Consider the following 449,616-nt stretch of genomic DNA (forward strand, 5'->3'; position numbering starts at 1 on the left):
TTCACTGATGTTGCCAAGGTCGTCAGGGTGTCGCCGGTTGATGCTGTGGGGTCCGCGCTGTTAGCGTGCGCGATTGCGGTCGGCGTCGGGGGTCCGGGGTTTGTCGCCGATCGGCAAGACCGGACACGCTGTTGAATCGTTCGGCACGGTGAACCCGCTTCAACGCCTCCCCGGATCGAGGGGGGCAGGTCCGACCCGCGTCCGGTGGGCGGCCACAATCGGTCGGTACACAGGCTGTGGATAACTTGTGGATGACGACCGGTCAGCCGTCCGGGCGGGCGTGAGAAGGAGCAGGCGAGGGGGTGGCACGACGGTGACCGGAGCGACCGACCTTGCCGCGGTGTGGACGGCGACCACCGACGAACTCGCCGACGAGATCATCTCCGCGCAGCAACGGGCGTACCTCCGGCTCACCCGGCTGCGGGCGATCGTCGAGGACACGGCGCTGCTCTCGGTGCCGGACGCCTTCACCCGGGACGTGATCGAGTCCCGGCTCCGCCCGGCCATCACCGAGGCGTTGAGCCGCCGGCTCGGCCGGCCGATCCAGGTGGCCGTCACCGTGCGGGTCTCCGACGACCCGAGCGCCCGCCCGGCCGGCACTGTCTACCGCAGCGGCCCGGAGCCGCTGCCCGAGCACGACGCCGCCGCCCCGCTGCCCGGCTTCGACCAGCCCGCGTCCGCCTTCCCGTCGCCGCGCCCGGAACCCGGGTACGCCGAGGCCGGGTACGCCGAACCGCGCCCGGAGCAGCCGCTCGACGAGCCGGCGCCGCGCCAGCGGACCGCCGACGGCGGCGGCCGCCCGCACCTCATTCCGGCCGGCCGGGACGCGCAGGACACGCTCTTCAGCGCTGCGTTCGCCGAGCCGGTACGCACCGCGCCCGAGCGCCGCGCCTTCGACGAGCGCACCCGCATCGAGCCGCCCGTGCCCGACGCCGGCGGATACGAGCCCCGATACCGGGAGAGTCCGCCCGCCGACCCCGCGCCGATGCGCGGCCTGCCGCGCGACGGCGCCACCGACAACGGCCCCGGCCGGGGTGGCGCCGACCACCACCGTCCGGGCGGCGGCGGCCAGGCCGATCGCAGGCTCCCCGGCGGTACGGAGAGCGGCGGTAACCGGCTCAACCCGAAGTACATGTTCGAAACTTTCGTCATCGGCTCGTCCAACCGGTTCGCGCACGCCGCGAGCGTGGCGGTGGCCGAGTCGCCGGCGAAGGCGTACAACCCGCTGTTCATCTACGGCAGCTCCGGGCTGGGCAAGACCCACCTGCTGCACGCCATCGGGCACTACGCCACGACGCTCGGCAACGCGCGCTCGGTCCGGTACGTCTCGACCGAGGAGTTCACGAACGACTTCATCAACTCGCTGCGCGACGACAAGACGAGCGCGTTCCAGCGCCGCTACCGGGACGTGGACATCCTCCTGATCGACGACATCCAGTTCCTGGAGAACCGGGAGCGGACGCAGGAGGAGTTCTTCCACACCTTCAACACCCTGCACAACGCCAACAAGCAGATCGTGATCACGTCCGACCGCTCGCCGAAGCAGCTGGCGACGCTGGAGGACCGGCTGCGTACGCGGTTCGAGTGGGGTCTGCTCGCCGACATCCAGCCGCCTGACCTGGAGACGCGGATCGCGATCCTGCAGAAGAAGGCGGCGCAGGAGCGGCTGTTCGCCCCGCCGGACGTGCTGGAGTTCATCGCGTCCCGGGTGTCGAACTCGATCCGCGAACTGGAGGGGGCGCTGATCCGGGTCACCGCCTTCGCCAGCCTCACCCGATCCTCGGTCGAGCTGTCGCTGGCCGAGGAGGTGCTGCGGGACTTCATCCCGGACGGCGCCGGCCCGGAGATCACCGCGGACCAGATCATGGTGTCCACGGCCGACTACTTCGGCGTGAGCCTGGAGGACCTGCGCGGCCACTCCCGCTCCCGGGTGCTGGTGAACGCGCGTCAGGTGGCCATGTACCTGTGCCGCGAGCTGACCGACCTGTCGCTGCCCCGAATCGGGCAGGCGTTCGGCGGCCGGGACCACACGACGGTGATGCACGCGGACCGCAAGATCCGCCAGCAGATGGCGGAGCGGCGCTCGCTCTACAACCAGATCGCCGAGCTGACGAACCGCATCAAGCAGAACACCTGACCGTCTCTCTGCTCGCGCTGCCTCTTTCCCTCACCGCTCCCGCCGCGGACGTCCCCGCAGATCTTGGAAGCTTGGCGCCCTCATAGGGGCCGTTTCCTACCAAGATCTCGCCAGAGCTGAACGTCACACCTCACGCGTGACCTGAACGCAGCCACGGTCCCCACCCTCACCGGCCGACCGTTCGCGTCGATCATGAGGTTAGCGGCGACAAACCGGACGCCAGATGCCGCCAACTTCATGGTCGACCCGAGCAGGGCTGGGCGGGGCGGGCGGAGTCGCGGGAGGGGCGGCGTGACCTAGTGACCATTTCGGCGCCGACGCGGCGGGCTCGGGCGGGTGGCAAGTAGCCGACAGCGGGGATCGGTTGACCCTCGACCCGGTGGAGGGCCCAGGATCTGTCGTGTGCTCGTCCACAGCTCGTACCCGTTGTCCACAGCCCCTGTGTCACAGGCAGTGGACAACCACGCTTTGCACCCGGCCGGTTACCCACAGACTGTGGACAACTCCTGGGGACGACGCTGTGGATGCCTGGGGACAACGCAGTCGTCATCCCCAGACGACGGTCTGCCTGTGGGCGAGCTGTTGAAGGTTCTGGGGATGACGGCTCTCGACCCTGTCGGCGTTGTCCACAGCGCTGGGGAGAAAACCGGTGGATTACCGGTGGACAACCGGTGGACAGCCGTGGAAAACCCGGCGGCCGGCGAGGGCTGTGGACCGGGACACGAGTTTTACCCCTGGTTCTCCACAGCCAAACCACCGGTGGATAACGTGTCTGACCTGCGCGGACGCCGGTTCTCCACAGTTTGCACAGGTGCGATGAAGACGATGAGTTATCTCTTCTAAACAACAAAAACCAATCATCACCGTTGGACTTCCTGTGGATCGGGCCGGAGCACTGCCGTCGGCAGTCGCCCGGGGCACCTGGATCCACGGGGTCGGGCGCACAGCCGATGTCCCAGCGCCTTAAGGTGCGATGGGTACCCGCACGGTCGGGCGGGACGGGTGGCAGCGGTCGGCATGAGAGAGTTGTCGCTGACGTCGACGCGGAGGCATTGATGAAGTTCCGAGTGGAGCGCGACGCGCTCGCCGAGGCGGTCGCGTGGACCGCCAAGAGCCTGCCCAACCGACCCTCCGTACCGGTGCTGGCCGGGGTGATGCTCCGCGTCACCGACGGCAACCTGCAGGTCTCCGGCTTCGACTACGAGGTCTCCAGCCAGGTGACGGTCGAGGTGCAGGGTGACGCGGACGGCGCCGCCCTGGTCTCCGGCCGCCTGCTCGCCGAGATCACCAAGGCCCTGCCGGCCAAGCCGGTGGACATCGCCGCCGTCGGCGCCCACCTCGAACTGGTCTGCGGCAGCGCCCGGTTCACGCTGCCCACCATGCCGGTGGAGGACTACCCGACGCTGCCGGAGATGCCGGAGAGCGCGGGCACCGTCGACGCCGCCGCCTTCGCCTCCGCCGTGGCCCAGGTGGCTGTCGCCGCGGGCCGCGACGAGACGCTGCCGATGATGACCGGCGTACGGATCGAGCTGAGCGGCAGCACGATGGCCATGCTGGCGACCGACCGCTACCGCCTCGCGCTGCGCGAGATGGAGTGGAACCCGGACGACCCGGAGATCAGCCTCAACGCGCTGGTGCCGGCCCGTACGCTGCACGACACCGCGAAGGCGCTCGGCCCACTCGGTGGCCACGTCACCATGGCGCTGTCCTCCGGCGGCGCCGGTGAGGGCATGATCGGTTTCTCCGGTGGCACCCGCCGGACCACCAGCCGCCTGCTCGACGGCGCCAACTACCCGCCGGTGCGCTCGCTGTTCCCGGCCGACCACAACGCCGAGGCCCGCGTCGCCGTCGCCGCGCTCATCGAGGTGGTCAAGCGCGTCGCGCTGGTCGCCGAGCGCACCACCCCGGTGCTGCTCAGCTTCAGCGCCGACGGTCTCGTGGTCGAGGCGGGCGGCACCGAGGAGGCACGGGCCAGCGAGGCCATGGAGGCCACCTTCAGCGGCGAGCCGCTGACCATCGGGTTCAACCCGCAGTACCTCATCGACGGCCTGGCCAACCTGGGCGCGCAGCACGCCCTGCTCCGGTTCGTCGACGCGTTCAAGCCCGCGGTCATCTCCCCGGCAGGCGAGGATGGCGAGGTCATCCCGGGGTACCGGTACCTCATTATGCCGATCCGCGTGTCCCGCTGATCGCAGGCAGCACGACCCTGACGTACGGAGGTAGGAGCAGATGCAGCTCGGCCTGGTAGGACTCGGCCGCATGGGCGGCAACATGCGGGAGCGGTTGCGCGCCGCCGGGCACGAGGTGGTCGGCTACGACCACAACCCGGAGATCAGCGACGCCGCGAGCCTGGCCGAGCTTGCCGAGAAGCTCCAGTCGCCCCGCGCGGTCTGGGTCATGGTCCCCGCCGGCGTCACCGACGCCACCATCGACGAGCTCGCCGGTGTGCTCGGCGAGGGCGACATCATCATCGACGGCGGCAACTCCCGGTTCAGCGACGACGCCCCGCGCGCCGAGCGGCTGAACGAGCAGGGCATCGGCTACATCGACGTCGGCGTCTCCGGCGGCGTCTGGGGCCGGCAGAACGGGTACGCGCTGATGGTCGGCGGCGCGCAGGAGCACGTCGAGCGCCTCATGCCGATCTTCGAGTCGCTCAAGCCCGAGGGCGAGTTCGGCTTCGTGCACGCCGGCCCGGTCGGCGCCGGCCACTACGCCAAGATGGTGCACAACGGCATCGAGTACGGCCTGATGCACGCCTACGCCGAGGGCTACGAGCTGCTGGCGGCCTCGGAGCTGGTGACGAACGTCCCCGGCGTGTTCAAGTCGTGGCGCGAGGGCACCGTCGTGCGCTCCTGGCTGCTCGACCTGCTGGACCGGGCACTCGACGAGGATCCGGAACTGGCCGAGCTGAGCGGCTACACCGAGGACACCGGCGAGGGCCGCTGGACCGTGGACGAGGCGGTCCGGCTCGCCGTACCGCTCAACGTCATCACCGCGTCGCTCTTCGCCCGGTTCGCCTCCCGGCAGGACGACTCGCCCGCGATGAAGGCCGTCGCCGCGCTGCGCCAGCAGTTCGGCGGCCACGCCGTCCACAAGCGCTGACCGGTATCCACAGGCTGTGTACGTCCGCCGGCTCGAACTGGTCGACTTCCGCTCGTACGAGCGCGTCGGCGTCGACCTGGAGCCGGGGCCGAACGTGCTCGTCGGCGCCAACGGCGTCGGCAAGACCAACCTGGTCGAGGCGCTGGGTTACGTGGCGACCCTGGATTCGCACCGGGTCGCCACCGACGCCCCGCTGGTCCGGATGGGCGCCGCCTCGGCGGTGATCCGGTGCGCGGTGGTGCACGAGGGCCGGGAGCTGCTGGTCGAGCTGGAGATCGTTCCGGGCAAGGCCAACCGGGCCCGCCTCGGCCGGTCCCCGGCCCGCCGCGCCCGGGACGTGCTCGGCGCGCTGCGCCTGGTGCTGTTCGCGCCGGAGGACCTGGAACTGGTCCGCGGCGACCCGGCTGAACGCCGCCGCTACCTGGACGACCTGCTGGTCACCCGCCAGCCCCGCTATGCCGGTGTCCGTGCCGACTACGAGCGTGTGGTCAAGCAACGCAACGCGCTGCTGCGTACGTCGTACCTCGCTCGGAAGACCGGCGGCACACGCGGCGGTGACCTGTCGACGCTGGCCGTGTGGGACGCGCATCTGGCGCAGCACGGCGCGGACCTGCTCGCCGGCCGCCTGGAGCTGGTGGCCGCGCTGACCCCGCACGTGGCGAAGGCGTACGACGCGGTGGCGGCCGGACGTGGCGCGGCGGGCATCGCGTACCGGCCCTCGGTGGAGCTGCCCGAACCCGGCGCCGACCGCGCGGCGCTGGCGGAGGCGCTCGCCGCCGCGCTCACCGCGAACCGCGCCGCCGAGATCGAGCGCGGCACCACACTCGTCGGCCCGCACCGCGACGACCTGGCGCTGACGCTCGGCCCGCTGCCCGCCAAGGGGTACGCGAGCCACGGCGAGTCCTGGTCGTACGCGCTGGCGTTGCGGCTGGCCGGGTACGACCTGCTGCGCGCCGACGGGATCGAGCCGGTGCTGGTGCTCGACGACGTCTTCGCCGAGCTGGACACCGGCCGGCGGGAGCGGCTGGCCGAGCTGGTCGGCGGCGCGAGCCAGCTCCTGGTCACCTGCGCGGTGGACGACGACGTGCCGGCGACGCTGCGCGGCACCCGGTACGCGGTGGGCGAGAGGACGGTGCGACGTGCCGGATGACGAGGTGCAGCTCCCGCCCGCGCGGCTCGGGCCGGGACGCGACGCGCGTACCCCGGGGAAGCCCGCGGACGGCGAGCCGGCCGCGAAGCTGCCGGAGGGCACGGCCGGGCCGGAACTGGCGCGGGCGGTGCTCGACGCGGCGAAGGCCCGGCGGCAGGCGGCGGCCCCGCGACGGCGCGGCGCGGTCCGCGGCGACGGCGAGAAGCGGCTGCGCGGCTACTCCGGCCCGGGGCCGGACCCGCGCGACCCGCAGCCGCTCGGCGCGGTGCTGGACAAGCTGATGAAGGCGCGCGGCTGGCAGCAGCCGGCCGCCGAGGCGACCGTGTTCGGCGCGTGGGAGAAGGTGGTCGGCCCGGAGGTCGCGCAGCACAGCCGCCCGGTCAAGCTGGAGGACGGCGAGCTGACCGTGGAGGCGCGTTCGACGGCGTGGGCGACCCAGTTGCGCCTGCTGGCGGGCTCGCTGTTGCAGCAGATCGCCCGGGAGGTCGGCCACAACGTGGTGCGCAAGCTGCACATCCACGGGCCGGCGGCGCCGTCGTGGTCGCGCGGTCCCCGACGGGTACGCGGGCGCGGCCCTCGCGACACCTACGGCTGACCGACACCGCCCGAACGCCGCGCCTCCCGCCGGGCGCGCTTGAGTTCGCGCTGCTCGCGGCTCCACTGCTTGCGACGCTCCAGGTCTTCCTTCCACGCGTCGCGGGCCAGCTTCGAGCCGCCCTGCACCGCGCCCTGCACCTGGGACGGGCCGGCGAGGTTGCGGAACACCCAGCCCAGCAGACGGCCACCCTTGCCGGAGGCGTCGCCCACCTGCTCGTCGTCGCTCATCCCGCCGCCTCTCTGTTTGTGTGCAAACCATTGGTACACCAATCATTGCTACGATCGCAACGACGACGAGGAGGACGCGGGTGACCGACGGCATCGAGGAGGACCCCCTGGCGCTGGAGCAGCAGGTCTGCTTCGCGCTCTCAGTCGCCGCCCGGAGCGTCGTCGCTGTCTACCGGCCGCTGCTGGAGCCGATGGGGCTCACCCACCCGCAATACCTGGTGATGCTGGCGCTCTGGCAGCACGCGCCGCTGTCCGGCCGGGATCTGAGCCGGCTGCTCCAACTCGACCCGGGCACGCTGTCACCGCTGCTCAAGCGGCTGGAGGCGGCCGGCTACATCCGGCGGGAACGCGACGCCGCCGACGAGCGCAGCCTGGCCGTCTCGCTCACCGCCGAGGGGCAGGCGCTGCGGGCGCAGGCCGAGCGGATCCCGCCGGCCATCGTGCAGCGCCTCGGCCTGCCGCTGGCCGACCTGCGGCACCTGCACACGGCGCTGACCGAGGTGATCGCGGCAGCCAACCAGGCCACGTCTTCTTCCGGCGCTGCGGCGCCCGGTCAGGCGTCGGCGTAGACCGCGAAGCCCCGCTCCGCGCAGCGCCGGTAGAAGGCCGCCAGCACGCTCAGCTCGGCGCAGGTGAAGTTCCACTGCGGCGGATCGCCGCTCTCGTCCCGCAGCCGGTCGAGCCGGCTGTCGAGCCAGCGGAGCTGCTGCTCGGCCAGCCGCCCGTCGCCGAGCAGCGCGCGCAGCACCTCGCTCACCGACTCGAACGTGACCGGCTCGCCGTACGGCCGGTGCCGTGCGACGAACTTCTCCACGCCCTCGGCGATCCAGGAGCAGCCGTCCGGGTCGATCACCGGGTCCTCGTCCTCGACCGCGTTTTCCGTGGCGTAGAGCACATTCTCCAGCCCGAGGATCAAATCGACCAATTCGGTGTACGCGGTCGCGCGTACCGTGCCGGTCTTCGCGATCAGCTCGGCGAGCGCCGCGGTCGGCGCGGAGATCCGGGGCATGTCCACGATCTCGCCGAAGTCCACGAACTCAGCCGGCGCGACCGGATCGTAGAAGCGGCCGGTCCGCGGCCAGTGCACCGCGACGTTGTCCAGCCCCATCTGGCGTCACCTCTCACCAAGCGTTTTCGGACCATCTCCGACGATCGTCCCGGTTCCGGGCGCAAAAGATCAAGACCGCAACGGCGGCGCCGCAAAAGCTACGGCACGCCGGGCCCGGCCGCGACCCCCGGTCGGGGCAGCCGCCGATCACCGGTCGGATGACCGTCGTGGCTCACGGTGGCCGGTGGCGCGGTACCGCCCCAATGGCGTGTAGGGGGAGTCGTGGGCAACGCGGTTCGTCCGGCTACGGCATTCTCAGCCGCCTCGGAGAGGGTGCCGAGTGGCGGTTTGGTCGGCTCCGCACAGTAAGATTGAGGGCGAGACGAAAGACCCGAGACGGAGCGACGGACAGGGGCCCGCATGAGCCCTCGATCATAGTCCCGCATCGGGTCCGAGCCGATCGCGATCCGCGGGCAACCGCGGCGCCCGGCGTACATGATCCGAGCCTGGCGATCCCAGGGGCGGTCCATGCGCGCCGACGTCGTGTCCTGTCCGCCGAACCCGCGCCCCGCGCCCATGCGCGGCCGGTGCGAGAAAGTGGCCGAGCGTGGCAGCGGAGGACAACAAGAAGTACGGTGCCGAGTCCATCACCGTTCTCGAAGGCCTGGAAGCGGTCCGGAAGCGGCCCGGTATGTACATCGGGTCCACCGGCGAGCGCGGTCTGCACCACCTGGTGTGGGAGGTCGTCGACAACGCGGTGGACGAGGCGCTGGCCGGGCACTGCGACACCATCGACGTGGTGCTGCTGGCCGACGGCGGTGTCCGGGTGACCGACAACGGCCGTGGCTTCCCGGTCGACCTGCACCCCAAGCTGAAGAAGCCGGGTGTCGAGGTCGCCCTGACCGTGCTGCACGCGGGAGGCAAGTTCGACGGCAAGGCGTACGCCGTCTCCGGCGGCCTGCACGGCGTCGGCGTCTCCGTGGTGAACGCGCTGTCCACCAGGATGGCCGTGGAGATCCACAAGGACGGCTTCGTCTGGCGTCAGCAGTACCACCACTCCAAGCCGACGCCGCTGGAGAAGGGCGAGGCGACCGACCGCACCGGTTCGGCTGTCTCCTTCTGGCCCGACCCGGACGTCTTCGAGACCGTCGACTTCGACTTCCACACGATCTACCGGCGCCTCCAGGAGATGGCCTTCCTCACCCGGGGTCTCACCATCCACCTGCTCGACGAGCGGGTGCCGGAGGACGAGGACGGCAAGACCCGCGAGGTCACCTTCCACTACGAGGGCGGCATCGCCGACTTCGTCCGGCACCTCAACGCCTCCAAGAGCCCGATCCACAAGACGGTGGTCGAGTTCGGCGCCGAGGAGACGGGCATGTCGGTCGAGATCGCCATGCAGTGGAACGAGTCGTACGGCGAGTCGGTCTACACCTTCGCCAACAACATCAACACCCACGAGGGCGGCACCCACGAGGAGGGCTTCCGGGCCGCGCTGACGAGCGTCGTCAACCGCTACGGCGCCGAGAAGAAGCTGCTCAAGGGCGACGAGCGCCTCTCCGGTGAGGACATCCGCGAGGGCCTGGCCGCGATCATCTCGGTCAAGCTCACCGATCCGCAGTTCGAGGGTCAGACCAAGACCAAGCTGGGCAACACCCCGGTCAAGGGCTTCGTGCAGCGGGTCTGCAACGAGTCGCTCGTCGACTGGTTCGACCGCAACCCGGCCGAGGCGAAGATCATCATCCAGAAGGCCTCCCAGGCGGCCCGGGCCCGGATCGCCGCCCAGCAGGCGCGCAAGCTCGCCCGGCGCAAGTCGCTGCTGGAGTCCGGCTCGATGCCCGGCAAGCTGGCCGACTGCCAGTCCACCGACCCGCGCGAGTCCGAGGTCTTCATCGTCGAGGGCGACTCGGCCGGCGGTTCGGCCAAGCAGGGCCGCGACCCGCGTACGCAGGCGATCCTGCCGATCCGCGGCAAGATCCTCAACGTGGAGAAGGCCCGGATCGACCGGGTGCTGAAGAACAACGAGGTGCAGGCGCTGATCACCGCGCTCGGCACCGGCATCCACGACGACTTCGACATCGAGAAGCTGCGCTACCACAAGATCGTGCTGATGGCCGACGCCGACGTCGACGGCCAGCACATCCAGACGCTGCTGCTCACGCTGCTGTTCCGGTTCATGCGGCCGCTGGTCGAGCTGGGGCACGTCTACCTGGCCGCCCCGCCGCTCTACAAGATCAAGTGGAACAAGAAGGGCGATGACGCCCAGTACGCGTACTCGGACCGGGAACGCGACGGGCTGATCGCACTGCGCCAGCAGAAGAAGCCCAACGCCCGCCCGGACGACATCCAGCGGTTCAAGGGTCTCGGCGAGATGAACTACCCCGAGCTGTGGGAGACCACGATGAACCCGGCCACGCGTACGCTGCGCCAGGTCACGCTCGACGACGCCGCCACCGCGGACGAGCTGTTCAGCGTCCTGATGGGTGAGGACGTCGAGGCTCGCCGGTCGTTCATCCAGCGCAACGCCAAGGACGTGCGGTTCCTGGACATCTGACGGACGCGCCCGGGTCGGCCGGCGATCCACCGGCCGACCCGGCGATCCACAGAGTTATCCACAGTCTGGCCGCTTTCCACAGCCGTTATCCACAGCGAGACCACGACTCTGAGTCTGATAAGGGTTAACAGTGACCGATACTCCCGAGTCCACCCCGAACGAGCCGGAGACCCCGGAACCACTGGCGGCGGTCGTCCAGCACGACCGGATCGAGCCGGTCGGCCTCGAGGTCGAGATGCAGCGCTCGTACCTCGACTACGCGATGAGCGTCATCGTCGGGCGGGCCCTGCCGGACGTCCGGGACGGGCTCAAGCCGGTCCACCGCAAGATCCTCTACGCCATGTTCGACTCCGGCTACCGGCCGGACCGCGGGTACGTGAAGTGCTCCCGCGTCGTCGGCGACGTGATGGGCCAGTTCCACCCGCACGGCGACTCGGCCATCTACGACGCGCTGGTCCGGATGGCGCAGCCGTGGTCGCTGCGCTACCCGCTGGTCGACGGCAACGGCAACTTCGGCTCGCCGGGAAATGATCCGGCTGCGGCCATGAGGTACTGCCTTGCGGCAGATGTCCGGGTTCGTACCGTCGACGGCACCGTCCGGATCGGCGACGTCGTGCCGGACGCCGCGCCGAGCAGCGAGACCGACGTCGACCTCAAGGTCCGTGACCGCAACGGCGACCTGGTCCGTGCCAGCAGGTTCTTCCACTCCGGCGAGCACCCCACGCTGCGGCTGCGCACCCGTGAGGGGTACGAGCTGACCGGCACCCACAACCACCCGGTGCTCTGCCTGGTGAACGTGGCCGGTGTGCCGACCCTGCTGTGGAAGCTGCTTGCCGAGATCGCCCCGGGCGACCGGGTGGCCCTCCAGCGCACCGTGCCGGACGAGATCGGCTACCCGATGCTGGAGCACGTCGAGGCAGCCGTGCTCGCGGGCGCGCTCGTGTCCGAGGGGTGGGTGTCCGAGCAGCGAGCCGGCTTCAACAACGTGGACCGGGAGTTCTTCGTCCGGGTCCTCACCGCCTATGACCTCGCGGTCGGCGGCCCCCGGTACGTCGCCGAGCGGGTCATCGACTCGGGCAGCACGCTGCACGAACTCGATGTACAGAACCTCGCCGCACTGCGGGCGAGCGTACTCGGCGAGATGGTGGGCGCGCGGAGCGCCGACAAGTTCGTGCCGGAGTTCGTCTGGCGCGGACCGGCCGCGGTCAAGCGGGCCTTCCTCCAGGCGCTGTTCGAGGGCGACGGCTCGTCGTCGCTGCTGCCCCGCCGCACGATCCAGGTCTCCTACTCGACCCGCAGCGAGCGGCTGGCCCGCGAGGTGCAGCAACTGCTGCTGGAATTCGGCGTGGTCAGCCGGCAGTGCCGGTACGACGACGGCGAGATCAAGGTCGTCGTCACCAACCGGCGGGACGCCCGGATCTTCGCCGCTCACGTCGGATTCCTCGGCCGCAAGCAGGCCAAGCTGGAATCCGAGCTGGCCCAGGTGCCGGCGAGCAGCACCGCGCTCTCCGGCGATCACGTGCCGTTCGTCGGTGACTTCGTCCGCGAGCACGGCGCGAGCCGCTGGACCGAGCGTGACTGGCTGCGCCGGCACAACGTGGACCGGATCGAGCGCTGGGAGCGGGACCGCGACGAGATCGCCGCCCGGATCACCGAGCCGGGCATCCTCGACGTGGTCGAACCGCTCGTCGACGGCCGCTTCTACTACGCCGAGGTGACCGACGTCACCGACGCCGGTGTGCAGCCGGTCTACAGCATCCGGGTGGACACCGAGGACCACTCGTTCGTCTCCGACGGTTTCGTCAGCCACAACACCGAGTGCAAGCTCGACCCGCTGGCGATGGAGATGCTGCGGGACATCGACGAGGACACCGTCGACCTCCAGGACAACTACGACGGCCGGGCCAAGGAGCCCACCATCCTGCCGTCGCGTATCCCGAACCTGCTGATCAACGGCTCCGAGGGCATCGCGGTCGGCATGGCCACCAAGATCCCGCCGCACAACCTGCGCGAGATCGGCGCGGCCGTGCAGTGGTGCCTGGAGCACCCGGAGGCCGACGAGGCCACCACGCTGGAAGCCCTCCTGGAGATCGTCAAGGGCCCGGACTTCCCGACCCACGGCCTGATCGTCGGTCAGGCGGGCATCCAGGACGCGTACCGGACCGGGCGCGGCTCGATCCGCATGCGCGCCGTGGTCGAGGTCGAGGAGGACAAGCGGGGCCGGCCGGCGCTCGTGGTCAGCGAGCTGCCGTACCAGGTCAACCCGGACAACCTCGCCGAGCGCATCGCCGAGCTGATCAAGGAGGGCAAGCTCGCCGGCATCGCCGACATCCGCGACGAGTCCTCCGGGCGTACCGGCATGCGGATCGTGCTCGTGCTCAAGCGCGACGCGGTCGCCAAGGTGGTGCTGAACAACCTCTACAAGCACACCCAGCTCCAGGAGACGTTCGGCGCCAACATGCTGGCGCTCGTCGACGGCGTGCCGCGCACGCTGAACCTGGCCCAGTTCATCCGCTACTACGTCGAGCACCAGATCGAGGTGATCCGGCGGCGGACCGCGTTCCGGCTGCGCAAGGCCGAGGAGCGGGCGCACATCCTGCGCGGTCTGTCCAAGGCGCTGGACGCGCTGGACGAGGTGATCGCCCTGATCCGGCGCTCGCCCACTGTGGAGGACGCACGGCAGGGCCTGATCCGGCTGCTGGACATCGACGAGGTCCAGGCGACCGCGATCCTGGACATGCAGCTGCGCCGGCTGGCCGCCCTGGAGCGGCAGCGGATCCTGGACGACCTGGCGAAGCTCGAAGTGGAGATCGCCGACCTCAAGGACATCCTGGCCAAGCCGGAGCGGCAGCGGCGGATCGTCTCGGAGGAGCTCGGCGAGATCGTCGCCAAGTGGGGCGACGACCGGCGTACGAAGATCGTCCCGTTCGACGGCGAGGTCTCGATGGAGGACCTCATTGCCCGCGAGGACGTGGTGGTGACGATCACCCGCACCGGGTACGCGAAGCGGACCAAGGTCGACCTCTACCGGTCGCAGCGGCGTGGCGGGAAGGGCGTCAGCGGGGCGACGCTCCGCCAGGACGACATCGTCAGCCACTTCTTCGTATGCTCTACCCACGACTGGATCCTGTTCTTCACGAACAAGGGTCGGGTCTACCGGGCGAAGGCGTACGAGCTTCCCGAGGCCAGTAGGGTGGCCAAGGGCCAGCACGTGGCCAACCTGCTCGCGTTCCAGCCCGACGAGCAGATCGCGCAGATCATTGAAATCCCGAACTACCAGGTGGCCCCCTACCTGGTACTGGCCACGAAGAACGGCCTGGTGAAGAAGACGCGGCTCGAGGAGTTCGACTCCAACCGTTCCGGCGGCATCATCGCGATCAACCTGCGCGATGAGGACGAGCTGGTCGGTGCGGTACTGGTCGCTCCGGAGGACGACCTGCTGCTCGTGTCGAAGAACGCCCAGGCGATCCGCTTCAACGCCACCGACGAGGCGCTGCGTCCGATGGGCCGGGCCACCTCCGGTGTGATCGGCATGCGCTTCAGCGGCGAGGACGAGTTGCTCGCCGTCGAGGTGGTGCGAGAGGGTCTGGACGTTCTGGTCGCGACGAACGGGGGTTACGCGAAACGTACCCCGATCGAGGAATACCCGGTCCAGGGCCGGGGAGGTAAGGGCGTGCTGACCGCGAAGATCACCGAGCGACGCGGTGGCCTGGTCGGCGCGGTCGTGATCGATCCGGAGGACGAGCTGTTCGCCATCACGAGCAACGGCGGCGTCATCCGGACTCCGGTGAAGCCTGTACGCCGTACGCGTGACCGGAACACAATGGGGGTCAAGCTGATGGACCTCCCGGACGGCGTGACTATCGTGGCGATTGCTCGCAATGCCGACGAGCCTGACGAACAGGACTAGTTGATGACGGAGACACAGGCGAAGTCGGGGAACAAGGGGACCTCGGCCACTCCGGTCGAGGAGGAGGCCGCGCAGGGCGGCACACCAGCGACCGGCCGCGCGGCTGTGGGCCGGGCCACGGTTCCCGCCGACGCGCCTGCCCCGAAGTTCACCCGGGCTCCCGGCATGGCCCCGCCTCCGGACAAGCCGGCCGAGGACTCCGGTTCCCGGGACTCGGCCGAGACCAAGGTCGACGCGCCGACATCGGCCGACGGTCTGGCCGCTCCGGCCGCCAAGCCCGCGAACGCCACGAGCACCCAGCCGATCAAGACCCCGTCGGCCGCCGGCCGGGCCTCCACCGGAACGACCGGCACGCAGCCGCGGATCGGTGCCGGCCTGGGCACCGCCCCGAAGACGTCGCCCGACGGCTCGCGCCCGAGCGGCGCCGCGAGCGCCCAGGCCCGGCCCGCCAACGGCGGCGGCCTGCCGCCGGGCATCAGCGGCGCGGCAGCCGTCGGCGCCGCGCGCGTGGGTGAGGCGGTACGCGCCGCGCGTACCTCGGTCAGCTCGGCCGCGTCGCGCGGACCGCGACGGGCCCGGCTGAACCTGAAGCGGATCGACCCGTGGTCGGTGATGAAGTTCGCCTTCGCGGTGTCGGTGGTGCTCTTCATCGTGGTCGTCGTGGCGACGTCGGTGCTCTACCTGGCGCTGGACGCCATGGGTGTGTTCAAGAGCGTCAACGACAGCCTCACCGACCTGGTGAACGCCGGCGGCGGCCAGGGTGGCGGCGGCTTCCGGATCACCGCCAAGGGCGTGATCCTGACGTCGGCGCTGATCGGCCTGGTGAACGTCGTGCTGTTCACCGCGCTGGCCACGCTCAGCGCGTTCGTCTACAACGTCTGCGCCGACCTGGTCGGCGGGATCGAGCTGACGCTCGCCGAGCGGGACTGATCGACCGGCGCCGGGGCACCGCGTAAAGCGGTCGCCCCGGCGTCGTGCGTCCGGGTAGGTTCGAGGTGGCGCGGGTGCTTCCCACCACAGACCCCCGATTTGGGCGCGGTGGAGGCGATGGGTTAACCTAGCTCGTCGCTACGCGGGGCTATAGCTCAGTCGGTTAGAGCGCAGAGCTGATAACTCTGAGGTCGCTGGTTCGATTCCAGCTAGCCCCACCGCACATCGTCCGACGACAGTCGAGCGCGAGGGGTCAAGCACATGTTCAAGAAGCTCCTGATCCTGGCCGGCATCGTCGGTGTGGCCGCCGTCGTGGCCAAGAAGGTCAAGGCCTCGAACGACGAGCGCGCCCTGTGGCACGAGGCGACCACGGCGCCCGACCTGCGCTGAACGCCGTCACGGGGCCCTAGCTCAACTGGCAGAGCACTGCCTTTGCAAGGCAGGGGTTAGGGGTTCGAGTCCCCTGGGCTCCACCAGCACTTTCCCCGGTTGATCTCGGTCCCGAGTACAGCCAATCGTACAGCCAAGCGGTCACGCCATGCCCTCCTCGCCGAGGACCCGGTCGATGGCCGAGGCAGCCTGACGAGCCCGCGCCGGCAGGACGTGCCCATAGGTGTCAGCCGTCATCCGGATCGTGGAGTGCCCGAGCAGCTCCATCACCGTGCGCAACTCCTCGCCCTGGTCGAGCAGGAACGTGGCGAATGCATGGCGCAGGTCGTGCAGGTGCAGCCAGTCCAGACCGGCCGCCGCGCGTAGCTGCTCGAAGCGGCGGTTGACGTTCCGCGGCTCCATCGCGGTGCCGATCGTGCTGGCGAAAACCAGCCCGAGATCTGACCACAGCTCCCCCGCCGCGAGCCGTTCTCTGGCCTGACGGACCCGCTGAGCCTCCAACGCCCGGACCGCCAACGCGGACAGTGGCAGAGGCCGACTCGACCGGTGCGTCTTCGGCGGCACGAACTCCAAGCCGCGGTCGGTGCGCTGGACCGTCTGGCGAACGAACAGCGCCTTACCGGGCAGGTCGACATCCGACCAGCGCAGGCCCAGCAGTTCCGCCCGGCGAAGCCCGGTGGCCAGCGCCAGGACGAACAGGGACTCCAACCGGTCCCCGGTGAGCACCGACAGCAGTTGCTTGGCTTCCTCGGGAGTCAGTGCCCGTCTTTCGACCCGGCCGAGGGCCGGTGGCTTGGCCGCCTTGGCGACGTTGCGCGCGACGAGGTCCATCCGCTCGGCGTCGGCCAGGGCGACGCGCAGAACTGCGTGAACCTTGATGATGCTGGCCGGCGCGAGCTTGCCGCGAAGCCCGGTGAGGAACCTCTGTACCTCCCGAGGCGTCAGCCGGTCGAGCTTCACCCGACCCAACCCCGGCACCAGGTGCTTAGTCACGGCCAGTCGGTAGCGGGCGAGCGTCGACGGCCGAGTGCCGTCGTGAGCCTTCACGTCCCTCAGCCACTCGGTCAGCCACGCTTCAACGGTCCGAGGCTGCGCGGTGAGGTCGACGCCGAGTTGAAGTTGGCGCCGCAGCTCGTCGCGCTTCCGGACCGCTTCAGCCTCGCTCTTGGCGTAGACGTACTTCCGCTTCCGCTTCCCGTCGATCCACCCGAGGTCGATGACCGCGGCCCACACGCCCGGCCGCTGCTCGTACACCGAGCCTTCCCCGTGAGCCCGACGGCGACGCCCCGTCATGCCGCGAACTCCTCATCAGCCGACAGGAACTCGTCAATTGCCGTCAGCGGGATCAGGCGAGCCCGGCCAGCCTTGATCGACCGCAGTCGCCCGGAGCGCATCAGGACGTAGACGGTGTCCCGGCAGACGCCCAGCAGGGCGGCAGCTTCGGCGGGGCGGACGCTTTTGGGAGCCACGGCGTGGGGCTGGATCATCACGCACGTCCTTCCGGGGAGTCGAGGTCGGATCGGGTCGGAACCGGGATGCCCTGTGTCGCCTTGTCTCTCGCCGCGAGCAGTGCCGCCTTCCACTGCGCGCGTTGCGACAGCGCCTTGAGGAGCCGGTGTTGCAGCGGCGGTAGGTCCGGGTCGTCGGGTCGGGCGAGTTCCCAGGCGTACGCGGGTGGGTCGTCCTGGTCGACGGCGTCGGCGTCGGCGGCGCCGACGGTGATGCCGAGGAGGTTGCGGACCCAGGCGCGGGCGTCGGCCCGGTGGTCGGCGAGGGTCTTCCCGGACCAGTCGCGGGAGACGAGGATGCGCCGGCCGCCGATGCCGAGGGTGGCGCGTTGGTGGACTTTGCCTTTGCAGCGGCCGGCTTGCAGACGTCCGTGTGCCTTCTTCGGCTGGATGCCGTAGAGCAGCCAGTTCGCGCACCGCTCGTTGCACGGCGTCACCCGCAGCTCGTGCCACAGCCGGTCGAGGTGGTCCCGCTGCCGGTCGGTATCGGGCTTGTGGCAGTCAGCCGCGGACTTGGTGATGTACTTCGTGATGTAACCGATGGTGCGGTTGGCGTGAACCGTCCCCGGGGTGACGCCCTCGGCGTGGACCTGCGATCCGAAGCGGACCACGTGAGCCGGTTGCGCGTCAGGGTCAGAGTCGATGAGATCCAGGGCGTCAGCCCACGAGCGCAGCGGTTCCCGACTGTCGGGGTCGATCCACTCCGCGCGGTCGGCGTCCCACACGGGTGGCCGGTCGAGGGAGTAGACCGGTTCGTCAGCGGCGGGCCACCAGACCTGGTGGTAGGTGGCGGCGGCTACCTGCCGCAGCACGGCGCGCGGGATGGTGCCGCGGATGGCGAAGTGGGCGTGTGGCGCGAGGCGCCGTTGGGGCTCGACGCACCCGGCGTACTGCACGTTCCAGCCCACGCAGCGCCGCAGGTTCTGCCAGAACCGGTCCAGGAGGCGGGCGAAGTGCACCGCGTCCCAGGCTGCGCGCCGGTAGTCGTAGGTGTCGGGGTTGACGGGGGTGCCGTCGGGCAGCACCCGGCCGTAGGTGTCCAGGGTGAGTGACAGCCACATGGACGGCCGGTGTTCGGTGCCGTCGGGCGCGGTGTAGACCTTCCCCACGGTGCGCGGCTCGACCTTCTTGCGCGGCAGGTCGGGGGCGTCTTGGCGGCGGCGGGTGGAGCGTTTGCGGCGTGCGTGGTTGTCGTCGTCCTGGTCGTGGGGTGGGGCGACGGCGCCGCGGAGTCCTTCGGCGGCGATGGCTTCCTCGACCTCCCCGATCGCCTCATCGATGGCGGGCACCTGGTCGAACTGTGCCGCGCGTTGGGCCTCGTCGCGGGCGAACTCCAGGTGAGCCCGCAGCAGGATCAACTCACGTTGCGCGTCGGTGGCCGGGTTCGGGCCGGGTGCGGGTTCGTCGGTGCGGTGCCAGCCCTCCCGGATCTGCGTCTGCCGCAGCCGGCGGGCACGTTTCGCGCACGGCTCGCACTTGTCTTCGCGGGTGGAGCCGCAGGGCAGGTCTACGACTTCGGTGTGGCCGGTGTGCAGGTCGGTGCGGCGCAGGGTGACCGGGTGCAGGCAGACGCCGTACTCGGCGGCCATCTCCGTGAGCACCTTGCGCGACATCGGCAGCGCGAGACGGGCTGCGCGGGTGCCGGGAGCCGGGCCGAGGTCAGCCGGGACGGTTACCGGGTTGGTGGTCGGTGGGGCCGGGTCGGGGGTGAGGCCGGGCAGGGTCGGGGCGGTCATCGGGTCACCTCCGGGGGGCGGGGAGCGGGGTGGAGTCGGTGGGGTGTGGCTGGCACGATTGGGGTGTCACCTCAACAGGCGCGGCGGGGCGCCCGAGGCGTGAGCCGAACCGGTGGGGGAAAGAGGCGGTGCAGGTGGTAGCCGCACGCGTGGCGCGCGATCGGCGTCCTGAATGAACACCACCGGACCCGTCATACAGAGCCCTCATGACGTGTTCACCTCCGGCAGCTCGAACAGGACAGCGGGTGCAGGGCCGATGGGGGTGGTGCGGGGTGGGCCGGCGTGGCTGGCCCAGCGGCGGGCAGCGGCCTGGTGGCGGGTGCAGGCGGTTTCGGCGCGGTAGCGGCCGGTGCCGGGAAGGCCGGCTTCGATGAGGGCGGTGGCCCACCGACGGCAGCGCGCGCAGTAGACGGGCCGACCGATGTTCATGGCGGTCAGTGCTGGCACCCGGAGCAGTGCAGCCCGCCGCAGGTGACCTTCCGGCGCAGCAGCAACACCGCGAGGACGAGCAGGACCAGGACCACGCCAACAACGGCGGGCGCGTTGCGCTGAACGGTGTGCGCGACCTGGGTCGCGAGGTAGCCGATCCCGGCCAGCGCGCCGACGGCAGTGGTGGTGATGGCGGTGGCGGCGATGACCCGGCCGCGGCGCAGCCGACGCACGGGCGGTGGGGTGGTGCGGGCGGTGTTCAGGAACCGCACGGTGACCGTGACCCGGCCGTCAGCATGCTGGTGGGGGCGGTCGGCGAACATCAGCCGCCCCGACTCCCGCAGCACGGCGAGCGCGGCGGCGACCTCGGCCGGGGTGCCGACGATCCGGCGGGTCAGCGTGGTGGGACGGGTCCGGTGGGCGAGAGCGGTACGGGCAGTGGACGACATCACGGGTTCTCCTGCTCTGGCTCGATGGGGTGCTGCGGCGCGGTCGAGGGTGAGCCGGCCACGCCGCAGCGGTCGGGGCTATCGGCGGGGGCGGGCGCCGTGGGGCTTGGCGAGGTTGCGCATGTCGGTGTGCCGCCAGTACGGGTCCTTCACGTCGACGTACTCGATCGGTCCGTTGCACACGGCACACATGTCCGTCAGCCGCGGGTGCTTGGGCTGGGTCATCGGGTCACCTCCGAGACGATGTGGCCGTTGCGCGGGGCCTGAACGACCGACGACACGAGCGCCGACCGAACCGGAACCGGAGCCGGGGGTGTGAAGACGGGCGCCGGGGCGGTCGGGACGTTGACGGGTTCGGCGTCGACGGGCTCCCGATCCGGAGCCGGGGTCGGGGTCGGGGCCGGCTTCACCGGGGTGGGGGTGCCGGTGAAGACGAGCTTGGTCAGGGCCATGAACGCCAGCGCCGGCAGCGCGGACAGCAGCCACCCCGACGGACTCGCGTCCGCGACGGCGAGCTGCGCGGCGAGGGAGAAGGACGCGAAGGCAAGCATGAGGAACACCGGGTAGCCGATGGGCTGGCGGTGGCGTCGGCGTCGGCGGATGTCGAGCAGGCACGCGACGGGTACGAGGTCGGACAGGACGGCGTTGGCCCAGCCGAAGGCGTCGGGGGTGCCGGGCGGGACGTGGCGCATGGTCCAGTCGTGGACGTGGGAGAACGACGCCCACCCGGCGGTCCCGGCGACGATGAGGAGGATGAGGACCAGCGCGACGGCTTCCAGCCGGTCCGGGCTCGGGCGGGTGGCGGTCACTTCGGGGCCTCCCATCGGGTGAAGTCGGTGTGCCGGCAGACCGGGCAGGGGACCTTCCACATGCGGTGCGCGGGCGGGGTCAGCTCGTAGGTCAGGCCGTCGGTCATGTCGGGGTTCCAGATCTGCACCTCGTCTCGCTGCTGGCACAGGGAGCAGTCGTCGGGGTCGGTGACGAGCTGCACGGGGCCGCCCCAGCCGACGATGAACACGGCGACCGGAAGCGCGAACGGACCGCGCCCGGGACGGCCGGTCATGCCGCCCACCCCCACGCTTCGGCGTCTTCGGCGGCGATCTCGGCATGCTGGCGCAGCGCCGCGGCGATCACGTCGACGGCGTCGGGGTCGGGTGCGCAGTAGGGGCAGGTCTGGTCGGGGTCGGTGTGGAGCAGGTCGAGGCAGGTCCGGCGGATCGGCCGGCGGTTGAGGCGACGGGTACGCATCACAAGCTCCAAGCAGGCAGGCGGCGGTTAGCGGGTGGTGGGGTTGACGTGCACGCGGATCCACTCCGGCGGCTCGCCCGTAGAGGCCACGGCTTCGGACAGGCAGCGCCACAGCGCCCACGCCTCCGCAGGCGTCAGGTACATCCGCCGACGACCGGCACCCACGGCGATGTAGAGGTCGGCGTCCGGGGTGACCCGGACCGTGACCGGCACCGACGCCTTGTCGACGTGCGGGGCACGCAGCCGGTAGAAGCGGCGCGGTTCCGAGGTCTGCTGGTCGGGTTCGTCGGCGTAGGGCACCCGCACCGCAGCGCCCTCGGGGATCTCGTGGTGGGTCATCGGGGGTCACTCCCGTTCGTGCTGTTGAGGTCCAGGGCGTTGAGCAGCGACGGCGGCAACAGCGGAGCGCCCTGCTTCGGCGTCGGCCGGTAGGTGGTGTGCCGCCCGCTGCCGTTGCTGGCGCGAGGCTTGGGCGCCGTGGGCTGGACAGCGGGCTCCGGCTGCGTCTCCGGCGGAGCGGGGAAGGTCGCGGCCATGTCGCGGATCACGTCGTCGGCCAGGTAGGAGAACCGGACCCGAGCCGGTTCGGGCTGACCGTCCAGCAGCACGTAGGCCACGCCCTTGCCGGACAGCGGGATCTGATCCGCCAGGGCTCCCCGCTCGCGGGCGCCATCACCGAGCAGCAGATCGACGTGACCCCGCTCGGTGAGCCCGAGAGCGATGCGGGTCGGGAACAGGTCCCGCACCGAGACGACTTCCTTGCGGGGGTCCTGGGTGGCGGCGACGACCAGGACACCGAGCCCGGCACCCTGCGACAGCAGCAACCCCAGCGCCTGCGTGATCCGCTGGCGCACCTCGGAGTCGGGCAGGTAGGCCAGCAGCGCGGCGATCTCATCGATGACGACGACGATCAGCGGTTCATCGACGGTGGGGGTGTGGACACGGGCTTTGCCGCGCAGGATCTGCTGCCGGGCGCGCATGCGGGCTACGGCGTCTTCGAGGAGGTCGGCCATGCGGGACCAGTCGTCGTCGACGTAGCGGGAGAACAGGGGCCGGCCGATCGCCAGTTCCATGCCGCCCTTGGGGTCGATCGCCCACACCCGCACCAGCCCCGATCGGATGCCGGCGGCGAGGGAGCGGAGCAGGGACCAGATGACCGAGCCCTTGCCCATCCGCGTGGCGCCGCCGATGAGCACGTGCGTGGCCAGGAGCCGGAAGCAGTAGACCGCCAAGTCCTCGCGCAGGCCGAGCGGGAGGGCGGTGAAGTCCGGACGAGCGGGCACGGGCAGCGGGGCGACGATGCGGGTGAGCGGGTCGCGGCGGATGAACACCAGCCACACGTGGCGGGGCCGGTCGCGGAACTGCACCCGGTCGATCAGCCGCAGCACGAACGCGAGGCGTCCGGTGCGGTGCGGGATGGGGTGGCGGCGGGTGGAGAAGACGCGGCAGTGCCGGGTACCGAACGAGTACGCCAGGTCCCGGGCGGCCTTGTGGTACACCTCGGGGTTCTGGCCCTTCGGCATCCGCAGCACCAGTTCGTCGGTGGCGTAGGAGCAGCGCACCGACAACAGCCGCGGCACCACCTCACCGCCGTCGTACTTCTTCACCAGCCCGCACAGCGACATGACCTCGTGCCACTGCCGCCGGTACACCCACAGGCGCCGCCACACCGAGACGGAACGGAGGATGACGTGGCGGTGGAACGAGTCACGGCCGCGCCACCACCACACGCCACCCGAGGCGGCGAGGACGACGGCGACCAGGGCGTGAGGCCACCAGCCGTGCGACCGGTAGACGTTCACGGCGAGCAGGACCAGGGCGACGCCTGGCCAGGCCTGCCAGTGCCGCACTACGAACACCGCGAGCCGGACCACGGCCACGGCGAGGCGGAACAGGAGGAACAGAACGGTGACGGTCCAGAGCAGCGGCCACGGCGCCGAGATCTGGAACCGGCGGAAGTTGACCAGCGGCGCCCGCACCATCACGCCACCGCCCGGCGGTCGGCGGAACGCTGCTCGGTCCAGGTCTCCGCGCAGACCTTGTGCACCGGCTTACCCGCCGGACTCCGGCAGATCGCAGGCTTACCGCAGATGACACACGGGACCGGCTCGCCGGCACCGGCAGTGCGCGTCCAGTCCAGGACAACAGGCATGATGAACCTGCCCTTCCAGGCCGAGAGGGTTTGAGAGGGCAGCGGGGCGGCCGGCGTTCCTAGGGCATGGGCCGCCCCGCGCCAACGTCAGTCAGTAGCCGTGCCGCTTGAGCGCGTCGTACGCGGCGGCCTTTTCCGCCGGGGTCGACTTCCGCATCGCGCTGTTGAACGCGTCGCGGGCCCTGTCGAACTCCGGGCTGTCGATGTCCCGGTCAGCGGCGTCGGTCTCCTTCATCCCCAGGTTGATCAGCTTCATCACCTGATCCCGACGCACCGGCTCCGGCTCGGGGCGCTTGCGGCCGAACATCAGGCAGCCTTCCCGCGCGTCTCGGCCAGGGTCTTCGGCGCCACCAGACCAGTGGCCCGGTAGGAGAACGCCAGCCGACCGTTGCTGCCCACGTACGGGGTCACCGTCAGGCCCTCGAACTCCACCGGCTGGAACGGACCCACCGGCGGCACCGGCTGCACATCCGCCAGGATCTTGATCGCCACCTCACGCGACCGCGACCCCAACTCCGGGTCCATGTCCATCACCCGGCACTGCCACACCCGCTGACCCGTCACCTTGTCCTTCGCCGGCGTCCGCTGACGAGTCGCCTCGTTGAAGTCCTGCGCCTCCGCAATCGAGTCCGGCACGAACACCGCGCCATGCGGAAAGACCGCCTCGAACGGAACCGAGAACCGAGTACCACCACGAAGAGCCACGGATTCCTCCTTCAGCGCAATGCGCTTTCTGCTCAGCCGGACCCATCCGGTAGAGCTTGTGCACCAGGCTTGACTTGCCTGGCTAGCCAAGCGGCATGCACCGAGGCTAGGCCGCCTTGGCTAGTCAGGTCAAGAGTTGGAGTCGGGGTTTCCTAGCTTGGCTAGCCAGCAGGTAACCTTGACGGGTGACCGAAGACCTGGACTACCTGGGTGAACTCGACCCCGATGACCCGAAGCAGGCGTCACAGCAGATCGCAAACAAGCTCCGGGCCGCGATCCTTACGCGCCGACTGGCGCCGGGCGACAAGTTGCCGTCGCAACCTGAACTTGCTTCCCGCTACGGGGTGGCACGGGAGACCATCAAACGAGCGCTAGAGGTGCTCCGCTCAGAACGCCTCATCATCACCCGGCAAGGCAGCGGCGCTTTCGTTCGCGCCCAGACGCAACGGGCCGTGGAGCTACGACCCCACATCGAAGCAGCGTTCGAGCGAGCCCACGTCACCATCGACTTCGCCGGCTTTTCTGGCGAGACCCTGCGAGACGCCCTGGCCGAGGTGCTGGACAAGGTCCGCGTTGGTCGCCTCGCCCCGGAGACGATCGCAGTACGTGTGCTCGTCTCCGACATGTCCGTCCCCATGGCGCTACCCGCCAGGGCTGAGACACAGTCTGACGATCCGGCCGTCCGGGAACGAGCTGACCGCATCACCCGCAGGGCTGTCGACGGCATTGTTGATCAGGTCACGGAGCTAGGCGACCTGGGCTTGATTCGTTCGGCCACGGTCGAGGTGCGGATGCATCGCGGTTCACCGCAGTTCAAGCTCTACGTCCTCAACGGTGAAGAGGTGTTCTTCGGCTTCTACCCCGCCGTCGAACGGACCGTCACCATCAAGGGCGAGCCCACCGCCATCTACGACCTCATGGGCAAGGACGTCCCGCTCTTCCACTACGCCGTCACCGACGACGACACCTCGCACGGCACTCAGTTCGTGGAAGCGTCCCGCCAGTGGTTCGACTCCCTATGGTCGACCATCGCCTATCGGCACGAAGGATGACCGCCAGCCTGGAGCAGCTGTGCCGGGATGTCCGCGCATTGCTGCTCGACTTCGACGGGCCGGTATGCAGCATCTTCGCCAACTACCCAGCACCACAGGTTGCGAGGGAGCTCCTCGACCTACTAGTGAGCCAGGGCTTGGCGCTCATGAACGAGCTAGCCGAAGAATCGGACCCCCTGGAGGTGCTGAGGCACACCGGCAGCTCGTCGGATCAGGAGTTGACCCGACTCGTCGAAGACGCCTTGATCGCAGCTGAGGTGAAGGCGGCATCGACGGCGGAACCGACCGCCTACGGGCGAGAGGTCATCGTGGCCGCGCGCCAGCTGCACCTGCCAATCGCGGTGGTCAGCAACAACTCGCCCCAAGCGGTGGAGGCCTACTTGAGAGAGCACCGACTGAGCCAGCACGTCGCCAAGACTGTTGGCCGGGCATACGCCGATCCCTCGCGCATGAAGCCGAACCCGACGCCCATCGTTGACGCGGCGGCATCCCTTGGAGTCGTTCCGGCGCTGTGTGTGTTGGTCGGCGACTCGCTCTCCGACATCGAGGGAGCGAAAGCCGCAGGCACTCGTGTGATCGGGTATGCGAACAAGCCCGCAAAGGTGGCGGCGTTCCAAGAGGCGGGTGCGGACGCGGTGGTTACGTCGATGCGGCAAATCGCGCAGGCCCTCATGCAGGTCGAGGGTCTTTGATCTTTCCTGGTTGCTTCGTATCGCCGGCAGATGATGACCATGGGGGAGGAACCGCACGGATGGCGACCGCACCGAGTCCGGGCAGCGACAAGGCCGGCGGGGATGGCCCTGGGTGCTTGGGGCACTCGTGGGGCTTGCCTGCGTCGGCCTTGTTGCTGTGCCCGCGTCCTGGGCGGTGCGGAAGCAGCTAGAAGCGGAGCGCGGTGAGGCGACGCCGGTTGGCCAACGAGCCGCGGTCGTGGCTGTCACCACTTCCATCTCTGACGCCAGCTGGTCTGTTTCTCGGCCAGCCGCCCATCGCGTGTCGATAGACGGCTGGCCGAGAGGTGGCTAGCTACCGCACGAGCTGATCAGGCCGGTGATTGCGGTGATCGCCGTAGCTGAGGCAGCAATGAGCGTGGCTACCTCGCCGATCGTCGGCTTGCGGCGGGCCGAATCGCTGGAATTCCCATCGCGGGAACCACCGAACCTGCGAACGGTCGTTAGTCTCATCGTCTTGCGTCTCTCCCTCGCAGTGGGCTGGGCGCAGGGCAGGGGCGGCACTCGCGGACCAAGCAGGGTGCCGCCCCCTTCTGCACGGGCTGTGTCCGCCCGCTTAATGTGAAACGAAACGACCGTGCAAAAAGTGATTGGCCAATCAGGGCGAATTTTCGGGGTGTTTTGCCCGTTTTTATTACCACTTAGCGTTATTCGGCAGAGCGTCTATCAGGCGGGTGCAAGTTGCATATGGCAAAGATGATCTTCGCATGAGGGGTAACGGAAAGTAGTTTTCTGGCGACCAATGGCTAATGAGGCGGGGAGCCAGTGGGTGACCACATGCGAAGCGTCAGCGCCCGAGGAGGTAGTGCCGCCATTTCCTCTGACATAGCCCCCGGAGACAGCCGGGAGAGATGGGTGCCGTGAGAACCTTGTCCCCTGGAGCGCTGTCCGTGATCTGTTGCCGAATTGGCCTGTACTAGATCAAGCGCGCTCCGCGCGGCGCGGGCCGGGGCGCGGCAAACGGCTCCTGCGGAGCCGCCGCCCCGGCCGCCTACGGCGCCGGGGCGGAAAATCAGCCAGCCCGAACCCCACGCCCCGCCCCGCGCGTCACACCTGGGTCAGTGAAGTGACCCGGTGACGAGTCCCGAAGGACGACCAGGGCCAGGCGAACACGCTCCACCCGGTTCCGACGATCCCCAAAGCAGCACGAGATCCGGCGGGCCAACCGCGGCGGACGAAGTTGCCGAACGGTTCCGCACGGTCGCCCAGGCCGCAGGGTGGGGAAGGGGTGGAGGTGGGTGTGGGGGTGGTGGGGTGAGGGAGAGGGTGGGGTTAGAGATGTGCCTCCGGCGGGGGCCAGACGACTCCGAGATGGAGTTGCCGAACGGTTCCGGTCAGAGGGTGGTTGAGGTGGGATGCCATCCCGCCAGCCACCGACCCAGGCAAGCCGAGCAGACCAGGGTCAGGGTGACAAGGTCGTACGTCCGGTAGGGCGCTCCACCTTGTCACCCTGACCCTGGTCTGCTCCACGATGTGTGGGTCGGCGGCAGACGGGATGGCAAGCTTCGGTAGTGGCTGTGAGGCTGCGCTACACGCCTACCAACTCGTTCGCAGCGTCTGCAATCGAATCATCCGGCTCGACCTCAATCCAGCGTTGGATGGCCAATTGTACGACCGCCTGCTCAACATCTTCCCGACGGATTGGAGGCTGACGACGCACCTTCCACTTCAGGACTGCATCCACCACCTCCTCAGCTGTGGGAGTCCGCCCAAGCTTATTCCGTAAAGCATCTGCTGCGTAATGGACCGAGGCGGCTACTTCGGCCCGGCTAGGGTTGAACCGCGATATAAGGTCCACCACACGCGATATGCGGTCTTCCCATCCGTCCAGTTCACCTATAGCCGATGCTCGTGCATCGGTAAAGGTCGGGCCCACCTTCACCTCGAAGGCCCGCCCATTCTGCTGCTCTTTCACTAGGCCGTTGTTCTGGAGCCTTCCAACAACTCTCTTCAAGTCGGCGGCGTACGGGCCGTAGCTAGCAGCTTGGTAATCTAGGCCGGTAGGTAGGCCGGCTGCAGTGGCGAAGTAAGCCAGTTTTTGGAACATGATCCGACCAACAGGCCAGTGGAACGGCTCTTGCTCGATCCGATGCAGGATTTCGACAAGGGCAATCGTTGCAGGATCCACATATCGGGCCTCATGTGCCGACGCCACTCCACTTGGAGGTGACGCCTGCGGGTTGAATAGAGCGAGTTGCGCCTGATCGGGTTCGACATCGTGGGGGACGTAGAGTTCAACCGGGATGCCAAACGTGCTCAAGTGGCGGTACAGGGTTGGACCCACAACTGACCATTCGAGCTGACCATTTCCGCAGCCTAGCGGTGGGACAGCAATCGAGCGCACGCCCCACTTGGATAGATTGCTGCGCAGGTGCTCAAGGCCATGTTCGATGTCCTCTAGCCTGCTTACAGATCGCCAGTGCTGCTTGGTGGGGAAGTTGATAATCAACTTCTCTTCGTCTTGATATGCGTACGGCTTCCCAAGTTGCACGAGGCCCTGATCGCATCGTCTGACGTAGTCCCGGAACATGTTGGGGTAACGCTTCTTGAACGCGAGCGCTATGCCCTTTCCCATGATGCCCACGCAGTTTACGGTGTTGACTAGGGCGTGAGCTTTAGAGTTCAGGAGATCCCCCCGCTTCAACTGAACGAGGTCTCCGTCCTTGCTAGGCAAAGAAGACATTGGCGAACACCTCCCCTCGCAGGCCAGCCGCATGGCACGAAATCACATGTGACTGTCGAATCACTTTTGCCTTGTCGATATAGCTTGGGTCTACACAGTTTGGAACTAGCACCTCCGCGCACCGAGCTCGCTTACGCTCGATGTAGTCCCACCTGTCGCTACTAGTCCAAGAGTGTGCATATACCAGCCCTTCATCTAGTATAGCAATTCCCCCCGGGGATGCAGCAAACCGGGTACCATCAGATGCTGCGTTTCCGTCAGTGATCACTACCCCTGGTAGATCCAGGATCGACGGATTTACACAAACGACGGCCAGCGGCGTCCCGTTGCCCTTTATCCGATACATCATCGGATTTCGAGCGTCGAAGTACAGGTTGGCATAATCGTGAAGTTGCATCCCGCCTGGGACTCTCTTCTGCCGTCTGCGCGATTGCACGTCCTCGTCCGCTACTGAGAGGTGTGGGAGACGTCGTGCTGCGTTGTGACTCAGGATGCCATGCCGCAACACCGACTCTAGGTTGGAGATCGGTGTAATGAAGTGAAGCTCCTGTACCCGGCCTCTCTCCATCCCATCACTCCGTTTCGCGTCCGTAGGCAGGTTCGAGGGATCGTGCCACGCGGGTGTGACAACTTGCCGAACACCTGTACTAGCGCCCCGCGTCGGGGGGAGCAGGCGGCGGGTACGGCAGGTTGTCGCCCGGGTTGATGGTCGATCAGAACACGGACTGCCACCGGGCACAACGGTCAGATGGAGGGTGTAGCGACGGGTCTGCGAGGAGCCGGCGGAGCTACGGATCAGAAGGTGGCTGTACAGCCATCCGTACAGCCAAGCCGGCCGACGGAGCCAGCCAAGGGCCGACGGCAGGCGACAGAGCGAGCAGGTCAGGGGCAGTCACCGACGCTGGCCGACAGCAGGCTTGATCTTTGCAAGGCAGGGGTTAGGGGTTCGAGTCCCCTGGGCTCCACCACATCATTTCGCCGGATCATCAGCGGCTGTCGATGCTGCTGTGTCGCGTGCCGCCTCGGCAGTCGGCTTCCATCGATCAACGAAAGCCTCGGCGAACCGATCATGATCTGATCGGCGTTGTACCCGGCCGACCTTCCGGCTGCGGTGTTGGAGCACGTGATGCCCTAGCTCGTGCAGCAGTACGTCAAGTTCAAGTTCATGTCGTACCTGATGGACACCGACTCGGTGCGGCGCCAGCTCGCCGGCTGATCCGTCACCCCGGACGGCGCGTCGCCACACCGCCGCCGGCCCTCGCTCGTCGAGGCCGGCGGCGGTTCCGCATGTCGGCGTCACGGTCCCTGAGCGCCGCAGTCGACGACGGCGCCGGTCCGGGTTCGCCGAGCATCAGCGTGACCACCGCGGCGAGCAGCACGATCGACCCGAGAACGGCGGTCACTGTGAGCCGTTCGTCGAGCAGGAGCACCGCGATGAGCGCCGCCGTCACCGGCTCCACGAGCGCGATGACCGACGCGGTGGTCGCCCGGACCGAGGCCAGCCCGGCGAAGAACAGGGTGTACGCCACGGCGGTGGGCCCCACGGCGAGGAAGGCGAGCAGGCCCACTGTCTGACGGATGTCACCGGCTGTGGGCAGGATCCCTTCGAGCAGGGCCAGGGGAAGCAGGCAGATCATTCCGACGGCGAATCCGTCCAGTAGCGGAGTGTGCCCGCCGCCGTCTCGGCCGAGCTTCCGGTTGAGCAGGGTGACGGCTGCGTACCCGGCCGCGGACAGCAGCGCGCAGGCCAACCCCAGCAGCGGCGCCGGGGCGCTGCCGGCGCTACCACCGCCCAGCAGCAGGACCAGGCCGACGAGTGCTGTCACGACTGTGACTCCGCCGGATCGGCCGAGTCGCTCGCCGAGGGCCAGGCGTGAACCGAGGGCGATGAGGACCGGCCCGGCGCCCAGGGTGACCATGGTGGCGACGGCCAGACCGGCGTACCCCACTGCGGCGAAGTACGCCGTCTGGTAGACGGCGAGCCCTACGCCTGTCGTCACGACCTGCCGCCACCTGTGGCGCGGCCGGGTGCTGACGACCCGGATACGCGAGGATGGTCGCCGACGTGTCAGGTGTCCGGCGGCGAGCAGCAGGACGCCGCCCGCGAACCGCCAGAAGGAGACGGCGACGGGGCCCAACCCGCTGGTGTCGTAGAGGACGGCCGCCGCGGCGCCGCCGGTGCCCCAGGCGATCGCCGCCAGGAGGATGTACAGGGTTCCTCGCCCCACGGTCGGGGGCAGATTTCTGCGCACGGGATTCTCCGTTGTCGTCGCCGCCCGGGCACCGCGAACGCACCCGGGCTCTGGATCGAAAGCCGGGTTCGGTGAACGGCGTCGTTACCGGGTGACCGGTGGCGGCGAGACAACGCGGAACGTCATGTCCGCACCCTAGCGGCGCGCAGACGATCGACCGCCTGCTTTATCGCGGCCACCCGCGTCGTGAGCGGCCCCGCGGGCACCTCGACGAGGTCGAATCCCGCGTCGCGGTACGTCAGTTCGTGGACGCGCTCGAAGACGAGCGACTCCTCGAAGCTGATCCGGCGGGCGGCGGTCGCCTCGACGAAGCCCTGATTCCGTACGAAGAAGACGGTCCGCTCGTAGTGGCGGCGTTCCGTCGTCAGGCGCTCGACCTCGTCCAGCAGGGCGGACGGCGGCGTCGACCCCAGGTGGCGGCACAGCGCGAGCGTGCAGACAGGTGAGCGGTCGTGGAAGACGATCTCCCCGGCGCGCGCTTCGGCTCGGCGCCGACGCCTGCGCTGGAGAGCCAGCACCCGCTCGGCGAAGTCCGGCTCGCGCCACGGTTCGGGCCGGCCGAGCGCCTGGTGCAGCGCGATCACGTCGGTCGCCGCCTCCTCCACGACGGGGTGGCCGTCGACCTCCAGGTGGCGCAGGATCGCGGTCTTACCGGAGCCGGGAGCGCCGGTGAGGATGAATCCGGGCATGACGTCCTCCGTTGGCAGACAGCCTCTTGATAGGCAAGCTGACACTTGCATATGGTGGGTGACGTGGGCGATCTGTACCAGGCGCTGGCCGATCCCACCCGCCGCCTGATCCTCGACGAGCTGACCGAGCGCGACGGTCAGACCCTGTTCGAGATCTGCGGCCGGCTGGCCACCAAGCACCAGGTCGGCTCGTCCCGGCAGGCGATCTCCCAGCACCTCGACGTCCTGGAGGCCGCCGGCCTGATCGTCACGCGGCGGCAGGGTCGCTACAAGTTCCACCACCTCGACACCCGGCCGCTGCGGTCCATCACCGAGCGATGGCTCAGGTCCGACGCACCCACCCAGGAGAACCCATGAGAATCAACCTCACCAGCGTGTACGTCGACGACCAGGACAAGGCACTGCGCTTCTACACCGAGGTGCTGGGCTTCGTGAAGAAGACAGACGTGCCGACCGGGGAGTACCGGTGGCTGACTGTGGTCTCGCCGGACGCCCCGGACGGCGTGGAGCTGCTGCTGGAACCCGACGCGCACCCGGCCGCCAAGGCGTTCAAGGAGGCGCTCGCGGGCGACGGGATACCGCTGACGCAGTTCGCGGTGGACGACGTGGCCGCCGAGCACGACCGGCTGCGGGGCCTCGGCGTGCTGTTCACCCAGGAGCCGGTCGACATGGGCCCGGTGACCACGGCGGTGTTCGACGACACCTGCGGCAACCTGATCCAGATCGCACAGTACCGGTAGCGGGTCGACAGTGGCCGGACCGTGGCGTAGCCCGGCGCTGGCGGCCGCGGTGGCGCGCCTGGAGGACGAGATCCGGGACGCCTGGGCGCGGCTGCGCGGTGAGCTGGACGTGGCGCCGGGCTCGCCCGAGGAGAGCGAGCTGGCCTGGCTCGTCATCGACGACCCCGGGGCGTACGACTGGCGGACCGTGGACGGCGCGGTGGACCGGCTGACCTGTCCCGACTGCGGGGCACGGCTGACCGCCGGACCGGCGACGTGTGAGACGTGCGAGTTCCGCCACCGGATGCGGTTCGGCGCCCGGGAGCGGGACCGCCCGCACGTGCCGCCCGGCAACGAGCACGCGCTGCGCGTGGCCACGGCGGTGACCCGCAGCCGCCACCGCTACTCACCCCGGGCGCGGGTCGGCTACGAGCTGGTCCTGCCGGACCTGCTGGCCGGCGCCCTGCCCACGACTCCCCAGGCCCAGGCCGCCAAGGCACTCGTCAACACGTTGACCGACGACGAGTGCGACCGGGTCGTGAGCCTCGCCGAGGTCGTGGAGTTGGCGAGAGGTCGTTGACTCCGCGCGGAACCGCTGGACACGATCGGTCACTCTGGCCGCATGACGGTGTGGCGGCGCCCGTACTCGCTGGACCTGACCACCTCCGGCTTCATGGTCGTGGCGGTGCTGGCGGTCGGCTTCTTCGTGCTCCTCGTGTTCGAGGTCAGAAGCGGCAGGATGACGGGACGGGATGCGGTGTTCCTCGGCGTGTGGAACGCCGCCGGCCTCGCTGTCGCGGTCCGCCGCGCGATGCTCGGCGTCTGGGTGAGCCCTGTCGGCGTACGCTCGCGCTCGCTGCTCCGCACGACCACAGTGCCGTGGGCGTCGGTTGCGGAGATACACAGCGGTACGGGTTCGATCGTGGGCCTGGACGTGGGACGCGACGCGATCGTCATCGAGCGGATCGACGGCGAGCCGGTGCAGACGCCGATCCAGTCCGGCGCCGTCGTCCGGCCGTTCCGCCTGGAGCTGACCCGGCTGGTCACCTGGCCGGAGCACTACGACGAGATCCTCGCGAACCTGCGGGAGTGCCATCGCAACGCCCGGCCCCCGGAGCAGCGCGCGGCGGCGAGCCCGGCGCCGGATCCGGTCCGCACCGACCGTCCGGTCCCGCCGGGGCAGATCCGGCGGCCCGCTCCGAGCGCCACGCAGCGGCGCGACATCCATGCGCTGACCAGGCAGTACGAGCGTGGAGTGCTGACCGACGCCGAGTACGCGGCCGCGTTGGCGCGGCTGCGCGGTGACGAATAGGCGTCAGCCGAGCCGGTCGAGCAGCTCGCGGCTGCGGCTCACCACCAGCGCTGTGGCCTCGGCGTCGTACGAGGGCAGCGAACTGTCGGTGAACAGGTGCCGGTCGCCGGGGTAGACGTACAGCTCGCCGCGCTCGGGACCGACGATCGACACCAGCTCGCGCGCGGCGTCCACGTCGCCTTCGAGCCCGAAGAACGGGTCGCGCTCCATGCCGTGCACCTGCACCGCCACCCCGTCGGGCCAGGGGCCGATCGCCCACTCGCCGGTCACCGGCAGGCAGGCCTCGTAGAGCAGGGCGGCCCGGGCGCCGGCCCGGGTCTGGGCGAGCCGCTGGGCGATGGCGGCGCCCCAGGAGACGCCCGCGTAGACGAGGCCGGCGGGCAGGTCGGCGACGAGCGCGTCGGCGCGCCGGTCGAGGACGTCGCCGCCGATCCGCTTGATCAGCGCGGCGCCGTCGGAGATGGTGGCCGGCCGTTCGCCGTCGAAGAGGTCGGGGACGTGGACGGTGTGGCCACCGGACCGCAGGGAGCCGGCGAGCGCGCGGACGCCGTCCGTGAGCCCTTGAATGTGGTGGAAGAGCACGATCTCGGCCATCACTACACTCCTGAGTTGTCAGACCAGAGTTGTCGAACGAACCAGAATCTTAGAACGGTCGAGAAATGTCGGTCAATGAGCGAATCCCGGACTACGACCTCGACGACCTGCTCGTGGTCACCGCTCCGGAGCAGTTGCGTGCGCTCGCCGACCCGCTGCGGAGCACGCTGCTCGAACTGCTCCTGGAGCGCGCCGCCACTGTCAACGAGATGGCCCGCGCCGTCGACCGGCCGAAGAGCAGCGTGGCGTACCACGTGAACCAACTGGTCGACGCCGGTCTGCTGCGCGTGGTGCGGACCCGCCGGGTACGCGCCATCGAGGAGCGGTTCTACGGGCGGGTGGCCCGCACCTACTACGTCGGCGCGCTCAGCCGGGCCGAGGACAAGCAGGTGGTGTCCCGGATCAACGGGCTCGCCGAGGCGGCAGCCGAAGCGGCGGCCGCGCACGCCGCCGACGAGTTGCGGTGCACGCTCGTGCACGCGCGCATCCCGATCGAGGACGTCCGCGAGTTCTGGGCGGAGGTGCAGGCGCTGGCCCGGCGGTTCGCGCAGATCCCCCGCGCCGGGGACCAGGTGTACGGCTTCGCCGCCGGCCTCTACCCCACCGACGCGCCCACGCTCCCCGACACGGAACCCGCCACCGACCCACGCGACTGACGGCCCCACCACGCGACGGCAGGGTCTTGCCGGGACGGCGAACCGGGCAGGCTAGCGTCGGAAGCGTGAGCACCGGATCCCCGCGCGTCCTGCCGGCCGAGCGCGGCATCGACGAGGCAGCCGCCGTCCTGCGTGCCGGCGGGCTGGTCGCCTTTCCCACCGAGACGGTCTACGGGCTGGGCGCCAACGCGCTCGACGCCCGGGCCGCCGCGCGGATCTTCGAGGCGAAGGCGCGGCCCAGCTTCGACCCGCTGATCAGCCACCTGGCCGACGCCGCCGACCTGGCCGCGCTGGTGGGAGAGGTGCCCGCGGCGGTGGCCGAGCTGGCGAAGCGGTTCTGGCCCGGCCCGCTCACCCTGATCGTGGACCGTCCGGAGATCATCCCGCCGATCGTCACCTCCGGTCTGGACACCATGGCGGTACGCGTACCGGACGAGCCGTCGGCGCGGGCACTGATCGCCGCCGCCGGAGTGCCGGTGGCGGCGCCGAGCGCGAACCGGTTCGGCCAGCTCAGCCCCACCCGGGCCGAGCACGTGGTGGCCGGGCTGGGCGGCGCGGTGGACGTGGTGCTCGACGGCGGGCCCACCCGGTGCGGCATCGAGTCGACGATCGTGGACGCGCGCGGTGAGCGGCCGGTGGTGCTGCGGCTGGGCGCGCTGCCGGTCGAGGCACTCGTCGAGGCGGTCGGCCCGGTCGAGGTGCGCCAGGGCAGCTCCGGCCAGCCGGTCGCGCCCGGGACGCTCGCCGCGCACTACGCCCCGCGTACCCCGTTGCGGTTGGGCGCGGCGGCCGAGCCCGGCGGCGGCCGGCGGGGCTTCCTGGCCTTCCGGGAGCCACCGGCGGACAGCGACTGGGCGGCGGTGGAGGTCCTGTCGCCCGACGGCGACGTGACGGCGGCGGCGGCGCGCCTGTTCGACGCGCTGCACCGGCTCGACGCGGCCGGGGTGACCGAGATCGTCGCCGAGCCGGTGCCGGAGACCGGCGTGGGCCGAGCGATAAACGACCGGCTGCGCCGGGCCGCCGCCACCTGGCGCTAGGACTGGTCGGCGTCGGGTCGCCGATGCGAACCCGGCTGCGGCAGGCGGTCGACCAGCTTGGTCAGCGCACCGTTGGCGAACGTCGCGCCGAGCGCCGACCCGGTGGCGATGGTCCAGCCCACCGGGCCGAGCGGGGTGCAGCCGAAGAACTGGCTGACGCCCGGCGTCTGCACCACAGCCACGAGCACGCCGACCGACGCGGCGGTGGCGGCGAGCACGCTGGGGCTGGTGCCGCCGGCCAGCACGGTCTGGCCGAGCTGGGTGCCGATCAGCGAGGCGAGCGCGACGGTGCTGGCACGCCGCTGGGTGCCGGTCCACCTGGCGATCGTCCAGCCGGCGGTCGCGCCCAGCGTGGTCGACGCCGCGCGCAGCCCGATCTCCCGGGTCATGGTGACGCCGAGCGACGAGTCCGGCCCTTCCCGCAGCAGGTGGTCGGCGCTGTCGTCGGCGGGCGGGCGGACCGCGATGGCGAGTGCGGGTGCCAGGTCGGTGAGCAGGTTGACCAGCAGGAGTTGCCGGCCGGTCAGCGCGGACCGGCCGGTCGCGGCGGCGGTCAGCACGCTGAACGCGATCTCGCCGAGGTTGCCGCCGACCAGGATGCTCAGCGCGTGCCGCACCGACGACCACATGGCCCGTCCCTCGACGAGCGTGGCGATGATCGTCTCCAGCCGGTCGTCGGTGACCACCAGGTCGGCCGCCGCGCGGGCGGCGGGAGTGCCGCGCTGGCCGAGCGCGATGCCGACGTCGGCGAGCCGGATCGCGGGCGCGTCGTTGGCACCGTCACCGGTCATCGCGACAGTCCGGTCCTGGCGCTGCAACGCCTGGATGATCCGTACCTTGTGGGCGGGCGTGCAACGCGCCACCACGTCGGTGGCCATCAGGCGCTCGGCGAGCGCGGCGTCGTCCAGCCGGTCCAGGTCGGTGGCGGTGACCACGCGCTGCCCGCCGTCGTCCGGGCTGATCTTGGCGGCGATCGCCTCGGCCGTGGCCGGGTGGTCACCGGTGATCATGACGGTGTGCACGCCCGCCGCCCGGATCCGGGCCACCGCCGGCCGGGCGCTCTCCCGCACCCCGTCGGCGAGCGTTAGGAAACCCACGAAGACCAGCCCGTCGACCTGCTCGTCGCTCACCTGCTCGATGGAGACCTGGCACTCGGCCACGGCGAGGATGCGATGCCCGGCACCGGCCCGCCCGGCCAGCATGGCCTGCACCTCCTCGCGTCCGGCCGCATCAAGCGGCCGGTCACCCTCGGCGGTGCGCCGGGACGCGCAGCGCGGCAGCACCGACTCGGGGGCACCCTTCACGCTCAGCAGCAGCCCGCCGGTGCCGCGGCCGACGGTGGCGCTGTAGCCCCGGGACGGCTCGAACGGCATTCCGGCCGTGGCGGTCCACTCCGCCGCGCCGGTCTGCTCGGTCACCCCGGCGGCGTCCGCGCCGTGGCGTACCGCCCGGTCGGTCTGCTGCGGCAACTCGTCCGGATCCGCCGCAGCCGGGGTGGCCCGCACCGCGGCGGCCAGCGTCGACCGGAGCGGCTCGTCGAGTTCGTCCAGCACGGCGTACCGGCCGTCACCGGTACCCACCCCCGCCAGCAGCAACTTCCCCTCGGTGAGCGTGCCGGTCTTGTCGAAGCAGAGCACGTCGACCCGGCCCAGCGCCTCGATGGTCCGGGGGTTGCGGACCAGGGCGCCGTGCTCGGCCAGCCGCCGCGCCGCCGCCAGCTGCGCGGCGCTGACCAGGAACGGCAACCCCTCCGGCACCGACGCCACGGCCAGGTTCGCGGCGGTCGCCGCCGTTTCGGCAAGGGGTACGCCCCGAAGCAGCCCTGCGCCTGCGACAGCGATCGCCGAGGCGGCCGCAAGGGGTACGGCGCTGCTTGTCAGCCTGCCGAGCCGCGCCTCCACGCCACTGGCGGGCGGGGCCTGCCGGGCCATGGCGAGGCTCCGCCCGGCCTCGGTCTCCGCACCGGTGGCCACCACCACTGCGGTGCCGTGCCCGGCGGCCACAGTGGTGCCCTCGAACAGCATCGAGTGCCGTTCGGCGATGGCCGCCGCCACCACCGGTTCCGGGCTCTTCGCCACCGGCAGCGACTCGCCGGTCAGTGACGACTCGTCCGCCTCCAGCCCGTCGCTCGTCAGCACCCGGCAGTCGGCCGGTACGGCGTCCCCGGAGCTGACCGTGATCACGTCGCCGCGTACCAGTTCCTCGGCGGGAACCACCCGCTCGGCGCCGTCGCGCAGCACCCGGGCGGTGACCGCCGATCGGGACAGCAGCTCGGCAAGCGATCGTTCGGTGTTGCGCTGGTGCACCGCGCCGACCAGAGCGGACCCGCCCACCACGCCGCCCACCAGGGCCGCGTCGACGAGCGAGCCGAACGCGGCGGAGAGCACCGCACCGGCGGCCAGCACCGGGGTGAGCGGGTTGGACAGCTCCTCCACGAACGCGCGGAGCAGCCCGGCCGGGCCGTGCTCGTCGCCGACCTCGACGCGCCGGCGGCGGGCCGCCTCGTCCTCGGCAAGCCCGGACGGGTCGGTGGCGAGCTGGTCCAGGACGGTCTGCGCCGGCATCAGGTGCCAGGCGGTGAGCGCGGGCATCGGTGCGCCGGTCCGGTCCGGCAGCCGGTGTGCCCGGAACACGCCGTGCGCGAACGCGAGCGCCGCCGCGCCGTTCACCGCGGCGAGCGTCGGGCGGGGCAGCCGCCGCCGGTCGGCGGTGAACGCGGCGAGCGCGCCGAGCCCGCTGCCGGCCATCGAGATCCGGACGTTCTGCTCGGTCATCCGGCGGGCCACTCCGGCGGCGTCGACGAGCAGGGCCGGTACCCGCAGGTCGTCACCGACCAGCAGGTGCGCGCCCCACGGCGGCAGGTCGTCCGGGCCGTACACGCCGAGGCCGCAGTCCGAGGCGGCGAGCGCCGACCGCTCACCGGAGACCACCATCACCACGGCGCCCTCGCGTTGCAGGTCGTGCACCGCGTCGGCGAGCCGGGCACCACCGGGTACGAGCAGGTCCGCGAAGTCGTACCGGCCGTCGTCCGCGCCGCCGACCACGAGCCGCAGGCCCGCCTGCCGTGCGGCCGACGCCAGCGCGTCCACGCCCGGCGCGGGCTCCGGCTCGACCCGCAGTACGGCGGCGAGCCGGCCGTTCTCCGCCAGCCCGAGCAGCCGTCCACCGTCGGCGCGCAGCCGGGCGCTGTCCGGGGTGTCGCCGGGATCGTCGGCGCCGAGGCGGTCCAGCGGGCCGATCCGCCAGCCGCCGTCGGCGCGAACCGCGTCCGGCTCGGCCGGGTCGAACAACGCGAACGCGCGCGCGGCGACCTGCCCGGTGTCGGCGTCGGCCAGCGGCGCGAGATCGGCCAGGACGCCCCGGTCCGAACCGAGCACCGCCGCGTCGAGCACCACCGTGTCGATCCGGTCCAGCTCACGCAGCACACTGCGGTCCATCGCGATCACGCCGCGCCGGGCGAGCATCCGGCCGAGCTGGGCGCCGTACCCCTCCCGACCGGAGCCGGGCGCCTTCGGCAGCGAGGACAGCGCCAGCGCGGCTGCGCGCTTCGGCCCCAGCACCGGCAGCGCCGCCGCCCCGGCGACCGCGCCGGCCGGAAGCACCCGCTTGGCGTACCGCTCGGGCTGCCCGTCCGGCACCGGGCAGGGCCGCTCGCCGTCGGGCACCCGGGCCACAGCCCGTTCCGGGTCACCGGTCAGGTGCGGCTCGGCCCGCCGCCATGCGTTCAGTTGAGCGGCGCCCTCACCCCACTGCACGACCCGCTGCGCGCCGTCCAGCACGATGCCCGCCCAGCCGCCGGTGAGACCCTGCACCACCGCCTCGGCCAGCGGGAACAGCACCTCGGCGCGCGGGTCGGCGCGGATGCCCAGACCGGCCAGCGCGTGCAGCTTCGGGTGCAGGTCGACAGCGCCGAGCAGACCGGCCACCTCGGCGGGAATGGGAGTGAGCGGCAGGACACGGGTGGCAGCGGAGATGCTCAACCCGAGCACGTCGGACAGCAGCGCGCCGAACGTCCGCGCGGTACGCGGGCCGTCCTCGGGCGGCTGCGGCGGTTCGATCTCCGGGTCCGGCTCGTACGGGCAGGTCTGCTCCACGCGCGCCACCGTGGCGATCAGGTCGCGCAGCTTCGGCGCCGGATCCCCGGTCGCCACCACCACCCGGCCCGACGGCGCGTTCACCCGCGCCCAGGCGACACCCGGCATCGACTCCAGCGCCGCCTCGACCTGACGGGCCAGCCGGTCGCCGCCGTCCTGGCACACGCCGTGCACCTCGATGTGGTGGCGGCCGTCCTGCGACCACACGCGGCGGCTGGTCAGCCCGGTGAGGCGGGCCAGCCGGGCCGCCGCCGTACCGACGCTGCCCGCCACCTCGCTGACCCGGGCCGGCACGGCATCAGTGGGCAGGGCCGAACCGACGGTACGCGCGACACGCGCGGCGGTCTCCGGTACGACCGTCGGCGACAGCAGGAGGCCGGCGAACCGTCCCAGCGAGGTCATCGAGTCGTACGGCCGGGCAGTCGGTTGAAGGTGTCGCAGCCGTACGCCATCTCGCCTCCCGGTCTCGTCCCGGCGGCCCGACTTCCCGGCGCGGCGTCCGTTATGCCACCCCGACGGCAGAAGTTTCCGGGCATCGCCCCGCCGTTCCCGGCCGACGAGACGCGCGCCACAGTTGACCTCAACCGGGGGTGAGGTCCGAGGCTGAACGCCATGACCAGCACCACCGCCGTTCCGGCTGATCCACCCGTCGACCTCTGGTCGCCGCGCCTGCGGGCGATGACGGTGGGCAGTGTCGCCCTGGTGTCCCTGCTCGCGTTCGAGGCGCTGGCGGTGGGCACCGCCATGCCGACCGTGGCGCGCAGCCTCGACGGGCTCGGCCTGTACGCGCTGGCGTTCGGCGGTTCCTTCGCCTCCGGCGTGGTGGCGATGGTCGCCTCCGGCATCTGGTGCGACGCGCGCGGGCCGCGCCCGGCCATGTGGCACGGTGTCGTCTGGTTCGTCGCCGGGCTCGTGGTGGCCGGCGCCGCCACGACCATGGAGGTGCTGGTCGTCGGGCGGGTGGTGCAGGGCTTCGGCTCCGGACTGGTCTCGGTGGCGCTCTACGTGGTCGTCGGGCAGGCGTACCCGGAGCAGTTGCGGCGGCGGATCTTCGCCGCGTTCGCCGCGGCCTGGGTGGTGCCGTCGCTGGTCGGACCGGCCCTGGCCGGACTGATCGTGGAACATCTGGGCTGGCGGTGGGTGTTCCTCGCGGTGCCGGCGGTGGCGATCCCGGCGGCGCTGCTGGTCCAGCCGGGGCTGCGGGCGCTGACCGCCACCGTGGCGACCCGCCCGCCGGCGGGTGCCCTGGCCCGGATCGGCTGGGCCTGCGGGGCGGGGGCGAGCGCCGCACTGCTGCACTACGGGGGGCAGCAGCGCGGCGTGCTCGCCGCCGCCCTCATCGCCGGCGCGCTGGCCGGGCTGTTCGTCTGCGTGCCGCACCTGCTGCCGGCCGGGTTCCTGCGCGCGGCGCGGGGACTGCCGACGGTGATCGGCCTGCGCGCGCTGGCGTCGGCGGCGTTCGTGGCCGCCGAGGTGGTGATCCCACTGATGCTGTCCCGGGAGCGCGGTTTCTCGCCCACCGGCGCCGGCCTGGTGCTGACCGTCGGGGCGCTGTCCTGGTCGGTCGGCTCGTGGATCCAGGGGCGGATCCGCTCACCCCGCTCGGCGGCGACGCTGCCCCGGGCCGGGCTGGCCTGCATCACGATCGGTACGGCGGGCGTGGCGTCGGCGCTGGTGCCCGGACTGCCGGTGCTGCCGGCCGTGCTGAGCTGGTCGGTGGCAGGGCTGGGCATGGGCCTGCTCTACCCGTCGCTGTCGGTGCTCACCCTGGAGCAGTCCGCCCCGGCCGAGCAGGGCCGCAACAGCTCCGCGCTGCAACTGGGCGACTCGCTCGCCGCCGCCACAGTGCTGGCGCTCACCGGCGCGGTCCTGGCCGCCGGTGCGTCCCCCGGCCCGGCCGGCTTCGCGACCACGCTGGCTGTGGCAGCCACTTGCGGCCTGCTGGGCCTGCTGCTGGCCGGCCGGGTGGTCCTCCGCCCCACCCCCTGACCCGCCCTGCCCGCCCCCGCCCCTCCCACCCTCTGCCGGTTGATCAAGGAGTTCGGGTCGGTCTTCGAGCCTCCGTCCGACACGAACTCCTTGGTCAACAAAGGGAGGGCAGGGCCGAGGTGGCCCTCGGGGGCGCAGGATCGGGGTGAAAGGGGCCGGGGGCGGGCGGCTGTCACGATCCGGGTCGGCGTTCCGTCCCAATCGGGGAGCCGCGGTGTGGCGGTCGCGCGTGGGCGGGAGGAGTGGGCGATGCGGGTGCTGGTGACCGGGGCGACCGGGCGGCTCGGGCGAGTGGCGGTGCCGCGGCTGCGGGACGAGGGCTTCACGCTGCGCGCGATGAGCCGCGGACCGCGTACCGGGGACGGGGTCGAGTGGGTGACCGCCGACCTGGCCACCGGCGCCGGGCTGGCGGAGGCGGTCGCCGGGGTGGACGCGGTGCTGCACCTGGCCTCGTCGCCGCAGCGGCGCACCCACGACATCGACGTGCTCGGCACCCGCCGGCTCGCGGTGGCGGCCGGTCACGCCGGGGTGCGTCACCTGGTCTTCGTGTCGATCGTCGGCGTCGACCGGGTGCCGTTGGGCTACTACCGGCACAAGCTCGCGGCTGAGCAGGTCGTGGCCGCCGGACCGGTGCCGTGGAGCGTGTTGCGGGCGACCCAGTTCCCGGAGTTCCTGGAAGGGCTGCTCAGCGGCGCGAGCCGCCTCGGCCCGGTGATCGGGGACCGGGCCGTGCTCGCCCAGCCGGTCGACCCCGGTGAGGTGGCGGACCGGCTCGCCGTCCTGCTGCTGGCCGGGCCGTCGAACCGGGTGGAGGACTTCGGCGGACCGGAGGTGCTGCGCTACGACGACGCGGCCCGCGCCTGGCTCGCGGCCCGGCGGGTACGCCGTCCGCTGCTGCCGGTCCGGATCCCCGGCCGGCTCGGACGGGAGCTGCGCGCGGGCGGCCTCACCACGACCGCCACGCCGACCGGCACCCGGACCTGGGCCGACCACCTCGCGGACACGTACGGGGGAACCGCCGGAAGATGAGAAACGGTCGGGTCCGCACCGGCCTACGGTGACCGCATGCTGGTCTTCGTCGCCACAGTGGTCCTGTACGTCTTCGGTTTCGTCTTCCTCTACGGCGTGATCCGGGTCGGCGTCCGGCACGGCATCGAGGACGCCGAGGCGAACCGTCCCGAGGTGCTGCGCCGCCGGCAGCTCACCACGACCGAGAGCCGGGACTTCGCGCAGGAGAACGCGTTCCTCACCAATCCCAACTGAAGGGCGGGGGCGGGGTCCGGCCGGTCGATCCGCCGGGCGGGTGCGAGGATCGCGGCATGATGGGGACGCTGAAGACGGAGCCGGCCCGAACCCGGCTCGACCTGCTGGCTCCGCCGGTCGCCGCGGCCCTGCAGGATTGGCCGGCCGAGGCCCCGGTGGACGTGGACGACGTACTGGTCGCCCCGATCGACGCCGACCTGGCCGACACCGCTGCCTTCTGCGAGGCGTACGGGGTGGGGCTGGAGGAGTCGGCCAACTGCGTGGTGGTCGCCGGCAAGCGCGGCGGCGAGATCCGGTACGCGGCCTGTGTCGTGCTCGCCACCACCCGTGCCGACGTCAACGGTGTGGTCCGCAAGCTGCTCGACGTGCGCAAGGCGAGCTTCGCGCCGATGGCCGAGGCGGTCGAGTCGAGCGGCATGGAGTACGGCGGCATCACGCCGATCGGCCTGCCGGCGGACTGGCCGATCCTCGTCGACTCCCGGGTGATCGCCACGCCGCACGTGATCATCGGTTCGGGCGTACGGCACAGCAAGATCGCCCTGCCCGGGCCGGCGCTCGGCGCGCTGCCCGGGGCGAGGGTGGTGGAGGACCTGGCCAGGCCGGCCTAGGTCCTCATCCGCATCGATCTTGTTCCACGTGAAACATCAGGCTGCCGCTTCGCGCTGCGCCACCTCGCGCAGCGCGGCGAGCAGCGTCTCCGGCTCCTGGGCGCCGGTGACCGCGTACTTTCCGGCCAGCACGAAGGTCGGCACGCTGGAGACGCCGAGCTGGTGGGCGGTGCTCAGGTCGGCGGCGACCTCCCGGCGGCCCAGGTTCGACTCCAGGTACTGCCGCGCCTCGGTCTCGTCCAGCCCGGCCTCGCCGGCCAGCGTGACGAGCGCGTCGATCGAGCCGACGTCGACGCCGTCGTGGAAGTGCGCCCGGTAGAGCCGCTCGACCATCTCGGCGGAGCGCCCGTGCTCGGTGGCGAAACGCACCAGCCGGTGCGCGTCGAACGTGTTCGCGGCCACCGCCCGGTCGAACCGCAGGTCCAGGCCCGCGCCCGCGGCGACGCCCGTCACGTGCGCGGCCATGCCCTCGGCCTTGTCCCGCCCGCCGAACTTGTCGCCGAGCGCCTCCAGCAGCGGCTTCGGCTCGGTGACCGGAGTCGGGTCCAGCTGGAACGGCCGGAACCGGACGTTCACCTCGCCGTCGTACGACTCCAGGGCCTGTTCCAGCCGGCGCTTGCCGATCCAGCACCAGGGGCAGACCACGTCGGCGTAGATCTCGATGTCCATGACCAGCGACAACCCGCGGGTCAGGAGATCTGTTCCCGGACCTGGCGCTTGAGCCGGGCCAGGATGGCGGTGCCGCCGCGTACGCGCAGCGGGCTGATCGCCTGCGCCAGGCCCATCCGCTGGTAGAGGTCGTCCGGTACGGCGAGCACCTCCTCGGCGCTCGCCCCGGCCAGCCCTTCGGCGAGGATGCCGGCGAACGCCCGGGTGGTGGGCGCCTCCGGCGGGCAGTCGAACACAGTGCTCACGGTCTTGTCCGCGTTCACCTCGGCGCGCAGGAAGAACGCGGTCTGGCACTCGGGGACCTGCTCCAGTTCCTCCCGGTTCACACCCTCGGGCAGGGGCGGGATCACGTCCGCGAACTCCAGCAGCATCTCCAGGACGACGTCGCGGGGCGCGGCGGCGAACTCGTCGACGATCTCGGCCAGCTTGGTCGGCATCTCGGGCATGGGTCGAGGCTATCCGCCGCCGGGCGTCGCCACCCGGCGGTGCCGAGCGGGGCCCCGCCGCACGTGCGGAGCCCGCGCTCACACGTTCGGCGCGGCCTCGCTGATGTCGCTGAGCGCCGAGTGGGGGTCGAGCTGCATGGCGAGGTCACCGAGGGAGACGATGCCGACGAGCTTGCGGTCGCTGTCGCACACCAGCACCCGGCGGATGTTGCGCTCGCGCATCAGCGCCGCCGCCTCGTTCGCCGTGCAGTGCTGTTCAATCATCACCACCTCGCGGGTGATGATCGAGCCGATCGTGGTGGTGCCGGGGTCGGCACGCTCGGCCACCGCCCGGACCACGATGTCGCGGTCGGTCAGCATGCCGGCGAGCGTGGCGCCGTCGGTCACCACCACGTCGCCGATGTCCGACTCCTTCATCACCCGGGCCGCCTCGTCCAACGGGGTCTCCGCCGAGAGGTAGACCACCTGCCTGGTCATCACGTCACTGACGCGGAACATGAGAGCCTCCGAACGCTTTGGTCGATCCGTCTGCGGTACCCGGTGGCGCGCTCGCTACACCCCGTCGCGGCGCGTCGCGCCCGCCTCGTCGCGCAGGCGCTCCACGATGGCCTCCACCGGCAGCTCGGTGCGCTCGCCGGTGGCCCGGTCGCGCAGTTCCACGTACCCCTCGGCCAGGCGGCGGCCGACCACGACGGCGCGCGGGATGCCGATCAGCTCGGCGTCGGTGAACTTCACCCCGGCGGACACGTGCGTGCGGTCGTCGACCAGCACCCGCAGGCCGGCGGCGGCGAGGCGCCCGCCGAGGTCGAGCGCCGCGTCGAGCTGCGGCCCCTTCCCGGCGGCGATCAGGTGTACGTCGCACGGCGCGACCGCCGCGGGCCAGACCAGCCCCCGGTCGTCGTGGTGCTGCTCGGCCACTGCGGCGACCGCCCGGGACACGCCGATGCCGTAGCAGCCCATCGTGGGCCGGACCGGCTTGCCCTCGGGGCCGAGGACGTCGACCGCGAACGCGTCGGTGTACCGGCGTCCGAGCTGGAAGATGTGCCCGATCTCGATGCCCCGCCGGATGGTCAGCTCGCCGTCGGCGCAGGCCGGGCAGCTGTCGCCGGGCCGCACCTCGGCGGCCTCGATCGTGCCGTCCGGTACGAAGTCGCGCCCGCACACCACGTCGGTGGCGTGCCGGCCCGGCTCGTTCGCGCCGGTCAGCCAGGAGGTGCCGGGCACCACGCGGGGGTCGACCAGGTAGCGGATGCCGTGCTTGGCCAGGATCTGCGGGCCGATGTAGCCGCGGACCAGCTCCGGGTGCGCGTCCCAGTCCTCGAAGACCGCCACCGTGGCCGGGACGAGCACCGCCTCGACCCGCTTGAGGTCGACCTCGCGGTCGCCGGGCAGGCCGATCACCAGCGGTTCGCCCTGTTCGGCGCCGGGCCGTCGGACGGTGAGGACCACGTTCTTCAACGTGTCGGCGGCGGTCCAGCCGGTGCGCCCGCCCAGCTCCCGGGCCTCGGCCAGCTCGACCAGTGCAGCGATGGTCGGCGTCTCCGGGGTGTCGTGCACCTCGGCGGGCGGGTACGCGTCGGGGTCGCCGGCGGCCGGGGCGCGGGTCACCACCGCCTCGGTGTTCGCCGCGTAGTCGCAGGCGGTGCAGCCGACGAACGTGTCCTCGCCGACCGGCGTGGCGGCCAGGAACTCCTCCGAGGCGGACCCACCCATCGCGCCGGACATCGCGTGGACAGTGGTGAAGTCCAGGCCGAGCCGGGTGAAGACGCGCTCGTAGGCGGCCCGGTGCCGGTCGTACGCCGCCTGGAGCCCGGCCTCGTCCAGGTCGAACGAGTAGGCGTCCTTCATCAGGAACTCGCGCCCGCGCAGCAGACCGGCCCGGGGCCGGGCCTCGTCGCGGAACTTGGTCTGGATCTGGAACAGCGTCACCGGGAAGTCCCGGTACGACGTGAACAGGTCCTTCACCAGCAGCGCGGCCAGCTCCTCGTGGGTCGGCGCGAGCAGGTGCTCGGCGCCCTTGCGGTCGGCGAGTGTGAAGATGTCGTCCCCGTACTCGGTCCACCGCCCGCTGGTCCGGTACGGCTCGGCCGGGAGCAGCGCCGGGAAGTGCACCTCCTGGTCGCCGATTCCGGTCATCTCGTCCCGCACGATCGCGGTGATCCGGTCCAGCACGAGCTTGCCCAGCGGCAGCCAGGTGTAGCCGCCCGGCGCGGCCCGGCGGACGTAACCGGCGCGCAGCAGCAGCCGGTGGCTCGGAACCTCCGCGTCGGCCGGGTCCTCGCGCAGGGTCCGGAGCAGCAGGGTCGACATGCGCAGCAGCATTGGCGCAGCTTATGGCGCGAGCGGACGACCGGGCGATCCCTTTCCGCGCTCGTGTCGGATCGATCGTCGCCAGCTCGGCGAGGTGGCGGCATCCGACTGGTGTCGATACCGCCACCCGCCGAGCTGGCGCGGACGGTCCAGCAAACGTCGCGGGGGTCGGGTAGGAATGCGGCATGGCTGAGCGACCGCTGATGAAGCTGACGACCACGGTGCTGGACGCGCCGTCCGCAGAGGACCTGGCCGCGTTCTACGAGCGGCTGCTCGGCTGGTCCCGTCGCGAGGACGAGTCCGACTGGGTGGTGCTGGCTCCGCCGGACGGCGGCACCTGGCTGGCCTTCCAGGACGAGCCGGCCTACGTGCGCCCGGTGTGGCCCGCCGGGCCCGGCGACCCGCCGATGATGACCCACCTGGACATCAAGGTCGACGACCTGGAGGCCGCCTCGGCGTACGCGGTGTCGGTGGGCGCGACACTGGCTGACTTCCAGCCGCAGGACGACGTCCGGGTGCACCTCGACCCGGCCGGTCACCCGTTCTGCCTCTACCTGTGACGGGTGACCGGCTCCCACGGCCGGCTAGCTGACCTTGGTGCGGTAGATCGCCGTCGCGGCGGCGTAGGCGGCCAGGAGCAGGCCGGCGCACCAGGCGAGCGCGATCCAGACGTCGTTGCCGACGGGTTGCTGAGCGAAGAGCGCGCGGAGGGTGTTCACGATCGATGTCACCGGCTGGTTGTCGGCGAACCAGGCGACCGGGCCGGGCATCGAGTCGGTGGGGACGAACGCCGAGCTGATGAAGGGCAGGAAGATCAGCGGGTAGCTGAAGGCGCTCGCGCCGTCGACGGTCTTGGCGGACAGGCCCGCGATGACGGCGACCCAGGTCAGGGCGAGGGTGAACAGGATCAGGATGCCGGCTGCGGCGAGCCAGCCGACCACCGATGCGCCCGTCCGGAATCCCATGATCAGGGCGACGCCTGTGACGATCACGAGCGAGGCCAGGTTGGCGACGAGCGAGGTCAGGACATGCGCCCAGAGCACTGAGGGCCGCGGGATCGGCATCGACTGGAAGCGCTCGAAGATGCCGCCCTGCATGTCGAGGAACAGGCGGTACGCCGTGTAGGCGATGCCGGACGCGATCGTGATGAGGAGGATGCCCGGCAGCATGTAGTTGATGTACGACTCGCCGGATCCGGTGTTGATGGCTCCACCGAGCACGTACACGAAGAGCAGCATCAGCGCGACGGGGGTGACCGCCGTGGTGATGATGGTGTCCGGGCTGCGGAGGATGTGCCGCAGGGAACGGCCGGTGAGGGTTCCGGTGTCGCTGAGGACGTGGATGGTCATCGGGATTCCTCTCCTGCGGGCACGGCTGCCTTGTCGGCGGCCCTGGCGGTGTGGCCCACGAGGGCGAGGAAGACGTCCTCAAGGGTCGGCTGCTTCTCGACGTACTCGACCTTCGCGGTCGGGAGGAGCCGCTTCAGCTCGGCGAGAGTGCCGTTCTGGATGATCGTTCCCTCGTGCAGGATCGCGATCCGGTCGGCGAGTTGCTCGGCCTCGTCGAGGTACTGGGTGGTGAGCAGGATGGTGGTGCCGTCCTCGGCGAGCTGCCGCACTGTCCGCCAGGCCTCGATGCGGGCCTGCGGGTCGAGGCCGGTGGTCGGCTCGTCGAGGAACACGACCGGCGGGTTGCCGACGAGACTCATCGCGATGTCCAGCCGCCGGCGCATGCCGCCCGAGTACGTCCCCGCCCGGCGGTTCCCGGCGTCGGTGAGGGAGAAACGGGCCAGCATGTCGTCGGCGACCGCACCCGGATTCCTCAGGTGGCGGAGCTTCGCGACCAGGACCAGGTTCTCCCGGCCGGTGAGCACTTCGTCGACGGCGGCGAACTGGCCGGTCAGGCTGATCGACTTGCGTACCTCGGCGGGAACCGAAGCGACGTCGAAGCCGTGGACGGTCGCGGTGCCGGTGTCCGCCTTGAGCAGCGTCGACAGGATCCGCACGAGCGTGGTCTTTCCGGCGCCGTTCGAGCCGAGCAGAGCGAAGATGCTCCCGGCCGTCACCTCGAAGTCGACGCCCCGCAGCACGTGCAGGTCCTTGTAGGACTTGGTGATGCCCCGAACCCGGATGGCGGGTTCGCGCGTCGCGGTGGTCATGAGTGTTCCTCCCCGCTGTTGCCGGCGGCGGCGTCGATCGCCTTCCGGAGGCGCTCGCGCTCCTTGTCCATCCACTGCCTCCCGGAGTACGCGGACACGAACGTCTCGGCGAACTCGACCGGGTCGTCGCCGACGATCGCGCGGACGGGCGTGTTGTCGGCAACCGCGCGCTCCCAGAGGTCCACGGAGTCGCCGAGCATCGCGACGAGTGTGTTCCCGTCGACGATCCCGCCCTGGTACATGAAGTACCGCTGGAGCGCCTTGGCCGCGCTGCGATGGGGTTCCGGCAGGGCCTCCATGCGGGCCATGTGCCGCTTGTACTGCTTCTTCTGGTCGAGCGATCCGACGAGCGTCTCGATCCACTTCGCGGCCATGCTCATGCTCCTTCGTCGTGCCGGTCGTCGTCGTCACGAAGGTGGTCGATGCGTTCCGCGAGGACGCTCCACGTCCGCCAGAACTCGGCGAGCTGATCCCGCCCCTTTGCGTTGATCGAATACACCTTCCGCGGGGGCCCCTTCTCGGAGGGAACCTTCTCCACGTCCACGAAACCGCGTTGCTCGACGCGGACGAGCAGCGCGTAGATGGTGCCTTCCGCGATGTCCGAGAATCCGCGGTCGCGCAGCCAGGCGGTGATCTCGTAGCCGTACGCGGATCGGCGGGCCAGGATCGCCAGGACGATGCCTTCGAGGGTGCCCTTCAGCATCTCCGTCATCTGGTTGGCCATGTCCTCGTTCCCTCGCTATTGAGCGTCGCTGAGTACCAGTAGAAAGTAACACTAGGTACCGGTAGCTAGCAACGCTTAATACCGGGGATCCCGCAGAACCGCTTCCTCTAAGTTCGGCGGATGACCACCACTCCTTCGGCGCGCGCCGTGAGCCAGTACGCGACGACGACGGGCAACCTGACCGCCCGCATGGCACTGCACTCGTACGGCACCAACCCGCAGGACTGGTTCGCCTGGCTCGGCGAGCGGCTGCCGCTGTCCGGCGACGTGCTGGAGGTGGGCGCCGGCACCGGCGAGCTGTGGCACCGGATCGGCCACCGACCCCGGCTCACCCTCACCGACTTCTCGCCCGCCATGTGCGCGCGGCTGCGCGAGGTGCCCGGCGCGCGGGTGCTGCGCTGCGACGCCACGCACCTGCCGTTCCGCACCGGCGTCGCCGACGCGGTGATCGCCAACAGCATGCTCTACCACCTGGACGATCCGGACGCCGCGCTGCGCGAGTTCGCCCGGGTGCTGCGCCCCGGCGGGCGGCTCGCCGTCGCCGTGAACGGCCGTGACCACATGGCCGAGCTGAACACGCTCGGCCCGGTGATCGGGTGCCCCGACCTGGCTGTCCGGTTCCACGACCGGAACGACGTGACCGCCGAGACGACACCGGCCCGGGTCGCCGCCCACTTCGACGACGTGACGGTCGAGCGCTACCCGGACGAGCTGGTGGTGCCCGCCGCGGAGCCGATCCTGGCGTACGTCGCCAGCATGATCGGGCCGCTGCCCGCCGCGCAGGAGGCGGCCGCCCGCGCCGCGATCGAGGCGCGCATCGACGCCGAGGGCGCCTTCCGGGTACGCAAGCACACAGTGCTGATCAGCTCGACGCGCGGCGCCCGCTGAGCCGGACGAAGGTGCGCCAGGCGTCGGGCGTGAAGGTGAGCACCGGCCCGGCCGGGTCCTTGCTGTCCCGCACCCCGACCACTCCGGCCAGGTTGTCCGCCACCTCGACACACTCGCTCTGCCCGCTACGACTGGACTTGCGCCAGAGCGCGCCGATCAGCTCCATGACTCGACCACTTCCTTCATCAGCTCGATCGACTGGCGACGGGACAACGCCTCACTTCGGACGCTCTCCCATCTGGACAGCAGGATAGCCACGTGCTCATCTTTGTCGATCACTGTTCCGCCGAGCTGGTTCTCCAGATAGCCGATCCAACCGCCGTCACCACCTCGGGCGAGGGTGAACGGTCCGGTCAGTCCGATGTGCAGTCCCACGTCGGCCGGAATGACGTGTACCGCGATATGAGGGTGGCTGCTCGCCTCGATCAGGTGCGCGACCTGCTGACTCATCAACCCGCGAAAGCTCTCGTCGGCGCGGCGCAGCACGGTTTCCTCGATCACCGCGACGAACTTGGGTGGATCGGCGCCGGCCAGAACGGTCTGCCGGTCGAGCCGGACCGCGAGCCGCCGTTCGGCCTCCTGCTCGGCGAGCATGTCGTCCGTGCGGATCATCGCGCGGGCGTAGTTCTCCGTCTGTAACAGGCCCGGGATGAGGCTCGGCTGATAGCAGCGCAACTGCTGCGCCTGGCGTTCGGCTTCGAGCCAGGGGCGGAACCAGCTCGGCTGGCCGTCGCGCTCGGCGAGCTTGAGCAGCGACATCAACAGCCCGCCGGTGCCGAGCACCTCGTCGGCCCGGGCGAGGAAGAACCGGTCGAGCGGCCGGTGGCCCAGCTCGACCGCCGACACCTGGGAGCCGGAGAAGTGCACGAGCCTCCCGAACTCCTCCTGGCTCAGCTCGGCCCGCACCCGCAGCCGCCGCAGTTGCGCACGGATCAGCTCGGCGGTCGGCTCGTTCTCCACACGCCCTCCCCAGTCGGCCACCGGTCTCCCGGTCTCTCCCCGGACCGGCCGCGACGGCTTCCGAGAGTAGTGGCTCGCTCAGCAGACTGTCACGCATGAACCTTCCCGTACCGCGGCTCGGGCCGTACCCCGATCGGCCCCGCCCCTACCCGCCGGACCACCCGGCCCACCTGCCGATCCGGCCGCTCTGGCTCTGCCGCGCCTGCGGCGGACCGTGGCCCTGCGCGCAGGCCCGCCTGCTGCTCAAGGTCGAGTACGCGGACCACCCCGTCGACCTGGCCGTCTACCTGTCCGGGCTCTACCACGAGGCCACCCACGACCTGTTCCGCCTCAACCCGCAGGACGGGCCGACCCCGCGCGAGCTGTTCGAGCGGTTCGTCGGCTGGGGGCCGTACCGGCGCAGCATCACCGATACGATGCCCGCGTCATGACAGCGCCCGGGGACTTCGACCTGACGACGGACGAGCTGCGCGAGGTGACGCGGTACGCGGTCCGGCACGCGGAGGACGTGCTCCCGGTCTACGAGCGGGCGGTTCCCGGTGACCCGCGTCCCCGCGCGGCTGTCGACGCGGCCTGGACGTTCGCGCGGGGCGCCGCCCGGACGAGACTTCAGCGGGTCACGTCCCTCGACGCGCACCGGGCCGCCCGGTCCGCGCCCACCGAGGCCGCGCGCCTGGCCGCCCGGGCCGCGGGTGACGCCGCCGCGGCCGCGTACCTGCACCCGATCGCGAAGGCCACCCAGGTCGGTCACATCCTGCGGGCGGCCGCCAACGCCGCGCGCGTCGCCGAACTGGAGGCCGGCGGCGACGAGGCCGTCGGGGATTCGCAGGTGGACCGGTCCCGACGGCTCGCCACGCCGGTGCTCGTCGACGTGCTCCGCCGCTATCCGCCGCTGACCGGCGGCGGCAGTCGGGTCGCCCGGCTGATGAGCACTCTGGACCACGACCTGCGCCAGGGCACCGCCGGGCCGGAGGCCGCGTCGTGATCCTGCCGAAGGTCCGCGATCCCCGGTTCACGACGATCCGCCGGGGCGGCACTCTCACCGACGAGCACCACCACCTGCTGGCGCTCTGGGCCGCCACCTGCGCCGAGCACGTCCTCGGCATGTTCGAGGCGGTCCGGCCGGACGACAGCCGCCCACGCGAGGCGATCGAGCACACCCGCGCCTGGGTGCGGGGCGAGGTCAGGATGATGGAGGCGCGTGCGGCGGGCGGTCACGCCATGGGTGCGGCCCGGGACCTGCGCGGGGCGGCACGCAACGCCGCGTACGCCGCCGGTCAGGCCGCCGTCGTGGCCCACGTGGCCGCCCACGAACTCGGTGCCGCCGCGTACGCGATCAAGGCGGTACGCGCAGCGGCGCCCGCCGGTCTCGCCGAGGCGGCCGGGCGGGACGAGTGCCGGTGGCAGCGCGACCAGCTCCCGGCGGAGATCCGCGACCTGGTCCTGGACGACCAGCGCCTGCGCAACGACATCTGCTGGTCGGTCTTCGACTGCTGACGCCAGGCCGAGGGCTGTCGAGAAAGAGTCACCGGCGGCGGCAACCATGGCGTGCGCAGGTGGCGTCTCGGAAGGCGTCACGCTGATGTACCACCTGACCCCAAGGACCGGCTCGTGTGGACCCTCTCCTGAATGAGTTCGACCTGTTCGTCCGAACTCGTACCCCCGCGTTACTGCGATCCGCCTACCTGCTGACCGGCGACCAGCATCTGGCCGAGGATCTCGTCCAGTCCGCCCTCGCCCGTACCCACCGTGCCTGGAACCGGTTGCACGAGACCGGCAACGCGGAGGCGTACACCCGGAAGACCATGTACCACCTGCAGGTCTCCTGGTGGCGGCGCCGCCGGGTGGCCGAGTCGATGCCGGGCGACATGCCCGAGCCGCGCGGAGGCGACTCGGCCCCCGACCACGCCCAGCAGACCACGCTCCGGCTGGCTCTCCGGGCCGCGCTGGCCCGGCTGTCCGCCAAGCAACGGGCCGTGCTGGTCCTGCGGTTCTTCGAGGACCGTACCGAATCCGAGGCCGCCGACCTGCTCGGCGTGACCGTCGGCACCGTCAAGAGCCAGACCTCCAAGGCGCGGGCGAAGCTGCGCAGCGTGGCCCCGGAGCTCGCCGAGCTGTACGTCACGGAAGGAACCGCCCGATGAACCAGGACCGACTGCGCTTCGACCTGGCCGACCTGGCCGAGGAGGTCACCCCGGTCGACCTGCGGGACCGGGCGCTGCGTACCTCGCGGCGGCTCGGCATCCAGCGGGCCGTCGCCACCTCCGCCGCCGCGCTCGTGGTGCTGGCCGCCGCGACCGGGACCGCGCTGGCGATCCGGCCGAACAGCCAGGCGCCCGCACCGGCCGGCCCGTCGGTCACAGTCACCGCCCCGCCGGTCGAGCCGTCCCGTACGCCCTCCCCCGACGCGAGTACCGCCACCGGCCAGTCGCAGTCGGCGCTCGCCGGTACCCGCTACTACCTGGAGCAGACGTCCACCCGATCGCGGATCCATGAGGTCCGCGGCACGCGGGACCGGGTGGTCCACGAGGTCGTCCACGAAGCCGCCTCTCGCTGCGAGTCCAACACCGTCAGCGTCTCGCCGGACGGCAAGCGGGTGGTCTGGGTGCAGGACAGCACCGACAACGCGAGCGGGGTGCTGCTGATCGCCACCGTCGGAGACAAGGGGGCGACGACCCTCGCGGAGGGGATCAGTTGTTTCGGCGCCCGGCCGATGCGGTGGAAGGGCGACGACCGGCTGATGGTGCAGCGGAAGAACGGCCAGTCCGTGCTCTACGACGTGGTGGCCAACAAGCAGGTCGTCGGCGACCCGGGCCAGGAGACCAAACGCTGCTGGTCCGCCGACGGCACCTGGCTGGCCGCCGAGTCGGACGGCAAACCCTACGTCTCGGACACCACCGACCTGCGGCAGTACACCTACACCCCTCCCCAGCAGGAGGCCGCGAAGTGGGACGGCTGGGAGGCCCGCAGCGTGTCCACCGACGGCCGCTACGTGGCAGTGGGCTGGATCGGCACCGACCCGTCCCGCCGGGACGGCAGCTTCGCGGTCGTCGACACCAGGACCAGCAAGGTGGTCGACCTGCCCGGCACGGGCGAGGTGCGGAGCATCCTGTTCAGCGCCGACGGCACGGTGCTGCTGCGGCGCGGCACCGGCATCACGGTCCTCGACCGTGAGTTCAAGCCACTCGGCACGGTGACCGAGCCGGCACCGACCCGGAACCGGGCACTGCTGGCGTACGTGCCCTGAGCCGCCTCAGACAACCCCTACAGGCCCCTGGCGCTTCGTGCGCCGGGGGCCTGTCCGCGTCCGCCGACCCGGGGCCGAAGTTCTTTCGATCAGGCGGCAACCATGCAGATCGAAACCGACGTCTGGGAGTGCATCAGAGACGCGCACCAACCAACCCCCGAGGATCGAATCGTGAACGTCATCGTCACCAGCGCCCGCGGACTACGTACCGTCGCCGCCCTCGCCGCCGCCGCGTTCGTCGCCGTGGGCGTGAGCGCCTGCGGCGACGGCGGGTCCACGCCGTCCGCCCCCGCAGCCGGGCAGTCGTCCGCCGCCGCACCGTCGTCCGCCGCCCCGAGCCCGTCGGACGCCTCCTCCGCCGCACTGCCCGGCACCCGGTACTACCTGTCGTTCGGCGAGCAGGCCGCGGAGGTGCACGTCGTCAAGGGCGGCACCGACCGGGTGAGCGCCAGCGTCCCGTACGGCGGCGGCGACTGCGTCCGGAACACCATCACCATCTCGCCGTACGGCGAGCGGCTGGCCTGGGTGGAGGGAGCAGCCGGAGCGGAGGCCGGCAAGCTCGTGACCACCCGGATCGACGGCAGCGACCGGGCCACCATCGCGACGGAGCCGCCCTTCTCCGGCAAGGCGCCCTGCGACGGCGGCGACCCGCTCGTGTGGAACACCAACGACCGGGTGCTGGTGCAGCAGGACGGCCACATGGCGCTCATCGACCTGAGCAGCCGCAAGCCCGCCGACGGCGACGCCGGCAACGAGACTCTGAAGTGGTGGACGCCGGACGGCCGCAACTGGGCCGCCGTCTCCGAGGGGCGGCCGTACGCGACGACCGACCCGAAGGTGACGTTCTACCGCTACACGCCGCCGACGGCCCAGGCGGCCCGCTACGACGGCTGGCGGGTCCGCAGCGTCTCGGCGGACGGCCGGTACGTGGCCGTCGGCTGGATCAACAAGGACGAGACCCGCAACGACGGGAGCTTCGCGGTGGTCGACACCAGGACCAGCAAGGTGGTCGACCTGCCCGGCACGGGCGAGGTGCGGAGCATCCTGTTCAGCACCGACGGCACGGTGCTGGTCCGGCGCGACAACGGCATCAGCGTTCTGGACAAGCGTTTCCAGCCGGTCGGGACGGTGACCGAGCCGGCCGGGCTGAGCGGGGCGCTGCTGCTGGCTTACGTGCCTGCCTGACGAAAGGCGACGCGGGGCGGGCCACCGACGGGTGGCCCGCCCCGTGTCTTTTCAGCGCAGCACGGTGATCGCCGCATCCGCTGTGACGTGCTTCCACGGCACCAGCACCACTGTGCCGTCTCGCTCCAGCACCTTCGCGTCGCTGCCCTCGGTGCCGGCCGACAGCGGCGCCTCGGCCACGACTGTGACCTCGCCGGTGGCCGGGTCGATCCGGACCAGCCGTGGCGCGAGGTCACGCCGGTCGCCCACCTCCCACGCCAGCAGGCCCTGTTCGTCGAGGCGGACGAGTTCCACCTCGCTGTCGGTGTGCCCGGCCGACACCCAGCGCCGATTCCCGGTGGCCAGGTCGATCGCCACCACCTGGTTGGCTTGGCGCATCTTGCCGCCGACGTTCGTCGCCTCGGTGGGCAGGTAGAGCGTGTCCGCGTCGGCCAGGTACGGCCGGATCCCCGGCCCGCTCACCGTGTTGGAACGGTTGACCGGCAGGTCGCTGAACCGCGTACCGTCGACGGGGTTGCCGAACGTGGCCCGCGCCTTGCCGGCGGCGTCGCGCGCGACGAACGTCTCGGTGCTCAGACCGGGCAGGCTGACCAGCGGGTCGACGCTCAGCACCCCGGCGCTCTGCTGCGCTGCGGGCAGTTTCTGCTGCCAGCGCGGCTTGCCGGTGGCCGGGTCCAGACCGAGCAGCGCGCCCCGGTCGCCGTCGCAGAGCGCGGTCACAACGGCCTGGTCCCCGGCGGCCTGCGCGTCGGTCAGGCGGCAGTCGCGGCCCGGCAGCAGCCGGTCGGCGTCGGTCTGCCACAGCCGCTTGCCGTCGGCCAGCGAGTAGCCGAGGACGTTCTCGCCGCTGCGGACGACCACCTGCCCGGCGGTCACCGACAGGTCCGGGGCGACGATCTCGGACCGGCCCGTCCGGCGTTCGACGGGGAACGTCGCCCGCCACGTCTGCGTGCCGGCGGCAGCGTCGAAGCCGACGATCGTGTCGCACGAGTCGGCGGAACCGAGCGCCACCACACCCCGCCCCTCGGCGAGCGTCTGCGCGGCCGCGCACAGCGAGGTCGCCTGGGGCGCGGGCACGCCCCACGCCTGGGCGCCGTCGTCGAGCCGGTAGGCGATGACGCCGTCCGGCTGGGCCCGGACCACCGCGTCGCCGACCAGCCAGGCGCCGAACATGTCCTGCCCGTCGTACGTCTTCAGCCCGTTGCGCTGCCGCTCCGGGAAGTCGAGCACCCAGGCGGTACGCAGCTTCCTCCCGTCGTCGTCATCGCCGCCGACCAGCCGGGACACGCCGTAGGCGGTGCCGGCCGCGACCGCGAGCACGGCCACCAGGCCACCGGCGACGAGCAACGCCACGCGTCCGCGCCGCTTCGGCGCCGCCGGCGGCGCACCGGCCGGACCCGGCCATCCCGCCGGCGGGTACGCGGGCGGCGGATGCTGGTGCTGGTACGTCATTCGTCGTCTCCGTTCCGGGTCAGCGCGCCTGCGCGCGGACGTAGGCGGCCCAGCCGGCCTGGAACTCGTCGAGCGACACGCCCAGCACGTCCCGGGCGGCGCGGTCGGTCGGGGTACCGGCGTAGACCGCCTCGACGAAGCGGAACAGCTTCGGCTCGCCGTGCTTCTCGGCGAGGTGGTTCATCGCGGCGTGGCCGAGCCAGTAGTGGAAGCTCAGCCGGTCGGGGTCGTCCCACTCGCCGTTGCCGGGCAGCGTGCCGTTCCACCCGCCGCGGACCAGCTGCCGGGCCTGCGCGGTGCGCTCGCTGGCACCGAGCGGGCGGCCGTGGAACGCGATGTACTCGGCGAAGCCCTCGACCACCCACTCGTCGAGCTTGCTGAACGCGTCCACAGCGGTCAGGTCGGTGCGGGGCGTCATCAGGGAGTGCGCCACCTCGTGCCGCAACACCATGCGGGCGTCGTTGTCGCCGCCGGTACGGGTGAAGTAACGGTCGCTGGTGTCCACCACGATGCGGGTGCCGCCGATCGTGTCCTTGCCGTCCTTGCGCTCGGCCGCGACCAGGCCCAGCGAGAAGCCCGCCTCGGTGGCCTTCTCGGTGCCGATCCGGTAGAGCGAGGTCATCTCGTCCTTGCCGTCGGCGAGCGTGATGACGAAGCCGCTCGGCACCGGGCCGGGCGGCCCGCTGGCCCGCCACACGGCCAGGCCGTTCGTCACCGCCACATCGGCGGCCGGGGCGTACCGCTTCGCCACGCCGGCCCGGGCGGCGTCGGCGATGAGCAGGGCGTGCGGGGTCCGCTCGACGTGGATCTCCCGCCACTTGTCCCACGGACCGGGGTAGTGGACGGTCTTCGAGCCACCGTTCCCGGCGGCCGGAGCGCCGGTCACAGCGGTGACCCGGATCGGCGCGTCCTTGCCGGTGCGGACGATCGTCCAGCGGTACCACTCGGTGACCGGGGCCAGGTCGAAGCCGTCGAGCTGGTGCACGAACGAGACGTCGAGCTGGAACGTGACGCCCTGCCCGAAGGCGTCGCCGGCGCGGCCCTGCCGCTCGATCGTCTCGTAGCGGGCCACCGACAGCGGCAGCTTCCCCAGGTTGCGGAACAGCTGGCTCTGCCCGGCGATCAGCTCCTTACGGGCCGGGTCGAACGCGGCCAGGTAGCCGTCCAGGTCCTTCGCCGCCAGCGCCTTGCTGTGCCGGTCGAGCAGGGCGGTCAGCTCGGCGTTCGTGACGGTGACGCCGTTCGCGCCGGCTGCCGCCTTCGGCGCCGGGCCCTCCTCGTCGTCGCCGCGCAGGCCCAGCCCGACGCCGACCGCCGTGCCGGCGCAGAGCGCAAGCGCGAGCGCACCCGCCGCGAGCCCGATCCAGAGCCCTCGGCGGGACTTCGGCGTCGCAGGCGGCGGCCCCCACGGTCCCGGCTGCGCGGGCGGCGGTGCTGCGGCGTACCGGGGGTCGGCGTTGCCGGGCGGTGGCCAGCCCGCCGGTGGGTGCCCCTGCGTCATGTGGTTCCTCGCTCGTGCCGTGTGCGGGACCGGCCGGACGGTTTCGCCCGGCCGGATGACGGCAGACATCATCCCCGGTCCGGACGACGGATTCTGCCCCGCCGGACGTGTCGGACGGATTTGTCCCCTCGGGTGGCTGTCGTGAACAGGACGTCGAGACATCCGCCACGTCCGGCGTCCAGGGTCAGCGGGACCGGTCCGCGCGGTGACAGACTGTGCGACGCACTTCTGCCGGGACGTCTGAGGGAGGCGCCGTGCGCTGGCGCAGCTACGTGGCGGTGGGCGACAGCTTCACCGAGGGCATGGACGACGCGTATCCGGACGGCAGCTACCGGGGCTGGGCCGATCTGGTCGCCACCCGCCTCGCCGCCGAGGCCGGGCCCGACTTCGGGTACGCCAACCTGGCCATCCGCGGCCGGCTGTTCCCCAACGTGGTGGCCGAGCAGGTGCCGTCCGCGCTGGCCATGAAGCCCGACCTGATCAGCTTCGCGGCCGGCGGCAACGACGTGCTGCGCCGCAGCTTCGACCCGGACTCGTTCGTCCCCCGCTTCGACTCGGTCGTGCAGCGGCTGCGGTCCGGCGGCAGCGACGTGGTGCTGTTCCGGTTCGCCGACGTGATGGCCCGGCTGCCCGGCCAGCGGCTGGTGGCCCCCCGGGTCGCGCTGCTCAACCGTGCGGTCGGCGAGGTGGCCGAGCGGCACGGCGCGATCCTGGTCGACCTGTACGCCGACGACACCTACCTCAACCCGCTGCTCTGGAGCACCGACCGGCTGCACCTGTCGGCCGCCGGCCACCGCCGGGTCGCGGCCCAGGTGCTCACCGCGCTCGGCGTCGGCTGCGAGGAGGAGTGGCTGATGGTGCCGCCGCATCCGGCGCCCAGCCCGTGGCTCGCCGCGCGCGCCGCCGACCTGCGCTGGGCCGGCCGGCACCTGGCGCCGTGGATCAAGCGCCGGCTGACCGGGCGGTCCTCCGGCGACTTCGTCACCGCCAAGCGGCCGGTGCTCGGGCCGGTCGAGCGCGACTGAGCGTGCGAACCGTCCACGCCGCCGACCTGCTGCGGCTGACACCCGACGACCCACCCCGCACCGGGCTGGCGGTCGTGGTCGCCGGTGACCGGGTCGAGGCGATAGTGCCCACGGCCGAGCTGTCCGGCGCGTACCCCGGGGTGCGGGTGCGGCGATGGGCCGGCACGCTCGGGCCGGCGCTCGTGCACGACGGCCCGCTGCCCCCGGCGCCCACGCCCCGCGAGCGGGTGCACGCGCTGTTCCGGCTCGGCGTGGCCGCAGTGCTCGACGAGCACGTCACCGACCCGGCGCTGCGTTCCGCCGCGGCCCGCAACGAGGTGGCGGTGCTGCCCGCCGCCCGGCCGCCCGCGCTGGTGACCGGCGGGCGCGCCGACCTCGCCGTGTTCGACGCGGACGGCTCCTGCCTGGCGACAGTGGTCGCCGGCCGCCTGGTGCACCGCCGCGCCTGACCGGCACCGCACCGCGCTGATCCGGCGTACCTTGGGGATCATGCCTGTGCCGAGCGATCCGCATCCCCACCTCCAGTCGTACGCCGACCCGCAGCGCCTGGTCACCACCGAGTGGCTGGCCGAGCACCTGGGCGACGAAGGGCTCGTGGTGGTCGAGTCCGACGAGGACGTGCTCCTCTACGACACCGGCCACATCCCCGGCGCCGTCAAGGTCGACTGGCACACCGAACTCAACGACCAGGTCACCCGCGACTACCTGGACGCCGCGAGCTTCGCCGAGCTGTGCGCGGCCAAGGGCATCGGGCGGGACGACACAGTCGTCTTCTACGGCGACAACTTCAACTGGTGGGCCGCGTACGCCCTCTGGGTCTTCTCCCTCTTCGGTCACCAGGACGTACGGCTGCTCGACGGCGGCCGGCAGAAGTGGATCGCCGAGGGGCGGGAGCTGACCCGGGACAAGGTGAGCCGGCCCCGCGCCTCGTACCCGGTGCCGGAGCGCAACGACGCGCCGATCCGCGCGTACCGGGAGCAGGTCATGGCGCACGTGGCGGCCGGGCGGCCGCTGGTGGACGTGCGTTCGCCCGGCGAGTACACCGGCGAGATGCTGCACATGCCGGACTACCCGCAGGAGGGCGCGCTGCGTGGCGGGCACATCCCGGGCGCGGTGAGCAAGCCGTGGAAGTCCGCCGCGAACGACGACGGCACGTTCAAGTCCGCCGACGAGCTGCGCGCCATCTACGGCGACCAGCTCGGGCTGAGCCCGTCCGACGACGTGGTCGCGTACTGCCGGATCGGCGAGCGGTCCAGCCACACCTGGTTCGTGCTGCACCACCTGCTCGGGTTCCCGCAGGTGCGCAACTACGACGGCTCGTGGACCGAGTGGGGCAACCTGGTCCGGGCCCCCGTCGTGAAGGGCGACCAGCCCGGCGGCCTGACCCGCTGAGCGTCCCGGCCGGTCCCGCCGTCACCGCGGCGGGACCGGCCGGTTCCGCTGTTACGCCGGTCCGGCCGCGTTCCGGACCGGTCAGCGGGCGGCTATCGACAGCCGGCCGGGGACGTTGCTCGCCACCCAGTCGACGGCGCCGGTCTCCGGCCGCCACCGGGCCAGCCCGGCGTCGTAGCGGAGCAGCACCGCGCCGTCGGCGGTCCACCCGTACACCTCGCAGCACCCCTTGGTCCTGCCCTCGCGCCCGAGGTCGAGCAGGCGGGTCACCGCGCCGGTGCGGGCGTCCAGCACCGCCACGCCCTCGGCGCCGCTCATCGTGCCGGCGGCGCCCGCGGTGGTGGTCCACCCGGCCTGGGCGATCCGGTCGCCGCGCTGCCAGCCCCGCCCGTAGACCTCGTTCAGCTGGTAGCCGGGGGGAAGCTCCCCGGCGGTCACCGGCCGCCGCTCCGGCGCGCCACCCGAGGCGGGGAACCGGCGTACGGCCAGGCCGCCGTCCCCGGACCAGCCGCCCACTGTGAACAGGTCACCGGACCGGGCCGGCTCGGGCACGACGAGCGTCCACGGGTCGACCGCGAGCTTCCGCGCCGCCCCGGTGCGCCGGTCCAGCTCGTACGTGGTGTCGTTGTCCCCGACCAGCAGCCGGTCCCCGGCCCAGAGCACGTGTTCCAGGTAGCCGGTGAGCGGATAGCGGCGGACCGCGCCGTCGGTCAGGCCGACCACGACCACCTCACCGGTCTGCGCGAACGCGGCGGTCCGGCCGTCCGGCGACAGGCTGCCCGGCTTCAGTGGAGTGGCCTCGTTGCCCTCGGCGTCGCGGGTGGGCGCGAGCGTCACCACGTCGAGTTCCCGGACCATGCCGTCGTCACCCAGCACCCGGACCGGACCGGCGTCGCCGGTCTCCGGGTCGACCGGCTGGTACAGCGCCAGCGCCCGGCTCACCGGGCGGTCGGAGAGGGCGAAGGCGACCCGGTCGCCGAGCCGGCCCAGCGGGTCGCCCGCCTCGCCGAGCCGGTCCGGGGGCCGCTGCACCACAGGCGCGCTCGGTGCCGCCGTCACAGTCGGGCGGGGCGGTGCGGCCGGTGGCGGGCCGGAGCGGTGCAGGAGCGCGGTCGTACCGCCGCCGAGCAGGACCACGGCGACGGCCGCGACGCCGGCGGCCCGGCGGGCGCGGCGGACCCGTCCGGCCCGCTCCCATCCTGCCTCGGCCGGCCGGGTCGGCCGGATCTCCTCGGCGGCCCGGGTCAGCAGCCGGGTCAGCTCGGGTTCGCTCACGGGTTCGCCTCCATCCCGGTCACCAGGCCGTCTCCGGACGTGCCGGGGGCGGGTACGACGTCGCGCAGCTTGCGCAGCGCGTCGTGGCACTGGCTCTTGACGGTGCCGACGGTGACGCCGAGCGCCTCGGCGGTGGCGACCTCGGTCAGGTCCTCGAAGTAGCGCAGCACCACGACGGCCCGCTGACGTGGCGGCAGCCGGTCCAGCGCGGCGCGCACGGTGAGCCGCAGCGCCGCGTCGGCGTCGGCACCCGGCCGGTCCGGTGGGTACGCGCTGAGCCACTCCCGGCGTCGGCGCCGCCACCAGGAGACGGCGTCGCGGTAGAGGATGGCGCGCACGTACGCGGCCGGGTCGCCGTCGCGCACCGACGGCCAGCGCAGCGCCAGCTTGAGCAGCGCGTCCTGGAGCAGATCCTCGGCCTGGTGGCGGTTCCCGCAGATCAGGTACGCGGCGCGCAGCAGCCGGTGCTGGTGCGACTCGACGAAGGCGAGGTAGTCCGCCCGCCCGTCGTCCGCGTCACGCCCCATCCGGCTCCTCCCTCCGTCACCCGCCAGACGCGCGGGACGGGGGCAAAGGTTGGGTCAGGTAGCGCTGAATCGTCGGGCCGACCCAGTCGGCCAGTTCCTCGGGGTCGAGGTCCACCACGGGTGGCAGCCGGACGACGTACCGGGTGAGCGCGAGACCGAGGATCTGACTGGCCACCAGACCGGCCCGGCGGTCGGCGGTCGCCGGGTCGGCACCGGATCGGGCCACCGCGGTGGCGAGCTGGCCGGCGAAGATCCCGCGCATGCGTTCGGCCGCGCCGGGGTTGGTGGCGGCGGCCCGGAGCAGGGCGACGAGTGTCCCGTCCGCCTCCCAGCGGCGTACGAAGTGCCGGGTCAGTGTCTCGCCGAGCCGGTCCGGCGGCACCTCGGCCAGGTCGGGCAGGCGCAGGTCGAACTCGGCCGCCGCGGCGAACAGCCCCTCCTTGCTGCCGTAGTAGCGCATCACCATCGACGGGTCGATGCGGGCGTCGGCGGCGATGGCCCGGATGGTGGCCCGGTCGTAGCCGTCGGCGGCGAAGCGTTCCCGGGCGGCACGCAGGATGGCCGCCCGGGTGGCGTCCGAGCGGCGGGTGCGGGTGGCGGGTTCGGTCACGTCCACGACTGTATGCCAACGCGTGTTGACATCGGCTCTACAGTGAAGTCAACAAGCGTTGGCAAACAGTTGTTGACCGAGCCCGGAGGTGGAAGCGATGCTGCCCGAACGCACCGACGTCCTCGTGGTGGGAGCCGGGCCGACCGGCCTGGCCGCGGCGGTCACGCTCGCCCGGCACGGGGTGACCGCTACCGTCGTCGACCGGCTCGCCGAGCCGCCGGTCACCTCACGCGCCGCAGTCGTGCACGCCGGCACCCTGGAGGTGCTGGACCGGATCGGGGTCGCCGCGCCGCTGGCCGCGCGAGGGCTGCACTCGGCCCGGTTCGGCGTCCGCGACCGGGACCGGGTGCTGGTCACCGTCCCCTTCGACAGGTTGCCGTCGCGCTACCCGTACGCGCTGCTGATCTCCCAGGCCGAGACCGAGGCGGTGCTCACCGACCAGCTCACCGCGCTCGGCGGGCGCGTGCTGCGGCCGTACGAGATGACCGGCCTGGACCTCGACGGCGACGGCGCCGTCGCCCGCTTCGACGGCGGCCGCGCGGTCCGGGCACGCTGGGTCGTCGGCGCGGACGGGATGCACAGCCGGGTCCGCGAGCTGGCCGGCATCGGCTTCGGCGGCCCGGCCGACCCCCGGGAGTCGTTCCTGCTCGCCGACGTCCACGTGGACAGCGCGCTCCCGCGCGACCAGGTGAGCCTCTTCCTGTCCCGCCGGGGCCCGCTGGTCTGGGCGCCGCTGCCCGACGGCACGGTCCGGCTGGTCGCCACTGTGGACGACGCGCCGCGCGACCCGCAGGCGCACCACTTCCAGGCGCTGCTGGACGAGCGCGGCCCGGCGCGCAGGCCGGACCGGGTCACCGGCATGGCGTGGGCGTCCCGGTTCCGGATCCACCACCGGATCGCGAGCACCTACCGGTCCGGGCCGGTGCTGCTCGCCGGGGACTCCGCGCACGTGCACAGCCCGGCCGGTGGGCAGGGGATGAACCTCGGCCTGCGCGACGCAGTCGCCCTCGGCGACGCGCTCGCCGCCGGCCCGCAGGCCCTCGACGGGTACGCCGCCGACCGTCGCCCCCGCGCCGAGGAGGTGCTCGGTTTCGCCGCCGGGCTGACCCGGCTCGCCGCCGCACCGCCGGCCGTGCGACCGCTGCGGAATCTGCTGCTCCGGGCGGTCTCCACGCTCCCGCCGCTCCGTCACCGGATCGCCGTTCGCCTGGCCGGCTTCGAGCCCGCGCGGCCCGATAGCTGACGCGCGGGGCGGGTGATCAGTGCGGTGGCGCGGCGGGCGGGCCGGTGCGCGCTCGGAAGGTCACCCAGACGGCGGCCGTGACCAGGGCGAAGACCGCGGCGGCCGCCCAGGGGACAGGCGTCAGGCCGAACGCCTGGGCGGCGAGACCGGCCAGCACCGCGCCGGCCGGTGCGGCGGCCAGCCCGGCCACCCGCTGTGCCGCGCCCACCCGGCCGAGCAGATCCGGGGGTACGTGCCGCTGCCCGTACGCCGCCCGCAGGCTGTTCCAGATCGTGGAGCCGGCGGTGAACCCGGCCATCGCGAGGCCGCCGGTCAGCGGGTGCCGGGCCAGCGCGAATCCGGCCAGCGCCAGCGTCTGACCGAGCAGCACGACACGCAGCGTGGGCAGCGTGCCGAAGCGGGCGGCCAGCCGTCCGGCGAACAGCGCGCCGCCCAGCCCGCCCGCGATCGCGCCGGCCGCGAACAGCCCGTACGCCGCCTCCGGCACCCGAAGCACGGCCAGCGCATAGAGCACGAGCACCGAGGCCAGCCCTCCGATGGCCAGATTCGACCCGGCCGTCCCGACTGTCAGCGCCCGGAGAACCCGATCCCGTCGAAGAAACCGAATCCCCTCCCAAACCCCGCCCTTGTCCTCGTTGATCTTGCGGTTGTGGCCCCTCGACCGTCCTTTTTGCGCGGCTTTGCCGGGGCGGAAAGTGCAAGATCGGCGGGGAGTCGGGGCGGGGATGGCGAGGATGAGGACGGCGGCCAGGGCGAAGGTCAGGGCGTCGGCGGTGAACGGGAGTGCGGGGGAGACGGCGAAGAGGACACCGGCCAAGGGGGCGCCGACGAATCCCCCCGCGACCGCGGTTCCGGCCTGGAGGCGGGCGTTGGCGCCCGCCAGCCCTTCGGGCGGCACCACAGTGGGCAGCAGCGCGTACGCGGACGCGTCGAAGAGCGTGCCCAGCAGGGCGAGCAGCGAGGCGACGACGACCAGCGTGGCGATCCCGGCGTGCCCGGTCGCCACGGACCAGGCCAGCGCCGCCACCACCACGGCCCGCCCCCCGTCCACCACCGCCATCGTCCGCCGCCGGTCCCACCGGTCCGCGTACACGCCGCTGAGCAGGCCGAACAGCAGCGGCGGAAGGAGCCCGGCCACTGTCACCGCGGCTACCGCGCGAGGGTCGCGGGTGAGCGTGGCGGCCAGCAGGGCCAGAGCCGGCGTACGCAGGGAGTCCCCCACCTGCGAGCAGACGGCGGCGGACCAGAGCAGCCGGTAGTCGCGGCCCGGGACGGCGGTGATCGTCATGCCGGGAGACGGTGTGCCCTGCACCCGGTGGAAGGTCAAGCCGCCGGGGTGAAACGGGACGGACACTGTCGGCGCTGACCGGTACGGTGAGCGCCGAAAATCCGAACCGGGAGCGCGATTGGACCGCACCTTCCAGGTGGACCTCCGTGGCGTGGTCGACCTGCTCAGTCATCACCTCTACGGCAGTCCGCGGGTCTACGTGCGCGAGCTGCTCCAGAACGCCGTCGACGCGATCACCGCGCGCCGGTCCACCGAGCCGAAAGCCCCGGCCCGGGTCCGCATCGAGCCGCCGGAGCTGACCGGCGACGGGACGCTGCGCGTGCACGACACCGGCATCGGCCTGACCGAGGCGCAGGTGCATGAACTGCTCGCCACCATCGGCCGCAGCTCCAAGCGCGACGAGCTGGGCTTCTCCCGGCACGAGTTCCTCGGCCAGTTCGGCATCGGCCTGCTCTCCTGCTTCCTGGTGGCGGACGAGATCCGGGTGGTCACCCGGCACGCCGACGAGCCCACAGTGCTCTGGACGGGCTGGTCCGACGGGCGGTACGCGGTACGGCTCGCCGAGCCGGACCAGGCCCGGGACGAGCCCGGCACCACAGTCACGCTGGTGCCCCGGCGCGACGCCGACCAGTGGCTCGGCGTACCCACTGTCACCGAGCTGGCCCGCCTCTACGGCGGCCTGCTGCCGGTCGACGTGCGGGTCGGTGACACGCCGACCACCGCCGGCCCGCCGCCGTGGCCGACCACGCCCGGTGCGCCGGTGGACCGGGCCGCCCTCCAGCGGTACGCGCAGGAGCTGCTCGGGTTCGTCCCGTTCGACGTGGTGCCGCTGTCGGTGCCCGAGGCCGGCCTGACCGGCGTGGCGTTCATCCTGCCCGCCGCGGTGAACCCGGCCGCCCGGGCCGGGCACCGGGTCTACCTCAAGCGGATGCTGCTCAGCGAGCACGCCGACGGGCTGCTGCCCGAGTGGGCCTTCTTCGCCCACTGCGTGGTCGACGCCAGTGAGCTGCGGCCCACCGCCAGCCGCGAGGCGCTCTACGAGGACGCGCTTCTCACCTCCGTCCGGGAGGCGCTCGGCGACCAGATCCGCGGCTGGCTGGTCCGCCTCGCCAAGCACGACCCGCGCCGGCTCGGCGAGTTCCTCCAGGTGCACCACCTCGGCGTCAAGGCGCTCGCGATGCACGACGACGAGATGCTGCGGCTGGTCGACCAGTGGTGGCCGATGGACACCAACGTCGGCACGATGACGCTCGCCGAGTTCCGGCAGCGGCACGGCGTGCTCCGGTACGCCGCCAGCCTGGACGAGTTCCGCCAGCTCGCCGCCGTGGCCGCCGCGCAGGACGTGGCAGTGGTCAACGGCGGCTACACGTACGACACCGAGCTGATCGAGCGGCTGCCCACAGTGGACCGCTCGGTGCTGATCGAGCGGCTGGAGCCGAGCGACCTGACCACCCGGTTCGAGATTCTCGACCCGGCGACCGAACTGGCCCTGCGGCCGTTCCTCACCGCCGCGCAGCGGGCCCTGGAACGGCTCGGCTGTGAGGTCGTGATCCGGGCGTACGACCCGGTCTCGCTGCCGGCGCTCTACCTGGTGTCCCGGTCGGCCGCGTTCCACGACCAGCTCGCCGCCAGCCGGGACAAGGCCGACGAGCTGTGGGGCGGCGTGCTCGACGCGCTCGCCGCCTCAGCGCCGCCGGACCGCCCGCAACTGGTGCTCAACCACCGCAACCCGCTGGTCCGCCGGGTCACCACGCTCGCCGACCCGGAGCTGGTCGGGCTGGCCGTCGAGGCGCTCTACGGGCAGGCCCTGCTGCTCGGGCACCACCCGATCCGGGCGGCCGACGCCGCACTGCTGAACAGTTCCTTCCTCGGCCTGCTCGGCCGGGCCGTACCGGGAGAGACCCGTGACTGACGACGACCTCTGGCGGATGCACCACGAGATCGAATCCATGCCGTACGGGCCGGGGCAGATCGCCGCGCTGGAGCAGTTGCTGCGCCGCGCCGACGCGGGCGACGACAGACACCTCGCCTTCGCCGCCCGGGTCACCGGCACCACCGCGTACGTCTACGGCGGCGAACCGGCGAAGTCCTTCGTCACGTTCTCCTGGTGCCTGGCCGAGTACGACAAGGATCCGCAGCCCTACCACCAGCGCTACACGCACCAGCTGCTCTGGTTCTTCAAGTACATGGTCAACGCCATGGTGAAGTTCCCGGAGCTGCCGCTGGACCGGACGTACGCGGTGCTCGACGACATGGAGCGGCGTTACCGCGACTCCGGGCACTCGCTCCAGGCGGTCTACAAGCACCGCTACCTGGTGGCCGCGCACCTGGGCGACGACGAGGCGGCGGAGCAGTGGTACCGCAAGTGGATGACCACCCCGCGCGACACGCTCTCCGACTGCGCCGGCTGCGACCCGACCACGCAGGTCGCGCACCTGGTGCGGCACGGCCGCCACGAGGAGGCGGTGGCGCTGGCCGAGCCGGTGCTCGCCGGGCGGCTCACCTGTAGCGAGCAGCCGCAGGGGATCCTCACCGCGCTGCTCACGCCCTACCGCGAGACCGGCCGCACCGACGCGGCGCGGGACGCACACCGGGAGGCGTACCGGCGGGTGCGCGGGCACCTCGCCGACCTGTGGGACATCGCCGACCACGTCGAGTTCTGCACCGTGACCGGCAACGAGGCCCGCGCCCTGGAACTGGTCGAGCGCCACCTGGACTGGCTGGACCGCGCGCCCACCCCTGCCGCCGCGATGCACTTCGCGGCCGCCGCCTCGGCCGCGCTGCGTCAGGTGCCGGCCGAGCTGACTGTGCACCGCCGCGCCTCCGGCGAGCGGGCCGCCGCCGACGTGCCGGCGGGTGCGCTCGCCGACGAGCTGGCCGGTACGGCGACCGCGCTGGCCGAGCGGTTCGACGCGCGCAACGGCACCACGCACCAGTCCGGCCTGATCGCCCGCAAGCTGGCGGCCGGGCCGGTCGGCGAGCACCTGCCGCTCTCCGCGAGCCTGCGCCGCCCGGCGGTGCCCGCCCCGCGTACCGGCTCGGACGCGCCGGTGGCCTCTCCGCAGCCGGTGACCGTGCCGGCCGACGCCGGTGCCGACGAGCTGCTCGCGCTGGCCGAGGAGTGCTGGCGCACCAACCGCCGGGACGGCCTGGTCGCCGCGTTGCACGCGTACGACGAGCGGTTCGGTGACGCCGACGTGCCCGCGACCACCCGCGCCTGGCGGCTGGAGCTGCGGGCCGGTGAGCTGTCCCAGGACGACGACGGCGTGCCGGTGGCGATCGAGGTCAACCGCGAGGCGCTCGCCGCGTGGCGGGAGGTGCCGGACCCGCTGCGCGCCCAGGTGGTGGCCGGGCGGCTCGGTGTGCTGCTCAGCATGGTCGAGGAGAGCGCGGACGAGGGGATGGCCCTGGCCCGGGAGTCGGCCGGCTACCTGACCGAGCACGGCGAGCCGCGTGACCGGGCCGCCGGCTGGGACCGGCTCGCCCTGGCCCACGTGCACCGCGAGCAGTGGGCGGAGGCGCTCGACGCGCTCGACCGGGCCGAGGCGGAGGCGGACGCCGATCCGTGGCTGGCCGGGCGGGTCGCGCTGCACCGCACGCACGTGCTGGAGCAGTTGGAGCGGGCCGAGGAGTTCCGGGACGCGGCGGCGCGGTCCCGCCGGCTGGCGGGCGAGCTGGGCGACGCCGAGATGCTCACCGGCGCCTGCCTGGCGTACGCCCGCGCCACCGACGACCCGGCCGACGCGGTGGCCGCGTGCGAGGAGGCGCTGTCGGTCGCCCCGGCCGGCGCCCACCTGCCGCTGCGGGTCACCCGGGGCCGGGCGCTGATGGCCGCCGACCGGGCCGGCGAGGCGGTGGAGGATCTGGCCGAGGCGGTCACGCTCTGCGTCGAGCAGGGGCTGGAGGGCGACGCGCTGCTGCGCTGGGAGCTGGCCGAGGCGTACCGGGTGGCCGGTCGGCTGGCCGAGGCCGCCGAGGTGGCCGAGGAGGCGGTGCTCGGGCTCGACCGGGCCGGCGCGCAGGCCGAGGCGGACCGGTGCCGGCACATGCTGGCGGGCATCTACGCCGGCCTCGGCGAGACGGATCTGGCGCTCACGGTGCTCGACACGCTGGCCGAGAACCTGGACGGGCCGGACAATCTCCCCCACCGGGCGCAGGTGCTGGAGGAGTCCGGTGGCCTGCTCTACGACGCCGACCGGGACGCCCTGGCCGCGCAGCGGTTCGCGGCGGCAGCGACCGCCTGGCGGCTGGCCGGCTTCCAGGTGGACGAGCTGCGGGCCCGGCGGCGGGAACTGCTCGCCCTGCACTGGTCCGGCGACCTGCCGGCCGCGGTCGCAGCGATCGAGCGGGTGGACGAGGCAGCGGCCGCGCTCCCGGCCGAGGCCGACGAGGCGCCGGTGGTCACGTACGAGCGGGCGATGGCCGCCGACGCGGTGGCCCGGGTGCTGATCGGCGAGGACCGCCTCACCGCCGCGCTGGACCGGGTGGACGGGGTGCCGGAGCGCCTCCGGTCGATCGAGGCGTTCGGCGAGGCGGCGCAGGTCGAGGTGCTGACCGGCGAGCTGCTGCTGCGCGACGGGCGGCCGGAGCAGGCCGAAGGGCTGCTGCGCCCGGTCCTGGGCGGGCTGCCCAGCGGTTCCCGTCCCGCCACGCAGGCCGCCTGGCTGCTCGCCCGCGCGCTCGACGAGCAGGGCCGGGAGGCCGAGGCGTCGAAGGTCCGCGCCGACCACGGCATCGAGGAGGACTGACACGACGGGCTGGGGCAACCGTTGGGTAACCGCGGCTGCCCCAGTTCGAACGCGAGGTCTAGGCTGGTCCGGTGGCGGTGGAACAGCAGGCACGGGGTGCGGCGGGTGCGGCCCGGCGCCGGTCCCGGCGGGACGAGATCCTGGAGATCGCGGTCGGCCTCTTCGCGGCGCGCGGCTACCACGGTGTGTCGATGGACGACATCGGCGCGGCGGCCGGGGTCACCGGTCCCGCGCTCTACCACCACTTCGCCGGCAAGGAGGCGATGCTCGTCGCCGCCCTGATCCCGGTGAGTGAGGGGTTGCTCGCGGGCGGGCGGGAACGGGCCGCCGGTCACCCGGGCGACCCGCGTGCGGCGCTGGAGTCGCTGATCGACTTCCACGTCGACTTCGCGCTGGCGAACCCGGCGGTGATCGCGTTGCACCTGCACGAGCTGGACCGCCTCCCGGACGAGCCGCGCCGCCGGATCCGCCGGCTCCAGCGGATGTACGTCGAGGAATGGGTCACCGTGCTGACCGCGCTGCACCCCGGCCTGCCCGACGGCGCGGCCCGGGTGCTCGCCCACGCGGCGTTCGGCCTGATGAACTCGACGCCGTTCCTCGGCGGCGAGGTGGACCGCCGGCGCCGGGCCGAACTGCTGCGCGGCGCGACCCTCGCGGCCCTGCTCGCGCCCACCGACCCGACCTGACACGCCGCGCGTACCTTAACGCGTGTTAAGAAGAGACCCCGGCTTTGCGTCGAGAAGGGGTCACGTCCGTGCAGAAGATGATCGAATCGTTGTTGGTCGCGAATCGGGGGGAGATCGCGCGGCGGATCATCCGCACCGGTAGGCGGCTCGGGATCCGGACGATCGCGGTGCACTCGGAGGCCGACGGCGCGCTGCCGTTCGTGACCGAGGCCGACGAGGCGGTCTGCGTCGGCCCGGCGAACCCGGCCCAGAGCTACCGGAACGTCGAGGCGATCCTCGACGCCGCCCGGAGCACCGGCGCGCAGGCGATCCACCCCGGCTACGGCTTCCTGTCCGAGAACGCGGACTTCGCCCGTACCGTCGAAGGGGCCGGCCTGATCTGGGTCGGGCCCGGCGCCGACGCGATCAGCGCGATGGGCGACAAGATCAACGCCCGGAACCTGATGGCGGCCGCGGGCGTGCCGGTCGCGCCCGGCACCACCGAACCGGCGAGCGACCTGGACGCGGCGGTCACGGCAGCCGCGGAGATCGGTTACCCGGTGATGGTCAAGGCCGCCGCCGGTGGCGGCGGCATGGGCATGGGCGTGGCCGCCGACGAGGCGGCGCTGCGCACCGAGTACGACAAGGTCCGCGCGTTCGCCGAGCGGATGTTCGGCGACGGGTCGGTGCTGATCGAGCGGTACTTCCCCCGGGTGCGCCACGTCGAGGTGCAGATCCTCGGCCTGGCGGACGGCCGGGTGGTGGCGCTCGGCGAGCGCGAGTGCTCCGTGCAGCGGCGCAACCAGAAGCTGGTCGAGGAGTCGCCGTCCCCGGCGGTGTCGCCCGAGTTGCGCGAGCGGTTCCTGGCCGCCGCAGTGCGGGCCGGCGAGGCGGTCAACTACCGCAACGCGGGCACTGTGGAATGCCTGCTCGATCCCTCGACGCAGGAGTTCTTCTTCCTGGAGATGAACACGCGGCTCCAGGTCGAGCACCCGGTGACCGAGTACGTCTACGGCGTCGACCTGGTCGAGGAGCAGTTGCGGGTGGCGTCCGGCCTGGCGCCGACGTTCGACCCGGACGCGCTCACCCCGCGCGGTCACGCCATCGAGCTGCGGATCAACGCCGAGGACCCGAAGCGCTTCCTGCCCGGCCCGGGCGCGATCACCACCTGGAACGAGCCGTCCGGCACCGGCGTCCGGGTCGACTCCGGCTACGTCGCCGGCAACACCGTGACGCCGTTCTACGACAGCCTGATGGCCAAGCTGATCCTCACCGGGGCGACCCGCGAGGAGGCGGTCGAGCGGGCGCGGGCGGCTGTCGCCCAGTTCGAGATCGCCGGCCCGAAGTGCAACCTGCCGTTCTTCGCCGAGCTGCTGGAGAACCCGGAGTTCCTCTCCGGCGACTACGACACCGGCATCGTCTCCCGGATGCGCTGACCTTCGACCCAGTGAGGTGAATCTGATGGCGGAACTTCCAGGCTCCGTGAGCATCCGTGAGGTCGGTCCCCGCGACGGCCTCCAGAACGAGGAGCCCATCCCCACCGACGCGAAGGTGCGGCTGCTCGACGCGCTGTCCCGCACCGGGGTACGGCGCATCGAGGCCGTCTCCTTCGTCCACCCGAAGGCGATCCCGCAGATGGCCGACGCCGACGAGGTGTGGCAGCGGGCCGAGAAGGTCGACGGCGTGCGCTACTCCGCCCTGGTGCCGAACACCCGTGGCGCACAGCGGGCGCTGGCGGCGGGCTTCACCGAGATCGAGGTGGTGGTCTCGGCCAGCGACACGCACAACCGCCGCAACGTCAACCGGTCCACCGACGAGTCGCTGGACGACATCGCCGAGCTGATCGACCTGCTGCACGGCGCGGGCGCCACCGCCGAGGTGATCGTGGCGACCAGCTTCGGCTGCCCCTACGAGGGCGACGTGGACCCCCGCCGGGTCGCCGCGATCGTCGACCGCGTCGCCCGCGACGGCGCGGACCGCGTCGCCTTCGGCGACACCACCGGCATGGGTACGCCCCGGCGCGTCCGCGAACTGGTCACGGCGGTCCGGGACCGCAACGCCCACCTGCCGGTGCTGCTGCACTTCCACAACACCCGTGGCACCGCGCTGGCGAACATGCTCACCGCGATGGAACTGGGGATCACCGAGTTCGACGCCAGCGTCGGCGGCCTCGGTGGCTGCCCGTACGCGCCGGGTGCCAGCGGCAACCTGGCCACCGAGGAGGCGGTGCACATGCTGCACGACATGGGCATCGACACCGGCATCGACCTGGACGCCCTGATCGAGGCCGCCGAACTGGCCGAGACTCTGGTGGGCAAGCAACTCCCGTCCGGAGTCCTCCGGGCCGGCCCCCGAACCCGCCTGACCCCCCGCCCGGCCTGACCCCCTCTCCCACCCACCCCCGTGATCAACGAAATGAGCGGGGGTGGGTGGGGTGCGGGGGCGTGGTGGGGTGCCGGGGATGGTGCGGGTGGGGTAGCCTAACGATCGTTCAGGTCGGTGGGCGCCCTGTGCGGGGGCCGTGGCAACGGGAGTCGGCGTGACGCTCGACGGTGAAGCTCTGGAGCAGCTACGCAAGCGCGCCCGCGCCGGCGGTGCGGACAAGTACCACGCGGCAAACGCCGCGAAGGGGAAGCTGTTCGCCCGCGAGCGTGTGGCGTACCTGGTCGACGAGGGCTCCTTCGTCGAGGACGGGCTCTACGCCAACGCGATGGCCGACGGGCTGCCCGCCGACGGCGTGGTCACCGGCACCGCCACGATCGACGGCCGCCAGGTCTGCCTGATGGCCAACGACTCCACGGTCAAGGCCGGCAGCTGGGGTGCGCGTACCGTCGAGAAGATCATCCGGATCATCGAGCGGGCCTACGCGACCGGCGTCCCGATGGTCTACCTGGTCGACTCGGCCGGCGCCCGGATCACCGACCAGGTCGACCTGTTCCCGGGCCGCCGCGGCGCCGGCAAGATCTTCTGGAACCAGGTCCGCGCCTCCGGCTCGATCCCGCAGGTCTGCGCGCTGTTCGGGCCGAGCGCGGCGGGCGGGGCGTACATCCCGGCGTTCTGCGACGTGGTCGCCATGGTGGACGGCAACGCCAGCATGTACCTCGGCTCCGACCGGATGGTCGAGATGGTCACCGGCGAGAAGACCACGCTGGAGGCGATGGGCGGCGCGAAGGTGCACTGCGCCGAGTCCGGCGTGGGTCACTTCCTCTGCAAGACCGAGAACGACGCGCTCGACGTGGTGCGGACGTACCTGTCCTACCTGCCGTCTAACTGGAAGCAGGACCCGCCGGCGGCCGAGGCGGTGGCCGCGCCGGAGAAGGCCGACCTGGCCGCGCTGGTCCCGGCCAGCGAGCGGCAGGCGTTCGACATGCGCCGGTACGTCAAGGGTCTGCTCGACGAGGGCAGCTTCTTCGAGATCCAGGCGCTGTGGGCCAAGGAGCTGACCATCGGGTTCGGCCGGCTCAACGGCGAGGTCGTCGGCGTGGTCGGCAACAACTCGATGTTCAAGGGCGGCGTGCTCTTCGTCGACTCGGCCGACAAGGCGACCCGGTTCGTGCAGCTCTGCGACGCGTTCAACGTGCCGCTGCTGTTCCTCAGCGACGTGCCGGGGTTCATGGTCGGCAGCGCGGTGGAGAAGCAGGGCATCATCCGGCACGGCGCGAAGATGATCACGGCGATCTCCGAGGCGACCGTACCCAAGATCTGTGTGGTGGTCCGCAAGGCGTACGGCGCGGGTCTCTACGCGATGGCCGGTCCCGGCTTCGAGCCGGACGCCACGATCGCGCTGCCCACCGCGAAGATCGCGGTGATGGGCGCGGAGGCCGCCGTCAACGCGGTCTACGCCAACAAGATCGCCGCCATCTCCGACGAGGCCGAGCGGGCCGCGTTCGTGGCCGCGAAGCGCGAGGAGTACGAGCGCGACATCGACGTGGTGCGCCTCGCCAGCGAGCTGGTGGTGGACGCGATCGTCGAGCCGCACGAGCTGCGCGCCGAGCTGGTACGCCGGTTCACCGCCGCGCGCGGCAAGGAGCGGCACTTCTCCCGGCGCCGGCACGGCGTCACCCCCGTCTGACCCGGTAAGGAAGGGCCCCCTCTTAACGCCTGGTGCATGTAAAGGGGCCCCTCCTAACGCTTCAGCCGCTCCCGGCGTCACGAGCGCCCGGCGGCCCGCCCTTTCCAGGAGGATCGACATGGACTTCCGGCTCGACGAGGAGCAGCAGGCGCTGCGGGAGAGCGTCCGGGAATTCGCCCGCGAGGTGGTCGCGCCCACCATCGCCGAGCACTACGAGCAGCACACCTTCCCGTACGAGATCGTCCGTCAGATGGGCAAGATGGGCCTGTTCGGGCTGCCCTTCGCGGAGGAGCACGGCGGCATGGGCGGCGACTACTTCGCGCTCTGTCTGGCGCTGGAGGAGCTGGCTCGGGTCGACTCCAGCGTGGCGATCACGCTGGAGGCGGCGGTGTCGCTCGGCGCGATGCCGATCTACCGCTTCGGCACCGAGGAGCAGAAGGCGCAGTGGCTGCCGAAGCTGCTCAGCGGTGAGGCGCTGGCCGGGTTCGGGCTCACCGAGCCGGGCACCGGCTCGGACGCGGGCGGCACCCGGACGCGCGCGGTCCTGGACGGCGACGAGTGGGTCATCAACGGCTCGAAGGCGTTCATCACCAACTCCGGCACCGACATCACCGCGCTGGTCACAGTCACCGCCGTCACCGGTACGCGGCCGGACGGCGGCAAGGAGCTGTCCACGATCATCGTGCCGTCCGGTACGCCCGGCTTCACCGTCGCGCCCGGCTACTCGAAGGTCGGCTGGAATGCGTCGGACACCCACGAGCTGACGTTCGACGACTGCCGGGTGCCGGCGGCCAACCTGCTCGGCGAGCGCGGCCGGGGCTTCGCCCAGTTCCTGCGCATCCTGGACGAGGGCCGGATCGCCATCGCGGCGCTCGCCGTCGGCCTGGCCCAGGGCTGCGTGGACGAGTCGATCAAGTACGCGAAGGAGCGCCAGGCGTTCGGCCAGCCGATCGGCAACTACCAGGCCATCCAGTTCAAGATCGCGGACATGGAGATGAAGGCGCACACGGCCCGGCTGGCCTACTACGACGCGGCCGCCCGGATGCTCGCCGGCGAGCCGTTCAAGCGCCAGGCGGCCATCGCCAAGCTGCACGCCTCCACAGTCGCTGTGGACAACGCCCGCGAGGCGACGCAGATCCACGGCGGGTACGGCTTCATGAACGAGTACCCGGTGGCCCGCTTCTGGCGCGACTCCAAGATCCTGGAGATCGGCGAGGGCACCAGCGAGGTGCAGCGCATGATCATCGCCCGCGATCTCGGCATGTGAGGACGCCCGGAACCGCGCCCTGTCGGATATCGGCAGTGGACGGTCGGGTGGTTGACGATGGGCTGTGGAGCGTCGGAGTCCATCCGTAATCTTCGTGCCCATGACTCCGGATCATGACCGTGCGCGGGGCCCAGGCGGTCGTACCGGTCTGGCCGACCTGCTGCGCGGGCACCGGCTCGCCGTCGGCCTGACCCAGGCCGAGCTGGCGGGCCGGGCCGGCGTGGGCGTACGGACGGTCCGCGATCTGGAACGGGGGCGGGCCACCCGGCCCCAGCGCACCACAGTCGACCTGCTGGCCGACGCGCTCGGCCTGAGCGGTGACGAGCGGCGGGAGTTCGTCGACACCGCCCGGCCCGCGGCATCCCGCCTCCCCGCAGCCGGTGCCGCCGCCGACGATCCGCCGGTGGCGCTGCCCCAGCCCGTACCGCTGCTCGGCCGGGAACGGGACGTGGCGGAGGTGTCCGGGCTGCTCGACGCGTACCCGGTGGTGAGCCTCGTGGGGCTCGCCGGGGTGGGCAAGACGGCGCTGGCCGTCACCGTCGCGCACGCGGTGGCGGCCCGCCACCCGGCGGGCGTGGCCGGGGTGCTCGTGGGCGAGGGCTCGGACGCCGCCGACGTGCTCGCCGCGTCGGCGTCGATGTTCGGCGTGAACCGGCTGGCCGACCTGTCCTGCCGGATCGGCGACCGGCGGGCGCTGCTGCTCGTCGACGCCGTCGACCGGGCGCCGGAGCCGGTGGCCGAGGCGCTCCGCGTCCTGACCGCCGCCGTGCCGACGCTGCGGGTGCTGGTGACCGGCCGCCGCCCGGTCGGCCTGGCCGGCGAGATGGTCCGGCCGGTCGCGCCGCTCGACGTACCGCCGGCCGGCACCGAACCCGCCGACCGGGCCGGCCTGGACCGCTGGCCGGCGGCGGCGCTGTTCGCCGCCCGCTTCGCCCAGGCCCGCCGGGAACCACCGACCCCGGCCGAGCTGCCGGCACTCGCCGCGCTCGTGCGCCGGCTCGGCGGACTGCCGCTCGCCATCGAGCTGATGGCGGCACGGGGACGCATCCTCGACGTCACCGAGCTGCTCGACCGCTACGGCGACCGCGTCCTGGACCTGACCGGCGTACGCCCCGGCTGGGAGCCCGCCGACCCGTCCGCCGGCACTGTGACGCTGCGCGACGCCGTGGCGACCAGCTATCACCTGCTCGCCAGCGCCGACCGGGCGGCGCTGCGGCGGCTGTCCGCGTTCCGTAACCGCTGGTCGGTCGAGCTGGCCGAGGATCTGCTCGCCGACGGCGGCCGGCGGTGGGACGCCGCGCCGATGCTGGACCGGCTGCGCGAGCTGGGCCTGCTGAGTGTCAGGGGCACCGGCCCGTTCCGGTTCCGTCTGCTGGACGCGGTCCGTGACTTCGCCGCGGAACAGGCCGACCTGGAGGGCGAGACCGCCCGGATCCGGATGCGGCACGCCGCGGTGATCGCCGGTCTGGTCCACCGCACCGCGCCGGGGCTGGTGGGCGCACAGATGTCCGGCGCGGTGCACGTGCTCGACGAGGCGACGAGCGACATCACCGCCGCGCTGGCGTACGCCGCCGAGCACGCGCCGGAGACCGCGCTCCTGCTCGCCGCCTCACTGCCCCGATGGTGGCGGCTGCGCGGGCGGGACGTGTCCGGCCGGCGCCGGCTGCGGCGGCTGCTCGCCGATCCGCGTACCGCTGGTGCCCGGCCCACGCTGCGGGCCTGGGCCATGCTCGGCGCGGCCCGGCTCGCCGCCGAGCACGGCGCGGGCGCGGAGGAACTCCCGGCGGCCCGGGCCGCCCTGGTCGTCTTCGCCGAGGCGGGCGACGTGACCGGCGAACTGTCCGCCCGGTCCGTGCTCTGCGCGCTGCTGCTCGGGCTCGGCGCGCACGACGAGGCCCGCGAGCAGGCCGAGGCCGCACTGGCCTCGGCCACCCGGCACCACCGGGTACGCGAGATGGCCGTCGCCCAGGCGCACCTGACCTGGCACGACGTACGCGAAGGTCGGCTGGCCGGTGCCCGGCGGCGGCTGGCGACTGTCGACCGCCTGGCGGCACAGTGCGGTGACCAGCGCCTGCGTGTGCTGGCGCGTGCCGATCAGGCCGAGCTGACCCGCCTGGAGGGCCGATACGCCGAGGCGGTCGAGCAGGGTCGCCGGGTGGCGGCCGCGCTCGCGGAGCTGGGTGATCCCGGGCGGCGGCGCCGGACGGTCGGCGCGGTCGGGCTGGCGCTCGCCCACGCCGGGCGCACCGACGAGGCGCTGGCCACGATCGCCGAGCTGTGGCCGTCGGGAGTGGTGCCGGGTCGGCGCCGTCCACCGGCCGTGGAGATGCTCGATCCGCCGGGCCCGGGTGGGGACGCGCGCACCGAGGACGCGCTGCGCGGGTTGATCGAGGGGCACGTGGCGCTGCACCGGGGAGACCGGGAGCTGGCGGCGGAGTGGTTCGCCGCGGCTGCCGACGCGGCCGAGGGTGTCGCCGATCGGCGGGATCTGGTCGAGGCGCTGGTGGGGCTGGCGGTCAGCACCGCTGATCCGGCCGTGCTGGATCGGCTGGACGCGGCGCGACAGGTCACCGGCGTCAGCCTGCTGCCGCAGGAGGAGGAGTTGCTGTTCTCCCTGACGGCCCGACGGGGGCGATGAGCGTCTTGTCGTCACCCCGGTCGATCGCGGTGGCCGCACTGCGCGTCGGCCGGCACGGGAGGGGCGGAGGGCGCGGGGGTGGCGCGAGCGAAGTAGCCCCCTGGTACTGCCCCTCGCTCCACGCTCGCGCCAGCACCCCCCGGTGCCCCCCGCTGCCGGAAGACTACCGAGGTCGGACGACCGATTCGCGAATATGTGGACCGCTTTGTCCGGCCGTTCGGGCGGTTCTGCCGGTCATTCTGCCGGTGACCGGCAGGTAGTGCCCGGCAGGTCGCGGACCGTCAGGCGGCGTCCTCGACCGGCTCGGTGCTGCCGGCGGTGGCGCCCGGATGGACCGCGTCGCGTACCCGGCGCAGCCCGTCCAGCAGCCCGTCGAGCTGCGCCGGGTCGAGCTGGCTGGTGAACCACTGCTCGATGATCCGCAGATGGCCGGGAAGGACGTCGTCCAGCCGGCTGAGCCCGGCGGTGGTCACCACCGCGAAGGAACTGCGCCGATCGGACGGGCAGGCACGCCGGCAGATCAGCCCGTCCCGCTCCATCCGGTCGACCACGCGGGTCACGCCGCTGGTGGAGAGCGAGGTCTGCGCGGCCAGGTCAGTCATCCGCAGCTGGTTGTTGGGTGAGCGGGCGAGCCGGGTCAGCACCTCGAACTCGACCGGGGAGAGGCCGTGCTCCTCGAACTGGGCGGCGAACCGGGCGGCGAGCCCGGCGTGCGCCTCGACGAGCAGGCCGACGGCGGTGATCCGGGGGTCGTCGAACACGTTCTGGTCCACGCCACCATCCTAGCAACACTTGACACGGGGAATATTGTCTCAACTATAGTTGCTCAGTCAGTCGTTGGGCTCCTAAACATTCTTCTCCGGAGGAGAGCATCATGACCAGCAGCACCGAGGCGACTACCCGCGACTGGGAGGGTCTCACCATCCCCACCCCCGGCACCTACGTGCTGGACGCCGCGCACAAGCGTGTCGGCTTCGTCGCGCGGCACATGATGGTCAGCAAGGTACGCGGTGAGTTCGCGGACGCCACCGCCACCATCACCGTCACCGACGACCCGATGCAGTCCTCGGTCACCGCCAGCATCCAGGCGGCCAGCATCAACACCGCCCAGGCGGACCGCGACGCGCACCTGCGCAGCCCGGAGTTCCTCGACGCGGAGCAGTTCCCGACGCTGGAGTTCCGCAGCACCGAGGTGAAGTCCCGCGAGGGCAACGAGTTCGTGCTCGTCGGCGAGCTGACCATCAAGGGCGTGACCCGTCAGGTCGAGCTCGAGGTGGAGTTCGAGGGCGTCGGCCGCAGCCCGTTCGGGCAGGACATCTTCGGCTTCTCCGCCTCCACCGAGATCGACCGGGAGGACTTCGGTCTGACCTGGAACGTGGCGCTGGAGACCGGTGGCGTCCTGGTCGGCCGCAAGGTCAAGATCGAGATCGAGGGTGAGGCCATCCGCCAGGGCTGAGCCCGGCACAGGCCCGCAGGGCCCGCACCGTCCCCGACGGTGCGGGCCCTTCTCGCGTACGCCCCGGCGGTGCGATCGTCACGTGAAGTTCTCCGCACTGACGCGCTGGTGACGGCGGTGACGGGGTACAGGTGCAGACCTGTCGCCCGTCCAGCCGGGTGGCGGGGCGGGCGCACTTACGCCCACCACGTGAATGGTTCACAATGCGTTGCGGAACGGTACGGTTCCGTCGCACCGGCGCCGGGAGGACACATGGGCAGAGACGTCGAGCAGGGCGCCTTCTCCCGCGAGGATCGGGTCCGCTACCGGCAGAAGGTCCGACGGTGCCTGGACGTGTTCGCGCTGATGCTCGACGACTTCGGCTTCGACGCCGACCGCCCGATGACCGGGCTGGAGATCGAGCTGAACCTGATCGACGCGGCCGCCGAACCGGCCATGCGCAACGACCAGATCCTCGCCGACATCGCCGACCCGCTGTTCCAGACCGAGCTGGGGCAGTTCAACCTCGAACTGAACGCCTCGCCCCGGCTGATCGAGGGCAGCGGCTTCGCCGACTACGAGCAGGACCTGCGCAGCAGTCTCAGCCGCGCCGACGAGCGGGCCGCCAAGTCCGACGCGACGATCATGATGGTCGGCATCCTGCCCACGCTCACCGAACGCCACCTGGTCGCCGACAACCTCTCCACCAACGAGCGGTACCGCGTCCTCAACGACCAGATCGTCGGCGCCCGCGGCGAGGACATCGAGCTGGACATCAACGGCGTCGAGCGGCTGCGTACGCACACCGACTCGATCGCGCCGGAGGCTGCCTGCACCAGCCTCCAGTTCCACCTCCAGGTCGCGCCGGACAGCTTCGCCGACTACTGGAACGCCTCCCAGGCCATCGCGGGCGTGCAGGTCGCCGTCGGTGCCAACTCGCCGTTCCTCTACGGCCGGCAGCTCTGGGCGGAGACCCGGATCGCGCTGTTCCAGCAGGCCACCGACACCCGCCCGGACGAGCTGAAGGCCCAGGGGGTACGGCCCCGGGTGTGGTTCGGCGAACGCTGGATCACCTCGATCTTCGACCTGTTCGAGGAGAACGTCCGCTACTTCCCGCCGCTGCTGCCCATCTGCGAGGAGGAGGACCCGGTCGAGGTGCTGCACGCCGGTGGCGTGCCCACGCTCGGTGAGCTGCGGCTGCACAACGGCACCGTCTACCGCTGGAACCGGCCGGTCTACGACATCATGAACGACCGCCCGCACCTGCGGGTGGAGAACCGGGTGCTGCCCGCCGGCCCGACAGTGGTGGACATGCTCGCCAACGCGGCGTTCTACTTCGGGCTGGCCCGCGGCCTCGCCGAGTCGGACCGTCCGATCTGGAGCCAGTTGACGTTCAGCTCGGCGGAGGAGAACTTCCACGCCGCCGCCCGGCGCGGCATCGAGGCGGTCCTGCACTGGCCCCGGCTCGGGGACGTGCCGGTCACCACGCTCGTACTCGACACGCTGCTGCCGGTGGCCGCGCAGGGGCTGGACCGGTTCGGTGTCGCCCCGGCCGAGCGGGACCGCCTGCTCGGCGTGATCGAGGGCCGCTGCCGTACCGGCCGCAACGGTGCGGTCTGGCAGACCGAGACGGTGTGGGCGGCCGAGCGGAGCCGGGGCCTGGACCGGGAGGCCGCGCTGCACCACATGGTCCAGCGGTACGCCGAGCTCCAGCGCGGCAACGAACCCGTCCACACCTGGCCCGTCGACTGACTCCCGCTGCGGCCCTCGCCCTGGCTCGCCTGCGGCCCGGCCGGCCGCGAACGCGCGGGCGCTGGCCCGCGCCTCGTCGATCTTGGAGTTATGGCGCCTCGAATCTTCCGAATGGGAGTTTTGTGAGGTGCCACAACTCCAAGATCGACGCGAGTGGGCGGTGGCTCAGCGGCCGAGGTGACGCGCGGGCTGGGCGGGTGGGGCTCAGCGACCCCGGCGGCGGGTGGTCTCGGTGGGCGGCGGCGGATCGGCCTGGCCTGACGAACCGGCCTGGCCTGACGAACCGGTCTGGCCCGGCGAGGCGGTCGGGGACGAGGAGTCGCCCTGCGGCGAGGCCGTCGTGCTTCGCGGGTTCGGCTCGTCGGCGGTTGAACCCTTGTCGTGCGAGCCGGCCTGCGTGGGTGACTCGGGTTGCCGCTGCGGTGGCACGGCCCGACCTCGACGGCCGGTGGTGGACCGGGTGGCACGTCCCCGATCCGTCTCCGTCCGGCCGGACGTCACGCCCGGCCCGTCGTCCACTGCCGCATCCCGGAGCGAACCGGCCGACGCGTTCGGCTCCGTGTCCGGCAGAGTCGTCCGGCCGGAGAGATCCGACGCCGACCGATCCGACGTCGATCCTCCGTCCGGCTCGGCCGTGTCCTCGCCGATCGCGGGCTCCCCGTCGACGGAGTCCGGCTCGCCGGTGCGCTGGCGGGGCACTGTCACCCGCTCGGCGCTCCGGCGCTCGGCGCGCTGAGCCAGCGCGGCCATCACCATCGAGCCGCCGACGCCGGCGATCACCGCGTACGGGGCGATCAGGTGGGCCGACAACTGTTCCGCCGCGATCCCGGCCAGGCGCGGCACGGCAAGCAGGTACGCCAGCGCGACGAGCAGCGGTCCGGCCGCCCCGGAGGCCGCCGCGCCGACCCGGATCTCCGGTGCGCGGGCGGCTCGGCGGGCCGCCACCAGGCCGATCACCAGGGCGGAGAGCACCGACAGCAGCGCACCGGGCCAGTAGAAGTAGTCGCGGATCCAGAACGCGCCACGGTCCGCGCTGATCTGCCAGATGCCGAGCTGGGCGGTGGTCAGGCCACGGCCGGCGATCACCCCGTCGACCACCGACACCACGGCGAGCAGCCAGAGCCAGCCGGTGGTGGCGATCAGGTTGGTGGCGGCGGCGCGGGTGTGCAGCGCCCAGACGGCGAGCAGTACGCCGAGCACCAGCCCCGCGCCCGCGTACGCGGCGGCGACCGCCTGCGGCGAGGAGACGTCCGGCACTCGGGCCGCCCGCGCGGGTACCGCCACCAGCAGGACGGTGACGATCGCGCCGACACCCGCGGCGAGCGCCAGGCCGAGCCGGGGCAGCGTGCCCGGCGACTCGTCGTCGCCACCACGCAGGCGCTGGGCGCAGACCGCACCGACGATGACCGATGTCGCCGCGATCCAGGTCGCCCAGGCGAGGCTCGCTACCCAGGCCGCCTCGGCCCGTACCGCGCCGTCCGGCACCCAGTTGATGATGCCCAGCCCGTACCCGAAACCGAGCTGCGCGGCACCCGCGCCGGCGGCGACGCCGAGCGCGGCGGCTGTCGATCCTCCCCAGCCCCGTCTGACCATGCCGGGGAGCGTAACGTCCCGTGGTCGGCGCGGCGAGTCGTAACGACGGGCCGTGACCGTCAGTGAGCAACGGATACGGTTGTCGATGATCGGGGCGGGGAGCATGACGGACGAGCGGCAACCGGCAGGCGACGGCAGCGGACCGGGGCGAGGCAGGCTGCTCCTCGGCGGTGGTGTGGCAGTGGCCCTGCTGGCCGTGATCGGCGCCAGCGTCGGGTGGATCCTTGCCGGTGAGCCGGAGCGCTCGGCCGCGCCCGGCGACTCCGCACCGCCCGCCGCAGCGTCCACATCGGCCTCCGCGACCACGGCGCCGCCGGCCACCGCCGCCCAACCATCCGGTACGCGCACCAGCGCCCCGGCCGGGCTCACCGTGCCCGAGGTGATGGGCGCCGACTTCGAGCAGGCCCGCCGGGACCTGCGCGAGCGCCGCCTCGGCTGGCGACTGGTCTTCGGTACGGGCACCGGACGCACCGTGGAGCGCACCTCACCGGCTCCCGGCACCCCGGTGAAGCGCGGCACCACCGTCACCGTGTGGGTCTCCGGGCCGGCGCCGGCCGTCACCGTGCCCGACGTGGGCACGCTGTCCTGCTCCGACGCGGCCGACGACCTGGTGGAGGCGGGGCTCTATCCCCGGTACGCCACCGGGCGCCAGGGCCCGGTCACGGCACAGGAGCCGGTGGCCGGCGGTACCGCCCGATGGAACGACCAGGTGACGCTCACCTGCGGCGACAAGGCGTCCGCGCCGCCGACGGTCTCCCTGCCGCCGACGCCGTGACGAGCGCGGCGCGCTGATCCCAGCCGGTGTCGCCGGGGACCGCTACGGTGGACGATCGAGGGCCGTGCGCCCCGTCCCGGTGGGGAAAGGACGTGCCATGAGCGACGACCGTCAGGAACCACCCGCCGGTGACGCGGACGCGACCCGCGCGCTGCCCCCGGATGCCGACGCGACCCGCGCGATGCCGCGCGACGCGGCCGGGCACGACGCCGACGCCACCCGTGCGATGCCGAGGAACGCCGCCGAGGAGGACGTGGAGGCGACCCGCGCCATGCCGCGGAACGCGGGCGACGCCACCCGTCCGCTGCCCGGCGGACCGGCAGGACAGGGCGGGCCGCGCCGTCCCCTCGACGCGACCACCCCGCAGGAACCGGTGGGCGCCTGGTCCGGCCGGGCCGGGGTGCCGCCACCACGTCCGGCGGGCTATCCCGAGCCCGGCAGCGAGTGGTACGGCGACGAGCAGGCCGGGCGCCGCTGGTGGATGCCGATCCTGCTCGGCATCCTGGCGCTGCTCCTGCTCGGGTTGATCGGGGCGGGGGTGTGGCTGGCGCTGCGTGCCGCCGACCGGAACTCCGATCCGGGCCCGCCGGTGCCGAGCGCCTCGGCACAGACGAGCGCCGCCCCGACGACCGCCGCACCGACCAGTGCCGCGCCGAGCAGTTCACCGCCGAGTACGCCGGCCACGACCGCCCCGGTGGAGGTGCCGATGCCGCCGCTGGTGGGGCTGCCGGAGGCGGCTGCCCGGGCGGCGCTCGACCGGCTGGACCTGGACTACCGGGTGCAACGGCGGGCGTCGGACCGCCCGGCCGGCACGGTGATCTCCACCGATCCCGAGGCCGGTTACCCGGTGGGCGAGGACGACCGGGTCACGATCGTGGTGGCCGTACCCGCGCCGCCGACGAGCGGGCCGAGCACTCCGGGCTCCGCCCCGGCGACGACCACGACGCCCTGAGGATCACCACTGGCGTCTGCGGGTGCCGACCAGGCCCAGCCCGGCCAGCGAGATGGCGAGTCCGAGCAGCCCGGAGTAGAACAGCGACCGGCTGAGGTCGTCGGTGGCGCCGGTCGGCCGCTCGGCGAGCGCGCCCTCGCCGCCACCGGCGCCCGCGGCCGGTTCGTCCTCGTCCTCCGCCGGGTCGGCGGCGGCCCAGCCGTCCTCGTCGTCCGACCCGTCCGAGTGGGCGGCATCGGACTCGGCGGTATCGGAGTCAGCCGTGCCGGACTCCGTCCGGCCGTTCTCACCGGCAACGGTGATCTCCGGGGCCGGTACGGGCTCGGCGAGCTGCTGGGTGGCGGAGAAGGCGGGATGACGTACCGCGAGCGCGAGCGCGGTCGCGGTGACGAGGAAGAGGAAGAGCCCGAGGGCATAGCCGATACGGGACCGGTGGTGCCGCCGCGCGGCGGGCAAGTTGACCATGACCATCCCAGGTTCAGGGTCCATGGCGCGCGGGGTGGAACGTGCCGGGGTGGGCGTACCGATTCTATGGCGACGGCACGCCCTCCCGACCGGGAATCGTGAGGTCAGCCGACCCGGACCGGGGTCCGGACCGCCGGGCGGCGAGCCGTCCGCACGGTGTGCTGACGCGGAGCCGGCGCGGCTTGGAGCTGCCGCAACCCCTCCTGGAGTACGAAGATCGACCTCCGGTTGACCGCGTCCCCCGCCGCGTTCAACTCGTAGCCGTCGAGCCAGAGCCAACCGTCGTAGGTCGGCCAGTCGAGCACCCGGATCACCCGGAACATGATCGGTCGGAGGAACTGGACACTCGCCGCGCGAGTCACGTGCAGTACGTCACCGGAGCGGGGAAGCACATGGGCTCCTGGGAAGTCGGCCGGCGGGACCGGCGAGGCTGAACGGGGGTCAGGTGCGGTCCGGTGACGGGGGGTCTGCCTCGTGGACCGGCGGTCGGTGGGTCGGTGCTGGTCGGGCCGTACCCGCGGTGGCGGACCGCCACCCGACCATCACCCGGCTGCTCCCGGTTACCGCTCCCGCCGCCGCAGCCAAGCTGGCGTACAGCGACGGGGTCTTCATTCCGGGGCAGGTCGCAGGGCGCGGGACGGCTCCCCTCCGGCCGTCCCACGGACCGTGGTGCCACCACGCCCGGAGATCAAGCGAAGACGGTGAGTAACCCGTGCCATACGGACAGACTGCATCAGGGACGTGCGACATGCAAGTTGCACGTGGAGTTTTGCTGATAGGTGAGTCGGACACGCAAACGGCGAAACTTGAAGCGTCAGGTATCGGAGCGGCACACTGGACGCCGGTTTCGCCCGTCGCGGCCGGTCGACGACCGGCACCACCCCTGCCGCGAACGCACACCCGCCGCCCGCCGGTCGCGCCCGCGGTGGGAGCCGAACCGGGGCGCGACCGACCGGAGGTAGCCGGGTGACTGTGAAGCGTGGTCCCGCAAGCCGATGGACGGCACCGAGGTGACTCCGTGAGCGAACGGCGCAGCCCGACCATCCGGCGGCGCCGGCTGGGGGCGGAACTCCGCCGGCAGCGGGAGGCGGCGGGCATCACCATCGAAGTCGTCGCCGAGCAGCTGGAGTGCTCGGCCTCCAAGATCTCCCGGATCGAGACCGGCCACACCACGGCGACCCCGCGCGACGTACGCGACATGCTCCGCATCTACGGGGTGGTCGGCGCGGAGAGCGACGAGCTGGTGCAGATCGCCCGGGAGGCCCGGCAGAAGGGCTGGTGGCATCCGTACAGCACGGTGCTCGTCGGCGCGTACGTCGGCCTGGAGGCGGCGGCCAGCTCCATCCGCGCGTACGAGCAGCAGGTGGTGCCGGGTCTGCTGGAGACCGAGGAGTACGCCGGTGCGATGATCCGGGCGGCCCGGCCGGACTTCACCGACGAACAGGTCGACCAACGGGTGCGTGTCCGTCTGGGCCGTCAGTCGTTGTTGACGCAGGACGATCCGGTCGATCTGTGGGTGGTGCTCGATGAGGCGGTGCTGAGCCGGCCGGTTGGCGGCGACGTGGTGATGCGTGGCCAGCTCAAGCGGTTGGTGGAGGTGGCCGAACTGCCGAACGTGACAGTGCAGGTCCTGCCCTTCGAGGTGGGAGCGCACGCCGGCATGGACGGGACCTTCACGATCCTCAGCTTCCCCGAGCCGAGTGATCCCGATGTCGTGTACGCGGAGAACGCCACGGGTGGACTCTTCCTGGAGAAGAGTGACGAACTGCAGAAGTACAGCTTCATCTTCGATCACATTCGAGCAGCGGCCATGCGCCCGGAGGAGTCCATCGCACACATCGCGAAACTGGCAGAGGAGCCACTGTGGAAATGGCGACCAAGGAGTTCCCCGTGGACCTGACGCAGGCGACGTGGTTCAAGAGCTCGAAGAGCGGGCCGAACTGCGACAACTGCGTCGAGGTCGCGTACGTGACCGGGGCGGTCGGGGTGCGGGACTCGAAGGACAAGACCGGCCCGGCTCTGGTCTTCGCACCGGGCGACTGGCACGCCTTCGTCGCCCGCGCCCGGAACGGCGTGTTCGGCCGGAGCTGACCGGCACCGAGATGTGGTCCCGCCCGGCAGCGTCGCCGGGCGGGACCATTCGCGTCCGCGTGCCCGTGCGGCGGCGGGCACCCGTCGCCAGTTCCGATCCGCCTCGTTGAACCGCACGGATCGGCAACCGAACAAGGCAGGCGAGACGGATGACGACGATCGGTTCAGAGAACCTCACCAGCGGCCCGGGCAAGCCCGAGCGGTTCGGTGGCAAGTACCGGGGTGCCCGCCGGGACACCGTCCTCACCGAGGTGGTCTCCGGTGACGGCGAGGACGCCCGCGAGAGTGGCGTCCCCGAGCAGGCCACGGCGCCGCTGTCCCTGCCGTCGCTGGACCCCAACCCGCTGACCGAGCCGTCCTTCCCGCCGAGCGGCTGGCCGGTCGAGCAGCAGGAGTCCCTGGTGGACCACCCGCTGCTGCGCGGCCTGTTGATGGAACTGCCCCCGAAGGGCAGCGTGCCCCCGCCCGGCTGGCTGGACCGCTGGTTCGAGGCGACCCGGGCGATCCTGGAACTGCTATACGTGCAGGGCGCGAGCCGGTCGCGCTGACACCGCCTCGGCGGCCGGCATCGCCCGCTCGGCGAGCCGGTTGTGCCGGAGCGCGTGGCGTACTCCGATCGTGCACACGCCGAGCACCCCGACGGTGATCACCGGTCCGGCGACGCCCGGCGCGGTGAACAGGTCGACGCCGATCGCCGGCAGCACCGCCACCAGTACCGCGATCGCCGTCGCCTGGAGCGGCAGCGCGATCAGCGGGTGCGCTGCCGCCGCGCGCAGCCCGTGCGGGGCGGGCGTCTCCGGCGCCGCCGCGAACGCGCCCGCGCCGGACCGCAGCCGCCGGACCCGCCGTACCGTGCAGACCGCCACGACGGCCGCCGGCACCGCGGCGACGCCGAGCGCGGCGGCGGCCCGGTCCACAGTGGTGTCACCGGCGCTCTGCAGGCCCGCGGCGAGGACCGCCGCGGTGAGCGCGAGGCCGGTCAGCACCAGGACGGACAACCATCCGGTACGCCGGCGCAGCGCGCGGGCGCGGTCCAGCCCGGGCAGGCCCTCCGCGACCAGTCCGGCGGCGAGCCAGACGGCGGCGACGGGAAGCAGCAGGGCGAGACGGTCATCCATGGCCCTTAGCCTTGCCCGTTTCGACGTCCGCCGAATCCGGGACGGCACCCCGGTTCGTCCCGTACCCGTGCCCGTAGGGGTACGGCTCAGACGTCGAACGTGGCCGGTCGCCCGGTGGCCGGCGCCGGCGGGTTGGCCTTCCACAGGCCGGTCTTCTGGGCCGCGAGCCGGGCCAGGTAGGCCGGGTTGAGGATGACGTACCTGCGCCACAGGCGCTTGGGCTCCAGGCCGAGCCGCCAGAACCACTCCAGCCCGGCGCGCTGCATCCACGGTGGCGGGTTGCGCAGCAGGCCGGCGTGGTAGTCGAAGGCCGCGCCGACTGCCATCAGCGGCATGTCCAGCAGCGGGCGCATCGCGTACGCGAAGACCTCCTGGCGCGGGCAGCCCAGCCCGACCAGGACGAGGCGGGCGCCGCTGGCCCGGATCCGGTCGGCGATCTCGGCGTCCTCGCCCGGCGCGACGGCGCGGAACTTGGACGGCTCGACCCCGGCGACCTTCAGCGCGGGAAACTTGCGCTCCAGCGCCGGGACCAGCCGGGACAGCGTCTCCTCGGTGGAGCCGTAGAGGTAGACGGGCAGCCCTTCCTCGGCGAACCGGGCGAGCACCCGCAGGGTCAGCTCCGGCCCGTAGACGCGGTCGGTGAGCCCGGCGCCGTGCAGCAGGTTGAGCGCCCAGCGCACCGGCTGCCCGTCCGGGGTGACCACGTCGAACGAGTTGAGCCGGGCGTTGTGCGCCGGGTCGAGCACGCCGGTCATCACGCCGTGCACGGCGAGCGCGGTGAGCGCCAGCGGGCGGCGTTCGTGCGCGGCCGCCACCACGGCCTCGGTGGCCCGGGCGTAGTCGGTGGCGTCGACCCCGACGCCGAGCACGTTGCGCTTGGTCCCGGTGGTCATGCCTTCGGCACCCACTTGTCGGCGTTCGCCTCGTAGATCTCGCGGAGGATCATCGGCACGTCGTACGTGATCTTCCAGGACGGGTAGTGCTCCTCGAAGCGGGCCATGCTGCTGACGTACCACTGGTGGTCGCCGGTGCGGGCCTGCTCGACGTAGTTGATCCGGGCCTCGCGGCCGGTGATCTCCTGGGCGACCCGGAACGCCTCGATGTGCGAGGTGTTGGAGTGCCGGCCGCCGCCGAGGTTGTAGACCTGGGCCGAGCGCGGCTCCCGGAAGAACGCCTCGAACGCGGTGAGGACGTCGTGCGAGTGGATGGCGTCCCGGACCATCTTCCCCTTGTAGCCGAAGAGGTTGTACGTCCGGCCCTCCATCACGCAGCGCATCAGGTACGCCAGGAAGCCGTGCAGCTCGGCGGCGGAGTGCGCCGGGCCGGTCAGCGTGCCGCCCCGGAAGCAGGCGGTCCTCATGTCGAAGTAGCGGCCGTACTCCTGGACCATCACGTCGGAGGCGACCTTCGAGGCGCCGAAGATCGAGTGCAGCGACTCGTCGATCGACATGTCCTCGGTGATGCCGTCGTACCAGCGGTGGTCCTCGGGCAGCTCGTACCGGGTCTCCAGCTCGATCAGCGGGAGCGAGTTCGGCCGGTCGCCGTACACCTTGTTGGTGGAGCAGTGGATGAACGGCGCGTCGACGGCGTGCCGCCGGGTGTTCTCCAGCACGTTGAGCGTGCCGCCGGCGTTCACGTCGAAGTCGGTGAACGGCTCCTTGGCGGCCCAGTCGTGGCTCGGCTGGGCGGCGCTGTGGATCACCACGGCGATGTCCTTGCCGTACCGCTTGAAGACCTGCTCCAGCCCGTCGCGGTCGCGGATGTCGACGGCGTGGTGGGTGTACGCGGAGCCGAGGTCGGCGGCGAGCCGGTCGAGGCTCCAGGCGGTCGAGCCGTCCTCGCCGAAGAAGTACCGCCGCATGTCGTTGTCGATGCCGACCACGTCGAGACCGAGTCCGGCGAAGTGCCGGGCCGCCTCGGAGCCGATCAGACCGCCGGAACCGGTCACCAACGCGACAGTCACACGCCACTCCTGGTCCATGGGAGGCAGGGAAACCATCGGAGCATAGCGTGACGTCCGGAACGCCCCGATACGAAGCAAGGGCCCCGCTGTGTGCGGAGCCCTTGTCCTGGTGGGGATGGGGGGAGTTGAACCCCCACGTCCTTTCGGACACACGGACCTGAACCGTGCGCGTCTGCCATTCCGCCACATCCCCGTGGCACGACCTGGAACACCATATCGCATCCCGCGCCCGCCATCTGCGGCGGGTGCCGGGACATATTACGCTGTCCACTGGTCACGCCACGAACGATCACCGCTCGTGGCGGGCGAAACTTTAGCACGCTCGCGGGCCTGGTCACGAACGGGCCGACGGCAGCCGGCCGAGCGGCGTGTGAGCTGCGGAGGCGGTGTCCGGATACCATCATTGCCTCGGGACCCGAGGAGGAGCCGGTGAGCGTGCTGCAACGCTTCGAGAAGCGTCTGGAAGGCCTGGTCGAGGGGGCCTTCGCCAAGGTCTTCAAAGGGGTGGTCCACCCCGTGGAGATCCTCAACGCCATGCAGCGGGAGGCCGAGGCGCACAAGGCGATCCTGGCCGGTGGGCGCACCCTTGTGCCCAACCGCTACGTGATCGATCTCTCGCCCTACGACCACAGTCGGCTGGCGCCGTACGCTGCCGCGCTGGCCCAGGAGCTGGCCCAGTCGCAGGCGGAGTTCATCGGCGAGCAGGCGTGGACGGTCTACGGCGACGTGATCGTCGAGGTCGAACGCGGTGAGGGCCTGGACACCGGCATGTTCCGGGTCACCGCCGAGGTCTACACCGGCGGGGACGTCGCCCCGGTCTCCGCGCCCGGCGGCTACGACGCCGGCCCGGCGTACCCGGCGTACGACCAGGGTGGCGGCTACGGCCCTCCGCCCGGTCACGGCGGCGGCCGCAACGTCCGCCTGGTCTCCGGCGACGGCCGCACCTACCCCCTCCAGATGGGCTCGACCGTGATCGGCCGCGGCGACCAGGCCAACCTGCGCCTGCCCGACGTCGGCATCTCCCGGCGCCACGCCCGGCTGGACTTCGACGGCGGCCAGGTGGTGCTGACCGACCTGGGCTCCACCAACGGCACGATGGTCAACGGCCAGCGGGTCTCGGCGGTCGCCCTCAACCCCGGCGACATGATCCAGCTCGGCACCACGACGCTGACCTTCCGCGTGGACGGCTGATCCGCGTTGCCGGAACTCGTCATCACCGTCGCTCGGTTCGGGTTCCTGATCCTGCTGTGGATCTTCGTGTTCACGGTGGTCGGCGTGATCCGCCGGGACCTCTTCGCCGGTGCCCGGTCGGGCCGGCTCGTGGCCGCGCCGCGGGGGATCGGCGCGTCGACCGGGCAGCCGGGGAAGCCGGCGAAGGCCAAGCGCGGCCGGGCCGCCCACCAGCTGGTGGTCACCGCCGGTCAGCTCGCCGGCACCCGGATCACGCTCGGGGAGGCCCAGATCACCATCGGCCGCGCGGAGGACTCGACCCTGGTGATCACCGACGACTACGCCTCGGCGCGACACGCCCGGCTGGTGCCCCGCGACGGGCAGTGGTACGTCGAGGACCTCGGATCGACTAACGGCACCTATCTCGATCGCGCTAAGGTCACCGGACCAACCCCCGTCCCCCTCGGCGTGCCGATCCGGATCGGCCGCACTTCCCTCGAATTACGGCCATGACTCTGACCCTGCGCTACGCGGCCCACAGCGACCGCGGTCTGATCCGAGACGGTAATCAAGATTCCGTCTACGCCGGACCGCGGCTGCTCGCCGTGGCCGACGGCATGGGCGGCATGGCCGCCGGTGACGTCGCCAGCAACATCGTCATCGGTGCCATGGCGCCCCTCGACGAGGACGTCCCCGGTGACGCCCTGGTCGACGCGCTCCGCTCCGCCGTGGGCACCGCCAACCAGCAGCTCCGCGACACCGTGGACGCCAACCCGCAGCTGGAGGGGATGGGCACGACGCTCACTGCGACCCTCTTCTCCGGCAGCAAGCTCGGCATGGTCCACATCGGTGACTCCCGGGCCTATCTCCTGCGCAACGGCGAGTTCGCGCAGATCACCAAGGACGACACGTACGTCCAGATGCTCGTCGACGAGGGCCGGATCAGCGCGGAGGAGGCGAGCAGTCACCCCCAGCGCTCGCTGCTCACCCGGGCGCTCGACGGCCGCGACATCGACCCGGAGTACAGCGTCCGCCAGGTGCTGCCCGGCGACCGCTACCTGATCTGCTCCGACGGGCTCTCCGGCGTGGTCAGCGCGGAGACCATCGCGGACACCATGCGGGAGTACCCCGACCCGCAGCGGTGCGTGGAACGCCTGGTGCAGCTCGCGCTGCGCGGCGGCGGCCCGGACAACATCACGGTGATCATCGCCGACGCCACCGACCAGGACATCGTCGAGGCGTCCCCGATCGTCGGCGGCGCCGCCGCCCGCGACCGGGGCATGGCGACCTCGGCCGACGACTCCACCCCGGCGGCCCGCGCCTCGGCGCTGTCCGCCCCCCGGCCACCCGCGCCGGAGGAGCCGGCGGACAACCGCGACGACGAGCCGGAACGGCGTCGCCGCCGGCCGCTGCGCACCGTCGCGATGGTGCTGGCGCTCGCGGTGATCGTCGGCGGTGGCGCGTTCGGCGGGTGGACGTACACCCAGCGGCAGTTCTACGTCGGCGCCACCGACGACGGCCAGCTCGCGGTCTTCCGCGGGGTGCCCGGCCAGGTCGCCGGACTGGACCTGTCGAACGTGCACGAGCGCAGCGAGGCCCGGCTCGACGACCTCACCCTCGCCGCCCAGGAGCGGGTGAAGCAGGGCATCCAGGCCCGCAACGAGCCGGACGCGGAGCGCCGGCTGGCGGAGCTGACGAGTGAGGATCCGGCGAACCCGAACCTCAAGCCGCTCTGCCCGCCCGACCCGTCGCCCGGTGCGACCAGTCCGAGCCCGGCAGCGGGCGGGCTGAACCCGCAGGTCAGCGGCAGTCCCGCACCGTCCGTTCCGCCGGCCGGCTCACCGAGCCCCGGCGCGTCGACGCCGCTGACGACCATCACGCCCGACGCCGTACCCTCCGACACCGTTCCGCCGGCCGACCCGGCGGGTTGCCGGTCGCCGGAGTGAGTGCCGGCTCGATCCCGAGGACGTATCCGTGACCGCAGCCGCCGTACCGGCCGCCTCGCCCGCTTCGACGGGCGAGGAGTCCGGCGTACGCCTGGCCCGGTCCCGGCGCAACGCCGAGCTGTCCCTGCTCCTGCTCGCCATGGTGCTCGTCGCGGCGTACGCGGCGATGATCGAGGCGAAGGCGCTGGACACGATCACGCCCGACTTCTGGATTCCGGCCGCCGCGCTGGGGCTGGTCTTCCTCGGTCTGCACCTGGTGATCCGCTGGCTGGCGCCGTACGCCGATCCGGCGCTGCTGCCGGCGGTGGCACTGCTCAACGGCATCGGGGTCGGCTTCCTGCGCCGCTACGACCTGGCCAAGGCCACGCCCGCCGAGCGGGAGGACCTGGCCGTCTTCGCCGGCACCGGCGGCCGGCAGCTCGCCTGGACGCTCGCCGCGGTGGTGCTCGCCGCCGCTCTGCTGGCGATCCTGCGCGACCACCGTTCGCTGTCCCGGTACGCGTACACGCTGGGCCTGGCCGGCATCGTGCTGGTGATGATCCCGGCGGTGTTGCCCAGCCGGTTCTCCGAGATCAACGGCGCGAAGCTGTGGATCAAGTTCGGCGGATTCTCCATCCAGCCGGGTGAGTTCGCCAAGCTGGCCCTGCTCACGTTCTTCGCCTACTACCTGGTGCGCAAGCGCGAGGTGCTCTCGCTCGCCAGCCGGCGGGTGCTGGGCATCGACTTCCCGCGCGGGCGAGACCTCGGCCCGGTGCTCGTGGTCTGGCTGGTCAGCCTCCTGGTCCTGATCTTCGAGAAGGACCTCGGCACCTCGCTGCTCTACTTCGGCATGTTCGTGGTGACGCTCTACATCGCCACCGAGCGGGTCAGTTGGCTGCTCATCGGCCTGATCCTGTTCTTCGGCGGCGCCTACCTGGCGTACGTGCTGGGCAGCACCGTGGGCGGCCCGTTCGCGAACTTCTACGACCGGGCGCAGATCTGGCTGGACCCGTTCGCCGAGCCGTACGACAGGGGCTACCAGCTGGTGCAGGGTCTGCTCACGCTCGGCACCGGCGGCCTGTTCGGGGCCGGGCCGGGCGGCGGCCAGCCGGCGCTGCTGCCCGAGGTGCAGACCGACTTCATCTTCGCCGGCATCGGTGAGGAGATCGGCCTGTTCGGTCTCTCCGCGCTGCTGGTGATCTACCTGCTGATCGTCGAGCGTGGCCTGCGTGCCGCGCTGGCGGTACGGGACTCGTTCGGCAAGCTGCTCGCCGGTGGTCTGGCGTTCACGCTGGGCCTCCAGGTCTTCGTCATCGTCGGCGGCATCAGCAAGCTCATCCCGCTGACCGGTCAGACCACCCCGTTCCTGTCCGCCGGTGGCTCCTCGCTGATGGCGAACTGGCTGCTGATCGCCCTGCTGCTGCGGGTCTCGGACGGCGCCCGCCGCCCGGTGACCGGCGGCGGTGGCCCGGCCGCCCGGCCGGCAGGCGGCCCGCCCGAGCAGTTGCACGGCGCCCCGACGGAGGTGATCCGGCCGTGAATGCCCCTCTGCGCCGCGTCGGCGTGGTCGTGATGGTCCTGTTCGGGCTCCTGTTCGCGAACCTGAACTGGATCCAGGCCTACAAGGCCGACGAGTACCGCAACAGCGACTACAACGGCCGGGTCCAGGTCGCCGAGTACGACCGCAAGCGCGGGAACATCGAGGTGGGCGGCACCGCGTACGCGGTCAGCAAGGAGACCGGTGGTGAGCTGAAGTACCAGCGCACCTACCCGGGCGGGGCGATGTACGCGCACGTGCTCGGCTGGAAGCCGGTCAACGGCAGCGCGAGCGGCATCGAGCGGGTGGAGAACGACTTCCTCGCCGGCACCAGCGACGCGCTCATCGCCAGCCGGATCAAGGACATGTTCACCGGTGACGAGACCGGTGGCGGGAACGTGCTGCTGACGCTCTCCAAGCGGGCCCAGGAGACGGCGTACAAGCAGCTCAACGACAACCAGGTCGGCGCGACCAAGGGCGCGGCCATCGCGATCGACCCGCGTACCGGCGCGGTGCAGGCGCTGGTGTCCATGCCGAGCTTCGACCCGAACCCGCTGGCGAGTCACAACAGCACCGAGGCGGACCGGGCGTACAACACGCTGGAGAAGGACAAGGACCGGCCGCTGGCGAACCGGGCGCTGTCCGAGACGCTGCCGCCGGGCTCCACCTTCAAGATCATCATGGCGGCGGCTGCGCTGGAGAACGGCGTCGGGCAGCAGACCCGCATCCCGGCCGGTTCCAGCTACACCGCGCCCGGCGCCGGCCAGCCGATCCGCAACGCCGCGCCGTCGATCTGCCCCGAGTCGCAGGTGACGCTGCGGGAGGCGGTGACCGAGTCCTGCAACACCGGCTTCGCCCAGCTCGGCGTACGCCTCGGTTCGGACAAGGTCAAGGAGAAGGCCAAGCAGTTCGGCTTCGAGCAGGAGGACCTCACCGTCGGCCAGCTCGGTGAGGGCGGCCTGCCGGTGGCGGCCAGCCGCACCGGCGACATGCAAAACCCGGACGGCAGCACCGACCAGGCCGCTCTGGCGCAGTCGTCGATCGGCCAGAACAACGTGCGGATGACCCCGTTGCAGGGCGCGATGATCGCCGCCGCGGTGGCCAACAAGGACGGCAAGCAGATGCGTCCGTACCTGGTCAAGCAGCTGCTCGGGCCGGACCGCACCACCGTCTACGACGCCGCCCAGCCGCGCGAGCTGCGCCGCCCGATCAGCGGCCAGGTCGCCGCCGACCTGCGCGACATGATGCAGAACGTGGTGAAGGAGGGCACCGGCCGCCGGGCCGCCATCGACGGCTTCCTGGTCGGCGGCAAGACCGGTACCGCCCAGTCCGGCCCGAACACCCCGGACCACGGCTGGTTCATCGGCTTCGCCCTGGACAAGGACGGCACGCCGCTCTCCGCGGTCTGCGTCGAGCTGGAGCAGGCGGGCAGCGGCGGCAGCGCCGAGGCGGCCCGCATCGCCGGCCGGATCATGGCGGCGGCGATCGCCGACTCCGGGAGGCGCTGACGTGCTCGGTCCGGGAGTGAAGCTCGGCAACCGCTACCGCCTCGACGAGCGGATCGCCAGCGGTGGCATGGGCGACGTGTGGCGCGGCACCGACCAGGTGCTGGGCCGTACCGTCGCGGTGAAGAGCCTGCTCCCGGCGCTGCTGGACGAACCGGGCTTCGCCGAGCGGTTCCGCGGCGAGGCCCGGACCATGGCCACCATCAACCACCCCGGCGTGGTCGACGTCTACGACTTCGGCAGCGACCAGCACATCGCCTTCCTGGTGATGGAGTACGTCGAGGGCGACGCGCTCTCCGCCACGCTCAGCCGCGTCGGCCGGCTGACCCCGGCCCGCACGATGGCGCTGCTGGCGCAGGCCGCCGACGCGTTGCACGCGGCGCACGAGAAGGGCATCGTGCACCGCGACGTGAAGCCCGGCAACCTGCTGGTCCGGCCGAACGGCACGCTCGTGCTCACCGACTTCGGCATCGCCCGCTCGGACCTGGTCGGCCAGCTCACCGCCGCCGGCTCGGTGCTCGGCACCGCCTCGTACATCTCGCCGGAGCAGGCCACCGGCGCTGTCGCCACCCCCGCCTCGGACGTCTACGCGCTGGGCGTGGTCGCGTACCAGTGCCTGGCCGGCCGCCGCCCGTTCGAGGGGGACAACCCCCTCGAGATCGCCATGAAGCACGTACGGGACACTCCGCGGGCGCTTCCGGCCGACATCCCGCCCCAGGTCCGGGCGATCGTCGAGCGGGCCATGGCGAAGGATCCGGCCGCGCGCTGGCCGAGCGCCGCCGCGCTGGCGAGCATCGCCCGGCAGGCCAAGCTCGCACTCTCCCAGGCGGCCCGCTCCGGGCACCCGATCTCCGGCGTACCCGCCTCGCCTGCCGCGCCCGTCGCGCGGGCGCAGGTGCCGACCGCCGCTCCGCGTCCGCAGCCGCCGGCCGCCGCCCCGCGCCCGCAGCCCCGGCCGCCCGTGTCACCGGCCCGCCCGCCGGTCGCCGCGCCGCGCCCGGCCGTGATCGCGCACCCCGCCCCGCAGCCCCGCCCGCCGGTGGCGCCGCGCGGCGCGGCCCCCGTCCCGCAGCCACGCCCCGTGCCCCAGCACAACCCCCTGGGGTACGCGCGACCGCCCGCCGCCGCTCCGCCCCGACGCTCCCGGTCCGGGCTGTGGACGACGGCGATCGTGGTGGCCGTACTGGTCATCCTCTGCTCGGGCGTGATTTCGTTCCTGTACCGGAAATACGGTGCTACCGCATCCGCTTCGGCGAGTGTGAGCGTGACCTCCGGCGCGGTGCAGCCGTACGGAGGCGACTATCCGGTCCGCACGTCGTACCGTCGTGAGGTACGCCTCCTGCCGGCCGGCGGCGGTACGACGACGAGCGAAGGACGAGAGACGCGATGACAGCGCAGGCCCGCCTGCTCGGTGGCAGGTACCAGGTCGGCGAGCTGCTGGGCTACGGCGGCATGGCCGAGGTGCACCGCGGCCGTGACCTCCGGCTCGGGCGGGATGTCGCGATCAAGATGCTCCGTGCCGATCTGGCCCGGGATGCCACCTTCCAGATGCGGTTCCGCCGTGAGGCGCAGAACGCCGCCTCGCTCAACCACCCGGCGATCGTCGCCGTCTACGACACCGGTGAGGAGACCGCCCCCACGGGCGAGACCCTGCCGTTCATCGTGATGGAGTTCGTCAACGGCCGGACCCTCAAGGAGGTCCTCGGCGTCGAGGGGCGGCTCCAGCCGCGCCGGGCGCTGGAGATCTGCGCCGACATGTGCGCCGCGCTGGAGTTCAGCCACCGGCACGGGATCATCCACCGGGACATCAAGCCCGGAAACGTGATGCTCACCCAGACCGGCCAGGTCAAGGTGATGGACTTCGGCATCGCCCGGGCGCTCGCCAGTGGCGCCACCACGATGACGCAGACCAGCGCGGTCATCGGCACCGCACAATACCTCTCTCCCGAGCAGGCGCGCGGCGAGGCGGTCGACGCCCGATCCGACGTCTACGCGGCCGGCTGCGTGCTGTTCGAGCTGCTCTGCGGCCACCCGCCGTTCGTCGGGGACAGCCCGGTCAGCGTCGCGTACCAGCACGTGCGGGAGCAGCCGCCGACGCCGAGCACGATCAACCCGGACGTCAACCCCGCTGTCGACGCCATCGTGCTCAAGGCGCTGTCGAAGAACCCGCTCAACCGCTATCAGAGCGCCGGCGAGATGCGGGCGGACCTGCTCCGCGCCGCCGCCGGCCGGCCGGTGCTCGCCACCCCGGTGATGCCGGCCGAGGAGACCATGCCGATGGGCGCCGCCGCGGGCGGCTACCACCAGGCGCAGCAGACCCAGATGATGGGCCCGCAGACCCGCCAGCAGCCGGTGGCGCGGGTCGGTGACCCGGGCAAGCGCAAGAGCTCCTCCTGGGTCATCGCCGCGTTCGCCGCGCTCGGCGTGCTCGCGGTGATCGCGCTCGGCACCGCGCTCTGGCTCAACCAGGCCGGGGCCGAGAAGGTGTCCGTGCCAGAGCTGGTGGACAGCACGCAGGCCGAGGCGCAGGCGGCGCTGACCCGGGCCGGGCTGCGCTACGTCAACGGTGACCCGGTGCAGAACACGGAGTGCAAGAAGGGCACCGTCGTCAACCAGAGCCCGGGCCCGGGCCTGCGGGTGGAGAAGAACACCGCGGTCTCGGTCCAGATCTGCGCCGGCCCCGGCCAGGTCACCATTCCCAAGGGCCTGGAGGGATCCCAGGTCGCCAATGTGCAGGCTCAGTTGCAGGCACTCGGCCTCAAGGTCGAGGTCGAAAGGGTGGACGACAGCGCGCAGAAGGACATCGTGATCAACGTCGAGCCGAGTGAGGGAAGTACGGTCGCCGAGGCCTCGACCGTCAAGCTCAGGGTTTCCCGCGGCAACGTCGCCGAGGTCCCGGACGTGGTGGGGCTTTCCGAGGACCAGGCCGTCCGCCAGTTGCAGAACGCCGGCTACAAGGTGCGCGTCCTCGATGGTGAGGAGGTGACCGAGCCGGACAAGGTCGGCCGGGTCAGCCGGCAGAGCCCGAAGAGCGGCTCCTCCTACGCCCGGGAGAAGCAGGTGACGATCTACGTCGACGTGGCCGCGCCAGAGCAGAGCGAGAGCCCGACGCCTCCGAGCGCGACCCCGAGCGGTACCCCGAGTATGCCGCCGGGTGGTGGCGGTGGAGGCGGGCTCCCGATCCCGACAGCACCGCCGACCCGAAGCAACGGCTGACAACCGATGAGCAGCGTGGCGGTGCCCGGAGCACCGGGACACCGCCATTTGTTGTATTCGCGTCCCAAGGCGTGTGTTTGGTGGTCAGAACGCCGCGGGATCGTCCGAGGGCGAAATAGGCGGGGTTGTCGCGTCGCCGGATGGCTCTTGCTGGACGTGGCCGTCTTTGTGGGTAGCGGGCGTCTGCGGTGGCTTGACGAACGACGATGGCCTGCAGGAGCGGGGTGGCGTGGCGGGGGCAGCAGCGGAGCTTGGTCAGGACCTTCCGGGGCTCGAGGGTGGAGACGGCGCGCTCGCCGAGGGCTCGGAATCTCGGCGTGGTGTCGCTTGACCGATCTCTGCCGGCGGAACAGGCGGGTGCGGCGGCGTTTGGACAAGGCCCAGACGGCGTCACCGGCACCTTAGTAGCCCTTGGTGCTGGAAGTGGTGTCGATCAGTCCGCGGGTACAGGCGGCGGTCAGATCGGTGACTCGACGGCGATCGCCCGGCCAGCCGTTGAGATGGTGGCGGTGGCCCGGCTGGCGAGCCAGACACTGATCGCCGTGGTCAGGAGCTGCGGGTCCATGGCCTGCAATAGTCGACGGATCATCGCCTCCGACGGGCGCCGGTCGGGGCCATGCCCAGGGCGAGAGCCGTCGTGGCCGGCACGTCGGCGACCCATTCGGCGATCGCGGCGTACGAGCGATAGCCGGCGACCACCGCACACACGGCTGCGGTGACCACGACCGTCAGTCGGTGCCGGACACCTCGCCGGGCCCGTGGATCAGGCAGGCCGGCGAGCGCTTCGGGCAGCCCACCAGCGGTTTCGGCAACGGTCAGAGCCGATGCGCAGGACAGGGACGAGATCAGCGATGACGGCAGCGCGGGCATGGCTCACTTCGGCGATCAACATGGCGTAGGAACGTTGATGATCTTCCGAACAGGTCATGCCCGTCTTGCTGCCACCAACAACGGCGCTTCTACCCCAAGCTCACCAAGTTGGACACCACTACGACTTTGCCGGGGCCCTGTGTCAAGAGCCGTTCAGCAAACGAAGACGGCCGCAGCAGGCTGTATCGCCTGGGGCTACGGATCAAGAGGTGGCTGCGGCCCGTGGGGTGGAGGCAGAGAGGAAGTAGCGGGACGGCCGGCAGGAGCTGACGAACCCCGTCGTCCATTGGCGCGTCCACCACGATCAACGACACTCCCCGGCAGTGGGTGACACCCACAGGTGCCGCACACCCATGTTCGGGACGCAGACGTCAAGCTCCGCCGGCGAGACGGCAGCGGACGGAGCTTGACGTCCATAGGAGCGTCGGGATGGCAGTTGAAAGTGACACGTTTAGTCTCGCTAACAGCGAACCGTCACTTATCTAACTGTGCCAATCATCCGTGTTGCAATTTATGTTTCTCTCGCTTAACAGGCGGACGACGAGGAAATCCGGATTTTGTCCGCAGTTGAGTAATAGTTGTAAAAGGTGTCCCCTGGCTCCATGCAGTCCGTTGTGCCGTTCGTGAAGTGGATGTATGCAACGTCATCCTGCCGACTGTTGTAGATGACGTCCGCTCCATATGCTGCTGAGCTGAGGTTTTGCCAGGTCGACGTAATGTCTTGATAAGCGGCCGAAACTCGCTTTGCCTTGAAATCCGCTTCCGTCTTGTAGAAGCAAACTCGTGGATAGACGCAGCCGTGAGCCGTCCCCCCTGCTGCCTGTGCGGGTGTTGACCCACTGAGGGCAATTCCAGCGGCAGCGACAACCGCTGCACCGGTGGCCGAAATTCTACGAAGCAGCAAAGCGGACTCCTTGATCGACTGAGTTGCTGCAAAGCTATAGGTCGCTATGGGGCCAGGTCAAGGCCTGGCAGGCAAAAGAAGGTATAAGGTATAAGGTGGGCACAATACTCTCGCGGGACATCGCAAAGCCGCAGCCTGCGGTCTTGGCCCGCAAGCCGCTAGTTACCGACCTACGGGGCCCTGACCGATCATCAGAGTCAATGGCCTTGTGGGGCAGGCTCGCGGTTCCGAGCTTGAGTTTTCGGCAGCGGGAGCGGTGAGGCCCGCAAGGCGGGCGGCGGAGCGTAGCGTGACAGGGCCGAATGACCGCGCGAGCGAGCGGATGGATCTGAATGGTGACCGAATGAGCAGGGGCGGGCTGAGTGGCGGGAGACTGAGTGCTTAGGTCGTGGCGAATGCGGCTCGGCGGCGGGCGTCGACCTCGGCGGCCAGTTCCGGGGCGCGTTCCAGCGCCGCCGGGAAGCCGCAGGCGGCAAGCCAGTTCGCCAGCATCAGGTGACCGCCCTCGGTCAGCACCGACTCGGGGTGGAACTGCACGCCCTCGATCGGCAGCGTGCGGTGCCGCATCGCCATCACCACGCCGGAGGCGGTCCGGCCGGTGACCTCCAGCTCGTCGGGAAGCGTCTCGGGCAGGACGGCCAGCGAGTGGTACCGGGTGGCGGTGAACGGATCGGGCAGCCCGGCGAGCACGCCCACGCCGTCGTGGCGTACCTCCGAGGTCTTGCCGTGCAGCAGCTCCGGCGCGCGGGCGACAGTCGCGCCGAACGCCTCGCCGATCGCCTGGTGACCGAGGCAGACGCCGAAGATCGGGAGCTTGCCGGCGTACTCGCGGATCACGTCCAGGCAGATGCCGGCCCGGTCCGGGCTGCCCGGGCCGGGCGACAGCAGGACACCGGCGGCGCCGACGCGGCCCACCTCGGCGACGTCGATCTCGTCGTTGCGCCGCACCTCGCAGTCGGCGCCGAGCTGGCCGAGGTACTGCACGAGGTTGAAGACGAACGAGTCGTAGTTGTCGATCACCAGTACGCGCATCGGGGTCACCTGTTCGGGGTGGAGGGTGGGGCGTTGTTCGTCTCGGTGCTGTACGGCAGCTCCTCCTCGCCGGGCAGCCCGGTCGGTTCGGTGATCCCACCGTCACCCGGTACGCCGGAGTCCTGGGTGACCTGCACGTCGTCGAAGGGCAGCAGCGGTTCGGCCCACGGGAACACCACGAACCAGAGCAGCGCGACGGTGGCGGTGGCCAGCACCAGCGAGCCGACCAGCTTGCCGGGCAGCCCGAACGGCAGTTTGCGCCAGATCCACGAGTACACGGCTCACGCCTCCAACTCGGCCGGGCGGCCCGCCGACTTGGCCTGCGTGTGGTCCAGCCGGGCGTGGATGATCAGCCGCTGGTAGTTGTCGAACTTCGGGTTGCAGGTGGTGAGCGTGAGCAGCTTCTCGGTGGCCTTCGCCTCCGGCTTGCCCGGCACCGGCGCGACCACCTCCACCTGGGACGGCTTGACGATCCGCTGCTGGTAGACCCGGTAGACGAGCCAGTCGGTCCTGGTCTCGACCACTATGGCGTCGCCGGTCTTCAGCTCGTCCAGCCGCCAGAACGTGGAGCGGATGCGGTGACCGGCGACGGAGAAGTTGCCCACCTCGCCGGGCATGGCGCTGTCCGGGTAGTGGCCCGGGGCGTACCGGATGTCCTCCGGGCTGACCCCCTCGACCACCACCCAGTGCTTGTCGAACTTGGGGATGTAGAGGCCGGCGACCGGCCTGCCCTCCGCCGGTGGCTTCGGCTTCACCGTCGGCCCGGTGGTCGGGCCGACGGTCGGGTCCGCCGCCGCGTCCCACTCCTGGGCGAGCTGGCTGTTCAGGTCACTCTGGTGGGCCTCGACGATGACCGCCTTGCCCCAGATCTCGTACCCGGCGAAGAGAAGCACCACCAGCCCGAAGGTGATCAGCAGCTCGCCGGTGCCCCGCACGACGGTGCGCAGCCGGGAGCCGACGGTGGGGCGGGTCAGCTCGGAGTAGACGCTGCGGTACCCGTCGCCGGTCTGCTCGGGCCGCAGCTGCACCACCCGCTCGCCGCGCCGAGGGCGGGGCGGCTCGGCGGGCGGCTCCGCGCCGCCGTCGCCGTCGCCGGTGTCAGGCGCCGGGGGCACCGCGCCCATCAGCCCGGTGGCGTCCAGGTGGGGGTCCGCGGGTGGGCGGGTGACGGCGGGCAGCACCGTCGTCGCTCCGGGGTCGGCCGGAGGGTTCCGGTCCGCGCCGGCCGGCCCGCCGAGAGGGGGTACGCCGGGCGGCCGTCCCTCACCCCCCGCCGGTCGGCGACCGTCCTCCGGCGGGCGTCCGCCGGCCTCCCACGGGCGGGTGCCGTTCTGCGGTGGCTGTCCACCGCGACCACCGCGCTCGGGCGGGATCGCCCCACCTGTGGAATGGCGGACGGCGTACTGCTGCCCCGCCGGTCCGTACCCCTCCGGTCGCGACTGGCGCTCGCCCGGCCGGTGTGCGACGTCGCCGGGTGCGGCCGGGCGCATCCCGGGAGCGGGACCACCCCGGGGCGCCGCTCCGTGGGGCGCGGGGCCGTTCTGCGCAGGCCCGTGGGGCGCGGGGCCGTTCTGCGTAGGGCCGTGGTGTCCGGCGCCCTGGTGCGCCGGGCCGGCCGGGTGGGGCGTACCCCTGGGGGGAAGCTCGCTCGCCGGGGGGCGGAACCGGGGGTCGGCCTCGGGGCGGGAGGCGCTCGCCGGTTGATGCGCCTGACTGCCCGGCCACGGCGGCGGCGGAGCGACCGGCGGGGCGGTCCGTGGCGGGGCGGACGGCGGTTGGCCGGTCCGTGACGGCGCGGGCTGGCGGGTGTCCGGGTCGCGTCGGGCCGGGGCGGTGTGGGCCGGACCGGCGTCGGGCCAGGGCAGGTGGAGCGGCTGTGGCGACGCCGGGGCCGGACGCTCGACCCGGGGGAGGAACGCTGTCGGCTCCTCCTGGCGGTCGTGGCCGGTGCGTTCCCGGGGGTCGCCGCCGGTCACCGGGGCACCGTCGCCGATTGCAACGCGGTGGAGTCCTCGAACGCCGGCACGGTGACGGTGGAGACGCGCTCGACGTACCCGAGTTGGTAGTGGTCGGCCACTTCCTTGAACACCCGCACTCCCTCAGAGGCGGCGAGCGCCCGCTGGAGTTCCGCGGGATCGCCGATTGCCACGATCTTGAAAGGAGGGGAGTACACCCGGCCGTGCAGCAGCAGGGTGTTACCGACGCAGCGTACCGCGCTGGTGCTCAGCACGCGGACGTTCATGATTGACATGGCCTCCGCGCCGCCGGCCCAGAGCGCGTTGACGACCGCCTGGACGTCGCCCTGGTGCACCACCAGGTCGTCGTTGCTGGCGCCCTTCGGCAGCGGCTGGTCGGGCCGGCGGTCGGCGTCGTTCAGCTCGACAGTCACGCCGCTGCCGGTGAGCGCTGTGAACCCGGCGCCCTGCCGGCTGGCGGCGGCCCGGTCCCGCTCGGTCTTGATCGGCCCGTCGGCGCCGGCGAGCGCTTCGGTCTGCTCCTCCACCTCGGCCCGGAGTCGGGCGGCCTTCGCCTCGCTGGCGGCGACCTCCTCGCGGCGGTCCTCGATCAGCTGGGTCAGCTGAGGCCGGCGGTCCTCACGCAGGGAGGTGCCGCCCGCGGTGGTGGCGGTGGTGGTGAACAGCAGACCGGCCGCGGCGGCGATCAGGGGTACGCCGACGGACCAGCCGGGGCGGCGCTGGCGTGCGCGCCGGGGCAGCAGGGCGGCTGCCGCGCGGCGGAGGACCTTCTGCCAGGAGGCGGCGCCGGACGTGTACTCCACCGGGCGTTCCCTTTCCCGTCGTCTCGTTCCGGCCCGCGCCGGTGCGAGCCGACCTGCTCGACCCGGAAAGTCCGCTCTTTCCGGTTACTGAGTGCACCGGCCTGGCCCCATTCGTGGCCTGGACGGTCCGTCCGGACTACGCTAGCTGTCGAACATTATTGGCCATGGACCGTCGCCCTCGCGCCCGGTTGTCAGGCCGGACGAGGTCGTACCCCCCTCTGGAGAGCGTCGTGCCCAAGTCTCAGGTCCGCAAGAAGAAGGTGTACACCCCGCCGACGGACGTACGTCCGACGGCGACGGCGTCGACGCGCAAGCCTAGCCCGATCTGGCTGCCGGTCACGGCGGTCACGCTGATCGTGGCGGGCATCGGCTGGCTGGTGCTCTACTACCTGTCCGAGCAGGCGTACCCGGTCGCCAGCTGGGGTTACTGGAACCTCGCCGTGGGCTTCGGCGCGATGGTCTCGTCGCTGATCCTGCTCTCCCGCTGGCGCTGATCCGGCGCTGCCCCACCCCGGCGTAGGTCACGCCACGCCGCCCCTGCCCGGCGCTTCGGCGCCGGTCCACCTAAGGTGTGCGCAGGGCGGCGTGGCCTGGTGCGAGAAGACTCACGTTACTGCTGGGTAACCTTGCGCGTAGGCTGCACGGACAAAGCAGCAGACCGGGAGGCCAACTCGATGGGCAGCGTCCAGATCGTCACCACGATCCTCGCGGCCGCCATCACCGCCGTTGCGGTGTGGCTTGCGGTGCGCGCGGTCATGAAGATGACCGCCGTCATCCGGCTCGGCCAGCCCGCGCCGGAGCGGTTCGGCGACAAGGGCGCGCGTACGAAGAAGATGCTGGTGGAGACCGCCGGTCACACCCGCATGCTCAAGTGGAGCGTGGTCGGCGCCGCCCACTGGTTCGTGATGGTCGGCTTCATCGTGCTGTCGCTGCTGGTGCTGGAGGCCTACTTCGAGGTCGTCTCCACCGGCGGTGGGCTGCCGATCATCGGGCACTGGACGATCTTCGGTCTGGTCACCGAGTGGATCGGCATCCTCGGCCTGGTCGGCATCCTGGTGCTGATGGCGATCCGGCTGCGCAACCGGCCCGGCCGCGCGGAGAACCGCTCCCGGTTCACCGGCTCGACCATGTGGCAGGGCTACTTCGTCGAGTGGGTCGTCCTGTTGGTCCTGATCTTCGGGTTCGTGATCCGGGGCTTCAAGGTCGCCACCGACCACTTCGAGTACCCGGTCTGGGCCGCCCCGCTCAGCCACGCGGTCGGCTCGGTCCTCCCGGACTGGGAGGCGGGCGTCAGCGTCGCCGCGCTCATCAAGATCGCCATTTCGATGACCTGGCTCATCGTGATCTCGCTGAACGTCACCATGGGCGTGGCCTGGCACCGCTTCCTGGCCTTCCCGAACATCTTCTTCAAGCGCGACCCGGAGAAGCCGGCCGGTTCCGGCCTGGGCCCGCTGCGCCCGATGACCAGCGAGGGCAAGCCGCTGGACTTCGAGGAGGCCGACCCGGAGAAGGACCAGTTCGGTGTCGCCCAGGTCGAGCAGTTCACCTGGAAGGGCCTGCTCGACTTCAGCACCTGCACCGAGTGCGGTCGCTGCCAGTCGCAGTGCCCCGCCTGGAACACCGGCAAGCCGCTGTCGCCGAAGCTGCTGGTGCTGAGCCTGCGTGACCACGCGTACGCCAAGGCGCCGTACCTGCTGGCCGGTGGCGGCAAGGACCTCACCGGCGAGGAGAAGGCCACGCAGGAGCAGCTGGCCGGCGTGGACGTGCTGGCCATGGCCGAGGCGGACCGGCCGCTGATCGGCACCGCCGAAGAGGGCGGTGTCATCGACCCGGACGTACTCTGGTCCTGCACCACCTGCGGCGCCTGCGTCGAGCAGTGCCCGGTCGACATCGAGCACGTGGACCACATCGTCGACATGCGCCGCTACCAGGTGCTGATCGAGTCGAGCTTCCCGTCCGAGGCCGGCGTCATGCTCCGCAACCTGGAGAACAAGGGCAACCCGTGGGGCGCCCCGCAGAACACCCGCGAGGACTGGACCAAGGGCCTCGGGTTCGAGGTGCCGCGCGTCGGCGAGGTCGACGACTTCGAGTACCTCTTCTGGGTCGGCTGCGCCGGCGCGTTCGAGGACCGGGCCAAGAAGACCACCCGCGCGGTCGCCACGCTGCTGAACGAGGCGGGCGTCAAGTTCGCCATCCTCGGCGAGGGCGAGACCTGCTCCGGCGACCCGGCGCGCCGCATCGGCAACGAGTTCGTCTTCCAGATGCTGGCCCAGCAGAACGTCGAGACGCTGAACGAGGCGTTCGAGGGCCGGGAGAAGAGCAAGCGCAAGATCGTCGCCACCTGCCCGCACTGCTTCAACACCCTGGGCAACGAGTACGGCCAGCTCGGCGGCGAGTTCGAGGTGGTGCACCACACCCAGCTGCTGGCCCACCTGGTCAGCGCCGGCAAGCTCACCCCGGTGCAGCCGGTCGACGGCGGCGTGACCTACCACGACCCGTGCTACCTGGGCCGCCACAACCGGATCTTCGCCGCCCCGCGCGAGGTGCTCGGCGACTCGATCCAGGGCGAGCTGACCGAGATGCCGCGTAACAGCGAGCGCTCCTTCTGCTGCGGCGCCGGCGGCGCCCGGATGTGGATGGAGGAGAAGATCGGTAAGCGGATCAACGTGGACCGGGTCGAGGAGGCCATGTCCACCGGGGCGAAGACCATCGCGGTCGGCTGCCCGTTCTGCTCGACGATGCTCAACGACGGCGTGAACGGCAAGGGCGCGGGCGAGCAGGTCGAGGTGGTCGACGTGGCGAGCGTGCTGCTGCGCTCGGTCAAGCCGGAGGCCCCGGCCGGTGAGCCGGAGGTCGCGCCGACCGCGAGCTGAGGCGTACCCCGGCAGGAAGCCGGACCACGACGGCGGCGGCACCCGAGCGGTGCCGCCGCCGTCGCCTTCAGCTGGTCGTGGTGGTCATGATGGCGGCGCTCGTCCCGGCCGTCATCGCGACCATAAGCGCGGCCTGCATCTCCTCGATCGCCTTCTTGACGGCGGCCGATGCCCAGTCACCGGCGGCGATCTCGTCGATGCGCGCCTTGACCCGCTCCTTTGGCAGCTCGCGGAAGATCTTGCGGTCCAGGCCGACCGCGCGGGTCAGCGTGAGCAGCGCGGCGGTCCGGGCGTCGACCGGGCCGTCGCCGGTGAGCGCCGCAGCCATCCGCTCTCGGGCCGCCGTCTCCACCGCCGGCTCCGCGCCGGTCGGCGAGGGATAGCGGGTACGCGGGAAGACCAGCAGCACCCGGTCGGACTCCCGGCGCAGGACCCCGGCGTCGACGAGCCCGCCGAGCACCCGCTCCGGCAGGCCCTTGGCGAGTTTGCCGATCCAGTCCTTCGGCTTGCGGGGGCGGCCCGATCCGACAGTCGTCAGCGCCTCGTCGAGCAGCGGCACGCCGGTCGGGGTGGGGTCGGTGACGACGAGCCGCTTGTCCGCCACCTCCACCCGGCCGGCCAGGGCCAGTTCCAGCAGCACCGCCCCGGCGAGGCCGTAGCCGAGGTGCGGACTGCCGAGCCGGTTCGTGCCGCCGTCGTCGTACGCGAGCAGGACCAGTTCGTCGGTGAGCAGCAGACCGTCCATGCGCACCACGCTACGGGGGGTCCGCCATCGGCGCGCGCGTGCCACAATCACGCGCATCGACGGCCTTCTGCTTCTGACGCTGTTGCCCCTGGTCGGTTTCGTGCTGCTGACCGCCGGCAACGCCTTCTTCGTCGCGGCCGAGTTCGCCCTGGTCACCGTCGACCGGGCGGAGATCGACAGGCGGGCCGACGAGGGCGACGGCCGGGCCGCCACGGTACGCCGCGCGCTGCGTGAGCTGTCCTTCCAGCTCTCCGGCGCGCAGCTCGGCATCACGCTCACCGCGTTGCTCACCGGCTACCTGGCCGAGCCCGCCCTGGCCCGGCTCTTCGCGCCGCTGCTGCACTCGCTCGGCGGCGCGGAACGCTTCTCCGGCCTGCTCGCGCTGGCGCTGGCCACGCTCATCTCGATGCTGTTCGGCGAGCTGGTGCCGAAGAACCTGGCGCTGGCCCGCCCGATGCCCGCGGCGCTCGCCACCGCCGCGCCGATGCGGGCCTTCTCCCGCACCTTCGGCTGGCTGATCCGGCTGCTGAACGAATCAGCGAACCGGCTGGTGCGCCGCCTCGGCGTGGAGCCGCAGGAGGAGCTGGCGAGCGCCCGGTCCCCGGAGGAGCTGGGCCTGCTCGCCGCCATCTCGGCCCGGGCCGGCGCGCTGCCGCCGGACACCGCGATGCTGCTGCGCCGCACCATCCGCTTCGGCGACAAGCGGGCCGCCGAGGCGATGACGCCCCGGGTGGACGTGACCGCGTTGCGCGCCACCACGACTGTGGCGGAGTTGCTGGAGGCGTCCCGGCGGACCGGCCGGACCCGGTTCCCGGTCTACGAGGAGACGCTCGACCTGGTCACCGGCGTCGCCGGGGTGCCCGACGCGCTGGGGGTGCCGCTGGCCCGCCGCGCGGCCACCACTGTCGCCGCCGTGGCCCGGGAACCGGTGTACGTCCCGGAGAGCCTGAACCTGAACGGGGTGCTGGCCGCGCTCAAGGCCGCCGGGGCGGACCTGGCGATCGTGGTGGACGAGTACGGCGGCACCGACGGCGTGGTGACGGTGGAGGATCTGGTCGAGGAACTGGTCGGGGAGATCGCCGACGAGTTCGACCCGGACGCGGTGGACGGCTTCGGGCCGGTGGAGCTGACGGTGCCCGGCGGCGAGCGCACAGTCCTGACCGACGGCGTGCTGCGCGCCGACGAACTGGTCGAGCAGACCGGGTTCCGGCTGCCCGACGGGCCGTACGAGACGCTCGGCGGGTTCCTCATGGCGCGGCTCGGCCACATCCCGGTGCCGGGCGAGGCGGTCGACGAGGCCGGGTACGAGTTCACTGTGGTGGAGGTCGACCGGCACCGGATCGAGCAGGTGCGGGTGGTACGCCCCGAGGAGCCCGACGGCGGTGCCTGAACTACTCGTCGCGGTGGGGTTGCTGCTCGGCAACGCGTTCTTCGTGGGCAGCGAGTTCGCGCTGATCGCGTCCCGCCGTACGGTCATCGAACCGCTGGCGGCGACGTCGAAGCGGGCCCGGCTGGCGCTGGCGGCCATGAACCAGATCCCGCTGATGATCGCCGGGGCGCAGCTCGGCATCACCGTCTGCTCGCTCGGCCTCGGCGCGATCGCCGAGCCGGCGCTGGCGCACCTGCTGGAGCCGGCGTTCGCCGCGCTGGGGCTGCCCGCCTCGGCGGTGCACCCGGTGTCGTTCGTCATCGCGCTCGCGGTGGTGGTGTTCCTGCACACGGTGGTCGGCGAGATGGTGCCGAAGAACATCACGCTCGCCGGGCCGGAGCCGTCGGCGCTCTGGCTCGGCCCGGCCATGCTGGCGTTCTGCCTGGCCACCAAGCCGCTGCTGCTGGCGATGAAGTGGGCGTCCCGGCAGGTGCTGCGGTGGTGGCGGGTGGAGGCGACCGATGCGGTGAAGACCGTGTTCACCGCCGAGGAACTGGCCGGGCTGGTGTCCCAGGCGCGTACCGAGGGGTTGCTGGACGCCGAGGAGCACGCCCGGATCACCGGCGCGCTGGCCCTGCACAGCCGTACCGCGGCGGACGCGCTGCAACCCTGGTCCACGGTGACCACGGTGGCCGAGGACGTCTCACCGGCGTCGCTGGAGGTGCTGGCGACCCGTACCGGCCGGTCCCGCTTCCCGGTGGTGCAGCGGGCCACCCGCCGGGTGCTCGGTTTCGTGCACGTCAAGGACGTGCTCGGGTACGCCGGGGCGAGCCGCCGCGCGCCCGTGCCGGCCGAGATCTACCGGCCGCTGGCGGTGGTGCCGCCGGACCGTACGCTCGCCGATCTGCTGCTGGCGATGCGCCGCGAACGCCGCCACATGGTGCTGGTCAGCGACGGACGCAGGCCGATGGGTGTGGTGACGCTCGACGACGTATTGACAGCCATCGTCGGAAGATGAATTGAATACCCTTGGTGTGCAACCGATTGCGGATACGTGATTGAACAAAGGGTCGCCTTGATTCCATCGGACGCCTTCCCTAATGTGAGGCACCGACCGCTGTGGGTCGTCTGCCTCGACCTTCCCTCTCGCGAGGCGCCCGGCGGTCGGTTGCAAAGGAGTCCGTGCCGGTGGCAACCACGCCCCCTCAACGTCACGCCCCGAGCGCTCCACCCGGCCGGCGGGCCGGGTTCCGACGGGTGGTACACGGTCTGGTCACCCTGGTCGCGGCCGCCGCGGTCGGCGCCGGAATGCTGACCGCCCCGGCGCACGCGGCGCCGTCGGTGGACGAGATCGACGCGCAGATCGACAAGCAGTGGCAGCAGCTCGAACCCACCATCGAGCAGTTCAACAAGGTCCGCTCGCAGCTTCGCGCCAACCAGAAGAAGTCCAAGGCGCTGAAGGACAAGATGGTGCCGCTGGAGCTGGCCTCCACGCTCGCCATGAACAAGGTCGGCGACATCGCGGCCCGCTACTACATCCAGGGCCCGTCGCAGGAGCTGGGTGCGCTGCTGGTGAACTCCAAGCCGGGCGCGCTGGCCGAGCAGCTGGTCATGCTGGACCGGATCGCCGAGGACCAGCGCCGCCAGATCGCCGGTGTGCTCAAGGTGCGCGACGAGTACAACAAGCAGAAGGAGAAGCTCGACGCGCTGATCGCGCTGGAGATCAAGCAGCAGAACGATCTCGCGGCGAAGAAGAAGCAGATCGACTCGGAGATCAAGCGGCTGACCGCCATGCTGCCGGTGACCTCGATCCGCCCGGCAGGCTGCCCCGCCGTCGACGGCGTGGTGAGCAGCGCCGCGCGGACCGCCATCAAGACGGCGTGCGCCCAGGTCGGTGACCCGTACGTGTGGGGCGCCACCGGCCCGAACTCGTTCGACTGCTCCGGTCTCACCCAGTACGCGTACAAGGCGGCGGGCATCTCGCTGACCCACTTCACCGGCGCGCAGTGGAACGAGGGCCGCAGGATCTCCCGCTCCGAGGCCCGCCCCGGTGACCTGGTGTTCTTCGGCTCCGACCTGCACCACGTCGGGCTCTATCTCGGCAACGGGGTGATGGTGCACGCGCCACGTACCGGCAAACCGGTCCAGGTGTCGAGCATCAGCACGATGCCGATCGCCGGCTTCGTCCGGGTCGCCTGATCCGGAACCCTGGCAGCGAGAAGGCCCCCGGTCCACGCGGACCGGGGGCCTTCCCGTGTGCGGTGCCGGGTCAGCGCGGCGCGCCGACCGGGGACGGCAGGATCAGCACGTCGTCCAGGTTCACGAACATGATCCGGTGACCGAACTGGACCTGCACGTAGCGGTTCTCGCCGCGGACCACGGTCCGGTCACCCGGTGCCGAACCGTCGAACGAGACCGCCCGGTAGTACTCGCCGGGCAGCACCCCGCCCACCGCGTACCGCTGGCCGGCGGCGAACGTGTACTGAAGCGGCGAGATGGTCTGGTACGGGATGGTGTCCGGGTAGGCGGCCTGCTCCGGGTAGGCCCGCCCGTACACCGGGATGGTGGCCTTGCCGGGCCGCGGCGTCACGACGAAGCCGGTGGCCCACTTGGCCGTCGGCGCGGAGGCCGGGTTGAGGAACCACGCCTTCTGGCCGAGGTACCAGATCGCCGTCCAGTCGCCCTGGCGGCCGGCGAGCGCGTACGTCTGACCGGCGGAGGCGCGGGCGCCGTGGTCGGAGATGTACATGGTGTCCGGCGTGCCGTCCGGGCGCAGCCCGAGGTCGTTGACGAGCGGGGCGTCCGGGCTCGGCGCGGTCCGCAGGATCACCGACGAGGAGCCGCGCGACGGGCACGGTTCGGCCGGCGGCCGGGGCGTCGGGACGCCCGGCGGCTGCTGGTTGCAGCCGAAGAACGCCGGCCGGTTGGTGGCGAAGTCCGGGTCGATGGTGACCAGGCCGGTACGGGGCGTGCCGGTGCTGCGGAACGGCGCCTTCATCAGGTCGAAGTAGTGCGACCAGTCCCAGTACGGTCCCGGATCCCAGTGCATGCCGCCCACCGCGCCGGCGTTGATGCCGGGCACGTTGTCGTGGCCGATGATGTGCTGCCGGTCCATCGGGATGCCGAGCTTCAGCGCCAGGTGACGCACCAGCTTGGCGGAGGTGCGGTACATCGCCTCGGTGTACCAGGTGCCCTGACCGGCGAAGCCCTCGTGCTCCAGGCCGATGGACTTGGCGTTGACGTACCAGTTGCCGGCGTGCCAGCCCACGTCCTTGGTCTTGATGTGCTGGGCGATGTAGCCGTCCACCGAGCGCAGCGTGTAGTGCCAGCCCAGGTAGTCGGCCCGCTTCACCAGGTCGACACTCGGGCCGAAGTAGCCCTCGGTGTCGTGGATGACGATGTACTCGATCTTCTGCTGCTTCGGCCGGTCGCCCAGGTCGTGGTTGCCGTAGTCGCCCGGGTCGTCGCTGAGCTGCTCGTACGGCGCGGGGATCCACTCGCAGGCCAGCCGCACCGGGCACTCCAGCCCGTCCGGTCGCTCGGCGTTGCGCAGGCCCAGGCGGGCCAGCCGGGAACGGTCCGGCTTCGCGGCGGTGGCGGCGAGCGTGACCCGCTGGCCGTCGTCGGTGGTCCGGCTGGCGCCCTGGCCGAGTTGGTCGTAGACCTCGTCGGCGAAGGCCGCCGCGGCGTCGGAGGTGTCCGCGCCGGAGTACCGGGCCACCGCGCCGTACCAGGCCGCCGGGTCGGTGCCGGCGCCGACCGGCCCACCCAGAGCCTTCTGGTACGACGCCAGCAGCGCGGCGCCACCGCGGATGTTCGCGGCCGGCTCGGTGCGCAGCGTGCCCGCGTCGAGCCCGGTGAGCGCGGCGGCGGCGTCGAGCGTCTGGAGCGAGGCCGGCGGCAGCGGGGTCTCCCGCTTCGGTGCGGCCGCGGTGGCCGGATCGAGCTTCAGCGGCCGGGAGTCGTCGCCGCGCGGGTCCTCGTCCTCGTCGACGTGGGCGCTGCCCGGCATGGCGAGGATGTGCGCGGCGTCGGTCAGGTGCATCGGGCCGTAGCCGCCGCTGGTGCTCGGCTGCCCGGTGTGGGTGTCCCAGCGGGACTCCAGATAGGAGACACCGAGCAGCACGTTCTGCGGTACGCCGTACTCGGCCGCGGCGGCGGCGTATTGTTGTTGCCGGTCGCTCGCGGGCGCGGACGTGTCCGGCGCGGCTGTCACCGGGCCGGTCGTCGCCAGCGCGGTGGCTGTCGCCACTGCGGCGGCGAGCAGTATCCGTCTGCCCGACGGCGGGGCGGAGAGGTGCATCGAACCTCCTGGACAGGGATGGGGGTCACTGCGTTTCCACCCTCACTCCGCACACCCGCGAGGGTCAATACCTTTCCAGTGAGTAATCAGCCTTGAAAGAAAATTTCACCTCCGACCGAGGTGCGGCGCCTCATCGCGTACGGAGTGTCACGGCGCTGGAAGTTGCGGATCGATAACGGTGGTCCCTACTCTGGTGAATCGTCGGCCGCACGTCTCACCGTCCAACCCGGTCGGTGACGGTCCGACACCGCCGAGTCGCCTCCGGGCGAGCCGGGGAACCAGGTACCTGGGGTGAATCCGCAGCGATGCGGTAGGGCGGCTCCCTTCCCGCCCGAATCCGTCAGCTAACCCGGTAGGCGGTACGGAAGAAGGAGTACGGACGCCCGGTGGCACTCCATGCCCCGCGGCCGTCGTCGAGCCGGTCGGTCGACCGGTCCACGGCTGTGCCGCGTACCCGCTGGTCCCGCTTCACCACAGCCCTCGCCGCTCTCGTCGGCACCGCAGTCATCCTGACCGGCGGCGCCACGGCGGCACACGCCGAACCCTCGGTCGCCGAGATCGAGGCGCAGATCGACCGCGACTGGAACAAACTCGAACCGGTCATCGAACAGGTCAACGCCGTACGCGAGCAGCTCGCCGCGCGGCGCAAGCAGGCCGACGCGCTCGGCCGGCAGATCGCACCCCTCCAGGCCCGGGTGGACGCCGCGCTCGGCCAGGTCGGCGGACTCGCCGCCGACGCCTACAAGGGTGACAACCTCTCCACCGTCAACGCGCTGCTGGGCAGCCGCTCACCCGGTGACCTGGTCAACGGCCTGGAACTGCTCGACCGCTTCGCGCACCGCCAGCACGAGCAGGTGCGCTCCGTCGCCGCGCTGCGCGACGAACTGGCGGCGAAGAAGAAGCCGCTGGACGAGATGATCGCCGGACTGGCGCGTACCGAGGCCCAGCTCGCGGCGAAGAAGAAGCAGATCGACGCCGAGATCGCCCGGCTGCAGAAGCTGCGGCTCAAGGTGTACGGCAACGGTGGCGGCGGCCCGCTGCGCCCGGCGCCCTGCCCCGCCGGTTACCCCGGTGGCGCTGCCGGAGCGGCGGTCAAGTTCGCCTGCGCCCAGATCGGCAAGATCTACGTGTGGGGCGCGGCCGGGCCGGATCACTTCGACTGCTCGGGCCTGACCCTGGCGGCCTGGGCCAAGGGCGGTGTCTCGCTGCCGCACAACGCGCGCCAGCAGCACGGCATGACGAAGCGGGTGAGCCGGGCCGAGCTGCGCGCCGGTGACCTCGTCTTCTACTACAGCGACCTGCACCACGTGGCGATGTACGTGGGCGACGGCTGGGTGGTGCACGCCTCCCAGTCCGGCAAGCCGATCACCATGAAGCGGGTCGACGACGGCGACATCAACAGCTACGGCCGGGTGTAAGGAAGGGCCCCCTCTTAACGCCTCCGGTAGAGGAGGGGGCCCTTATTAACAACTGTGGGCGCCGTCAGCGGGTCGGCCAGGTGCGCCAGCTCTGCCAGGACCGGCTCGGCGTCGGTCCGCGCTGCCCCTGGTAACGCGAGCCGTAGACGGCCGAGCCGTACGGGTGCTCGGCCGGCGAGGAGAGCCGGAAGATGCAGAGCTGGCCGATCTTCATGCCCGGCCAGAGCGTGATCGGCAGGTTCGCCACGTTCGACAGCTCCAGCGTGACGTGACCGGAGAAACCCGGGTCGATGAAGCCGGCGGTCGAGTGGGTCAGCAGCCCCAGTCGCCCGAGGCTCGACTTGCCCTCCAGCCGGCCGGCGAGCTGGTCACCCAGCGAGATCACCTCAAGGGTGGAGGCGAGCACGAACTCGCCCGGGTGCAGCACGAACGGCTGCCCCTCCGGCACCTCCACCATCGAGGTCAGGTCGTCCTGCTGGATCGACGGGTCGATGTGCGTGTAGAGGTGGTTGTTGAAGACCCGGAACAGCCGGTCCAGGCGTACGTCGATGCTCGACGGCTGCACCAACGTGGGCTCGAAGGGCTCCAGCGCGAGCGTGCCGGCCTTGATCTCGGAGACCAGGTCGCGGTCGGAGAGCAGCATCGGAACACCATAGCGACAGGTGCCGGTGACCTGCGTGTCGCACTACATCTTCGTACACGTGTTCGATAGAGTGTCCACATGGCTTCCTGGTCCGAATTCGCCGCCGACGAGCCCCGCCTCGCCGACGAGATCCGCCTCCTGATGCAGCAGTACGGGCCGGGCTTCGGCTACCTCGCCACGGTCCGCGCCGACGGCGGCCCCCGGGTCCACCCGGTCTCCCCGGTGTTCACCGCCGACGGCCTCTGGTGCTTCGTCATCGACTCGCCGAAGCGCCGCGACCTCGAACGCGACGGCCGCTACGCGCTGCACTCGTTCCCGCCGGAGGAGAGCGACGACGAGGCGTACGTGGCAGGCCGCGCCCGGCCGGTGACCGACCCCGCCACGGTGGCCCGGCTGGCCCGGATCGGCCGCGCGTCGCCGCAGGGCGACTGGCGGCTGTTCGAGTTCACCGTCGAGGCGGCGATGCTGACGCGGCGCGACCCGGTGGGGCAGCCCGGCGCCGCTCCGCCGCAGGTGCGGGTCTGGCTCGATCCGCGCGGGGCCGAACCCGCCCGGCGTGACCCGCTCGCCGCCGAAGGGCGGCGTGGCCGGCACGGCTTCGACACCCGCCGCCCGGCCGCCTGACCCGGCCCACGACGAAACGGTGCCGGCCCCGTCCGAGGACAGGGCCGGCACCGGTACGCGGTACGACGGTCAGGCTGCGCGGTAGGCGTTCCACGCGGTGAGCATGCGGCTCGCCTGGCCGGCGGTGAACTGGTACATGCAGGAGTCGTACGTGTAGTCCATGAAGTTGGTGATCGGGTCCTTGCCGGCGGTCGAGCAGGTGTCGCGGCCGGTCGGGCACTGGTACGCCGGGGACGCCTCGGCCGGGGTGTCGGAGACGCTGTCGCCCGAGCCGGAGCAGCCGCCCTGGAAGGTGTGGTAGAGGTTCAGCCAGTGGCCGACCTCGTGGGTGCCGGTGTCACCCTGGTTGTAGTTGGTCGCGGTGCCGCCGGGCAGCGACTCGTTCAGCACGACCACGCCGTCCATCTTGTCCAGCGTCCGCTTCGGGAACGTCGCCCAGCCCAGCAGGCCGTTGCTCAGCTCGCCGAGGTAGATGTTCAGCGTGTTCTTGCCGCCCTCACGCAGCGAGGTCTTCATCGAGCGCTCGGCGGAGGAGCCCTGCACGATCGGGTACCACGACGGGTTCGTCACCCGGTTGATCTTCGTGAGCTGGAACCCGAAAGCGGTGGCGGCGCCGCCGGTCGAGCCCGCGTACGACTGGTTCAGCACGGTGATCTGCTGGTTGATCATCGAGTCGGTGATGTTGCCACCGGCCCGGGTGCTGTTCTCCTGGATGACGTGCACGACGACCGGGATGGTCACGGTGGCCAGCGGGGCGACGGCGCCGGTCCGGAAGCTTGCCCGCTCGCGCTGCGCGGCGGCGAGGTCGGCCTCACGGTCACGGACCTGCTTGGCGGTCAGGTGGTTGGGGTCGAGCTTGGCGTTGCCGCCCTTCGCGACGCGCGCGTTCGCGTGTTCGTCGGCGTGGGCGTCGGCCGGCTCGGCGCAGACGCCGGCCGGGGCGGCCGAGAAGGCCGAAGCAGCGGGGACGACGCCGACGGCGGCGGTGCTGAGCAGCAGCGCGAGGGTCGACGTCGCGACACCGGCGGTACGCCGGGTCAGCAGGTTGGGACGGAGTCCCATGGGCCCACCTCTTTCTGACGGCGTGCCAGGGGGTGTGTCACGCCGGTTCGGAAACGTGGGGCAGACGTTACATCCCATCGACGCATTTGAGAACGCCCATACGTTGTCGACGTTAGTGCTTGATCCACTCCAGTTCGGGGAGGTGGCGGGGTCAACCGCCCGCCGATGCCGCCACCTCGCCGAAGTGGCGCGCGGGCACCTGGATGCACAGGGGTGGTGACCTTCAGGTAGAGTGGTGCCGCCTGCGGGTGTAGTTCAATGGCAGAACATCAGCTTCCCAAGCTGACAGTGCGGGTTCGATTCCCGTCACCCGCTCCAGCGCGAAGGCCCTGATCAGGACGAGAGTCCCGAGTCAGGGCCTTCGATATTCAGTGGCCAGCCAGCACGACCGGTGTCATTAGCGTGCCGTCACGGTCCGGCCGAGGGCTGCGGCGGTTCCCCCTGGTTGGCCGTACCGGTCGTGGTCTCCGGCTGCGGGCCCTGCTGGGCGCCGCCTGCGCCGTCGGCGTCTCGGGCTACAAGCAGAGTGACCCCACGGATGCCGCGCTCGATGATCCGCCAGGGCAGAAGCACGTCCCCCAAGCTCTTGATATCGAACGCCTTGATGATCTGCGGAGCCTGCCCAACGAGAACCTCCCCGTTGGGGAGGCGGGCCATCGCGTAGCAAAAGACGAGCCAGGTGTTACGTAGTTGTGCTGACGAGGGGGCATGCGACAGCTGGGCCCGAGGCCGGGCGCGAGGCCACTGCTTGTCGGCCGTCGTCGGTACGATCGCGCGATCCCCATCTGTTGATCAACGGAGAGAACCGTGCAACTGCGCCTGAAGTACGCGCCCGTGCCGGAGAACGCAGCCCGGTTCGCGGGCGACATCGTGGTGTCAGCGGCCCAGGTCAGCGGTGTGCACCTGGACTACACGCCGGACAGCCTGGCGGCCGTGGACGCCATCCTCGACGGCTTTCGGGCCGAGGGCCTCGCCGCTGGACAGGTGGCAGAGACTCTCTTCGGCTTCGGTTGCTATGTCGGCGAGGTGCTGACCCGGCATGCGGGTGGACGGTGGCGCGCAACGACGGCAGACGAACTGGCCGTCGTCGGATGGCCCATGGTGGTCGAGCTCGCCGGGCAGGGCTGGTGCAATCCGATCGCGAAGGCCTTCAAGCGCCTGGAGAACGGTCCGGAGGACAGCCTTCGGTACTTCTATGCCGTGTTCGCACCGGGCGGCGCCCGCTAGCGAGGGCGCGTAGCGCTGATCTCGCCCCCACCGTCGACGGGTCGACTGACACAATGCGGCGTGCGCTCGCGTCTACGGTTGATCAGGGTGACGACGACTGCGGTCCAGGTACGGGAGACGGCCACCGTCGACCTGCCGACGAGCGCGGAGGCGGCCTTCGGCTTCATGGAGGATCCGGCGTCGTTGGAGGTGCTGGACGACTCGATTGAGATCGGCGTCACTCTGCCCGGACCGAAGGGAGTCGGCGAGATCCAGGCGTTCGTGCATCGGAGCCCCGACGGTCGACTGGGGATCATGCACGAGGTCGTCGAGGTCGAACCGGGACGTCGTGCCGTCACCCGTACGTTGACTTCCGGATACTCCAGCGGCGGCGTGCTCACGGTTGTGCCGCTCGGGCCCGACTCGTGCTGTCTCACCCAGGAGTTCTGGGCGGAGCTTCCGGCAGGCGTACTGGTGGGGGTTGATGCGCAGTTGCGCCACGAGTACCGGACGTGGCTCGCGGTAGTGGTGCCGGACCTTCGCGCGGTAAGGCTGCTGATTGAAAGCAGCGCTACTTGGGCTGATCGCCGTTCGAGAGCTGAGCGGCGTGGTCGACAAAGGACGTGAGGTGCGCCGACTTGGCAGCAGAGCTGACGCGGGACGAGGCCATCGCCCTCGTCGAGCGGATCATGAGTGTCGACTACGCGGACGATGGTGAGCTGGGCGGCTGGCTGGACCAACTTGAGCGAGACCTCGCCTGCCCAGGCGGCTACGTCTCCAACCTGATCTACTGGAGCGACCCCGAGTTGACGGCTGTCGAGGTGGTTGACCGAGCCTTGGCCTACCAGCCGCTCCAGATGCGGTCCACGCCATGGACGTAGCCGTCGCGAGGGCTCCCACCGCTTGTGATGCCACGAGCATTCGGCGCGCCGTCGCGAGGGCTATTTGTCCCACCGATCGGCGTAGGGCAGGGCGAGCAGGCCAATGTAATCAAGCACGTCGCTCGACGCGTTGTGTTCCCGTAGTGGGGTCGGCGCATGTCGTATCACCCACAGCGACAGCGCGGCGCCCCACGTGTCCTCCTTGTGCCAACTCGACCAGGGGAGCCTGTCGACCACCAGGTCGTCCACCCACTCCTCCACGGCCGTGACCAGCCGTCGTCGGGCCACCGCGTCGGCCAGCGACTCCGTCCAGACAGCCAACCACGGGGTGAGCTTGCCGGTGATCTCGGCGATGAGTTCCAGGGCCTCGTGAGCGGGCACCTTCGCATCGGGCTCGACCAGGGCATGCAGCCACCAGGCGTCCAGGAACTCCCGCAGAGCGTCCCGCTGCCCCTTGGGCCATTCCTGCCAGCGGGCGGTGGTGAACAAGTACCCGAGGCTCTCCATCCCGGCCATGGGCATCACTCGGCCGGCCACGAGGCTCCTGGTCAGTTGGGGCAGGATCCGGCGTAGCAGCGGGCCGGGATAGCGCCAGTCAGTGGCCCAGTACGTGCGACGGAGCAGGTCCTCGTCGAGCGGCACGTCCGGCGTCTTCAGCAGTGCCAGTTCCTCCGCGCTGCCCCAGTGGCACTCGCAGTTGGACTCCTGCCGGTGCGCCGTCATGCCCTGGAACGTGGCGGCCGCACCCGCCAGCGCCTTCTCCAGGAGGTCGCTTACCTCAGTCCGATCGGGGATCATGGCGAATCCGCCTTCGAGGACTCCGGAGGCGTACGCCTGTCGAAGAGAGTGATCTTACGGTGAAGGCGAGGTGGGACGTGCACCCGACCAACGATCATCTGCCGGAGGAAGCCGAATGACACCGGATGCTTCGCCGACCGTGGATCGACTCGCCGGCCTGTTCGACTGGGACGGGGCGACGGAGACGGAGATCGACTGGACGGCTCTCACCGAGGCGGCAGGCCATCCCTTTCCCGAGGACTACCGACGCTTCGTCGAGCGCTTACCACACGGCAGCATCGGCTTCCTGGAAGTGCTTCATCCTTCCGACTGGGGCGTACCGGAATTCCTCCGGTACGCGCGGAACTGGCATCACGTGATGAACAAGAGGGCGGAGTGCACAGGAGGGTTCCCGTACCACTTCGGCACCTCACCGGGAGACCTCCGGGTCTGGGGAGCCGTGAACTTCGACTATCTGCTCTGCTGGCACCTGGACGACGGTCCTCCCGAGCAGTGGCCGACGGTGGTCTGCGATACCGCCCTGATCGACCCGCCCGAGCCCTACGCCGGCACTGCCACCGCATTGCTTGTCGAGATCGCGGAACTGAGGAACCCGGTGCCGGTGATCGGGTACGTCACGGAGATCGACGGGGTGCCCTTCAGGCTCGTCCGGCACGAGTAGAGCGGGTCCACTGGCCCGGACGGATCCAGGTCTGCCCGTCGCCGGGCCGGACCCGGACGGAGTCGCCCAGGTCCAAGGCGGCGAGCACCCCGAAGACGGCGTCCAGGACGGCTCGCCTGTCCGCTGTCGCAAGGACGTCGACGTCGAGGTGGGAGCCGTGCTCGCTTGTTCCGGCACCGGTCACCTCGCCGCGCCCGACGAGAGCCTCGTTGAGGGCGTCTTCGAGGTCGTCGCGATCGATGTCGATCTGCCCGTCGATGACCAGTTCCACGAAATCCATCACGTACACCTCGGCGATGAGTTGCGGGTCGTTGACGGGTCTGACGGGGGACGAGCGGAAACCGGAGGAGCGGACCCATGGGCAAGCTGATCGTGACAGAGTTCCTGACCCTCGACGGCGTGGCGCAGGCGCCCGGTGAGCCCGACGAGGACCGCGAGGGCGGCTTCAGCCACGGCGGCTGGCAGATGCCGCTGCTCGACGAGAAGTCCGGCGCGGTGATGTTCCAGCAGGCGAGCAGCATGGACGCGCTGCTGCTGGGCCGCAAGACGTACGACATCTTCGCCGGCTACTGGCCGAAGGCGCCTGCGGACATCCCCTTCACCGGCCTGCTGAACGGTGTGCCGAAGTACGTGGCCAGCCGCACGCTCGCCGAGCCGCTCACCTGGACGAACTCGTCGCTGGTAAAAGGTGACCTCGCCGAGCGCGTCACCGAGATGAACGGCCGCCACGGCGAGGTCCACGTGATCGGCAGCCTGGACCTGGTGCAGTCGCTGCTGCGCCTCGGCCTGGTCGACCGGCTCAACCTGTGGGTGTACCCGGTGGTGCTCGGCACCGGCAAGCGCCTGTTCGGCGAGGGGACGGTGCCGAGCGCATTGCGGCTCACCGAGTCAGTCACCCACGCCCACGGCACGCTGCAACTGACGTACGAGCCGGCCGGAGCGCCCACCTACGGGGACGCGGCGGCGTAGGGCGCGCCGAGATCGAGCACGTGCCGCAGGCCGGGCTCCCCGTTCAGATCCACCTCGCAGCCGGACACCGAACCGCTGCGCACCGAACCGTCGTGCACCGAATCGCCGCGCACCGAACCGTCGAGCACGAAACCGGCGCGCTTGAGCACCGCCAGCGAGGCCGGGTTCGCCAGGGCCGCCGAGGCGACCAGCCGGCGCAGCCCGTACTCGGTGCGGGCCAGTTCGCAGACGTGCCGTACGCCTTCACCCGCGAGCCCGCGCCCGGCGGCGCGCTCGGCCACCCGGTAGCCCAGCTCGGCGCTGCCGCCTGCGACGTCGACCAGGTTGAACCGCCCGAGCACGGCGCCGTGGTCGCCGACCAGCACGTGGAAGTGGCAGGTGCCGCGTTCCTGCTCGTCCAGCAGGGCCGCGTGCCGGGCGGCGTACCCGGTGAAGAAGTCGTCGCCCCGGTCGGGGACGTACCGGGCGAAGTAGGCCCGGTTCTCCCGCTCGAACCGCAGCACGGCGGGTGCGTGGTGGGCGGCGAGTCGTTCCAGCTCCGGCATCGGAACAGGTTAGGCGTCGGCCGGGTAGCAGCGCAGTTCGATTGTGTTGCCGTCCGGGTCGCTGACGTAGATCGAGGTGGCGGTGCCGCGCGCACCGAAGCGCGGGACCGGGCCGGTCAGCACGGTGAAGACGCCGGAGTCGACCACCCGCTGCCAGTCGACCGGCTCGACCACGAGGCAGAAGTGGTCCACGTTGGACCCGGTCGGGTCGCCCTTGATCAGGTCGATGATGGTGCTGGCGTCGACGCGTACGGAGGGGAACGGCACCTCACCGGCCCGCCACCTGTCGACCCGCACCGGGGCCAGGCCGAGCGTGCTGCAGTAGAAGTCGAGGGAGCGCTCGACGTCGCTCACCGAGAGGACGAGGTGGTCGAAACCGGTCACCGTCACGAGATGGTTGTGCATGCCGTCAACCCTGGTCCGGCGCGCCGTCCGGACCAACCCCGATCCGGACTACGATCGTTGACCCGCAGGCAACGACGGAGGTGCTCCGGTGCTGGAGCGGTACGAGGTCGAGACGTTCCTGACCCTGGCCGAGGAACTGCATTTCGGGCGGACCGCCGAGCGGCTGCGGGTGAGTACCGGCCGGGTCAGCCATGTGGTGCGCAAGCTGGAACGCCGCATCGGCGCGCCCCTGTTCGAGCGGACCAGCCGGGTCGTCCGGCTCACCCCGATCGGCGCCCGCCTGGTCGAGGAGATGCGCCCGTTGGTGGCCGGCATCGAGGCGGCTGTGCAGCGGGCCGTCGACGCCGGGCGCGGGCTCACCGGTGAGCTGCGGGTGGCGTACGTGGGTGAGTCGACAGCTCCGGTGCTGCTGCGCGCGGTGGCCCTGTTCACCGAGCGCCACCCGGACTGCGAGGTGCACGTGCACGAGGCGCCGCTGGCCAGCACCCGGTCGAGTCTGCTGGACGGCACGATCGACGTGCTGATCGCCTCGTACCCCTTCGACGGCATGGCGAACGGCCCGGTGCTGCTGCGCGAGCGCCGGGTGCTCGCGGTGGCCGCTGATCATCCGCTGGCGGCCGAGGAGTCGGTGTCGCTGGAGGTGCTGGGCGACCATCCGGTGGTGCAGTACCCGGCGGTGACCTCGGCCGCGTTCAAGCAGGACCGCACGCCGGACCGCACCCCGTCCGGCCGCCCGGTGCCGAAGGGCCCGGTGGGTGGCAGCTTCTCGGAGATGCTGGCGCTCGTCGCGATGGGGCGCGGGGTGCTGCCGGTGGGCGAGCAGGCCCGCCAGTTCTACGCCCGCCCGGACGTGGCCTACGTGCCGATCCACGACGCGCCGCCGATCAGTCGCGGTCCGGTGTGGCCGGCCGGGAACACCACCTCCCGGGTACGTGAGTTCGTCCGCGCGGCTGCCGACGCCAACCCGCTGCCGCCGGACTGACCGTCGTACCCGGCTGGCAGCATCGGCGGGATGCGGGACGAGATCCGGGGACTGGTCGAGGAACTGCCACCGGGGGACGAGCTGGAGGCGCGGCACCGGGAGGCGGCACTGGCCTGGCTGGCCGGCACGGATGACATCTTCCGCCGGGCCAAGCCGCGTACGCCGTCGCCGCACCTGGTCGCGTACTTCCTGCTCCGCGACCCGGCCGACGGCGCGGTGCTGCTCGTCGACCACCGCCTGGCGGGGATGTGGCTGCCCAGCGGCGGGCACGTCGAACCCGGTGAGCACCCGGCCGACACGGTGCGCCGCGAACTGCGGGAGGAACTGGGCGTGGCGGCGGTCTTCGCGCCGCCGTTCGGCGAGCGCCCGGCGTTCCTCACCGTCACCGAGACGGTCGGCCCGCCCGAGCACCGGCACACCGACGTGAGCCTCTGGTACGTGCTGTCCGCCGACCGTGACCAGCGGTTCACGCCCGATCCGGTGGAGTTCGCGGGCATCCGCTGGTGGACGCCGGCCGAGGTGAGCGAGGCGCCGACCGGCACGATCGAGCCGCATCTGGACCGGATGCTGGCAAAACTGGCGACAGCGACGCCTTGACCCGTCCCCTGCGGCAAGGCCCAGCGTGACCGGTGCCGGTCGCGGTGACCGGCACGAGGAGCGCGAGGGAGGCACGGTGCGACTGCTGACCATCGGCGCGTTCGCCCGGGCGACCGGCCTGAGCGCCAAGGCGCTGCGCATCTACGACGACTGCGGGCTGCTGCCCCCTGCTGCTGTGGACCCGCACTCGGGCTACCGCTACTACGCGCCGGAGCAGGCGGACCGGGCACGGCTGATCGCCGGGCTGCGCCGGGCCGGGATGCCGCTGGCCGAGATCCGTACCGTCTGCGGCCTGCCGCCCGCTGCCGCCGCCGAGGCGCTCGACGCCTGGTGGCGGCGGGTCAGCGCGGACACCGCGGCGCGCGGCCGGGCCGTCGCGCTCCTCGTCGACAGGCTCAGCGAGAGGGGCACCACCATGTCCGAGACCACCTTCCGGTACGCGACGCGCTGCGAGACCGGCACGGTCCGCGACTCCAACGAGGACACCGCGTACGCGAGCGCGGCGCTGCTCGCGGTCGCCGACGGCGTACGCGGTCCCGCCGGGGCCACTGCCGGCGCGGCGGCCGTGGACGCGCTGCGGCCGTTGGAGCAGGCGGACGCGCCGGGGGCCGATCTGCTCGCCGCGCTGGCCGACGCGGTGACCCGGGCCGACCGGGCGGTACGCGCGCACGCCACCGACGCCGACCAGCCCGCCACCACGCTCACCGCGCTCGTGCGACGTGGCACCCGGCTCGCGCTGGTGCACGTCGGGGACAGCCGGGCGTACCTGCTGCGCGGCGGCGAGCTGTCCCGGCTCACCCAGGACCACACGTACGTGCAGACGCTCATCGACCAGGGGCGGCTTACCCCGGCCGAGGCCCTGGCGCATCCGCAGCGCGCGCTGCTGGCCCGGGCACTCGGCGCGGGCGCGGAGGTGGAGGCGGACCTGGCGCTGCGTACCGCGCTGCCCGGCGACCGCTACCTGCTCTGCTCCGACGGCCTCTCCGCGGTGGTGGACCCGGGCGCGCTGCACGCCGCGCTGGCGGAGGCGGACGATCCGGAGAGCGCCGTCGAGCGCCTGGTCGAACAGGCGTACGCGGCCGGCGCGCCGGACAACATCGCCTGCGTGGTGGCCGACCTGGCGGCGTGATCCCCCGCGACCCGGGCCGGGATGTCCGGCCCGGGTCGTACCCTGGCGATCATGCGAATCGGCATCGTGATCCTGCCCGACCAGCGTTGGTCGGAAGCGCGTCGGCGGTGGGCCCAGGTGGACGAGTGGGGCTTCGACCACGCCTGGACCTACGACCACCTGGGCTGGCGTGACCTGGTCGACGGGCCGTGGTTCGACTCGTGGACGACGCTCACCGCGGCGGCCGGCGTGACGTCCCGGGTGAAGCTCGGGACGCTCGTGGCGTCGCCGAACTTCCGGCACCCGGCGGCGTTCGCCAGGCAGGTGACCGCGCTCGACGACGTGTCGGACGGCCGGGTGCTGCTCGGCCTCGGCGCGGGCGGCATCGGCTTCGACTCGGCGGTGCTCGGCGGCGAGACGCTGCCGCCCCGGCAGCGCGTGGACCGGTTCGCCGAGTTCACCGAGCTGCTCGACCTGATTCTGCGGGAGGACGGCACGACCTGGCGCGGGGAGTGGTTCACCGCCGTGGACGCGCGCAACAAGCCGGGTTGCGTCCAGCAGCCCCGGGTGCCGTTCGTGATGGCCGCGAACGGTCCCCGCTCGATGCGGCTGGTCGCCCGGTTCGGGCAGGGCTGGGTCACCACCGGGCTCGGCGGCGACGACATCGAGGCGTGGTGGGGCACGGTGGCGGAGCTGTCGGACCGGATGACCCGGACGCTGGAGCAGGCCGGCCGTGACCCGGCGACGCTCGACCGCTACCTGTCGCTCGACTCCGCGCCGGTGTTCTCGCTCACCAGCGCCGACTTCCTCGCCGAGCAGGTGGCCCGGGCGGCCCGGCTGGGCTTCACCGACGTGGTGACGCACTGGCCCCGGGCCAGCAGCTGGTACGCGGGCGACGAGGCCGTGCTGGTGGACGCGGCGGCGCTGCTGCCGGAGCTGCGCCGGGCCGGCTAGGTGCCGACGCTGCCCTCGGTGGAGACCAGCCGGAACCGGAGGCAGACGATCCGGGTGTCGTCGGTGACCGGGGTGCCCTGCCGGGCCCAGTAGGCGCCGTGGCCCTCGCGCCACTCCTCGATCGACCGGTCGCCCTCGCCCTCGGCGCGGGCGAAGTCCCACGGCACGTCGGCGAAGCGCACCACCTCGACGCCGGTGACCTCCACGACGCCGACGAGCGCGTCGTTGTCGTCGACCAGGACGAGTCGCTCGCCGACGTACTCCAGTTCCTCGTTCTCGTCGTCGTACTCCTGGACCAGCCCGGCGGTGGCGGTCTTCGCGCCGGAGAGGACGAGGGTGTTGAGCCGGGTACGCAGCTCGCCGGGCGTGCCGAGGGCGAGTGCGCGCAATCCACCGATGCGGGGCCACATGCCGCCGACGCTACGGCATGCTCCGCCACCGCCGACGGGCTCACGGCAGGTCGGCGCCGGTGAGCAGGGCGCGCAGCCTGAGCCGTGCGGCGACCTCGGGCGGGCAGGTCGCGACCAGTGCGGCGGCCCCGATCAGGCCGGCCCCGGCGTCCCGGACGACCCGGCACAGCGCGTCCAGTTGCGCGCCGGTGTCGACCCAGTCGTCGACGAGCAGCACCCGGTCGCCGGGGTTCAGCCGCCGGCCGTCCACGCCGACCCGCAGCCGCCGTCCCCGGTAGTCGGGAGGCGTCTCGGCCCAGCGCGTCGGCCCGGCCCGGCGTCGCTCGCCGCCGTTCTTGTACGCGGGCAGGAAACCGGCTCCGGCGGCGACCGCCACCAGTGGGCCGAGCAGCAGCCCGGTCACCTCGGGGGCGATCACGACGGTCGGGCGGTCCTCGGGGAACAGCCCGGCCAGGGCCGGCCCGACCTGGGCGAGCACGTCGGGGTCACGCCACCAGCCGGAGATGTCGCTGACCAGGTGGGTGCTGCCCGGGCCGGGGTCGATCCACTCGAACAGCTCGACCAGGCGACGACTCAGCACGTTTCCATCCTGGCCGATCGGTGGGCCGTTCGGCCGATCGACAGTGGCGTGATCGGCTACACGTACCAGGGTAAATGCGGGCATAGCACCATGATCACGTTGACTTCGGAAGTGCTTCTCTCGTTACGGTCCGGGCCGGTTTGTTCAGTTGACGAAAGGACCGGGCCGGTGGCTGCTAGGCACCTTCGTACCCGCAAGTTCTCCTCGCCCGCCGCCATCGCCGCGACCGCGGCGGTCGGCGTGGCGCTCGCGGTCGGCGGTACCGTCGGCGCCGTGCGGCTCACCTCCGCCGAGCCGCCCGCCGAGCCGGCCGTGGTCGAGACGCTGCCCAGCACGCCCGCCCCCACGTCGGCCGCCCCCACGTCGGCCGCCCCCTCGCCGAGCGCGTCCGCCTCGCCGAGCGCGAGCCTCAGCCCGTCGCCGAAGGCCACCCCGAGTCCGAAGGCGAGCCGCACCCAGGCGGCCTCCCGCAGCAAGGCCCGGACCGCCTCCCCGTCGCCGACGGCGAAGAAGACGAGCAGCCCGAAGGTCGTGGACAGCGGCTCCTGCGGCGCCTCCTTCTACGCCGAGGGCCAGATGACGGCGAACGGCGAGACGTTCAACCCGGACGCGCTCACCGCCGCGCACAAGACGCTGCCGTTCAACACCAAGGTCCGGGTGACCAACCCGGCAAACGGCAAGTCGGTGGTGGTGCGGATCAACGACCGTGGCCCGTTCATCGACGGCCGGTGCCTGGACCTGTCCCGCGCCGCGTTCGCGACCATCGCCGCCACCAGCCTCGGCCACGTGAACGTCCGGTACGAGGTGCTCGGCTGACCGGCCAGTCGGGCAGAACTTCCACGACCGACGGGCCAGGTTCATTCTCCCGTTCACGTCCATCAGGCATGCTGTCGGATGTACGCACGCAACCCTTCCAGCCGGGCCGAGGCCCGCTGAGTCCCGGATCCCGCGCCGGTCTCGGCGCGGCCCTCGCGCTGCTCGCGATCGTGGTCGCGGTGGAGCTGGCTGACGGCCGCCCGGCGCACTACCTCGCGCTGATGGTCGTCGCGCCGTTCCTCGCGGCGGCACTGGCGTCCTGGCGGGTGGTGCTCGCGGTCGGCGGCCTGGCCACCGCCATCGGGATCGGCTTCGCCGTCGCCGAACGGGGTAGCCCGCTGGTGACAGTGGTCAACGTGACAGCCGTCGGGGTGGCCACGGCGGCGATACGCCAGCGCCAGGCGGACCGGATCGCGGAGCTGTCCCGGCTCGCCTCGGTCGCCCAGCAGGCGGTGCTGCGGCCGCTCGGCCCGCAGGTAGGCACGCTCGCGGTGGCCGCCCGGTACATCTCCTCCACCGCGACGGCCGAGATCGGCGGCGACCTGTACGAGGTGATGGACACCCCGTACGGCGTCCGCATGATCATCGGTGACGTACGGGGCAAGGGGCTGGACGCGGTCCGCCTGGCCAGCATCGTGCTCGGCTCCTACCGGCACGTCGCGTACGAGCGGGCCGACCTGCGCGCGGTGGTGACCGACCTGGACCGCGCGGTGGCCCGCAACGTCGGCGACGAGGACTTCGTCACCGCGGCCCTGGTCGAGGAGCGCGGCGGCACGCTCACCATCGTCAACTGCGGGCACCCCTCGCCGCTGCTGCTGCGCCGGGGTGCGGTGATCCCGCTGGAGCCGCCGGCGCCCGCGCCGCCGCTCGGCTTCATGCCCGTGGTCCGGCCCCGGGTGGAGCGGCTGGAACCGGGCGACCGGCTGCTGCTGTTCACCGACGGCCTGGGCGAGGCGCGCCGGGACGGCGAGTTCTTCCCCACCGCCGACCGGGCCTGGCGGCTGCTCGGCCACGGCACCGTCGCGGACGGGCTGGCCTCGCTGGAGACCGCCCTGGTCGAGTGGGTGCACGGCCGGCTCGACGACGACATCGCGCTGGTCCTGATGGAGTACGTCGGCGCGCGCAACACCACCGCCACGCCGGTTCCGAGCTGGGAGGTCGGCGCCGCCGACTGATGAACGGGAAGTGTGTAATCGCTGTCACTTCCGAGATCCGCTTGTCGTTGCCTACCGGTGAGTAATACAGTCTGGAGTTACTGATCGGTAACACCTGTCCGGAAGCGGGGCCAGCGAGCATGACCCACTACAAGAGCAATGTGCGGGACCTCGAGTTCAACCTGTTCGAGGTATTCGGGGCGGACCGGACGCTCGGCCAGGCGCCGTTCACGGACCTGGACGTCGACACGGCCCGCAGCTTCCTCGGCGAGGTCGACCGCCTCGCCCGCGAGGACCTGGCCGCCAGCTACTCGGACAGCGACCGCAATCCGCCGGTCTTCGACCCGGCGACGTTCACCGCGCCGCTGCCGGAGTCGTTCAAGAAGTCGTACAAGGCGTTCATGGACTCCGAGTTCTGGCGCCTGGACCTGCCGGAGTCCCTGGGCGGCACGAACGCCCCGCGCGCCCTCTGGTGGTCGCTCGCCGAGCTGGTGCTCGGCGCCAACGCCCCGATCTGGATGTACGCCTCCGGCCCGTCCTTCGCGCACGTGCTGCACGTCGAGGGCACCGAGGAGCAGAAGAAGTGGGCCCGGCTGTTCATCGACAAGCAGTGGGGCTCGACCATGGTCCTCACCGAGCCGGACGCCGGCTCCGACGTGGGCGCCGGCCGTACCCGCGCGATCCAGCAGCCGGACGGCTCGTGGCACATCGAGGGCGTGAAGCGCTTCATCACCTCCGGTGAGCACGACCTGAGCGACAACATCGTCCACTACGTGCTGGCCCGCCCGGTCGGCGTCGAGGGCGTCGGCGGTCCGGGCACCAAGGGCCTGTCGCTGTTCGTCGTGCCGAAGTACCACTTCGACGCCGAGACCGGCGAGCTGGGCGAGCGCAACGGCGTCTACGCGACGAACGTCGAGCACAAGATGGGCCTGAAGGTCTCGAACACCTGCGAGGTGACCTTCGGCGAGCACGGCGTACCGGCCAAGGGCTGGCTGCTGGGCGAGAAGCACGACGGCATCCGCCAGATGTTCATGATCATCGAGTACGCCCGGATGCTGGTCGGCACCAAGGCGATCGCCACGCTCTCCACCGGCTACCTCAACGCCCTGGAGTACGCCAAGAACCGGGTGCAGGGTGCCGACCTCGTCCAGATGACCGACAAGACCGCCCCGCGGGTGACCATCACCCACCACCCGGACGTGCGCCGCTCGCTGCTGCTGCAGAAGTCGTACGCCGAGGGCCTGCGCGCGCTGGTCTGCTACACCGCGAGCTGGCAGGACAAGGTCGCGATCGCCGAGGCGGCCGGTGACGAGAAGGCCACCAAGCTGGCGAAGCGGGTCAACGACCTGCTCCTGCCGCTGGTCAAGGGCGTCGGTTCGGAGCGGGCGTACGAGCTGCTCGGCCACGAGTCGCTCCAGACCTACGGCGGTTCCGGCTTCCTCCAGGACTACCCGCTGGAGCAGTACGTCCGGGACGCCAAGATCGACACCCTGTACGAGGGCACCACCGCGATCCAGAGCCTCGACCTGATCTTCCGGAAGATCGTCCGGGACAACGGCAAGGCCCTGATGGCGGTCGCCGCCGAGATCCAGGAGCACATCGCCTCCGAGGCCGGCAACGGCCAGCTCAAGGAGGAGCGTCAGGCGCTCGGCAAGGCGCTCGCCGAGATCCAGAACATCCTCGGCGTGATGACCGGCTGGCTGGGCGAGGCCCAGGGCGGCGACACCCGCGCGCTCTACAAGGTCGGCCTGAGCAGCCGCCGGTTCCTGCTGGCGATCGGCGACCTGGTGGTCGGCTGGCTGCTCCAGAAGCAGGCGGACGTGGCTCTGAAGGCGCTGGCCGGCGAGGTCTCCGCGGCCGACAAGTCCTTCTACACCGGCAAGGTCGCCGCGGCCCGGTTCTTCGCCCGCGAGGTGCTGCCCCGCATCGGCGCCGACCGCCGGATCATCGAGGGCACCGACCTGGAGATCATGGACCTCCCGGAGGAGGCTTTCTGAGCCCTTCCGGGGGCTTTCACCCCTGACACGTCACTCTCCCCCTCATGACGACGGCCGGCGGGCACCAGCCCGCCGGCCGTCGTCGTGCGTGCGCCCGGGTGGATAGGCGGCCCGGTGGCGGGTAACCGTCGCGGACCACGACCGGAGTACGCCCAAGGCCATCGCACGGGGGAGTGCAGCGCACATGGGCATTGGTAGCGCCATCTTTCTCATCGCGCTCGGCGCGATCATGACCTTCGCCATCCGGGCCAACGTCTGGTGGATCGACCTGCGCGCGGTCGGCTGGGTGTTCATCCTGGCCGGGCTGGGCGTTCTGCTGACCACGCTGTGGTTCTGGCAGGACCGCCGCAAGCGGGCCCGCACGCTCATCGTGGAGGAGAACCGGCTCTCGCATCCGACAGCGATGATGCCGCCGCCGCCCGACCCGCCGCCGCCGACCGCGCCGCCGTCCTGACGCCGCGTCTCAGCGGCCGATCCGGTCCAGTTCGGCGAGGTCGTCGCCGGAGAGGGCCAGCCCGGCACCGGCGACGTTCTCGCGCAGGTGCGCGACGGACTTGGTGCCGGGGATCAGCAGGATGTTCGGCGAGCGCCGCAGCAGCCAGGCCAGGGCGACGCCCATCGGCGTCGCCCCCAGGCGTTCCGCCACCGCCGACAACGCCGAGGACTGCAACGGCGTGAACCCGCCGAGCGGGAAGAACGGCACGTAGGCGACGCCCTGCCGGGCCAACTCGTCGATCAGGTCGTCGTCGCCGCGGTGGGCCAGGTTGTACCGGTTCTGCACGCAGACGATCGGCGCGATCGTCTGCGCCTCGGCCACCTGCTCGGGCGTCACGTTGCTCAGGCCGAGGTGGCGGATCAGGCCCTCCTGCCGGAGCGCGACGAGCGTCTCCAGCGCCTCGGCGAGAGACCCGGGCTGCGGCCCCGTGGCGTCGCCGAGCCGCAGGTTGACCAGGCCGAGCGCGTCCACGCCTAGCGTCTCCAGGTTCTCCCGGACCTGCCGGCGCAGGCTCTGCGGATCCCGGGCCGTGGGCCAGCCGCCCTGCTCGTCCCGGTCCGCGCCGACCTTCGTGACGACGTGCAGCGACTCCGGGTACGGGTGCAGCGCCTCCCGGATCAGCCGGTTGGTGACGTACGGCCCGTACGCCGCGCTGGTGTCGATGTGGGTGATGCCGAGTGCGACCGCCTCGCGCAGCACCGCCAGGGCGCCGTCATGGTCGGCCGGTGGTCCCATGACCCAGGGGCCGGCGAGTTGCATCGCGCCGTAGCCGAACCGGGTGACGGTCAGGTCGCCCAGCGTCCAGGTGCCGCCGGGAAGGGTGGTGCGGGCCATGCGTGTACCTCTTGGCTCTCGTCGTCCGTTACGCGACGCCGCCGGGTCGCGGCGCCGACCTCCACTATCGGGGTGTAACTTTCTGCTGGGAAGTAGGCACCTAAAAGTGCGTAGCTCACCGGACGGCAGGAGAGGGCGGCAGGAGCAGAGATGAGCAAGGCGGAGTACGACGCGTTCCTGGCCCAGTGCCCCAGCCGGCAACTACTGGACCGGATCGCCGACAAGTGGGTCACGCTGGTGCTGGCAGCGCTGCGCAGCGACGGCTCGCACCGGTTCGGTGCCGACTGCGCAGGTGTCCCGCGCCCGATGCGCTACTCGGAGCTGTCCCGCACGCTCGCCGGCGTCAGCCAGAAGATGCTCACCCAGACGCTGCGCGCCCTGGAACGCGACGGCCTGGTCACCCGCACCGTGGAGCCCACGGTGCCGGTCACAGTCACCTACGAGCTGACAGCGCTCGGGCTCTCGCTGCTCAAGACGATCCAGGGCCTGAAGGTCTGGGCGGAGGCGCACATGGACGACGTGTTCGCCAACCGGGAGGCCTACGACAGCCGGGTCTGAGTCGTACCGGTCAGGCGCGGGCGGTGTGGCGGGCGGTGAGCGGCGCGCCGCCGGGGGCCAGCTCGGCCCACCGGGTCGTCGGCCGGTGCACCACGAGATCGGTGGTACGCAGCCCGTCCGGGTCGGCCCGCTGCGGGTCGAGCAGCGCCGAGAGCAGCGAGACACCAGGGTTGTGCGCCACGAGCAGCACCGTGCCGGCCGTCGGCTCGACCGTCCGGACGAGGGCCAGCAACTGGTCCGGGTGCGCGTCGTACGCGGCCGCCTCGTACCGCACCGCCGGGCGCGAACCCGCCGGGCCGCCCTCCGGTGGCGAGCCGGTCATGCCCATCGCCACGTCGTGCCAGGTCTGCCGGGTGCGCCGGGCCGGCGAGCAGAGCACCACGTCGGGAAGCAGCCCTTGCCGGGCCAGCCAGGCGCCGGCCGCCGCCGCGTCGGCGTGGCCCCGCGCGGTGAGCGACCGCTCCGCGTCCGGGCCGTCCGCGGACTGCTCGGCCTTGGCGTGCCGCAGCAGAACCAGCGTCCGCTGCCCGTTCCTGCCGTCCGTCATACCGCCCAGCTTGCCTGATTGACGATCGAAGCGCCTGGGTATGTCGATGTGTGCCGCTACCTCATCCATGGCCGCGGCGGGCAGGAAACGCCAGCAGGACGCCAAGGAGGCGACGTCATGGGCATCGGTGCCAGCATCTTCCTCATCGCGCTCGGCGCGATCTTCGCGTTCGCCATCGACGCCGATCTGGGATGGCTGAACCTCAACGTGGTGGGCTGGGTGCTCATGCTCGCCGGCGTCGCCGGCCTGCTCACCACGCTCTACTTCTGGAACAGCCGCCGCCGGGTCGTGGCCGCCCCGGTCCGCGAGCAGGTGGTCGCCGAGCCGGTGGTGCCGGTGCGCGACGACCGCGTGGTGCGCGAGGAGTACCGCGAGGTGCGCCGCCCGGGCTCGGGCTACCCGGCCTGACCCCCGAGAACCCGAGGGCCCCGCAACGGTGCGGGGCCCTCGCGCATGTCCGGGGTCCGCTCGGTCAGGCGAACAGTGCGAAGTAGATCGCGATGTGGTGGCAGATCGCCGCGACGAGCGTGCAGGCGTGGAAGAACTCGTGGTGCCCGAAGACTGTGGGCCACGGATTCGGCCGACGCAGCGCGTAGAACACCGCGCCCACGCTGTAGATCGCGCCGCCCACGCTCAGCAGCACCAGCGCGGTGACGCCACCGGAGTGCAGGATCTGCGGCAGCATGGCCACCGCGACCCAGCCGAGCGCCAGGTAGAGCGGGGCGGAGACCCAGCGCGGCGCGTGCGGCCAGATCAGCTTCACCGCCACGCCCGCGATCGCGCCGCCCCAGACCAGGCTCAGCATGATCGTGGCCTGCCGGTTGTCCAGCAGCAGGGCGCAGAACGGTGTGTAGGTGCCGGCGATGAACACGAAGATCATCGAGTGGTCCATCCGGCGCATGATCTGGTAGCCGCGTTCGGTCCAGACCCGCCGGTGGTAGAGCGCGCTGGTGCCGAACAGCCCGCACACGGTGAAGCTGTAGATCAGGCAGCTCACCAGCGGCGCCCAGCCGGGACGGCCGGCGGCGATCGAACACAGCACGATGCCGCAGACGAGAGCGGCGAAGAACGCGTACGCGTGCAGCCAGCCGCGCATACGCGGCTTCCCGATGTCGGCCGGCCGGAGCCGGAACGGTGCGGAGGTCGTCACAGCAATAGGTTACGACGGCGTAGGTTACTTGCAAGTAGTGTGGACCGTCACCTCACTCGACGGGAGGATGACCGGATGCGGATCCGGCCGGTCGGGGCGTACGCCCTGCTCCTCGACTGTGACGACGCGGAGCAGGCGCAGGCGTGGCGGGCCGAACTGTGGCACCGGCGTGAAGCGGGCGAGCTGACCGCCACCGAGATCGTCCCCGGCGCGGTCACCGTGCTGCTCGACGGCGTACCGGACCCGGAGGCAGCCGCCGCGCGGATCGCCGCCTGGCACCCCCGCACCGCCGCCTCCGGCGCGGCCACCACCGAGGTCCGGGTACCGGTCGTGTACGACGGTGAGGACATTCCGCTCGTCGCCGGCCACTGGAACGTCGACGTGCCCGCAGTCGTCGACCGGCTGCGGCGTACCGAGTTCCGGGTCGCGTTCTGCGGGTTCGCACCCGGGTTCGCGTACCTGACCGGGCTGCCGCCCGAGCTGGCGGTGCCCCGGCTCGCCACGCCGCGTACCCGCGTGCCGGCCGGCTCGGTCGCGCTGGCCGGCCCGTACGCGGGCATCTACCCCGCCGCGTCACCCGGTGGCTGGCTGCTCGTCGGCCGCACCGATCTGCCGCTGTTCGACGTGCACGCCGACCCACCGGCCCGGCTCACCCCCGGCACCCGCGTCCGCCTGGTCGACGCGTCGTGATCGAGGTGCTGCGGGCCGGGGCGCTCACCACGGTCCAGGACCAGGGCCGGCCCGGCTGGGCGCACCTCGGCGTACCCCGCTCCGGCGCGCTCGACCCGGCCGCCCTGCGCCTGGCCAACCGGCTCGTCGGCAACGACGAGCATGCGGCCGGGCTGGAGATCACCGTGACCGGCTGCACGCTGCGCTTCACCCGGGCCGTGGCGGTCGCCCTCACCGGCGCCCCGGCCGACGTGGTCGTCGAGTGGCGGGCCGGATCCGCACAGCGGCGCCCGGGGGACGTCGGACGGCCGCTCGCGCTGCCCGCCGGTGCGGTGCTGCGCGTCGGACCGGCCCGCGCCGGGGTGCGGACCTGGCTCGCGGTCAGCGGCGGGATCGCTGTCGAACCGGTGCTCGGCAGCCGCGCCACCGACACGCTCTCCGGCCTCGGACCGCCGCCGCTGCGCGACGGGGACCGGCTGCCGGTCGGCACCCCGGCCGGCCCACCCGCACCGGTCGACCTCGCCGTCACCCGGCCGGTCCCGGACGAGCTGCGGCTCACGGTGCGCCCCGGCCCCCGGCAGGACTGGTTCACCCCGGAGGCGCTGGACGTGCTGTGCCGCACCGCGTACACGGTGAGCCCGGAGAGCAACCGGGTCGGCGCGCGGCTGGCCGGCGCGACACTGAGCCGCGCGGTCGCCGGCGAACTGCTCAGCGAGGGCCTGGTGCTCGGCGCGGTGCAGGTGCCGCCGGACGGCCGGCCGCTCGTCTTCCTGGCCGACCACCCCACCACAGGCGGGTACCCCGTCATCGGGGTGGTGGACGACGTGACAGCGCTCGCCCAGGCCCGGCCAGGCACTACGGTGACGTTCCATGGACCTCAACGCTGACCTGGGCGAGGGATTCGGAAGCTGGCGGCTGGGCGACGACCACGCGCTCCTCGACCTGATCAGCTCCGCGAACGTCGCCTGCGGCTTCCACGCCGGCGACGCGGCCACCATGCACCGGGTCTGCGCGGGCGCCGCCGAACGCGGCGTCGCGGTGGGCGCGCAGGTCGGCTACCGGGACCTCGCCGGCTTCGGCCGGCGGCACATCGCGTACGACTTCGCCGAGCTGCGCGACGAGACGATCTACCAGCTCGGGGCGCTCGACGCCTTCTGCCGGATGTACCGCACCCGGGTCCGCTACCTCAAACCGCACGGCGCGCTCTACCACGCGGCCGCCCGCGACGAGGGCCAGGCCGCCGCGCTGGTGGCGGCGATCAGCGGGTACGACCACGAGCTGCCGGTGCTCTGCCAGCCCGGCACCGTGCTGGCGCAGCTCGCTGCCGGCGCCGGGCTGCGGGTGGTGGCCGAGGGCCTCGCCGACCGCAACTACCTCCCGAACGGCACGCTCGTGCCGCGCAGCTCACCGGACGCGCTGGTGACCGACCCGGAGCAGGTGGCCGTCCGGGCGGTACGGATGGCCGTCGAGCGCACGCTGGTCGCCGTGGACGGGACTGTGATCCCGGCCCCGGTCGAGTCGATCTGCCTGCACGGGGACACGCCGGGCGCGGTGCGGTGCGCGGAGCTGGTACGGGCCGCGCTCATCGACGCGGGGGTCACGCTCACTCCGTTCGCGTGAAAGGAAGGGCCCCCTCTTAACGCCTCCGGTAGAGGAAGGGGCCCTTCTTAACACGCACCGTCAGGACTCGTCCATGCCCCGCAGGACCAGCGGCACGCGGGTCGCGCCGCCGGTGACCACCCGGACCGGCACGCCCCAGTCCTGCCGGGTCAGGTGGCAGGCCGCGTGCTCGATGTCGGCGTCGCAGGTCGCCGCCTGGGCGGTCACCTGGAGCACGCCCTGCGCCACGTCGCCGCTGACCACCAGCTTGCGGGACAGGTCGGTGGTCGTGCCGGCACCCTCGACCAGCAGCTCCGGCGGGGACGCCGAGACCACGAGCCGGGTCGACGGCCCGTACGTGTCGTCGAGCTTCTGCCCCGGCGCCGGCGTGAAGATCACATCGAGCGTCAGCTCCCCGGCCGCCACGTCTGTGGGCTTGCGTTCCAGCCGGTGCCGGGGGCCGTCCACCGTGTTGGCCCCGGCCGACGTCAGCGCGCCCGGCGCCAGCCGGGTCAGCCGGTGCGCGGCCGACTCGACCACCAGCACGTCGCCCTCGCCGGTGAGCACCAGGTCGCTCGGCTCGGCCAGCCCGTCCGCCACGGTGCCCACCTGGCCGGTCTCCGGGTCGAAGCGGCGAACCGCCCCGTTGTACGTGTCCGCGATCAGCACCGAGCCGTCGGGCAGCGCGCACACGCCCAGCGGGTGCTGGAGCAACGCCTGGTCGGCCGGGCCGTCGACGTGCCCGAAGTCGAACAGGCCCTGACCGACTGCGGTGTGCATCTCGCCGTCGGAGACCCACCGGATCGCGCTGGTCTCGCTGTCGGCCACCCAGAGGCGGGAGCCGTCGGCCGAGACCGACAACCCGGACGGCTGGGCCATCCACACGTCCGGCAGCGGGCCGTCGCGCAGCGCCTCGACAGTGGTCCCGGCGTACATGCCGGCGGTCCGCTTGATCGGGTCGAACCACCAGAGCTGGTGGATACCGGCCATCGCCACGACCACCCGGTCGTCGTACCAGGCCACGTCCCAGGGGGAGGAGAGGTCGACCGCGCGGGCGTCGTGCGCGTGGTCGTCGACAGTCGAGCGCCACTGCCGTCCGGTGCCGGCCACCGTGACCACCTCGCCGGAGGACAGCCGTACGCCGCGCAGCAGGTGGTTGACCGTGTCCGCGACGACCACGTCGTAGCCGGCCACCTCTGCGACGTGCGGCGGCAGCAGGCAGAGCCCCTGCGGCTCGGCGAACGTGGCGGCGGAGGCCGGGCCGTCGGTGCGGCCCCGGGAACCGGCGCCGATGCGGCGGACCACCGTCTCGCCGTCGGCGGCCAGCTCGACCAGGGAGTGCCGGGCCGAGTCGCTGACCAGCAGGTTCCCGCCGTCGAGCGGCAGCGCCTTGCCGGGGAACCGCAGGACGGTGTCCGGCTCGGCCGGCGGCACGTACGGGCCCTCGCCCCGGTGCAGGGTGCCCTTCGCCTCGTGGCCGGCGATCAGTTCGTCGATCAGCCGGGCCAGCCCTTCGGCGTGCCCCTCGCCGGCCATGGTGGCGACCACGTACCCCTCGGGGTCGACCACGGCGAGCGTCGGCCACGCCTTGGCCGCGTACTGCTGCCACATGTCCATCTCGGCGTCGTCGAGCACCGGGTGGTGCACGCCGTAGCGCTCGACGGCTGCGGCCAGCGCCGCCGGGTCCTTCTCGTGCTCGAACTTCGGCGAGTGCACGCCGATCACGACCAGGACGTCGCCGTACTTGTCTTCGAGCGGACGCAGCTCGTCGAGCACGTGCAGGCAGTTGATGCAGCAGAACGTCCAGAAATCGAGCAGGACGATCTTGCCGCGCAGGTCGGCCAGCGTGACGGCCTTGCCGCCGGTGTTCAGCCAGGCCCGACCCCGCAGTTCCGGTGCCCGTACGCGTGCGCTCATGCCCCCATCGTGCCGCACCGGCCGGGCGTGCTCCCGGCGATCCCGGGGTGAACAGACGCACACCGGAACGACGCGGAGCGCCCACCCCGGTGAGGGATGGACGCTCCGCGTACGTGCGGTTACTGGCCGGCGGGCTTCAGGCAGAGCACCCGGGTGGTCCCGCCGCTCTCGACCGAGACCGAGGGCTGCGCCAGATCGGCGCACTTGTCCTTGTTGTCCACCTTCGACACCACGCTGAACGCTCCCGGCTCACCGCAGTCGGCGGCCACGGCGCTCGTGCCGGACTGCTTCACGCAGGAGCCGACCGCCGGGTCGAAGCCGGCCGACTTGTCGTCGCCGACCTTGCCGAGCAGCGTGAGCAGACCCAGCGGTACGGCGAGGATGAGTACCGCCGCGATCAGCACGGCGGCGAGCACCCGGCCGTTGCGCACCTTCGGCGGGGGCGCCTCGGTCTGCGACTCGGCGGCGTCCGGCTTGAACGCGTCGAAGCGGCCCTGCTCCGGCTCGGTGCCGGGCCCGTCCTGCGACCAGGCCGGCGGGGCCTGCTGGGGCGGCGGCGGGAAGGCGTTGCCGCCGCCAGCCGGGCCCTGGCCGGGCACCGCGACCGAGGCGCGTCCCCCGGCCGACGGGCCGAACCGGTCCTGCTCGCCGAACGGCTCGGGCCGGCCGGCCGGGCTGCCGAACGGCGCCTGCTGCCCGCCCGGACCGCCGAACGGGTCCTGCTGGCCGGGGCCGCCGAACGCATCCTGCTGGCCGCCCGGGGCGCCGAACGGGTCCGGCCGCCCACCCGGGCCGCCGAACGCGTCCTGGCCGCCGGGAGCGCCGTACGGGCTCTGCGGGCCGCCGAACGGGTCACGGGCGGAGTCGGGCTGCTCGCCGCCCGGGTGCACGCCGTTGGCGGGACGGGTGTTGCCGGGCGTGTCCACGAAGGACGGCACGCCGACCGGGAACGCCGGCGGCGCGGCGGGCGAGGAGGGCGCGCCCGCATACCCGTGCGGGCCGTCGGCGTCCTCGGACCGGGACTGCGGGCCGGGGAAGCCGTTGCCGTGCGGCCCGTCCTGGCCGGGGAACCCGGACTCGTCCTGCTCGGGAGCCTCGTCGGGCTCCGGGCGGGCGGGCCGCCCGTACACCCGGGGTTGCGGCGCCGGGCCACTGGTCGGCAGCGGCTGGTCGGACGGCGGGGTGACCCGGCTGGCCACCGGGACCGACGCGCTCGCCGAGACCGGGCCGCCCTCCGGGGAGGTACGCGGTCCGGGAACGGCTGGCGACTGCGGCTCGTTCCAGCCGCCGTCGCCGCGCTCCGGCTCGTACCCCTGGGGTTCGGGGCCCGGGTGGTCGGCGGGCGACGACGCGGCCAGCGCGGCGCCCGGCACCCGCTGCTGCTGTGCCGGCAGCGGCACCGCGTTGCCGGGGGAGATGCCCGGCGCGGGCGCGGGCTGGTAGGCCGGGGCGGAGTCCTCGGACCGGCCCCACGCCTCGGCCGGCGACCACGGCTCGGGCGACGGTGCGGCCGGACGCTCGTCCTGGTTGCCGCCCCAGCCGGCGGGCGCGTCGGGCGACGGCACGGACACGCTCGCGCGGGCCTCGGCCGGCGCGGCGGCACCCCAGGCGGGCTGCGCTGGCTCGTCCGACGGCCGCCCGGGCTCGTGCTGCTGCGGTACGGAGGCCGCGCCGCTCCAGGCGCCGGCCTGCTCACCGGAGTCACGCTGCTGCGGTACGGCGGTGCCGTCACCCCAGCCGCCGGCCTGCCGGCTCTGGTTCGGCTCCCAGCCGCCCGGCTGTGCCGCCTCGGCGGGGCTCGCGGCGCGCCCGGCGGCCCAGCCGCCCGAGCGGTCCGGGTCCTCGGTGCGGGCGGGCTCGTCCCAGCCGCCGGACCGGTTCTCGGCCTGCGGGGCGGGCCAGCCGCCGGAACGCTGTCCCTCGTCGTGCTGCGGGCCACCGGTCGCCCGCCAGCCGCCGCTGTCCTCGGCGGAGCGGTTGTCCTGATCGGACTGCTCCGGAGTGGACCAGGCGTTGTCCGGCCGGGCGGCGCCCGGCACGGAGACCGCGGCGGCGGCACGGGCGGGCGGGTCGGCCGGCGGCCAGGTGGCACCGGTCTGCTGACCCGGCGCCCAGGCCGGCTGGCTCTCCCGCGGGTTCCAGCCGCCCGAGCGGTTCGGGTCGTCGGACGCGGCGGGCTGCTCGTCGCGCGGATTCCAGCCGCCGGAGCGGTTCGGGTCGTCCTGCTGCTGTGCGGCGGCCCAGCCACCGGCGCGACCGGAGGCGTCCTCGTGCTGCCCGCCGGTGGGCGCGAAGCCGCCGGAGCGGTGCGGGTCGTCAGCTGGGGCGGGCGTGACCCAGGTCTCGTTCGGCACGGTGGCCGGGGCGGGCACGTAACCGGTGCCGCGGGCGGCCGGGTCACCGGACGGCGACCAGCCCGGCTGCTCGCCGGAGCCCCACCCGGGTCGGTTCTGCTCGGCGGCCCAGGGGGCCTGCGACGGCTCGGCCGGGCTGCCCGGCGGCGTGGCGGCCCAGGCGGGCGGCGCCTGCTCGGCGCCGCGATCAGGGCCGGACTGCTCCTGGTTGCCCCAGGAGGGGCCACCGGAACCGGCCCAGGCGGGGTTGCCCTGGTCGTTGCCGCCCCAGGCGGGCTGCGGGACCTGGGCGGTCGCCCGCCCGGTCACCGGCTGCCCGGCGGGCGGGGCCCACGCGGGTGGCTGGTCGTCGTTCGCGGCCCAGGCCGGGGCCGGCTGCGCGGGCCGACCGGCCGGCGGGGGCGGTGCCCAGCCGAGGTCGGGTGCGCCGTTGTACCCGTTGTCCTGCTGCGCCGGCTGATCGCCGTACGGCACCGGTCCGCCGGTGCCCGGCGACACCTCGCCCGGCTCCTGGCCGGGGCGGTGCGGAGCCTCGGACGTCATGGGTGCGCCTCCTCCATCACAGGTCGGCCGCCGATGCCGGTCGGGGGAACCGTCGGCACGGCTGCCGGCGTCGCCGGCGGGTACCGGCCGTGCGGGCTCCCCGCACCGTATCCGGTGGTCGCCCGGGGCCGCCCGGGGGAGCATCAGCGGTCACCGAAAGCCACCGGACGACGTCGATGGGTTTCGTTGTCCCGCGTCCGTCCGGAGTCAGCCGGTTGGCGACCGTGCCAACCGTACCGGGCGGTGGAGCGAGGTGGAATCCCGGTGCCGACCGACACCGATACGCCGAAGACCCGCCCGGTGCCGGGCGGGTCTTCGGACTGGAGGAGGTGAGAAAGGTCGATGGCGTCAGCTCATGTGACGCTGGGCGATGGCGAGAAGCTCCTCGCGGACCGCGGGCGAGTTGGCGGAACGCAGCGCGTGCTCGATGGCGCGGGCGCGGCGGTTGGCGTCGCGGCGGGTGCGGATTCGCTCGATCATGCTCATCTCGGGTCTCTCCTCCTGGCTATTCGGTTGTCAGCCCCTTGATGTCTCTATTTAAGCGCACCGGGACGCCCATCGCCATCGATTATTAGGTGAGCTGAACCACGTACCTAAGGATCGTAGGTGTTCACACCCTCGGATCCGACGAATCCGTTCCCAAAAAAGTCACGGCCGGTGTGCCGGGCGTTCACCCGTGGCACACCGGCCGTGACCGGAGCGGTGGTGCGTCAGGTCCAGGCGAGCAGCGCCGCCTCCGGGTCGGCCAGGAAGTCCCCGATGTCGCGGAGGAACTTCGAACCCAGCTCACCGTCGATGATCCGGTGGTCGAAGGACAGGCCCAGCGTGGTCACCAGGCGCGGCTTCACCTTGCCCTTGTGCACCCACGGCTGCTCCCGTACCGCGCCGAAGGCGAGGATCGCCGACTCACCCGGGGGCAGGATGGGCGTACCGGTGTCGACGCCGAAGACCCCGACGTTGGTGATGGTGAGCGTGCCGCCGGACATGTCCGCCGGGGACGTCTTGCCCGACTTCGCGGTCTGCACCAGTTCCGTCATCGCGTCCGCCAGCTCGCGCAGCGAGAGCCGCCCGGCGTCCTTGATGTTCGGCACGATCAGGCCGCGCTCGGTGGCCGCCGCGATGCCGAGGTTGACGTACTCCTTCACCACGATCTCGTCGCCGGCCCAGGTCGAGTTGACCATCGGGTGCCGCTTGACGGCCAGGAGCACCGCCTTGGCGACCAGCAGCAGCGGCGAGACGCGCACGTCCCGCCACTCGCGCCGGTCACGCAGCCGGTCCAGCGCCTTCATCGCCCGGGTCACGTCGACGGTCAGGAACTCCGTCACGTGCGGGGCGGTGAACGCCGAGCGGGCCATGTTCTCCGCGGTGAGCTTGCGTACCCCCTTGACCGGGATGCGCTGCTCGCGGTCCGCGCCGAAGCTCGCGGCCGACGCGGCAGGCGCCGCGACCGTCAGCGGCTCGGCCGCCGCCGGGGCCGCGCTCGCCGCCCGCTGTACGTCCTCACGGGTGATCGAGCCGAGCGGACCCGAGCCGGTGAGCGTGGCCAGGTCGATGCCGAGATCCTTCGCCAGCTTGCGGACCGGCGGCTTGGCCAGAACCGGGCCGGAGACCCGGCCGTTGCCGTTGACCGCCGGCGCCGGAGCGGGCGCCACCGGCGCGGGAGCGACAGGCGCGGGTGCCACCGGGGCGGCGGCCTGAACCGGTGCCGCGGCCGGCGCGTCGCCCTTGCGGGGGCGACGCTTGGCCGGGGCGTTGCGCGGGCCGTAGCCGACCAGCACGGCGGTACGCCCACCCGGGGCCACACCACCGATCAGGCCCGGCTCGACCATGCCCTCGGCCGGCGCGACCTGGACCGCTGCGAGCGACGCGGCCGACGGGGCGGGCAGCTCCGACGCCGGGGTCGCGGTCGTCGACTCCTCGATCGGCCCGGCGTTCGGGTCGGTGTCGATCGCGATGATCGGTACGCCGACCTCGACCGTCGACCCCTCCGGGTGGAAGATCGCCTGCACCCGGCCGGCCCACTTCGCCGGGATCTCGACCGCCGCCTTGGCGGTCTCCACCTCGACGATCGGCTGGTTCAGCTCGATGTCGTCGCCGACCTTGACCAGCCAGGCGAGGATCTCGCCCTCGGTCAGGCCCTCGCCCAGGTCGGGAAGGTTGAACTCCTTGATCCGGGACATGCCGCTCACCAGCCGAACGTGCGGTCGACGGCGTCGAGCACCCGGTCCAGGTCGGGCAGGTACTCCTCCTCCACCCGGGCGGCCGGGTAGGGGGTGTCGAAGCCGGTCACCCGCAGCACCGGGGACTCCAGGGAGTAGAAGCACTCCTCGGTGATCCGGGCCGCGATCTCCGACCCGAGACCCAGGTTGCCCGGGGCCTCGTGCACGACCACGCAGCGGCCGGTGCGCCGCACCGACTCGTACGCGGCGGTCAGGTCCAGCGGCGAGATCGTCCGCAGGTCGATGACCTCCAGCTCGCGGCCGTCCTCGGCGGCGGCGGTGGCCGCGTCGAGCGCGGTGCGGACCATCGGGCCGTACGCCAGGACCGTCGCGTCGGCGCCGGGCCGCGCGACCCGGGCCGAGTGCAGCGGGTACGCGTCGGCGATCGGCGCGTCCAGGTCCACCGGACCCTTCTCCCAGTAGCGCCGCTTCGGCTCCAGGAACACGATCGGATCGTCCGACGCGATCGCCTGCTGGATCATCACGTACGCGTCCTGCGGGTTCGCGCAGCTCACCACCTTGAGACCGGCGGTGTGCGCGAAGTACGCCTCGGGCGACTCGGAGTGGTGCTCGACAGCGCCGATGCCGCCGCCGAACGGGATGCGGATGACCATCGGGATCCGCACCTTGCCCTGCGAGCGGTAGTGCATCTTCGCCACCTGCGACACGATCTGGTCGTACGCGGGGTAGACGAAGCCGTCGAACTGGATCTCGCAGACCGGCCGGAAGCCACGGATGGCCAGGCCGACGGCGGTGCCGATGATGCCGGACTCGGCCAGCGGGGTGTCGATCACGCGCTGGTCGCCGAAGTCCTTCTGGAGGCCGTCGGTGATCCGGAACACGCCGCCGAGCTTGCCGACGTCCTCGCCCATGATGACGACCTTGGGGTCGTTCTCCAGGGCCCGCCGCAGGCCGGTGTTGAGCGCCTTGCCGAGGGTGAGCGTCTCCGTGGCCATCAGTGCGCGCTCCCCTCGAAGGACTCCATGTACTGCGTGAACCGGGCCCGCTGCTCGTCCAGTTCGGGAGAGCCGTTGGGGTAGACGTGGTCGAACATGGTCACCGGCTGCGGGTCGGGCATGGCGAGCACGCGCTCGCGCAGGTGCACCGACTCGGTGCGGGCCTGCTCGTCGACCTCGGTGAAGAACGACTCGTCGGCGATCTTCTGCTTCGTCAGGAACGCCTTCATCCGGGCGATCGGGTCCTTCGCCTGCCACGCCTCGACCTCGCTGGCGATGCGGTAGCGGGTCGGGTCGTCGGAGGTGGTGTGCGCGCCCATCCGGTAGGTGTACGCCTCGATCAGGCTCGGGCCCTGGCCGTTGCGCGCGTTGTCCAGCGCGTGCCGGGTCACCGCGTACGACGCGAGCACGTCGTTACCGTCCACCCGGACACCGGGGAAGCCGAACCCGCCGGCCCGCCGGTACAGCGGCACGCGGGTCTGCCGCTCCAGCGGCTCGGAGATGGCGTACTGGTTGTTCTGGCAGAAGAACACCAGCGGGGCGTTGAAGACGCTGGCCCAGACGAACGACTCGTTGACGTCGCCCTGGCTGGTGGCGCCGTCGCCGAAGTAGGCGATGACCGCCTCGCCGTCCTCGCCGCCGGTCTTGCCGTCCATGGCGACACCCATGGCGTACCCGGTCGCGTGCAGGGTCTGAGCCCCGATCACGATCGTGTACATGTTGAACTTGAACTCGTTCGGATCCCAGCCGCCCTGGTCGACGCCGCGGAACAGGCCCAGCGGCATGATCGGGTCGATGCCGCGGCAGTAGAGCACGCCGTGCTCGCGGTAGGTCGGGAAGGCCATGTCCTGCGTACGCAGCGCCCGGCCGGAGCCGACCTGCGCGGCCTCCTGGCCCAGCAGGCTGGCCCACAGTCCCAGCTCGCCCTGGCGCTGCAGAGCGGTGGCCTCGGCGTCCAGCTTGCGGACCAGCACGAGGTCGCGGTACAGCCCGCGGTACTCCTCGTCGGTGAAGTCGACGCGGTACTCGGTCCCGTCCGGGCCGAGCGCGCTCTCGATCCGCTCACCCTCGGGGGTGAGCAGTTGTACGAGTTCCGGTTCACCGGTCGCGGCGGCGCGCCTGGTGCGGGGTGCGGCCCGCTTGCTGCGGGTGGCGGCCCCGGGGTCGCCCTTTGCCATCCGTCTCTCCCTGTCTGTCTGCGCCGGCGCCGGGGGTTACCCGAGCCGAGCACCTCGTGCGCCCGCCCGGCTGGTGCCGGGTCGGTCCCTGGCGACCGCGCCTGACCCCGGTAGGGGTTGCCGCGCGGCGTGAGCCGGAGTCGGTCGGGGACAGACCCAGGCCCGGGAGCGCCGGCGCCGTTCCGCACCAGCCGCGGGGTACGCGGAGGTGGCGGCTGCGTTGCCGTCGTGTCTGAATGATTGCAGAGGAGGTGAGCGGGCCCACAGTATGGCCTCCCTCGCCGGTGAGGTTCGATCGGGTTCACGACGGATAAGCGCTTTTGTCCGCAGTGGCGGGTGCGGCCGACGTACAAAATGTGTGTCGACACGCGGTTGCGGCTGGTGAACTGAGCGTCACTGGGTCAAGCTTGCGGTGAGCTGTTGCGCGGCATTTGTCCGAATATTCGCGCGTGCTCTTCGTCCGTCCGTGCGTGAGGAGTGTGCCGGTGTCCGAACCAGAGGGTCCGCCCGGTACGCCCTTCCTCGGCCGGCACCGGGCGCTGCCCGCCTCCCCGTACCGCCGGGTCGTGGGCGCGCACCGCGCCCCCGGAACGGGCGGTCCCAGCCGCGGCTACCTGCTCACCGTGGCGTTGCTCGCCGGCACCGCGTCGATGCCGATCCTCGCCGCGATCAGCACCGGGTCGGCCACCGTCGGCAACAGCGCCCTCCCCGACACCAGCACGCCGTTCCTGCCGACCCCCTCGGTCGGCCCGGTGGTCATCCCGATGCCCCAGGGCACCCAGGCCCCGGCGCCGTCCACGCCCACGCCCGCCGTCGACGTGACATCGGTGCCCCCGGCGCGGCCGGTGCTCCCGGCGGCACCGGCCCTGCCCGACGACAGCGACCTCGGCTCCCGGCACCGGTCCCGCCCGGTCGCCGCGCCCCCACCGCCGGCCGCACCGGTCCGGCCCACCCCGGTCCGCCCGCCGCGCCCGTCGCCGGTGCCCTCACCGTCGCCGTCGCACTCGCCGTCGGACCCGGCCACGCCGACGCCCGAGCCGAGCCCGAGCCCCGAGCCGTCGGTCACGACCGCCGAGCCGACACCCTCGGCAGGTTCGTCCGACCCGTCCAGCCCATCGGATCCGTCCGGTCCCGCCGACCCGTCCGGTCCTGCCGATCCGTCGGGTTCCGCCGGGCCGTCCGACCCGGCCAGCCCGTCGGTCTCCCACACCTCATGATCCACACCACTCCGGCGTGGTGGTGCAGTCCCGACCGGCTTGATGCCGCCATTTCGCCGAGCTGGTGTGGATCAACGGTGTCCGGGTTCGTGCCCCTCGTGTCGAGCGGTGCGGTCGGGGGGCGTCTGGCCACATGATCGACACCATTACGGCGTGGTGGTGTGGTTCCGGCCGGCGCGATGCAGCCACCTCGCCGAGATGGTGTGGATCAAGGAGGTCCGGGCCATGCCCCACTCGTGTCGGGCCGGGGTGGTCAGGACATGGCAGGCGCATGATCGATACCACTACGGCGTGGTGGTGTGGTTCCGGCCAGCCCAATGCCGCCACTTCGCCGAGGTGGTGTGGATCAACGAGATCCCGGGTTCATTCCCCTGGTGTTGGGCGGTGCGGTCGGGGGACGGCAGGCCACATGATCGACACCATTACGGCGTGGTGGTGTGGTTCCGGTCGGCGAGATGCAGCCACCTCGCCGAGATGGTGTGGATCATGTGGATCACCGAGGGGCGAGGTGATCGGGGTCGGTCTTGCATGATCGGCACCAGCTCGACGCGGTGGTGTGGTTCTGGCCGGTCGGATGCCGCCACCTCGACGAGGTGGTGCCGAATCAATGCGGGGCGCGAGTGCCTAGGCCGGGTCGTCGGTGAGGCGGTGGCGGTTCGCCTCGATCCAGGCGTTCAGCGCCTCCGGGTCGTCCGGGTCCACCCCGTCCGCCATGAGCTGGGCCACCGCCGCGGTGGCCGGGCTGCGCCGCTCGCCGGTGCTGTAGAGCCGCGCGAACTCCGGGACCATCTCGGTGATCGCCTCGTCCGTCCGGGCGGCGGCCGACTGTGACAGTCCACGCTGCCGGGCCGCGTACGCCGCCCAGGCGCGCAGCACCCGGGGCAGCATCGCCGCGTCGTCCATGTCCAGCACGGCCCGGCGGTGCACCCAGTCGAGCAGGAACAGCTCCGCGACCATCGGGCTCCACCGCATCGGGTCGGCATCCGGGAAGCTGGCCGCGTGGTCGAGCAGCAGGCCGAGGCAGAAGTGCAGCGAGGCCAGCTCGCCGTCGGCCACCTCGGGCAGCCCGAACCGGGCCGCCTCGGGTGAGTCGAGGAACGCGCGCACCAGGCGGGTGCGCTCCTCGTCGGTGGGCGGCGGCACGACCGCCGGACCGGCCGGCGGGGTCGGCCCCGGGAGTACGGCCAGCCGGGCGCCCACGAGCGCCCGGTCGGTGGCGAGCGAGCCCTGTGCGGGCAGCTCGGTGAGGTCGTCGGTGACCGCCAGGTGGCGGCTCACCTCGGCGTGCATCCGGGCCGGGTCCTCGGTGCGGAACCAGGTGAACTCGTCCTCGGTGCAGATCTCCCGGGCCTGCTCGACGATCCGTCCGGCCGGGCCGCCGACGAAGACGTCCTTGGTGATGCCGATGTTGTGGTCGACGAGGGCAACCAGGGCGTGCTCCGGGCCGCCTTCCTCCTCGTCGTCGTACGCGAACGTGGCGAGGTAGGAGGTCTGGTCGCCGTACACGTCGCCGTAGGCCCAGGCGCCGGTGACGCGCACCCGGCCGAGCTGGCCGGCCCACGACGGGGCGTACGCGCCGGGCCGGACCCGGGCAGCGCCCTCGGCGTCGGGCACCAGGGCGGCGAAGACGGCCCGCAGGGTGGTCGCGGCGGCGCTGCGGCGCCGGGACGTGGCGGCGAGGAAGCCGCTGACGAACTCGCGGACGGCCCGCTCCCGGTCGTGCTCCGCGACGGCGTAGACGCTGCCCAGCAACGCCGCGCCGAGCATCTCCGCGTCCAGGGCCGAGTCGAGCCTCGTCACGTCGCGCGCGGCGTGCAGCACCGCGTCGTAGGGGGTCTGTGGCGTGGCCATGCATCGACCCTACGCCGCACCGGCCGCCCCCACACCGGTCAGCACGCCGGGTTCAGCGCCGTCCCGCCTCGCGCAGTGCGTCCCGGGCCGTGCCGTAGCGCGCCAGCACCGCCCAGACCGGGTCCAGCACGTACTTCTCCCCGACGCTGCCCACCGAGGTGAGCAGGCGCTCCTCCGCCCGCCGCCGGGCCCGCCGGGCGGCCCACCCCACCACCGGCCGGGTGACCGCCGCGACGAGCAGCCCGGCCAGCAGGCCGCCGAGCAGCAGGACCGTGGGCCAGGGCACCACACCGAGCGTCGGGTGTTCGAGCGGCGGCAGGCCGAGCAGACGCACCGCGTACCCGAGGAGCAGCCAGACCAGGCCGGCCAGCGCGGCGAGGGTGACCACCCACTGGAGCACGCCCACCACCCGCCACCAGCCGGGCCGCCGGTCCATGCCCAGGTCGGTCGCGGCGACCGCGTGGTCGAGCGCGCCCGGCAGGTCGGCCTGCCGGGCCCGGGCCGCGGCGGTCACCGCGGTCGGCCACGGCGCCGGCAGACCGATACCGGACCGCTCGGCCACCGCGCGGATCGCCAGCGTCAGCGCCGAGCGCTGCGCGGCTGTCGGATCGGGTACGGAGGTGGCCGCGACCAGGCTCTCCGCGGGCGCGTCCGGATCCCGCCCGGGCAGGTGCAGCCGGCGCAGCGGATCCGGCCGCAGCTTGCGCCAGCTCCGCAGCAGCGGCCAGCCGGTGTTGCTCACTGCCCGATGCCGGTACGCGCCCTCGACCGCCGCCGCCACGGTCGGCACCCCGGCCGCCCCGGCCAGTGCCCGGGTCAGCTCCTGCGCCGAGGCGTCACCGGGCCGGGTGCGCGGCGGCTCCGGCCCCACGAGCGGTTCGAGATCGGCCACCACGGCGTCCACGTCGCCGGAGAGCCGGCGCAAGGCGGCCTGCCGTTCGGCGACCGTACGCTCCAGCTCGGTCCGCAGTCCCTCCAGCCCGTTCGGGTCCACCGCGACGGTGGGCAGCAGCGGCACCCCGCCGAGCCCGTCGGCGTCGAGCAGCCGGCGCAGGTCGTCGAGGACCTTCGGCAGCTCGGTCGGGTGCAGCCGGTCGGCCTGGTTGAGCACCACGACCGTGACGTCCTTGTGCCTGTGGAACTCGCGCAGATAGCTGGTGTGGATCACGCGGTCGGCGTACTTCTGCGGGTCGACCACCCACACCACGAGGTCGACGAGGCCGAGCAGGCGGTCGACCTCCAGCCGGTGGCCGTGCTGCACCGAGTCGAAGTCGGGCAGGTCGAGCAGGACGAGGCCGTGCAGGTTCGACTCGTCGTCGGCGTCCAGCGGGCTCTCCCGGACGAACCGGTGCCGGGGCAGCACCCCGACCCAGTCGAGCAGCCGGACCGCGCCGTCGAGCGGGCCCCACACGCAGGCGTGCGCCACACCGGTGGTCGGCCGGCGTACGCCCACCGGCGACAGGTCGAGCCGCGCCAGCGAGTTGAACAGGCTCGACTTGCCGCTGCCGGTCGCGCCGGCGAGCGCGACCACCGTGTGGCGGCCGGAGAGCGCGAGCCGGTCACCGGCGCGCTCGACCACCGTGTGCGCGGCGACGAGCTGGGCGTCGGGCACGTGGCCGTCCACCGCGCCGAGGAACCGCTGGATCGCTGTCAGCCGTTCGATCAGGGTGTCCGGGTCGACCCGCTGCTCGCCCCGCATCGCCTCGCGCATCCGTCCCACAATGTTGCCCACGGTGCCGTCCTTGCTCGCGCTCACGGTGCGTTCCTTGCTCGCGACTGCGGGGCTCGCAGGACCGGCTCACTCCTCGCGCTCACGGTGCCGGTCCTTGCTCGCGACTGCGGGGCTCGCAGGACCGGCTCACTCCTCGCGCTCACGGGCGACCGTCCTGCTCGGGGGCCGGGAACAGGCCGCTGCGGTGCCGGGCCCGCTCGACCTCGACGGCGGCCCAGCGCAGCGCAGCGCCGGCGTTGGCTGCGGGGCGCTCGGCCTCGGTGCGGCTCAGGTAGCGCTCGGCCTCCTCGGCCAGCAGCTTGCCGACCCGGTCGAGCAGGTCGACGCGGGCCTTGCGGGCCAGGTTGCGCACCGCCTGGTCACCGAAGATCGCCTGGAGCACGGTCTGCCCGGCGACCGCCGTGCCGGTGCCCGCGGCGACCTCCAGCCCGGTCGGGATGAACGCGGTGGAGGCGAACACGCCGATCATGACGGCGAGGCCGGTGGCGTTCACCGCGTACGCGGCCGTGCGGGCCACGAACCGCCGGTCGCCGCCCTCGACCCGGACCAGCTCCAGCACGCCGCGCTGCCAGTCGCGGACCAGCTGCTCGGCCCGCTCCGGCAGGTCGGCCGAGGGGTGGGCCAGGTCGGGCTCCAGCAGCGCCGCGCCCGCCGGGTGCGCCTTCCAGCCGGTGTACGCGTTCTCCGCCGCCTCGGCGGCCACCCCGCGCAGCAGCGTGACGAGCTGGGACTCGATCGCGGTACGCAGTTCCGCGGCGGGAGCGTGCCGCCCGGTGACCGCCGCGACCACCCGGTCGCGCAGGCGCCCGATGCGGGCCTCCAGCCCGCGGAAGAAGTCGCCGGTGCCGATGAACTCCTGCCAGCGGGCCAGCACCTCGCCGCGCAGCAGCCGGCCGTCCCTGAGCCCCTGGTCGACGCTCCGCTCCGCGCTCCGGTACGCGGCCTGGACCCGCTCGTCCAGCGCGTCGGCGGCGGTGACCTGCTCGTCGGCGGCCTCGGCCAGCCCTTCGACGACCGGGTGCACCGCGGCCAGCGCGCCGTCGAGTGTCTGCCGGACCACCGCGGCGCGGGCCTCGGCGTCGGCGGCGAGCCGGGCGAACCAGTCGCTCAGCGGCGCGGTGATCCGGTCCGGCAGCAGCCCTTGCCCGTCCACCCAGGTCTCCGGCAGCACGAACAGCGGCGAGGCGCCCAGCTCCTGCTCGGCGAGCATCTCGGACAGGTGGGCGGCGACCTCGTCGGCTGCCTCCGGGGGCACCCGGTCGAGCACCATCGCCACGGCGGTGCCCCGGGCGCGGGCGCTGCGGAGCAGTTCCCAGGGGACGGCGTCGGCGTACCGGGCGGCGGTGGTGACGAACAGCCAGAGGTCGGCGGCGGCGAGCAGCTGACCGGCGAGCGCCCGGTTGGCGTCGACCACCGAGTCGATGTCGGGCGCGTCGAGGAAGGCCAGGCCGGGCGGCAGCGCCGGCGCGGTGACCAGGTGCAGGGTGCCCGGCTGCTCGCTGGGCTCGGTGGTCCGGGTCAGACCGGGCAGCAGCTCACCCTGCCGGAACCAGGCCGCGTCGGTCGGGCTGCACACCAGCACCGGGGAGCGGGTGGTGGGGCGGAGCACACCCGCCGCGCTGACCCGCGCCTGGACCAGGCTGTTGACGAGCGTCGACTTGCCGGCGCCGGTGGAACCGCCGACGACCACCAGGAGCGGGGCGTCGAGCCGGGCCAGCCGGGGCAGCAGGTAGTCGTCGAGCTGGTCGGTGAGGCTCGTTGCGGCGTGCCGGGCCGGCTCGGCCGAGGGCAGGGCGAGCGGGAAGCGGGCCGCACCGATCGCCGCGCGCAGGCCGGTGAGCGCGGCGGGCAGGCCGTCGGCGGCGTGAGCAGGCTGGTCGTCGCCCGTGGTGGCTCCGGTGCGGGCTGCGACGGCGGGCGCGCCGGCACGGGTGGCGGAATCGCCATGCGTCGTCACCGCTAAAGCGTGCCCGACCGACGCAAGGTAAGACAACCGGACAGTAGTAACGGTCGGGTTGCGCCGGGTCGGCTCAACCCCGACTTGCGGATTGGCGATCGCGTGGCACTATTGAGTCAAGTTCACTCAACTTGTGGTGCGGTCGCTTCCGGGCGACCCGCCGGGCAGGCCGTCTGACCTGCTCACCCGTTATGAAGCGAGGAAGCGAACATGGCACGTGCGGTCGGCATCGACCTCGGCACGACGAACTCCTGCGTCAGCGTTCTCGAGGGCGGTGAGCCCACCGTCATCGCCAACGCCGAGGGCTCGCGTACGACTCCCTCGATCGTCGCGTTCGCCCGCAACGGCGAGGTGCTCGTCGGTGAGGTCGCCAAGCGCCAGGCGGTGACCAACCCCGATCGGACCATCCGGTCGGTCAAGCGTGAGATCGGCACCAACTGGACCGTCGACATCGACGGCAAGAAGTACACCCCGCAGGAGATCTCGGCGCGCACGCTGATGAAGCTCAAGCGGGACGCCGAGGCGTACCTGGGCGAGCAGATCACCGACGCGGTGATCACCGTCCCGGCCTACTTCAACGACGGGCAGCGCCAGGCCACCAAGGAGGCCGGTGAGATCGCCGGCTTCAACGTGCTGCGGATCGTGAACGAGCCGACCGCGGCGGCCCTGGCGTACGGCCTGGACAAGGGCTCCAAGGAGCAGACCGTCCTGGTCTTCGACCTCGGTGGCGGCACCTTCGACGTGTCCCTGCTGGAGCTGGCCGAGGGCGTGGTGGAGGTCAAGTCCACCAGCGGTGACAACCAGCTCGGTGGTGACGACTGGGACCAGCGCATCATCGACCACCTGGTGAAGACGTTCCGCGGCGAGCACGGCATCGACCTCTCGCAGGACAAGATGGCCATGCAGCGGCTCAAGGAGGCCGCCGAGAAGGCCAAGATCGAGCTGTCCGCCGCGACCACCAGCAACATCAACCTGCCGTACATCACGGCCGGTTCGGCCGGCCCGCTGCACCTGGACGTGACGCTCAGCCGCGCCGAGTTCCAGCGCATGACGCAGGACCTGCTGGACCGCTGCAAGGGCCCGTTCGAGCAGGCCGTCAAGGACGCCGGCATCAAGATCTCCGACGTCGACCACGTCATCCTGGTCGGCGGCTCGACCCGCATGCCGGCCGTGACCGACCTGGTCAAGCAGCTCACCGGCCGCGACCCGAACAAGGGCGTCAACCCGGACGAGGTCGTCGCCGTCGGCGCCGCGCTCCAGGCCGGTGTGCTCAAGGGCGAGGTCAAGGACGTCCTGCTGCTCGACGTGACCCCGCTGAGCCTGGGCATCGAGACCAAGGGCGGCATCTTCACCAAGCTCATCGAGCGCAACACCACCATCCCGACCAAGCGCTCCGAGGTGTTCACCACGGCCGACGACAACCAGCCGTCGGTGCTGATCCAGGTCTTCCAGGGCGAGCGGGACATCGCCGCCTACAACAAGAAGCTCGGCACCTTCGAGCTGACCGGTCTCCCGCCGGCCCCGCGCGGCGTGCCGCAGATCGAGGTCACGTTCGACATCGACGCCAACGGCATCGTGAACGTGCACGCCAAGGACCTGGGCACCGGCAAGGAGCAGAAGATGACGATCACCGGCGGCTCCTCGCTGCCGAAGGACGACATCGAGCGGATGCGCCGGGACGCCGAGGAGCACGCCGGCGAGGACAAGCGCCGCCGCGAGGAGGCCGAGACCCGCAACGTGGCCGAGGCGCTCCAGTGGCAGACCGAGAAGTTCCTCGCCGAGAGCGGCGACAAGCTGCCCGGCGAGAACCGTGACCAGCTCAACGAGGCGCTCGGCGAGCTGCGCAGCGCCCTCGGCGGGCAGGACATCGAGAAGATCAAGTCCGCGCACGAGAAGCTGGCGCAGGTCTCCCAGCAGGCGGGCTCGCTGCTCTACGCCCAGCAGCAGGAGGGCGAGCAGACCGCACCGGGCGCGGCCGGGCCGGGTGCCGGCGCGGGTGCGGCCGGTGGCCCGAAGGCCGGTGGCGACGACGACGTGGTCGACGCGGAGATCGTGGACGAGGACAAGAAGTGACATCCGGTCCCGGACACGATTCGCACGGCAGAGGGATGAGGTAACCGCATGACGGACAAGCCACGAGCGGCCGGCCCGGGTGCCACCGGGTCGGCGCCGGGCGCCGGGAAGGACACCGGCGACGAACCCCGGGTCGTCATCCGCGACAAGCGCAAGCTCGGCAAGGTGACCGAGCAGCCGGCGAACGACGCCTCGGCGGCCGACGCGGCCGCCGACGCGCCCGCCGAAGGGCTGGTCGAGGAGGCCGAGGTCGTGGTCGACGAGATCGGCGGCGAGGCCGAGGTCAGCGGTCCGACCGTGGTCGACTCGCCCGCCGAGCCGAACGGCGGGACCGGCCCGGACGCGCCGCTCGGCGCCGAGCTGGAGTCGCTCCGCACCGACCTGGAGGAGCGCACCCGCGACCTCCAGCGGGTGACCGCGGAGTACGCCAACTACCGCAAGCGGGTCGACCGGGACCGCAACCTGGTTCAGGAGCAGGCCACCGGGGCGGTGCTCACCGCGCTGCTGCCGATCCTCGACGACCTGGACCGGGCCCGTGAGCACGGCGACCTGGTGGGACCGTTCGGCAGCGTGGCCGAGCAGCTCACCGGCGCGCTCGCGAAGTTCGGCCTGACCGCGTTCGGTGAGACGGGTGACCCGTTCGACCCGACCCGGCACGAGGCGGTGGCGCACCAGACCTCCGCCGACGTGACGGAGCCGACCTGCGTCCAGGTCATGCGCCGTGGTTACCAGCTCGGCGAGCGGCTGCTGCGGCCCGCCATGGTCGCGGTCGCGGACCCGGAGTAGTGCCGACCCGTGACGTCCCGCCCGCCCGCACGGGGCGGGCGGGACGACCGGGGTTCGACCCGTGGAAGGGGGTGGACCGGTGAGTTCCAAGGACTGGATCGAGAAGGACTACTACGCCGCGTTGGGCGTGGACAAGTCCGCCTCCTCGGACGAGATCAAGAAGGCGTACCGCAAGTTGGCCCGGGAGTCGCACCCGGACCACAACCCCGGCGACACCGGCGCCGAGGAGCGGTTCAAGACCGTCTCCGAGGCGTACGCGGTGCTCGGTGACGAGAAGAAGCGCCGTGAGTACGACGAGATGCGCTCGCTGTTCGGCTCCGGCGCCTTCCGGCGCAGCGCCCGCGGTGCGGGCCAGCCGGGCGGCATGCCGTTCGACGTCTCCGACCTGTTCGGCGGCGGCGCCGGGGGTGGGGACAGCCGGTTCAGCGGCGGCGGCTTCACCGACCTGTTCAGCTCGATCTTCTCCGGCGGTGCAGGTGGCGGCGGTCCGGCACGTCCGCGCGGCCCGGCCCGCGGCCGGGACGTCGAGACCGAGGTGGCGCTCGACTTCGAAGACGCGGTACGCGGCGTCACGCTGCCGCTGACGCTGCGCGCGCCCGGCGTCTGCGACACCTGCCACGGCAACGGCGCGAAGCCCGGCACCCAGCCGGTGGCCTGCCCGGTCTGCCACGGTGCCGGCGTGACCACCCGCAACCAGGGTTCGTTCAGTTTCTCCGAGCCGTGCCGCAACTGCCAGGGTGTCGGCACGATCGTCGAGGAGAAGTGCCCGGAGTGCCACGGCACCGGCGGGGTCACCAAGACCCGCACGCTGCACGTCCGCTTCCCCGCCGGGGTGTCGGACGGGCAGCGGATCCGCCTGGCCGGCCGAGGTGAGCCCGGCGAGCGGGGCGGTCCGGCGGGCGACCTGTTCGTGCAGGTGAAGGTCCGCCCGGACGAGCTGTTCGGGCGCACCGGGGACGACCTGACCCTGAACGTCCCGATCACGTACGCCGAGGCGGTTCTCGGCACGGACCTGCGCGTGCCGACCCTGGACGGGACGGTGACCCTGCGGGTGCCACCGGGTACGCCCAGCGGGCGGGTGCTGCGCGCCCGCGGCAAGGGCGTCGTACGCAAGGACGGCCGCGCCGGTGACCTGCTGGTCACGCTCGACGTGGTGGTTCCGGCGAAGATCTCGGACGAGGCGCGGGCGGCGCTGGAGACCTTCGCGGCGCAGACTCCGCCCGCCGCGCGGGAACATCTCGACGCGCGGGTACGTCGATTCAGTTGACGGCGGCACCGGAGGTGAGCGGGCATGTCGGAGGAGTACGTCGGCTCGGGTGACCAGGCATACGAGGCCAAGGTCTTGATGATCTCGGTGGCCGCGCGGATGGCGGGGATGCACCCCCAGACGCTGCGCCAGTACGACCGGCTGGGCCTGGTGCAGGCCGGCCGGGCGTCCGGCGGCGGTCGCCGGTACAGCGTCCGGGACGTGGTGCTGCTCCGCGAGGTGCAGCGGCTCAGCCAGGACGACGGGATCAACCTGGCCGGGGTCAAGCGGATCATCGGGTTGGAGCGGCTGCTCGAAGAGGCGCAGCAGCGGGTGGCCCGGCTGGAGGCGGAACTGGACGCCGCGTACCGGCGGATCGCCGAGCTGGAGTCGCTCGGTGGCTTCCCCCGCGGCGACCTCGTGCCCACCAACCGCACATCCACCGCGCTCGTCGTCTGGCGTCCGCGCCGCGCTCCCGACCGCTGATTCCGTACCTGAAGGCCGGCGCGCCCCGCTCCCCCGGGGCCGCGCCGGCCTTCGTCGTTCCCCGGTCGGTTCGCGGGCCGGGTCAGGGGAAAGCGGGGTACGGCAGAGCGGGGTCAACTAGGCTTTTCCGTAGGGGCAAAAGCCCCAAAGCGGATTCCGGGCTGGCGGGGGGAGTCATGACGGAACCGGCGAAGAAGGTGGCCGAGCGCGCGGAGGAACGGCTGGAGAAGGTGGCCGAGAACGTGCGCGAGCGGTTCGACCGGGTCACCGAGGGACGCTTCAGCGACAAGGTCAAGGAAGGGCGCTTCGCCGACCAGACGGACCACGGCGTGGACCGGGCGCGGGACGACGAGCGGCGCAAGAAGCAGGGCGGGTCGACCTAGGCGATCCGTCGACGTGCGGGCCGGGATCCACGGGGGATCCCGGCCCGTTCGTGTTCTGCAAGGCCGGCCGGGACGTCGGGCCGCTCCGGGCGGGCACCACGCACCCGCCCTCGCGGTCGATCATGAAGTTGGCGGCGACAAACCGGACACCAAACACCGCCAAGTTCATGATCGACCAGGCCGGTCGGGTCGACGTGGCCAGCGAGGTCGACGTGGGCGGGTCGAGGTGGTCAGAGGCGGCGGTTCTCCCGGACCAGGCCGCCCTCGCACCAGTCCCGGTAGACGAAGAGATCCGGCCGGGCGAGCAGCACCCGGCTGTTGTGCGCCCAGTTGCGCATCAGGTCGTCGCCGGACTTCTCGGCCTGCTCGACCAGCCTGCGGAACCGGCGCTTGGGGTGGGCGCGGAAGTTCGTCCGGATGCCGTCGGCGGCGTAGATGTAGAGGCAGTGCAGCGTGAACCGCCGCGCCGGGCAGCCCTGGTCCATGGCCAGATCGAACAGCGTCTGCACCAGATGGTCACCGGCGACCAGCAGATCCCAGTCGGGCGGCATCGAGGTCAGCGGCACCGAATCCGGCTGATAGGCCCACGCCCGAAGCTCGGCGGGCGAGGGATCGACCGGGTTGGCGAAGCCGCGGAACGTCTCTTCCTGCACGCTCACCGGCCGACCTTCCGCTTGCGCTGGCGGGGGCGCAGGCCACCCGCGGACCCTGGCTGCTGGGCCGAAACGTTAACGCGGTTGGACGGAGCAGGGGTAGACCTTCCCGGGATCAATTTGACAACGCCGGGCCGGATCTGCCCTGCGGCTGATCCGGCCCGGCCCGGTCAGTCGCCGGTGCCCAGGGGCAGCGGCGCGGGCGGCCGTGCGGCGGCGGCGCGGGTGCGCAGCCACTGCTTGAACCACGGGCTGTCCGGCAGGCGGGCGAGCAGCGGCCCGGTCACCACCGTGATCAACACGTACGCGGTGGCGAGCGCGGCGAGCTTCGGCTCCACCGGGTAGACGGCCGCGACGGCCAGCCCGGCGATGACGATGGAGAACTCTCCGCGCGGGGTCAGCGCCAGACCGGCCCGCCAGCGTCCGGGCTCGGCGATCCCGGCCCGGCGGGCGGCCAGGTAGCCGGTGGCCACCTTCGTCGCCATGGTCACCACTGCGAGCAGCAGCGCGGGCAGCAGCACCGGCGGCATGTCCAACGGGTTGGTGACCAGCCCGAAGAACACGAAGAAGACCGCGGCGAACAGATCACGCAGCGGGGAGAGCAGCTCGGTGGCGTGGTGCGCCACCGGCCCGGACAGCGCGATGCCCACCAGGAACGCGCCGACCGCCGCCGACACCTGGAGCTTGGCCGCGACACCGGCGACCAGCAGGGTCAGGCCGAGCACGCCGAGCAGCAGCGCCTCCGGATCCTTGGCGGAGAGCGCGGCGGAGATCAGGTGGCCGTACCGGATCGCCACGGCCAGCACGACGACCACGGTGAACACCGCGACGGCGAGCGCGATGCCGCCCTTCATCAGGCCGACCCCGGCGAGCAGCGCGGTGACCAGCGGCAGGTAGAGGGCCATCGCCAGGTCCTCGATCACCAGGACGGAGAGGATCACCGGGGTCTCCCGGTTACCGACCCGGCCCAGGTCGCCGAGCACCTTCGCGATCACGCCGGACGACGACACCCAGGTCACGCCCGCGAGCACCACCGCCGCCACCCAGCCCCAGCCGAGCAGGAGCGCGAAGGCGAACCCGGGCAGCGCGTTGAACACCGCGTCGATCAGGCCGGCCGGCGCGGCGGACCGGAGGTTGCCCACCAGCTCGTTCGCGCTGTACTCCAGGCCGAGCATGACCAGCAGCAGGATCACGCCGATCTCGGCGCCGACTGCGAAGAACTCCTCGCTGGCGTTGAGCGGCAGCAGACCACCGTGCCCGAACGCCAGGCCGGCGAGCAGGTACAGGGGGATGGGCGACACGCCGAAGCGACGGCTCAGCCGGCCGAGCAGGCCGAGCAGGAGCAGCAGCGCACCGACCTCGATGAGCAGGATTGTGGTTTCGTGCATACGCGTCAGCCGTCCGGATCGGTCTCGGCGAGGATCGCGGTCACGCCGTCGAGCCCCTGACGGGTACCGACCACGACGACCACATCGCCGGCTTCGAACCGGAAGGTGGGATCGGGCGAGACGTTCACGGCGCCCTGACGCAGCACGGCCACGATCGACGCGCTGGTCCGGGTGCGTGCCTTGGTGTCTGCGAGCCGCCTGCCGACGTACTTCGACCCCGCCGGCATGGCGATCTGCTCGGTCAGCAGCCCGGCGGCCTGCTCGCGCAGCCCGGAGAGCTGACCCAGCATCAGCGACGCGCCGAGGATGTCGGCGAGCGCCTCCGCCTCGTCGTCGGTCAGGGGTATGTCATGTTGGCAGGAGTCGGGATCGTCCGGGTCGTATAGGACCAGGTCGCGGCGGCCATTGCGGTGGGAGACCACGCCGAGCCGGCGGCCGGACTCCGTCATCAGATCATGACGTACGCCGATCCCGGGCAGGGCGGTCTGTTCGACACGTACTCGCACGTCGGTGAGGCTACCGCTGCCACGCACGCACCGCGTCCGGGGCCGAACTACAGACTGCACGATGCGGCTCGGGCGGCTCGTCTAGGTCCGTTCGGCCACGAACACGCCGACACCTTCGAGCGTCTCGGTGAGGCCGGTCGCGCGCAGGATCATCATCGCCTTGCCGACGACCGTGTCGGAGACGCCGTATTCCTTGCACAGTTGGGCGCGGCTCGGCAGCTTGGTGCCGGGTGGCCACTCTCCCGAATCGATCTTGCTCTTCAGTTCGTCTGCGAGCACTTGGTACTGCTGCTTGGGCATACACACTCCCCGGATGGCATGCCCATTCGACCATGCACCCACCTCCAACCTCAAGCAATTGTGGGTCGATCGTTGACCTACGACTGGTACCGATTGTAGGTTGCTGGCGAACGCTCCCGGATGGCACCTGGAGCTTCCGGGGTCGGGGCGGGCATCCCCCGTGGCTCGTCCCGACCCCCGTCCTCGGCGAGAAGGGACAGTGTCGTGCGCAACATCCTGCGAATACGTCCGAAGCGGCGGAACGCGCGTCCGCCCGACTCCGCGCCGGGCGGCCCCTACCGCTCCGCGTCGTACCTTCCGCTCCGGCCCTGGCAGGTGCGGGGCCACAGTTTCAGGACGTGCCGGCGAGGGCTGGACCCCGCCGAGGTCGCCGCGTTTCTCGACCGCGTCGCCGGGGACCTCGCCGCCGCGTACGCCGAAGTCGCACGTAGCCGGGACGAGACGGCGCGGATCAAGGGCGCGTTGCGCGAGTGGCAGTCCCGTCAGGCTCCCTCGATGCGCGACCTGGCCGGGCGGCCGTGACCGGGCGGTACGTGATCCATCTGCCGGTGCGCGCGGCGGACCTGGCCCGGGCGAAGATGCTCGGTCGCACGGCCGGCCGGTCGTTGGCGTTCCTCGCGGTGGTGGAGCTGGGCGGGATCACCGTGTCGACGGAGGACGACCAGTCCGTACGCCATTGGGTGTTCTGCGACCGCAAGCTGGACGGCGGCCGGCGTTGCGTGCTGCGCGCCGACCACGAGACTCCCTGCCTCGCGCGTCTCCCCGGCCGGACCGGAGGACGGTGACTCAGGTCACAGGGGTGGAGTTGAGCGGAATAGACTCAACTCTGGTTGTGTCATGTCCAGTGGACACGCCGATCCGGGGGAGCCCATGAACACGGAACGTCTCACCACCAAGAGCCGCGAAGCCATCACCGGTGCCGTCGCGCTGGCGAACCAGCGCGGTCACGCCACCGTGGAGCCCTGGCACCTGCTGCTGTCACTGCTGGACACCGAAGGCTCGACCGCTGCGGGCCTGCTGCGCGCCGTCGGAGCCGACCCCGCCGAGCTGCGCCGCGTCGCCCAGCGCTCGGTCGACGCGCTGCCGGCCGCACGCGGGTCGAGCATCGCCGAGCCGACCCTGGCCCGCGAGTTCGTCAACGCCATCGGCGCCGCCGAGCAGATCGCGCGGCCGCTGGGCGACGAGTACACCTCCACCGAGCACCTGCTGGCCGGGCTGGCCCGGGTCGGCGGCGCGGTCTCGGTAGCGCTGAAGAACTCCGGCGCCACCGAGGAGAACCTGGTCGCCGCGTTCCCGACCGTCCGGGGCGGGGACCGCCGGGTCACCACCGCCGACCCGGAGCAGACCTACCAGGCCCTGGCCAAGTACGGCGTGGACCTCACCGCCAGCGCCCGCGACGGCAAGATCGACCCGGTGATCGGCCGGGACTCGGAGATCCGCCGGGTGATCCAGGTGCTGTCCCGGCGTACCAAGAACAACCCGGTGCTGATCGGCGAGCCGGGCGTCGGCAAGACCGCGATCGTGGAGGGCCTGGCCCAGCGGATCGTGGCCGGCGACGTGCCGGAGTCGCTGCGGGACAAGAAGCTCGTCTCGCTCGACCTCGGCGCGATGGTCGCCGGTGCGTCCTACCGCGGTCAGTTCGAGGAGCGGCTGAAGTCCGTGCTGGAGGAGATCAAGAACTCCGACGGCCAGGTCATCACGTTCCTGGACGAGCTGCACACCGTGGTCGGCGCCGGCAAGGGCGAGGGCTCGATGGACGCCGGCAACATGCTCAAGCCGATGCTGGCGCGCGGCGAGCTGCGGATGGTGGGCGCGACCACGCTCGACGAGTACCGCGAGCACATCGAGAAGGACCCGGCCCTGGAGCGCCGCTTCCAGCCGGTGCTGGTCGGCGAGCCGACCATCGAGGACACCATCGGCATCCTGCGCGGGCTCAAGGAGCGCTACGAGGTGCACCACGGCGTACGGATCACCGACGCCGCACTCGTGGCCGCCGCCTCGCTCTCCGACCGGTACATCACCGACCGGTTCCTGCCGGACAAGGCGATCGACCTGGTGGACGAGTCGGCGTCCCGGCTGCGCATGGAGATCGACTCGCGCCCGGTCGAGGTGGACGAGATCGAGCGGGCGGTACGCCGCCTGGAGATCGAGGAGATGGCGCTCGCAAAGGAGCCGGACGCCGCGTCCGCCGAGCGTCTGGAGCGGCTGCGCAAGGAGCTGGCCGACAAGCGCGAGCAGCTCACCGCGCTCTCCGAGCGCTGGCAGACCGAGAAGAGCCACATCACCAAGCTCTCCACCGCCAAGGAGGAGCTGGAGCGCCTCGGTGGCGAGGCCGAGCGGGCCGAGCGCGACGGCGAGCTGGAACGCGCCGCCGAGCTGCGGTACGGCCGGATCCCCGCGCTGCGGACCGAGCTGAAGCAGGCCGAGGAAGAGCTGGCCCGGCTCCAGGCCGACGGCGCGATGCTCAAGGAGGAGGTCGGCGCGGACGACATCGCCGCAGTGGTCGCCTCCTGGACCGGCATCCCCGCCGGTCGGCTGCTCGAAGGCGAGACCGCCAAGCTGCTCCGGATGGAGGAAACGCTGCGCGGCCGCGTGGTCGGCCAGGCCGAGGCGGTGGGCGCGGTCTCCGACGCGGTACGCCGCGCCCGGGCCGGCGTCGCCGACCCGGACCGGCCGACCGGCAGCTTCCTGTTCCTCGGCCCGACCGGCGTCGGCAAGACCGAGCTGGCAAAGGCGCTCGCCGAGTTCCTCTTCGACGACGAGCGGGCCATGGTCCGCATCGACATGAGCGAGTACGGCGAGAAGCACTCGGTGGCCCGCCTGGTCGGCGCCCCACCCGGGTACGTCGGCTACGAGGAGGGCGGCCAGCTCACCGAGGCGGTACGCCGCCGGCCGTACTCGGTGATCCTGCTGGACGAGGTGGAGAAGGCCCACCCGGACGTCTTCGACGTGCTGCTCCAGGTGCTCGACGACGGCCGGCTCACCGACGGTCAGGGCCGTACCGTGGACTTCCGCAACGCGATCCTGATCCTCACCTCGAACCTCGGTTCGTCGGTGATCAGCGACCTGACGCTCACCGAGAACGAGCGCCGGGAGGGTGTGCTCGCGGTGGTCCGGTCGCACTTCAAGCCGGAGTTCCTCAACCGGCTCGACGACATCGTGGTGTTCGCCGCGCTCCAAGGCGAGGACCTGCGGTCGATCGTGGACATCCAGCTCGACCGGATGCGCCGCCGGCTGGCCGACCGCCGGCTGGGCCTGGAGATCACCGACGCGGCCCGCACGTGGCTGGCCGAGCACGGGTACGACCCGATCTACGGTGCCCGCCCGCTGCGCCGGCTGGTGCAGTCGGCGATCGGCGACCAGCTCGCGAAGGCGCTGCTGGCCGGTGACATCCGCGACGGCGACACGGTCCGCGTCGACCTGTCCGACTCCAAGGAGTCCCTGGCGGTGACCGCCGCCTGACCCGCGCCACCCCGCGAAGGCCCGGCCCTCCCGGCCGGGCCTTCGCCGTCCCCGGCCGTGCCGGCCCGCGTGCCGTGGGTGCTGCGTGCCGTGGGTGCTGTGCGCCGTGGTGTTAACAAGGGGCCCTTCCTCTACCGGAGGCGTTAAAAGGGGGCCCTTCCTTTCACGCGAACGGAGTGAGCGTGAGGGGTTGGTGGGGTGGGCACATAGTGGGGCATGAGCGGGAGCTGGGAACGGGAACTGGACGCGGCTGCGCGGGAACTCGACGGCGCGGACACCCTCGCCTTCGGCGGGGTGGGACTGGCGGGGCAGATCCTGCCCGCGACCGAGGCGTACCGGACGCTGGAACAGGGGCTGCGGGAGCACCCGGAGGAGGCTCGCAAGCGGGTCGACAGGTTGCTCCGCAAGGGTTCGCCGGCCGGCCGGGCGTACGCGGCGACGCTGCTGGAGGCGGTCGATCCGGCCGCCGGGCGGGACGCCTGGGCCCGGCTGCGCGGCGACGACGGCGAGTTCACCACGTTCTCCGGCTGCCTCATGGGCCGCGCCACGCTGGGCGAATACGCCGCCGACCGGCTCGCCGCCGCCGACAGTAGCTGAGCGCACACTCAGCGAACAGGACTTCAGCAGGCGTGCGTGCGGTTGTTACCGTTCCCGCCGAGCACGTTGGGGGAGGCGGTCGTGAACGGTTCGTTGGCGTGGGTGCTGGCCACGCTGGGATGTCTGGTCGGGGTGGCCGGAGTGGTGATCGCGGTGATCGCGTGGCGGAAGTCCCAGTCCGCGTCCCGCCCGAAGACGAAGGCGGCGCCGGGTGACCCGTTCCGGGACCGGGACGCGGACGCGCTGCGCGGCGACCCGCGCGCGCTCAAGCCCGGCGACATCGTCGAGATCCGCGCGGTGCCGTACACGGTCCGTGGCTCGGTGCACCTGGTCGAGGGCGGCTGGAGCTGGGCGGAGCACCTACTCGACGATGCGGGCGGCGTGAAGCGCTGGCTCTCCGTCGAGGCCGACCCGGACCTGGAGATGGTGCTCTGGACCAGCGAGCCGGGGGCCACCGTGACGCCCGGGGCCCCGACGCTGGAGATCGCCGGCCGTCGCTACAACTGGGACGAGTCGGGCCAGGCCCGGTACACGGCCACCGAGGGCACCGGCCTCGACCCGAACGGCACCATGCGCTACTACGACTACCAGGCGCCCGGCGGCGCACGGCTGTCGTTCGAGGCGTACGGGGAGGCCGGCTGGGAGGTCAACCTCGGCGAGGAACTGCGCCGCGCCGAGGTGATGATCTACCCGCAGGGTGGCCCGGACACGGTGCGCTGACGTGCTCGTCTGTCTGGACGCGCCGTACGTCGACACCAGCGCCGCCGATCTGAGCCTGGCCCTGGGCGGCCCGGAGCTGCCGGCGCTCGCCGTACGCGACATCGACCTGCCCGGCCTGCCCCGGCTGCGGCTGCGCCTGCTGGGCGCCTCCCACCAGGTCGTGCTCGGCACGCTCACCGAGACGGTCGCCTGCCTGCCCGGCCGCCCGCCGCACCTGCCGGGCACGCTGCACGACGAGACGGCCGGCTACCGGTTCCTCGCCACAGTGCTCCGGCCGGAGGGCGACGGCCTGCGTACGCGGGTCGCGGCGCTGCGCGCCGAACTGGCCGAGGACCCGTACGCGCTGATCGGCGTCTTCCCCGGCGACGAGGACGCGGTCACCGCGCTCTCCGTGCGGCCCGCCCCGCCGGACGGCGTGCTCGCCTGGCGCACCTGGCACGCCTACCCGCAGACCAACGAGCTGGTCCTGACCGAGACGGTGGTGGAGGAGCTGTGACGTACCGACGGTGGTTCGTGGTGGGCGTGGCGGTCGCCGTCATCGGCGCGCTCATCGCCGCCTTCACGATCTTCTACGGCAACTTCTCGCCCCGCGGCTACGTGGAGGACAACTTCTCCCGCGCCACCGGGCGGGACATCGGCTCGAACGCGATCGCTTACACCTCGAACAAGGCGCCGAGCGACGTGTCCAAGCAGATCACCGACACCTGGAAGCCGGCCGACCAGTACGTCGACGGCAGCGGCGTGTACCTGCGCTACGACGACGACTCGGTGGTGATCCTCCCGCTCGCCGTCGGCTCGGTGATCCTGCTGGAGAAGATGACCACCGCCTACCCCCGGTACCACAGCGTCGTCGGCAACAGCTGGGGCTGGGGCCGAGGCAGCACGGTCCGGGGCGGCGGCCCCGGTTCCGGCAAGTAGCCCCTCCGACCCCCTCACCCTGGAGTCTCCTGTGCAGCATCTCGTCACCGACCTGCTGGTCACCCTCGCCTACGGCGCGGTCGGCGTCGTCCTGATGGCGATCGGCTACGTCCTGGTCGACCTGGCCACCCCCGGCAAGCTCCACGACCTGATCTGGACCGAGCGCAACCGCAACGCGGCTCTGCTGCTCTCGTCCAACCTGCTCGGGGTCGGCACGATCGTGGTCGCCGCGATCGTGGCCAGCGACGACGACTTCACGCTGGGGCTGGTCGGGGCCGCCGCGTACGGCATCCTCGGTCTGGTGATCATGGCGGCGGCGTTCGTGCTGCTCGACGTGGCCACCCCGGGCAAGCTCGGTGAGCTGCTCGTCGACCCGGAGCCGCACCCGGCGGTGTGGGTCTCCGCCACCGTGCACCTCGCCACCGGTGCGATCATCGCGGCCGCGATCATCTGATGAGCGGAAAGCCCGCACAGCATTCGGCGGGGAAGGACAAGCGCACCCAGACGGTGATCTGGTCCGTGGTCGTGGGGATCGTGGTCGTCGTCTGCGCCATCGGTGTGTTCAGCGGCGACTCGGACACCTCCGTCCCCGCGCCGGCGGCCGACGAGCGGTCCGGCACCGTGCCGATCCTCCGGGCCGCCGCCGACAGCCAGGGCATCTGCTACGGCTGGGAACTGCTCGACGTGTACGACGAGGTGAGCGTCGGCTCCAACCTCGGCGACGGCACCACAGTCGTCGACGCTCCCGGCTGCACGCGCTGGATCGCGGTGTCCGCGAACGTCAGGTACACCTCGTCGAGCAGCGAGTCGGAGGACTCCGCCACGATCCGGATCAAGGGCTCGGACGACATCGAGTTCGCCGACCTCGCCGCGATCGAGACCCGGCTGGGCCGCTTCGGGCTGGACGAGGAGGCATTCGTCGACGACCCGGGCTGGGCCGTCACCCGGGCCGCCACGATCCTGCCGCTGCTCGCCGCCGAGCGCGGGCTCGCCGAGCCGGCCGCGACGCCCACCGCCGCGCCGTCCACGGCCGCCGCACCGCTGCCGGACGCCGGCAACGACTTCTGGCGGGACCGCTGGATCTACGTCCTCAGCTCGCTCGGTCTGTTCCTGCTCGCCGCGCTGTTCCTCGTCGTGGGCGTGCGCCAGCGCCGCAACCACCGGGGACGGGTGCCCGCGCAGCGCGCCGGGGCGGGAGCCGCCGGACGTACCCGGAGCAGACGGTGACAGTCGACGTGGCCGCACGGCCGCGGTGGCGCCTGGCCCGCGCGGCGGTCCTGCTCGCGGTCTTCGTGTGCGCGGCCTGCGGCCTGGTGTACGAGCTGGCGCTGGTCGCGCTCGGCAGCTACCTGATCGGCGACACGGTCGGCCAGGCGTCGATCGTGCTCGGCGTGATGGTCTTCGCGATGGGCGTCGGCGCGCTGGTGGCGAAGCCGTTGCAGTCCCGGGCGGTGGTCTCGTTCGCGGTGATCGAGCTGACGCTGGCGCTGCTCGGGGGCCTGTCCGTGCTCGGCCTCTACGCCGCGTTCGCCTGGCTCGACCTGTACGGTCCGGCGCTCGTCGGCACCGCGTTCGTGCTCGGACTGCTGATCGGCGCGGAGATCCCGCTGCTCATGGTGATGCTGCAACGCATCCGGGAGCAGTCGGCGGGCAGCGCGGTGGCCGACCTGTTCGCCGCCGACTACGTGGGCGCGCTGCTCGGCGGGCTGGCCTTCCCGTTCCTGCTGATCCCGGTCTTCGGCCAGCTCAAGGGCGCGCTCGTGGTGGGCGCGGTGAACGCGGTCGCCGGTGTGGTGCTCGTCTTCACCGTGTTCCGCGCCGAACTCGGCCGCCGGGCGCGGGCCGCGCTGGGCGCGGCCACCGTCGTGGTCGGCCTGCTTCTCGGGTACGCCTGGGTGACCGCCCACGACTTCGAGGTGACCACCCGCCAGCAGCTCTACCGCGACCCGGTGGTGCACGCCGAGCGCAGCCGCTACCAGGAGATCGTGCTGACCCGATCGGTGCGCGAGCCCGGCCACTCCGACACCGACCTGCGGCTGTTCCTCAACGGCGACCTCCAGTTCAGCTCGATCGACGAGTACCGCTACCACGAGGCGCTCGTGCATCCGGCGATGCGGGGGGCGCACGGTGACGTGCTGGTGCTCGGCGCCGGGGACGGGCTGGCCGCACGGGAGATCCTCAAGTACCCGGACGTGCGCTCGGTGACGCTCGTCGACCTCGACCCGGCAGTGGTCGAGCTGGCCCGCCGGGAGCCGCAGCTGCGCGAGCTGAACCGGGAGTCGCTCACCGACCCCCGGGTACGGGTGCTCAACCTGGACGCGTTCGCCTGGCTGCGTACCGCCACGGACCGCTTCGACGTGGTGATCGCCGACCTGCCCGATCCGGACGAGACGGCCACCGCGAAGCTCTACACGATCGAGTTCTACACGCTGATCCGGCCGGTGCTGGCCCCCGGCGGGCGGCTCGTCGTGCAGTCCGGGTCGCCCTACTTCGCACCCCGGTCGTACTGGTCGATCGAGCGGTCGGTGCGCGAGGCGGGCTTCGCCACAGTGCCGTACCACGTCGACGTGCCGAGCTTCGGCGACTGGGGGTTCGTGCTCGCCGCGCCGGGTGACGTCGCGCCGGAACTGGCGCTGCCGGACGATCCGCCGCCGCTGCGTTTCCTCACCCCGGCGGTGCTGGCCGCCGCCGGCACGTTCCCCGCCGACCGGGCCCGGATCGACGTACCGGCCTCCACCCTGTTGCGCCCGAGGGTGCTGGACTACGCCCGCGAGGAGTGGCGCGGCTACTAGGTTTCGGGACATGCCACCCGAATCGTCGTCGCGTCACCGACCGGGGATCGGCTGGCTGGTCCGCCGGCTGCCGACCCGGGCGGTCGAGGCGGCGTCCTACCTCCAGGCGTTCGTGCTCTCCGGCGTGGTCACCGTGCTGGCCGTGCGGGCGTACCTGAAGGCCACCGACTATCCACAGCTCGGCGGCGGCGGGCTGCACATCGCGCACGTCCTCTGGGGCGGCCTGCTGCTCGCCGTCGGCCTGGGCATCCCGCTCGTCTTCCTCGGCGGTGGCGCCCGCAGCGGCGGGGCGGTGATCGGCGGCATCGGGTTCGGGTTGTTCATCGACGAGGTGGGCAAGTTCGTCACCACCGGCACCGACTACTTCTACGCCCCCGCCGCCGCCATCATCTATGTCGCGTTCGCGCTGCTGGTCCTGCTCATCCAGGCGGTACGCGGGCGCACCGGCCGGTCCCGGCTGACCCCGGCCGAACGCACCGCGAACGCACTGGACATGGTGCTCAGCGGCCTGCCGGGCGGGCTGACCGACCGCCGCCGGATCGCCGTGCTGCGGCTCGTCCAGGGCACCGGACCGGCCACCGAGACGGCGGTGGCGCACCTGCTCGAAGCGGTGCCCCACCGGGAACCGCCGCCGGTGCCGCTCTGGCAGCGGGCGGCGGACCGGGCCCGGCGCCTCGCCGTCTGGGCGGCCGGACGCCGCTGGCTGGTCTGGCCGGTGGTGGTCTACCTGGTGGTGGAGCCGGTGCTCACGGTGGTGGCGGTGTTCCTCGACGGGGTGACCGGGAAACTGGACCAGGAACGGGAGTGGGGCGCGGTGCTCGGCGTCAGCGCCACCGCGTTGATCACCGCCGTGCTCGGTCTGTGGGCCGCCTGGCTGCTGCGCCGCAACCGGGCCGAGGCGTTCCGCCTGTTCAAGCTGGCGCTGCTCGTCGACCTGCTGTTCGGGCAGGTCTTCAACTTCACTGTGAACCAGTTCGGCGCGGTCTCCGCCGTCGCGCTCGATCTCGCGTTGCTCGGCGTGGTCACCGCCGAGCACCGCCGGTTGCGGCGCGCCGCCGAGAGGTAGAGCCGTTTCCGGCGTGCTGAGCTGGTGGAAGATCGCTACGGTGGGCATCTGATCCAGGAAGGGAGAATCATGGTCGATGCTCCGGGCACCCCGCCCCGCACGCGTCCCGGCGTGGTGACGCTCTCCAGTTGGCTGCTCATCCTCGTCGCCGCGATCCAGGTGCTGAACCTGATCGTGGCGCTGACCGTCGTCGGCAAGATCCGCGACGTTCTCACCGACGCGTACGCGGGCACCTCGGCCGAAGGGGCCGGCGACATCGCGTACGCGTTCAGCATCATCACGGCGGTCGTGTCGCTGCTGATCGCGGCCGGGCTCGTCGTCCTCGCGCTGCTGAACAACCGGGGCAAGAACGGCTCCCGGATCACCACCTGGGTGCTGGGCGGCATCCTGTTCTGCTGCACCGGCGGCGGGCTGCTGACCGGCCTCACCGGCGGCATGACGGGCGGCGGCAACACCACCGGTGACGTGCCCAGCTCGGAGGAGATCCAGCGCCGGCTGGAGGACGCGCTGCCGTCCTGGTACACCCCGGTCAACCTGCTGCTGGGTCTGGTCGCGCTGCTCGCCCTGCTGGCCGCGCTGATCCTGCTGGCGCTGCCGAAGGCGAACGAGTTCTTCCGCAAGCCCAAGGCCGGCTGGGAGCCGCCGGTGCCCGGTGGCGCCTACCCGGCGTACCCGTCGCACCCGGGCCAGTCCGGGGATCCGGCGTACCCGTCGTACCCGCCGGCTCCCGGCACCCCGCCGTCGACGCCCGGCGGTCAGCCGCCGTCCGCGCCGGGTGGTCAGCCGCCGTCCGCGCCCGGTGGTCAGCCGGGTGAGCGCCGCGACCCGGAGCCGCCATCCGGAAGTTGACGTCCGGATTGCAGCGACGCCGACGATCCCTCCGAGTAGGTTGCAAGCCGACGCCTACCGGAGGGATCAGTCGTGTCGTACCCCGATCGGGCCGCACCCCGCCGGCCGGGCACGGTCCTCGCCGCGGCGGCGCTGCTGCTGGTGATGGCGGTGGGCGCCGTGGCGTACGCGGTGGTCAACCTGGCCGTCGGCGGCGGCACGGTGGACCGGTTCCGGGACGCGGCAGCCGAGCGGACCGGCGCCAGCGGCGGCGACGTCGACCAGGTGGCCGGTCTGCTGCGCGGCTCCACAGTGCTGGCCGCCGTGCTCGGCGTGCTCGCCGCGCTGCTGCTCGTCGGGCTCGCGCTCGGTCTGCTCGCCGGCCGGTCCGGTGCCCGCACGGCGACCTGGGTGGTCGCCGGCACGGGCCTGCTCTGCGGTTGCTGCGGGCTGGCGGTGCTGGTCGGCCAGCGGGCCGCCCCGCTGCGGCTCGGCGCGGACGACCGGATCACCGCCGACCTGCTGGGGCTCGTCGGCGACGCGTACCCGTCGTGGTGGATCCCGGTGAACGCGACGCTGTCGGTGGCGCAGATCCTCGGCTATCTGGTGGTCGCCGTGCTGCTCACGCTGCCGTCGTCCGGCGCGTTCCTGCGACGCCGTACCGCACCGCTGCGGCTGTCCGGCTACGGCTCGACAGTGTCCGGCGCGGCCGCCCCCGGGCCGACGCCCTGGGGGCCGCCACCCGGCCTGAACCCGCCCCCGTCCGTCCCGCCCGCGACGCCGCCGGGTGGGTTCCCGCCACCTCCCGAGGACAGCCGATGACCGGTGACACCCACCCCTCCCGGCGCCGCGCCCTGGTGACCGGCGCCAGCCTGGGCATCGGCGAGGCGTTCGCCCGCCGGCTCGCCGCCGACGGATGGGACCTCGTCCTGGTGGCCCGGGACGCCGCCCGGCTCGACGCGCTGGCGGCCGAGCTGACCGGCCGGCACGGCGGTGACGCCGAGACGATCGCGGCCGATCTGTCCACCGAGGACGGCTGCGCGGCGGTCGAGCAGCGGCTCACCGCCGGTACGCCGATCGAGCTGCTCGTCAACAACGCCGGCATCAGTCTGAGCACGTCGTTCGTCCGCTCGTCGGTGGCGGACGAGGCGCGGCTGGTCCGGCTCAACGTGCTCGCCGTGCTGCGTCTGACCCACGCCGCCCTCGGTCCGATGATCGAGAGAGGCCACGGGGCAGTGATAAATGTCTCTTCCGTTGCCGGCTTCGGTGTCCCCATGCCGGGATCCACGTACTCGGCCAGCAAGGCGTGGGTGACGAATTTCAGTGAATCGATCGGCCAGTCCGTCGCACCGCTGGGTGTGCGCGTGATGGCGCTCTGTCCCGGCTACACGCGAACCGGAGTTCACGAACGCGCGGGCATCGACATGTCGCGCCTGCCCGCCTGGGCCTGGCTGCGAGCCGACGATGTGGTCGCCGAAGGGCTCCGTGACCTGCGCAAAGGCAAGTCGGTGAGCGTGCCGGACTGGAAGTACAAGGTGGCGGTGGCCGGGCTGCGGCACGCGCCGAAGCGCCTGCTGCGCGGCTTCCGGCGGGACACCCGGGGTGCGGTCGGCCGGCAGCGCGGCTGACCGGCGGCAGCCCGTACGCGCACCGGCCCGGCGGCCGACCGGGATGGACGGTCGCACAGCGTAGCCGCTCATCGCCACCCGTCGGTCGCCCGCAGGGTTGACCAGGGCAGGCCCGAAACATGGCGCTCAGACTTGCGAAGTACGCTCTTGGGCCATGGGCGACCACGACGACCTGCGCAAATTCATCACTGACCTCGCTGTGGTGCACGGCCGGGTGGTGCTCTCGTCGGGCCGCGAGGCGGACTGGTACGTGGATCTGCGTCGCGTCACGCTCCATCACGAGGCGGCTCCGTTGATCGGCCGGGTCATGCGTGACCTCACCGCCGACTGGGCCTACGACGCGGTCGGTGGGCTGACCCTGGGCGCCGATCCGGTGGCCGCCGCCATGCTGCACGCCTCGGCGGGCACCGGCCACGCGGTCGACGCCTTCGTGGTCCGCAAGGAGGGCAAGGCCCACGGTCTCCAGCGCCGGATCGAGGGGCCGGACGTCTCCGGGCGACGGGTGCTCGCGGTCGAGGACACCTCCACCACCGGTGGAAGTGTGTTGACGGCTGTCGACGCATTGCGTGAGGCAGGGGCCGAGGTGGTGGGTGTGGCGGTTATTGTTGATCGAGGTGCCGGCGACACGGTGCGAGCCGCCGGATTGCCCTATCGGGCGGCCTATACGTTGGCTGACCTCGGCCTTGTGGCGTAAAAGTTTGCCGATTCGGATCTGCTGATATGCAGGCGGATCGATGCTGCTGGTGGAAGGATGGAATACGTGGGAACTGCGTTGGCTGAAATGACCATGCCTCAGATCTCGCCGCTTGCCGGCGAGCCGATCGAACGCGCCGACGCCGAGCGGCTTGCGGGGGTCCTCAAGGCCCTCGCTGACCCCGCCCGGCTGCGGCTGCTCAGCCTGATCCAGTCGGCTCCCGAGGGGGAGGCGTGCGTGTGTGACCTCACCGCGCCGCTCGGCCTCTCGCAGCCGACGGTCAGCCACCACCTGCGAATCCTCACCGAGGCCGGCTTGCTGGAGCGGGAGAAGCGCGGGGTCTGGGCGTACTACCGGCTGGTGCCGTCCGCGATCGCCACGATCGCGGATCTGCTCACCCCGCCGCGGAAGCGGGCCACCAAGAAGGCTCGCTGAAACCTTCGGGCCGACCCGACCGAGGGTCGTCCCGACCGGGTGACCGGTGGCGTGCGAGGGGTGGCGCCATCAGCGCACGGTGACGGCTGTCGTCGTCCGTGTGACCCGGCTGGAGCAGTGCTGTCGAAGGCCGGTCCTCGTCCGAGGGCCGGCCTTCGGCGTCCGTACGTGCTCAGCGGCGGTGCTGACCGCCGTGCCCGTCGCCGTGGCCGGGACGGTGCTCCTCGATGCCCTCCCGGGCCGCCTCCACAGTGCCGGCCACAGTCGCCGCGGTGATGACGGCGACCGCCTCGCCGCGCTTGCGTGCCCGCCGGTCGCGGAGGAACTCGAAGAAGATCGGCAGCACCGAGATCACGATGATCAGCGCGACCACCGGCAGGATGTACCTGTCGATCTTGTCGCCGATGGCGTCGTAGATCTGCCGGGCCAGCAGGTAGCCGATCAGCAGGATGCCGTCCACCCAGAGGACCGCGCCCACCACGTTCCACACGAAGAACTGGCGGGCCGGCATGCCGAGCACCCCGGCCACCGGGTTGAGGAACGTCCGCACGATCGGGATGAACCGGGCCAGCACCACGGCCTTCGCCGGGCCGAACTTCTGGAAGTAGTACTCCGCCTTCTCCACGTACTCCCGCTTGAACAGACGGGAGTTGGGCTTCTCGAACATGCGCCGGCCGTACCGGGCGCCGAGCCAGTGCCCGAGCTGGGCGCCGGCGATGGCGCAGAGCGGACCGCCGATCATCAGCCCGGCCAGGGACAGGCGGGTGCCGTCGCCGAAGATGGCGTCGGCCACCGGAGAGGCGGCCACCCCGGCCAGGAACAGCAGCGAGTCGCCCGGGAAGAAGAAGCCGACGAGCAGCCCGGTCTCGGCGAAGAGGATCACCCAGACGCCGATCATGCCGAAGGTGTGGATGAGGTCCTTCGGATCGAGCGGGTTCAGCGCCACGCTCTCGGAGAACATCCGGGTCTTCTCTGCTGTGTCCACGGCCACACAGGGTACCCCGGCCCGGTCCGGCATTTCGGCCGGACCGGGCGTCCTCGTCAGAGGCGGGGGTCGACCGGCTCGGACTCGCAGGCGAGGATCGCGAACACCAGCTCGTGGCGGCGCCAGAGCGGGGCGTCCTCGGCCAGCGCGTCCAGGGCGGCCAGGCCCAGTCCGTGCTCGCGCAGGGCGAGCCCGCGCTTGCGACCCAGCGAACGGCGGCGCAACGCGGCGAGCTGCCCCGCCTCGGTGTACCCGGGACCGTAGATGATCCGCAGGTACTCCCGCCCCCGGCACTTGATCCCCGGCTGGAGCAACGAGCCCTTCGGCGAACGGGCGGCCAGGCCCGCGTACGGCTTGACCACCATGCCCTCGCCACCGGCCGCGGTGAGCGCCAGCCACCACTCGGTGGCGTCGGCCACCGCCGACTCGTCGGCCAGGTCCACCACCCGCCGCCGGGTCGGCGTGAAGAACTCCGGGTCGGCGGCGCAGAGCCGGTCGGCCAGCGCCAGGTGCCAGCCGTGGTCGCGGTCGGCGTAGCTCACCCCGGCCCCGGCCAGCACCGCGAACGGCGCCAGCGTCACCCCGCGCAGCCCGTCGGTCGGCCGGACGTACGCCCGGTAGGCAGCCGAGTAGGCGGTGATCTCGGCGGCCCGCCCGGCCATCCGGTCGCGCAGCCCCGCCACCGGCAGCCCGCGCCCGGCGGCGGTGTCCAGCGCGGCGAGCACCGCCGGCAACGCGGCCCGCCCGGCCGCGCCGACCCCGGCGTACTGCTCGCGGATCAGCCCGCTCGCCTTCGCCGACCAGGGCAGCAGCTCGGCGTCGAGCAGCAGCCAGTCGGTGTCCAGCTCGGCCCAGAGGCCGGCGCCGGTGACCGCGGCGCGCACCCGGGTCAGCAGCTCGCCGTCGAGCGGCGGATCGAAGAACGGCCTGCCGGTACGGGTGTGCACCACCCCGCCGCCGAAACGGCCCGGCTCCCGCTCCACGAGCACCACCGCTCGCGAGCCCATGTGCTTCTCCTCGCAGACCACCCGCTCGACGCCCGCCGCGCGGTAGTCGGCGAACGCCTCGGCCGGGTGCTCCAGGAACCCGTCCACTGCCGACGTGGAGCAGGGCGCCATCGTCGGCGGCAGCCACACCAGCCGGCCCGGGTCGACCGCGAACCGGCTCATCACCTCCAGCGCGGCGGCGGCGTTCTCGGCCGGCACGGTCAGCGACCCGTACGCGTGGGTGAGGTGCCGTCGCCCGGTCACGTCGGCCAGGTCCAGCACGGTGTCCGGCCGCGACGGCGTGACCGGGACCAGCGGACGTGCCGGGGCGTACCACTCCTTCACCGCCGGGACCGCCACCAGCTCCTTCTCCGGGTAGCGCAGCGCGGTGAGCTGCCCGCCGAACACGCAACCGGTGTCCAGGCAGATGGTGTTGTTCACCCACTCCGGCTCGGGCGTCGGCGTGTGCCCGTACACGACCATCGCCGAACCCCGGTAGTCCCGCGCCCACGGGTAGCGCACCGGCAGGCCGTACTCGTCGGTCTCGCCGGTGGTCTCGCCGTAGAGCGCGAACGACCGCACCCGGCCGGACGCCCGCCCGTGGTACGCCTCCTTCAGCCCGGCGTGCGCCACCACGAGCCGGCCGCCGTCGAGCACGTAGTGGCTGACCAGGCCGTCGATGAACGTCTCCACCCCGGCGACGAACTCCGGCGACTCGGCGGCGAGCTGCTCCATCGTCTCGGCCAGGCCGTGGGTCAGCCGGACGTCCCGGCCGCGCAGCTTGCGCAGCAGCTTCTGCTCGTGGTTGCCGGGCACGCAGATCGCGTGCCCGGCCGCCACCATGCCCATCACCAGGCGGAGCACGCCGGGCGAGTCCGGGCCGCGGTCCACCAGGTCACCGACGAACACCGCGGTACGCCCCGACGGGTGCGCCGCGTCCACCGGGCGGCCCGCGTCGTCGTGCCGCAGCACGTAGCCGAGCCGGGACAGCAGCGCCTCCAGCTCGGTCCGGCAGCCGTGCACGTCCCCGACCACGTCGAACGGGCCGGTCAGCTCCCGCCGGTCGTTGAACAGCTTCTCGTAGCGGACCTCCGCGGCGTCGATCTCGTCCACCCCGCGCAGCACGTGCACCTTGCGGAAGCCCTCGCGGGCCAGCCGCCCGTACGACTGCCGCAGGTCGCGGCGCATCCGGTTGAGCACCTGGCGGCCGTGCGTCCGGTCGGCGCGCGCCTCCGTACGCTCCCAGGCCACCGCCTCCGGCACGTCCAGCACGATCGCCACCGGCAGCACGTCGTGCTCCCGGGCCACCCGGATCAGCCCGGCGCGGGCGTGCGGCTGGAGGTTCGTCGCGTCGACCACAGTCAGCAGTCCCCGCCGCAGCCGGATGGCGGCGACGTGGTGCAGCGCGTCGAACGCGTCGGCGGACGCGGACTGGTCGTTCTCGTCGTCGGCCACCAGCCCGCGGAACGTGTCCGAGGAGAGCACCTGGCTGGGCGCGAAGTGCCGCCGGGCGAACGTGGACTTGCCGGAGCCGGAGACGCCGACGAGCGCCACCAGTGCCAGCTCGGGGATGTCCAGGACGGTCATCGGTTCGTCGCCTCCTTCCGGTCGTTGCTGGTGTTCTCATTGCGGTCATCCCGCGTCAGCACCGCGATCTGGGTCGGCGTGCCCGCCTCCGGGTCCTCGTCGCCGACGCCGCCGAGCACCGCCGTGTAGCCGTGCGCCGCCGCCACCCGGTCCACCCAGGCGGCGAACTCGGCCCGGGTCCACTCGAACCTGTGGTCCGCGTGCCGGAACCGGCCCGGCGCGAGCCCCTCGTAGCGCACGTTGTACTCGACGTTCGGGGTGGTCACCACCACCGTGCCCGGCCGGGCGTGGCCGAACACCGCGTCCTCCAGCGCAGGCAGGCGCGGCGGGTCGAGGTGCTCGACCACCTCCATCAGCACCGCCGCGTCGTACCCCCGGAGCCGGTCGTCCCGGTAGGTGAGCGCGGACTGCCACAGCCGGATCCGGTCCCGCTGCCGCTCCGGAAGCCGGTCCAGGCGCAGCCGCCGGGCCGCCAGGCCGAGCGACCGGTCCGACACGTCGACGCCCACCACCTCGGTGAACCGCCGGTCGGCGACGAGCGCGGTGAGCAGCGCACCGCCACCGCAGCCCAGGTCCAGCACCCGGCTCGCGCCGCTGTCCCGCAGCGCGGCGAGCACCGCCTCCCGTCGCCGTACCGCCAGGGAGGCCCGGCGGACGTCCTCCGCCGTCCCGGCCCCGCCGCCCGACGACCCGGCCGGCTCTCCGGTCGACGGCTCGATGCTGTCGTCGGCGGGCGGCTCGTCGGCGAGCCGCAGCTCGGTCAGCCGGGCCATCGCCTCACCCGCGAGCGCCCGGCGGTGCGCCAGATAGCGGCGCGTGATCAGGCCCCGCTCCGGATGACCGGCCAGCCAGCCGGCGCCGGCCCGCAGCAGCTTGTCCACCTCGTCCGGCGCCACCCAGTAGTGCTTGGCGTCGTCGAGCACCGGCAGCAGCACGTACAGGTGGTTGAGGGCGTCCGCGAGCCGCAGCGTGCCGGTCAGCGTCAGGTCGACGTAGCGGCTGTCACCCCACTCCGGGTACGTCTCGTCGAGCGGGATCGGGGTGGCAGTCACGGTCCAGCCCAGCGGGGCGAAGATCCGTACCGCCAGCTCGGCGCCGCCGCGGCAGCGCAGCACCGGCACCCGTACGGTCAGCGGGATCGCGCTCGCCGCCAGCTCGGGACGGTCGCGCGACTCGCCCCGCAGGGCGGAGCGGAACACCTTCGACAGCGCCGACGAGAGCAGGCTGGAGGCGGCGTACGGGCGGTCGTTGACGTACTGCCCGAGCGCGAAGCCCTCCGGCGCCCGGTTCCGGCGGCCGCCGCCCAGCTTGAGCGGATCGACCTCGACCAGCAGCGCCGCGGTGCAGCGCGCCTCGTCCGCCTCCGGGTAGAACACATGCGCGGCACCGGCGGGCAGGTCGAAGCTCTGCACGCGGTCCGGATGCTTCACCAGGAGGTGTCCGAGGTCGGTCGCCGGGCGGTGGGTCGTGGTCAGGGTCAGCAGCACCCATCGATGATCTCGTGATCGCCCGGTTCCTGTCGTGGGGGTTTCCGGGGAGGCCGAATCCCGCCGCAATGTTCCGGCTGCCCGGGACCGTCCATGAAACGGGACACCGGGAGGTGCAGTGACGTACGAGGAGTTCGCCGACGCGCGGTTGGGCGCCCTGCTGCGGTACGCGGTCATGCTGACCGGGGATCCGCACCAGGCCCAGGACCTCGTGCAGGAGACCATGGTCCGGGTCCAGCTCAACTGGCGGCGGGTGGCCCGCACCGACGCCCCGGAGCGGTACGTGCGCCGGATGCTCACCAACCAGTTCATCGACTGGCGACGCGGATCGTGGGCGCGACGGGTGCTGCTGCGCGGCGAGGCGGACGAGTCGGTGCCCGCGCCGACCGACCACGCCAGTCCGCCGTGGACCGGGACCAGGTCCGGTCCTGGCTGTCCCGGTTGCCCCGGCGGCAGCGGGCCGCGCTGGTGCTGCGCTACTACGAGGACCTGCCGGACGGGGAGATCGCCGAGATCCTCGGCTGCGCCGTCGGCACGGTCCGGTCCAGCATCTCGCGTGCGCTGGCCACCCTCCGAGCCGAACTCGTGGAGGTCTGCTGATGATCGAGGACGAGCTGCGGGCCGCGTTCGCCCGCCTCGAGGAGTCGACCCCGCCCGTCGGCCCGGTCCGGGCCGCCGTCGACCGGGCGGTGATCAGTCGCCGTCGGCGCCGTCGGCGCGTACGCCTGGCCGGGACCGCCCTGGCGGTCGCCGCCGTCGCGCTTGTCGGTTTCACAGCGATGGCGCCCCGGCCGCCGGCGCCGGCGGCGGCGCCCGCGCCCCCCACGCCGGTGCCGGAGCCCGGCGGAGCGCTGAACCTGCTGCTGCTCGGCGTCGACCAGTCGGTCGGCAGCCGGCGCGCCGACTCGGTGCTGCTGGTGCACCTGCCGGCCGACCGGAGCCGGCTCCACCTCGTGTCGTTCCCGCGTGACCTGCTGGTGCCGGTGCCGCCGCAGGGCGGGACGGAGAAGCTCAATGCGACGTTCTCCCGCGCCGCCGGGTCGGGCACCGACCTGGCCGCCGGCTACCGGGCGACCCGCCAGGCGGTCGCCGGGCTGACCGGGGTACGCGTCGACGCCGGCGCGGTGCTCACGTACCCGGGGGCGCGTGAGCTGACCGATGCGGTCGGCGGCGTGCCGGTCTGCCTGCCGGCGCCGGTGCGTTCGGTGCACACCGAGCGGCGTTTCCCGGCCGGATGTCAGCGGCTCGACGGCGCGGCGGCGGTGGACCTGCTGCGGCAGCGGTACGGCCTGCGCGACGGCGGGCTGGACCGGGACCGCAACGCGGCCCGCTACGCCGCCGGTCTGCTCCGCCAACTGCGGGAGCAGGGCACGGCGACCGATCCGGCGCAGCTCGGCCGGCTGCTCCTGCGGATCGGACCGGCCGTCACGGCCGACACCGGCGACCTGTCGCTGCCGGCGCTGGTGGCCGCGGCCGGCCGAACCTCCGCGGCCGAGCCGGTCGCGCTCGCCTTCCCGGTACGCGACGAGTGGAACGGTCGCGGGTACGAGCCGGACCCGGAACTCGCCCCCGGGTTCCTGGACGCGTTGCGCGCGGACCGGCTGGCGCAGTGGGCCGCAGAACACCCGGGTCAGGTCACCGCCCTGCGGTGACCCGGGCGCCGGGTCAGCGGTAGTCGTCCTCGTCGGCGGCGACGACGCGGGCCTGCTCCATGGCGTCCCAGTCGTCGACCTCCATGCCCCGGTGCGGCTCGCCGTCTGTCTCGTCGGTCACAGTGGTGGCCTGCTCCACCGCGTCGGCCGGCTCGGCCTCCAGATCCCGCTCCTCCGGGGCGAGGTGGTCACTGGGGGCGAAGTCCTCGTCGGGCTGACCCATCGTCCCTCCCTGTTCTCCGTGCGGGCATCGTCCCCACCACCGTACGGGCTGCTCCGGGCCGCCGCTGGGTGGCGGGCGGAACGGCGGAGTCGGCGATTGTCCCGCTCCCGGCGCGCGGCCGGTGCCAGGATGGGAGGCATGGGCTTCCTGATCCGACTGGCGATCACCGCGGTCGCGTTGTGGATCGCGACGCTGATCGTGCCCGGAGTGGAGGTGAGCGGCCGTAACACCGGCAGCAACGTGCTCACCCTGATCGTGGTGGCACTGGTCTTCGGTGTGGTCAACGCGGTGCTCAAGCCGCTCATCAAGGTGTTCGGCTGCGTGTTCTACCTGCTCACGCTCGGCCTGTTCGCGCTCGTGGTGAACGCGCTGCTGTTCCTGCTCACCGACTGGATCGCCGGGGTGCTGAAGCTCCCGTTCCACGTGGACGGCTTCTGGGCCGCCTTCTGGGGCGCCATCGTGGTCGCGGTGGTGAGCTGGCTGATCAGCGTCATCGTGCCGGACCGGCTGGAGAATCGGTGAGCGGCGTCCGGGCCGGTTGTGCCCCGCTCACGCTCCTACGGGATACTGCCCGCGGTGGACAGCGCGGTCCGGCGCAGCCGTGGACGTCAGCGACCGGAACGGCCGGCTCCGGGGAAGACCCGGGGCCGGAACGGCCGCCCTCCATGGAAGACAGCGGCCTGCACGGCCGAGAGCGGTAAGTAAGGAGCGTTCGACATGCCCATCGCTTCCCCCGAGGCTTACGCGGAGATGCTGGACCGGGCCAAGGCCGGCCGGTACGCGTACCCCGCGATCAACGTGACCTCCTCGCAGACGCTGAACGCGGCGCTCAAGGGCTTCGCCGATGCGGAGAGCGACGGCATCATCCAGGTCTCCACCGGCGGCGCGGAATACCTGTCCGGCCCGTCCGTGAAGGACATGGTGACCGGCGCTGTGGCGTTCGCCGCGTACGCGCACGAGGTCGCCAAGAAGTACCCGGTGAACATCGCGCTGCACACCGACCACTGCCCGAAGGACAAGCTGGACAAGTTCGTCCGGCCGCTGATGGCCATCTCGCAGGAGCGCGTCAAGGGCGGCCAGGAGCCGCTGTTCCAGTCGCACATGTGGGACGGCTCGGCCGTGCCGGTGGCGGAGAACCTGGAGATCGCCGAGCAGCTCCTCGCCGAGGCCGCCAAGGGCAAGATCGTCCTGGAGATCGAGGTGGGCGTCGTCGGCGGCGAGGAGGACGGCGTCGAGAACGCCATCAACGACAAGCTCTACACCACCGTCGACGACGGCCTGGCCATGGTCGACGCGCTCGGCCTGGGCGAGAAGGGCCGCTACATGGCGGCGCTGACCTTCGGCAACGTGCACGGCGTCTACAAGCCGGGCAACGTCAAGCTCCGTCCCGAGGTGCTCAAGCAGATCCAGGACGCGGTCGGCGCCAAGTACGGCAAGGACAAGCCGCTCAGCCTGGTCTTCCACGGCGGCTCCGGCTCGCTGCTGTCCGAGATCCGGGAGGCGCTGGACTACGGCGTGGTGAAGATGAACATCGACACCGACACCCAGTACACCTTCACCCGCCCGGTCGCGGACCACATGTTCCGCAACTACGACGGCGTGCTCAAGGTCGACGGCGAGGTCGGCAACAAGAAGATGTACGACCCGCGTGTCTGGGGCAAGGCGGCCGAGGCCGGCATGGCCGCCCGCGTGGTCGAGGCCTGCGAGCACCTGCGCTCCACCGGCACCACCATGAAGTGACACCCCGCGTGTAAGGAAGGGCCCCTTGTTAACGCTCGGCGTTAACAAGGGGCCCTTCCTCTACCGGAGGCGTTAAAAGGGGGCCCTTCCTTTCACTGCACCAGCACCCGGACGGCGTCGCGCACGTCGTCGGTCAGATGGATCGTGTGCGATAGGTCGCCGAACGGGGACGCGGCGAACAGCGGCCGCAGCAGCGACTCCACCGGCAGCTCGGTGGTCCAGTACGTGCGGTCCAGGAAGACGTACGCCCCGCTCGCCCCGTCGGTGCCGTAGAACGTCTTGGTGGCCGCCTGGAACACCTCCTGCACGGTGCCGGCCTTGCCGGGCGCGAACACGATCCCGCCCCGGGCCAGCCGCAGGATCGTGTCCTCCCGGATGGCGTTGGAGAAGTACTTGGCGATCCGGCCCGCGAACAGGTTCGCCGGCTCGTGGCCGTACAGCCAGGTGGGGATGGCCAGCCCGCCGGAACGGGCCCACCCGGTGCCTGGCACCGACGGGCGGGGCGAGGGCAGCGACGGGCCGTCCGCGTACCGCTTGCGCACCGCCAGCGCCGCCGCCGTGTACCGGTCGTGGTCGGTGAAGTCCGGCGCGACGGCGAGCACGTCGATCGCGGCGGACAGCTCCTCGGCCGGCCAGGCCGCGAGGAACGCGCCGAGGTTCGCCGCCTCCATCACACCCGGACCGCCGCCGGTGACCACCAGGCGGTCGGCCCGTGCCAGCTCCCAGCCCAGCACGGCGGCCATCCGGTACGCGACGCTGCCGCGCGGCACCGCGTGCCCGCCCATCACACCCACCACCGACTGCGGCCCGTGCGCGGCCAGCCACGACCGGGTGGCGTCGGCCAGCGCGTTGTCCACGCCGTGGTCGTGCAGTCGCTGACCGAGCGCCTCGCGTACGTCCGGCAGCGCGCCGCCGTGCTCCCGGAAGTGCGCGTACACCCGGGTGTCGTACATCCCGGCGAACCCGCCCTCGGCGAACCCGGCGGCCAGCTCGTCGGCGGTGTAGAGGTGCGACGGCTGGGTCGGGTAGGGCAGCCCGGAGAACGGAGGGACGACGTTGGCGCCCCGGCGGACCAGGTCCGCGCCCACCTCGCGGCCGGCGAAGCGGCAGCCCACGAAGAGCGTGCCGGTGACGTCGACGTCGCGCAGGTCGGGAACCGGGTCGAGGTCGAGGCGCAGGCCCTGCACGGTCAGACCGGCCAGGGTTCCCCCGGCCAGCCGCTGCTCGAAAGCGGTGCGGGTCTCGATCTCGTTGACGTGGGGCGCGTGCGGCTCGATGACGTCCGCGGGTGGTGGGGTCGGCACCAGGCCATCCTGCCCCCGCGCGGCAAGTGCCGAAACCGGGGGCGAGAACGACAGGAGCCCGGCGGGCACGCCGCCGGGCTCCTGCGTAACCGGGTCCTGGGGAGGCTCCGGATCTGTATTTGTAGTGCAAGAACCACGGCGGCGGCATGGGCCGCGGGTACGTGTGCTCCCGCCGCAGGCGTGACGAAACCCTCAGCCGTTCAGCCAACCGTACGGGCGAGGCCCCTCGCGTACCCGAGGGCGAAGCGGGTTGAATGGGGCGATGCAGAACCTGTTGCCTGAGCCACCGGCCACCCTGCTCCCGGTCCACGAGGAGGCCGACGCCGCGCTGGCGGCGGCGGCCGAGCAGGGCACCGACGAGGCGTACGCCGAGGTCGCGGCCCGATTCCCGACCTACAGTGCGGCCTGGGCCGCGCTGGCCGGCCGCGCGCTCACCGCGGGTCAGGTCGTCACGGCGTACGCGTACGCCCGCACCGGCTACCACCGGGGCCTGGACCAGCTGCGCCGCAGCGGCTGGAAGGGCCACGGTCCGGTGCCCTGGTCGCACAAACCCAACCGCGGCTTCCTCCGCTGCCTCTACGTGCTGTCCCGCGCGGCGGGGGAGATCGGCGAGGCGGACGAGGCGGCCCGGTGCGCCCAGTTCCTCCGCGACTGCGACCCGGCCGCCGGAGACGCGCTCTCCGGCGACTGACCACTGCCGCGACGGCCGGTCCCGACCCGGGTGCCGGCCGTCGCGCCCGTCCTACAGCCCTTCCGCCACCGACGCGGCGATCTTCAGCCAGGCGTCCCGGGTGGCGGAGGAGAGCTGCCCGTACCGCAGCGGCTCGCCGGTGTCGATGAGCCGCTCGTACGGCGCCAGCAGCACCGCCCGGGTCCGCGCCGCGAAGTGGGCCTGGATCGCGGGCAGGTCGATCTCCTTGCGCGACGGCGGCATCGAGACCACGGTGACCGCCTGCCGGACCAGCCGCTGCCGGCCGCTCTGCTCCAGGTGGTCGAGCATCCGTGCGGCGGTCTCGGCCGAGTCGTTCCGGGCCGACATGGTCACCACGAGCTGGTCGGTGGCGTCCATCGCGGCCTGCCAGTTCTGCGCCCGGACGTTGTTCCCGGTGTCCACGAAGATCAGCTTGTAGAACCGGCTGACCACCTCACGGATCTCCGCGAACGCGGCGGCGGTGAGCATCTCGCCGCCGGTCGCGGACTCGTCCGAGGCCAGCACGTCGAACATGCCTTCGCCCTGCGAGCGGACGTACTGCGACAGGTCGCCCACCCGGCCGTGCGGGCCCTGGAACTGGGCCAGGTCGCGCAGCATGTCCCGCACCGTACGGGCGTGGAAGTCCTGCTGCGCCCGCATGCCGAGGGTGCCCTGGGTCTCGTTGTTGTCCCAGGCCAGCACGTATCCGCCGCGCTTCTGGCCGAACGTCATGGCGAGCAGCAGGATCGCCACCGTCTTGCCGGCGCCGCCCTTCGGGTTGACCACCGTCACTTGGCGCAGGCCGCCGAAGTTGCGGCGGACCATCTCGATGTCGCGCTTCATCTCCTGCTCGTGCCGCCCGGGCGCGAGCCGGACCAGCCCGATCTTGTTGACCACCGCGCGTACGCCCATGGTGGCCACCGGGTCGACCGGCCGGGCCTGGCGGCGGCGGGCGAAGTCCTCGGCGGTCGGGGGCACCGCCTGCTGCGGCGTCCAGCCCTGCTCCGGGTGGGGTGCTCCGGGCTGAGGTGGTGGCGGCACCACCGGGCCGGACACCGGCGCCTGCGGAGGCAGCGGGCCGCCCGGCTGCGGCACGCCGGTCTGGGGCGTCCAGCCGGGCGGCGGGTACCAGCCGGGCTGACCGGGTTGTGGCTGATACCCGGGCGACGGGTAGCCGTTGCCGTACGGGGACGGCTGCGCCGGTACGCCCGGCGACGGCGGGAACGGCCCGAGGCGGGGCGCCTGCTCGGGCGCGCCCGTCCCTGCCGGTCCCGTACCGGAGTCCGGCGACGGCTGCGTCCCGGCGACGGTGGCCCGGCCGGACACCGTGCCGTCCTCGGGGAGGGCGTCAGGCGGCGGGGGCGGTGCCACGGTGGCCCGGCCGGAGGCGGTGCCGTCGGTGGAGAGTGCCTCGGGCGGGGGCGGTGCCACGGTGGCGCGGCCGGACGCGATGCCGTCGGCCTCCACCGCCTCGGACGGCGGCGCCGTGGCGTCGGCGGGGTCCGGCGTGGTGGCGGAGTCCGACCCGGCCCGCTGTGGCGGCTGTGCCCACGGCGAGCCGGGCCGTCCGTTCCCGGCGCCCTCGCCGGTGGTACCCGGGCCGGTCGTCCCGGTGGCGGGCGTGGTCGCCGGGACGGGTGCCGTCGGCGTACCGGGCACCGCCGGTGAGCCGGATGCCGCCGGTTCCGGCTGGGCCGGTGACGGGGCGGAGGTCGCCCGGTCGAGCGTGAACGGCAGGTCCAGGTCGACAGCGGGTGCCTGGGGCGCCGGGACGTCCGCCGCCACCGGTGCCTGGGGCGCCGGGACGTCCGCGGCCACCGGCGTGGGAGCGTCGGCGGGCGGGAGCGGCCAGGGCACCGACGCCCACGGCGGGATCGTGGCCGCCGCCGCGTCGGTCTCCTCCGGCGGCCACAGCGGCTCGACGTCCCGCTGCGGCACCTGCGGTCGGCCCGGTACGTGGGCCCGGTCGTCGTTCTCGTGCACCACGGTTCCTCCCCATTCCTTCCGCCGAGGATAGGCGGTCCGGCCAGCGCCGCGAGCCGGGTGGGGATCGACCGAGGTCAGCCCGTCCAGACCGCCCAGGCGCCCGGCTCGGTCCACCAGGAGCGCTTGCGGCTCAGCTCGCCCTCGACGCCGTCGTCGAGGAAGGGCACCTTCTCGTCGCGGGGCACCACCGCCACCGCACGTCCCCGCGCCCGGCGTACCTCCAGCCGGACCTTCTTCCGGCCCAACGCCGACCGGGTCACCACTGGTACGGCGACGCCCACCGTCACCCGCCCGTCGGCCGGATCCGGGCCGCCCAGCAGGTCCACCTCGCCCAGGCGCGCGTACCCGCCCGCGTTGCCGATCGCGCACGCGGTGATCGGCTCCGAACCGTCGCTCAGCACCGTGCCGTCGACCTCGACCCGGGCCCGCCAGTGCAGCGGGCGGCCCGCGTCGTCGGCGGCGCCGAGCAGCGCGCCGTCCAGCGTCACCGAGCCGCCGTCGTTGCGCAGCAGGTCAAGCCGCCGGGCGGTGCCGTCCAGCACCGCGGCGGCCACACCCGCCGGATCCCGGGGCAGCCCGAGCTGCGCGGCCAGGTCCCGCGCCGTCCCGGACCGGGCCGGATCGAGCGGGAGTACGCCCACAGGCGGGAGGTCGGGCACCGTACGGTTGGCGGCCAGGTCCGCGGGGCGGCGACTCGGCGGCGGAGCGTACCGCCGGACCAGCCGGCGCAGGACGGCGCGCAACTGACCGTCACTGGCCGTGGCGACGATGAGCCGGGTCTTGCCGTCGGAATCCGGCCAGGTGAGGCCGTCGGCGCGCGGCGGGCCGTCGAGGCGGGCCAGCACCTCGTCGATCTCGGAGTCCGACCGGGCGGTCACGGTGGTCACCCGGGCACCCCGGGCGGTCAGCTCGTCCGCACAGGCCAGCACCGGTACGCGCGGCGTCTCGCAGCGCTCCTCGCCGCTCTCGGCGGCGGTGTCGTCCGCGCCGCCGCAGCAGGCGCCGCCGCTGCCGCAGCCACCACCGGGAGCGTCCCGCTCCGAGCCGAGGGTGAGCAGCACCACGTCGTACACGAAGGAGCCTCCTGCTTCTCGACCAACCCCTGCTGGTCCCGCCGTCACTACTTGTTAGCCTGACACCCCGGGCTCGCTGACCGGTCGCCACCTGGCACCCGAGCCTTCTGGAGGCGAGAAGATGCCAGCGATCGTGCTGCTCGGCGCCCAGTGGGGCGACGAGGGCAAGGGCAAGGTTACCGACCTGCTGGGTGAGCGGGTCGACTACGTCGTGCGCTACTCCGGCGGCAACAACGCAGGCCACACGGTGATCACGCCGGACGGCCAGAAGTATGCGCTGCACCTCATGCCGTCCGGGGCGCTGTCACCGAGCGCGATGATCGTGATCGGCAACGGCGTGGTGGTCGACCCGAAGGTGCTGCTCCAGGAGATCGACGGGCTCGCCGAGCGCGGCGTGGACGTGTCCCGCCTGCGTATCTCCGGCGACGCGCACCTGATCATGCCGCACCACCGCGCGCTGGACCGGGTGGTCGAGCGCTACCTGGGCAGCTCCCGTATCGGCACCACCGGCCGGGGCATCGGTCCCGCGTACGGCGACAAGGTCGCCCGGATGGGCATCCGGCTCCAGGACCTGCTCGACCCGGGCATCCTGCGCAAGAAGCTGGAGCTGGCGCTCCGCGAGAAGAACCAGCTGCTGTTCAAGGTCTACAACCGCAAGGCGATCGACGTCGAGGAGACCGTCGAGGAGTACCTCCAGTACGCCGAGCGGCTGCGCCCGTACATCGCCGAGACCCGGGTCATGCTCTGGGACGCGCTCGACCGCGGCGAGACCGTGCTGCTGGAGGGCGCCCAGGCCACCATGCTCGACATGGACCACGGCACCTACCCGTTCGTCACCTCGTCGAACCCGACGGCCGGCGGGGCGTGCGTGGGCGCGGGCATCCCGCCGACCGCGATCACCAAGGTCATCGCGGTGAGCAAGGCGTACACGACGCGGGTGGGCTCGGGCCCGTTCCCGACCGAGCTGTTCGACGACAACGGGCAGCACCTGCGCAAGGTCGGCCACGAGTACGGCACCACCACCGGCCGGGAGCGCCGCTGCGGCTGGTTCGACGCCGTGGTGGCCCGGTACGCGTGCCGCCTCAACGGCGTCACCGACCTGGTGGTCACCAAGCTGGACGTGCTGACCGGCCTGGCCAAGGTGCCGATCTGCGTCGGGTACGAGATCAACGGCGAGCGCTTCGACGACATGCCGATGACGCAGACCGACTTCCACCACGCCACGCCGATCTACGAAGAGCTCGACGGCTGGTGGGAGGACATCACCAAGGCGCGGACCGAGGACGAGCTCCCGGAGAACGCCCGCCGCTACATCGCCCGTATCGAGGAGCTGACCGGCACCCGGGTGAGCGTGGTGGGCGTGGGCCCAGGCCGAGAGGAAAACGTCCTCCGCCACTCCCTCCTCCCCTAACCCCACCCCACCCCACCCCCCACCCCGCCCTCACCCTCCCCGGGCCCTCCGGGCCCCCACTCCGTTGATCAAGGAGTTTGTGTCCATTTCGGCGTCGGATCCGGACACAAACTCCTTGATCACCGGGGCAGGGTGGGGCGTGGAGTGGAGGGCGGTTTTCCACAGGGTTGTCCACAGGGGTGTCGGCTGTGGGGTGGCGCGGGGGAGCCTGCGCGTGTGGGTGAATTCGGCGAACTGACGCGGCTGGCCGCGACGCAGGGCGGGTTCGTGACGGCGGGGCAGGCGTTGCGCCTGGGCCTCGGCCGGGAGCAGATCCGGTACCTCGTCCGGTCCGGGCGATGGACCCGGGTCTCGCGCGGCTGCTACCTGCCGTCTCCCGCCGTGCTGACGCCTGTGGCACTACGACGTGCCATGATCCGCGCCACGGTCGCCAGCCTCGGGCGGGGCGCGGTCGCCGTGTTGGGTACCGCCGCCGAGCTGCACGGCATCGCCGGTCTCCCGCCTACGGCGGCGATCCACGTCTCGGTGCCGCCGGATCGGCCGCACGTGCAGCGCCGGGCGGAGCCGGGCCTGACGGTGCACCAGTTGACGCTCGCCGAAGCGGACGTGTGCCGGGCCGGCGGCGTACCGGTCACCACACCGGCGCGCACCGTCGCCGACGTGTTGCTGCGGGCGCGGCGCTATCCGGCGGTGTGCGTCCTCGACTCCGCGCTCAATCAGCGGATCCTGGCCGAGAACGACCTGTCCCTGGTGCTCACGCACCTCACCGGACGCCGTGGCGCGGCCGCCGCTCGGGGATACCTGGCCGAGGCGGACGGCCGGGCACAGTCACCGCTGGAGACCCGCGCCAGGCTCCGGTGCGTCGACGGTGGCGTGCCGCCGGACGTCCTGCAACTGCCGGTGCGGGACGAGGACGGTTACCTGCTCGGCGTCGGGGACCTGGCATGGCGCGGGGCGCGTCTGATCGCGGAGGCGGACGGCCGAGGCCCGCACCTGACGCTGCAGGCCGTCTACGCGGACCGGTTCCGGCAGAACCGCCTGGTCAACGCCGGCTGGCGGATCCTCCGCTTCACCTGGTCCGACACCCTGCGCCCCGACTACATCCCCCAGACGGTCAAGCGCGCCCTGAAGCGCCGGTGATCAAGGAGTTTGCGGACCCGCACCGCTCAATCTGAGACGCAAACTCCTTGATCGACGGGGTGGGGTGGGGTGGTCAGTAGGATGCCGGTCGTGCGCGTACTTCTTGTGGGTGGTGGTGGGCGGGAGCACGCTCTCGCGCTCGGACTCGCCGGTGACCCGGCTGTCGAGGCGCTCGTCGCGGCTCCGGGGAATCCGGGGATCGCTGCGGTGGCCGAACTTCGGGAGGTGACACCCACCGACCCGGCAGCAGTGGCGGCCCTCGCCGTCGAGGTCGCTGCCGACCTGGTGGTCATCGGGCCGGAGGCGCCGCTGGTGGCGGGCGTCGCCGACGCGGTACGCGCCAAGGGCATCGCGGTGTTCGGCCCGAGCGCGGAGGCGGCCCGGCTGGAGGGCTCGAAGACGTTCGCGAAGGACGTGATGACCGCCGCGGCGGTGCCGACCGCTCGCGCGTACACCTGCGAGGACGCGGCGGCGGTGGGGCGCGCGCTGGACGAGTTCGGCGCGCCGTACGTGGTGAAGGACGACGGGCTCGCCGCCGGCAAGGGTGTGGTGGTCACCGACGACCGGGCGGTCGCCGAGCGGCACGCCGCGGAGTGCGGCCGGGTGGTGATCGAGGAGTACCTGTCCGGTCCCGAGGTCTCCCTGTTCGTGGTCACCGACGGCGAGGCGGCGGTGCCGCTGCTGCCGGCGCAGGACTTCAAGCGGGTCGGCGACGGCGACACCGGGCCGAACACGGGCGGCATGGGCGCGTACGCGCCGCTGCCGTGGGCGCCGCCGAATCTGGTCGACGACGTGATGCGCGACGTGGTGCGCCCGACGCTGGCGGAGTTGCGCCGCCGGGGCACGCCGTTCGCCGGCCTGCTCTACGTGGGCCTGGCGATCACCCCGTCCGGCCCGCGGGTGATCGAGTTCAACGCGCGTTTCGGCGACCCGGAGACGCAGGTCGTACTCGCCCTGCTGGAGACGCCGCTGGCCGGGCTGCTGCACGCCGCCGCCACCGGCACGCTCGGCGCGCACCCGCCGCTGCGCTGGCGCGACGGCGCGGCCGTGACGGTCGTGGTGGCGGCCGACGGCTATCCGGCGGGCCCGCGTACCGGTGACGTGATCACCGGCGCGGACCGGGCCGGGATCATCCACGCCGGGACCCGCCGCGACGCCGACGGCACGTTGCGCTCCGCGGGGGGCCGGGTCCTCTGCGGTACGGCGACCGGGCCGGACCTGGCCGCCGCGCGCGACGCCGCCTACGCCCTGGTACGCAACGTCGAGCTGGCCGGTTCCCACCACCGCACCGACATCGCGGCGGCGGCCGTGGACGGCCGGGTCACGATTCCGGGCTGACCGGCCCGGGGCGCCGGCCGGCCATCCGGTTGAGCACGTTCGCCGTGGCCCGCTCGATGCGCGGGTCGCGGTGGCCCTGCCGGTCCAGTGCCAGGGTCCAGCCGAGCGTGCCGCTGGCGAAGACGACAGCTCCGCGTGCCGTCTCGTGGACGTAGCTGCTCTGGAGCCGCCGGCCGCCCTGCTGGGCCGGGTACGGCGAGGAGCTGAGCGTGGTCCCGGCGGGCCGCGGGAGGGCCGCGTGCAGCCCGTCCGCCTCGCCCGCGACCACGCCCGGGATGCGGTCGCCGTCGGCCACGCCGGTGCCGGCCCACACCCAGTTGTCTGCGGCGCGCACCACGAGCGGCTGCGGGGTCAACACGATGCCGTTGTACTGCACGCCGAGCAGCGCCTGTTCCGGCCGGTCGAGGTTGCGCCAGGTCACGGTCGGGTCGCCGATGCCCGCGCCCGGGTCGGGAAGCGTCTTGGCGCACTCGACGAGCCGTTCGGGGCGGCCGTCGGCGGCGGCGCGTACGCGGGCGTGCCAGTAGACGCTGTTCGCGCCGAGGAACGCGAGGCTGGTGCCCCCGTCCAGGCCGACCTCGGTGGCGCGGCGCATCTCGGCCGACCAGTACTCGTCGTGCCCGCAGAACACCAGACCCCGGTACCGGGCCGGGTCGAGGCGCCCGGAGTGCAGGTCGAAGCTGGTGGCGTAGCTGACGTCGTAGAGGTTGCGTTCCAGCCACCGGATCGCGGCCTCGTCGCGGTCGAAGTGGGTGGGCAGGCCGGCGCCGGAGTACGGGCGGTCGAACGTGACTGCGCGTGCCCGCAGCGCCGGGTCGCGCCGCCCGTCGGCCCGGTAGCCGTTGTAGAGGCTCTTGCCGGTCCGCCGGTCGCGCGGCCACTGGTTGTACGCCTGCCAGGTGGTCACCGGCAGCACCACGCAGAGCGCGGCCGGGCGCCGGTCGTCGCGTACCACGAACGGCGTGCAGGCCCGCCAGCCGTCGGCCGAGGTGAAGACCGCCTGGTAGAGGCCGGAGGTCCAGCCGTGCGGGACGGACAGGCGCCAGGACACCGGCCACCGGCAGTCGAGCACACCGGTGTCCGGGTCGGCCACCGGCACCGGCTGCGGTACGCCGCGCAGTTCGGGGCTGGTCAGCATCGTGCGGGCGCCCGCGCCGTCGTACCAGCCGAGGCGGTGCACGCTGATCCGGAACCGGCCGCCCGGGTTGACCGCGACGTGGAAGTCGATCTCCTCGCCGGGGGCGACGCTCGTCGTCGAGGCGTACCCCTGGATCTGGCGCCGCCGGTCGTCGGCGGCCCGGCCGCCGTGCTCGGGCCACCACGGCTCACCGGCGGCGCGGTTCTCCCGCTCGACGGGCGGGACCGGCCACCGGGTGGGTGAGTCGTCGGGCCGGCCGCCGAGGACCGGGTCGAACGGGCCGAGCGCGGCGGCGGACGCGCCGCCGACGAGGAGGCCGAGTGCGGTACGCCGCCGAAGCCTGTCCATTGTGGTGCTCCCCGTTTCCCCGTTCGATCGGGGGAGACCGTAGCACCGGAGGACGGCAGCCGTGTGACCGATGTGGATCAGTCGAAGTAGCGGCGCAGCTCCCGGGTGAGCACCTTGCCGGTGGCGTTGCGCGGCAGGTACTTGACGAACACCACGTCGCGGGGCACGGAGAAGCGGGCCAGGTAGCGCCGGACGTACTCGCGGACCGCCTCCGGGTCGAGCGTCTCGCCGGTGCGCAGCGCGAGGAACGCGGCCAGCCGCTGGCCGTAGTCGGGGTCCGGTACGCCGATCACGGCGACCTCGCGGACCTGCGGCAACCGGGCGATCAGATCCTCCACCTCGGACGGGAAGACGTTCTCGCCGCCCGAGACGATCATGTCGTCGGCCCGGCCGTCGACGAAGAGCAGACCGTCGGCGTTCAGCCGGCCCAGGTCGCCGGTGTCGAGCAGGCCGTCGCGGCTCTCCCGGCCGGCGCCCGAGGTGTAGCCCTCGAACAGCATCTCGTTGCCGACGAAGATCCGCCCGACCTCGCCGTCGCGGACCGGCCGGCCGGTCTCGTCCAGGATGGCCAGCCGGGTGCCGTGCGGCGGCCGGCCCGCGGTGGTGGGCGCGGCGCGCAGCTCGGCCGGGCCGGCGATGGAGGCCCAGGAGACCTCGGTCGAGCCGTAGAGGTTGTAGAGCACGTCGCCGTACCGGTCCATGAACGCCGTGGCCAGGTTTCCGGGCAGCGCGGATCCGCTGACCGCGACCACCTTGAGTGGCGGCCGGGGCTGCGGCGGCGCCACCTCCATCAGCCGTTGCAGCATCACCGGTACGGCGAACATCGCATCGCACGGTTGAGCGGCGAGCGCGGCGAGCGTGGCGGCCGGGTCGAAGCGCCGGTGCAGTACGACTGTGGCGCGCAGCGCGAACGACACCTGAAGCGCGGCGTACCCCCAGGTGTGGAAGATCGGCGCGGCGATCATCACGGTGTCCCGCGCGTGCAGCGGTATGCGGTCGATGATGGACACCAGCGGGCCGAAGCCGTGCGGGGTGGGCCGGCGGGCGCCCTTGGGCGCGCCGGTGGTGCCGGAGGTCAGCACGATGGTGCGGCCGTCCCGCTCCGGCGGCTGGAGCTTCTCGCCGGGCACGGCGGCGGCGATCAGCTCCTCCTGCCGCCGCTCGTCGACCCGGTGCAGCTCGGCCGGGAGGCCGAGGACGCGCTCGGTGAACTCGCCGTCGTGCACCAGGACGCGCAGGCCCTGTTCCTCGGCCACAGTCACCAGTTGAGCGGCGGACAGCCCGGTGTTGACCAGGACGGCGTCCGCGCCGAGCAGCATCGCTGCCACTATCGCCTCGATCAGGCCGTGGTGGTTGCGGCAGAGCACACCGACCCGGTCGCCGGTCTGCACGCCGAGGTGGGAGCGCAGCGACCGGGCCAGCCGCTCGGAGCGGTCGAGCAGTTCCTGGTACGTCATGGTGGCGCCCTGCTCGTCGACCACGGCGACACGGCCGGGGTCGCGGGCGGCGGCCTGGCGCAGCTCCCCGGCGAGGCTCCAGCCCCACCGGCGCAGCGCGTTGAGCTGGGAGACCACGCGGATCGGTCCGCCCGGGGCGAGCAGTCCACGTCGGGTCAGCGTGGCGGCGATGAACGGCAGGTCCACGGCGCAACTCCTTCGCGTTCGTGGTTCGTCGACCAGGCTCCGGACGGTCGGCCGTCCGGTTCGGCATGATCTTGCGCCCGATCGCGGTTCGGGTCGGCCCGGGAGCGGCGACCCGGCCCGCGACGGCGTGCGACGTCGTCACGGGCCGGGCCGCGGCCCGCCGGCGGTCAGCGGATCTGCATCCCGGAGATGGCCCGGGAGATGACCAGCCGCTGGATCTCGGAGGTGCCCTCGAAGATGGTGTAGATCTTGGCGTCGCGGTACCACCGCTCGACCGGGTGGTCGCGCAGGAAGCCGGCGCCGCCGAGGAGCTGGACCGCCTTGTCGGTCACCGAGACGGCCACCTCACCGGCCTTGAGCTTGGACATCGAGCCCTCGCCCGCGGTGAACGGCCGGTTGTTGCGGCCCATCCAGGAGGCGCGCCAGACCAGCAGCCGGGCCGCGTCGATCTCCATCTTCATGTCGGCGAGCGCGAACGCGACCGCCTGGTTGGAGATGATCGGCCGTCCGAACTGGACCCGCTCCTTGGCGTAGTCCAGGGCGTACTCGTAGGCGGCGCGGGCCACGCCGAGCGCCTGCGCGCCGACTGTCGGGCGGGACAGCTCGAACGTCCGCATCGCCGCCTGGCCGGAGGCGCGCTGCCCGGACCGGGCGCGGGCCAGACGCTCGTCGAGCGCGTCCTTGCCGCCGAGCAGGCAGCGGCCTGGCACCCGGACGTCGTCGAGGAAGACGTCCGCGGTGTGCGAGGCGCGCAGCCCCAGCTTGCGCAGCTTGCGGGTGGCGGTCAGACCGGGAGTGCCGGGGGGTACGACGAACGCGGCCTGGCCGCGCGAGCCCAGCTCGGGCTCGATCGAGGCGGTGACCACGTGCACCCCGGCGATGCCGCCGTTGGTGGCGTACGCCTTCTGCCCGTTGAGCACCCACTCGTCGGTGGCCTCGTCGTAGACGGCGCGGGTACGCATCGAGCCGACGTCGGATCCGGCCTCCGGCTCGCTCGTGCAGAACGCGGCCACGGCCGGGGAGTCGACGTCGCCGAAGCACTGCGGCACCCATTCGACGAGCTGCTCGGGGGTGCCGGCGCCGTAGATCGCAGCGACCGCGAGGGAGGTGCCGAAGATGCTCAGGCCGATGCCGGCGTCACCCCAGAAGAGTTCCTCGCTGGCGATCGGCAGGGAGAGGCCGGTGGGGTCGGCCCAGCAGGTGGCGAGGAACTCGAACCCGTACAGGCCGACCTTCGCGGCCTCCTGGATGATCGGCCACGGGGTCTCCTCCCGGGCGTCCCACTCGGCCGCGGCCGGGCGCACGACCTCGGCGGCGAAGCCGTGCACCCAGTCGCGAAGGTCCCGCTGTTCCTCGTTCAGGTCGAGCGAGAACTCGGCCATGTCAGGCCTTGGGGATGTCGAACAGGTTGGCGATGTTGGCGGCCAGGCCCAGGTCGCCCTTGGCCTTCAGCTTGCCGGTCATGAACATCATCACCGGGTTGGCGCCACCGGAGACGATCTTCAGGAACTCGACCGGGCCCATGGTGAGGCTCAGCTTCGGGTCGCGGGTCGCGGTCTCCGAGACGGTGCAGGTGCCGTTCTCGATGACGATCTCGTAGGTGTCGGTGCCACCGTCCGGACGGCCGGTGATGTTCCAGTGGATGACCGCGTTGGTGGCACCGGCGCGGTCGGCGCGGAACAGCGTGGGCATCCGGTTGAAGACCTCGCTGAGGATCTTGCCGCGCGCCTCGCCGGACATGATCTCGTTGATCTTGGCGTCCGGCGTGGACTTGACCAGCTGCGCGAACTCCTTCGGGCCGACGTTCGCGAAGTTGGCCGGGTCGAAGTCAGTCATGGGGGATTGCACCTCTCGGGCGGGGCCACTTTGGTTACTCTGGCGTAACCTTACGCACGGGTAGGTATGCTCGCAAGGGTGTCCAGCACGCCGACCTTCAAGCGCCTCCCCCGCGCCGTACGCGAGCAGCAGATGCTCGACGCGGCGGTGAAGGTGTTCTCCCGCCGCGGCTTCCACGCCGCCAGCATGGACGAGATCGCCGACGACGCCGGCATCTCCAAGCCGATGGTGTACGCCTACCTCGGCACCAAGGAGGAACTCTTCATCGCCTGCCTGCACCGGGAGAGCACCCGGATGATGGAGGCGATCGCCGGCGCGGCCGCCCCCGACCTGCCCGCCGACGAGCGGCTCTGGCGCGGACTGCGCGCGTTCTTCGGCTTCGTCGGCGCGCACCGGGACGGCTGGGCGGTCCTCTACCGGCAGGCCCGCGGCTCCCAGCCGTTCGCCGCCGAACTCGCCGCCATGCGCGGCCGGCTGGTCGAGGTGGTCGCCGGCATGCTCGACCACGCGTTGCGCGCCTCCGGCCGCGAGGTCGGCGCCACCGACCTGGAGGTGGTCGCGTACGGGCTGGTGGGCGCCAGTGAGTCGCTCGCCGACTGGCTGGCCGACCACCCCGAGGCGGACGCCGGGAAGACAGCGACCCGGATGATGAACGTGGCCTGGCTCGGCGCCGACCAGCTCCTGCGCGGCGTCACCTGGCACCCGCCCGCCGCGGGGTAAGGAAGGGCCCCTTCTTAACGCCTCCGGTAGTACAAGGGCCCCTTGTTAACAGTCGCGCCGGGCGGCAGCCCGCCGGTGCGCCCGCCGCCGGCCCCAGCGGACGGCCTCGAACAGGCCGGTGACGGCCAGCGAGATGGCCACGCCGGCGAGCAGCCCGGACAGCGGGTTGTGCTCGAACGCCAGGCCGCCGAAGTAGCCGAGCAGCCCGCAGTAGACCCCCCAGGTGGCGCACGCCAGGCCGTCGTACAGCAGGAACGTGCGCGCCGGATAGCGGACCGCGCCCATGGTCAGCGTGACGGCGGTCCGGCCGCCGGGGACGTACCGGGCGGTGGTCAGGATCATCCCGCCGCGTCTGTCGACCGCCCGGCGGGCCCACTCCGAGCTGGCCCGCCGCCTGCTGTCCGCCGGGAAGCGGGCCAGCCGGTGCGCGCCGCCGCCGCGCCCGATCGCGTACGAGATGTGGTCGCCGGCGAGCGCGCCGAACGCGGCGGTCACGATCACCAGCACCAGGTTCGGCTCGCCGCCGGCCGCGAAGACCCCGGCGGTGATCACCACTGTCTCGCCCGGTACCGCCGGAAAGAACGCGTCGACGGCGGTGACCGCGATGATCACCAGGTACACCCACGGCGACGTCACCGTGTGGTGCAGCAGGTCGAGCACGTCCCCCATGCACCCATGCTCGGGGGTGCGGTGTTAAGCAGGGGCCCTTCCCATACAAAAGGCGTTAACAAGGGGCCCTTCCTTCTCCTCGGCCGTCGGCCCGCGCGACGTGAGCACCACCGGCGCGCCCAGCGCCTCCGAGACCGCAGCCGGCCAGTCGCTCGGTGACTCGCTAAGCACCGGCCGAGCCCGCATCAGCCGCTCGGTGAGCGCCGCCTGCCGGTCCAGGTCACCGGCCGGGCCGGGGACGAGCCGGTCCAGGCCCTCGTACCGGCGGCAGATCCGCAGCTCGGGCCGGGCCAGGTCGAGGTGGGTGAGCGCCAGCCCGTCCACGCCACCTGCCACCTCCAGCGCGTACCGGTGGGCGACCGCGTCGAAGTGCCCGAACCGGAACCGCCCCTGCCAGGGGTTCGTTCCGTTGTGCCGGTCGCGGAACGGCAGCGCCGCGTCCTCGGTGACCAGCGGTCCGGGACCGTGCCGGGTGGTGGTCGTGCGCAGCACGCCGAGCCGCTGCGCGGTCCCGGCCATGCCCGCCTCGGCGAGCAGCGTCTCGGCGTTGGCGAACGTCGTGGTGCTCCACGTCGTGTACGGGTGGAAGCCGTGCCACTCGTCCAGCAGCACCCCCTGCGCGCCCTCGAACACGCAGGTGCCCTCGCGCAGGGCACCTGCCAGCCAGGTCCGGTCGACGATTGCCACCCGGCGCGCGAAGGCCGCGTACGCGGGCAGGCAGTCGTCCACCGGTGGCGCGTCGAGCGGGCCCAGCTCGGCGGTGAGCCGGTCCCGCAGCGCGGTCAGTCGCCGGCGCAGCACCGCCGGGCGGCGGCAGTCAGCCACCCGGGGTGCCTCGTCGGGGTGGGCGAGGCCGTACGCGACCGCCTCGCCCACCCCGAGCCCGCAGGAGCCGTGCCGGTCGGCTCCCCGGGCGATCTCCCGGGCGCGGTTCGCGGCCCGGTGGTACGGGGTGGCGAGCAGCGCCTCCCCGTCCACAGTCAGACGGTCGAGCGCGTCGGGCACGCCCACCGACGCGAGGTGGTCGGCCTCGGCGGCCAGCGCCAGCGGGTCCACCACCACGTGCCGCGCCAGGTGCGTGCGTACCCCCGGACGGAACGTCCCGGCGCCGAACTGCGCGAACGTGTGGTGCCTCCCGTCGCGCAGGACGACGTTGTGCGCCGCCTGCGCGCCCCCGTTGAACCGGACCACCGTGTGGACCTGCCGGGTGGCGCAGAGCAGGTCCACCACTGTGCCCTTGCCGGCGTCGCCGTAGCCGAGGTCGACCACCGTCACGTGGTTCACAGCCGGGTGACCCCGCTTCCGCCGTCGGCCGGGCTGAACGGCAGCGTCGCCACCGCGCGCCGGCCCGAGCCGACCTGGGCGAGGGCCTTCGAGACGGTCCGGGTGGCCGTCGAGCCGGCCCGGTCCAGGTCGCGCAGCCCGGCGTCGAGGTCGATGGCCTGCTCGCCGAGGCCGACGGTGAGCGCGATCGTCTCGCAGACCGCGTCCAGGTCGTCCAGCTCGACCGCGTTCTGCCCGAGCAGGCCGCGCCAGAAGTCCAGCACCTTGCGGTTGCCCGCGTAGTGGCTGCCGGCGGGCAGCAGGTAGTAGGTGTCCCAGCGCGCGGTCACCTCGTCCACCATCTGCCGGACCGGCATGTCCTCGCCCAGGCCGTCCCCGATCAGCCGGCTCACCTCAGCGGTCTTCACCGCCGGGTACGCCAGCTCGTCGCCGATGATGAACAGGTAGCCGCGCCGGCCACGCTTGTCCCAGCTGTCGGTGGCCGTGTGCCGGGCCATGAAGTAGAGCGCCAGCTCGTACGACTCCATCATCTGGCCGCCACCGCCGCCCTCCAGCACGATCCGGCCGAGGTCGTCGTCCATCCGGTTGTCGGACTCGAACTGACCGACCTGCAACGGCACCCGGTCGCAGGTGGCGTCGCCGATCGCGCCGAACATGACCTGCGGGTCCTTCGCGTACCCCTGGCGCAGCAGCAGGCCGAGCAGCTGCGGCAGCTTGCTCTGCAGCACCCGGGGCACGTGGCCCATCGAGCCGGTGACGTCGAACAGCACGGCGATCGGCGTCGACTGCGGGTGCTCGGCGGAGTCGCGGCTCTCCCGCAGCGCGTCGCGCGGGTCGAGCGCGGGGTGCACCTTGCGGGCGCCGCTGTCGCTGTAGGAGAACGCGCTCTTGCCGGTGCGGCGCCGGTAACGGTCGGCGGCGTCGTACACGTCGGTGGACCAGATTCCACTGCCCATGGCAGCCTCCCTACGGGTTGAGGGTGAAGGGTCGGAAGGTGCGTGGCCCGTACAGCCGGTGCAGCACCTCGTCCAGTTCGCGCAGCAGCCGCCAGGCGTCGTCCGGCCGGGTGGCGAGCGCGGTGCCCTGGCAGCCGTCGGCGAAGGCGCGCAGCTCGCGCGGCGCGCGGTCGCCCATCAGCCAGGTCATGCAGCGGGCGGCGAGCGCGATGTCGGTGCCCGGCCCGCACTGCCGCTTCGCGGCGACCTCCGGCGGATACCAGTCCTCGTGGCCGGGCACCAGCGCCGGCACGAGCCCGCCCGGCTCGGCCGAGAAGCACCAGTCGACGAGGACCAGGCCGTGCGCGTCCGGCTCGATCAGCACGTGCCGGGGCAGCACCGCGCCGTGCACGACGCCGGCCCGGTGGGCCAGGCCGAGCGCCACGAGCAGCCGCCGCCACATCCAGGCCGCGTCGCGCGGGTCCAGCCCGTCCGGGTACGCGCGGCGCACGTCGTCCAGGCTTCGCAGCCCGGGTACGGTCACCAGCTCGTTGACCTGCCGTTGCACGCCGGTCGACGGGTCACGCGCCGGGTAGGAGTCGACGAGCCGGGGCACGTACGCGAGGTGCTTGGCGTCGCCGCGCTCGGCGATCCGCCGCAACGCGCGTGCCTCGCGGGCCATCAGGTCGTTGTCGCTCGGGTGCCGGCACACCTTGGCCAGGTGATAAGAAGGGGCCCCTCCTCTACCGGAGGCGTTAACAGGGGGCCCTTCCTTCCGTTCGTGCAGGGTGGCGACGTCGCCGGTGTACGTGGGGGCGGGAGTGCGCCACCGGGTGGTGACTGTGACGAGCGCGTCGGCGGCGGCGGCGCGTACCCCCGGGTCGGCCGCGCCCAGCCGGTCGGGGTGCAGCGCGCCGACCAGCTCGCGGTAGCGGCGGGCCGGCTCCTGCGTACCGAACAGGTCGGCGTCGGTGCGCGCGGCCGTGACCAGCCGGATCGCCTCCTCGGTCCTCACCGAACCGTCTCCTCCCGGGCGGGGCGCAGCAGCGCCGGGTGCAGCAGCCGGGCGTCTCCGGCGCGGTAGAGCTTGGCCCGGGGGCCGCCGCGCGCGCCGCCGCGTTCGGTGCTGGCGCCGGTGCTCTCCACGAAGCCGGGCACCGAGAGCACCTTGCGGTGGAAGTTGCCGGCGTGCAGCGGGTGGCCCCAGACCGTCTCGTAGACCTCCCGCAGCTCGGTGACTGTGAACTCGGGGGCGAGGAACCGGGTGGCGAGAGGCGTGTACTCCAGCTTGGAGCGGGCGCGCTCCAGACCGTCGTCGATGATCCGGCCGTGGTCGAAGGCGAGCTGCCGGCTGGTCAGCGCGGTGACCGGCAGCCAGATCGCCTCGTCGGCGTCGGTGTCGGCGACCGGGTCGGGCAGGTCGGGGGCGAACGCCAGGTGCGCGACCGAGACCACGCGCATGCGGGGGTCGCGGTCCGGGGCGCCGTAGCTGCCGAGCTGTTCCAGGTGCACCCGGCGCAGCCGCTCACCGCCCAGGCCGGTCTCCTCGGCCAGCTCGCGCCGGGCGCCCGCGGCGAGGTCCTCGTCCGGCTGGACGAAGCCGCCGGGCAGCGCCCAGTGCCCCTCGTAGGGCGGCGCGCCGCGGCGGATCAGCAGCAGGTGCAGCGCGCCCTCGCGGATGGTCAGGGCGACCACGTCGACGGTGACCGCGACCGCCGGGTAGTCCCGGGGGTCGTACCCGGCGAGGAACTCCTGCTCGTTCACGGCCACTCACTCTCTCAGGTTGAGAACAACTCAATCTGAGAACAACTTAGCGCCGAAAAGAGGGGACGGCAAGTCCCCTCTTTCGCTCAGCGCACCGAACCGACCAGATGCGGCCTTCCGTCCCGGGCGCTGTGCAGCGCGAAGTCCCAGCCCTCGCCGGTCGGCGAGGCGCTGAACGCGACAGTGGACGGCAACGGCACCGGCAGCTTGAACGACACGTCCACCGTGTACGCCTCGGGCAGCCGGGGCTCCAGCGCGGCCAGGCAGCGGGCCTTGCTCCACATGCCGTGCGCGATCGGGCGCGGGAAGCCGAACAGCCGCGCGCCCAGCTTCGAGGTGTGGATCGGGTTGTGGTCGCCGGAGACGCGCGCGTAGTCCGTACCCACCCGGGGCGTCACCCGCCACCGCGCCGAGGCGGCCGGCGGCGCCGGGCGGTCACCCCGGTCGCGCCGCGGGCCGCCGCCTGCGGCGCGCTCCTTCCCGAGGTACGTGGACACGCCGCGCCACACCTCCTCGCCGCCGATCGAGCCGACCAGCACCACGTCGAGCTGGCGGCCCCGCTCGTGCGGGCGCAGGTTCTCCGCGTACGTGTGGAAGTCGACGCTCTCGCCGACCTCGACCGGGCGGTGCACGGTGATCCGGTTGGCCACGTGCACCACGCCGGTGAGCGGGATGGGGAAGCCCGGACCCGTCATCAGCCGCAGCGACAGCGGGAATCCGAGCACGTGCAGATACGTCGCCGGCAGCCGGTCGGTCAGCCGGAACCCGCACACCCGGTCGTAGTCCGCCAGGTGCCGCTGATCCACAGCGACCCCCGAGACGCCCAGTTCAAGTCCCGGCACGTCCGCCCCGCGACGCCCCCCGACCCCCGGCACCACTCCCAGCAGCGCCCGCCGGTAGAGCGCCCCACTCGCAGGCAGCCGCGACAGTGCCACGCGCCGCCGCCCCTCCGACCCCGCCTCTTCCCTCTCCCCTTCACCCCGTCGATCATGAGGTTGGCTGCCTTGTGGATCTCCAGAAGTGCCGTCAACTTCATGATCGTCGGAGGAGGGGTGGGCCTGGGTGGGGTGGGACTGGGCCTGGGCGGCGGCTCGGGCTGCGGTCAGGTCCCGGGTGGGGCCCTCGATCAGGTCGTGCAGGGTCAGGTCGTCGTCCTCGTGGTCACGGGGTGCCATCACGCCCCCAGCAGGCTCTGGCCGCAGACCCGGACCACGTTGCCGCTCACCGCGCCGGTCGCCGGCCAGGAGAGCCAGCCGATCGTCTCGGCCACGTCCACCGGCAGGCCGCCCTGGGCCATGCTGTTCATCCGCCGTCCCGCCTCGCGGATCGTCAGCGGGATGCGCGCGGTCAGCCGGGTCTCGATGAAGCCCGGCGCCACGGCGTTCAGGCTGATCCCGCGCTCGCGCAGCACCGGCGAGAGCGAGTCGACCAGGCCGATCACGCCGGCCTTGCTCGTCGCGTAGTTGGTCTGCCCCCGGTTGCCGGCGATCCCGGCGATCGACGAGACCGACACGATCCGGCCGCCGGCCGGGATCAGGTCGCGTTCCAGCAGTACGTCGTTGATCCGCTCCTGGCTGGACAGGTTCACGTCGATCACCGAGTCCCACCGGTCGGCGTCCATCCGGCCCAGCGTCTTGTCCCGGGTGATGCCCGCGTTGTGCACCACCACGTCGACCCGGCCGTGCCGGGACGCCAGATGCTCCGCCAGCCGCGTCGGCGCATCAGGCGCGGTCAGGTCGAGCTGCACCGCGCTGCCGCCGATGTCGTTCGCGACAGCGGCCAGCTCGTCCCCGGCCGCCGGGATGTCCAGCGCCACCACCTGGGCGCCGTCGCGGGCCAGCACCTTCGCCAGTGCCGCGCCGATGCCCCGGGCCGCGCCGGTCACCAGCACCACCTGCCCGGAAAGCGGCCGGTCCCAGTCGGCCGGCGCCACGGCGGTGCCGGTGCCGACGCGGACGACCTGGCCCGAGACGTACGCGGACCGGCCGGAGAGCAGGAACCGGAGCGTGGACTCCAGGCTCACCGGGGTGCCGGCGTCACCCTCGCGTGTCACGTAGACGAGCTGGGCGGTCACGCCCCGGCCGAACTCCTTGCCGATGCTGCGGGTCAGGCCCTCCAGCGCACGCTGGGCGGTAGCCTCCCGGGGGGAGCCGCACTCGGCCGGCGGGGTGCCCAGCACGATCACCCGGCCGCTGGGCAGCAGCGAGCGGGCCTGCGGGTGGAAGAAGTCGTAGAGCTGGCGCAGCCCGGCGGAGTCGGTGATGCCGCTGGCGTCGTACACCAGGGCCGCGAAGCGGCGGTCGGCGTCGTGGGCGGCGACCGGGTCGGCCAGCTCGACCCCGGCGGCGGTCAGGATCTTGCCGGCCGGCTCGGCGATCCGGCCGCTGGCCGAGGAGCCGAGCAGGACCGGCCCGGGAACGAGCGGGTCGCCCGGCGTGTGCCGGCGCAGTCGGGGCGGGTCGGGCAGCCCGAGGCGCTTGACCAGCGCGCGACCGGCCCCCGTCTGGACGAAGCTCGCGTACCTGTCGGTCATAGGCGTAGCCTACTGGCGAGTAGGGTTCGGGCAACAGTTTCGAGGGAGGCCGATCGTGCAGAGTGTCCGGCGGGTCGCGGTCATCGGGGGCAACCGCATCCCCTTCGCCCGGTCCAACTCGCGCTATGCGCACGCGTCGAACGCGGACATGCTCGGCGCGGCGCTCGACGGGCTGGTCGCCCGGTTCGGGCTGGCCGGCGAGCGGGTCGGCGAGATGGTGGCCGGCGCGGTGCTCAAGCACTCCCGCGACTTCAACCTCACCCGTGAGGTGGTGCTCGGCTCCCGGCTCGACCCGCACACCCCCGCGTACGACATCCAGCAGGCCTGCGGCACCGGGCTGGAAGCGGCCATTCTGGTCGCCAACAAGATCGCCCTCGGGCAGATCGAGGTCGGCATCGCCGGCGGCGTCGACACCACCTCGGACGCGCCGCTCGCCGTCAACGAGGACATGCGGCGCACCCTGATCCAGCTCAACTCGGCCCGTACGCTCGGCGAACGGCTCAAGATCGCGGCGAAGCTGCGCCCGCACCAGCCGTTCAAGCCGGAGATCCCGCGCAACGCCGAGCCGCGTACCGGGCTGTCGATGGGTGAGCACGCGGCCCGGACCGCGCTGCGCTGGAACGTCGACCGGGCCGCGCAGGACGAACTCGCGCTGCGCTCGCACCAGCGGCTCGCGGCCGCGTACGACAAGGGGTTCTTCGACGACCTGATGACCCCCTACCTGGGGCTGACCCGCGACCAGAACCTGCGCCCGGACACCAGCCTGGAGAAGCTCGGCTCGCTCAAGCCGGTCTTCGGCGCCTCCGGCGCGGACGCCGAGCGGGCCACCATGACCGCCGGCAACTCCTCGCCGCTCACCGACGGTGCGTCGACTGTGCTGCTCGCGTCCGAGGAGTGGGCCAAGGCGCACAACCTGCCGGTGCTGGCCTGGTTCTCCTGGTCGGAGGCCGCCGCCGTCGACTTCGTGCACGGCGACGAGGGCCTGCTGATGGCCCCCGCGTACGCGGTGCCCCGGATGCTGGCCCGGGCCGGGCTGAGCCTCCAGGACTTCGACTTCTACGAGATCCACGAGGCGTTCGCCTCCCAGGTGCTGGCCACCCTCGCCGCCTGGGAGTCGCCGGAGTTCTGCAAGGAGCGCCTCGGCCTGGACGCCCCGCTCGGCTCGATCGATCGGGACAAGCTCAACGTCAACGGCTCGTCGCTGGCGGCCGGACACCCGTTCGCCGCCACCGGTGGCCGGATCGTCGCCACGCTGGCCAAGCTGCTGGATCAGAAGGGGAGCGGGCGCGGCCTGATCTCCATCTGCGCAGCCGGCGGGCAGGGCGTGACAGCGATCCTGGAGCGCTGACGAGGACGCCCGCCCGGTTCTGCGCCGGGCGGGCAACCCGCGTGCCGGCTCGTTCCGTCCCCTGGGCATGAGGCGAGCGAGGGGTGGCACTTCGTGACCGGGCGCGACGAGGAGTTCCGCGACTACGTGACCGCCCGGCTGGAGCCGCTGCGCCGGACGGCGTACCTGCTCTGCCGGGACTGGCATACGGCGGACGACCTGGTGTCGATCACGTTGAGCAAGCTCTACCGCAACTGGCGGCGGGCGCTCGGCGCGGACAACCTCGACGCGTACGTCCGGGGGATGCTCACCAACGCGTGGCTGGACGAGCGGCGCCGGCCGTGGCGGCGGGAGCGCAGCACCGACGAGGTGCCGGACCGGGCCGACCTGGCAGCCGGGGAGCCGTCGGTCGGTGAGCGGGAGATGCTGCTGGAGCTGCTGGGCCGGCTCGCGCCGCGCCGACGGGCGGTGGTGGTGCTCCGCTTCTACTGCGACCTGTCGGTCGAGGAGACCGCGCAGATCCTGGGCGTCAGCACCGGAACCGTGAAGAGTCAGGCCGCCCGTGCGCTGGAGACGCTGCGGCTGCTCGCCTCGCACCATTCGGCAGCGGAGAGCGGGAGGCAGAGATGACGTACCGGCAGATCTTCGACGAGGCGATCGGCGATGCGCCGCCGACGACGGTGGACGTGGACGCCCTGGTGGCGCGGGAGGGCCGGCGTCGGCGGCGAACGGTGGGGGCGTACGCCTCGGCGACCGCGGTGCTGGCACTGGCGCTCGGCGTCGGCGTGGTCGTGCAGCCGGGGGCGTCCGGTGGTCCGGCGCCCGCCCACTCGGCCGCGTCCGCCGCCGCACGGACCGAGCCGGAGCGCCTGCGCGCGGCGATGCTCGCCGCGTTCCACCGGGAGGCGCCGGACCTGCGGTGGGTGCAGGGCGCGTCGACCGGGGACCGCGAGACCTGGGACGGCCCGGTCACCGACGAGCCGCCGTGGTGGGTGCAGCGGTTGCAGTGGGAGTCCGCGACCGGCTGGTTGGCTGTGGGTGTCGCCGCTCGGGGCGAGGTCCGGTCGTACCTGAACATCAACGTGGGCCGGGTACGCCCCGGCCACACGTCGGGCCCGGACCGGTGCCGCCCCGGCGAGGTCACGTGCCGGTCCTTCACCGGCCCCGGGGGCGAGCTGGTGGTGGCGCACGACGCGGAGGGCAGGAACCTGGCGAAGCCGGTGACCAAGCGCACGGTCCTGCGTACCGTGACCGTCAAGCGGGCCGACGGCGCGTTCGTGTCGGTGCAGACGGTCTCGTCCACCGACCGACACCTGATGACAGTCGAGGAGATGGCAGCGGTCGCGCTGGACCCGGAGATCCGGCTGGGCTGACGGTGTGTCCCGGTCCGGCCCGCCCACAGGCCGGACCGGGTACCGGCGTCGCCGGGACCGGCCCGGGCCTCATGAAAGACTGAGGTACGTGACGACGATCCCGAACGTGCTCGCCAACCGGTACGCCTCGCCCGAACTGGTCGCCCTCTGGTCACCGGAGGAGAAGGTCCGGATGGAGCGCCGGCTCTGGCTGGCGGTGCTCAAGGCCCAGCGTGATCTCGGCGTGCCGGTGCCGGACGGGGTGGTCGAGGCGTACGAGCGGGTGGTCGACCAAGTCGACCTGGCCTCGATCGCGGCGCGGGAGCGGGTCACCCGGCACGACGTGAAGGCCCGGATCGAGGAGTTCAGCGCGCTCGCCGGGCACGAGCACGTGCACAAGGGGATGACCTCCCGCGACCTCACCGAGAACGTCGAGCAGCTCCAGATCCGTGCCTCGCTGGAGCTGATCCGGGACCGGGTGGTCGCCACGCTGGCCCGGCTGGGCTGGCACGCGGGGGAGTACTCGGCCCTGGTGATGACCGGCCGGTCGCACAACGTCGCCGCGCAGGCCACCACGCTCGGCAAGCGCTTCGCGTCGGCGGCTGAGGAGCTGCTCATCGCGTACGAGCGGCTGGAGGATCTGATCGGCCGCTACCCGCTGCGCGGGATCAAGGGGCCGGTGGGCACCGCCGCCGACCAGCTCGACCTGTTCGACGGCGACGCCGCCAAGGTGGCCGAGCTGGAGCAGCGGGTGGCCGGGCACCTGGGCTTCCGCCGGGTGCTGGACAGCGTCGGCCAGGTCTACCCGCGCTCGCTCGACTTCGACGTGCTCTCCGCGCTGGCCCAGGTGGCCGCCGCGCCGTCGTCGCTCGCCACCACGATCCGGCTCATGGTGGGCCAGGAGCTGGTCACCGAGGGCTTCAAGCCGGGCCAGGTCGGCTCCAGCGCGATGCCGCACAAGATGAACACGCGCTCGTCGGAGCGGGTGAACGGCTTCGCGGTGATCATCCGGGGCTACCTGTCGATGGTCGGCGAGCTGGCCGGCGACCAGTGGAACGAGGGCGACGTCTCCTGCTCGGTGGTGCGCCGGGTAGCGCTGCCTGATGCGTTCTTCGCCGCCGACGGGCTGTTCCAGACGTTCCTCACCGTGCTGGACGAGTTCGGCCCGTACCCGGCGGTGATCAACCGGGAGCTGGAGCGCTTCCTGCCTTTCCTCGCCACCACGAAGATCCTGGTGGCGGCCGTGCGCCGGGGTGTGGGCCGGGAGGTCGCGCACGAGGTGATCAAGGAGCACGCGGTCGCCGTGGCGCTGGCGATGCGGGAGAAGGGCGCGGCCGAGAACGACCTGTTCGACCGCCTGGCCGCGGACGGCCGGCTGGGCCTGACCCGGGCCGAGATCGACACGCTGGTGGCCGACCGCAACGCCTTCGTAGGCGCCGCCACCGACCAGGTCGCCCGCGTGACCGCAAGAATCACCAGGGTCGTGGAGTCCCACCCCCAGGCGGCGGCCTACTCCCCGCCCCCCATCCTCTGACGGCCCTGTCCTTCTGGTCGATCATGAAGTTGGCGGCACTCAAGGAGATCATTCCTGCCGTCAACTTCATGATCGACGCGGCAGAGGCTGCAGACAGCGCCGGTCAGGGGCCGGTGGGGGTTTCGGCCGCGGAACTCAGGTTGGGGGCGCTCGCGGGCTCGGCGATGCCGCCGGGCGCGGAGGCGATCTCCGGCTCGTGAGCGGTCTCGGCCGCGATCGCCGGCTGGTCCGGCGGCATGACGTCCGGCATCTTCGGCGCGACGATCACCGCCGTGCCGTACGCGCAGATCTCCATCCACATCTCGCCGCAGTCGCGGCTGTCGAAGCGCATGCCGATCACCGCGTTCGCGCCCAGGCGGCGTGCCTCCTCGCCGAGGCGGGCCACCGAGTCGGTACGCCACCGGGTCAGGTTGTCCGGCGCCATCGGGTCGTAGGCGCCACCGCGCAGGTTCTTGACCCCCTCGCGGTACGGGTTGCGGGTCCTCGCCATCGAGGAGACCACTTCGCCGAGGATCTGGCGGATCTCGTAGCCGGGCAGTTGATCCGTCGTCACGACCAGCACGCTTCCGATGCTGTCAGTCCCCGGCCGGGTGGTTCGCGAGCCGTGTTCAGCTGATCGGATGCTGAAAAACGGCGCGGCGCGGACGGCCGGGCCGCACCCGACCGATCCGCGCCGCATCGGCATCAACCGTCAGACACCGGCCGTCGAGGTGATCCAGGCCCGGTTGTACGCAACACTGCCGTAGTCCTGGATGCTCTGGCCGTCGGCGGTGGAGGCGACGCCGACCTGCCGGCCGTTGTAGAACTGCGGGCCGCCCGAGTCGCCCCGCCACGCGTTGCCGTTGACCCGGGTGCTCCGGATCGCCTGGCCGCCGTACGCGTCGGTGACGCTGGTGCTGGTCACCCGGACGCTGGCGGTCTTGAGCTGGGGCGACGCGCCGCAGCCGCTGTAGCAGGTCATGCCCCAGCCGTAGATGGTGTTGGTCGAGCCGACCGGCGGGTTGCTGCTGGCCAGCGAGACGGCGGAGGTGCTGACCGTGCTGGACAGGCGCAGCAGGGCCAGGTCGTAGCGGGTGTAGGAGGCGCTCACGGTGCGGGTCACGCCGCCCGAGGCGTAGTAGACGCTGCCGACCCGGACGGACATGGTGCCGCTGACGCAGTGCCGGGCGGTGAGCACCCACTGGGGCGCGATCACGCTGCCGGAGCACGTGAACGAGCCGTTGCTGAAGACGGCGGCGGCCCACGGCGCCGACGAGACGGTGCCGCCGCCGATGATCGGCTGGGGGCCGGCCGGCGCGGCGGTGGCGCCGGAGGCGGTGGCCAGGACGCCGGCCAGCGCGGTGGTCAGCACGGCGAGCAGGGGACGGAGGCGCATGTCGGGGCTCCTTCTGCGCGGACGCCCGGGGTTGCCGGGCAGGGGGTGACACCCGCCGGATGGGGTGGGCCGGCGAGGGACGTCGATCTAACTCATCGACATCTGACGATGCATGCTACGGCCGTGACACCCTCTGTCACAAGGTGCGGATCGAATCGCGCCGATGGCGTGACGCGCGCCGCGTGCCGCGCGGGCGCGCTGTCGGATACCGGTCGAAGGTGGGGTGTTTCGCGGCAGAATGCCTGGTAGGAGGTGGTGCCAGGGGGCGTCCACAAGCACGGAGCGCAACGAATTCGCATCGGCGCCGCAACGAACGGGCAACGGTGCCCGTCCGGTGCCGCCGGTGGGGCCGATCGGTGCCGGAACTGCCCCCGGCCGGTGCGGGCCGGGCGGTATCTGCCAGGTAGGCTGGCTCCGCTCGCCCGATTGTTGGGCCGGCACCCAACTGCGTACACAGTCAGGAGTGCCCAGTGCCTCGCGTCGTAGTCGACGTCATGCTCAAGCCCGAGATCCTCGATCCGCAGGGCCAGGCCGTCGCAAACGCGCTGCCCCGCCTCGGCGTCAGTGACGTCGCCTCGGTTCGGATCGGCAGGCGGATCGAGATCGAGTTCACCGGCGAACCGGACCTGGACCGGGCCCGGGAGATCGCCGACAAGCTGCTGGCCAACCCGGTCATCGAGGACTTCACCGTCCACGTGGTCACCGCCGACGAGACCGCGGGCGCGCAGTCGTGACCGCCCGGGTCGGTGTGGTCACCTTCCCCGGCTCGCTCGACGACGGGGACGCGGCCCGGGCCGTACGGATCGCCGGCGCCGAGGTGGTCCGGCTCTGGCACGGCGACCCGGACCTGCACGGGGTGGACGCTGTCGTCCTGCCCGGCGGCTTCTCCTACGGCGACTACCTGCGCTGCGGCGCCATCGCCCGGTTCGCACCGGTGATGGAGACGATCGTCCAGGCCGCGCGCGGTGGCCTGCCGGTGCTCGGCATCTGCAACGGCTTCCAGATCCTCTGCGAGGCCCATCTGCTGCCCGGGGCGCTCACCCGCAACCAGCACCTGCACTTCCGCAACCGGGACCAGGTCCTGCGGATCGAGAGCACCGGCACCGCCTGGACGAACGCGTTCCAGCCGGGCCAGGAAGTGCTCATCCCGGTCAAGAACGGCGAGGGCTGCTACGTCGCCGACCCCGCGACGCTCGATCGGCTGGAGGGCGAGGGCCGCGTCGTCGCCCGCTACGTCGGCGGCAACCCCAACGGATCGCAACGCGACATCGCCGCGATCACCAACGAGGCCGGCAACGTCGTCGGCATCATGCCGCACCCCGAGCACGCGGTGGAGGCGCTCACCGGCCCCTCCCTGGACGGCCTCGGCTTCTTCACCTCGGTGCTCAAGCATCTGGTGGGAGCGCCGGCGTGATGGTGGCCGGGAACATCGGTCGGCCCACCCGCCGCACCGGCGGCGAGCGCAGCAAGGAGACGTCATGACCACCCATCCGGACCCGGCCCTGCGCGAGCCGCAGGGCGTGGTGCCGCAGGCCGGCCCGACCGACGACTGGGCGCTGGGCGTGGACACCGTTCCCCGGGCCGCCGACTCGCCGGAGGAGCTTCAGCCGTACGCCGAGCTGGGCCTCCGCGACGACGAGTACGACCGGATCCGGCACATCCTCGGCCGCCGGCCCACCCAGGCCGAGCTGGCCATGTACTCGATCATGTGGAGCGAGCACTGCTCCTACAAGTCGAGCAAGGTGCACCTGCGCCAGTTCGGCGAGAAGGCGCCGCCGAGTGACCGGCTGCTCGCCGGCATCGGGGAGAACGCCGGCGTGGTCCGGGTCTCCGACGAGCTGGCGGTGACCTTCAAGGTCGAGTCGCACAACCACCCGAGCTTCGTCGAGCCGTACCAGGGCGCGGCGACCGGCGTCGGCGGCATCGTCCGCGACATCCTCGCCATGGGCGCCCGCCCGGTCGCCGTGATGGACCCGCTGCGCTTCGGCGCGGCCGACCACCCGGACACCGCCCGGGTACTGCCCGGCGTGGTCGCCGGCGTCGGCGGCTACGGCAACTGCCTGGGCCTGCCCAACATCGGCGGCGAGGTCGTCTTCGACCCCTGCTACCAGGGCAACCCGCTGGTCAACGCGCTCTGCCTGGGCGTGCTGCCGGTCGACCGGCTGCAGAAGAAGGACGCCACCGGCCCCGGCAACATCGTGGTGCTGATGGGCGCCAAGACCGGCCGCGACGGCATCGGCGGAGTGTCCGTGCTCGCCAGCGCCACCTTCGACGAGGGCAGCGAGCAGCGCCGCCCGTCCGTGCAGGTGGGCGACCCCTTCATGGAGAAGCTGCTCATCGAGGCCTGCCTGGAGCTGTACGACGCCGAACTGGTCGTCGGCATCCAGGACCTCGGCGGCGCCGGCCTGACCTGCGCCCTCACCGAGACCGCCGCCTCCGCCGGCACCGGCATGCGGGTCTGGCTGGAGCGCGTGCCGCTGCGCGAGCCGTCGATGGAGCCGCACGAGATCCTGGCCAGCGAGTCCCAGGAGCGGATGCTGCTCGTCGTCTCGCCGGACAAGCTCGACGCCGTGCTGAAGACCGCCGAGAAGTGGGGCGTCTGGGCCACCGCCATCGGCGAGGTCACCGCGCCGTCGGCGGACGGTCAGCCGGGCCGCCTGGTCGTCACCTGGCGCGACCAGCTCGTGGTGGACGTGCCGCCGGGCTCGCTCGTCGACGACGGCCCGGTGTACGCCCGGCCGATGCGCGAGCCGGCCGACCTGATCCTGCTCCAGGCCGACCGTGCCGAGACGCTGCCCCGGCCGAGTACCCCGGAGGCGCTCCGGGAGACCGTGCTGCGCATGATCGCGTCGCCGAACCTGGCCGACAAGACCTGGGTGACCGAGCAGTACGACAGGTACGTGCTCGGCAACACCGTGCTCGCCCAGCCGGAGGACTCCGGCGTGATCCGGATCGACGAGCGCAGCGGCCTGGGTGTCGCGCTCTCCGTCGACGGCAACGGCCGGTACGCCCGCCTCGACCCGTACCACGGGACGAAGCTGGCGCTGGCCGAGGCGTACCGGAACGTGGCGGTGACCGGCGCGAAGCCGATCGCGGTGACCAACTGCCTGAACTTCGGCTCGCCGGAGGACCCGGGCGTGATGTGGCAGTTCGCCGAGGCCGTGCGCGGCCTGGCGGACGGCTGCCTGGAGCTGGGCATCCCGGTGACCGGCGGCAACGTCAGCTTCTACAACCAGACCGGCGCCGCCGCCATCCACCCGACCCCGGTGGTCGGCGTGCTGGGCGTGCTCGACGACGTCGCCGACCGGGTGCCGATAGGCTTCGTGCCGCGTCCGGCCGGCGACCACGACCAGCTCTTCCTGCTGGGCGAGACGCACGTCGAGCTGTCCGGCTCGGAGTGGGCCTGGGTGACGCACGAGCACCTGGGCGGCATCCCGCCGCAGGTCGACCTGGCCCGCGAGCGGCAGCTCGCCGAACTGCTGGCCGAGGCGGCCCGGGTCGGGCACCTCAGCTCCGCGCACGACCTGTCCGACGGCGGCCTGGCGCAGAGCCTGGTCGAGTCGGCTCTGCGCCGCGGCGTGGGCGCCCGGGTCGTGGTGCCGGAGCACTTCGCCGGTGGCTCGATGCCGTTCGTGTTCCTGTTCAGCGAGTCCGCCGGCCGCGTGCTGGTGTCGGTGCCGCGCGGCCACGAGAAGGCGTTCACCGCCCTCTGCGCCGAGCGCGGCGTGCCGTGGGAGTTCATCGGCGTCACCGACCCGGCCTCCGGCGGGCTGGAGGTGCACGGCCAGTTCCGGATCGGCCTGGACGAGCTGCGCGAGGCGCACACCGGTACGCTCCCGCGGCTGTTCGGTGCCGCCGAGGCGGCCCGCGTGGAGGTGGAGGCGACCCGTACCGGGACCACCACTGTGCTTCCGGCCACCGCCGAGCAGCCGGTCGGCGTGGACCCGGCCGCTGTCGACGCCGAGCCGATCGCCAAGGCCGGCCGGGACACTCCGGCGGCCGACGCCGAGGCGTCCGCACCCGCCGCCGCGGCGGAGCCCGAGGCGTCCGCTGCGGCGTCCGACGAGGCCGAGCCGGCCGAGGGTACGGCGACACCGGCAGTCGACGGAAACCCGGCCCAGGACGAGTCGGCGCCCGCCGACGGGTCCGACGCTCCGGCTCCCGGTGAGCCGGCGCCGGGTCAGCGCTGAGGCGCTGGCCTTGGCCGTCTTCGCCCAACCCGGCGCCGGTGCCCGGTTCGACTGGGGACTGACCGGGGCGGCGGAACTCGGCCGGGTCTGTGCCGCCCTGGTGGTGGTGGACGTGCTGTCGTTCACCACCGCCGTGGAGGTTGCGGTGAGCCGCGGCATGCGGGTGCACCCGTTCCCGTGGGGCGAGCAGGCCGCCGACTACGCCCGCCGGGTGGGGGCCGTGGCCGCTGTGGGCCGCCGGAAGACGACTGCGGAGCACCAGTGGTCGCTGTCCCCGGCGGCGCTGCGGGCCGCGCCGGTCGTCGCCGACCTGGTGCTGCCGTCACCCAACGGTTCGGCGATCAGCGCCGCCGCGAGCGCCACCGGAGTGCCGGTGGTCGCGGCGTGCCTGCGTAACGCACCCGCCGTCGGGCGCTGGCTGCGCACCGAGGGGTACGGCTCGAAGGACGCACCCGTGGGCGTGGTGGCGGCCGGGGAGCGCTGGCCCGACGGGTCGCTCCGGCCGTGCGTGGAGGACCAGCTCGGTGCGGCCTGCGTGCTCGACGCGCTCGCCGATGTGCCCGGCGGGCTCTCGGTGGAGGCCGCGATGGCGCTCGCCGCGCTGGCGAGCACGCCGGACGTGCCGGCAGCGGTCCGGGGATGCGTCTCCGGGCGGGAACTCGCCGAGGGCGGCTTCGCCGAGGACGTCACGGTCGCGACCGAGGTGGGCGTCTCCGACGTGGTGCCGGTGCTCCGCCAGGGCTACTTCGCCCCCGCCTGAGCACCGCTTCTGCTCCCGACCTGCGGGCCCGCTGACGACTGTGGCCGCCCGCTGTTCGCGGGCGGCCACAGTTCTCACATCTGGTGTCTGTCAGTCGTCCAGCCAGTCGAGGCGTCGTCCGCTCCGGTCCGCCTGCCCGTCCGGGCGGGCGCGACCGGCCTGCGCCGGGTCGTTGGGGTAGCCGTTGTCGTAGCCGCCCCCGCGCTGCTGCGGCGGCTCCTGGCCGTAACCGCCCTGCTGGCCGTAACCGCCCTGCGGGTTCTGACCGTAGCCCTCGCCGTACCCGCCGCCCTGCTGGCCGTAGCCGCCCGCCTGGTGGCCGCCGTCGTAACCGCCACCGGCGTTGCCGTAGCCACCGGCCGGCGCGTCGCCGTACCCGCCCTGCTGACGAGTGCTGTCGTAGCCACCTGTCGCGCCGCTGTCGTACCCCCCGGCGCCCTTGTCGTAGCCGGCCTGGGACCGGCTGTCGTAGCCGCCGGCGGGGTTGTCGTAGCCGCCCGCGGGCGCGTCGCCGTATCCGCCCTGCTGCCGGGTGCTGTCGTAGCCGCCGGCAGGGGCGTCGCCGTAGCCACCGGCGGGGGCGTTGTCGTACCCGCCGGTCGGGGCGTCGCCGTAGCCGCCGCCCGCCGCGCGACCGCCGCCGTAGGCCGGGGCGTCGCCGTACCCGCCGGTCGGGTTGTCGCCGTAGCCACCGCCCGCGGCGTTGCCGTAGGCGCCGGTGGGCTCGCCGTATCCGCCCTGCTGGCGGGTGCTGTCGTAGCCGCCGGTCGCGCCGTTGTCGTATCCGCCCGACGCGGCGCCGTAGCCACCGGCCGCGCCGTAAGCGTCGCCCTGCTCCGGGCCACGGCCGTACGGGGCCGAGCCGGACTGGTCGTAGCCGCGGTCCTGCTCCGGCTGGTAGGTGCTGGTGGGGTACGGGTCGGCCGCCGGTGCGTACTGCGTGCTGTCACCGGTGTAGCGGCCGGTGGGCTCGTCGAAGCGCTCGTTGCCGTAGCCGCCGCCCTGGGCCGCGTAGCCGGCCGCGCCAGCCGCGGCACCTGCGGCGTAGTCCGGGTTGCCGTAGCCGGCACCGGAGGAGGGTCCGTTGCCGTAGCCGCCGCCCGAGGAGGGCGCGTTGCCGTAGCCGCCCGCGCCGCCGTAACCGCCCTGGCCCGCTGCGTCGTCGCCGTAGCCGTAGCCGCCCTGGCCGCCGCCCGCGCCGTACGCCGGGCCGGGCGGCGCGCCGTACGGGTCCGGCGGGACGTCGTCCACGACCGGCCGCTGGAGCATGGTGGGGGCGTCGCTGATCGAGGGGCCGCCGACCATCGTCGCGGCCGGGGCGCCCATGCCGTTCACCACGCGGGTCTGGTCGTCGGTGCCGTGGTACGCGCCCCGGGCCGCCGGGATCGCACCGGCCGCGCCGGGACCACCCGGACCGGTCGGTCCACCCGGACCGTCGCCGTCGCCGTCGTCGCCCTCGTTCTTGCGGCGCATGTAGAGCAGCACGATGGTGCCCACGCCGACGGCGACGAACAGGCCGCCGAGCAGGATGAGCAGCCAGGAACCGAAGCCGCCGGAGTCCTCGTTCGCGGCCGGCTGCTGCGCGGCGGGCGCCTCGGCCGACGGGGTGTCGGTCGCCTCCTCGTCGAGCGGCTCCTCGGACGGCGGGGCGGACTCACTCGCCGACGGGGTGGCGCTCGGGCTCGCCGACGCCTTCACCTGGATGCTGAGCCGGACGCCGGTGACCGACTGGCCGGCGTTCGCGTTGATCGACCGGGCGACCGGCGAGGCGCCGTCGGTGGAGGCGCCGAGGTCGATCCGGCCGGGCGCGATCGGGTTGGACTCGGAGCCGCTGAAGCTGAAGTTGCCGTTACCACTGGTGTTGGTGCGGCGTTCCTTGCCCGCGCTGTCGCGGAGCATGACGAGGGCGCCCTCGATCGGATCGCCGTCGGCGTTGACCACCTTGCCCGACACCGTCTTGACGGTCTGCGGCTGCTGCGACGGCGGTGCAGCAGCCCGCACCGTCAGCGAAAGTGCGGCGCTGTTCGAGTCAGTCGGCGTTTCTGCAGTGAACTGAACGTTTGCGCCATCGGTCGCCGACGCACCAGAGCTGGCCTTCAGCGTTACAGGCACGTTGCGCTGTCCGACCACAGCAACTGGCGCATTGCAGCCAGCGCTGCAGGTGACGCCTGATGGCAGTCCGGCCACCCTGATCGTGACCTGGGTCGGACCGGAGTCGGTGACCTTGACCCTCACCTGAATGGAGGCATCGCTGTCGGCGCTGATCGTCAGGGAGCTCGGGTTGACGCTGACTTCGGGGGGTTCCGCGAAGGCGGGAGCTGCGGGGACGGTGAGCAGGGCGCCGAAGACCAGCGCTACGACCACACCGGCCCGCTGCTTCCAGGCACGTCGGTGTGTTGACACGTCCACCGCCTTCCGGGTCTGATCCCCCCGTCGGCCGCTCGGCCGAGGTTGATCACTCACGGTACGAATAACGCCGTCGGCAACTATGCCTTGTCTGACCGGATCATCTCTACCCAGGGCCGCCGTCGGGCGGCCTTCTGCCGGGTCGTATCGTCCCGTCGTGTCCTCTCCGCACGCTTATTCCGAAGCGGTACGCGCCGCACTGGTGGCGCTGGACGAGGGGCGTACGCCCGAACGGCCGGTGCTCCGGGAGGCGGTCCGGACGCTCTTGGCTGCCCTCGCGGATCGCGCCCCCGGCCGATCGGTGGAGGTGCGCGTCCCACCCTACGGTGCGGTCCAGTGCGTGAGTGGTCCACGACACACCCGTGGTACGCCGCCGAACGTGGTGGAGATGGACCCGCCGACCTGGCTGGCGGTCGCCACCGGGCGCCAGGGATGGGCGGAAACGGTCACTGAGGGTCGCATCCGGGTTTCCGGGAACCGGGCTGACCTCTCCCCGTACCTCCCGATTTAGGCGTCGAGCAGGGCAAACTCTGCTCACGCTGAGCGGACGCTTCGTGACTGTCGGTGTCGACTGCTGGTCGCGTACACTGAGAGCCGACGACGGTCCCGGCCCATGCGTGCGGAGCTGCCCCCCTGACTCCGCCAGGCCAGTCCAGACCCCACTGCGAGGGAGCGGCAGGTGCCCCGAGGCGATGGCCGGCTGAGCCACGACCTTGACCCCCAGCGACCCGGCCCACAGGACGCGTGCGGCGTCTTCGGCGTCTGGGCGCCGGGTGAAGAGGTCGCCAACCTCACCTACTTCGGGCTCTACGCCCTCCAGCACCGCGGTCAGGAGGCCGCGGGCATCGCGGTGAGTGACGGCTCCGGTGTCGTGGTCTACAAGGATCTCGGCCTGGTCGCCCAGGTGTTCGACGAGCCGACGCTGGCGAGCCTGCGCGGGCACGTCGCGATCGGGCACGCGCGCTACTCCACCACCGGCGGCTCGACCTGGGAGAACGCCCAGCCGACCATCCGTGCCACGACCGCCGGCACCACGATCGCGCTGGCGCACAACGGCAACCTGGTCAACACCGCCGAGTTGCAGCGCGAGGCCGCCGTGCGAGGGCTCGACTCGGACGGCTCGACGAACGACACCTCGCTGGTCACCATGCTGCTGGCGAGCCGGCCCGACCTGTCGGTCGAGGCGGCCGCGCTGGAGGTGCTGCCGCAGCTGCGCGGCGCGTTCAGCTTCGTCTTCATGGACGAGTCGACGCTCTACGCGGCGCGCGACGCGCACGGCGTACGCCCGCTGGTGCTCGGCCGGCTCGAACGCGGCTGGGTGGTGGCGAGCGAGACCGCCGCGCTGGACATCGTCGGCGCGAGCGTGGTGCGCGAGGTCGAGCCGGGCGAGCTGATCGCCATCGACGAGAACGGGCTGCGTTCCAGCCGGTTCGCCTCGCCCGAGCCCAAGGGCTGTCTCTTCGAGTACGTGTACATCGCCCGGCCGGACGCCACCATCGCCGGCCGCAACGTGCACGCCGCGCGGGTGCAGATCGGCCGCCAGCTCGCCAAGGAGCATCCGGTCGAGGCCGACCTGGTGATCCCGGTGCCGGAGTCCGGCACGCCGGCCGCGATCGGCTACGCCGAGGAATCAGGCATCACGTACGGCCAGGGCCTGATGAAGAACCCGTACGTCGGTCGCACGTTCATCCAGCCCTCGCAGACGCTGCGCGCGCTCGGCGTCCGGCTGAAGCTGAACCCGCTGCGGCAGAACGTACGCGGCAAGCGCCTGGTGGTGGTGGACGACTCGATCGTGCGGGGCACCACCCAGCGGGCGATCGTCCGGCTGCTGCGCGAGGCGGGCGCGCTGGAGGTCCACGTCCGGATCTCCTCGCCGCCGGTGAGCTGGCCCTGTTTCTACGGCATCGACTTCGCCACCCGCGCCGAGCTGCTCGCCAACGGGCTCGACAACGACGGCATCCGGCGGTCCATCGGCGCCGACTCGCTCGGTTACGTATCGCTGCCCGGTCTCATCGCCGCGACCGAGCAGCCGAAGAGCCGGCTCTGCCGGGCGTGCTTCGATGGGGAGTACCCGATCGAACTGCCGGCCGGGAACCTGATCGGCAAGCACGTGCTCGAAGGAGTGGGACGCCGGGTCGCCGCCGAGGCGGCCGGGCCGACCGGTCCGCTCGTCGCCACACCGACCCACCACCCGTAGCACCACCGACGCGGGTCCGGCCGCTCCGGGCCCGCGGGAACCACAAAGGGGAGAACCGTGACGCACGTGTCCGAGCGCAGCGGCGCAGGATCCAGCCCGACGGGCGCCGGCGGCGACCGCCAGCCCTGGTCGGCGGGTTCCGGCCGGACGCAGCGCAAACGCTCGGTCTCGTACGCCGACGCCGGGGTGTCGATCGAGGCGGGCGACCGCGCGGTCGAGCTGCTCAAGTCGAAGGTCAAGGAGACCCGGCGCCCCGAGGTCATGGGTGACCTGGGCGGCTTCGCCGGCCTGTTCCGGCTGGACACGAAGAAGTACAAGAACCCGATCCTGGCCTCCTCGACCGACGGCGTGGGCACCAAGCTGGTGATCGCCCAGCAGCTCGACATCCACGACACGGTCGGCATCGACCTGGTCGCCATGGTCGTCGACGACCTGGTGGCCTGCGGCGCCGAGCCGCTGTTCCTGCTCGACTACATCGCCACCGGCGAGGTCGTGCCGGACAAGGTCGCCGAGATCGGCGCGGGCATCGCGGACGGCTGCCGGTACGCCGGCTGCGCGCTGCTGGGTGGCGAGACCGCCGAGCACCCGGGCGTGCTGCGCCCCGACGAGTACGACATCTCGGCCACCGGCGTCGGCGTGGTGGAGGAGAGCGAGATCCTCAGCCCGGAGCGCGTCGAGGTGGGCGACGTGGTGATCGCCATGCGCTCGTCCGGCCTGCACTCCAACGGCTACTCCCTGGTCCGGCACGTGCTGCTCGGCGCCGGCCGGATGCGGCTGGACGTGGTGATCGACGACTTCGGCCGTCAGCGGACGCTCGGCGAGGAGTTGCTCACCCCGACCAAGATCTACGCACAGGACTGCCTCAAGCTGATCGCCGAGGCCGAGGTGCGGGCGCTGGCCCACGTCACCGGCGGCGGCATCCCCGGCAACCTGGTCCGGGTGCTGCCCGAGCACGTCGACGCCGTGGTGAACCGCTCCACCTGGAAGCCGCAGCCGATCTTCGACCTGATCCAGTCCAAGGGCCGAATCGAGGACCCGGAGATGGAGGCGACCTTCAACATGGGCGTCGGCATGTTCGCGATCGTCTCCGCCGAGGACGCCGACCGCGCGCTGGCCACCCTGACCGGCCGGGGTGTGGACGCCTGGCAGGCCGGCGAGATCATCGAGGGGTCCGGCAACGTGCAGATGGTCGGGCAGCACACCCGAGGCTGATCACCCTGCGCCGATCGGCCGGGCACGTGATCGGGGGTTCACCCGAGCGGTCGCCGCGGCCTAGCCTGGAGGTTCGGTTTTCAGGCAGGCGGGGGAGGTGCTGATGGCTGCGCGCACGCCCGGAGGGATGCGGGGCATCTCTGCCGTCCCGTCGTACGTGGTGATGCAGCCGACGACGCTGTGCAACCTCGACTGCGCCTACTGCTACCTCCCCTTCCGGGCGGTCGACAGGCGGATGCCGGTGGCCGTCGCCGAGGCGGTGGCGGCGTCGGTGAACCCGTGGGCGGCGGGCGGTCGCTTCTCCGTGGTCTGGCACGGCGGGGAGCCGCTCGCTGCGGGCCGGGAGCACCTGGCCGCGCTGCTGGCGCCGTTCGGGCCCGACGTCGAGCACCACGTGCAGACGAACGCCACCCTGATCGACGACGCCTGGTGCGCGTTCTTCGCCGAGCACCGGGTGCGGGTCAGCATCAGCGTGGACGGGCCGCGGGCGCGCAACGGCGAGCGGGTCACCCGGGGCGGGCGGCCCGCGTACGACCGGATCGTGGCGGGTGTGGCGGCGCTGCGCCGCCACGGCCTGCCGTTCTCGGCGCTCGCGGTGGTCTCGCGGCCGGAACCGGGCCTGGCGACCGAGCTGTACGACTACTTCCTCGACCTGGGCTGCGACGTGCTCGGCGTCAACATCGAGGAGACCGAGGGCGTCAACACCCGGACGAACGCGCGCGACGAGGGCGCGGTCACCGGGTTCTGGGCGGAGCTGGTGGCGGCCTGGCGCCGGGATCCCCGGATCCACCTGCGTGAGGTGGAGTGGTCGCTGCGGTACGCGGGCGCGGTCCTGGCCGGCACCGCCGACGACCTGCTGCCCCGGAGCCTCGACCCGATCCCGACGGTCGGGCACGACGGCTCGGTGGTGGTGCTCTCGCCGGAGCTGGCCGGCTTCACCGACCCCCGGTACGGCGACTTCGCCAGCGGGAACGTGCTGACCACGCCGCTGGGCGACATCCTCGCGGGCGCGGCCGGTACGCCGTGGGTGGGCGAGTTCCTCACCGGCGTGGAGGCGTGCCGGGCGTCCTGCGCGTACTTCGGGTTCTGTGGCGGCGGGCACGCCGCCAACCGCTACTTCGAGCTGGGGCGTTTCGACGGTACGGAGACCGAGCACTGCCGTAACAGCAAGATCCGCCTACTGGAGGGAGTGTTGGAGCATGCCCGAGACCATCAGTGACACCGACCGGGAGGCGGTCGCCGACCGGGTGCGGGACGCCGCTGCGGGGCTTACCGCTCTGCTTCGGGAGGCGGAGGCGGCGCGGCTGCTGCGGGCGGAGGTGTCGGGCGGCGACGGCGCCGACGCGGTGTGCGCGTGGAACCACTTCGAGAACATCCCGACGTTCTACAACTGGAACAACCGGCCACGCTGAGGGAACGGTTCCGCGATCAAGGACCTGCCGGCGCGTCGGAGCGGGCGCCCCGGAGCGCCGGCAGGTCCCTGATCGTCGGTCGTACGCCGGCTCAGCAGAGCACATGCGTGAGCACGCGGGGGTTACCGCGTGCTCAGATGTGACCGGAGGTCAGCGGGTCGGACGAGCCCAGGTGTCCGGGTCGTCGTCCGCGTGGTCCTCGTCATCGTCGTCGACATACTCTTTGTAGTCGTCGTCGAAGTTGTGCTCAGACTTTCCACTACCCGCCAGTTCGCGCTGCAAGGCGGTTAGGTCGGTGTTCGGGGAGTGGTACTTCAACTCCCGGGCCACCTTCGTCTGCTTGGCCTTAGCACGGCCGCGCCCCATGGCTCGACCCCCTCGCACAGAATGCGGGGCAGCCCGAAGGCGGGCCCCGATGACGTCAGGCATCTCTCGTGGCTCTTACGGTACATGGGGATGCCATCGTTCGGCACCTCGGGTCACCGTCGACCGGACCTGCGCGTCGCAGTGGTCCAGCCGTCACAAAGTGTACCGGGTAAGGGGTAAGCCCCGGGGCTGGCCATGACACCGGACATACCGGTACTAACGAGCCCGAGAATCAGCTTAACGCGCGCCGCCTCCGGGGGTGGAGCGCCGCCCCGCCCCCGGAGGTGAGCTTCACCGCAGATGGATCGTGCGCAGCCGGCCGACCTCGGCCATCCGCCGCTCGGCGAGCCGGTCCGCGGCGACCGCCGGCGGCACGCCCTCGTCGTCCGCGAGCTGGAGGATCTGCCGGGTGGTGTCGAAGATCCGGGTCGCGCGCAGCTTGGCCCGGTCGAAGTTGAAGCCCTCGATCTCGTCGGCCACCTGGATCACGCCACCGGCGTTCACCACGTAGTCCGGCGTGTAGAGGATGCCCCGGTCCGCGAGCACCTTCTCGATGCCCGGGTGGGCGAGCTGGTTGTTCGCCGCCCCGGTGACCACCTTCGCCCGCAGCACCGGCACGGTGTCGTCGTTCAGCGCGCCGCCGAGCGCGCACGGGGCGTACACGTCGATGTCGGAGGTGACCAGCGCCTCGGTGTCGTCGACCAGGGTGACCTGCGGGTGGGTGGTGCGCGCCCACTCCAGGGCGCGCGGGCTGACATCGGTCGCCACGACCTCGGCGCCGTCGTCGAGCAGGTGGGCGGTCAGGTACTTGCCGACCTTGCCCAGCCCGGCCACGCCGACCCGGCGGCCGGCCAGCGTCGGGCTGCCCCAGACGTGCTCGGCGGCGGCCCGCATGCCCTGGAACACGCCCCAGGCGGTGAGGATCGAGGAGTCGCCCGCGCCGCCGTGCTCCACGCTGCGGCCGGTCACGTAGCGGGTCTCCCGGGCGATCACGTCCATGTCCGCCACGTAGGTGCCCACGTCGCAGGCGGTGTAGTAGCGGCCGTTCAGCGCCTCGACGAAGCGGCCGTACGCGCGCAGCAGCGCCTCGCTCTTGATCTGCTCGGGGTCACCCCAGATGACCGCCTTGCCGCCACCGAGGTCGAGGTTCGCCAGGGCGTTCTTGTAGGCCATGCCGCGGGAGAGGTCGAGCACGTCGGCGAGGGCCTCGGCCTCGCTGGCGTACGGGTAGAACCGGGTGCCGCCGAGCGCGGGGCCCAGCGCGGTCGAGTAGATCCCGATGATCGCCTTCAGGCCGGACTGCTTGTCCTGGCAGAACACGACCTGCTCATGCCCCGTGGAGACGGGGTCGTCGGTACTGGCGAATACGCCCATGGCTGACTCCTGTGTCGGTGTGCGCCCTTGTGGGGCGCGGAACCCGGGTGGCACGCCGGCGGGATGCTGCCGGTGTCGTTGAGCCTAATATCGGCCCGAACCGTACTGTCGCGCATGTCACGCCACGGGCCCGAGGGCGGCGACGGGCGGTCCCGTCTCGTGGGAGGATCGCGCCGTGCCGTCGCTCTTCGCTTCATACCTGCGCGTGTACGAGCCGCTGACCGCCTTCGACCGGGACCGGCAGTCGTACTGGCGCCGGTACGTCAGCGAGGGCCGCGCGATCGCCCCGCTGGAGGGACCGGTACGGCAGCGGACGGCGGTGATCGAGGCGCTCGGCGCCGGCTGGACCCGGCTGCCCGACCTGCCCGACGAGGCGTACGTCCTGGAGTCCGACGACGCGCTGCTGGTCTGCCCCTGGAACCTGCGTATCCGGGTCGCCGAGGCGGCGCTGAGCGCCCGCGACGGCGTGCCCTCGGTGCTGGCCGACGCGTTCGTGCCGCCCGTGCTCGCCGGGCAGGCCAAGGCCGTGGTGGAGGACTGGCGCAGCGGCGCCCGGGTGCTGGAGCACGGGGTGCCCCGGGTGCACGAGCAGATCGCCACCTGGGGCGTGCCCCTGCGCTGGTTCGTGCTGTTCGAGGCCGGCGAGCGGCACCTGGTCACCGAGCCGGAGCGGCGGGCGCTGCGCTACCGCACCGAGATCTCCAAGGCGCGCCGCCGGGCGTCCCGGGCGCTGTCGGTGCTGCGCAAGTCGATCGGCGAGGCGCCCATCACCGAGGCGGTCGAGGAGGCGGCCCGGTGGCTGGAGGAGTTCCACCCGCGCTCGGTGGTCGAGCTGGACTACGGCGGCCTGGTGCAACTGCTGCCGGACGAGACGCTCGAAGCCGACGACTCGACCGAGCTGGTGGCCACCGGACTGTCCGGACTGGGTCGGGGCGAGGCCGAGGAGGCGTCCGCCGCGTACGACAAGCTGGTCGCCCGCTGGCGCGCGGTGCAGCTGCTCGAACGGTGCAACTGACGCCCGGTTTGCCCTGCTAAGTGGCCTTGGACACGAGAGTGTCTCGTAGTTGATGCGTCACGAACCGTGATCATGAGTCCGAATAAGGTAGTTTCTGCGGCATAAAAGTCGTAAAAATCGGGCATGCTTCATCCGTCCGTCTAGGGACCTTCAGCCGTTCGGCCCATGTCGGACATCGGGGACTAGCCGGACCATGGGAGACGCGTCGGCCGGCGGGACCCCGGCCGATGTCTATACATGTGGAGGAGTGACCCCGATGGCATCGCGAACGCACGAACCTGAGCCGCTACTCACACCGGCCGAGGTGGCGTCGATGTTCCGTGTCGACCCGAAGACGGTGACCCGGTGGGCCAAGGCTGGCAAGCTCAGTGCCATCCGGACCCTGGGCGGCCATCGCCGCTACCGCGAGTCGGAGGTTCGGGCCCTGCTGCAGGGGCAGATCCCCCAGCAGCGCCAGGGAGACTGACGAACCGGCGTTCTCCGGCGTTCCGATCAAGGGCGGTGCCGTCGCGGCGCCGCCCTTGATCGTGTCCGGGCTCAGTCGCGCCCCGGGCCGTCCAGCACGATCCGCAGCCCCACAGTGCCGCGCTCACCCCGGCGCAGTCGGCTGCCCAACAGGCTCAGCCGTCCGATCAGCCGGTACTTCCGCTTGAGCAGCCCTCGGACCCGGTTCGTGCTCTCCGGGTCGGCGATCGTCGCGTGACCCGGCACCGCCTCGCCGTGCGGCCGGCCGCGCACGTCGCACGGGGCCACCGTCACCCGGCCGTCGCGCCGGATGCGCTTCACCTTGCCGGAGTCGGCCACCGTCCACACCGCCAGCCCGTCGCCGTCGCGTACCGCCCACACCGGAGTCGGCACCGCCCGGCCGTCCTTGCGGAACGTGGTGAGCAGGACGTACTTCTCCGCCGCCAGGCGGTCCAGGTCGGTCACGCCGCCAAGGATACGGCGGCGACGGCGCCGCCGACCCCCGGATAGCGTTGCGGGCATGACCGGGGAACCCGAGATCGGCGACGTGTTCGGCGAGATGATCCGCGACGCGTACGCGGTCGCCACCGGGATCGGACCGCGCCCGATGGCCGGCGGTCGCCTGCCCCGCCCGGTCATCGAGATCATCGAGCGCGACGACGGGCTGGTCAACGGCGCGCCCGCCGAGCACTACCTGGACCCGCCGCAGCGGTGGCAGCCGCACGACCACCGGGCCGTGGACCGGGTACGCGGACACGTGCTCGACGTCGGCGTCGGCGCCGGCCGGATCGCGCTGCACCTCCAGGACCGGGGCGTACCGGTCACCGGACTGGACACCTCGCTCGGGGCGCTGCGGGTCAGCCGGCACCGGGGCGTACGCGACCTGGTGCACGGCACAGTCGACGAGCACGCCGCCGACGGCCGCCGGTACGACACGTTCCTGCTGCTCGGCAACAACCTGGGACTGTTCGAGGGGCGGGAACGCGCCCCGGCGATGCTCGCGGCGCTCGCCGCGCTGGCCCGTCCCGGCGCCCGGGTGATCGCCCACGGCACCGACCCGTACGGGACCACCGACCCGGTGCACACCGCCTACCACGAGCGCAACCGCCGGCGGGGCCGGATCGGCGGGCAACTACGGCTGCGGCTGCGCTACCGGCTGCTCGGCACCGACTGGTTCGACTACCTGGTCTGCTCGCCCGAGGAGTTCGCCGAGCTGGTCCACGGCTCACAGTGGCGACTGACCGACGTGGACGACACCGACCACCCCTACTACCTCGCCACCTTGGAGCTGCGGCGTTAGGAAGGGCCCCTTTCAAGCGCCTAGGCGTTAAGAAGGGGCCCTTCCTTACGTGCTCAGACCTGGACGGTGGGGGTGGTCTGCTCCGGGGGCAGCCCGCCGTCGCCGTCGACCACCTCGTCCGGCGTGCCGTCCTCGTCGATGTCCACCATGGTGATGTCCACCTTGCCGTCACCGTCGGTGTCGAACTGGAACAGGTCGGCCTTGCCGTCGCCGTCGGTGTCCACCACCCACACGTCGGTCTTGCCGTCGTTGTTGGTGTCCGCACGGAGCAGGTCCACCCGCTCGTCGCCGCGGGTCTCGACCGTCTCGGTGCTCTCCGCGCTCTCCGGTGCCTGGCTCATCTCGTTCCTTCCGTCGGCGTTGAGGGCCGTCCTTACCCCGTCCGCTCCGCCCCCACGCATCCCGGCGGCCCGGCCATGCATAGGGTCGCATGCAGGAACGAGCGAGCGGACGGGCCCGGCGGCGGAGACCCCGCGCGCCCCCGCCGCGGCGAGGGGACGTCGATGAGTGGTCGTTTTGTGGTCGTCGGGGCCGGCACCATGGGCCTCGGCATCGCGTACGTGGCGGCCGGCGCCGGGTACGCGGTCGAACTGGTCGAGGTCGACCCCGCCCGGGGCGCCGAGGCCCTGCGCCGGCTCGGCGAGCTGTGGGACCGGGGCGTGCAGCGCGGCAAGCTGACCGAGGAGGCCGCCACCGCCAACCGTGAGCGCGTCACGCTCCGGGCCGGGCTCGCCGAGGTGGCCGAGGGCGCCGACGTGATCGTGGAGGCGGTGCCCGAGCGGCTCGACCTCAAGCGTGCCGTCCTGCGCGAGGCGGAGAGCCGCCGGCCGGCGCTGCTGGGCAGCAACACCTCCAGCATCCCGATCGCCGAACTGGCCGCCGGGCTGGACCGCCCCGCCGACTTCGTCGGGTTGCACTTCTTCAATCCGGTGTGGGCGATGGCGCTGCTCGAGGTCGTGGTCGGCCCGGCCACCGCGCCGGAGACGACCGAGGCGGCCGTCGCGCTCGCCGCCCGGCTCGGCAAGGACCCCGTCGTCGTACGCGACATGCCCGGCTTCGCCACCTCCCGGCTGGGCGTCACGCTCGGCCTGGAGGCGATCCGGATGGTGGCCGACGGGGTGGCGAGCCCGGCCGACATCGACAAGGCGATGGTGCTCGGCTACCGGCACCCGATCGGCCCGCTGGAGCTGACCGACCTGGTCGGCCTGGACGTGCGGCTCGACATCGCGCGCACGCTCCAGGCCGCGTACGGGGACCGCTTCGCGCCGCCGCCGCTGCTCGTCGAGATGGTGGCCGCCGGGAAGCTGGGCAAGAAGTCGGGGCGGGGCTTCTACACGTGGAAGGACGGCGTGAAGCAGTGAGCGCGAGGAGTGAGCTTGCGAGCCCCGCAGTCGCGAACGACAGGCCGGCACAGTGAGCGGGCTGCGGATCGAGGAGCTGCCGGACCGGCTCGTGGTCACGCTGGACCGGCCGGAGAAGCGCAACGCCATCGACGCCGACCTGGTGGGTGAGCTGCATGCGGTCTGCGCCGACCTGGAGGCGCGTCCCCGGCTGCTGCTGCTCACCGGCGGGACGGCGGGCATCTTCGCCGGGGGCGCCGACATCGCCCAGCTCCGGGAGCGTGGCCGGCTGGACGCGCTGGCCGCCATCAACCAGGGCGTCTTCGCCCGCATCCGGGCGCTGCCGATGCCCACCGTGGCCGCAGTCGACGGGCCGGCGCTGGGCGGCGGCGCCGAGCTGGCGTACGCCTGCGATCTCCGGGTGTGCACGGACCGAGCGGTGTTCGGCCAGCCCGAGGTGCGGCTGGGCATCCTGGCCGGCGCGGGCGCGACCTACCGGCTGCCGGCGCTGATCGGTGAGGCCCGGGCCAAGGAGCTGCTGTTCACCGGCCGGCGGGTGGACGCCGAGGAGGCGCTGCGGATCGGGCTGGTGAACCGGGTGGTGGCCGACCCGGCGGAGCTGCTGCCCACCGCGCACGGCCTGCTCGACGAGATGGCGAAGGGCTCCGCGCTGGCGCTGCGGCTGACCAAGATGGCGGTGGACGCCCCGGCGGCCGCGCACCCGCAGCTGGACCTGCTGAGCCAGGCGGTGCTCTTCGAGGACGAGGAGAAACACCGGCGGATGACCGAGTTCCTGGACCGGCGCCGGGCCCGCTGAGCCCGGGAGAGACGACGAGGGCCGCACCGGTCTCCCCGGTGCGGCCCTTCGCGTCGGTACGCGTCAGTGCTTGATGTCGACTCCCGCGTCGTCCAGCGCGGTGATCGCCGGCGCGGACTCGGCGAAGCCGATGAGCAGCAGCGCCTCCGGGCCGAACGCCTTGATCTCCTTGGCGGTGCCGCTGAAGTCGACAGGCGTCTTCGGGTCGGCCGGCGGCTCGTAGGTCAGCAGCTTGATCCGGTCCGCGCCGATCCCGGCCTTCTCCAGCTCCGAGCGGACGTTCTCCTGGAGGCCCTCGCCGTACGAGTCCTTACGGGCCAGGATCGCGATCTTGCGCGGCCCGTCCCGGAGCATCACGTCGGCCAGCGCGCGGCCCTGGAGGCTGTCCGGCGGCGCGGTACGGAAGTAGAGGCCCTTGTCGTCCACAGCGCTCAGCCCCGCGTCGGTGTTCGACGGGGAGAACAGGATCCGGCCGGCGGCCACCACGTCCGGCAGTACGGCCCGGGAGATGCCGGAGCCGCCCGCGCCGATGATGACCTGGACGCCCTTGCTGACGTGCGAGGCGACGGTGGCCTTGGCGACCTCCGGGTTGGTGCCGTCGTCGCCCTCGATCCACTTCACCGGCTCGCCGAGCACACCACCTGCGGCGTTGACCTCACGGATCGCGAGCGCCGCGCCGGCCGCCAGCGGCGGGTTCGCCAGCGCCAGGTCACCGGTCTTCGGCAGCAGCCCGCCGAGGACCAGCGGGGCGTCCTTCGCCTTGCCGTCGCGCGGCTTGCGCCCACGCGGCGGGGCCTTCGTGCTCGCCCCCGACTCCTCACCGGCGCCGACGAACTCGGTCTTGCTGTCGTCGATCTTCTGGTTGTCGAAGTGCATGGTGCCGTAGCTCGCGGTGGCCGGCTCGCCGGTGTCGGTGAACCCGGCGCGGGTCAGCGACACGCCCCGGTACTCGATGTCCCGGCCCGCGCGGGCGAGCTGGAGGCAGGCCGTCACGTCGTCGCAGCGTTCACCGCCGGTGGTCACCCCGACGATCTGCTTGGCGATCTCGGCCGGAGCGGTGGTGCCGGCGAGCTGGGCGGCCAGCGCGCTGATCACCACCGCGTCGTACGACTCGGCGGAGTAGAGGAAGTCACCCAGCTTCGGGTCTACGGCGAGTAGTCGCTCCTTGAAGCTCTCGGCAAGCGGAGTGAGGGGCGTGGTGCCCTTCATCCCGTTCACCAGGTCCGCGCGGTCCTTGAGTTCCGCGGCGTACGAATTGAGCATGTTGCCGTCGGTGCCGTAGAGGCGTACCTGGGTGGCAGGCGTTTCCTCCGGCTCGTCGCTCCCGCAGGCGCTCGTGGCGAGCAGAAGCGCCGCGCAGGCCATGGACAGGGCCGCGCGCGACGTGCGTGTTCTCAGCATGGTCGTCCTTCCTCCGGCGAAGGTCCGCTGCGCACCTTAGCGTGCTCGCGCGGCATGCGGGACTGTGGAGTCGGCTCCGTCGGCACCCCGACTGCGGGTATCACTCTGCGTGGTCGACGAGCCGTTTCCGGGTCACGGCTTGACCCCCGGCGATACTGTTCCGCGGGTGAACGACGAAGCACAGCAGACGCTCGACGACGCGACCGCCGTGCTCCGTTCCGCCCTCGCCGGTGACGGCGCCGGCGTGGTGGGCACGTTCGACGCGGTGGTGGACCGCTCCGGCCTCGCCGGGGCGTACGGAGTGGCGTGGTGCCTCGCCGCCACCATGCTCGGCGACGACACCCCGGGCGGCGGCGCCGCCCTCGACTTCCCCGGCATCGACCAGGCCGACTACGACACCCGCTGGGTGGCCCGTTTCGTCAGCGCGTGCGCCAACGACGACGCGGACACCGGCGAGGCGCTGTTCGGGGCGGCGGCCGCCGACGGGCTGCTGCCCGACTGCCTGCTCACGCTCGCCGGGTCGACCATCGCCACGCTGCGCAGCCGGTCGGACTGAGCCCGGCGCGCGGCCCGGCCCCTCGGCTGTGGTAGCTCTGGGTGCATGTCCGAGGCGATGCTCAGCAAGGTGCGCAAGCTGCTCGCCCAGGCCGAGGACCCGGCCTGCACGCCCGCCGAGTCGGCCGCCTTCATGGCCAAGGCCACCGAGCTGATCGCCCGCTACGGCGTCGACCGGGCGCTGCTCGCCGCCCGCGACCCGGCCGCCGACCCGGTCGGTGACCGGACCGTCGACGTGGTCGCGCCGTACGCCCGGGACAAGGCCGGCCTGCTCGCGGCGGTCGCCGAACCGCTGCGGTGCCGATGCGTACGCCGCCGGCAGGGCAACGGCTTCGTCATGCACCTGTTCGGCTTCGCCAGCGACCTGGAACGGGTCGAGCTGCTGTTCACCTCGCTGCTGGTGCAGGCCGCGCACGGGCTCGCCGGTGCTGTCGTACCGGCCGGGGAGCACCCGGCGGCGTTCCGGCGTACCTGGCTGGCCGGGTTCGCGTACGTCGTCGCGGAACGACTGCGCGCGGCCGAGAGCAAGGCGGTGGCGGAGTCGGGTGGAACCTCCACGGCTCTGGTGCTCGCCGACCGCTCCGATCGGGTCCAGCGCCGGGTCGCCGAGGCGTACCCCCGGTTGCGCACCGCCCCGCGACGGCGGCTGGCGGGCGGTGGCTTCGGTTCCGGCGCGGACGCCGGCCGCCGGGCCGACCTCGGTGGCACCGGCGTGGCCGGGACCGGCGCGGCGCCCGGTATCGCCGGCTGACGGGCTGCTGTCCGGTCGGTGCGGGTCAGGCGCTGGTGCGGGCGACGGTCGCCAGGTAGCGGCAGAGCAGTTCGTGCCAGCCCGCGGTGAGCGCCTCGCGGTAGCCCTCGGCCGCCGTGCCGTGCCTGTCGAAGTAGCGGTGCTCGACGTCCACCCGGGTCCGCTCCGGACCGCCGGCGTGGAACAGGACCTCCACCTCGCTGGCCCGCGCCGGATCCGGCACCGGCACCCGGTCCGGGCCGATCTGCCAGGTGAACACCAGGCGCCGGGGCGGATCCCAGGTCAGCACGCGGCCCCAGTCGTTGCGGAAGCCGTACGGGCCGATCTCGTAGAGCATGCCGCCGGCCCGCGGCTCGATGCCGATCGCGGCGAGCGCCTCCGGGCCGGACCAGGTGTATTCGCGCACCCACCAGTCGGCGAGCGCGCCGGTGAAGACGGCGTACGCCCGCTCGGCGGATGCCGGGACGAGCAGGCTGCTGCGGAGGGAGAAGCGGTCGGATTCCTGCCGGACCTCATCCGGATCGGCCATCTCCTGTCCCATAGGTCCGGACCATACCGGCTCATGTCTCGGTGTGCAGCTTCCGTTCCGCCCGCTTCCGGACACCGGGAACACCGGTTCCCGACAGCGCTGAGTGGTGGGACAGGCGCTCTGCGCAAGGCGCGACGGCGCTTCCGGGAGGTGCCCCGGCGGGGCTTCCGGGAGGTCAGGGCGGGCATCCGCGAGGTGGGGGTGGGCGACGGATGCCGTACCGGAAAGCGGGTAACCGCGGCCGATCGGACCGATGGGAGAGCGGGGAGCATGACCGACAGCCGAGCCACCGAACCAGTGCCGGACCCCGGTGACGAACTGACCGGCTCGCCGGCCGGTCCCGAGTCGGAGCCGGACGTCCTGCTCGACGTGCCTGAGCTGACAGTCGACGAGATCCGGCTCGCGGTGGACGGGCTCGACGCCGACCTGTCGCTGCGCGCCCGGCTGGCCAACCTGCTCCAGCTCGACGCCGGAGTCCGGGTGCACCTGGAGGGCGTCGAGCTGGACATCACCGGGGTGAGCGCCGAGGCGCTGCTCAAGGTACGGCTGGAGAAGCTGGTGCAGATCCTGGACCGGGCGCTGACCACGATCGACCGGAACCCGCAGCTGATCGACGCGCTGGCCCGCTCGGCCGGTGTCACCCTGGACGACGTGCACCGGCTCGCCGCGCCGGTGGTGGACCAGACCGGTCGTACGGTGGCCGCAGCCGGCGAGGTGGTCGAGCGCACCGCTCCGGCGGTGTCCGGCCCGATCGAGGCACCCGAGCCGCCCGGGCGCCCGGCGCGGACGGAGTCCGAGCGTGCCGCCGGATCGGGGCAGGGCGCCGGTGCGGGCCCGTCGGCGGAACGTCCCACCGAGAAGAAGCGCGGTTCGGAGCGCCCGGGCGGGGCCGGCCAGCCGGCGAGCGCCGCCGCCGAGGCGGCACAGTTGGCGGGACAGGCCGGACAGGCACTCCGGCAGGCCGGCCGGAGCGTCTGGGAGGCGATCCAGGGCAGCCCCACCCAGAACCGCCGCCCCCCAGAGACCTGACCGCCCGCCGCCGGTCCCGCCGCCCGTCCGTCCGGGATCGGGTGACCGGGGAGGGCGTCACGCGGGTGGGAAGTCGTCCGGACCGGCCGAGGTGGAGGGCTGTGCGGCCTGCTGGTGGCGGCGGAGGAGTTCCTGGAGGGCGGCGATCTCGGACTGCAGGGCCTGACGTCCCTCCCTGGTGATCCGGATCCACGTCCGCGGACGACGGCCGTGGTAACCCTTCTCCACCTGGATCAGGCGTGCCTCCTCCAGCACGGTGAGGTGCCGGGACAGGTTGCCCGCGGTGAGTTCGAGGGCCTCCCGGAGATAGGCCACCTCCACCCGCTCGCCTTCGGCGGCGATGGTCAGGATGCCGAGCCGGTGCCGTTGGTGGACCGTGTCGTCGAGACCGTTCGTCGGGAATGGCCCGCCCGCGCGAGGGTCGTCCACGGTGCTCACGCGTACCCATTGTGCTGCTTCTTCGCGGCGGCGAGCGTCAGACCCCCGCCGATCAGCAGGACCGGTGCCGGGAGCATGGCCGCAAGCATGAAGCTGAACCGGGTCAGATCACCCGGTTGCAGGTCGGAGACCTGGAACCAGGCGTTCACGGCGACGAGCACGACGGTGTAGAGCCCGACCACGACCCACAGGCTACGGCTGCGTTCGAGGTGGGCGAGGACCGCCAGGCCCACGGCGATCACGAGGTGCGGCAGCATGCCCCGGTTGGCGAGGCCGAGCAGCGGACCGGTCAGCCAACTGGTGCCGCCCGACACGGGTGCGCTGGTGTTGAACAGCAGGAACTCCAGGACGACCGGAAGGGTGAGGCCGACGAGTGTGCCCGCGATGCCGGCGATGACGTACGCACGGGTCGGGGTCTGAACGCCCGCTCGCCGGCCGTGCCAGCGGTACCAGGCCAGGCCGGCCAGGTAGCCGCCGACGAGCGCGGCCAGCCAGTACCAGCCCAGAGCGGTCGACTTCTCCAGGAAGCCGCCGCCGAGACCGGTCAGGACAGGACCGTCGGACCCGGCGCGCAGCGCGGGTGGCTCCGCCGACTCCACGTACAGCGGCGCGGCCGCCGCGATGAGCACCCCGAAGAGCAGGAGCGGAAGCCAGTACGCCTGACGGGCCGCCCGCGCCTGCCGGCGGAGGGTGGTCATCGAGGCGAGCAGTTCCTGGGCATCGTCCTCGCGGGGTGACTCGGACGGCATGGTTCCTCCCGGCAGCCGTAGCGCTGTGACCCAAATAGGTTTGCAGCGCAAACCTATTCGCGCAAGAGGTCGAGGGTCTCGAACATCCGCGCCTGTTTCGACATTTCTCTAGGTTGACAGACTTCGAATCAAGAGGCAGGGTGGAGACTGCTTCGATAAACATCTAGACAGGGGGTTCCCATGTCCCGCGTCCAGCTCGCCCTGCGCGTGTCCGACCTCGAAGGCTCCGTGGCCTTCTACAGCAAGCTGTTCGGCGTCGAGCCGGCCAAGCGCCGCCCCGGCTACGCCAACTTCGCGGTGGAGAACCCGCCGCTGAAGCTCGTACTCCTCGAAGGTGAGCCCGGCCTGCCGACGGTGATGGACCACCTCGGGGTCGAGGTGTCCACCACCGAGGAGGTCAACGCCGCGACCAACCGCCTCACCGAGTCCGGCCTGATCACGCTGGAGGAGAACGACACCGAGTGCTGCTACGCGCTCCAGGACAAGGTCTGGGTACGCGGCCCCGGCGACGAGCCGTGGGAGGTCTACACGGTCAAGGCCGACTCGCCGCAGCTGGCGAAGGCGACCGAGAGCGCCTGTTGCGCCTCGGACGCGGCGGAGCAGCCCGCCGCTGTCTGAGCCGGATGCCACGAGGTCCCCACCGGCCTGCACGCCGGTGGGGACCTCTTTCGTGCGCCGGCGGCTACCGTGCCTCGGCGAATTTCAGCCGTTCGAGCTTTTCGACGTAGACGAACCGCTTCCCGTCCGGCGAGAAGCTCGGGTGGTAGGCGCGGGCGCCGCCGGCGATCCTCGTCTTCTTCCCGGTGCGGACGTCGACCGACCAGACCCCGCCCACGTGGTCCGACGCGACGGCGGCGATCACCGACCGGCCGTCCGGCGACACCGCCAGGTCGGCGAGGCCGGGAAGCTCCGTGATGAACCTGGCTGTGGCCGATCCGACGGCCCACTCCGTCAGGTGCCAGGTGAGATCGTCCGGACTCACCTCGGGCGGCAGCGGCAACCTGCCGAGGGAGTCGGGTGCGGTGATGAAGAACAGCCGTTCACCCAGCGCCGCAGGCGACCGCGCCAGCACCGTCGACTCGCAATCCGTGTCACCGCCGCTCAGGTTGAAGGTCACTCCGCCCACCGTCACCGGAGAGCCGAACTCGTACGCCTTCCCGTCGGCGAGCAACTGGACTCCCCCCGGACCGCACTCCCGGGGCGCCTCCACATATCCCCCGCCGCCACGGTTCACGAGTGCGGCTTCGGCGAGGAAACGCGTCGACGCCAGAGGCTCGAACGTCCTGTCGGCGGGCGAGTAGCTGAGCAGCTCGGTTTCGTCCCAGCCGCATTCGAGGGCCACCCCGAGGTCGCCGCCGGGGCCGGCGAACAGGAAGCTGAACAAGCCCGCTTCGCAGGTGGATACCGCTGGCGCGCGCTTGAGAACGGGTTCCTCGGCGCTCCCATCGGGTCGCTGCCGCCACACCTCGGCTACTCCCGAGCCCGAGGTCGAGGTCACCTCCCGCAGGTAGTAGACCCAGCCGTCGGCGGCCCAGACCGGATGGAACAGGGAGACTCGGTCCAGGAGCCCCGAGACCCGGCCACACCCGCCGAGCAGGATCACGGCCAGTACGAGGACCGGCGTCAGAGCCGTACGCAGCGCACGCACACGTGGCCTTCCGGTGGCATCCTGTCCGCCACTCGGCGGGCCCGCTCACCGTAGACGCGGGACGCGTCGCGCGAGTGCCCGCTCCACGCCGCGGTGCCTCCGTCGCGATGCACCCGGCCGATGGAACCACAGGGGCCGTCCGAGCGTCGGTATCGGTGTGAAGCTGCGCGCCGCGATTCTGCTCGCCCTGACCGCCCTCAGCCTCGGCCTCGTCGTGGTCGCCTCACCGGCGGAGCCGGCCTGGGCGTGCAGTTGCGCGCGCACCGGCGCGGACGAGCGTGCCGACCTCATCGTCGTCGGCACGATCACCGAGGTGACGGACACCGGGGTCCAGCTCGCGGTGGAATCGGTCGAGAAGGGCAGCCTCCGGGCAGGGGCCACGCTCCGGCTGAGGGTGGGCCGCCAGGAGGAGAGCTGCGGCTACGACTTCCGCACCGGCACCCGGTACCGCGTGAACTCCCGCGACGGCGTCACCGGGCTGTGCGCGGGAATCACCGCCGCACCTGCGCAGGTGCAGACCACACCGTCCGCGCCCGCAGCCGCCCCGACGCTCGTCACGGCCTTACCGGCACCTGCACAGGTGCCGGGCCGTCTGTGGCTCGTGGGCGGTGCCGTGCTGACAGTTCTCGCCGCCGGACTGGTCGCTGTGTCCATGCGACGGCGCCGGATCGAAGCAAAAAGGTAACGGGCAGACCGGACAGGCAGGCTTCTAGCGCACAAAGCAGAACGCCGACCTGCGTTCCCGCTGGTCGGCGCTCCTGTAGCCCGGCGAAAGGCTATGTGGCCAGGGGCGGGGTCGAACCGCCGACCTTCCGATTTTCAGTCGGACGCTCGTACCAACTGAGCTACCTGGCCGTGGTGCTCGGCACATGCTACCGCACGGGCCGATACGCAGAACGCCGCGCATCGAGCTGCGCGGCGTCAGCGCTTGCGGTCCTGACGGGACTTGAACCCGCGACCTCCGCCTTGACAGGGCGGCGAGCACTCCAACTGCTCCACAGGACCTGGCTGGTGTTGCATCCGGCGCGAGCCGGACCGTGCCCCCAACGGGATTCGAACCCGTGCTACCGCCTTGAAAGGGCGGCGTCCTGGGCCGCTAGACGATGAGGGCGGCCCCGCCATCATTGCACACTCGCAACTTCAAGCGGACTTGCTCCCATCCGGCCCCGCCGGAGGCAGGAGAAGCATATGTCATGCCTGCGCGGACGACAAAACCGGTATGGGCACGGCCGTGGAGCCGGGCAAAACCGCAGGTCAGCGCGGCAGGGCGATGCCGTACCGCCGCTTCAGGTCCGGGATTAGGTGCCGGCAGGCGGCCATCGTCTGGGCCCGGTCGCCCCCCGCGTCGTGCATCAGCACGACCGAGCCGTGCCGGGTGGCGCCCTTCACCCGCTTGATGATCGTCTTCGCCGGTGGGTGGTCCCAGTCCTGCGGATCCACGCTCCAGTGCAGCGGGCGCAGGCCCATCTGCTGGGCGATCGTGACCTCCTCGGCCGTCCAGCGGCCACCGGGCTGGCGGAACCAGGTGATCGGCGCCTTGGGCGCGGCGGCGTGGATGGCCTCGTTCGTCCGTTCCAGGTCGGATCGGATCTCGGCGGCGGAGCGCCGGCCCAGGTTCACGTCGTGGTGCCAGCTGTGATTGCAGAGCTGGTGCCCCTCCCGGACGATCCGGGCCACCAGTTCCGGGTAGCGCTTGGCCTGCTTGCCGACGACGCAGAAGGTGGCCTTCACGTGGGCCGCCCGGAGCTGGGCCAGGATCTGCGGGGTGTAGCGGGGATCCGGCCCGTCGTCGAAGGTGAGCGCCACCCCGTTGCTCCCGCTGGCCCGGTGCAGGCCCGCCGGCAGTTTCTTCGGCAGCGGGCGCAGCTTGGGCTTCGCGGGGGTGGTGGGGGTCGGTGAGGGCTTCGTCACCGGCGTCGGGGACGGCGACGCCGAGGCCGACGGCGGTGCGGCGGCCTTCTCGGGTGACTTGCCGGCTTCGCCGCAGCCGGTGACGAGAAGCACCAGGCCCAGGGCGAGCGCCGACAGGGCGCGTGGACGCATTCGTCGCTCCCGGAGGGGTCGGGGTCAGACGGACTTTCCGACCGTAGTGGACGCCGACCCGGAACGGGAGAGGGGCTCAGCTTGTCGTCGACTGGTCCAGCGAGTCCCGTACCGCCACGGCCAGCGACAACGCCTCGGCCAGGTCCACCGGCCGGACCACCCCGGCCGGCAGCGAGTCGGCCCGCCAGCCGGGCCCGGCGGCGAGCACCAGCAGCGGCCGGCGTGGCACCGCCAGCAGCGCGGTGAGCTGGCACGGGTCGGCTGTGGCGCGGATGTGCGACCAGAGCACCACGGCCGCCGGACCGGTCCGGTTGACGGCCTCGACCAGGGCCGGCACCGGTACGCGGGCACCGAGCATGCGGTAACTCACACCGACCTCGGCCAGCGCGGCGGCGAGTGCCTCCAGCGGCAGCGAATGCTGCTCCTCGTCGGCGCAGGAGAGCAGGATCCGGGGCGGACCGGTCATCGGGTACGTCCGCGCCACTGTGGCGAACGCCTCGGAGACGCACCGGGACATGAGGTGTTCCACCTCGATCAGCGCGGAGGTGGCGGCGTGCCGCTCCCCGATGCCGGCGAGCACCGGCCGCAGCAGCCCCTCCCAGGTCGCCACCACCCCGTCGGCGGCCAGTGCGTCGGCGATGGTCCGGCCGATGGTCACCGAGTCCAGTCGCATGGCGGCACGGGCCAGCCCGCGCGCCGCCGGCCCGGCCCGGCCGACCGGGATGGTGGTGCCGCCGCCGTCGCGTACCGTCGAGGCCCGTGCCTTGAGGCCGAGCCGCTCCGGAGGCAGCACGGCCGGCGCCTGCCGGGCCCAGCGGGCGGCCTCGGCGGGCGCGACCCCCTCGGTGGTCAGCCGGCGCATGATCTCCAGGCGGGCGAGGTCGGCCGGCGTGTACCGCCGGTGGTGGCCCGGTACGTGCTCGCTGGGGCCGAGACCGTAGCGCTGGTGCCAGGTACGCAGCGTGGTGACCGCCACGCCCAGTCGGCGTGCGACGGCCCCCGCGCTCAGCGCCTCATCGGCCACCCGACCGCTCCGGTGCCTCGGTGGCCGGTACGCCCGGCCGGGACGCGTCGGTGGGGTGCAGCAGCCGGTTGACCACGCCGCCGAGCCACGGCGCGTACTCGCGGGGGTGGGCGTCCAGGTCGGCCACCACCGCGCCGGGGTCGACCCAGCGCAGGTCGGCCACCTCGTCCGGGTCGGGCCGCGTGACCAGGTCGGCGGGTACGTCGGCGCGCAGCACGTGGTCGTACTCGAACTCGACCCGTCCGGTCGCCGGGTCCTCGGCGTAGTAGAGGTAGACGCCCACCTCGGTGAGGTCGACCGCGTCGACGCCGAGTTCCTCGGCGAGCCGCCGGTTGGCGGCCTCGGTCAGCGACTGACCGGGCAGCGGGTGTCCGCAGCAGGAGTTCGCCCAGCGCAGCGGGAACCGCGTCTTGACCGCGGCCCGCTGCTGCAACAGCACCCGCCCGTCGGGATCGACGAGGAGCACCGAGAAGGCGCGGTGCAGCCGCCCGGGTGGCTGGTGGGCGGTCGCCACCGTGGTCTCGCCGATCACCAGCCCGTCGTCGTCGACCAGCTCGACCAGGTGGGTCTCCCGCTCGCTCACGACATCGCCCCGGTGATCCGGGCCGCGGCGATCTTGCCGCTGATCAGCACCATCGGCACCCCCACGCCCGGCTGGGTGCCGGAGCCGACGAAGACCACGTTCTCCAGCGTCCGGTGCAGGTTGGAGGGGCGGAACGGGCCGGTCTGGAAGAGGCTGTGCGAGGCGGCGAACGGGGTGCCGGCGGCCATGCCCTGCGCCGCCCAGTCGGCCGGGGTGACGGCCCGCATCACCTCGATGCCGTCGCCGAAGCCGACGTAGCCGCGCTCCTCAAGAGTGGTGACGAGCTGGTCGGCGTACCGCTGCGTGAGGTCGCCCGTCCAGTCGAACGGCGCCCGTTCCAGGTTCGGCACCGGGGCCAGCACGTAGTAGGTGTGCCTGCCGGCCGGCGCCACCGACGGGTCGGTGCGGCTCGGGTTCGTCACCAGCAGCGACGGGTCGGTCATCAGCTCGCCTCGGCGGATCACCTCGTCGAACGTGCCCTTCCAGGACCGCCCGAAGTGGATGTTGTGGTGGGCGATCTTGCCATAGCCCTGCGTCGAACCGATGTGCAGCACCACGCAGGACGGCGAGTAGGTGAGCTTGCGCTGCCGGCTGGGCGGCAGCAGGTCCTGGTAGGCGACCGGCAGGTCCGGGTTGAGCACGACCGTGTCGGCGGGGATGAAGTCGCCGTCGGCGGTGACGACGCCGGTGGCGCGGCCGTTGGCGGTCTCCACCCGGGTCACCGTGGTGCCGTAGCGGATCTGCACGCCGTGCTTCTCGGCCGCGCCGGCCATCCCACGCGAGACCGCGTGGATGCCGCCGCGCGGGAAGCAGACCCCGGCCACCGAGTCGAGGTACGCGATGACCGCGTAGATCGCCAGCGCGTCGTGCGGCGACAGGCCCGCGTACATGGCCTGGAAGGAGAAGATCCGCTGGGTACGCGGGTCGCGGAAGAACTGGTTGATCTTCGTCTGGAGCCGCCGGAAGGCGCCGCTGGCGAACAGCTTCAGCAGGTTGCCGGTGAGCAGGTCGGTCGGCGCGTCCAGGTTGCGCTCGATGAAGTCGGCCCGTTCCCACTGCCACAGGTTGCGGGCGTACTCGACGAAACGCAGGTAGCCGTCGGCCTCCCGGGGGCCGCAGACGCGGGCGATCTCGGCGGCCATCCGGGTGGTGTCGGTGATGACGTCGAGCGTCGACCCGTCCGGGTAGTAGGCGCGGTACGCCGGGTCGAGCGGGGTCAGGTCGAGCCAGTCGGTCAGCTCCTCGCCCACCGCGCCGAGCGCCTCGGCGATCAGGTCGGGCATGGTGAGGACTGTCGGGCCGGTGTCGAACTCGTACCCGTCGACGCTGAGCCGCCCGGCGCGCCCGCCCGGCACCGGCTCGCGTTCCAGCACTGTCACCTGCCGGCCGCTGCCGGCCAGGTGCAGCGCGCAGGCCAGCCCACCCAGCCCGGCGCCGACCACGACCACCCGGTCGGTCCGTCCCTTGACGGTACGCATTCCGGCCCCCTTGCTCACGAAGTTGCTCATCATGCCCGCCGCGCCGTGGCGGCGGTGGCGAGGCCGGTCAGCGCGGTGCGCGCGGTCTCGTCGATCGGTGCGGTGCCGAGCGCGGCGAGCGCCTCGGTCACCCGGTCGGAGATCATCCGCTCCACCCGGGCCGTGGCCCCGGTGTCCCGGACCACGTCGGCCAGCCGGTCCACCTCAGTTGCCGAGGTGACCGAGCCGGCCCGCTCCAGGACCCGGCGCTGCGCCGGGTCGGCGAGCTGCCGGGCCAGCATCAGCAGGGCGGTCGGCTTGCCGGTACGCAGGTCGTCCCCGGCCGGCTTGCCGGTGGTCTCCGGGTCGCCGTAGACGCCCAGCAGGTCGTCGCGGAGCTGGAACGCCTCGCCGACGGCCAGCCCGTACCGGGTGTACGCGGCGATGAGCGGGTCGTCCGCGTCAGCGCCCGCCAGACAGGCGCCGAACAGCAGCGGACGCTGGACGGTGTAGCTGGCGGTCTTGTACCGGGCCACCCGCAGCGCCCGGTCGACGGTCCAGCTCGCCGAGTCGTTCTCGCCGAGCACGTCCAGGAACTGCCCGGCGACCGTCTCCACCCGCATCTGGTCGTAGCAGCGGCGCACGTCGAGCAGCCGCTCCGCCGGGACCGCCGCGTGCGCCATCAGCCGGTCGGCCCAGACCATGCAGAGGTCACCGATCAGGACGGCGACGGCTTCGCCGTACCGGTCGGGGTCGCCGGTGTGTCCGGCGGCCCGGTGCCGGGCGGCGGCGGCCCGGTGCGCGGTGGGCAGCCCTCGCCTGGTGTCGGACGCGTCCATCACGTCGTCGTGCACCAGCGCGAACGTGTGCAGCAACTCCAGCGCGGACAGGGCCGGGAGCACCGAGCACAGCGGTTCCTCCCCGCCGACCACACCCCGCCATCCCCAGTACGCGAACGTGGGGCGGACCCGCTTGCCGCCGGCCAGCACGCAGTCGCGTGCCGTGGTCGCGAAACCACCCATCGCTGCGTCGATCTCGGTGAGCGATTCGACTTCCGCGGCCAGGAACGCCGCGAGCGTCTCATCGACCCCTTTGATCAGGTCTTTCGTGAACGCGGCCAGTACGCCGCGGACCGGATCGTCCGTCGCCCCGGGCTGAGCCGGCGCGACGCGGAGCGCATTACCCGCAACTGCGTCGTTGGCCATGTGGGCGAGCGTACCCTAGGGTTACGAGTTGCGTCGATTGCTGCGTCGAAACTGAGGAGGGCCGATGGACACGGATCTGACCGCTGCCTATGACCGTTGCCGCGAGCTGCACCGCCGTCACGGCCGTACCTACTATCTCGCCACCCGGCTGCTTCCCGCCTGGAAACGGCGACATGTGCACGCCTTGTACGGCTTCACCCGGTACGCGGACGAGATCGTCGACCGCACCGAGGACCTGCCGCCGGCCGAGCGCGCCGCCCGGCTGCGCGAGTGGTCGGATCGATTCGTCGCCGGGCTGCACGGTGCGTCGGTCGACGACCCGCTGCTCCCCGCGGTGCTGCACACCATCGCCGTGTTCGACCTGGACCGCGACGACTTCGCGTCGTTCCTGCGCAGCATGGCGATGGATCTGACTGTCATGTCGTACCCGACCTACGACGACCTGCTCGACTACATGGAGGGCTCGGCCGCTGTCATCGGCACCATGATGCTGCCGATCCTGGGCAGTTCCGACCCGGCCGCCGCCCGCGAGCCCGCCCGTCAGCTCGGCTTCGCGTTCCAGCTCACCAACTTCATCCGGGACGTCGCCGAGGACCTCGACCGGGGCCGGACCTACCTGCCCGACGAGGACATGGCCAAGTTCGACCTCACCCGCGACGACCTGCTCGCGGCCAAGGCCGCCGGCCGCACCACGCCGCGCATCCGCGAGCTGATCGAGTACGAGGTGACCCGCGCCCAGGCCCACTACGTCGCCGCCGCACCGGGCATCCCGCTGCTCGACCCGGCCTCGCAGGCGTGCATGCGCACCGCGTACGCGCTCTACGGCGGCATCCTCGACGAGGTGGCCGCGCAGGACTACGACGTCTTCGTGCGCCGTGCCCTGGTGCCGCAGCGGCGCCGGATGGCGGTGGCCGCGCGGGCGCTGCTCACCCCGCCCGGTACGCCGGTGCGGGTGCCCGGCCCGGCACTGGAACCGGCCCTGGCCGGATGACCGGCCGCACGGCGGTCGTGCTGTTCACCCGTGACCTGCGGGTGCACGACCACCCGGCGCTCGCCGCCGCCTGCTCCGCGTTCGACCGGGTGGTGCCGCTCTACGTGCTCGACCCGGCGCTGCAGAAGCTCTCGCCGAACCGCACCCGCTTCCTGCACCAGAGCCTGGCCGACCTGCGTGAGGCGCTGCGCAAGCGCGGCGGCGACCTGGTGATCAGGCGTGGCGACCCGGTGGCCGAGACGGTGAAACTGGCCCGGAAGGTGGGCGCCGAGGGCGTCGGGCTCTCCGCCGACGTGAGCCGTTACGCCCACCGCCGGGAACGCCGCCTGCGCGCCGAGTGCGACAGGCACCGGATGTTTTTGCGCCTGTTCCCCGGCCTGACGATCGTCGAGCCGGGCGCGCTGCGTCCGGGCGGCGGCGACCACTACCGGGTCTTCAGCCCCTACTTCCGGGCCTGGCAGGGCGTGCGGTGGCGGGACGAGCTGGCCGCGCCGAAGCGGGTCCGGCTGCCCGACGGCGTCGACCCCGGCCGGCTGCCGGACCCGCCGAAGGGCGACAGCCCGGATGCCGCCGTCGGCGGCGAGACCGTCGCCAGGCGCCGGCTCACCGCCTGGCTGCCCACCCTCGACCGGTACGACGACATCCACGACGACATGGCCGGCGACGAGACCTCGCGGCTCAGCCCGTACCTGCGGTTCGGTTGTGTCTCGCCGCTGGCGGTGGCGAACCGGGCCGGCGACCGGGACGGGCCGTTCGTCAGGCAGCTCTGCTGGCGCGACTTCTACCACCAGGTGGTGGCCGGTTTCCCCGACCTGTCCACTGTTGCCTACCGGCGCGGCGCGCGGGAGGACTGGCGCGACGACCCGCACGCGTTCGACGCCTGGGCCGAGGGGCGGACCGGCATGCCGATCGTGGACGCGGGCATGCGTCAGTTGCGCGCCGAGGGCTGGATGCACAACCGGGCCCGGCTGATCACCGCCGGCTACCTGACCAAGCACCTCGGGCTGGACTGGCGGCCCGGCCTGGAAATCTTCTTCCGGTGGCTGCTCGACGGCGACCGGGTCAACAACTCGGGCAACTGGCAGTGGGTGGCCGGCACCGGCAACGACACCCGGCCGTACCGCGGCTTCAACCCGGTACGGCAGGCCGAACGCTACGACCCCGACGGCGCGTACGTGCGGCGCTGGGTGCCCGAGCTGGCGTCGGTGGCGGGCAAGGCGGTGCACCAGCCGTGGCGGCTGCCCGACGAGGTACGCCACACACTCGACTACCCGCCGCCGCTGGAGGTGCCCGGCGCCGACCCGGTCTGGCTGCGCTGACGCCGCCCGCTGACGCCGGCTTGTGCGTCCCGCCGGCACCGCGCATCACCGGCGCACGAACGTGTCCGGACACGTCGGCGCACCGCTCCCGTGGCAGTGTGGGCTCGGCAGAATCGGTCACTCCAAGTGACCTTTCGCCCGCCGGGGCCGTGTGCCTCTCGTCCCCTTTGCTCTGCAGCCATATCCGCATCGGTTGCGGAACGTCACCACCTGGGCCTCGCGCGTTTTTCGGACCTGCGAGGAAATCCCTGTTCAGCGCGGTGCTGCGCCGATGACTGCAGAGCAAAGTCGGAAAAGGGAACACGGGGCCGCCCGGCCGGCCGAATGCGCTGCGTGACGATGGCTCGGGATCACTGAGAGTGACCGACTGTCAGAGGCAGGAATGCAACGCCTCGACCAGCTCCTCCACCCGGTCGTGATCGGCCAGCCGGGCCGTCGCGTACGCGAAGGTGTAGCCGCGCTCCGGGTCGGCCCAGGCGCTGCTGCCGCCGATCCCGCCCATGCCCCAGCTGCCGTCCGGCTCCCACTGCATGCCGAGCGTCCAGTCCACCGGACGGTCCAGCAGCAGGTCCGGTCCGCTGTACTGCACCCGCGTCGCCTCGGTGACCAGTTCCGGGCTGAACAGGCGTACCCCGTCCAGGGTGCCGCAGGCGAGGAGGCCCGCGTAGAGCCGGGCGAGCCCGGCGGCGGTGGCGTGCAGGTTCACCGCCGGGATCTCGGCGGCCCGCCACAGGTCGCTGTTCACCATCGCGACGTCGCGCCCGCCCGGCGGGTTGTCCAGCGCCCGCGCCCGCAACGAGCCCGGCTCGCCGCGCATCGCGTCCGGCCAGGCCGGATCGGCGTACGACAGATCGGCGCACCGCCGCCGGTCGGCCTCACCGAGCCCGAAGGCCAGATCCAGGCGCCACGGTCCGGCGATCTCCTCGGCCAGGAACCGGCCCACCGAGCGTCCGTCCACCCGGCGGACCAGCTCGCCCACCAGGTGCCCGTACGTCCAGGCGTGCTCGGCCGCGACGGCGCCCGGCATCCACTCGGGCTCGGCCGCCGCCAGATCGGCGCAGAGCAGGTCCCAGTCGGCGATGGCGGCGGCGGGCCGGGGCACCGGGAAGGCGGGCAGCCCGGCGGTGTGGGTGAGCACCTGCCGCACGGTGGCCGGGGCGCGGAAACCCGGCCAGTACGCGGACACCGGCGCGTCCAGGTCGACCCGGCCCCGGTCGACGAGCAGCAGCAGGCACAGCGCGACCACCGGCTTGCCGGCCGAGTAGACGTCGACGAGCGTGTCCGGTCGCCACGGCCGGTCCGCCCCGGCGGCCGGTACGACAGTGCCGGGCGGGACCGTCGCGGTGGTGCCGCCCACCAACTTCACCACCGGTACGCCGTCGTGCCACACCGACAGCGACGCACCGGTCTCCCGGCCGGTCGTGAACAGGTCGTGGAAGCAGTCCCGGACCGGGGTGAAGCGCGCGTGCATGCGGCCACGGTAGGCGGTCGCGTTCGTTATCGGCGCGGGAATTCCGGCCCGGTGCGGTGGTCGGTGTCCCGAAGGTGCGGAATGCTTGCGGAATGGCGGAGCCGGAACTGGTGGACGTAGTAGTGGTCGGGCTCGGCGTCGGCGGCGAGGAGGTGGCCGGGCGGCTCGCCGAGGCCGGCCTCACCGTGGTCGGCATCGAACGGGACCTGGTCGGTGGCGAGTGCCCCTACTGGGGGTGCGTGCCGAGCAAGATGATGATCCGGGCGGCGAACGCGCTGGCCGAGGCGCACCGGGTCAACGAGCTGGCCGGGTCCGCCCAGGTGCGGCCCGACTGGGCGCCGGTGGCGAAGCGCATCCGCGCCGAGGCCACCGACACCTGGGACGACAAGGTGGCAGTGGACCGGTTCACCGGCAAGGGCGGCCGGTTCGTCCGAGGCAGTGGGCGGCTCGACGGCCCGAACCGGGTACGCGTCGGCGACCAGGTTTTCCAGGCCCGCTACGGCGTGGTCCTCGGCACCGGCACCCGGCCCTCGGTCCCGCCGATCGACGGGCTGGCCGACACGCCGTACTGGACCAATCACCAGGCCATCGAGGTCGAGGAGCTGCCCGCGTCGCTGCTGGTGCTCGGCGGCGGCGCGATCGGGCTGGAACTCGCCCAGGTCTTCGCCCGGTTCGGCGTGCGGGTGACTGTCGTCGAGGCGGCCGACCGGGTGCTCGCCGTCGAGGAGCCGGAGGCGTCGGCGCTCGCCGCCGACGCGCTGCGCGCCGACGGGGTGGAGATCCACACCGGGGTCAAGGCCAGCCGGGTGAGCCACGACGGCACCACGTTCACCGTGCACGCCGACGGCGCCGAGTTCACCGGCGAGAAGCTGCTCGTGGTGACCGGCCGCAAGGCGCACCTGGAGGAGCTCGGGCTGGACACGGTCGGGGTGGACGCCGGGCAGCGGTACCTGCCGGTGAACGACCGGATGCACGTCACCGACGGGATCTGGGCGGTCGGCGACCTCACCGGCGAGGGCGCGTTCACCCACATCGCCATGTACCAGGCCGGCATCGTGGTGCCGGACGTGCTCGACCACATGCGGCGTACCAAGGGCGGCCCGGACGCCAGCGGCACCGCGAGTGTCGTCGGCGGCGCGGCCGGGGTGGTCAGCGCGGTCGGCGGCGCGATGAGCGCGGGCGGCTCGACAGCAGCGCCCGGCAGCGTCCCGGTGGCCGACTACCGGGCGCTGCCCCGGGTCACGTTCACCGATCCCGAGGTCGGCGCGGTCGGCCTCACCGAGCAGCAGGCCCGCGAGCGCGGCGTCAACGTCCAGGTCGGGTACGCCGACCTCACCTCGTCGGCCCGGGGCTGGATCCACAAGACCGGCAACGCCGGGTTCATCAAGCTGATCGCCGACGCCGACCAGGGCGTCCTCGTCGGCGCCACCTCGGCCGGACCGGCCGGCGGCGAGGTGCTCTCCGCCCTCGTCGTGGCGGTGCACGCGGCGGTGCCGATCAGCCAGCTCCGGCACATGATCTACGCGTACCCGACGTTCCACAGGGCCATCGAGGACGCGCTACGCGCGCTGAAGTGACGCCTCAGCCGGCCGGCGCACCATGCCGGCCGGCCCCGTCGGCGAACCGGCCGGCGCCGCGTACCCCGTCCACAGCCAGCGACTCCAGGCCGTAGGCCAGCTCGGTCGCCATCGCCTCCGGCTCCGGCTGCCCCGCGCCGTCCCGCACCGCCGCCCGGTCGTTGCGCAGGCACGTCTGCGGCGACCGGGCGATAGCGGCGGCCAGCTCCTCCGCCGCCGCGCGGGCCTCACCCGGCGCGACCAGCCGGTTGACCAGACCCATCGCGTACGCCTCGTCGGCGCCCACCGCACGGCCGGTGAGGATCAGGTCCATCGCGCGGCTCTCCCCGATCAGCCGGGGCAGCCGGACCGTCCCGCCGTCGATCAGCGGTACGCCCCACCGGCGGCAGAACACGCCGAGCGTGGCGTCCGACTCGGCGACCCGCAGGTCGCACCAGAGTGCCAGCTCCAGCCCGCCGGCCACCGCGTACCCGGAGATCGCGGCGATCACCGGCTTGGACAGCCGCATCCGGGTGGGGCCCATCGGCCCGTCGCCGCCGGGCTCGACGCGGTTGCCGCGCGGCGTGCCGACGGCCTTGAGGTCGGCGCCGGAGCAGAACGTGCCGCCCGCGCCCCAGAGCACGGCGACCGCCGCGTCCGGGTCGGCGTCGAACGCGCGGAACGCGTCGGCCAGGGCTCGCGCGGTCGGGCCGTCCACGGCGTTACGTGCCTCGGGCCGGTCCAGGATCACAGTGGTCACGGCACCGGCGTGCTCGACGCGTACCCCCATGGGCTCAGCATGCCCGCGACGCACCTGGGAGGGAATTCCGGGGCGTCCGGTTTGGGGGCTCTCCTGCCGGGAAGTCGGAACGGGTGCGCGAACTACTGACGAAACTCGAACAGGCCACCGGTCTCGACCGGGTGGGTGACCGGCTGCAGCGCGCCGTCCAGGGCACTCTGCGTTCCCAGCGGGTACGCGACGCGCTGCACGGCGTGTGGCTCGGCCATCCGCTGCACCCCGCGATGGTGCAGGTGCCGGTCGGCGCATGGATCTCCGCCGCCGTGGTGGACCTGCTGCCCGGCCAGCGCCGGGCCGCCACCGCCCTGGTGGGCCTCGGTACGGTCAGCGCGGTGCCCGCGGCCGTCGCCGGGCTCAACGACTGGGCCACGCTCACCCGTGACCAGCGCCGGGTCGGGCTGGTGCACGCCGCCGCCAACACCGTCGGCCTGGCGTTGTTCGCCGGCTCGCTGGCGGCTCGGCTCAACGGGCGGCACGGACTCGGCCGGACGCTGTCCTATCTGGGGCTGTCCGCCGCGAGCGGTGGGGCGTACCTGGGTGGGCACCTCGCGTACAAGCAGGGCGCCCAGGCCAGCCAGAGCGTCTCCGAGCTGCACCTGATCAGCGACGGCTGGCACCGGGTCGGTGACCTGAGCAGCCTGCCCCGGCACGAGCTGGTCACCAAGAAGATCGACGACGTCCCGGTGATCCTCTACCGGGACGGCGACGACGTCAGCGTGATGCTGGAGCGCTGCCCGCACCAGAGCGGCCCGCTCGGCGAGGGCACGGTGGAGCAGATCGACGGCCACGCCTGCGTGGTCTGCCCCTGGCACGGCAGCGCGTTCCGGCTCGACGGCGGCGAGGTGGTGCACGGCCCGGCCGCGAACGACCAGGTCGTGCTGCCCAGCCGCGTGGTGTCCGGCCGGGTCGAGGCCCGGCTGCCCTGACTCAGTCCCGCCGGTGCCGTCCGCTGGACAACGCGCGGGCGGGTACCGGCCGCTTGCGCAACCCGAGCAGCGCGCCGATCTGCGCACCCACGATGCTCGCCACGGCCAGCACCGCCGAGATGGCGAGCGGACGGTTGATGCCCTCCTCGGCGGTGGCGCGGGACGCGCCCGCCGACATGGCCGGCGGCTGACCGACAGGCGCCTCCACGGTGGGCGTCGCGTCCCGCGGCGTGGGCTTGGGCTTCGCCTTCGGGGTGGTCGACGAGGCGCCGCCGCCACCCGGCTTGACCGGTGCCGTCTCGGCCGGCTTGGTGACCACGATCCGTCCGGTGGCGTGCCGCCGGGCACCCGAATCCGTCGCGCCCTCCGGCAGCGTGATGAGCTGACCCGGGCGGATCCGGTCCGGGTCGGCGAGCCGGTTCAGCCGGGCCAGCTCCTTGTATCTGTCGAAGTCGTCCAGGTAGCGATCCGCCACCTCGCCCAGGTAGTCGCCCTTCGCCACCCGGTACACGGCCGGGTCGTCCGCCTTCGACGCGATCGGCGCCGGCGGGGTGACCTGGCTCGCGGCCACGGCCGGTGAGGTGACGGCGGCGACCGCCGGTTGCGGGGCGGTCAGCGCGGCGGCGCTCGCCGCGGCCGGGCTCGCGACCAGGATCAGCGCGACCGAACCGACGAGTGCGGCTGCGGCCTTCTGCTGGCGGTGCATGCCGGGCAGCTTCGGCGCCGGCCGGCGTACCGCCGCCGCGAGCAGCTCCACCAGGACGGAGAACGCGAACGTGGCCCAGCCGAACCAGCCCACCACCGCCAGCGCGCGCAGGAACAGCCGGCCGTCGTCGCGGCTGGTCAACGCCGTACCGACCTCGGCCAGCGTGGGCAGATGATCCGGCAGCGGGTTGCCGGCGAACGCCAGCAACGCGACCGGCCCGCCGGCCAGCACGCCGACGAGCACGACGAGGGCGCCGAGGCCGGTGAGAACCTGGCCGGCGCGGCGGACGGGGGAGCGTCGGGGTGCGCCCATGGCGGCCTTCCCTTCCTACGGTGGTCCGGTGAGCGCCCGAGCGGTGGCCTCACCGGTGACGGTGGCGTTCTCTTGCACGCCGAACAGACTCAGCAGGTCCCGGCTGTAGGTGATCTGCACGCGTACCCGGATCTGGGTCTCGGTGCCGACCACGGGGAAGTCGACCTCGTGGTCCTGGACGCCGCCCGCGGCGTCGAGGTAGGCGGCGACAGCGGCGCGGGCGGCGACCTGGTCGATCCGCTTCGGGCCGCCCTCGATGGCCCGCGCCCGGTCGATCATCTGGCCGCCGGCGCGGGCCGCCTCGGCGGCCAGGTTGTCCGCGCGCTGGAGCGTGCGCAGTTGACCGGCGCCGTCGTAGGCGAGGCCGATGATCGCGAGTACGCCCGTCATCGCCACGGCCAGGAACAGGCTCACCCGGCCGTTCTCCGCCTCGCGCCGCCCGGTCATCCGCGACTCCGGTAGGTGTCCAGCGGCGAGGTGAACCTCGCCGAGACGGTCTTGCCGCCCGGGACGCCGGGCAGGCCGGGCGCGCTCAGGTCGTCGAAGGAGACGGTGCAGGTCACCGTGACGGTCACTGTCGCCGGCACGCCCGCGGCGCTCTGGTACGCGGCGGCGAAGCTCGTCGTCGTCCCGGCCACCGAGCCCGCGAGATCGATCTGGGGTGGGCCGGTGCAGTTCAGCCCTGCCCAGCCGAGCTGGTCCTGGGCCGCCACCTCGGCGGCCTCCGCGCCGTCGTCGGCGGTGCGGGCGAGCGAGGCGGCCCGGGCGGCGTCGTGGGCGGCCGACTCCACCGCCTCGTCCGCGATCGCGGTCCGCCCGGCGACCCCGGCCAGCACCATCAGCCCGATGAAGGCGGGCGCGAGCACCGCCACCTCGATCGAGACGGAACCCCGGTCCCGCCGTGGCCCGGCGTTCATCCGGTGGTCCAGTGTTCGGCCGGGCCGTGCGCGGTCTGCGTGACCTCGAACGAGACGCCCGGGATGACCGACAGGGAGCGTCCCTGCACCGTGCAGGTGACAGCTGTGGCTGTCTCGACGCAGGTCGGGCCGGTCTGCTCCCAGCCGACCAGCCAGTCCCCGGACTGTTGCAGGAAGCTGATCGCCCGCTGCCGTCCGGCGTCCGGCCCGGCGTCGATCGTGCGCTGGGCGTTCACAGCGGTCTGCGCGGCGTTCAGCGCTGTGGACCGGGCCACGAACCAGACGGCGACCTGGATCGAGCCGAACAGCATCACCAGGATCACCGGCATCACCACGGCCAACTCGACCGGGTTGGCGCCCCGCTCGCCCTCGGCCAGGCGGGCGCGCAGGGCAGCGGCGAACCGCCCCGGACCGGGCGGGCCGGCGAGCCGGCCGGCAGACGCCGGCCGGCTCCGGACCGTACGGGCGGGGCGGGGCATCACGGGGCCTGCGGCGCCGTGTTGTTCGGGATGGCGTTCATCCAGTTGTTCGCCTTGGCCAGGGCGAGCCCGGTGACCGCCATGGCCACCGCGACCAGGCCGAAGATGATCACCGCGGTCGGCACCGGGCTGTCGCCGCGCTCGGAGTCCCGGCGCAGCTCGGCGAGGCGGGTGCTCACCGCCACGTACAGGTAGGCGTAGAGGTGCATGGTCGTCTCCTTCTCGAAGGTGGGTTCACAGACGGGCGAGGAACGGATAGACGGCGAAGCCGAGCAGGACGAACACCAGCAGCGAGCCGGGGATGTCCAACTTGCTGGTGACCCCCTCGGCCCGGGCCAGGTTGTCGGTACGGATCTGGTCGCGCAGCGAGTCGGCGCGGGACCGCAACGTCTCGTGCACCTGGGCGCCCTCACTGCCGGAGGAGCGCATGATGGCGCCCACATCACCCAGCTCCGGGATGCCGATGCGCTCGGCCAGCTCCTGCAACTCGTCCCAGGGCGAGTGCATCTGGAGCTGCGCGAGCCGCAGCGCCTCCCGGATCCGGTCGAAGACCCAGCCGTCGCAGACCGCCGCCGCGCGTTCCAGCGACTGCACCGGGCCGTGCGCGGCGGACAGCTGCAACGCCACCAGGTCGAGGTAGGTGCAGACCGCCTGCCGGAACTCGTCCCGGGCGGCGTCCGCCTTGGCCAGGACCGTGCGGTGCGCGAGCAGTCCGGCGCCGAGCGCCAGGCCCAGGCTGGCCACCACCGGTACGGCCACCGGCAGCGCCACCCCGCCGACGAAGAGCACCGCCGACGCGACCGCCGGGGTGGCGAAGCCGACGAGCGCGGAGAGCAGCACCGACAGCGCGTACTGCTCCGGGGTGCGGTCGAGCAGGGCGAGTTGCCGGTGCGGCGGGCGCAGCCAGCGGGCGAACCCGCCGAGCCAGTCCGGCCCGGCGCCGGCGGCCGGGGCTTGGCCGGGCGGCTGGTGCAGCCGGCGCAGCGCCGGGCCGAGCGCCGGGGTGGCCGGCAGCGCCTCGCGTACGACCAGGAACAGCCCGAGCCCGACCGCGCACCCGCCGAGCACCGCGATCGCCAGCTGCCAGTTGAGGATCACGCGATCGCCTCATCCAGGTCGGGCGCGGGCAGGAACCGCGCCGGCCGGGGCGGCTGGCTCATCGAGCGCACCCAGACCAGCAGGCCGACGAACGCCGCGCCGAGCACCGCCATCACGAGCTGACCGGTCAGCGTCCCGTAGGGACGGATGTAGTCGCTGTTCACCAGCCCGTACGCGAGCGTCGCCAGCGTCATGCCGGTGAGGAAGCGGACCGCGAACCGGGGCTGCGTGCGCTTCGCCTCGACCTCGCGCCGGGTCGCCACCTCGGCCGAGGCGGCGGTGGCGATCGACCCGAGCACGTCGCCGAGGCGCTCGCCCCGGTCGGTGAGGTGCAGGATCAGCGCGGCCACCACCTGGTCGGCGACCGGGTCGGCGATCTCGTCGGCGAAGGCGAGCAGCGCGGAGCGGGCCAGCCAGCCGGCCTGGAGGCGGGCGGCGAGCGTGCGTACCTCCTCCTGGATCTCCTCCGGCGCGGTGGCGATGGTGCCGATGATCGCCTGCTGGAGTCCCTGGCCGGTGGCCGAGATGTCCTTGAGCCGGCGGGTCCACTCGCCTACGGCTTCGACCCGGGCGATGGCCCGCTGCTCGGCCCGGCCGACCGCGAACAGCCACGGCACGCCCGGTACCGCGAGCGCCACCAGCAGGCCGACCACCGGCAGCCCGGTGAGCAGGAACGCCGCCGCCCCGGCGACCACAGCGGCGCCGAGCAGGAGCTGGTAGCGGCGCTGGTCGGCGCGGCTCGCGCCGGAACCGGTCCAGAGCCGGCTCAGGCCCGGCCCGGCACCGGGCGCCGGGCCGGGCGGGCGGCGGGTGCCGACGAGCGCGACGACTGTCAGCACCAGCCCGGCCACGCAGGCCGCGCCGGAGACCAGGGCGATCAGTTCGATCTGCGTCACGCCGGGCCTCCGCTCGGCCGCGCCCCGAGGCGGGTGTGCCGGGGCCGCCGCCACGCGCCCATGCCGGCCTCGACGAACCGGGTGAGCAGGCGGGCGTCGTAGCCGACGCGCAGCAGTTGGTCGCGGATGCGTTCGGGCAGGTGGCGGGGGACCGCACGGCCGTCCGGTCCGGGGCCGAAGACGGTCGTGGTGGTGATCCGGTTGCCCTCGCCGACGCCGATGACCTCCTCGACGTGCGACACGAACCGGTGCTTGCGCCCGCCGATCGCTGTCTCGTCCTCGACCGTCACGTAGACGATCAGGTCGAGCGCGTTGCCGGCCATCCGGCGGGCCTGGTCGACTGTCATCTCCCGGCCGTGCGACAGCGCCAGCTCGATGATGCGTTCGCTCACCCCCGAGGGGGTACGCGCGTGGATGGTGCACATCGACCCGCGGCTGGTGGTCATCGCCTGGAGCATCGGCACGATCTCCCGAGACCGCACCTCGCCGACGATGATCCGCAGCACGCCCATGCGCAGTGACACCGGGATCAGGTCGGCGATGCTGACCTCACCCGCCGGCCGCCCGTCCGCGCCGCGCTCGCCGTGGCCCTCCCGGGACTCGAAGCTCATCACCGCCCGGTGCTTGTGCCCGCGCCGGGCCGGCAGCAGTTCCCGGCTCTCCTCCAGCAGCACGTACGGCTCGTCGGCCGGGATCTCGTCCATCAGCGCGCGGATGACAGTGGTCTTCCCGGCACCGGCGAGCCCGGCGACCATGATGTTCAGCCCGGCCCGCATGGACGCGCGGAGGAAGTCGCGCAGCAGCGGGTCGATCATCTCGTCCAGGTCGGGCCGGCCGCCCGCGATGTCCTCCAGGCTCACTTCGAGCGTGTTGTGCTTGCGGATCACCGCGTACGGGCGGTGGCTGACCAGGAACACGGCGGCGAGCCGGCTGCCGTCCGGTAGTTGCAGGTCGAGCGTGGGCTTCGAGGTGGACAGCGACCGCTCGGTGGCACCGGCCCGGCGGGCCGCCGCCTGGAGGATCTCCACCAGCTCGTCGTCGGTCTCGGCGATCGGCTCGGCCCAGTCGACGCCGCCGCCGTGCCGGGTGATGCGTACCTGGTCGCAGCCGAGGATGTGCACCTCCTCGATGCTGTCGTCGACGAGCAGCGTCTGGAGCCGGCCCAGCCCGACGAGTTCGGCTGTGACCTGGTCGAGCAGCAGGCGTTCCGAGTCCGCGGCCATCGGCGTGCCGGCCCGGCGTACCGAGTCGGCGTACGCGGACACCACGGCTACCGCCAGCCGGGCGCGCTCGACCTCCTCGGCGTCGGCGTCGAACTCGCGTCCGCGCTGCCAGTGGGTGAGTCGTTCGCTCAGTTCCCGGCGCAGCTCGCGGACCACGGCGAAGTCGACCCGGGGGCGTGGCGGTGGCGCCGGTGGCGCGGCGGGCGCCGGGCCGGGGACGTGGTGCCGCCCGTTCGGCGGGGCGAGCGGCGGCACAGTGGAGACGACGCCCGGCTGCTGCGCGCGTGGATCGTGGGAGACCGGCTCAAACCGCACCGGACACCCCCGGCACGCTCGGCGCGGTCACCGCGCGCGGTGTGGTCGCCCCGGGCCAGGCCAGCCGGGCGCGCCGCCGGTCCAGCAGCGCCCGTACCGGCACCTCCAGGGCGCCGGCCGCGCGCATCAGCGGCCGGTTGGCCCGTACGGTGCCGCCGTGGGCGAGCACCTCGGCGGTACGCGGGTCGTGCGGCAGGCGGGCGATCACCGGCAGCCGTAGCGCCTTGCTGATCTCGCTGGTGCCGTGCCCGTCCCCGACGACGAGGAGGCGCAGCGTGCCGGGCGGTACGCGGTGCTCGGTGAGGTCCCGCTCGATCGCGCGGGCGGTGGCCCGGGTGGCGGAGAGGTCGGGCAGGTGCGCGCGGGTCACCAGCAGTACCACCGCGGCGGCCCGCAGCAGCGGCCACGGTGGACCGCCCACTGCCAGCCGGCCACAGTCGACGAGCACGTCGTACGGCGGTTCGCCCCGCTCCAGCCCGGTGAAGTAGTCGGCGAAGCGCTGCCAGAGCGGGATCACGCTGCCGGCCTGGGCCGGGTCCACGACGCCGGGCAGCAGCAGCCGCTCGCGGCGGGGCGCGTCCAGGTCGACCAGCTGGGACCAGAACGCGTGCTCCAGGCTGCCGTCCCGCAGCTCACCCACCGCCAGCTCACCGATGCCGCGCGGGCCGTCCAGCGCCCCGCCGAGGTAACCGGCGAGGATCGAGCCGCCCGCCGGGTCGCACTCGGCCAGCACGAGCCGCCGGTGCCAGCTCAGCGCGGCGGCGAGCGCGGCGGTGGTGACGCCCGGCGAACCCTTCGCCGAGACCAGGGCGATGATCGCCATCAGGCCGCCTCGGTGAGCACGAGCGCGATCCGGTCGTCGGCGGCGAGCGCCACGACAGCTGGTACGTCCCGTACGGCCAGCGCCAGGTAGACCACCACGTCGCCGTTCTGCGGCGCGGCGGTGTCGATCACGGTGCCCTCGAACCGGGTGCCGCCGCCGCGGGACGCCTCCGAGCCGCCGCCGGTGGCGTTCGACGGGGTGCTGACCAGCAGCACCTTGTCGCCGGGGTGCAGCTTGCGCGCCGGCACCTGCTCGGGTTCCAGCCCCAGCGCGATCTGCTGCTGACCGGGGCCGAGCAGCGGGGCCTCGGTGAGCTGCGCCGGGGTGAGCAGCGTGCCGGGGGTGAGCCGGACGGCCGCCCGCAACCCCAGCACCTCGTCCATCCGGTCGGCGGGCACCGGCTGGAGTTCCCGCCCGCCGGAGACGCGTACCGGCACCAGGTCGTCGGCGGTCAGTTGGTGTCCCACGTCGACCTGCCGGGCCACTGCGAGGTACGTGCCGGTGGAGCGGACCGAGGTGACCGCGAACGCGGCGCCCAGGCCGCCGAGGGCGATCAGCAGGACCGCCAGGCCGAGCAGGCCGGGGCGGACGCGTCGTTGCCGGACCACCTTCGGCGGCGCGACGGGAGCCTCCACCGGGGTTCCGTTGCGGGCTGCCACGACACTCATCGGGTCACCACCTGAAGCTCGTTGATCTGTACCAGGACGACGCCGCTGGACCGGCTCTGGGCGATGACGCCGCTCTCGCCGCCGCCGGACCACTCGACGGTCCAGAACGTCGTGGCGCTCACCTGGTAGGTGCCGGCCTTCGGATAGCCCTGGTCGAGGCCGCAGTCGGGTGAGGTGGAGCCGGCCCTCGGCCCGTCGGCCCGGTAGGGCGTGCCCGGCCCGTCGCAGGTGACGTCGATGTCGTCGGACATGTGCCAGACGATCCGGTCCACCTTCGCGGTGATCTCCACGGTCAGTCCCCGGTCGGAGGCGGACGCGGACAGCGGCCCGAAGTACGCCGCGCCCGGGCTGGCCCACATCCAGACGGGCAGCCCGACCAGGCCGGGGCCCTGGCTGCGTCGGGGCGCCACGGCGGCGCGGGGCGGGAGCAGCGAGATCGACGCCAGCGCACGGCGGGCCAGTTCCTCCGGGTCCGGCGGCGCGCCGTAGCCGGGCGGCGGCGCGTCGAGAAGCGCCCGGCGCAGGCTGCCGAGGTCGCCACCGTTGCAGGTGAGCTGGTACCACTGCTTGCCGGGAGGGGCCTCGTCCTGCGGCTCTTCGAGCTTGTAGTAGCAGCCGTCGGCGTTGTTGAACCAGCCGAGAATCGGGTGGTAGCAGGGGATGGCCCGGCCGTTCCACTGGCACTTCGGGGTGCTGCCGCCCCCGCCGCCGTTGTCCCCGCCGCCACCCGGCCCACCCGGCCCACCCGGTCCGCCCGGGGTGCCGGGGTCGTCGTCCCAGACGTCGCAGTCGGTCTGTTCCGGCGGGCACGAGCCGCCGGGGTCGGCGGCGCGGGCGGGTGCGCCGGTGAGCGTCAGCAGCGCGGCCAGGCCGGCGGCGAGCAGCAGCCGGCGGAGCGTCCCGGCCCGGGCCGGCCGGGCCGGGACACCCCTTCCTCCCCAGGTCAGCACGGCTGGTCCTGGTGCGCGGCGCCGCCGTTGATCAGCCACCGGCCGTCCGGGTACCGGACCGCCGTGGCGGTGGCCAGGTAGCGCCCGCCGCGCGTGCCGGGCACGGCCTTGCGGTCCTTGGCGTAGACGAGCCGGTAGCCGCTCGCGTCCAGGCAGTCCTGGATCTCGACTGTGGGCGGGCGGGCGGCCAGGTCGACCGACACGACCTCGGGGTCGGAGACCAGTTTCCCGGTACGCATCGCGCCGTGCTCCTTCGCGTCGAGAATCGCCATTCGCACCCGGGTCAGCAGCGGATCAGCCAGAAAACGGGTCAGAGCGGGATGGGACGGATCGCTGCGCGCACTGGCTGCCCGGGACGCGTCGAGATAGCCGGAATAGGCGGCCAGAGCCGCTTTTCCGGCCGCGTTCTCCTCGGCGCTGGAATGGGCGGCGGGTGCGGCGGCGCGGCCGGTCAGCGGACGGGTGACCGCCTCCGGCTCGGTGCCGCAGCCGGCCGAGCCGACCACCAGCACGATGCTGAGCAGGAAGATTTCCCATCGGCGGGATTGCCGTGTGCGCAACGCCGATCCCTCCTCGGTGCCGGCCCGGGGCGATCACGCCGACCCGCTCCGGGCATGCGGAAGCGCGCCCGGAACTGTCACTCCGGGCCCCCGTCGCCGCCACTTGTATTGACCTGTACTGATCGCTGCGGATTCTGTGCCCTGGTGCCTCCGACGCCAATTGATCGGGGGTTGCGTCGTACCCAAGGGGCGAGCATAGGCTCACGTCCGCCGATGCAACAGAGGCAATTCACGTGAACACGGTGAGTGAAGACGGGAGGTGGTGGCCGGTGTGTGTCACCACGATGACTGGTGGGCTTCGGCAGGGCTCCGGGCCGGCTGGTGTGTGCTCACCCGTACGCGCCGCGGCGGTGGCAACGGGCCGCCGGTATGGGTGGGGAGCATGCCGCTCGTCCGATCCGTCCCGTCGGTTCGCCGGGGCTCACGCCCTGGCTAGTCCCGGCCGGTCGCGCGTCGCGCCGCACGCCGCTGCGGGCTTCCTCCGTCACATCCGCGCGAGCGATAAATCACTCTGTGTGCTCCACGATGGAACGCACGGCGACCGGACGGGGGATCCGGCATGACGGCTGAACGGGTGCGGCGTACCGGACCGGTGGCCGATGCCCGCCGTCCGAGCACCCGGCTGACCGCCGCCCTGACGGTCGTACCCCTGCTCCGGCTGGCGGTGGCGCGCTACGCCGTACCGCCGGGGTGTCCGGACCGGACGGCGTGCGACGGCTGCGGCGCCCCGATCGGGCTGGACCGGCCGCTGCCGGCGCTCGGCCCCGTGGCCCGGTGCCCGGCCTGCCGGGCCCGGGTCGGCGCGCCGCCCGCGGTGGTGGAGGTGGCGTTGCTGCTCGCGGTGGCCGTGCCGGTGTTCGCCGGCGGCGCGCCCGCCGCGCGGCTGGCGCTGGCGTGGTGGCTGGTCTGGGCGGTGCCGATGACGATCGTGGACGCGATGGCGCACCGCCTGCCCGACCGGCTCACCTGGCTGGCCGCCGCCGGCGTGTGGGCGCTGCTCGGGGTGGCCGCGCTGACCGGTCCGGGCGTCGACCCGCTGGTACGCGCCGTCCTGGCCGCCCTGGCGCTCGGCGGCGGCTTCGCCGCGACCACGCTGCTGTTCGGGCGGCGCGGCTTCGGTCTCGGCGACGCCAAGCTGGCGCTCGGCGCGGGCGCGCTGCTCGGCTGGTACGGCTGGCCGTTGCTGGTGGCCGGGCTGGTGCTCGCGCTCCTCCTCGCCGGGTCGGCCGGGGTGGCGCTGCTCGCCGCCCGGCGGGTCCGCTGGTCCGGGCACCTGCCGTTCGGTCCGTTCCTGGTGCTCGGCACCGCCGCCACGCTGGTGCTCGTCACCGTGTGATCGGCCACCCGCAGGTGCGGGCGGGTTCGCCACGGGTATCGGAGTCCCAGCCACCTCCCAGCCGGGTCTGGTTCGGTGGCGGTCCAGGCTTCGGACTCGGGAGGGCACGTGCCGCACGGCGACGACGGTTGGCGGATCCGGCGCACGAGCGCGGACCTGGACCGGCTGGGCGAGACCGAGTCCGTCTTCGCGCTCGCCAACGGCTGGGTGGGCTGGCGCGGGACGCTCGACGAGGGCGAGCCCTGCGGCATGCCCGGCAGCTACCTCAACGGGTTCCACGAGCAGCACGAGCTGACCTACCCGGAGAGCGGGTACGCGTTCCCGGAACGCAGCGACACCGTGATCAGCGCGCCGAACGCCGCCCTGATCCGGCTCTGGGTCGACGACGAGCCGCTGGACCTGAGCACCGGCACGATCCGGCGGCACCACCAGGAACTGGACCTGCGCGCGGGGGTGGTCCGCCGGGAGACCGAGTGGGTCTCGCCTGGCGGCCGGGGTGTCCGGATCCGCAGCACCCGCCTGGTCTCGCTGACCCGCCGTCCGGTCGCCGCCGTCGACTGGGCGGTCGAGCCGCTGGACGAGCCGGTCCGGCTGCGGGTCGGCGCCGACCTGCTCGCCAACCAGCGGGTGCCGGAACGCGCCGACGACCCCCGGGCAGCCTCGGTGATCCACGACCCGCTCACCGGCGAGATCCGCCGCGAAGACGGCCCCGACGGGGTGCTCGTGCACCGGACCGGGCGCAGCGGCCAGCGGGTCGCCGTCGCCGTCGCGCACCGGGTCGAAGCGCCCGACGAGATCGCCACCGACACCGAGCTGACCGCCGACCGGTTCCGGCTGGCGCTGTCCGGTCCGGTACGCCCCGGCGAGCGCATCCGGGTCACCCGGTTCGCCGCGTACGAGTGCACGGACGTCGACGGCACCCCGGCTGGCGAGCTGGCCGACCTGGTCGTCGCGGAGGCGGCCACGGCCCGCGACGACGGGCTCGACGCCCTGCTCACCGAGCAGCGCGCCGCGCTCGACGTGGCGTGGACCACCGCCGACGTCGAGCTGGAGGGCGACCCGGAGCTGCAGCTCGCGGTGCGGTTCTCGGTGTTCCACCTGCTCCAGTCCGGCCGCGCCGACGGCGACCGGACCATCCCGGCCAAGGGGCTGACCGGCAACGGCTACGACGGGCACGTGCTCTGGGACACCGAGGGCTACGTGCTGCCGGTGCTGACGTACCTGGCGCCGGAGCTGGCCCGCTCGGCGCTGCGCTGGCGGCACGCCCACCTGCCCGAGGCCCGCGACCGGGCGGCCGAGCTGCGCCTGACCGGCGCCACCTACCCGTGGCGGACGCTCAGCGGCCGGGAGTGCTCCGGCTACTGGCCGGCCGGCAGCGCGGGCCTGCACGTCAACGCCGACATCGCCGACGCGGTGCTGCGGTACGTGGCGGCGACCGGCGACACCGCGTTCCTCGCCGAGTGCGGCGCCGAGGTGCTGATCGAGACCGCCCGGCTGTGGCACGGCTACGGCCACTTCGACGACGGCGGCGCGTTCCACCTGACCGGCGTCACCGGCCCGGACGAATATTCGGCGCTGGTCGACGACAACGTCTTCACCAACCTGATGGCCCGGCGCAACCTGCGCGGCGCCGCCGACGCCGCCGAGGGCTGCCCCGAGGTGGCCGCGCGGCTCGGCGTCGACGCCGCCGAGGCGGCCGGCTGGCGGGCCGCCGCCGACGCCATGTTCGTCCCGTACGACGGCAAGCGCGGTGTGCACGAGCAGTCGGCCGGATTCACCGCGCAGCCGGAGTGGGACTTCGCCGGCACCGGCGAGGACGACTACCCGCTGCTGCTGCACTTCCCCTACCTGGAGCTGTACCGCAAGCAGGTGGTCAAGCAGGCCGACCTGGTGCTGGCCATGCTGCGCTGCCCGGGGGAGTTCACCGCCGAGGAGAAGACGCGCAACGTCGCCTACTACGAGGCGCGGACCGTCCGGGACTCGTCGCTGTCGGCGTCCGCGCAGGCGATCCTCGCCGCCGAGGTCGGGCACCTCGACCTGGCGTACGACCTGTTCGCCGAGACGGCGTTCCAGGACCTCGCCGACCTGGGCGACAAGACCGCCGACGGGCTGCACCTGGCGTCCCTGGCCGGCGCCTGGCTGGTGGTGGCGCAGGGCTTCGGCGGGCTGCGCGACGACCGGGGCGTGCTCGCGTTCGAGCCGCGGCTACCCCGGCCGATCACCCGGCTCGCGTTCCACCTGCGCCGGCACGGGCACCGGCTGCGGGTCACGCTCACGCCGCAGGAGGCCCGCTACGAGTTGCCGGACGCCGGGCCTGGTGACGCGGTGGAGCTGTGGCACCACGGCGAACAGCTCCGCGTCACCGGCGACGGGCCGGTCACCCGGCCGATGCCGCCGGTGCCCGACCCCGGTCCCGAGCCGGAGGCCCCGCCCGGCCGCCGTCCAGAACGGCGCGCTCAGGAGGCGGGCGGCGACTGAGCCGGCAGGCCGGACATCCGGGCGACGACCTCCTCCAGCGCCTCGAACGCGTACGCCCAGTTGTGGCACTTGAAGCTGCGCAGCCCGGTGATCGGGGTGCGGCAGTCGGCACAGTGGACACCCGGGATCGCGTCCGGCACCTCGGTGTTCACGTACTTGCGCTCGCCGAGGATCACCCGCGCGATCATCGTGTGGTCGTGTACGCCGTGCAGCGCGGACGCGACGATGTCGTACCAGGTGACCCGCCGCCCGCACTTCGGGCAGTCCGGCTCGTCGCCGCTGACCCACAGCGGCGCGCCGATGCTGCGCGCCGGCATGTTCAGCAGCTTCTCCAGCCGTCGCACGTCCGCCTCCGGGGTGGTCCACCGGTGCCGCCCGGGCAGCGACGCGGGCGAGTCGTAGACGGCGCGGAACACCACCGGCTCGACCTCCACTGTCTCCCGTCCACCTGTCATCGGTACCTCCTCGCGCCGGCGTGTCCCACCGTCGTACCAGGTGGACGGCGGGATCGGCCGGACCACCGACACGACGGGTCAGCGGTGTGTCGCCCAGAGTGCTACACATCGAGGCGTGACGGAGGCTGAGAACCGACCCAATGTCGCCCGGATGTACGACTACTACCTCGGCGGCTGCCACAACTTCGCGGCCGACCGCGCCGCCGCCGAGGAGGTCCTGAAGATCTTCCCGGACACCGGCGTCGCCGCGCAGAGCAACCGCGCGTTCCTGCGCCGGGTCGTGCGCTGGGCGGCCGGGCAGGGCGTACGCCAGTTCCTCGACATCGGCGCCGGCCTGCCCACCCAGGGCAACGTGCACGAGGTGGTCCGCGCCGTACGCCCCGACGCCCGGGTGGTCTACGTCGACCACGACGAGGTCGCCGTCGCGTACGCCCGGCGGTTGCTCCCCACCGACGGCCGCACCGTCGTGCTCCAGGGCGACCTGCGGCGTCCCGGCGACCTGCTGGCCGACCCGACGCTGCGGGACACCATCGACCTGAGCGAGCCGGTGGCGGTGCTGCTGCTCGCGGTGCTGCACTTCGTGCCGGACGCCGACGACCCGTACGCGGCGGTGGCGACGCTGCGCGACGCGACAGTCCCGGGCAGCGTGCTCGCGCTGTCCCACCTCACCCTGGACGGCCTGCCGACGCTGCCCACCGAGCAGGGCACAGCGATCTACCGCCGCAGCAGTTCCCCGCTCGTGCCCCGCACCCGCGACGAGGTGGCCCGGTTCCTCGACGGGTACGAGCTGGTCGAGCCGGGCCTGGTCAAGGTGGCGGACTGGCGGCCCGACGGCGAGCCGCAGGCGGCGGTGTCGCACGGCTACGGCGGGGTTGGCGTCCGCCGCTGAGCGCGGTCAGTCCAGGCCGCCGTGCGCGGCCCAGAGCGCGGCGGCGCGGTCGGCCGCCGCCGCCACGAGCGCGGCCAGCTCCGGCCGGTCCGGCACCCGGAACGACACGTACGCGCCGCGTCCACCGGCAGTGGGCCGGCCGTACGCCTTCGCGGCGAGGCGCCCGTCCGGCAGCAGCCGGATGTTGAGCGTGGTCAGCGTGAACTCCTCGCCGCGCCGGGTGTCGGTCCAGCGCAACTCCTCCGGCACTGTGACGTTGATGGCGAGGGCGCTGACGTCGGGGGAGGCGGCGCTGCTCGTCCGGCGATCGTCGCACGGTCCGCCCGCTGTGCCCTCCCGCCGTGCCTTTCCGCCGGTCACCGGCGCAGCGTCGTCTCGCGGGTCATGTGGGACAGCTTCTCCGGGTTGCGCACCGCGTAGAGGCCGCTGATCCGGCCGTCGTCGAGTCGTACCGCGACGACCGTGTCCAGCTCGCCGTCGAGGCGTACCAGCAGCGCCGGGTAGCCGTTGACCTGCACCGGTTCCATCGACGCCACGGCGGCGATCCGGCGCCAGCCGCCCGCGAGCAGGCGGGCCACCTTGTCGCCGCCGGTGACCGGGCGGGCGATCGCCTGCTTGATCCCGCCGCCGTCGCCGACCAGCACCGCGTCCGCGGCCAGGACGCGGAGCAGCCCGTCCAGGTCGCCGGTCTCGACCGCCCGCCGGAACGCGTCGAGCGCGTCGCGGGCCTCGGCCGCCGGGACGGTACGCCGGGGGCGGCGCGCCGCGACGTGGGCCCGCGCCCGGTGCGCGATCTGCCGCACGGCGACCGGGGTCCGCTCGACCGTCTCGGCGATCTCGTCGTAGCCGACGTCGAACACCTCCCGCAGCACGAACACGGCCCGCTCGGTCGGCGTGAGCGTCTCCAGCACCAGCAGCATCGCCATCGACACGCTCTCCGCAAGCGTCACGTCGTCTGCGACGTCGGGCGCGGTGAGCAGCGGTTCGGGCAGCCACGAGCCGACGTACGACTCCTTGCGCCGCCCCAGCGTGCGCAGCCGGGACAGCGCCTGCCGGGTGGCGATCCGGACCAGGTAGGCGCGCCGGTCCCGGACCGCCTCCAGGTCGACGCCGGCCCAGCGCAGCCAGGTCTCCTGCACCACGTCCTCCGCGTCGGCCGCCGAGCCGAGCATCTCGTACGCGACGGTGAAGAGCAGGTTCCGGTGCGCGAGGAAGTCCTCGGTGGCGCGGTCCGCCATGACTGGCTCCTTCGCTGCTCGGTTGCGTTCCCCACCAGACGCCGGCCGCTGTCGCCGTGTGACAGCCGGTCGCTGTGGTGGTCCTCACCCGGTGCCGCCGTCACGCCGGGGCGGTCCCCGGCATCTCGTGTTCGTCCGACGTCCACCCCAGCAGAGAGGGCGCAACCATGCAGACCCGATTCAACCTGTTCGAGAACCCGGTCTCGGCGACGTTCATGAAGCGCTTCGCCGGTGCGGGCCTGATGATCCACCAGTCGTCGCTGCCCCGCACCGTCCAGGAGCTGGTGTCGCTGCGGGCCAGCCAGATCAACGGCTGCGGCTGGTGCATCGACATGCACACCAAGGAGGCGGTGGCCGGGGGCGAGAGCGCGGTCCGGCTGAACCTGGTCGCCGCCTGGCGCGAGTCGACTGTGTTCACCGAGGCCGAGTGCGCGGCGCTGGCGTTCGCCGAGGAGGGCACCCGGCTCGCCGACGCCCACCAGGGCGTGTCCGACGAGACGTGGGAGCAGGTGCGCAAGCACTACGACGACGACCAGATCGCCGCGCTGGTCTGCCTGCTCGGGCTGATCAACGCGGCGAACCGGTTCGCGGTGCTCGTGCACCAGCGCGGCGGCTCGTACGAGCCTGGGATGTTCGCGGCGGCCATGGGCTGAGCGCCGCCGTCACCGCAGGTTCCAGAAGAAGGACCGGACGTCGTCGACGAACAGCTCCGGCACCTCCAGCGCGGCGAAGTGACCACCCCGGTCGAACTCGCTCCACTGCCGGATCGTGTACGTCAGTTCGGCGATCGGCCGCACGGACCGGGTGATGTCGTGCGCGAACACGGCGACCCCGAGCGGGGGCGGGCAGGGCGCGGGCGGGCCACCGAACGCGCTCTCCCGCACCAGCCGCGCGGACGAGGCGGCAGTGCCGGTGAACCAGTAGACCGAGACGTCGGTGAGGACGCGGTCCACGCTGACGGCCGATCCCGGGTCGGTCCACTCGGTGAACTTCTCCGCGATCCACGCGAGCTGCCCGACGGGTGAGTCGTTGAGCGCGTACGACACGGTCTGCGGCCGGCTGGCATAGAGCACCTGATGAGGGTGCCGTTGCGTCTTGAGCCGCCTGATCCGGTCGAGCCGGTCCCGGTCCTCGCCTGACAGTCCGGCTTCCCCGGTCCAGCCGGGTGGCGGGGCCGTGGGCAGGTAGTTGAGGTGTACGCCGACGACGTGCTCCGGGTCGATGCCGCCGAGCCGGGTGGAGATGACCGAACCCCAGTCGCCGCCCTGTGCGCCGTACCGCCGGTAGCCGAGCCGGCGCATCAGCTCGGCCCAGGCGCGGGCGACGCGGTCGACGTCCCAGCCGCGCTCCCGGGTCGGCCCGGAGAAGCCGAACCCGGGGATCGACGGTACGACCAGGTGGAACTGTTCGGACAGCGGGCCGATCACGTCGAGGAACTCCACGACCGAGCCGGGCCAGCCGTGGGTGAGGATCAGCGGCAGCGCGTCCGGGTCGGCGGAGCGTACGTGCAGGAAGTGGATGTTCTGCCCGTCGATCGTGGTGGTGAACTGCGGATACCGGTTCAGCTCGGCCTCGGCCTCCCGCCAGTCGTACGCGGTGCGCCAGTGCTCGGCCAGCTCGCGTACCCGGGTCAGCGGGATGCCGTAGTCCCACCCGGCGTCCGGCAGCTCGTCGGGCCAGCGGGTGCGGGCCAGGCGGTCGGCCAGGTCGTCGAGGTCGGCCTGGGGGACGTGGATACGGAACGGCTCGATCACTGTCGCTCTCCGATCGTTGGTCACACTAACGTTGGTGCGGCCAACGGTATCGCAGATCGTTGGGGGTGCCAACGGTTTCGGTTAGGCTGGGTTCGTGGACAACCCGGAGCCGGATCTCGTACCGACCCGCCTGGCCGGCCTGCCGAGCTGGCTCATCACCCGGACCGCCGTACGCGCCGGGCGGCTGGTCGCCGACGGCCTCGCCGCTGTCGACGCGCGGGGTTACCACTTCCGGCTGCTCGCCACGCTCGACGAGTTCGGGCCGGCCAGTCAGGCGGCGCTCGGCCGGCGCAGCGGCATCCACGTCAGTGACGTGGTGGCGGCGCTCAACGAACTCGCCGAGCGGGAGTTCGTCACCCGCAGCCCGGACCCGGCCGACCGGCGGCGCAACGTCGTCACCATCACCGCAGCCGGGCGGCGGCAGTTGCGGCGGCTGGAGAAGCGGCTCGCCGCCGTCCAGGACGACCTGCTCGCGCCGCTGTCGCCGGACGAGCGCGCGGACCTGACCCGGCTCCTGTCGCGAGTGCTGGCCCACCACACCCGCCCGCCCGCCTGACCGCCGCCTTCCGGCGCGGTTCTCGGGCACGCCCTACCATTATCGTTCTCGATAGTGATAACGTCTGTGGCGTGACGACGTCGATGGAGCGGTGGGCGGAGATCGCGCTGCACCCGGTGCGGATCCGCATCCTGCGCGCGGTCGCCGGTGCCCGGGTGACCACGCACGACCTGGTCGAGCTGCTGCCCGACGTCCCGCAGGCCACCCTCTACCGGCACCTGGCGACGCTCGTGAAGACCGGGATGCTCGACGTGGTGCAGGAGCGCAAGGTCCGCGGGGCCGTCGAGCGGGTGTACGCACTGCCCGCGCACGGCGCGGCGCTGGACCCCGCAGCACTGGCGACGGCGACGCCGGAGGACCACGCGCGCTACTTCACCGCGTTCGTGTCGAGCCTGCTGTCCGAGTTCTCCCGCTACCTGGCGAGGGACTCCGTCGACTTCGTCGCCGACGGCGTCGGATACCAGCAGCTCGTCCTGCACCTGACCGACGCCGAGCTGCACGAGTTCGCGGCCGGGCTCAACGCGCTGGTCGGCCCGTTGCTCGCCAGAGGGCCCGGCGACGGACGGATCCCCCGGCTGCTGGCGACCATCCTGATGCCCGCCGACCGCCAGGCGGCCCCCGGCGACACGCACACATCAGCGCACGACTCCGACACGACGAAGGGCGACGACTGATGGCATCGGTAACGCTTGACCGCGACGTGATCGACATCCGGTTCACCGGATGGGAACGAATGTGGGTCGGCCGGGAGCGGTTCACGCTGCGCCTGGCCGCCGTGCGGCACGCCGCCCCGGTGGACGAGCCGATCCGGCTGGCCCGTGGCGCCCGGCGTGGGTACGCGGTGTCCGGCTTCGCCAAGGTCGGCGTCTGGGGCATCTTCGGCGGTCCCCGGCAGCTCGTGGCGGCCCGGCGCGGTAAGCCCGGTCTGCACCTGGTGCTGGACCGCGCGGCGGCCGGCGGGGAGTTCGACGAGGTCGTCGTCTCCGACCCGGCCGCGTCGCGCCTCGCCGAAACGATCGGGCGTGCGACGGGGAGCCGGCCATGACCGGCGACCGGCTGGCGATCGAGGCGTCGGGCCTGACCAAGCGCTACGGCGACGTCACCGCCGTCCGCGACCTGACGTTCACCGTACGACCCGGCGCGGTCACCGGCTTTCTCGGCCCGAACGGCGCCGGCAAGACCACCACGATGCGCATGCTGACCGGACTGGTGACGCCGACCAGCGGCGCCGCCACGATCGGCGGGCAGCCGTACGGCCGGCTGGCCCAGCCGTCGCGGACCGTCGGCGCGGTGTTCGACGGCAACGCGTTTCACCCCGGCCACACCGCCCGTGACCACCTGGGCGTCTACGCCGCGATGGCCGGCTGCCCGGACGGTCGCGTCGCGGAACTGCTGGATCTGCTGGGCCTCGCGCAGGCCGCCGACCGTCGTACCCGGGAATTCTCCACCGGCATGCGGCAGCGGCTCAGCCTCGCCACGGCGCTGCTCGGCGACCCCCGCGTCCTGCTGCTCGACGAACCGTCGAACGGCCTGGACCCGGAAGGCATGTCGTGGCTGCGCGGCCTGCTGCGCCGGCTCGCCGACGAGGGCCGCACCGTGCTCGTCTCCAGCCACGTCCTGCACGAGGTCCAGCAGGTGGTGGACGACGTGGTGGTGATCCGGCGCGGTGAACTCGTCGCCGCCGGGCCGTGGTCCCGGCTCACCGGCCCACCCACGGTGCTCGTCACCTCGCCGGACGCCACCGACCTGGCCGCCGCCCTGACGGCGGGCGCCGGGTCCGTCGAACCGGCCGGGCCCGGCCGACTGCGGGTACGCGGACTGGACGCGCCGCGCGTCGCCGACCTGGCCGCGGACCACCGGCTGCGGATCCACGAGCTGGTCACCGAGACCACGAGCCTCGAACAGCTCTTCCTCGACCTGACCACCGATACGGCGGAGGCCCGATGAACCTGATCAGAGCGGAACTACGCCGGATCCTGGCCACCCGCATGTGTACCGGGCTGCTGCTCGCCGCCCTCGCGCTCGGCGGCGGCCTGGTCGGGCTCATGGCGCTCGTCGGACCGGAGAACTTCGACCCGCCGATGCCCGGCCTGCACACCGAGGAGGGCCTGCGGTCGATCCTCGGCATCCTCGGTTTCACCGCCTTCGTGCCGGCCGCCGCCGGGGCCCTCGCGGCCACGTCCGAGTACCGGCACGGCACCGCCGCCGTCACGTTCATGTTCGCGCCGCGCCGAGGGCGGGTGCTCGCCGCCAAACTCGCCACCCACGCGATCGTCGGCCTCGGCTACGGGATCGCCCTGGCCGGCTCCGCCGCGGTGGCCCTGTTCACAGTCGCCGCCGCGCGTGGCGTGTCGCTGGGCCTGCCCGCTCCCACAGTGCTGGCGCTGCTCGCCCGCATCGGCGTCGCGATGGCGGTGTACCTGCTCGTCGGCACCGGCGTGGGCGCGCTGCTCCGCAACCAGGTCGCTGCCGTGTGCGTCGTGGTCGGCTACCTGTACCTGGCCGAGCCCGTACTGATGATGATCCCCGGCGTCAACGCGCTCTACCCGCTCCTGCCCGGCGGCGCCACCGCCGCACTCACCGACTTCACGTACGTCGCCGACGCGATGTCCGCGCAGCTCGGCAGCGACGCCGTCGCACTCCTGCCACCGGCGGCCGGCGCGCTGCTGCTGACCGGGTACGCGATCGCCGCCGCCGCGATCGCCGTTGTCGTCCCGATGCGCCGCGACATCACCTGAGCGTCGCGAGCCGGACGATCTCCTCGGCGGTCAGCGGGCTGCGGGGGTGGTGGGTCAGGCACATCGGCGCCTGCATCTTGACGAACCGGGCACCCTCCACCGCGGCGTAGAACTGGCCGGTACGCAGTTTGCCGATGTCCGGGACGTCGGTGCCCTTTGCCCTGGCCACATCCCGGGCCGCCTCGATCTGCACCGGCACGGTGAGCAGGCCGAAGAACTGCGTGGCGGCGTTGCCGGGGATCTGGTTGTGCAACGCCTTCGGCGCCTGGGTGGCGAAGACCAGCCCCAGCCCGTACTTGCGGGCCTGCGAGGTCAGCGCGAGCGTGCTCTGGGTGCAGGCGGTGACGGCGCCGGACGGAGCCAACGTCTGCGCCTCGTCCATGACGAAGAGTCCACCGAGTGGCCGGTCCCCGGCCGGATGGCGCTTGATCCAGGTGAACAGGGCGAGTTGCAACTGGTTGACGAAGCTCTGCCGCTGATTCTCCTCGGGCAGACCGGCGAGGTTGATCACCGAGACCCGGGCGCGGCGACCGGGTGGCGGGGTGAGCAGTTCGCCCGGGTCGACAGGGGTTCCGACGCCGCCCAGGAGCGGATCGTTGATCAGGGCGGCCTTGAGCAGCTGTGCCATGCCGGCGGCCAGTTTGGGCGCGCTTTCGAGCTGACTCACCCCGTCCGGTAGGTCGTTGAGGACGTCGGTGAACTCACGCAGGTCACTCGCGCCGCTGCGCGCGTAGCCGATCAGCGCCTCGCGCAGCACGGCCCGGCCGAGCCGGGCCTTGTCGGTGCCGCCGTCCACCCGGGCGTGCGGGGCGAGCGTGGCGACGGCGGCGTTGACGGCCGAGGTGAACCCGTCCGGGTCGTCGAGCACGTCGGCGAAGGCCGGCAGCGGCTGGAAGCTCAACGGCCGGCCGGCCTGCCGTCCCGGGGTCCAGACGACCACGTCGGTGCCGGCCAGGTATTCCGCCGCGCGGCGGGCGTCGTCGGCGCCCCAGCCCGGCGGCGGCGCGGGCCAGCCCTCGCCGAGCCGGGCCAGGTCGTTGTTGGGGTCGAGCACGATGGCCGACACGCCGCGCAGGGCGCACTCCTCGACCAGGCGGCGGATCAGGACGGTCTTGCCGGAGCCGGAGCCGGCGAAGATGACTGTGTGTCGACGCAGCGCCTCCAGGTCGATGCCGACCGGGTCGGGCCGTCCGGTGACAGTGCCGATCTCCATCCGCTCCGGGTCGATGCCCGCAACCGGCGGCAGGGGAGCGACCACCGGCGGCACCGGGACGGGATCGGCAGAGCGCGGTGCGGCGGTGACCGGCGGTGGCTTCCCGACCGAGGGCCGGTCCGGCGCCTCCTCCGGTCCCTCTTCGGCCCGGACGGCTGCCGGCTCGCCCGGCCAGTCGCCCAGCGCCTCCCGCAGGCAGGTGATGTCGGACGCCGGCCGGCGATCGGCGAACCACGGCCGCAGCGTCTCCCGCCCGTAGTCCTGGATGAGTTGTTCGAGCGCGGCCAGCCGGGCGACGTCCGGCGCGTTCAGGGGAAGCCGCCGGCCGCCGGCCCGCTCGAACGCGTCAAGCACCTCGCGGGTACGGGCACCGGCCGACCACTCCGCGCTTCGCAGCAGGAAGAGCCGGCGTTTGGCGACCCCCTCGGTGAGCCCGGCGGTCGTGATCGCGTTGCGGATCCGGTTGAGCACGGCGATGTGGTGCGGCGCGGAGATCGCCCGGAACGACCAGTGCTCCTCGTCCTCGCTGTCCTCGCTCAGGCTGTGCCGTAGCCGGGCGTGCAGCGCCGGCTTGGTCCCGGCGGGGATCGGGTCGAGGCTGAACGCGTCGACGGCCGCGCCCTGCGCGGCGATCCACGCGGTCAGGCCGGCTTCGAGCAGGCGCGGGACGCGGCCGTCCTCCGACTGCGGGGACAGGGCGGAGGTGGTGTCGGCGGCGGCGACCAGCTCCGCGTACCGGGCGTCGATCTTGCCGAATCCGTTCGTCCGCTCTTCCGGGGGCGGCCCGGTGACCGGGGCGTGGGCGAGTCCGTCGGCGGCGCGATCGCCGGTCGTGTGCAGCAGGTGCCGCAGTTCCCGCGCCTCACCGTCGGCCAGGCAGGCCCGGACGTGTGCGTCGATCCGTCGCAGCAGCTCACGGGGGGTGAAGCCGACTACTTCCTGGAACGCGTCCGGGTGGACCGGCCAGGTGGGGTGGGGCGGTGTGAACCCGAGGCCCTCGAAGAGCACCGCGAACCGCTTCTCGACCAGCTCGCGACCCACCTCGACGGACGGGATCTCCTTGAGCGGGGCGGCTTCCCGGAACCGGTCCTGGACGGTGTCCGTCGCCTGCTGCTGGATGCTGCGCCACGTCTGCGGCAGGCACGAGACGACGGACAGGGTCCGGCGAGTGGTCTCGCGCAGCGCCATCAGGCCGCTGGCGACCTGTTCGAGCAGGAGCGACGTCTGCCAGTCCGCCTCGCCCCGGGCGTCCTGGTTCGTGGCCTTCACGGACTGGGCGATCATCAGGTCGATCTGGTCCACCGCGATCACGGTCGGGCCGACGACGGCGAGCAGCCGGGAGATGTCCCGGACCACCTCCTGGGGAGCCCGTCGGTTGCGCCGCAGCCCCCACCCGGCCCGTTGGCCGGGCTCCTCCTCGTCCATCGAGGACAGAAAGTCGTAGCCGATGTCCTGCACCGCGGACTGCTCGGCCGCGTAGAGCACCAGGGCCCGCGCGGTGTCCTGGCACTCCGTGCCGATCTGGCGGTCCTTCTTGCGGATCAGGTCGGCGAACGCGTCGAGCGTCGACCGGCTGAGTTCGGTCTCGCCGGCGACCGCGCGCCGTACCGTCCGAGGCGCCCCCACCTCGTCGGCCAGCCGGCGCAGGAACGTCCGCAGCTGGGTCGTCTCGTCCGGCATCGGCCGGACAAGGCCCTCCAGCATCGAGATCGCGGTGCGTTGCCAGAACGTCCGGGCCTCGAGCAGCTCGACCAGGAAGAAGAACCCGCCGCGTGCCTGCACCTGCTGGCGGACCGTGCCGATGAGGTGGGTCTTGCCGGTGCCGCGCTGGCCGAGGATGGCCACCCCCACCGGACTGGAGTCGGTGCTGGCCTGAGCCTCCGCGAAGCTGTCCAGGACCGTCGTGACGACGTCGTGGTGCAGGCCCTCCACGTGAAACGGCGTGGGTTTCCAGACGTCGTCCGGGGTCGGAGCCCAGTTGAACCTCAGCGCTGCGAGGGCACGGCGTTGCTCGTCACCGATCATGACGAGATGGCGACCAGATGCTTGTCCTGGTTGCCGATGGTCACCGCCGCCGCCCGCTCCTGCGGCTTGAGGACCTTCTGGTTGGACTCGGGCACCAGGTGTACGCCACGCTCCCGATTGAGCGTCATGAGTGCGGCGTCGAACTCGGGGCGGGACAGGTCGGTGAGAGCGCCGCGAAGGTCGGCCAGCATCACGTAGTCACCGGGCTTGGCGGCCAGCTCGTGGTACGCCTGCCGGATCAGCGCGACCGCGTCGACGGCTGGTGCCCCCGACGACGTCACCGGCGGCGCGACGACCTCGTCCCGGTTGATCTGCATCCGGAAGAGGTCGTCGGCGCGGGTCCCGGAGTGGTCGATCAGCCGGCGCAGGAAGTCGAGCGCGACGTAGAGCGTGCCGCCGGCGGTACCGGCACCCTTGGGTGGCTCCGCGCCCAGCTCCTCCGTGGCCCGATCCCATCCTCTGTCGGTGAGCGCCAGGGTGATGGGCTTCTCCGTAACCTCGATCAGGCCGAGTGACTGAAGTCGGCGGCGGTGATCCGCTTTCAGCCCGATTCCGGCGACATTGGTGAAGTAGGTCTGCGGCAAAGGCGCCGCCTTCACCATCAGCGTGACAAGAATGCACCGGTCGACGAGGGTCAGTTCCTTTTCCGGCATGCGGATGCTCCTCTGCGGCACGAGCTCCCACCGCGTCGACGGTGTGATCGAAGGCTCGGAAGGGGTGGCCATGATCGAGGTGGGCAACGAGGGCTGGCCCCGGCGCACGGGCCGATTCTGCCGACGGTGCCGGACTCGCGCAAGGTCACCGATCTCGCTGACGAAAGCCGACAGGGCCGCGTAGTGGATCTCCAACGGTCCTGCGTGGACGGCTCGATTGAAACGCCTGTTCGGCGGCTTCGGCGCGGTTCGCCGTCCCGACCATTGCGAAGTGACAAGGACAGCGGGCAGCATGGCAGACCGGTGAGAGGGCCGGAGTTCTGCTCCGCCGCGAGCCCTCCTGCCTGTTCTCCTGAAATACGTCACGGAGGTGACCGTGCAGTCTGAGGTGGTCCGCTACCAGGTCGATGACGAAACGGTTGCCTTGATCGAAGTCGAGCCGACGCCCGGTTTCCAGCCCGCCGGCTTCGGCGATGTCGCCGGCTGGGTACGCGAATCCGCGGCGCCGGCGGTCGCCGCCGCCCGGGAATTGCTGGAACAGGTCAAGACCGTTTCTCCAGACGCGGTGGAGGTGCGCTTCGGGATCAAGGCCACCGGCACGGCGAGCTGGGTGGTGGCGAAGGCGACCGGAGAGGCGAACTTCGAGGTCACGCTCGCCTGGCAGCCGGACGGCCCCACCGATCGCGGTGCCGGCCCACGGCGCTGACGGCCGGGTCGGCCCGTGACAGCGGCCCCGGACGAGAGCTCGTGGGCGGTTGCTCTGCACCGCGAGGCGGACCCGCACACGGCGCTCGGCACCGGCATCGTGATCGCCACCAACCTGGTGCTCACCTGCCACCACGTGGCGTTCGCCACCGACGGCACCCTCCGCCCTGATCTCATGGTCGCCTTTCCACGCGCACCCAAGGTCGCCTACTTCGATCGGCGCAAGGTCCGGCAGTGCCGGCACGACGGCATGCGGGAGGCGTACGTCGATCTGGTCGTGCTCGAACTCGTCGAGCCGGTGCCGGCCACCGTCACCCCGGCGCGGCTGCGCTGCCTCGCCCCCGAGCCGCTGCTCGACCGTCCCTTCTGGGCGTACGGCTTCCCGACGGGAGTGGTCGGTGGCCTCCAGGCGACCGGTTCCGTCGTCGAAACCGGCGGGTACGGCCACGTCACCATCGACAGCGGCGCCTCCGGGCCGCTCAGCAAGGGGTTCAGCGGGGGCGCCCTGTGGTCCCCGGAGTACGAGGCGGTGGTCGGCGTCGTCGTCACGGCCGACGGCAAGGGCAAGGGTCAGGCGGTGACCCTGCACCACGCCGACGAACAGGTGCCGGCGATGACGTTGGGCGCGTTGTCGGCCTGGCGGGTCGAGGACGCCGACGACGCCGCCCTCTCGGCCTGGGGGTGGACGTTGAGCACCGACGGTGAGGCCGGCCGGCACTGGCTGCCCCGAGCGCGGGGCGTCGCCGTGGACACCGAGGGTGGCGCGCGGTTCCGGGGTCGTACGGCCGCGCTCCGGCGGATCGTCGACTTCATCGACGGGGAGGCGCCCGCCACCCGGCCGCTGATCGTCACGGGCTCACCCGGGGTCGGTAAGTCCGCCGTCCTGGGCCGTGTCGTGACCACGGCCGACCAGCAGATCCGGGCCGGCCTGCCGGGCGGCGACAACGCCGTGCGGGCCACTGTCGGCTCGGTGTCCTGCGCCGTGCACGCCAAGGGCAAGACCGCGCTCGAGGTGGCGGTCGAGATCGCACGGGCCGCCGCCGTCGAACTGCCCGGTGCGCCGGCTGACCTGATGCCGGCGGTGCGGGACCGGCTGGCGCGTCGTCCGGCTCGTTTCGCGCTCGTCATCGACGCGCTGGACGAGACGGCCGCCCCCGGTCAGGCGCGGCAGGTCATCGACGACGTCCTGCTACCGCTGGCCCGGGAGTGCGGCCGGTACGGCGTCCGGGTGGTCGTCGGCACCCGGCGCGGCGACGACCGGGGTGACCTGATCTCCTGCTTCGGTGATCCGGTCGAGCTGGTGGATCTGGACACGCCCGAGTACTTCGCCGAGGCCGATCTGATGAACTACGCCCTGGCGACCCTGCGGCTGCTGGGCGCGGAACGGCCGGGCAATCCGTACACCGACCCGGCGGCGGCCGCCCCGCTGGCCCGCCGCATCGCCGGGCTGGCGAAGGGGAACTTCCTGGTGGCCGGTCTCGTCGCCCGGGCACACGCGCTGCGCGACATCGAGCCGGTCGACCCGGCCTCGGTGTCGTTCACCGCGACAGTGGCCCATGCGCTCGACTCCTACCTGGCCGGGCTGCCGGCTGCCGGCTCGGCCTCCGCCCGGCTCGCCCTCACCGCCCTGGCGTACGCCGAGACGCCGGGCCTGCCGCTGTCGCTCTGGCGGATCGCGGTGACCGCGCTCGGCGGTACGGTCACCGAGGACGAACTCCTCGCGTTCGCCCGTACGTCGGCGGCGAACTTCCTGGTCGAGACCGGCGGCGGTAGCCAGCCCGCGTACCGCCTGTTCCACCAGGCCCTCAACGACGCGTTGCTGGCCGGGGCATCGCGGCGGGACGATCAGCGACGGCTGGTCGCGGCCTGGACGGACCTGGCTGCTGAGGTGGGATGGGCCTCGGTGCCCGACTACCTGCGGCGCTCCCTGCCGCAGCACGCCTCCCGCGCCGGGCTCGTGGAACGGCTCCTCGCCGACGAGGACTACCTCCTGCACGCGCACCTGGAGCGGTTGCTCTCGGTCGTCGACATGGAGAGACCGTTGGAACCGTTGTCCCGATCACGGGTACGGCTGCTGCACCGCACGCCGCTCGCGGTCGCGGCGGCGCCGGCCGAACGCGCCGCCCTCTTCTCGGTGGTCGACCGACTCGACGGGCTGGGCAGCGGGATCGAGGCCGACCCCGCGCCGTACCGCGCGCGCTGGGCGCACACCCCGCCCCGGCAGGAGCGCAGTGTGCTGGACGGGCATTCGCAGGCCGTCTACGACGTGGCAGCCGTCGAGCTGGACGATCGGTGGTTGCTCGCCTCCGCCGGTGACGACGGCACGGTCCGGCTCTGGGATCCGTTGACCAACCAGGCCGTGGCGGTCTTCACCTGTCACGGCGACACGATCCGCGGGTTGTGCGCCGTCCGTACCGGCGCCGGCGAGACGCTGATCGCCACCGCCAGTCACGACGGGACTGTCGGCCTGTGGGATCCGCGAACCGGTCAGCGCCGGCACGAACTGCGCGGGCACGACGACTGGGTCCGCAACATCTGCGTCATCCCGTTGCCGGACGGCGACCTGCTCGCCTCGGCCGGCGACGATCGGACGGTCCGGATCTGGGATCCGGTGACCGGGACGCAGCGCTACGCGTTGACCGGCCACTCGGGCTGGGTGACCGCTGTGACGTACGTTCCGGCGGGCGGCCGGCACCTGCTCGCCTCCACCGGTTTCGACGGCGTGGTCCGGGTCTGGGAGCCGACATGTGACACGCGCCCGGCGCTGACTCTCACCGGACACGTCGGCTGGGTGACCACCCTCTACGCCGTCCGTGCGCCTGGCGGCACGTTGCTCGCCTCGGCCGGCTACGACGGTACGGTCCGGCTCTGGGATCCGCAGAGCGGCGAATGCGTCCACATCCTCGCCACCGGCGGACCTGTCACGGACCTCTGCACGGTCGAGGTCGACGAGGGCTGTCTGCTCGTGTCGACAGGTGAGGACGGGCTCATCCGGATCTGGGACGTGTCGACCTGGACCATTCGGCCGAGCCTGCGGGGACATGCGAGCTGGATCCGCGCGGTCTGCGAGCTGCGTACGGCGAAGGACCGGATGCTGGCGACGGCGGGTGACGACGGCACGGTGCGGCTGTGGGATCCGGCGGGCGGCCGACCGGACACGGTCGCCGAGCGGGACCGGCTCGGGCCCGTGCACAGCCTCTGCGCGGTCCCCGGCGAGCGGCCGGGTCTCGTCGCCTCCGGCGGCGCCGACGGGCGCGTGGGCGTCTGGGACGCCGCCACCGGCGAGCGGTTGCGGGAGATTCCGACACCCGGCGGGCCGGTCAACGCGATGTGCGCGGTCGCCGACGTCGAGGAGCCATTGCTCGTCACCGCGCAGGACGACAACACGGTCGGGACGTGGAGTGTGCGGCACGGCGCGCAGATGGGGTCGATGACCGAGCACCACGCCCCGGTGGCGGCGGTCTGTCCGATCGTCATCGGCGGTGAGACGCTCGTCGCGTCGGCCGGCGACGACCAGGCCATCCGGCTCTGGCACCCGCAGACCGGCGCCGTGCGGGCGGTCCTGCTCGGGCACGTCACCCGTGCCTGGGTGACCGCCCTCGCGACGGTCCGGTGGCCCAGTGTGGAGGCGCTCGCCTCGGCCGACAAGAGCGGCACGGTGATGCTGTGGGGCGGTGGTGACACACCGGTCTGGACCCGGCAGGGACACCAGGACGCGGTCACCGCGCTCTGCGGGCTCGTCGTTGCGAATCGCCGGATGCTGGCGTCGGCCAGCGCCGACCACACGATCCGGCTGTGGGACGCCGAGTGGGGCGAGCCTGTGGGCGTGTTCACCGGCCACACGGCTGCCGTCACCGGGCTGAGCCTGGTGCGCGTCGGCGGACGGGATCTGCTCGCCTCGACCAGCCGGGACCGGACGGTACGGATCTGGGATCCGTCCACCGGCCGGGTGTTGCATACCATCCCCGTCTACCACCCGGCGCTCACCTGCTGCACGGTCGGCGGAACGTTGCTCGTCGGCCTGGACCAGGGCTTGCTGGCGTTGGACGTCGGCGGCCGGAGCGACGTGCCACCCGAGGCCGCAGACCGTGCGGTCGCTCGGGTGGCGGTGCGCTGCTGATCAGGGGCGCAGCACGTAGCGTCCGCGTACCCCGCCCTCGGCCACCGCCCGATGCGCGTCCGCCACCCGGTCCAGCGGCAGGACCGCGTGCACCCGGGCCGGCAGCTCACCGGCTGCGGTGCGGGCGAGCAGGTCGGCGAGGCGTACCCCGTCGGGGCGCACGTCGACCGCGCGCACCGTGACGCCGCGCTCGGCGGCCGGGTGGGCGTTCGGCCGTACGCCGACGAACACGCCGCCGTCGCCTACCAGCGCGAGCCCCTGGTCCTGCCATCCGGCGGCGTCGGCGACCGCGTCCCAGCCCGGCTCGGCCGCCGTGATGAAGTCGGCCCCGAGTCCGCGGACGAACTTCTCGTCCCCGGCCCGCGCCAGGCCGGTCACCCGCCATCCCCGGTCCCGGGCGAGCGGCACGACGTAGCCGCCCACCGCACCGGCCGCGCCGGTGACGAGCAGCCGGCCGTCGGCGGGAGGGTCGCCGAGCAGGTCGACGATCTGCGCCGCGGTCTGGCCGTTGAGCGGCACCGTCGCCGCCGCCACCAGATCCAGATCATCGGGTACGACGGCGACGTCGGCCGCGGCTACGACGAGCTGCTCGGCGTACGTGCCGAAGTCGCGGTCGAACCCGCCGACCAGCCCGGCGACCCGGGTGCCCACGGCGAGGTCGACGCCCGGCCCGGCCGCGGCGACGACACCGGCGAAGTCCCAGCCCAGGCCGGTGTGGTGCGGCTGGTGGATGAGCCCCAGCGAGTGGAAGAAACCGCCGACGACCCCGAGGTCGGCCGGGTTGACCGGTGCCGCCGCGACGTCCACCCGGACCTCGCCGGGCCCCGGCTCGCGCTCCGGAACGTCGATGATCTCGATCGTGTCCCGTCCGCCCGGAGCGCGGACGACGGCGGCGCGGAAGGTACGCGTACCCATGATGGTGTCTCCTTGTTCTTGAGGAATGCCCTGCTCCACGATGGAGGGGTAACTTTCTTTCGGGAAGTACGCACTTCGGAGTGCGTTGGGTACCCCCGGGTAGGAGGAGGTGCGGACGATGCCGACGCAGACGGCGGCGGAGAAGCGGGCGCAGGCGCGTGAGGAGTACGACGCGTTCCTCGCCGGCTGCCCGAGCCGGCAACTCCTGGACCGGATCTCCGACAAGTGGGTGGCGCTGATCCTGGCCGCGCTCGGCCGCGACGGCCCGGACCGCAACGCGGAGCCGCAGGTCATGCGCTACTCCGAGCTGTCCCGTCGGCTGGCCGGGGTCAGTCAGAAGATGCTCACCCAGACGTTGCGGTCCCTGGAACGCGACGGCTTGGTCACCCGCACCGTGACGCCGAGCGTGCCGGTCACAGTCACCTACGAGCTGACCGACCTCGGTCAGTCGCTGCACCGGCTGATGTACGGCATGAAGCTGTGGGCCGAGGCGCACATGGACGAGGTGCACGCCAACCGCGAGCGGTACGACGCCGCCGATCGCTGAGCGGCCGGGCCGGGAATCTCCGAAACTTTCGGTCCGCGTCCCGGTTCTCGTTGCGCTTCGCTCTCATGGTCATGCATGGACTCCCGCGCTGATCAGCCGGTTGAGTCCATGTTCGCGTTGACATCGACATTGACCGATCGTGCCGTCGCGGATATCTTCCCAGGGAAGTTACCGGTACATCTTCGAAAAGTTTCAGGGCAGTGACGCGGGGAGTGAGCGCACCGCCGGCTCTCATCCGCGTCCAGCCGGGCATCGCCAGCGCATCATCGTCCGATATGCAGAGGAGTGTCATGAAACATCTACCGAGGCGCAGTCACCGGGTGGTGCTGGCCGCCGTCACCAGCGCGCTGGCACTGGCCGGTGCCGCGCTCGTGGTGCCCAGCCTGGCCCAGGCGGCGGCGAGCACGCTCGGCGCCGCCGCGGCACAGTCGGGCCGGTACTTCGGCACCGCCATCGCGGCGAGCCGGCTCGGCGACTCCACCTACAGCACCATCGCGGCCCGTGAGTTCAACATGATCACGGCCGAGAACGAGATGAAGCCGGACGCGCTCCAGCCCAACCAGGGCCAGTTCAACTTCTCCTCCGGCGACCAGATCTACAACTGGGCGACTCAGCGTGGCCTCCAGGTCCGCGGCCACACGCTGGCGTGGCACGCCCAGCAGCCGGCCTGGATGCAGCGCCTGAGCGGCAGCTCGCTGCGCACCGCCATGATCAACCACATCAACGGCGTGATGGCCCACTACCGGGGCAAGCTGGCCGCGTGGGACTACATCATGCCGCCGTTCGACCGGTCCGGCTTCGGGCGTCGTATCCGGCCGGTGACCGACGCGGTCGAGCGATCGCCGTTGAAGTTCTTCGGCATGGCCCTGGCAGTGGTCGCCCGCCGACCGGCGTGACGGTCCACCAGGACACCCAGGTTTAGCGGCTTTCCGGATGGCTATGAGGGGTATCGATCCGCAGACCCATGAGCAGACCCGCGAGCGAGGAGAGCCGATGGCCAGCGTTGCGATCCCGTCCGACGATCCGACCCGTACCCTCGTCCACGCCCGTCCCGACGACCCCGCCCTCACGCACCTCGCCATCGCGGGCGGCACCTACACGATCCTGGTCACCGGCGAGCAGACGGCCGGCCGGTACTGCCTGATCGACATGCGCGTTCCGCCCGGCGGTGGACCGCCTCCGCACCGGCACGACTTCGAGGAGATGTTCACGGTGCTCGACGGGGCGGTGGAGTTCACGTTCCGGGGCGAGCAGACCGTCGCGCGGGCCGGGGAGACAATCAACATTCCGGCGAACGCGCCGCACTTCTTCCGTAACTCCTTCGACCAGCCCGCGCGGCTGCTGTGCATGTGCACGCCAGCCGGGCAGGACGAGTATTTCCTGCGCGTGGGCGACCGGGTGGACGGTCCCACCTCGCCGCCGCCGGCTCTCACCGACGAGGAGCAGGCCGAGCGCCGGAACCGGGCCGCCGCGCTGGCCGCCGAGTACCGCTCGGAGTTGCTTGTCCCTTGACCCGGCGGGCACGAGTCAGGCGTGCCGGGCGGCGATCTCTCGCAGGCCTTCGTGGAACGTGACCATCTCGGTGTCGCTCTGGTCGATGGTCCGCAGGCGGCGGGTCACGCCCTCAACGAGCGCTGCCGCGATTCGCTCGGCTCGATCCGGTTCCATGCCCGGCAGCCTCAGCAGGCCCATCGCCCGGGCGGGCCACAAATGTAGCTCCAGGTCGTCGTCCTGGAGCATCCCGGCCGGCACCGACTCGATGATGTTCGCGTAGACGCGACCCTGGATGTACCACTCCCGGTCGGCGTCGAAGACCACGATGACTATTGCCGTCTCCGCTCCCCCGTGCGCCCGGCCGCCTCACACACTCCGATCCAGCCTAGTGCTCAGAGACGCGACGAGCGGGCCCGGTGTTCGCGTCCACACCGGGCCCGCCCGTCGCGCGCCTTCCGTACGAGGAGGTCAGCTCGTCGCGACGAGCTGGAACCGCTGGTTGGCCTGGCCGTTGCAGTCGTAGATCTGCACCTGCTGGCCGTTGCCGGTGCCCCAGACGTCGAGGCAGCGGCCGGACTGGACTCCGGTGATGGTGCCGTTGGAGTTGACGTTCCACTGCTGGTTCGTCTGCCCGTTGCAGCTGTAGATCTGGACGGCCGAGCCGTTGCCGGAACCGGCGGCGTCCAGGCACATCGAGCCGTACACGGTCAGCTGCCGGCTGGAGGTGTACGTCCACCGCTGGTTGGTCAGGCCGTGGCAGTCGTAGAGCTGCACCCGGGTGCCGTTGCTCTGCGAGGAGTTGGGTACGTCGATGCACCGGCCGGACTGGTTGCCGACGATCCGGCTCGCGCCGTTGGTCGGCGGCGGCGTGGTCGGCCCGGCGGTCGGGGTCGGTCCGGCGGTCGGCGACGCGGTCCCGGTCGGCGTGGGGTTGGGCGTCGCGGCGTTGAGGACGTTGAGGACCGAGGTGTACGCAGCCTTCTTGTTGCCTCCGCCGTCGAACAGCAGCGGGTTCTCGTTGGAACGCCACGAGTCGCTGTCGCGCACGCCCCACACCGTGATGCCGATGCAGCGCGGCACGTTCAGACACGCCTGCGTCAGACCCGCGTACTGGCTGGTCGACGAGTTGGTGACGTCGACCTCGGTCAGCGCCACGTCGACGCCGAGGGCGGCGAAGCTCGATAGCGTGGTCTGGAAGTTGCCCGGCAGCGAGCTGCCACCGGTGAAGTGCGTCTGCAACCCGACGCAGTCGATCGGCACACCGCGGGACTTGAAGTCCCGGATCATGTTGTAGACGCCCTGCGTCTTGCCGTACGACCAGTTCTCGATGTTGTAGTCGTTGTAGCAGAGCTTCACCGACGGATCCGCCGCCCGAGCGGTACGGAACGCGACCTCGATCCAGTCGTTGCCGGTGCCCTGCAGGTTCGACTGGCGGCGGCTGCCGTCCTCGTTGAACGCCTCGTTCACGTAGTCCACCGCTACCGGCTCCAGCCCGGCCCGCCGGAGCTGCGCGGACAAGCCGCGGGCGGTGAAGCAACGGGCATCTGCCAGCCGCCGGTGCAGCGGCACGATCCACGGCAGGAACGGACCCCGCGCGGGCCGGTACCGCTTCCCGCGGATCAGGAACCCATGAGTCTCGAACGGGAACCACCGGTTGGGCGTCGTCAGGGCGAAGCAGCCGCCGGGAACGAGCACGCGACGGACCTGCCGCAGGGCGGCATCGAGGTCGTCGATGTGCTCCACCACCTCGATGGCGGTGACCAGGTCGAAGCTCTCGTCCGGGTAGTCCAGCTCGGTAGCGGACAACTCCCGCACGTTGATCTTCTGGGCCGCCGCCGGATAGTCAGCCAGCCGCTCCCGGAACAGCGCCAACCGATCCTGCTGGATGTCCACGGCCTCGATCTGCTCGAACGCGCCGACCAGCCGCATCGTGTACGTGCCGTCCCCGCAGCCGATCTCCAGTAATCGTCGGCCGGTCAGCGATGTGTGCCGGCTCAATGTGCCCAGCCGCTTCGCCACCCCACGCTCGCCGAACGCGCTGCCGTGCCCCAGGCCAAGATTGCGAGTCGTATTCACCATGGTCGCTGACACTAACCCTAACGAGCGTTAGCGTGGGGGCACCGCTCTCGATGTGATCTCCGCCGACGGTGGCCGCTGCCGTGCTGCTGGCATCGGTTGGTCGGCTTCTCTCGTCCAACCGAGAAAGCGCCGGTGCAGCATCCCGGCCGGCGTCCACGGCATGTCCTCGGTGGCCTGGATGAGGTAGGAGCCGAGGTAGAGCGCCAGCGACACCGGCGCGCCGGCGAACTCCGCGCGTAGCTCCTGCTTCCGCGTAGGGCAAGGCCAGGGCAGGTCGCAGCCGCCACAGCTCCATACCGGCATCACCGGACCGTGGGTGGTCACCGCACACCATCCAGGAAACGAGCGGTGATCGTCCGTGCCTGCCGGCTGGTCGCCCACTCAACCTGCCAGCACGGGTACGGAGTCAGCCGCGACCACCAGGCGCGGCAGCCGGTGCACATGCCGTCGAAGCCTCGGACATGCACGGCCAGGATCGCCTGCTCCTGGTCGTCCTTCACTGCGGGTCCTCTCCCGGCCAGTAGCCACGATTGATGGGAATTCGGTGCCGGGCACAACACGGCAGGTCGGCTCCGCAGCGGCAGATCCGCCGCCATTTGCGCCAGCACCAGACCGGCCGATGCCTCCGGGCGAAAGTGAGGGCCGTCGCGATCAGGTACTCCTCGTACGAGACGTGCCGCCTGCTCGGAGGCATCCGGCCGCGCCCGCCGATGGCCATCCGGCTCACCGCTGCTTCGTCGGGACGTCCGGCGCCGGCCCTCGGTCGTCCTGGGATCGCCGTAGCTGCGCTGCGTGGTCGAGTAACCGCTGGCGAGCCGCCACGTACTCGGCGTCCTGGTACTGCTGCCCTCTCCGGGGCGGTGGTTGGGGCTTGGGTTGCCGGAGCAGCCACCGGAAGAACTGGTCCAGGTGGCCACGCGTCGTCACGAGCCTGCCCGCTCAGGGCCGGAGACGGCGTCCCATTCCGGCACGCCATTCGGGTCGTCGGCATCGAAGTCCATGCCGGACACGGTTCCGTTGACTGAGCTTCGGCGACCATGTCGAGAGGTCATGTCACGGTGACATGAGCACATTCGACCTGCTGGTGCGCCGACCGTAGGCTCCGGGCTGAGCACCTTGGGTAGTCGCCCGACAACGCTGGGAGCCGTTGTGCTGCTAGGGAATCTCCGGATACCTGATGACCTCTGGTCGCGAGAGGACGTGCACACCGCCTTGGCGAGCCGTGACATAGGCGCACTGTTCCGGCTGCTCGCCCGGCACACGGGTGCAAGCCAAACCCGCATAGGTGCGGCCGTCGGCCTTGAGCAGGGCTACGTCAGCCGCATCATCGCCGGCCGACGGGTGACCTCGATCGACGTGCTGGAACGGATCGCCACCGGTTGTGGCATGCCCGACGACGCCCGGATGACCCTGGGCCTCGCGCCCCGCCCGCGGTCATATCGCCCGGCCATGGCGGATCACTCCCGCGGTCGGCACAGTGACGTGCCGGCCAACCGGTCCTGGCGCGAGGACGTCCGGGCGGCCGCGCAGCTATGGGAAGGCGATGTGAACCGTCGAGACATGCTTCGCCAGACAGTGTTCAGCTCCACGGCATACACCCTGCCCGCCCTACGCTGGTTCACCGCCACCACGGCGCAGCCCGTCGACCAGGAGGGGCGACGGGCAGTCGGTCAACCCGACATCGACACCATCCGCCAGATGACCGCCACCTATCGGCGACTCGACAACCAGTACGGCGGCGGGCACGCGCGCGACAACGTCACCCGCTTTCTGCACCACGAGGTCACACCCCTGGTCATCGAGGGCCGGTACGACCCGGCGACCGGACGCAGACTGCTCATCGCCGTTGCCGAACTGGCCCAACTCGCCGGTTGGCAGGCGTACGACATGGCCGAACACGGCCTCGCGCAGCGCTACCTCACTCAGGCCCTGGACCTGGCCAGAACGGCCGGCGACGCCGGGCTGGGCGCCGAGATCCTCGCCGCGATGAGCCACCAGGCCACCTACCTCGGGCACGCCGCCACGGGCATCGACCTCGCCCGCGCCGCCCGGCAAACGGCACAGCGCGCCGGTCTCACCGTCCTGACTGCCGAAGCGCTGGTCATGGAAGCCCACGCTCACGCTGTCGCCCTCCACGAACGTGACTGCGCCGCCGCGCTTCACCAAGCAGAGCAAGCCCTGGACCGCGCGGACCGCAGCAGCGACCCGCAATGGCTCGGCTACTTCGACGAGGCGTACCTGTCGGCCAAGTTCGGCCATTGCTTTCACGCGCTCGGCCAACACCGTCGAGCTGAACGCTTCGCGGCTCGCTCCCTGAAGATGGACGAGCGCTACGTACGCGGGAAGGCGTTCAACCTCGCCCTGCTGGCCAGCGTCCACGCTCGCCACGGCGAGCCGGAACGTGCCAGCGCCATCGGCACGGAAGCCCTCACCCTGACCACACAGCTACGGTCGGCCCGTGCCGTCCGTTACGTGCGCGACCTGCAAACCGGTCTGACACCTCACCGCCGCAAGCCAGCAGTACGGCAGTTCATCACCCGGGTCGACGCGGCACTCGGCCAACGGCGCTGACTACAGCTCACCCCTAGCCCTGCGCGCCACCAGTTCCAACACGGCGATCACCGTGCCGGCACCAACGATCTCTCCCTCGGAGACGAGTCGTCGCGCCTCCCCCAGCGGAATCCAAGCCACCCGCTCGGTCTCGTTGACGTCCACGGGGGCGCCGATGTGCTCCGCCTCCCGGGCAAGGAACAGCAAGTTTTCGGCGTCCGCGGTCGCCACCCACGGCTGAAACGACAGCAACGGCTCGACTGCCTCGGGACGCCACCCGGTCTCCTCCTCGACCTCCCGGACCGCGCACTTCGCCGGATCCTCGCCCTCGTCGACGTAGCCGCCGGGCAGCTCCCACACCCACCGGTCGAAGACAAACCGGTGCCGTCGCATCAGAAGCAGGCGCTCCTGGCCGTCGAGCACGGCAACCATGGCCGATCGGGGTGCCCGGATCACGTACTGCTCGAAGCGAACCCCGTCCGGAAGCTCCACGTCCGCGATGCTCAACCGGGAGCGCCGGCTGCCGTCCACGACCCGCTCACCATGAATCGTCCACCGCGTCGACCTGCCAGCCACTTCGTCCGTCACTCGGCCAGTATCCGACCGGTGGCGCCGGAACGCTGTCGAGCGGTGCCCCGACGACTCGACTCGGTCCCGACCGTGAGCTACCCCCGCTTTCATGGAGCTTCTTGATCATGGTCTGATGGCCGTGGGGAGGAAGTTGTCCGTGGCAGCACCGAAGAAGTACCCCGATGAGCTACGTCAGCGCGCTGTGCGTTTGTACCGCGAGTCGGATCCGAAGCCGGTGATCCGGCGCCTGGCCGAGCAGCTTGGTGTGCATCACGAGGCGTTGCGGAACTGGATCCGCCAAGCCGAGGCCGACGCCGACGAGCGTCACGACCGGCCGACCAGCGAGATGGCGGAGGAGAACCGCCGGCTGCGCAGGGAGGTCGCCGAGTTGCGGCGGGCGAACGAGATCCTGAAGGCCGCGAGCGCGTATTTCGCGGCGGAGCTCGACCCGACCCGGCGACGGTCATGAGGTTCATCCACGAACACCGTGACCAGTTCGCGGTCGCGCTCCTGCTACGGGTCCTCAACATCGGCGCCTCGACCTACTACGCGTGGGTGAAGCAGGTCGAGCAGCCCTGCGACCGCGACGTGGTCGACCTGGGTCTGGTCTCCAACATCCACGAGATCTGGGAGACATCGGGGCGCACCTACGGCGCTGACCGGGTCCACCGGCAGCTACGCCGTGACGGCATCCGCGTGGGCCGTAAGCGGGTCGAGCGGTTGATGGCGCAGCAGGGCTGGCAGGGCGCGTTCCTGCGTCGAGGCTGGCGCGGCGGCTCCACGAAGCAGGATCCCCGGCACACGCCGGCGCCGGATCTGGTCAACCGGCAGTTCACCGCCGACGGGCCGAACCGGCTCTGGGTCGCCGACGCCACCCGCATCCCCTGCGGTGAGGGCGTGTTCTGGTTGGCTGCGGTCCGCGATGCGTTCTCCCGCCGGATCGTTGGGTGGAAGACCTCCGACCGCTGCGACACCGACCTGATCCTCGCCGCCCTCGAATACGGCATCTGGTCGCGCGACGTCCGCGACGGCCAGTTGATCCACCACTCAGATCGCGGGTCGAACTACACGTCGTTTCGCTTCGCGGAACGCTTACAGGACAACGGGATCCTGCCCTCGATGGGATCCGTCGGCGACTCCTACGACAACGCGCTGATGGAGAACTTCTGGTCGACGTTGAAGATCGAACTCGTCTACCGCACGAGCTGGCGGACCCGCGACGAGGCCGAGAACGCGATCTTCGCCTACATCGACGGCTGGTACAACACCCGCCGCATCCAGAAGGAACTGGACTACCTCAGCCCGAACGAGTACGAGACCGCCTGGCACACCCGCCAGACGCAACCATCCGAGCCACCTATCGCCACCCCTGCGCCAGCCGGCAGCAGGTAACCACCGCTCCATCAAAGCGGGGGGAACTCACCGCCGCTTCCTCCGCGCCGGATGTACGAACCCTGCTCATCAGGCTGACAGGCACGGCCAGGATTGAGGCCACGCTTCCAGGCGAATGACTATTCGCAGGAGGCTTGCCTCAAACGCGGCCTCATCAAGATCGCCTCCCCGGCGTCGGGACCACAACTCGCTCAGGTCATCTTCGATGGCACCAAGTTCGACGAGTCGGTCGGCGCAGGCGAGGCTTCTCTGACGCGCCTCGGCCGGGTTGCCGGAGTCGGTGGCCATCTTGTCTGTGACCACGGTCAGTGTGCAGCGTGCCTCTGCCGTGATGCCACGGCCGGCGGTCTCGACTGCCCGCAGAGTCCCTTCGGGCCCTCGAACGATCTCGACGAACAGGCCGAGCAACCGTGAATTGCGTACGAGAGGTCCGTCCGTCATCGCCCACCCTCTAGTACTCCAGCCGGGGATTGTGATCACGGCTCGGTGAGGGCTTGCCGGGCGTAGTGGCTGGTCATGGCTCGTTGTTGGTGACGGCGTCGGCGTACGGACCAGAGCAGTGGGTCGCAGTGGCGGCGGGTGGGTTCGATGATCAGGATGTTGAACAGGTGGCGTAGTTCGTTGGCGGTCAGCGCGATCAGCCCGGCCGGGTCGGGACGGCTGCGGTGGGTGGTCGCGGCGGCGAGGAAGGCGTGGGCGAGGATCGCCAGGGTGGTCCAGCGGTGCCAGGACGTCCAGCGGCGGTTCTGGTGCTGGTCCAGGCCGAGTCCGGTCTTCGCGGCTTGGAACGACTCTTCGATCTTCCAGCGGCGGCCGGCCACCAGGACGAGGCTGCGTAGCGGGACGGTCTCGGATGCCCAGCAGCGGTAGAAGGCCAGCTCACCGGTGCGGCGGTTGCGGCGGATCAGCAGCCAGTGGTGCCCGCCGTGGGCGTCGGCGGCGTGTGGCAGTGCGGTGAAGGACCAGTCGTAGTAGCGGTAGCCTTTCGCGCCTCGACCCGCGGAGAGCCGCTGCCAGGCGGTGGCGGGAAGACCGGCGGCGAGGGCGTCAGCGCGGTAGACGCCAAGGCCGGTGGTCACCTGATGAGAGCAGGCCACGGCCAAGACGTAGCCCAGTCGCAGCTGTCGGAGCTGGGCTGCCAGGCGTGGATCGTTGCCGTAGGCCTCGTCGCCGGCTACCCATCGACACGGCAGCCCGGCGGTGACCGCTGCGGTGATCATCCGAGACGACAGCTGTGGCTTGGTCGCGAACCGCACCTGCTCAGGGACGCCGGCCTCGGCGCGGCGCTCAGGGTCGTCGCACCAGGATTTGGGGAGGTAGAGCGCCGTGTCGAGCATCGCGTGACCAGCATCGGTGGCGTAGACGAGGTGCACGGCCACCTGACAGTTCTCGATCTTCCCGGCGGTGCCCGAATACTGCCGCTGCACGCCGACGGTGTGCCGGCCCTTCTTCAGATCGCCCGTCTCGTCGATGACCAGCACAGCCTCAGCATCACCGAGGTGGTGGCCGACGAACTCACGGACATCGGCACGGACCTCGGCATCGTCCCACTTCACCCGGGTCAGCAGGTCCTGCATCCCATCCGGACCCGCGTCACCGGCATGCTCCGCGATCGTCCAGCAGTTTTTCCGCGGTAACGGCGCCAGCAAGCCCCGAACGAAGTCACACACCCGACGGCGAGGCTCTGGCCTGCGGAAACGCTGCCCGATCGTCAGCATCAGGTCGTCGAACAACACCCGCCACCGCTGGGCGTCTACCCTGTATCCGGCAGCCACCGCTGCATCATGGTCAGTCCACACAACCGCCCATGATCGACGGTGGCTGCCCTCGTTCCCGCACCACACCGAACCGCAGCTCAGCCAAGGTCAACAACCCCGGCTGGAGTACTAGCTGTTCGGCCCGCTGCCGCTTCGGAGAGCATCCCCGACACGGAGGTCGGGCTGGCGGTTGGTCCACTGCTGCACTTCGCTGCGGTACCGCCCCGATAATGGCAACAGCGACCCCAGTCGGGGCCACTGACCTGTGGGAGAGTGGGCCGCCAGGGACTCGAACCCTGAACCCCTCCGGCGTTCTGTGGATCAACTCAGATCGGGCGCATCGGTGTCCTGACCTGCACGGGGATTCTCGTTTCCTTGCAGCGGTTGACAGCCCTTGTCGGCGTCAGTCGTGCCCGGCTTGTGCCCGACGATCTTGGAAGTCCATCGCCTACCGTCCGTGCCCTGGTTCCGACCTCAACCCCCGTCGTGGGGAGCCGGGTTGGCGGTGCTGGGTGGTGTCAACGGTCATCGTCTGGTGCTCTCACGTACCCGAGTCGTGCCTGGCCACAAGGCCTTTCGCGGCCCGATTAAGCTGTTGAGGCCAACGGTGCTACTACCGGCCGCGAACAGGGCAGCGATCACCGCCGCTGGCACAGGCCCACCTGCTAGGGAAGTCAGTGCACCGACGGCAAGTCCACAGCACACTCCGAGCGCCAGGATCAATGCAGCACGATGGCTGAGCAAGACCTGCGACCCGCGCGCTTCACTCTCAGGCTTAGTCATGCGGCCGAACGCTACTGACCATCGAGGCTAGTGTCGTGGGCGTCTGAGCTGCGGGTTTGTTAGATTGACCAACGCCACGTCAACATATGTTGATGACCAGACAGCCGGCCTGATCCCGGCCGTCCTGTTGAGGGAACGACGCTACGGGTAGCCATCGAAAGGCTCGCCAATCGTGTGGTCAGGGACAGCGGAGGATCAAAGCTACGAGCCTTGGCGGATATCCGAGCAGCGGTTGAGGAGAACATCGCCGCCGAGGTAAGTGGCGGGGCCGAGGGGCTACTGCTAAGTGTGCGGGGACTGCCAGCAACACCGACTTGGCGGGAGATCGGTGAAGATTTAGGCGTGTCAACTCAAGCTGCCCATCGGAAGTACGGACGGCTAAGCCGCCAGCGACGTTAACGGTTGAACAGGAGGGTTTGTGCCACCCATCATTTCCGGGGAAAATCCGGGCGGAACGTCACCTCCCCATGGTTTGCCTACGATCAGCCTCATGCCAACGGCAGTCTTTGGCGGCCCAAGCAAGCCAAACGAAGACGTCTACATCAATTTCGGCGGCGCGACTCATCCCATTACCTACTTCGTAGGTCGGAACGGAACCGGCAAGTCGAAGACTGCTGCCGCCGTAACGCGGGCATACGGTGGACGACTACTGGCAACCGACCGTCTGCTTGGCCTAATGAAAGCAGCGGACTACGGTTGGGGCACTTTGCCACAAAGTGGCTACAGAGGCGTGCCTCTCGGAGGGCAAGAACGCCAAAACATCGACAACTTCGTGAACCACGCAGACTATGCAGGGGTAATTTATGCCACCCAGAACTTATATGCATTGCGGGAACAGCCGGAGGTATGGCTTAAAGTAGCGGCTTTCATTCGCCGAGCACTGGGACGGATTATTGAGCTACGGGAGGATGCCGGATACCTGGACCCCTATGTTCGAATAGGGGACATGGAGTATTCGCTTCTCCGCGACGAGGGTCACGGGCTACGCGAGCTAGTTATCCTACTTACCGCCGTTTATAGATCAGACTGGCGCTGTCTGGTTGTCGATGAGCCTGAGCTTCATCTTCATCCTTCCTTGGCAAGAATCTGGATCGGCGAGCTGGAGCAGCAGTGCCGGACGACTGGGCGACAGGCCATAATAGTGACGCATGAGCCTAGTCTTCTGCGACCGAAATCAGCAGATGACCTCGCCGCCATCTGGTACTTCGCTCCCAACTCTCGGCCCCTCCGAATCTCAGATCACGTCTTGCCAGTCCAGACGGATCGGGTGACCGCATCGCTGCAACAGAATCCCGATCTCATCAGCCAGCTGGTATTTTCCCCGAGACCGGTTCTGGTTGAGGGACCACACGACGTCGCCGCTCTTACTGCATCGCTGCAGCGCACACAGCCGCAGGAGGTGGTAGCACAAACTGACTTCATCGCTTGCGGCGGAAGCGGAGCTGTAGCTCTATGGTATGAAATCTCACAGAAGATTGGACTGGACATCAAGGCGGTCGCGGACCTTGACGCGTGCTTCTCTCCAGAGATCCAGCGGGCGCTCGACAAGTCGCCAGGAGTGGTGCGGCGTTACATCGAAGACTTTGCTGCGGACATACCTAAGACCATCGAGATAATAAGACCCTTCATCCGCGCGTCGGATAGGGCTCAAGTGGGCGCTGAGCCAAGAAGTCGGGGGCGATGGTTAGCGGACAGCCTTGAGGCAGAGGGACATTTGGTCCGAAAGGAGAAGCTTTTGGCCATATGGAGAGATGCGGACCTCTGGTTACATCCTCAAGGGACGCTTGAGGATGTGCTGGGAATTTCCAACAAGGGATCGACTGAGGCTGCTGCAGCGGCTCAGGCTCCGGGGCGAATCGACGACGTAACTGAATGGTGTGCTTACAGACTCGATCCATCGGGAGATGTGTTCGAGTTGCTTGGCGCGACTATAGAGCGCATAGCGCACAATATAATGGAGGCGCTTCGATTGTCACCGGGAACCGATTTTAGCCAGCCGGTGGGTGTCACGTCGAAAAGTGACGGTCGCCTAGTGCAAGTGACGCCGATCGGCGACGGTGTGCATCGCTTGACAGTCTTAGCGCCGGCTGAATTTGCCGGCTACTGGTTGGAGTTTGCCCGCCACACCCCTTCCACCGACCTAGTCCTTCGTGAACCTGAGCGAGACGCTGTGTAAATAGGACTCCTCCTCCGCGCCAGTCATTCAGCCCGTCAGCGACAGTCCTTGCCATCCCGATGCTCCTATGGAGGTCAAGGGGTGAGGGCGGCGAAGTCGGCGCTTAGGGCGGTGTAGACGTCGCGGACGATGTAGCGCTTGAGGCAGCGGAGGATCTCTTGGTTGCTGAGGCCTTCGGTGATGCGTCGTTGCTGGTAGGCGCGGGTGCGTGGGTCGTAGCGCAGGCGGCAGAGGGCGATGGGGTGTAGGGCGTGGTTGGCGCCGCGGTCGCCTCCTCGGTAGAGGCGGTGGCGGCGCACCCGTCCGGAGCCGGCGGGGATGGGGTGCGGCGCCGCAGAGGTGGGCCAGTGCTGCTTCTGATCGGAGGCGGTCGGGGTTGTCGCCGGCGGTGGTGAGCAGTTGAGCTGCGACGTCGGTGCCGACGCCGAACAGGGCGCTGGTGCGGGGCGCGGCCTGGCGGACCAGGGGTGCCAGCTGCCGGTCGCGGGTGGTGATCTCCTCGGTCAGGGCGGTGACCCGTCGGGCGAGTCCGGCCAGTGCGGTAGCGGTGGCCTGTTCCGGGTCGTTGAGCCTGGTCGGATCGATGGTGAGGGCGGCGCTGCGGCTGACCAGCACGGCGGCGCTGACCTTGCTCAGCTGTGCGCGCAGGCTCTCGCGGGCGGCGGCGACCAGGCCGCGCCACCACCAAGCCCATCGCACGATTCAAGGTCCGCAAGTCGGAGCCGCCCCGGCAACGACACGCCGCCTCGACGTCCTACCGCCCGAAAATCTCTCCTCCGATCGACTCTCGTGACGCACCCTGATCCCATGGCACCCGGTCAAGCCGTGGACCGGCAACGACGCGGCCACAACAACCACTGCCACCAGCGGTGGATCAAACAGCGCAACCGCGACACCGCCGACCCGGCCTACCCAGAAGCCTGGTACGACGAGCAATGCGGCGGATGCCGCTTCTGGATCCCCCTCGACGGCGAACTCGGCCACGACTACGGTGCCTGCACGAACCCCGCCTCGAATTTCGACGGACGGGTCCGCTTCGAACACGACGGATGCGCCGCCTTCGCCAACCGCGACGACGGCTCCTTCGGATAACTCAACGCAAGTAAGTTGAAGATCGTCTAGCCGGACGTGTCACCCACGTCCCAAGACTGATCTGTCACGCACGTCCTGAGACCCGACATGAGCGGCTGCCGGCGGTCCGACCTGATCGAGGGCGACTGGATAAGTGATGGCTGGATGGGCCGTGGCCGAAAATCGGATGGCTGAGCATTGCGTCCCGTGAGAGCGTGTGGTCGTGATCGCACTGCCGGACGGCTACACGTGGGCTGAGCCGCTGAATGCGGGCGTGCCCCTCGACCTCGACCGAAGGAAGCACGGCGACCAGTGGATTGACTTCGTCTTCCGGCGACTAGCGGATAGTTCTGGGGCTACCGGGCACCAGATGGCTTCACACGACACCTTCCCTGGCGGGTACATCTGCCAGCCGACTGGAACACGGATACAAAGCGCGCTCTGGCTGCTGTTTCCTGTCGATCAAGGTCCAATCTGCGTCGTTATTGGACGCGATTCGCCGCGCGACGATGATATCGAACCGTGGCGCGATGCAGTGGCGCATGCGCTCGGGCAGATTGGAACGGTCACGGAATTCGGATGGTGGGCAATCATCGGCCCCGACCCGAATTCCTCCGGCGGGGGCATTCGCCTAGTACCGCCGCGAGAAGTCGGTAGTTTGAAGCTGGACGCAGCACCGGACGTCTTCGTTGAAAATGTGCCCGCGCGCTTCAATCTCTTTAGCGCTAGAAGCTGTCGCACCGGTCTCGTGAAGGTTAGGGGAACCTCGACTGGCTACACGTGGGGCGTGGCAGCGGAGGATGCAGCCAGACGACTGCGCCTGCTGTGCGCGATGCTGTCCATCGCCGGAGAATCCTGGGTGCAACGCTGCTCCGTCAACCCATTGATCAATATGAACGAGGCCGGTGAAGCCGAGCCTACGAGCGGCGATGAGATCGAGCTTCCGGTCAAGTCGCCCTGGGATCGCGATGATTTGATCTCGATGGAAGACATCTCCGAGATGACGACCATGGAGACGCCGGACTGGATCGTTTCTCGGTGGGATGCAATTGCAAGCGACGCCGGTCTTCAGGATGTCCTGGTGAACTACCACGAGGGCCTTCTCATGATGCCTGATCATCCGTCGTATGCAGCTTTGGCCTTCGTCGCTGTAATCGAAGCGCTCGGCAACCGGACAGTAGGGAAGCTGCCCCGCTGCGATCAATGCAAGGTGGTTACCGGGAGTGGCCAGCGTTTCCGGCAAGCACTTACGAGGGTTCTCCCAGCAGAGGAAGCCGAATACTTCGGGCGCCGATTCTATGATCGCCGGTCACGGACGGCTCACGAAGGCGTTCTTCACGGGGCCGAACCCATCTTCGGGGCATGGTCACACTGGGGTGGGATTTCGGATAACCAAATTCGCGACTTCGAGATCCTGCTGCGCAATCTCTCTACAGTAGCTCGTCGGCTGCTGCTGCTCGAGGCCGGCCAAGTTGAGGTGCCGAAATCCTCGCTACTGTGGCCGGCTCTCATATCTTCGGGCCTAACAGACCTCGCCTCTCCGGCAGCCGATGGAGGCGAAACACCAACCAGCGGAGATCAGGAACCGGACGTTGATGCTAGGTGCGATAAGCGGCAGTTATAGTTTGGGGCCGCAGGGCTCGGTGGTGCTCCTGTTCACCTCGGCCCGGGGAAAGCTCGTCAACGATCGCTACTGGGCGGAACTCTGGTCGGGCTGACGTGAGGCTGCCGGCTGGCCGAAGGGCGGGACCTTCCACTCCCTGCGCCACTTCTTCGCCACCACGCTGATGAGCAACGGCTTCGAACCACAGGACGTGCAGAAGGCGCTGAGGCACGCCAACCTGCGGATCACCCTGGAGACCTACGTTCACTGGCTGCCGAAAAGGGACCGTTCGCGAGGGGTCGTCGGGCAGCTCCTGCGCCGAGCAGCCCGGCGGGCCCGCAAGCCAAGATCCCCGCTAGTTTGTGCCCTGGTTGTGCCCGATGATCTCTTCCCAGCGTTCCCGCAGCTCAGAGGCGGTAAATGGTGGGCCGCCAGGGACTCGAACCCTGAACCTATGGATTAAAAGTCCACAGCTCTGCCATTGAGCTAGCGGCCCGCACGGCACAGGTTACCCGAAGCCGATCAGCCCGGCGTGCGTCGCGCATCGACCCTCCGACCACGCCCCGACACCGGCACGACGCCGCTTCGGGGCCCTCCGCTGTGTCTGCGGACCGTTACGCTTCGGCAATGTCGAGCTGGCGCCGGCACGGCCTCAAAGCGGAAGCCGCAGTGGTGCCTGCCGTCGCCCTGGTGGCCCTGCTCGGCCTGATCGTGCAGTCGGAGGGCATCGACACCACCGCCGAACTCGTGGCGCTGCTCGTCGTCCTGGCCTCGTCCGCCGCGCTCTACCTGCGCCGGCGACACCCGGTGGCCGTGGGGCTGGTGGCGCTGGCCGCTGTCGCCGCGTACGGGGCTCTGCTGCACCGGCCCGGGCCGATCATGCTGGTGTTCGTCGTGGCGCTGTACACGGTCGTCGACGAGGGGTACCTCGCGGTCGCGGTGGGGCTCGGCCTGGCCTCTGTCGTCTCGTTCGCCGTCGCCGAGAGCTACACCCGGACCGGCGTCAGCGGGAACGGCGCGACGCTGCTGCACGCCGGGTGGCTCGTCGCGGTCATCGTCGGCGTGACCCGCAACCGGCGGGCCTATCTCGCCGAGGTGCAGGCCCGGGTGCTCGCCGCGGAGCAGCGCAAGGAGGAGGAGGCCCGCCACCGGGCCACCGAGGAGCGGCTACGGATCGCCCGCGAGCTGCACGACCTGCTCGGCCATCACCTCTCGCTGATCAGTGTGCAGGCGAGCGCGGCGTTGCACCGGCCCGACCCGGAACGGTCGGCGGAGGCACTCACCGTGATCAAGCAGACGAGCCGGGAGACGCTGCGCGAGCTGCGGGCGGCGCTGGGCGTGCTCCGGCAGGAGAGTACGACGCCGAACCGGCCCGCGCCCGGTCTCGACCGCCTCGACGAGCTGGTCACGGCGGCCGGGCGGCGCGGGCTGACTGTGCGTACCGAGGTGACGGAGACCGGGCCGCTCCCGCCGGAGGTGGATCTGTCCGCGTACCGGATCGTCCAGGAGGCGCTCACCAACGTGAGCCGTCACGCGGGCGCGACCACGGCGGTGGTCCGGGTCGTGCCGGACGGCGACGAGGTGCTGGTGGAGGTGGCGGACGACGGCGCCGGTCCCGCCGGCCCGCCCGGGAACGGGATCCTCGGCATGGGCGAGCGGGCCCGGGCGCTGGGCGGCTCGCTCACCACCGGGCCAGGCCCGGACGGCGGCTTCCTGGTGCGGGCCCGCCTACCGCTGCGGCCCGCCCCACTGCCGATCCCGGCGCCACGCACGGCACAGGGGGAGACGACATGATCCGGTTGCTGCTCGCCGACGACCAGACCTTGGTACGCGCGGGCTTCCGCTCCATCCTCGACGGCGAGGACGGCATCGAGGTGGTCGGCGAGGCCGCCGACGGCACCACTGCGGTACGGCTGACGCGGGAACTGCGGCCGGACGTCGTCCTCATGGACATCCGGATGCCGCTGCTGGACGGGCTGGCCGCTACCCGGGAGATCGTCGCCGGCACCGACGCCCGCGTGATCATCCTGACCACGTTCGACCTGGACGACTACGTCTACGGCGCGTTGCGGGCCGGCGCGAGCGGCTTCCTGGTGAAGGACACCGAGCCGGCGGAGCTGATCCACGGCGTACGGGTGGTGGCGCGGGGCGACGCGTTGATCGCCCCGGCCGTCACGCGCCGGCTGATCGCCGAGTTCGCCGCCCGGACCCGGCATCCGGACCCGGGCCCCCGGCTGAACGCGCTCACCGAGCGGGAGCGGGAGGTGCTCGCCCTGGTCGCCGCCGGCCTGTCCAACGACGAGATCGCGGCCCGGCTGGTGCTGAGCCCGGCCACCGCGAAGACGCACGTCAGCCGGATCATGACCAAGACGCGGGTACGGGACCGGGCCCAGCTGGTGGTGCTCGCATACGAGTCGGGGCTCACCGTCCCCGGCTGGCTCACCGCCTCCTGAGCGAGCCGCCGGGACGGAACGAGCGACTCGGGCGGAACGAGCGGCCGGGACAAAGAGGGCGGCCGGTCAGGCGGTGCGACGGGAACGGGCCAGCGCCAGCCCGCCCAGCACCGCCCCGATCAGGCCCAACGCCACACCGGCGACCGCACCGGCACGCCCCTGACCGCTGCCGAGTCCTTCGGTGGTCAGCGCCAGATGCCACGCGCTGAGGACCATGCTGACCAGCCCGGACGCAGCAGCCACCAGGGCCTGAACCCGCCCCTCGCCCGGCCCCCGGCGAGAGCGGCTGAGTGCCAGCCCGCCGACGACCACGCTGGTCAGGCCCACCAGGGCGATGACAGTGGCGCCGGCCCGCCCGGAGCCGCCGATGCCCCCGGCGGCGAGCGAGGTGTGCGCGGCCGGGGCGAACTCTCCGACGACAGTGGTGGCGAGCAGGTGACGGATGGACATTCTGGGACTCCCTCGGGTCGCGGCAAGTGGTGACGGCGGCAGCGTATGGACGCGCATCGCCGCCGGTCGTCGCCCCGGAGTCGTCGATCGGGCTACCACCACGGGAGTACGCGCTGCGCCCGCGTACCCCAGGGGTTGCCGCCGCCAGGCGTGAACGGCGGCGGCCGGGGAACCTGGGCGACCATGCGAGTCACGAGCACCGCCGCCGTGGCGGCGTCCCGCGAGGTGCCGGGCGACGACGGCGTACGCCGGCCCGGCGGTGAGGTGCACGCCTGGCTGCCGAGCCGGAACCAGACGCTGTGCGGGCTGCCGCTGAGCCGGACCCGGCTGCGCCGCTTCCCGCACGTGCCGTTCGACTACTCCGGCACCGACGTGCTCACCGAGGCGGACCCGGAGGGCTGGCTCTGCCCGCGCTGCCTGGCCGCCACCGCCGGTCGCCGCGACCGCGAGAGGGGCTGGGTGCGGACGAACCCCCGTCCGTGAGCGGTTGCTGCCCGGTTCAGCGGGTACCGCACCCGTCATGCGCATCGTGATCGTGGGGGCGACCGGCAACGTGGGGACGGCAGTGCTGCGCCGGCTGCGGCGGGAGGTGGGCACCGAGCTGGTCGGCGTGGCCCGCCGGTTGCCCGGACCGGACGCCGGTGAACCGTACGGCGACGTGGAGTGGCACTCCTGCGACATCGGCGCACCCGGTGCCGCCGACCAACTCGTGCGGATCTTCGCCGGGGCGCGGGCGGTCGTGCACCTGGCCTGGCAGATCCAGCCCAGCCACGACCGCCGCACGCTCTACCGGACCAACGTCGGCGGCAGCCGCGCGGTGATCGAGGCCGCCGTCCGGGTCGGCGTTCCGGCCCTGGTGTACGCCTCATCTGTCGGCACCTACGCGCCCGGCCCGAAGAACCAGCCGGTCAGCGAGAACTGGCCGGCGACCGGTGTGGAGACGTCGTCGTACAGCCGGGACAAGGCGGAGGTGGAGGCACTACTCGACGGCGTGCAGCGGGAGCACCCGAAGCTGCGCGTCGTACGGCTGCGGCCGGGACTGATCTTCCAGCGGGAGGCCGGTACGGAGATCAGCCGGTACTTCCTCGGCCCACTGGTGCCGGTGCGCCTGCTGCGGTACGGCCGGATTCCGCTGGTGCCGTCGAACCGGCGACTCCGGATGCAGGCGGTGCATGCCGACGACGTCGCGGACGCGTACGCCCGGGCGGTCGTGGGTGATGCGAGCGGCGCCTTCAACGTGGCGGCCGACCCGGTGCTGACGCCGGAGCTGGTGGCCCGGCACTTCCACGGCTGGACGCTGCCGGTGGCGGTGCCGGTGCTGCGGGCCGCGGCGGCGGTGACCTGGCGGGCGCGGCTTCAACCGGTCGACACCGGGTGGGTCGATCTGGCGCTGAACGTGCCGCTGATGTCCAGCCACCGCGCCGAGACCGAACTCGGGTGGAGCCCGAGCATCGACACGGTGACCGCGCTGAAGGAGCTGTTCGCCGGCATGGCCACTCGTGCCGGGACCGGCTCCCCGCCGCTGTCCCCGGACCCGGCGCTTCCGGGGCGGCCCGCAGCCCTGACCAGAGGCCAACTCCCGGGCCACCCCAACCCCTACTGACCCCGCCCTTCGCCGCTGCCCCTGCCCGCCACCTGTCCAATCCGGCTCCAGCCCCGGCCCGGCCCGGCTCTGGCGTGCCCGCGCCCCGTCTCGCCGTCACCCCGCCCCGCCCTGCCTCGCCCTGTCGATCAAGGAGTTTGTGTCACGCGTAGAGATCAACTAGGACGCAAACTCCTTGATCACGGAGTTGAGAGGGCAGGCGCGAGGTGAGGCGGGCGGGGCGGGTGCCGTCGGGTCGGGAGTTGGCCGGTGATCATGAAGTTGGCGGGGCGACACGCCGACAACGGAACCGTCAACTTCATGATCGACGAGGCCGGGCGAGGGCGGCGTCCGCGAGCCGGCCGGTCAGGCGTCGATCATGAGGTTGACGGCGCGACACGCCGACGGGGAGGCCGTCAACTTCATGATCGGCGGGACGGGACGGGACGGGACGGGACGGGACGGGACGGGGCGGGACGGGGCGGGCCGGGGCGGGCCGGGACGGGGTCGGGCAGGAGTGGGCAGGGCGGTCAGGAGATCTGGGCGCCCAGGAAGAAGATGCCGGGGTGGCCCTTTGTCTCGAAGCCTCGGCTGGGGTTGCGCCGCAGGGTGCTGCTGTCGATCTTCAAGGTGCCGGTGCGGTTGTTGCTGACGAAGAAGATCGCGCCGCCGCCCTCGTTCGCGCTGTTGTCCTCGATCACCGTGCCGGCGATCCGTACCGCGAACTCGTTGCCGTCGCAGTAGATCGCGCCGCCGCTACCGCCACCCGGCGTGCCGCCCCGGGCCGGGTTCGCTCCCGTACCGACCGCACGGTTGTCGCGGAAGACGCTGTTCAACACCGTCCAGGAGACGCCGATACTGCTCAACGCCCCGCCGTTGGCGCACACCCCGCCGGTGAAGGTGCTGCTCACCACGTACACCGGTTTGTTCTCGAACTGGCTCAGCACCCGCAGCGCGGCGCCTCCGAGGTCCGGGCCGGTGCGGTCACAGCGGTTGCCGACGAACCGTGAGTTGATCACGGTGAACCGCCCGCCGCGCACGAAGATGGCGCCGCCCCCACCGCCCTCGGTCCGCTCGCCGGTGGCGTCCCCGTCGGCGAACGTCAGGTTCTGCACGGTGAGCCGGGGGTGGTCCTGGTTCTGGCAGTGCGAGGTGGTCCAGCCCTGCGCCTCGTCGCACGTGTTCATGTAGAGGATCCGGCGCTTGCCGCCGCCGCTCAGCGTGACAGTGCCGCCGCCGTCCAGTACGACGCGCGGGCCGTGCGAGTTCACCACCTTCGCGGTGGCCTTCATGGTGATGGTGACCGGCGCCGGCCCGCAGTCGAACGTGATGACGCCGCCAGCCGCGACGGCCTTCACCACCGCCTCCGAGGTGCAGCTCGCCGGGGTGCCGCTGCCGACGGTACGGGTCGGGCGCGAGGTGTCCACCGGACGCGCCTCGGCCGGTACGGCGGCCCGGCCGTTCGGGTTGCCGGCGCGGAACGTGACGGTGGCAGGGCTGGGGCTCGGCCGGGCGCTGCCGAGACCCGAACGCCCGCTCGGGGAGGCCGCCGGGGCGGCTGCCGGACCGGCCGACGAGCCGGCGACGCCGGCGGCGGGCGCGGGGGCCGGATCGTCACCGCAGGCAGGGAGCATCGCCGTCGTCAGGGCGAGGGCGAGCAGAGTGACAGCCGACTTCACGCGCACCGCCCGATGCTAGGAGGACCGGCCGCCCCGGCACGACTCCACAGCCGATCCTTAACCCGCCGCTAAGCCGCAGCCGCAGCCGGCAGCACCGAGCGGGACGGTCAGGCGTGCGAGAGTGCGAACGCGACCAGGAAACCGAGCACGGTGATCAGCCCGACCAGCAGGTGCGCGTCCGCGAACGCCTCCGGGACCATGGTGTCGGTGATCATCGCCAGGATCGCGCCCGCGGCGAGCGCGGTGATCGTCGCCAGCACCTCGGGGGGCGCGCCGCCGAGCAGCGTGTACCCGGCCAGCGACGCCGCGCCGGAGATCAACGCGATGGCCGTCCACAGCCCGAACACGTAACGCCGGGTGCGTCCGGCCTGCCGCATGCCCGCCGCGCTGGACAGACCTTCCGGCACGTTGCTGAGGAACACCGCGATGACGGTGACCAGGCTGACCGGGCCGCCGGCCAGCAGGCTCGCGCCGATCACCACCGATTCGGGTACGCCGTCGAGCAGCGCGCCGACCGCTATGGCCGTACCCGAGCCGGGCTGTTCCCGCTCGGAGGGCTGCTCGTCGCCGGAGCGCTTGCGGTGCCGCGCGCCGTGCCGGGCCAGCAGCACGTTCGCCGCGGTGTACAGCAGTGCACCGGCCGCGGCGCCGATCGCCACCGGCAGCAGCCCACCTTGCTTGTGCGCCTCGTCGATCAACTCGAACGAGACGGCGGACAGCAGCACGCCCGCCCCGAACGCCATCACCGAGGCGGTCACCCGGCGCGGTACGCGCGCGAAGAACCCGACGGCCGCCCCGATCAGCAGGGCCGACCCGGCGAGCAGGCCCCAGAATCCCGCTTCCAGCCACTCCGGCACGCGCTGGACCCTACCCCGGGGCGTGCGCCGTCAACCGGGTCAGAAGTCGGCGAACAGGTGCGGCAGTTCCCGGGGGAAGAGGCGGCGCAGCTCACCGGCCGCGTCCACCGGCACCTCGCCCAGCCCGCGTACGACCACCTCGGCCGGGTCGAGCACCCCGTACGCCAGGGCGGACAGCCCGGCGGCGGTGAGCCGCGCGGTCGGCACGCTGCCCTCGGCGGCGGTCTGCGCGGGCAGCACCGCGAGCTTGCCCGTGGTGCCGTCGAGCAGGTGGCGACCGGCGAGCCAGCGGTCGCCTACTACCTCGATCAGTACCCGGCCGACCCCGACCGGCTGCTCGGCGAGCGCGTCCAGGCTGAGCAGGCGGGCCATCGGCGCGGTCGGGTCGGGCCGGGCGACCCGCGCCTCCACCTGCACGTCGAGGTCGGTGAGCCACAGCTCGGGCAGTTCGTCGGGGGTCACCTGGACGCTGATCCGGGCCACCTGGTCGACGTGCCGGGCGAAGAACTGGAGCACCGACGCGCGGGCGTACGCGTCGTCGACCAGCAGGTCGTCGGCGAACAGCGTGCCGGCGTGGTCGTCGATGCGGTAGGTGACAGCGCCGACCGTCTCGCCGCCGCGCACCACGCTGACCAGCCAGCGGTCGTCCCGGTCGCGCAGCCCGACCGCCCGGAAGTCCGGGAAGACGGCGAAGCCGTGGCGTTCGCGCAGGCACCGCTCGGTGTACGCGCGCCACCGCGCATACCCCGCGCCGATCCGCTCCCAGACCAGCTCGTCCGGCAGCTCGGCGCGCAGCAGCGGCGCCAGGTCCGCCGGGTCGAAGACCGCGGTACGCCGCCGGGGCAGCCCGATGTAGCCGAAGCGCTCGTAGAACGAGGCGCGGAACGGGTGCAGCGCGGTGAGCTGGTGGCCCTCGTCGCGCACGCCGTCGAGGAGCTGCTGCATGAGCGTGCGGACGTGCCCGCGCCGGCGGGCCAGCGGATGGGTGGCCACGCCCGCGACACCGGCCATCGGCAGCACCGCGCCGCGCAGGTTCTGCCGCATCGGTATCGCCGACACGGCCGCCGCGGTGACCCCGTCCTCCTCGGCCACCAGCGTCGTGTTCCCGGCGTTGTACGGCAGGTACGCGCGGAACTGGTCGGTCCGGGTGGCGCCCATCGGCGAGGCCTCGAACGCGTACGCCTGGAGCGGGAAGCTGGTGGTCAGTCGTTCATCGGCGGCCAGCCGGCGAATGTGCATCCGTTCATCCCAACCGCACCCGCCGTGGTCCGCAACCGGAAAGGGCGCCCGCTCACGCCTCGGTGACGTCCGAGATGACCACAGTCACGTTGTCCGGCGCGCCGGCCTGGTGGGCCAGTTTCACCAGTTGCTCGCCGCACTGCTGGCGGTCCCCGTAGGTGGCGAGTGCCGCCGCGATGGCGGCGTCCTCCACGTAGTCGGAGAGGCCGTCGCTGCACAGCAGCAGCCGGTCGCCGGGGAAGACGGTGAGCGCGCCGACGGCGGGCGGCGCGTCGGAGCCCTGCACCGCGCGGGTGACGAGCGAGCGCTGCGGGTGGTGCCGGGCCTGGTCGCGGGAGAGCGCCCCCTGGTCGACGAGCGCCTGGACGAACGTGTCGTCGCGGGTGAGCTGGGTCAGCTCGTGGTCGCGCAGCAGGTAGCAGCGGGAGTCGCCGACCTGGGCCAGGACCAGGGTGTCCCCGGCGAGCAGGGCGGCGGTGAGCGTCGTACCCATGCCGTCGCGGGCCGGGTCCACCGTGATGGCCGCGCGGATGCGCTGGTTCGCGGTGCTGACGACGGCGCGCAGCGCGTCGGCGGCCTCGTCGGCGCCGGTGGGCGGCGTCAGCTCGTCCAGGATCCGGATGACGATCTCGCTGGCCACCTCGCCGGCGGGGAGCCCGCCCATGCCGTCGGCCACCGCCACGAGGCGGTCACCGGCGAGGGCGGAGTCCTCGTTGTTGGTCCGGACGAGGCCGACGTCGTTGAGGATGGCCGAGCGGAGGATGAGCGTCATGACGACAAGCTTGCCAAGAAGAACGGGTCCGCGTCTGCACGCGCTGGCGGGTCTGCTGAAAGAAATGTCATCAGCTTGCATCCTGGGTATGCGTCAACTGTCCGGTGTGGACGGACGAGGATAGCGCAGCAGGAGGCTCGCATGAACCTCCTCCTCGCCCACCGCCGCGTAGGTGTGCGGCACGTCGGAGGTCCACCGCAGGTAACCCCCGGGGCCGGCGGTCAGCGGGGCGTCGGCCGGGCCGGCGCGGAGCACGCCGGAGAAGACCGTCACGTGTTCGGTCACGCCGCTGGAGTGGGCGGGGGAGAGCTGCGCCGGACCCGGGGTGACCCACATCCGGTACAGCTCGTAGGTCGCCTCCCGGTCGCTGAAGACCTCCAGCAGCGTGCCTCCCACCGCGGCCCCGCGCAGGGTCGGCGCCTGGTCGGGCGTGGCGAGCACGGCGGTCAGCGGTACGCCGAGCTGCGCGGTGATCGCGTACAGCGTCTCCAGCCGGGGATTGCGCACGCCGTTCTCCAGGCCGGAGAGCGTGGCCTTGCCGACGCCCGCGAGGCGGGCCAGCTCGGACAGGGAGATGCCCCGCTCGGTGCGGAGCGAGCGGATGCGCCTGCCGACCTCCCGGGCGCCCCGGTCATCGGCTGGTGCGGCGGCTGTCATGGGGGCTATCGTGCTACACCGTGCCGTTCCGTAAACGGAACGGTCGGAGGAGGAGAGCATGGGCGGTCGGCTCCAGCCCGTCCTGGCCGGCGTGGTGACCGCTCTGGTCGGCTTCGCCAGCTCGTTCACAGTCGTCCTGGCCGGGCTGCGCGCGGTCGGCGCCGATCCGGACCAGGCCGCCTCCGGCCTGCTCGCGCTCTGCGTCGCCAGCGGCGCCTGCGCGGTCTGGCTCGGCCTGCGGCACCGGCTGCCGCTGTCGATCGCCTGGTCCACGCCGGGTGCGGCGCTGCTCGTGGCCACCGGACCGGTCGCCGGCGGCTGGCCCGCAGCGGTCGGCGCCTTCCTGCTCGCCGGGCTGCTGATCATCGCGGCCGGGCTGATCCCCGCGCTCGGCCGTGCGGTCGCCGCGATCCCCGCCCCGATCGCCTCCGCCATGCTCGCCGGGGTGCTGCTGCCGCTGTGTACGGCCCCGGTACGCGCCCTGGTCGAGGTGCCCCGGCTCGCCGGGCCGGTGGTGCTGGTCTGGCTGCTGCTGCACCGGTTCGCCCGCCGCTGGGCGGTACCGGGCGCGCTCGCCGTGGCGGTGGTCGCGATCGCCCTGACCACCTCCGGGCCGGCCCGGCTGGACGTCGCACCGGTCGTCGCGTTCACCGCGCCGTCCTGGACGCTGCCCGCAGTCGTCGGGCTCGCGCTGCCGCTGTTCCTGGTCACCATGGCCGCCCAGAACGTGCCCGGAACCGCGGTGCTCGCCGGGTACGGCTACCGGGCCCCGCTGGGCTCGGCGTTGCGGGTGACAGGCCTCGCCACCGCCCTCGGCGCCCCGGCGGGCGGGCACGCGGTGAACCTGGCCGCGATCACCGCCGCCCTGGCCGCCGGCCCGGACGCCCACCCGGACCCGGAGCGGCGCTGGATCGCCTCGGTCACCGCCGGGATCGGCCTGGCACTGCTGGGCCTGGGCGCCGGCGCGGCCACTGCCCTGGTGCTGCTCTCCCCGCCGGTGCTGGTCGAGGCCGTCGCCGGGCTCGCCCTGCTCGGCGCGCTCGCCGGGGCCGTCACGGCGGCGGTCGCCCAGCCGGACGCGCGGGAGGCAGCAGTGGTGACGTTCGTGGTCACCGCCTCCGGGGTGAGCCTGCTCGGGGTGGGTGGCGCGTTCTGGGGACTGGTCGCGGGCTGGCTGATGCTGCTGCTGTTCCGCCGCCGGGCGGTCGCATCCCCGCCGGTCGAGCCGCCCCGGACCGAATCCGCCCCGACGCTTTCCGGCCGGACCGGGTGACGAACTGTTAACCTGGAGTGCGCAGGAGGCCCGTCAGGGTTCCCGCAACCGCCTTAGGGCCCGCTTTCAGGCGGGCCCTTCGTGCGTCGGCCGCCCGGTCGGATGCCAGCACCACGAGTGGTATCGGCGCGGCTCGACCCAGGACCACAGCCGCGTGTTCGTCGTCGCCTCCCGAGGATCCGCGCCCGCCCCGCTCGCCATCCTGCGGAACAGGAAGGTGACCAGGTCGACGGCCTGCACCAGCCGGGAGGCGTGCGACGGGGCGAAGTGCAGGGTGTCCACGATCCGGCTGAGCCGCCGGGAACGGTAGCCCCCGGTTCCGTCGACCCGGTAACGGGTCAGGTCCGAGCGGTGCCTTGCGGGGTTGTCGACCTCGTCCGCGATCACCAGGGCCAGTTCGTCCCGCATCGCCGCGTATCCGTCCACCCGTTCCAGAAGGTGTGACAGCACCACCTCGTGAGCGGGGCGGGTGAGCCCGTAGCGCCGGGTGAGGCCGTGCCGGTCGACGCCGCGCAGGATGACTGTGACGTCGTACGTGCCGATCGCCTTGAGCGCCGCGTTGTAGACGGCGATCCGGGCGCGTGGCGGCACCCTCGCCCAGGCCGTCCGCCCCTGGAACAGGTCGTACCCGTGGAGTTCGGCGGCTCGGTCGATGCCGTACGCCTTGGCCGCGTCCGTCATCACCTCGTCGAGTGCGGTGCTGAGCGGGATGGCCACGGCCTCCGGGACCAGAAGTGCGCCGATCCAGTACCAGCGATCGGTGTACGACTCGTCCACATAGGTCAGGAGCACCCGACGAGCGTAGGCCGCTTTCCGGGCGTGGCCGCCTCGACGCGCAGGGCCGCCGAATCGGCGCATTCGACCCCGGGTGTCACTCCTCGGCGGGCAGCTCCGCGGCCGGGACGGTGAGGCGTACCGCGCCGTCGCCCACCGCGGCGATCCGGTCGGCCAGCACGTAGACCGCGCCGGTGCGGACCAGCTCGGTGGAGACCTTGAGGTAGCCGTCGCGGAGCAGCCGGGCGGCCAGGTCGGCCGGTACGTCGGGCTCCTCGGCCGCCGCCGACTCGATCAGCTCGTCCAGGCTGCTGCCCGGGTCGACCGGGGCGGGCGCCTGCACGGTCACCGCGGCCGGGTCGCCGCGCTGCACGAGATCGACTGTGCCCACCTCGACGCCTGCGGAGTCGACCACCCGCATGCCGGTGGTGACCCGGGAGACGGTGTCCTGCTGCTGGCTCATGCAGAAGCGGTTCCCGGGGCGCGCGGGAGCTAAACGGAGGGGGCCCAGCCGCCCGGCGGGCGGGGGGACAGCTCGCGCCAGGTGTCGGTGCCGTCCAGCAGCGCCCGGATCGTCTCCTCGGCCTCCTCGACGCTGGCGTGCTCGTAGAAGCGGGAGATCCCCTCGGCACCGCCGGCCCGCTGCTCGACGTGCCAGCGGTCGCCGTCCACCCGGAGGAAGACGTCACGCCGGGCGAGGCGTCCCCATTTCCCGTTCCACCAGTGCCTACGCTGCTCCATGCCCGGACTCTATCGAACATGTGTTCGATACACGTCGGCCCCCGCGAGATCGTCGCGGGGGCCGATCGGCTATGGCGTCAGCGCGGCGCGGGCGGCTCCTGCCGGCGGCCGAGCACGTCGTCCAGGGCGCTGCGCTGGCCGGGCGTGCCGTGGTTGCCGGCGAGCAGCGCGTCCCGGATCTCGGTGAGCAGCTTGACCTCCTCGCTGGGGGCCGAGGGCGGCGGCTCCTCGCCGCGCTTGCGCCGCTCGGCGAGCCTGTTCATCGGGTAGACGACGAGGAAGTACAGCGCCGCCGCGGTGAGCACGAACGTGATCGCCGCGTTGACGAAGGCCACCCAGTCGAACGGGATGCCCCGGAACTTCGGGGTCGAGCCGCTGAGGCCGTCCTTGCTGCCGGTGATCAGCGCGATGAACACGCGTACCAGCGGTTCCAGGAACGACTTGGTGAGCTGGGTCACCACGCCGGTGAACGCGGCGCCGATGACGACACCGACCGCCAGGTCGACGACGTTGCCGCGCATGATGAAGTCTTTGAAGCCCTTGAGCATCCGTACTCCCGTGCCCTGATGAGTCTGCGTCGGGGACAACCTATGCCCCGGCGGGCCCTTCGAGAAAAGCACCGGCCTCGATCGCCGCCCGCTGCGGGTCGCCGGCCCGGATCGCCTCGACCAGCCGACTGTGGTCCACGTACCGCTCGGAGGTCAGCGCCTCGCCCATCGCCTGGGCCACCGTGCTGCGCAGCGCGGCGCCGACCGAGGCGTACAGCTCGGCGAGCATGGCGTTGTGCGCGGCCGCCACCACGACCGTGTGCAGCGCGGCGTCCGCCTCCACGAACTCGTCCACCCGGCCGCCGCACCACGCGGCCTCGCGGGCCGCGAGCGCGCCGTCGAGCGCCGCCAGGTCCTCGGGGGTACGCCTCAGCGCGGCGAGCCGGGCGGCCTCCACCTCGAACGCGCGCCGGACCTCGATCACCTCGGTCATCCGGTCGTCGGTGAGCCGGCGGGCCACCACCGGCGCCAGCTCGTCGGTCGACACCACGTAGGTGCCGGAGCCCTGCCGGCACTCCAGCACCCCGGCGTGCACGAGCGCGCGGACCGCCTCGCGGACCGTGTTCCGCCCGACGCCGAGCGCGGCGACCAGTTGCGGCTCGGTGGGGATGCGCCCGCCCACCGGCCACTCGCCGCCGAGGATCCGTTCCCGGAGCTGCTCGATCGTCTGCCGGACCCGGTGACCGCGCGGAGGCACGGCGACGGAATCCACGGCGGGTGTCACCGGTTACACCTCGTGCCGAAATTCATCCCATGATTGTAGGTTCGAGGTCATGACTCCGCCACCTGCGCCCGCCGCGACAGTGCCCGCCCCCGGCGTCACACCCGCGGCGGGCCCCGCCCCGGCGGCCGGCCCGGTCCGGGGCGGTCTGCTCGTGCTCGCCGGGATGCTGCTCGTCGCGCTGAACCTGCGGGCCGCGGTGACCAGCCTCGGCGCCCTGCTCGACGAGATCCGGGTCGGCCTGGGCCTCTCCGGCGCGATGGCCGGCCTGGTCACCACGCTGCCCACCATCGCCTTCGCCGGACTCGGCGCGCTCACCCCGTGGCTGGTCCGCCGCTGGGCCGCGCCCCGGGTGCTGGTGGTGGCCATGGTGGCGCTCACCGTCGGGCAGGTGCTGCGCGCGGTCACCGGCTCGGCGGCGGTCTTCGTGCTCACCAGCGCGCTCGCGCTGGCCGGCATCGCGGTGGCGAACATCCTGCTGCCGATGCTCGTCAAGCAGCACTTCCCGCACCGCACCGGATTGGTCACCGGGGCGTACACGATGGCCCTGACTGTGGGCACGACGGTGGCCGCCGCCTCCGCCGTGCCGGTCGCGCACGCGTTCGGCTCCTGGCGGGCCGGACTCGGCATCTGGGCCGGGCTGGCCGCGCTGGCCGTACTCCCGTGGGTGCCGCTGGCGCTGCGCGCCCGCGCCGCGCGACGGGCCGCGCCCCCGGCGGTGGCGGTCGCCGCCCCGGCCCGCGTGCAGCCGGGGCGGACCCGGCTCGGCTGGGCCATGGCGGTCTACTTCGGGGCGCAGTCGCTCAGCGGGTACGCGATCATGGGCTGGCTGGCCCAGCTCTTCCGGGACGCCGGATACCGGCCGGAGACGGCCGGGCTGCTGCTCGCCGGGGTGACCGCGCTGGGCGTGCCGGTGGCGCTGATGATGCCGGCGCTCGCCGGACGGCTGGCCACGCTCCGCCCGCTGGTGCTGTCGCTGACCGTGTTCTCCGCCGCCGCGTACGCCGGGCTGGCGCTCGCCCCGCACGGCCTGGCGCCGCTGTGGGTGCTGCTGCTGGCGCTCGGCCAGGGCGCGTTCCCGCTCATCCTGACCACGATCGGGCTGCGCGCCCGGACCGCCGAGGGCACCGTGGCGCTGTCCGCGTTCGCGCAGAGCACCGGGTACGTGATCGCGGCTCTCGGGCCGCTGCTGGTGGGCATCCTCTACGAGGCGACAGGCGGCTGGACCGCCCCGATCGGCTTCCTGCTGGTGGCGCTGGCCGTGCAGACGGCGGCGGGCATGGTGATCGCCCGTCCCCGCTACATCGAGGACGAGCGCTGAGCGGGATCGGTCAGGAGGAGGCCGGGGTGGGATCGCCCGCGACGGCCTGCTCGACCGTCGGGTACGTGTGCAGCACCTCGACCAGGCCGCTGACCTCGAGGATGCGCAGCACGCCGCGCTGCGGGGCGGCCAGCCGGACCACGCCGCCCGCCTCGTCGCAGTTGTTCTTCGCCCGGACGAACACGGACAGACCGGTGGAGTCGCAGAACGACACCTCGGCCAGGTCGAAGACCAGGCGGTTGCGCCCCTTGTCCAGCAGATCCGTGATCTGGTCCTGCAGTTGCGGTGCCGTGGCCATGTCCAGCTCGCCCGCGACCGACACGACGACCACGTCGCCGTGCTGTTCCGTGTGCACCGTCAAGGACATACGTCGACCTCCTGTGTTCGGGGAAACGGTATCCCACGACGGGCGCGCCGCGCAGAACGGGAGCCGTCACGGGTGCGGCCGATCATTCTTTGCTGCGCGACAAGTACCGCGTCAGCCTCCGGTGATAGAGTCCGCCCGTCCAAATCAGGGAGGTCAACCATGGCGTTGAGCGCCGAACAGGGTGATCGGCTCGCCCACCTGCTCACCGAGCACGCGGAGCGGTTGACCAGTCGCTGGACCGAGATCGTCGCCGGTTCGCTGCGTGGTCGTCTGAGCCGCGCCGAGCTGGCTCGCCAGATGCAGGAGCTGCACCGCGCGCTGGTCGACGTCGGCCGGCACGGCGTCTCCGACCTGGCCGGCGAGCACGGCGGTGAGCTGCGCGCGGTGCTGTCCGAGCTGTCCACGAACCGGGCCCGGCAGGGGTTCTCCGCGACCGAGACCGCGATCAGCGTCTTCGCGTTGAAGGAAGCCCTGCTGGAGCTGATGGAGGAGGAGAAGGGTGACGGCACTCTGCGTGACTTCGTCGCCTACTCCGCGCTCGTCGACCAGATGGGCCTGTTCACCTTCGAGACGTTCGTCCGGGCCCGGGAGAGCCTGATCGCCGACCAGGCGGAGCAGCTACTGGAACTCTCCACCCCGGTGGTCAAGCTCTGGGAGGGCGTGGTCGCCGTCCCGCTGGTCGGGACGCTGGACTCGGCCCGCGCCCAGGTGGTGATGGAGCGGCTGCTCCAGACGCTCGTCGACACCGGCTCGCCGTACGCGATCATCGACATCACCGGCGTACCGGCGGTGGACACGCAGGTCGCGCAGCACATCCTCAAGACCGTGGTGGCCGCCCGGCTGATGGGCGCCGACTGCATCATCTCCGGCATCCGCCCGCAGATCGCCCAGACGATCGTGGCCCTCGGTATCGAGTTCGGTGACATCGCCACCAAGGCGAGCCTCGCCGACGCGCTGCGCCACGTGCTGCGCCTGACCGGGGTCGAGACCACCGCTCGCCGCCCGCGCCGGGAGTCCTGATGGAACGGGTGCCGATCCTCAAGATCGGCGACATCCTGCTGGTCTCCATCCAGGTCGACATGTCCGACCAGACGGCGGTCCAGTTGCAGGAGGACCTGGCCGAGCGGATCGTCGCCACCGGCTGCCACGGCGTGATCATCGACATCACGGCGCTGGACATCGTCGACTCCTTCGTCGGCCGGATGCTGTCCACCATCGCGTCCATCTCGAAAGTGCTGGACGCCGAGACGGTGGTGGTCGGCATGCGCCCGGCCGTCGCCATCACGCTCGTCGAGCTGGGGCTGTCGCTCAACGGCATCCGTACCGCGCTGAACGTCGAGCGCGGCATGGAGCTGATCGCGGCCAGCCGCGCCGACGAGTGGGACGAGGCGGCCGACGACGAGGACACCGAGACGACGGCGACGGCATGACCACGGGCGTCGACCTGGGTGTGCCGGCGACCCAGGCGATCCGCAGCGACGAGGACGTGGTGCGGGTCCGGCAGTTGGCGCGTACCACAGCCGTCGCGGTCCGCCTCTCCCTGGTGGACCAGACGAAGCTCGTCACCGCCGCCAGCGAGCTGGCCCGCAACACGCTGATCTACGGTGGCGGGGGCAGCGCCGAGGTGAGCACCGTGTCCGACGGCCGCCGGCGCGGCGTGCGGATCGTCTTCGCCGACGAGGGCCCGGGCATCCCCGACCTCGACCTGGCGCTCACCGACGGCTACACCACCGGCGGCGGGCTGGGCCTGGGACTGAGCGGCGCCCGCCGGCTCGTCGACGACTTCGACATCCGGACGGCTGTCGGCGAGGGGACGCGGATCACCGTCACCAAGTGGTCGCGATGATCGCCGACGTGGTGCCCGACCACGGCATCTGGTTCCGGGTCGACACCGGCGCGACCGCCGGCAGCGTACGCCGGGCGGCCGAGCGTCTCGGCCGGCAGCTCGAACTGAGCGCGGCGCGCGTCGCGGACCTGGCCATCGTCACCGCCGAGATCACCAGCAACCTGGTCAAGCACGCCCGCGAGGGCACGCTCCTGATGCGTCCGGCACGCCGGGGCGGGCGGGCCGGCGTGGAGCTGGTCGCGATCGACTCCGGCCCCGGCATGGCCGACCTCACGCTCTCCTCCGCCGACGGCCACTCCACCGCCGGCACGCTCGGCATCGGGCTCGGCGCGATCACCCGGCAGTCGAGCCGGTTCGACGGCTACTCGTCGCCGGGGCGGGGCACGGTCCTGGTCGTCCAGGTCTGGGACGCCGCACCGCCGGAGCCGGACTGGGCGGGCGGGCTGGCCCGGCCGATCACCGGCGAGCAGACGAGCGGCGACGGGTACGCGGTGCGTCAGGTCGGCGGCCGGCGGCAGGTGCTGGTCTCCGACGGGCTGGGCCACGGGCCGCTCGCCGCCGCCGCCACAGGTGCCGCCGTGTCCGCGTTCCGTTCGGCGCCGGACGGGCCGCCGGACGTCGTGGTGCGGCACCTGCACGCCGCCATCTCGCACACCCGGGGCGCCGCGCTCGCGGTGGCCGAACCGGATCCGGCCGCCGGAGTGCTCCGCTACGCCGGGCTGGGCAACATCGCCGCGATGATCGTCGCGCCGGGCGAGCGGCGGCGCGGGCTGGTCTCGCTGCCGGGCATCGCCGGGCACCAGCGTCCGGCGATCCGCGGGTACGACTACCCCTTCTCGCGCGACGCCACCCTGGTCATGCACAGTGACGGAGTGGTGGACCGCTGGGATCTGGACGACTATCCCGGGCTCGCCGGCCGCAACCCGCTGCTGGCCGCCGCGACCCTGCTGCGCGACGCCGGTGTCCGCCGTGACGACGCCTGCGTCCTGGTGGCCCGGGGGGCGGCATGACCGAGCCCCTCCTGCACCTCGCGCTCCGGGTGGAGCAGGACATCTTCCTGGTCCGGCAGCGTGGCCGGGAGGTGGCCGCGGCGGTCGGGCTGGAACATCAGGACCAGGTACGGATCGCCACCGCGCTCAGCGAGGTGGCCCGGGAACTGTTGCACGGGGCCGACGGCGCGGACGTGACGTTCGCCCTCGACCGGGACGCGGTCGGCCGCCGGGTCCTCCAGGTGGACCTGTCGCCGCTGCGTCCGCTCCCCGGTGGACGGTACGAGCCGCAGTCCGGCGCCGTCGCGCGTCTGGTGGACACGTTGCGGGTGGTGGCCGTCGAGGGCGATACCGTCGTGAGGATGTCCCGACGAGTGCCCGACCACGCCGAGGAGCTGACGGCCGAGCGCGCCGCCGAGCTCCGCGCCGAGCTGGCCGAGCGCGCGCCGGGTTCCGCGCTGGACGAGTTGGCCGCCCAGAACGCGCAGCTCATCGCCGCCCTCGACGAGGTACGCAGCCAGCGCGACGAGCTGGCGGTGCTGAACTCCGAACTCCAGGAGACCAACCACGGCGTGATGGCGCTCTACAACCAGCTCACCGAGGAGCTGGAGGAGACCAACCGCGGTGTGGTGGCGCTCTACGCCGAACTGGACGAGAAGTCCGCCCAGCTGCGGGCCGCGAGCGAGTCGAAGAGCCGGTTCCTGGCGAACGTCAGCCACGAGCTGCGCGCCCCGGTCACCGCGATCATCGGCCTGGCCCGGCTGCTCGCCGACTCCGCCTCCGACCCGCTCACCGGCGAGCAGGCCCGTCAGGTGGGGCTGATCCGCTCCTCGGCGGGCGACCTGCTGGGGCTGGTCAACGAGCTGCTCGACCTGGCCAAGGCGGAGTCGGGCCGGATCGAGCCGGACTGGTCCGACGTCGATCTGCGCGCCGTGTTCGGGCAGTTGCGCGGCACGCTGCGGGCGCTCGCCGCGCGCCCCGAGGTGGAGCTGGTGGTCGAGGAACCGCCGGCCCCGGCCACTGTGCGCTCGGACGAGGTGCTGCTCGCCCAGGTGCTGCGCAACCTGCTGCACAACGGACTGAAGTTCACCGAACGCGGCGAGGTGCGCCTGCGCGCCGAGCGCCGCGGCGGCCAGTGGACGCTGTCGGTCACCGACACCGGCGTGGGCATCCCGCCGGAGCTGCACGAACGGGTCTTCGAGGAGTTCTACCAGGTGCCCGGCACGACGCGGGTCGGTGGCACCGGGCTCGGCCTGCCGTACGCGCGCCGGCTGATCACGCTGCTCGGCGGGACGCTGGAGCTGACCAGCGAACCCGGCCGGGGCAGCACGTTCACAGTGGTCCTCCCCGCGGGCGGAGCGTGACGGTGGACGGCGGGCCGGTGACCGTGCTTGTGGTCGACGACAGCGGCCCCAAGCGATACCTGCTGGTCAACTGGCTGACCCGGGCCGGCTTCGTCACCGTCGAGGCCGAGAACGGCACGGCGGCGCTGGAGCGGGTGGACCGGGAACACATCGACCTCGTGGTGCTCGACGTCCGTCTGCCGGACATGAGCGGCTTCGAGGTGTGCGAGCGGATCAAGGAGGCGCACCCGTCGATCCCGGTCATCCACGTCTCCGCGCACGCGGTCGACGTGGTCGACCGGGCGCAGGGTCTCACCCGGGGCGCGGACGCCTACCTGGCCGAGCCGATCGAGCCGGAGGAACTGGTCGCCACCGCCCACGCGGTGCTGCGCTACTACCAGGCCCGGCGGCGGGCCGAGCAGCTCGCCGAACGGCTCGCCGCGCTCGCCGACGCCACTGTGGAGATGCACGCGACGCCGAACTTCGTCCGGCTGCTGGAGGCCGCCGCGAGCGGCGCGGCGCGGATCTTCAATGCCCCGGCGGCGGTGGTCGCCGAGACGTTCGACGGGGACTGCCTGGCGGGCGTGGCGGCCGACCCGCACACACCGGCCACCATCGTGCCGTGGGTGGTGGACGACACCGGAGTGCCGATCGGCACCCGGGTACGCGTCGACGAGCCGGCCAACTGGGCGCCGGCCGGCTGGCCGGACGGCGACACCGTGACCGTCGCCGCCTCCCGGCTGCGCGAGGACCGGGCCCCGCTCTACGTGGTGGTGCCGACCGCCACCCAGACCGTACGCACGCCGGTGCTGGTGCAGCTCGCCCAGGCGGTCGCCTCGGCGGTCGAGGCGCAGCGGTCCTTCGACGAGGAGCACCGGATCGCTGTGACGTTGCAGCGCAGCCTGCTGCCGCAGCGGCTGCCCGACGTCGTCGGCCTGGACCTGGCCGTCCGGTACGAGCCGGCGAGCGCGCAGACCGAGGTGGGTGGCGACTTCTACGAGCTGGTGATGCTCGACGGCCACCTGTTGGTGGCGATCGGTGACGTGGCCGGGCACTCGCTGCACGCCGCCACGGTGATGGCCGAGCTGCGGCACGCGGTACGAGCGTACGCGGTCGAGGGGCACCAGCCGGGCGTGATCCTGGACCGGGTCAACGAGCTGATGCGCAACCTGCTGCCGACCGAGCTGGCCACCATCTGCGTGCTGCTGCTCCACCCGCCGACCGGGCTGGTCCGGCTGGCCAGCGCCGGGCACCTGCCGGCGTTGCTCAGCCGGGACGGGAGGGTCGAGTTCGTGACGCAGTCCGCGCCCCTGCTCGGCGTACGCGCGCCGCGCCCGCCGGACCTGGAGTTCGTGCTGCCCGCCGGGGCCACGCTCGTGCTCTACACCGACGGGCTGATCGAACGGCGGGACGCCACGATCGACGACGGCATGGCGGCGCTCGGCGTGGCCGCCACCCGGGTGGACGACGACCTGGACGATTTCTGCCGGCGGCTGCTCGTCGAGCTGGCGCCGCCGGAGATCCACGACGACGTCGCTGTGGTAGCGGTCCGTCGCCGCTGATCCCCTGGTCCTGAGAAGTGGGGCCGATCGACGCCGTCCTCATACGCTGGCCCGATGAATACCAAGACCAGTGAACTGCTCGCCGTCGCGGCGCCGCGTACGGCCGCTGTGGTGCGCGGCATCTCCGACGACCAACTCGTCCTGCCCACCCCCTGCCCGGACTACACAGTGCGCGACCTGCTGGGCCACCTGTTCGACGTGGTGGTCAACTTCCAGGCGCTGGCCCGCCAGGAGGAGGTCGACTGGTCCGGCAAGACCGACCACCTGACCGACGGCTGGCGGGACCGGTTCGCGACCGAGGCGGCCCGGCTGACCGAGGCGTGGTCCGACCCGGCCACACAGGAGGGGGTCTCCCCCGGCATGGGACTGCCGCAGGAGACGGTCGGCATGATGGCCCTGATCGACCTCACCGTCCACGGATGGGACCTGGCGCGGGCCACCGGCCAGGAGCTGACCGTGGACCCGGCAGTGGTGGCCGCGGGGCACGAGTTCATGGACCGGATGGGCGACACGGGGCAGAAGATGGGCGCGTTCGGCCCGCCGGTGCCCACCGGCGCGGCACCGGACAGCATGGACGCGCTGCTCGGCCGGGCCGGGCGCGACCCGGCCTGGACCCGCTGAACTCCGACGGCCCGCGTGGTGCGCCGCGCGGGCCGTTCTTGACACCACTATTCGCTCAGCGAATAGTAGGGGCGTGTCCACGTCGCACGTCCTGCTCGGGCTGCTCGCCGCCGGCCCGCGCCACGGCTACGAGCTGAAGCGCGCGCACGACGAGCGGCTGCCCCGCGCCCGGCCGCTCGCCTTCGGGCAGGTCTACGCGACACTGGCCCGCCTGTGCCGCGACGGCCTCGTGGCCACGGCCGGGCAGACCCGCGAGGGCGGACCGGACCGCACCTCGTACGCGCTCACCGAGGACGGGCGGGCGGCGCTGGACCACTGGCTCGGCACCGTCGAGCCGCCGATGCCGTACGTGGCCAGCACGCTCTTCGCCAAGGTGGTGGTCGCGCTCCTGGTGGCCGACGTCGACCAGGCCCGCGTCTACCTGATCGCGCAGCGGCAGGCGCACACGCAACGCCTGCGCGAACTGACCGCGCTGAAGACGGCCCCCGGCGCCCGCCTCGACGAGGTGGTCGCCGCCGACTTCGCCATCGCCCACCTCGACGCCGATCTCCGGTGGCTGCACACCACCCTCGACCGGGTCGCCGACTGGCACCGGGAGGTGCGCACGTGACGTTCCTGCAAGCGCGCGGAGTGGTCCGCGCCTACGGTCACAACCCCGCGCTGCGCGGTGTGACGCTCGACGTGGCCGAAGGCGAGATCGTCGCGGTCACCGGCCCGAGCGGCTGCGGCAAGTCCACGCTGCTGCACTGTCTCGCCGGCATCCTGCGCCCCGACGCCGGTCAGGTCACCTGGCGCGGAGAACGGATCGACACGTGGTCGGAGGCGGCCCGCTCGCGGCTGCGCCGTACCGAATTCGGGGTGCTGTTCCAGTTCGGCCAGCTCGTCGCCGAGCTGACCGCCGCGGAGAACGTCGCGCTCCCGCTGTTGCTCGCCGGCACGGGGCGGCGAGCGGCGCGGACGGCGGCGCTCTCCTGGCTGGACCGGCTCGGCGTGGCCGACGTCGCCGACGCCCGGCCCGGTGAGATGTCCGGCGGGCAGCAGCAACGCTGCGCGCTGTCCCGGGCGCTCGTCACCGAACCACGGGTGATCTTCGCCGACGAGCCGACCGGCGCGCTCGACACGCTGGCCGGCGAGCAGGTGCTCACTCAACTGGTCCGGCTGGCCCGCGAGCAGCGCACCACAGTCGTGCTGGTGACGCACGAGCCGCGCATCGCCGCGTACGCGGACCGGGAGGTCAGCCTGCGCGACGGCATGGTCGACCACACCGGGCTCGGGCTCGACCCGGCGCTGCCGGGCGGGTCGCGGTGAGGCCGGGGACGCTGCTGCGTCTCGTGCTGGCGGGCACCCGTACCGACATCGCACGGGTGGTGCTCACGGCGGTGAGCGCCGCGCTCGCGACGCTGGCCGGGCTGGCCGCGCTGACCGTGCTGTCGGTGGTGAAGCCGTCCGGCGACGAAGGGCTCAACTCCGACCAGTACACCAACGCCCTGCTGCGGGAACCCGGTCTGCGCCCCGGCGTGGCGTTCGCGTTGCTGCTGCTCTGCGTACCGGTCCTGGGGCTGGCCGGGCAGTGCGCCCGCCTCGGCGCGCCGGGCCGGGACCGGCGGCTGGCCGCGTTCCGGCTGGCCGGTGCCACCCCCGGGCAGGTCACCCGGGTCGCGGTCGCCGAGACCGGCGTGGCGAGCCTGCTCGGCACCCTCGTCGGCCTGGCCGTCTTCCTGGCCGGGCGCCGGCTGCTGCACCGGCCCGACGCGGACGGGCGGCTGCCGCTGCCCACCGACGTGCACCCGGCCCCGGTGGCGGTGGCGGCCGTCGTGCTCGGCCTGCCGCTGGCCGCCGCGCTGGTGAGCGCGTTGCTGCTGCGGCGGGTCGCCACCACCCCGTTCGGCGTCGTGCGCAAGGTCCGCACCCGGGCGCCCTGGCCGTGGCCGGGCGTGCTCATCCTCGCCGCGCTGGCGATGTTCGCCGCGATCCGCCCGCTCCTGCTCTGGTACGAACGGCGTGGCGCCGTGGCCCCCGACTGGCCGGTGCCGACATTGCTCGTCGTCGGCGGGCTGACCGCGATGATCGGCGTGGTGTCGGGCACCGGCTGGATCTCGTACCGGACCGGCCGGCTGCTGCACCGGCACGGACGCGGCCCGGCCGCCCTGCTCGCCGCCCGCCGGCTGGCCGCCGACCCGTGGGCGGGCAGCCGCACCTTCGCCGCGTTGCTGGCCGCGCTGATCTTCGGCGCCGGTGCCGCAGGGCTGCGTGCCGACTTCCAGGCCGAGGCCGAGGTGACCCGCCGCACCGGCTCCGGATTGGCCGACCCGGGCTTCTACCTCGGCGCGATGGACCTGGTCGACCTCGCGGTCCTGGTGGCGATGGCGATCGCCGGCGGTGGGCTGCTCGTGGCGGTGGTCGAGGGGATCACCAGCCGGCGACGGGCGTACGCGGCGCAGGTGGCGACCGGCGTGCCACGGGCCACCATCGGCCGGTCGCTGCTCTGGGCCGCGCTCGCCCCCGCCGTACCCGCGATCGGGCTCGCGTTGACGGTCGGCTACCTGCTGGTCCGGGGCGTCATGCCGGCACCGAGCAACGGCGGCTTCACGCGGACGATCTGCGACGCCGGCTCGGAACTGTGCGGCGATCCGGCCACCGCGGCGCGGTACACCCGTACCGAATGGGTGCCGAAGACGACAGTTCCGCCGGACGTACCGTGGGATCAGCTGGCCTGGCTCGCGGCGGGTGGGCTGGCGGCGGTGCTGTGCACGGTCGTGGCCGGCCTGCTGTTCCTGCGCACCGCGACGTCGGTGGAGGAACTGCGCGCGGGCTGAGCGGTCAGCGGCCGAGCAGGCCCCCGTGTAAGGAAGGGCCCCTTATTAACAGACGTCTGTTAATAAGGGGCCCTTCCTTACACCTCAGGCGCGGCCGACGCGGTCGAGGATCCAGGCGTTGACGAACGCCTCCTCGCGCCAGGAGTCGTACCGGCCGCTCGGGCCGCCGTGGCCCGCGCCCATCTCGGTCTTGAGCAGGTAGTCGCCGGCCGGCGCGAGCGACCGCAGCCGGGCGATCCACTTGGCCGGCTCGTGATAGAGCACGCGCGTGTCGTTGAGGCTGGTCACCGCCAAGATCGCCGGGTATTCGACGGTGGCCACGTTCTCGTACGGCGTGTACGACTTCATGTACGCGTAGACCTCGGGGTCGTCGAGCGGGTTGCCCCACTCCTCCCACTCGGTGACAGTCAACGGCAGCGACGGGTCGAGGATCGAGGTGAGCGCGTCCACGAACGGCACCTGCGCGACGATGCCGGTGAACGCGTCCGGGGCGAGGTTCGCCACCGCGCCCATCAGCAGGCCGCCGGCCGAGGCGCCCCGGGCGACCAGCCGGTCGCTCGCCGTCCAGCCCGCCTTCACGAGGTGCCGGGCACAGGCCACGAAGTCGGTGAACGTGTTCTTCTTGGCCAGCAGCTTGCCCTCGTCGTACCAGCGCCGGCCCAGCTCACCGCCGCCCCGGATGTGCGCCACCGCGAAGATCACGCCGCGATCGAGCAGGCTCAGCCGGGCGATCGAGAACCACGGGTCCATGCTCGCCTCGTACGACCCGTAGCCGTAGATGACGGCGGGCGCCGAGCCGTCGCGCGGGGTGTCGCGGCGGCAGACGAGCGAGATCGGTACGCGGGTGCCGTCGTCAGCGAGCGCCCAGTCCCGGTGCTGCTCGTAGTCGGCCGGGTCGTACGCCCGCCCGTCCGGCCCGGGGCGGACCGGCTTCTGCCGGCGCAGCGTCAGCTCCCGGGTGACCAGGTCGTAGTCGTAGACCGAGTCGGGGGTGACGAGCGAGGTGTAGCGCAGCCGCACCTCGTTCGTGCGGTACTCGGGGCTGGCGTCCAGCCCGACGCTGTAGATCGGCTCGGGGAAGTCGATGTCCCAGCTGTCGTCGGTGCCCACCGGCAGCACCCGCAGGCCGGTCAGGCCGTTGGTGCGCAGCGACACCACGAGGTGGTTCTCGAACGCGTCGACCGCCTCCAGCCGGGTGCCAGGGGTGTGCGGGATCAGCGGCTCCCACTCGCCCGGCGAGTCCGCCGAGGTGTACGCCAGCGCGAAGTCCTCCGCGCCGTCGTTGTGCAGGATCAGGAAGCGGTGGCCGTGGTGCTCCACCGCGTACTCGATACCCTGACGCCGCGGGGCCACGACGGCGGGCTCGCCGGTCGGGTTGGACGCCGGGATCACCCACACCTCGCTGGTGATCTTGCTGTGGATGTCGATGACCACGAAACGCTCGGAGCGGGTCAGCTCGACGCCGACCCAGAACCGCTCGTCGTCCTCCTGGTAGACCACCACGTCCTCGGTGGACGCCGTGCCGACGGTGTGCCGCCAGACCCGGTTCGGCCGCCACGCCTCGTCCACAGTCACGTAGAACAGCGTGGACGCGTCGCTGGACCAGGCCGTGCCGTAGAACGTGTCCGGTACCTCGTCCGGCAGCGACTCGCCGGTGGTCAGATCCTTGATCCGCAGCGTGAAGCGCTCGTCGCCGGAGAAGTCGGTGGAGTAGGCCAGCCAGCGCCCGTCCGGGCTGACGTCGAACGCGCCGAGCGAGAAGAAGTCGTGCCCCTCGGCGAGCTGGTTGCCGTCGAGCAGCACCTCCTCGCCGTCGAGCGGGGCGCCGTCCGCGCTGACCGGGGGTGCCGTCTCGCCCGGCCGGACCGCGCGTCGGCAGTGCACACCGTACTGCTGGCCCTCCACCGTGCGGGTGTAGTACCAGTAGCCGTCCTTGCGGGTCGGCACCGACAGGTCGGTCTCCTGGGTGCGCCGGCGCGTCTCCTCGAACAGCTCCGCGCGCAGGCCGGCCAGGTGGGCGGTGCGCGCCTCGGTGTACGCGTTCTCGGCGTCCAGATACGCGATCGTGTCCGGGTCGTCCTTGGCGGCGAGCCAGGCGTACTCGTCGAGGACTGTGTCACCGTGATGAAGGCGCTCGGTCGGGACGCGCTTGGCGACGGGCGGTGGGGTTTCGGTCACGGCGCCACGTTACCGGTCGGCGGGCCGCCGCCGGGCTCGCCCGCCGACCGAATCCGGCGACTCGCCGCCAGGTCTTTCGAACATGTGTACGATAACCGCCATGGCGGATGCGGCACGTTCCACCGAACTCGAAGCCCTCGACATCACCCGGAAGCTGGCCGCGATCTGCGGCACCCCGTTCGCCCGCTTCGCCGGCCCGGCCGACGAGGTGGCCGGCCGTACCGCCCGATGGGTGGCCGTGCCGGGCGGCCCGCACGCCGCGGCGGAGGTGTTGCGGCTGGCCGCGGCGCACGACCTGACAGTGGTGCCGCGCGGCGCCGGCACGAAGATCGACTGGGGGGCCGCGCCGGCGCAGGTGGACATCATGCTCGACACCGGCCGCCTCGCCGGGGTCTGGCACGAGCCGCGCGACGCGGCGGTGGCCGAGATCGGCGCCGGTACGCCGCTGCGCGCCGTCCAGGCCACACTCGCGCGCACCAACCGGCGGCTGCCGGTCGACGCGCCCTCGCCGGGCGCGACGCTCGGCGGGGTGCTCGCCGCCGACGAGTCCGGTCCGCTGCGTCACCGGCACGGCAGCCCGTGCGCCCAGCTCGTCGGGGTGCGCTACCTCGACGCCGACGGCGAGTTGGTGAGCGTCGGCGAGTCCGGCACGGAGGCGCTCGGCCGGGCCACCCCTGGCAGCGGCGGTGGCCGGGCGAGTGGACGCGGTCCGGCGGGCGACGGTGGTGGCGGCGATCCGGGTCGCGGCGGCGGGGACGCGATACTCGGCCGGGGAGAGGTGCCCGGGCTGGACGTGGCCCGGCTGCTCTGCGGCTCGCAGGGCGGGCTCGGCGTGCTGGTCTCGGCCACCATGCGGGTGCACGCCGTGCCGGCCGGCCGGCTCTGGGTGTCCCGTCCGGTCTGGACACCGCTGGAGGTGCACGACCTGGTCCGTGCCGTACTGGCCGCGGGCGTCGATCCGGCCGCCGTCGAACTGGACCTGCCGGTGCCGGTGCCGCTGCCCCGGCGTCGCATTCCGCCGTCGCACCCGTCGGTGGTCAACCGCCCCGACCATCCCGCCGTGACCGGACGACCCGCGGCGGGCAGCCTCGTGGTGCTGCTGGAGGGCGGCCCGGCCGACGTGACCGAGCGGGCCGAGCGGCTCACCGCCGTCCTCGGCGCCGAGGCGATCGTCAGCCACCACGCACCGGAATGGTGGGGGCGTTACCCGTTCGCGCCCGGCGACACGGCGCTGCGCATCGAGGTGCCCATCAACGACCTGCACGCAGCCGTCTACGCGTTGCGCGACGCCACCGGCGGCCCGGTGCCGGTACGCGGCTCGGCCGGCTCGGGCACCGTCCACGCCGCCCTGTCCGGCGCGCTGCCGCCCGAGCGGGTCGCCTCGATCCTCACCGCGGTTCGCAGCGTGCTGATCGCCCGACGGGGTCGGTGCGTGGTGGTGGCCGCGCCCGCGGCGGTACGCCGTGCCGTGGACCTCTGGGGCGAGCTGCCCACGTTGCCGAGACTGCGCAGCGCCAAGGCCCACCTGGATCCGCACCACCGCCTGGCCCCCGGCCGCCTCCCCGGCGGCCTCTGACCCACCTGCCCCGCCTGGCCCGGCCCTGTCCCCGCCGGCCCTCGCCCGGCCCGCCCTCACTCGGTGATCAAGGAGTTTGTGTCAGATTTCGCGCCCTCCTGAGCCACAAACTCCTTGATCACCGCCGACGGGGCGGGCGGAAGCGCCACGAGGGGGAGCTGAAGGCGAGACGGGGAGGGCTGGAGGGCTGCGCCGGGGAGCGAGCGCCACGACGGGCGGGCTCAACAGCCGCGACGGGGCGGGCTCAACAGCCGCGACGGGGCGGGCTCAACGGTCACGACGGCGAGCTGAGCGCCACGAACGACGGCTGAGGCGTCCGCGTGGAGGAGGGAGCGCTCGTTGACCATGAAGTTGGCGGGGAGGAATCGGGCGAAATGAGCGGCTAAGTTCATGATCGTCGACGCCGACGCCGACGCCGACGCCGAACCCGGAGCGGACGCGGGGCGGGGCGGGGCGGGCGGGGCGAGCGGGCTAGGGGGTGTCGTTCCGGAGGACCAGGATGGCTATGTCGTCGCGTGGGGGCTCCACCGAGAAGGCGATGGTGGCGGCGCGCAGCCGGGCGGCCACCACGTCGGCCGAGTACCCGGCCAGCGGCGCCGCCGACTCGCGCAGCCGGTCGGTGCCGAACAGCTCCCGTCCGCGCCGCCGCTCGGTGACCCCGTCGGTGTAGAAGATCAGCGCGTCGCCGGGCTTGAGTGTCAGCTCGGCGGTCGGCGTGGTGATCGTGTCGAGCAGGCCCAGCGCCGTACCGCCGGCGCCGACGAACGTCGCCCCTCCACCGCCGTGCAGCAGCACCGGGCGGTCGTGGCCGGCCAGGTGCAGCGATACGTCGAGCTGGTCGCCGTCGCCGGGTGCGACAGCCGCCAGCGCCAGCGTGCAGTAACGTCCGCCGCCGCGTTCCACGAGCGTCTCGTTGAGCCGGCCGAGCACCTCGGGCAGCGGTTTGCCGTCGCCGACGAGCACCCGGATCACGTCGCGGACCAGGCCGGTCACGGCGGCGGCCTGCACGCCCTTGCCTGACACGTCGCCGACCACCACGAGCCAGCGGCCGTCCGGCAGCGGGAGCACGTCGTAGAAGTCGCCGCCGACCTCCGCGTCGTCGCCGGTCGGGACGTACTCGGCGGCGAAGCCGATGCCCTCGACCACCGGGAGCACCGGCGGCAGCAGCGACTGCTGGAGCGTCTGGGCGACCCGGCGGCGCTCGGCGTGGATGCGGGCGTTCTCGATGGCGAGGGCGGCGCGGCGGGCCACGTCCTCCAGCACCGAGACCTCGTCCGGGTCGTGCCGGTGCCGCTGGTGCCGGCCCACGGCGAGGGTGCCGAGCCGCTGGCCGCGGGCGATGAGCGGTACGGCGAAGCCCTCCATCGGCCCGCCGAGCGGCATCTGGGCGGCGTTGCGGGACGCCTCGCGCAGCCGGGACTGGATCGAGTCCTGGCCGGTCTCCTGGAGGATCCGGTGCAGCTGCGGCAGCATCGCCTCGTCGGCGTGGCTCGACGCGGCGAGCCGCAGGCGGCCCCACTCGTCGGTGGTGTGCACGGCGCACCACTGGCCGAGCCGGGGCACCACGAGCTGCGGGATGAGCGCCATGGTCAGCTCGACGTCGAGCGACTGGGCGAGCAGTTCACTGGCCTCGGCCAGGAACGTCAGCCAGGTGGAGCGGCGTACGTCGGCGCGGCGCAGCCGGTCGTTCTCCAGGTGCAGCGACAGCCGTTCGGCGGCCAGTACGGCGAGCGGCCGGGCGTACGCCGAGGGCGCCGCGTCCAGCTCCAGCTCACCGGAGTACGGCCGGTGCACGGCGAGCGGGACGCGCAGCAGCTCGTTGCCCTCGCGCGCCGGCCGGCCGTACCGGGCGAAGACCTGGGTGCCGAGTCCGTCGCCCCGGTCCAGCCGGACCGTGCCACCGGCGGCGCCCACCATCTCGGCGACCCGGGTCAGCAGTCCGGTGGCGAACTCGGGCAGCGGCTCGTCGGCGTACGAGTCGGGGGTGAGCTGCATCAACTCACTCATCGCCGCGGCGCTCGGCGTACCGTCGCCGTTTCCTTCCGGTTCGGCGACGCGCAGTGGGCCGGCCGACGGCCGGGCGGAACCGCCGGGGCCGGGCCGGTCCAGGCGGAACCAGACGCCCTTGCCGGTGGGCAGGTACGTGGTGCCCCACCGGCTGGAGAAGTGGTCGACGAGCAGCAGGCCGCGCCCTCGGGCGGCGACCTCGGTGATGTCGGACGTGGTGTTGCGCACGCCCACGATCAGCTCGTCGACCGGGCCGGAGGCGAAGTCGGTGACTGTCACGGTGAGGCCGTTGCGGTCGGTGTCGACCTCGATGTCCAGTTCGGTACGCGCGTGTTCGACGGCGTTGGTGGTCAGCTCGGTGGTGAGCAGCAGCGCCTCGTTCAGCAGTTCGGGCAGCCGCGCTTCGAGCAGCATGGTGCGGACCAGCGCGCGGGCCGCCGCCGGGGTGCGGCGGTCGGCGGGGAGGCGGACCCGGCGGACGCGCTCGTCCGCGCCGCCGCTAGCAGGCCCTGCCTCCGCTGACACCTTCGTATCCTCCACCGCGCCCACCCCGGGTGCCAAGCATCAGGCCGAACCCGCCACCCGGGTCGATACCGCACGTGACGCGCGATCACACGCGGTGACCTCGACGGATCGCGCGGCACAATGATGGGATGGCCCGTGTGACGGCACGAGCCCGAGCGGAGCGAGGATCGATGGCCACGGTGAATCAGTCGGTGACCGCTGACCCGTCCGCGTCCGACCACGAGGTGCTCCTCGGCGAACTGGTCGAGGCGTTGCGCAGGGTGGGACGCGGCGATCTCCGGGTGCGCCTGCCCCGGCGGGCGGGGCTGCCCGGTGAGGTCGCCGACGCCTTCAACGACGTGGTGTCGTTGCAGGAGCGGCAGCATCTGGACCTGCGGCGGATCAGCCGGATCGTCGGCCGCGACGGCCGGCTGACCGAGCGCCTGGACGACGAGGGCCTGGACGGCTCCTGGGCGGAGGGGCAGCGCGCGGTCAACTCGCTCATCGACGACCTGGGCCGGCCGACCACCGAGATCGCCCGGGTCATCGTGGCGGTGGCCGACGGCGACCTGTCCCAGCACATGGCACTGGAGATCGACGGTCGCCCGCTGCGCGGTGAGTACCTGCGCATCGGCCGGACCGTGAACACGATGGTGGACCAGCTCTCGTCGTTCGCCGACGAGGTGACGCGCGTGGCGCGTGAGGTGGGCACCGAGGGCAAGCTGGGCGGCCAGGCCGACGTGCGCGGGGTGGCGGGCACCTGGAAGGACCTCACCGACTCGGTGAACACCATGGCGTCGAACCTCACCGGGCAGGTGCGGTCGATCTCCCAGGTGGCGACGGCTGTGGCGAAGGGCGACCTGTCGCAGAAGATCACGGTCGGGGCGCGCGGCGAGGTGGCCGAGCTGGCCGACACCATGAACTCGCTCACCGACACGCTGCGGCTGTTCGCCGAGCAGGTGACCCGGGTGGCGCGCGAGGTGGGCACCGAGGGCAAGCTGGGCGGCCAGGCCGAGGTGCCGGGCGTGGCCGGCACGTGGAAGGACCTGACCGACAACGTCAACTCGATGGCGTCGAACCTGACCGCGCAGGTGCGCAACATCGCCCAGGTGTCCACGGCGGTGGCGAAGGGTGACCTGTCGCAGAAGATCACGGTGGCCGCGCAGGGCGAGATCCTGGAGCTGAAGGACACCGTGAACACGATGGTGGACCAGCTCTCGTCGTTCGCCGACGAGGTGACGCGCGTGGCCCGTGAGGTGGGCATCGAGGGCAAGCTGGGCGGCCAGGCGCAGGTGCGCGGCGTCTCCGGCACGTGGCGCGACCTCACCGAGAACGTCAACCAGCTCGCCGGCAACCTGACCAGCCAGGTCCGCAACATCTCCCAGGTCTCCACCGCGGTGGCCAAGGGCGACCTGGGTCAGAAGATCACAGTGGACGCGCAGGGCGAGATCCTGGAGCTGAAGAACACCGTCAACACGATGGTGGATCAGCTCTCCTCGTTCGCCGACGAGGTGACCCGGGTGGCCCGTGAGGTGGGTACCGAGGGCAAGCTGGGTGGTCAGGCCCAGGTCAAGGGCGTCTCGGGTACGTGGCGGGACCTGACCGACAACGTGAACTCGATGGCGTCGAACCTGACCAGCCAGGTGCGGAACATCGCCTCGGTCACCACCGCCGTGGCGAAGGGTGACCTGTCGCAGAAGATCACTGTGGACGCCCGGGGCGAGATCCTGGAGCTGAAGTCGACTGTCAACACGATGGTGGATCAGCTCTCGTCGTTCGCCGACGAGGTCACGCGGGTGGCGCGCGAGGTGGGTACCGAGGGCAAGCTCGGCGGCCAGGCCCAGGTACGCGGCGTCGCCGGCACCTGGCGCGACCTGACCGACAACGTGAACTCGATGGCGTCGAACCTGACCGCGCAGGTGCGCAACATCGCCCAGGTGTCGACAGCCGTCGCCAAGGGTGACCTGTCGCAGAAGATCACAGTGGACGCGCAGGGCGAGATCCTGGAGCTGAAGTCCACTGTCAACACGATGGTGGACCAGCTCTCGTCGTTCGCCGACGAGGTCACGCGGGTGGCGCGCGAGGTGGGTACCGAGGGCAAGCTGGGTGGTCAGGCCCAGGTCAAGGGCGTCTCGGGTACGTGGCGGGACCTGACCGACAACGTGAACTCGATGGCGTCGAACCTGACCAGCCAGGTCCGGAACATCGCCTCGGTCACCACCGCCGTGGCGAACGGCGACCTGGGTCAGAAGATCACAGTGGACGCGCAGGGCGAGATCCTGGAGCTGAAGAACACCGTCAACACGATGGTGGACCAGCTCTCGTCGTTCGCCGACGAGGTCACGCGGGTGGCCCGTGAGGTGGGTACCGAGGGCAAGCTGGGTGGTCAGGCCCAGGTCAAGGGCGTCTCCGGTACGTGGCGCGACCTCACCGAGAACGTCAACCAGCTCGCCTCGACCCTGACCACGCAGTTGCGCGCGATCGCGCAGGTCTCCACGTCGGTGACCCGTGGTGACCTGACCCAGCGGATCAACGTGAAGGCGCAGGGCGAGGTCGCCGAGCTGAAGGACAACATCAACCAGATGATCGTCACCCTCCGGGAGACGACCAAGAAGAACGCCGAGCAGGGCTGGCTGGACTCGAACCTGGCCCGGATCGGTGGTCTGCTCCAGGGCCAGCGCGACCTGGGCGAGGTCTGCCGGATGATCATGCAGGAGGTGACCCCGCTGGTGGACGCGCAGCTCGGCGCGTTCTTCCTGGCGGACAGCTCCGAGGGCAGCATGCGGCTGCGGCTCACCGCCTCCTACGGGTACGTGGCACGCGGCCACGACGTCACGTTCGGCCCGGGTGAGGGGCTGGTCGGGCAGGCCGCCCTGTCGCGCCGGACGATCCGGGTCAAGGCGCAGCCGGACGGGCGCCTCGTCGTACGGTCCGGGCTGGCCGACACGCCCCCGGCCGACCTGGTGGTGCTGCCGGTCCAGTTCGAGGGCGAACTGCTCGGCGTGATCGAGTTCGCCGGTGTGGCCACGTTCTCCGAGCTGCACCTGGCGTTCCTGGAGCGGCTGGTGCTCACCATCGGCGTCGCTGTCAACACCATCCAGGCCAACCGGCGTACGGAGGAACTGCTGGCGCAGTCGCAGCGGCTGGCGCACGAGATGCAGGACCAGTCGGCCGAGTTGCAGCGCACCAACGCCGAGCTGGAGGACAAGGCGAAGCTGCTGTCCGAGCAGAAGGCCAACATCGAGACGCAGAACCGGGAGATCGAGCTGGCCCGGCTCGGCCTGGAGGAGAAGGCACAGCAGCTCACCCGCGCGTCGGCGTACAAGTCGGAGTTCCTGGCCAACATGAGCCACGAGCTGCGTACGCCGCTGAACTCGCTGCTCCTGCTGGCCCGGCTGCTGGCCGAGAACCCGGAGCGCAACCTCAGCGCGAAGCAGATCGAGTTCGCCCGGACCATCCACGGCGCCGGGTCGGACCTGCTGTCGCTGATCGACGACATCCTCGACCTGTCCAAGATCGAGGCGGGCCGGATGGACGTGGAGCCCACCGAGATCCAGTTCGCCGAGATCCGCGGCTACGTCGAGCAGGCGTTCGCGCCGCAGGCCGAGGAGAAGGGCCTGGACTTCCAGGTGCGGGTCAGCCGTGACCTGCCGCCCGCGCTGGTCACCGACGCCCAGCGGTTGCAGCAGATCCTGCGCAACCTGCTGTCGAACGCGGTGAAGTTCACCGACAACGGCGCGGTGACGCTGCGGATCGGCCTGGCGGCCGACAACGCCGTCTTCGACGTGCCCGCGCTGACGAACGCGCAGCGGGTGATCGCGTTTACCGTGATCGACACCGGCATCGGGATCTCCGACGACAAGCTGTCGCTGATCTTCGAGGCGTTCCAGCAGGCGGACGGCACCACCAGCCGGCGCTACGGCGGCACCGGCCTCGGGCTGTCCATCAGCCGTGACCTGGCCCGCCTGCTCGGCGGCACGATCACCGTCTCGTCCGCGCCCGGTCAGGGTTCGACGTTCACTCTCTTCGTACCCGATGTGCTGGCGCCGGACGCGGTGGTGGCGCCGGCGCCACCGTCGCCGAGCCGCGCGGGCCTGCCGTCGTCGCTGCTCATGCCCATGGAGCTGCCGCAGCCGCAGGAGACGCCCGCCACCCGGCGCCTGGACGGCGTGACCGTGCTGATCATCGACGACGACGTGCGGAACGTGTTCGCGCTGACGTCCGCGTTGGAACTGCACGGGATGACCGTGTTGTACTCGGACAACGGGGCGGACGGCGTCCGCCAGCTCGCCGAGCACCCGGAGGTGGACATCGTCCTGATGGACGCCATGATGCCGGACCAGGACGGGTACGAGACGACAGCGCAGATCCGCCGCAACCACCGGTTCGCGGACCTGCCGATCGTCTTCCTGACCGCGAAGGCGATGCCCGGCGACCGGGAGTCGGCGCTCGGCGCCGGCGGCAGCGACTACATCACCAAGCCGGTGGACCTGGACGAGCTGATCGAACTGATGGCGTCCTGGATCAGCCGGAGCCGAGGCGAGGAGAACGCGTGACGCAGACGGCCAAGGCCCTGCTGGTGGACGACCGGCGGGAGAACCTGATGGCGCTGGAGGCGATCCTCCAGGGTCTCCCGGTGCAGTCGGTCGCGGTGGAGAGCGGCGAGGCGGCGCTCAAGCAGCTTCTGGTGGACGACTTCGCGGTGATTCTGCTGGACGCCCAGATGCCGGACATGGACGGGTTCGAGACCGCCACCCACATCAAGCGGCGCGAGCGCACCAGGCACGTACCGATCATCTTCCTGACCGCCGCGGACAAGGACGCCCAGCTCGCGCTGCGCGGCTACGCGGCCGGCGCGGTCGACTACCTGACCAAGCCGTTCGACCCGTGGGTGCTGCGGGCCAAGGTGACGGTCTTCGTCGACCTGTGGGTGAAGACGCGGCAGCTCGCCGCCCAGTCGGATCTGGTGCGGGAACGGGATCTGCAGTGGCGGCACCTGACCGACGCGGTCGACGAGGCGACGGCGCTGCTGCGCGCCGACGACGACCCGTCCACCCGGGAACGCGCGGTGGAGCTGCTGGAGCAGGCGCGCTGGGGCAACACCCGCTGACGGTTCAGCCGCCGGCCGGGCCGCCGTGCCCGGTCGCGGCCCGCCGGGCCCGCCAGCGGTCGCCGAGCGATTCCAGTTCCTCCTGTACGAAGAGGAAGAAGTCGCGCATCTCGGCGACCCGCTCACCGGCCGGTGTGCTCCGGCCGTGCAGCGCGTCGACGCCGCCGGCGGCGATGTCGATGAAGTTCTTGTAGAGCGTGGTCTTGGTGATGGTCGCCTCGTACCACGGGTTGTCGGGCATCCGGTAGCGGTCGCGCCGGGAGCCCTTGACCGGCTCGCGGACCAGCATGGCGAACTGGGTCAGGTAGCGCACCGCGCCGCTCACCGCCGCCGCGCTGACGCCGAGCCGCTCGGCGATCTCGCCGGCCGTGAGCGGGTCGTCGGCGCTCATCACTGTGAACAGGACCCGGGCGGCCATCCGGGGGAAGCCCACGTCGGCGAAGGCCATCGCCATCCGCTCGACGAAGAGGTGGACCTCTTCCTCGTCGTGCTGGGGCGGCACGTTCATGGTCGGCTCCTCGACACTCACCCCGTGACCCTACAGTCTTCACAACTTTGTGAAACGAGCGTAGCTTCTGAAGTATGGAAACGGCAATCGATGTGTCCGGCCTGGTGAAGACCTTCGGCCGCACCCGGGCCCTCGACGGGCTCGACCTGACCGTTCGCACCGGAGAGGTGCACGGCTTCCTGGGCCCGAACGGCTCCGGCAAGTCGACCACCATCCGGGTGCTGCTCGGCCTGCTGCGGGCGGACGCGGGGGCCGTCCGACTGCTGGGCGGCGACCCGTGGCGGGACGCGGTGGCGCTGCACCGGCGCCTCGCGTACGTACCCGGCGACGTCACGCTCTGGCCCGGCCTCAGCGGCGGCGAGGTGATCGACCTGCTCGGCCGGCTGCGCGGCGGGCTCGACCCGGAACGCCGCGCCGAGCTGCTGGAGTCGTTCGAGCTGGACCCGCGCAAGAAGGGCCGCACCTACTCCAAGGGCAACCGGCAGAAGGTCGGTCTGGTCGCCGCGCTCGCCTCCGACGTCGAACTGCTCATCCTCGACGAGCCGACCTCCGGGCTCGACCCGCTGATGGAGGAGGTCTTCCAGCACTGGGTCCGCCGCGCCCGGCAGGACGGGCGCACCGTGTTGTTGTCCAGCCACATCCTGGCCGAGGTGGAGGCGCTCTGCGACCGGGTGACGATCATCCGGGCCGGCCGGACCGTCGAGTCAGGCACGCTCGGGGACCTGCGCCACCTGCACCGCACCGCGATCGACGCCGAGGTCACCGCGCCGCTGGACGGCCTGGCCGACCTGCCGGGCGTGCACGACCTGCGGGTGGACGGGCAGCGGGTCCGCTTCGACGTCGACACCGCGTCGCTCGACGCCGCGCTGCGCCGGCTCACCGAGCTGGGGGTACGCAGCCTGGTCAGCACGCCGCCCACGCTTGAGGAACTGTTCCTGCGGCACTACGAGACGACGCCTGCCGTCGACGTGGCGCCCTCGGCGGCGGTTCGCGAGACGGCGGACCGGTCATGAGCGCGCTCACCGGCACGCGTCACCTGGTCCGGCTGATCCTGCGCCGGGACCGCCTCCTGCTGCCGCTGTGGGTGCTCGTGCTCGCGGTGCTGCCGATCACGTACGCGGCCAGCTTCTTCGAGCTGTTCCCCACCGCCGCCGAGCGGGCCGCGTACCTGGAGGGCACCGCCCGCAACCCGTCGATCGTCGCGCTGCTCGGCCCGGCGTACGGCGACAGCGTCGGCGCGCTCACCGCCCAGCGCAGCGGCTTCCTGCTGCTCATCGTCGCGCTGGCGAGCCTGCTCACCGTCATCCGGCACACCCGCACCGAGGAGGAAGCCGGGCGACGGGAACTGCTCGGCGGCAGCGTGCTCGGGCGGCACGCCGGGCTGACCGCCGCGCTGCTCGTCACGTACGGCGCCGACCTGGTGCTCGGGCTGCTCACCGCCGCCGGGCTCGTCTCGACCGGGCTGCCGGTCGGCGGCTCGGTCGCATACGGACTGGTCACCGTGCTGACCGGCACCGTCTTCGCCACGCTCGGCGGGCTGGCCGCCCAGCTCACCGAGACCGCGGGCGGGGCGCGGGGCATCGGCCTCGCCGGTCTCGGCGCCGCGTTCGGGCTGCGCCTGGCCGGGGACACCGCCGGCAACGACTGGCCGAGCTGGCTGTCCCCGCTGGGCTGGGCCGCCCGCGTCCGCCCGTACGAGGGGGAGCGGTGGTGGGTGCTGCTGCTGCCACTGGCCGCCACTGTACTGCTCGCCGCGTTCGCGTACCCGATCTCGGTCCGCCGCGACCTGGGCGCGGGCGTGCTGCCGCCCCGGCTCGGCCCGGCCGGCGCGGGCGGCGCGCTGTCCGGTCCGTCCGGGCTGGCCTGGCGGCTGCACCGAGGGCAGATCCTCTGGTGGTCGGTCGGGTTCGGCCTGCTCGGGCTGATCCTCGGTGGCGCGGCCGAGGCGGCCGGCCGGTCGGTCGAGGGAAGTCCGCGGATGGAGGAGATCGTGGCCCGGCTCGGCGGGGCGTCCGGGATGGCCGACGCGTACCTGGGGGTCACGCTGAGCCTGGCCGGGCTCGCAGCCGCCGGGTACGGCATCCAGGCCGCGCTGCGGATGCGCGCCGAGGAGGCCGCCGGGCACGCCGAGCCGGTGCTCGCCACCGGGACGCGGCGCTCGACCTGGCTGCTCTCGCACGTGGCGTTCGCGCTGCTCGGCCCGGTCGTGGTGCTCGGAGTGACCGGGCTGGCCACCGGCCTGACGTACGGGCTGAGCACCGGTGACGTGCCCCGCCAGCTGGGCCGGATGCTCGCCGCGGGCCTGGCCCAGGTGCCCGCGGCGTGGGTGCTGGCCGGGCTCGCCGTGCTGCTCTACGGCCTGCTGCCCCGGCTCGCGTCCGCCGCGTGGGTGGTGCTGGCGGTCTGCGTGCTGCTCGGGCAGCTCGGCGCCGTGCTGGAGCTGGACCAGTGGCTGCTGGACGTGTCCCCGTTCACGCACACCCCGCAGGTGCTGCGCGACGCGTGGACCCCCACCCCGCTCTACGTGCTGACGGCGTTGGCGGTGACCCTGGCCACAGCAGGCCTGCTGACGTTCCGCCGCCGCGACATCCCCGTCCTCTGACCCGCGTTGATCTTGCACTTGTGGCCCCGGCAAAGCGGGCGAATCACCCGCACGGAGGGCCGCAAGTGCAAGATCGCGGGGGAGGGCGGAGGTGAGGGCTACGGGGTGGCTTCGTTGCGGATCATCAGGGCGCTGCGGAGGCCGGTGATGTCCAGCACGCGGATCAGGAAGTCGCCGACGTTGGTGAGCATCAGCAGGCACTGGGTGTGGCTGGCCTTGCGGCTGAGCACCACGAGCGTGCCGAGGCCCTGCGAGTCGCAGAACGTGACCCCGGCCAGGTCGAGCACGATGCGCGGGGGCGGATCCGCCAGCACCTCGTTCACCACTGTCGAGAGCTGGGCGGCCGTGAGCATGTCGATCTCACCGGCCAGGCGAAGCACGGCTTCGTCACCCGTCCGGTGTACGGTGATGGACAGTTCGGCACGATCCACCCGGTCAGCCTATCGCGATCTCGACCGACGGGCCTGTCGAGCGGATCGCCGTCGGTCCGCCGCGCCGCTCAGGCGGGTGAGCGGCGGGTGAGCCTGGTAACCCCCGTTGCGGGGTGCCTGCCAGGCAGCGCTCCGGCGCTGACACAATGGCCCCATCGTGACCGAGACCTTTTCCGCCGGATCCGGCCGTTACCCGGCCGACGCCCCGGCCTCCGAGGCCCTGTTCGACCGCGCCAAGGCCGTCGTGCCCGGCGGGGTCAACTCTCCCGTGCGCGCGTTCCGTGCCGTCGGCGGCACCCCGCGCTTCATGGTCCGGGGGGAGGGTCCATGGCTCTTCGACGCCGACGGTCGGCGTTACGTCGACCTGGTCTGCTCCTGGGGTCCGCTGATCCTCGGTCACGCGCACCCGGCAGTGGTGGAGGCGCTGCGCGAGGCGGCGCCGCTCGGCACCAGCTTCGGCACGCCGACGCCGGGTGAGGTCGACCTGGCCGAGGAGATCATCGCGCGGACGCCGGTGGAGCAGGTGCGCCTGGTCAACTCCGGCACCGAGGCGACCATGTCGGCGATCCGGCTGGCCCGCGGCTTCACCGGCCGCGCCAAGATCATCAAGTTCTCCGGCTGCTACCACGGCCACTCCGATGCGCTGCTCGCCGCCGCCGGCTCCGGCGTGGCCACCTTCGGCCTGCCCGACTCGCCCGGCGTGACCGGCGCGGCGGCCGGCGACACCATCGTGCTGCCGTACAACGACCTGCGCGCGGTCGAGGAGGCGTTCGCCGCCGAGGGGCGGCACATCGCCGCGATCATCACCGAGGCCGCCGCCGGCAACATGGGCGTGATCGCGCCCCGCGACGGTTTCAACTCCGAGCTGGCCCGGATCGCCCACGCCAACGGCGCGCTGCTCATCGTCGACGAGGTGATGACCGGGTTCCGGGTGTCCCGCGCCGGATGGCACGGCCTCGACCCCTCGGACGCGGACCTGTGGACGTACGGGAAGGTCATGGGTGGCGGCCTGCCCGCCGCGGCGTTCGGCGGGCGCGCGGAGATCATGGCGAAGCTCGCCCCGGCCGGCCCGGTCTACCAGGCCGGCACGCTCTCCGGCAACCCGCTGGCCTGCGCGGCCGGTCTGGCCACGCTGCGGCTGGCCGACGACGCGCTCTACCGGCGGCTCGACGAGACCGCCGCCGCGCTGGGCAAGCTGACCACCGAGGCGCTGTCCGCGGCGGGCGTGCCGCACCGCCTCTCCACCGCGGGCAACATGTTCTCGGTCTTCTTCACCGACGCGGACGTGCACGACTACGACAGCGCCCGCACCCAGGTGGTGCCGGCGTTCAAGGCGTTCTTCCACGCGATGCTCGCCGGTGGCGTCTACCTGCCGCCGAGCGCGTTCGAGTCGTGGTTCGTCTCGACCGCGATCGACGACGCCGCGTGGGAGCAGATCGCCGCCGCCCTGCCGGTGGCGGCGCGGGCGGCGGCAGCGGCGGGACACGGGGGGTAACCAGTGGCGGAGACTGTGGTGCACGTGCTGCGGCACGGCGAGGTGCACAACCCGGACGGCATCCTCTACGGCCGCCTGCCCGGGTTCCGCCTCTCCGAGCTGGGCGTGCAGATGGCCAAGGCGGCGGCGCAGGCGCTCGCCGACCGGACCGTGGTGCACGTGGTGGCCAGCCCGCTGGAGCGGGCCCAGCAGACCGCCGAGCCGATCGCGGCGCAGTTCGGTCTCTCCGTCGGCGTCGACGAGCGCCTGATCGAGAGCGCGAACTGGTTCGAGGGCAAGAAGGTCTCGCCGGGTGACGGCTCGTTCCGCGACCCGCGCAACTGGTGGGTGCTCCGCGACCCGGTGACCCCGTCCTGGGGCGAGGCGTACCGGGCCATCGCCGAGCGCATGTTCGCCGCGCTGCACGCCGCCCGGGTCGCCGCCGAGGGGCGGGAGGCGGTGCTCGTGTCGCACCAGCTCCCGATCTGGACGCTGCGCAGGCACGTCGAGCGCAAGCGCCTCTGGCACGACCCGCGCCGTCGCCAGTGCGGCCTGGCCAGCCTCACCTCGTTCCACTTCGACGGCGCCAAGATCGTCGGTATCGGGTACTCCGAGCCGGCGGCCCACCTCGTCTCGATCTCGCCGACCGCCCGGACGGCCAAGGGGGCCTGATGCTCACCCGGAGGCTCGCCGCCGCCCTGCTCGCCGCCGTCACCGCCGGTACGGTGCTGGTCGGCTGTTCCTCCGGCAGCCAGGAGAGCCGGTGCGCGGCCGACGGCTCGACTGTCACCTGCGCCCCGGACCAGCGCTCCAAGACGCCGAAGGTGAGCGGTGAACTGCTCACCGGCGGCAGCTACGACATCTCCCGCGACCGCGGGCAGGTCGTCGTGGTCAACTTCTGGGGCTCCTGGTGCGCGCCCTGCCGCGCCGAGGCGGACGACCTGGAGGCCACCTACCAGGCCACCAAGGGCTCCGGCGTGACGTTCCTCGGCATCAACGTGCAGGACAGCAAGGACAAGGCGATCGCCTTCGAGGAGGGCCGGGTCACGTACCCGAGCATCTTCGACCCGGCCAGCCGTCAGGCGCTGAACTTCGACATCCCGCCGAACACCACCCCGGCCACGGTCGTGCTCGACCGCGAGGGCCGGATCGCCGTGGTGATCCGCCGGGCCGTCACCCGCGACGAACTGCGGCCGATCGTCGAGGACATCGCCGCCGAGGCGCCGCCGCCGAACGGCGCCCGCTGATGGGCGAGACGTTCCGCCAGCTCGCCGAGTCCGGCCCGCTGCTGCTCGCGGTCGGCGCGGCGGCGCTGGCCGGACTGGTCAGCTTCCTGTCCCCGTGCGTGCTCCCGCTCATGCCCGGCTACCTGTCGTACGTGACCGGCTTGGCCGGCTCCGACCTGGAGGGTGCAAGGAAGGGCCCCCTTTTAACGCCTCCGGTAGAGGAAGGGCCCCTTCTTAACACCGGCGCCGCCGCCGGCAGCAGCGCGGGCGGCTCGGGCGGCTCGGGTGGCGTGAGCGTCGCCGAGCGGGCGGCGCCGCAACGGACCACCGCCGCCGTCAAGGGCCGGGTGCTCGCCGGCACGCTGCTGTTCATCGCGGGCTTCACCGTCGTGTTCGTCGCCACCGCGATCCTCTTCTCCGGCGTCGGCAAGCTCTTCTTCCGGTACGAGCGCACGCTGGAGATCGTCATCGGCGCGCTCGTGGTGGTGCTCGGCCTCGGCTACCTCGGGGTGATCCCCGGCATGCAGCGGGAGTTCCGCATCCGCTGGCTGCCCTCCGCCGGGTTGCTCGGCGCGCCGGTGCTCGGCGCGGTCTTCGCGCTCAGCTGGCTGCCCTGCACCGGCCCGACGCTCGGCGCGGTGCTCGGCATGGCGGCTACCGAGGGCGGGACCGACCGGGCCGTGGTGCTCGCCGTGGCGTACTGCCTCGGGTTGGGGATACCGTTCGTCGTCTTCGGGCTGGGCTTCCAGCGCCTGCTCGGGGTGTTCCGCGCCGTCCGGCGCAACAGCCGGTGGGTCACCCGGATCGGCGGCGCGCTGCTGATCGCGATCGGCCTGGCGCTGATCACCGGCGGCTGGGTGAACGTGGTGATCTGGTTGCAGACGAACGTGGGCGTGGGCGAGGTGAGCATCTGATGACGACCGTTGACGACAGGCCGTCGACCCCACCCGCGCAGGCGCCCCGGCGGCGGGTCAACCCGGTGCTGGCCCTGCTGCGCAACTCGTGGCGGCAGCTCACCAGCATGCGTACGGCGCTGATCCTGCTGTTCCTGCTCGCCGTCGCGGCCATCCCCGGCTCGGTGCTGCCCCAGCGCGGCGTCAACCCGGAACGCGTCAACCAGTGGTTCGTCGACCACCCCGACCTCGCGCCCCGGCTGAACCAGATCGGCGCGTTCGAGGTCTTCGGCTCGGTCTGGTTCTCCGCGATCTACCTGCTGCTGTTCACCTCGCTGATCGGCTGCATCCTGCCCCGCGCCCGCGACCACGTCCGCGCGCTGCGGATGAAGCCGCCGGCCGCGCCGAAGCGGTTCGACCGGCTGCCCCAGCACGCGGTGCTGGAGGCCCCGGCCGCCGCCGACCCCGAGGCGATCGCGGCGGTGCTGCGCCGCCGCCGGTGGCGGGTCACCGTGCGCGGCGACGAGGTCTCCGCCGAGAAGGGCTACCTCAAGGAGACCGGCAACCTGCTCTTCCACGTGTCGCTGGTCGCCGTCCTGCTCGGGGTGGCGCTCGGTTCCTGGTACGGATGGCACGGCAACCGCATCCTGGTGGCGGGCGAGGACAACGCCTTCTGCAACACCCGCCAGCAGTACGCCGAGGCGTCGCTCGGCCCGCGCGTGGACAGCTCCGACCTGCCGCCGTTCTGCCTGACGCTGGAGAAGTTCGAGGCCGACTACCTGCCGTCCGGGCTGGCGTCCCGCTACTGGGCCACGGTGACCGTGGACGAGCCGGGCGGCACGGAACGGACCGCCGGGTTCTCGGTCAACTCGCCGCTGCGGCTCGGCTCGGCGAACGTCTACCTGCTCGGCAACGGCTACGCGCCGCTGCTGAAGTACACCGACAAGTACGGCCGCAGCCAGACCAGCGAGGCGCCGTTCCTGCGTACCGGTGACTCCAACGCGACCGAGGAGGGCGTGGCGATCTTCCCGGACGCCAACGTCGACCCGAAGACCGGCGCGCGTGCCCCGGACCAGCAGATCGCCTTCGACGGGCTCTACCTGCCGACCGCGCCGGAGAGCGCGCCGTACGTCTCGTCGCAGTACCCGGCCGAGCGGAACCCGGCAGTGAACCTGACCGCGTACCGGGGCAACCTCGGGCTGGACGCGGGCATCCCCGGCTCGGTCTACGCGCTGGACCGGCGGCAGATCGACGACGGCAAGCTCAAGGAGATCGGCACCAAGCTGCTGCGGCCGGGGGAGAAGTGGACCCTCGACGACGGCAGCACGCTGGAGTTCGTCGGCACCAAGCCGTACATCACGCTCGCGGTCCGGCACGCGCCCGGGCAGACGTTGCTGCTGGTGGCGAGCGGCACGCTGCTGCTGGGCCTGATGGGCTCGCTGTTCGCCCGGCGGCGCCGGGTCTGGTTCCGGGTTTCGCCCCCCGAGGGCGGATCTCCGACGAGCGGTAGTAGTTTGGTGGAGGCCGGTGGGCTGCCGCGCACCGAGCACCCTGGGTTCGCCGACGAGTTCGCGCAGCTCGTCGCCGCGGTGAGCGGTGACGCGCCGGACGCGCGGCGGGCGCGAGAAGGAGACGACTGATGTCCGCACTCTCCGACCAGCTGGTCGCGTTCGCGATCCTGGCGTACCTGATCGCGATGATCAGCCACGCCGTGGAGTTCGCGCTGGGCAACGCGCGGAAGGTGCCCGCGGCCGCGCCGGCGCGGGAGCTGGTCGGCGCGGGCGTCGGCGGAGCCGGCGGCACGATCGACGAGCCGGCCGTCGCGGCCACGCCGCCGCGCCCGGACCGCACCGGCGCGCGGGCCGTGCTGGCCGGCCGGATCGCCGCCTGGCTCACAGTGCTCGCCGCCGCCGTGCACCTGGGCGCCGTGGTCACCCGGGGCCTCGCCGCCGACCGGATGCCCTGGGGCAACATGTACGAGTTCGTGCTGACCGGCACCTGGATCGGTGTGGCGGCCTGGCTCGTGGTGCTCTGGAAGCAGCCGTGGCTGCGCCGGCTCGGGCTGTTCCTGACGCTGGTCATGGTGCTGCTGCTGGCGTTCGCCGAGCTGAAGCTCTACGTGCCGATCGAGCCGCTGATGCCGGCGCTGCAGTCGTGGTGGTTCATCATCCACGTCTCGACGATCATCTTCGCCTCGGGCATCTTCCTGCTGGGCGTGGTGCCCGCCGCCGCGTACCTGATGCGGTCCGGCTGGGAGCAGGGGCGGCGCAGCTTCCCGTACACCCTGGCCCGCCGCCTCCCGGAGGCGGCCGGGCTGGAGCGGCTGACCTTCATGCTGCACGCCTTCTCGTTCCCGATCTTCACCTTCGCGGTGATCGCGGGTGCGATCTGGGCCGAGGCGGCCTGGGGTCGCGCCTGGGGCTGGGATCCCAAGGAGACCTGGGCGTTCATCTCCTGGGTGGTGTACGCGGGCTACCTGCACGCACGGGCCACGCCGAGCGTGAAGCGCAACGTGGCCACCTGGATCTCCATCGTGGGCTTCCTGACCGTGATGATGAACCTGTTCGGCGTGAACTTCTTCTTCACCGGTCTGCACTCGTACGCCGGGGTGTAGTGACCGGGCGCGCGCTCAGCACCTCGTCCACCCGGCGCGTGACCTGGTAGGCCACCTCGGGCAGGTCGGCCAGTTCGAGGCGGTCCGCCCGCAGCGCGAACTGGGCGTGCAGCTCGCGGGCCACGGCGTCGCGGATCTCGGCCTGAAGCGGGCTGAGGCCGTCGGGGTCACCCACCACGTATGCGTCGTCCATCCGTCGATGATGAACCGCCGTCGGCGAAGCTGTCAGTGACGCAGAATGTAGGACTACACTTCTTAGAACTGTAGTTATAAGAAGTGTGGTGTCGGCATGCCGCTGTTCGGAAAGCCCGCAGAGATCTTCGACCGGGACGTCGAGTGGGCCGAGCTGGCCCGGTTCGTGGCCGACGACCGGCCCGGCGCGACGCTCGGCGTGGTCAGCGGCCGCCGGAGGCAGGGCAAGACCCTGCTGCTGTACCAACTGGCGCAGGCGAGCGAGGGCTTCTACTTCGGCGCGACCGAGGCGACGTCGACGGAATCGCTGCGCCGGTTGGGTGAGGCGCTGGGCGCGTACTCCGGGTCACCCGGCCCCGTCCACCTGCCGGACTGGGGTGCTGCGGTCGACGCGCTGCTCGCGCTGGGACGGGAACGCCCCGTCACTGTCGTCCTCGACGAGTTCCCGTACCTGGTGCGTGCGGCCCGTGACCTGCCGTCGATCATCCAGCATGCGCTGACGCCCGGGCGTCCGGAGCGGACCGGATCCCGGGCGCGGTTGTTGTTGTGCGGCTCGGCGCTGTCCTTCATGGGAGGACTGCTCGCCGGGTCGGCGCCGCTGCGCGGGCGGGCCGGCCTGGAACTGCCGGTGCAGCCACTGGACTTCCGCGCCGCGGCGGCCTTCTGGCAGATCGACGACCCGCTGCTGGCGGTGCGCGTCTTCTCCGTCGTCGGCGGCACCCCCGCGTACCGCCGGGAGTACGTCCAGGACGACACCCCGGCCGGGTCGGACGACTTCGACGCGTGGATCGTGCGGACGGTCCTGAACCCGGCCCGGCCGCTGTTCCGCGAGGCCCGATACCTGCTGGCCGAGGACCCGGACCTGCGGGACACGGCGCTGTACCACTCGGTTCTCGCCGCCGTCGCGGAGGGGAACGCCAGCCGGGGCGGCATCGCCGGCTACATCGGGCGGAAGGCCACCGACCTCCAGCACCCGCTGACCGTGCTGGAGGACGCCGGACTGCTGCTGCGTGAGCCCGACCCGCTGCGCAGCGGTCGCAGCAGCTACCGGATCACCGAGCCGTTGATCACCTTCTACCAGGCCGTGATGCGTCCGGCGTGGACGGCTCTGGAGCAGCGGCGCGGAGCCGACGTCTGGCGTCGCTCGCAGCGCCGCTACGCCAGCGCGGTGCTCGGACCCAGGTTCGAGGAGATCGTGCGGCAGTGGTCGCTCCGCTTCGCCGAACCCGAGCTTCTCGGCGGGCACGTCGCGGAGGTGAGCGCGGCGACGCTGACCGATCCGGACACCCGGACGCGTCACGAACTCGACCTGGTCGCGGTGGGCGAGCCGCCACCTGGCGACGGCCCTCGCCCGTTGTTGGCGATCGGTGAGGTCAAGTGGGGTCGCCGGCTGGGCCGGGCCGACCTCCAGCGGCTGGAACGGATCCGGGCCCTGCTGGTGCGACGACGACCCGGCGTCGACGCGGCCGGAGCACGGCTGCTGCTGGCCGGCGGCCACGGCTTCGAGGACGACCTCGTCGACGCCGCGGCCGGTCGGGCGGATGTGGTCCTGGTCGACCCGGCACTTCTCTACGGGCGCTGAGCCGGCGCCTCATCCGGCGAACCAGCCGGGGATGTCGAGGCGGAACACGTCGGCGGGGACCATCCGGCGCAGGTCGTCCTCGATGGCGGCGACCCGGTCGGCGCCGAGCGTGGCCGCCCAGCGGTCGCGTAACTCGTCGAAGACCACAGCCGAGCGGTGCAGGCCGTCGCGGCCCTTCGCTGTCATCCGGACCAGCTTGCGGCGGGCGTCGGCGGGGTCGTCCACGCGTTCCAGGTAGCCGAGCGCGACCAGCCGGTCCACAGTCTTGCCCGCTGCCTGCTTGGAGACGCCGAGGCGTTGACCGAGGTCGGAGGCGGTGGTGCCGGCCGGGCCGACGGCCTGGAGGACGAAGCCGTGTGCCGGGCGCAGCTCGGGGTGCCCCTGGCGGGCCAGTTCGGCGTGCAGGTCGTCGACGAGCGTACGGAAACCGGCGAGCAGGAGCAGCGGCAGCGCGAAGCCGGGGCGGTCAGGCGTTGCCATGTTCGACAACCACGTTTACTATTCCGTCAACCACGTTGACCATCTTACGAGAGGGGCCCTGTCATGTCCCGCTTCACCGCGTACGAGCCGGACACCGCGCCCGCCGCCGCCCGCCCGGTCATGGCCGGAGTACGCCGCTCGCTGGGTCACCTGCCCGCCGCCGTGAGCCTGATGGCCGGCTCGCCCGAACTGCTCAAGGGCTTCCTCGCCGCCAACGCCGCGTTCGAGGCCACCGACCTGGACCCGGTCGCACGGGAGGTGGTCGTGCTGACCGTCGCCACCCGCAACGGCTGCCACCTCTGCGTGGCCATGCACACCGCGACGCTGGTCCGGCACGGCGCCGCGCCCGAGCTGATCGAGGCGCTGCGGACCGGCGCGACGCTGCCCGACCCCCGGCTGGAGGCGCTGCGCCGCTTCACAGTCGCCGTGCTCGACCACCGGGGCGCGGTCCCCGACGCCGACCTGGACGCGCTGCTCGCCGCCGGATGGCAGGCCCGGCACGCGCTGGACGTGGTGCTCGGCGTCGGCACCTACACGATCTCCACGTTCGCCAACCGGCTCACCGAGGCGCCGCTCGACGAGCCGCTGGCCGCGTACGCCTGGCAGCCCGCCGCCTGAGCTGCGGGTGTTAAGAAGGGGCCCCTCCTCTACCGGAGGCGTTAAAAGGGGGCCCGTCCTTACCTCCGCAGGAGGGTACGGGAGGATGGGCGGTATGGCGGCTCGCTTCCCGTACACCGATCTGAAGGATTTCCTCGCGGCGCTGGAGCGTGCGGGCGAGCTGCGGCGGGTGAGCGCGCCGGTCGACCCCACGCTGGAGATCAGCGAGATCGTCACCCGCACCGTCCGGGCCGGCGGGCCCGCGCTGCTGTTCGAGCGCCCCACCCGGGGTGAGATGCCGGTGGCGATCAACCTGTTCGGCACCGAGAAGCGGATGGCGATGGCTCTCGGGGTGGAGCACCTCGACGAGATCGGCGAGCGCATCGGCGACATGCTCAAGCCGGAGCTGCCGCAGGGCTTCTCCGGGATGATGGGCGGCCTGGGCAAGGTCATGCAGCTCAAGTCGATGCCGCCGAAGAAGGTCAAGACCGCGCCCTGCCAGCAGGTGGTCTACCGCGGCGACGACGTCGACCTGAACCGGCTGCCCGGGTTGCAGGTGTGGCCCGGTGACGGCGGGATCTTCCACAACTTCGGGCTGACCCACACCAAGCACCCGGAGACCGGCAAGCGCAACCTCGGGCTCTACCGGCTCCAGCAGCACTCGCACAACACCATCGGCATGCACTGGCAGATCCACAAGAACTCCACCGCGCACCACGCGGTCGCCGAGCGGCTCGGCCAGCGGCTGCCGGTGGCGATCGCGATCGGCGCGGACCCGGTGGTGGCGTACTCGGCCAGCGCGCCGCTGCCGGCCGACATCGACGAGTACCTGTTCGCCGGGTTCCTCGCCGGTGAGCGGGTCGAGATGGTCGACTGCCTGACCGTCCCGTTGCAGGTCCCGGCGCACGCGCAGATCGTGCTGGAGGGCTACATCGAGCCGGGCGAGCGCCTGCCCGAGGGGCCGTTCGGCGACCACACCGGCTTCTACACGCCGGTCGAGCCGTTCCCGGTGATGCACATCGAGTGCATGGCCATGCAGCGCGACCCGGTCTACCACTCGATCGTCACGTCCCAGCCGCCGCAGGAGGACCACGGCCTCGGCAAGGCCACCGAGCGGATCTTCGCGCCGCTGCTGCGCTTCCTGATCCCGGACATCGTCGACTACGACCTGCCCGCCGCCGGTGTCTTCCACAACTGCGCGATCGTGTCGATCCGCAAGCGCTACCCGAAGCACGCGCAGAAGGTCATGAACGCGATCTGGGGCGCGCACATGATGTCGCTGACCAAGCTGATCGTGATCGTCGACGAGGACTGCGACGTGCACGACTACAACGAGGTCGCGTTCCGCGCCTTCGGCAACGTCGACTACGCCCGCGACCTGATGGTCACCGAGGGACCGGTGGACCACCTGGACCACGCCTCGTACCAGCAGTTCTGGGGTGGCAAGGCGGGCATCGACGCGACCCGCAAGCTGCCCGAGGAGGGCTACAGCCGGGGCTGGCCGGAGGAGATGCGCATGTCGCCCGAGGTGGTCTCGCTCGTCGACAAGCGCTGGAAGGAATACGGGATCTGATGACGGCGGCAGTACAGGAACGACCCGGCCGGGTCTCGTCCTTCCTCAAGCTCGTCGCCATCGAGCACTCGGTCTTCGCGTTGCCGTTCGCGTACCTGTCGGCGCTGACCGCCATGCAGCTCAACGGCGGCCGGGTGCGCTGGGGAGACCTGCTGCTGATCACCGTGGCGATGGTCGGCGCGCGGACGTTCGCGATGGCCGCGAACCGGATCCTCGACCGGCGGATCGACGCGCGGAACCCGCGTACGGCGAACCGGGAACTGGTCACCGGCGCGGTGAGCGTGCGGACGGCCTGGACCGGCGCGGCCGTCGCGCTCGTGGTGTTCCTGGCCGCCGCCGCCCTGCTCAACCCGCTCTGCCTGGTGCTCGCGCCGCTCGCCGTGGTGCCGCTCGTGGTCTACCCGTACGCCAAGCGGTTCACGAACTGGCCGCACGCCATCCTCGGGGTGGCCCAGGCGGTCGGCCCGGTCGGCGCCTGGCTGGCGGTCACCGGCACGCTCGACGGCTCCGGCCCGGCCTGGCTGCTCGGTGCCGCCGTCGGCCTGTGGATCGGCGGCTTCGACCTGATCTACGCCTGCCAGGACTCGGAGATCGACCGGGAGATCGGCGTGCACAGCGTCCCCGCCCGGTACGGCCGGCGCTTCGCGCTGCACGCCTCCACGGTCGCGCACGTGGTGACGTTCGCGCTGTTCATCTGGTTCGGCGCCTGGGTCGGCTTCGGCTGGCTGTGGTGGATCGGGCTGGCGCTCACCGCTGTCGCCTTCGCCTACCAGCACATGGTGGTCAGCCCCACCGACCTGAGCAAGGTCAACCGGGCGTTCTTCACCGCCAACGGCTTCGTCGGCATCGCGTTGTTCGTCCTCGCGCTGCTCGACCTGGTGATCCGGCTCGGCCTGCGGCCGTAGACGGCAACGCCGGGCACCCGGTCAGGACGCCGCGGCGACCGGGTAGCGGGCGCTCTCCAGCGTCCAGTCGACCGTGCCGCGCACGGCGGCGGCCAGCCCGTCGAGATGGCTGGCGACGGCGTCGTCGAGCGTCGGGCCGAACGACGGCGCCGCCGCCAGGAGCGCCGCGAACCGGTCCATCTCGGCCCGCCAGTGCCCCGCGACCAGGTCGACCGCCGCCGGCACCGGCACGCCCCGCTCGGCCGCCGTCGCCAGCACCAGGTTGTGCCCGCCGCCGGTGGCCCGGTCGCGCTCCAGCGAGGCGATGTCGTTGAACCAGGACAGCAGGTCGTTGGCGAGGCCGGCGAGCCGCCGTAGTGCCGGATGGTGGTAGACCGCGTCGGGCAGCGGACGCCCGGACGCGAACTCGATCAGCGGGTACGACACGTACGCCGCCGACGTGGCCCGGCGCAGCCGTACGTACTCGGCGACGCCCGGTGGGCGGCCGGACGTGGTGGCGGTGGCCTCCCGGTGGACCCCGTCGAGGTGGTCGGCGACCGCGTCGGCGAAGCGCAGCCGCCACCTGGCCGGCATCCGGCGGCGGGGCTCGCGCCACGCCTGCACCAGCAGCCGGCGCAGCGGGCCGGAGAAGCCCGGGTGGCGGGCACGCGGGCCCTCGCGCAGCAGGGCGAGCGCGCCGTCACGCAACGCGCGGATCTGCGCCGGGGTGAGGCCGTCCCGCCCGTCGCAGGCGTCGTCGACGAGGAAGAACCAGGTGAACAGTGTGGTCAGCACGCGCAGGTCGGGCTCGGTGGCGTCCGGATAGAGGCGCCCGGCGTACCGGGCGAAGCCGGCCCGCGCCAGCCGTTGCCGGGTGGCCGGGTCAGCCGGCAGACCGAGCCGGTCGACCTGCGCCACCAGCCAGCCCTGCACGTCGTCGGCGTACGGGGAGAGGCGGGGCGGGATGGGGCAGTCGGAGCGGAGCGCCCGCAGCACCGCCGCCGTCATCACCGGCCCCTCCGTGGAAGTGGATCGCCGATCGAAGAATTTCATGCCGCGGGACGTTCCGTGAACCCTCTGGACATCCCGGGCGGGGCGACCGAAAGGGGGTCGCCGCCCGCCGTCCGCGGCGACCAGGCACGCTTGAGGGCATGCGCGAACCATGGGTGGTGGGTGTCTCCGGGGCGTCCGGGACGCCGTACGCTGCGGCTGTCGTCCGGGGCCTGCTCGACGCCGGCCAGGCGGTGGACCTGATCGTCTCCCGGGCGGCCCGGCTGACGGTGCTGGACGAGACCGGCCGGCCCTTCCGGGACGCGCACTGGACCGAGGACCTGGCCGCCTGGCTCGACCGCGACCTCACCGGCGCGGACCTGCGGCACTGGCCCGCCGGTGACCTGGCCGCCGGCCCGAGCAGCGGCTCCTACCCGGTACGCGGCATGGCGGTGGTGCCCGCCAGCACCGCCGCGTGCGCCGGCATCGCCATCGGGCTCTCCAAGGATCTGCTCCAGCGCGCCGCCGAGGTCAACCTCAAGGAGCGCCGCCCGGTGGTCGTGGTGCCCCGGGAGACGCCGGTGACCCGCAGTCACCTGGAACATCTCATCGCGCTGCACGACGCCGGCGCGGTGGTGCTGCCGGCCAGTCCGGGCTTCTACGGCGCCGGGGCGGCGGCGTCCGCCGGGCAGCTCGTGGACTTCGTGGCCGGGAAGGTGCTCGACGCGCTCGGTGTCGAGCACACGCTGTTCCGGCGGTGGTCCGGCGAGCTGGCAGCCGGCCGCCGGGAGGCGGACCCGGACTGACGGTCCCGGTTGCCGACGTACGGGGCGCGGCCCTCGGCCGGACCGCGCCCCGTCCGTTCAGTACATGCCGGCGTTCGCCGGTCCGGGGCCGGTGTTAGCGGTCGGGCCCATGTTGCGGGCCTTGCCCATGTCCTCCGCCTCGTCCAGCATGCCCTCCCCCTCGAGCAGGGCCCGCACCTCGGATTCCCGAAACCGGCGGTGCCCTCCTGGAGTCCGGATACTGCCGATCCGGCCGGCCGCTGCCCATCTGGTCACGGTCTTCGGGTCCACCCGAAACAGCGCAGCGACCTCACCCGGTGTCAGCAGGCGATCTCCAGTGTCCACAGCCCCCTCCTCGCGTCGACGAAGCCCCCGGCTGAACACACTGCCCCCGGCCGGTGCGAGCCCAGAGCCGTCATGAGGGACGTATGGCAATTACAGCACCGGCTACCGGACGTGTCCGCCAAACGCGAAAAACGCACACACTGGGAAGGTTAGGAAATGGTACAGGCGGAGAACCCCCGTGATCGTACGTTTGTGAAGGGTTGATCCACGGGTACCGACAGTGTTCCGTGGTCGCCAAACGGATAGGGTCACTCTCCGTGGACACGATCGACCTGAGCCTCGTGGAGTTGTTGCGAGGCAACGCCCGTCTGTCGTACGCCGAGCTGGCCCGTCAGGTCGGCCTCTCCGCCCCGGCCGTGCACGAGCGGGTCGGCAAGCTGGAGTCCAGCGGCGTGATCCGGGCGTACCGGGCCGAGGTCGAGCCGGAGTCGATCGGGCTCGGCGTCACAGCGCTCATCGGCATCATCGAGGACTCCGACGCCGACACCGACGAGGTGCTGGAGGCGTTCCGCCGCATCCCCGAGATCGAGTCCTGCTACTTCATGGCCGGCGTCGAGTCCTTCCTGCTCAAGGCGCGAGTCGGCACGATCGCCGAGCTGGAGCAGCTGATCGTCCGGCTGAACCGGACGGCGGGTGTGGCGTCCACCCGTACCAGCATCGCCCTGTCGACCAAGTGGGAGAACCGCCCGCAGCCGCTGGAACCGCCCACCGCCTGACGCCTCTGGCCCCGGGCCGGGGGTTGCGGTTACCGTGCGCCGATGACGAGCTCGGAGCGCGGCGCCGCCGTGGTCACAGGTGCGGCCGGCGGGCTGGGGCGGGCCATCGCCGCCGCGCTGCACGCCGACGGGTGGAACGTGCTGCTCACCGACACCGACGCCGGGGCCGTGGCGGCTGCCGCCGCGCCGCTGGGTGGCTGGTCCCGCCCGCTCGACGTACGCGACGAATCCGCCTGCGCGGACGTCGCCGCCGAGGCGGCGGCCGCGCCCGGCGGCCTCGGGCTCTGGGTGAACAACGCGGGCATCCTGGTCACCGGGCCGTCCTGGGCGCACGACGCCCCGACCCGGCGCGCGGTGGTCGAGGTCAACGCGCTCGGCGCGATCAACGGCACGCTCGCCGCCGTCGCGGTGATGCGCGAACAGGGCCGCGGCCACGTGCTCAACGTCGTCTCGCTGGCCGGGCTGATCGCCGCACCGGGCGAGACGGTGTACGCGGCCAGCAAGCACGCCCTGCTCGCGTTCAGCCTCGGCACTCTGAGCGACCTGCGGATGGCGGGCGTCCGGGGCGTACACGTGTCGTGCCTGTGCCCGGACGGGATCTGGACGCCGATGCTGCACGACAAGCTGGACGACCCGGGAGCGCTGGCGTCCTTCACCGGCTCGCTGCTCACGCCGGAGCGGGTGGCCGCGCGGGCCGTCCGGCTGGCCCGGCGGCCCCGGCCGGTGGTCAGCCTGCCGCGTTGGCGCGGTGCCCAGGTACGACTCCTGGACGCCTTCCCCCGGCTCGCCCTGGCCCTCACGCCGGTGATCCGGGCCACCGGGCGGGCCGGTCAGCGGCGGCAGGCCCGCCGGGTCCGGGAAAACCCGAGCCCACCTCGCTTGTAACGTTGCCGACGTGACTCATCTCGACCGGTGCGACGAGGCCAGCCGGCGCTGGGTGACCGAGGCCATCGCCACGGTCGAGGCGGACGCCAACCGCTCCGCCGACACCCACCTGCTGCCCTTCCCGCTGCCCCGCGAGTGGGGGATCGACCTCTACCTCAAGGACGAGTCGGTGCACCCCACCGGCTCGCTGAAGCACCGGCTGGCCCGCTCGCTGTTCCTCTACGGGCTCTGCAACGGCTGGATCGGCCCGGACACCACGATCGTCGAGGCGTCATCAGGGTCGACGGCTGTCTCCGAGGCGTACTTCGCCCGGATGCTCGGGCTGCCGTTCATCGCTGTCATGCCCGCCTCCACGTCGCCGGAGAAGATCGCCCAGATCGAGTTCCAGGGCGGACGCTGCCACCTGGTGGACGACCCGTCGAAGGTCGTGGTGGAGGCGCGCTGGCTCGCCGAGGACAGCGGCGGCCGGTTCATGGACCAGTTCACGTACGCCGAGCGGGCCACCGACTGGCGGGGCAACAACAACATCGCCGAGTCGATCTACGCCCAGCTCGCGCTGGAACGGCACCCGGTGCCCGCCTGGATCGTGGTCGGCGCCGGCACCGGCGGCACCAGCGCCACCATCGGCCGCTACGCCCGGTATCGCCGGCTGCCCACCAAGCTCTGCGTGGTGGACCCGGAGAACTCCGCGTTCTACCCCGCCTGGCAGGCCGGTGACTGGTCGGTACGCACCGACCGCGGATCCCGGATCGAGGGCATCGGGCGGCCCACGGTCGAGGCGTCCTTCCTGCCCAGCGTGGTGGACCGGATGGTGCAGGTGCCGGACGCCGCGTCGCTCGCCGCGATGCGGGCCGGCTCGGCGGTGCTCGGCCGCCGCGTGGGCGGCTCCACCGGCACCAACCTGTGGGGCGCGTTCGGGCTGATCGCGCAGATGCGCGCGGCCGGACGTACCGGCTCGGTGGTCACGCTGATCTGCGATCCGGGCGACAGGTACGTCGACACCTACTACTCCGACGAGTGGGTGGTCGCCCAGGGCCTCGACCTCGCCCCGCACCTCGCCACCATCGACCGGTTCCTGACCGACGGCACCTGGCCGACCGCCTGAGCCGGGGCCCCGGCCGGTCAGCGCGGGTCGACCCGCTCGGCCAGCCCCGGGTAACGCACTACGAAGCCGTCCGGGTCGACCTCCAGGTCGGCGGTGAACGTGCCGCTCGCGTACCGGACCCGGCCCGGACCCAGCGAGGTGTAGACCTGCTCGGCGGGCACCACGGCCAGGCCGGGCAGCAGCACCCACGCCACATTCACGGCCGTGGCCAGGTCGGCGGGCAGCCGCCCCAGCCCGATCCGGCGGATCGGCAGCGTGTTCGTCAGCGGGGAACCGCCCAGATCCACGTCGAGCGCCTCGGCCAGCCGGCCCGGGTCGTCGGTACCGGGCAGGCCCGCCGGTGGGTGGCCCGCCGCGCTCAGCGCCGCGTCCAGGTCACCCTCCTCGCCGGTACGCACGCGCCACCCGACCCGGCCCCGCTCCAGGCGTACGCTCCGCGACCAGCCGGCGCCCTCGGACTCGACCTCCAGCCGGTTCGTCGACCAGTCGGGCCCGACGGTCAGGCGGTACCGGCACGTGTACGGGATCGGATCCACGGCGAGCGCCACACCCTGCGCGGTCAGCCCCTGACCGTCGTCGAGCACGACGTGCTCGGAGCCGGCGGTGTCGGTCCGGGCCCAGAAGAGCGACTTCGGCATGGACCGGACGTTACGCGAACCGGCGGTCGGCGGCAGCGGATGCGCGAACGCCGCCGCCGAGCGGGATGTCCCGCTGTTCCCGGGCGTCAGGCCAGCGCTACTGATTACCCCTGCTCGTCGCCCTCTGTGGGGCGGGGCGGCCGGTTGTGGCGGGCCCACTCGTCCACCTCGTCCGCGTCCCAGACGTTCATGCCGATCAGTCGGGCGAGCGGCTCGGGAAACCCGGGGCGGCGGGTGATCTGCAGGACCCGCTGACGCGATACGCCGAACAGGGCGGCCAGCTCGCCGGGCCCGTACAGGCGTGGTCGTCTCACACGCCGAAAGTAGGCACGACACGCAGTGGTCATTTGTCACTTACAGATTGACAACCCCCTGCGAGCTGGGGTGCGATGTGATCAGGCCCCCCGTCCGGTGGCGAGTTCGCGGCGGACGGGGGTGCCACCTGGACGCCGACCATGCAGGAGGGCCCCGAGTGACCCAGCGCCACGCTCCGCTGAAACCCCTTTGGGTCTGTACGGCAGACCTGCTCAACTGGCCCTGCGAGAACGCCAAGGTCGAGTTGGTCGCTGACTACGAGCACGACCGGCGCCACCTCGCCGTCGATCTGGCTGCCCTGATGCGGCAGGCAACCGATGACCTGACCAGGCTCTACTCCGAGCCGCCGGACCCCGCCGAGATGCACATCCGGTTCCTGGGCTGGCTGCGGTCGGTGCGCAATGTCTGACCCGATCGGCACCGGGCTGCTGCTGGCCGCCGTCATCGCCCAGGCGTTCGGCTGCTGGGTCGCCTGGTCGTGGGGCCGGTCCGCTCGGCGCAGCCTCCGGCAGACCATCGACAAGACCATCCCCACGCCCCCGCCCGGTTGGCGGCCTCGTCATCGCCTGTCGCTGTGGAATGAGCCGACCCGGCGGTATCCCGTCCTCACACCGCGCAGCTAGAACGGGAGCCGACATCACCCCAGACGCACCGCCGCCGCCGAGCGGGTGCTCGGCGGCGGCGGTGGGTGCGCTCAGATCAGTGGGTACGTGCCGGCGGGCGCCCGCCGAAGCCGCGCCTGTCGTCCCGGCCCCGCCCCTCGGCCCGGAAACCGCCGGCCCGGCGCTCGGCCGGACGCGCGTCGCCCCGGTCACCGAAACGCCGCTCGGCGTGCGGGCGGTCGTCCTGGCGCCGGTCACCGAAGCCGCGCGAGCCGCTCGGCCGGTCGTCGTACCGCCGCTCGTCGCGGTCGTACCCGCGTCCGGTCGCCGGTCGCTGCCGGTCCCCGTACGGCCGGTCGGCCCGCTCGCCGAAGCGCTCGCCGCGCTGGCCGCGGTCGTCGGACCGCTGCTCGCCGAAGCTCCGGCCGTCGGACCGCCGGTCGCCGAAGCTGCGCTCGCCCCGGTCGCCGAAGCTGCGGTCGTCGCGGCGCTCCGGCCGTCCGAAGCGGCGCTCGCCGCCGGATCGCTCGCCCGAGTAGCGCTCACCCGCCGGCCGGTCGCCGAACCGGCGGTCACCGCCGCGGTCCGCGAACCGGTCGCCGGACCGCTCGCCCGCGGGCCGGTCGCCGTAGCGGCGCTCGCCCCGGCCGTCGCGGTCGCCGAACCGGCGCTCGCCACGGTCGGAGAAGCCGCCCCGGCCGCCCCGGTCGAAGCCCCGGCCGTCGCGGTCGCCGAAGCGGCGCGAGCCGCCGCCGCGTCGCGGCTCCGGCTCGTCCCGCACCGGTACGCCGCTGGGCTCGCGCGCGCCGGTCAGCTCGGCCAGCGCCTCGTCGCCCGCCCGGACCCGGGTCTCGGCCGGCTCGACGCCCGCCTTCTCCATCATGGCCAGAGTGGTGCGGCGCTGCTTGGGCAGCACCAGCGTCGCCACCGCGCCCGACTCGCCGGCCCGAGCCGTACGGCCGGCCCGGTGCAGGTAGTCCTTGGGGTCCTTCGGCGGGTCCACGTGCAGCACCAGCGAGACGCCGTCGACGTGGATGCCGCGGGCCGCCACGTCGGTCGCGACCAGCACGGGCGTGCGGCCCTCGCGGAACTCGGCGAGCGTCTTGGTACGCATGCGCTGCGTCTTGCCGCCGTGCAGCCCACCGGCCCGCACACCGACGGCCGCGAGCTGCTCGACCAGCCGGTCCACGCCGAGCTGCGTACGGGCGAACAGCATGGTGCGGCCCTCACGGGCGGCGATGGACGCGGCGACGGCGAACTTGTCGTGCGGCGGGATCAGCAGCAGGTGGTGATCCATGGTGGACACGGCGGCGGTGGCCGGTGCGGTCGAGTGGGTGACCGGGTCGGTCATGAACCGCTTGACGAGCGTGTCGACGTCGTTGTCCAGAGTGGCCGAGAACAGCAGTCGCTGCGCGTCCGCCGGAGTCTTCGCCAGCAGCTGGGTGACCTCGGGCAGGAAGCCCATGTCCGCCATCTGGTCGGCCTCGTCCAGCACGGTGATCTCGACGTCGTCGAGGCGGCACACGCCGCGCTCGATCAGGTCGCCGAGCCGTCCCGGGGTGGCCACGACGATCTCCACGCCGCGGCGCAGCGCGTCGATCTGCCGGTCGTACGGCACGCCGCCGACGGCGGTCTTCAGGAACACGCCGACCGCCTTGCCGAGCGGCATGAGCGCGTCGTTGACCTGCATGGCCAGTTCACGGGTGGGGACCAGGACCAGGGCGCGCGGGTGCAGCGGCCGGGCCCGGTTGCGGTCGGCGAGCCGGGCGATCACCGGCAGGCCGAAGGCGAGCGTCTTGCCCGAGCCGGTCTGGCCCCGGCCGAGGACGTCGCGGCCCGCGAGCGAGTCGGGCAGCGTGGCCCGCTGGATCTCGAACGGGGTGGTGATGCCCTGCCGGGCGAGCACCTCGACGACCTGCCGGGGCAGGCCGAGCGAGGCGAAGTCGACGGTGTCGGGCGTCGGGTCGACGGACGGGGACGTGCTGGATTCAGCGAACGTGGTCAAGAAATACCTCTCGAGCGGGGCGCATCTTCGCGATGGCCCGCCGCGGCCTGTCACGCCGCCGAATCGCCCGCAAGATCGCCCATGGGCGCGCAGTCGGGGCGCGCCGGGTCAGTGATCGGAGACAAGTGTACGGCGCATCGCCGACTCCGCCACGGCAACGCGAAGCCGTAGTGGGCGGGCTCACCCCTGTCACTCGATGAGCATGGTCCCGGTCAGGCTGCTCAATGCGTCGTTGGCGAGGAAGACCACGAGCAGGCTGATCGCGATGAGCATGGTCAGCGCGACGGCCAGCACGATGATCACCTTGGTGTTGCCGCCCCGGGCCGCCGGGCCCTCCTCGGACCAGCCCTGGGCCAGGATGTGCCCGGTCAGCGATCCGGAGTTCTCCAGAGGGTTGCCCTGCGGGAACGACACGGTGGCGAAACCGGGCCCGTCGGTCCCGCCGTACGCGGTGCCGGCGAGATCCGGGCCGGCGGGCTGGGGGCGTACCGGACGGGTCGTGTCGGCGTCGCGGGCGGTCGTGGCCGGCGGCGGCCAGGTCGGCAGCGCCGGGGCCGGCACCACTGGCGGCGGCGGTGCCGACACGGGTGCGGCGGCCCACGACGGCAGCGCACCGTCCGGCGTGCCGGGCGTGGCCGGCGGGCCCGGCACGGCGGCCCGCGCGGGCGGGAACGACGGGCCGGGCGCCGGGGCGGGGAACAGCGGCGCGGGCAGTGGGCCCGGCCCGCCGGTCATCGCCGGTGGCGGCGGGAACGGCGGCGCGGGCATCGGACCCGGCGGGGGCGGGGGCGGGGGTACGGGCGGACCCGGCGGCGGTACCGGCGGCCCGGGGATCGGTGGCACCGGTCCGGGCGTCGGCGTCGGCGGGGCGGGTGCGGGCGGCGTGGGCAGGGGTGGCGTGGGCCGGAGCGGTGGTTCCGGCTCGGGTACCGGCGGCGCGGGCGACGGTGGCGTCGGACCGGGCACCGGGGTCGGCGCCGGCTCGGGCTCGGGGCCGTTCGGCGCCGGGGGCTGCGCGGGCTCCGGCGGCTGGACCGGCTCCGGCGGTTCCGGGTTCACCGGACCGGCCCGGTAGACGGTGGCGGCGGCGGGCGGCGCGGCCACCACGGAGGCGGCGACCTCCTCGGCGGAGACACGGCTCAGGCCGGGTACCGATGCGCTGGCCCGCGCGGGTGCGGATCCGGCCTGCTCAGCGGGTGTGGAAGAGCCGGTGAGCGGGGCCGGGCGGCCGGCCGCGGAGGCCGGCGCCGCGTTCGGCGGAGACTCGGCCGAACCGGCTGCCGAGGACTGGGAGTCGTCCTGCGGCCCGACGGCGGTCCCGTCCGCCTGCTCGGCCGGTGCGGTGTCGCGGTCCGGTGCGGCGTCGGCCGGTGCTGCCGCGTCCGCGGTTGCGACGGGCGGCGTGGGCACGCGTGCGGAACCGGAGACGCGGGGTGCCGGGATGGCGGCCGGAGCACTGCCGGGCGTACCCGGGGAGGCGTCGCCGTCGGCCTCCGCGGCGGCGGGCTGGGACGTCGCCTGGCGTTCGCCCACGGCGAAGGCGGACCAGCTGGACGGCGGCACGGTGGCACCGGGGAGGCGCCGGTCCAGCGGCGGTGGGGTGTCCGCCGGGGTGGCCGCCCGGTACGTCGTGGGGCCGGCCTGCGGCAGCGGCTGCTCGTCACCGGCGGGCGGCGGCACGGCCGAGCCCGCGACCGACACCCGCGCCCGCGCGACGGCTATCGGCCCGGGTGGGGCCGAACCGTGGTCGTCGTCGCCGGCCGGGTCGGCGGGGTCGGGCGTCGGTCCCGGGTGGACCTTCTCCGCCGGAACGTCCTGCTCGCCCATCTCGCCCCTCCGCACCCACGCTCGCCTCCGGCCGTGGCGCCGACCGGAAGTGCCTGGATCTCACCGTGCCACATTCCGGCCCGGGAGCACAGCCGGAGCGGCGGTTGGGTCAGTCGGTGCTGCTGCTCGGGCTGGCGGAGCCGCTGCCGGACGTGCTGCTCGACGGCGCGGCGCTGCTGCTGCTCGGCGCGGCGCTGCTGGTCTCCGGCTCGGCGCTCGCGCTCTGGCTCGGCGTCGGGTCGGGCGAGTCGGTCGGGCTCGGCGGCGGCGTACTCGGCGCCGGGCTGGACGTCGTCGGCTTCGGCGTCGGCGTGGTGGGCTTCGGCGTGGTCGGCGTCGGCTTGGGCGTGGTCGACGGCTTGGGCGTGGTGGGCGTCGGCTCGGGCGTGGTCGACGGCTTCGGCGTGGCCGGCACGGTCGGCGGCGGGACCGGGGTGGCCGGGGCGGGTACGGCGCCGATCACCCGGGTCGCGGCGTAGAGCCGGGACCAGCGGACCACCGAGATCTTGACGACGTCGCCGGTCCGCGGCGCCTCCACCATCTTGCCGTTGCCGATGTACATGGCGACGTGGTGGACGCTGGTCCAGCTGCTGCTGGAGGCGAAGAACAGCAGGTCGCCGGGGAGCAGGGCGTTCGGCGAGACGGTGCGGGAACGGGTCGCGAAGTACTGGTCCTTGGCGACGCGGGGCAGGCCCCGGTAGCCGGCCGCCTGGTAGGAGGCGAGCATCAGGCCGGAGCAGTCGAACCGGTCCGGGCCCTCGGCGGCCCACAGGTAGGGGTCACCGAGCTGGGCGAGGGCGTAGCGCACGGCGGCGAGCGCCCGCGGGTCCGCCACCAGGCCGTCGATGCTCTGATCGACCACGTACGAGGTGCCGAGCCGCTGCTCGGCGGCGTCCGCCAGGCGCTCGATCTCCAGGAGCTTGGCCGCGTTCTCCTTGCGCAGCGCGACGAGCGCGGTTTCCTGCTTGCGCAGGTCGGCCTCGGCGCGGGTGAACGCGGTGGTCTGCTCGGTGGCCCGGCGCTGGGCCGACTCGTGTGCCTTCCGGGCGGCCTCCTCGGCGCTGGTGGCCCGGAGGAGTTCGCCGGTCACCGACGTGGTGGCGCCCTCGGCCTTGTCGCCGCGGGTGATGCGCTGGAGGTTGGCGAAGTCGCGCAGGCTGGCGCCGAACTCACCGGGCGGCAGCGCCGCGTCGGCCTTCACGGCGTCGGCGGCGGCGCTCTTGGCGTTGTCCTGGGCGCGGGTGAGCGCGTCCTGGGCCTCCTTGAGCCGGGCGGCGGACTGGGTCAGCTCGGTCTGTGCGGCGTCCCGCTCGGCCTTGATCCGGAGCAGTTCCTCGCCGAGGAGGGTGACCCGGGCGTCGAGCTGGTTGATCTGGGCGATCAGCGGGCCGTCGGCCGGGTTGGTCACGCCGGTGGTGCCCGGCAGGCCCGCAGTGCCGCCCGGGGTGGTGACGCCGGGCAGGCCCGGGACGGTGCCGGGGAGGCCGGGAACGGCGCCCGGTACGCCGGGAACGGTGCCGGGTACGCCGCGGACGGTGCCGGACGAGCCGGGCAGTTGCAGGGGGCCGGTGACCTGGGGCCGGGAGCCGGTGTCGGGTACGACGTCGGGCAGCGGGTCGGCCCAGGCGGGTGTGGCGAGCGCCGCGGCCGCGACCGCCCCCAGAAGGGCGGACCAGAGCGCCGGGCGCAGGATCGGTGAGATCACCGGCTGCCGTCCTCGTCGCCGTCGGGCCTTGGTGCTGTGAGCCATACCGCTCCCCGTCCGGTCTGGGGTCCGTCACGCGTGATTGGGGCGTGTCGGGACAGGACGGCCCTGGTGTGTGTTCCGCCCCACCCTGTCTTACCTCACGGTTGCGACGATGTCGATGTGCGGAGCGTGACGGCCGGTGAACCGGCGCGACCACGTCGGCGGCCGGTCGGACCCGCGACGTACGCTCGATCGGGAACCCAGGTGGAAGGACGTGGCTTTCGGATGGACGCCGGACTCAAGCGCGAACTCGAGGCGAAGGTGTACGCGGGGGAGCGGCTGACCCGCGAGGACGGCATCGCCCTCTACGCCAGCGACGACCTGACCTGGCTGGGCCGGCTGGCCCACCACAGGCGTACCGAGCTCAACGGCGACCGGGTGATGTTCAACGTCAACCGGCACCTGAACCTGACGAACGTCTGCTCCGCGTCGTGCGCGTACTGCTCGTTCCAGCGCAAGCCGGGCGAGAAGGACGCCTACACGATGCGCATCGACGAGGCCGTCCGCAAGGCCAAGGAGATGGAGGACGAGCAGCTCACCGAGCTGCACATCGTCAACGGCCTGCACCCGACGCTGCCCTGGCGCTACTACCCGAAGGTGCTGCGGGAGCTGAAGGCCGCGCTGCCGAAGGTCAACCTCAAGGCGTTCACCGCCACCGAGGTGCAGTGGTTCGAGAAGATCAGCGGGCTCACCGCCGACGCGATCCTCGACGAGCTGATGGACGCCGGCCTGGAGTCGCTCACCGGCGGTGGAGCGGAGATCTTCGACTGGGAGGTCCGGCAGCACATCGTCGACCACAACTGCCACTGGGAGGACTGGTCGCGCATCCACCGGCTGGCCCACTCGAAGGGCATGAAGACGCCGTCGACCATGCTCTACGGCCACATCGAGGAGCCCCGGCACCGGGTCGACCACGTGCTGCGGCTGCGTGAGCTGCAGGACGAGACCGGCGGTTTCCAGGTCTTCATCCCGCTGCGCTACCAGCACGACTTCGTCGACTCGGCGGACGGCAAGATCCGTAACCGGATCCAGGCCCGGACCACGATGGCCTCGCCGGCCGAGTCGCTCAAGACGTTCGCGGTCTCCCGGCTGCTGTTCGACAACGTGCCGCACGTCAAGTGCTTCTGGGTCATGCACGGGCTGTCGGTCGCGCAGCTCTCGCTGAACTTCGGCGTCGACGACCTGGACGGCTCGGTGGTCGAATACAAGATCACCCACGACGCCGACTCGTACGGCACGCCGAACACCATGCACCGCGACGACCTGCTGCACATGATCTGGGACGCCGGCTTCCGTCCGGTCGAGCGGAACACCCGCTACGAGATCGTCCGCGAGTACGACGGGCCGCCGTCGCTGGCGGAGCGCCGGTCCGAGCCGCAGCAGGTCTGGGCCTGACCTGGCGATGAGCGACGAGGAACAGCAGCGCGGCTTCCCCCGGCGCGACGCCGAGGGGCGCATCCTCACCCTCGGTGACCTGCTCGGGGTGAGCCTGGCCGGCCTGGTCATCGGGGTGCTGGCGCTGCTGGTCTTCGAGTTCGCGTTCGCCACGGTGGGCGACAGCGGCTTCGGGGGTACGAACGGCTGGCTCGCGGTGATCCTGCCGCTCTGGTTGTTCTGGGACGAGTTCCGGGCCTGGGAGTTCGGCGCCGCCCGGGTGGTGGCCGCGCTGGCCGGTCTCGGGCTCGGCGTCCTCGCCGGTCTGCTGGCCGCGGGCCTGGCCTCCGGGCTGCCCGCGCTGTTCACCGGCGCGTTGGCTGCGGCGGTGTTCACCGTGGTCTACGCCGTCATCTGGTTTCATGGCGTGCACTGGCTGGCCCGGCGTACGGGCTGAGGCACGGAGAGAGTGGGAATGCGGGAATGAGCGCGGCGGTCAAGTACACGCTGGGCCGGGTCGGGCTGTTCGTCGCCGTGCTGGCAGCCCTCTGGTTCGTCGAGATGAACATGTTCCTGCGGCTGATGGTGGCGCTGATCTCCTCCGCCGCGCTGTCGTTCTTCCTGCTGCGCAACTGGCGGGACGAGATGGCCGGCGAGATGGCGGAGGCGTCGGAGCGGCGGCGCGCGGAGAAGGACCGGCTGCGCTCGGCGCTCGCCGGTGACGACGAGCCGGGCGCCGAGCCGGACGCCGAGCGCCGCGACGGCTGAGCGGACGGACGAAGGGCCCGGCGCCGCACACGGCACCGGGCCCTTCACCGGTCAGCCGAACCGTTCACCGGCCGGCCGGGCCGTTCACCAGTTGGTCGAGCCCGGGACGACCGGCCACGGCCGGTCGGCCGGCTTGATCAGGTACGCGATGCCGCCGGAGCCGGAGGCCACTGTGCCGTTGGCCCGGTAGCGCTTGGTGCGCAGCCAGATCTGCTCGAACTGCTCCCGCTTGTAGACGTTGCGGACCGCGTCGTTCGACGAGGACGCCGGGTCGTTGACGATCACGTCGCCGTCGGCGGTGAAGCCGACGATCACGAACAGGTGCCCGGAGGTGCCGTAGTTGGCCCCGTCCAGCTCGCTGGCGAGGAACGACTGCGAGGTCACCACCGGGATGCCCGCCTTGATGAACCGTTCCGCCTCGTCGAGCGAGTGCAGCCGGGTGACCCGCGCCTCCAGGCCGGGGAAGCTCGACGCGTACGCGGTGTTGAACGGCCAGTTGCCGGCGCCCTCGTACTCGTAGTCGTAGGTCATCCGGGCGGCGTGGTCGACAGTCGGGTCGGGGTAGGAGGGGTCGACCCACGAGGTGTCCTCGGCCGAGGGCTTGCGGCCCCAGTACTCGACCACCATCTCCGTCGAGGTGGGCGAGCACCACGCCTCGCCGCCGCCGTCGTACTCGGGGTACTCGCCGATGTGGATGTTCTGCGAGTAACGCGGCACGGCCAGCTCGGTGCCCCAGGCGATGCCGCCCCGGCTCGGGGTGACGGTGAACCGGTCCGGGACGTTCGACGCCATCGCGCCGACCATCTGGACCTGCGGCGCGGCGGCCTGGCCGGGCGCGCGGTAGAGCGTCAGCCGCAACTGGTACGAGCGCAGCAGCACCCCCGCGTCGGCGTCGTCGACCGAGAACGTGTCGGTCCAGATGCTCGACCACGGGTCGCCCTGGCCGTCCAGCGTGGAGCGCTTGATGTCCTGGTCGCCGGAGGCCCAGCGGCCCATGACGTACCACGGGGTCTGTGCCCCGGTGTTGTACGTGCCGTGCAGCTCGACCTGGATCCAGGTGCCGGCCGGGGTGGCGGCGTTCCACGACGCGACCATCTCGGTGGCGTCGAAGCCGATCCGCCGCTCGGGCGAGGTCCAGGTGGCGTACTCCCAGGTGCGGGTCGTGCCGGTGTGCTCGTCGGTGAACTCGGTGGTGCCCGCCGGGCGGCCGATGGTCAGCGCCGGGTGGCGGCCCGGTACGGCGCGGGTGCCCTGGTGGGAGCCGCTACGCCAGTCGGGGAAGCGGGAGAACTCCTGAAAGGTGATCTGTTCGTCGTGCGTGACGCCCGGTCGCGGGGCTTGTGCCTGGACCGGTGCGCTGGTGGCGAGGAGGGTGAGCGCGGTGAGGCCGGCGAGGGCGGCCGCGCGCATGGGTCGTCCGAACATGGCAGCTCCACAGGGAGACGGCATCGTTGCCGTTCACTGTCGCGCTTGGCGGGAAGTTTCGCCAGATGTTCAGGCGTAGAAAATCATTGCCGAAGTGACGATCAGGTCGGGATGACCCAAGGCAAAGACAGATATTGATATGACCATGTGTCTCCTGGTGGAGTGTGCGGACAACGGGATCTCCCGTACCCCCAGGAGGTTGTCCATGGCCTTCCGCTCCTCTCCGCTCCGCCGCCGGCTGGCGCTCGCCGCCGTCATCGGCCTGACCATCGTCGCCGCGGCCGCCGCGCCCGCCGTCGCCCGGCCCGCACCGGAAGGCTCCGGTGAGCCGGCCACCGTCGCCTACCGGGTGCTCGGCCCGCGTACGGCGGCCGACCGCACCGCGGTCGCCTCCACCGGTGCCGCGATCGACTACTCCGAGCACGGCGTGCTGCACGTCACGGCGACCAAGGCCGAGGCCAACGCGATCACCCGGCTCGGATTCCGGCTCGAGAAGGACGTCGTGCCGGAGCACGACCACGCCGACGGGGGCATGACCGCCAACGCGTTCCCGCCCGCCGACTCGAACTACCACGACTACGCCGAGCTGACAGCGGTGGTGAACAAGGTGGTCGCCGACCACCCGACGATCGCCCGCAAGCTGAGCATCGGCACGTCGTACCAGGGCCGGGACCTGATGGCGGTGAAGATCTCCGACAACGTCGCCACCGACGAGGCCGAGCCGGAGATCCTGTTCAACGCCCAGCAGCACGCCCGTGAGCACCTGACCGTCGAGATGGCGATCTACCTGCTCAACCTCTTCACCGACAACTACGGCAGCGACTCCCGGATCAGCAGCATCGTCAACTCCCGGGAGATCTGGATCGTCCCCACAGTCAACCCGGACGGCAGCGAGTACGACATCGCCACCGGCTCCTACCGCTCCTGGCGCAAGAACCGGCAGCCCAACAGCGGTTCGACAGCCATCGGCACCGACCTGAACCGCAACTGGGCCTACCAGTGGGGCTGCTGCGGCGGCTCGTCCGGCACCAAGTCGTCGGACACCTACCGGGGCCCGTCCGCCTTCTCCGCCCCGGAGACCGCGGCGCTGCGCAACTTCGTCAACAGCCGGGTCGTCGGCGGGGTGCAGCAGATCAAGGCGAACATCGACTTCCACACCTACTCGCAGCTGGTGCTCTGGCCGTACGGGTACACGTACAGCAACACCGCCACCGGGATGAACACCGACCAGTACAACACCTTCGCCACCATCGGGCGGCAGATGGCGGCGACGAACAACTACACCCCGGAACAGTCGAGCGACCTCTACATCGCCGACGGCACCAGCATCGACTGGATGTGGGGCGCCCACAAGATCTGGGCGTACACCTTCGAGATGTACCCCGGCTCGGCCTCCGGCGGCGGCTTCTACCCGCCGGACGAGGTGATCCCGGCGCAGACCTCACGCAACCGGGAGGCCGTGCTGATCCTGTCCGAGTACGCCGACTGCCCGTACCGGGCGATCGGCAAGCAGAGCCAGTACTGCTGACCTCACCACCGGGCGGGAACCCCGGTTCCACCCCCGCCGGGGTTCCCGCCCACCCCGCCCGTCCGGACGATCTCCGCTGGTCGTGCGCTACCGTGGCACCGACCGTGCCACAGCGAAGCCGGTGCGAAACCGGCGCTGTCCCGCAACTGTGATGCCCCGTACGCGCGGCGCCGGCCTTCCGCCGGCGCCGACGGACGTGGGACGAGCCAGGTCGCCTGAGGCCCGGTCGCGACACGCGCTCTCGAGGAAGGGCGCCTCGCGGACGGGCCTTTCCCCCTGTCGGCGAAGCACCACACTCCTCGACCGACAGGAGGCCCCATGTCCAGACGTACCCCCCGGCTCTTCGCCACCGCCCTCGCGGCCGGCGTGCTGCTCCTCGGCGGCTGCGCCGAGAAGACCTCGACCGACACCCCCGCCGCCGGCGGCTCCGGCGGCGCGTTCCCGGCCACAGTCGGCAAGCTGACGCTGGAGAAGCGGCCCGAGAAGATCGTCTCGCTCTCGCCGACCTCCACCGAGATGCTGTTCGCCATCGGCGCCGGCAAGCAGGTCACCGCCGTCGACGACCAGTCGAACTACCCGGCCGAGGCGCCCCGCACCGACCTGTCCGGCTACCAGCCGAACGCCGAGGCGGTCGCCTCCCGCAACCCCGACCTCGTGGTGATCTCGGACAACCTCAACAAGATCGCCGACCAGCTCGTCGCGCTGAAGATCCCGGTCCTGCAGATCCCCGCCGCGGCCACGCTCGACGACACGTACCGGCAGCTCACCGACCTGGGCACGCTCACCGGCCACCGGTCCGAGGCGGACGCCGTGGTGCAGAAGATGAAGGACGACATCACCGCGCTGACCAAGGACCTGCCGAAGCGTACGGATAAGCCGACCTACTACCACGAGCTGGGCCCGGAGCTGTACAGCGCGACCAGCAAGACCTTCATCGGCACCATCTACGCGCTCGCCGGCCTGGAGAACATCGCCGACGCGTCCGACGCCGACGGGAAGAACGGCGGCTACCCGCAGCTCTCCCAGGAGGTCATCGTCAAGGCGAACCCCGACTTCGTCTTCCTCTCCGACACCAAGTGCTGCAAGCAGAGCGCCGACACGGTGAAGGCGCGCAGCGGTTGGTCCGGCATCACCGCCGTGAAGAACAACCAGATCGTGGAGCTGGACGACGACATCGCCTCGCGCTGGGGCCCGCGCGTGGTCGAACTGCTCAAGGTGATCGTCGACGCCACCGCCAAGGTCCCGGCCTGACCGTGGCCCTACGACAGGCGGAATCCGCCCCGAACCCGGCCGGGACGCCCGACGCGCCCCGGCCGGGTGCCCGGCTGCTGTCCCGGCCGGGGCGGCGTGGGGCGCGCGGCGCGGCCGGTGCCCCGATCCGGCCCGCCGGGCTGCGCAAGCGCTGGCTGTTCGCCGGTGTCGTGGCGGTGCTCGTCGCGCTGGTCGCGGGCGTCTCGCTCGGCCCGGTCAGCCTGCCGCCCGGCAGCGTCGCGGCCGAACTGCTCAACCTGCTGCCCGGGGTGCACCTGGACAGCGGGCTCACCGAGCGGGAAGTCGCGATCATCACCGAGCTGCGGCTGCCCCGGGTCGTGCTCGGCCTGCTCGTCGGCGCGCTCCTCGCCCTGGCCGGCGGCTGCTACCAGGGCGTCTTCCGCAACCCGCTGGCCGACCCGTACCTGCTCGGCGTGGCGGCCGGAGCCGGATTCGCGGTCACCGCGGCGATCGTGCTCGGCGCCGGTGCGGGCGGGGCGCTGACCGGGCTGCCGATCACCATTCCGCTGGCCGCGTTCGTCGGGTCGCTCGGCGCGGTCGTGCTGACGTACCTGCTCGGCGCCGCCGGTGGCCGGGACCGGTCCCCGGCCACGCTGATCCTGGCCGGGGTGGCGGTGTCGGCGTTCTTCGCCGCCGGGCAGACGTACCTGCTGCAACAGCACTCCGACAACATCCAGCAGGTCTACTCCTGGCTGCTCGGGCGGCTGGCCACCGCCGGCTGGCACGACGTGTGGCTGGTCCTGCCGTACTTCGTGCTCACCTCCGTGGTGGTGCTGCTGCACCGGCGTGAACTGGACGTGCTCTCCGTCGGCGACGACGAGGCCGCCGGTCTCGGCCTGCACCCGCAGCGCTCCCGCTACCTGCTGATCGCCGCCGCGTCGCTCGGCACCGCCGCCGCCGTGTCCGCGTCCGGGCTGATCGGCTTCGTCGGCATCATCGTGCCGCACACCATGCGGCTGCTCGCCGGTTCCAGCCACCGGGTGATCCTGCCGCTGTCGATGCTGTTCGGCGGCGCGTTCCTCGCCCTGACCGACGTGGTCGCCCGGACCGCCGCCGCGCCCGCCGAGATCCCGATCGGCGTGGTCACCGCGCTGCTCGGCGGCCCGTTCTTCGTACTGGTCCTGCGGACCGCCCGCCGGGTGGCGATGTGAACGCCCCCGCGGTGCGCGTCCACGACCTGCGCGTCGCCCTCGGCGGCACGCCGGTCCTGGCCGGCGTCGACCTCACAGTCACGGCGGGCGAGTGGGTCACAGTGATCGGACCCAACGGCGCCGGCAAATCGACGCTGTTGCGCGCCGTCGGCGGCCTGCTCACCGGCCCGGGCGAGGTGGCCCTCTTCGGTACGCCGATCGGCGCGCTGCGTCGCCGCGACCGCGCCCGGATCGTGGCCACGGTGGCGCAGTCCCCGGTCGTGCCGATCGGCATGTCGGTGTTCGACTACGCGCTGCTCGGGCGCACCCCGTACATCCCGCCGCTGGGCCGCGAGTCCGCCGCCGACCTGGCCGCCGTGCACGAGGTGCTGGACCGGCTCGACCTGGGCCCGTTCGCCCACCGCGAGCTGGCCACCCTCTCCGGCGGCGAGCGGCAGCGCGTCTTCCTGGCCCGGGCGCTGGCCCAGGGCGCCACCCTGCTGCTGCTCGACGAGCCGACCAGCGCGCTGGACATCGGGCACCAGCAGGAGGTGCTGGAACTCGTCGACCAGCTCCGCCGCGCACACGGGCTCACAGTGCTCGCCACCATGCACGACCTCTCCATCGCCGGCGAGTACGCCGACCGCCTGGTGCTGCTCGCCGACGGCCGGGTGGCTGCCGCCGGGCCGCCCGAGGAGGTGCTCACCGAGGAGTTGCTGGCCCGCCACTACCGTGCCCACATCCGCGTCATCCCCGGCGACCACGGCCCCTTGGTGGTCCCCGTCCGCCCCACCTGACCCCCACCCCACCCTCCCACGCCGTTGATCTTGCACTACAGGCCCCGGCAAAAGGTGCATATATCGCGTCGGGAGGACCGTAACTGCAAGATCGACGGGCCGGGTGACGGCCCTGCTGCTGAACTGTCCACGCCAGTGTTCGCCGTCTCGAATCCCGGATCAGCGTCCCGGCTGCCGGGATGACGGACTGAATCTTGGTGCGAACGAGCCCTCCTGGGGGCCGTTCCGTACCAAGATCTCGGCCGTCCCCGCCTCTCTCCGGCGATCTTGCAGTTCAAGCCCCGGCAAAAGGTGTGTATGCCGCATCGCGAGGGCTGTAACTGCAAGATCGACAGCGATGCCGGGAGGGCGGAGGCTCGGGCGGGACGGAGGGCGACGCGGGCGCGGGGCGGGGTCAGCGCAGGGTGGAGACGGAGAAGAGGGCGCCGTCGGGGTCGCGCAGGGCGGCGCTGCGTCCGGCCGGGTTGTCGCGCGGCGGGACGAGGATGGTGCCGCCCAGCTCGGCGGCCCGGGCGGCGGTGGCGTCGGCGTCCTCCACCGCGAAGTACACCGCCCAGTACGCGGGCAGGTCCGTCGGCATCGGCTCGGCCCGGGGCAGCATCCCGGCGACGATCCGGGCGCCGCAGCGCCACCCGGTGTACGCGACCGGTCCGGCCGGGCGCTCCTCCGGATGCCAGCCGAAGACCAGCGCGTAGAACTCCTTCGCACCCTCCGGGTCGGGCGTGACCAGCTCGTTCCAGCACATCGCGCCCGGCGCGTTGTACAGCTCGGCCCCGCGCATCGCCATCGGCTGCCACACGCTGAACACCGCGCCGGCCGGGTCGGCGAGCACCGCCATCCGGCCCTGCTGCGCGACGTCGAACGGGGATACGACCACCTGCCCGCCGGCCGCCTCCACCCGGGTCGCGACCAGATCGGCGTCGTCGGTCGCCACGTACGTGGACCAGACCGGCACCTGGTCCGGCGTACCGGGTGGCCCGGCCCCGGCGACCGCCTTGCCGTCCTTGCGGAAGACGGTGTAGCCGCCTGCTTCCGGTTCGGGGGAGATCTCTCCGGTCCAGCCGAACAGTTCGGGGTAGAACCGTCGTGCGTCGTCCAGACCGGGCGTGGCCAGGTCCGTCCAGCAGGGCGTGCCGGGCTCGACGCCGTTCACGGTGACCCCTCTCGCCGGGGGCGGCCCGCTCGCCCGCCCTGTCGGCATCGTGGCACCGCCGGGTCGGCCACCGGGCCGGAACCGGACAAAAGGTCAGCTGAAGCGGCGTCCCTCGTCCCGCCGGTACGCCCAGCCGGCGAGCGCGGCGAGCACCAGCACCCAGACCACGAGCATCACCAGCGCCCGGGTGTCCGGCCGGAAGTCGGTGACCGCCGCCCAGATCAGTTCCACGGCGCCCCGGGTCGGCAGGTAGGGCGCGATCGCCTTGATGAAGCCGGGCGCGTCGTCCGGCCCGGAGAGCAGGCCACCGCCGAACGCGAGCGGGAAGAAGATCACCTGCGCCACCACGATCGCGGCCTTGCTCGGCAGCGAGTAGCCGATCGCCAGGCCGAGCAGCGTGAACGGCACCGAGACCACGGCGACCGCGCCCAGGCCGAGCAGGAACTGCACCGCGCTGACCCGGGCGTCGGTGGCGACCGCCGCGATCACCACCACCGGGATCATCGAGACGTAGGTCAGGACCACCCCGGCCAGGATCCGCCCGGCCAGCCGCGGCGCCGGTCCGGTCGGCAGGGTCCGGGTGTACGGGTTCCAGGGCTGGTCGCGGTCCTCGGAGACGCCTACGCCGTACTGGAAGATGTTGGCGGTCATCACCGCGAAGGTCACCATGGCGGCGGTGGCGTAGGTGGCGCCGACCGGATCGTCGCCGGCGAACGGCACCACGAAGAAGAGCATCGAGGCGGCGGGGAAGAACGCGCTGCCCACCACCGCCACCGGCACCCGGATGATCTCCAACAGGTGGTAGCGGGCGTGGATCAGGGCGAGCGGCACGGCGGTCTCCTAGGCAGGGGTGGGCGCGGGCCGGTCGTCGGCCGTGATGGCGAGGAACGCCTCCTCCAGCGAGGTGGGCCGGACCTCCAGATCGTGGAACGGCACCCCGGAGGTGACCAGGTCGCGGACGAGCTGGTCGGCGTCGGTGGTGAGCAGGTGCACCCGCCCGTCGGCGCGTTCGGTGGTGACCACGCCCGGCAGCGCCGGCAGGTCGTCGGCGACCAGGCTGACCCGGCGTACGCCGACGATCCCGCGGATCGCCGCCACCGAGTCGTCGGCGAGCACCCGCCCGTGGCCGATCACCACCACCCGCTGCGCGAGTGCCTCCACCTCCTCCAGGTAGTGGCTGCTCAGCAGCACGGTGCCACCGTCGGCGTGGAAGCCGCGGATCGCGTCCCAGAGCGCGTGCCGTGCCTCCACGTCGAGGCCGGTGGTCGGCTCGTCGAGCACCACCAGCCGGGGACGGCCGACGAACGCCAGCGCCACGGCGAGCCGGCGACGCTGCCCGCCGGAGAGGCCGCCGGTCTGCCGGCGGACCTGGTCGGCGAGGCCGAACCGGTCGAGCAGCTCGCCTCGCGGCACCGGGTCGGGGAAGTGCGCGGAGACGAAGTCGACCACCTCGCCGACCCGCAGCGTGCCGGGCAGGCCGGTCTCCTGCGGGGTGACCCCGAGCTGCCGCCGGCTCGCCGGGTCGCGCGGGTCGCCGCCGCACAGCTCGACCCGGCCGGCGGTGGGGCGGCGCAGCCCGACCAGCAGGTTGATCAGCGTGCTCTTGCCGGCGCCGTTCGGCCCGAGCAGGCCGACCAGCTCGCCGGCCCGGACGGTCAGGTCGACCCGGTCCAGCGCCAGCACGTCGCCGTAGCGGCGGCTGACCTGTTCGGCCTGGGCCAGGATCATCGGCGATCTCCTCGGGCGGAAGGGCTGTGCCTCCCCTGTCTACCGTGCGCCCGCCAGCCGCGCTGTCCCCTGACCGGGTGCTCGCATCCCCTAGTCTGGTGGCGCCGTCGACGACGGTGGAAGTTCCGACCGGACACTGGGGAGGGTCCGTGACCAGTCCGAGCAGGAATCTCGACGTCCAGCCGGAGGCGCTGAGGTCGTTCGCCGCCGCCTCCCGGGACCGGGCCGGCCGGTTCCGCGAGCTGGAGCGGGCCTTCCGCGACGGCCACGTGGCCCGGCACTCCTTCGGCGTCATGCCCGCGTCGTTCAGCCTCGCCGCCGCGTACGAGCAGCAGTTCGAGGCGTGCCTGGAAGGGCTGGCGGACGGCGCCGAGGTGATGGCCGACATCGCCGAAGGGCTCGACGACACCGCAGAGGCCTACACCGGCACGGATGTGGCGAACACCGACATGTTCAAGCCGGGCGTCTGAGGGGGCGGGATGAGCACCGAGGCGCTGCAGCGCAACAAGACCTACTTCGAGCAGATCGTGTCGGGCACGCCCGACCCGTTCAAGCCGCTGTCGAACGCGGTGCTGTGGCCGTTCGAGCAGCTCCTGGAACTGGTCGCCGGTGAGCCGGACGATCTGATGCGGGCGGCCCAGCTCGCGCTGACCACCGGGGAGGCGGTCCGGCGGATCGCCGGGGACCAGGTCGCCGACCGGGCCCGGCTGCGCGGCGCCTGGGACGGCGACGCGGCGGACAAGTTCCACGCCTCGATGGAGTCGGTCGAGGAGGCGATCGAGGAGCTGGCGAAAGGGCTGGACGGCACCAAGGAGGTGCTGGTCGACGCGGCGAACGCCGCTGTGGACGCCTTCAACCTGCTGGTCGAGCTGATTCTGGAGTTCCTGCTCTGGTTCCTGACCGAGGTCATCATCGCCGCCGTGGCGGCCGTGCTGAGCGCCGGTGTGACACTGGCGGCCACTGTGGTGCGCGTGCTGGCCCGGCTGGCCACCACCGTCGGCCGCATGGTCAAGATCGTGGCCCGGTTCGCGGAGATCCTCACCAAGCTGGTCACCAAGCTGGAGAAGGTCGCCGAGCTTCTCATGCGCTACCGCCGGGTGGTGCTGGAGCTGCGGCAGGCCAAGAAGGCGTACCGGGCGTGGAACAAGTCCGGCTACACCAGGGAGGCGTTCGCGTTCAAGATCAAACGCGCTGCGATCCTCTTCCCCGGCAAGTTCGCCATCAACCAGGCGTCCCCGGTGAACATCCCGGGCATCGGTGGTGCCCTGCTCGACACCGGGATGGGCCTGCACGACGTCTCCGACGGGCGCAAGGACCGCAACTACCTGGTGGACGGCACGTACCGCGAGGATCTCGGCCCGTACACCAACGGCGTGCAGAACGTGTTCGACTCGATCGTGAACTGAGAGGCAGCAATGACGTTCCCGGCCCTGGACCGGATCGAGGCGCTGGCCCGCAACCTGGACGGGTGGCAGCGCGAACTCGGCGCGCGGATGGCCGAGCTGGAGCAGAGCAGCGCCGAGGGGGTGAGCGACTCCGGCCTGGTCACTGTCGTGGCCGCGGCCGACGGCAAGATCCTCTCCACCGACATCAACGCGCGGGCCATGCGCTTCGACTCGTACACGCTCGCCGAGGAGATCACCTCGGCGGCGAACCGGGCGCAGGAGGCCGCCGCCGCCCGCGTACGCGAGATCGTCGGCGAGGTGATGGGCAACGCGCCGGGTGCGGAGCGCCCCGCCGACGACGGCTACGGCCACGACCGATACTGAGCCGATGGACGAGACCAGATACCGCGACCGGATCGGCCTGCTCGTCGAGCCGGGCGAGCGTGTCCTGGCCCACGCCAAGGCCGACGTCGGCCAGGGGCTCGCTCCGGCGCCGCCGCCCGAGCCGGAGTCCACTGCCGAGCCGAGCCGGCGGACGATCGGCTCGGTGCTGCTCAACGTGCTGCTGCCACTGGCCACCTGGGACCGCGGCGACCGCCTGGTCGACGCGATCGGCTGGGGGATCGCCGGACGCGGCGCCCCCGGCACCGCCGCCTCCCGCCTACATCGCGCGCTCCGCCCGCCCCGGCCCGACCTCCAGGTCCGGGAGACGCTGCTCGCGGTCACCGAGCGGCGGTTGCTGGTCTGCCGCACCGGCGGGGTCAAACTGCTCGCCGGGCGCGAGGCCGAGGAACGCGCGCTGGCCGAGACCGCCGTGGCGTGGTCGGCCGCGCGCGGCGAGATCGCCTCCGCACGGGTGGGCTGGCACCGGCTCAATCCGAAGCGGCTGCGGATCGACTTCACCGACGGCTCCTGGTTGTCGTTCACCGTGCCGATCGCCGAGTCCGGCCGTCCGCTGCGCGAGGTCGCCGCCGCGCTGTCCGCCTGACCGGACCCGCCCCGCCGGGCCCGCGGCGGGCCGTCGAGGACCGCGGTCGGCCGTCCACGTCCGCGCGGTCGGCCGTCCACGTCCGCGCGGCCGGGCCTCCTCGTCAGGCGGTCAGCGGCGCGGGCAGCGGCTCGCGGTGCAGCACGGCCAGGCGGGAGACCGCCCGGGTCAGCACCACGTAGAGGCGGTGCAGCCCACGCGGCTCGGCGGCCACGATCGCAGCCGGCTCGACGACCACCACGTGGTCGTACTCCAGGCCCTTCACCAGCGTCGCCGGGACCACAGTGACGCGCGCCGCGGCCTCGACGTCGTCGGCCGTAGCGGTCTCGACGCCCGCGTCGGCGAGCGCCGCGCGGAGCCGGTCGACCGCGTCGTCCGCCGCGATCACACCGACCGAGCCGTCGTGCGCGAGCGCCGCCCGCACCTCGGCCACCGTCGCGGCCGTCAGGTCCTCGGCGGTACGCACATCGAGCGCGCCGTCGTTGCGCAGCGACCGGGCCGGGGGTACGTCGACGGCGAGCGCCGGCAGCAGCCGGTTCGCGAACGCCACCACGGCGGCGGGTACCCGGAAGCCCACGCTCAGCGGCACCACTGCCGCGTCCGGCTTGCCCAGGTGGGCCAGGGAGTCCCGCCAGTCGGTGGCCGCCCACGGCGCGGTGCCCTGGGCCAGGTCGCCGAGCAGCGTGATCGAGCCGTGCTCGCTGCGCCGGGCGATGGCCCGGCACTGCATCGGGGAGAGGTCCTGCGCCTCGTCGACCACCACGTGCCCGAAGCCGGCGGGCCGTTCCAGCAGCCCGGCCACCTCGTCGATGAGTACCGCGTCGGCGGCGGTCCACCGGGTCGCCTTCGCGGTGCGGCTGATCTTGCCGGAGCGGAACAGCTCCTGCTCCTCGGGCGTGAGCAGGCCGTCCGCGGCGGCGGCGAGCGCGTCGGCGTCGGTACGCAGCCGGTGCACCAGCCCGTCCGGGGTGAGCGCCGGCCAGACCGCGTCGAGCAGGTCGGTGACCGGCTTGATCCGGCTCATCCGGCGCAGCCAGGCGTCGCTCGGTGACTCCGCCCGGCGCGCCTCCGCCTGGCGTTGCAGCAGCCCCACCACCCGCGCCCGGACCCGCTCCCGGCCGGTGGCGTAGGGCAGCCCTTCCCCGCGGGTCTCGGTGACCAGCCGGTGCAGCGGGTCCAGCCCGATCCGCCACCGGTACGAGCCGTCCGACACCATGATCGGCTCGGTCGGCGTACCGATGTGGGCCTCGACGGCCCGGCGCAGCACCTCGGCCATCCGGACGTCGTGCTTGAGCGCGGCGGCGGCCGGGTCGTCGACCGCGCGGACCGGCACCCGCGCGACCAGGTCCTCCACTGTGGCCTGCTCGACCTCGACCTCACCGAGCGCGGGCAGCACCGCCGCGATGTACGACAGGAACGCCCGGTTCGGCCCGACGATCAGCACGCCCGAGCGGCGCAGCCGTTCCCGGTGCAGATAGAGCAGGTACGCGGCGCGGTGCAGCCCGACCGCCGTCTTCCCGGTGCCGGGCGCGCCCTGCACGCAGATCGAGTCGGTCAGATCGGCCCGGACCAGCTCGTCCTGCTCCGGCTGGATGGTGGCGACGATGTCGCGCATCGGGCCGACGCGGGGGCGCTCGATCTCGGCGGTGAGGATGCGGCTGGCGGTGCCGAGTTCCTCGCCCCGGTCCAGGTGCTCGTCCTCGAAGCTGGTCAGCGTCCCGGCGCTGAACCCGAACCGGCGGCGTACGGCGACACCCTGCGGGTCGCGCGCGCTCGCCCGGTAGAAGGACCGGGAGACCGGGGCCCGCCAGTCCAGCACCAGCGGTTCGCCCAGCTCGTCGGTGACGTGCCGCCGCCCGACGTGGTACTCCCGCCCGGCGTGGTCCGGGTCGTCGCCGCCGAAGTCCAGGCGGCCGAAGAACAGCGGGGTGGTCGGGTCGTCGGCCAGCTCCTTGACCCGCCGGGCCATGTGCCGGCCGAGCTGCTCGGCTGTGTACGAGTCTCCGGCCACCTTGTCGCCGGTGGAGAAGAGCGCCTCGGCGCGTTCCCGCATCCGGGTCAGCGCGGCGCGGGAGGCGTCGAGGTGGGCACGCTCGGCGGCCAGTTCGGCGTCGAGGCTCGGTGTGGCGTCAAGGTCGGTTGCGGGCACGATGAACTCCGATGGCTCAACTGAGGCTCGCTCGCGTGTCCGGGGCGGTTGGCCTGCTCCCGGCGCGGGGACGTCCGCTGCGGTGCATGCTCACCGCGGCCGTCGGGCGGTCCTCCACGCTACGGGAGCACCGACAGGTCGCGCCAACGATTTTCGGGTGTCGACCGCGGGGTGTGTGTCGGCCGGTCCGGCGTGGCGGCAATCATTGAGGCATGACCGAGGCGCTTCCCGGCCGGAGCCGGGTGACGATCAGTGATCCGCAGGTGATGCGGGCACTCGCTCACCCGGCCCGCATGGCGATCATGGAACATCTCGGCACGCTGGAGGGCGGTGCGACGGCCACCGAGTGCGCCGAGATCGCCGGCCTCTCGCCGAGCGCCACCAGCTATCACCTGCGCGAGCTGGCGAAGTTCGGGCTGGTCCAGCAGGCGCCCGGGCGGGGTGACGCCCGGGAGCGGCTCTGGCAGGCGGTGAATCCGTCGTACCACGTCGAGGTGGGGCCGGACGCCGACCCGGAGGCGCGTGCCGCCGAGGCGGCCCTGGTCGAGGCGCACATGGTCCGCGACGCCCAGCGGGTCCGGGACTGGTTGCGCCGCGCGCCGGACGAGTCGCCGGAGTGGTACGCGGCGACCTGGTTCAGCGACAGCATGCTGCTCATGACCGCCGAGGAGCTGACCGAGCTGAACCAGGCGATCCAGGCGCTGATGGAGCCGTACCGGCGGCGGACCCGGACCGATCCGCCGGCCGGGGCCCGGCCGGTGGCGACGCAGTACCGGGCGATGCCCGTCGACTGAGGGGGTTGCGCGCGTCAGTTGTGAAGGATTACTTTCGAAGTATGTCCTTCACAACTGACGAGTCGCGCTGGCCGGACGTCTGGCTCGCGGCCACCGCGCGCGGCATCTCCAGTTGCGGGGACTTCCTCGCCGCCGCCACGCTCACGCTCGCCCTCCAGTCCGCCGGCGCCGGCGGGCTCGCCGTCTCCGGGCTGCTGCTCGCCGCGACGTTGCCGCTCGTGGTGCTCGCGCCGCTGACCGGCCGGCTCGCCGACCGGGTGGACAGCCGGGTGCTGCTCGTCGCCGCCGGTCTCGCGCAGGCCGCGGTCTGCCTGGCCCTCGCGTACGCGCGGGATCCGGTGCTGGTGATCGCACTCGTGGCGCTGCTCGCGACTGGGCTCGCGGTCACCCAGCCGGCGATCGCCGCGCTGGTGCCGGTGATGGTCCGGCCCGAGGACCTGCCCCGGGCGGGCGCGCTCAACCAGACCGCCGGGACGCTCGGCGCGCTCGCCGGTCCGGCGCTGGCCGGGCTGCTCGTCGGGCAGTTCGGCACCCGGGTGCCGCTGCTCGTCGACGCGTTCAGCTACCTCGCGCTGGTGGCGGCCGGGCTGCTCATCCGTACCCGCAGGGGAGGGCGCCGGACGCCGGACGCGGTCGCCGCGGCGGTCGCGCCCGCGTGGCGGCTGCGCCGCGACCCGCTGCTGACGGTGATGGTCGGCAGCGTGGCCGCGGTGATCGGCGCGGTCGGCGCGGTGAACGTGATCGAGGTCTTCTTCATCCGGGAGACGCTCGGCAGCAGCACCACCGTGTACGGCCTGGTCACCGGCTCCTGGACGCTCGGCATCGTGCTCGGCGCGTGGCTGTTCGCCCGGGTCGCCCGCCGGCTCGCCGACGACGGCGCGCTGCTCGGGGCCGGGCTGGTGCTGCTCGGCGGCTGCTGCCTGGCGGTGCTCGTCTCGGCCGCGGTGCCCTCGGCCTGGCTGCTCGTGCCCATCTGGCTGGCGGGCGGCGTGGCAAACGGCGGCAACAACGTCTTCGACCAGTTGCTGCTGGCCCGGCGGGTGCCCGAGGCGTCCCGGGGCCGGGCGTTCGCGGTCTTCGGAGCGGCGGCGCAGGGCGCGGCGATGGGCGGCTACCTGGTCGGGGGCCTGCTGCTGGAGGTGGCCGGCCCGCGCGTCCTGATCGCCGGCTGCGGCGTGGCCGGCCTGCTGGTCGTGGTGGCGCTGCTCGGGCCGGTCCGCCGCGCGGTACGCGCCGAGCGCGCCGCCGCCCGTTCGGCCACGCCTGCCGCCGTCTCCGTAGCGGCGAAGTCCGTCTGACCGCTGGTGTTAAGAAGGGGCCCTTCCTCTACCGGAGGCGTTAACAAGGGGCCCTTCCTTCCCGCCGGGTGCGGAGTTCACCACTCGATCGGATCCCCCGGCGGCGCGGCGGAAGCCACGGCGATACGGTCGGGTCATGGCCGACCGCATCGCCCGCCCCCGGGTGGGGCACATCCAGTTCCTCAACTGCCTGCCCATCTACTGGGGGCTGATGCGGTCCGGCGCGCTGATCGACGTCGACCTGCACAAGGACTCGCCGGACCGGCTGAGCGCCGACCTGGTCGCCGGTGACCTGGACATCGGCCCGATCACGCTGGTGGAGTTCCTCAAGCACGCCGACGACCTGCTGCTCCTGCCCGACCTGGCGGTCGGCAGCGACGGGCCGGTGCTCTCGGTGAACGTGGTGTCCACCCGCCCGCTGGGCGAGCTGGACGGCGCCCGGGTGGCGCTCGGCTCCACCTCGCGTACCGGGGTGCTGCTGGCCCAGCTGCTGCTCGCCGAGCGGCACGGCGTGCGCCCGGAGTACTTCCGCTGCCCGCCGGACCTGACCCAGATGCTGCTGGAGGCCGACGCCGGAGTGCTCATCGGCGACGTGGCGCTGCGCGCGCTCTACGAGGCGCCGGCCAAGGGCCTCGAGGTGACCGACCTGGGGCAGGCGTGGCACGACTGGACCGGCCTGCCGATGGTGTTCGCCGTCTGGGCGGTACGCCGCGAGTTCGCCGCCGCCCACCCGGGCCTGGTCAAGGAGGTGCACGAGGCGTTCCTGCGCTCGCGCGACCTGTGCCTGGCCGAGCTGGACCAGGTGGCGGAGGCGGCGGCCCGCTGGGAGACGTTCGACGCGGCCACGCTCGCCACGTACTTCCGGGCGCTCGACTTCTCGCTGGGCGAGCGGCAGGTGGCCGGGCTGCGCGAGTTCGCCCGCCGGGCGGCCGCGCACGGGGAGGTGCCGGCGCTGCCGGCCGGCGGCCCGGAGTTCTTCCAGGGCTGACCGCGAGGGCTGGCCGCGCGGGCCGCGCGAGGGCTGGCCGCGCGGAGTCAGGCCGGGCGTGCCTGGGTCAGGTCGCGGGGCGCAGCAGCGCCTTGGTGATCCGTTCGCAGGCGTCCATGCCGTACTCCCAGCCGCCTTCGACGCCGAACGGGGTGCGCAGCATCACGCCCATCGTCCAGGTGTCGCCGATGGCCAGGCAGTTGACGTGGTACTCCTCTTCCTTGTCCCGGTCGATCCACCCGTTCTTGATGGCGATCTTCTTCTGCTGGGCCGCCGGGAACGCCTTGCGGATGCCGAAGTCGCCGGGAGCGCGTACCTGGCGCATCTCGTTGAGCAGCCACTTGGTCCACTTCGGCCCGGCCGCCCGGCCGTCGTCGATGCAGAGACCGAGGCGCGCGGTGTCCCGAGGGGACAGCTCGGTGCGGCTCCAGCCGCCGTCGGAGGCGACCTCGCTGTCGGTCAGCCTGCAGATCGAGATCAGCCGCTCGATCGAGTCCGAGCCGCCGACGTTCTCGTAGAACTCCTGCGCCCGGGTGTTGTCGCTGTCCCGGATGATCTTCGTGGCGTCGGCCAGCTTCGCGTCGCTCGGCGTCCGGCCTTCCGCGGCGCTCAGGCGCAGGTAGTCGGCCACCACCCAGGACTTGATCAGGGACGCGGTGGTGCTCGTCTCGCCCATGTTCGCCGAGCCGATGATCTTCCCGGTGCGCTTGTCCAGCACGGACCAGGCGTACCAGCCCTTGATCTTGAGGCTGTCCAGGTTCTTCGCCTGGAACGGCAGCGGGGCGATCGACGGTGAGGGGGCGACACGCGGCGCGTTGCGGTCGACGGACTGCTGCGTGGACCGTTCGCTCGTCGGCTCGGGATGCGAGTTCGCGGTGGCCTCCAGCGGGGAGCCGGGGATCACACGCAGGGAGAGGCCGAGCAGGCCGACGAGGGCCGCAGCCAGGGCGCTGAACGCGAGCGGGCGCCGGTAGCTGCCGGGCCGACGCCGGGCACCGGCCATCAGAGCTTCCCGACCGGCTGTTGCGGCACCTTGAGCGCGGCGCCGGGCTGCGGCGCCACGAGCTGGGTGGCGACGGCGGCGCACATCTTCGCACCGTACGGCAGACCGGAGCTGCCCGGGTACCGCATCATCACGGAGAGACTCCACTTGTCGGTGAACGCCAGGCAGCTGACGTGCCAGTTGCCGTCGTAGGCGAGCTGCGTCCAGCCGTTCTTCATGTGCACCGGGCCCTGCGACTTGATCGTCGCCGGCAGGCCGTCGATGATGCCCCACCGGCCGCCGCCGGACCGCGCGGCCTGCTTGCTGACGCTGCCGGCCACCTTGGTCATCTCGCTGAGCAGCCACTTCGTCCACTTGGGGCCGGCGGCGCGGCCGTCGGCGATGCAGTCGCCGAGGCGGGCCGCGTCCCGGGGGGACATCTCGGTGAAGCTCCACCAGCCCTTGTAGTCGGGCACGCTGCCGGGCCTGGTGTCGGTCAGGCCGCAGATCTGGATCGCCCGCGCGATGACCGGGTCGGGCCGGCCGCCCGGCTGGGGCTTGTAGGAACCGCCCGCCGCCCGGTACACCGCGTTCGCGCCGTCGTCGTCGCTGTCCCGGATCGCCAGGATCGCCGCCTTCTTGAGCCCGGCGCTCGGCTGCTTGTCGCCGAGCTGGCGAAGGTAGTCCGCGATGATCCAGGCCTTGAGCATCGACTCGGTGGAGCTGGTCTGGTTCATGTTCTTCGCGCCGGTGACAGTGCCGGTCTCGCGGTCCATCAGGGCCCAGGAGAAGAACTCACCCTTGAAGTTCACCGACACCGGGGCGTCGGCGAGCGTCGGGGGCGCCGGCGCGGTCGGTGCCGGCGCCGGGACCTGCTCGCCGCCGCCGAGGCCGCCCGCGCCGTCTCCGCCGGAGAGCTTCGCGTACGCGGCCGGCACCAGCATGACGCCGCCGATGAGGACCGCCACGATGGCGAGCACCAAGGTCACGCGAGGTCGCATGAGTGGTGAGCTCCAGATGTCTGGCCGGGGGGACCGGCGCTTCCGCATGGGTTCGGCCCGGTCGCCACTAGGCCGGGGGACGGTGGCCTGAACGGTGACGATCATGAAGCCGAACGGTTTGCCGGTCGGAAGTCTACTTCCGGACAGCGCGGATGCCAGGTCTCGACACCCGTGACTTTGCCGGGTGGGCGGGATATTGAGCTGCTTTGCCGCTCTTGGGGGATTTCTGCGATTCGCAGTGATCGACATCACAGCCACCAGGGCCGATGGCGGCGTGCGCACGTCCGGTGACGCGAGGTGGCCCTCGAAACCTGTTACACCCTCTGGTGTCATTCGTGGCGAGCTGTAACACTGGCTGCATGTATGGCAACGACTTCGCCCCGCCGGAGGACGCTCCGGGCGGCGGCCTGCTCGGCGAGGTGGAGGCGGCGGAGGCGGCGCTGCGCGAGGCGGCGGCGCGCGCCCGGCGCGGTGGCCCGGCCCCGGACGAGGACGTCGAGGCGTACTTCGCCGACGTCATCAACGCGGACCAGAAGATCGAACCCCGCGACTGGATGCCCGAGGCGTACCGCAGGACGCTGATCCGGCAGATCGCCCAGCACGCCCACTCCGAGATCATCGGTATGCAGCCGGAGGGCAACTGGATCAGCCGGGCGCCCTCGCTCAAGCGCAAGGCGATCCTGCTGGCCAAGGTGCAGGACGAGGCCGGTCACGGCCTCTACCTCTACGCGGCCGCCGAGACGCTCGGGATCAGCCGCGACGAGCTGGTGGATCTGCTGCTCGACGGCCGGCAGAAGTACAGCTCGATCTTCAACTACCCGACCCTGACCTGGGCCGACGTGGGTGCGATCGGCTGGCTCGTGGACGGCGCGGCGATCGTCAACCAGGTGCCGCTGTGCCGCTGCTCCTACGGCCCGTACGCCCGGGCGATGATCCGGGTCTGCAAGGAGGAGTCGTTCCACCAGCGGCAGGGCTACGAGATCCTGCACACGCTGGCGCACGGCACCCCGGCGCAGAAGGCGATGGCCCAGGACGCGGTGGACCGCTGGTGGTACCCGTCACTGGCCATGTTCGGCCCGCCGGACGGCGACTCGACGCACAGCGCCCAGTCCATGGCCTGGAAGATCAAGCGTTTCTCCAACGACGAGCTGCGCCAGCGCTTCGTCGACATGTGCGTCGGCCAGGCGGAGGTGCTCGGCCTCACCCTCCCCGACCCGGACCTGCGCTGGAACGACGAGCGGCAGGCGTACGACTACACCCAGCCCGACTACGACGAGCTGATGCGGGTGATCAAGGGCAACGGGCCGTGCAACCGGGAGCGCATGGCGCACCGGCGCAAGGCGCACGCCGACGGCGCGTGGGTACGGGAGGCCGCCGCGGCGTACGCCGCGAAGCGGGCGGAACGAAAGGCGGTAGCGGCATGAACAGCGCGTCCTCTCCCCTGTGGGAGGTCTTCGTGCGGGCCCGCCGTGGCCTGTCGCACACCCACGTCGGCAGCCTGCACGCCCCCGACGCCGAGCTGGCCCTGCGCAACGCCCGGGATCTCTACACCCGCCGCCAGGAGGGCGTCTCCATCTGGGTGGTGCCGGCGAGCGCGATCACCGCGTCCAGCCCGGACGAGAAGGACGCGTTCTTCGACCCGGCCGCCGACAAGGTCTACCGCCACCCGACGTTCTACGAGGTCCCCGAAGGGGCTGCGCACCTATGAGCCTGTTCGACTTCACGCTGGCCGTCGGCGACGACGCGCTCATCGCCGCGCAGCGCCTCGGTGAGTGGACCTCCCGCGCGCCCGAGATGGAGGAGGACATCGCCCTCGCCAACATCGCCCTGGACCAGCTCGGCGCGGCGCGGCTGCTGCTCACGTACGCGGGCGAGCTGGAGGGCGCGGGCCGCGACGAGGACGACCTGGCCTACCTGCGCGACGACCGCGAGTTCCGCAACTGCCTGCTGGTCGAGCTGCCGAACGGCGACTTCGGTGTGACCATGGCGAAGCTGTTCTTCCTGGCCGCGTACCAGTCGCCGCTCTACACGGCGCTGGCCGGCTGCGCTGACGAGCGGCTGGCCGCGGTCGGGGCGAAGGCGCGCAAGGAGTCGGCGTACCACCTGGACCACGCCTCGCTGTGGGTGAAGCGGCTCGGCGACGGCACCGAGGAGTCGCACCGGCGCATGCAGGACGCGGTCGACCAGGTGTGGCCGTACGTCCACGAGCTGTTCGCCCCGGACCCGGCGGCGCCGGTCGACCCGTCCACCCTTCGGGCCGACTTCGACGCCACCGTGTCCGCCGTGCTGGACGAGGCCACGCTGATCCGGCCGGAGACGGGCTGGGCGCCCGGTGGCGGCCGGGACGGCCTGCACACCGAGCACCTCTCCTACCTGCTCGCCGAGATGCAGGTGCTGCACCGCGCCCACCCCGGAGCGAGCTGGTGAGCGCGAGGAGTGCAGCGGAGCGGAGCCCCGCAGTCGCGAACGGAGGGTGGCGCTGGTGACCGACGCCAGGGCGGCCGCGGCGGCGGTGGTGGACCCGGAGATCCGCGTCATCACCATCGACGAGCTGGGCATCCTGCGCGCTGTCGACGAGGAACCGGACACCGGCCGGGTCGTCGTCACCATCACCCCCACCTACACCGGCTGCCCGGCCATGGACGTGATCCGGGAGGACATCCGCCGGGCGCTGGCCGCCGCCGGGCATCCGGACGCCGAGGTCCGCACCGTCTACCACCCGGCGTGGAGCACCGACTGGATCTCCGAGGCCGGCCGGGCCAAGCTCGCCGCCGCCGGCATCGCCCCGCCCGCGCCACGCGGCGACGACACGGTGGTGCCGCTGACCCTCGCCGTACGCTGTCCGCGCTGCGGGTCGCCGGAGACCACCCAGATCAGCCGCTTCGGCTCCACCGCGTGCAAGGCGCTGTGGCGCTGCCGCTCCTGTTCCGAACCCTTCGACCACCTGAAGGCGCTGTGACTGTCACCATCACCCGGCCGGTGCGCCGCCGGCCGGTCTTCCATCCGCTGCCCGTCGCCGCCGTGGACCGGCTCACCGACGACTCGGTGTCGATCACGTTCGCGGTACCGGAGGAGCTGCGCGAGACCTTCGCGTTCTCCGCCGGGCAGCACCTCACCGTCCGCCGCCCGGCCGACGGCGACGGCGAGGAGGTGCGGCGGTCGTACTCGATCTGCTCCACCCCCGACGAGCTGGCCCGGCACGGCCGGTTGCGGGTCGGGGTGCGTGAGGTTCCGGGTGGGGCGTTCTCCGCGTACGCCTGCGGCGCGCTGCGCGGCGGCGACACCGTCGAGGTGCTGCCGCCGCTGGGCCACTTCACCTCCGCGTTCACCCCGGACCGGGCCCGCCGGTACGGCGCGGTGGTCGCCGGTTCCGGCATCACCCCGGTCCTCGGGCTGGCCGCGACCGCGCTGGCGACCGAGCCGCGCAGCACGTTCACGCTCGTGTACGGCAACCGCACGGCGAACTCGGTGATGTTCGCCGAGGAGCTGGCCGACCTGAAGGACCGCTACCCGACCCGGCTGCACCTGGTGCACGTGCTGTCCCGGGAGATGGGCGAGTCGGCGCTGCTGTCCGGGCGGATCGACGCCGACCGGCTGACCCGGCTGCTCGACACCGTCGTACCCGGTGACGAGATCGAGGAGTGGTTCCTCTGCGGCCCGTACGGCATGGTGGTGGACGCCAAGGCGGTGCTCGCGGGTCGCGGCGTGCCGGACGCGGCGGTGCACACCGAGCTGTTCCACGTCGACGCCCCGCCGGAGCCGGTGAGGCGCGAGACCGACCGGCCCGGGACCGGCACCGAGGTGACGATCCTGCTGGACGGACGCTCGTCCAGTTTCACGATGGGCCGGGACGAGCGGGTGCTCGACGCGGCCCTGCGGGTGCGCGGCGAGTTGCCGTACGCCTGCAAGGGCGGGGTGTGCTCGACCTGCCGGGCCAAGGTGACGTCCGGTGAGGTGACGATGGCGCGCAACTACGCGCTGGAGCCCGACGAGGTGGCAGCCGGTTACGTGCTGACCTGCCAGTCCAGCCCGGTCACCGACGAACTCACTGTCGACTACGACGCCTAGCGGCGCCGCCGGTCAGAACACCACGGGCGGTGCCGTGGCGGCGCGGCCACGGGCCCGGCTGACGTGCCCGCGCCACCCGCCGACCAGCGCGAGCAGGGTCCATCCCGCCGCGCCGAGCACGAGCATGCCCCGCTTACCGGCCGGGTCCACGTCCCGCGCGTCGGCCAGCTCCACCTCGCCCCGCGGGTCGACGAGCACTGTCAGTCGCTGGCCGACCCGGTAGCCGGGGGAACTGCCCCGGTAGACCAGCGGCTCGTCGAGCCGGCCGGTGCCGCCCTGGAGGACGAACTCGTGCCGCTTGCCGACGGTCTGCACGTCGGTGATGGTCACCTGCTGGGCGACGCCACGCTCCCGAAGCACCGACTCCGGGGCGAGCTGCACGGTGCCCACCAGCACGAACAGCGCAGGCAGCACCGACAGGAGGGTCAGCCACCAGCCCCGGTGCAGCAGGCGCAGGCCGACCGCGAAGGCGAGGCACCCGACCAGGGCGACGGAGATCGGCACCGCGATCGGCAGTCCCACGGTGAGGTGGGCGACCACCGCGCTGACCACGATCACGGCGAGGCCGAAGCCGACGAGCACGGCGGTCATGGTGAGGGACCAGAGGGCGGAGCGGGCGCCGGCCACGCGTACGGGGGTGGGCGGCGGCGACACGACTGACACGCCGAGAGCGTAGGCGGGCGGCGCCAGCGCTCCGCTTCCCGCAGTGGCGTTTCGAGTCGACCGCCGTCCGTGACGCGTAGAACGTTACGTCCTACACTTGCCTCATGGAGCAGATCGCCGTCCGGGAGCTGAATCAGCACACCAGCCGGGTGCTGGCGCGGGTGCGCGCCGGTGAGACGGTCGAGGTGACCGATCGGGGTGAGCCGATCGCCCGCCTCGTCCCGGTGCTGGCCGGTGACGCGCTTCTCGGCCGGTTGGTGGCCGAGGGCCGGGCCACGGCCCCGACCACGACCGGCCCGGTCCCGATGCCGCCGGTGCTCGGGGATCCCACGGTGGACGCGGCGGCCGCGCTGGTCGAGGCGCGCGACGAGGAGCGCTGGTGATCTACCTCGACTCGGCGGCGGTCATCAAGATGCTGCGGCGGGAGGCGGAGACGGCGGATCTGCTCGGCTGGCTGAACGAGCGCGCCGGCACCGCCTTGGTGTCGTCGGCCCTGGCCGAGGTGGAGGTGCCACGGGCGTTGCGTCGCGCCGCTCCACAGGCGCTGGTGGGTGTGCCCTCGGTGCTGGGACGTCTCTACCGGGTCGAGATCGACGCCACGGTCCGGGCGACAGCGGGCGCGTATCCGGAGCCGATGCTGCGCAGCCTGGACGCCGTTCACCTCGCCACCGCCGAGATCCTGGCCCGGCAGGCGGCGGCCGAGTTCGTCGCGTTCGTCACGTACGACAAGCGGCTGCTGGAGGCGGCCAAGGCGATCGGGCTGCCAGTGGCCAGTCCGGGCATGCCCTGACCGGGTGGGTCTCTCGTCACCGGGTGAGGAGTGGCGTTTCCCGCCGTCGGGCCCGCGACGTACGCTCGGGGATGTGACGGCGAACCGGGAGATCGACGACATCCTGCAACGCGGCGCGGACGGCGGGCGGATCACGCCCGAGGAGGCGCTGCTGCTCTACACCGACGCGCCCTTCCACGCGCTGGGCGAGGCGGCCGACGCGGTACGGCGGCGCCGCTACCCGGACAACATCGTCACGTACCTGATCGACCGCAACATCAACTACACGAACGTCTGCGTGACGGCGTGCAAGTTCTGCGCGTTCTACCGGGCCCCCAAGCACAAGGAGGGGTGGACCCACCCGACCGAGGAGATCCTGCGCCGTTGCGGCGAGGCGGTCGAGCTGGGCGCCACCCAGGTCATGCTCCAGGGCGGGCACCACCCGGACTACGGCGTCGAGTACTACGAGGAGCTGTTCTCCTCGGTCAAGAAGGCGTACCCGCAGCTCGCCATCCACTCGATCGGCCCGAGCGAGATCCTGCACATGGCAAAGGTCTCCGGCGTGAGCCTGGACGAGGCCATCGCCCGGATCAAGACCGCCGGCCTGGACTCGATCGCCGGCGCCGGCGCCGAGATGCTGCCGGACCGGCCGCGTAAGGCGATCGCGCCGCTGAAGGAGTCCGGCGCGCGCTGGCTGGAGGTCATGGAGCTGGCGCACCGGCAGGGCCTGGAGTCGACGGCCACCATGATGATGGGCACCGGCGAGACGAACGCCGAGCGCATCGAGCACCTGCGGATGATCCGCGACGTGCAGGACCGCACCGGTGGTTTCCGGGCCTTCATCCCGTGGACGTACCAGCCGGAGAACAACCACCTGAAGGGCCGCACCCAGGCGACCACGCTGGAATATCTGCGCCTGGTCGCGGTGGCCCGCCTGTTCTTCGAGACGGTGCCGCACCTCCAGGCGTCCTGGCTGACCACCGGCAAGGACGTCGGGCAGCTCGCGTTGCACATGGGCGTGGACGACCTCGGCTCGATCATGCTGGAGGAGAACGTCATCTCCTCGGCCGGCGCCCGGCACCGGTCCAACCTGCACGAGCTGATCGGCATGATTCGGTCGGCCGACCGGATCCCGGCCCAGCGGGACACGCTCTACAACCGGCTCGCGGTGCACCACACGCCCGCCGACGACCCGAGCGACGACCGCGTCGTCTCGCACTTCTCGTCGATCGCCCTGCCCGGCGGCGGTGCCGGGAAGTCGCTGCCGCTGGTCGAGGTCAACTGACCCGGTCCCGCCGTTCCGCCGTTCGGCCGGTCGGTGTCCGTCGTGCGGCCGGAGCTCCGCCCGTTTCCGGTGAAGCTTCGGCCAGGGGTCTTCACCTGCGTGATCACCGGCGGCTAGCCTGCCCGCGCGACACCACCGATCCGGGCCGCGAGCAGGCAGGTAACAGGTCGGCGGCGACCCGGGTGAGCACGGCCCGGTGAGCCGACGACGCCATTACGCTGGCGGCGTCCGTCGGACCGTCGTCCTCCATCGGCCCATGAGGGCCGTTCACATAACGCACCGCGGCAGGGGCGGGATGGGTGACCATCCCGCCCCTGCTGTCTGCCGGGATCGATGGGAATCCCCACCGCTGCGCGGTGGCGTGACGAGGCGTCGCTCCGGTACCGTCCGTTCGTTCGGTACGTGATCACGTGTCCCTACCCCCGGGGGAACAATGACCTTCCGCTACCGGTCCACGCTGGCCCGCGCCGGCGTCGTGGCCCTGCTCTCCACCGCCGGTCTCGGCGCCGCCGCCGGCCCGGCACAGGCCGCCGACAAGGCCGACCTCCAGCTCATCCCGCTCAGCTACCAGCTCGCCAAGGGCGTCAGCGAGGCGAAGGCCAAGCCGTTCAAGTTCCAGGTGAACAACACCCTGGGGACCGTCGACGCGAAGGACGTCCGGGTCACCGTCGAGACGAAGGGCCTCAAGACCGCCAAGGTCGGCGTGCTGGTCCCGGCCGGCTGCGACATCCGTGGCACCACCTTCTCCTGCCTGCTCGGTGACCTGCCCGCCGGCACCACTGAGGACTTCGGTCTCCCGCTGTTCTCCACCGGCGGCAAGGGCGCGGCCGGCACGCTCACGGTCTCGATCAGCGCGGCGAACGGCGCCGGAGTGCTGGACACGATCGACCACGACATCACCGTCACCGAGCCGGGCTACGACCTCACGACCTGGGTCCAGGACGTGTACGCCGACGTGCGCGTGGACGGCGACGACGCCGACGAGTCCGGCCTGCGCCCGGTCCGGCCGGGCGGGACCGCGCCGCTGGACTGGGCCGTGTTCAACGACGGCAGCAAGCGCGCCACCGGCATCAAGTACGGGATCGCGCTGCCGGCCGGTGTCACCTTCGCGAAGCTGCCCGACGGCTGCGTCGAGCAGAACCTGGGTGGTTTCCTCAACGCGTACTGCGAGGACCTGGGCGCGGTGCTCAAGCCCGGCCAGTACTACACCGCCGACGTCCGGGTGACTGTCGGCGCGGACGTGACCGAGAAGCTGCTCCGGCCCGGCATCCTCTGGGCCGAGGGCCTGGACGCCGCCTCCGGTGCGCCCGAGGAGGAGCCGCGGGTCGCCAGCTCGGCGCAGCGGCGCGCGTTCGCCGAGACCGACGACGGTGACAACAGCGCGGTGTTCGACGTCTTCGTCGACCAGAGCCCGCAGTCGACCCCGAGCCCGACGCCGACCACCCAGCCGACCTCGACGCCGACCGCCCAGCCGACGCCGACCGGCGACGCGACGGCGGTGCCGACCCCGACCGCCGGTGGTGGCGCGGGTGGCGGTAGCGGCGACGGTGGCCTGCCGGTGACCGGTATGCAGGTCGGCCTGATCGGCGGCGTCGGCGCGGCCGTGCTCGCGGCCGGCGCGGCGCTGATGATGCTGTCCCGCCGCCGCAAGGTGGTCCTTGTCGCTCCGGGCGAGGAGCGCACCGGCGACTGACCGGGGAACCGATACGCGACCAGGGCGGGGTGGGTGACCACCCCGCCCTGTCGCGTACCCGGAGGGAGGCGGGGGCGACGCGGCTGGCAGAGTGGAGGGGTGAGCCGTACCCCGCAGGGCCAGCGCGCCAGCCTGGACAAGCAGCCGCACGAGGTCGCCGCGATGTTCGACGGTGTCGCGGCCCGCTACGACCTGACGAACACCGTCCTGTCGTTCGGCCAGGACCGGTCGTGGCGGCGGGCCACCCGGGCGGCGCTCGGGCTGCGGCCGGGCGAGCGGGTGCTGGACGTGGGCGCCGGCACCGGTGTGTCGACCGAGGAACTGGCCCACTCCGGGGCGTACGCGGTGGGTGCGGACCTGTCGCTGGGCATGCTGCACGCCGGCAAGCGCACCCGTCCGTCGGTGCCGCTGCTGGCCGGGGACGCGCTTCGGCTGCCGTTCGCCGACGCCAGCTTCGACGCGGTGACCATCTCCTTCGCGCTGCGCAACGTCAACGACACCGACGCGGCGCTGGCCGAGCTGGCCCGGGTGACCCGACCGGGCGGGCGGCTCGTGGTCTGCGAGTTCAGCACTCCGGTGAACCCGGCGTTCCGCACCGTCTACCTGTCGTACCTGATGCGTTCGTTGCCGGCGGTGGCCCGTGCGGTGTCGAGCAACCCGGACGCCTACGTCTACCTGGCGGAGTCGATCCGGGCCTGGCCGGACCAGGCGGCGCTGGCCGCGCGGATCGGCGCTGCCGGCTGGGGCCGGGTGGCGTGGCGCAACCTGACCGGCGGCGTCGTGGCGCTGCACCGGGCAGTCCGAAACTGACCGCCCGGCCAGCGAACGCTGGTCATTTCGTGAATATCCGATTTTGGTCTACTTTGTCCCGTAGGCTCGCCCCCATGACGGGATCAGACCAGGCCGCCACCGACGACGACGCCGCCGAGCTGATCGCGCAGCTCCGCGAGCTGGCCGGCGCGGATCCCGCCGATGTCCGGCAGGTCGTCGCCGAGGTGCTGGCCGCGCTGGACCGGGCCGCCGGTGGCGCGTTGCGCGACCACCTGCCCGAGGCCATCCGCCTCGACGCCGGGCTCGGACCGGCCGCGCAGGCGCGCCCCTGACCGGTCTCGACGCTCTTACCGGCGCGTTTCCGCGAAGTTAGGCCCCCCTCAGCGCGTACTGGTGTAACGCCGGTCATAGACTCCAACCGGATCGGCTTGTGAAGCATTTCACGAGCATGCGGGAGGAGGCGCGGATGACCGCGGTGGAGAACGACGCCGACGTCATCGTCGTGGGCGCCGGTCCCGGAGGATCGGCCACGGCGTACCACCTGGCGCGGCACGGCGTACGCGTGCTGCTGCTGGAGAAGACGGAGTTTCCCCGGGAGAAGGTCTGCGGTGACGGGCTCACGCCCCGCGCCGTACGGCAGCTGATCCGGATGGGCGTGGACACCTCGCCCGAGGCGGGCTGGCTGCACAACAAGGGCCTGCGGGTGATCGGCGGCGGCATACGCCTGGAACTGGACTGGCCCGACCTGGCCAGCTTCCCCAACTACGGCCTGGTGCGCACCCGGCTCGACTTCGACGACCTGCTCGCCCAGCGTGCGGTCGCCGCCGGGGCGAAGCTCCAGACCAGCGTCAACGTCCTCGGGCCGGTGCTCGGCGCCGACGACCGGGTGATCGGCGTGCAGGCCGAGGTCGGCCCGGACAAGGAACCCGCCACGTTCCACGCGCCGCTCGTGGTCGCCGCCGACGGCGTCTCCGGCCGCTTCCCGCTCGCCCTCGGGCTCGCCAAGCGGGAGGACCGCCCGATCGGCGTGGCCGTCCGCCGCTACTACCGCTCGCCCGCCAAGCACGACGACGACTACCTGGAGTCCTGGCTGGAGCTGCGGGCCAAGGGCAGCGACGCGCTGCTGCCCGGCTACGGCTGGATCTTCGGCCTCGGCGACGGCCGGGTGAACGTCGGCCTGGGCGTGCTGAACTCCTCCTCGGCGTTCGGCAAGACGAACTACCGCAAGCTGCTCACCGACTGGCTCGCGAACACCCCCGAGGACTGGGGGATGACCGACGAGTCCAACGCGGAGGGTCCGATCCTCGGCGCCGCGCTGCCGATGGGCTTCAACCGCGTGCCGCACTACACCCGCGGCGTGCTGCTCGTCGGTGACTCCGGCGGCATGGTCAACCCGTTCAACGGCGAGGGCATCGCGTACGCGATGGAGTCGGGCGAGATGGCCGCGGAGGTCGTGGTGCAGGCGCTCGCCCGCCCGACCGGCGCGGAACGGGAGCGGGCGCTGATGGCGTACCCGCAGGAGCTGAAGGCCCGCTTCGGCGGCTACTACCGCCTCGGCGGCGTCTTCGTGAAGCTCATCGGGCGCCCCGAGATCATGCGGATGGCGACCAAGCACGGCATGCCGCATCCGATGCTCATGCGTTTCGTGCTCAAGCTGCTGGCCAACCTGACCGACCCGCGCGGCGGGGACGCGATGGACCGGGTCATCAACGCGATGACGAAGGTGGCTCCGGCCGTGTAGAAGACGACCGGCCCGAGGCGGAAACGTCCACGGGCCGGACAGAGATCGACCCCCGCCGACCGAGGTCGTGAGGGACGTGAATAGTGTGATTTTGGCCAACCACCGAGGTCAGGGAAGGACGAGCAGGGGACAACGATGACGCTCTCTCCTTACGCACCCATCATCGGGCTGTTCGCCCTCGCTGCGGCGTTCGCGCTGTTCTCCGTGGCCGCTGCCCGACTCGCCGGCCCGCGGCGTCTGAACAAGGCCAAGCTCGAGGCGTACGAGTGTGGCATCGAGCCGAGCCCGCAGCCGGTCGGCGGCGGCCGGTTCCCGATCAAGTTCTACCTGACGGCGATGCTCTTCATCGTCTTCGACATCGAGATCATCTTCCTCTACCCCTGGGCGGTCTCCTTCGACGCCCTGCCGATCTTCGGCTTCGTGGAGATGGTCCTGTTCATCGTCGCGGTCTTCGTCGCGTACGCCTATGTGTGGCGTCGCGGCGGCCTGGACTGGGACTGAGGAGGTAGCAGATGGGCATCGAGGAGAAGCTCCCCTCCGGCGTCCTGCTCACCAGCGTCGAGAAGCTGGTCAACTGGACGCGGAAGACCTCGGTCTGGGGCGCCACGTTCGGTCTGGCCTGCTGCGCCATCGAGATGATGGCGGCGGGCGGTCCGCACTACGACATGGGCCGCTGGGGCATGGAGGTCTTCCGCGCCTCGCCCCGCCAGGCGGACCTGATGATCGTGGCCGGCCGGGTGAGCCAGAAGATGGCCCCGGTCCTGCGCCAGATCTACGACCAGATGGCCGAGCCCCGCTGGGTCATCTCGATGGGCGTCTGCGCCAGCAGCGGCGGCATGTTCAACAACTACGCCATCGTGCAGGGCGTCGACCACGTCGTACCGGTCGACATGTACCTCCCCGGCTGCCCGCCCCGGCCGGAGATGCTCATCGACGCGGTGCTCAAGCTGCGCGAGAAGATCATGCACGAGCCGCTGGGCCCGAACGGCCGCAAGATGCTGGAGGCCCGCCAGGCGCGCGGCGACGTGCCGGTGGTGCCGTACGGCTCGATGCCCTCGTCGTACCGCAGCGACAAGGCCCGGCGTGCCGAGTGGACGAAGGCGGTCCGCGAGGGGCGTGAGGAGCAGCTGCGGATCGAGAACTGGATGAAGGCGCAGAACCACCTTCAGGCGTCGCATAGGGGCCCGAAATGAGCAACGACAAGAACAACGACGGCGGGGTGCCGGTACCCACCACCCCGGTCGGTGCCAGCTCCACCGCCCCGGCGGAGTACCCGCCGGCCAGCCCGGCCGGCCGGGGCATGTTCGGCAACCAGGGCACCGGCGACGTCTCCGGCTACGGCGGCCTGGTCCGCCCGCGCAAGCCCATCGAGGAGGCGGCCCGGCCGTACGGGAGCTACTTCGACGAGGTGCGGGACGCGCTGGAGGAGGCGTACCCGGACTTCGGCGACGCGATCGAGAAGGTCGTGGTCGACCGGGGCGAGCTGACCCTGCACGTCCGCCCGGAGCGGATCGCCGAGGTCTGCCAGGTGATGCGCGACGACCTCGCGCTGCGCTTCGAGCTGTGCTCCTCGGTGTCCGGTGTGGACTACCTGGGCGCGCAGGAGCGCCGCCTGCACGTGGTCTACCACCTGACCTCGATGACCTACCGCCGCAGCGTCCGGCTGGAGGTGGCGGTCTCCGTCGAGGAGCCGCACGTCCCGAGCGTCACCGCCGTCTACCCGACCGCCGACTGGCAGGAGCGGGAGACGTACGACATGTTCGGCGTCGTCTTCGACGGCCACCCCGCCCTGACCCGGATCCTCATGCCGGACGACTGGGAGGGGCACCCGCAGCGCAAGGACTACCCGCTGGGCGGCGTCCCCGTCGAGTACAAGGGTGCGGAGATCCCCCCGCCGGACCGTAGGAGGTCGTACCAATGACCACGTCGAACTACGCGACCGAGCGCGAGACGACCGAGGGCAAGGTCTTCACCGTCACCGGCGGGGACTGGGACGAGGTCGTCTCCGGCACGGACCCGATCAACGACGAGCGGATCGTCGTCAACATGGGTCCGCAGCACCCGTCCACCCACGGCGTGCTCCGGCTGGTCCTGGAGCTGGAGGGCGAGACGGTCCGCGAGGCCCGCTCGGTCATCGGCTACCTGCACACCGGCATCGAGAAGAACCTGGAGTACCGCAACTGGGTCCAGGGTTCGACGTTCGTGACCCGGATGGACTACCTCTCGCCGCTGTTCAACGAGACGGCGTACGCGCTCGCGGTGGAGAAGCTGCTCGGCATCACCGACGACATCACCGAGCGGGCCACCACCATCCGTGTGCTGATGATGGAGCTCAACCGCGTCTCGTCGCACCTGGTCTGGCTGGCGACCACCGCCATGGAGCTGGGCGCGATCAACATGATGCTGTACGGCTTCCGCGAGCGGGAGTACGTCCTCGACATCTTCGAGACCATCACCGGCCTGCGGATGAACCACGCGTACGTGCGGCCGGGCGGTGTGGCGCAGGACGTGCCGGACGACGCGATCCGCAAGATCCGCGACTTTCTCCAGCTGATGCCGAAGCGGCTCAAGGAGTACGAGAACCTGCTGTCCGGCCAGCCGATCTGGCTGGAGCGTACGCAGCACGTCGCGGTGCTCGACGTGACCGCCTGCATGGCGCTCGGCGTCACCGGCCCGGTGCTGCGGTCCGCGGGCCTCGCCTGGGACCTGCGCAAGACCATGCCGTACTGCGGTTACGAGACGTACGAGTTCGACGTGCCGACCCACACCGACGGTGACGTGTGGGGCCGCTACCTGGTCCGGGTGGCGGAGATCCGCGAGTCGCTGAAGCTGATCGAGCAGGCGCTGGACCGTCTGAAGCCCGGCCCGGTGATGGTGTCCGACAAGAAGATCGCGTGGCCGGCGCAGCTCGCCATCGGCGTGGACGGCATGGGCAACTCGCTGGAGCACGTCGCCAAGATCATGGGTCAGTCGATGGAGTCGCTGATCCACCACTTCAAGCTCGTCACCGAGGGCTTCCGGGTTCCGCCGGGCCAGGTGTACGTCGGCATCGAGTCGCCCCGCGGCGAGCTGGGCGTGCACGCGGTGTCCGACGGCGGCACCCGGCCCTACCGGGTGCACTACCGGGAGCCGAGCTTCGTCAACCTCCAGGCCCTCCCGGCGATGGCCGAGGGCGGCCTGATCGCCGACGTGATCGCCGGCGGCGCCTCGCTGGACCCCGTGATGGGTGGTTGTGACCGATGAGCTTTTCCGAAACGACTCGCACCCGGGCGCGGGAGATCATCGCCCGGTACCCGGCGGACCGGTCCCGCTCGGCGCTGCTGCCGCTGCTGCACCTGGTCCAGTCCGAGGAGGGCTACGTCTCCCCGGCCGGTGTCGAGTTCTGCGCCGAGGTGCTCGGGCTCAACAAGGCCCAGGTGGGCGCCGTCGCCACCTTCTACACCATGTACAAGCGCAAGCCCACCGGTGACTACCTGGTGAGCGTCTGCACCAACACCATGTGCGACGTGCTCGGCGGGCAGAAGGTCTACGACACCCTGGCCGAGCACCTCGGCGTCGGGCACGAGGAGACCACCGCCGACGGGAAGATCACCCTGGAGCACGCCGAGTGCCTGGCGGCGTGCGACTACGGCCCGGTGATGACAGTCAACTACGACTTCTTCGACAACGTGGAGCCGCAGGCCGCGCTCGACGTGGTCGAGGAGCTGCGCGCCGGCGGCCGGCCGATGCCGACCCGCGGGGCGCGGCTGTGCACGCTCAAGGAGATGGCGGTCCAGCTCGCCGGTTTCGCCGACGAGCGCGACGGCGCGGTGGCCGACGGCGGGCCGGGCGAGCCGAGCCTGCGCGGCCTGCGCCTGGCCGAGCAGCACGGCGTCTCGGTGCCGGGCTTCGACCCGAAGACCCCGATCCGCAGCAAGGCCGAGGCCGACCGGGCCGCCGCCGAGGCGAAGGCGAAGGCCGAGGCCGCCAAGCCGGCCCCCGCGCCCGAGCCGGCCGAGCCGGAGGCGGCCACCGGCAGCACCGCGCCGGACGTGAAGGCGCCGGACGACAAGTCGCCGCAGGTGCGTACCGCCGAGACCCGGCAGCCGGACGCGAGCACCCCGGTGCCGGACGCGCCCGGCACCAAGGTCCCGGTGGACGGCCCGGCCCCGGCACCGCGCGACGCGCGGGCGGCGGAGGCGGCCGGCGTGGCGGCGAACCCGCCGGCCGGCGACGGCAAGCCCGCCGGCGACGCGGCCGGCGCGCAGGAGCGCAACCTCAAGGAAGCGGAGTCCGGTACGGGCGCGGACGGCGCCGACCCGGCGGACGCGAGCGGAACGGGGGTCCGGAAGTGACCACTCCTCGGCCGGAGACGCTGGCCAAGCTCACGCCGGTGCTCACCAAGCGCTGGCTCTCGCCGGACGCGTGGCGGCTCGGCACCTACGAGAAGCTGGACGGCTACGCCGCCCTGCGCAAGGCGCTCAAGGCGCACCCGGACGACCTGATCCAGCTGATCAAGGACTCCGGACTGCGCGGGCGAGGCGGCGCGGGCTTCCCGACCGGTCTCAAGTGGGGGTTCATCCCGCAGGGCGACGGCAAGCCGCACTACCTGGTGGTCAACGCCGACGAGGGCGAGCCGGGCACCTGCAAGGACCTGCCGCTGATGACCCACGACCCGCACTCGCTCGTCGAGGGCGTCATCATCGCCTCGTACGCGATCCGGGCCAACCGGGCGTACATCTACATCCGCGGTGAGGCGGTGCACGCCGCCCGGCGGCTGCGCAGCGCCGTCGACGAGGCGTACGCCAAGGGTTATCTCGGCCGGAACGTCCTCGGCTCGGGCTTCGACCTGGACCTGGTGGTGCACTCCGGCGCCGGGGCGTACATCTGCGGTGAGGAGACCGCGCTGCTGGACTCGCTGGAGGGCTTCCGCGGCCAGCCCCGGCTGCGCCCGCCGTTCCCGGCGACCCACGGCCTGTACGCCAGCCCGACCGTGGTCAACAACGTCGGCACCATCGCCAGCGTGCCGTACATCGTGCTCGGTGGCGCGGACTGGTGGAAGACGATGGGCACGGAGAAGTCGTCCGGCCCGATGATCTACTCGCTGTCCGGCCGGATCGCCGAACCGGGCCAGTACGAGTGCTCGATGGGCATCACGCTGCGCGAGCTGATCGAGCTGGCCGGCGGCATGAAGCCCGGGCACAACCTGAAGTTCTGGACCCCGGGTGGCTCGTCGACGCCGCTGCTGACCGCCGAGCACCTGGACGTGCCGCTGGACTTCGAGGGGGTGGCGGCGGCCGGCTCGATCCTGGGCACCACTGCTACGCAGATCTTCTCCGACCAGGACTGCCCGGTGTACGCGACCTACCGGTGGCTGGAGTTCTACCACCACGAGTCGTGCGGCAAGTGCACCCCGTGCCGGGAGGGCAACTACTGGATGGTCCGGGTCTACCGGCGCATCCTGGCCGGCCAGGGCACCCACGAGGACCTGGACACCCTGCTCGACACCTGCGACAACATCCTCGGCCGCTCGTTCTGCGGTCTCGGTGACGGCGCGACCAGCTCGGTGACCTCGTCGCTGAAGTACTTCAAGCAGGACTACCTCGACTACATCGAGGGACGTACCGCTCCGAAGCTCTCCGACAAGTCTCTGGTTGGAGCTCACTGATGACCGACGTAGCCAAGCAGACCGAGACCGTCACGCTGACCATCGACGGCGTCGAGGTCACCGCGCCCAAGGGCGCGCTGCTGATCCGCGTCGCCGAGCAGCTCGGCACCGAGATCCCGCGCTTCTGCGACCACCCGCTGCTGGCCCCGGCCGGCGCCTGCCGGCAGTGCCTGGTGGAGGTGGAGGGCCAGCGCAAGCCGGTCGCCTCCTGCACCCAGACCGTCGCCGACGGCATGGTGGTGCGGACGCAGCTCACCTCCCCGGTCGCCAAGAAGGCCCAGGAGGGTGTGATGGAGCTGCTGCTCCTCAACCACCCCCTGGACTGCCCGATGTGCGACAAGGGCGGCGAGTGCCCGCTGCAGAACCAGGCGATGTCCACCGGCCGGACGGACTCGCGGTTCCACGAGCACAAGCGGGAGTACCCGAAGCCGCTGCCGATCAGCACCCAGGTGCTGCTCGACCGCGAGCGCTGCGTGCTCTGCCAGCGGTGCACCCGGTTCTCCGAGGAGATCGCCGGCGACAAGTTCATCGACCTGATGGGACGCTCCTCGCACGAGGAGATCAACATCTACCGGGACGACGCGTACGGCGAGGAGGGCGACGAGGGGGACGTCCCGTTCAACTCGTACTTCTCCGGCAACACCGTGCAGATCTGCCCGGTGGGCGCGCTGACCGGCACCCAGTACCGGTTCCGGGCCCGCCCGTTCGACCTGGTCTCCACGCCCAGCGTCTGCGAGCACTGCTCGGCCGGCTGCGCCCAGCGCACCGACTGGCGGCGCGGCAAGGTCCTGCGCCGGCTGGCCGGCGACGACCCGGCGGTGAACGAGGAGTGGAACTGCGACAAGGGCCGCTGGGGCTTCCAGTACACCCGCGCGTTCGACCGGATCAGCACGCCGATGGTGCGCGACGAGAAGACCGGTGAGCTGCGCGAGGCGTCCTGGAGCGAGGCGCTGACCCGGGCCGCCGAAGGGCTGCGCGCGGCCCGCGACGGCGCGACCGGCACTGCGGTGCTGACCGGCGGCCGGCTGACGGTCGAGGACGCCTACGCGTACGCGAAGTTCGCCCGGATCGCGCTGCACACGAACGACATCGACTTCCGGGCCCGCCCGGTCTCCCGCGAGGAGGCCGACTTCCTGGCCAGCAGCGTCGCCGGGGTCACCGACGTGACCTACACGGACGTGGAGAACGCGCCCGCTGTGGTGCTCGTCGGCCTGGAGCCGGAGGAGGAGTGCCCGATCCTCTTCCTGCGGCTGCGCAAGGCGTACCTGAAGAAGAAGCTCACCGTGTACGCGCTCGCGCCGTTCGCCACGCGCGGCCTGGAGAAGCTCGGGGCCAAGCTGGCCCGGGTGGTGCCCGGCGAGGAGGCCGGCGTGCTGGCCGAGCACGCCACGGTGGCCGAGGCGCTGGGTCAGCCCGGCGCGATCCTGATCGTCGGCGAGCGCCTGGCCGAGGTGCCGGGCGGCCTGTCGGCGGCGGCGGACGTCGCCCGGCGTACCGGTGCCCGGCTGGTCTGGGTGCCGCGGCGCGCGGGTGACCGCGGTGCTGTCGACGCGGGCTGCCTGCCCAACCTGCTCCCCGGCGGCCGGGTCGTCACCGAGCCGGCCGCGCGCGCGGAGCTGGGCGAGGCGTGGGACATCCCGGCCGGGGTGATCCCCAGCCAGGCCGGCCGCGACACCGACGGCATCCTCACCGCCGCCGCGAACGGACAGATCGGCGCCCTGGTGGTGGCCGGCGTCGACCCGGCCGACCTGGCCGACCCGCGCCTGGCCGAGTCCGCACTGGACGCGGTGCCGTTCCTGGTCAGCCTGGAACTGCGGATGAGCGCGGTGTCCCGCCGCGCCGACGTGGTCCTGCCGGTCGCGCCGGTGGTCGAGAAGGCGGGCAGCTTCCTGGACTGGGAGGGCCGGCTGCGCACGTTCGAGAAGGTGCTGGACACCGGCGCGATGACCGACGCCCGCATCCTCGACGCGCTCGCCGCGCAGCTCGACGTGCGGCTCGGCACCGGTGACGTGCCGAGCATCCGGCGCGAGCTGGGCGCGCTGCCGCGCACCCGGGTCGAGCGGCCGTCGGCGCCCTCGGTCGAGCCCGCCGCCGTGCGGCAGCCCGGACCGGGCGAGGCGGTCCTCGCCACCTGGCACCAGCTGATCGACCTGGGCAGCCTCACCGACGGCGACGAGCACCTCGCCGGCACCGCCCGCCCGCCGGTGGTCCGGCTCGGCAAGGGCACCGCCGAGGCGCTGGGTGTGGCCGACGGCGACCCGGTCACGGTGGGCACCGACCGCGGCGCGATCACGCTGCCGGCGGCGATCACCGAGATGCCCGACGGCGTCGTCTGGCTGCCGACCAACTCACCCGGCTCCACCGTGCGGCGCGGCCTCGGCGCGACGTCCGGCGACGTGGTGAGCGTCTCCGCAGTCGGGAACGAAAGGTGGGTGCAGTGAACCCCGTCATCCTCGCGGCGCAGGACCCGACGCTTGCCGACTTCGGCAAGGACCCGTGGTGGCTGGTCCTCGGCAAGATCCTGTTCGCGTTCGTCGTCGCCGTGGCGGCCACGCTGCTCGGCGTCTGGTTCGAGCGCCGGGTCGTGGGCCGCATGGCGGTGCGGCCCGGCCCCAACCAGGCCGGTCCGTTCGGTCTGCTCCAGACGCTCGCCGACGGCGTGAAGCTGGCCTTCAAGGAGGACATCCTCCCGCGCAAGGCCGACAAGGTCGTCTACTTCTTCGCCCCGGTGATCTCGGTGGTCTGCGCAGTCACCGCGCTGTCGGTGATCCCGTTCGGGCCGATGGTGAGCATCTTCGGGCACCGGACGCCGCTCCAGGTCACCGACGTGTCGGTGGCGGTGCTGGTGGTGCTGGCCTTCTCCTCGCTCGCCGTGTACGGCATCGTGCTCGGCGGCTGGGCCAGCGGCTCCACCTACCCGCTGCTCGGCGGCCTCCGCTCGGCGGCCCAGCTGGTCTCGTACGAGGTCACCATGGGCCTGAGCGTGGTCGCGGTGTTCATGACCGCGGGCACCATGTCGACGAGCGGGATCGTCGCCGCGCAGGGCGACGGCACCCGGCTGAGCATCGGCGGCTTCGACCTCGCCGCGCCCGGCTGGTACGCGATCCTGCTGCTGCCCAGCTTCATCATGTTCTTCATCGCCATCGTCGGTGAGACGAACCGGGCGCCGTTCGACCTGCCCGAGGCGGAGTCGGAGCTGGTGGCCGGTTTCCAGACCGAGTACAGCTCGCTGAAGTTCGCGCTGTTCATGCTCAGCGAGTACGTCGCGATGGTGACCATGTCGGCGTTCACCGTGACGCTGTTCCTCGGCGGCTGGCACGCCCCGTGGCCGATCACGATCTGGTCGGGCGCCAACGAGGGCTGGTGGCCGATGCTGTGGTTCTTCGGCAAGGTCATCATGCTGGTGTTCGTCTTCGTCTGGCTGCGCGGCACGCTGCCCCGGCTCCGGTACGACCAGTTCATGCGGTTCGGCTGGAAGGTGCTGCTGCCGCTGAACCTGGTCTGGATCATGGTGCTCGCCGGGCTGCGCTCGATCGAGGACTGGCAGACCCGGGACCGGCTGCTCGTCACCGCCGTCGGCGCGGGCGTGCTGCTGCTGGCCACGCTCTTCTGGCCGTCGCGGAAGAAGGAGCCGAAGCCGTCGCTCCAGGAGCAGGCGGACACCCGGCCGTACGGCAGCTTCCCGCTGCCGCCGATGGATCTTCAGGTTCCGCCGAGCCCGCGTACGAAGCGCGTGCTCGCCGAGCGGGAGCCGGCCAACGTGGTCGCCGGCCCGGACTCCAGGGAGGTGTGACGTGGGCGCGATCACCGGAACGTTCAAGGGCTTCGGTGTCACCTTCTCGCACATGTTCAAGAAGGTCGTCACCACCGACTACCCGTTCAAGCCGCCGGTCTCGGCGCCGCGCTACCACGGGCGGCACATCCTCAACCGGCACCCGGACGGGCTGGAGAAGTGCATCGGCTGCGAGCTGTGCGCCTGGGCCTGCCCGGCCGACGCGATCTACGTGGAGGGTGGCGACAACACCGAGGAGCAGCGCTTCTCTCCTGGTGAGCGGTACGCCAGCACCTACCAGATCAACTACGCCCGGTGCATCTTCTGCGGGCTCTGCATCGAGGCCTGCCCGACCCGTTCGCTCACCATGAGCAACGAGTACGAGCTGGCCCGGGACAACCGGCAGGACCTGATCTTCACCAAGGAGCAGCTGCTCGCGCCGCTGCTCGAAGGCATGGAGCAGCCGCCGCACCCGATGCGGCTGGGCGACAGCGAGAAGGACTACTACGTCGGCGCGCTCACCAACCCGGGCACCTCGGCCGGCGCCGAGCGCTCGCCGATGGGCCCCGGCCGGTACCAGGTGGAGGAGCACCCCGGCGTGACCTTCCCCGGCGCCGAGCAGGCCGAGCAGCGGTCCGCCGCCGCGGCGGGCAAGGGAGGCAAGGCATGACCTCGGCTACGGTGCTCGCCGCCGCCGGCCAGGTGTCCGGGGGTGAGGAGGTCACCTTCTGGATCCTCGCGCCGCTGGCCCTGCTCGGGGCGATCGGCATGGTGTGGGCCCGCAACGCGGTCCACTCCGCGCTCTGGCTGGTGCTGACCATGCTCTGCCTGGGCGTGTTCTACGTGCTCCAGGCCGGGCCGTTCATCGGCATGGTGCAGATCATCGTCTACACCGGCGCGATCATGATGCTGTTCCTGTTCGTGCTGATGCTCGTCGGCCGGGACGCGTCCGACTCGCTCATCGAGACGCTGCGCGGCCAGCGGGTCGCCGCCGTGGTCCTCGGGCTCGGCTTCGCCGGCCTGGTGGGCACCGGCCTCTACCGCGCGCTCGACGGCGTCCAGCCGGTCGGGCTCGACGAGGCGAACGGCGAGGGCAACGTCCAGGGCATCGCCCGGCTGCTGTTCACCAAGTACGTCTTCGCCTTCGAGCTGACCTCGGCGCTGCTGATCACCGCCGCCGTCGGCGCGATGGTGCTGGCGCACGTGGAGCGGCGCAAGGCGGACCGGATGGACCAGATCGCCACCATGAAGGCGCGGTTCCGCCCCGGCAACTACCCCGGACCGAAGCCCGGCCCGGGCGTCTACGCCACGTCCTCCTCGGTGGCCACCCCGGCCCGTCTGCCCGACGGCCGGCTGACCGACCGCAGCATCCCGGAGATCATGCCGGTGCGCGAGTTGACGGCCGAGGAGACCGCACCGAAGGGGACTGATCGGTGAGCGCGAGGAGTGCAGCGAAGCGGAGCCCCGCAGTCGCGAACGAAAGGCTGGCACGGTGACCCCGGACTACTACCTCATCCTCGCGGCGGTGCTGTTCACCATCGGCGCCGTGGGCGTGCTGGTCCGGCGCAACGCGATCGTGCTGTTCATGTGCATCGAGCTGATGCTCAACGCGGCCAACCTGACCCTGGTCACGTTCAGCCGGATCAACGGCGACCTGAACGGCCAGATCATGGCGTTCTTCGTGATGGTGGTCGCGGCGGCCGAGGTCGTGGTCGGGCTCGCGATCATCATGGCGATCTTCCGGACCCGGCGCTCGGCCAGCGTCGACGACGCCAACCTGCTGAAGTACTGAGGGGCTCGTGGTGGAACAGATTCTGACGATCGCCCAGTCTGAGCCAGCCGAAGCCGTCACCTTCGCCACGGCGGACGGGATGCTGGGCAGTGTCTGGCTGCTGGTGGCGATCCCGCTGGTCAGCGCGGCGATCCTGCTGCTGCTCGGCAAGCGGGCCGACCGCTGGGGCCACTGGCTGGGAGTGGGCGCCATCGGCGCCGCCTTCGTGCTCGGGCTCACCTACTTCTTCCAGTTGCGAGGGCTGGAGAACAAGCAGGTCGAGCTGAGCCTCTGGGACTTCATGGCGGTCGGCAACCTGAAGGTGGACTTCGGTCTGCTCTTCGACCCGCTGGCCGCGGTCTTCGTCCTGCTGATCACCGGGGTGGGCTTCCTGATCCACCTCTACGCCGTGGAGTACATGGCGCACGACGCGGGCCGGCGGCTGTTCTTCGCGTACTTCAACCTGTTCGTCGCCGCCATGCTCCTGCTGGTGCTCGGCAACAACTACGTGATGCTCTACTTCGGCTGGGAGGGCGTCGGCCTGGCGTCGTACCTGCTGATCTCCTTCTGGTACGGCCGGCCCAGCGCGGCCACCGCCGGCAAGAAGGCGTTCCTGATGAACCGGGTCGGCGACGCCGGCCTGGCCATCGGCATCTTCATCATGTTCGCCGTGCTCGGCACCACCCAGTACGACGAGGTGTTCAACGGGGTCGGCTCGATGACCTCGACCACCGTGCTGGTGCTCGGCCTGCTGCTGCTGCTCGGCGCGGCCGGCAAGTCCGGTCAGTTCCCGCTCCAGGCGTGGTTGCCGGACGCGATGGAGGGCCCGACCCCGGTGTCCGCGCTCATCCACGCGGCCACCATGGTCACCGCGGGCGTCTACCTGATCGCCCGCTCCAACGCGATCTTCTCGGCCAACGAGACGCTCCAGCTCGTGGTGGTCAGCGTCGGCGCGCTCACGCTGCTGATGGGCTGCATCATCGGCGCGGCCAAGGACGACATCAAGCGTGTGCTGGCCTGGTCGACGGTGAGCCAGATCGGCTACATGTTCCTCGGCGTCGGTCTCGGCGGCGGCGCGTACGCGCTCGCCATCGTGCACCTGCTGGCGCACGGCTTCTTCAAGGCCAACATGTTCCTCGGCGCCGGCTCGGTCATGCACGGCATGAACGACCAGGTGGACATCCGCCGCTTCGGCGGGCTGTCCAAGTACATGAAGGTCACCTGGCTGACGTTCATGATGGGCTGGCTCGCCATCATCGGCATGTTCCCGTTCTCCGGCTACTTCTCCAAGGAGCCGATCATCGTGGCCGCGTTCGAGCGGGAGGGCTGGACGGCCTGGCTGTTCGGCATGGCCGCGCTGCTCGGCGCCGGGCTCACCGCGTTCTACATGACGCGGCTGTTCGTGCTCACGTTCCACGGCCCGAAGCGCTGGACCGAGGACATCGAGCACCCGCACGAGTCGCCGAAGCTGATGACCGTCCCGCTGATCCTGCTGGCGGTCGGCTCGGTCGGCGCGGGCTTCCTGCTCGCCACCTCCGTGCCGGACTGGCTCACCGCCACCAACGGGCTCGCCGCCGAGAGCGGGGAGCACGCACCGGTGCTGGCGCACTGGCTGCTCACCGCGCTGTCGCTGCTGCTCACCGTGCTGGGCGCCGGGCTGGCCTGGTTCCTGTTCCGCTCCGGTACGGCCACCGAGCCGCAGCCGGCCGGCGTGGTGGTCACCGCCGCCCGCCGGAACCTCTACACGGACGCCTTCAACGAGGCGGTCTTCGAGAAGCCGGGCATCTTCCTCACCCGGGCGCTGGTGTTCCTCGACAACCGGGGCGTGGACGGGCTGGTCAACGGTCTGGCCGCCGCCGTGGGCGGGGGCTCGGGCCGGCTCCGGCGGCTCCAGACCGGCTTCGTGCGGTCGTACGCGACCTCGATCCTGACCGGCGCGCTGCTCGTGGTGGCGGCGTTCCTGGCGGTGCAGGCGGGGTGGCTGGCGTGATCGACCTCAACGCGGCCGCCCCCGCCGGCGGGCCACGCAGTCACGACGGAGGTAAGGCCGAATAATGTCCAACTTCCCGTTCCTCTCGGTGCTGACCGTGGCGCCGCTGGTCGGCGCCCTGGTGGTGGCACTGCTGCCCCGCAGCCGTCCGGACCTGGCCAAGCTGGTGGCGTTCGGCTGGTCGCTGCTGGTGCTGGTGCTCTCGGTGGTGATGTGGTTCGCCTTCTCCGCCGACGGTGACCGGTTCCAGTTCCGCGAGTCGTACCCGTGGATCCCGAACTGGGGCGTGAACTTCACCTTCGAGGTGGACGGCATCGCGCTGGTCATGCTGATGCTGATCGCGATCCTGGTGCCGCTGGTGATCCTGGCGTCCTGGCACGACGCCGAGGCGTCGAAGCGCTCGGTGCCCGCGTACTTCGCGCTGCTGCTCGTCCTCGAATGCACGATGATCGGCGTCTTCGCCGCCGCCGACGTCTTCCTGTTCTACGTGTTCTTCGAGGTCATGCTGGTGCCGATGTACTTCCTGATCGGCAGCTACGGCGGCCACCAGCGGCAGTACGCGGCGGTGAAGTTCTTCCTCTACTCGCTGGTCGGCGGTCTGTTCATGCTGGCCGCGGTGATCGGCCTCTGGGTGGTCGGCGGAAAGACCTTCGACTGGCAGGCGCTGAGCCAGGCGGAGTTCGCCACCGACACGGCCCGCTGGCTGTTCCTGGGCTTCTTCGTCGCCTTCGCGATCAAGGCGCCGTTCTTCCCGTTCCACACCTGGCTGCCGGACGCCGGTGGCGCGGCACCGGCCGGCGCCGCCGCGCTGCTTGTCGGCGTGCTGGACAAGGTCGGCACGTTCGGCATCCTGCGCTACTGCCTCCCGCTGTTCCCGGAGGCGTCGCGCTGGTTCGCACCGTGGGCCCTGGCGCTCGGTGTCATCGGCATCATCTACGCCGCGCTGCTGGCGGTCGGTCAGAACGACCTGAAGCGCCTGGTGTCGTACACCTCGATCGCGCACTTCGGGTTCATCGGCGTCGGCATCTTCGCGTTCACCACGCAGGCCGGCACCGGCGCGGTGCTCTACATGCTCAACCACGGCCTGGCCACCGGCCTGCTGTTCCTCGTGGTCGGCATGCTGATCGCCCGGCGCGGCTCGGCGCTGATCAGCGACTTCGGCGGCGCGGGCAAGCTGGTGCCGGTGCTGGCCGGTGTGCTCTTCTTCGCCGGTCTCGCCTCACTGGCGCTGCCGGGTACCGCGCCGTTCGTCTCCGAGTTCCTGGTGCTGATCGGCACGTTCACCGTCAACAAGCCGGTCGCGGTGATCGCCACGCTCGGCATCATCCTGGCGGCGGCGTACGTGCTGTGGATGGTGCAGCGCACCACGCAGGGCACGCTGAACCCGGCGCTGACCGAGGTCGAGGGCATGCGCCGTGACCTCACCCTGCGCGAGAAGGTGGTCGTCGCGCCGCTGATCGCGCTGATCGTGCTGCTCGGCTTCTATCCGAAGCCGGTCACCGACGTCATCAACCCCGCCGTCCAGGCGACCATGCAGGACGTCGGCAAGTCCGACCCCGCCCCTGAGGTCGGCAGCGTCCAGGAGGCCGCGAAGTGAGTGAACTGAGGCTGCCGTCGATCGACTACGCGGCGCTCGCTCCCATCCTGATCATGCTGGGTGCGGCGCTGCTCGGGGTCCTGGTCGAGGCGTTCGTGCCGCGTCGTCTGCGCAACGCGGTGCAACTCGGGCTCGCCCTGGTGGCGATGCTCGCCGCGATCGTCATGGTGATTCTGAACGCCGACGACCGGCTGATCACCATCGGCGGCGCCATCGCGATCGACGGCCCGACGCTGTTCCTCCAGGGCGCGATCCTGGTGCTCGCGGTGATGGCGCTGCTGCTCGTCGGTGAGCGCACCGTGGAGCGGGGCGGCGCCTTCGTGGCGCACGCCGCTGTCACCGCCGAGTCGGCGGAGGACCGGCGGCAGGCCGAGGGCGTCGGTGGCGCCACCGAGGTCTACCCGCTGATGTCGTTCGCGATCGGCGGCATGCTGATCTTCGTGGCGGCGAACGACCTGCTGACCATGTTCGTCGCGCTGGAGGTCTTCTCGCTCCCGCTCTACCTGCTCTGCGCGCTGGCCCGCCGCCGGCGTCTGCTGAGCCAGGAGGCGGCGCTGAAGTACTTCATGCTCGGCGCGTACGCCTCGGCGTTCTTCCTGTTCGGTGTGGCCCTCATCTACGGCTTCACCTCCGGCATCCCGGGTCGCACGGCCGGCGTCGACTTCGCCACCGTGCACGCCGCGGTCACCGACTCCCCGTCCAGCCCGGTGCTGCTGTTCGCCGGCATGGCGCTGCTCGCCATCGGCCTGCTGTTCAAGGCCGCCGCCGCGCCGTTCCACGTCTGGACGCCGGACGTCTACCAGGGCGCGCCGACCCCGGTCACCGGCTTCATGGCGGCCTGCACCAAGGTCGCCGCGTTCGGGGCGCTGCTGCGCGTCTTCCACGTCGCGTTCGCCGGGGCCTCCTGGGACTTCACCCCGGTGCTCGGCGCGATCGCGGTGCTGACCATGCTGGTCGGCGCGGTGCTGGCGGTCACCCAGACCGACATCAAGCGCCTGCTGGCGTACTCGTCGATCGCGAACGCCGGTTACCTGCTCGTCGGTGTGCTGGCACCGAGCCGCGAAGGGCTCTCCGGCACCATGTTCTACCTGGCCGCGTACGGCTTCTCGGTGCTCGCCGCGTTCGCCGTGGTGACGCTGGTGCGCGACGCCGACGGGGAGGCCACCCACCTGTCCCGCTGGGCCGGGCTGGGCCGCCGCTCGCCGTTCTTCGCGGCGATCTTCACGTTCATCCTGCTGGCCTTCGCCGGTATTCCGCTGACCAGCGGCTTCACCAGCAAGTTCGCGGTCTTCGGCCCGGCCCTGGAGGCGAACCAGGCGTGGCTGGTGATCGCCGGCGTGCTGACCAGCATGGTGCTGGCGTTCCCGTACCTGCGGGTCGTCGTCATGATGTGGCTGTCCGAGCCGGGCGAGTCCACCCCGACGGTGACCGTGCCCGGTGCGCTCACCTCGGCCGCCCTGGTCATCGGCGTGCTCGCCACGCTGGTCCTCGGCGTGGTGCCCGGCCCGCTGCTCGACCTGACGACCGGTGCCGCCGAATTCGTCAGATGACAGAGGTGATCCCACCGGGGGCCGGTACGCCGTGGCGTACCGGCCCCCGGCCCGTATCCCCGTCGACGAGCAGGTCGAACGGGTGTGGCATGGTTGAGGACGTGGCGAACCCGGCTGGCGAGCGTTCAGGTCAGTTCGGCGCGCTCGGCCTGCATCTCGCCGACCCGCGCGTCGAAGCCTCCGTGCTGGGCGTGCTCGACCGGGTCGAGACGAACCTGCGGGCGAGCGTGGCGAGCGCCGATCCGCTGGTGACCGAGGCGTCCCGGCACCTGGTCGAGGCCGGCGGCAAGCGGTTCCGTCCGCTGCTGGTGGCGCTGGGCGCCCAGTTCGGCGACCCGGATACCGACCAGGTCGTCCCCGCCGCCGTGGTGATGGAACTCACCCACCTGGCGACGCTGTACCACGACGACGTGATGGACGAGGCCGCCGTGCGTCGCGGCGCCCCGAGCGCCAACTCCCGCTGGACCAACTCGGTGGCCATCCTGGTCGGCGACTACCTCTTCGCCCGGGCCGCGGACATCGCCGCCGACCTCGGCCCCGAGGCGGTACGCCTCCAGGCGCGCACGTTCGCCCGGCTGGTGCACGGCCAGATCGCCGAGACGGTCGGCCCGCGCGACACCGACCCGGTCGCGCACTACCTGCACGTGATCGCCGAGAAGACCGGTTCACTCATCGCCACCTCGGCCCGCTTCGGCGGCATGTTCGGCGGCGCGGCTCCCGAGCACGTCGAGGCCCTGGCCGAGTACGGCGAGATCATCGGCGTCGCGTTCCAGCTCTCCGACGACCTGCTGGACATCGCCAGCGAGTCGGTCCAGTCCGGCAAGACGCCCGGCACCGACCTGCGCGAGGGCGTACCCACCCTGCCGGTGCTCTACGCGATGGCCTCCGACGACGCGGACGCGGCGAGCGTACGGCTGCGCGAGATCCTGGCCACCGGCCCGCTGGTGGACGACGCGTTGCACGCCGAGGCGCTGGGCCTGCTGCGGGAGTCGCCGGCGCTCAAGCGCGCCCGGGAGACGGTGCGCAGCTACGCCGAGGACGCACGCGCCCGGCTGGCTCCGCTGCCCGAGGGTCCGGCGCGTCGCGCGCTGGAGTCCCTCTGCGACTACATCGCCGACCGCACCAGCTGACCCCCGCGCGCCCACCCTCACTCGCTCGGGCTCTCGTCGATCATGAAGTTGACGGCCGCCCGTACGGCGTGTCGCGCCGCTAACTTCATGATCGACGCGACGGGGCTCGGGGGCGACGCGGACGGTCAGGGGAGGGCGGGGGTGGGGGTGGGGGTGGGGGTGGGGCGTAGGAGGCGGGCGCCCAGCAGCATCAGGAGGGCGGCCAGGAGCATCGCCGCGGCAGCAGTCAGCCACATCGCCGGGTAGCCCGCCGCGCCGGCCAGCGCGCCCAGGCCGAGCGGACCCAGGCAGCCGCCCGCGTACACCCCGGTCTGGGTGATCGAGGTGGCGGCGGCCGGGGCCTGCGGGTGGAGCCGGACCACGGCGAAGTTCATCAGCCCCGGCCAGGCCCAGCCCAGACCGAAGCCGAGCACCACGCCCGCTACCAGCGGCGCCGATCCGGCCACCGCGAGCAGGATGAGGCCGACCGAGCCGGTCAGCAGCATACCGGCGATCAGCCCGACGTGCCCGCTGGTGCGCCGGTCGGCCAGCCAGCCGACGCCCACCCGGGCGAGCACGCACACCACGCTGCCCAGGGTCAGCGTCAGGCCGGCCAGGCCGGGGGAGAGCCCTCGCGCCGCAGCCGAGTCGACCAGGAACGTGCCGAGGGCGTTCGCCGCGGCTGCCGCGAGCGTCGCGGCCAGCCCGATCACCACGAGCGGGCCGGTGCCGCCGGGACCGCGACCGGAGGCGGTCCGGGCCCGCCGGTCCCGTCCGGCCCGGGGTACGGCCGGCAGCACGGCGAGCGCGGCCACCGCTGCGGCCACGAAGGCCCAGCGCCAGCCGGCGGTGAGCGCGACAGTGGGTACCGCCAGACCGGCCAGCAGCGTAGCGGCCGGTACGGCAGCCTGCTTCACGCCGAACGAGAGGCCCTGCCGGTGGGCGGGTACGTGCTCGGCCAGCGCGGCGTTGCTGGCGAGCTGCCCGAGGGCGTTGGCGGCTGCGCTGAGCGCCAGCAGCGCCACCAGGATCGGGTACGACCGGGCCAGCCCGGCCACTGCGAGCAGCGAGGCGGCGGAGAGCAGGATGGCGGCCCGGGCGACCGGGGCCGAGCCGAAGCGCTCGACCAGGGCGCCGGAGGGCACCGAGGCGAGCGCGCTCACGCCGAAGTAGATCGAGACGGCCAGGCCCAGCCCGGCCGGGCTGAAGCGGAGTTCGTCAGCGAGCTGGACGGCGAGCCCACCGACCAGGAAGACGGGCAGGACGCACACGATCGTGGTGAGGGTGGCGCCCGCGCCGACCGTGACGGCGTGGCGGGACGCCGGAGGGGCGACTCGCGAAACTGTTTCAGTCATCGCGAGCACACCTTACGCCCGGACGTTTTGGCTGCTCATCGTGTCCGTCGACACACGGTCTGTGTCCGGTCTTCTGGCATCCTCCATCCGAACAGGCATTTCGCACTCGGCCGGTTTTTCATATGGTGTAAGTCCCCGGCGGCGGAGGTGGTTGTGCGCGACCCCTTGGCGGAACCTTCGGACCTGATCCGTAGCGTGTCTCGCGCGCTTCGAGTGCTCGAGTCGGTCGGCCGTGCGCCGAGAGGGCTCACCGTGAAGCAGATCGCCCGGCGCTGCGAGCTGACCGTCGCCACCACCTACCACCTGGTGCGCACGCTCGCGTACGAGGGCTACGTGATCCGGCGCGAGGACGGGACGTACATCGTGGGGTTGGAGGTGGCCGACCGCTACCGCGAGCTGGTCACCGCGTTCCGGGGGCCGCCGGCGGTGGGTGAGGCGCTGCGCCGCGCGGCGTCGGACACCGGCTGGAGCCACTACCTCGGCCGTTTCGTCGGCGGGCAGGTGGCGGTGACCGCGTCCGCCGAGGGGCCGCGCTCGCCCTACATGGAAGACCTGGTGCCGGGCTTCGACGAGGGCGCGCACGCCACCGCGCTGGGCAAGAGCCTGCTCGCCACGCTCACCACCGAACAGCGCTTCCGCTACCTGCGCGAGTACGGCATGCGCCCGTTCACCACCGCCACCCTCACCACTGTCGAGGCGTTCGAGGCGGACCTGGCCGCCGGTGACCGGCGCGGCATGCAGCTGGAGCTGGGGCAGTTCCGGCAGGGCGTGGCGTGCGCCGCGGTGCTCGTCAGCCCGGACAAGGACATCGAGCGCCGGGTGGTGCTGGCCTGCGCGCTGCCGGCCGGCGAGATGATGACATCGGCCCGGGTGGTCCGCGCCAAGCTCCTCACCGCCGCGCGCGCCATCGCCGACGGGATCGCCTCCGAGAACTGACTCGCCGCGCGCCGATCCCCGCCGGGACCGCCTCCGAGAACTGACGAGGGGCCGCCGACCTGGTGGGTCGGCGGCCCCTCGCGGGGCGGTCCAGCGCCGGACCGCCCCCGGGGTGGGTCAGCTGCCGACCGGGCCGCCGTCGAGGCGCCAGGTGACCACCACGCCGGGCTTGGCGAAGTCGCCGTCCGGCCAGGTGGAGGCGGGGTTCTCCACCGACGCGCCGGAGACCTCGCCCGGGTGCTGCACGGCCACGAAGACCGAACGGTTGTCGCCGGTGATGAACGGGCCGCAGGTCTCCGCGCCGAGCGGCACGGTGAGGAACTGCTTCAGGTGGCCCCGCTCCGGACCCTCGACGGCTGTGGCGAACAGGCCGTCGTTGCTGCCCAGCGCGTTGCCGTCGGTCGAGATCCACAGGTTGCCGGTGGCGTCGAAGGCGACGTTGTCCGGGCAGGAGATCGGGGAGACCTTCGTCTTGTCGTACCCTGCGAAGTAGGTCGAGGCGTCGGCCGGGTCGCCGCAGACGATCGGCAGCGACCAGGCGAAGGTCTCGGCGGTGTTGTCGCCGCGGTCCTCGACCAGCTCCAGGATCTGCCCGTGCTTGTTGCTGTTGCGCGGGTTCGCCTCGTCGGCGGGCGCCTTGCCGGCCTTGCCGCGGTCGCTGTTGTTCGTCAGCGCCACGTAGACCTTGCCGGTGAGCAGGCTCGGCTCGACGTCCTCGGGCCGGTCCATCTTGGTGGCGCCGACCTTGTCCCCGGCCAGCCGGGTGAAGGTGAGCACGTCCGCGGCGGTCATGCCGTCGACGTACGAGCGGTTGCCGCTGACCAGCTTGATCCAGCGGCCCCGGCCGCCGAACCCACCGTCGGCCGGGAGCTTGCCGGAACCGTCGATCTCGGCGGCCGGGCTGTCGCCCTCGATCTTCGCGACGTAGAGCGTGCCCGACTCCAGCAGCGTCAGGTTGTGCCGCCGCGCCACCGAGGACTTCCCCGGCATGAACTTCTTGTCCGAGACGAACTTGTAGAGGTAGTCGAAGCGCTCGTCGTCGCCCATGTACGCGACCACCCGGCCGTTGCGCGCCACGATGACGTTCGCGCCCTCATGCTTGAACCGGCCCAGCGCGGTGTGCTTGCGCGGCTTGGCCTGCGGGTCGAACGGGTCGATCTCGACGATCCAGCCGAACCGGTTCGCCTCGTTGGGGTGCTTGGCCAGGTCGAAGCGCTCGTCCGCCCGTTCCCACTTGCGGCTGCCGCTCGGGTGGCGCACGTCGGTCGGGATGCCGTACCGGGCCAGCTTCGGCTTCTGCTCCTCCGGCGCGCCGTCTCCGCCGACGAAGTACTGGTTGAAGTTCTCCTCGCCGGAGAGCACTGTGCCCCACGGGGTGACGCCACCGGCGCAGTTGTTGAGCGTGCCGATCACCGTCCGGCCCTTCGGGTCGGCGGCGGTACGCAGCCACGACGAGCCGGCGGCCGGGCCGGTCAGCTCGAACTTCGTCGCCAGCGCCGTGACCCGGCGGTTGTACTCCCGCCGGCCACGCCGTACCGGCTGCCACTGACCGGTGTTCTCCACCCGCTCCAGCTCCACCACGGACATGCCGTGCGCGGCCATCGCCACCCGTACCTGCTCCACTGTGAGCGCGTCCTGGCTGCTGAAGCCGGGGAACATGAGGTCCTCGTTGGTGTACTCGTGGTTCACCACGAGCAGCGCGCGCCGACGGTCGATCGGGAGCACGCCGACGAAGTCGTTGTTGTAGCCGAACTGCTTGGACTGGGCGGCGGCGGTCTGCCGGCCCAGGCTGAACGCGGGCGCGCCGGGCACGACCTCGTCACCCCAGCGGATCACCACGGAGTGGTCGTACCCGTTGGGGACCACGAGGGTGTCGAGCTTGTTCGGCGGGATCGGCTTGAACGTCAACGCGCCGCTACCAGGGCGGCCCGCGCCGGCGGGCGAGACCTCGCCGCCGCCGGGAACCGGCGGGGCGGCGGGCGCAGCGGCGGCCGGCGCGGCGCCGGCGAGCGCGCCCGCGGCGGCGCCGCCGAAGCCGAGCACCAGCGCGCCGACCGCGCCGGCCCGGACCACGCCGCGCCGGGAGATCTCGGTGTCGACCACGTCGCCGAAGTACGGGTTGTCGGTCGGGTTCGGCACCGGGTGGTCACACGCGTTGCCGCACCGGTACAGACAGGTCATCGCGTCGCGGCTGCCGTGGCGGGTGCCACCCAGCAGCGGAAGCAGGCGAGGCCGGTCGCTCATGAGGTGGAGCCTCCTGATCTCAACGTCGGAAGGCGCGCGGGCGAGACGGCCCGGGCGCTCACCCGCCGGACGCTGCCAGGGCACGGTGAGCGGGGATCGGCCCGGACCTGAACCGGACGTGAACAGCTCCGCGTCGACCTGCGGATGAACCGTTCGGCGTCACGGCACGTATGGAAGGGCGAACGCATCGCCGGTTTCCCCGCCGCCGGAAGCGAGGTACCGCCATCAGCGACCACGACGCCCAACTGCTGCGCGCGCTGCACGACGAGCATGCCGACGCGTTGTACGCGCACGCCCTGCGGCTGGTCAACGGCGATCGGCCCCGGGCCGAGGACCTGGTGCAGGAGACGCTCCTGCGCGCCTGGCGGCACCCCGAGTCGCTGGACCCGCGACGCGGCTCGGTACGCGCCTGGCTGTTCACCACCGCGCGGAACCTGGCGATCGACGCCTGGCGGCGGCGCTCGGCCCGGGTCGGCGAGGTCTACACGGACGAACTGCCCGAGACCGCCGAGACGGTCGACGAGACGGAGCGCGCGGTGGAGGCGTGGACCGTGGCCGAGGCGCTCAACCGGCTCAGCCCGACCCACCGGGAGGTGCTCGTCGAGTGCTTCTACCAGGGACGTTCGGTGGCGGAGGCGGCGGCACGGCTGGGCGTACCGCCGGGGACGGTGAAGTCGCGTACCCACTACGCGCTGCGCTCACTACGGTTGGCGCTGGCCGAGATGGGGGTGACCGGGTGACACGCTGCGAGTTCGCGCACGACGACGGGGCGTACGTGCTCGGCGCGCTCGCCCCGGCGGACCGGGTCGCCTACGAGCGGCACCTGGCCGGGTGCGCGCAGTGCCGGGAGGCGGTGGCCGAGATCGCCGTGCTGCCCGGCCTGCTGGGGCGGCTCGACCCGGCCGGGCTGGAGCAGTTCCTGGAGGTCGGGCCGGAGACGTCGCGGGTGCCCGCGCTGCTCGACGCCGCGCGCGAGCGCAAGCGCCGCGAGCGGTCCCGCTCCCGCCGACGGTACGCGCTGACAGCGCTCGCCGCCGCCGCGCTCGCGGTGCTGGCGGGCGTCGGCGTGGGACTCGTGCAGTCGCCCGCCGAGCCGACGAAGCCGCCGGTGGCGCTGGCCTCGATGCGGCCGGTGGCCGGGACGGTGCCGGTGCACGCCGAGGTGGGGCTGACCGAGACGCCGTGGGGCACCGAGGTCACCATGCACTGCGGGTACGACAGGCGGGCCGGGCACCGGGAGGCGTACACGTTCCGGCTGGTGGCGCACGGCCCGGACGGCGCGACGGAGCAGATCGGCTCGTGGCTCGCCGCCCCCGGTGACGACCTGCGCTTCTCCGGCGTCACCCGCTTCACCAAGGGCGAGCTGGTCCGCCTGGAGCTGCTCCGAGGAACAAACGCCCCCGTCCTGGCCTACGACCTGCGCTGACCCTGCCCCCGCCCGCTCTCCCCGTTGATCTTGCACTTGCGGCCCTTGGTGCGGCTGGTTCGCCCCTTTCGCCGGGGCGGTAAGTGCAAGATCAGCGGGACGGGGTGGGGGTGGGGGTGGTCGGGGTGCGGGCGGCCTGGCGGGTGCGGTGGGAGTGGCGCAGGGCGTCGGCGGTGAAGACCACCAGGGCGAGCCAGACCAGGGCGAAGCCGGCCAGCCGGGCCGGCGGCATCGGCTCGTGGAAGATCAGCACGCCGCAGCCGAGCTGGAGGATCGGCGCGAGGTACTGCAGCATGCCGACAGTGGACAACGGCAGCCGGTTCGCCGCCCCGGCGAACAGCAGCAGCGGGATCGCGGTGGCGGCCCCCGCCAGCACCAGCAGCGCGGTGTGCCCGGCCGAGACGTGCCCGAACGTCGAGTCGCCGCGCGCCGACAGCCACCCCAGGTACGCCAGTGCGGGCAGCGCCAGCACCGCCGACTCGACGAACAGCCCTTCCGTGGCGGGCAGCGCGAGCTGCTTCTTGACCAGCCCGTACCCGGCGAAGCTGAACGCCAGGGTGAGCGCCAGCCAGGGCAGGCGGCCGTAGTCGACGGTGAGCACCGCGACCGCGAGCGCACCCACGCCGAGCGCCGCCCACTGGGCGCGGCGCAGCCGTTCCCGCAGCACCAGGACGCCGAACAGCACCGACACCAGCGGGTTGATGAAGTAACCGAGCGCCGTCTCCACCACCCGGTCGGAGTTCACGCCGTAGATGTACGTGCCCCAGTTGACCGCGATCAGCGCGGCGGCGAGCCCGATGCCGGCGAGCGCCCGGGGCCGCCGGGCCAGCTTGCGCAGGAAGCCGGCGTGCCGCGTGGCGGCCAGCAGCAACGCCACGAACGCCACCGACCAGAGGATCCGGTGCGCGAGGATCTCCACCGGCCCGGCCGGGCGCAGCAGCTTCAGGTAGATCGGGAAGAAACCCCAGATCAGGTACGCGCCGACGCCGTACAGGTAGCCGAGCCGGAGCTGGTTCACCGCTCCACCGTAAGTGGTGGATCCTTATCTTGGTCCTTATCGGTGACCGGCGTCACCCGCTGATCCAGCTCCATCCACCGATCCGCTGCGACCGGCTTGAAGCCGATCTTCGCGTAGACCCCGTGCGCGTCGAGCGTGGCCAGCAGGATCCGGCGTACGCCCAGCTCGTTCAGGTGGTCGCGGACCGCGCCGGCCAGCCAGGTGCCCAGCCCGCTACCCCGCTCGGCCGGGTCCACGTACACGTCGCAGAGCCAGGCGAAGGTGGCCCCGTCGGTGACCACCCGGGCGACAGCGACCTGCCGTCCGTCACCCGGCCGGTAGACGCCGAAGCCGATCGAGCCGGTGAACGCGCGCGCCACCGTCTCCCGCTCCCGCCCCAGCGCCCAGTACGCGTCGGTGGAGAGCCAGACGTGCACCCGGTCCAGGTCGATCCGATCCGGGTCGGTGCTGATCTCGTAGCCGTCCGCGCGGGTCAGGGTGAACACCCGGCCGAGGCTAGTACCCCCGGCCGGGGCCCTCGCCAGCCAATTCCCTACGGCTGGCCTGGTGGCCCCGGCCGGTCGCGACGCCGGCCGGCCGGGGTCCGGTGTCAGTCGCGGTCGAGGACGGCGCCGAGGATCCAGGTGACGATGCCGACGAAGAGCGCGCCCAGCACCGCCTCCGGCCAGAACCCGTCCACGTGGAAGGGCAGTCCGGCCTCACCGGCGATCCAGCTGGTGAGCAGGAAGAGCAGGCCGTTCACCACCAGCGCGATCAGGCCGAGGGTCAGCAGGTAGAAGCCGCACCCCACGGTCTTGATGATCGGCTGGAGCACCGCGTTCACCACACCGAAGATGACCGCGACGAGCACCAGCGTGATCACCGTCTCGGTGGCCGAGTCGGAGTCGAGCGAGATGCCCGGGATGAGCAGGGTGGCGAGCCAGAACGCCACCGCCGTCGAACCCACGCGAATCAGAAGACCCTTCAGGAAATCCATGGCCGGGATCGTGCCACGGCCGTACCACCAGGGGAAGGCTCGACCTGGTACGCGGCGGTGCGGCTCGTCAGTGCCGGGCCGGGCGACCGACCAGTTGCGACTCGACAGGTGTGGGCGAGAGCAGCGCCCAGCGCAGGGCCCGCCGGTTGACCACAGCCACCATGTCGTCGCGGATCCGGGTGAGCCACTCGGCGGAGCCGCCCAGGCCCAGCGCCGCGCCCGCCAGCGCGGCCTCGTCCGGGTCGAGCGGCTGGAGGATCGCCAGGTCGGCGCGGGCCAGCGCGGGCGTGTCGGCCGAGGTCAGCTCGTCGCGGACCACCAGCACCGACTGCCAGGCGGCTGCCGGTCCGGCCTCCGGCGGCACCGGGCCGGCGTCCACCACCACCAGCAGCGGGTGCAGCGGCGAGCCGGGCGCGCCACCGGCCGGACGGCCCGGCGGGAGCAGCGGTACGCCGCCGCCGACCGTCCCGACACCCCGCACGAACGGCTCCCAGAAGCGGGGGCGGCCGGTCTGCACCACCACGCGCGCGCCGAGCGCCAGCGCCCGCAGCACGAGCAGTTGCGCCGCGGGCACGCCGCCGACGAGCAGCACCCGGGTCGTGGCCGGGCGGAACAGGCGGACGGTGAGTGCGGCGCCGTGCCGGTTCGCGCCCACCATCAGGCCGGCGGCGGCCGAGGGCAGGTCCAGCGCGGGCGGAGGCGACCCGGCCGGGGACGCGGCCCCACCGGTCACCGCCAACGGCAGCGTGGCGACCAGCCCGGCGAGGTGCTCACCGTCGAGCCGGCGCAACTCGCCGCCGACGTCACCGGCGATCCGGCGCAGCGTGCGTTCCGCCGTCGACAGCCCGGCCGCGCTCCCGGCCGCCACCCGTACCGCCAGCTCGGCCGGGACCGGCGCGGTGCCGGTGCGCGGACCGGCTGTGAGCGCGACTGTGGTGGCGGTCGCGGGCAGTGCGAGCAGGCGGCCCACCAGCCCCCGGGCCGCCTCGCCACGCGGATCCGGCCACCGGCGCAGTCGCCAGGTGGCCTGCGTCAAGCCACCGACAGTGAGCAGCGGCCAGGTCTCCCGTACCGGGGCTCCGGGCTCGTGGTGGGCAAGTTCGGCGATCACCCGCAGCGCCGCGTCGCCGCCCAGCGGCCGGGCGGTGAGCGGGCCGAGCCGGCGGACGAGTCGCCGCAGGGTGCCGGACAGTGCCCGCAACAGGTCCTCGTCCGGCCAGCCGTCGGCGCGCAGCACCTGGACGGCCAGCACCACCCGTGCCCGCGCGGCCACCCGCCCGTCGGTGAGCTGGCGGTACGACGTCCCGGCCGGACCGCCGGCAACCGCGGGCACCGGTGCGGGCGACGACGAGAACACCAGTTGCAGCCGGATCGCGGGGGCGTCCGGACCGGCCGGGGGAAGCAGGTCGAACGGCGTGGGCAGCTCGTGCGCGTGGTCGCCGAGCAGGTCGTCCGGGTCGCCCAGCTCCAGGAGGGCGGTCAGCCCGGCGGCGTCGTGCAGCACGGCCGCCCCGCCGGACGCCTCCGTCGCGCCGACCACCGAGCCCGGCCGGAGCAGCCCCAGCAGCGCCGCCGGATCGGCCGCCGGTGGCAGGGCGCGCCGCCGCGTCACGTACGCGGCAGCGGTGACGAGCCACTCGTGCAGCCAGCGGCCGCGCACCCGGACCCACGCGGCCGGCAGCAGCAGGGCCGCCGACAGCAGCGCGACGGCCGTCGGCACGACACCCCGCCCGGCGGCTGCGACCAGCACCGCCGCCGCGACCTGGGTGGCCACGATCTGGCCGGCGCGCAGGCGAGCGGTCGGACGATTCGTCCACTGTGGCGTGCGGACCGGGACAGACGCGGGCCGCTCGGACGTGCTCGCGGTCACCGCACCTCCTCGCCGGGCCTCCGCGTGACGTTGCCGTGGCTCATCGTAGTGGGCGGGTTGTCCACAGGGGAGCCCGAGGGGGTAGCAGAACCGGAGTCGGACGACTACCGTCAGCGACGAAATCGTCGAGTTGCGTGTCCGCCGCCGCCGGGCTTCCCCCTCCACCGGCCCCGGACCCCCGCCGACGAGTCCACGGTGGTCACACGGTGGCCAGCCACGACCGAGGAGACGAGGTGACGTCCGGGATGTCCCAGACCCAGGCAGAAGCCGCGGTGATGCAGCAGACCGCCGCGAAGTTCGAGCAGGTCGACCAGTCGCTCCAGACCATGCTCAGCGGCCTGATGGCCGAGCTGGAGGTGTTGCAGCAGGCCTGGCGGGGTGCCGGTGGGCGCTCGTTCGCGCAGGTCAAGCAGCAGTGGGCGCAGGACCAGGCCGCCCTTCAGCGGGCGCTGCGCGAGACCGCGACCGCGATCCGCAGCGCCGGCCGCCACTACGACGTCTCCGACACCGAGGCCGCCGGCCGGGTGGCGGGCACCAACCGCGGCATCCAGCTGCCGCTCTGACAACCGGAAGGATCGAATCCATGGAGCACGGTGTGCTGGTCGTCAACTTCGCCGCCCTGCAACAGGCGGGCGCCGACATCCAACGGGCGCTGTCCACGCTGGAGAGTCAGCTCGGTCAGCTCGAACGCGACGCCGCCCCGCTGGTGGCGAGCTGGAACGGCGAGGCCCGCGAGGCGTACGAGGTGCGGCAGTCCCGGTGGCGGGCCGCCTCGCAGGACCTCCAGGCGATGCTGCGTGACATCAAGCTCGCCGTCGAGGACTCCGCGACCGACTACCTCGACACCGAGAAGCGCAACGCCAACATGTTCCAGTGAACCGACGCCGCGCGGCCCGGGCAGGTGACCCGGGCCGCGCGGCTTCGCGCGTGGCCGGCGATCAGCTCGGAACTGCCGGGTCCGCCGCCCGCCAGCGCCTGCGTGCGCCGCGCGGCAGCACCAGGGCGAGCGCCGCCACCAGTGCCACCGCCCCGCCCGCGACGGCGGCGGCCAGCAGCGCCCGGTCCCGGGCCGTGTCCCGGCGGGACTGGCGGGCCAGTGCGGCCGGATCGGGCCGCTCGGCGGGAAGCGCCGCCCCCGGCCGGGTGCGGGTATCGGTCGCGCCGGCCGACTCGGTCACCGCCCGGTACGGGTTGAGCACCCCCGCGCCGTAGCCCGCGTCCCGCCCGGGCGCCGGGTCGGCGGCGGCCACGATCAGGCCGGCCACCTCGGCCGCGCTCAGCCGGGGCCGGTACTGGCGCAGCAACGCGGCAGTACCCGCCACGAACGGAGTGGCGTAGCTGGTCCCCTCCGCCCGCTGGTGGCCCGACCTGGGCGCCGCCATCAGCACCTCGCTACCAGGGGCGACCACGTCCACGTACGAGCCGGTCTGGGAGAACGCCGAGCGTGTCCCGTCCCGCCCGATCGCGCCGACGCCGAGCACCCCGTCGTACGCCGCCGGGTAGGGCCGGGGATCCCCGTTGTCGTGCAGGTTGCCGGCGGCGGCCACCACCACCACGTCCCGCCGCACCGCGTAGGCGACGGCGGCGCGTACGGCCGGGTCGTCCGCGTACAGCACGACCGAGAGGTTGAGCACGTCGGCGTCGTGGTCCACGGCCCAGCGGATGGCCCGGGCGAACCCGGCCGCGTCGACGGTACGCCCCGACTCCCGCCCGTCGACCACCTGCTGCTCGCTCACCCGTACCGGCAGGATGCGTGCGTCCGGCGCGAGGCCGCGGAACGCGACGCCGGGCTGCGGCGCGGCGGCGATGATGCTCGCCACCCCGGTGCCGTGCCCGGCGCAGTCCCGGGTGCCGTCCCCGCTCCGATCGAGGAAGTCGGCGCCGTCGAGGACGCGACCGGCCAGCTGCGGGTGGGACCGGTCCACTCCCGAGTCGACGACCGCGACCACGACCCCGGCCCCCGTTGCGAGGGGGGTGAGCCGTTCCGGGGCGTACCGCTGCTGCGGCCACGGCTGGTCCGCCACCGGGCGGGCCGGCGCGGGCGGCGAGGCGCAGCCGGCGGGTGCGCGAGCCGTCGCCGGAGCGGCCGGAACCCCGGCGACGAGGAGCGTCGCCAGGGCGGCCACGACGGGGTACGCGACTGGCCGAGACATCGACGACCTCCGTAACGTGTCGGCTCCGGAACGGGATGTTAGCGGCTCACTCACGTCGGGGCCGACCGTCGATGGCCAGAAGTCCTGATCTTGCTGCCACCTTGTAGGTTGTATGCGATGCCTGTGGCCTGTTCGCGGAAGGAGAGGTGGCCGTGACCGGATGGGAGCCGGCCACCGAGGCCGAGGTGGCGATGCGGGACGCGCTGCGCGCGCAGGACCAGCAGCAGTACTTCCGTGCGCTGACCCGCGTCGATCTCTTGCTTCCGGTCGCGAACGGACCGACCGCCGGGTGGGGCACCTGGACCTCCGGGGGGCGCACCCACGTGCTGGCCTTCACCTCCGTCGCCGCGCTGCGTGCGAGCCTGGGGGAGAACGCGGGCCCCACCCGCCGCGTCCCCTACCCGGACCTGGCGGCCGGCTGGCCGAACCCCGAGTGGTGGTTGGCGGTCAACCCCGGGCTGCCGATCGAGGGCTACCTGCCCGCCTGGTACGTGGCTCAGCTCTCCCGGGGCGACGTCCGGCTGCCCGGACGCACGATGGGCGCCCGGGCCCGGCTGGAACGGGTGGAGAACGCCACCCGGGGAGCCCGGAACACGGTGCCCGAGGCCGCGCCCCGCCCGCCCGCCGTTCCCGTCCCGCCGGCCGCCGTCACCCCTGCTCGGGTGCCCCCTGCCGTCGTCCCGCCGGCCGCTGCTCCGCCTCCGGTCGTGCCGCCACCCGCGGTGCCGCCTCCGGCCGTGCCGCCCCTTGCTGGTGCTGGTGCGCCGGGCCGGGACGAGCGGCTGATGGAGACCGACGAGCCGGCCACGGTGCCGATGCGGGCCGCCTCGGTCCTGGGACGGCGACTGCCCACCGTGCCGCCGCGCCGCCGAGCGGCGGACAGCGACGTCCCGAGCCGGACCACTTCCGGCGCCGAGGCGGATACGGACGCCCTCGACGGCTGGCTCACCGACCTGCGCCGTCGCCCGGACGAGCCGGACCCCTTCGCCGCCGCCCCGGCGGCACCCGCCGACGAGCCACCGGCCGCCGCCGCTCCGCCGCCGGCCCGCTCCTTCTTCGAACCCTCGTCCGGTGGCCGCTCGGCCCGGCGCCCGTCGCCGCTGGACCCGTCGCGCCGGGCCGGCGACCGGGCCACCCCACCGACCCGGTTCGCCGGCGGGCAGCCGTTCCCGCGCCGACGGCCGCTGAACGAGCCGGTACGCGAGGGTCCGACCCACGCGTTCGCGGCGCGGCCGGACGAGCCGCCAGTGCCCCGGCCGGACGAGGCGACGCAGGCGTTCCGGCCGACCCGCCCGCCCGAGGACGCGACCGAGGCGCTGCCCCGCCGTCACGCCGGACCGGCAGACGCCGGAACGGCTGCGGCGACGCACGCCGGACCGGCCGTGGCAGCCCACGCCGGACCGGCCACTGCTGACGGATGGAGGGCCGCGCCGGGCGGCACCGAGGACGAGACCACGCGGTGGGAGACGATCGACGAGCCGGCGGAGGAACTGCCTCCGTCGATCGCCGAACCGGTCTCCGCGCCGCCCGCGCCGCGCCGCGACTTCACACCCATCGTCATCGAGGGCACCGTCATCGAGGCCCGCGACCTGACCGAGCCCGCGCCGCTCTGGTCCGCGCAGCCGGCCGGTCCGGTACGCGCGGAACCGGCCGAGGGCGCGGCCACGCCCTGGGCCGGAACCACCGACCCGACGATGCCGCTCTCCGTGGACCCGCCGGTCGCAGACGACACGGTGAACCTCACCGAGCCGACGCCGGCCCGTACCGGGGCCACCGCCGCGACGGACCGGAGTACGCCACCCGACGAGCCGACCGTGTCGCTCGCGTCGGAGTCCGAGCCCACGACGTCGCTGTTCGAGCCGCCGACCCCGGCAGGCGAGGCCACCGCGCCGCTGTTCGTGTCGTCGGCGGCGTCGTCGTCGGCGTCGTCGTCGGCCGAGCCGACGGTCTCGCTGTTCGATCGGGTTTCGACCGAGTCGACCGCGCCGCTGGCCGGCCGGGATGGGGCCGAGCCGACGGTCTCGCTGTTCGATCCGGCCCCGACCGAGCAGACCGCTCCGCTGTTCGACCGGGCACCGGCGGAGCCGACCGTGTCGTTGTTCGATCCGGTGCCGTCCGAGTCGACGACGTCGCTGTCGGACCTCGCGCCGGACGACCCCACTGCGCCACTGACCAGCCCGCCGGCCGAGCCGACCGCGTCGCTGTCCGACCCCGCGCCGGCGGAACAGCCGACCGTGTCCCTCTTCGAGCCGGCGACCGGCGACGAACCGGTCGCCACGTCGCTGTTCGCGCCCGGTGAGCCGACCGTGGCGCTGTCCACGCAGGCGCCGGACACGGCGGGGCCCGCGGCCTCCGAAACGACTGACGAGCCGCCGTCAGGCGACGGATCGGCCGCCGAGTTCGTACCGGCGAACGACGTCGAGGAGGACCTGCTGGCCGCCGCGGGCAGCGGCAGCACCGACGGCTTCCTCACCACCCTGCTGCTGGCCCGGGTGCTGCTGCCGGTCGCGCCCGACTCGGCCACCGGCAGCCGGCCGGGTGACCCCGGCTTCGTCTGGCACGCCGACCAGGTCGACGGCGGGAGGTGCGTCTCGGTCTACACCTCGCCGGAACGCCTGGCCGAGCACACCGAGGGCCAGATCGAGACGGTACGGGTCAAGTTCGTCCAGCTCATCCGCAGGTGGCCGGACGTGGCGTGGTCGTTCCGGGTCAACCCGGGCAGCCCGGTCGGCGCGACGTACCCGGGGGAGCAGGTCCTCGCGCTCGCCAACTGGGCGGCCGAGGTGGGCCTCGGCGACGACCCGGAGCCGGCCGCCGCGCCGCAGCAGGCGGAGCGACAGCGTCCGGAGGCGCCCACGAACACTGCGGACCGGCCGGTGACCATGCAGAAGGCGATCGCGGCGAGCCAGCTCGCGTACTACCTGGAGCGTGGCTACGACCGGGTCTCCGGATTCGTGCACCGGGCCGGGGAACTGGCACACCTGCGTACCCCGGCGGAGCTGTACCGCGCGCTCGGCCTCGGCCACCCCGGTTCGCCGTTCTCCCCGGACGACGACGAGATATACCTGCTACGCTGGCCCGCCTACCGGCCGAGCCTCTACCGGATCCCGTACGGCGGCCCGAACGAGGCGGCGATGCGGGCGATGGAGGGCTGGGTGATCGAGCGGTCCCCGTTCCGCGGCAACGGCTTCGCGCCGGGGGAGAGCAGCGACGTGATCGCCGAGTTCAAGGTGGACAGCGCCCGGCTCCCCCACGGCGCCGAGCTGTGGCGGGTCGGCTCGGACGGTGACAGCAAGCTGGTCGCGGTCCTGGACACCGACGAGCTGCTGTGGCGGAAGGCGGGCGAGGCGTGAGCCGCGACGGCTACGTGGCCCGCTGGCGAGGGCGGGAGTACCAGGCCAGCCCCGACGGCGACGACATCCGCCTGTACCAGCCCGGCCCGGACGAGGGATTCACCGAGGTGCGCCCCGGCCGGTACGTCCGGGTGGTGCCGGCCGCCGAGGTCGACGATCTGGCGTACGTGCGGACCACCTGCACCTGGCAGGGCCAGCCGTTCATCGTGCTGGCCGAGCACGAGGGCTGGTTGCGGCTGGAGTACACCGGCGGGCGCTGGCCGGTGGCCGAGGCGATGGGCTTGGAGGCGTTCGACTTCGGCGTCTACCAGGGCTGGGCGCCGGCGGCCGAGGTGGCCGACCTGGGCGAGCAGCGGGTCTGAGTCAGGACTTCGCCCAGCGCAGGATCTCGCCGAGCACCACGTCCCGGGCCTCCACGTGCGGGAAGTGGCCCACGTCGTCGAGCAGCCGCCACTCGTACGGGGCGGTGACGTAGCGGCCGGAGCCCTGGGCGGTACGGGGGAGCGAGGCCCGGTCGAGCGCGCCGTGCAGTTGCAGGGTCGGCGTGACCAGCGGCTTCTGCATCAGCTTCACGAAGCGGTAGCCGTGCAGCCGCAGCACGGAGCGGAACGCCCAGCGGTAGCCCTCCATCGCGCAGAACGCGGCCTGCGGGATCTGCATCGCCACCCGGCAGCAGTGGGCGTAGTCGGCGAAGTCCGGGCCGGACACCCAGCGCGGGCCACCCCACCGGCGCAGGATCTCCTCCACCTCGGCGGCGCCGTCCCGGGCCAGTACGTGCTCGTAGCGGGGGAGCTGGAACTTCAGCGTCGCGGTGGCCGAGGTGAACTGGCCGCGCGGGTCGGCGAAGATGGCCGCCCGCAGCCGCAGCGGATGCGGCGCGCCGAGCACCACGAGCCGCCGGACCAGGGTCGGGTGGAAGGAGGCGGCGGTCCAGCCGATGAGCCCGCCCGCGCCGGTGCCGACCACGGTGGCCGACCGCTCACCGAGTGCCCGGATCAGGCCGGCGACGTCGGCGGCGAGCGTGTAGCCGTCGTACCCCCGGGGTGGCTTGTCGCTCGCACCGTAACCGCGCAGGTCGACAGCGACCGCGCGGAAGCCCGCGTCGGCGACCGCGGGCAGCATCTCGCGCCAGGCGTACCAGTATTCGGGGAAGCCGTGCAGGAAGAGCACCATCGGGCCGGTGCCCGCCTCGACGACGTGGAACCGGCTGCCGTTGGCGCCGACGAACCGGTGCGTCCACGGCCCTTCGGGCAGGACGCAGGACTCGTCGACGGGTCCGCCGCGCTGGTCGGTCATGGGGCACAGCCTAGGGCCGCCGGTCACCCACCGGCCCCGCAGGTGACCAGGATCAGGGATTTCTCCGGGCGGTCACCCGGAACCGCATACCCGGCCGCCCGCCGGGTGCGTGAGGGCGCCGATACCGCCTGTCACTCCTCGATGATCCGCATCGGGATGCCGGGTCCGCAGTCGACGGAGCGGTCCCGCGCGGTGAGCCGCAGCGTGACCAGGTCGCCCTTGCGCAGCTCGCCGGCGTTCGGGCCGTACACCGCGTACTCCGTGCCGTTCTCGTCCATCAGCCCGTAGCACGGCCCGGGACCGCCCCGGGTGATCCAGCCGGCGACGACGCCCGTGGGCCGGTTGTCAGTCGGTCTCTTCGGCGGGCCGGCGGGCCGGCGCAGCGTCGGCAGGTCGGTGGCGGACAGCGGCGTGGGGCGGCCGGCGGGCGAGGCGGGGCCGCTCGCGGCCGGCTGGTGGTCGTCGGACACGGATCCTCCGTCTCGGCCGCGCCGGCGATCAGCGCCATCGCGGAGCGGCCGGCAGCGTGGTGCGGGTGTCGAACGGATGGGACGCGGGTGGGGTACGCCGGGTTCCCCGGAAAGGGCGATGCCCGGGCGGGTGAACCGCCCGGGCATCGCGTGGTGCGTCGATCAGTGGATCAGGAGAAGCGGACCTTCACCGAGGTGCCGTTCTGCTCCAGGACCTTGATCTTGGTGCCGGTGGCCGGGAGCTTGACGCCGTGGTTCGGCAGCTCCGGGTACCAGTACTGCTTGGTGTCGTCGAACAGCGGCTGCGCCGCCTGGCCGCGGATGTACTGCGGCTGGCTGTTGAGGTGCAGCGTGAACGAGTCGGCCTTCTTCAGGCTGAACGGCGCGTCGTAGACCTGGACGCGGGCCCGCCAGGGCTGCCCGGTCAGGTTGTAGATCGGCCGCGGGTGCGCGTCGATGATCATGTTCCGACCCTCACCCGGGTGCGCGAACGTGTCGTTGTCCGCGAACCGGAGGTTCCAGTAGGAGATCAGCAGACCCTCCTGGTACGCGTAGTGGTCCACGTAGTCCGGGCGGGTGTTCGCGTAGCCGAAGAAGTACGGGCCGGTCTTGAGGTACTTGTCGTACGAGACGTACGACCGGTTGCCGGCGATGTAGTAGTTGTCGAACTTACGGGTGTAGGTTTCCTCGACGATGCTGAAGCCGCTGAGGGTCCAGCCGTTCGCACCGGCCTCGGCGCCGTCGGTGAGCACCGTCTGGCCGTCGGCGGTCACGGTGATCGCGTCACCGTAGAAGCCGCCCTCGGAGACACCGCCGTCCGTCTGGTAGCGGAGCCGGAACTGCGCGACCTTGCCGGCGACCGCGTCCATCGGGATGTTGACGTCGACCCACTGGTCGTTGCTGGAGCCGTCCAGGGCGTAGCGCCCGGGGGAGATCTCCTTCAGCGGGGCGCCGTTGGCCGTACCGGCCAGCGAGGTCCAGGTCTGGCCACCGTCGGTGGACGCCTCGAAGAACAGGTAGTCGTAGTCCGCCTCGATGCTGTAACGACCCTTCATCGACAGCGCGGCGCTGGTCTTCCCGGTGAGGTCGACAGTGCGCGTCATCGTGTTGTTCAGGTCGTCGTCGTTGCCCGAGAAGAACTGCTTCGTACCCTCGAACGGCTTGCCGTTCTGGAACGTGTACTCCCGCTGCGGCAGCACCACCACGGCGGCCTGGGCCTTGTTGGAGTTGTACTCCTGCGGGCCCAGCTCCAGGGTGCGCTTCTGCCCGGCCACGACAACCTCGTAGTCGAGCCAGCCGAGCTGGAGCTTGTTCCAGGCGCCGAGGTCGCCACCGCGCTCGCCGATGCCGCCGTCGTTCTTGGCGCCGAGCCGGCTCTGGGCCATCAGGGTCCAGTGCTCGTTGTTGTTGTCCCCACCGCTGACCACGTTGTAGTCGTCCGGCAGACCGAGGTCGTGGCCGTACTCGTGGTAGAAGACGCTCCGGCCACCGTTCTCCGGCTGGATGGTGTAGTCACCGATCCAGACGCCGGTGTTGCCGATCTGGGTGCCGCCGGCCGGGAAGTTCTCCGGGCCGGTGTTGCCCTGGTCGCTGGCGAAGGCGTACCACCGGTGGCTCCAGATGGCGTCCTCACCCTGGTACGGGTCACCGTCGGCCTGGTCGCCGCCGGCGTGGACGATCTGGAAGTGGTCGATGTAGCCGTCCGGCTCGTTGAAGTTGCCGTCGCCGTCGAAGTCGTACCGGTCCCACTCGTCCATCGCCTTGACGTCCGCGGCGATCTCCGCGTCGGAGCGGCCCTGCGCCTTCTGGTCGGCGACCCACTGGTTGGCGGCGTCGCGGACCAGCGCCCAGGTGTTGGTGCAGACGTTCGAGGCGCACGGGTAGCCGTCGGAACGGCCGTAGCGGGCCTCGTTGTACCGCACCCTCACCCAGTTGGTGACCTCGCCGTCGACGCTGTACCGACCCGAGGACTGGGCCTCGTAGTACTGCTTCACCGACTCGTCACCGGGGGCGGTGCCGAAGTACAGCTTCCGGAAGTGGTCGGCGCTGTAGTCGGCCTGCCACACGGTGGAGTTGTCCACCGCCCGGTTGGGCTCCGGGATCTGGTTGACGCGCGGACCGTCGAACCGGGACGGGCCCGGGGTGTCCGGGTCGGTGTCCTGGTCCGGGTAGTTCGGGTGCCGCTCGTCGCCGAACTCCGCGAGGATGACGAAGATCTTGTCGGTCCGCTCGCGGGAGAGTTCGACGTACTGGTCCTTGGTCGGACCCTTGCCGGCCTTGGTGCTCTTGGCGGACCTGCCCGCCGCGGCACCTTCGGCAGCCCGCTCGCCGACCTTGACGACCGTGCTGCCGTTGATCTTCTGGGCCTTCGCCCTGCCGGACAGGACCTCGCTGAGGCCCTCCTGGCGCAGCGCGCGCCGCTTCTCCTCGAGCGGGTTGGGCAGGTCGTGCTCAGCCTGCGCAGGCTCGGCCACCGACGGGGCGGCGGCCGGCAACTTCGGCGTCGGCGCGGCGCTGGCGGACGTGCCTGCCACCAGTCCCGTCGCGGTCAGCGAAAGCCCGAGCAGACCCACTGCGACTTTGCGCACGTGGTACCTCCGGTGTGAGGGAACCGGCCCAACTGGGGGTACGGGCCGGTGGAACGTCCCACTAGTGGGACCAAGGGTGAACATAGACACTGCTGCGACTGGTGGGAAGATGTGTGCGTCGATTTGTAGCAACTTTTTGTTGGGGATGCTTTTCACCGTCACACGCCTGCCTGTCACCGAGCCGTTGACCAGCAGCGATGCCTGGATCATGGATTGCAGTGACAGTCATGGATTAAGCGGTAACGCGGAAGGGTCGGGGGCGCTCGCGCTCCCGACCCTTCCCCCATCGAGCCTGTTCAGCTCATTTTTCGGTCATTCCGGTTCCGGTTTGAACGTACGGTTCAGCTCCGCGGCGGAACCACGTACACAGTGGCGTACGAGTTGTCCTTGACGGCCCGCTTGATGATGATCGAGACGCCGTACTGGACGCCCGCGTCACCCGGGTTGCCGGTGCCGAGCACGATCGCCCCGCCACCCAGCGTCGAACCGTAGTAGTCCGTCGCCGGGGTGCCGTCCGGGTTCACCACCCGGGTCGTGTACTGCTGGTTGCCCCGCGACGGGACGACCACCGAGGCGTCGTTGTCCCGCGCGTACGCGGCGCCGTCACGGATCTCGATGCCCGGGTACCAGCCCTTGGCGTCGGTGAAACCGCGCACCGGAGCCTGCGGGCCGAACTTCGTGCAGTACTCGCTGTACGGCTCGTCCGCCGCCTCCAGGCACTCCTTGAACGGGTACGTCGGCTTCAGGCCGAACGCGGCGTTGGAGGACTGCGGCCGGCTGGGCAGGTTCTTCAGCACCGACGGGTCCTTCTCGGCCGCGACGCCCTTGCGGCGCAGCGGGTCGTTGTGCGAGTCGACGATCAGCAGACCGCCCTTGGCGCCGTAGCTGGGCAGCGCGGTCATCTGCGCGGTGACGTGGTTGACGTCGCCGAGCTGGGTGTCCCGGTACCAGACCAGCATGCCCGGCGCGTTGTACGCGATCCGGTCGACCTTCCACGCCTCGTGCGAGTAGACGGTGTCGTAGGTGTACTTCAGGCCCTTGTCGAAGCCGTCGAAGTTACGCCACTCGGCCAGGTAGTAGTGCGACTTCACCTGGGTGCCCGAGTCGATGTACCAACCCGCGCCGCTGGTGTCGGTGAAGGTGCCACCGGTCTGGGTCCAGCCCGCCGCGCCGCTCTCCACGTCGTCGCTCCAGGTGGTGGCGCCGCCGCCGGTCACCGAGAAGTCGTCGGCGAACCAGCCGCGCTCCACGAACGCCTCGTCGGTGGCGTAGCGCAGCCGCACCTGCACGGTCTGCCCGGCGTACGACGACAGGTCGACGTAGTCGTGCCGCCACCCGTTCGTGCTGCCGGTCAGGCCGTACTTCTTGTTGCCGAAGTCGACCATGCGGCCGTTCGGGTCGGCGTAGCCGTCGTTGGTGGAGACCAGCGCGCCGCCCTCGGCGTACACCTTCTGCTCGCTCCAGGTGGCACCGCCGTCGGTGGAGACCTCGACGAAGCCGAAGTCCCAGTCCGCCTCGATGACGTAGTTGTTCCACATCCAGAACTTCGCATCAGCGGCGTTCGGGACGGTCACCGTGCGGCTGAGCTTGACGTCGGCCCAGTTCTGGTCGGCGCCGGAGTACCACATGTTCGAGCCGCTGTGCGGCGTGGCCAGCGAGATCACCTTGTCCGGCAGGTCGATCTTGATGCCGTCCTCGGTGCCGACCGGCGTACGTGACGTCTGCCCGAGCTTGACCAGCTTGGACCGGTCACCCGGGCCGAACGTCTTCGGCTCGGCCCAGCCGAGCACCCACTTGTCCCAGAGGCCCATGTGGGTGGGCAGCGCCTGGAAGATCTCGCCGGAGTGCGAGCCGGACGCCATCAGGTCCCAGAAGTCCACGTCGGAGTCGGCGTTGCCGGAGGTGTCGTAGAGGTCCGGCAGGCCCAGGTCGTGCCCGAACTCGTGGGCGAAGACGCCGACGCCGGCGTCCTCCGGCTGCACGATGTAGTTCGACACCTTCAGGTTGGTGCCCGGAATCGTGTAGCCACCGGTCACGGTCGACGAGTGCGCCCAGACCGAGTAGATGCCGACGTCGCCGCCGCCGCGGGACTTGCCCTGGTTGGCGTGCACCAGCACGAGGTGGTCGATCACGCCGTCCGGCTCGTGGTAGTTGCCGTCGCCGTCGCGGTCGCTCTGGTCCTCGATGTCGTAGTCGGCCCAGGGGAAGTTCGGGTCGGCCGCGGCCAGCGCGTCGATCGCGTCGGTGGCGAGCCGGCCGGCGCCCTGCGGGTTGTCCGGGTGGCCGTTCATCGACTGCTCACGCCCGGCGACCCAGTTGCCGTTCTCGTCCTGGAAGCAGCGCGAGGCGGCGTACCAGCCCTCCGAGTGCGGCACCGTGATCCACGGGCTGGCCTGCCCGTCCACTGTGTACGCGCCCTTGGACATCTCCAGGTACATGTTGTGCATGGTCCGCCCGGCGAGGCTGATGCCCGGCTTGCCGTCCGGCCCCTTCAGGTCCTTGCGGACCCGCTCGGTGATGCCCTTCTTGCTGTACAGCATCTTGTCGTAGTGGGCCGGAGAGAAGTCCGGCACCCACATCGAGTTGTTGTCCTTGTGCGGCAGCGTGGCCGGGTTCGGGATCGTGTTGTGCCGCGGCCCGTTCTGCACGGTGCCGGGAACGCAGGTGCGGTCCTCGAACACCGTCTTCGGGACCATCACGTCGGTGAAGTCGTCGTTGGCCTTGTCGTTGAACTCGACGAGCAGCGTCAGCAGCTTGGCGGTCTGTGTGCTCTTGGCCTTCTTGATCTTCCGAGGGCTGTGGCCGGTCCGGATGGACTTGGCCTCCAGCTTGGCCAGCTCGCGGGCCGCGATCGGGTTGCCCCCGGCGTACTTGCGGTCGTAGGCGCGGGCCTCGTCCGCCGGCGAGGAGAAGACGCCGTCGCGGCCCTTGACCTCCTTGCCGCCGGTGTCCGGCTGGACCTCGGGCTCGGCGTAGTTGATGTAGTGCTCGTCCGCCCCGATCGTGACCGGTGCGGAGCGGGCCGGCTGGGCCGCCGCGCTGCCCGTCACGGTCAGCGACGTGGCCGCGAGCGCGATGGCGGGCAGTGCGACGAGTAAGCGTCGCCGTGCCCTGTGCTGCGACATGGGGAGCATGCCACTCCGTTCGTAGGGAATGGTGGGGACCGGCCGTCTCAGTGACGCTCGTCGAAATCCGCCGGTTGGCTGAACGTAACCGACGACGAGCGACATCGACAGAGTTGATCAGGCCCTCTGGCCGATCAGGTCAGTCCCGGATCCCCCGATCGACCGGCGCGGATCCCGGATGCGACGAGGGGGCGGACCGTCCGGCGGCCCGCCCCCTCGTCGGTCGACGTCAGTCCTCGTCGGACTTCCCGCCGCTCATCCCCGACGAGATCAATTCCATGACCGAGGAGTCCTGGAGCGTGGTCACGTCGCCGAGCGACCGGTTCTCCGCCACGTCCCGCAGCAGCCGGCGCATGATCTTGCCGGAGCGGGTCTTCGGCAGCTCCGGCACCAGCATGATCTGCCGCGGCTTGGCGATCGGGCCGAGCGTCTTCGCCACGTGGTTGCGCAGCTCGGCGATGAGCTGTTCGCCCGCGTCACCGGAGATCTCCGCGCTGCCGCGCGGGATGGCGAACGCGACAATCGCCTGGCCGGTGGTCGGGTCGGTCGCGCCCACCACCGCCGCCTCCGCCACCGACGGGTGGCTGACCAGCGCCGACTCCACCTCCGTGGTGGAGATGTTGTGGCCGGACACCAGCATCACGTCGTCCACCCGGCCGAGCAGCCAGATGTGCCCGTCGTCGTCCTTCTTCGCGCCGTCACCGGCGAAGTAGACCCACTCGTCCCCGGTGTTCGCACCGGCGCCGAACCGGGACCAGTACGTCTCCAGGAACCGGTTGTCGTCGCCCCAGATCGTCCGCAGCATCGACGGCCACGGCTCCTTCAGCACGAGGTATCCGCCGCCGCCGTTCGGCACCGACTGGCCCTGGTCGTCGACCACGTCGGCGACGATGCCGGGCAGCGGGCTCATCGCCGAGCCGGGCTTCGCCTCGGTCACGCCGGGCAGCGGCGAGATCATGATGGCGCCGGTCTCGGTCTGCCACCAGGTGTCCACCACCGGCAGCTCGCCGCGGCCGACGTGCTGCCGGTACCAGATCCACGCCTCCGGGTTGATCGGCTCACCGACGCTGCCGAGCAGGCGCAGCGACGACAGGTCGTACCCGGCCGGGATGTCCTCGCCCCACTTCATCATGGTGCGGATCAGCGTCGGCGCGGTGTACAGGATGGTCACCTTGTACTTGTCGACGACCTCCCAGAACCGGCCCTTGTGCGGGGTGTCCGGCGTGCCCTCGTACATGACCTGGGTGGCGCCGTTGGAGAGCGGGCCGTACACGATGTAGGAGTGCCCGGTCACCCAGCCGATGTCGGCCGTGCACCAGTAGACGTCCGTCTCCGGCTTCAGGTCGAACACCGCGTGCGTGGTGTACGACGTCTGGGTCAGGTAGCCGCCGGTGGTGTGCAGGATGCCCTTCGGGCGGGCGGTCGTGCCGCTGGTGTAGAGGATGAACAGCGGGTGCTCGGCGTCGAACGCCTGCGCCTCGTGCTCCGGCGACGCCGTCTCCACCGTCTCGTGCCACCAGTGGTCCTTCGCCGACCAGGCGACCTCCTCACCGGTACGCCGGACCACCAGCACGTGCTCGACCGACGGGCAGTTCGCCACCGCCTCGTCCACCGTCGGCTTGAGCGCCGACGGCTTGCCCCGGCGGAAGCCGCCGTCCGCGGTGATCACCACCTTGGCGCTGGCGTCCTGGATCCGGTTGGTGAGCGCGTCGGCGGAGAAGCCGCCGAACACCACGCTGTGCGTGGCGCCGATCCGGGCGCAGGCGAGCATCGCCACCGCCGCCTCCGGGATCATCGGCAGGTAGATCGCCACCCGGTCACCGGCGGTCACGCCCAGCTCGGTCAGCGCGTTCGCCGCCTGACAGGTGAGCTTGTGCAGGTCGGCGTAGGTGACGGTACGGGTGTCGCCCGGCTCGCCCTCCCAGTGGATCGCCACCTTGTCGCCGAGGCCCGCCTCGACGTGCCGGTCCAGGCAGTTGTACGCCACGTTGAGCTTGCCCCCGGTGAACCACTTCGCGAACGGGGCGTTCGACCAGTCGAGCACCTGCTCCCACGGCTGGGCCCAGGCCAGCCGGCCGGCCTGGCGCTCCCAGAAGGCCAGCCGGTCCCCGGCCGCCTCCTCGTACGCCTCGGCGGTCACGTTGGCGTTCGCGGCGAGTTCAGCCGGCGGCGGGAACTGGCGCGTCTCGTTCAGCAAGTTGGCCAATGCCTCGCTCATGCGGTGACTCCTTCGTCGCGTGACCTGCGTCTCCTACTCCGGGGAAGGTTAGTCCCGCCGTACCCCGCTCGCGACCGTCCGGCCCCTCACCGCGCGCCCAGTGGCCCTTCCCTCGCGCCGAGGTGTAAGGAAGGGCCCCTTATTAACGCCTCCGGTAGAGGAAGGGCCCCTTATTAACAACCCCCGGCTTGGGAGGAGCCCGGCGGTCGCTAGCGTGACGGGGTGACCACCGATCCGCTCGCCCCGCTGCTCGCGCTCGCCGACGTCGCCACCGCCGTCGAGCAGGCCCGCGAGCGGGTCGACCTGGCCCACCGGCACCGCGCGCTGCGCCGCCAGGGCGGCCAGGTCGCCGCCGAGGTCAGCCTCCGCTCGGCAGTGGCCAGCGCCGCGCTGGAGGGCCGCGTCCACGACCGCGAGGAGGTACGCGCCGGCACCGTCACCGACCCGGTGCTCCAGGGCGCGCTCCGGGTCGCCGGGGCGCTGCCCGGGCTGAGCGACCTCTGGCCCAAGGCTCCCCGGCAGGTGATGGCCCGGCTGCACGTGCTCGCCGCCCGCGACGTGGTGACCGAGGAGGAACTGGGCCGCCCGGTCGCCGACCCGGTGGTCGCGGCCCGCCTCGACGGCCTGGCCGCCCTCGTCGCCGGCGGCACCAAGGTGCCACCGCTGGTGCTGGCCGCCGTCGTACACGGCGAGCTGCTGAACCTGCGCCCGTTCCCGGGCCCGTCCGGGGTGGTGGCCCGTGCCGCCGCCCGGCTGGTGCTGATCTCCACCGGGTTCGACCCCCGCGGGCTGGTCGCGGTGGACGTCGGGCACCGCGAGCGCGAACCGGAGTACGTGGGAGCGGCCGGCGCGTTCGCCACCGGCACGCCCGACGGCCTGCGCTCCTGGCTGCGGCACTACATGAGCGCGGTGGAGGTCGGCGCCGACCAGATCACGCTGATCGGCGACGAGATCCTCGCCGCGTCCTGACGCGCGCGGGGTGTCAGGCGGTGGGTGCTGCGGCGCGGGTGCGCCGGTGCCGGCCGTACCAGGCGATGCCGATGGCCACGCCTACGCCCACGCCGAGCGCCGCCGCCGCGACCGGCACCGCCGGCCGCTCCCGCAGCCGGCGGCCCAGCGGGATCGGGTGCCGGAACTCCAGCACCGGCCACGCGTTCTCCACCGCCAGCTTGCGCAGCGCCCGGTCCGGGTTGACCACCGTCGGATGCCCCACGCACTCCAGCAGCGGCCGATCGGAGTACGAGTCGGAGTACGCGTACGAGTCGGCCAGGTCGTAGTCCCGCTCAAGAGCCAGTTCGCTGACCGCCTCGACCTTGCTCGGACCGGCCGCGTAGAACTCGACCTCGCCGCTGTAACGGCCGTCGACCACGCCCATCCGGGTGGCGATCACGTCGGTGATCCCGAGCAGCTCGCCGATCGGCCGGACCATCTCGTCGCCCGACGCGGAGACCAGCACCACGTCCCGCCCGGCGGCCTGGTGCTCCTCGATGAGGGCGGCCGCTTCGGCGTACACGTAGGGGTTGATCAGTTCGTGCAGTGTCTCCGCGACGATCTGGCGGACCTGTTCCACCGGCCAGCCCTTGCAGAGCGTGGCCAGGTAGTCCCGGGTGCGGGCCATGGTCTGCTCGTCGGTGCCGCCCAGCCGGAACATCAACTGCGCGTACGCCGACTTGACCACGTCACGCCGGGTGATCAGCCCGTCCCGGTAGAACGGCCGACCGAACGCCAGGGCGCTCGACTTGGCGATGACGGTCTTGTCGAGATCGAAGAAAGCGGCGCTGCGGCCCACGGCGCGAAAGTCTAGCCCGACGGAAGGCGCGGAGGCGTCCGCCCGGGTCGCGAAAGCCGATGAGCACCCGGTGGAGTGACGGCGGTCACAGGCAGCTATCGATGAATTTAGCTTTGCGTGGAGTGAACAACACTCGACGTATAAGGGTCGACTGCGGCATGCTTGTCCTCGCGGCGGGAGTTCGCAGACCCGGCGCCGATGGGCCTCGGCGGTTGCACCCCCCGTAACCGCTGAGTCGGTTCGGCTCGACCCCCCCGGAGCCGAACCACAAGACGACCCCCGTCTCCCCCCGACGGGGGTCGTCCCTTTGCGGGACGAGCGTTCCGCGTCAGCTCAGGGCGCGTAGCCGGGGTCGGCGACCGCCTCGGCGATGCGGATGAGCCAGTGCAGATCGTTGGCCCGGGACTCCGCACTCGCCTCGGGACCGAGGATGCTGCCCAGAAACGCGGCGACATCGTCGAGATGCCGTTCGCCGCGGTAGTAACTCAGCAGGACCGGGTCCGGCTCCAGCGCCCCGTAGCCTTCGCGGAAGAGTTCAGCCCGGTGCGCGTCGATCGGGTGCTCGCCGAAGTCGGCGCTGTGGACGAACATCAGGTCCCGCTCGCGCGGCGCGAGGATCGGCGCGTCCCAGTCCACGACGTGCAGCGTCCCGTCGCCGTCGGCGATGAGATTGCCCGGATGGATGTCGGCGTGGCAGATGACGTGCTGTCCCGGCGTCACGCGCGACGCCAGGTCGTCGACAGTCTCCGCCAACCGGCGCAGCGCGGCACCGTACCGCTTCCAGAAGGCGCCCAGGGTCTCGCTCGCAGCGGCCTGCCCGCCGAGGGCTCGGAGTCGGTCGCCCGCGCTCGATCGGTACGTCTCGACCGGCAGGACGGCTGCTACCTCAGCGCTCGGCGTGACCCGGTGCAGCCGGCCCAGGAAATCGCCGTACTCGGTCCACTGGCGGTCGGTGAGACCGCGGCCCCACAGGCTGTCGCCGTCCTGGAACGGGTAGAGCAGTAGTCGGTAGTCCCCGAACCGACGTGCAACCCCGCCATCGAGGCGAAGGTCCAGCGGCGCGACCACCTGCCGGAGGCCCTGCGTCCGGAGGAAGCCGGGCAGCAGGACGGCGGCCGGGGTGAAGTCGCCGCGGCGCACCTTCAGGAAGCAGCGCCCGCCGTCGGACGTCTCCACCCGGTACGCCCACGCGTGCCCGTCGAGGCCGACCGGCATGAACGCCAGGTCGACGACGTCCACCGACCAGGCGGCGGCGACCTCGGCCGCCAGCAGCCGCTCGTCGATGTCCGGCTTGTCGATCACCCGGCGGAGCGTCGCAGCCGCCGGCCGGGCCGGGCAAGGGAGTTACCGGATCACCGCGCGCAGCGTCTGCCGGTCCGGCTCGAAGCACACCAAGCCTCGGCCCCGCTCGTCGGCCACGACCCACGGATGACCGACGTACGTCTGCTGCCGGTAGGACTGCCCGGGCCGCAGCACCGCGTACTGCTGTCGACGGCCATCGTAGTTGATCCAGTGGACCACGACTGTCGACCCGTGGCTGTTGACGAAGTCGATGAAGGTCGACGGGCCACCGCCGTGCGAGCGCAGCCGCGACTCACGCGAGGCCGGCAGTGGGGCCAGTTCCCCCGGGCCGACCACCGGCGGCTTCGACCGGGGGATCGACGGCTTCGGCGAGGTCGGCCGGCTGCTCGGGGTGGGGCGGCGGGTCGGTGCGGCGGTGCGGCTGGGCGCGACGGCGCGGCTGGAGAACGACACCGACGGCGGCGCGTAGGACTCGGCGGGCGTCTCCGTCACCGACCCCGCCCTCGTCGGGGACGCCAGGATCGCCTGGCCCTCGAGCGGCGGCGGGAGGTCGGGGCGACGCGGCGTGGCGAAGACGCTGACGATGCTCGCCAGCACCACGACCACGAGCCCGATGGCGATGGCGGCGAGCAGCGTCGGCGACGGATCGCGGAGCCAGATCTCGCCGCCGGCCGTTGGGGCGGACCGTGAATGGGGTCGTACCGAGGGGGGCGTGAGGGGGTGCGGCGAATCGGTCATGGCCTCGATTCCGCAAGCCGGTGCCGTTCATCGAGCGGCGAGGGGCCCCGATTATCCGCTACTGATCATCCCTGTCGTCAATGGCCGACGGGCCACTCGTTGCCTCCGTCTCCGGCACATAGCAGATCAACCGGGCCACCGAGGTCTGTCCACAACGCCCTCCGTTGTCCACAGGGCACCGGTCCCGCATCCCTCGGCCGGGCAGGCTGCACCGCGGCACGTCCGAGTCCGACCGATGGAGGCCGCCATGCCGCCCCGTACCCCGCTCCCGCCGTACCGTCGCCTGCCCCTGCTCGTCACCTCCGACGGCGACCTTCTCGACGAGCTGTTGCGACTCGCGGCGGCCGGCGGCACCGAGGTCGAGCTGGCGGCCGACCCGGCCGCCGCCCGGGCCCGCTGGGCGCCGGCGCCGCTGGTGCTCATCGGCGCCGACCAGGCGGCGGCCTGCCTGCGGGCGCGCCTTCCCCGCCGCGCCCGCACGGTCCTGGTCGGTCGCTCCGGAGAGCTCGATCCGGGTACGGAGTTGGCCGAACTCATCGGCTCGGAGCACGTCGCGACGCTGCCGGCGGCCGAGCCCTGGCTGGTCGACCGGTTCGCCGAGTGCGTGGCCGGTCCGGCCGGCCCGGGTCAGGGCCGGGTGGTGGCTGTCCTCGGCGGCCGGGGCGGCGCCGGAGCCAGCGTGCTTGCAGGTGGGCTCGCCGTCAGCGCGGCCCGGTCCCGGCTCCGCACGCTGCTCGTCGACGCCGACCCGCTCGGCGGTGGTCTCGACCTGGTGCTCGGCTGGGAGCAGCTCGACGGGTTGCGCTGGCCGGAGCTGGCCGGCACGGACGGGCGGGTCGACCCGCCGTCGCTGATCCGCGCGCTGCCCAGCCGGGGCGACCTGGTGGTGCTCTCCTGGGACCGGGGCGACCTGCGGCACCTGCCGGCCGAGGCGATGGCCGCCACAGTCGACGCCGGCCGCCGGGGGCGGGACCTAGTCGTGCTCGACCTGCCCCGGCATCTCGACGACGCGGCTGTGGTCGCGCTCCAGGCCGCCGACCGGGCGCTGCTCGTCGTACCGGCCGAGCTGCGGGCGGCGGCCGCCGCGGCCCGGGTCGCCGCCGTCGCCGCGCCGCACTGCATCGACCTCTCTGTCATCGTGCGCGGTCCGGCGCCCGGCCGACTGCGCGCGGCCGAGGTGTCCCGGGCGCTGGGGCTGCCGCTCGCCGGCACGCTGCGACCCGAGCCGGGGCTGTGCCGTGGGCTGGAGCGGGGCGAGGCGCCGGGCGCGAGCGGGAAGGGGCCGCTCGCCGCGCTGTGCCAGCGGATCGTGGACGAGCTGGTCGGGTCGTCGGCTGCGGGTGCGGCATGACCGCGCCGGCCGACCCGGGGGAGCTGGCCGCCCGGGTCCGGCACCGGTTCGCCGCCGAGGCCACCCCGGTCACGCCCGCGGCGATCGTCTCGGCGGTACGCGCCGAACCGGCGACGGCGGTGCTCGGCGACACCACGCTGCTGCGGATCGCCGACCGGGTGCACGACGACCTGGTCGGCGCCGGTCCACTGGCACCGCTGCTCGCCGACCCGCAGGTCACCGACGTGCTGGTGAACGGGGTGCGGGTCTGGGTCGACAGGGGACGGGGACTACGGCAGGTCGCCGTGCCGCTGGGCTCGCTCGACGACGTACGCCGGTTGGCGCAGCGCCTCACCTCGGCGGCCGGTCGCCGGCTCGACGACGCCTCCCCGTACGCCGACGCGCGCCTGCCCGACGGCACCCGGCTGCACGCGGTGCTGCCTCCGGTGGCGACCGACGGGCCCTACCTGTCGTTGCGTACCTTCCGGCAGCGGCCGTTCACCCTCGACGAACTCGTCGAGCGGGGCACGGTGCCCCGGCCGATCGCCCCGCTGCTCGCCGCACTCGTGGCGGCCCGCCTCGCGTACCTGGTCAGCGGCGGCACGGGATCCGGCAAGACGACGCTGCTCAACACGCTGCTCGGGCTGGTACCCGGCACCGAGCGGATCGTGCTGGTGGAGGACGCCGCCGAGCTGCGCCCGGTGCACCCGCACGTGATCGGGTTGCAGGCCCGGACGGCGAACGTCGAGGGCGCCGGAGCCGTCGGGCTCGGCGACCTGGTCCGGCAGGCGCTGCGGATGCGGCCGGACCGGCTGGTAGTGGGCGAGTGCCGGGGCGCCGAGGTGGTCGACCTGCTCGCCGCGTTGAACACCGGCCACGACGGCGGGGCGGGAACGCTGCACGCGAACGCCCCGGCCGACGTTCCGGCCCGGCTGGAGGCGCTCGGGATGCTCGGCGGCCTGCCCCGGCTCGCGTTGCACGCCCAGGTCGCCGCCGCGTTGCAGGTCGTCCTCCAGCTCCGCCGTACCGGCGAGGGGCGCGTCCTCGACTCCATCGGCCTGCTGCTGCCCGACGGGCCCGACCGGGTGGTGACGGTGGTTCCGGCCTGGGCGCGCGGCCGGGGTCTTGCCCCGGCGGCCCTGCTGCTCGCCGGCCTGCTGCGGGAGCGGGGAGCGCCGGTACCGCCGATCCTCCAGGCGGCGTGGCCCGGTCCGGCAGAACCGTCGTGACCGGCCACCTCTGGCCGGCGGTCCTGCTCCTGGTGGCTGCGGCGGTCGCCGTCGCCTGGCCGGTACGGGCCGCTCGCGCCCGGCGGCTGGCGGTCCTGGGCAGTGCGGACATCCCGGTCGAGCGGGTGAAGGGCGCACGTCCAGCATCCCCGGACCTGCGACGACGTCCGCTCGACGCCGGGCCGAAGGCGTCCGCACGGCCTCCCGGCCGGGGCCGGGAACGGCGTCGACCCGGTGTCGGGCATCAGGTACGGCGATGGACGGGCCTCGTGCCGGTTCCGGTGACATCCTCTCCGGCGTCGGCTCCTGCGCTGCCGCTCTCCGCCGGACGCGTGCTGCCCGTGGCGGCGCTGTGCGGGGCCGTGACCGGGGCACTGCTCGGCGGTCCGGTGGCCGCCCTGGTGCTCGCCACCTACGGCGTGCTCGCGGCCCGGGCGGTGCTGCGCCGACGTACCCACCGGACGGCCACCCTCGCGCACCGCCGCGATCTGGACCGCCTCGCCGCCGTCGCCGCCGACCTGCGGGCCGGGCTACCCGTCGACGGCGGTGTCGACGACGGCCCGGGACGCGTCGCGCGGCTGGCCCGGGCCGCCGGGAGACTGGCCGACCAGACGGGTGCGCCGCTGGCCGATCTGCTGGAACGGATCGAGGCCGACGCCCGCGCCGCCGACCGGGGCCTTGCCGCTGCCGCCGCCCAGGCCGCCGGGGCTCGGGCGACCGCGTGGCTGCTCGCCGCGCTGCCGCTCGGCGGCATAGGTCTCGGCTACGGCATCGGGGTGGACCCGGTGGCGGTGCTCCTGCACACGCCGGTGGGTGCCGGCAGTGCGGTGGCGGCAGTCGTGTTGCAGGTCGGCGGGTTGCTCTGGGCCGAGCGACTCGGCGTCACGCCCGGGCGGGCCGCCTGATGTCACGGCAGGTACTGGCCGCCGTGTGTCTCGGCGGCGCCGCGTCGCTCCTGGTCGTCGCCGGTCCGGTCGTCCGCCCGGCACGGCGGCTGCGCCGGCTCGCTCCGACGCCGCCGCCCACTCGCCCGGCGTGGTGGCCGGATCGGGTACGCCTCGGCGCAGCGCTGGCCGGAATCGCGGTGGCGGTGGTGGTCGGCGGTGTCACGGGCGTGTTCCTCGGGCTGCTGGCCGGTGCCGCCGCCGACCGTCTGCTACGCCGGATCGAGCCGCGCGCCGCCCGGGAACGGCGGCTGCGGGAGACCGCCGACCTGCCGCTCGCCGCGGACCTGCTGGCGGCCGCGCTGCGGGCGGGCGCGCCGGTCGACCGCTCGGTGCTCGCCGTCGCCGAGGCGCTCGGCGGGCCACTCGCGGACCGGCTCGGCCGGGTCGGCCGGACGCTACGGCTCGGAGGCAGCCCCGGCGAGGCCTGGGCGCACCTGGAAGGCGTCACCGGGGCCGAACCCGTGGCCGCGGCGGCGGTCCGCTCGTCGAACAGCGGCGCCGCACTGGCTCGCGCGCTGACCCGGCTGGCCGACGACCTGCGTGCCGAACGGTCGACCTCGGCCGAGGCGGCGGCCCGCCGCGCGGGCGTGCTCATCGTGCTGCCGCTCGGGCTGTGCTTCCTGCCCGCCTTCATTCTCGCCGGTCTGGTGCCGGTGATCGTCGCCGTGCTCGGCGACGTGCTGTGAACCATCGAGAAGGGACGTACGACATGCGCAAGCTCCTCACCCGCCTGCGGGGTGACGCCGGTATGAACACCGCCGAGTACGCGGTGGGCACCCTCGCCGCGGTCGCCTTCGCCGGGATCCTGCTGAAGGTGCTCACCTCCGGCAACGTGCAGTCCGCGCTGACCGCCGTCATCGACCGGGCCCTGAAGTGATCGGGCGCCGGTGGGCCGGCCGTGGTGGTGGGTGGCTCCACGAACCAGCAGTCCCGCTCGACGTGTCGACCGAGCCCGGCTCGACCCGGGACGCCGTCGGCACCCGGGCCGGGGAGGTGCGGCGCCGGTGGCGCTTGTGGGCCGCGTGCGAGCGGGGTTCCTTCACCGCCGAGTTGGCGGCCGGCCTGCCGGCGCTCATGCTGCTCCTCGTCGCCGGTCTGACCGCGGTGAACGCTGTGGGTACCCGGGTCGCGTGTGTCGACGCGGCCCGGGAGGCGGCGCTCGCGGCGGCCCGGGGCGAGCCCGGCACGGTTGCCGCAACCCGGTACGCCCCGGACGGCGCCGAGGTGTCGGTGACTGTGACAGGCGATCGGGTCACGGCGACGGTCCGGGCACCGGTCCGGACGTTCGGTACGCGGCTGCCCCGGCTGGTCGTGGCGGCGGAGGCGGTGGCCGCCGTGGAACCCGGAGCGCCGGGGCCGGTGCCGTGAGAGCCGGCGGTGCCTGGGCCGACTCGTCCTTCCGCCAGGTCGTCGTGGGAGGCCGAGCCGACCCGAGCAGGCGCGGGGCGAGCAGATCTCGGGTGGGCTGGCCTGCGGGGAGAGGGGAGCGTGGGAAGCCTGGTGTGAGGACGTCCTCGACCGACCGGGGCGGCGCGACCGTGTGCCTGCTCGCGATCGGGCTGGTGTTCGTGCTGGTCGGGGTGTTCGGCGCCGCGGTCGGGGCGGCCCGGTGCGCCCGGCATCAGGCCCGCAACGCGGCGGACTTCGGGGCGCTGGCGGGTGCCGTGCAGGTGCTCGACGGAGCCGACGTCGCCTGCGCTCGCGCCGCCGACCTGGTTTCGGCCAACGGCGGCCGGATGACCGGATGCCGGGCTGACGGACTGGACCTGATCGTCACGGCGCAGGTACGCGTCGCCCCGCTGCCGGGACTGACCCGGGACGCCGTCGCGACGTCCCGGGCCGGCCCGGCCCGGTCCTGACGGGCGGACGCCAGTGCCGGAACCGAGAGCCGGGCCGGGCCCGAGTGCCGCAGGTCAGCGGGACTGAAGGGCGTCCAGTCCGACCGCCATGGCGATCACCAGCCGACGGTCGATCTGCGGGTGCTGGATCTCCACGTTGTACCGGTCCCGCAGACCCCACTTCCGGTCGACCGAGAACACCGGCTGGCCGCCGGCCATGAAGTCGAAGTGGTACGGCAGCCAGGAGAGCGAGTCGACGAACCGGCGCAGCAGCGCGACCGGCAGGCTGCGCTCCTGCCCGGTGGCGGGCGGCAGGCCGGGCTGCTCGACGTGCCACGTCGAGCGCAGCAGCGACTGGGCGAAGTCCTTGCGGAACAGCCCGATGGGGTTGCCCGCGTGATCGGTCACGTCGTAGGTGGCGCCGAGGTCGAGCCGCTGACGGGCCTTGAAGCCGAGAAGGGGGTACTGCTTGGAGTCGTCGGTGTAGATGGTCACCTGCTCCTTGAAGGCGAGCCGCTTCTGCTGCGCGAACGCGAGCAGCCCACCCTCGGAGCCGTCGGGCGCCACCGAGTGCACCTCGTACTGGTTGACCATCATCCGGAGTCGCTGACGGATGATGAACCGGTGCTGGGCCTGCAGGTTGTCGGGCGACATGGGCTCTCCTTCGAGGGGTCGCCGGAGTCTTGCACAGCGGGCCGACGACCGCTCGCCCGAGCGCACCCACCGCTGCCTGGACGGACGGGCCCGCACGCAGGAGCCGCACGGTGCATGAGGCGAAGCATGGCGCCGTTGCCGTGACCGGCGCGGGCCGGGACTGCGCGACCGCGGGCCGGAAGTGGAGGCGGGACGCAAGGTCAGCGGCCGCCGTCGACCGTGGCCTTCATCGCCCAGCTGTTCAGCACCTGATGGATGCCGCGCAGGCGCTCGTTGATCTGCTCCAGCCGTTCCGCCTGGGCGAGCGTGGCCATCGCGGTGCCCAGCGCTATCTGCTGGTCGGGCGTGAGGTTTTCCTGGTCGATGGTGTAGAGCAGCTCGACGGTCTCGGCGATCGTGTCGGCCACGGCGGCACCTCCGGCGGGACGGGTCTCGGGTCACCTGCGCGCTACCAGAAATGATGCATGGAAGCGCTCCCATACATCAATGCCCCGACGGCCCTACCCTCATGCACCCGTCCCACCAACCAGACACCTGGGCACCCGCGGAGCCGCACGGCCCAGCTTGATCGACACCAGTTCGGGGAAGTGGCGGGGTCCAGCACCTGTCGATACCGCAACCTCCCCGAAGTGGCGGCGGGCAGCCCCAACCGGCCCGGTGCGGTCAGGCGGGTGGGGCACCGGCCGCCTGAGCTGGGCGGGCCGCCCGGTCGTCCTGCCGGGGCAACACCTCGCCGCGCTCCGGGCCGCCCGAGTCCGGGCCGGCCACCGCCTCCGGGCCGGCCGCCGCCTCCGGGCCGGCCACCGCCTCCGGGCCGGTCACCGCCGCCTCGCCGCCGGCCGTGGCGAGGTTGGTCAGCACCACGTCGAGGACCTTCACCGCCTCCGCCTTGGCCAGCGGATTGTTGCCGTTGCCGCACTTCGGGGACTGGACGCACGACGGGCACCCGGTCTCGCACCCGCACTCGGCGATCGCGTCCCGGGTGGCGCGCAGCCAGGCGGCGGCGGTGCCGTACGCCCGCTCGGCGAAACCCGCCCCGCCGGGGTGACCGTCGTAGACGAAGACGGTGGGTGCCTCGGTGTCCGGGTGCAGGGCGGTGGACAGCCCGCCGATGTCCCACCTGTCGCACGTCGCCATCAGCGGCAGCAGGCCGATGGCGGCGTGCTCGGCGGCGTGCAGCGCGCCCGGCACGTCAGCCGCCTCGACACCGGCGGCGGTCAGCGACTCGGGGGAGAGCGTGAACCACACCGCGACGGTGCGCAGCTCCCGCGCGGGCAGGTCCAGCGGGCGGGTGTCGATCACCTCGCCGGTGGCGATGCGCCGCCGCTGGTACGACACCACCTGGCTGGTCACGTCCACCTCGCCGAGGAACAGCCCGACCGGCCCGGCGTCCACGTACGAGCGGACCGACACCACCGACAGCGAGGTGACGTCGCGGGCGTGGGTGGACCAGTCCGGCTCCTCGGCGTGCACGAGCGCGCACCCGTCGGCCAGGTCGAGCGAGTCGACCACGTACGAGACGCCCTGGTGCAGGTAGACCGCGCCGGTGTGCAGCAGGAAGTGCGCCGACCCGCCGTCGACGGTGCCGAGCAGCCGGCCGGTGGACTCCTCCACCACGCACACCGGGGCGCCGCCCTCGCCTCGCAGGTCGACCTCGGGGCGTTCCCGGTGCCGCCAGTACCAGCCGGTGGGCCGCTGCCGCAGCGCCCCCGCCTCGACCAGCGAATCCACCGCCTCCTTCGCGCCCTCACCGAACAGGTCCAGGTCCGCCGGGGTGAGCGGGGACTCGTGGGCGGCGCAGGCGAGCTGTGGCGCGAGCACGTACGGGTTGGCCGGGTCGAGCACCGTCGCCTCGACCGGCCGCCCGAACAGCGCCTCCGGGTGGTGCACCAGGTAGGTGTCGAGCGGGTCGTCCCGGGCCACCAGCACGGCGAGCGCCTCGTCGCCGGAGCGCCCGGCCCGCCCGGCCTGCTGCCACAGCGACGCGCGGGTGCCGGGCCAGCCGCAGATCAGCACCGCGTCCAGGCCGACCAGGTCGACGCCGAGTTCGAGCGCGTTGGTGGAGGCGAGCCCGAGCAGGTCGCCGTGCAGCAGCGCCCGTTCCAGCTCGCGGCGCTCCTCGCGCAGGTAGCCGGCCCGGTAAGCGGCAACCCGGTCGCCCAGCCCGGGTACGGCCTCGTCGAGCGACCGCCGGGCATTCGCTGCGACCACCTCGGCGCCCCGGCGGGACCGCACGAACGCGAGCGTGCGTACCCCCTCGACCACGCTGTCGGCGAGCAGGTCCGCGGTCTCCCGCAGCGCGGAGCGCCGGACCTGGACGAGGTCGGCGTCGACGGACGAGTCGGTGGGCGGCAGCAGCGGCGGCTCCCAGAGCGCGAACGTCACCCCGCCGCGCGGCGACGTGTCCTCGGTGACGGCGGTGACGGGCAGGCCGGTGAGCCGCTCGGCCGCCGCCGCCGGGTCACCCGACGTGGCGGAGGCCAGCAGAAAGACGGGGGTACGCCCGAAGCGCGCGCACTGCCGCCGCAACCGCCGCAGCACGTGCGCGACGTGTGAGCCGAAGACGCCCCGGTAGGTGTGGCACTCGTCGACCACCACGTACGCGAGCCGGCGCAGGAACCCGGACCAGTGTGCGTGCCCGGGCAGGACGCCGTGGTGCAGCATGTCCGGGTTGGTCAGCACGAACCGGGAGTGCCGGCGGATCCACTCCCGTTCGGCGCGCGGCGTGTCCCCGTCGTAGGTGGCGGGGCGTACCCCGTCGAGTTCGAGACCGGCGACGGCGCGGAGCTGGTCGGCGGCGAGCGCCTTGGTCGGCGCCAGGTAGAGCACGGTGGCGCGCGGGTCGGCGAGCAGCGTGCTCAGTGCGGGAAGCTGGTACGCCAGGGACTTGCCGGACGCCGTGCCGGTGGCGACCACCACGTGCCGGCCCGCGTACGCCAGCTCGGCGGCCTCGGCCTGGTGCCGCCACGGGGCGGTGACGCCGCGCCGCGCGAACGCCGCCCTCAGTTCCTCCGGCGCCCAGCCGGGCCACCCGGCGGGCTCGCCGGCGCGGGCCGGGACGCGTTCGACGTGGGTGACCGGGTCGGTGGGGTGACGCAGCCGCAGCCGGCGCAGCAGCTCGCCCGGCGCACGCCGCGGGCCGGGGCTGTGGTCGGTCACGTCCTGCACTCTCGCACTGGTGTTCGGAATTGGGAACCGCAGGGTGGGGGTATGGGGAGGGCGTGGCCGGTGACCGAGGGGGCCGCACGGGGAGATGGTTAGATGCCCAGGAGAGTTTACCGAGGAGGGACCGATGGAGCTGTCGCTGGCGACCCGCGCCGTGGGGGAGCACACGGTGCTCGAGGTCGGTGGTGAGGTGGATGTCTACACCGCCCCCCGCCTGCGGGAACGGCTCCTGGAGTTGATCGACGGCGGGGCCCGCCACGTGGTGGTCGACCTCGGCCGGGTGGACTTCCTCGACTCGACCGGTCTGGGTGTGCTCGTGGGCGCGCTCAAGCGGCTGCGCTCGGCCGGTGGCTCCTTCGCGCTGGTCTGCGACAAGGAGCCGCTGCTCAAGATCTTCCGGATCACCGCCCTGGACCAGGTCTTCCCGCTGCATCCGACGGTCGACGCGGCCATCGCCGCCGACTCCACCGGCGCGTGATGGCGACCGTCAAGCTGTCCTTCTCTCCGGCCCCGGTGCACGTGCGCACCGCCCGCCTGGTCGGCGTCGCGGTGGCCCGGCGGGCCGGCGTACGCGAGGACCTGCTGGACGAGGTGCGCCTGGCCATCGGTGAGGCGTGCACCCGGGCGGTCGCGCTGCACCGGCAGTACGGCCTGGCCGACCCGGTGTACGTGGAGATGTCCGACGGCGGCGGCTACACGGTCCGGGTGGTGGACCGGGCCCCGATCGAGGCGGGCCTCGGCCTGGCCGCGCTCGGCCCGGACGAGCTGGCCAAGGAGTCGCTCAGCGAGGACGCGCTCACCACCGGGGTGGGC

At 72.3% G+C, this 449,616-nt stretch carries 442 protein-coding genes, 8 tRNA genes, 5 pseudogenes and 2 riboswitches (1 of these 457 only partly in view); of the genes and pseudogenes, 260 read left to right on the top strand and 195 right to left on the bottom strand.

Annotated elements, in window-relative coordinates:
• Window positions 1-313: 313 nt before the first annotated feature.
• From dnaA to MICAU_RS00030, 6 genes are all read left to right on the top strand, one after another.
• Window positions 314-2,137: a chromosomal replication initiator protein DnaA gene (gene dnaA, locus MICAU_RS00010; RefSeq protein WP_013283211.1), complete on the top strand. Its 1,824-nt coding sequence runs from the start codon at window positions 314-316 to the stop codon at window positions 2,135-2,137.
• A gap of 570 nt (window positions 2,138-2,707) precedes the next feature.
• A complete protein-coding gene (locus MICAU_RS32310) occupies window positions 2,708-2,980 on the top strand; it encodes a hypothetical protein (RefSeq protein ID WP_141722578.1) in 273 nt (90 codons plus the stop codon).
• A gap of 212 nt (window positions 2,981-3,192) precedes the next feature.
• A complete protein-coding gene (dnaN, locus tag MICAU_RS00015; RefSeq protein ID WP_013283212.1) occupies window positions 3,193-4,326 on the top strand; it encodes a DNA polymerase III subunit beta in 1,134 nt (377 codons plus the stop codon).
• 40 nt (window positions 4,327-4,366) lie between these two features.
• Window positions 4,367-5,239, top strand: coding sequence for a phosphogluconate dehydrogenase (NAD(+)-dependent, decarboxylating) (gene gnd, locus MICAU_RS00020; RefSeq protein ID WP_013283213.1), 873 nt, complete (start codon window positions 4,367-4,369; stop codon window positions 5,237-5,239).
• 16 nt (window positions 5,240-5,255) lie between these two features.
• The gene (recF, locus tag MICAU_RS00025) at window positions 5,256-6,389 is read left to right on the top strand and encodes a DNA replication/repair protein RecF (protein WP_013283214.1); all 1,134 of its coding nucleotides are present in this window, start codon (window positions 5,256-5,258) and stop codon (window positions 6,387-6,389) included.
• Window positions 6,379-6,984, top strand: a complete 606-nt coding sequence (locus MICAU_RS00030) for a DciA family protein (protein WP_013283215.1) — start codon at window positions 6,379-6,381, stop codon at window positions 6,982-6,984. The genes recF and MICAU_RS00030 overlap by 11 nt, the downstream gene beginning before the upstream one ends.
• Here MICAU_RS00030 and MICAU_RS00035 read toward each other — a convergent pair.
• Window positions 6,975-7,214 carry a hypothetical protein gene (locus MICAU_RS00035; protein ID WP_013283216.1) on the bottom strand — a complete coding sequence of 80 codons (240 nt, stop codon included), beginning with the start codon at window positions 7,212-7,214 and terminating at the stop codon, window positions 6,975-6,977. The two genes, MICAU_RS00030 and MICAU_RS00035, sit on opposite strands and share 10 nt — an antisense overlap.
• An 80-nt stretch (window positions 7,215-7,294) precedes the next feature.
• Between MICAU_RS00035 and MICAU_RS00040 the strand changes: the two genes are divergently transcribed.
• Entirely contained in the window at window positions 7,295-7,783 is a 489-nt protein-coding gene (locus tag MICAU_RS00040; protein WP_013283217.1) for a MarR family winged helix-turn-helix transcriptional regulator, read from the top strand.
• Here MICAU_RS00040 and MICAU_RS00045 read toward each other — a convergent pair.
• The gene (locus MICAU_RS00045; RefSeq protein WP_013283218.1) at window positions 7,768-8,322 is read right to left on the bottom strand and encodes a hypothetical protein; all 555 of its coding nucleotides are present in this window, start codon (window positions 8,320-8,322) and stop codon (window positions 7,768-7,770) included. The two genes, MICAU_RS00040 and MICAU_RS00045, sit on opposite strands and share 16 nt — an antisense overlap.
• A 547-nt stretch (window positions 8,323-8,869) precedes the next feature.
• Here MICAU_RS00045 and gyrB point away from each other — a divergent pair.
• From gyrB to MICAU_RS00070, 6 genes are all read left to right on the top strand, one after another.
• Window positions 8,870-10,816: a DNA topoisomerase (ATP-hydrolyzing) subunit B gene (gyrB, locus tag MICAU_RS00050; protein ID WP_013283219.1), complete on the top strand. Its 1,947-nt coding sequence runs from the start codon at window positions 8,870-8,872 to the stop codon at window positions 10,814-10,816.
• A gap of 130 nt (window positions 10,817-10,946) precedes the next feature.
• Window positions 10,947-14,726 (top strand): intein-containing DNA gyrase subunit A, encoded by a 3,780-nt coding sequence (gene gyrA, locus MICAU_RS00055; protein WP_013283220.1) that lies wholly within the window; start codon window positions 10,947-10,949, stop codon window positions 14,724-14,726.
• Window positions 14,727-14,729: 3 nt separating this feature from the next.
• Window positions 14,730-15,656: a DUF3566 domain-containing protein gene (locus MICAU_RS00060; protein ID WP_013283221.1), complete on the top strand. Its 927-nt coding sequence runs from the start codon at window positions 14,730-14,732 to the stop codon at window positions 15,654-15,656.
• Between the two features lie 144 nt (window positions 15,657-15,800).
• Window positions 15,801-15,874: transfer RNA gene (locus MICAU_RS00065), tRNA-Ile, on the top strand.
• Between the two features lie 43 nt (window positions 15,875-15,917).
• Complete coding sequence (locus tag MICAU_RS32905) at window positions 15,918-16,046, top strand: DLW-39 family protein (RefSeq protein ID WP_013283222.1); 129 nt, start codon at window positions 15,918-15,920, stop codon at window positions 16,044-16,046.
• Window positions 16,047-16,056: 10 nt separating this feature from the next.
• Window positions 16,057-16,132 (top strand) — tRNA-Ala (locus MICAU_RS00070).
• A 55-nt stretch (window positions 16,133-16,187) separates the two neighbouring features.
• Here the strand turns inward: MICAU_RS00070 and MICAU_RS00075 are convergent.
• The 13 genes from MICAU_RS00075 to MICAU_RS00130 form a co-directional block, all read right to left on the bottom strand.
• Complete coding sequence (locus MICAU_RS00075) at window positions 16,188-17,300, bottom strand: tyrosine-type recombinase/integrase (protein WP_244879703.1); 1,113 nt, start codon at window positions 17,298-17,300, stop codon at window positions 16,188-16,190.
• A 35-nt stretch (window positions 17,301-17,335) separates the two neighbouring features.
• Window positions 17,336-17,533 carry a helix-turn-helix domain-containing protein gene (locus tag MICAU_RS00080; RefSeq protein ID WP_013283224.1) on the bottom strand — a complete coding sequence of 66 codons (198 nt, stop codon included), beginning with the start codon at window positions 17,531-17,533 and terminating at the stop codon, window positions 17,336-17,338.
• Entirely contained in the window at window positions 17,533-19,290 is a 1,758-nt protein-coding gene (locus tag MICAU_RS00085; protein WP_013283225.1) for a replication initiator, read from the bottom strand. Before MICAU_RS00085 ends, MICAU_RS00080 begins: the two co-directional genes overlap by 1 nt.
• Window positions 19,291-19,494: 204 nt before the next feature.
• A complete protein-coding gene (locus MICAU_RS00090) occupies window positions 19,495-19,737 on the bottom strand; it encodes a hypothetical protein (protein WP_157547391.1) in 243 nt (80 codons plus the stop codon).
• The gene (locus MICAU_RS00095) at window positions 19,725-20,168 is read right to left on the bottom strand and encodes a hypothetical protein (protein WP_013283226.1); all 444 of its coding nucleotides are present in this window, start codon (window positions 20,166-20,168) and stop codon (window positions 19,725-19,727) included. The genes MICAU_RS00090 and MICAU_RS00095 overlap by 13 nt, the downstream gene beginning before the upstream one ends.
• 78 nt (window positions 20,169-20,246) lie before the next feature.
• Window positions 20,247-20,393 carry a hypothetical protein gene (locus tag MICAU_RS32590; protein ID WP_013283227.1) on the bottom strand — a complete coding sequence of 49 codons (147 nt, stop codon included), beginning with the start codon at window positions 20,391-20,393 and terminating at the stop codon, window positions 20,247-20,249.
• Entirely contained in the window at window positions 20,390-20,977 is a 588-nt protein-coding gene (locus tag MICAU_RS00100) for a hypothetical protein (RefSeq protein WP_013283228.1), read from the bottom strand. Before MICAU_RS00100 ends, MICAU_RS32590 begins: the two co-directional genes overlap by 4 nt.
• Complete coding sequence (locus tag MICAU_RS00105; protein ID WP_013283229.1) at window positions 20,974-21,231, bottom strand: hypothetical protein; 258 nt, start codon at window positions 21,229-21,231, stop codon at window positions 20,974-20,976. The genes MICAU_RS00100 and MICAU_RS00105 overlap by 4 nt, the downstream gene beginning before the upstream one ends.
• The gene (locus MICAU_RS00110) at window positions 21,228-21,416 is read right to left on the bottom strand and encodes a hypothetical protein (protein ID WP_013283230.1); all 189 of its coding nucleotides are present in this window, start codon (window positions 21,414-21,416) and stop codon (window positions 21,228-21,230) included. Before MICAU_RS00110 ends, MICAU_RS00105 begins: the two co-directional genes overlap by 4 nt.
• 27 nt (window positions 21,417-21,443) lie before the next feature.
• Complete coding sequence (locus tag MICAU_RS00115; RefSeq protein WP_013283231.1) at window positions 21,444-21,755, bottom strand: hypothetical protein; 312 nt, start codon at window positions 21,753-21,755, stop codon at window positions 21,444-21,446.
• Window positions 21,752-23,398: an FtsK/SpoIIIE domain-containing protein gene (locus MICAU_RS00120; protein WP_013283232.1), complete on the bottom strand. Its 1,647-nt coding sequence runs from the start codon at window positions 23,396-23,398 to the stop codon at window positions 21,752-21,754. The genes MICAU_RS00115 and MICAU_RS00120 overlap by 4 nt, the downstream gene beginning before the upstream one ends.
• A 261-nt stretch (window positions 23,399-23,659) precedes the next feature.
• Window positions 23,660-23,875 (bottom strand): hypothetical protein, encoded by a 216-nt coding sequence (locus MICAU_RS00125; RefSeq protein ID WP_013283234.1) that lies wholly within the window; start codon window positions 23,873-23,875, stop codon window positions 23,660-23,662.
• Window positions 23,875-24,273: a hypothetical protein gene (locus MICAU_RS00130; protein ID WP_013283235.1), complete on the bottom strand. Its 399-nt coding sequence runs from the start codon at window positions 24,271-24,273 to the stop codon at window positions 23,875-23,877. The genes MICAU_RS00125 and MICAU_RS00130 overlap by 1 nt, the downstream gene beginning before the upstream one ends.
• 185 nt (window positions 24,274-24,458) lie before the next feature.
• On the opposite strand from MICAU_RS00130, the gene MICAU_RS00135 reads away from it, so the two are divergent.
• Both MICAU_RS00135 and MICAU_RS00140 read left to right on the top strand, forming a co-directional pair.
• Complete coding sequence (locus MICAU_RS00135; protein WP_013283236.1) at window positions 24,459-25,325, top strand: GntR family transcriptional regulator; 867 nt, start codon at window positions 24,459-24,461, stop codon at window positions 25,323-25,325.
• The gene (locus MICAU_RS00140; protein ID WP_013283237.1) at window positions 25,322-26,017 is read left to right on the top strand and encodes an HAD family hydrolase; all 696 of its coding nucleotides are present in this window, start codon (window positions 25,322-25,324) and stop codon (window positions 26,015-26,017) included. Before MICAU_RS00135 ends, MICAU_RS00140 begins: the two co-directional genes overlap by 4 nt.
• A 1,567-nt stretch (window positions 26,018-27,584) precedes the next feature.
• Here the strand turns inward: MICAU_RS00140 and darG are convergent.
• The 4 genes from darG to MICAU_RS00155 all read right to left on the bottom strand — a co-directional run bounded on the left by darG (window position 27,585) and on the right by MICAU_RS00155 (window position 31,680).
• The gene (gene darG, locus MICAU_RS31615) at window positions 27,585-28,772 is read right to left on the bottom strand and encodes a type II toxin-antitoxin system antitoxin DNA ADP-ribosyl glycohydrolase DarG (protein ID WP_083791296.1); all 1,188 of its coding nucleotides are present in this window, start codon (window positions 28,770-28,772) and stop codon (window positions 27,585-27,587) included.
• Complete coding sequence (locus MICAU_RS33605) at window positions 28,723-29,307, bottom strand: DUF4433 domain-containing protein (protein ID WP_013283239.1); 585 nt, start codon at window positions 29,305-29,307, stop codon at window positions 28,723-28,725. Before MICAU_RS33605 ends, darG begins: the two co-directional genes overlap by 50 nt.
• Before the next feature lie 652 nt (window positions 29,308-29,959).
• On the bottom strand, window positions 29,960-30,991 hold the full coding sequence (locus tag MICAU_RS00150) for a DMT family transporter (RefSeq protein WP_013283240.1): 1,032 nt from the start codon (window positions 30,989-30,991) through the stop codon (window positions 29,960-29,962).
• Window positions 30,992-31,113: 122 nt separating this feature from the next.
• Window positions 31,114-31,680: an AAA family ATPase gene (locus tag MICAU_RS00155; RefSeq protein ID WP_013283241.1), complete on the bottom strand. Its 567-nt coding sequence runs from the start codon at window positions 31,678-31,680 to the stop codon at window positions 31,114-31,116.
• Window positions 31,681-31,731: 51 nt separating this feature from the next.
• Between MICAU_RS00155 and MICAU_RS00160 the strand changes: the two genes are divergently transcribed.
• From MICAU_RS00160 to MICAU_RS00175, 4 genes are read left to right on the top strand one after another with little or no spacing between them, the layout of a single operon-like run.
• The gene (locus tag MICAU_RS00160; protein ID WP_013283242.1) at window positions 31,732-32,037 is read left to right on the top strand and encodes an ArsR/SmtB family transcription factor; all 306 of its coding nucleotides are present in this window, start codon (window positions 31,732-31,734) and stop codon (window positions 32,035-32,037) included.
• Window positions 32,034-32,420, top strand: a complete 387-nt coding sequence (locus MICAU_RS00165) for a VOC family protein (protein WP_013283243.1) — start codon at window positions 32,034-32,036, stop codon at window positions 32,418-32,420. The genes MICAU_RS00160 and MICAU_RS00165 overlap by 4 nt, the downstream gene beginning before the upstream one ends.
• Before the next feature lie 10 nt (window positions 32,421-32,430).
• Entirely contained in the window at window positions 32,431-32,979 is a 549-nt protein-coding gene (locus MICAU_RS00170; RefSeq protein WP_013283244.1) for a hypothetical protein, read from the top strand.
• Window positions 32,980-33,021: 42 nt separating this feature from the next.
• A complete protein-coding gene (locus MICAU_RS00175) occupies window positions 33,022-33,711 on the top strand; it encodes a PH domain-containing protein (protein ID WP_013283245.1) in 690 nt (229 codons plus the stop codon).
• Window positions 33,712-33,714: 3 nt separating this feature from the next.
• Here MICAU_RS00175 and MICAU_RS00180 read toward each other — a convergent pair whose 3' ends face one another.
• Window positions 33,715-34,305 carry a dienelactone hydrolase family protein gene (locus tag MICAU_RS00180; RefSeq protein WP_013283246.1) on the bottom strand — a complete coding sequence of 197 codons (591 nt, stop codon included), beginning with the start codon at window positions 34,303-34,305 and terminating at the stop codon, window positions 33,715-33,717.
• Between the two features lie 65 nt (window positions 34,306-34,370).
• Here MICAU_RS00180 and MICAU_RS00185 point away from each other — a divergent pair, with 65 nt between their 5' ends.
• Window positions 34,371-34,961 carry a winged helix-turn-helix domain-containing protein gene (locus MICAU_RS00185; protein WP_013283247.1) on the top strand — a complete coding sequence of 197 codons (591 nt, stop codon included), beginning with the start codon at window positions 34,371-34,373 and terminating at the stop codon, window positions 34,959-34,961.
• An 89-nt stretch (window positions 34,962-35,050) separates the two neighbouring features.
• On the top strand, window positions 35,051-35,998 hold the full coding sequence (locus MICAU_RS00190) for an L-threonylcarbamoyladenylate synthase (RefSeq protein WP_041799156.1): 948 nt from the start codon (window positions 35,051-35,053) through the stop codon (window positions 35,996-35,998).
• Here MICAU_RS00190 and MICAU_RS00195 read toward each other — a convergent pair.
• Complete coding sequence (locus tag MICAU_RS00195) at window positions 35,995-40,494, bottom strand: cation-translocating P-type ATPase (RefSeq protein WP_013283249.1); 4,500 nt, start codon at window positions 40,492-40,494, stop codon at window positions 35,995-35,997. The two genes, MICAU_RS00190 and MICAU_RS00195, sit on opposite strands and share 4 nt — an antisense overlap.
• A gap of 210 nt (window positions 40,495-40,704) precedes the next feature.
• On the opposite strand from MICAU_RS00195, the gene MICAU_RS00200 reads away from it, so the two are divergent.
• The 4 genes from MICAU_RS00200 to MICAU_RS00215 all read left to right on the top strand — a co-directional run bounded on the left by MICAU_RS00200 (window position 40,705) and on the right by MICAU_RS00215 (window position 43,952).
• On the top strand, window positions 40,705-42,081 hold the full coding sequence (locus MICAU_RS00200; protein WP_013283250.1) for an MFS transporter: 1,377 nt from the start codon (window positions 40,705-40,707) through the stop codon (window positions 42,079-42,081).
• Window positions 42,082-42,297: 216 nt separating this feature from the next.
• A complete protein-coding gene (locus tag MICAU_RS00205) occupies window positions 42,298-43,110 on the top strand; it encodes an SDR family oxidoreductase (protein ID WP_236619339.1) in 813 nt (270 codons plus the stop codon).
• 36 nt (window positions 43,111-43,146) lie between these two features.
• Window positions 43,147-43,344, top strand: a complete 198-nt coding sequence (locus tag MICAU_RS00210) for a hypothetical protein (RefSeq protein WP_013283252.1) — start codon at window positions 43,147-43,149, stop codon at window positions 43,342-43,344.
• 59 nt (window positions 43,345-43,403) lie between these two features.
• Entirely contained in the window at window positions 43,404-43,952 is a 549-nt protein-coding gene (locus tag MICAU_RS00215) for a YbaK/EbsC family protein (protein ID WP_013283253.1), read from the top strand.
• Window positions 43,953-43,988: 36 nt separating this feature from the next.
• Here MICAU_RS00215 and MICAU_RS00220 read toward each other — a convergent pair whose 3' ends face one another.
• The 4 genes from MICAU_RS00220 to MICAU_RS00235 all read right to left on the bottom strand — a co-directional run bounded on the left by MICAU_RS00220 (window position 43,989) and on the right by MICAU_RS00235 (window position 47,389).
• On the bottom strand, window positions 43,989-44,621 hold the full coding sequence (locus MICAU_RS00220; RefSeq protein WP_013283254.1) for a DsbA family oxidoreductase: 633 nt from the start codon (window positions 44,619-44,621) through the stop codon (window positions 43,989-43,991).
• A gap of 20 nt (window positions 44,622-44,641) precedes the next feature.
• Entirely contained in the window at window positions 44,642-45,067 is a 426-nt protein-coding gene (locus MICAU_RS00225; protein ID WP_013283255.1) for a SufE family protein, read from the bottom strand.
• Window positions 45,068-45,145: 78 nt separating this feature from the next.
• Window positions 45,146-45,565 carry a CBS domain-containing protein gene (locus MICAU_RS00230; protein ID WP_013283256.1) on the bottom strand — a complete coding sequence of 140 codons (420 nt, stop codon included), beginning with the start codon at window positions 45,563-45,565 and terminating at the stop codon, window positions 45,146-45,148.
• 54 nt (window positions 45,566-45,619) lie between these two features.
• Entirely contained in the window at window positions 45,620-47,389 is a 1,770-nt protein-coding gene (locus tag MICAU_RS00235; protein WP_013283257.1) for a proline--tRNA ligase, read from the bottom strand.
• 173 nt (window positions 47,390-47,562) lie between these two features.
• Between MICAU_RS00235 and MICAU_RS00240 the strand changes: the two genes are divergently transcribed.
• Window positions 47,563-47,937 (top strand): VOC family protein, encoded by a 375-nt coding sequence (locus MICAU_RS00240; protein WP_013283258.1) that lies wholly within the window; start codon window positions 47,563-47,565, stop codon window positions 47,935-47,937.
• A 24-nt stretch (window positions 47,938-47,961) separates the two neighbouring features.
• Here MICAU_RS00240 and MICAU_RS00245 read toward each other — a convergent pair whose 3' ends face one another.
• From MICAU_RS00245 to MICAU_RS00260, 4 genes are read right to left on the bottom strand one after another with little or no spacing between them, the layout of a single operon-like run.
• Window positions 47,962-48,726 carry an ABC transporter permease gene (locus MICAU_RS00245; protein ID WP_013283259.1) on the bottom strand — a complete coding sequence of 255 codons (765 nt, stop codon included), beginning with the start codon at window positions 48,724-48,726 and terminating at the stop codon, window positions 47,962-47,964.
• Window positions 48,723-49,535, bottom strand: a complete 813-nt coding sequence (locus MICAU_RS00250) for an ABC transporter ATP-binding protein (RefSeq protein WP_013283260.1) — start codon at window positions 49,533-49,535, stop codon at window positions 48,723-48,725. Before MICAU_RS00250 ends, MICAU_RS00245 begins: the two co-directional genes overlap by 4 nt.
• Entirely contained in the window at window positions 49,532-49,909 is a 378-nt protein-coding gene (locus tag MICAU_RS00255; RefSeq protein WP_013283261.1) for a DUF1048 domain-containing protein, read from the bottom strand. The genes MICAU_RS00250 and MICAU_RS00255 overlap by 4 nt, the downstream gene beginning before the upstream one ends.
• 2 nt (window positions 49,910-49,911) lie before the next feature.
• A complete protein-coding gene (locus tag MICAU_RS00260) occupies window positions 49,912-50,259 on the bottom strand; it encodes a PadR family transcriptional regulator (protein WP_013283262.1) in 348 nt (115 codons plus the stop codon).
• Window positions 50,260-50,379: 120 nt separating this feature from the next.
• Here MICAU_RS00260 and MICAU_RS00265 point away from each other — a divergent pair, with 120 nt between their 5' ends.
• Entirely contained in the window at window positions 50,380-51,147 is a 768-nt protein-coding gene (locus MICAU_RS00265; protein WP_013283263.1) for a class I SAM-dependent methyltransferase, read from the top strand.
• Here the strand turns inward: MICAU_RS00265 and MICAU_RS00270 are convergent.
• Entirely contained in the window at window positions 51,122-51,313 is a 192-nt protein-coding gene (locus MICAU_RS00270; RefSeq protein WP_013283264.1) for a DUF397 domain-containing protein, read from the bottom strand. The two genes, MICAU_RS00265 and MICAU_RS00270, sit on opposite strands and share 26 nt — an antisense overlap.
• On the bottom strand, window positions 51,304-52,107 hold the full coding sequence (locus MICAU_RS00275) for a helix-turn-helix domain-containing protein (RefSeq protein ID WP_013283265.1): 804 nt from the start codon (window positions 52,105-52,107) through the stop codon (window positions 51,304-51,306). The genes MICAU_RS00270 and MICAU_RS00275 overlap by 10 nt, the downstream gene beginning before the upstream one ends.
• Before the next feature lie 95 nt (window positions 52,108-52,202).
• Here MICAU_RS00275 and MICAU_RS00280 point away from each other — a divergent pair, with 95 nt between their 5' ends.
• From MICAU_RS00280 to MICAU_RS00305, 6 genes are all read left to right on the top strand, one after another.
• Window positions 52,203-52,538, top strand: a complete 336-nt coding sequence (locus tag MICAU_RS00280; protein ID WP_013283266.1) for a hypothetical protein — start codon at window positions 52,203-52,205, stop codon at window positions 52,536-52,538.
• Complete coding sequence (locus MICAU_RS00285) at window positions 52,535-53,092, top strand: putative immunity protein (protein WP_013283267.1); 558 nt, start codon at window positions 52,535-52,537, stop codon at window positions 53,090-53,092. The genes MICAU_RS00280 and MICAU_RS00285 overlap by 4 nt, the downstream gene beginning before the upstream one ends.
• Window positions 53,089-53,604, top strand: coding sequence for a putative immunity protein (locus MICAU_RS00290; protein ID WP_013283268.1), 516 nt, complete (start codon window positions 53,089-53,091; stop codon window positions 53,602-53,604). Before MICAU_RS00285 ends, MICAU_RS00290 begins: the two co-directional genes overlap by 4 nt.
• A gap of 116 nt (window positions 53,605-53,720) precedes the next feature.
• Complete coding sequence (locus MICAU_RS00295) at window positions 53,721-54,251, top strand: SigE family RNA polymerase sigma factor (RefSeq protein WP_013283269.1); 531 nt, start codon at window positions 53,721-53,723, stop codon at window positions 54,249-54,251.
• Window positions 54,248-55,354, top strand: coding sequence for a TolB-like translocation protein (locus MICAU_RS00300; RefSeq protein WP_013283270.1), 1,107 nt, complete (start codon window positions 54,248-54,250; stop codon window positions 55,352-55,354). Before MICAU_RS00295 ends, MICAU_RS00300 begins: the two co-directional genes overlap by 4 nt.
• A gap of 171 nt (window positions 55,355-55,525) precedes the next feature.
• Entirely contained in the window at window positions 55,526-56,539 is a 1,014-nt protein-coding gene (locus tag MICAU_RS00305) for a hypothetical protein (RefSeq protein ID WP_232236630.1), read from the top strand.
• A gap of 51 nt (window positions 56,540-56,590) precedes the next feature.
• On the opposite strand, the gene MICAU_RS00310 is transcribed toward MICAU_RS00305, so the two are convergent.
• Complete coding sequence (locus MICAU_RS00310) at window positions 56,591-57,991, bottom strand: PQQ-like beta-propeller repeat protein (RefSeq protein ID WP_013283272.1); 1,401 nt, start codon at window positions 57,989-57,991, stop codon at window positions 56,591-56,593.
• 19 nt (window positions 57,992-58,010) lie between these two features.
• On the bottom strand, window positions 58,011-59,492 hold the full coding sequence (locus MICAU_RS00315) for a hypothetical protein (RefSeq protein ID WP_013283273.1): 1,482 nt from the start codon (window positions 59,490-59,492) through the stop codon (window positions 58,011-58,013).
• Between the two features lie 254 nt (window positions 59,493-59,746).
• Here MICAU_RS00315 and MICAU_RS00320 point away from each other — a divergent pair, with 254 nt between their 5' ends.
• From MICAU_RS00320 to MICAU_RS00330, 3 genes are read left to right on the top strand one after another with little or no spacing between them, the layout of a single operon-like run.
• Window positions 59,747-60,517, top strand: a complete 771-nt coding sequence (locus tag MICAU_RS00320; RefSeq protein ID WP_013283274.1) for an SGNH/GDSL hydrolase family protein — start codon at window positions 59,747-59,749, stop codon at window positions 60,515-60,517.
• Between the two features lie 2 nt (window positions 60,518-60,519).
• Window positions 60,520-60,966, top strand: a complete 447-nt coding sequence (locus tag MICAU_RS00325; protein WP_013283275.1) for a hypothetical protein — start codon at window positions 60,520-60,522, stop codon at window positions 60,964-60,966.
• A gap of 40 nt (window positions 60,967-61,006) precedes the next feature.
• A complete protein-coding gene (locus MICAU_RS00330; RefSeq protein WP_013283276.1) occupies window positions 61,007-61,909 on the top strand; it encodes a sulfurtransferase in 903 nt (300 codons plus the stop codon).
• A gap of 81 nt (window positions 61,910-61,990) precedes the next feature.
• Here the strand turns inward: MICAU_RS00330 and MICAU_RS00335 are convergent, their stop codons facing one another.
• The 3 genes from MICAU_RS00335 to MICAU_RS00345 are packed head-to-tail and all read right to left on the bottom strand — an operon-like array spanning window position 61,991 to window position 64,327.
• Entirely contained in the window at window positions 61,991-63,184 is a 1,194-nt protein-coding gene (locus tag MICAU_RS00335) for a hypothetical protein (protein ID WP_013283277.1), read from the bottom strand.
• Window positions 63,181-63,711 carry a SigE family RNA polymerase sigma factor gene (locus tag MICAU_RS00340; protein WP_013283278.1) on the bottom strand — a complete coding sequence of 177 codons (531 nt, stop codon included), beginning with the start codon at window positions 63,709-63,711 and terminating at the stop codon, window positions 63,181-63,183. Before MICAU_RS00340 ends, MICAU_RS00335 begins: the two co-directional genes overlap by 4 nt.
• A gap of 16 nt (window positions 63,712-63,727) precedes the next feature.
• Window positions 63,728-64,327: a TetR/AcrR family transcriptional regulator gene (locus MICAU_RS00345; RefSeq protein ID WP_013283279.1), complete on the bottom strand. Its 600-nt coding sequence runs from the start codon at window positions 64,325-64,327 to the stop codon at window positions 63,728-63,730.
• Window positions 64,328-64,418: 91 nt separating this feature from the next.
• Here MICAU_RS00345 and MICAU_RS00350 point away from each other — a divergent pair, with 91 nt between their 5' ends.
• Window positions 64,419-65,564, top strand: a complete 1,146-nt coding sequence (locus tag MICAU_RS00350) for an FAD-dependent oxidoreductase (protein ID WP_013283280.1) — start codon at window positions 64,419-64,421, stop codon at window positions 65,562-65,564.
• A 16-nt stretch (window positions 65,565-65,580) separates the two neighbouring features.
• Here MICAU_RS00350 and MICAU_RS00355 read toward each other — a convergent pair whose 3' ends face one another.
• Window positions 65,581-66,852, bottom strand: a complete 1,272-nt coding sequence (locus MICAU_RS00355; RefSeq protein ID WP_013283281.1) for an MFS transporter — start codon at window positions 66,850-66,852, stop codon at window positions 65,581-65,583.
• A gap of 118 nt (window positions 66,853-66,970) precedes the next feature.
• Here MICAU_RS00355 and MICAU_RS00360 point away from each other — a divergent pair, with 118 nt between their 5' ends.
• The 8 genes from MICAU_RS00360 to MICAU_RS00395 all read left to right on the top strand — a co-directional run bounded on the left by MICAU_RS00360 (window position 66,971) and on the right by MICAU_RS00395 (window position 80,242).
• A complete protein-coding gene (locus tag MICAU_RS00360; RefSeq protein WP_013283282.1) occupies window positions 66,971-68,764 on the top strand; it encodes an HSP90 family protein in 1,794 nt (597 codons plus the stop codon).
• Complete coding sequence (locus MICAU_RS00365; RefSeq protein WP_013283283.1) at window positions 68,757-71,600, top strand: hypothetical protein; 2,844 nt, start codon at window positions 68,757-68,759, stop codon at window positions 71,598-71,600. Before MICAU_RS00360 ends, MICAU_RS00365 begins: the two co-directional genes overlap by 8 nt.
• A 71-nt stretch (window positions 71,601-71,671) precedes the next feature.
• Entirely contained in the window at window positions 71,672-72,286 is a 615-nt protein-coding gene (locus MICAU_RS00370; RefSeq protein WP_013283284.1) for a TetR/AcrR family transcriptional regulator, read from the top strand.
• A 77-nt stretch (window positions 72,287-72,363) separates the two neighbouring features.
• The gene (locus MICAU_RS00375; RefSeq protein WP_041799157.1) at window positions 72,364-73,701 is read left to right on the top strand and encodes an acetyl-CoA carboxylase biotin carboxylase subunit; all 1,338 of its coding nucleotides are present in this window, start codon (window positions 72,364-72,366) and stop codon (window positions 73,699-73,701) included.
• Between the two features lie 25 nt (window positions 73,702-73,726).
• Window positions 73,727-74,647, top strand: a complete 921-nt coding sequence (locus tag MICAU_RS00380; protein WP_013283286.1) for a hydroxymethylglutaryl-CoA lyase — start codon at window positions 73,727-73,729, stop codon at window positions 74,645-74,647.
• A 157-nt stretch (window positions 74,648-74,804) separates the two neighbouring features.
• Window positions 74,805-76,337, top strand: coding sequence for an acyl-CoA carboxylase subunit beta (locus MICAU_RS00385; RefSeq protein WP_013283287.1), 1,533 nt, complete (start codon window positions 74,805-74,807; stop codon window positions 76,335-76,337).
• Between the two features lie 118 nt (window positions 76,338-76,455).
• Window positions 76,456-77,604: an acyl-CoA dehydrogenase family protein gene (locus MICAU_RS00390; RefSeq protein ID WP_013283288.1), complete on the top strand. Its 1,149-nt coding sequence runs from the start codon at window positions 76,456-76,458 to the stop codon at window positions 77,602-77,604.
• A 100-nt stretch (window positions 77,605-77,704) separates the two neighbouring features.
• Window positions 77,705-80,242, top strand: coding sequence for an ATP-binding protein (locus MICAU_RS00395; protein ID WP_013283289.1), 2,538 nt, complete (start codon window positions 77,705-77,707; stop codon window positions 80,240-80,242).
• 281 nt (window positions 80,243-80,523) lie between these two features.
• On the opposite strand, the gene MICAU_RS00400 is transcribed toward MICAU_RS00395, so the two are convergent.
• A complete protein-coding gene (locus MICAU_RS00400; RefSeq protein WP_013283290.1) occupies window positions 80,524-81,015 on the bottom strand; it encodes a MarR family winged helix-turn-helix transcriptional regulator in 492 nt (163 codons plus the stop codon).
• Between the two features lie 101 nt (window positions 81,016-81,116).
• Here MICAU_RS00400 and MICAU_RS00405 point away from each other — a divergent pair, with 101 nt between their 5' ends.
• Window positions 81,117-81,698, top strand: coding sequence for a YceI family protein (locus MICAU_RS00405; protein ID WP_013283291.1), 582 nt, complete (start codon window positions 81,117-81,119; stop codon window positions 81,696-81,698).
• Between the two features lie 252 nt (window positions 81,699-81,950).
• Complete coding sequence (locus MICAU_RS00410; protein WP_013283292.1) at window positions 81,951-83,429, top strand: glutamate-cysteine ligase family protein; 1,479 nt, start codon at window positions 81,951-81,953, stop codon at window positions 83,427-83,429.
• A 204-nt stretch (window positions 83,430-83,633) separates the two neighbouring features.
• On the opposite strand, the gene MICAU_RS00415 is transcribed toward MICAU_RS00410, so the two are convergent.
• Window positions 83,634-85,022, bottom strand: a complete 1,389-nt coding sequence (locus MICAU_RS00415) for a hypothetical protein (protein WP_013283293.1) — start codon at window positions 85,020-85,022, stop codon at window positions 83,634-83,636.
• Window positions 85,023-85,125: 103 nt separating this feature from the next.
• On the opposite strand from MICAU_RS00415, the gene MICAU_RS00420 reads away from it, so the two are divergent.
• Entirely contained in the window at window positions 85,126-85,797 is a 672-nt protein-coding gene (locus tag MICAU_RS00420; RefSeq protein WP_244879704.1) for a PASTA domain-containing protein, read from the top strand.
• Between the two features lie 97 nt (window positions 85,798-85,894).
• Window positions 85,895-86,749: a PASTA domain-containing protein gene (locus MICAU_RS00425; RefSeq protein WP_013283295.1), complete on the top strand. Its 855-nt coding sequence runs from the start codon at window positions 85,895-85,897 to the stop codon at window positions 86,747-86,749.
• Window positions 86,750-86,752: 3 nt separating this feature from the next.
• Here MICAU_RS00425 and MICAU_RS00430 read toward each other — a convergent pair whose 3' ends face one another.
• Both MICAU_RS00430 and MICAU_RS00435 read right to left on the bottom strand, forming a co-directional pair.
• Complete coding sequence (locus MICAU_RS00430) at window positions 86,753-87,220, bottom strand: hypothetical protein (protein ID WP_157547430.1); 468 nt, start codon at window positions 87,218-87,220, stop codon at window positions 86,753-86,755.
• 98 nt (window positions 87,221-87,318) lie between these two features.
• The gene (locus MICAU_RS00435; RefSeq protein WP_013283297.1) at window positions 87,319-87,606 is read right to left on the bottom strand and encodes a hypothetical protein; all 288 of its coding nucleotides are present in this window, start codon (window positions 87,604-87,606) and stop codon (window positions 87,319-87,321) included.
• A 626-nt stretch (window positions 87,607-88,232) separates the two neighbouring features.
• On the opposite strand from MICAU_RS00435, the gene MICAU_RS00440 reads away from it, so the two are divergent.
• The 3 genes from MICAU_RS00440 to MICAU_RS00450 all read left to right on the top strand — a co-directional run bounded on the left by MICAU_RS00440 (window position 88,233) and on the right by MICAU_RS00450 (window position 89,853).
• The gene (locus MICAU_RS00440) at window positions 88,233-89,114 is read left to right on the top strand and encodes a helix-turn-helix domain-containing protein (protein ID WP_013283298.1); all 882 of its coding nucleotides are present in this window, start codon (window positions 88,233-88,235) and stop codon (window positions 89,112-89,114) included.
• A complete protein-coding gene (locus MICAU_RS00445) occupies window positions 89,084-89,305 on the top strand; it encodes a DUF397 domain-containing protein (protein ID WP_013283299.1) in 222 nt (73 codons plus the stop codon). Before MICAU_RS00440 ends, MICAU_RS00445 begins: the two co-directional genes overlap by 31 nt.
• Before the next feature lie 149 nt (window positions 89,306-89,454).
• A complete protein-coding gene (locus MICAU_RS00450; RefSeq protein ID WP_013283300.1) occupies window positions 89,455-89,853 on the top strand; it encodes a hypothetical protein in 399 nt (132 codons plus the stop codon).
• Here the strand turns inward: MICAU_RS00450 and MICAU_RS00455 are convergent.
• The 4 genes from MICAU_RS00455 to MICAU_RS00470 all read right to left on the bottom strand — a co-directional run bounded on the left by MICAU_RS00455 (window position 89,821) and on the right by MICAU_RS00470 (window position 92,579).
• Entirely contained in the window at window positions 89,821-90,423 is a 603-nt protein-coding gene (locus MICAU_RS00455; protein WP_013283301.1) for a hypothetical protein, read from the bottom strand. The two genes, MICAU_RS00450 and MICAU_RS00455, sit on opposite strands and share 33 nt — an antisense overlap.
• A gap of 86 nt (window positions 90,424-90,509) precedes the next feature.
• Window positions 90,510-91,316, bottom strand: coding sequence for a WecB/TagA/CpsF family glycosyltransferase (locus MICAU_RS00460; protein WP_013283302.1), 807 nt, complete (start codon window positions 91,314-91,316; stop codon window positions 90,510-90,512).
• Window positions 91,313-92,422 (bottom strand): NAD-dependent epimerase/dehydratase family protein, encoded by a 1,110-nt coding sequence (locus tag MICAU_RS00465; RefSeq protein ID WP_030269640.1) that lies wholly within the window; start codon window positions 92,420-92,422, stop codon window positions 91,313-91,315. The genes MICAU_RS00460 and MICAU_RS00465 overlap by 4 nt, the downstream gene beginning before the upstream one ends.
• 71 nt (window positions 92,423-92,493) lie before the next feature.
• Window positions 92,494-92,579, bottom strand: a tRNA-Leu gene (locus MICAU_RS00470).
• Window positions 92,580-92,788: 209 nt separating this feature from the next.
• Here MICAU_RS00470 and MICAU_RS00475 point away from each other — a divergent pair.
• The 7 genes from MICAU_RS00475 to pknB are packed head-to-tail and all read left to right on the top strand — an operon-like array spanning window position 92,789 to window position 101,739.
• Window positions 92,789-93,577 (top strand): FHA domain-containing protein, encoded by a 789-nt coding sequence (locus tag MICAU_RS00475; protein WP_026267912.1) that lies wholly within the window; start codon window positions 92,789-92,791, stop codon window positions 93,575-93,577.
• Between the two features lie 6 nt (window positions 93,578-93,583).
• Window positions 93,584-94,069: an FHA domain-containing protein FhaB/FipA gene (locus tag MICAU_RS00480; protein ID WP_013283305.1), complete on the top strand. Its 486-nt coding sequence runs from the start codon at window positions 93,584-93,586 to the stop codon at window positions 94,067-94,069.
• A complete protein-coding gene (locus MICAU_RS00485) occupies window positions 94,066-95,502 on the top strand; it encodes a protein phosphatase 2C domain-containing protein (RefSeq protein ID WP_013283306.1) in 1,437 nt (478 codons plus the stop codon). The genes MICAU_RS00480 and MICAU_RS00485 overlap by 4 nt, the downstream gene beginning before the upstream one ends.
• 28 nt (window positions 95,503-95,530) lie before the next feature.
• Window positions 95,531-97,021 carry an FtsW/RodA/SpoVE family cell cycle protein gene (locus tag MICAU_RS00490; RefSeq protein ID WP_013283307.1) on the top strand — a complete coding sequence of 497 codons (1,491 nt, stop codon included), beginning with the start codon at window positions 95,531-95,533 and terminating at the stop codon, window positions 97,019-97,021.
• Window positions 97,018-98,526: a peptidoglycan D,D-transpeptidase FtsI family protein gene (locus MICAU_RS00495; RefSeq protein WP_013283308.1), complete on the top strand. Its 1,509-nt coding sequence runs from the start codon at window positions 97,018-97,020 to the stop codon at window positions 98,524-98,526. Before MICAU_RS00490 ends, MICAU_RS00495 begins: the two co-directional genes overlap by 4 nt.
• A 1-nt stretch (window position 98,527) precedes the next feature.
• The gene (locus MICAU_RS00500; RefSeq protein WP_013283309.1) at window positions 98,528-99,913 is read left to right on the top strand and encodes a serine/threonine-protein kinase; all 1,386 of its coding nucleotides are present in this window, start codon (window positions 98,528-98,530) and stop codon (window positions 99,911-99,913) included.
• The gene (gene pknB / locus MICAU_RS00505; RefSeq protein WP_013283310.1) at window positions 99,910-101,739 is read left to right on the top strand and encodes a Stk1 family PASTA domain-containing Ser/Thr kinase; all 1,830 of its coding nucleotides are present in this window, start codon (window positions 99,910-99,912) and stop codon (window positions 101,737-101,739) included. Before MICAU_RS00500 ends, pknB begins: the two co-directional genes overlap by 4 nt.
• Before the next feature lie 585 nt (window positions 101,740-102,324).
• Here the strand turns inward: pknB and MICAU_RS31625 are convergent.
• The 5 genes from MICAU_RS31625 to MICAU_RS00525 all read right to left on the bottom strand — a co-directional run bounded on the left by MICAU_RS31625 (window position 102,325) and on the right by MICAU_RS00525 (window position 107,324).
• Complete coding sequence (locus MICAU_RS31625) at window positions 102,325-102,609, bottom strand: transposase family protein (RefSeq protein ID WP_244879706.1); 285 nt, start codon at window positions 102,607-102,609, stop codon at window positions 102,325-102,327.
• A gap of 1,285 nt (window positions 102,610-103,894) precedes the next feature.
• A complete protein-coding gene (locus tag MICAU_RS00510) occupies window positions 103,895-104,545 on the bottom strand; it encodes an aminodeoxychorismate/anthranilate synthase component II (protein WP_013283312.1) in 651 nt (216 codons plus the stop codon).
• A gap of 5 nt (window positions 104,546-104,550) precedes the next feature.
• The gene (locus tag MICAU_RS00515; RefSeq protein WP_013283313.1) at window positions 104,551-104,823 is read right to left on the bottom strand and encodes a hypothetical protein; all 273 of its coding nucleotides are present in this window, start codon (window positions 104,821-104,823) and stop codon (window positions 104,551-104,553) included.
• 3 nt (window positions 104,824-104,826) lie between these two features.
• Window positions 104,827-106,521 carry a class E sortase gene (locus tag MICAU_RS32970; protein ID WP_167545737.1) on the bottom strand — a complete coding sequence of 565 codons (1,695 nt, stop codon included), beginning with the start codon at window positions 106,519-106,521 and terminating at the stop codon, window positions 104,827-104,829.
• Complete coding sequence (locus tag MICAU_RS00525; protein WP_013283315.1) at window positions 106,518-107,324, bottom strand: DUF881 domain-containing protein; 807 nt, start codon at window positions 107,322-107,324, stop codon at window positions 106,518-106,520. Before MICAU_RS00525 ends, MICAU_RS32970 begins: the two co-directional genes overlap by 4 nt.
• Before the next feature lie 230 nt (window positions 107,325-107,554).
• Here MICAU_RS00525 and MICAU_RS00530 point away from each other — a divergent pair, with 230 nt between their 5' ends.
• Complete coding sequence (locus MICAU_RS00530; RefSeq protein WP_013283316.1) at window positions 107,555-107,818, top strand: cell division protein CrgA; 264 nt, start codon at window positions 107,555-107,557, stop codon at window positions 107,816-107,818.
• 180 nt (window positions 107,819-107,998) lie between these two features.
• Window positions 107,999-110,197 carry a (Fe-S)-binding protein gene (locus tag MICAU_RS00535; protein WP_013283317.1) on the top strand — a complete coding sequence of 733 codons (2,199 nt, stop codon included), beginning with the start codon at window positions 107,999-108,001 and terminating at the stop codon, window positions 110,195-110,197.
• Between the two features lie 67 nt (window positions 110,198-110,264).
• On the opposite strand, the gene MICAU_RS00540 is transcribed toward MICAU_RS00535, so the two are convergent.
• Complete coding sequence (locus MICAU_RS00540; RefSeq protein ID WP_244879707.1) at window positions 110,265-110,942, bottom strand: GOLPH3/VPS74 family protein; 678 nt, start codon at window positions 110,940-110,942, stop codon at window positions 110,265-110,267.
• A gap of 82 nt (window positions 110,943-111,024) precedes the next feature.
• Here MICAU_RS00540 and MICAU_RS00545 point away from each other — a divergent pair, with 82 nt between their 5' ends.
• The 3 genes from MICAU_RS00545 (at window position 111,025) to MICAU_RS00555 (ending at window position 114,510) form a co-directional block, all read left to right on the top strand.
• The gene (locus MICAU_RS00545) at window positions 111,025-112,332 is read left to right on the top strand and encodes a hemolysin family protein (protein ID WP_013283319.1); all 1,308 of its coding nucleotides are present in this window, start codon (window positions 111,025-111,027) and stop codon (window positions 112,330-112,332) included.
• A complete protein-coding gene (locus MICAU_RS00550) occupies window positions 112,325-113,329 on the top strand; it encodes a hemolysin family protein (protein ID WP_013283320.1) in 1,005 nt (334 codons plus the stop codon). Before MICAU_RS00545 ends, MICAU_RS00550 begins: the two co-directional genes overlap by 8 nt.
• 170 nt (window positions 113,330-113,499) lie before the next feature.
• Window positions 113,500-114,510, top strand: a complete 1,011-nt coding sequence (locus MICAU_RS00555) for a C40 family peptidase (RefSeq protein WP_013283321.1) — start codon at window positions 113,500-113,502, stop codon at window positions 114,508-114,510.
• A 70-nt stretch (window positions 114,511-114,580) separates the two neighbouring features.
• Here MICAU_RS00555 and MICAU_RS00560 read toward each other — a convergent pair whose 3' ends face one another.
• Window positions 114,581-116,614, bottom strand: coding sequence for an N-acetylmuramoyl-L-alanine amidase (locus MICAU_RS00560; RefSeq protein WP_013283322.1), 2,034 nt, complete (start codon window positions 116,612-116,614; stop codon window positions 114,581-114,583).
• Between the two features lie 238 nt (window positions 116,615-116,852).
• Window positions 116,853-116,987, top strand: a riboswitch (cyclic di-AMP (ydaO/yuaA leader).
• A gap of 13 nt (window positions 116,988-117,000) precedes the next feature.
• Here MICAU_RS00560 and MICAU_RS00565 point away from each other — a divergent pair.
• Entirely contained in the window at window positions 117,001-118,032 is a 1,032-nt protein-coding gene (locus MICAU_RS00565) for a C40 family peptidase (protein ID WP_013283323.1), read from the top strand.
• A 64-nt stretch (window positions 118,033-118,096) separates the two neighbouring features.
• On the opposite strand, the gene dcd is transcribed toward MICAU_RS00565, so the two are convergent.
• On the bottom strand, window positions 118,097-118,675 hold the full coding sequence (gene dcd, locus MICAU_RS00570; protein WP_013283324.1) for a dCTP deaminase: 579 nt from the start codon (window positions 118,673-118,675) through the stop codon (window positions 118,097-118,099).
• A 78-nt stretch (window positions 118,676-118,753) separates the two neighbouring features.
• On the opposite strand from dcd, the gene MICAU_RS00575 reads away from it, so the two are divergent.
• Window positions 118,754-119,299, top strand: a complete 546-nt coding sequence (locus tag MICAU_RS00575) for a pyridoxamine 5'-phosphate oxidase family protein (protein WP_013283325.1) — start codon at window positions 118,754-118,756, stop codon at window positions 119,297-119,299.
• Window positions 119,300-119,368: 69 nt separating this feature from the next.
• On the opposite strand, the gene MICAU_RS00580 is transcribed toward MICAU_RS00575, so the two are convergent.
• Entirely contained in the window at window positions 119,369-120,361 is a 993-nt protein-coding gene (locus MICAU_RS00580) for a zinc metalloprotease (RefSeq protein WP_013283326.1), read from the bottom strand.
• Between the two features lie 244 nt (window positions 120,362-120,605).
• On the opposite strand from MICAU_RS00580, the gene MICAU_RS00585 reads away from it, so the two are divergent.
• From MICAU_RS00585 to MICAU_RS00605, 4 genes are all read left to right on the top strand, one after another.
• Window positions 120,606-120,679 (top strand) — tRNA-Gly (locus MICAU_RS00585).
• A gap of 489 nt (window positions 120,680-121,168) precedes the next feature.
• Window positions 121,169-121,588 carry a hypothetical protein gene (locus MICAU_RS00595; RefSeq protein WP_013283328.1) on the top strand — a complete coding sequence of 140 codons (420 nt, stop codon included), beginning with the start codon at window positions 121,169-121,171 and terminating at the stop codon, window positions 121,586-121,588.
• Window positions 121,589-121,675: 87 nt separating this feature from the next.
• Window positions 121,676-122,194: an SRPBCC family protein gene (locus MICAU_RS00600; protein ID WP_157547392.1), complete on the top strand. Its 519-nt coding sequence runs from the start codon at window positions 121,676-121,678 to the stop codon at window positions 122,192-122,194.
• 11 nt (window positions 122,195-122,205) lie between these two features.
• Window positions 122,206-122,448, top strand: coding sequence for a bacteriocin immunity protein (locus MICAU_RS00605; RefSeq protein ID WP_013283329.1), 243 nt, complete (start codon window positions 122,206-122,208; stop codon window positions 122,446-122,448).
• A 60-nt stretch (window positions 122,449-122,508) separates the two neighbouring features.
• Here the strand turns inward: MICAU_RS00605 and MICAU_RS00610 are convergent, their stop codons facing one another.
• Window positions 122,509-123,246: a hypothetical protein gene (locus tag MICAU_RS00610; protein WP_013283330.1), complete on the bottom strand. Its 738-nt coding sequence runs from the start codon at window positions 123,244-123,246 to the stop codon at window positions 122,509-122,511.
• Window positions 123,247-123,361: 115 nt separating this feature from the next.
• Here MICAU_RS00610 and MICAU_RS00615 point away from each other — a divergent pair, with 115 nt between their 5' ends.
• Window positions 123,362-123,907: an SMI1/KNR4 family protein gene (locus tag MICAU_RS00615; RefSeq protein WP_013283331.1), complete on the top strand. Its 546-nt coding sequence runs from the start codon at window positions 123,362-123,364 to the stop codon at window positions 123,905-123,907.
• Here the strand turns inward: MICAU_RS00615 and MICAU_RS00620 are convergent.
• The gene (locus MICAU_RS00620) at window positions 123,885-124,187 is read right to left on the bottom strand and encodes a hypothetical protein (RefSeq protein ID WP_013283332.1); all 303 of its coding nucleotides are present in this window, start codon (window positions 124,185-124,187) and stop codon (window positions 123,885-123,887) included. The genes MICAU_RS00615 and MICAU_RS00620 overlap by 23 nt on opposite strands.
• A 77-nt stretch (window positions 124,188-124,264) precedes the next feature.
• On the opposite strand from MICAU_RS00620, the gene MICAU_RS00625 reads away from it, so the two are divergent.
• Window positions 124,265-124,876: a dihydrofolate reductase family protein gene (locus MICAU_RS00625; RefSeq protein WP_013283333.1), complete on the top strand. Its 612-nt coding sequence runs from the start codon at window positions 124,265-124,267 to the stop codon at window positions 124,874-124,876.
• Here the strand turns inward: MICAU_RS00625 and MICAU_RS00630 are convergent.
• A complete protein-coding gene (locus MICAU_RS00630) occupies window positions 124,855-125,421 on the bottom strand; it encodes a GNAT family N-acetyltransferase (protein ID WP_013283334.1) in 567 nt (188 codons plus the stop codon). The two genes, MICAU_RS00625 and MICAU_RS00630, sit on opposite strands and share 22 nt — an antisense overlap.
• A gap of 9 nt (window positions 125,422-125,430) precedes the next feature.
• Window positions 125,431-125,826, bottom strand: a complete 396-nt coding sequence (locus MICAU_RS00635) for a VOC family protein (protein ID WP_013283335.1) — start codon at window positions 125,824-125,826, stop codon at window positions 125,431-125,433.
• A gap of 88 nt (window positions 125,827-125,914) precedes the next feature.
• On the opposite strand from MICAU_RS00635, the gene MICAU_RS00640 reads away from it, so the two are divergent.
• The 4 genes from MICAU_RS00640 (at window position 125,915) to MICAU_RS00655 (ending at window position 129,467) form a co-directional block, all read left to right on the top strand.
• On the top strand, window positions 125,915-126,808 hold the full coding sequence (locus MICAU_RS00640; protein ID WP_013283336.1) for a LysR family transcriptional regulator: 894 nt from the start codon (window positions 125,915-125,917) through the stop codon (window positions 126,806-126,808).
• Between the two features lie 30 nt (window positions 126,809-126,838).
• A complete protein-coding gene (locus tag MICAU_RS00645) occupies window positions 126,839-127,405 on the top strand; it encodes an NUDIX hydrolase (protein ID WP_013283337.1) in 567 nt (188 codons plus the stop codon).
• Between the two features lie 76 nt (window positions 127,406-127,481).
• Entirely contained in the window at window positions 127,482-128,534 is a 1,053-nt protein-coding gene (locus MICAU_RS00650; RefSeq protein WP_013283338.1) for a MerR family transcriptional regulator, read from the top strand.
• 21 nt (window positions 128,535-128,555) lie between these two features.
• Window positions 128,556-129,467 (top strand): LLM class flavin-dependent oxidoreductase, encoded by a 912-nt coding sequence (locus MICAU_RS00655; protein WP_013283339.1) that lies wholly within the window; start codon window positions 128,556-128,558, stop codon window positions 129,465-129,467.
• On the opposite strand, the gene MICAU_RS00660 is transcribed toward MICAU_RS00655, so the two are convergent.
• Together MICAU_RS00660 and MICAU_RS00665 are read right to left on the bottom strand one after the other, a co-directional pair.
• Entirely contained in the window at window positions 129,464-129,877 is a 414-nt protein-coding gene (locus MICAU_RS00660; protein ID WP_013283340.1) for an ASCH domain-containing protein, read from the bottom strand. The two genes, MICAU_RS00655 and MICAU_RS00660, sit on opposite strands and share 4 nt — an antisense overlap.
• A 40-nt stretch (window positions 129,878-129,917) precedes the next feature.
• A complete protein-coding gene (locus tag MICAU_RS00665; RefSeq protein WP_013283341.1) occupies window positions 129,918-130,457 on the bottom strand; it encodes a phosphoribosyltransferase family protein in 540 nt (179 codons plus the stop codon).
• Window positions 130,458-130,625: 168 nt separating this feature from the next.
• Between MICAU_RS00665 and MICAU_RS00670 the strand changes: the two genes are divergently transcribed.
• The 4 genes from MICAU_RS00670 to MICAU_RS00685 all read left to right on the top strand — a co-directional run bounded on the left by MICAU_RS00670 (window position 130,626) and on the right by MICAU_RS00685 (window position 134,878).
• Window positions 130,626-131,273: a septal ring lytic transglycosylase RlpA family protein gene (locus MICAU_RS00670; RefSeq protein ID WP_013283342.1), complete on the top strand. Its 648-nt coding sequence runs from the start codon at window positions 130,626-130,628 to the stop codon at window positions 131,271-131,273.
• Between the two features lie 68 nt (window positions 131,274-131,341).
• On the top strand, window positions 131,342-132,448 hold the full coding sequence (locus MICAU_RS00675) for a PP2C family protein-serine/threonine phosphatase (RefSeq protein ID WP_013283343.1): 1,107 nt from the start codon (window positions 131,342-131,344) through the stop codon (window positions 132,446-132,448).
• A gap of 119 nt (window positions 132,449-132,567) precedes the next feature.
• The gene (locus MICAU_RS00680) at window positions 132,568-134,424 is read left to right on the top strand and encodes an acyl-CoA dehydrogenase (RefSeq protein ID WP_013283344.1); all 1,857 of its coding nucleotides are present in this window, start codon (window positions 132,568-132,570) and stop codon (window positions 134,422-134,424) included.
• 184 nt (window positions 134,425-134,608) lie between these two features.
• Window positions 134,609-134,878, top strand: a complete 270-nt coding sequence (locus MICAU_RS00685; RefSeq protein ID WP_013283345.1) for a DUF6458 family protein — start codon at window positions 134,609-134,611, stop codon at window positions 134,876-134,878.
• Between the two features lie 9 nt (window positions 134,879-134,887).
• On the opposite strand, the gene MICAU_RS00690 is transcribed toward MICAU_RS00685, so the two are convergent.
• Window positions 134,888-135,754, bottom strand: a complete 867-nt coding sequence (locus MICAU_RS00690; RefSeq protein ID WP_013283346.1) for an aldo/keto reductase family oxidoreductase — start codon at window positions 135,752-135,754, stop codon at window positions 134,888-134,890.
• Window positions 135,755-135,904: 150 nt separating this feature from the next.
• On the opposite strand from MICAU_RS00690, the gene MICAU_RS00695 reads away from it, so the two are divergent.
• On the top strand, window positions 135,905-136,312 hold the full coding sequence (locus MICAU_RS00695; RefSeq protein WP_013283347.1) for a winged helix-turn-helix transcriptional regulator: 408 nt from the start codon (window positions 135,905-135,907) through the stop codon (window positions 136,310-136,312).
• 10 nt (window positions 136,313-136,322) lie between these two features.
• Here the strand turns inward: MICAU_RS00695 and MICAU_RS00700 are convergent, their stop codons facing one another.
• Window positions 136,323-136,859: a SixA phosphatase family protein gene (locus MICAU_RS00700; RefSeq protein ID WP_013283348.1), complete on the bottom strand. Its 537-nt coding sequence runs from the start codon at window positions 136,857-136,859 to the stop codon at window positions 136,323-136,325.
• A 117-nt stretch (window positions 136,860-136,976) separates the two neighbouring features.
• Here MICAU_RS00700 and MICAU_RS00705 point away from each other — a divergent pair, with 117 nt between their 5' ends.
• Complete coding sequence (locus MICAU_RS00705) at window positions 136,977-137,267, top strand: DUF6458 family protein (protein WP_013283349.1); 291 nt, start codon at window positions 136,977-136,979, stop codon at window positions 137,265-137,267.
• A gap of 64 nt (window positions 137,268-137,331) precedes the next feature.
• Here the strand turns inward: MICAU_RS00705 and trhA are convergent, their stop codons facing one another.
• The gene (trhA, locus tag MICAU_RS00710) at window positions 137,332-138,009 is read right to left on the bottom strand and encodes a PAQR family membrane homeostasis protein TrhA (protein ID WP_013283350.1); all 678 of its coding nucleotides are present in this window, start codon (window positions 138,007-138,009) and stop codon (window positions 137,332-137,334) included.
• 75 nt (window positions 138,010-138,084) lie between these two features.
• Here trhA and MICAU_RS00715 point away from each other — a divergent pair, with 75 nt between their 5' ends.
• The 3 genes from MICAU_RS00715 to MICAU_RS00725 are packed head-to-tail and all read left to right on the top strand — an operon-like array spanning window position 138,085 to window position 140,298.
• Window positions 138,085-138,699 (top strand): 5-oxoprolinase subunit B family protein, encoded by a 615-nt coding sequence (locus MICAU_RS00715; protein WP_013283351.1) that lies wholly within the window; start codon window positions 138,085-138,087, stop codon window positions 138,697-138,699.
• A complete protein-coding gene (locus MICAU_RS00720) occupies window positions 138,696-139,565 on the top strand; it encodes a 5-oxoprolinase subunit C family protein (RefSeq protein ID WP_013283352.1) in 870 nt (289 codons plus the stop codon). Before MICAU_RS00715 ends, MICAU_RS00720 begins: the two co-directional genes overlap by 4 nt.
• Complete coding sequence (locus MICAU_RS00725; RefSeq protein WP_013283353.1) at window positions 139,549-140,298, top strand: LamB/YcsF family protein; 750 nt, start codon at window positions 139,549-139,551, stop codon at window positions 140,296-140,298. Before MICAU_RS00720 ends, MICAU_RS00725 begins: the two co-directional genes overlap by 17 nt.
• Before the next feature lie 60 nt (window positions 140,299-140,358).
• Here MICAU_RS00725 and MICAU_RS00730 read toward each other — a convergent pair whose 3' ends face one another.
• The 6 genes from MICAU_RS00730 to pdhA form a co-directional block, all read right to left on the bottom strand.
• Complete coding sequence (locus tag MICAU_RS00730) at window positions 140,359-142,194, bottom strand: NHL domain-containing thioredoxin family protein (protein ID WP_013283354.1); 1,836 nt, start codon at window positions 142,192-142,194, stop codon at window positions 140,359-140,361.
• A 119-nt stretch (window positions 142,195-142,313) separates the two neighbouring features.
• Entirely contained in the window at window positions 142,314-145,091 is a 2,778-nt protein-coding gene (locus MICAU_RS00735) for an LppU/SCO3897 family protein (protein ID WP_013283355.1), read from the bottom strand.
• A gap of 348 nt (window positions 145,092-145,439) precedes the next feature.
• Complete coding sequence (locus MICAU_RS32600) at window positions 145,440-145,577, bottom strand: hypothetical protein (protein ID WP_013283356.1); 138 nt, start codon at window positions 145,575-145,577, stop codon at window positions 145,440-145,442.
• A 224-nt stretch (window positions 145,578-145,801) separates the two neighbouring features.
• Window positions 145,802-147,271, bottom strand: a complete 1,470-nt coding sequence (locus tag MICAU_RS00740) for a dihydrolipoamide acetyltransferase family protein (protein WP_013283357.1) — start codon at window positions 147,269-147,271, stop codon at window positions 145,802-145,804.
• Between the two features lie 5 nt (window positions 147,272-147,276).
• Window positions 147,277-148,266, bottom strand: a complete 990-nt coding sequence (locus MICAU_RS00745) for an alpha-ketoacid dehydrogenase subunit beta (protein ID WP_013283358.1) — start codon at window positions 148,264-148,266, stop codon at window positions 147,277-147,279.
• Entirely contained in the window at window positions 148,266-149,444 is a 1,179-nt protein-coding gene (gene pdhA / locus MICAU_RS00750) for a pyruvate dehydrogenase (acetyl-transferring) E1 component subunit alpha (RefSeq protein ID WP_013283359.1), read from the bottom strand. Before pdhA ends, MICAU_RS00745 begins: the two co-directional genes overlap by 1 nt.
• Window positions 149,445-149,929: 485 nt before the next feature.
• Between pdhA and MICAU_RS32315 the strand changes: the two genes are divergently transcribed.
• Entirely contained in the window at window positions 149,930-150,661 is a 732-nt protein-coding gene (locus MICAU_RS32315; RefSeq protein ID WP_157547393.1) for a hypothetical protein, read from the top strand.
• A gap of 624 nt (window positions 150,662-151,285) precedes the next feature.
• Here the strand turns inward: MICAU_RS32315 and MICAU_RS00760 are convergent.
• The 3 genes from MICAU_RS00760 to MICAU_RS00770 all read right to left on the bottom strand — a co-directional run bounded on the left by MICAU_RS00760 (window position 151,286) and on the right by MICAU_RS00770 (window position 156,201).
• Window positions 151,286-152,512 carry a hypothetical protein gene (locus tag MICAU_RS00760; protein WP_013283361.1) on the bottom strand — a complete coding sequence of 409 codons (1,227 nt, stop codon included), beginning with the start codon at window positions 152,510-152,512 and terminating at the stop codon, window positions 151,286-151,288.
• Between the two features lie 52 nt (window positions 152,513-152,564).
• Complete coding sequence (locus MICAU_RS00765; RefSeq protein WP_013283362.1) at window positions 152,565-154,268, bottom strand: GTPase; 1,704 nt, start codon at window positions 154,266-154,268, stop codon at window positions 152,565-152,567.
• A 115-nt stretch (window positions 154,269-154,383) separates the two neighbouring features.
• A complete protein-coding gene (locus MICAU_RS00770; protein ID WP_013283363.1) occupies window positions 154,384-156,201 on the bottom strand; it encodes a GTPase family protein in 1,818 nt (605 codons plus the stop codon).
• Window positions 156,202-156,411: 210 nt separating this feature from the next.
• On the opposite strand from MICAU_RS00770, the gene dnaK reads away from it, so the two are divergent.
• From dnaK to MICAU_RS00795, 5 genes are all read left to right on the top strand, one after another.
• Window positions 156,412-158,274, top strand: a complete 1,863-nt coding sequence (gene dnaK, locus MICAU_RS00775) for a molecular chaperone DnaK (RefSeq protein ID WP_013283364.1) — start codon at window positions 156,412-156,414, stop codon at window positions 158,272-158,274.
• Between the two features lie 48 nt (window positions 158,275-158,322).
• Window positions 158,323-159,060, top strand: a complete 738-nt coding sequence (grpE, locus tag MICAU_RS00780; protein WP_013283365.1) for a nucleotide exchange factor GrpE — start codon at window positions 158,323-158,325, stop codon at window positions 159,058-159,060.
• A 79-nt stretch (window positions 159,061-159,139) separates the two neighbouring features.
• Window positions 159,140-160,327, top strand: a complete 1,188-nt coding sequence (gene dnaJ, locus MICAU_RS00785; protein ID WP_013283366.1) for a molecular chaperone DnaJ — start codon at window positions 159,140-159,142, stop codon at window positions 160,325-160,327.
• Between the two features lie 24 nt (window positions 160,328-160,351).
• Window positions 160,352-160,792: a heat shock protein transcriptional repressor HspR gene (locus tag MICAU_RS00790; RefSeq protein ID WP_013283367.1), complete on the top strand. Its 441-nt coding sequence runs from the start codon at window positions 160,352-160,354 to the stop codon at window positions 160,790-160,792.
• A gap of 176 nt (window positions 160,793-160,968) precedes the next feature.
• Window positions 160,969-161,175: a hypothetical protein gene (locus tag MICAU_RS00795; RefSeq protein ID WP_013283368.1), complete on the top strand. Its 207-nt coding sequence runs from the start codon at window positions 160,969-160,971 to the stop codon at window positions 161,173-161,175.
• 230 nt (window positions 161,176-161,405) lie between these two features.
• Here MICAU_RS00795 and MICAU_RS00800 read toward each other — a convergent pair whose 3' ends face one another.
• The 4 genes from MICAU_RS00800 to MICAU_RS00815 form a co-directional block, all read right to left on the bottom strand.
• A complete protein-coding gene (locus MICAU_RS00800; protein ID WP_013283369.1) occupies window positions 161,406-161,834 on the bottom strand; it encodes a hypothetical protein in 429 nt (142 codons plus the stop codon).
• Between the two features lie 164 nt (window positions 161,835-161,998).
• Window positions 161,999-163,216 (bottom strand): cation:proton antiporter, encoded by a 1,218-nt coding sequence (locus MICAU_RS00805; protein ID WP_013283370.1) that lies wholly within the window; start codon window positions 163,214-163,216, stop codon window positions 161,999-162,001.
• Window positions 163,217-163,221: 5 nt separating this feature from the next.
• Complete coding sequence (locus MICAU_RS00810) at window positions 163,222-163,722, bottom strand: cation:proton antiporter regulatory subunit (RefSeq protein ID WP_013283371.1); 501 nt, start codon at window positions 163,720-163,722, stop codon at window positions 163,222-163,224.
• An 81-nt stretch (window positions 163,723-163,803) separates the two neighbouring features.
• Complete coding sequence (locus tag MICAU_RS00815; protein WP_013283372.1) at window positions 163,804-164,022, bottom strand: winged helix-turn-helix domain-containing protein; 219 nt, start codon at window positions 164,020-164,022, stop codon at window positions 163,804-163,806.
• Window positions 164,023-164,226: 204 nt separating this feature from the next.
• Between MICAU_RS00815 and MICAU_RS00820 the strand changes: the two genes are divergently transcribed.
• From MICAU_RS00820 to MICAU_RS00895, 16 genes are all read left to right on the top strand, one after another.
• A complete protein-coding gene (locus MICAU_RS00820; RefSeq protein WP_013283373.1) occupies window positions 164,227-164,544 on the top strand; it encodes a DivIVA domain-containing protein in 318 nt (105 codons plus the stop codon).
• Window positions 164,541-164,807 carry a hypothetical protein gene (locus MICAU_RS00825; RefSeq protein ID WP_013283374.1) on the top strand — a complete coding sequence of 89 codons (267 nt, stop codon included), beginning with the start codon at window positions 164,541-164,543 and terminating at the stop codon, window positions 164,805-164,807. Before MICAU_RS00820 ends, MICAU_RS00825 begins: the two co-directional genes overlap by 4 nt.
• Before the next feature lie 85 nt (window positions 164,808-164,892).
• Window positions 164,893-167,484 (top strand): ATP-dependent chaperone ClpB, encoded by a 2,592-nt coding sequence (gene clpB, locus MICAU_RS00830; RefSeq protein WP_013283375.1) that lies wholly within the window; start codon window positions 164,893-164,895, stop codon window positions 167,482-167,484.
• Window positions 167,485-167,700: 216 nt separating this feature from the next.
• Window positions 167,701-168,081: a hypothetical protein gene (locus tag MICAU_RS00835; protein ID WP_013283376.1), complete on the top strand. Its 381-nt coding sequence runs from the start codon at window positions 167,701-167,703 to the stop codon at window positions 168,079-168,081.
• An 81-nt stretch (window positions 168,082-168,162) separates the two neighbouring features.
• Window positions 168,163-168,801: a DUF4178 domain-containing protein gene (locus tag MICAU_RS00840; protein WP_030269724.1), complete on the top strand. Its 639-nt coding sequence runs from the start codon at window positions 168,163-168,165 to the stop codon at window positions 168,799-168,801.
• 1 nt (window position 168,802) lies between these two features.
• The gene (locus tag MICAU_RS00845; RefSeq protein ID WP_013283378.1) at window positions 168,803-169,297 is read left to right on the top strand and encodes a DUF2617 family protein; all 495 of its coding nucleotides are present in this window, start codon (window positions 168,803-168,805) and stop codon (window positions 169,295-169,297) included.
• The gene (locus tag MICAU_RS00850) at window positions 169,294-169,719 is read left to right on the top strand and encodes a DUF4247 domain-containing protein (RefSeq protein ID WP_013283379.1); all 426 of its coding nucleotides are present in this window, start codon (window positions 169,294-169,296) and stop codon (window positions 169,717-169,719) included. The genes MICAU_RS00845 and MICAU_RS00850 overlap by 4 nt, the downstream gene beginning before the upstream one ends.
• Window positions 169,720-169,750: 31 nt before the next feature.
• Complete coding sequence (locus MICAU_RS00855; RefSeq protein ID WP_013283380.1) at window positions 169,751-170,173, top strand: DUF350 domain-containing protein; 423 nt, start codon at window positions 169,751-169,753, stop codon at window positions 170,171-170,173.
• Window positions 170,173-170,946 carry a hypothetical protein gene (locus MICAU_RS00860; RefSeq protein WP_013283381.1) on the top strand — a complete coding sequence of 258 codons (774 nt, stop codon included), beginning with the start codon at window positions 170,173-170,175 and terminating at the stop codon, window positions 170,944-170,946. The genes MICAU_RS00855 and MICAU_RS00860 overlap by 1 nt, the downstream gene beginning before the upstream one ends.
• Entirely contained in the window at window positions 170,943-172,511 is a 1,569-nt protein-coding gene (locus MICAU_RS00865) for a polyamine aminopropyltransferase (RefSeq protein WP_013283382.1), read from the top strand. The genes MICAU_RS00860 and MICAU_RS00865 overlap by 4 nt, the downstream gene beginning before the upstream one ends.
• A gap of 67 nt (window positions 172,512-172,578) precedes the next feature.
• Window positions 172,579-173,577 (top strand): hypothetical protein, encoded by a 999-nt coding sequence (locus tag MICAU_RS00870; RefSeq protein ID WP_041784385.1) that lies wholly within the window; start codon window positions 172,579-172,581, stop codon window positions 173,575-173,577.
• Window positions 173,578-173,646: 69 nt separating this feature from the next.
• Window positions 173,647-174,426, top strand: a complete 780-nt coding sequence (locus MICAU_RS00875) for a hypothetical protein (RefSeq protein ID WP_013283384.1) — start codon at window positions 173,647-173,649, stop codon at window positions 174,424-174,426.
• A gap of 72 nt (window positions 174,427-174,498) precedes the next feature.
• Window positions 174,499-175,227: a hypothetical protein gene (locus tag MICAU_RS00880; protein ID WP_013283385.1), complete on the top strand. Its 729-nt coding sequence runs from the start codon at window positions 174,499-174,501 to the stop codon at window positions 175,225-175,227.
• Window positions 175,224-176,033, top strand: a complete 810-nt coding sequence (locus MICAU_RS00885) for an SDR family NAD(P)-dependent oxidoreductase (RefSeq protein ID WP_013283386.1) — start codon at window positions 175,224-175,226, stop codon at window positions 176,031-176,033. Before MICAU_RS00880 ends, MICAU_RS00885 begins: the two co-directional genes overlap by 4 nt.
• A gap of 154 nt (window positions 176,034-176,187) precedes the next feature.
• On the top strand, window positions 176,188-176,727 hold the full coding sequence (gene pyrE, locus MICAU_RS00890) for an orotate phosphoribosyltransferase (RefSeq protein ID WP_013283387.1): 540 nt from the start codon (window positions 176,188-176,190) through the stop codon (window positions 176,725-176,727).
• A gap of 57 nt (window positions 176,728-176,784) precedes the next feature.
• Window positions 176,785-177,162, top strand: coding sequence for an ArsR/SmtB family transcription factor (locus MICAU_RS00895; RefSeq protein ID WP_007454255.1), 378 nt, complete (start codon window positions 176,785-176,787; stop codon window positions 177,160-177,162).
• 172 nt (window positions 177,163-177,334) lie between these two features.
• On the opposite strand, the gene MICAU_RS00900 is transcribed toward MICAU_RS00895, so the two are convergent.
• From MICAU_RS00900 to MICAU_RS00910, 3 genes are all read right to left on the bottom strand, one after another.
• Complete coding sequence (locus MICAU_RS00900; RefSeq protein ID WP_369752208.1) at window positions 177,335-178,123, bottom strand: DedA family protein; 789 nt, start codon at window positions 178,121-178,123, stop codon at window positions 177,335-177,337.
• A gap of 80 nt (window positions 178,124-178,203) precedes the next feature.
• Entirely contained in the window at window positions 178,204-180,720 is a 2,517-nt protein-coding gene (locus MICAU_RS00905) for a polynucleotide kinase-phosphatase (RefSeq protein ID WP_013283389.1), read from the bottom strand.
• Entirely contained in the window at window positions 180,717-182,207 is a 1,491-nt protein-coding gene (locus MICAU_RS00910) for a 3' terminal RNA ribose 2'-O-methyltransferase Hen1 (protein WP_013283390.1), read from the bottom strand. Before MICAU_RS00910 ends, MICAU_RS00905 begins: the two co-directional genes overlap by 4 nt.
• A gap of 175 nt (window positions 182,208-182,382) precedes the next feature.
• Between MICAU_RS00910 and MICAU_RS33520 the strand changes: the two are divergent.
• The 3 genes and pseudogenes from MICAU_RS33520 to MICAU_RS00920 all read left to right on the top strand — a co-directional run.
• Window positions 182,383-182,481 (top strand): annotated as a pseudogene (locus tag MICAU_RS33520) (sigma factor); the annotation flags it as partial.
• A 131-nt stretch (window positions 182,482-182,612) separates the two neighbouring features.
• Entirely contained in the window at window positions 182,613-182,807 is a 195-nt protein-coding gene (locus tag MICAU_RS33525) for a sigma-70 family RNA polymerase sigma factor (protein WP_342341501.1), read from the top strand.
• The gene (locus MICAU_RS00920) at window positions 182,807-183,859 is read left to right on the top strand and encodes an LCP family protein (protein ID WP_013283391.1); all 1,053 of its coding nucleotides are present in this window, start codon (window positions 182,807-182,809) and stop codon (window positions 183,857-183,859) included. Before MICAU_RS33525 ends, MICAU_RS00920 begins: the two co-directional genes overlap by 1 nt.
• Before the next feature lie 13 nt (window positions 183,860-183,872).
• Here the strand turns inward: MICAU_RS00920 and MICAU_RS00925 are convergent, their stop codons facing one another.
• Entirely contained in the window at window positions 183,873-184,082 is a 210-nt protein-coding gene (locus MICAU_RS00925) for a hypothetical protein (RefSeq protein WP_013283392.1), read from the bottom strand.
• A gap of 138 nt (window positions 184,083-184,220) precedes the next feature.
• Between MICAU_RS00925 and MICAU_RS00930 the strand changes: the two genes are divergently transcribed.
• Both MICAU_RS00930 and fbaA read left to right on the top strand, forming a co-directional pair.
• Window positions 184,221-184,604, top strand: a complete 384-nt coding sequence (locus MICAU_RS00930) for a phage holin family protein (protein ID WP_013283393.1) — start codon at window positions 184,221-184,223, stop codon at window positions 184,602-184,604.
• A gap of 195 nt (window positions 184,605-184,799) precedes the next feature.
• Window positions 184,800-185,822: a class II fructose-bisphosphate aldolase gene (gene fbaA / locus MICAU_RS00935; RefSeq protein ID WP_013283394.1), complete on the top strand. Its 1,023-nt coding sequence runs from the start codon at window positions 184,800-184,802 to the stop codon at window positions 185,820-185,822.
• A 92-nt stretch (window positions 185,823-185,914) separates the two neighbouring features.
• On the opposite strand, the gene MICAU_RS00940 is transcribed toward fbaA, so the two are convergent.
• Window positions 185,915-187,126 (bottom strand): LOG family protein, encoded by a 1,212-nt coding sequence (locus MICAU_RS00940; protein ID WP_174361686.1) that lies wholly within the window; start codon window positions 187,124-187,126, stop codon window positions 185,915-185,917.
• Window positions 187,127-187,388: 262 nt separating this feature from the next.
• On the opposite strand from MICAU_RS00940, the gene MICAU_RS00945 reads away from it, so the two are divergent.
• Window positions 187,389-187,817, top strand: a complete 429-nt coding sequence (locus MICAU_RS00945; protein ID WP_013283396.1) for a DUF3151 domain-containing protein — start codon at window positions 187,389-187,391, stop codon at window positions 187,815-187,817.
• Window positions 187,818-187,868: 51 nt separating this feature from the next.
• Here the strand turns inward: MICAU_RS00945 and MICAU_RS00950 are convergent, their stop codons facing one another.
• Both MICAU_RS00950 and MICAU_RS00955 read right to left on the bottom strand, forming a co-directional pair.
• On the bottom strand, window positions 187,869-189,803 hold the full coding sequence (locus MICAU_RS00950; RefSeq protein ID WP_013283397.1) for a MinD/ParA family ATP-binding protein: 1,935 nt from the start codon (window positions 189,801-189,803) through the stop codon (window positions 187,869-187,871).
• A gap of 74 nt (window positions 189,804-189,877) precedes the next feature.
• Window positions 189,878-190,876 carry a diacylglycerol kinase family protein gene (locus MICAU_RS00955; RefSeq protein ID WP_013283398.1) on the bottom strand — a complete coding sequence of 333 codons (999 nt, stop codon included), beginning with the start codon at window positions 190,874-190,876 and terminating at the stop codon, window positions 189,878-189,880.
• Between the two features lie 121 nt (window positions 190,877-190,997).
• On the opposite strand from MICAU_RS00955, the gene MICAU_RS00960 reads away from it, so the two are divergent.
• The 3 genes from MICAU_RS00960 to purD all read left to right on the top strand — a co-directional run bounded on the left by MICAU_RS00960 (window position 190,998) and on the right by purD (window position 194,765).
• Window positions 190,998-192,287 carry an adenylosuccinate synthase gene (locus tag MICAU_RS00960; protein ID WP_013283399.1) on the top strand — a complete coding sequence of 430 codons (1,290 nt, stop codon included), beginning with the start codon at window positions 190,998-191,000 and terminating at the stop codon, window positions 192,285-192,287.
• 216 nt (window positions 192,288-192,503) lie between these two features.
• Window positions 192,504-193,427 carry a type IV toxin-antitoxin system AbiEi family antitoxin domain-containing protein gene (locus tag MICAU_RS00965; RefSeq protein WP_013283400.1) on the top strand — a complete coding sequence of 308 codons (924 nt, stop codon included), beginning with the start codon at window positions 192,504-192,506 and terminating at the stop codon, window positions 193,425-193,427.
• Window positions 193,428-193,517: 90 nt separating this feature from the next.
• Window positions 193,518-194,765, top strand: coding sequence for a phosphoribosylamine--glycine ligase (gene purD / locus MICAU_RS00970; protein ID WP_013283401.1), 1,248 nt, complete (start codon window positions 193,518-193,520; stop codon window positions 194,763-194,765).
• Here the strand turns inward: purD and MICAU_RS00975 are convergent.
• The 4 genes from MICAU_RS00975 to MICAU_RS00990 all read right to left on the bottom strand — a co-directional run bounded on the left by MICAU_RS00975 (window position 194,749) and on the right by MICAU_RS00990 (window position 199,730).
• Window positions 194,749-196,251, bottom strand: coding sequence for a N,N-dimethylformamidase beta subunit family domain-containing protein (locus MICAU_RS00975; RefSeq protein WP_013283402.1), 1,503 nt, complete (start codon window positions 196,249-196,251; stop codon window positions 194,749-194,751). The genes purD and MICAU_RS00975 overlap by 17 nt on opposite strands.
• A 77-nt stretch (window positions 196,252-196,328) precedes the next feature.
• Entirely contained in the window at window positions 196,329-197,894 is a 1,566-nt protein-coding gene (locus MICAU_RS00980; protein ID WP_013283403.1) for an AMP-binding protein, read from the bottom strand.
• A 167-nt stretch (window positions 197,895-198,061) separates the two neighbouring features.
• Entirely contained in the window at window positions 198,062-199,276 is a 1,215-nt protein-coding gene (locus MICAU_RS00985) for an acyl-CoA dehydrogenase family protein (protein WP_013283404.1), read from the bottom strand.
• Window position 199,277: 1 nt separating this feature from the next.
• The gene (locus MICAU_RS00990) at window positions 199,278-199,730 is read right to left on the bottom strand and encodes an SCP2 sterol-binding domain-containing protein (protein ID WP_013283405.1); all 453 of its coding nucleotides are present in this window, start codon (window positions 199,728-199,730) and stop codon (window positions 199,278-199,280) included.
• A gap of 78 nt (window positions 199,731-199,808) precedes the next feature.
• Between MICAU_RS00990 and MICAU_RS00995 the strand changes: the two genes are divergently transcribed.
• Window positions 199,809-200,450 (top strand): TetR/AcrR family transcriptional regulator, encoded by a 642-nt coding sequence (locus tag MICAU_RS00995; protein ID WP_030273380.1) that lies wholly within the window; start codon window positions 199,809-199,811, stop codon window positions 200,448-200,450.
• Window positions 200,451-200,495: 45 nt separating this feature from the next.
• On the opposite strand, the gene MICAU_RS01000 is transcribed toward MICAU_RS00995, so the two are convergent.
• The 7 genes from MICAU_RS01000 to MICAU_RS01030 form a co-directional block, all read right to left on the bottom strand.
• Window positions 200,496-201,119 carry a DedA family protein gene (locus MICAU_RS01000; protein ID WP_013283407.1) on the bottom strand — a complete coding sequence of 208 codons (624 nt, stop codon included), beginning with the start codon at window positions 201,117-201,119 and terminating at the stop codon, window positions 200,496-200,498.
• Window positions 201,120-201,143: 24 nt separating this feature from the next.
• Window positions 201,144-202,403: an adenylosuccinate synthetase gene (locus tag MICAU_RS01005; protein ID WP_013283408.1), complete on the bottom strand. Its 1,260-nt coding sequence runs from the start codon at window positions 202,401-202,403 to the stop codon at window positions 201,144-201,146.
• Window positions 202,400-203,359, bottom strand: coding sequence for a hypothetical protein (locus MICAU_RS01010; RefSeq protein ID WP_013283409.1), 960 nt, complete (start codon window positions 203,357-203,359; stop codon window positions 202,400-202,402). The genes MICAU_RS01005 and MICAU_RS01010 overlap by 4 nt, the downstream gene beginning before the upstream one ends.
• A 10-nt stretch (window positions 203,360-203,369) precedes the next feature.
• A complete protein-coding gene (locus MICAU_RS01015; RefSeq protein WP_013283410.1) occupies window positions 203,370-204,353 on the bottom strand; it encodes a BUD32 family EKC/KEOPS complex subunit in 984 nt (327 codons plus the stop codon).
• On the bottom strand, window positions 204,350-205,108 hold the full coding sequence (locus tag MICAU_RS01020) for an NUDIX hydrolase (RefSeq protein WP_013283411.1): 759 nt from the start codon (window positions 205,106-205,108) through the stop codon (window positions 204,350-204,352). The genes MICAU_RS01015 and MICAU_RS01020 overlap by 4 nt, the downstream gene beginning before the upstream one ends.
• Before the next feature lie 80 nt (window positions 205,109-205,188).
• The gene (locus MICAU_RS01025) at window positions 205,189-206,277 is read right to left on the bottom strand and encodes a MaoC/PaaZ C-terminal domain-containing protein (protein ID WP_013283412.1); all 1,089 of its coding nucleotides are present in this window, start codon (window positions 206,275-206,277) and stop codon (window positions 205,189-205,191) included.
• On the bottom strand, window positions 206,277-207,635 hold the full coding sequence (locus tag MICAU_RS01030; RefSeq protein ID WP_013283413.1) for a 3-oxoacyl-ACP reductase: 1,359 nt from the start codon (window positions 207,633-207,635) through the stop codon (window positions 206,277-206,279). The genes MICAU_RS01025 and MICAU_RS01030 overlap by 1 nt, the downstream gene beginning before the upstream one ends.
• Before the next feature lie 55 nt (window positions 207,636-207,690).
• On the opposite strand from MICAU_RS01030, the gene MICAU_RS01035 reads away from it, so the two are divergent.
• The 4 genes from MICAU_RS01035 to purB all read left to right on the top strand — a co-directional run bounded on the left by MICAU_RS01035 (window position 207,691) and on the right by purB (window position 211,848).
• The gene (locus MICAU_RS01035; protein ID WP_013283414.1) at window positions 207,691-208,983 is read left to right on the top strand and encodes an acetyl-CoA C-acetyltransferase; all 1,293 of its coding nucleotides are present in this window, start codon (window positions 207,691-207,693) and stop codon (window positions 208,981-208,983) included.
• Window positions 208,984-209,076: 93 nt separating this feature from the next.
• Entirely contained in the window at window positions 209,077-209,592 is a 516-nt protein-coding gene (locus MICAU_RS01040) for a SigE family RNA polymerase sigma factor (RefSeq protein ID WP_013283415.1), read from the top strand.
• Complete coding sequence (locus MICAU_RS01045; RefSeq protein WP_013283416.1) at window positions 209,589-210,335, top strand: hypothetical protein; 747 nt, start codon at window positions 209,589-209,591, stop codon at window positions 210,333-210,335. The genes MICAU_RS01040 and MICAU_RS01045 overlap by 4 nt, the downstream gene beginning before the upstream one ends.
• 88 nt (window positions 210,336-210,423) lie before the next feature.
• Window positions 210,424-211,848 carry an adenylosuccinate lyase gene (gene purB / locus MICAU_RS01050; RefSeq protein ID WP_013283417.1) on the top strand — a complete coding sequence of 475 codons (1,425 nt, stop codon included), beginning with the start codon at window positions 210,424-210,426 and terminating at the stop codon, window positions 211,846-211,848.
• A 103-nt stretch (window positions 211,849-211,951) separates the two neighbouring features.
• Here the strand turns inward: purB and MICAU_RS01055 are convergent, their stop codons facing one another.
• A complete protein-coding gene (locus MICAU_RS01055) occupies window positions 211,952-212,527 on the bottom strand; it encodes a YbjQ family protein (RefSeq protein WP_174361687.1) in 576 nt (191 codons plus the stop codon).
• Between the two features lie 12 nt (window positions 212,528-212,539).
• A complete protein-coding gene (locus MICAU_RS01060) occupies window positions 212,540-213,223 on the bottom strand; it encodes a S1 family peptidase (RefSeq protein WP_013283419.1) in 684 nt (227 codons plus the stop codon).
• Window positions 213,224-213,693: 470 nt separating this feature from the next.
• Here MICAU_RS01060 and purS point away from each other — a divergent pair, with 470 nt between their 5' ends.
• The 4 genes from purS to MICAU_RS01080 all read left to right on the top strand — a co-directional run bounded on the left by purS (window position 213,694) and on the right by MICAU_RS01080 (window position 218,173).
• A complete protein-coding gene (purS, locus tag MICAU_RS01065) occupies window positions 213,694-213,957 on the top strand; it encodes a phosphoribosylformylglycinamidine synthase subunit PurS (RefSeq protein WP_013283420.1) in 264 nt (87 codons plus the stop codon).
• Window positions 213,954-214,637 (top strand): phosphoribosylformylglycinamidine synthase subunit PurQ, encoded by a 684-nt coding sequence (gene purQ, locus MICAU_RS01070; RefSeq protein WP_013283421.1) that lies wholly within the window; start codon window positions 213,954-213,956, stop codon window positions 214,635-214,637. Before purS ends, purQ begins: the two co-directional genes overlap by 4 nt.
• A 64-nt stretch (window positions 214,638-214,701) precedes the next feature.
• Window positions 214,702-217,413 (top strand): phosphoribosylformylglycinamidine synthase subunit PurL, encoded by a 2,712-nt coding sequence (gene purL, locus MICAU_RS01075; RefSeq protein ID WP_013283422.1) that lies wholly within the window; start codon window positions 214,702-214,704, stop codon window positions 217,411-217,413.
• A gap of 10 nt (window positions 217,414-217,423) precedes the next feature.
• Window positions 217,424-218,173 carry a 2-phosphosulfolactate phosphatase gene (locus MICAU_RS01080; RefSeq protein ID WP_013283423.1) on the top strand — a complete coding sequence of 250 codons (750 nt, stop codon included), beginning with the start codon at window positions 217,424-217,426 and terminating at the stop codon, window positions 218,171-218,173.
• A 90-nt stretch (window positions 218,174-218,263) separates the two neighbouring features.
• Here MICAU_RS01080 and MICAU_RS01085 read toward each other — a convergent pair whose 3' ends face one another.
• Window positions 218,264-220,636, bottom strand: coding sequence for a carboxypeptidase regulatory-like domain-containing protein (locus MICAU_RS01085; RefSeq protein WP_041798745.1), 2,373 nt, complete (start codon window positions 220,634-220,636; stop codon window positions 218,264-218,266).
• Window positions 220,637-220,736: 100 nt separating this feature from the next.
• Here MICAU_RS01085 and MICAU_RS01090 point away from each other — a divergent pair, with 100 nt between their 5' ends.
• The 5 genes from MICAU_RS01090 to amcA all read left to right on the top strand — a co-directional run bounded on the left by MICAU_RS01090 (window position 220,737) and on the right by amcA (window position 225,400).
• Window positions 220,737-221,090, top strand: a complete 354-nt coding sequence (locus MICAU_RS01090; RefSeq protein WP_041798746.1) for a sterol carrier family protein — start codon at window positions 220,737-220,739, stop codon at window positions 221,088-221,090.
• Window positions 221,091-221,258: 168 nt separating this feature from the next.
• A complete protein-coding gene (gene purF, locus MICAU_RS01095) occupies window positions 221,259-222,776 on the top strand; it encodes an amidophosphoribosyltransferase (protein ID WP_013283425.1) in 1,518 nt (505 codons plus the stop codon).
• A 57-nt stretch (window positions 222,777-222,833) separates the two neighbouring features.
• Window positions 222,834-223,988: a phosphoribosylformylglycinamidine cyclo-ligase gene (gene purM / locus MICAU_RS01100; RefSeq protein WP_013283426.1), complete on the top strand. Its 1,155-nt coding sequence runs from the start codon at window positions 222,834-222,836 to the stop codon at window positions 223,986-223,988.
• Window positions 223,989-224,115: 127 nt separating this feature from the next.
• Window positions 224,116-225,207 (top strand): cyclophane-forming radical SAM peptide maturase AmcB, encoded by a 1,092-nt coding sequence (amcB, locus tag MICAU_RS01105; protein WP_174361756.1) that lies wholly within the window; start codon window positions 224,116-224,118, stop codon window positions 225,205-225,207.
• The gene (gene amcA, locus MICAU_RS01110; protein WP_013283428.1) at window positions 225,188-225,400 is read left to right on the top strand and encodes a multiple cyclophane-containing RiPP AmcA; all 213 of its coding nucleotides are present in this window, start codon (window positions 225,188-225,190) and stop codon (window positions 225,398-225,400) included. Before amcB ends, amcA begins: the two co-directional genes overlap by 20 nt.
• Window positions 225,401-225,550: 150 nt before the next feature.
• On the opposite strand, the gene MICAU_RS01115 is transcribed toward amcA, so the two are convergent.
• Together MICAU_RS01115 and MICAU_RS01120 are read right to left on the bottom strand one after the other, a co-directional pair.
• Window positions 225,551-225,766: a DUF3073 domain-containing protein gene (locus MICAU_RS01115; RefSeq protein ID WP_013283429.1), complete on the bottom strand. Its 216-nt coding sequence runs from the start codon at window positions 225,764-225,766 to the stop codon at window positions 225,551-225,553.
• Between the two features lie 291 nt (window positions 225,767-226,057).
• Window positions 226,058-227,140, bottom strand: coding sequence for a Glu/Leu/Phe/Val family dehydrogenase (locus MICAU_RS01120; protein ID WP_013283430.1), 1,083 nt, complete (start codon window positions 227,138-227,140; stop codon window positions 226,058-226,060).
• A 175-nt stretch (window positions 227,141-227,315) separates the two neighbouring features.
• Between MICAU_RS01120 and MICAU_RS01125 the strand changes: the two genes are divergently transcribed.
• Together MICAU_RS01125 and MICAU_RS01130 are read left to right on the top strand one after the other, a co-directional pair.
• Complete coding sequence (locus MICAU_RS01125; protein ID WP_013283431.1) at window positions 227,316-228,155, top strand: DUF8083 family protein; 840 nt, start codon at window positions 227,316-227,318, stop codon at window positions 228,153-228,155.
• A gap of 256 nt (window positions 228,156-228,411) precedes the next feature.
• Window positions 228,412-228,621: a BldC family transcriptional regulator gene (locus MICAU_RS01130; protein WP_007073996.1), complete on the top strand. Its 210-nt coding sequence runs from the start codon at window positions 228,412-228,414 to the stop codon at window positions 228,619-228,621.
• 71 nt (window positions 228,622-228,692) lie between these two features.
• Here the strand turns inward: MICAU_RS01130 and MICAU_RS01135 are convergent, their stop codons facing one another.
• Entirely contained in the window at window positions 228,693-229,085 is a 393-nt protein-coding gene (locus MICAU_RS01135) for a PPOX class F420-dependent oxidoreductase (protein WP_013283432.1), read from the bottom strand.
• Window positions 229,086-229,140: 55 nt separating this feature from the next.
• Between MICAU_RS01135 and MICAU_RS01140 the strand changes: the two genes are divergently transcribed.
• Window positions 229,141-229,920: a class I SAM-dependent methyltransferase gene (locus tag MICAU_RS01140; protein WP_013283433.1), complete on the top strand. Its 780-nt coding sequence runs from the start codon at window positions 229,141-229,143 to the stop codon at window positions 229,918-229,920.
• A gap of 53 nt (window positions 229,921-229,973) precedes the next feature.
• Here the strand turns inward: MICAU_RS01140 and MICAU_RS01145 are convergent, their stop codons facing one another.
• Complete coding sequence (locus tag MICAU_RS01145) at window positions 229,974-230,261, bottom strand: hypothetical protein (RefSeq protein ID WP_013283434.1); 288 nt, start codon at window positions 230,259-230,261, stop codon at window positions 229,974-229,976.
• Between the two features lie 162 nt (window positions 230,262-230,423).
• Between MICAU_RS01145 and MICAU_RS01150 the strand changes: the two genes are divergently transcribed.
• Together MICAU_RS01150 and MICAU_RS01155 are read left to right on the top strand one after the other, a co-directional pair.
• Entirely contained in the window at window positions 230,424-231,281 is an 858-nt protein-coding gene (locus tag MICAU_RS01150) for a 3-hydroxyacyl-CoA dehydrogenase family protein (RefSeq protein WP_013283435.1), read from the top strand.
• Window positions 231,282-231,333: 52 nt separating this feature from the next.
• Window positions 231,334-232,077 carry an enoyl-CoA hydratase/isomerase family protein gene (locus MICAU_RS01155; RefSeq protein ID WP_013283436.1) on the top strand — a complete coding sequence of 248 codons (744 nt, stop codon included), beginning with the start codon at window positions 231,334-231,336 and terminating at the stop codon, window positions 232,075-232,077.
• A 63-nt stretch (window positions 232,078-232,140) separates the two neighbouring features.
• Here the strand turns inward: MICAU_RS01155 and MICAU_RS01160 are convergent, their stop codons facing one another.
• The gene (locus tag MICAU_RS01160) at window positions 232,141-233,478 is read right to left on the bottom strand and encodes an ABC transporter substrate-binding protein (protein ID WP_013283437.1); all 1,338 of its coding nucleotides are present in this window, start codon (window positions 233,476-233,478) and stop codon (window positions 232,141-232,143) included.
• A 166-nt stretch (window positions 233,479-233,644) separates the two neighbouring features.
• Here MICAU_RS01160 and MICAU_RS01165 point away from each other — a divergent pair, with 166 nt between their 5' ends.
• Together MICAU_RS01165 and MICAU_RS01170 are read left to right on the top strand one after the other, a co-directional pair.
• Entirely contained in the window at window positions 233,645-234,034 is a 390-nt protein-coding gene (locus tag MICAU_RS01165) for a hypothetical protein (protein ID WP_013283438.1), read from the top strand.
• Between the two features lie 45 nt (window positions 234,035-234,079).
• Window positions 234,080-234,784 (top strand): DUF2786 domain-containing protein, encoded by a 705-nt coding sequence (locus MICAU_RS01170; protein WP_013283439.1) that lies wholly within the window; start codon window positions 234,080-234,082, stop codon window positions 234,782-234,784.
• A gap of 25 nt (window positions 234,785-234,809) precedes the next feature.
• Here the strand turns inward: MICAU_RS01170 and MICAU_RS01175 are convergent, their stop codons facing one another.
• Window positions 234,810-235,325 (bottom strand): SRPBCC family protein, encoded by a 516-nt coding sequence (locus MICAU_RS01175; RefSeq protein ID WP_041784039.1) that lies wholly within the window; start codon window positions 235,323-235,325, stop codon window positions 234,810-234,812.
• Between the two features lie 258 nt (window positions 235,326-235,583).
• Here MICAU_RS01175 and MICAU_RS01180 point away from each other — a divergent pair, with 258 nt between their 5' ends.
• Window positions 235,584-236,342 carry a hypothetical protein gene (locus MICAU_RS01180; protein ID WP_013283441.1) on the top strand — a complete coding sequence of 253 codons (759 nt, stop codon included), beginning with the start codon at window positions 235,584-235,586 and terminating at the stop codon, window positions 236,340-236,342.
• 57 nt (window positions 236,343-236,399) lie between these two features.
• Here MICAU_RS01180 and MICAU_RS01185 read toward each other — a convergent pair whose 3' ends face one another.
• Complete coding sequence (locus MICAU_RS01185) at window positions 236,400-236,780, bottom strand: winged helix-turn-helix domain-containing protein (protein ID WP_013283442.1); 381 nt, start codon at window positions 236,778-236,780, stop codon at window positions 236,400-236,402.
• A complete protein-coding gene (locus tag MICAU_RS01190) occupies window positions 236,777-237,529 on the bottom strand; it encodes a hypothetical protein (RefSeq protein WP_013283443.1) in 753 nt (250 codons plus the stop codon). Before MICAU_RS01190 ends, MICAU_RS01185 begins: the two co-directional genes overlap by 4 nt.
• A gap of 180 nt (window positions 237,530-237,709) precedes the next feature.
• On the opposite strand from MICAU_RS01190, the gene MICAU_RS01195 reads away from it, so the two are divergent.
• Complete coding sequence (locus MICAU_RS01195) at window positions 237,710-238,147, top strand: ArsI/CadI family heavy metal resistance metalloenzyme (protein WP_013283444.1); 438 nt, start codon at window positions 237,710-237,712, stop codon at window positions 238,145-238,147.
• A 64-nt stretch (window positions 238,148-238,211) separates the two neighbouring features.
• On the opposite strand, the gene MICAU_RS01200 is transcribed toward MICAU_RS01195, so the two are convergent.
• The gene (locus tag MICAU_RS01200; RefSeq protein ID WP_232236750.1) at window positions 238,212-239,132 is read right to left on the bottom strand and encodes a TolB family protein; all 921 of its coding nucleotides are present in this window, start codon (window positions 239,130-239,132) and stop codon (window positions 238,212-238,214) included.
• Window positions 239,133-239,334: 202 nt separating this feature from the next.
• On the opposite strand from MICAU_RS01200, the gene MICAU_RS01205 reads away from it, so the two are divergent.
• A complete protein-coding gene (locus MICAU_RS01205; RefSeq protein WP_013283446.1) occupies window positions 239,335-239,862 on the top strand; it encodes a hypothetical protein in 528 nt (175 codons plus the stop codon).
• A 96-nt stretch (window positions 239,863-239,958) separates the two neighbouring features.
• On the opposite strand, the gene MICAU_RS01210 is transcribed toward MICAU_RS01205, so the two are convergent.
• The 8 genes from MICAU_RS01210 to MICAU_RS01245 form a co-directional block, all read right to left on the bottom strand.
• Window positions 239,959-240,032 (bottom strand) — tRNA-Phe (locus MICAU_RS01210).
• Window positions 240,033-240,108: 76 nt separating this feature from the next.
• Window positions 240,109-240,182: transfer RNA gene (locus MICAU_RS01215), tRNA-Asp, on the bottom strand.
• Window positions 240,183-240,215: 33 nt separating this feature from the next.
• Window positions 240,216-240,288, bottom strand: a tRNA-Glu gene (locus tag MICAU_RS01220).
• A gap of 143 nt (window positions 240,289-240,431) precedes the next feature.
• Window positions 240,432-241,220 (bottom strand): polysaccharide deacetylase family protein, encoded by a 789-nt coding sequence (locus tag MICAU_RS01225; protein ID WP_013283447.1) that lies wholly within the window; start codon window positions 241,218-241,220, stop codon window positions 240,432-240,434.
• Between the two features lie 76 nt (window positions 241,221-241,296).
• Window positions 241,297-242,244: a MerR family transcriptional regulator gene (locus tag MICAU_RS01230; RefSeq protein ID WP_013283448.1), complete on the bottom strand. Its 948-nt coding sequence runs from the start codon at window positions 242,242-242,244 to the stop codon at window positions 241,297-241,299.
• Entirely contained in the window at window positions 242,234-242,827 is a 594-nt protein-coding gene (gene idi, locus MICAU_RS01235) for an isopentenyl-diphosphate Delta-isomerase (protein ID WP_013283449.1), read from the bottom strand. Before idi ends, MICAU_RS01230 begins: the two co-directional genes overlap by 11 nt.
• On the bottom strand, window positions 242,824-244,305 hold the full coding sequence (gene crtI / locus MICAU_RS01240) for a phytoene desaturase family protein (RefSeq protein WP_030273421.1): 1,482 nt from the start codon (window positions 244,303-244,305) through the stop codon (window positions 242,824-242,826). The genes idi and crtI overlap by 4 nt, the downstream gene beginning before the upstream one ends.
• Window positions 244,306-244,334: 29 nt before the next feature.
• Window positions 244,335-245,489 (bottom strand): polyprenyl synthetase family protein, encoded by a 1,155-nt coding sequence (locus MICAU_RS01245; RefSeq protein ID WP_013283451.1) that lies wholly within the window; start codon window positions 245,487-245,489, stop codon window positions 244,335-244,337.
• 64 nt (window positions 245,490-245,553) lie between these two features.
• Between MICAU_RS01245 and MICAU_RS01250 the strand changes: the two genes are divergently transcribed.
• Together MICAU_RS01250 and MICAU_RS01255 are read left to right on the top strand one after the other, a co-directional pair.
• Window positions 245,554-246,480 carry a phytoene/squalene synthase family protein gene (locus MICAU_RS01250; protein ID WP_013283452.1) on the top strand — a complete coding sequence of 309 codons (927 nt, stop codon included), beginning with the start codon at window positions 245,554-245,556 and terminating at the stop codon, window positions 246,478-246,480.
• Window positions 246,477-247,799: a cryptochrome/photolyase family protein gene (locus tag MICAU_RS01255; RefSeq protein ID WP_013283453.1), complete on the top strand. Its 1,323-nt coding sequence runs from the start codon at window positions 246,477-246,479 to the stop codon at window positions 247,797-247,799. The genes MICAU_RS01250 and MICAU_RS01255 overlap by 4 nt, the downstream gene beginning before the upstream one ends.
• A gap of 370 nt (window positions 247,800-248,169) precedes the next feature.
• Here the strand turns inward: MICAU_RS01255 and MICAU_RS01260 are convergent, their stop codons facing one another.
• Complete coding sequence (locus MICAU_RS01260; protein WP_013283454.1) at window positions 248,170-249,270, bottom strand: serine hydrolase domain-containing protein; 1,101 nt, start codon at window positions 249,268-249,270, stop codon at window positions 248,170-248,172.
• A gap of 92 nt (window positions 249,271-249,362) precedes the next feature.
• Between MICAU_RS01260 and MICAU_RS01265 the strand changes: the two genes are divergently transcribed.
• Window positions 249,363-250,847: a dihydrolipoyl dehydrogenase family protein gene (locus tag MICAU_RS01265; RefSeq protein ID WP_013283455.1), complete on the top strand. Its 1,485-nt coding sequence runs from the start codon at window positions 249,363-249,365 to the stop codon at window positions 250,845-250,847.
• A 4-nt stretch (window positions 250,848-250,851) separates the two neighbouring features.
• Here MICAU_RS01265 and MICAU_RS01270 read toward each other — a convergent pair whose 3' ends face one another.
• The gene (locus MICAU_RS01270; protein WP_013283456.1) at window positions 250,852-251,616 is read right to left on the bottom strand and encodes a crotonase/enoyl-CoA hydratase family protein; all 765 of its coding nucleotides are present in this window, start codon (window positions 251,614-251,616) and stop codon (window positions 250,852-250,854) included.
• 83 nt (window positions 251,617-251,699) lie between these two features.
• Between MICAU_RS01270 and MICAU_RS01275 the strand changes: the two genes are divergently transcribed.
• On the top strand, window positions 251,700-252,551 hold the full coding sequence (locus MICAU_RS01275; RefSeq protein ID WP_013283457.1) for a Rieske (2Fe-2S) protein: 852 nt from the start codon (window positions 251,700-251,702) through the stop codon (window positions 252,549-252,551).
• A 1-nt stretch (window position 252,552) separates the two neighbouring features.
• Here the strand turns inward: MICAU_RS01275 and MICAU_RS01280 are convergent, their stop codons facing one another.
• Genes MICAU_RS01280 through MICAU_RS01335 form a run of 12 tightly spaced genes read right to left on the bottom strand, consistent with a single transcriptional unit; the run spans window position 252,553 to window position 261,498 of the window.
• Entirely contained in the window at window positions 252,553-253,569 is a 1,017-nt protein-coding gene (locus MICAU_RS01280; RefSeq protein WP_013283458.1) for a LysM peptidoglycan-binding domain-containing protein, read from the bottom strand.
• A gap of 15 nt (window positions 253,570-253,584) precedes the next feature.
• Window positions 253,585-254,016, bottom strand: a complete 432-nt coding sequence (locus MICAU_RS01285) for a pilus assembly protein TadG-related protein (protein WP_013283459.1) — start codon at window positions 254,014-254,016, stop codon at window positions 253,585-253,587.
• Entirely contained in the window at window positions 254,013-254,486 is a 474-nt protein-coding gene (locus MICAU_RS01290; RefSeq protein WP_013283460.1) for a TadE/TadG family type IV pilus assembly protein, read from the bottom strand. The genes MICAU_RS01285 and MICAU_RS01290 overlap by 4 nt, the downstream gene beginning before the upstream one ends.
• Window positions 254,483-254,965: a TadE family protein gene (locus MICAU_RS01295; RefSeq protein ID WP_013283461.1), complete on the bottom strand. Its 483-nt coding sequence runs from the start codon at window positions 254,963-254,965 to the stop codon at window positions 254,483-254,485. Before MICAU_RS01295 ends, MICAU_RS01290 begins: the two co-directional genes overlap by 4 nt.
• Window positions 254,965-255,174, bottom strand: a complete 210-nt coding sequence (locus MICAU_RS01300) for a hypothetical protein (RefSeq protein ID WP_013283462.1) — start codon at window positions 255,172-255,174, stop codon at window positions 254,965-254,967. Before MICAU_RS01300 ends, MICAU_RS01295 begins: the two co-directional genes overlap by 1 nt.
• Window positions 255,175-255,199: 25 nt before the next feature.
• Window positions 255,200-256,060 (bottom strand): type II secretion system F family protein, encoded by an 861-nt coding sequence (locus tag MICAU_RS01305; RefSeq protein WP_041784387.1) that lies wholly within the window; start codon window positions 256,058-256,060, stop codon window positions 255,200-255,202.
• Window positions 256,060-257,013 (bottom strand): type II secretion system F family protein, encoded by a 954-nt coding sequence (locus MICAU_RS01310; RefSeq protein WP_369752094.1) that lies wholly within the window; start codon window positions 257,011-257,013, stop codon window positions 256,060-256,062. The genes MICAU_RS01305 and MICAU_RS01310 overlap by 1 nt, the downstream gene beginning before the upstream one ends.
• Window positions 256,956-258,497, bottom strand: coding sequence for a TadA family conjugal transfer-associated ATPase (locus tag MICAU_RS01315; protein WP_013283465.1), 1,542 nt, complete (start codon window positions 258,495-258,497; stop codon window positions 256,956-256,958). Before MICAU_RS01315 ends, MICAU_RS01310 begins: the two co-directional genes overlap by 58 nt.
• Window positions 258,487-259,320: a CpaE/TadZ family protein gene (locus tag MICAU_RS01320; protein WP_013283466.1), complete on the bottom strand. Its 834-nt coding sequence runs from the start codon at window positions 259,318-259,320 to the stop codon at window positions 258,487-258,489. The genes MICAU_RS01315 and MICAU_RS01320 overlap by 11 nt, the downstream gene beginning before the upstream one ends.
• Entirely contained in the window at window positions 259,320-259,988 is a 669-nt protein-coding gene (locus MICAU_RS01325; RefSeq protein WP_013283467.1) for an SAF domain-containing protein, read from the bottom strand. The genes MICAU_RS01320 and MICAU_RS01325 overlap by 1 nt, the downstream gene beginning before the upstream one ends.
• Window positions 259,985-260,938: a hypothetical protein gene (locus MICAU_RS01330; protein ID WP_013283468.1), complete on the bottom strand. Its 954-nt coding sequence runs from the start codon at window positions 260,936-260,938 to the stop codon at window positions 259,985-259,987. Before MICAU_RS01330 ends, MICAU_RS01325 begins: the two co-directional genes overlap by 4 nt.
• Window positions 260,932-261,498, bottom strand: a complete 567-nt coding sequence (locus tag MICAU_RS01335) for a hypothetical protein (RefSeq protein WP_013283469.1) — start codon at window positions 261,496-261,498, stop codon at window positions 260,932-260,934. The genes MICAU_RS01330 and MICAU_RS01335 overlap by 7 nt, the downstream gene beginning before the upstream one ends.
• A 559-nt stretch (window positions 261,499-262,057) precedes the next feature.
• Here MICAU_RS01335 and MICAU_RS01340 point away from each other — a divergent pair.
• Window positions 262,058-262,834 carry a prepilin peptidase gene (locus MICAU_RS01340; protein ID WP_013283470.1) on the top strand — a complete coding sequence of 259 codons (777 nt, stop codon included), beginning with the start codon at window positions 262,058-262,060 and terminating at the stop codon, window positions 262,832-262,834.
• A 108-nt stretch (window positions 262,835-262,942) separates the two neighbouring features.
• Window positions 262,943-265,312 carry a glycoside hydrolase family 65 protein gene (locus MICAU_RS01345; RefSeq protein WP_013283471.1) on the top strand — a complete coding sequence of 790 codons (2,370 nt, stop codon included), beginning with the start codon at window positions 262,943-262,945 and terminating at the stop codon, window positions 265,310-265,312.
• On the opposite strand, the gene MICAU_RS01350 is transcribed toward MICAU_RS01345, so the two are convergent.
• The gene (locus MICAU_RS01350) at window positions 265,291-265,767 is read right to left on the bottom strand and encodes a hypothetical protein (RefSeq protein WP_013283472.1); all 477 of its coding nucleotides are present in this window, start codon (window positions 265,765-265,767) and stop codon (window positions 265,291-265,293) included. The genes MICAU_RS01345 and MICAU_RS01350 overlap by 22 nt on opposite strands.
• A 115-nt stretch (window positions 265,768-265,882) precedes the next feature.
• Here MICAU_RS01350 and MICAU_RS01355 point away from each other — a divergent pair, with 115 nt between their 5' ends.
• Complete coding sequence (locus MICAU_RS01355; protein WP_013283473.1) at window positions 265,883-266,656, top strand: SAM-dependent methyltransferase; 774 nt, start codon at window positions 265,883-265,885, stop codon at window positions 266,654-266,656.
• Between the two features lie 6 nt (window positions 266,657-266,662).
• Here MICAU_RS01355 and MICAU_RS01360 read toward each other — a convergent pair whose 3' ends face one another.
• Together MICAU_RS01360 and MICAU_RS01365 are read right to left on the bottom strand one after the other, a co-directional pair.
• On the bottom strand, window positions 266,663-267,016 hold the full coding sequence (locus tag MICAU_RS01360) for a hypothetical protein (protein ID WP_013283474.1): 354 nt from the start codon (window positions 267,014-267,016) through the stop codon (window positions 266,663-266,665).
• Window positions 267,013-267,894, bottom strand: coding sequence for an RNA polymerase sigma-70 factor (locus MICAU_RS01365; RefSeq protein ID WP_013283475.1), 882 nt, complete (start codon window positions 267,892-267,894; stop codon window positions 267,013-267,015). The genes MICAU_RS01360 and MICAU_RS01365 overlap by 4 nt, the downstream gene beginning before the upstream one ends.
• Window positions 267,895-268,061: 167 nt before the next feature.
• On the opposite strand from MICAU_RS01365, the gene MICAU_RS01370 reads away from it, so the two are divergent.
• Window positions 268,062-268,547, top strand: a complete 486-nt coding sequence (locus tag MICAU_RS01370; RefSeq protein WP_013283476.1) for a carboxymuconolactone decarboxylase family protein — start codon at window positions 268,062-268,064, stop codon at window positions 268,545-268,547.
• 9 nt (window positions 268,548-268,556) lie between these two features.
• On the opposite strand, the gene MICAU_RS01375 is transcribed toward MICAU_RS01370, so the two are convergent.
• Window positions 268,557-269,648, bottom strand: a complete 1,092-nt coding sequence (locus tag MICAU_RS01375) for an epoxide hydrolase family protein (RefSeq protein ID WP_013283477.1) — start codon at window positions 269,646-269,648, stop codon at window positions 268,557-268,559.
• 94 nt (window positions 269,649-269,742) lie between these two features.
• On the opposite strand from MICAU_RS01375, the gene MICAU_RS01380 reads away from it, so the two are divergent.
• From MICAU_RS01380 to MICAU_RS01400, 5 genes are all read left to right on the top strand, one after another.
• On the top strand, window positions 269,743-270,204 hold the full coding sequence (locus tag MICAU_RS01380) for a MarR family winged helix-turn-helix transcriptional regulator (RefSeq protein ID WP_013283478.1): 462 nt from the start codon (window positions 269,743-269,745) through the stop codon (window positions 270,202-270,204).
• A 71-nt stretch (window positions 270,205-270,275) separates the two neighbouring features.
• A complete protein-coding gene (locus MICAU_RS01385) occupies window positions 270,276-270,878 on the top strand; it encodes a helix-turn-helix domain-containing protein (RefSeq protein WP_244879709.1) in 603 nt (200 codons plus the stop codon).
• Window positions 270,878-271,249 carry a hypothetical protein gene (locus MICAU_RS01390; protein ID WP_013283480.1) on the top strand — a complete coding sequence of 124 codons (372 nt, stop codon included), beginning with the start codon at window positions 270,878-270,880 and terminating at the stop codon, window positions 271,247-271,249. Before MICAU_RS01385 ends, MICAU_RS01390 begins: the two co-directional genes overlap by 1 nt.
• A complete protein-coding gene (locus tag MICAU_RS01395) occupies window positions 271,246-272,151 on the top strand; it encodes an ABC transporter ATP-binding protein (RefSeq protein WP_013283481.1) in 906 nt (301 codons plus the stop codon). Before MICAU_RS01390 ends, MICAU_RS01395 begins: the two co-directional genes overlap by 4 nt.
• Window positions 272,148-272,942, top strand: a complete 795-nt coding sequence (locus MICAU_RS01400; protein WP_013283482.1) for an ABC transporter permease — start codon at window positions 272,148-272,150, stop codon at window positions 272,940-272,942. The genes MICAU_RS01395 and MICAU_RS01400 overlap by 4 nt, the downstream gene beginning before the upstream one ends.
• Here the strand turns inward: MICAU_RS01400 and MICAU_RS01405 are convergent.
• Both MICAU_RS01405 and MICAU_RS01410 read right to left on the bottom strand, forming a co-directional pair.
• Window positions 272,935-276,180: a helicase HerA domain-containing protein gene (locus MICAU_RS01405; RefSeq protein ID WP_013283483.1), complete on the bottom strand. Its 3,246-nt coding sequence runs from the start codon at window positions 276,178-276,180 to the stop codon at window positions 272,935-272,937. The two genes, MICAU_RS01400 and MICAU_RS01405, sit on opposite strands and share 8 nt — an antisense overlap.
• Window positions 276,177-277,028, bottom strand: coding sequence for a hypothetical protein (locus MICAU_RS01410; RefSeq protein WP_244879710.1), 852 nt, complete (start codon window positions 277,026-277,028; stop codon window positions 276,177-276,179). Before MICAU_RS01410 ends, MICAU_RS01405 begins: the two co-directional genes overlap by 4 nt.
• Before the next feature lie 181 nt (window positions 277,029-277,209).
• Here MICAU_RS01410 and MICAU_RS01415 point away from each other — a divergent pair, with 181 nt between their 5' ends.
• Together MICAU_RS01415 and MICAU_RS01420 are read left to right on the top strand one after the other, a co-directional pair.
• The gene (locus MICAU_RS01415) at window positions 277,210-277,539 is read left to right on the top strand and encodes a CU044_2847 family protein (protein WP_013283485.1); all 330 of its coding nucleotides are present in this window, start codon (window positions 277,210-277,212) and stop codon (window positions 277,537-277,539) included.
• Between the two features lie 15 nt (window positions 277,540-277,554).
• Entirely contained in the window at window positions 277,555-281,658 is a 4,104-nt protein-coding gene (locus MICAU_RS01420; RefSeq protein WP_013283486.1) for a trypsin-like serine protease, read from the top strand.
• On the opposite strand, the gene MICAU_RS01425 is transcribed toward MICAU_RS01420, so the two are convergent.
• Window positions 281,659-282,573: an NADP-dependent oxidoreductase gene (locus MICAU_RS01425; RefSeq protein WP_013283487.1), complete on the bottom strand. Its 915-nt coding sequence runs from the start codon at window positions 282,571-282,573 to the stop codon at window positions 281,659-281,661. It abuts the gene before it with no gap.
• Between the two features lie 118 nt (window positions 282,574-282,691).
• On the opposite strand from MICAU_RS01425, the gene MICAU_RS01430 reads away from it, so the two are divergent.
• The 3 genes from MICAU_RS01430 to MICAU_RS01440 all read left to right on the top strand — a co-directional run bounded on the left by MICAU_RS01430 (window position 282,692) and on the right by MICAU_RS01440 (window position 284,632).
• Window positions 282,692-283,120 carry a winged helix-turn-helix transcriptional regulator gene (locus tag MICAU_RS01430; RefSeq protein ID WP_013283488.1) on the top strand — a complete coding sequence of 143 codons (429 nt, stop codon included), beginning with the start codon at window positions 282,692-282,694 and terminating at the stop codon, window positions 283,118-283,120.
• A gap of 290 nt (window positions 283,121-283,410) precedes the next feature.
• A complete protein-coding gene (locus tag MICAU_RS01435; RefSeq protein ID WP_013283489.1) occupies window positions 283,411-284,016 on the top strand; it encodes an endo-1,4-beta-xylanase in 606 nt (201 codons plus the stop codon).
• A gap of 97 nt (window positions 284,017-284,113) precedes the next feature.
• Window positions 284,114-284,632 (top strand): cupin domain-containing protein, encoded by a 519-nt coding sequence (locus MICAU_RS01440; RefSeq protein ID WP_013283490.1) that lies wholly within the window; start codon window positions 284,114-284,116, stop codon window positions 284,630-284,632.
• Between the two features lie 15 nt (window positions 284,633-284,647).
• Here MICAU_RS01440 and MICAU_RS01445 read toward each other — a convergent pair whose 3' ends face one another.
• The 4 genes and pseudogenes from MICAU_RS01445 to MICAU_RS33530 all read right to left on the bottom strand — a co-directional run.
• Window positions 284,648-284,938, bottom strand: a complete 291-nt coding sequence (locus MICAU_RS01445; protein WP_013283491.1) for a hypothetical protein — start codon at window positions 284,936-284,938, stop codon at window positions 284,648-284,650.
• A gap of 144 nt (window positions 284,939-285,082) precedes the next feature.
• Window positions 285,083-286,693: an endo-1,4-beta-xylanase gene (locus MICAU_RS32975; protein ID WP_013283492.1), complete on the bottom strand. Its 1,611-nt coding sequence runs from the start codon at window positions 286,691-286,693 to the stop codon at window positions 285,083-285,085.
• A 27-nt stretch (window positions 286,694-286,720) separates the two neighbouring features.
• Window positions 286,721-287,017 carry a hypothetical protein gene (locus tag MICAU_RS33610; protein ID WP_041798750.1) on the bottom strand — a complete coding sequence of 99 codons (297 nt, stop codon included), beginning with the start codon at window positions 287,015-287,017 and terminating at the stop codon, window positions 286,721-286,723.
• Window positions 287,014-287,325, bottom strand: a pseudogene (locus tag MICAU_RS33530) (hypothetical protein); the annotation flags it as partial. The pseudogene MICAU_RS33530 and the gene MICAU_RS33610, both read right to left, overlap by 4 nt.
• Before the next feature lie 517 nt (window positions 287,326-287,842).
• Here MICAU_RS33530 and MICAU_RS01465 point away from each other — a divergent pair.
• The gene (locus tag MICAU_RS01465; protein WP_013283495.1) at window positions 287,843-289,264 is read left to right on the top strand and encodes a helix-turn-helix domain-containing protein; all 1,422 of its coding nucleotides are present in this window, start codon (window positions 287,843-287,845) and stop codon (window positions 289,262-289,264) included.
• Here the strand turns inward: MICAU_RS01465 and MICAU_RS01470 are convergent, their stop codons facing one another.
• Window positions 289,265-289,831 (bottom strand): NUDIX hydrolase, encoded by a 567-nt coding sequence (locus MICAU_RS01470; protein WP_013283496.1) that lies wholly within the window; start codon window positions 289,829-289,831, stop codon window positions 289,265-289,267.
• A gap of 91 nt (window positions 289,832-289,922) precedes the next feature.
• Here MICAU_RS01470 and MICAU_RS01475 point away from each other — a divergent pair, with 91 nt between their 5' ends.
• Window positions 289,923-290,282 carry a transposase gene (locus tag MICAU_RS01475; protein WP_083791297.1) on the top strand — a complete coding sequence of 120 codons (360 nt, stop codon included), beginning with the start codon at window positions 289,923-289,925 and terminating at the stop codon, window positions 290,280-290,282.
• Window positions 290,279-291,205 carry an IS3 family transposase gene (locus MICAU_RS01480; protein ID WP_013283498.1) on the top strand — a complete coding sequence of 309 codons (927 nt, stop codon included), beginning with the start codon at window positions 290,279-290,281 and terminating at the stop codon, window positions 291,203-291,205. Before MICAU_RS01475 ends, MICAU_RS01480 begins: the two co-directional genes overlap by 4 nt.
• Before the next feature lie 69 nt (window positions 291,206-291,274).
• Here MICAU_RS01480 and MICAU_RS32320 read toward each other — a convergent pair whose 3' ends face one another.
• Together MICAU_RS32320 and MICAU_RS01485 are read right to left on the bottom strand one after the other, a co-directional pair.
• Window positions 291,275-291,646, bottom strand: coding sequence for a hypothetical protein (locus MICAU_RS32320; protein WP_152748290.1), 372 nt, complete (start codon window positions 291,644-291,646; stop codon window positions 291,275-291,277).
• Window positions 291,647-291,681: 35 nt separating this feature from the next.
• Entirely contained in the window at window positions 291,682-292,923 is a 1,242-nt protein-coding gene (locus MICAU_RS01485) for an IS701 family transposase (RefSeq protein WP_167545752.1), read from the bottom strand.
• A 1,312-nt stretch (window positions 292,924-294,235) separates the two neighbouring features.
• Between MICAU_RS01485 and MICAU_RS31640 the strand changes: the two genes are divergently transcribed.
• Window positions 294,236-295,921 carry an ATP-dependent nuclease gene (locus MICAU_RS31640; RefSeq protein WP_152748379.1) on the top strand — a complete coding sequence of 562 codons (1,686 nt, stop codon included), beginning with the start codon at window positions 294,236-294,238 and terminating at the stop codon, window positions 295,919-295,921.
• A 74-nt stretch (window positions 295,922-295,995) separates the two neighbouring features.
• Here the strand turns inward: MICAU_RS31640 and MICAU_RS33615 are convergent.
• Window positions 295,996-296,599: pseudogene (locus tag MICAU_RS33615) on the bottom strand (transposase); the annotation flags it as partial.
• Between the two features lie 129 nt (window positions 296,600-296,728).
• Here MICAU_RS33615 and MICAU_RS01495 point away from each other — a divergent pair.
• From MICAU_RS01495 to MICAU_RS31650, 3 genes and pseudogenes are all read left to right on the top strand, one after another.
• Window positions 296,729-297,013 carry a DUF3027 domain-containing protein gene (locus MICAU_RS01495; RefSeq protein WP_013283501.1) on the top strand — a complete coding sequence of 95 codons (285 nt, stop codon included), beginning with the start codon at window positions 296,729-296,731 and terminating at the stop codon, window positions 297,011-297,013.
• 202 nt (window positions 297,014-297,215) lie between these two features.
• Entirely contained in the window at window positions 297,216-298,616 is a 1,401-nt protein-coding gene (locus tag MICAU_RS32325; protein ID WP_013283502.1) for a hypothetical protein, read from the top strand.
• A gap of 133 nt (window positions 298,617-298,749) precedes the next feature.
• Window positions 298,750-299,058 (top strand): annotated as a pseudogene (locus MICAU_RS31650) (tyrosine-type recombinase/integrase); the annotation flags it as partial.
• On the opposite strand, the gene MICAU_RS01500 reads toward MICAU_RS31650, so the two are convergent.
• Window positions 299,017-299,091: transfer RNA gene (locus MICAU_RS01500), tRNA-Lys, on the bottom strand. The pseudogene MICAU_RS31650 and the gene MICAU_RS01500 overlap by 42 nt on opposite strands.
• A 131-nt stretch (window positions 299,092-299,222) precedes the next feature.
• On the opposite strand from MICAU_RS01500, the gene MICAU_RS01505 reads away from it, so the two are divergent.
• On the top strand, window positions 299,223-300,389 hold the full coding sequence (locus tag MICAU_RS01505) for a sensor histidine kinase (RefSeq protein ID WP_049794799.1): 1,167 nt from the start codon (window positions 299,223-299,225) through the stop codon (window positions 300,387-300,389).
• Window positions 300,386-301,048, top strand: a complete 663-nt coding sequence (locus MICAU_RS01510; protein ID WP_013283505.1) for a response regulator — start codon at window positions 300,386-300,388, stop codon at window positions 301,046-301,048. Before MICAU_RS01505 ends, MICAU_RS01510 begins: the two co-directional genes overlap by 4 nt.
• A gap of 66 nt (window positions 301,049-301,114) precedes the next feature.
• Here MICAU_RS01510 and MICAU_RS01515 read toward each other — a convergent pair whose 3' ends face one another.
• Entirely contained in the window at window positions 301,115-301,498 is a 384-nt protein-coding gene (locus tag MICAU_RS01515) for a DUF6223 family protein (protein WP_013283506.1), read from the bottom strand.
• 183 nt (window positions 301,499-301,681) lie between these two features.
• On the opposite strand from MICAU_RS01515, the gene MICAU_RS01520 reads away from it, so the two are divergent.
• Window positions 301,682-301,981: a hypothetical protein gene (locus tag MICAU_RS01520; protein ID WP_013283507.1), complete on the top strand. Its 300-nt coding sequence runs from the start codon at window positions 301,682-301,684 to the stop codon at window positions 301,979-301,981.
• A 37-nt stretch (window positions 301,982-302,018) separates the two neighbouring features.
• Window positions 302,019-303,101 carry an NAD-dependent epimerase/dehydratase family protein gene (locus MICAU_RS01525; RefSeq protein ID WP_013283508.1) on the top strand — a complete coding sequence of 361 codons (1,083 nt, stop codon included), beginning with the start codon at window positions 302,019-302,021 and terminating at the stop codon, window positions 303,099-303,101.
• Window positions 303,102-303,610: 509 nt separating this feature from the next.
• On the opposite strand, the gene MICAU_RS01530 is transcribed toward MICAU_RS01525, so the two are convergent.
• The 5 genes from MICAU_RS01530 to MICAU_RS01550 all read right to left on the bottom strand — a co-directional run bounded on the left by MICAU_RS01530 (window position 303,611) and on the right by MICAU_RS01550 (window position 308,284).
• Window positions 303,611-304,759 (bottom strand): hypothetical protein, encoded by a 1,149-nt coding sequence (locus MICAU_RS01530; protein WP_013283509.1) that lies wholly within the window; start codon window positions 304,757-304,759, stop codon window positions 303,611-303,613.
• 107 nt (window positions 304,760-304,866) lie between these two features.
• Window positions 304,867-305,616: a ZIP family metal transporter gene (locus MICAU_RS01535; protein ID WP_013283510.1), complete on the bottom strand. Its 750-nt coding sequence runs from the start codon at window positions 305,614-305,616 to the stop codon at window positions 304,867-304,869.
• Between the two features lie 39 nt (window positions 305,617-305,655).
• Complete coding sequence (locus MICAU_RS01540; protein ID WP_013283511.1) at window positions 305,656-306,855, bottom strand: GNAT family N-acetyltransferase; 1,200 nt, start codon at window positions 306,853-306,855, stop codon at window positions 305,656-305,658.
• A 52-nt stretch (window positions 306,856-306,907) separates the two neighbouring features.
• Window positions 306,908-307,627, bottom strand: coding sequence for a PP2C family protein-serine/threonine phosphatase (locus tag MICAU_RS01545; RefSeq protein WP_013283512.1), 720 nt, complete (start codon window positions 307,625-307,627; stop codon window positions 306,908-306,910).
• 93 nt (window positions 307,628-307,720) lie between these two features.
• Entirely contained in the window at window positions 307,721-308,284 is a 564-nt protein-coding gene (locus tag MICAU_RS01550; protein WP_013283513.1) for a helix-turn-helix domain-containing protein, read from the bottom strand.
• Window positions 308,285-308,342: 58 nt separating this feature from the next.
• Between MICAU_RS01550 and MICAU_RS01555 the strand changes: the two genes are divergently transcribed.
• Window positions 308,343-309,557: a benzoate/H(+) symporter BenE family transporter gene (locus MICAU_RS01555; RefSeq protein WP_013283514.1), complete on the top strand. Its 1,215-nt coding sequence runs from the start codon at window positions 308,343-308,345 to the stop codon at window positions 309,555-309,557.
• Window positions 309,558-309,623: 66 nt separating this feature from the next.
• Here the strand turns inward: MICAU_RS01555 and MICAU_RS01560 are convergent, their stop codons facing one another.
• The 5 genes from MICAU_RS01560 to MICAU_RS01580 all read right to left on the bottom strand — a co-directional run bounded on the left by MICAU_RS01560 (window position 309,624) and on the right by MICAU_RS01580 (window position 312,344).
• Window positions 309,624-310,349 (bottom strand): DUF3800 domain-containing protein, encoded by a 726-nt coding sequence (locus tag MICAU_RS01560; RefSeq protein WP_013283515.1) that lies wholly within the window; start codon window positions 310,347-310,349, stop codon window positions 309,624-309,626.
• A 79-nt stretch (window positions 310,350-310,428) separates the two neighbouring features.
• A complete protein-coding gene (locus tag MICAU_RS01565) occupies window positions 310,429-310,794 on the bottom strand; it encodes a hypothetical protein (RefSeq protein ID WP_013283516.1) in 366 nt (121 codons plus the stop codon).
• Window positions 310,795-310,823: 29 nt separating this feature from the next.
• Entirely contained in the window at window positions 310,824-311,072 is a 249-nt protein-coding gene (locus MICAU_RS01570) for a hypothetical protein (RefSeq protein WP_013283517.1), read from the bottom strand.
• Between the two features lie 77 nt (window positions 311,073-311,149).
• Window positions 311,150-311,620, bottom strand: coding sequence for a large conductance mechanosensitive channel protein MscL (gene mscL, locus MICAU_RS01575; RefSeq protein WP_013283518.1), 471 nt, complete (start codon window positions 311,618-311,620; stop codon window positions 311,150-311,152).
• 40 nt (window positions 311,621-311,660) lie between these two features.
• Window positions 311,661-312,344 (bottom strand): FadR/GntR family transcriptional regulator, encoded by a 684-nt coding sequence (locus tag MICAU_RS01580; protein WP_013283519.1) that lies wholly within the window; start codon window positions 312,342-312,344, stop codon window positions 311,661-311,663.
• A gap of 49 nt (window positions 312,345-312,393) precedes the next feature.
• Here MICAU_RS01580 and MICAU_RS01585 point away from each other — a divergent pair, with 49 nt between their 5' ends.
• The gene (locus MICAU_RS01585) at window positions 312,394-313,662 is read left to right on the top strand and encodes an MFS transporter (RefSeq protein ID WP_013283520.1); all 1,269 of its coding nucleotides are present in this window, start codon (window positions 312,394-312,396) and stop codon (window positions 313,660-313,662) included.
• 10 nt (window positions 313,663-313,672) lie between these two features.
• Here the strand turns inward: MICAU_RS01585 and MICAU_RS01590 are convergent, their stop codons facing one another.
• Window positions 313,673-314,029 (bottom strand): STAS domain-containing protein, encoded by a 357-nt coding sequence (locus MICAU_RS01590; RefSeq protein ID WP_013283521.1) that lies wholly within the window; start codon window positions 314,027-314,029, stop codon window positions 313,673-313,675.
• A gap of 159 nt (window positions 314,030-314,188) precedes the next feature.
• On the opposite strand from MICAU_RS01590, the gene MICAU_RS01595 reads away from it, so the two are divergent.
• From MICAU_RS01595 to MICAU_RS01640, 10 genes are all read left to right on the top strand, one after another.
• The gene (locus tag MICAU_RS01595) at window positions 314,189-315,049 is read left to right on the top strand and encodes an STAS domain-containing protein (protein ID WP_013283522.1); all 861 of its coding nucleotides are present in this window, start codon (window positions 314,189-314,191) and stop codon (window positions 315,047-315,049) included.
• Window positions 315,049-315,459, top strand: a complete 411-nt coding sequence (locus MICAU_RS01600) for an STAS domain-containing protein (RefSeq protein ID WP_013283523.1) — start codon at window positions 315,049-315,051, stop codon at window positions 315,457-315,459. Before MICAU_RS01595 ends, MICAU_RS01600 begins: the two co-directional genes overlap by 1 nt.
• Complete coding sequence (locus MICAU_RS01605) at window positions 315,456-315,875, top strand: ATP-binding protein (RefSeq protein ID WP_013283524.1); 420 nt, start codon at window positions 315,456-315,458, stop codon at window positions 315,873-315,875. The genes MICAU_RS01600 and MICAU_RS01605 overlap by 4 nt, the downstream gene beginning before the upstream one ends.
• Complete coding sequence (locus tag MICAU_RS01610) at window positions 315,872-316,885, top strand: SpoIIE family protein phosphatase (protein WP_013283525.1); 1,014 nt, start codon at window positions 315,872-315,874, stop codon at window positions 316,883-316,885. Before MICAU_RS01605 ends, MICAU_RS01610 begins: the two co-directional genes overlap by 4 nt.
• Window positions 316,882-318,228 carry a sensor histidine kinase gene (locus MICAU_RS01615; RefSeq protein WP_013283526.1) on the top strand — a complete coding sequence of 449 codons (1,347 nt, stop codon included), beginning with the start codon at window positions 316,882-316,884 and terminating at the stop codon, window positions 318,226-318,228. The genes MICAU_RS01610 and MICAU_RS01615 overlap by 4 nt, the downstream gene beginning before the upstream one ends.
• Before the next feature lie 2 nt (window positions 318,229-318,230).
• Window positions 318,231-319,769 (top strand): SpoIIE family protein phosphatase, encoded by a 1,539-nt coding sequence (locus MICAU_RS01620; protein WP_013283527.1) that lies wholly within the window; start codon window positions 318,231-318,233, stop codon window positions 319,767-319,769.
• A gap of 54 nt (window positions 319,770-319,823) precedes the next feature.
• On the top strand, window positions 319,824-320,390 hold the full coding sequence (locus MICAU_RS01625) for a TIGR03086 family metal-binding protein (RefSeq protein WP_013283528.1): 567 nt from the start codon (window positions 319,824-319,826) through the stop codon (window positions 320,388-320,390).
• A gap of 73 nt (window positions 320,391-320,463) precedes the next feature.
• The gene (locus tag MICAU_RS01630; RefSeq protein ID WP_013283529.1) at window positions 320,464-321,000 is read left to right on the top strand and encodes a PadR family transcriptional regulator; all 537 of its coding nucleotides are present in this window, start codon (window positions 320,464-320,466) and stop codon (window positions 320,998-321,000) included.
• On the top strand, window positions 320,997-321,698 hold the full coding sequence (locus MICAU_RS01635) for an ABC transporter ATP-binding protein (protein ID WP_013283530.1): 702 nt from the start codon (window positions 320,997-320,999) through the stop codon (window positions 321,696-321,698). The genes MICAU_RS01630 and MICAU_RS01635 overlap by 4 nt, the downstream gene beginning before the upstream one ends.
• Window positions 321,695-323,206, top strand: coding sequence for an FtsX-like permease family protein (locus MICAU_RS01640; RefSeq protein WP_013283531.1), 1,512 nt, complete (start codon window positions 321,695-321,697; stop codon window positions 323,204-323,206). The genes MICAU_RS01635 and MICAU_RS01640 overlap by 4 nt, the downstream gene beginning before the upstream one ends.
• Before the next feature lie 84 nt (window positions 323,207-323,290).
• Here the strand turns inward: MICAU_RS01640 and MICAU_RS01645 are convergent, their stop codons facing one another.
• Window positions 323,291-325,384: a S9 family peptidase gene (locus MICAU_RS01645; RefSeq protein ID WP_013283532.1), complete on the bottom strand. Its 2,094-nt coding sequence runs from the start codon at window positions 325,382-325,384 to the stop codon at window positions 323,291-323,293.
• 100 nt (window positions 325,385-325,484) lie between these two features.
• Between MICAU_RS01645 and MICAU_RS01650 the strand changes: the two genes are divergently transcribed.
• The gene (locus MICAU_RS01650) at window positions 325,485-326,960 is read left to right on the top strand and encodes an FAD-binding oxidoreductase (protein WP_049794800.1); all 1,476 of its coding nucleotides are present in this window, start codon (window positions 325,485-325,487) and stop codon (window positions 326,958-326,960) included.
• A 471-nt stretch (window positions 326,961-327,431) separates the two neighbouring features.
• Here MICAU_RS01650 and MICAU_RS01655 read toward each other — a convergent pair whose 3' ends face one another.
• A complete protein-coding gene (locus MICAU_RS01655) occupies window positions 327,432-329,492 on the bottom strand; it encodes a SpoIIE family protein phosphatase (protein WP_013283534.1) in 2,061 nt (686 codons plus the stop codon).
• Between the two features lie 170 nt (window positions 329,493-329,662).
• On the opposite strand from MICAU_RS01655, the gene MICAU_RS01660 reads away from it, so the two are divergent.
• Together MICAU_RS01660 and MICAU_RS01665 are read left to right on the top strand one after the other, a co-directional pair.
• The gene (locus MICAU_RS01660; RefSeq protein ID WP_013283535.1) at window positions 329,663-334,027 is read left to right on the top strand and encodes a HAMP domain-containing protein; all 4,365 of its coding nucleotides are present in this window, start codon (window positions 329,663-329,665) and stop codon (window positions 334,025-334,027) included.
• Window positions 334,024-334,581 (top strand): response regulator, encoded by a 558-nt coding sequence (locus MICAU_RS01665; RefSeq protein WP_013283536.1) that lies wholly within the window; start codon window positions 334,024-334,026, stop codon window positions 334,579-334,581. Before MICAU_RS01660 ends, MICAU_RS01665 begins: the two co-directional genes overlap by 4 nt.
• A 4-nt stretch (window positions 334,582-334,585) precedes the next feature.
• Here the strand turns inward: MICAU_RS01665 and MICAU_RS01670 are convergent, their stop codons facing one another.
• Window positions 334,586-335,110 carry a GbsR/MarR family transcriptional regulator gene (locus MICAU_RS01670; protein WP_225319687.1) on the bottom strand — a complete coding sequence of 175 codons (525 nt, stop codon included), beginning with the start codon at window positions 335,108-335,110 and terminating at the stop codon, window positions 334,586-334,588.
• A gap of 53 nt (window positions 335,111-335,163) precedes the next feature.
• On the opposite strand from MICAU_RS01670, the gene MICAU_RS01675 reads away from it, so the two are divergent.
• Both MICAU_RS01675 and MICAU_RS01680 read left to right on the top strand, forming a co-directional pair.
• Window positions 335,164-336,102: an ABC transporter ATP-binding protein gene (locus MICAU_RS01675; RefSeq protein ID WP_013283538.1), complete on the top strand. Its 939-nt coding sequence runs from the start codon at window positions 335,164-335,166 to the stop codon at window positions 336,100-336,102.
• Window positions 336,099-337,691: an ABC transporter permease gene (locus MICAU_RS01680; RefSeq protein WP_013283539.1), complete on the top strand. Its 1,593-nt coding sequence runs from the start codon at window positions 336,099-336,101 to the stop codon at window positions 337,689-337,691. The genes MICAU_RS01675 and MICAU_RS01680 overlap by 4 nt, the downstream gene beginning before the upstream one ends.
• A 98-nt stretch (window positions 337,692-337,789) precedes the next feature.
• Here MICAU_RS01680 and MICAU_RS01685 read toward each other — a convergent pair whose 3' ends face one another.
• Window positions 337,790-338,122: an STAS domain-containing protein gene (locus tag MICAU_RS01685; RefSeq protein WP_013283540.1), complete on the bottom strand. Its 333-nt coding sequence runs from the start codon at window positions 338,120-338,122 to the stop codon at window positions 337,790-337,792.
• A 157-nt stretch (window positions 338,123-338,279) separates the two neighbouring features.
• Between MICAU_RS01685 and hemL the strand changes: the two genes are divergently transcribed.
• From hemL to ccsB, 6 genes are read left to right on the top strand one after another with little or no spacing between them, the layout of a single operon-like run.
• Window positions 338,280-339,617, top strand: coding sequence for a glutamate-1-semialdehyde 2,1-aminomutase (gene hemL, locus MICAU_RS01690; protein WP_013283541.1), 1,338 nt, complete (start codon window positions 338,280-338,282; stop codon window positions 339,615-339,617).
• Window positions 339,618-339,620: 3 nt separating this feature from the next.
• Complete coding sequence (locus tag MICAU_RS01695) at window positions 339,621-340,268, top strand: histidine phosphatase family protein (RefSeq protein ID WP_013283542.1); 648 nt, start codon at window positions 339,621-339,623, stop codon at window positions 340,266-340,268.
• Complete coding sequence (locus tag MICAU_RS01700) at window positions 340,268-340,843, top strand: TlpA family protein disulfide reductase (RefSeq protein WP_013283543.1); 576 nt, start codon at window positions 340,268-340,270, stop codon at window positions 340,841-340,843. The genes MICAU_RS01695 and MICAU_RS01700 overlap by 1 nt, the downstream gene beginning before the upstream one ends.
• Window positions 340,843-341,736, top strand: a complete 894-nt coding sequence (locus MICAU_RS01705; RefSeq protein WP_013283544.1) for a cytochrome c biogenesis CcdA family protein — start codon at window positions 340,843-340,845, stop codon at window positions 341,734-341,736. The genes MICAU_RS01700 and MICAU_RS01705 overlap by 1 nt, the downstream gene beginning before the upstream one ends.
• Entirely contained in the window at window positions 341,736-343,355 is a 1,620-nt protein-coding gene (resB, locus tag MICAU_RS01710; protein WP_013283545.1) for a cytochrome c biogenesis protein ResB, read from the top strand. The genes MICAU_RS01705 and resB overlap by 1 nt, the downstream gene beginning before the upstream one ends.
• Entirely contained in the window at window positions 343,355-344,329 is a 975-nt protein-coding gene (gene ccsB / locus MICAU_RS01715; RefSeq protein ID WP_013283546.1) for a c-type cytochrome biogenesis protein CcsB, read from the top strand. The genes resB and ccsB overlap by 1 nt, the downstream gene beginning before the upstream one ends.
• On the opposite strand, the gene MICAU_RS01720 is transcribed toward ccsB, so the two are convergent.
• Window positions 344,298-344,522 carry a hypothetical protein gene (locus MICAU_RS01720; RefSeq protein ID WP_013283547.1) on the bottom strand — a complete coding sequence of 75 codons (225 nt, stop codon included), beginning with the start codon at window positions 344,520-344,522 and terminating at the stop codon, window positions 344,298-344,300. The two genes, ccsB and MICAU_RS01720, sit on opposite strands and share 32 nt — an antisense overlap.
• Window positions 344,523-344,618: 96 nt before the next feature.
• Here MICAU_RS01720 and MICAU_RS01725 point away from each other — a divergent pair, with 96 nt between their 5' ends.
• Window positions 344,619-346,103, top strand: a complete 1,485-nt coding sequence (locus MICAU_RS01725; RefSeq protein ID WP_013283548.1) for an ATP-binding protein — start codon at window positions 344,619-344,621, stop codon at window positions 346,101-346,103.
• Between the two features lie 9 nt (window positions 346,104-346,112).
• Here MICAU_RS01725 and MICAU_RS01730 read toward each other — a convergent pair whose 3' ends face one another.
• Window positions 346,113-346,583 carry a MarR family winged helix-turn-helix transcriptional regulator gene (locus MICAU_RS01730; protein WP_013283549.1) on the bottom strand — a complete coding sequence of 157 codons (471 nt, stop codon included), beginning with the start codon at window positions 346,581-346,583 and terminating at the stop codon, window positions 346,113-346,115.
• Between the two features lie 63 nt (window positions 346,584-346,646).
• Between MICAU_RS01730 and MICAU_RS01735 the strand changes: the two genes are divergently transcribed.
• From MICAU_RS01735 to mqnP, 3 genes are all read left to right on the top strand, one after another.
• Window positions 346,647-347,201: a carboxymuconolactone decarboxylase family protein gene (locus MICAU_RS01735; protein ID WP_013283550.1), complete on the top strand. Its 555-nt coding sequence runs from the start codon at window positions 346,647-346,649 to the stop codon at window positions 347,199-347,201.
• Between the two features lie 94 nt (window positions 347,202-347,295).
• A complete protein-coding gene (locus MICAU_RS01740; RefSeq protein ID WP_041798754.1) occupies window positions 347,296-348,753 on the top strand; it encodes a menaquinone biosynthesis decarboxylase in 1,458 nt (485 codons plus the stop codon).
• The gene (mqnP, locus tag MICAU_RS01745) at window positions 348,753-349,658 is read left to right on the top strand and encodes a menaquinone biosynthesis prenyltransferase MqnP (protein WP_013283552.1); all 906 of its coding nucleotides are present in this window, start codon (window positions 348,753-348,755) and stop codon (window positions 349,656-349,658) included. The genes MICAU_RS01740 and mqnP overlap by 1 nt, the downstream gene beginning before the upstream one ends.
• 21 nt (window positions 349,659-349,679) lie before the next feature.
• Here the strand turns inward: mqnP and MICAU_RS01750 are convergent, their stop codons facing one another.
• Window positions 349,680-350,645, bottom strand: coding sequence for a terpene synthase family protein (locus MICAU_RS01750; RefSeq protein WP_013283553.1), 966 nt, complete (start codon window positions 350,643-350,645; stop codon window positions 349,680-349,682).
• Between the two features lie 143 nt (window positions 350,646-350,788).
• Here MICAU_RS01750 and MICAU_RS01755 point away from each other — a divergent pair, with 143 nt between their 5' ends.
• Window positions 350,789-351,433: a UbiX family flavin prenyltransferase gene (locus MICAU_RS01755; protein WP_013283554.1), complete on the top strand. Its 645-nt coding sequence runs from the start codon at window positions 350,789-350,791 to the stop codon at window positions 351,431-351,433.
• A gap of 57 nt (window positions 351,434-351,490) precedes the next feature.
• Here the strand turns inward: MICAU_RS01755 and MICAU_RS01760 are convergent, their stop codons facing one another.
• Window positions 351,491-351,757: a BldC family transcriptional regulator gene (locus MICAU_RS01760; RefSeq protein WP_013283555.1), complete on the bottom strand. Its 267-nt coding sequence runs from the start codon at window positions 351,755-351,757 to the stop codon at window positions 351,491-351,493.
• Window positions 351,758-352,014: 257 nt separating this feature from the next.
• Here MICAU_RS01760 and MICAU_RS01765 point away from each other — a divergent pair, with 257 nt between their 5' ends.
• From MICAU_RS01765 to cds1, 3 genes are read left to right on the top strand one after another with little or no spacing between them, the layout of a single operon-like run.
• On the top strand, window positions 352,015-352,473 hold the full coding sequence (locus tag MICAU_RS01765; protein WP_013283556.1) for an Lrp/AsnC family transcriptional regulator: 459 nt from the start codon (window positions 352,015-352,017) through the stop codon (window positions 352,471-352,473).
• Window positions 352,474-352,515: 42 nt separating this feature from the next.
• The gene (locus MICAU_RS01770) at window positions 352,516-353,358 is read left to right on the top strand and encodes an SDR family NAD(P)-dependent oxidoreductase (RefSeq protein WP_013283557.1); all 843 of its coding nucleotides are present in this window, start codon (window positions 352,516-352,518) and stop codon (window positions 353,356-353,358) included.
• Window positions 353,359-353,368: 10 nt separating this feature from the next.
• Window positions 353,369-354,463, top strand: coding sequence for an L-cysteine desulfhydrase Cds1 (gene cds1, locus MICAU_RS01775; protein ID WP_013283558.1), 1,095 nt, complete (start codon window positions 353,369-353,371; stop codon window positions 354,461-354,463).
• Window positions 354,464-354,480: 17 nt separating this feature from the next.
• Here the strand turns inward: cds1 and MICAU_RS01780 are convergent, their stop codons facing one another.
• Both MICAU_RS01780 and MICAU_RS01785 read right to left on the bottom strand, forming a co-directional pair.
• Window positions 354,481-355,101: a putative glycolipid-binding domain-containing protein gene (locus MICAU_RS01780; RefSeq protein ID WP_013283559.1), complete on the bottom strand. Its 621-nt coding sequence runs from the start codon at window positions 355,099-355,101 to the stop codon at window positions 354,481-354,483.
• Window positions 355,102-355,205: 104 nt separating this feature from the next.
• Complete coding sequence (locus MICAU_RS01785) at window positions 355,206-355,415, bottom strand: helix-turn-helix transcriptional regulator (RefSeq protein ID WP_041798756.1); 210 nt, start codon at window positions 355,413-355,415, stop codon at window positions 355,206-355,208.
• A 158-nt stretch (window positions 355,416-355,573) separates the two neighbouring features.
• Between MICAU_RS01785 and MICAU_RS01790 the strand changes: the two genes are divergently transcribed.
• Both MICAU_RS01790 and MICAU_RS01795 read left to right on the top strand, forming a co-directional pair.
• A complete protein-coding gene (locus MICAU_RS01790) occupies window positions 355,574-355,825 on the top strand; it encodes a hypothetical protein (protein ID WP_013283561.1) in 252 nt (83 codons plus the stop codon).
• On the top strand, window positions 355,818-356,039 hold the full coding sequence (locus MICAU_RS01795; protein ID WP_013283562.1) for a hypothetical protein: 222 nt from the start codon (window positions 355,818-355,820) through the stop codon (window positions 356,037-356,039). Before MICAU_RS01790 ends, MICAU_RS01795 begins: the two co-directional genes overlap by 8 nt.
• Before the next feature lie 76 nt (window positions 356,040-356,115).
• Here the strand turns inward: MICAU_RS01795 and MICAU_RS01800 are convergent, their stop codons facing one another.
• From MICAU_RS01800 to MICAU_RS01810, 3 genes are all read right to left on the bottom strand, one after another.
• Window positions 356,116-358,023 carry a DEAD/DEAH box helicase gene (locus MICAU_RS01800; RefSeq protein WP_013283563.1) on the bottom strand — a complete coding sequence of 636 codons (1,908 nt, stop codon included), beginning with the start codon at window positions 358,021-358,023 and terminating at the stop codon, window positions 356,116-356,118.
• Between the two features lie 189 nt (window positions 358,024-358,212).
• The gene (locus MICAU_RS01805; RefSeq protein WP_013283564.1) at window positions 358,213-359,850 is read right to left on the bottom strand and encodes a hypothetical protein; all 1,638 of its coding nucleotides are present in this window, start codon (window positions 359,848-359,850) and stop codon (window positions 358,213-358,215) included.
• Window positions 359,851-359,959: 109 nt separating this feature from the next.
• Window positions 359,960-361,600, bottom strand: a complete 1,641-nt coding sequence (locus MICAU_RS01810; RefSeq protein WP_174361688.1) for a C40 family peptidase — start codon at window positions 361,598-361,600, stop codon at window positions 359,960-359,962.
• Window positions 361,601-361,822: 222 nt separating this feature from the next.
• Between MICAU_RS01810 and mqnE the strand changes: the two genes are divergently transcribed.
• From mqnE to MICAU_RS01825, 3 genes are read left to right on the top strand one after another with little or no spacing between them, the layout of a single operon-like run.
• The gene (mqnE, locus tag MICAU_RS01815) at window positions 361,823-362,992 is read left to right on the top strand and encodes an aminofutalosine synthase MqnE (RefSeq protein ID WP_013283566.1); all 1,170 of its coding nucleotides are present in this window, start codon (window positions 361,823-361,825) and stop codon (window positions 362,990-362,992) included.
• 7 nt (window positions 362,993-362,999) lie between these two features.
• Window positions 363,000-363,428 carry a hypothetical protein gene (locus MICAU_RS01820; RefSeq protein ID WP_013283567.1) on the top strand — a complete coding sequence of 143 codons (429 nt, stop codon included), beginning with the start codon at window positions 363,000-363,002 and terminating at the stop codon, window positions 363,426-363,428.
• 26 nt (window positions 363,429-363,454) lie between these two features.
• Window positions 363,455-363,739 (top strand): DUF4229 domain-containing protein, encoded by a 285-nt coding sequence (locus MICAU_RS01825; protein ID WP_013283568.1) that lies wholly within the window; start codon window positions 363,455-363,457, stop codon window positions 363,737-363,739.
• A gap of 84 nt (window positions 363,740-363,823) precedes the next feature.
• Here the strand turns inward: MICAU_RS01825 and MICAU_RS01830 are convergent, their stop codons facing one another.
• The gene (locus tag MICAU_RS01830; RefSeq protein ID WP_013283569.1) at window positions 363,824-365,164 is read right to left on the bottom strand and encodes a C39 family peptidase; all 1,341 of its coding nucleotides are present in this window, start codon (window positions 365,162-365,164) and stop codon (window positions 363,824-363,826) included.
• Window positions 365,165-365,369: 205 nt separating this feature from the next.
• Between MICAU_RS01830 and MICAU_RS01835 the strand changes: the two are divergent.
• From MICAU_RS01835 to MICAU_RS01850, 4 genes and pseudogenes are all read left to right on the top strand, one after another.
• A pseudogene (locus MICAU_RS01835) lies at window positions 365,370-366,689 on the top strand (M14 family metallopeptidase); the annotation flags it as partial.
• A 120-nt stretch (window positions 366,690-366,809) separates the two neighbouring features.
• A riboswitch (cobalamin riboswitch) is annotated at window positions 366,810-366,903 on the top strand.
• Window positions 366,904-367,010: 107 nt separating this feature from the next.
• Complete coding sequence (locus tag MICAU_RS01840) at window positions 367,011-367,943, top strand: ABC transporter substrate-binding protein (RefSeq protein WP_013283571.1); 933 nt, start codon at window positions 367,011-367,013, stop codon at window positions 367,941-367,943.
• Between the two features lie 77 nt (window positions 367,944-368,020).
• Window positions 368,021-369,115 carry a FecCD family ABC transporter permease gene (locus MICAU_RS01845; protein WP_369752213.1) on the top strand — a complete coding sequence of 365 codons (1,095 nt, stop codon included), beginning with the start codon at window positions 368,021-368,023 and terminating at the stop codon, window positions 369,113-369,115.
• Window positions 369,112-369,891 carry an ABC transporter ATP-binding protein gene (locus MICAU_RS01850; RefSeq protein ID WP_013283573.1) on the top strand — a complete coding sequence of 260 codons (780 nt, stop codon included), beginning with the start codon at window positions 369,112-369,114 and terminating at the stop codon, window positions 369,889-369,891. Before MICAU_RS01845 ends, MICAU_RS01850 begins: the two co-directional genes overlap by 4 nt.
• A 394-nt stretch (window positions 369,892-370,285) precedes the next feature.
• Here the strand turns inward: MICAU_RS01850 and MICAU_RS01855 are convergent, their stop codons facing one another.
• The 3 genes from MICAU_RS01855 to MICAU_RS01865 form a co-directional block, all read right to left on the bottom strand.
• Window positions 370,286-371,044 (bottom strand): VOC family protein, encoded by a 759-nt coding sequence (locus MICAU_RS01855; RefSeq protein ID WP_013283574.1) that lies wholly within the window; start codon window positions 371,042-371,044, stop codon window positions 370,286-370,288.
• Between the two features lie 93 nt (window positions 371,045-371,137).
• Entirely contained in the window at window positions 371,138-371,875 is a 738-nt protein-coding gene (locus tag MICAU_RS01860) for an ABC transporter permease (protein WP_013283575.1), read from the bottom strand.
• A 9-nt stretch (window positions 371,876-371,884) separates the two neighbouring features.
• Window positions 371,885-372,772 carry an ABC transporter ATP-binding protein gene (locus tag MICAU_RS01865; RefSeq protein WP_013283576.1) on the bottom strand — a complete coding sequence of 296 codons (888 nt, stop codon included), beginning with the start codon at window positions 372,770-372,772 and terminating at the stop codon, window positions 371,885-371,887.
• Window positions 372,773-372,921: 149 nt separating this feature from the next.
• On the opposite strand from MICAU_RS01865, the gene MICAU_RS01870 reads away from it, so the two are divergent.
• Genes MICAU_RS01870 through MICAU_RS01885 form a run of 4 tightly spaced genes read left to right on the top strand, consistent with a single transcriptional unit; the run spans window position 372,922 to window position 375,145 of the window.
• Window positions 372,922-373,242: a type VII secretion target gene (locus tag MICAU_RS01870; protein ID WP_013283577.1), complete on the top strand. Its 321-nt coding sequence runs from the start codon at window positions 372,922-372,924 to the stop codon at window positions 373,240-373,242.
• A 9-nt stretch (window positions 373,243-373,251) separates the two neighbouring features.
• Window positions 373,252-374,178: a WXG100 family type VII secretion target gene (locus MICAU_RS01875; protein WP_013283578.1), complete on the top strand. Its 927-nt coding sequence runs from the start codon at window positions 373,252-373,254 to the stop codon at window positions 374,176-374,178.
• A 9-nt stretch (window positions 374,179-374,187) separates the two neighbouring features.
• Window positions 374,188-374,541 (top strand): YbaB/EbfC family nucleoid-associated protein, encoded by a 354-nt coding sequence (locus MICAU_RS01880; RefSeq protein WP_013283579.1) that lies wholly within the window; start codon window positions 374,188-374,190, stop codon window positions 374,539-374,541.
• A gap of 4 nt (window positions 374,542-374,545) precedes the next feature.
• A complete protein-coding gene (locus MICAU_RS01885) occupies window positions 374,546-375,145 on the top strand; it encodes a hypothetical protein (protein ID WP_013283580.1) in 600 nt (199 codons plus the stop codon).
• 103 nt (window positions 375,146-375,248) lie between these two features.
• Here the strand turns inward: MICAU_RS01885 and MICAU_RS01890 are convergent, their stop codons facing one another.
• Window positions 375,249-377,294, bottom strand: a complete 2,046-nt coding sequence (locus MICAU_RS01890) for a HelD family protein (RefSeq protein ID WP_013283581.1) — start codon at window positions 377,292-377,294, stop codon at window positions 375,249-375,251.
• A gap of 212 nt (window positions 377,295-377,506) precedes the next feature.
• Here MICAU_RS01890 and MICAU_RS01895 point away from each other — a divergent pair, with 212 nt between their 5' ends.
• The 3 genes from MICAU_RS01895 to MICAU_RS01905 all read left to right on the top strand — a co-directional run bounded on the left by MICAU_RS01895 (window position 377,507) and on the right by MICAU_RS01905 (window position 380,374).
• Window positions 377,507-378,088 carry an ArsR/SmtB family transcription factor gene (locus tag MICAU_RS01895; RefSeq protein WP_013283582.1) on the top strand — a complete coding sequence of 194 codons (582 nt, stop codon included), beginning with the start codon at window positions 377,507-377,509 and terminating at the stop codon, window positions 378,086-378,088.
• A 41-nt stretch (window positions 378,089-378,129) separates the two neighbouring features.
• Window positions 378,130-379,386, top strand: a complete 1,257-nt coding sequence (locus MICAU_RS01900) for an MFS transporter (RefSeq protein WP_013283583.1) — start codon at window positions 378,130-378,132, stop codon at window positions 379,384-379,386.
• Window positions 379,387-379,522: 136 nt separating this feature from the next.
• Complete coding sequence (locus tag MICAU_RS01905) at window positions 379,523-380,374, top strand: menaquinone biosynthetic enzyme MqnA/MqnD family protein (protein WP_013283584.1); 852 nt, start codon at window positions 379,523-379,525, stop codon at window positions 380,372-380,374.
• Between the two features lie 67 nt (window positions 380,375-380,441).
• Here the strand turns inward: MICAU_RS01905 and MICAU_RS01910 are convergent, their stop codons facing one another.
• Both MICAU_RS01910 and MICAU_RS01915 read right to left on the bottom strand, forming a co-directional pair.
• Window positions 380,442-381,377: a serine hydrolase gene (locus tag MICAU_RS01910; protein ID WP_013283585.1), complete on the bottom strand. Its 936-nt coding sequence runs from the start codon at window positions 381,375-381,377 to the stop codon at window positions 380,442-380,444.
• Window positions 381,377-382,357: a serine hydrolase gene (locus MICAU_RS01915; RefSeq protein ID WP_013283586.1), complete on the bottom strand. Its 981-nt coding sequence runs from the start codon at window positions 382,355-382,357 to the stop codon at window positions 381,377-381,379. The genes MICAU_RS01910 and MICAU_RS01915 overlap by 1 nt, the downstream gene beginning before the upstream one ends.
• A 359-nt stretch (window positions 382,358-382,716) precedes the next feature.
• On the opposite strand from MICAU_RS01915, the gene paaA reads away from it, so the two are divergent.
• From paaA to paaE, 5 genes are read left to right on the top strand one after another with little or no spacing between them, the layout of a single operon-like run.
• Window positions 382,717-383,781 carry a 1,2-phenylacetyl-CoA epoxidase subunit PaaA gene (paaA, locus tag MICAU_RS01920; protein WP_013283587.1) on the top strand — a complete coding sequence of 355 codons (1,065 nt, stop codon included), beginning with the start codon at window positions 382,717-382,719 and terminating at the stop codon, window positions 383,779-383,781.
• The gene (paaB, locus tag MICAU_RS01925; RefSeq protein ID WP_013283588.1) at window positions 383,778-384,065 is read left to right on the top strand and encodes a 1,2-phenylacetyl-CoA epoxidase subunit PaaB; all 288 of its coding nucleotides are present in this window, start codon (window positions 383,778-383,780) and stop codon (window positions 384,063-384,065) included. The genes paaA and paaB overlap by 4 nt, the downstream gene beginning before the upstream one ends.
• Window positions 384,062-384,784: a 1,2-phenylacetyl-CoA epoxidase subunit PaaC gene (gene paaC / locus MICAU_RS01930; protein WP_013283589.1), complete on the top strand. Its 723-nt coding sequence runs from the start codon at window positions 384,062-384,064 to the stop codon at window positions 384,782-384,784. The genes paaB and paaC overlap by 4 nt, the downstream gene beginning before the upstream one ends.
• A gap of 55 nt (window positions 384,785-384,839) precedes the next feature.
• Window positions 384,840-385,316, top strand: coding sequence for a 1,2-phenylacetyl-CoA epoxidase subunit PaaD (gene paaD, locus MICAU_RS01935; RefSeq protein WP_013283590.1), 477 nt, complete (start codon window positions 384,840-384,842; stop codon window positions 385,314-385,316).
• Window positions 385,313-386,425 carry a 1,2-phenylacetyl-CoA epoxidase subunit PaaE gene (paaE, locus tag MICAU_RS01940; protein ID WP_013283591.1) on the top strand — a complete coding sequence of 371 codons (1,113 nt, stop codon included), beginning with the start codon at window positions 385,313-385,315 and terminating at the stop codon, window positions 386,423-386,425. Before paaD ends, paaE begins: the two co-directional genes overlap by 4 nt.
• Window positions 386,426-386,437: 12 nt before the next feature.
• On the opposite strand, the gene MICAU_RS01945 is transcribed toward paaE, so the two are convergent.
• Complete coding sequence (locus MICAU_RS01945; RefSeq protein WP_244879712.1) at window positions 386,438-387,088, bottom strand: DUF3592 domain-containing protein; 651 nt, start codon at window positions 387,086-387,088, stop codon at window positions 386,438-386,440.
• Between the two features lie 104 nt (window positions 387,089-387,192).
• Here MICAU_RS01945 and MICAU_RS01950 point away from each other — a divergent pair, with 104 nt between their 5' ends.
• The 22 genes from MICAU_RS01950 (at window position 387,193) to MICAU_RS02055 (ending at window position 410,804) form a co-directional block, all read left to right on the top strand.
• Window positions 387,193-387,471: a type II toxin-antitoxin system Phd/YefM family antitoxin gene (locus MICAU_RS01950; protein ID WP_013283593.1), complete on the top strand. Its 279-nt coding sequence runs from the start codon at window positions 387,193-387,195 to the stop codon at window positions 387,469-387,471.
• Complete coding sequence (locus tag MICAU_RS01955; RefSeq protein ID WP_013283594.1) at window positions 387,468-387,878, top strand: type II toxin-antitoxin system VapC family toxin; 411 nt, start codon at window positions 387,468-387,470, stop codon at window positions 387,876-387,878. Before MICAU_RS01950 ends, MICAU_RS01955 begins: the two co-directional genes overlap by 4 nt.
• 73 nt (window positions 387,879-387,951) lie before the next feature.
• The gene (mqnC, locus tag MICAU_RS01960; RefSeq protein ID WP_013283595.1) at window positions 387,952-389,142 is read left to right on the top strand and encodes a cyclic dehypoxanthinyl futalosine synthase; all 1,191 of its coding nucleotides are present in this window, start codon (window positions 387,952-387,954) and stop codon (window positions 389,140-389,142) included.
• A 433-nt stretch (window positions 389,143-389,575) separates the two neighbouring features.
• Entirely contained in the window at window positions 389,576-390,835 is a 1,260-nt protein-coding gene (locus MICAU_RS01965; protein ID WP_013283597.1) for a COG1361 family protein, read from the top strand.
• A 99-nt stretch (window positions 390,836-390,934) separates the two neighbouring features.
• Window positions 390,935-391,645 carry a demethylmenaquinone methyltransferase gene (locus MICAU_RS01970; protein WP_013283598.1) on the top strand — a complete coding sequence of 237 codons (711 nt, stop codon included), beginning with the start codon at window positions 390,935-390,937 and terminating at the stop codon, window positions 391,643-391,645.
• Between the two features lie 74 nt (window positions 391,646-391,719).
• On the top strand, window positions 391,720-391,938 hold the full coding sequence (locus tag MICAU_RS01975; RefSeq protein WP_013283599.1) for a hypothetical protein: 219 nt from the start codon (window positions 391,720-391,722) through the stop codon (window positions 391,936-391,938).
• Between the two features lie 134 nt (window positions 391,939-392,072).
• Complete coding sequence (locus MICAU_RS01980; RefSeq protein ID WP_013283600.1) at window positions 392,073-393,347, top strand: geranylgeranyl reductase family protein; 1,275 nt, start codon at window positions 392,073-392,075, stop codon at window positions 393,345-393,347.
• Between the two features lie 135 nt (window positions 393,348-393,482).
• The gene (locus MICAU_RS01985; RefSeq protein ID WP_013283601.1) at window positions 393,483-393,848 is read left to right on the top strand and encodes an NADH-quinone oxidoreductase subunit A; all 366 of its coding nucleotides are present in this window, start codon (window positions 393,483-393,485) and stop codon (window positions 393,846-393,848) included.
• An 11-nt stretch (window positions 393,849-393,859) separates the two neighbouring features.
• Window positions 393,860-394,540, top strand: coding sequence for a NuoB/complex I 20 kDa subunit family protein (locus MICAU_RS01990; RefSeq protein WP_013283602.1), 681 nt, complete (start codon window positions 393,860-393,862; stop codon window positions 394,538-394,540).
• On the top strand, window positions 394,537-395,268 hold the full coding sequence (locus MICAU_RS01995; RefSeq protein WP_013283603.1) for an NADH-quinone oxidoreductase subunit C: 732 nt from the start codon (window positions 394,537-394,539) through the stop codon (window positions 395,266-395,268). Before MICAU_RS01990 ends, MICAU_RS01995 begins: the two co-directional genes overlap by 4 nt.
• Window positions 395,265-396,590 carry an NADH-quinone oxidoreductase subunit D gene (locus MICAU_RS02000; protein WP_013283604.1) on the top strand — a complete coding sequence of 442 codons (1,326 nt, stop codon included), beginning with the start codon at window positions 395,265-395,267 and terminating at the stop codon, window positions 396,588-396,590. The genes MICAU_RS01995 and MICAU_RS02000 overlap by 4 nt, the downstream gene beginning before the upstream one ends.
• Window positions 396,587-397,681, top strand: a complete 1,095-nt coding sequence (gene nuoE, locus MICAU_RS02005; RefSeq protein ID WP_013283605.1) for an NADH-quinone oxidoreductase subunit NuoE — start codon at window positions 396,587-396,589, stop codon at window positions 397,679-397,681. Before MICAU_RS02000 ends, nuoE begins: the two co-directional genes overlap by 4 nt.
• A complete protein-coding gene (gene nuoF, locus MICAU_RS02010) occupies window positions 397,678-398,994 on the top strand; it encodes an NADH-quinone oxidoreductase subunit NuoF (protein ID WP_013283606.1) in 1,317 nt (438 codons plus the stop codon). The genes nuoE and nuoF overlap by 4 nt, the downstream gene beginning before the upstream one ends.
• Window positions 398,994-401,435, top strand: coding sequence for an NADH-quinone oxidoreductase subunit G (locus MICAU_RS02015; protein ID WP_013283607.1), 2,442 nt, complete (start codon window positions 398,994-398,996; stop codon window positions 401,433-401,435). Before nuoF ends, MICAU_RS02015 begins: the two co-directional genes overlap by 1 nt.
• Entirely contained in the window at window positions 401,432-402,787 is a 1,356-nt protein-coding gene (nuoH, locus tag MICAU_RS02020; protein ID WP_013283608.1) for an NADH-quinone oxidoreductase subunit NuoH, read from the top strand. The genes MICAU_RS02015 and nuoH overlap by 4 nt, the downstream gene beginning before the upstream one ends.
• A gap of 1 nt (window position 402,788) precedes the next feature.
• Window positions 402,789-403,436 carry an NADH-quinone oxidoreductase subunit NuoI gene (gene nuoI, locus MICAU_RS02025; RefSeq protein WP_013283609.1) on the top strand — a complete coding sequence of 216 codons (648 nt, stop codon included), beginning with the start codon at window positions 402,789-402,791 and terminating at the stop codon, window positions 403,434-403,436.
• The gene (locus MICAU_RS02030) at window positions 403,433-404,203 is read left to right on the top strand and encodes an NADH-quinone oxidoreductase subunit J (RefSeq protein ID WP_013283610.1); all 771 of its coding nucleotides are present in this window, start codon (window positions 403,433-403,435) and stop codon (window positions 404,201-404,203) included. Before nuoI ends, MICAU_RS02030 begins: the two co-directional genes overlap by 4 nt.
• A gap of 55 nt (window positions 404,204-404,258) precedes the next feature.
• Window positions 404,259-404,558, top strand: coding sequence for an NADH-quinone oxidoreductase subunit NuoK (gene nuoK, locus MICAU_RS02035; RefSeq protein WP_013283611.1), 300 nt, complete (start codon window positions 404,259-404,261; stop codon window positions 404,556-404,558).
• A 7-nt stretch (window positions 404,559-404,565) separates the two neighbouring features.
• Window positions 404,566-406,527: an NADH-quinone oxidoreductase subunit L gene (nuoL, locus tag MICAU_RS02040; RefSeq protein ID WP_013283612.1), complete on the top strand. Its 1,962-nt coding sequence runs from the start codon at window positions 404,566-404,568 to the stop codon at window positions 406,525-406,527.
• Between the two features lie 64 nt (window positions 406,528-406,591).
• A complete protein-coding gene (locus MICAU_RS02045) occupies window positions 406,592-408,124 on the top strand; it encodes an NADH-quinone oxidoreductase subunit M (RefSeq protein ID WP_013283613.1) in 1,533 nt (510 codons plus the stop codon).
• Window positions 408,121-409,674 carry an NADH-quinone oxidoreductase subunit NuoN gene (nuoN, locus tag MICAU_RS02050; protein WP_013283614.1) on the top strand — a complete coding sequence of 518 codons (1,554 nt, stop codon included), beginning with the start codon at window positions 408,121-408,123 and terminating at the stop codon, window positions 409,672-409,674. Before MICAU_RS02045 ends, nuoN begins: the two co-directional genes overlap by 4 nt.
• An 89-nt stretch (window positions 409,675-409,763) precedes the next feature.
• On the top strand, window positions 409,764-410,804 hold the full coding sequence (locus tag MICAU_RS02055) for a polyprenyl synthetase family protein (RefSeq protein WP_013283615.1): 1,041 nt from the start codon (window positions 409,764-409,766) through the stop codon (window positions 410,802-410,804).
• Between the two features lie 125 nt (window positions 410,805-410,929).
• Here MICAU_RS02055 and MICAU_RS02060 read toward each other — a convergent pair whose 3' ends face one another.
• A complete protein-coding gene (locus MICAU_RS02060) occupies window positions 410,930-412,138 on the bottom strand; it encodes an MFS transporter (RefSeq protein ID WP_013283616.1) in 1,209 nt (402 codons plus the stop codon).
• Between the two features lie 153 nt (window positions 412,139-412,291).
• Between MICAU_RS02060 and MICAU_RS02065 the strand changes: the two genes are divergently transcribed.
• The gene (locus MICAU_RS02065) at window positions 412,292-413,074 is read left to right on the top strand and encodes an IclR family transcriptional regulator (protein ID WP_013283617.1); all 783 of its coding nucleotides are present in this window, start codon (window positions 412,292-412,294) and stop codon (window positions 413,072-413,074) included.
• A 117-nt stretch (window positions 413,075-413,191) separates the two neighbouring features.
• On the opposite strand, the gene MICAU_RS02070 is transcribed toward MICAU_RS02065, so the two are convergent.
• Window positions 413,192-415,318 (bottom strand): PhoX family protein, encoded by a 2,127-nt coding sequence (locus MICAU_RS02070; protein ID WP_013283618.1) that lies wholly within the window; start codon window positions 415,316-415,318, stop codon window positions 413,192-413,194.
• A 170-nt stretch (window positions 415,319-415,488) separates the two neighbouring features.
• Between MICAU_RS02070 and MICAU_RS02075 the strand changes: the two genes are divergently transcribed.
• Together MICAU_RS02075 and MICAU_RS02080 are read left to right on the top strand one after the other, a co-directional pair.
• Window positions 415,489-416,058: a sigma-70 family RNA polymerase sigma factor gene (locus MICAU_RS02075; protein WP_013283619.1), complete on the top strand. Its 570-nt coding sequence runs from the start codon at window positions 415,489-415,491 to the stop codon at window positions 416,056-416,058.
• A complete protein-coding gene (locus MICAU_RS02080) occupies window positions 416,055-416,744 on the top strand; it encodes an anti-sigma factor family protein (RefSeq protein WP_013283620.1) in 690 nt (229 codons plus the stop codon). The genes MICAU_RS02075 and MICAU_RS02080 overlap by 4 nt, the downstream gene beginning before the upstream one ends.
• Window positions 416,745-416,835: 91 nt before the next feature.
• Here the strand turns inward: MICAU_RS02080 and rarD are convergent, their stop codons facing one another.
• From rarD to eccE, 4 genes are all read right to left on the bottom strand, one after another.
• Complete coding sequence (gene rarD, locus MICAU_RS02085) at window positions 416,836-417,762, bottom strand: EamA family transporter RarD (RefSeq protein ID WP_013283621.1); 927 nt, start codon at window positions 417,760-417,762, stop codon at window positions 416,836-416,838.
• A complete protein-coding gene (locus MICAU_RS02090; RefSeq protein ID WP_013283622.1) occupies window positions 417,759-418,247 on the bottom strand; it encodes a GNAT family N-acetyltransferase in 489 nt (162 codons plus the stop codon). Before MICAU_RS02090 ends, rarD begins: the two co-directional genes overlap by 4 nt.
• Before the next feature lie 104 nt (window positions 418,248-418,351).
• Entirely contained in the window at window positions 418,352-418,738 is a 387-nt protein-coding gene (locus tag MICAU_RS02095; protein WP_013283623.1) for a phage holin family protein, read from the bottom strand.
• 67 nt (window positions 418,739-418,805) lie between these two features.
• Entirely contained in the window at window positions 418,806-420,608 is a 1,803-nt protein-coding gene (gene eccE, locus MICAU_RS02100) for a type VII secretion protein EccE (RefSeq protein WP_013283624.1), read from the bottom strand.
• 245 nt (window positions 420,609-420,853) lie between these two features.
• Between eccE and MICAU_RS02105 the strand changes: the two genes are divergently transcribed.
• Window positions 420,854-421,171 (top strand): WXG100 family type VII secretion target, encoded by a 318-nt coding sequence (locus MICAU_RS02105; RefSeq protein WP_018787788.1) that lies wholly within the window; start codon window positions 420,854-420,856, stop codon window positions 421,169-421,171.
• Window positions 421,172-421,191: 20 nt separating this feature from the next.
• Entirely contained in the window at window positions 421,192-421,485 is a 294-nt protein-coding gene (locus MICAU_RS02110; RefSeq protein WP_013283626.1) for a WXG100 family type VII secretion target, read from the top strand.
• 61 nt (window positions 421,486-421,546) lie between these two features.
• Here MICAU_RS02110 and mycP read toward each other — a convergent pair whose 3' ends face one another.
• The gene (gene mycP, locus MICAU_RS02115; protein ID WP_013283627.1) at window positions 421,547-422,761 is read right to left on the bottom strand and encodes a type VII secretion-associated serine protease mycosin; all 1,215 of its coding nucleotides are present in this window, start codon (window positions 422,759-422,761) and stop codon (window positions 421,547-421,549) included.
• A 152-nt stretch (window positions 422,762-422,913) separates the two neighbouring features.
• On the opposite strand from mycP, the gene MICAU_RS02120 reads away from it, so the two are divergent.
• Window positions 422,914-426,114 (top strand): SseB family protein, encoded by a 3,201-nt coding sequence (locus tag MICAU_RS02120; RefSeq protein ID WP_013283628.1) that lies wholly within the window; start codon window positions 422,914-422,916, stop codon window positions 426,112-426,114.
• On the top strand, window positions 426,111-426,476 hold the full coding sequence (locus tag MICAU_RS02125) for a UCP033725 family protein (protein ID WP_013283629.1): 366 nt from the start codon (window positions 426,111-426,113) through the stop codon (window positions 426,474-426,476). Before MICAU_RS02120 ends, MICAU_RS02125 begins: the two co-directional genes overlap by 4 nt.
• A gap of 1 nt (window position 426,477) precedes the next feature.
• On the opposite strand, the gene MICAU_RS02130 is transcribed toward MICAU_RS02125, so the two are convergent.
• The 5 genes from MICAU_RS02130 to acs all read right to left on the bottom strand — a co-directional run bounded on the left by MICAU_RS02130 (window position 426,478) and on the right by acs (window position 435,811).
• On the bottom strand, window positions 426,478-427,410 hold the full coding sequence (locus MICAU_RS02130; RefSeq protein WP_013283630.1) for an alpha/beta fold hydrolase: 933 nt from the start codon (window positions 427,408-427,410) through the stop codon (window positions 426,478-426,480).
• A gap of 131 nt (window positions 427,411-427,541) precedes the next feature.
• On the bottom strand, window positions 427,542-427,880 hold the full coding sequence (locus MICAU_RS02135; protein ID WP_013283631.1) for a hypothetical protein: 339 nt from the start codon (window positions 427,878-427,880) through the stop codon (window positions 427,542-427,544).
• Between the two features lie 170 nt (window positions 427,881-428,050).
• The gene (locus tag MICAU_RS02140) at window positions 428,051-430,453 is read right to left on the bottom strand and encodes an immune inhibitor A domain-containing protein (protein WP_041798763.1); all 2,403 of its coding nucleotides are present in this window, start codon (window positions 430,451-430,453) and stop codon (window positions 428,051-428,053) included.
• A 356-nt stretch (window positions 430,454-430,809) separates the two neighbouring features.
• Complete coding sequence (locus tag MICAU_RS02145; RefSeq protein ID WP_244879713.1) at window positions 430,810-433,593, bottom strand: immune inhibitor A domain-containing protein; 2,784 nt, start codon at window positions 433,591-433,593, stop codon at window positions 430,810-430,812.
• A 229-nt stretch (window positions 433,594-433,822) separates the two neighbouring features.
• Complete coding sequence (acs, locus tag MICAU_RS02150) at window positions 433,823-435,811, bottom strand: acetate--CoA ligase (protein WP_013283634.1); 1,989 nt, start codon at window positions 435,809-435,811, stop codon at window positions 433,823-433,825.
• 222 nt (window positions 435,812-436,033) lie between these two features.
• Here acs and MICAU_RS02155 point away from each other — a divergent pair, with 222 nt between their 5' ends.
• Window positions 436,034-436,780 (top strand): Fic family protein, encoded by a 747-nt coding sequence (locus tag MICAU_RS02155; RefSeq protein ID WP_013283635.1) that lies wholly within the window; start codon window positions 436,034-436,036, stop codon window positions 436,778-436,780.
• A 13-nt stretch (window positions 436,781-436,793) separates the two neighbouring features.
• Here MICAU_RS02155 and MICAU_RS02160 read toward each other — a convergent pair whose 3' ends face one another.
• The 3 genes from MICAU_RS02160 to MICAU_RS02170 form a co-directional block, all read right to left on the bottom strand.
• A complete protein-coding gene (locus tag MICAU_RS02160; RefSeq protein WP_013283636.1) occupies window positions 436,794-437,600 on the bottom strand; it encodes an HAD family hydrolase in 807 nt (268 codons plus the stop codon).
• Window positions 437,601-437,933: 333 nt separating this feature from the next.
• Complete coding sequence (locus tag MICAU_RS02165) at window positions 437,934-438,902, bottom strand: phosphotransferase enzyme family protein (protein WP_013283637.1); 969 nt, start codon at window positions 438,900-438,902, stop codon at window positions 437,934-437,936.
• A 42-nt stretch (window positions 438,903-438,944) separates the two neighbouring features.
• Window positions 438,945-439,640 (bottom strand): VHL beta domain-containing protein, encoded by a 696-nt coding sequence (locus MICAU_RS02170; RefSeq protein ID WP_013283638.1) that lies wholly within the window; start codon window positions 439,638-439,640, stop codon window positions 438,945-438,947.
• Window positions 439,641-439,887: 247 nt separating this feature from the next.
• Here MICAU_RS02170 and ssd point away from each other — a divergent pair, with 247 nt between their 5' ends.
• The 7 genes from ssd (at window position 439,888) to MICAU_RS02200 (ending at window position 445,005) form a co-directional block, all read left to right on the top strand.
• On the top strand, window positions 439,888-440,991 hold the full coding sequence (ssd, locus tag MICAU_RS02175) for a septum site-determining protein Ssd (protein WP_013283639.1): 1,104 nt from the start codon (window positions 439,888-439,890) through the stop codon (window positions 440,989-440,991).
• Window positions 440,988-442,199 (top strand): TadA family conjugal transfer-associated ATPase, encoded by a 1,212-nt coding sequence (locus MICAU_RS02180; protein ID WP_013283640.1) that lies wholly within the window; start codon window positions 440,988-440,990, stop codon window positions 442,197-442,199. The genes ssd and MICAU_RS02180 overlap by 4 nt, the downstream gene beginning before the upstream one ends.
• Window positions 442,196-443,104 (top strand): hypothetical protein, encoded by a 909-nt coding sequence (locus MICAU_RS02185; protein ID WP_030274456.1) that lies wholly within the window; start codon window positions 442,196-442,198, stop codon window positions 443,102-443,104. Before MICAU_RS02180 ends, MICAU_RS02185 begins: the two co-directional genes overlap by 4 nt.
• Window positions 443,104-443,832, top strand: a complete 729-nt coding sequence (locus MICAU_RS02190; protein ID WP_013283642.1) for a type II secretion system F family protein — start codon at window positions 443,104-443,106, stop codon at window positions 443,830-443,832. Before MICAU_RS02185 ends, MICAU_RS02190 begins: the two co-directional genes overlap by 1 nt.
• Before the next feature lie 23 nt (window positions 443,833-443,855).
• Window positions 443,856-444,023 (top strand): DUF4244 domain-containing protein, encoded by a 168-nt coding sequence (locus MICAU_RS31660; RefSeq protein ID WP_013283643.1) that lies wholly within the window; start codon window positions 443,856-443,858, stop codon window positions 444,021-444,023.
• A 62-nt stretch (window positions 444,024-444,085) separates the two neighbouring features.
• Entirely contained in the window at window positions 444,086-444,514 is a 429-nt protein-coding gene (locus MICAU_RS02195) for a TadE family type IV pilus minor pilin (protein ID WP_013283644.1), read from the top strand.
• Between the two features lie 44 nt (window positions 444,515-444,558).
• Complete coding sequence (locus tag MICAU_RS02200; protein ID WP_425311443.1) at window positions 444,559-445,005, top strand: Rv3654c family TadE-like protein; 447 nt, start codon at window positions 444,559-444,561, stop codon at window positions 445,003-445,005.
• A 54-nt stretch (window positions 445,006-445,059) separates the two neighbouring features.
• Here MICAU_RS02200 and MICAU_RS02205 read toward each other — a convergent pair whose 3' ends face one another.
• The 3 genes from MICAU_RS02205 to MICAU_RS02215 all read right to left on the bottom strand — a co-directional run bounded on the left by MICAU_RS02205 (window position 445,060) and on the right by MICAU_RS02215 (window position 448,839).
• Window positions 445,060-445,638, bottom strand: a complete 579-nt coding sequence (locus tag MICAU_RS02205) for an LURP-one-related family protein (RefSeq protein WP_013283646.1) — start codon at window positions 445,636-445,638, stop codon at window positions 445,060-445,062.
• Window positions 445,639-445,838: 200 nt separating this feature from the next.
• Complete coding sequence (locus MICAU_RS02210) at window positions 445,839-446,045, bottom strand: hypothetical protein (RefSeq protein ID WP_013283647.1); 207 nt, start codon at window positions 446,043-446,045, stop codon at window positions 445,839-445,841.
• A 256-nt stretch (window positions 446,046-446,301) separates the two neighbouring features.
• Entirely contained in the window at window positions 446,302-448,839 is a 2,538-nt protein-coding gene (locus MICAU_RS02215; RefSeq protein ID WP_425311444.1) for a DEAD/DEAH box helicase, read from the bottom strand.
• A 91-nt stretch (window positions 448,840-448,930) separates the two neighbouring features.
• On the opposite strand from MICAU_RS02215, the gene MICAU_RS02220 reads away from it, so the two are divergent.
• Window positions 448,931-449,281 (top strand): STAS domain-containing protein, encoded by a 351-nt coding sequence (locus tag MICAU_RS02220; protein WP_013283649.1) that lies wholly within the window; start codon window positions 448,931-448,933, stop codon window positions 449,279-449,281.
• Window positions 449,281-449,616 carry the 5' portion of an ATP-binding protein gene (locus MICAU_RS02225; RefSeq protein ID WP_013283650.1) on the top strand. The gene runs 102 nt beyond the window's last position, so only the first 336 of its 438 coding nucleotides appear in the window; the start codon lies at window positions 449,281-449,283; its stop codon lies off the right edge, out of view. The genes MICAU_RS02220 and MICAU_RS02225 overlap by 1 nt, the downstream gene beginning before the upstream one ends.

Origin of the sequence: Micromonospora aurantiaca ATCC 27029 (assembly GCF_000145235.1) — a bacterium.
Classification (GTDB): domain Bacteria; phylum Actinomycetota; class Actinomycetes; order Mycobacteriales; family Micromonosporaceae; genus Micromonospora; species Micromonospora aurantiaca.

Coding starts and splice junctions, on each gene's coding strand:
- paaB (WP_013283588.1), top strand. CDS start 383,778: ATGAACAGCGCGTCCTCTCCCCTGTGGGAGGTCTTCGTGCGGGCCCGC.
- gnd (WP_013283213.1), top strand. CDS start 4,367: ATGCAGCTCGGCCTGGTAGGACTCGGCCGCATGGGCGGCAACATGCGG.
- MICAU_RS00255 (WP_013283261.1), bottom strand. CDS start 49,909: ATGGCCGCGAAGTGGATCGAGACGCTCGTCGGATCGCTCGACCAGAAG.
- MICAU_RS00660 (WP_013283340.1), bottom strand. CDS start 129,877: ATGTGGCCCCGCATCGGTGGATTGCGCGCACTCGCCCTCGGCACGCCC.
- MICAU_RS01600 (WP_013283523.1), top strand. CDS start 315,049: ATGGAACGGGTGCCGATCCTCAAGATCGGCGACATCCTGCTGGTCTCC.
- MICAU_RS00445 (WP_013283299.1), top strand. CDS start 89,084: ATGGCGACCAAGGAGTTCCCCGTGGACCTGACGCAGGCGACGTGGTTC.
- MICAU_RS01480 (WP_013283498.1), top strand. CDS start 290,279: ATGAGGTTCATCCACGAACACCGTGACCAGTTCGCGGTCGCGCTCCTG.
- MICAU_RS01170 (WP_013283439.1), top strand. CDS start 234,080: ATGTCCGAGGCGATGCTCAGCAAGGTGCGCAAGCTGCTCGCCCAGGCC.
- MICAU_RS00925 (WP_013283392.1), bottom strand. CDS start 184,082: ATGGGTCAGCCCGACGAGGACTTCGCCCCCAGTGACCACCTCGCCCCG.
- dcd (WP_013283324.1), bottom strand. CDS start 118,675: ATGCTGCTCTCCGACCGCGACCTGGTCTCCGAGATCAAGGCCGGCACG.
- MICAU_RS01865 (WP_013283576.1), bottom strand. CDS start 372,772: ATGATCCTGGCCCAGGCCGAACAGGTCAGCCGCCGCTACGGCGACGTG.
- MICAU_RS00375 (WP_041799157.1), top strand. CDS start 72,364: ATGATCGAATCGTTGTTGGTCGCGAATCGGGGGGAGATCGCGCGGCGG.
- MICAU_RS01825 (WP_013283568.1), top strand. CDS start 363,455: ATGAGCGCGGCGGTCAAGTACACGCTGGGCCGGGTCGGGCTGTTCGTC.
- MICAU_RS00270 (WP_013283264.1), bottom strand. CDS start 51,313: ATGGAGCTGATCGGCGCGCTCTGGCGCAAGTCCAGTCGTAGCGGGCAG.
- MICAU_RS01740 (WP_041798754.1), top strand. CDS start 347,296: ATGGCGGCTCGCTTCCCGTACACCGATCTGAAGGATTTCCTCGCGGCG.
- MICAU_RS00905 (WP_013283389.1), bottom strand. CDS start 180,720: ATGACCGTCCTGGACATCCCCGAGCTGGCACTGGTGGCGCTCGTCGGC.
- MICAU_RS00745 (WP_013283358.1), bottom strand. CDS start 148,266: ATGGCCACGGAGACGCTCACCCTCGGCAAGGCGCTCAACACCGGCCTG.
- amcA (WP_013283428.1), top strand. CDS start 225,188: ATGCCCGAGACCATCAGTGACACCGACCGGGAGGCGGTCGCCGACCGG.
- MICAU_RS01485 (WP_167545752.1), bottom strand. CDS start 292,923: ATGCTGACGATCGGGCAGCGTTTCCGCAGGCCAGAGCCTCGCCGTCGG.
- MICAU_RS33605 (WP_013283239.1), bottom strand. CDS start 29,307: ATGGAGAGAGGCCGGGTACAGGAGCTTCACTTCATTACACCGATCTCC.
- MICAU_RS01060 (WP_013283419.1), bottom strand. CDS start 213,223: ATGCGCCTCCGTCCCCTGCTCGCCGTGCTGACCACCGCGCTGGCCGGC.
- MICAU_RS00185 (WP_013283247.1), top strand. CDS start 34,371: ATGTCGGTCAATGAGCGAATCCCGGACTACGACCTCGACGACCTGCTC.
- MICAU_RS00420 (WP_244879704.1), top strand. CDS start 85,126: ATGACGGACGAGCGGCAACCGGCAGGCGACGGCAGCGGACCGGGGCGA.
- MICAU_RS01390 (WP_013283480.1), top strand. CDS start 270,878: ATGGCATCGGTAACGCTTGACCGCGACGTGATCGACATCCGGTTCACC.
- MICAU_RS01965 (WP_013283597.1), top strand. CDS start 389,576: ATGACCTTCCGCTACCGGTCCACGCTGGCCCGCGCCGGCGTCGTGGCC.
- MICAU_RS01280 (WP_013283458.1), bottom strand. CDS start 253,569: ATGGGCGCACCCCGACGCTCCCCCGTCCGCCGCGCCGGCCAGGTTCTC.
- darG (WP_083791296.1), bottom strand. CDS start 28,772: ATGCGGCTGGCCTGCGAGGGGAGGTGTTCGCCAATGTCTTCTTTGCCT.
- MICAU_RS01680 (WP_013283539.1), top strand. CDS start 336,099: ATGAGCGCGCTCACCGGCACGCGTCACCTGGTCCGGCTGATCCTGCGC.
- MICAU_RS01510 (WP_013283505.1), top strand. CDS start 300,386: ATGATCCGGTTGCTGCTCGCCGACGACCAGACCTTGGTACGCGCGGGC.
- MICAU_RS00240 (WP_013283258.1), top strand. CDS start 47,563: ATGGCTGAGCGACCGCTGATGAAGCTGACGACCACGGTGCTGGACGCG.
- MICAU_RS01515 (WP_013283506.1), bottom strand. CDS start 301,498: ATGTCCATCCGTCACCTGCTCGCCACCACTGTCGTCGGAGAGTTCGCC.
- MICAU_RS00410 (WP_013283292.1), top strand. CDS start 81,951: ATGGGCAGAGACGTCGAGCAGGGCGCCTTCTCCCGCGAGGATCGGGTC.
- MICAU_RS01985 (WP_013283601.1), top strand. CDS start 393,483: ATGACGCTCTCTCCTTACGCACCCATCATCGGGCTGTTCGCCCTCGCT.
- MICAU_RS00210 (WP_013283252.1), top strand. CDS start 43,147: ATGCTGGTCTTCGTCGCCACAGTGGTCCTGTACGTCTTCGGTTTCGTC.
- MICAU_RS00645 (WP_013283337.1), top strand. CDS start 126,839: ATGCGGGACGAGATCCGGGGACTGGTCGAGGAACTGCCACCGGGGGAC.
- MICAU_RS00625 (WP_013283333.1), top strand. CDS start 124,265: ATGGGCAAGCTGATCGTGACAGAGTTCCTGACCCTCGACGGCGTGGCG.
- MICAU_RS00430 (WP_157547430.1), bottom strand. CDS start 87,220: ATGGTCATGGTCAACTTGCCCGCCGCGCGGCGGCACCACCGGTCCCGT.
- MICAU_RS01120 (WP_013283430.1), bottom strand. CDS start 227,140: ATGGGCGTATTCGCCAGTACCGACGACCCCGTCTCCACGGGGCATGAG.
- MICAU_RS00110 (WP_013283230.1), bottom strand. CDS start 21,416: ATGCGTACCCGTCGCCTCAACCGCCGGCCGATCCGCCGGACCTGCCTC.
- MICAU_RS02075 (WP_013283619.1), top strand. CDS start 415,489: ATGGAAGGGCGAACGCATCGCCGGTTTCCCCGCCGCCGGAAGCGAGGT.
- MICAU_RS01540 (WP_013283511.1), bottom strand. CDS start 306,855: ATGCACATTCGCCGGCTGGCCGCCGATGAACGACTGACCACCAGCTTC.
- MICAU_RS01245 (WP_013283451.1), bottom strand. CDS start 245,489: ATGGCCAACGACGCAGTTGCGGGTAATGCGCTCCGCGTCGCGCCGGCT.
- mqnE (WP_013283566.1), top strand. CDS start 361,823: ATGGACGCCGGACTCAAGCGCGAACTCGAGGCGAAGGTGTACGCGGGG.
- MICAU_RS01430 (WP_013283488.1), top strand. CDS start 282,692: ATGCCGACGCAGACGGCGGCGGAGAAGCGGGCGCAGGCGCGTGAGGAG.
- MICAU_RS00180 (WP_013283246.1), bottom strand. CDS start 34,305: ATGGCCGAGATCGTGCTCTTCCACCACATTCAAGGGCTCACGGACGGC.
- MICAU_RS00945 (WP_013283396.1), top strand. CDS start 187,389: ATGCAGAACCTGTTGCCTGAGCCACCGGCCACCCTGCTCCCGGTCCAC.
- MICAU_RS01370 (WP_013283476.1), top strand. CDS start 268,062: ATGCAGACCCGATTCAACCTGTTCGAGAACCCGGTCTCGGCGACGTTC.
- MICAU_RS01175 (WP_041784039.1), bottom strand. CDS start 235,325: ATGGGACAGGAGATGGCCGATCCGGATGAGGTCCGGCAGGAATCCGAC.
- MICAU_RS00835 (WP_013283376.1), top strand. CDS start 167,701: ATGAGCGGGAGCTGGGAACGGGAACTGGACGCGGCTGCGCGGGAACTC.
- MICAU_RS00655 (WP_013283339.1), top strand. CDS start 128,556: ATGTCCGGCCCGGGTCGTACCCTGGCGATCATGCGAATCGGCATCGTG.
- MICAU_RS32320 (WP_152748290.1), bottom strand. CDS start 291,646: ATGACGGACGGACCTCTCGTACGCAATTCACGGTTGCTCGGCCTGTTC.
- MICAU_RS01000 (WP_013283407.1), bottom strand. CDS start 201,119: ATGGGGGACGTGCTCGACCTGCTGCACCACACGGTGACGTCGCCGTGG.
- pknB (WP_013283310.1), top strand. CDS start 99,910: ATGACAGCGCAGGCCCGCCTGCTCGGTGGCAGGTACCAGGTCGGCGAG.
- MICAU_RS01225 (WP_013283447.1), bottom strand. CDS start 241,220: ATGCGTCCACGCGCCCTGTCGGCGCTCGCCCTGGGCCTGGTGCTTCTC.
- MICAU_RS01545 (WP_013283512.1), bottom strand. CDS start 307,627: ATGACGCTCATCCTCCGCTCGGCCATCCTCAACGACGTCGGCCTCGTC.
- MICAU_RS01350 (WP_013283472.1), bottom strand. CDS start 265,767: ATGACAGGTGGACGGGAGACAGTGGAGGTCGAGCCGGTGGTGTTCCGC.
- MICAU_RS00740 (WP_013283357.1), bottom strand. CDS start 147,271: ATGTCCCGGATCAAGGAGTTCAACCTTCCCGACCTGGGCGAGGGCCTG.
- MICAU_RS01750 (WP_013283553.1), bottom strand. CDS start 350,645: ATGACGGCGGCGGTGCTGCGGGCGCTCCGCTCCGACTGCCCCATCCCG.
- MICAU_RS00805 (WP_013283370.1), bottom strand. CDS start 163,216: ATGCACGAAACCACAATCCTGCTCATCGAGGTCGGTGCGCTGCTGCTC.
- MICAU_RS01505 (WP_049794799.1), top strand. CDS start 299,223: ATGTCGAGCTGGCGCCGGCACGGCCTCAAAGCGGAAGCCGCAGTGGTG.
- MICAU_RS00195 (WP_013283249.1), bottom strand. CDS start 40,494: ATGACCTCGCTGGGACGGTTCGCCGGCCTCCTGCTGTCGCCGACGGTC.
- MICAU_RS00815 (WP_013283372.1), bottom strand. CDS start 164,022: ATGCCCAAGCAGCAGTACCAAGTGCTCGCAGACGAACTGAAGAGCAAG.
- grpE (WP_013283365.1), top strand. CDS start 158,323: ATGACGGACAAGCCACGAGCGGCCGGCCCGGGTGCCACCGGGTCGGCG.
- dnaN (WP_013283212.1), top strand. CDS start 3,193: ATGAAGTTCCGAGTGGAGCGCGACGCGCTCGCCGAGGCGGTCGCGTGG.
- MICAU_RS01140 (WP_013283433.1), top strand. CDS start 229,141: ATGACCGGGGAACCCGAGATCGGCGACGTGTTCGGCGAGATGATCCGC.
- MICAU_RS01990 (WP_013283602.1), top strand. CDS start 393,860: ATGGGCATCGAGGAGAAGCTCCCCTCCGGCGTCCTGCTCACCAGCGTC.
- MICAU_RS00700 (WP_013283348.1), bottom strand. CDS start 136,859: ATGACGGACGGCAGGAACGGGCAGCGGACGCTGGTTCTGCTGCGGCAC.
- MICAU_RS00560 (WP_013283322.1), bottom strand. CDS start 116,614: ATGCACCTCTCCGCCCCGCCGTCGGGCAGACGGATACTGCTCGCCGCC.
- MICAU_RS01495 (WP_013283501.1), top strand. CDS start 296,729: ATGGCACCCGGTCAAGCCGTGGACCGGCAACGACGCGGCCACAACAAC.
- MICAU_RS01840 (WP_013283571.1), top strand. CDS start 367,011: ATGTCCAGACGTACCCCCCGGCTCTTCGCCACCGCCCTCGCGGCCGGC.
- MICAU_RS00115 (WP_013283231.1), bottom strand. CDS start 21,755: ATGACCCACCACGAGATCCCCGAGGGCGCTGCGGTGCGGGTGCCCTAC.
- MICAU_RS01615 (WP_013283526.1), top strand. CDS start 316,882: ATGACCGAGCCCCTCCTGCACCTCGCGCTCCGGGTGGAGCAGGACATC.
- MICAU_RS01255 (WP_013283453.1), top strand. CDS start 246,477: ATGACCGGCCGCACGGCGGTCGTGCTGTTCACCCGTGACCTGCGGGTG.
- mqnP (WP_013283552.1), top strand. CDS start 348,753: ATGACGGCGGCAGTACAGGAACGACCCGGCCGGGTCTCGTCCTTCCTC.
- MICAU_RS01160 (WP_013283437.1), bottom strand. CDS start 233,478: ATGCTGAGAACACGCACGTCGCGCGCGGCCCTGTCCATGGCCTGCGCG.
- MICAU_RS32905 (WP_013283222.1), top strand. CDS start 15,918: ATGTTCAAGAAGCTCCTGATCCTGGCCGGCATCGTCGGTGTGGCCGCC.
- MICAU_RS01725 (WP_013283548.1), top strand. CDS start 344,619: ATGCCGCTGTTCGGAAAGCCCGCAGAGATCTTCGACCGGGACGTCGAG.
- MICAU_RS00035 (WP_013283216.1), bottom strand. CDS start 7,214: ATGAGCGACGACGAGCAGGTGGGCGACGCCTCCGGCAAGGGTGGCCGT.
- MICAU_RS00235 (WP_013283257.1), bottom strand. CDS start 47,389: ATGCTGCTGCGCATGTCGACCCTGCTGCTCCGGACCCTGCGCGAGGAC.
- MICAU_RS01900 (WP_013283583.1), top strand. CDS start 378,130: ATGTCCTTCACAACTGACGAGTCGCGCTGGCCGGACGTCTGGCTCGCG.
- MICAU_RS00455 (WP_013283301.1), bottom strand. CDS start 90,423: ATGGATGACCGTCTCGCCCTGCTGCTTCCCGTCGCCGCCGTCTGGCTC.
- MICAU_RS00060 (WP_013283221.1), top strand. CDS start 14,730: ATGACGGAGACACAGGCGAAGTCGGGGAACAAGGGGACCTCGGCCACT.
- MICAU_RS01610 (WP_013283525.1), top strand. CDS start 315,872: ATGATCGCCGACGTGGTGCCCGACCACGGCATCTGGTTCCGGGTCGAC.
- MICAU_RS01705 (WP_013283544.1), top strand. CDS start 340,843: ATGGGCGAGACGTTCCGCCAGCTCGCCGAGTCCGGCCCGCTGCTGCTC.
- MICAU_RS02105 (WP_018787788.1), top strand. CDS start 420,854: ATGTCCCAGACCCAGGCAGAAGCCGCGGTGATGCAGCAGACCGCCGCG.
- MICAU_RS00315 (WP_013283273.1), bottom strand. CDS start 59,492: ATGACGCAGGGGCACCCACCGGCGGGCTGGCCACCGCCCGGCAACGCC.
- mscL (WP_013283518.1), bottom strand. CDS start 311,620: ATGCTCAAGGGCTTCAAAGACTTCATCATGCGCGGCAACGTCGTCGAC.
- MICAU_RS31625 (WP_244879706.1), bottom strand. CDS start 102,609: ATGCCCGCGCTGCCGTCATCGCTGATCTCGTCCCTGTCCTGCGCATCG.
- MICAU_RS01250 (WP_013283452.1), top strand. CDS start 245,554: ATGGACACGGATCTGACCGCTGCCTATGACCGTTGCCGCGAGCTGCAC.
- MICAU_RS02000 (WP_013283604.1), top strand. CDS start 395,265: ATGACCACGTCGAACTACGCGACCGAGCGCGAGACGACCGAGGGCAAG.
- MICAU_RS00635 (WP_013283335.1), bottom strand. CDS start 125,826: ATGCACAACCATCTCGTGACGGTGACCGGTTTCGACCACCTCGTCCTC.
- MICAU_RS00900 (WP_369752208.1), bottom strand. CDS start 178,123: ATGTTCTCCGAGAGCGTGGCGCTGAACCCGCTCGATCCGAAGGACCTC.
- MICAU_RS00245 (WP_013283259.1), bottom strand. CDS start 48,726: ATGACCATCCACGTCCTCAGCGACACCGGAACCCTCACCGGCCGTTCC.
- MICAU_RS01910 (WP_013283585.1), bottom strand. CDS start 381,377: ATGGCCGGTGCCCGGCGTCGGCCCGGCAGCTACCGGCGCCCGCTCGCG.
- MICAU_RS01440 (WP_013283490.1), top strand. CDS start 284,114: ATGGCCAGCGTTGCGATCCCGTCCGACGATCCGACCCGTACCCTCGTC.
- MICAU_RS01180 (WP_013283441.1), top strand. CDS start 235,584: ATGACCGACAGCCGAGCCACCGAACCAGTGCCGGACCCCGGTGACGAA.
- amcB (WP_174361756.1), top strand. CDS start 224,116: ATGCGGGGCATCTCTGCCGTCCCGTCGTACGTGGTGATGCAGCCGACG.
- MICAU_RS01285 (WP_013283459.1), bottom strand. CDS start 254,016: ATGACCGGGCGGCGCGAGGCGGAGAACGGCCGGGTGAGCCTGTTCCTG.
- MICAU_RS32975 (WP_013283492.1), bottom strand. CDS start 286,693: ATGGTGAATACGACTCGCAATCTTGGCCTGGGGCACGGCAGCGCGTTC.
- MICAU_RS00330 (WP_013283276.1), top strand. CDS start 61,007: ATGCCTGTGCCGAGCGATCCGCATCCCCACCTCCAGTCGTACGCCGAC.
- MICAU_RS00425 (WP_013283295.1), top strand. CDS start 85,895: ATGAGCGACGACCGTCAGGAACCACCCGCCGGTGACGCGGACGCGACC.
- MICAU_RS00120 (WP_013283232.1), bottom strand. CDS start 23,398: ATGGTGCGGGCGCCGCTGGTCAACTTCCGCCGGTTCCAGATCTCGGCG.
- nuoE (WP_013283605.1), top strand. CDS start 396,587: ATGAGCTTTTCCGAAACGACTCGCACCCGGGCGCGGGAGATCATCGCC.
- MICAU_RS00580 (WP_013283326.1), bottom strand. CDS start 120,361: ATGGGACTCCGTCCCAACCTGCTGACCCGGCGTACCGCCGGTGTCGCG.
- MICAU_RS01130 (WP_007073996.1), top strand. CDS start 228,412: ATGGCATCGCGAACGCACGAACCTGAGCCGCTACTCACACCGGCCGAG.
- MICAU_RS01880 (WP_013283579.1), top strand. CDS start 374,188: ATGACGTTCCCGGCCCTGGACCGGATCGAGGCGCTGGCCCGCAACCTG.
- MICAU_RS01720 (WP_013283547.1), bottom strand. CDS start 344,522: ATGGACGACGCATACGTGGTGGGTGACCCCGACGGCCTCAGCCCGCTT.
- MICAU_RS01195 (WP_013283444.1), top strand. CDS start 237,710: ATGTCCCGCGTCCAGCTCGCCCTGCGCGTGTCCGACCTCGAAGGCTCC.
- MICAU_RS01980 (WP_013283600.1), top strand. CDS start 392,073: ATGACCGCGGTGGAGAACGACGCCGACGTCATCGTCGTGGGCGCCGGT.
- MICAU_RS00760 (WP_013283361.1), bottom strand. CDS start 152,512: ATGGCCACGCCACAGACCCCCTACGACGCGGTGCTGCACGCCGCGCGC.
- MICAU_RS00920 (WP_013283391.1), top strand. CDS start 182,807: ATGATCGAGGACGAGCTGCGGGCCGCGTTCGCCCGCCTCGAGGAGTCG.
- MICAU_RS01660 (WP_013283535.1), top strand. CDS start 329,663: ATGGCCACGGTGAATCAGTCGGTGACCGCTGACCCGTCCGCGTCCGAC.
- MICAU_RS01115 (WP_013283429.1), bottom strand. CDS start 225,766: ATGGGGCGCGGCCGTGCTAAGGCCAAGCAGACGAAGGTGGCCCGGGAG.
- MICAU_RS01675 (WP_013283538.1), top strand. CDS start 335,164: ATGGAAACGGCAATCGATGTGTCCGGCCTGGTGAAGACCTTCGGCCGC.
- MICAU_RS01570 (WP_013283517.1), bottom strand. CDS start 311,072: ATGGAGCAGCGTAGGCACTGGTGGAACGGGAAATGGGGACGCCTCGCC.
- MICAU_RS02095 (WP_013283623.1), bottom strand. CDS start 418,738: ATGGATTTCCTGAAGGGTCTTCTGATTCGCGTGGGTTCGACGGCGGTG.
- MICAU_RS01975 (WP_013283599.1), top strand. CDS start 391,720: ATGACGGGATCAGACCAGGCCGCCACCGACGACGACGCCGCCGAGCTG.
- MICAU_RS01405 (WP_013283483.1), bottom strand. CDS start 276,180: ATGATCGGTGACGAGCAACGCCGTGCCCTCGCAGCGCTGAGGTTCAAC.
- MICAU_RS01700 (WP_013283543.1), top strand. CDS start 340,268: ATGCTCACCCGGAGGCTCGCCGCCGCCCTGCTCGCCGCCGTCACCGCC.
- MICAU_RS00405 (WP_013283291.1), top strand. CDS start 81,117: ATGACCAGCAGCACCGAGGCGACTACCCGCGACTGGGAGGGTCTCACC.
- MICAU_RS00705 (WP_013283349.1), top strand. CDS start 136,977: ATGGGCATCGGTGCCAGCATCTTCCTCATCGCGCTCGGCGCGATCTTC.
- MICAU_RS00795 (WP_013283368.1), top strand. CDS start 160,969: ATGACGGAACCGGCGAAGAAGGTGGCCGAGCGCGCGGAGGAACGGCTG.
- MICAU_RS01325 (WP_013283467.1), bottom strand. CDS start 259,988: ATGAGTGTCGTGGCAGCCCGCAACGGAACCCCGGTGGAGGCTCCCGTC.
- MICAU_RS01025 (WP_013283412.1), bottom strand. CDS start 206,277: ATGGCACCCCGTGACCACGAGGACGACGACCTGACCCTGCACGACCTG.
- MICAU_RS01780 (WP_013283559.1), bottom strand. CDS start 355,101: ATGCCGAAGTCGCTCTTCTGGGCCCGGACCGACACCGCCGGCTCCGAG.
- MICAU_RS01795 (WP_013283562.1), top strand. CDS start 355,818: ATGTCTGACCCGATCGGCACCGGGCTGCTGCTGGCCGCCGTCATCGCC.
- MICAU_RS01400 (WP_013283482.1), top strand. CDS start 272,148: ATGAACCTGATCAGAGCGGAACTACGCCGGATCCTGGCCACCCGCATG.
- MICAU_RS00535 (WP_013283317.1), top strand. CDS start 107,999: ATGGGCAGCGTCCAGATCGTCACCACGATCCTCGCGGCCGCCATCACC.
- MICAU_RS01875 (WP_013283578.1), top strand. CDS start 373,252: ATGAGCACCGAGGCGCTGCAGCGCAACAAGACCTACTTCGAGCAGATC.
- MICAU_RS01045 (WP_013283416.1), top strand. CDS start 209,589: ATGACGTACCGGCAGATCTTCGACGAGGCGATCGGCGATGCGCCGCCG.
- MICAU_RS00340 (WP_013283278.1), bottom strand. CDS start 63,711: ATGGGGCGTGACGCGGACGACGGGCGGGCGGACTACCTCGCCTTCGTC.
- MICAU_RS00510 (WP_013283312.1), bottom strand. CDS start 104,545: ATGCGCGTACTGGTGATCGACAACTACGACTCGTTCGTCTTCAACCTC.
- MICAU_RS02220 (WP_013283649.1), top strand. CDS start 448,931: ATGGAGCTGTCGCTGGCGACCCGCGCCGTGGGGGAGCACACGGTGCTC.
- MICAU_RS00680 (WP_013283344.1), top strand. CDS start 132,568: ATGACCCACTACAAGAGCAATGTGCGGGACCTCGAGTTCAACCTGTTC.
- MICAU_RS01805 (WP_013283564.1), bottom strand. CDS start 359,850: ATGGGCGAGCAGGACGTTCCGGCGGAGAAGGTCCACCCGGGACCGACG.
- MICAU_RS00390 (WP_013283288.1), top strand. CDS start 76,456: ATGGACTTCCGGCTCGACGAGGAGCAGCAGGCGCTGCGGGAGAGCGTC.
- MICAU_RS00895 (WP_007454255.1), top strand. CDS start 176,785: ATGGAATACGTGGGAACTGCGTTGGCTGAAATGACCATGCCTCAGATC.
- MICAU_RS00930 (WP_013283393.1), top strand. CDS start 184,221: ATGGGCTTCCTGATCCGACTGGCGATCACCGCGGTCGCGTTGTGGATC.
- ccsB (WP_013283546.1), top strand. CDS start 343,355: ATGTCCGCACTCTCCGACCAGCTGGTCGCGTTCGCGATCCTGGCGTAC.
- resB (WP_013283545.1), top strand. CDS start 341,736: ATGACGACCGTTGACGACAGGCCGTCGACCCCACCCGCGCAGGCGCCC.
- MICAU_RS02170 (WP_013283638.1), bottom strand. CDS start 439,640: ATGACCGATTCGCCGCACCCCCTCACGCCCCCCTCGGTACGACCCCAT.
- MICAU_RS01565 (WP_013283516.1), bottom strand. CDS start 310,794: ATGAGCCAGCAGCAGGACACCGTCTCCCGGGTCACCACCGGCATGCGG.
- MICAU_RS02030 (WP_013283610.1), top strand. CDS start 403,433: ATGACCTCGGCTACGGTGCTCGCCGCCGCCGGCCAGGTGTCCGGGGGT.
- MICAU_RS01320 (WP_013283466.1), bottom strand. CDS start 259,320: ATGGCGATCATCGCCCTGGTCTCGGCGAAGGGTTCGCCGGGCGTCACC.
- MICAU_RS02015 (WP_013283607.1), top strand. CDS start 398,994: ATGACCGACGTAGCCAAGCAGACCGAGACCGTCACGCTGACCATCGAC.
- MICAU_RS00715 (WP_013283351.1), top strand. CDS start 138,085: ATGCGGATCCGGCCGGTCGGGGCGTACGCCCTGCTCCTCGACTGTGAC.
- MICAU_RS00610 (WP_013283330.1), bottom strand. CDS start 123,246: ATGATCCCCGATCGGACTGAGGTAAGCGACCTCCTGGAGAAGGCGCTG.
- pyrE (WP_013283387.1), top strand. CDS start 176,188: ATGGGCGACCACGACGACCTGCGCAAATTCATCACTGACCTCGCTGTG.
- MICAU_RS01595 (WP_013283522.1), top strand. CDS start 314,189: ATGGCGTTGAGCGCCGAACAGGGTGATCGGCTCGCCCACCTGCTCACC.
- MICAU_RS01735 (WP_013283550.1), top strand. CDS start 346,647: ATGTCCCGCTTCACCGCGTACGAGCCGGACACCGCGCCCGCCGCCGCC.
- MICAU_RS01605 (WP_013283524.1), top strand. CDS start 315,456: ATGACCACGGGCGTCGACCTGGGTGTGCCGGCGACCCAGGCGATCCGC.
- MICAU_RS00975 (WP_013283402.1), bottom strand. CDS start 196,251: ATGGACAGGCTTCGGCGGCGTACCGCACTCGGCCTCCTCGTCGGCGGC.
- MICAU_RS00415 (WP_013283293.1), bottom strand. CDS start 85,022: ATGGTCAGACGGGGCTGGGGAGGATCGACAGCCGCCGCGCTCGGCGTC.
- MICAU_RS01260 (WP_013283454.1), bottom strand. CDS start 249,270: ATGCACGCGCGCTTCACCCCGGTCCGGGACTGCTTCCACGACCTGTTC.
- MICAU_RS00085 (WP_013283225.1), bottom strand. CDS start 19,290: ATGACCGCCCCGACCCTGCCCGGCCTCACCCCCGACCCGGCCCCACCG.
- MICAU_RS01555 (WP_013283514.1), top strand. CDS start 308,343: ATGGGCGGTCGGCTCCAGCCCGTCCTGGCCGGCGTGGTGACCGCTCTG.
- dnaK (WP_013283364.1), top strand. CDS start 156,412: ATGGCACGTGCGGTCGGCATCGACCTCGGCACGACGAACTCCTGCGTC.
- MICAU_RS01820 (WP_013283567.1), top strand. CDS start 363,000: ATGAGCGACGAGGAACAGCAGCGCGGCTTCCCCCGGCGCGACGCCGAG.
- MICAU_RS01755 (WP_013283554.1), top strand. CDS start 350,789: ATGCGCGAACCATGGGTGGTGGGTGTCTCCGGGGCGTCCGGGACGCCG.
- MICAU_RS00885 (WP_013283386.1), top strand. CDS start 175,224: ATGACCGGTGACACCCACCCCTCCCGGCGCCGCGCCCTGGTGACCGGC.
- MICAU_RS01145 (WP_013283434.1), bottom strand. CDS start 230,261: ATGAGCCAGGCACCGGAGAGCGCGGAGAGCACCGAGACGGTCGAGACC.
- MICAU_RS00225 (WP_013283255.1), bottom strand. CDS start 45,067: ATGCCCGAGATGCCGACCAAGCTGGCCGAGATCGTCGACGAGTTCGCC.
- paaC (WP_013283589.1), top strand. CDS start 384,062: ATGAGCCTGTTCGACTTCACGCTGGCCGTCGGCGACGACGCGCTCATC.
- MICAU_RS02180 (WP_013283640.1), top strand. CDS start 440,988: ATGACCGCGCCGGCCGACCCGGGGGAGCTGGCCGCCCGGGTCCGGCAC.
- MICAU_RS00285 (WP_013283267.1), top strand. CDS start 52,535: ATGACAGCGCCCGGGGACTTCGACCTGACGACGGACGAGCTGCGCGAG.
- MICAU_RS00615 (WP_013283331.1), top strand. CDS start 123,362: ATGACACCGGATGCTTCGCCGACCGTGGATCGACTCGCCGGCCTGTTC.
- MICAU_RS00485 (WP_013283306.1), top strand. CDS start 94,066: ATGACTCTGACCCTGCGCTACGCGGCCCACAGCGACCGCGGTCTGATC.
- MICAU_RS02060 (WP_013283616.1), bottom strand. CDS start 412,138: ATGACTGAAACAGTTTCGCGAGTCGCCCCTCCGGCGTCCCGCCACGCC.
- fbaA (WP_013283394.1), top strand. CDS start 184,800: ATGCCCATCGCTTCCCCCGAGGCTTACGCGGAGATGCTGGACCGGGCC.
- MICAU_RS00380 (WP_013283286.1), top strand. CDS start 73,727: ATGGCGGAACTTCCAGGCTCCGTGAGCATCCGTGAGGTCGGTCCCCGC.
- MICAU_RS00725 (WP_013283353.1), top strand. CDS start 139,549: ATGGACCTCAACGCTGACCTGGGCGAGGGATTCGGAAGCTGGCGGCTG.
- MICAU_RS01525 (WP_013283508.1), top strand. CDS start 302,019: ATGCGCATCGTGATCGTGGGGGCGACCGGCAACGTGGGGACGGCAGTG.
- MICAU_RS00265 (WP_013283263.1), top strand. CDS start 50,380: ATGACCACCACTCCTTCGGCGCGCGCCGTGAGCCAGTACGCGACGACG.
- MICAU_RS00175 (WP_013283245.1), top strand. CDS start 33,022: ATGACGGTGTGGCGGCGCCCGTACTCGCTGGACCTGACCACCTCCGGC.
- MICAU_RS00200 (WP_013283250.1), top strand. CDS start 40,705: ATGACCAGCACCACCGCCGTTCCGGCTGATCCACCCGTCGACCTCTGG.
- mycP (WP_013283627.1), bottom strand. CDS start 422,761: ATGTCTCGGCCAGTCGCGTACCCCGTCGTGGCCGCCCTGGCGACGCTC.
- MICAU_RS01435 (WP_013283489.1), top strand. CDS start 283,411: ATGAAACATCTACCGAGGCGCAGTCACCGGGTGGTGCTGGCCGCCGTC.
- MICAU_RS00355 (WP_013283281.1), bottom strand. CDS start 66,852: ATGACGATCACCGCCGTCCCGGGCCGCGACTACCGGCTGCTCTGGTCC.
- MICAU_RS01590 (WP_013283521.1), bottom strand. CDS start 314,029: ATGTCCTTGACGGTGCACACGGAACAGCACGGCGACGTGGTCGTCGTG.
- MICAU_RS01585 (WP_013283520.1), top strand. CDS start 312,394: ATGACTCCGCCACCTGCGCCCGCCGCGACAGTGCCCGCCCCCGGCGTC.
- MICAU_RS00250 (WP_013283260.1), bottom strand. CDS start 49,535: ATGACCACCGCGACGCGCGAACCCGCCATCCGGGTTCGGGGCATCACC.
- MICAU_RS01550 (WP_013283513.1), bottom strand. CDS start 308,284: ATGACAGCCGCCGCACCAGCCGATGACCGGGGCGCCCGGGAGGTCGGC.
- MICAU_RS00730 (WP_013283354.1), bottom strand. CDS start 142,194: ATGAGCGCACGCGTACGGGCACCGGAACTGCGGGGTCGGGCCTGGCTG.
- MICAU_RS00395 (WP_013283289.1), top strand. CDS start 77,705: ATGACTCCGGATCATGACCGTGCGCGGGGCCCAGGCGGTCGTACCGGT.
- MICAU_RS01265 (WP_013283455.1), top strand. CDS start 249,363: ATGGCGGAGCCGGAACTGGTGGACGTAGTAGTGGTCGGGCTCGGCGTC.
- MICAU_RS01885 (WP_013283580.1), top strand. CDS start 374,546: ATGGACGAGACCAGATACCGCGACCGGATCGGCCTGCTCGTCGAGCCG.
- MICAU_RS00160 (WP_013283242.1), top strand. CDS start 31,732: ATGGTGGGTGACGTGGGCGATCTGTACCAGGCGCTGGCCGATCCCACC.
- paaA (WP_013283587.1), top strand. CDS start 382,717: ATGTATGGCAACGACTTCGCCCCGCCGGAGGACGCTCCGGGCGGCGGC.
- MICAU_RS00465 (WP_030269640.1), bottom strand. CDS start 92,422: ATGGTTTCCCTGCCTCCCATGGACCAGGAGTGGCGTGTGACTGTCGCG.
- MICAU_RS00230 (WP_013283256.1), bottom strand. CDS start 45,565: ATGTTCCGCGTCAGTGACGTGATGACCAGGCAGGTGGTCTACCTCTCG.
- MICAU_RS00310 (WP_013283272.1), bottom strand. CDS start 57,991: ATGACGTACCAGCACCAGCATCCGCCGCCCGCGTACCCGCCGGCGGGA.
- MICAU_RS00675 (WP_013283343.1), top strand. CDS start 131,342: ATGCTGTCGGATGTACGCACGCAACCCTTCCAGCCGGGCCGAGGCCCG.
- MICAU_RS00620 (WP_013283332.1), bottom strand. CDS start 124,187: ATGGATTTCGTGGAACTGGTCATCGACGGGCAGATCGACATCGATCGC.
- MICAU_RS01810 (WP_174361688.1), bottom strand. CDS start 361,600: ATGGCTCACAGCACCAAGGCCCGACGGCGACGAGGACGGCAGCCGGTG.
- MICAU_RS00140 (WP_013283237.1), top strand. CDS start 25,322: ATGACCGCCAGCCTGGAGCAGCTGTGCCGGGATGTCCGCGCATTGCTG.
- MICAU_RS32600 (WP_013283356.1), bottom strand. CDS start 145,577: ATGAGCATGATCGAGCGAATCCGCACCCGCCGCGACGCCAACCGCCGC.
- MICAU_RS00990 (WP_013283405.1), bottom strand. CDS start 199,730: ATGACTGACTTCGACCCGGCCAACTTCGCGAACGTCGGCCCGAAGGAG.
- MICAU_RS01650 (WP_049794800.1), top strand. CDS start 325,485: ATGGCGGATGCGGCACGTTCCACCGAACTCGAAGCCCTCGACATCACC.
- MICAU_RS02145 (WP_244879713.1), bottom strand. CDS start 433,593: ATGTCGCAGCACAGGGCACGGCGACGCTTACTCGTCGCACTGCCCGCC.
- MICAU_RS00790 (WP_013283367.1), top strand. CDS start 160,352: ATGTCGGAGGAGTACGTCGGCTCGGGTGACCAGGCATACGAGGCCAAG.
- MICAU_RS00685 (WP_013283345.1), top strand. CDS start 134,609: ATGGGCATTGGTAGCGCCATCTTTCTCATCGCGCTCGGCGCGATCATG.
- MICAU_RS02110 (WP_013283626.1), top strand. CDS start 421,192: ATGGAGCACGGTGTGCTGGTCGTCAACTTCGCCGCCCTGCAACAGGCG.
- MICAU_RS00350 (WP_013283280.1), top strand. CDS start 64,419: ATGCTGCCCGAACGCACCGACGTCCTCGTGGTGGGAGCCGGGCCGACC.
- MICAU_RS01295 (WP_013283461.1), bottom strand. CDS start 254,965: ATGCCCCGCCCCGCCCGTACGGTCCGGAGCCGGCCGGCGTCTGCCGGC.
- MICAU_RS00860 (WP_013283381.1), top strand. CDS start 170,173: ATGAGCGGAAAGCCCGCACAGCATTCGGCGGGGAAGGACAAGCGCACC.
- MICAU_RS00695 (WP_013283347.1), top strand. CDS start 135,905: ATGAGCAAGGCGGAGTACGACGCGTTCCTGGCCCAGTGCCCCAGCCGG.
- MICAU_RS01395 (WP_013283481.1), top strand. CDS start 271,246: ATGACCGGCGACCGGCTGGCGATCGAGGCGTCGGGCCTGACCAAGCGC.
- MICAU_RS02070 (WP_013283618.1), bottom strand. CDS start 415,318: ATGAGCGACCGGCCTCGCCTGCTTCCGCTGCTGGGTGGCACCCGCCAC.
- MICAU_RS02045 (WP_013283613.1), top strand. CDS start 406,592: ATGTCCAACTTCCCGTTCCTCTCGGTGCTGACCGTGGCGCCGCTGGTC.
- MICAU_RS00080 (WP_013283224.1), bottom strand. CDS start 17,533: ATGATCCAGCCCCACGCCGTGGCTCCCAAAAGCGTCCGCCCCGCCGAA.
- MICAU_RS01995 (WP_013283603.1), top strand. CDS start 394,537: ATGAGCAACGACAAGAACAACGACGGCGGGGTGCCGGTACCCACCACC.
- MICAU_RS01730 (WP_013283549.1), bottom strand. CDS start 346,583: ATGGCAACGCCTGACCGCCCCGGCTTCGCGCTGCCGCTGCTCCTGCTC.
- MICAU_RS00215 (WP_013283253.1), top strand. CDS start 43,404: ATGGGGACGCTGAAGACGGAGCCGGCCCGAACCCGGCTCGACCTGCTG.
- MICAU_RS02190 (WP_013283642.1), top strand. CDS start 443,104: ATGTCACGGCAGGTACTGGCCGCCGTGTGTCTCGGCGGCGCCGCGTCG.
- MICAU_RS01055 (WP_174361687.1), bottom strand. CDS start 212,527: ATGCGGCGCGGATCGGTCGGGTGCGGCCCGGCCGTCCGCGCCGCGCCG.
- MICAU_RS00125 (WP_013283234.1), bottom strand. CDS start 23,875: ATGTTCGGCCGCAAGCGCCCCGAGCCGGAGCCGGTGCGTCGGGATCAG.
- MICAU_RS01950 (WP_013283593.1), top strand. CDS start 387,193: ATGGAGCAGATCGCCGTCCGGGAGCTGAATCAGCACACCAGCCGGGTG.
- MICAU_RS01270 (WP_013283456.1), bottom strand. CDS start 251,616: ATGGGGGTACGCGTCGAGCACGCCGGTGCCGTGACCACTGTGATCCTG.
- MICAU_RS00735 (WP_013283355.1), bottom strand. CDS start 145,091: ATGACGTCCGAGGCTCCGCACCGCCCCGGCCAGGAGCCGGGCGAGGTG.
- acs (WP_013283634.1), bottom strand. CDS start 435,811: ATGAGCGAGGCATTGGCCAACTTGCTGAACGAGACGCGCCAGTTCCCG.
- MICAU_RS01190 (WP_013283443.1), bottom strand. CDS start 237,529: ATGCCGTCCGAGTCACCCCGCGAGGACGATGCCCAGGAACTGCTCGCC.
- MICAU_RS01905 (WP_013283584.1), top strand. CDS start 379,523: ATGGCCGACCGCATCGCCCGCCCCCGGGTGGGGCACATCCAGTTCCTC.
- pdhA (WP_013283359.1), bottom strand. CDS start 149,444: ATGGCAAAGGGCGACCCCGGGGCCGCCACCCGCAGCAAGCGGGCCGCA.
- MICAU_RS00220 (WP_013283254.1), bottom strand. CDS start 44,621: ATGGACATCGAGATCTACGCCGACGTGGTCTGCCCCTGGTGCTGGATC.
- MICAU_RS00630 (WP_013283334.1), bottom strand. CDS start 125,421: ATGCCGGAGCTGGAACGACTCGCCGCCCACCACGCACCCGCCGTGCTG.
- MICAU_RS31640 (WP_152748379.1), top strand. CDS start 294,236: ATGCCAACGGCAGTCTTTGGCGGCCCAAGCAAGCCAAACGAAGACGTC.
- MICAU_RS00260 (WP_013283262.1), bottom strand. CDS start 50,259: ATGGCCAACCAGATGACGGAGATGCTGAAGGGCACCCTCGAAGGCATC.
- MICAU_RS01300 (WP_013283462.1), bottom strand. CDS start 255,174: ATGCACCTCTACGCCTACCTGTACGTGGCGGTGAGCACCCGCCTCGCC.
- MICAU_RS00155 (WP_013283241.1), bottom strand. CDS start 31,680: ATGCCCGGATTCATCCTCACCGGCGCTCCCGGCTCCGGTAAGACCGCG.
- MICAU_RS00875 (WP_013283384.1), top strand. CDS start 173,647: ATGGTCGATGCTCCGGGCACCCCGCCCCGCACGCGTCCCGGCGTGGTG.
- MICAU_RS01475 (WP_083791297.1), top strand. CDS start 289,923: ATGGAGCTTCTTGATCATGGTCTGATGGCCGTGGGGAGGAAGTTGTCC.
- MICAU_RS01030 (WP_013283413.1), bottom strand. CDS start 207,635: ATGACCGACAGGTACGCGAGCTTCGTCCAGACGGGGGCCGGTCGCGCG.
- MICAU_RS00460 (WP_013283302.1), bottom strand. CDS start 91,316: ATGACCACCGGGACCAAGCGCAACGTGCTCGGCGTCGGGGTCGACGCC.
- MICAU_RS01915 (WP_013283586.1), bottom strand. CDS start 382,357: ATGCGACCTCGCGTGACCTTGGTGCTCGCCATCGTGGCGGTCCTCATC.
- MICAU_RS01150 (WP_013283435.1), top strand. CDS start 230,424: ATGAGTGGTCGTTTTGTGGTCGTCGGGGCCGGCACCATGGGCCTCGGC.
- crtI (WP_030273421.1), bottom strand. CDS start 244,305: ATGCGTACCGTCAAGGGACGGACCGACCGGGTGGTCGTGGTCGGCGCC.
- MICAU_RS01365 (WP_013283475.1), bottom strand. CDS start 267,894: ATGGCGGACCGCGCCACCGAGGACTTCCTCGCGCACCGGAACCTGCTC.
- clpB (WP_013283375.1), top strand. CDS start 164,893: ATGAACACGGAACGTCTCACCACCAAGAGCCGCGAAGCCATCACCGGT.
- purL (WP_013283422.1), top strand. CDS start 214,702: ATGACCACCCATCCGGACCCGGCCCTGCGCGAGCCGCAGGGCGTGGTG.
- MICAU_RS01770 (WP_013283557.1), top strand. CDS start 352,516: ATGACGAGCTCGGAGCGCGGCGCCGCCGTGGTCACAGGTGCGGCCGGC.
- MICAU_RS00280 (WP_013283266.1), top strand. CDS start 52,203: ATGAACCTTCCCGTACCGCGGCTCGGGCCGTACCCCGATCGGCCCCGC.
- MICAU_RS01010 (WP_013283409.1), bottom strand. CDS start 203,359: ATGGGCAGTGGAATCTGGTCCACCGACGTGTACGACGCCGCCGACCGT.
- MICAU_RS00450 (WP_013283300.1), top strand. CDS start 89,455: ATGACGACGATCGGTTCAGAGAACCTCACCAGCGGCCCGGGCAAGCCC.
- MICAU_RS01425 (WP_013283487.1), bottom strand. CDS start 282,573: ATGGGTACGCGTACCTTCCGCGCCGCCGTCGTCCGCGCTCCGGGCGGA.
- MICAU_RS00300 (WP_013283270.1), top strand. CDS start 54,248: ATGAACCAGGACCGACTGCGCTTCGACCTGGCCGACCTGGCCGAGGAG.
- MICAU_RS01625 (WP_013283528.1), top strand. CDS start 319,824: ATGAATACCAAGACCAGTGAACTGCTCGCCGTCGCGGCGCCGCGTACG.
- ssd (WP_013283639.1), top strand. CDS start 439,888: ATGCCGCCCCGTACCCCGCTCCCGCCGTACCGTCGCCTGCCCCTGCTC.
- MICAU_RS00540 (WP_244879707.1), bottom strand. CDS start 110,942: ATGGACGGTCTGCTGCTCACCGACGAACTGGTCCTGCTCGCGTACGAC.
- MICAU_RS01340 (WP_013283470.1), top strand. CDS start 262,058: ATGACGGCTGAACGGGTGCGGCGTACCGGACCGGTGGCCGATGCCCGC.
- MICAU_RS00985 (WP_013283404.1), bottom strand. CDS start 199,276: ATGGCCGAGTTCTCGCTCGACCTGAACGAGGAACAGCGGGACCTTCGC.
- MICAU_RS02130 (WP_013283630.1), bottom strand. CDS start 427,410: ATGACCGACCAGCGCGGCGGACCCGTCGACGAGTCCTGCGTCCTGCCC.
- MICAU_RS00105 (WP_013283229.1), bottom strand. CDS start 21,231: ATGACCGGCCGTCCCGGGCGCGGTCCGTTCGCGCTTCCGGTCGCCGTG.
- MICAU_RS00165 (WP_013283243.1), top strand. CDS start 32,034: ATGAGAATCAACCTCACCAGCGTGTACGTCGACGACCAGGACAAGGCA.
- MICAU_RS00095 (WP_013283226.1), bottom strand. CDS start 20,168: ATGTCGTCCACTGCCCGTACCGCTCTCGCCCACCGGACCCGTCCCACC.
- MICAU_RS01290 (WP_013283460.1), bottom strand. CDS start 254,486: ATGAACGCCGGGCCACGGCGGGACCGGGGTTCCGTCTCGATCGAGGTG.
- MICAU_RS00690 (WP_013283346.1), bottom strand. CDS start 135,754: ATGGCCCGCACCACCCTTCCCGGCGGCACCTGGACGCTGGGCGACCTG.
- MICAU_RS02205 (WP_013283646.1), bottom strand. CDS start 445,638: ATGTCGCCCGACAACCTGCAGGCCCAGCACCGGTTCATCATCCGTCAG.
- MICAU_RS02055 (WP_013283615.1), top strand. CDS start 409,764: ATGGTTGAGGACGTGGCGAACCCGGCTGGCGAGCGTTCAGGTCAGTTC.
- MICAU_RS00575 (WP_013283325.1), top strand. CDS start 118,754: ATGGCTTCCTGGTCCGAATTCGCCGCCGACGAGCCCCGCCTCGCCGAC.
- MICAU_RS01520 (WP_013283507.1), top strand. CDS start 301,682: ATGCGAGTCACGAGCACCGCCGCCGTGGCGGCGTCCCGCGAGGTGCCG.
- MICAU_RS32590 (WP_013283227.1), bottom strand. CDS start 20,393: ATGACCCAGCCCAAGCACCCGCGGCTGACGGACATGTGTGCCGTGTGC.
- MICAU_RS00960 (WP_013283399.1), top strand. CDS start 190,998: ATGCCAGCGATCGTGCTGCTCGGCGCCCAGTGGGGCGACGAGGGCAAG.
- MICAU_RS31660 (WP_013283643.1), top strand. CDS start 443,856: ATGCGCAAGCTCCTCACCCGCCTGCGGGGTGACGCCGGTATGAACACC.
- MICAU_RS01830 (WP_013283569.1), bottom strand. CDS start 365,164: ATGTTCGGACGACCCATGCGCGCGGCCGCCCTCGCCGGCCTCACCGCG.
- MICAU_RS00045 (WP_013283218.1), bottom strand. CDS start 8,322: ATGGGGCTGGACAACGTCGCGGTGCACTGGCCGCGGACCGGCCGCTTC.
- MICAU_RS01895 (WP_013283582.1), top strand. CDS start 377,507: ATGACCGAGGCGCTTCCCGGCCGGAGCCGGGTGACGATCAGTGATCCG.